This window comes from Mitsuaria sp. BK041 (assembly GCF_014193085.1).
In the GTDB taxonomy this organism is placed as follows: domain Bacteria; phylum Pseudomonadota; class Gammaproteobacteria; order Burkholderiales; family Burkholderiaceae_C; genus Roseateles.
Map to the genome: position 1 here is coordinate 931471 of NZ_JACHYT010000001.1, position 461373 is coordinate 1392843.

405 protein-coding genes, 11 tRNA genes and 1 other RNA gene (2 of these 417 cut by a window edge) are annotated in these 461373 nt (G+C 69.4%); 253 read left to right on the top strand and 164 right to left on the bottom strand.

Annotated elements, in window-relative coordinates:
- Positions 1-398: the 5' portion of a hypothetical protein gene (locus FHT38_RS04020; RefSeq protein ID WP_183490137.1), read on the bottom strand. Its footprint begins 61 nt before the window's first position; the window shows 398 of its 459 coding nt (coding positions 1-398); its start codon is at positions 396-398; the stop codon falls past the left edge of the window.
- A gap of 271 nt (positions 399-669) precedes the next feature.
- On the opposite strand from FHT38_RS04020, the gene FHT38_RS04025 reads away from it, so the two are divergent.
- The 6 genes from FHT38_RS04025 to FHT38_RS04050 all read left to right on the top strand — a co-directional run bounded on the left by FHT38_RS04025 (position 670) and on the right by FHT38_RS04050 (position 7263).
- Positions 670-1830 carry a histidine kinase gene (locus tag FHT38_RS04025; RefSeq protein WP_183490140.1) on the top strand — a complete coding sequence of 387 codons (1161 nt, stop codon included), beginning with the start codon at positions 670-672 and terminating at the stop codon, positions 1828-1830.
- Positions 1827-2474, top strand: coding sequence for a response regulator transcription factor (locus tag FHT38_RS04030; RefSeq protein WP_091722286.1), 648 nt, complete (start codon positions 1827-1829; stop codon positions 2472-2474). The genes FHT38_RS04025 and FHT38_RS04030 overlap by 4 nt, the downstream gene beginning before the upstream one ends.
- Positions 2475-2789: 315 nt before the next feature.
- Positions 2790-4010, top strand: a complete 1221-nt coding sequence (locus tag FHT38_RS04035) for an efflux RND transporter periplasmic adaptor subunit (RefSeq protein WP_221213732.1) — start codon at positions 2790-2792, stop codon at positions 4008-4010.
- Positions 4011-4045: 35 nt separating this feature from the next.
- Entirely contained in the window at positions 4046-4741 is a 696-nt protein-coding gene (locus FHT38_RS04040; protein WP_091722294.1) for an ABC transporter ATP-binding protein, read from the top strand.
- 33 nt (positions 4742-4774) lie between these two features.
- Entirely contained in the window at positions 4775-5944 is a 1170-nt protein-coding gene (locus tag FHT38_RS04045; RefSeq protein WP_091722299.1) for an ABC transporter permease, read from the top strand.
- Between the two features lie 2 nt (positions 5945-5946).
- A complete protein-coding gene (locus FHT38_RS04050; RefSeq protein ID WP_183490143.1) occupies positions 5947-7263 on the top strand; it encodes an ABC transporter permease in 1317 nt (438 codons plus the stop codon).
- A 62-nt stretch (positions 7264-7325) separates the two neighbouring features.
- On the opposite strand, the gene FHT38_RS04055 is transcribed toward FHT38_RS04050, so the two are convergent.
- From FHT38_RS04055 to fliF, 15 genes are all read right to left on the bottom strand, one after another.
- Positions 7326-7703: a hypothetical protein gene (locus FHT38_RS04055; protein WP_183490146.1), complete on the bottom strand. Its 378-nt coding sequence runs from the start codon at positions 7701-7703 to the stop codon at positions 7326-7328.
- On the bottom strand, positions 7703-8167 hold the full coding sequence (locus FHT38_RS04060) for a hypothetical protein (RefSeq protein ID WP_183490149.1): 465 nt from the start codon (positions 8165-8167) through the stop codon (positions 7703-7705). Before FHT38_RS04060 ends, FHT38_RS04055 begins: the two co-directional genes overlap by 1 nt.
- A gap of 194 nt (positions 8168-8361) precedes the next feature.
- Positions 8362-9126: a flagellar biosynthetic protein FliR gene (fliR, locus tag FHT38_RS04065; RefSeq protein ID WP_091722317.1), complete on the bottom strand. Its 765-nt coding sequence runs from the start codon at positions 9124-9126 to the stop codon at positions 8362-8364.
- A gap of 25 nt (positions 9127-9151) precedes the next feature.
- Complete coding sequence (gene fliQ, locus FHT38_RS04070) at positions 9152-9421, bottom strand: flagellar biosynthesis protein FliQ (RefSeq protein ID WP_091722320.1); 270 nt, start codon at positions 9419-9421, stop codon at positions 9152-9154.
- 25 nt (positions 9422-9446) lie between these two features.
- Entirely contained in the window at positions 9447-10235 is a 789-nt protein-coding gene (fliP, locus tag FHT38_RS04075; RefSeq protein WP_183490152.1) for a flagellar type III secretion system pore protein FliP, read from the bottom strand.
- A gap of 13 nt (positions 10236-10248) precedes the next feature.
- Positions 10249-10614: a flagellar biosynthetic protein FliO gene (locus FHT38_RS04080; RefSeq protein WP_183490156.1), complete on the bottom strand. Its 366-nt coding sequence runs from the start codon at positions 10612-10614 to the stop codon at positions 10249-10251.
- Positions 10615-10642: 28 nt separating this feature from the next.
- Entirely contained in the window at positions 10643-11086 is a 444-nt protein-coding gene (gene fliN, locus FHT38_RS04085) for a flagellar motor switch protein FliN (protein ID WP_091722331.1), read from the bottom strand.
- Positions 11079-12080, bottom strand: a complete 1002-nt coding sequence (fliM, locus tag FHT38_RS04090; RefSeq protein ID WP_183490159.1) for a flagellar motor switch protein FliM — start codon at positions 12078-12080, stop codon at positions 11079-11081. The genes fliN and fliM overlap by 8 nt, the downstream gene beginning before the upstream one ends.
- 25 nt (positions 12081-12105) lie before the next feature.
- Positions 12106-12684 (bottom strand): flagellar basal body-associated protein FliL, encoded by a 579-nt coding sequence (fliL, locus tag FHT38_RS04095; protein ID WP_091722336.1) that lies wholly within the window; start codon positions 12682-12684, stop codon positions 12106-12108.
- Between the two features lie 136 nt (positions 12685-12820).
- A complete protein-coding gene (locus FHT38_RS04100; protein ID WP_183490162.1) occupies positions 12821-14299 on the bottom strand; it encodes a flagellar hook-length control protein FliK in 1479 nt (492 codons plus the stop codon).
- Between the two features lie 36 nt (positions 14300-14335).
- Positions 14336-14806, bottom strand: coding sequence for a flagellar export protein FliJ (gene fliJ, locus FHT38_RS04105; RefSeq protein ID WP_091722343.1), 471 nt, complete (start codon positions 14804-14806; stop codon positions 14336-14338).
- 34 nt (positions 14807-14840) lie between these two features.
- Complete coding sequence (gene fliI, locus FHT38_RS04110) at positions 14841-16265, bottom strand: flagellar protein export ATPase FliI (protein WP_099861639.1); 1425 nt, start codon at positions 16263-16265, stop codon at positions 14841-14843.
- The gene (locus tag FHT38_RS04115) at positions 16262-17119 is read right to left on the bottom strand and encodes a FliH/SctL family protein (RefSeq protein ID WP_183490165.1); all 858 of its coding nucleotides are present in this window, start codon (positions 17117-17119) and stop codon (positions 16262-16264) included. Before FHT38_RS04115 ends, fliI begins: the two co-directional genes overlap by 4 nt.
- A gap of 47 nt (positions 17120-17166) precedes the next feature.
- Complete coding sequence (fliG, locus tag FHT38_RS04120) at positions 17167-18162, bottom strand: flagellar motor switch protein FliG (protein ID WP_091722354.1); 996 nt, start codon at positions 18160-18162, stop codon at positions 17167-17169.
- 48 nt (positions 18163-18210) lie between these two features.
- Positions 18211-19932 carry a flagellar basal-body MS-ring/collar protein FliF gene (fliF, locus tag FHT38_RS04125; RefSeq protein WP_091722357.1) on the bottom strand — a complete coding sequence of 574 codons (1722 nt, stop codon included), beginning with the start codon at positions 19930-19932 and terminating at the stop codon, positions 18211-18213.
- A gap of 167 nt (positions 19933-20099) precedes the next feature.
- On the opposite strand from fliF, the gene fliE reads away from it, so the two are divergent.
- Positions 20100-20420 carry a flagellar hook-basal body complex protein FliE gene (gene fliE, locus FHT38_RS04130; RefSeq protein ID WP_254783195.1) on the top strand — a complete coding sequence of 107 codons (321 nt, stop codon included), beginning with the start codon at positions 20100-20102 and terminating at the stop codon, positions 20418-20420.
- A gap of 140 nt (positions 20421-20560) precedes the next feature.
- On the opposite strand, the gene FHT38_RS04135 is transcribed toward fliE, so the two are convergent.
- The 7 genes from FHT38_RS04135 to FHT38_RS04165 form a co-directional block, all read right to left on the bottom strand.
- A complete protein-coding gene (locus FHT38_RS04135; RefSeq protein WP_183478470.1) occupies positions 20561-21298 on the bottom strand; it encodes a flagellar brake protein in 738 nt (245 codons plus the stop codon).
- A 203-nt stretch (positions 21299-21501) separates the two neighbouring features.
- Positions 21502-21801, bottom strand: coding sequence for a flagellar protein FliT (locus FHT38_RS04140; protein ID WP_091725004.1), 300 nt, complete (start codon positions 21799-21801; stop codon positions 21502-21504).
- A 111-nt stretch (positions 21802-21912) separates the two neighbouring features.
- Positions 21913-22347: a flagellar export chaperone FliS gene (gene fliS / locus FHT38_RS04145; RefSeq protein WP_091722364.1), complete on the bottom strand. Its 435-nt coding sequence runs from the start codon at positions 22345-22347 to the stop codon at positions 21913-21915.
- Positions 22348-22574: 227 nt separating this feature from the next.
- Positions 22575-24002 carry a flagellar filament capping protein FliD gene (gene fliD / locus FHT38_RS04150; RefSeq protein WP_183490168.1) on the bottom strand — a complete coding sequence of 476 codons (1428 nt, stop codon included), beginning with the start codon at positions 24000-24002 and terminating at the stop codon, positions 22575-22577.
- A 155-nt stretch (positions 24003-24157) separates the two neighbouring features.
- Complete coding sequence (locus FHT38_RS04155; protein WP_091722373.1) at positions 24158-25027, bottom strand: flagellin; 870 nt, start codon at positions 25025-25027, stop codon at positions 24158-24160.
- Between the two features lie 346 nt (positions 25028-25373).
- Positions 25374-26216, bottom strand: coding sequence for a flagellin (locus FHT38_RS04160; RefSeq protein ID WP_091722378.1), 843 nt, complete (start codon positions 26214-26216; stop codon positions 25374-25376).
- Between the two features lie 292 nt (positions 26217-26508).
- Positions 26509-27348 carry a flagellin gene (locus tag FHT38_RS04165; RefSeq protein WP_091722381.1) on the bottom strand — a complete coding sequence of 280 codons (840 nt, stop codon included), beginning with the start codon at positions 27346-27348 and terminating at the stop codon, positions 26509-26511.
- A gap of 657 nt (positions 27349-28005) precedes the next feature.
- Here FHT38_RS04165 and FHT38_RS04170 point away from each other — a divergent pair.
- The 20 genes from FHT38_RS04170 (at position 28006) to FHT38_RS04265 (ending at position 48035) form a co-directional block, all read left to right on the top strand.
- Positions 28006-28497: a tetratricopeptide repeat protein gene (locus FHT38_RS04170; RefSeq protein WP_091722385.1), complete on the top strand. Its 492-nt coding sequence runs from the start codon at positions 28006-28008 to the stop codon at positions 28495-28497.
- Between the two features lie 262 nt (positions 28498-28759).
- Positions 28760-29083 (top strand): flagellar transcriptional regulator FlhD, encoded by a 324-nt coding sequence (gene flhD / locus FHT38_RS04175; protein WP_091722388.1) that lies wholly within the window; start codon positions 28760-28762, stop codon positions 29081-29083.
- A 61-nt stretch (positions 29084-29144) separates the two neighbouring features.
- Positions 29145-29681, top strand: coding sequence for a flagellar transcriptional regulator FlhC (gene flhC, locus FHT38_RS04180; RefSeq protein ID WP_091722393.1), 537 nt, complete (start codon positions 29145-29147; stop codon positions 29679-29681).
- Between the two features lie 10 nt (positions 29682-29691).
- A complete protein-coding gene (locus tag FHT38_RS04185; RefSeq protein WP_183490171.1) occupies positions 29692-30708 on the top strand; it encodes a glycosyltransferase in 1017 nt (338 codons plus the stop codon).
- 369 nt (positions 30709-31077) lie between these two features.
- Positions 31078-31401 carry a flagellar transcriptional regulator FlhD gene (gene flhD / locus FHT38_RS04190; protein WP_183490174.1) on the top strand — a complete coding sequence of 108 codons (324 nt, stop codon included), beginning with the start codon at positions 31078-31080 and terminating at the stop codon, positions 31399-31401.
- Positions 31402-31448: 47 nt separating this feature from the next.
- Positions 31449-31985: a flagellar transcriptional regulator FlhC gene (gene flhC, locus FHT38_RS04195; RefSeq protein WP_091722407.1), complete on the top strand. Its 537-nt coding sequence runs from the start codon at positions 31449-31451 to the stop codon at positions 31983-31985.
- Between the two features lie 10 nt (positions 31986-31995).
- On the top strand, positions 31996-32754 hold the full coding sequence (locus tag FHT38_RS04200) for a class I SAM-dependent methyltransferase (protein WP_091722410.1): 759 nt from the start codon (positions 31996-31998) through the stop codon (positions 32752-32754).
- Between the two features lie 176 nt (positions 32755-32930).
- Entirely contained in the window at positions 32931-33788 is an 858-nt protein-coding gene (gene motA, locus FHT38_RS04205; RefSeq protein WP_091722416.1) for a flagellar motor stator protein MotA, read from the top strand.
- 15 nt (positions 33789-33803) lie between these two features.
- Positions 33804-34751: a flagellar motor protein MotB gene (gene motB, locus FHT38_RS04210; RefSeq protein ID WP_147241686.1), complete on the top strand. Its 948-nt coding sequence runs from the start codon at positions 33804-33806 to the stop codon at positions 34749-34751.
- Between the two features lie 31 nt (positions 34752-34782).
- The gene (gene cheY / locus FHT38_RS04215) at positions 34783-35175 is read left to right on the top strand and encodes a chemotaxis response regulator CheY (RefSeq protein ID WP_058934552.1); all 393 of its coding nucleotides are present in this window, start codon (positions 34783-34785) and stop codon (positions 35173-35175) included.
- A 16-nt stretch (positions 35176-35191) separates the two neighbouring features.
- A complete protein-coding gene (locus FHT38_RS04220) occupies positions 35192-35827 on the top strand; it encodes a protein phosphatase CheZ (RefSeq protein ID WP_183490177.1) in 636 nt (211 codons plus the stop codon).
- Between the two features lie 204 nt (positions 35828-36031).
- The gene (locus FHT38_RS04225) at positions 36032-37228 is read left to right on the top strand and encodes a flagellar biosynthesis protein FlhB (protein WP_091722425.1); all 1197 of its coding nucleotides are present in this window, start codon (positions 36032-36034) and stop codon (positions 37226-37228) included.
- A gap of 276 nt (positions 37229-37504) precedes the next feature.
- The gene (gene flhA / locus FHT38_RS04230) at positions 37505-39604 is read left to right on the top strand and encodes a flagellar biosynthesis protein FlhA (RefSeq protein ID WP_147241687.1); all 2100 of its coding nucleotides are present in this window, start codon (positions 37505-37507) and stop codon (positions 39602-39604) included.
- On the top strand, positions 39601-41268 hold the full coding sequence (flhF, locus tag FHT38_RS04235) for a flagellar biosynthesis protein FlhF (protein ID WP_183490180.1): 1668 nt from the start codon (positions 39601-39603) through the stop codon (positions 41266-41268). The genes flhA and flhF overlap by 4 nt, the downstream gene beginning before the upstream one ends.
- Positions 41269-41654: 386 nt before the next feature.
- Positions 41655-42476, top strand: coding sequence for a flagellar biosynthesis protein (locus tag FHT38_RS04240; RefSeq protein WP_183490183.1), 822 nt, complete (start codon positions 41655-41657; stop codon positions 42474-42476).
- A 21-nt stretch (positions 42477-42497) separates the two neighbouring features.
- On the top strand, positions 42498-43211 hold the full coding sequence (locus FHT38_RS04245; protein WP_091725006.1) for an RNA polymerase sigma factor FliA: 714 nt from the start codon (positions 42498-42500) through the stop codon (positions 43209-43211).
- A 144-nt stretch (positions 43212-43355) separates the two neighbouring features.
- Positions 43356-44645 (top strand): methyl-accepting chemotaxis protein, encoded by a 1290-nt coding sequence (locus FHT38_RS04250; protein WP_183490186.1) that lies wholly within the window; start codon positions 43356-43358, stop codon positions 44643-44645.
- 36 nt (positions 44646-44681) lie between these two features.
- Positions 44682-46511, top strand: coding sequence for a P-loop ATPase, Sll1717 family (locus FHT38_RS04255; protein ID WP_183490188.1), 1830 nt, complete (start codon positions 44682-44684; stop codon positions 46509-46511).
- 301 nt (positions 46512-46812) lie between these two features.
- On the top strand, positions 46813-47313 hold the full coding sequence (locus FHT38_RS04260) for a hypothetical protein (RefSeq protein ID WP_183490192.1): 501 nt from the start codon (positions 46813-46815) through the stop codon (positions 47311-47313).
- A 35-nt stretch (positions 47314-47348) separates the two neighbouring features.
- Entirely contained in the window at positions 47349-48035 is a 687-nt protein-coding gene (locus tag FHT38_RS04265) for a GNAT family N-acetyltransferase (RefSeq protein WP_183490196.1), read from the top strand.
- Between the two features lie 20 nt (positions 48036-48055).
- On the opposite strand, the gene FHT38_RS04270 is transcribed toward FHT38_RS04265, so the two are convergent.
- Positions 48056-49228 carry a Fic family protein gene (locus FHT38_RS04270; RefSeq protein WP_183490199.1) on the bottom strand — a complete coding sequence of 391 codons (1173 nt, stop codon included), beginning with the start codon at positions 49226-49228 and terminating at the stop codon, positions 48056-48058.
- A 334-nt stretch (positions 49229-49562) separates the two neighbouring features.
- Between FHT38_RS04270 and FHT38_RS04275 the strand changes: the two genes are divergently transcribed.
- Complete coding sequence (locus FHT38_RS04275) at positions 49563-50807, top strand: DUF445 domain-containing protein (RefSeq protein WP_255488597.1); 1245 nt, start codon at positions 49563-49565, stop codon at positions 50805-50807.
- A 60-nt stretch (positions 50808-50867) separates the two neighbouring features.
- Here FHT38_RS04275 and FHT38_RS04280 read toward each other — a convergent pair whose 3' ends face one another.
- Positions 50868-52295, bottom strand: coding sequence for a hypothetical protein (locus FHT38_RS04280; RefSeq protein WP_221213733.1), 1428 nt, complete (start codon positions 52293-52295; stop codon positions 50868-50870).
- A 447-nt stretch (positions 52296-52742) separates the two neighbouring features.
- On the opposite strand from FHT38_RS04280, the gene FHT38_RS25580 reads away from it, so the two are divergent.
- Together FHT38_RS25580 and FHT38_RS04290 are read left to right on the top strand one after the other, a co-directional pair.
- Complete coding sequence (locus FHT38_RS25580) at positions 52743-55271, top strand: Ig-like domain-containing protein (protein WP_183490208.1); 2529 nt, start codon at positions 52743-52745, stop codon at positions 55269-55271.
- Positions 55272-55383: 112 nt separating this feature from the next.
- Positions 55384-55899: a DUF1697 domain-containing protein gene (locus FHT38_RS04290; protein ID WP_183490211.1), complete on the top strand. Its 516-nt coding sequence runs from the start codon at positions 55384-55386 to the stop codon at positions 55897-55899.
- Between the two features lie 21 nt (positions 55900-55920).
- On the opposite strand, the gene FHT38_RS25230 is transcribed toward FHT38_RS04290, so the two are convergent.
- The 3 genes from FHT38_RS25230 to FHT38_RS04305 are packed head-to-tail and all read right to left on the bottom strand — an operon-like array spanning position 55921 to position 60557.
- A complete protein-coding gene (locus tag FHT38_RS25230; protein ID WP_255488598.1) occupies positions 55921-57912 on the bottom strand; it encodes a diguanylate cyclase in 1992 nt (663 codons plus the stop codon).
- 57 nt (positions 57913-57969) lie between these two features.
- Complete coding sequence (locus FHT38_RS04300) at positions 57970-60177, bottom strand: bifunctional diguanylate cyclase/phosphodiesterase (protein WP_091722460.1); 2208 nt, start codon at positions 60175-60177, stop codon at positions 57970-57972.
- Positions 60174-60557, bottom strand: coding sequence for an Hpt domain-containing protein (locus tag FHT38_RS04305; RefSeq protein ID WP_254783199.1), 384 nt, complete (start codon positions 60555-60557; stop codon positions 60174-60176). Before FHT38_RS04305 ends, FHT38_RS04300 begins: the two co-directional genes overlap by 4 nt.
- 246 nt (positions 60558-60803) lie before the next feature.
- On the opposite strand from FHT38_RS04305, the gene FHT38_RS04310 reads away from it, so the two are divergent.
- Complete coding sequence (locus FHT38_RS04310) at positions 60804-62468, top strand: ATP-binding protein (RefSeq protein WP_183490214.1); 1665 nt, start codon at positions 60804-60806, stop codon at positions 62466-62468.
- A gap of 49 nt (positions 62469-62517) precedes the next feature.
- Here FHT38_RS04310 and FHT38_RS04315 read toward each other — a convergent pair whose 3' ends face one another.
- From FHT38_RS04315 to flgB, 14 genes are all read right to left on the bottom strand, one after another.
- Positions 62518-63135: a response regulator gene (locus FHT38_RS04315; protein ID WP_254783200.1), complete on the bottom strand. Its 618-nt coding sequence runs from the start codon at positions 63133-63135 to the stop codon at positions 62518-62520.
- A gap of 98 nt (positions 63136-63233) precedes the next feature.
- Positions 63234-65759 carry a sensor histidine kinase gene (locus FHT38_RS25585; protein WP_183490217.1) on the bottom strand — a complete coding sequence of 842 codons (2526 nt, stop codon included), beginning with the start codon at positions 65757-65759 and terminating at the stop codon, positions 63234-63236.
- Positions 65760-65796: 37 nt separating this feature from the next.
- The gene (locus FHT38_RS04325; protein WP_091722475.1) at positions 65797-66942 is read right to left on the bottom strand and encodes an EAL and HDOD domain-containing protein; all 1146 of its coding nucleotides are present in this window, start codon (positions 66940-66942) and stop codon (positions 65797-65799) included.
- Between the two features lie 13 nt (positions 66943-66955).
- A complete protein-coding gene (gene flgL, locus FHT38_RS04330) occupies positions 66956-68203 on the bottom strand; it encodes a flagellar hook-associated protein FlgL (protein ID WP_091722479.1) in 1248 nt (415 codons plus the stop codon).
- Between the two features lie 35 nt (positions 68204-68238).
- Positions 68239-70215, bottom strand: a complete 1977-nt coding sequence (flgK, locus tag FHT38_RS04335; protein ID WP_183490220.1) for a flagellar hook-associated protein FlgK — start codon at positions 70213-70215, stop codon at positions 68239-68241.
- A gap of 38 nt (positions 70216-70253) precedes the next feature.
- Positions 70254-71153, bottom strand: coding sequence for a flagellar assembly peptidoglycan hydrolase FlgJ (gene flgJ, locus FHT38_RS04340; RefSeq protein ID WP_183490223.1), 900 nt, complete (start codon positions 71151-71153; stop codon positions 70254-70256).
- A 1-nt stretch (position 71154) separates the two neighbouring features.
- Positions 71155-72303 carry a flagellar basal body P-ring protein FlgI gene (locus tag FHT38_RS04345; protein ID WP_091722491.1) on the bottom strand — a complete coding sequence of 383 codons (1149 nt, stop codon included), beginning with the start codon at positions 72301-72303 and terminating at the stop codon, positions 71155-71157.
- A gap of 46 nt (positions 72304-72349) precedes the next feature.
- Positions 72350-73045, bottom strand: coding sequence for a flagellar basal body L-ring protein FlgH (locus FHT38_RS04350; protein ID WP_183490226.1), 696 nt, complete (start codon positions 73043-73045; stop codon positions 72350-72352).
- A gap of 94 nt (positions 73046-73139) precedes the next feature.
- Positions 73140-73922: a flagellar basal-body rod protein FlgG gene (gene flgG, locus FHT38_RS04355; protein WP_183490229.1), complete on the bottom strand. Its 783-nt coding sequence runs from the start codon at positions 73920-73922 to the stop codon at positions 73140-73142.
- Between the two features lie 51 nt (positions 73923-73973).
- Positions 73974-74702 (bottom strand): flagellar basal-body rod protein FlgF, encoded by a 729-nt coding sequence (flgF, locus tag FHT38_RS04360; protein ID WP_091722504.1) that lies wholly within the window; start codon positions 74700-74702, stop codon positions 73974-73976.
- A 43-nt stretch (positions 74703-74745) separates the two neighbouring features.
- Positions 74746-76149, bottom strand: coding sequence for a flagellar hook protein FlgE (gene flgE, locus FHT38_RS04365; protein WP_091722507.1), 1404 nt, complete (start codon positions 76147-76149; stop codon positions 74746-74748).
- A gap of 87 nt (positions 76150-76236) precedes the next feature.
- The gene (locus FHT38_RS04370; protein WP_183490232.1) at positions 76237-76896 is read right to left on the bottom strand and encodes a flagellar hook assembly protein FlgD; all 660 of its coding nucleotides are present in this window, start codon (positions 76894-76896) and stop codon (positions 76237-76239) included.
- Between the two features lie 49 nt (positions 76897-76945).
- Positions 76946-77362: a flagellar basal body rod protein FlgC gene (gene flgC / locus FHT38_RS04375; protein WP_091722515.1), complete on the bottom strand. Its 417-nt coding sequence runs from the start codon at positions 77360-77362 to the stop codon at positions 76946-76948.
- Positions 77363-77384: 22 nt separating this feature from the next.
- Positions 77385-77771 (bottom strand): flagellar basal body rod protein FlgB, encoded by a 387-nt coding sequence (gene flgB / locus FHT38_RS04380; protein WP_091722518.1) that lies wholly within the window; start codon positions 77769-77771, stop codon positions 77385-77387.
- 164 nt (positions 77772-77935) lie between these two features.
- Here flgB and flgA point away from each other — a divergent pair, with 164 nt between their 5' ends.
- The 3 genes from flgA (at position 77936) to FHT38_RS04395 (ending at position 79685) form a co-directional block, all read left to right on the top strand.
- On the top strand, positions 77936-78793 hold the full coding sequence (gene flgA / locus FHT38_RS04385) for a flagellar basal body P-ring formation chaperone FlgA (RefSeq protein WP_183490235.1): 858 nt from the start codon (positions 77936-77938) through the stop codon (positions 78791-78793).
- A gap of 120 nt (positions 78794-78913) precedes the next feature.
- The gene (gene flgM, locus FHT38_RS04390) at positions 78914-79234 is read left to right on the top strand and encodes a flagellar biosynthesis anti-sigma factor FlgM (protein ID WP_091722525.1); all 321 of its coding nucleotides are present in this window, start codon (positions 78914-78916) and stop codon (positions 79232-79234) included.
- Between the two features lie 61 nt (positions 79235-79295).
- On the top strand, positions 79296-79685 hold the full coding sequence (locus FHT38_RS04395; RefSeq protein WP_091722530.1) for a hypothetical protein: 390 nt from the start codon (positions 79296-79298) through the stop codon (positions 79683-79685).
- Between the two features lie 337 nt (positions 79686-80022).
- On the opposite strand, the gene FHT38_RS04400 is transcribed toward FHT38_RS04395, so the two are convergent.
- The 3 genes from FHT38_RS04400 to FHT38_RS04410 are packed head-to-tail and all read right to left on the bottom strand — an operon-like array spanning position 80023 to position 83091.
- Complete coding sequence (locus tag FHT38_RS04400; RefSeq protein WP_091722534.1) at positions 80023-80463, bottom strand: DUF1841 family protein; 441 nt, start codon at positions 80461-80463, stop codon at positions 80023-80025.
- 25 nt (positions 80464-80488) lie between these two features.
- Positions 80489-82471, bottom strand: a complete 1983-nt coding sequence (gene kefC / locus FHT38_RS04405; RefSeq protein ID WP_254783201.1) for a glutathione-regulated potassium-efflux system protein KefC — start codon at positions 82469-82471, stop codon at positions 80489-80491.
- Positions 82471-83091: an NAD(P)H-dependent oxidoreductase gene (locus FHT38_RS04410; RefSeq protein ID WP_255488599.1), complete on the bottom strand. Its 621-nt coding sequence runs from the start codon at positions 83089-83091 to the stop codon at positions 82471-82473. The genes kefC and FHT38_RS04410 overlap by 1 nt, the downstream gene beginning before the upstream one ends.
- 61 nt (positions 83092-83152) lie before the next feature.
- Between FHT38_RS04410 and FHT38_RS04415 the strand changes: the two genes are divergently transcribed.
- The 3 genes from FHT38_RS04415 to FHT38_RS04425 all read left to right on the top strand — a co-directional run bounded on the left by FHT38_RS04415 (position 83153) and on the right by FHT38_RS04425 (position 85386).
- A complete protein-coding gene (locus FHT38_RS04415) occupies positions 83153-83815 on the top strand; it encodes a ParA family protein (protein WP_183490237.1) in 663 nt (220 codons plus the stop codon).
- 70 nt (positions 83816-83885) lie between these two features.
- The gene (locus tag FHT38_RS04420; RefSeq protein WP_183490239.1) at positions 83886-84338 is read left to right on the top strand and encodes a MaoC family dehydratase; all 453 of its coding nucleotides are present in this window, start codon (positions 83886-83888) and stop codon (positions 84336-84338) included.
- A gap of 304 nt (positions 84339-84642) precedes the next feature.
- On the top strand, positions 84643-85386 hold the full coding sequence (locus FHT38_RS04425; RefSeq protein WP_091722549.1) for a response regulator transcription factor: 744 nt from the start codon (positions 84643-84645) through the stop codon (positions 85384-85386).
- Positions 85387-85490: 104 nt separating this feature from the next.
- Here FHT38_RS04425 and FHT38_RS04430 read toward each other — a convergent pair whose 3' ends face one another.
- The 4 genes from FHT38_RS04430 to FHT38_RS04445 all read right to left on the bottom strand — a co-directional run bounded on the left by FHT38_RS04430 (position 85491) and on the right by FHT38_RS04445 (position 89792).
- Positions 85491-86333 (bottom strand): ScpA family protein, encoded by an 843-nt coding sequence (locus tag FHT38_RS04430; RefSeq protein ID WP_091725015.1) that lies wholly within the window; start codon positions 86331-86333, stop codon positions 85491-85493.
- Between the two features lie 76 nt (positions 86334-86409).
- On the bottom strand, positions 86410-86613 hold the full coding sequence (locus FHT38_RS04435) for a DUF3460 family protein (protein WP_091722552.1): 204 nt from the start codon (positions 86611-86613) through the stop codon (positions 86410-86412).
- 70 nt (positions 86614-86683) lie between these two features.
- Positions 86684-88729 (bottom strand): methionine--tRNA ligase, encoded by a 2046-nt coding sequence (gene metG, locus FHT38_RS04440; RefSeq protein ID WP_183490242.1) that lies wholly within the window; start codon positions 88727-88729, stop codon positions 86684-86686.
- Between the two features lie 79 nt (positions 88730-88808).
- On the bottom strand, positions 88809-89792 hold the full coding sequence (locus tag FHT38_RS04445; RefSeq protein WP_183478493.1) for a bile acid:sodium symporter family protein: 984 nt from the start codon (positions 89790-89792) through the stop codon (positions 88809-88811).
- 924 nt (positions 89793-90716) lie between these two features.
- Here FHT38_RS04445 and minC point away from each other — a divergent pair.
- From minC to minE, 3 genes are all read left to right on the top strand, one after another.
- Complete coding sequence (gene minC / locus FHT38_RS04450) at positions 90717-91685, top strand: septum site-determining protein MinC (protein WP_091722561.1); 969 nt, start codon at positions 90717-90719, stop codon at positions 91683-91685.
- 131 nt (positions 91686-91816) lie between these two features.
- On the top strand, positions 91817-92629 hold the full coding sequence (minD, locus tag FHT38_RS04455) for a septum site-determining protein MinD (protein ID WP_091722564.1): 813 nt from the start codon (positions 91817-91819) through the stop codon (positions 92627-92629).
- An 18-nt stretch (positions 92630-92647) separates the two neighbouring features.
- Positions 92648-92911: a cell division topological specificity factor MinE gene (gene minE / locus FHT38_RS04460; protein WP_091722568.1), complete on the top strand. Its 264-nt coding sequence runs from the start codon at positions 92648-92650 to the stop codon at positions 92909-92911.
- Positions 92912-92931: 20 nt separating this feature from the next.
- Here the strand turns inward: minE and FHT38_RS25590 are convergent, their stop codons facing one another.
- Entirely contained in the window at positions 92932-94473 is a 1542-nt protein-coding gene (locus FHT38_RS25590) for a methyl-accepting chemotaxis protein (protein WP_310737344.1), read from the bottom strand.
- Positions 94474-94754: 281 nt separating this feature from the next.
- On the opposite strand from FHT38_RS25590, the gene FHT38_RS04470 reads away from it, so the two are divergent.
- From FHT38_RS04470 to FHT38_RS04560, 19 genes are all read left to right on the top strand, one after another.
- Positions 94755-96425, top strand: a complete 1671-nt coding sequence (locus FHT38_RS04470; RefSeq protein WP_183490245.1) for a 3-(methylthio)propionyl-CoA ligase — start codon at positions 94755-94757, stop codon at positions 96423-96425.
- Between the two features lie 218 nt (positions 96426-96643).
- The gene (locus FHT38_RS04475) at positions 96644-97903 is read left to right on the top strand and encodes a branched-chain amino acid ABC transporter substrate-binding protein (protein WP_183490248.1); all 1260 of its coding nucleotides are present in this window, start codon (positions 96644-96646) and stop codon (positions 97901-97903) included.
- A 283-nt stretch (positions 97904-98186) separates the two neighbouring features.
- A complete protein-coding gene (locus FHT38_RS04480) occupies positions 98187-99131 on the top strand; it encodes a branched-chain amino acid ABC transporter permease (protein ID WP_404935722.1) in 945 nt (314 codons plus the stop codon).
- A gap of 15 nt (positions 99132-99146) precedes the next feature.
- On the top strand, positions 99147-100529 hold the full coding sequence (locus FHT38_RS04485; protein WP_183490255.1) for a branched-chain amino acid ABC transporter permease: 1383 nt from the start codon (positions 99147-99149) through the stop codon (positions 100527-100529).
- Positions 100526-101317 carry an ABC transporter ATP-binding protein gene (locus tag FHT38_RS04490; RefSeq protein ID WP_310737345.1) on the top strand — a complete coding sequence of 264 codons (792 nt, stop codon included), beginning with the start codon at positions 100526-100528 and terminating at the stop codon, positions 101315-101317. Before FHT38_RS04485 ends, FHT38_RS04490 begins: the two co-directional genes overlap by 4 nt.
- 32 nt (positions 101318-101349) lie before the next feature.
- Positions 101350-102090 carry an ABC transporter ATP-binding protein gene (locus tag FHT38_RS04495; protein ID WP_091725019.1) on the top strand — a complete coding sequence of 247 codons (741 nt, stop codon included), beginning with the start codon at positions 101350-101352 and terminating at the stop codon, positions 102088-102090.
- Between the two features lie 168 nt (positions 102091-102258).
- Positions 102259-102849 carry a hypothetical protein gene (locus tag FHT38_RS04500; RefSeq protein ID WP_183490258.1) on the top strand — a complete coding sequence of 197 codons (591 nt, stop codon included), beginning with the start codon at positions 102259-102261 and terminating at the stop codon, positions 102847-102849.
- Between the two features lie 138 nt (positions 102850-102987).
- Positions 102988-103515 carry a hypothetical protein gene (locus FHT38_RS04505; RefSeq protein ID WP_183490260.1) on the top strand — a complete coding sequence of 176 codons (528 nt, stop codon included), beginning with the start codon at positions 102988-102990 and terminating at the stop codon, positions 103513-103515.
- Between the two features lie 237 nt (positions 103516-103752).
- Positions 103753-105849: a 3-hydroxyacyl-CoA dehydrogenase NAD-binding domain-containing protein gene (locus tag FHT38_RS04510; RefSeq protein ID WP_183490264.1), complete on the top strand. Its 2097-nt coding sequence runs from the start codon at positions 103753-103755 to the stop codon at positions 105847-105849.
- Between the two features lie 28 nt (positions 105850-105877).
- Complete coding sequence (locus FHT38_RS04515; protein WP_091722595.1) at positions 105878-107053, top strand: acetyl-CoA C-acyltransferase; 1176 nt, start codon at positions 105878-105880, stop codon at positions 107051-107053.
- Between the two features lie 128 nt (positions 107054-107181).
- On the top strand, positions 107182-108999 hold the full coding sequence (locus FHT38_RS04520; protein ID WP_183490267.1) for an acyl-CoA dehydrogenase: 1818 nt from the start codon (positions 107182-107184) through the stop codon (positions 108997-108999).
- Between the two features lie 89 nt (positions 109000-109088).
- A complete protein-coding gene (locus FHT38_RS04525; protein WP_183490270.1) occupies positions 109089-109880 on the top strand; it encodes an SDR family oxidoreductase in 792 nt (263 codons plus the stop codon).
- A gap of 47 nt (positions 109881-109927) precedes the next feature.
- On the top strand, positions 109928-110386 hold the full coding sequence (locus FHT38_RS04530) for a PaaI family thioesterase (protein WP_254783204.1): 459 nt from the start codon (positions 109928-109930) through the stop codon (positions 110384-110386).
- Between the two features lie 71 nt (positions 110387-110457).
- Positions 110458-111477 (top strand): NADP-dependent oxidoreductase, encoded by a 1020-nt coding sequence (locus FHT38_RS04535; protein WP_183490273.1) that lies wholly within the window; start codon positions 110458-110460, stop codon positions 111475-111477.
- Positions 111477-111968 carry a GNAT family N-acetyltransferase gene (locus tag FHT38_RS04540; RefSeq protein ID WP_183490276.1) on the top strand — a complete coding sequence of 164 codons (492 nt, stop codon included), beginning with the start codon at positions 111477-111479 and terminating at the stop codon, positions 111966-111968. Before FHT38_RS04535 ends, FHT38_RS04540 begins: the two co-directional genes overlap by 1 nt.
- A gap of 43 nt (positions 111969-112011) precedes the next feature.
- Positions 112012-112935 (top strand): glutathione S-transferase family protein, encoded by a 924-nt coding sequence (locus FHT38_RS04545; RefSeq protein ID WP_183490279.1) that lies wholly within the window; start codon positions 112012-112014, stop codon positions 112933-112935.
- Positions 112936-112986: 51 nt separating this feature from the next.
- Positions 112987-113880: an SDR family oxidoreductase gene (locus tag FHT38_RS04550; protein WP_091722613.1), complete on the top strand. Its 894-nt coding sequence runs from the start codon at positions 112987-112989 to the stop codon at positions 113878-113880.
- A gap of 105 nt (positions 113881-113985) precedes the next feature.
- Positions 113986-115710 (top strand): ATP-binding protein, encoded by a 1725-nt coding sequence (locus FHT38_RS04555; protein WP_183490282.1) that lies wholly within the window; start codon positions 113986-113988, stop codon positions 115708-115710.
- A 131-nt stretch (positions 115711-115841) separates the two neighbouring features.
- On the top strand, positions 115842-117113 hold the full coding sequence (locus FHT38_RS04560) for a TIGR03862 family flavoprotein (RefSeq protein ID WP_183490286.1): 1272 nt from the start codon (positions 115842-115844) through the stop codon (positions 117111-117113).
- 59 nt (positions 117114-117172) lie between these two features.
- On the opposite strand, the gene FHT38_RS04565 is transcribed toward FHT38_RS04560, so the two are convergent.
- Positions 117173-117319: a hypothetical protein gene (locus tag FHT38_RS04565; RefSeq protein ID WP_175538184.1), complete on the bottom strand. Its 147-nt coding sequence runs from the start codon at positions 117317-117319 to the stop codon at positions 117173-117175.
- A 237-nt stretch (positions 117320-117556) separates the two neighbouring features.
- On the opposite strand from FHT38_RS04565, the gene FHT38_RS04570 reads away from it, so the two are divergent.
- Positions 117557-118669 carry an ATP-binding protein gene (locus FHT38_RS04570; protein ID WP_183490289.1) on the top strand — a complete coding sequence of 371 codons (1113 nt, stop codon included), beginning with the start codon at positions 117557-117559 and terminating at the stop codon, positions 118667-118669.
- Between the two features lie 17 nt (positions 118670-118686).
- Here FHT38_RS04570 and FHT38_RS04575 read toward each other — a convergent pair whose 3' ends face one another.
- From FHT38_RS04575 to FHT38_RS04585, 3 genes are all read right to left on the bottom strand, one after another.
- Positions 118687-118899, bottom strand: a complete 213-nt coding sequence (locus FHT38_RS04575) for a cold-shock protein (RefSeq protein WP_091722629.1) — start codon at positions 118897-118899, stop codon at positions 118687-118689.
- Between the two features lie 299 nt (positions 118900-119198).
- A complete protein-coding gene (locus tag FHT38_RS04580) occupies positions 119199-120809 on the bottom strand; it encodes a M20/M25/M40 family metallo-hydrolase (RefSeq protein WP_183490292.1) in 1611 nt (536 codons plus the stop codon).
- 74 nt (positions 120810-120883) lie between these two features.
- Positions 120884-122707: a M4 family metallopeptidase gene (locus FHT38_RS04585; protein ID WP_255488600.1), complete on the bottom strand. Its 1824-nt coding sequence runs from the start codon at positions 122705-122707 to the stop codon at positions 120884-120886.
- Between the two features lie 407 nt (positions 122708-123114).
- On the opposite strand from FHT38_RS04585, the gene FHT38_RS04590 reads away from it, so the two are divergent.
- The 13 genes from FHT38_RS04590 (at position 123115) to FHT38_RS04655 (ending at position 139060) form a co-directional block, all read left to right on the top strand.
- Positions 123115-124848, top strand: a complete 1734-nt coding sequence (locus FHT38_RS04590; RefSeq protein ID WP_255488601.1) for an acyl-CoA dehydrogenase family protein — start codon at positions 123115-123117, stop codon at positions 124846-124848.
- 53 nt (positions 124849-124901) lie between these two features.
- On the top strand, positions 124902-127232 hold the full coding sequence (locus FHT38_RS04595) for a Tex family protein (protein ID WP_183490294.1): 2331 nt from the start codon (positions 124902-124904) through the stop codon (positions 127230-127232).
- A gap of 246 nt (positions 127233-127478) precedes the next feature.
- Positions 127479-129674: a TonB-dependent siderophore receptor gene (locus FHT38_RS04600; RefSeq protein ID WP_183490296.1), complete on the top strand. Its 2196-nt coding sequence runs from the start codon at positions 127479-127481 to the stop codon at positions 129672-129674.
- Positions 129675-129744: 70 nt separating this feature from the next.
- The gene (locus tag FHT38_RS04605) at positions 129745-130827 is read left to right on the top strand and encodes a patatin-like phospholipase family protein (protein ID WP_091722648.1); all 1083 of its coding nucleotides are present in this window, start codon (positions 129745-129747) and stop codon (positions 130825-130827) included.
- Between the two features lie 202 nt (positions 130828-131029).
- Entirely contained in the window at positions 131030-132955 is a 1926-nt protein-coding gene (thrS, locus tag FHT38_RS04610) for a threonine--tRNA ligase (RefSeq protein WP_147240695.1), read from the top strand.
- A gap of 67 nt (positions 132956-133022) precedes the next feature.
- Positions 133023-133571 (top strand): translation initiation factor IF-3, encoded by a 549-nt coding sequence (infC, locus tag FHT38_RS04615; protein WP_217648428.1) that lies wholly within the window; start codon positions 133023-133025, stop codon positions 133569-133571.
- 206 nt (positions 133572-133777) lie between these two features.
- Complete coding sequence (gene rpmI / locus FHT38_RS04620) at positions 133778-133981, top strand: 50S ribosomal protein L35 (RefSeq protein ID WP_091722658.1); 204 nt, start codon at positions 133778-133780, stop codon at positions 133979-133981.
- 26 nt (positions 133982-134007) lie between these two features.
- Positions 134008-134364, top strand: a complete 357-nt coding sequence (gene rplT / locus FHT38_RS04625; protein ID WP_058934277.1) for a 50S ribosomal protein L20 — start codon at positions 134008-134010, stop codon at positions 134362-134364.
- A 197-nt stretch (positions 134365-134561) separates the two neighbouring features.
- A complete protein-coding gene (gene pheS, locus FHT38_RS04635; RefSeq protein WP_067062294.1) occupies positions 134562-135599 on the top strand; it encodes a phenylalanine--tRNA ligase subunit alpha in 1038 nt (345 codons plus the stop codon).
- A 39-nt stretch (positions 135600-135638) separates the two neighbouring features.
- Entirely contained in the window at positions 135639-138062 is a 2424-nt protein-coding gene (pheT, locus tag FHT38_RS04640) for a phenylalanine--tRNA ligase subunit beta (RefSeq protein ID WP_183490300.1), read from the top strand.
- Between the two features lie 19 nt (positions 138063-138081).
- Positions 138082-138447, top strand: coding sequence for an integration host factor subunit alpha (locus tag FHT38_RS04645; protein WP_091722666.1), 366 nt, complete (start codon positions 138082-138084; stop codon positions 138445-138447).
- A gap of 40 nt (positions 138448-138487) precedes the next feature.
- Positions 138488-138949: a MerR family transcriptional regulator gene (locus FHT38_RS04650; RefSeq protein WP_091722670.1), complete on the top strand. Its 462-nt coding sequence runs from the start codon at positions 138488-138490 to the stop codon at positions 138947-138949.
- Positions 138950-138983: 34 nt separating this feature from the next.
- Positions 138984-139060: transfer RNA gene (locus FHT38_RS04655), tRNA-Pro, on the top strand.
- On the opposite strand, the gene FHT38_RS04660 is transcribed toward FHT38_RS04655, so the two are convergent.
- Positions 139061-140383 (bottom strand): acyltransferase family protein, encoded by a 1323-nt coding sequence (locus FHT38_RS04660; protein WP_183490302.1) that lies wholly within the window; start codon positions 140381-140383, stop codon positions 139061-139063.
- Between the two features lie 134 nt (positions 140384-140517).
- Here FHT38_RS04660 and FHT38_RS04665 point away from each other — a divergent pair, with 134 nt between their 5' ends.
- The 5 genes from FHT38_RS04665 (at position 140518) to FHT38_RS04685 (ending at position 145138) form a co-directional block, all read left to right on the top strand.
- Positions 140518-141408, top strand: coding sequence for a LytTR family DNA-binding domain-containing protein (locus FHT38_RS04665; protein WP_183490304.1), 891 nt, complete (start codon positions 140518-140520; stop codon positions 141406-141408).
- 63 nt (positions 141409-141471) lie between these two features.
- Positions 141472-142629: an ABC transporter permease gene (locus tag FHT38_RS04670; protein ID WP_183490307.1), complete on the top strand. Its 1158-nt coding sequence runs from the start codon at positions 141472-141474 to the stop codon at positions 142627-142629.
- The gene (locus FHT38_RS04675) at positions 142626-143492 is read left to right on the top strand and encodes an ABC transporter ATP-binding protein (RefSeq protein WP_091722684.1); all 867 of its coding nucleotides are present in this window, start codon (positions 142626-142628) and stop codon (positions 143490-143492) included. Before FHT38_RS04670 ends, FHT38_RS04675 begins: the two co-directional genes overlap by 4 nt.
- Before the next feature lie 54 nt (positions 143493-143546).
- Complete coding sequence (locus FHT38_RS04680; protein WP_183490310.1) at positions 143547-144509, top strand: MlaD family protein; 963 nt, start codon at positions 143547-143549, stop codon at positions 144507-144509.
- Positions 144506-145138, top strand: coding sequence for an ABC-type transport auxiliary lipoprotein family protein (locus tag FHT38_RS04685; protein WP_183490313.1), 633 nt, complete (start codon positions 144506-144508; stop codon positions 145136-145138). Before FHT38_RS04680 ends, FHT38_RS04685 begins: the two co-directional genes overlap by 4 nt.
- Before the next feature lie 87 nt (positions 145139-145225).
- On the opposite strand, the gene FHT38_RS04690 is transcribed toward FHT38_RS04685, so the two are convergent.
- The 4 genes from FHT38_RS04690 to FHT38_RS04705 form a co-directional block, all read right to left on the bottom strand.
- Positions 145226-146080 carry a J domain-containing protein gene (locus FHT38_RS04690; protein WP_183490316.1) on the bottom strand — a complete coding sequence of 285 codons (855 nt, stop codon included), beginning with the start codon at positions 146078-146080 and terminating at the stop codon, positions 145226-145228.
- A gap of 137 nt (positions 146081-146217) precedes the next feature.
- The gene (locus tag FHT38_RS04695; RefSeq protein ID WP_183490319.1) at positions 146218-148413 is read right to left on the bottom strand and encodes a sodium-translocating pyrophosphatase; all 2196 of its coding nucleotides are present in this window, start codon (positions 148411-148413) and stop codon (positions 146218-146220) included.
- Positions 148414-148718: 305 nt separating this feature from the next.
- Positions 148719-149936, bottom strand: coding sequence for a citrate synthase family protein (locus tag FHT38_RS04700; protein WP_183490322.1), 1218 nt, complete (start codon positions 149934-149936; stop codon positions 148719-148721).
- Positions 149933-150112 (bottom strand): hypothetical protein, encoded by a 180-nt coding sequence (locus FHT38_RS04705; protein ID WP_183490325.1) that lies wholly within the window; start codon positions 150110-150112, stop codon positions 149933-149935. The genes FHT38_RS04700 and FHT38_RS04705 overlap by 4 nt, the downstream gene beginning before the upstream one ends.
- A gap of 75 nt (positions 150113-150187) precedes the next feature.
- On the opposite strand from FHT38_RS04705, the gene FHT38_RS04710 reads away from it, so the two are divergent.
- Together FHT38_RS04710 and FHT38_RS04715 are read left to right on the top strand one after the other, a co-directional pair.
- The gene (locus FHT38_RS04710) at positions 150188-151174 is read left to right on the top strand and encodes a tripartite tricarboxylate transporter substrate binding protein (protein WP_183492390.1); all 987 of its coding nucleotides are present in this window, start codon (positions 150188-150190) and stop codon (positions 151172-151174) included.
- A 61-nt stretch (positions 151175-151235) separates the two neighbouring features.
- Positions 151236-152189, top strand: coding sequence for a 2-hydroxyacid dehydrogenase (locus tag FHT38_RS04715; protein WP_183490329.1), 954 nt, complete (start codon positions 151236-151238; stop codon positions 152187-152189).
- 42 nt (positions 152190-152231) lie between these two features.
- Here the strand turns inward: FHT38_RS04715 and FHT38_RS04720 are convergent, their stop codons facing one another.
- On the bottom strand, positions 152232-155294 hold the full coding sequence (locus tag FHT38_RS04720; protein ID WP_183490332.1) for a PKD domain-containing protein: 3063 nt from the start codon (positions 155292-155294) through the stop codon (positions 152232-152234).
- A 252-nt stretch (positions 155295-155546) separates the two neighbouring features.
- On the opposite strand from FHT38_RS04720, the gene ppa reads away from it, so the two are divergent.
- Positions 155547-156086, top strand: a complete 540-nt coding sequence (gene ppa, locus FHT38_RS04725; protein ID WP_091722714.1) for an inorganic diphosphatase — start codon at positions 155547-155549, stop codon at positions 156084-156086.
- Between the two features lie 125 nt (positions 156087-156211).
- On the opposite strand, the gene FHT38_RS04730 is transcribed toward ppa, so the two are convergent.
- Positions 156212-157438, bottom strand: coding sequence for a GNAT family N-acetyltransferase (locus tag FHT38_RS04730; RefSeq protein ID WP_310737346.1), 1227 nt, complete (start codon positions 157436-157438; stop codon positions 156212-156214).
- 127 nt (positions 157439-157565) lie between these two features.
- Here FHT38_RS04730 and FHT38_RS04735 point away from each other — a divergent pair, with 127 nt between their 5' ends.
- Positions 157566-159662 carry an NAD(+) synthase gene (locus FHT38_RS04735; RefSeq protein ID WP_091722722.1) on the top strand — a complete coding sequence of 699 codons (2097 nt, stop codon included), beginning with the start codon at positions 157566-157568 and terminating at the stop codon, positions 159660-159662.
- Between the two features lie 108 nt (positions 159663-159770).
- Positions 159771-160109, top strand: a complete 339-nt coding sequence (locus FHT38_RS04740; RefSeq protein WP_091722727.1) for a P-II family nitrogen regulator — start codon at positions 159771-159773, stop codon at positions 160107-160109.
- 96 nt (positions 160110-160205) lie between these two features.
- On the opposite strand, the gene FHT38_RS04745 is transcribed toward FHT38_RS04740, so the two are convergent.
- The 5 genes from FHT38_RS04745 to FHT38_RS04765 are packed head-to-tail and all read right to left on the bottom strand — an operon-like array spanning position 160206 to position 163096.
- Positions 160206-160583 (bottom strand): diacylglycerol kinase, encoded by a 378-nt coding sequence (locus FHT38_RS04745; RefSeq protein WP_099861024.1) that lies wholly within the window; start codon positions 160581-160583, stop codon positions 160206-160208.
- Between the two features lie 19 nt (positions 160584-160602).
- Positions 160603-161157 carry an RDD family protein gene (locus tag FHT38_RS04750; RefSeq protein ID WP_147243032.1) on the bottom strand — a complete coding sequence of 185 codons (555 nt, stop codon included), beginning with the start codon at positions 161155-161157 and terminating at the stop codon, positions 160603-160605.
- Positions 161158-161166: 9 nt separating this feature from the next.
- The gene (locus FHT38_RS04755; RefSeq protein ID WP_141225220.1) at positions 161167-162006 is read right to left on the bottom strand and encodes a DUF3106 domain-containing protein; all 840 of its coding nucleotides are present in this window, start codon (positions 162004-162006) and stop codon (positions 161167-161169) included.
- An 8-nt stretch (positions 162007-162014) separates the two neighbouring features.
- A complete protein-coding gene (locus FHT38_RS04760; protein WP_091722742.1) occupies positions 162015-162533 on the bottom strand; it encodes a DUF3619 family protein in 519 nt (172 codons plus the stop codon).
- On the bottom strand, positions 162530-163096 hold the full coding sequence (locus FHT38_RS04765; protein ID WP_091722747.1) for an RNA polymerase sigma factor: 567 nt from the start codon (positions 163094-163096) through the stop codon (positions 162530-162532). The genes FHT38_RS04760 and FHT38_RS04765 overlap by 4 nt, the downstream gene beginning before the upstream one ends.
- A gap of 259 nt (positions 163097-163355) precedes the next feature.
- On the opposite strand from FHT38_RS04765, the gene FHT38_RS04770 reads away from it, so the two are divergent.
- The 7 genes from FHT38_RS04770 to pbpG all read left to right on the top strand — a co-directional run bounded on the left by FHT38_RS04770 (position 163356) and on the right by pbpG (position 172738).
- Entirely contained in the window at positions 163356-165152 is a 1797-nt protein-coding gene (locus tag FHT38_RS04770; RefSeq protein ID WP_183490340.1) for an acetolactate synthase 3 catalytic subunit, read from the top strand.
- 175 nt (positions 165153-165327) lie between these two features.
- Positions 165328-165819, top strand: a complete 492-nt coding sequence (gene ilvN / locus FHT38_RS04775) for an acetolactate synthase small subunit (protein WP_091722753.1) — start codon at positions 165328-165330, stop codon at positions 165817-165819.
- 53 nt (positions 165820-165872) lie between these two features.
- Positions 165873-166889, top strand: coding sequence for a ketol-acid reductoisomerase (gene ilvC, locus FHT38_RS04780; protein ID WP_183490342.1), 1017 nt, complete (start codon positions 165873-165875; stop codon positions 166887-166889).
- Between the two features lie 198 nt (positions 166890-167087).
- Complete coding sequence (gene pssA, locus FHT38_RS04785) at positions 167088-167936, top strand: CDP-diacylglycerol--serine O-phosphatidyltransferase (protein WP_091722762.1); 849 nt, start codon at positions 167088-167090, stop codon at positions 167934-167936.
- Positions 167937-168212: 276 nt separating this feature from the next.
- On the top strand, positions 168213-169898 hold the full coding sequence (gene leuA / locus FHT38_RS04790; protein WP_183490345.1) for a 2-isopropylmalate synthase: 1686 nt from the start codon (positions 168213-168215) through the stop codon (positions 169896-169898).
- A gap of 84 nt (positions 169899-169982) precedes the next feature.
- On the top strand, positions 169983-171524 hold the full coding sequence (locus FHT38_RS04795; protein WP_091722769.1) for a 2-isopropylmalate synthase: 1542 nt from the start codon (positions 169983-169985) through the stop codon (positions 171522-171524).
- 182 nt (positions 171525-171706) lie between these two features.
- Complete coding sequence (gene pbpG, locus FHT38_RS04800) at positions 171707-172738, top strand: D-alanyl-D-alanine endopeptidase (protein ID WP_183490348.1); 1032 nt, start codon at positions 171707-171709, stop codon at positions 172736-172738.
- An 84-nt stretch (positions 172739-172822) separates the two neighbouring features.
- On the opposite strand, the gene FHT38_RS04805 is transcribed toward pbpG, so the two are convergent.
- From FHT38_RS04805 to hpnC, 4 genes are all read right to left on the bottom strand, one after another.
- Positions 172823-173590: an IclR family transcriptional regulator gene (locus tag FHT38_RS04805; RefSeq protein WP_183490351.1), complete on the bottom strand. Its 768-nt coding sequence runs from the start codon at positions 173588-173590 to the stop codon at positions 172823-172825.
- A gap of 120 nt (positions 173591-173710) precedes the next feature.
- On the bottom strand, positions 173711-174994 hold the full coding sequence (hpnE, locus tag FHT38_RS04810) for a hydroxysqualene dehydroxylase HpnE (RefSeq protein ID WP_183490354.1): 1284 nt from the start codon (positions 174992-174994) through the stop codon (positions 173711-173713).
- A gap of 1 nt (position 174995) precedes the next feature.
- Entirely contained in the window at positions 174996-175898 is a 903-nt protein-coding gene (gene hpnD / locus FHT38_RS04815; protein WP_091722780.1) for a presqualene diphosphate synthase HpnD, read from the bottom strand.
- Positions 175895-176767 (bottom strand): squalene synthase HpnC, encoded by an 873-nt coding sequence (gene hpnC, locus FHT38_RS04820; RefSeq protein WP_183490357.1) that lies wholly within the window; start codon positions 176765-176767, stop codon positions 175895-175897. The genes hpnD and hpnC overlap by 4 nt, the downstream gene beginning before the upstream one ends.
- Positions 176768-176980: 213 nt before the next feature.
- Here hpnC and FHT38_RS04825 point away from each other — a divergent pair, with 213 nt between their 5' ends.
- The 13 genes from FHT38_RS04825 (at position 176981) to FHT38_RS04885 (ending at position 190209) form a co-directional block, all read left to right on the top strand.
- Positions 176981-178219: an efflux RND transporter periplasmic adaptor subunit gene (locus FHT38_RS04825; protein ID WP_183490361.1), complete on the top strand. Its 1239-nt coding sequence runs from the start codon at positions 176981-176983 to the stop codon at positions 178217-178219.
- A gap of 16 nt (positions 178220-178235) precedes the next feature.
- A complete protein-coding gene (locus FHT38_RS04830) occupies positions 178236-181376 on the top strand; it encodes an efflux RND transporter permease subunit (protein WP_183490364.1) in 3141 nt (1046 codons plus the stop codon).
- A gap of 222 nt (positions 181377-181598) precedes the next feature.
- A tRNA-Leu gene (locus FHT38_RS04835) sits at positions 181599-181685 on the top strand.
- Between the two features lie 26 nt (positions 181686-181711).
- The gene (gene tig, locus FHT38_RS04840; protein WP_183478524.1) at positions 181712-183022 is read left to right on the top strand and encodes a trigger factor; all 1311 of its coding nucleotides are present in this window, start codon (positions 181712-181714) and stop codon (positions 183020-183022) included.
- A gap of 221 nt (positions 183023-183243) precedes the next feature.
- Positions 183244-183852 (top strand): ATP-dependent Clp endopeptidase proteolytic subunit ClpP, encoded by a 609-nt coding sequence (clpP, locus tag FHT38_RS04845; protein ID WP_091722797.1) that lies wholly within the window; start codon positions 183244-183246, stop codon positions 183850-183852.
- Positions 183853-184155: 303 nt separating this feature from the next.
- On the top strand, positions 184156-185424 hold the full coding sequence (gene clpX, locus FHT38_RS04850) for an ATP-dependent Clp protease ATP-binding subunit ClpX (protein WP_091722800.1): 1269 nt from the start codon (positions 184156-184158) through the stop codon (positions 185422-185424).
- Between the two features lie 130 nt (positions 185425-185554).
- Complete coding sequence (gene lon / locus FHT38_RS04855; RefSeq protein ID WP_091722803.1) at positions 185555-187981, top strand: endopeptidase La; 2427 nt, start codon at positions 185555-185557, stop codon at positions 187979-187981.
- Positions 187982-188242: 261 nt separating this feature from the next.
- Positions 188243-188318, top strand: a tRNA-Gly gene (locus FHT38_RS04860).
- Between the two features lie 92 nt (positions 188319-188410).
- Positions 188411-188484 (top strand) — tRNA-Cys (locus tag FHT38_RS04865).
- A gap of 13 nt (positions 188485-188497) precedes the next feature.
- Positions 188498-188573: transfer RNA gene (locus tag FHT38_RS04870), tRNA-Gly, on the top strand.
- Between the two features lie 47 nt (positions 188574-188620).
- Positions 188621-188696, top strand: a tRNA-Gly gene (locus FHT38_RS04875).
- A gap of 104 nt (positions 188697-188800) precedes the next feature.
- Positions 188801-188888: transfer RNA gene (locus tag FHT38_RS04880), tRNA-Leu, on the top strand.
- Between the two features lie 28 nt (positions 188889-188916).
- Complete coding sequence (locus FHT38_RS04885) at positions 188917-190209, top strand: MFS transporter (RefSeq protein WP_183490367.1); 1293 nt, start codon at positions 188917-188919, stop codon at positions 190207-190209.
- Positions 190210-190230: 21 nt separating this feature from the next.
- Here FHT38_RS04885 and murI read toward each other — a convergent pair whose 3' ends face one another.
- Positions 190231-191073 carry a glutamate racemase gene (gene murI / locus FHT38_RS04890; protein WP_255488602.1) on the bottom strand — a complete coding sequence of 281 codons (843 nt, stop codon included), beginning with the start codon at positions 191071-191073 and terminating at the stop codon, positions 190231-190233.
- A 269-nt stretch (positions 191074-191342) separates the two neighbouring features.
- On the opposite strand from murI, the gene FHT38_RS04895 reads away from it, so the two are divergent.
- The 5 genes from FHT38_RS04895 (at position 191343) to FHT38_RS04915 (ending at position 198770) form a co-directional block, all read left to right on the top strand.
- Positions 191343-192092, top strand: a complete 750-nt coding sequence (locus tag FHT38_RS04895; protein ID WP_183490373.1) for an electron transfer flavoprotein subunit beta/FixA family protein — start codon at positions 191343-191345, stop codon at positions 192090-192092.
- 28 nt (positions 192093-192120) lie between these two features.
- A complete protein-coding gene (locus tag FHT38_RS04900; protein WP_147241666.1) occupies positions 192121-193050 on the top strand; it encodes an electron transfer flavoprotein subunit alpha/FixB family protein in 930 nt (309 codons plus the stop codon).
- A gap of 99 nt (positions 193051-193149) precedes the next feature.
- Complete coding sequence (locus tag FHT38_RS04905) at positions 193150-194943, top strand: acyl-CoA dehydrogenase (RefSeq protein WP_183490376.1); 1794 nt, start codon at positions 193150-193152, stop codon at positions 194941-194943.
- A 108-nt stretch (positions 194944-195051) separates the two neighbouring features.
- Complete coding sequence (locus FHT38_RS04910; RefSeq protein WP_091722823.1) at positions 195052-196005, top strand: nitronate monooxygenase family protein; 954 nt, start codon at positions 195052-195054, stop codon at positions 196003-196005.
- A 185-nt stretch (positions 196006-196190) separates the two neighbouring features.
- Positions 196191-198770, top strand: a complete 2580-nt coding sequence (locus FHT38_RS04915; protein WP_183490379.1) for a response regulator — start codon at positions 196191-196193, stop codon at positions 198768-198770.
- Positions 198771-198924: 154 nt separating this feature from the next.
- On the opposite strand, the gene FHT38_RS04920 is transcribed toward FHT38_RS04915, so the two are convergent.
- The 3 genes from FHT38_RS04920 to FHT38_RS04930 all read right to left on the bottom strand — a co-directional run bounded on the left by FHT38_RS04920 (position 198925) and on the right by FHT38_RS04930 (position 202788).
- Entirely contained in the window at positions 198925-200547 is a 1623-nt protein-coding gene (locus tag FHT38_RS04920) for an ABC transporter substrate-binding protein (RefSeq protein WP_183490382.1), read from the bottom strand.
- A 178-nt stretch (positions 200548-200725) separates the two neighbouring features.
- Positions 200726-202345: an ABC transporter substrate-binding protein gene (locus tag FHT38_RS04925; RefSeq protein ID WP_183490385.1), complete on the bottom strand. Its 1620-nt coding sequence runs from the start codon at positions 202343-202345 to the stop codon at positions 200726-200728.
- Positions 202346-202416: 71 nt separating this feature from the next.
- Positions 202417-202788, bottom strand: a complete 372-nt coding sequence (locus FHT38_RS04930; protein ID WP_183490389.1) for a hypothetical protein — start codon at positions 202786-202788, stop codon at positions 202417-202419.
- Between the two features lie 163 nt (positions 202789-202951).
- Here FHT38_RS04930 and FHT38_RS04935 point away from each other — a divergent pair, with 163 nt between their 5' ends.
- Positions 202952-204079, top strand: coding sequence for a branched-chain amino acid ABC transporter substrate-binding protein (locus FHT38_RS04935; protein WP_091722843.1), 1128 nt, complete (start codon positions 202952-202954; stop codon positions 204077-204079).
- Positions 204080-204136: 57 nt separating this feature from the next.
- Here the strand turns inward: FHT38_RS04935 and FHT38_RS04940 are convergent, their stop codons facing one another.
- Positions 204137-204979, bottom strand: a complete 843-nt coding sequence (locus FHT38_RS04940) for an isopenicillin N synthase family oxygenase (RefSeq protein ID WP_183478533.1) — start codon at positions 204977-204979, stop codon at positions 204137-204139.
- 344 nt (positions 204980-205323) lie between these two features.
- Between FHT38_RS04940 and FHT38_RS04945 the strand changes: the two genes are divergently transcribed.
- The 5 genes from FHT38_RS04945 to FHT38_RS04965 all read left to right on the top strand — a co-directional run bounded on the left by FHT38_RS04945 (position 205324) and on the right by FHT38_RS04965 (position 213062).
- Positions 205324-208176, top strand: a complete 2853-nt coding sequence (locus FHT38_RS04945; RefSeq protein WP_091722849.1) for a 2-oxoglutarate dehydrogenase E1 component — start codon at positions 205324-205326, stop codon at positions 208174-208176.
- Positions 208177-208294: 118 nt separating this feature from the next.
- Positions 208295-209560 (top strand): 2-oxoglutarate dehydrogenase complex dihydrolipoyllysine-residue succinyltransferase, encoded by a 1266-nt coding sequence (odhB, locus tag FHT38_RS04950; protein ID WP_183490392.1) that lies wholly within the window; start codon positions 208295-208297, stop codon positions 209558-209560.
- 18 nt (positions 209561-209578) lie between these two features.
- The gene (lpdA, locus tag FHT38_RS04955; RefSeq protein WP_183490395.1) at positions 209579-211006 is read left to right on the top strand and encodes a dihydrolipoyl dehydrogenase; all 1428 of its coding nucleotides are present in this window, start codon (positions 209579-209581) and stop codon (positions 211004-211006) included.
- A 143-nt stretch (positions 211007-211149) separates the two neighbouring features.
- Positions 211150-212250 (top strand): cell division protein ZapE, encoded by a 1101-nt coding sequence (gene zapE, locus FHT38_RS04960; RefSeq protein WP_099864239.1) that lies wholly within the window; start codon positions 211150-211152, stop codon positions 212248-212250.
- Between the two features lie 104 nt (positions 212251-212354).
- On the top strand, positions 212355-213062 hold the full coding sequence (locus tag FHT38_RS04965; protein WP_183490399.1) for a hypothetical protein: 708 nt from the start codon (positions 212355-212357) through the stop codon (positions 213060-213062).
- 63 nt (positions 213063-213125) lie between these two features.
- Here the strand turns inward: FHT38_RS04965 and FHT38_RS04970 are convergent, their stop codons facing one another.
- Positions 213126-213893 carry a PP2C family serine/threonine-protein phosphatase gene (locus FHT38_RS04970; protein ID WP_091722870.1) on the bottom strand — a complete coding sequence of 256 codons (768 nt, stop codon included), beginning with the start codon at positions 213891-213893 and terminating at the stop codon, positions 213126-213128.
- 52 nt (positions 213894-213945) lie between these two features.
- Between FHT38_RS04970 and FHT38_RS04975 the strand changes: the two genes are divergently transcribed.
- On the top strand, positions 213946-214200 hold the full coding sequence (locus FHT38_RS04975; protein ID WP_091722875.1) for a YdcH family protein: 255 nt from the start codon (positions 213946-213948) through the stop codon (positions 214198-214200).
- On the top strand, positions 214187-216295 hold the full coding sequence (locus FHT38_RS04980; RefSeq protein WP_255488603.1) for an ATP-dependent DNA helicase: 2109 nt from the start codon (positions 214187-214189) through the stop codon (positions 216293-216295). The genes FHT38_RS04975 and FHT38_RS04980 overlap by 14 nt, the downstream gene beginning before the upstream one ends.
- 198 nt (positions 216296-216493) lie before the next feature.
- Here FHT38_RS04980 and FHT38_RS04985 read toward each other — a convergent pair whose 3' ends face one another.
- Positions 216494-217276 carry an outer membrane protein assembly factor BamD gene (locus FHT38_RS04985; RefSeq protein WP_183490402.1) on the bottom strand — a complete coding sequence of 261 codons (783 nt, stop codon included), beginning with the start codon at positions 217274-217276 and terminating at the stop codon, positions 216494-216496.
- Between the two features lie 142 nt (positions 217277-217418).
- Between FHT38_RS04985 and FHT38_RS04990 the strand changes: the two genes are divergently transcribed.
- The 21 genes from FHT38_RS04990 (at position 217419) to FHT38_RS05085 (ending at position 238898) form a co-directional block, all read left to right on the top strand.
- Positions 217419-218477, top strand: coding sequence for an RluA family pseudouridine synthase (locus FHT38_RS04990; RefSeq protein ID WP_183490405.1), 1059 nt, complete (start codon positions 217419-217421; stop codon positions 218475-218477).
- A 39-nt stretch (positions 218478-218516) separates the two neighbouring features.
- Positions 218517-218759, top strand: a complete 243-nt coding sequence (locus FHT38_RS25060) for a hypothetical protein (RefSeq protein ID WP_221213978.1) — start codon at positions 218517-218519, stop codon at positions 218757-218759.
- Positions 218760-218763: 4 nt separating this feature from the next.
- Positions 218764-219645, top strand: coding sequence for an SMC-Scp complex subunit ScpB (gene scpB, locus FHT38_RS04995; RefSeq protein WP_147241414.1), 882 nt, complete (start codon positions 218764-218766; stop codon positions 219643-219645).
- 50 nt (positions 219646-219695) lie between these two features.
- A complete protein-coding gene (locus FHT38_RS05000) occupies positions 219696-221786 on the top strand; it encodes a pseudouridine synthase (RefSeq protein WP_183490407.1) in 2091 nt (696 codons plus the stop codon).
- Positions 221787-221907: 121 nt separating this feature from the next.
- Positions 221908-222333: a nucleoside-diphosphate kinase gene (ndk, locus tag FHT38_RS05005; protein WP_091722894.1), complete on the top strand. Its 426-nt coding sequence runs from the start codon at positions 221908-221910 to the stop codon at positions 222331-222333.
- Positions 222334-222390: 57 nt separating this feature from the next.
- Positions 222391-223581: a 23S rRNA (adenine(2503)-C(2))-methyltransferase RlmN gene (rlmN, locus tag FHT38_RS05010; protein ID WP_091725044.1), complete on the top strand. Its 1191-nt coding sequence runs from the start codon at positions 222391-222393 to the stop codon at positions 223579-223581.
- On the top strand, positions 223578-224399 hold the full coding sequence (gene pilW / locus FHT38_RS05015; RefSeq protein WP_147240549.1) for a type IV pilus biogenesis/stability protein PilW: 822 nt from the start codon (positions 223578-223580) through the stop codon (positions 224397-224399). Before rlmN ends, pilW begins: the two co-directional genes overlap by 4 nt.
- A gap of 10 nt (positions 224400-224409) precedes the next feature.
- The gene (locus FHT38_RS05020) at positions 224410-225456 is read left to right on the top strand and encodes a RodZ domain-containing protein (protein WP_183490410.1); all 1047 of its coding nucleotides are present in this window, start codon (positions 224410-224412) and stop codon (positions 225454-225456) included.
- A gap of 55 nt (positions 225457-225511) precedes the next feature.
- Positions 225512-226813: a flavodoxin-dependent (E)-4-hydroxy-3-methylbut-2-enyl-diphosphate synthase gene (gene ispG, locus FHT38_RS05025; RefSeq protein WP_091725047.1), complete on the top strand. Its 1302-nt coding sequence runs from the start codon at positions 225512-225514 to the stop codon at positions 226811-226813.
- Entirely contained in the window at positions 226810-228117 is a 1308-nt protein-coding gene (hisS, locus tag FHT38_RS05030) for a histidine--tRNA ligase (RefSeq protein WP_183490413.1), read from the top strand. The genes ispG and hisS overlap by 4 nt, the downstream gene beginning before the upstream one ends.
- Before the next feature lie 121 nt (positions 228118-228238).
- Positions 228239-228913, top strand: coding sequence for a tetratricopeptide repeat protein (locus tag FHT38_RS05035; RefSeq protein ID WP_091722909.1), 675 nt, complete (start codon positions 228239-228241; stop codon positions 228911-228913).
- Positions 228910-230055: an outer membrane protein assembly factor BamB gene (bamB, locus tag FHT38_RS05040; protein ID WP_183490415.1), complete on the top strand. Its 1146-nt coding sequence runs from the start codon at positions 228910-228912 to the stop codon at positions 230053-230055. Before FHT38_RS05035 ends, bamB begins: the two co-directional genes overlap by 4 nt.
- Position 230056: 1 nt before the next feature.
- Positions 230057-231406, top strand: a complete 1350-nt coding sequence (der, locus tag FHT38_RS05045) for a ribosome biogenesis GTPase Der (protein ID WP_091722919.1) — start codon at positions 230057-230059, stop codon at positions 231404-231406.
- A 79-nt stretch (positions 231407-231485) separates the two neighbouring features.
- Positions 231486-231728 carry an RNA chaperone Hfq gene (gene hfq, locus FHT38_RS05050; protein ID WP_091722923.1) on the top strand — a complete coding sequence of 81 codons (243 nt, stop codon included), beginning with the start codon at positions 231486-231488 and terminating at the stop codon, positions 231726-231728.
- A 6-nt stretch (positions 231729-231734) separates the two neighbouring features.
- On the top strand, positions 231735-233075 hold the full coding sequence (hflX, locus tag FHT38_RS05055) for a GTPase HflX (RefSeq protein WP_221213734.1): 1341 nt from the start codon (positions 231735-231737) through the stop codon (positions 233073-233075).
- A gap of 143 nt (positions 233076-233218) precedes the next feature.
- Entirely contained in the window at positions 233219-234412 is a 1194-nt protein-coding gene (gene hflK, locus FHT38_RS05060; protein ID WP_255488741.1) for an FtsH protease activity modulator HflK, read from the top strand.
- Between the two features lie 20 nt (positions 234413-234432).
- Positions 234433-235329: a protease modulator HflC gene (gene hflC, locus FHT38_RS05065; protein ID WP_183490421.1), complete on the top strand. Its 897-nt coding sequence runs from the start codon at positions 234433-234435 to the stop codon at positions 235327-235329.
- 73 nt (positions 235330-235402) lie between these two features.
- Positions 235403-235588, top strand: coding sequence for a DUF2065 domain-containing protein (locus tag FHT38_RS05070; RefSeq protein WP_091722933.1), 186 nt, complete (start codon positions 235403-235405; stop codon positions 235586-235588).
- 162 nt (positions 235589-235750) lie between these two features.
- Entirely contained in the window at positions 235751-236914 is a 1164-nt protein-coding gene (locus tag FHT38_RS05075) for an ATP phosphoribosyltransferase regulatory subunit (protein WP_091722937.1), read from the top strand.
- Between the two features lie 53 nt (positions 236915-236967).
- On the top strand, positions 236968-238305 hold the full coding sequence (locus FHT38_RS05080) for an adenylosuccinate synthase (RefSeq protein WP_183490424.1): 1338 nt from the start codon (positions 236968-236970) through the stop codon (positions 238303-238305).
- 71 nt (positions 238306-238376) lie between these two features.
- The gene (locus FHT38_RS05085; RefSeq protein WP_091722945.1) at positions 238377-238898 is read left to right on the top strand and encodes a phosphoribosyltransferase; all 522 of its coding nucleotides are present in this window, start codon (positions 238377-238379) and stop codon (positions 238896-238898) included.
- Between the two features lie 217 nt (positions 238899-239115).
- On the opposite strand, the gene FHT38_RS05090 is transcribed toward FHT38_RS05085, so the two are convergent.
- Positions 239116-239200: transfer RNA gene (locus tag FHT38_RS05090), tRNA-Leu, on the bottom strand.
- Positions 239201-239317: 117 nt separating this feature from the next.
- Here FHT38_RS05090 and rnr point away from each other — a divergent pair.
- Positions 239318-241768: a ribonuclease R gene (gene rnr / locus FHT38_RS05095; protein WP_310737393.1), complete on the top strand. Its 2451-nt coding sequence runs from the start codon at positions 239318-239320 to the stop codon at positions 241766-241768.
- 74 nt (positions 241769-241842) lie between these two features.
- On the opposite strand, the gene FHT38_RS05100 is transcribed toward rnr, so the two are convergent.
- The 3 genes from FHT38_RS05100 to FHT38_RS05110 all read right to left on the bottom strand — a co-directional run bounded on the left by FHT38_RS05100 (position 241843) and on the right by FHT38_RS05110 (position 246005).
- Positions 241843-243369, bottom strand: a complete 1527-nt coding sequence (locus FHT38_RS05100) for an NAD(P)H-hydrate dehydratase (protein ID WP_183490427.1) — start codon at positions 243367-243369, stop codon at positions 241843-241845.
- Positions 243370-243442: 73 nt separating this feature from the next.
- A complete protein-coding gene (locus tag FHT38_RS05105; protein WP_183490430.1) occupies positions 243443-244648 on the bottom strand; it encodes an FAD-dependent oxidoreductase in 1206 nt (401 codons plus the stop codon).
- A gap of 1 nt (position 244649) precedes the next feature.
- On the bottom strand, positions 244650-246005 hold the full coding sequence (locus tag FHT38_RS05110) for an amidase (RefSeq protein ID WP_183490434.1): 1356 nt from the start codon (positions 246003-246005) through the stop codon (positions 244650-244652).
- A 204-nt stretch (positions 246006-246209) separates the two neighbouring features.
- Here FHT38_RS05110 and rpsB point away from each other — a divergent pair, with 204 nt between their 5' ends.
- From rpsB to FHT38_RS05190, 16 genes are all read left to right on the top strand, one after another.
- Positions 246210-246956 (top strand): 30S ribosomal protein S2, encoded by a 747-nt coding sequence (gene rpsB, locus FHT38_RS05115; RefSeq protein WP_091722962.1) that lies wholly within the window; start codon positions 246210-246212, stop codon positions 246954-246956.
- 118 nt (positions 246957-247074) lie between these two features.
- Positions 247075-247971 carry a translation elongation factor Ts gene (gene tsf / locus FHT38_RS05120; protein WP_091722965.1) on the top strand — a complete coding sequence of 299 codons (897 nt, stop codon included), beginning with the start codon at positions 247075-247077 and terminating at the stop codon, positions 247969-247971.
- 107 nt (positions 247972-248078) lie between these two features.
- Positions 248079-248789, top strand: coding sequence for a UMP kinase (gene pyrH, locus FHT38_RS05125; RefSeq protein WP_091722969.1), 711 nt, complete (start codon positions 248079-248081; stop codon positions 248787-248789).
- Positions 248790-248883: 94 nt separating this feature from the next.
- The gene (frr, locus tag FHT38_RS05130) at positions 248884-249444 is read left to right on the top strand and encodes a ribosome recycling factor (protein WP_091722973.1); all 561 of its coding nucleotides are present in this window, start codon (positions 248884-248886) and stop codon (positions 249442-249444) included.
- 13 nt (positions 249445-249457) lie between these two features.
- Positions 249458-250189, top strand: coding sequence for a polyprenyl diphosphate synthase (gene uppS / locus FHT38_RS05135; protein ID WP_255511904.1), 732 nt, complete (start codon positions 249458-249460; stop codon positions 250187-250189).
- 1 nt (position 250190) lies between these two features.
- Entirely contained in the window at positions 250191-251024 is an 834-nt protein-coding gene (locus tag FHT38_RS05140; RefSeq protein ID WP_183490437.1) for a phosphatidate cytidylyltransferase, read from the top strand.
- A 19-nt stretch (positions 251025-251043) separates the two neighbouring features.
- Complete coding sequence (ispC, locus tag FHT38_RS05145; RefSeq protein ID WP_183490440.1) at positions 251044-252252, top strand: 1-deoxy-D-xylulose-5-phosphate reductoisomerase; 1209 nt, start codon at positions 251044-251046, stop codon at positions 252250-252252.
- Between the two features lie 54 nt (positions 252253-252306).
- On the top strand, positions 252307-253677 hold the full coding sequence (gene rseP, locus FHT38_RS05150; protein ID WP_183490443.1) for an RIP metalloprotease RseP: 1371 nt from the start codon (positions 252307-252309) through the stop codon (positions 253675-253677).
- 9 nt (positions 253678-253686) lie between these two features.
- Complete coding sequence (gene bamA, locus FHT38_RS05155) at positions 253687-255990, top strand: outer membrane protein assembly factor BamA (protein ID WP_147241938.1); 2304 nt, start codon at positions 253687-253689, stop codon at positions 255988-255990.
- The gene (locus tag FHT38_RS05160; RefSeq protein ID WP_091722990.1) at positions 255990-256499 is read left to right on the top strand and encodes an OmpH family outer membrane protein; all 510 of its coding nucleotides are present in this window, start codon (positions 255990-255992) and stop codon (positions 256497-256499) included. Before bamA ends, FHT38_RS05160 begins: the two co-directional genes overlap by 1 nt.
- 2 nt (positions 256500-256501) lie before the next feature.
- Positions 256502-257563, top strand: coding sequence for a UDP-3-O-(3-hydroxymyristoyl)glucosamine N-acyltransferase (gene lpxD, locus FHT38_RS05165; protein WP_183490445.1), 1062 nt, complete (start codon positions 256502-256504; stop codon positions 257561-257563).
- Positions 257560-258015 carry a 3-hydroxyacyl-ACP dehydratase FabZ gene (fabZ, locus tag FHT38_RS05170; RefSeq protein ID WP_091722999.1) on the top strand — a complete coding sequence of 152 codons (456 nt, stop codon included), beginning with the start codon at positions 257560-257562 and terminating at the stop codon, positions 258013-258015. Before lpxD ends, fabZ begins: the two co-directional genes overlap by 4 nt.
- Positions 258016-258053: 38 nt before the next feature.
- Positions 258054-258845 (top strand): acyl-ACP--UDP-N-acetylglucosamine O-acyltransferase, encoded by a 792-nt coding sequence (gene lpxA, locus FHT38_RS05175; protein WP_091723002.1) that lies wholly within the window; start codon positions 258054-258056, stop codon positions 258843-258845.
- An 18-nt stretch (positions 258846-258863) separates the two neighbouring features.
- On the top strand, positions 258864-260009 hold the full coding sequence (lpxB, locus tag FHT38_RS05180; RefSeq protein ID WP_183490447.1) for a lipid-A-disaccharide synthase: 1146 nt from the start codon (positions 258864-258866) through the stop codon (positions 260007-260009).
- A complete protein-coding gene (rnhB, locus tag FHT38_RS05185) occupies positions 259981-260646 on the top strand; it encodes a ribonuclease HII (RefSeq protein WP_183490449.1) in 666 nt (221 codons plus the stop codon). The genes lpxB and rnhB overlap by 29 nt, the downstream gene beginning before the upstream one ends.
- A 77-nt stretch (positions 260647-260723) precedes the next feature.
- A complete protein-coding gene (locus FHT38_RS05190; RefSeq protein ID WP_183490451.1) occupies positions 260724-261497 on the top strand; it encodes an RNA methyltransferase in 774 nt (257 codons plus the stop codon).
- 31 nt (positions 261498-261528) lie between these two features.
- On the opposite strand, the gene FHT38_RS05195 is transcribed toward FHT38_RS05190, so the two are convergent.
- Together FHT38_RS05195 and FHT38_RS05200 are read right to left on the bottom strand one after the other, a co-directional pair.
- On the bottom strand, positions 261529-262422 hold the full coding sequence (locus FHT38_RS05195) for an EamA family transporter (RefSeq protein ID WP_183490453.1): 894 nt from the start codon (positions 262420-262422) through the stop codon (positions 261529-261531).
- 15 nt (positions 262423-262437) lie between these two features.
- Positions 262438-263259: a pyruvate, water dikinase regulatory protein gene (locus FHT38_RS05200; protein WP_091723022.1), complete on the bottom strand. Its 822-nt coding sequence runs from the start codon at positions 263257-263259 to the stop codon at positions 262438-262440.
- 311 nt (positions 263260-263570) lie between these two features.
- On the opposite strand from FHT38_RS05200, the gene ppsA reads away from it, so the two are divergent.
- The 8 genes from ppsA to FHT38_RS05240 all read left to right on the top strand — a co-directional run bounded on the left by ppsA (position 263571) and on the right by FHT38_RS05240 (position 273308).
- Positions 263571-265982: a phosphoenolpyruvate synthase gene (gene ppsA, locus FHT38_RS05205; RefSeq protein WP_091723027.1), complete on the top strand. Its 2412-nt coding sequence runs from the start codon at positions 263571-263573 to the stop codon at positions 265980-265982.
- 224 nt (positions 265983-266206) lie between these two features.
- Complete coding sequence (locus tag FHT38_RS05210; RefSeq protein WP_183490455.1) at positions 266207-268285, top strand: sodium:solute symporter family protein; 2079 nt, start codon at positions 266207-266209, stop codon at positions 268283-268285.
- Positions 268286-268454: 169 nt separating this feature from the next.
- Complete coding sequence (gene rpsF / locus FHT38_RS05215) at positions 268455-268817, top strand: 30S ribosomal protein S6 (protein ID WP_091723036.1); 363 nt, start codon at positions 268455-268457, stop codon at positions 268815-268817.
- A 57-nt stretch (positions 268818-268874) separates the two neighbouring features.
- Positions 268875-269159, top strand: a complete 285-nt coding sequence (gene priB, locus FHT38_RS05220) for a primosomal replication protein N (RefSeq protein ID WP_091723040.1) — start codon at positions 268875-268877, stop codon at positions 269157-269159.
- Between the two features lie 64 nt (positions 269160-269223).
- Positions 269224-269514: a 30S ribosomal protein S18 gene (rpsR, locus tag FHT38_RS05225; RefSeq protein ID WP_067062534.1), complete on the top strand. Its 291-nt coding sequence runs from the start codon at positions 269224-269226 to the stop codon at positions 269512-269514.
- Positions 269515-269526: 12 nt separating this feature from the next.
- Entirely contained in the window at positions 269527-269979 is a 453-nt protein-coding gene (rplI, locus tag FHT38_RS05230) for a 50S ribosomal protein L9 (protein WP_183490457.1), read from the top strand.
- 200 nt (positions 269980-270179) lie between these two features.
- Complete coding sequence (dnaB, locus tag FHT38_RS05235; RefSeq protein WP_091723049.1) at positions 270180-271601, top strand: replicative DNA helicase; 1422 nt, start codon at positions 270180-270182, stop codon at positions 271599-271601.
- Positions 271602-271745: 144 nt separating this feature from the next.
- Positions 271746-273308 carry an alpha-L-fucosidase gene (locus FHT38_RS05240; protein ID WP_183490459.1) on the top strand — a complete coding sequence of 521 codons (1563 nt, stop codon included), beginning with the start codon at positions 271746-271748 and terminating at the stop codon, positions 273306-273308.
- 77 nt (positions 273309-273385) lie between these two features.
- On the opposite strand, the gene FHT38_RS05245 is transcribed toward FHT38_RS05240, so the two are convergent.
- From FHT38_RS05245 to FHT38_RS05260, 4 genes are all read right to left on the bottom strand, one after another.
- The gene (locus FHT38_RS05245; RefSeq protein ID WP_183490461.1) at positions 273386-275482 is read right to left on the bottom strand and encodes a glycoside hydrolase family 2 protein; all 2097 of its coding nucleotides are present in this window, start codon (positions 275480-275482) and stop codon (positions 273386-273388) included.
- Between the two features lie 142 nt (positions 275483-275624).
- Positions 275625-277082, bottom strand: a complete 1458-nt coding sequence (locus FHT38_RS05250; RefSeq protein WP_183490463.1) for a HAMP domain-containing sensor histidine kinase — start codon at positions 277080-277082, stop codon at positions 275625-275627.
- The gene (locus FHT38_RS05255; protein ID WP_091725057.1) at positions 277079-277744 is read right to left on the bottom strand and encodes a response regulator; all 666 of its coding nucleotides are present in this window, start codon (positions 277742-277744) and stop codon (positions 277079-277081) included. Before FHT38_RS05255 ends, FHT38_RS05250 begins: the two co-directional genes overlap by 4 nt.
- Positions 277745-277958: 214 nt before the next feature.
- Positions 277959-279644 (bottom strand): UDP-N-acetylglucosamine-peptide N-acetylglucosaminyltransferase, encoded by a 1686-nt coding sequence (locus FHT38_RS05260; protein ID WP_183490465.1) that lies wholly within the window; start codon positions 279642-279644, stop codon positions 277959-277961.
- A gap of 75 nt (positions 279645-279719) precedes the next feature.
- Between FHT38_RS05260 and FHT38_RS05265 the strand changes: the two genes are divergently transcribed.
- Complete coding sequence (locus FHT38_RS05265; protein WP_183478558.1) at positions 279720-280838, top strand: PA0069 family radical SAM protein; 1119 nt, start codon at positions 279720-279722, stop codon at positions 280836-280838.
- Between the two features lie 46 nt (positions 280839-280884).
- Here the strand turns inward: FHT38_RS05265 and FHT38_RS05270 are convergent, their stop codons facing one another.
- The 8 genes from FHT38_RS05270 to FHT38_RS05305 form a co-directional block, all read right to left on the bottom strand.
- Positions 280885-282513, bottom strand: coding sequence for a phosphoethanolamine transferase (locus FHT38_RS05270; protein WP_183490467.1), 1629 nt, complete (start codon positions 282511-282513; stop codon positions 280885-280887).
- A gap of 177 nt (positions 282514-282690) precedes the next feature.
- Positions 282691-284319, bottom strand: a complete 1629-nt coding sequence (locus tag FHT38_RS05275) for a response regulator (protein WP_183490469.1) — start codon at positions 284317-284319, stop codon at positions 282691-282693.
- A gap of 211 nt (positions 284320-284530) precedes the next feature.
- Entirely contained in the window at positions 284531-285676 is a 1146-nt protein-coding gene (gene dnaJ / locus FHT38_RS05280; RefSeq protein ID WP_091723150.1) for a molecular chaperone DnaJ, read from the bottom strand.
- A 116-nt stretch (positions 285677-285792) separates the two neighbouring features.
- On the bottom strand, positions 285793-287769 hold the full coding sequence (dnaK, locus tag FHT38_RS05285; RefSeq protein ID WP_183490471.1) for a molecular chaperone DnaK: 1977 nt from the start codon (positions 287767-287769) through the stop codon (positions 285793-285795).
- Positions 287770-287915: 146 nt separating this feature from the next.
- Positions 287916-288458, bottom strand: a complete 543-nt coding sequence (gene grpE, locus FHT38_RS05290) for a nucleotide exchange factor GrpE (protein ID WP_183478561.1) — start codon at positions 288456-288458, stop codon at positions 287916-287918.
- Between the two features lie 311 nt (positions 288459-288769).
- Positions 288770-289201: an RNA-binding S4 domain-containing protein gene (locus FHT38_RS05295; RefSeq protein WP_183490474.1), complete on the bottom strand. Its 432-nt coding sequence runs from the start codon at positions 289199-289201 to the stop codon at positions 288770-288772.
- Between the two features lie 16 nt (positions 289202-289217).
- Positions 289218-290648, bottom strand: coding sequence for a sensor histidine kinase (locus FHT38_RS05300; RefSeq protein ID WP_255488743.1), 1431 nt, complete (start codon positions 290646-290648; stop codon positions 289218-289220).
- A gap of 241 nt (positions 290649-290889) precedes the next feature.
- The gene (locus tag FHT38_RS05305; protein WP_183490477.1) at positions 290890-291582 is read right to left on the bottom strand and encodes a response regulator transcription factor; all 693 of its coding nucleotides are present in this window, start codon (positions 291580-291582) and stop codon (positions 290890-290892) included.
- 155 nt (positions 291583-291737) lie between these two features.
- On the opposite strand from FHT38_RS05305, the gene FHT38_RS05310 reads away from it, so the two are divergent.
- The 3 genes from FHT38_RS05310 to FHT38_RS05320 are packed head-to-tail and all read left to right on the top strand — an operon-like array spanning position 291738 to position 294852.
- The gene (locus FHT38_RS05310) at positions 291738-292706 is read left to right on the top strand and encodes a tripartite tricarboxylate transporter substrate binding protein (RefSeq protein ID WP_183490480.1); all 969 of its coding nucleotides are present in this window, start codon (positions 291738-291740) and stop codon (positions 292704-292706) included.
- Between the two features lie 16 nt (positions 292707-292722).
- Positions 292723-293313 (top strand): tripartite tricarboxylate transporter TctB family protein, encoded by a 591-nt coding sequence (locus FHT38_RS05315; protein WP_091723165.1) that lies wholly within the window; start codon positions 292723-292725, stop codon positions 293311-293313.
- Positions 293314-293331: 18 nt separating this feature from the next.
- Complete coding sequence (locus tag FHT38_RS05320; protein WP_091723168.1) at positions 293332-294852, top strand: tripartite tricarboxylate transporter permease; 1521 nt, start codon at positions 293332-293334, stop codon at positions 294850-294852.
- A gap of 141 nt (positions 294853-294993) precedes the next feature.
- On the opposite strand, the gene hemH is transcribed toward FHT38_RS05320, so the two are convergent.
- The 8 genes from hemH to argA all read right to left on the bottom strand — a co-directional run bounded on the left by hemH (position 294994) and on the right by argA (position 307229).
- Complete coding sequence (hemH, locus tag FHT38_RS05325) at positions 294994-296094, bottom strand: ferrochelatase (protein WP_091723171.1); 1101 nt, start codon at positions 296092-296094, stop codon at positions 294994-294996.
- Between the two features lie 51 nt (positions 296095-296145).
- Complete coding sequence (locus tag FHT38_RS05330; RefSeq protein ID WP_091723173.1) at positions 296146-297087, bottom strand: adenylate/guanylate cyclase domain-containing protein; 942 nt, start codon at positions 297085-297087, stop codon at positions 296146-296148.
- Between the two features lie 268 nt (positions 297088-297355).
- A complete protein-coding gene (gene rpoD / locus FHT38_RS05335; protein WP_091723176.1) occupies positions 297356-299584 on the bottom strand; it encodes an RNA polymerase sigma factor RpoD in 2229 nt (742 codons plus the stop codon).
- Positions 299585-300015: 431 nt separating this feature from the next.
- Positions 300016-302094, bottom strand: a complete 2079-nt coding sequence (gene dnaG / locus FHT38_RS05340) for a DNA primase (RefSeq protein WP_183490483.1) — start codon at positions 302092-302094, stop codon at positions 300016-300018.
- A gap of 9 nt (positions 302095-302103) precedes the next feature.
- Positions 302104-304656 (bottom strand): bifunctional diguanylate cyclase/phosphodiesterase, encoded by a 2553-nt coding sequence (locus FHT38_RS05345; RefSeq protein WP_183490486.1) that lies wholly within the window; start codon positions 304654-304656, stop codon positions 302104-302106.
- Positions 304657-304985: 329 nt separating this feature from the next.
- Complete coding sequence (locus FHT38_RS05350) at positions 304986-305288, bottom strand: H-NS family nucleoid-associated regulatory protein (RefSeq protein WP_091723182.1); 303 nt, start codon at positions 305286-305288, stop codon at positions 304986-304988.
- Positions 305289-305546: 258 nt separating this feature from the next.
- Positions 305547-305819: an oxidative damage protection protein gene (locus FHT38_RS05355; RefSeq protein ID WP_091723184.1), complete on the bottom strand. Its 273-nt coding sequence runs from the start codon at positions 305817-305819 to the stop codon at positions 305547-305549.
- Between the two features lie 69 nt (positions 305820-305888).
- Positions 305889-307229 (bottom strand): amino-acid N-acetyltransferase, encoded by a 1341-nt coding sequence (argA, locus tag FHT38_RS05360; RefSeq protein ID WP_091723187.1) that lies wholly within the window; start codon positions 307227-307229, stop codon positions 305889-305891.
- Positions 307230-307340: 111 nt separating this feature from the next.
- Between argA and FHT38_RS05365 the strand changes: the two genes are divergently transcribed.
- From FHT38_RS05365 to FHT38_RS05390, 6 genes are all read left to right on the top strand, one after another.
- Positions 307341-307751, top strand: coding sequence for a VOC family protein (locus FHT38_RS05365; RefSeq protein ID WP_183490489.1), 411 nt, complete (start codon positions 307341-307343; stop codon positions 307749-307751).
- A 42-nt stretch (positions 307752-307793) separates the two neighbouring features.
- Complete coding sequence (gene hrpA, locus FHT38_RS05370) at positions 307794-311846, top strand: ATP-dependent RNA helicase HrpA (RefSeq protein WP_183490492.1); 4053 nt, start codon at positions 307794-307796, stop codon at positions 311844-311846.
- 106 nt (positions 311847-311952) lie between these two features.
- On the top strand, positions 311953-313887 hold the full coding sequence (locus tag FHT38_RS25595) for a serine/threonine-protein kinase (protein WP_183490495.1): 1935 nt from the start codon (positions 311953-311955) through the stop codon (positions 313885-313887).
- Positions 313884-316283, top strand: a complete 2400-nt coding sequence (locus FHT38_RS05380; RefSeq protein WP_254783214.1) for a serine/threonine protein kinase — start codon at positions 313884-313886, stop codon at positions 316281-316283. Before FHT38_RS25595 ends, FHT38_RS05380 begins: the two co-directional genes overlap by 4 nt.
- A gap of 194 nt (positions 316284-316477) precedes the next feature.
- Entirely contained in the window at positions 316478-317338 is an 861-nt protein-coding gene (locus FHT38_RS05385) for a hypothetical protein (protein WP_183490498.1), read from the top strand.
- Between the two features lie 270 nt (positions 317339-317608).
- Positions 317609-318403, top strand: a complete 795-nt coding sequence (locus FHT38_RS05390; protein ID WP_183490501.1) for a hypothetical protein — start codon at positions 317609-317611, stop codon at positions 318401-318403.
- A 120-nt stretch (positions 318404-318523) separates the two neighbouring features.
- On the opposite strand, the gene FHT38_RS05395 is transcribed toward FHT38_RS05390, so the two are convergent.
- Positions 318524-318748, bottom strand: a complete 225-nt coding sequence (locus FHT38_RS05395) for a YXWGXW repeat-containing protein (protein ID WP_147242997.1) — start codon at positions 318746-318748, stop codon at positions 318524-318526.
- Positions 318749-318869: 121 nt separating this feature from the next.
- On the opposite strand from FHT38_RS05395, the gene FHT38_RS05400 reads away from it, so the two are divergent.
- The 3 genes from FHT38_RS05400 to FHT38_RS05410 all read left to right on the top strand — a co-directional run bounded on the left by FHT38_RS05400 (position 318870) and on the right by FHT38_RS05410 (position 322806).
- Positions 318870-319538: a glutathione S-transferase family protein gene (locus tag FHT38_RS05400; protein WP_091723202.1), complete on the top strand. Its 669-nt coding sequence runs from the start codon at positions 318870-318872 to the stop codon at positions 319536-319538.
- Positions 319539-319627: 89 nt separating this feature from the next.
- Positions 319628-320566, top strand: coding sequence for a peptidoglycan-binding protein (locus FHT38_RS05405; protein WP_217648387.1), 939 nt, complete (start codon positions 319628-319630; stop codon positions 320564-320566).
- 308 nt (positions 320567-320874) lie between these two features.
- Positions 320875-322806 carry a DEAD/DEAH box helicase gene (locus FHT38_RS05410; protein ID WP_183490508.1) on the top strand — a complete coding sequence of 644 codons (1932 nt, stop codon included), beginning with the start codon at positions 320875-320877 and terminating at the stop codon, positions 322804-322806.
- Between the two features lie 58 nt (positions 322807-322864).
- On the opposite strand, the gene rpoZ is transcribed toward FHT38_RS05410, so the two are convergent.
- Both rpoZ and gmk read right to left on the bottom strand, forming a co-directional pair.
- The gene (gene rpoZ / locus FHT38_RS05415; RefSeq protein ID WP_058936171.1) at positions 322865-323068 is read right to left on the bottom strand and encodes a DNA-directed RNA polymerase subunit omega; all 204 of its coding nucleotides are present in this window, start codon (positions 323066-323068) and stop codon (positions 322865-322867) included.
- 22 nt (positions 323069-323090) lie between these two features.
- Complete coding sequence (gmk, locus tag FHT38_RS05420; RefSeq protein WP_091723212.1) at positions 323091-323714, bottom strand: guanylate kinase; 624 nt, start codon at positions 323712-323714, stop codon at positions 323091-323093.
- A gap of 121 nt (positions 323715-323835) precedes the next feature.
- Here gmk and FHT38_RS05425 point away from each other — a divergent pair, with 121 nt between their 5' ends.
- Complete coding sequence (locus FHT38_RS05425) at positions 323836-324393, top strand: DNA-3-methyladenine glycosylase (RefSeq protein WP_183478575.1); 558 nt, start codon at positions 323836-323838, stop codon at positions 324391-324393.
- Positions 324394-324603: 210 nt separating this feature from the next.
- On the opposite strand, the gene FHT38_RS05430 is transcribed toward FHT38_RS05425, so the two are convergent.
- A complete protein-coding gene (locus FHT38_RS05430) occupies positions 324604-325929 on the bottom strand; it encodes an outer membrane protein transport protein (protein WP_221213979.1) in 1326 nt (441 codons plus the stop codon).
- 201 nt (positions 325930-326130) lie between these two features.
- Between FHT38_RS05430 and FHT38_RS05435 the strand changes: the two genes are divergently transcribed.
- The gene (locus FHT38_RS05435; protein ID WP_183490511.1) at positions 326131-326715 is read left to right on the top strand and encodes a TetR/AcrR family transcriptional regulator; all 585 of its coding nucleotides are present in this window, start codon (positions 326131-326133) and stop codon (positions 326713-326715) included.
- A gap of 305 nt (positions 326716-327020) precedes the next feature.
- Positions 327021-327662, top strand: a complete 642-nt coding sequence (locus tag FHT38_RS05440; protein ID WP_175538194.1) for a response regulator transcription factor — start codon at positions 327021-327023, stop codon at positions 327660-327662.
- Positions 327663-327666: 4 nt separating this feature from the next.
- On the opposite strand, the gene FHT38_RS05445 is transcribed toward FHT38_RS05440, so the two are convergent.
- The 7 genes from FHT38_RS05445 to FHT38_RS05475 form a co-directional block, all read right to left on the bottom strand.
- Positions 327667-328782 carry a collagen-like protein gene (locus FHT38_RS05445; RefSeq protein WP_183490514.1) on the bottom strand — a complete coding sequence of 372 codons (1116 nt, stop codon included), beginning with the start codon at positions 328780-328782 and terminating at the stop codon, positions 327667-327669.
- Positions 328783-328801: 19 nt separating this feature from the next.
- The gene (locus FHT38_RS05450) at positions 328802-329341 is read right to left on the bottom strand and encodes a hypothetical protein (protein ID WP_183490517.1); all 540 of its coding nucleotides are present in this window, start codon (positions 329339-329341) and stop codon (positions 328802-328804) included.
- Positions 329342-329391: 50 nt separating this feature from the next.
- Entirely contained in the window at positions 329392-329787 is a 396-nt protein-coding gene (locus FHT38_RS25065) for a hypothetical protein (RefSeq protein WP_221213736.1), read from the bottom strand.
- An 82-nt stretch (positions 329788-329869) separates the two neighbouring features.
- A complete protein-coding gene (locus tag FHT38_RS05460) occupies positions 329870-330481 on the bottom strand; it encodes a DUF2589 domain-containing protein (protein WP_183478579.1) in 612 nt (203 codons plus the stop codon).
- Positions 330482-330592: 111 nt separating this feature from the next.
- Positions 330593-331111, bottom strand: coding sequence for a DUF2589 domain-containing protein (locus FHT38_RS05465; RefSeq protein ID WP_091723236.1), 519 nt, complete (start codon positions 331109-331111; stop codon positions 330593-330595).
- An 81-nt stretch (positions 331112-331192) separates the two neighbouring features.
- On the bottom strand, positions 331193-331723 hold the full coding sequence (locus tag FHT38_RS05470) for a glycoside hydrolase family 108 protein (RefSeq protein WP_183490520.1): 531 nt from the start codon (positions 331721-331723) through the stop codon (positions 331193-331195).
- A 310-nt stretch (positions 331724-332033) separates the two neighbouring features.
- A complete protein-coding gene (locus FHT38_RS05475) occupies positions 332034-332951 on the bottom strand; it encodes a YicC/YloC family endoribonuclease (RefSeq protein WP_183490523.1) in 918 nt (305 codons plus the stop codon).
- A 32-nt stretch (positions 332952-332983) separates the two neighbouring features.
- Between FHT38_RS05475 and FHT38_RS05480 the strand changes: the two genes are divergently transcribed.
- Genes FHT38_RS05480 through hemW form a run of 5 tightly spaced genes read left to right on the top strand, consistent with a single transcriptional unit; the run spans position 332984 to position 337432 of the window.
- Positions 332984-333952: a serine/threonine-protein kinase gene (locus tag FHT38_RS05480; protein WP_058936168.1), complete on the top strand. Its 969-nt coding sequence runs from the start codon at positions 332984-332986 to the stop codon at positions 333950-333952.
- Positions 333949-334848, top strand: a complete 900-nt coding sequence (locus tag FHT38_RS05485; RefSeq protein ID WP_091723249.1) for a PP2C family serine/threonine-protein phosphatase — start codon at positions 333949-333951, stop codon at positions 334846-334848. Before FHT38_RS05480 ends, FHT38_RS05485 begins: the two co-directional genes overlap by 4 nt.
- Positions 334849-334859: 11 nt before the next feature.
- Positions 334860-335594 (top strand): ribonuclease PH, encoded by a 735-nt coding sequence (gene rph / locus FHT38_RS05490; RefSeq protein ID WP_183490526.1) that lies wholly within the window; start codon positions 334860-334862, stop codon positions 335592-335594.
- A 25-nt stretch (positions 335595-335619) separates the two neighbouring features.
- Positions 335620-336225: an RdgB/HAM1 family non-canonical purine NTP pyrophosphatase gene (gene rdgB / locus FHT38_RS05495; RefSeq protein ID WP_183490529.1), complete on the top strand. Its 606-nt coding sequence runs from the start codon at positions 335620-335622 to the stop codon at positions 336223-336225.
- Between the two features lie 22 nt (positions 336226-336247).
- On the top strand, positions 336248-337432 hold the full coding sequence (gene hemW, locus FHT38_RS05500; protein WP_183492396.1) for a radical SAM family heme chaperone HemW: 1185 nt from the start codon (positions 336248-336250) through the stop codon (positions 337430-337432).
- Here hemW and FHT38_RS05505 read toward each other — a convergent pair.
- Positions 337398-338396, bottom strand: coding sequence for a LysR substrate-binding domain-containing protein (locus tag FHT38_RS05505; protein ID WP_091723257.1), 999 nt, complete (start codon positions 338394-338396; stop codon positions 337398-337400). The two genes, hemW and FHT38_RS05505, sit on opposite strands and share 35 nt — an antisense overlap.
- Before the next feature lie 163 nt (positions 338397-338559).
- Between FHT38_RS05505 and FHT38_RS05510 the strand changes: the two genes are divergently transcribed.
- On the top strand, positions 338560-339054 hold the full coding sequence (locus FHT38_RS05510; protein ID WP_183490532.1) for a hypothetical protein: 495 nt from the start codon (positions 338560-338562) through the stop codon (positions 339052-339054).
- A 134-nt stretch (positions 339055-339188) separates the two neighbouring features.
- Here the strand turns inward: FHT38_RS05510 and FHT38_RS05515 are convergent, their stop codons facing one another.
- From FHT38_RS05515 to FHT38_RS05525, 3 genes are read right to left on the bottom strand one after another with little or no spacing between them, the layout of a single operon-like run.
- Positions 339189-340304, bottom strand: a complete 1116-nt coding sequence (locus tag FHT38_RS05515; protein WP_091723262.1) for a chemotaxis response regulator protein-glutamate methylesterase — start codon at positions 340302-340304, stop codon at positions 339189-339191.
- Between the two features lie 37 nt (positions 340305-340341).
- Complete coding sequence (gene cheD, locus FHT38_RS05520) at positions 340342-341013, bottom strand: chemoreceptor glutamine deamidase CheD (RefSeq protein WP_091723265.1); 672 nt, start codon at positions 341011-341013, stop codon at positions 340342-340344.
- A gap of 12 nt (positions 341014-341025) precedes the next feature.
- Positions 341026-341892, bottom strand: coding sequence for a CheR family methyltransferase (locus FHT38_RS05525; RefSeq protein ID WP_091723268.1), 867 nt, complete (start codon positions 341890-341892; stop codon positions 341026-341028).
- A 186-nt stretch (positions 341893-342078) separates the two neighbouring features.
- Between FHT38_RS05525 and FHT38_RS05530 the strand changes: the two genes are divergently transcribed.
- The 4 genes from FHT38_RS05530 to FHT38_RS05545 all read left to right on the top strand — a co-directional run bounded on the left by FHT38_RS05530 (position 342079) and on the right by FHT38_RS05545 (position 344661).
- Complete coding sequence (locus FHT38_RS05530) at positions 342079-342798, top strand: GGDEF domain-containing protein (RefSeq protein WP_404932442.1); 720 nt, start codon at positions 342079-342081, stop codon at positions 342796-342798.
- 2 nt (positions 342799-342800) lie between these two features.
- Positions 342801-343607 (top strand): MinD/ParA family protein, encoded by an 807-nt coding sequence (locus tag FHT38_RS05535; protein ID WP_183492397.1) that lies wholly within the window; start codon positions 342801-342803, stop codon positions 343605-343607.
- A 67-nt stretch (positions 343608-343674) separates the two neighbouring features.
- Positions 343675-344109 (top strand): group II truncated hemoglobin, encoded by a 435-nt coding sequence (locus FHT38_RS05540; RefSeq protein WP_183490535.1) that lies wholly within the window; start codon positions 343675-343677, stop codon positions 344107-344109.
- 168 nt (positions 344110-344277) lie between these two features.
- Positions 344278-344661, top strand: a complete 384-nt coding sequence (locus tag FHT38_RS05545; protein WP_091723272.1) for a hypothetical protein — start codon at positions 344278-344280, stop codon at positions 344659-344661.
- 65 nt (positions 344662-344726) lie between these two features.
- Here FHT38_RS05545 and FHT38_RS05550 read toward each other — a convergent pair whose 3' ends face one another.
- Positions 344727-345368, bottom strand: coding sequence for a Smr/MutS family protein (locus tag FHT38_RS05550; protein ID WP_183478593.1), 642 nt, complete (start codon positions 345366-345368; stop codon positions 344727-344729).
- Complete coding sequence (gene radC, locus FHT38_RS05555) at positions 345365-346033, bottom strand: DNA repair protein RadC (RefSeq protein WP_404935723.1); 669 nt, start codon at positions 346031-346033, stop codon at positions 345365-345367. The genes FHT38_RS05550 and radC overlap by 4 nt, the downstream gene beginning before the upstream one ends.
- Positions 346034-346187: 154 nt before the next feature.
- On the opposite strand from radC, the gene FHT38_RS05560 reads away from it, so the two are divergent.
- From FHT38_RS05560 to FHT38_RS05575, 4 genes are all read left to right on the top strand, one after another.
- Positions 346188-346634 (top strand): peptidylprolyl isomerase, encoded by a 447-nt coding sequence (locus FHT38_RS05560; protein WP_091723279.1) that lies wholly within the window; start codon positions 346188-346190, stop codon positions 346632-346634.
- On the top strand, positions 346634-347611 hold the full coding sequence (gene ispH, locus FHT38_RS05565; protein WP_255488607.1) for a 4-hydroxy-3-methylbut-2-enyl diphosphate reductase: 978 nt from the start codon (positions 346634-346636) through the stop codon (positions 347609-347611). Before FHT38_RS05560 ends, ispH begins: the two co-directional genes overlap by 1 nt.
- 129 nt (positions 347612-347740) lie before the next feature.
- Positions 347741-349036: a serine--tRNA ligase gene (serS, locus tag FHT38_RS05570; RefSeq protein ID WP_183490542.1), complete on the top strand. Its 1296-nt coding sequence runs from the start codon at positions 347741-347743 to the stop codon at positions 349034-349036.
- Between the two features lie 116 nt (positions 349037-349152).
- A tRNA-Ser gene (locus tag FHT38_RS05575) sits at positions 349153-349243 on the top strand.
- A gap of 146 nt (positions 349244-349389) precedes the next feature.
- Here the strand turns inward: FHT38_RS05575 and FHT38_RS05580 are convergent.
- On the bottom strand, positions 349390-349803 hold the full coding sequence (locus tag FHT38_RS05580) for a response regulator (protein WP_099861889.1): 414 nt from the start codon (positions 349801-349803) through the stop codon (positions 349390-349392).
- 147 nt (positions 349804-349950) lie between these two features.
- Between FHT38_RS05580 and FHT38_RS05585 the strand changes: the two genes are divergently transcribed.
- The 3 genes from FHT38_RS05585 to FHT38_RS05595 all read left to right on the top strand — a co-directional run bounded on the left by FHT38_RS05585 (position 349951) and on the right by FHT38_RS05595 (position 352858).
- Positions 349951-351354 (top strand): FAD-containing oxidoreductase, encoded by a 1404-nt coding sequence (locus tag FHT38_RS05585; protein ID WP_183490545.1) that lies wholly within the window; start codon positions 349951-349953, stop codon positions 351352-351354.
- Between the two features lie 83 nt (positions 351355-351437).
- On the top strand, positions 351438-352292 hold the full coding sequence (locus FHT38_RS05590) for a glycosyltransferase (protein ID WP_183490548.1): 855 nt from the start codon (positions 351438-351440) through the stop codon (positions 352290-352292).
- Positions 352293-352429: 137 nt separating this feature from the next.
- Positions 352430-352858 (top strand): hypothetical protein, encoded by a 429-nt coding sequence (locus tag FHT38_RS05595; protein ID WP_183490551.1) that lies wholly within the window; start codon positions 352430-352432, stop codon positions 352856-352858.
- Between the two features lie 103 nt (positions 352859-352961).
- On the opposite strand, the gene FHT38_RS05600 is transcribed toward FHT38_RS05595, so the two are convergent.
- From FHT38_RS05600 to FHT38_RS05615, 4 genes are read right to left on the bottom strand one after another with little or no spacing between them, the layout of a single operon-like run.
- Complete coding sequence (locus FHT38_RS05600) at positions 352962-353894, bottom strand: DMT family transporter (protein ID WP_183490554.1); 933 nt, start codon at positions 353892-353894, stop codon at positions 352962-352964.
- A gap of 11 nt (positions 353895-353905) precedes the next feature.
- On the bottom strand, positions 353906-355441 hold the full coding sequence (locus FHT38_RS05605; protein ID WP_183490557.1) for an efflux transporter outer membrane subunit: 1536 nt from the start codon (positions 355439-355441) through the stop codon (positions 353906-353908).
- Positions 355442-355489: 48 nt separating this feature from the next.
- Positions 355490-357139: a DHA2 family efflux MFS transporter permease subunit gene (locus FHT38_RS05610; RefSeq protein WP_183490560.1), complete on the bottom strand. Its 1650-nt coding sequence runs from the start codon at positions 357137-357139 to the stop codon at positions 355490-355492.
- Entirely contained in the window at positions 357136-358314 is a 1179-nt protein-coding gene (locus FHT38_RS05615) for an HlyD family secretion protein (protein WP_183490563.1), read from the bottom strand. Before FHT38_RS05615 ends, FHT38_RS05610 begins: the two co-directional genes overlap by 4 nt.
- Positions 358315-358486: 172 nt before the next feature.
- On the opposite strand from FHT38_RS05615, the gene FHT38_RS05620 reads away from it, so the two are divergent.
- On the top strand, positions 358487-358987 hold the full coding sequence (locus tag FHT38_RS05620; RefSeq protein ID WP_183490566.1) for a helix-turn-helix domain-containing protein: 501 nt from the start codon (positions 358487-358489) through the stop codon (positions 358985-358987).
- A 36-nt stretch (positions 358988-359023) separates the two neighbouring features.
- Here FHT38_RS05620 and FHT38_RS05625 read toward each other — a convergent pair whose 3' ends face one another.
- The 7 genes from FHT38_RS05625 to ffs form a co-directional block, all read right to left on the bottom strand.
- Positions 359024-359653 carry a LysE family translocator gene (locus FHT38_RS05625; RefSeq protein ID WP_183478608.1) on the bottom strand — a complete coding sequence of 210 codons (630 nt, stop codon included), beginning with the start codon at positions 359651-359653 and terminating at the stop codon, positions 359024-359026.
- An 88-nt stretch (positions 359654-359741) separates the two neighbouring features.
- A complete protein-coding gene (locus tag FHT38_RS05630) occupies positions 359742-360572 on the bottom strand; it encodes an AraC family transcriptional regulator (protein ID WP_183490569.1) in 831 nt (276 codons plus the stop codon).
- Positions 360562-361035 (bottom strand): DUF1810 domain-containing protein, encoded by a 474-nt coding sequence (locus FHT38_RS05635; protein ID WP_310737349.1) that lies wholly within the window; start codon positions 361033-361035, stop codon positions 360562-360564. The genes FHT38_RS05630 and FHT38_RS05635 overlap by 11 nt, the downstream gene beginning before the upstream one ends.
- The gene (locus tag FHT38_RS05640; protein ID WP_217648390.1) at positions 361032-361256 is read right to left on the bottom strand and encodes a hypothetical protein; all 225 of its coding nucleotides are present in this window, start codon (positions 361254-361256) and stop codon (positions 361032-361034) included. The genes FHT38_RS05635 and FHT38_RS05640 overlap by 4 nt, the downstream gene beginning before the upstream one ends.
- A complete protein-coding gene (locus tag FHT38_RS05645; RefSeq protein WP_091723310.1) occupies positions 361253-361717 on the bottom strand; it encodes a hypothetical protein in 465 nt (154 codons plus the stop codon). The genes FHT38_RS05640 and FHT38_RS05645 overlap by 4 nt, the downstream gene beginning before the upstream one ends.
- Positions 361718-361825: 108 nt before the next feature.
- Complete coding sequence (locus FHT38_RS05650) at positions 361826-362143, bottom strand: hypothetical protein (protein WP_183490572.1); 318 nt, start codon at positions 362141-362143, stop codon at positions 361826-361828.
- Positions 362144-362216: 73 nt separating this feature from the next.
- Positions 362217-362314, bottom strand: an RNA gene (gene ffs / locus FHT38_RS05655) — signal recognition particle sRNA small type.
- Positions 362315-362597: 283 nt separating this feature from the next.
- Between ffs and FHT38_RS05660 the strand changes: the two genes are divergently transcribed.
- Complete coding sequence (locus FHT38_RS05660) at positions 362598-363020, top strand: hypothetical protein (protein ID WP_183490575.1); 423 nt, start codon at positions 362598-362600, stop codon at positions 363018-363020.
- Positions 363021-363052: 32 nt separating this feature from the next.
- Here FHT38_RS05660 and FHT38_RS05665 read toward each other — a convergent pair whose 3' ends face one another.
- Both FHT38_RS05665 and FHT38_RS05670 read right to left on the bottom strand, forming a co-directional pair.
- Positions 363053-363838, bottom strand: coding sequence for a class I SAM-dependent methyltransferase (locus FHT38_RS05665; protein ID WP_183490577.1), 786 nt, complete (start codon positions 363836-363838; stop codon positions 363053-363055).
- A gap of 69 nt (positions 363839-363907) precedes the next feature.
- Positions 363908-364285, bottom strand: a complete 378-nt coding sequence (locus FHT38_RS05670) for a SirB2 family protein (protein ID WP_091723319.1) — start codon at positions 364283-364285, stop codon at positions 363908-363910.
- Positions 364286-364482: 197 nt separating this feature from the next.
- Between FHT38_RS05670 and FHT38_RS05675 the strand changes: the two genes are divergently transcribed.
- The gene (locus FHT38_RS05675) at positions 364483-365007 is read left to right on the top strand and encodes a hypothetical protein (protein WP_221213980.1); all 525 of its coding nucleotides are present in this window, start codon (positions 364483-364485) and stop codon (positions 365005-365007) included.
- A gap of 3 nt (positions 365008-365010) precedes the next feature.
- Entirely contained in the window at positions 365011-365388 is a 378-nt protein-coding gene (locus FHT38_RS05680) for a hypothetical protein (protein WP_183490583.1), read from the top strand.
- Positions 365389-365471: 83 nt separating this feature from the next.
- On the opposite strand, the gene FHT38_RS05685 is transcribed toward FHT38_RS05680, so the two are convergent.
- The gene (locus tag FHT38_RS05685) at positions 365472-366602 is read right to left on the bottom strand and encodes an AIR synthase-related protein (protein ID WP_183490586.1); all 1131 of its coding nucleotides are present in this window, start codon (positions 366600-366602) and stop codon (positions 365472-365474) included.
- A 106-nt stretch (positions 366603-366708) separates the two neighbouring features.
- On the opposite strand from FHT38_RS05685, the gene dnaX reads away from it, so the two are divergent.
- The 4 genes from dnaX (at position 366709) to FHT38_RS05705 (ending at position 370443) form a co-directional block, all read left to right on the top strand.
- The gene (gene dnaX, locus FHT38_RS05690) at positions 366709-368940 is read left to right on the top strand and encodes a DNA polymerase III subunit gamma/tau (RefSeq protein WP_183490589.1); all 2232 of its coding nucleotides are present in this window, start codon (positions 366709-366711) and stop codon (positions 368938-368940) included.
- A 116-nt stretch (positions 368941-369056) separates the two neighbouring features.
- Positions 369057-369386, top strand: coding sequence for a YbaB/EbfC family nucleoid-associated protein (locus tag FHT38_RS05695; protein ID WP_091723332.1), 330 nt, complete (start codon positions 369057-369059; stop codon positions 369384-369386).
- A 10-nt stretch (positions 369387-369396) separates the two neighbouring features.
- Complete coding sequence (recR, locus tag FHT38_RS05700) at positions 369397-369984, top strand: recombination mediator RecR (RefSeq protein ID WP_183490592.1); 588 nt, start codon at positions 369397-369399, stop codon at positions 369982-369984.
- Between the two features lie 69 nt (positions 369985-370053).
- Positions 370054-370443 carry an MAPEG family protein gene (locus tag FHT38_RS05705; protein ID WP_183490595.1) on the top strand — a complete coding sequence of 130 codons (390 nt, stop codon included), beginning with the start codon at positions 370054-370056 and terminating at the stop codon, positions 370441-370443.
- Between the two features lie 45 nt (positions 370444-370488).
- Here FHT38_RS05705 and FHT38_RS05710 read toward each other — a convergent pair whose 3' ends face one another.
- Both FHT38_RS05710 and gloB read right to left on the bottom strand, forming a co-directional pair.
- Positions 370489-372234, bottom strand: coding sequence for a transglycosylase SLT domain-containing protein (locus FHT38_RS05710; protein WP_183490598.1), 1746 nt, complete (start codon positions 372232-372234; stop codon positions 370489-370491).
- A 7-nt stretch (positions 372235-372241) separates the two neighbouring features.
- Entirely contained in the window at positions 372242-373027 is a 786-nt protein-coding gene (gene gloB, locus FHT38_RS05715; protein ID WP_091723342.1) for a hydroxyacylglutathione hydrolase, read from the bottom strand.
- A gap of 24 nt (positions 373028-373051) precedes the next feature.
- On the opposite strand from gloB, the gene FHT38_RS05720 reads away from it, so the two are divergent.
- The 5 genes from FHT38_RS05720 (at position 373052) to FHT38_RS05740 (ending at position 375897) form a co-directional block, all read left to right on the top strand.
- Positions 373052-373999 (top strand): class I SAM-dependent methyltransferase, encoded by a 948-nt coding sequence (locus FHT38_RS05720; RefSeq protein WP_147242543.1) that lies wholly within the window; start codon positions 373052-373054, stop codon positions 373997-373999.
- A gap of 84 nt (positions 374000-374083) precedes the next feature.
- A complete protein-coding gene (gene rnhA / locus FHT38_RS05725) occupies positions 374084-374566 on the top strand; it encodes a ribonuclease HI (protein ID WP_091723346.1) in 483 nt (160 codons plus the stop codon).
- A 58-nt stretch (positions 374567-374624) separates the two neighbouring features.
- Entirely contained in the window at positions 374625-375146 is a 522-nt protein-coding gene (locus FHT38_RS05730) for a deaminase (protein WP_091723348.1), read from the top strand.
- A gap of 127 nt (positions 375147-375273) precedes the next feature.
- Entirely contained in the window at positions 375274-375576 is a 303-nt protein-coding gene (locus FHT38_RS05735; protein WP_091723350.1) for a hypothetical protein, read from the top strand.
- A 117-nt stretch (positions 375577-375693) separates the two neighbouring features.
- Positions 375694-375897, top strand: a complete 204-nt coding sequence (locus FHT38_RS05740; RefSeq protein ID WP_091723353.1) for a hypothetical protein — start codon at positions 375694-375696, stop codon at positions 375895-375897.
- Positions 375898-375963: 66 nt separating this feature from the next.
- Here the strand turns inward: FHT38_RS05740 and mltB are convergent, their stop codons facing one another.
- From mltB to FHT38_RS05760, 4 genes are all read right to left on the bottom strand, one after another.
- Complete coding sequence (gene mltB / locus FHT38_RS05745; protein WP_255488609.1) at positions 375964-377154, bottom strand: lytic murein transglycosylase B; 1191 nt, start codon at positions 377152-377154, stop codon at positions 375964-375966.
- A 93-nt stretch (positions 377155-377247) separates the two neighbouring features.
- Positions 377248-379293: a DUF3488 and transglutaminase-like domain-containing protein gene (locus tag FHT38_RS05750; protein ID WP_183490600.1), complete on the bottom strand. Its 2046-nt coding sequence runs from the start codon at positions 379291-379293 to the stop codon at positions 377248-377250.
- Positions 379290-380330, bottom strand: a complete 1041-nt coding sequence (locus tag FHT38_RS05755; protein WP_310737350.1) for a DUF58 domain-containing protein — start codon at positions 380328-380330, stop codon at positions 379290-379292. Before FHT38_RS05755 ends, FHT38_RS05750 begins: the two co-directional genes overlap by 4 nt.
- Positions 380331-380364: 34 nt before the next feature.
- On the bottom strand, positions 380365-381318 hold the full coding sequence (locus FHT38_RS05760; RefSeq protein ID WP_183490602.1) for a MoxR family ATPase: 954 nt from the start codon (positions 381316-381318) through the stop codon (positions 380365-380367).
- Positions 381319-381376: 58 nt separating this feature from the next.
- On the opposite strand from FHT38_RS05760, the gene FHT38_RS05765 reads away from it, so the two are divergent.
- From FHT38_RS05765 to FHT38_RS05775, 3 genes are all read left to right on the top strand, one after another.
- Positions 381377-382330: a histone deacetylase family protein gene (locus FHT38_RS05765; RefSeq protein WP_091723364.1), complete on the top strand. Its 954-nt coding sequence runs from the start codon at positions 381377-381379 to the stop codon at positions 382328-382330.
- 90 nt (positions 382331-382420) lie between these two features.
- The gene (locus FHT38_RS05770; protein WP_255488610.1) at positions 382421-383830 is read left to right on the top strand and encodes a mechanosensitive ion channel family protein; all 1410 of its coding nucleotides are present in this window, start codon (positions 382421-382423) and stop codon (positions 383828-383830) included.
- A gap of 33 nt (positions 383831-383863) precedes the next feature.
- Positions 383864-385045, top strand: a complete 1182-nt coding sequence (locus tag FHT38_RS05775; RefSeq protein WP_183490604.1) for a hypothetical protein — start codon at positions 383864-383866, stop codon at positions 385043-385045.
- A 91-nt stretch (positions 385046-385136) separates the two neighbouring features.
- On the opposite strand, the gene FHT38_RS05780 is transcribed toward FHT38_RS05775, so the two are convergent.
- From FHT38_RS05780 to FHT38_RS05800, 5 genes are all read right to left on the bottom strand, one after another.
- The gene (locus tag FHT38_RS05780) at positions 385137-386678 is read right to left on the bottom strand and encodes a fumarate hydratase (RefSeq protein ID WP_183490606.1); all 1542 of its coding nucleotides are present in this window, start codon (positions 386676-386678) and stop codon (positions 385137-385139) included.
- A gap of 134 nt (positions 386679-386812) precedes the next feature.
- Complete coding sequence (locus FHT38_RS05785; protein ID WP_183490608.1) at positions 386813-387016, bottom strand: hypothetical protein; 204 nt, start codon at positions 387014-387016, stop codon at positions 386813-386815.
- A complete protein-coding gene (locus FHT38_RS05790) occupies positions 387016-387585 on the bottom strand; it encodes a hypothetical protein (RefSeq protein WP_221213737.1) in 570 nt (189 codons plus the stop codon). The genes FHT38_RS05785 and FHT38_RS05790 overlap by 1 nt, the downstream gene beginning before the upstream one ends.
- A 2-nt stretch (positions 387586-387587) precedes the next feature.
- Complete coding sequence (locus FHT38_RS05795) at positions 387588-388283, bottom strand: hypothetical protein (RefSeq protein WP_221213981.1); 696 nt, start codon at positions 388281-388283, stop codon at positions 387588-387590.
- Positions 388284-388308: 25 nt separating this feature from the next.
- Positions 388309-388572, bottom strand: a complete 264-nt coding sequence (locus FHT38_RS05800; protein ID WP_141225239.1) for a hypothetical protein — start codon at positions 388570-388572, stop codon at positions 388309-388311.
- 258 nt (positions 388573-388830) lie between these two features.
- On the opposite strand from FHT38_RS05800, the gene nhaA reads away from it, so the two are divergent.
- Positions 388831-389994, top strand: coding sequence for a Na+/H+ antiporter NhaA (gene nhaA, locus FHT38_RS05805; RefSeq protein ID WP_221213738.1), 1164 nt, complete (start codon positions 388831-388833; stop codon positions 389992-389994).
- 109 nt (positions 389995-390103) lie between these two features.
- Here the strand turns inward: nhaA and FHT38_RS05810 are convergent, their stop codons facing one another.
- Positions 390104-390718 (bottom strand): TIGR00645 family protein, encoded by a 615-nt coding sequence (locus FHT38_RS05810; protein ID WP_091723376.1) that lies wholly within the window; start codon positions 390716-390718, stop codon positions 390104-390106.
- A gap of 182 nt (positions 390719-390900) precedes the next feature.
- Between FHT38_RS05810 and acs the strand changes: the two genes are divergently transcribed.
- Both acs and FHT38_RS05820 read left to right on the top strand, forming a co-directional pair.
- Complete coding sequence (gene acs / locus FHT38_RS05815; RefSeq protein WP_183490614.1) at positions 390901-392871, top strand: acetate--CoA ligase; 1971 nt, start codon at positions 390901-390903, stop codon at positions 392869-392871.
- Between the two features lie 305 nt (positions 392872-393176).
- Positions 393177-393389 carry a hypothetical protein gene (locus FHT38_RS05820; RefSeq protein WP_141225240.1) on the top strand — a complete coding sequence of 71 codons (213 nt, stop codon included), beginning with the start codon at positions 393177-393179 and terminating at the stop codon, positions 393387-393389.
- Between the two features lie 64 nt (positions 393390-393453).
- Here FHT38_RS05820 and FHT38_RS05825 read toward each other — a convergent pair whose 3' ends face one another.
- On the bottom strand, positions 393454-393777 hold the full coding sequence (locus FHT38_RS05825; RefSeq protein ID WP_183490615.1) for a c-type cytochrome: 324 nt from the start codon (positions 393775-393777) through the stop codon (positions 393454-393456).
- Positions 393778-393953: 176 nt separating this feature from the next.
- On the opposite strand from FHT38_RS05825, the gene FHT38_RS05830 reads away from it, so the two are divergent.
- Positions 393954-394202 carry a TIGR04438 family Trp-rich protein gene (locus tag FHT38_RS05830; protein ID WP_091723387.1) on the top strand — a complete coding sequence of 83 codons (249 nt, stop codon included), beginning with the start codon at positions 393954-393956 and terminating at the stop codon, positions 394200-394202.
- 100 nt (positions 394203-394302) lie between these two features.
- Here FHT38_RS05830 and ilvD read toward each other — a convergent pair whose 3' ends face one another.
- A complete protein-coding gene (gene ilvD / locus FHT38_RS05835; protein WP_091723390.1) occupies positions 394303-396012 on the bottom strand; it encodes a dihydroxy-acid dehydratase in 1710 nt (569 codons plus the stop codon).
- 104 nt (positions 396013-396116) lie between these two features.
- Here ilvD and FHT38_RS05840 point away from each other — a divergent pair, with 104 nt between their 5' ends.
- The 6 genes from FHT38_RS05840 (at position 396117) to FHT38_RS05865 (ending at position 400206) form a co-directional block, all read left to right on the top strand.
- Positions 396117-397022, top strand: coding sequence for a LysR substrate-binding domain-containing protein (locus FHT38_RS05840; RefSeq protein ID WP_183490617.1), 906 nt, complete (start codon positions 396117-396119; stop codon positions 397020-397022).
- Between the two features lie 134 nt (positions 397023-397156).
- On the top strand, positions 397157-398209 hold the full coding sequence (locus FHT38_RS25600; RefSeq protein WP_183490619.1) for a tetratricopeptide repeat protein: 1053 nt from the start codon (positions 397157-397159) through the stop codon (positions 398207-398209).
- Between the two features lie 60 nt (positions 398210-398269).
- Positions 398270-399094 (top strand): prolipoprotein diacylglyceryl transferase, encoded by an 825-nt coding sequence (gene lgt / locus FHT38_RS05850; protein ID WP_147241845.1) that lies wholly within the window; start codon positions 398270-398272, stop codon positions 399092-399094.
- A 51-nt stretch (positions 399095-399145) separates the two neighbouring features.
- Complete coding sequence (gene dnaQ, locus FHT38_RS05855) at positions 399146-399865, top strand: DNA polymerase III subunit epsilon (protein ID WP_183490621.1); 720 nt, start codon at positions 399146-399148, stop codon at positions 399863-399865.
- 136 nt (positions 399866-400001) lie between these two features.
- Positions 400002-400076: transfer RNA gene (locus tag FHT38_RS05860), tRNA-Val, on the top strand.
- Between the two features lie 55 nt (positions 400077-400131).
- A tRNA-Val gene (locus FHT38_RS05865) sits at positions 400132-400206 on the top strand.
- A gap of 114 nt (positions 400207-400320) precedes the next feature.
- Here FHT38_RS05865 and FHT38_RS05870 read toward each other — a convergent pair.
- A complete protein-coding gene (locus tag FHT38_RS05870; protein WP_183490623.1) occupies positions 400321-400818 on the bottom strand; it encodes a DUF1640 domain-containing protein in 498 nt (165 codons plus the stop codon).
- A gap of 130 nt (positions 400819-400948) precedes the next feature.
- Between FHT38_RS05870 and FHT38_RS05875 the strand changes: the two genes are divergently transcribed.
- A complete protein-coding gene (locus FHT38_RS05875) occupies positions 400949-401797 on the top strand; it encodes an NUDIX hydrolase family protein (protein ID WP_183490625.1) in 849 nt (282 codons plus the stop codon).
- An 83-nt stretch (positions 401798-401880) separates the two neighbouring features.
- Positions 401881-402981 (top strand): NAD(P)/FAD-dependent oxidoreductase, encoded by a 1101-nt coding sequence (locus tag FHT38_RS05880; protein ID WP_183490627.1) that lies wholly within the window; start codon positions 401881-401883, stop codon positions 402979-402981.
- A gap of 23 nt (positions 402982-403004) precedes the next feature.
- On the opposite strand, the gene FHT38_RS05885 is transcribed toward FHT38_RS05880, so the two are convergent.
- Both FHT38_RS05885 and FHT38_RS05890 read right to left on the bottom strand, forming a co-directional pair.
- Positions 403005-404009, bottom strand: coding sequence for a tripartite tricarboxylate transporter substrate binding protein (locus FHT38_RS05885; RefSeq protein WP_183490629.1), 1005 nt, complete (start codon positions 404007-404009; stop codon positions 403005-403007).
- Positions 404002-404922: a LysR family transcriptional regulator gene (locus FHT38_RS05890; RefSeq protein ID WP_183490631.1), complete on the bottom strand. Its 921-nt coding sequence runs from the start codon at positions 404920-404922 to the stop codon at positions 404002-404004. Before FHT38_RS05890 ends, FHT38_RS05885 begins: the two co-directional genes overlap by 8 nt.
- A 249-nt stretch (positions 404923-405171) precedes the next feature.
- Here FHT38_RS05890 and FHT38_RS05895 point away from each other — a divergent pair, with 249 nt between their 5' ends.
- From FHT38_RS05895 to FHT38_RS05905, 3 genes are all read left to right on the top strand, one after another.
- Complete coding sequence (locus FHT38_RS05895; RefSeq protein WP_183490633.1) at positions 405172-406278, top strand: porin; 1107 nt, start codon at positions 405172-405174, stop codon at positions 406276-406278.
- Positions 406279-406315: 37 nt separating this feature from the next.
- Positions 406316-408931 (top strand): PEP-CTERM sorting domain-containing protein, encoded by a 2616-nt coding sequence (locus FHT38_RS25605; RefSeq protein WP_183490635.1) that lies wholly within the window; start codon positions 406316-406318, stop codon positions 408929-408931.
- 206 nt (positions 408932-409137) lie between these two features.
- The gene (locus FHT38_RS05905; RefSeq protein WP_221213801.1) at positions 409138-411048 is read left to right on the top strand and encodes an amidohydrolase; all 1911 of its coding nucleotides are present in this window, start codon (positions 409138-409140) and stop codon (positions 411046-411048) included.
- Positions 411049-411126: 78 nt separating this feature from the next.
- Here the strand turns inward: FHT38_RS05905 and FHT38_RS05910 are convergent, their stop codons facing one another.
- Both FHT38_RS05910 and FHT38_RS05915 read right to left on the bottom strand, forming a co-directional pair.
- Entirely contained in the window at positions 411127-412029 is a 903-nt protein-coding gene (locus FHT38_RS05910) for an amidohydrolase family protein (protein WP_183490637.1), read from the bottom strand.
- 52 nt (positions 412030-412081) lie between these two features.
- Positions 412082-412900: a hypothetical protein gene (locus tag FHT38_RS05915; RefSeq protein ID WP_221213982.1), complete on the bottom strand. Its 819-nt coding sequence runs from the start codon at positions 412898-412900 to the stop codon at positions 412082-412084.
- Between FHT38_RS05915 and FHT38_RS05920 the strand changes: the two genes are divergently transcribed.
- A complete protein-coding gene (locus tag FHT38_RS05920; protein ID WP_091723425.1) occupies positions 412899-413384 on the top strand; it encodes a hypothetical protein in 486 nt (161 codons plus the stop codon). The two genes, FHT38_RS05915 and FHT38_RS05920, sit on opposite strands and share 2 nt — an antisense overlap.
- Before the next feature lie 49 nt (positions 413385-413433).
- On the opposite strand, the gene FHT38_RS05925 is transcribed toward FHT38_RS05920, so the two are convergent.
- Positions 413434-415293: a glycoside hydrolase family 13 protein gene (locus tag FHT38_RS05925; protein WP_183490641.1), complete on the bottom strand. Its 1860-nt coding sequence runs from the start codon at positions 415291-415293 to the stop codon at positions 413434-413436.
- Between the two features lie 93 nt (positions 415294-415386).
- Positions 415387-417120, bottom strand: coding sequence for an alpha-amylase family glycosyl hydrolase (locus FHT38_RS05930; protein WP_255488611.1), 1734 nt, complete (start codon positions 417118-417120; stop codon positions 415387-415389).
- A gap of 361 nt (positions 417121-417481) precedes the next feature.
- Between FHT38_RS05930 and FHT38_RS05935 the strand changes: the two genes are divergently transcribed.
- From FHT38_RS05935 to FHT38_RS05970, 8 genes are all read left to right on the top strand, one after another.
- On the top strand, positions 417482-420169 hold the full coding sequence (locus FHT38_RS05935; protein ID WP_221213739.1) for an alpha-1,6-glucosidase domain-containing protein: 2688 nt from the start codon (positions 417482-417484) through the stop codon (positions 420167-420169).
- Positions 420170-420282: 113 nt separating this feature from the next.
- Entirely contained in the window at positions 420283-421620 is a 1338-nt protein-coding gene (locus tag FHT38_RS05940; RefSeq protein ID WP_183490647.1) for a tetratricopeptide repeat protein, read from the top strand.
- Between the two features lie 169 nt (positions 421621-421789).
- Positions 421790-422560 carry a response regulator transcription factor gene (locus FHT38_RS05945; RefSeq protein WP_183490649.1) on the top strand — a complete coding sequence of 257 codons (771 nt, stop codon included), beginning with the start codon at positions 421790-421792 and terminating at the stop codon, positions 422558-422560.
- Positions 422557-424197 (top strand): FecR domain-containing protein, encoded by a 1641-nt coding sequence (locus tag FHT38_RS05950; protein ID WP_183490651.1) that lies wholly within the window; start codon positions 422557-422559, stop codon positions 424195-424197. The genes FHT38_RS05945 and FHT38_RS05950 overlap by 4 nt, the downstream gene beginning before the upstream one ends.
- Entirely contained in the window at positions 424197-426224 is a 2028-nt protein-coding gene (locus FHT38_RS05955; protein WP_183490653.1) for a CHASE2 domain-containing protein, read from the top strand. The genes FHT38_RS05950 and FHT38_RS05955 overlap by 1 nt, the downstream gene beginning before the upstream one ends.
- Positions 426225-426326: 102 nt before the next feature.
- Entirely contained in the window at positions 426327-427040 is a 714-nt protein-coding gene (gene aqpZ / locus FHT38_RS05960; protein WP_183490655.1) for an aquaporin Z, read from the top strand.
- Between the two features lie 268 nt (positions 427041-427308).
- The gene (locus FHT38_RS05965; RefSeq protein ID WP_183490657.1) at positions 427309-435258 is read left to right on the top strand and encodes an SdrD B-like domain-containing protein; all 7950 of its coding nucleotides are present in this window, start codon (positions 427309-427311) and stop codon (positions 435256-435258) included.
- 54 nt (positions 435259-435312) lie between these two features.
- Positions 435313-439539, top strand: a complete 4227-nt coding sequence (locus FHT38_RS05970; protein ID WP_183490659.1) for an OmpA family protein — start codon at positions 435313-435315, stop codon at positions 439537-439539.
- Here the strand turns inward: FHT38_RS05970 and FHT38_RS05975 are convergent.
- The 3 genes from FHT38_RS05975 to FHT38_RS05985 are packed head-to-tail and all read right to left on the bottom strand — an operon-like array spanning position 439536 to position 442234.
- A complete protein-coding gene (locus FHT38_RS05975; protein WP_091725100.1) occupies positions 439536-439877 on the bottom strand; it encodes a YkgJ family cysteine cluster protein in 342 nt (113 codons plus the stop codon). The two genes, FHT38_RS05970 and FHT38_RS05975, sit on opposite strands and share 4 nt — an antisense overlap.
- A gap of 55 nt (positions 439878-439932) precedes the next feature.
- A complete protein-coding gene (locus FHT38_RS05980; protein ID WP_091725102.1) occupies positions 439933-441471 on the bottom strand; it encodes a bifunctional serine/threonine-protein kinase/universal stress protein in 1539 nt (512 codons plus the stop codon).
- Positions 441472-441475: 4 nt separating this feature from the next.
- Entirely contained in the window at positions 441476-442234 is a 759-nt protein-coding gene (locus FHT38_RS05985) for a metallophosphoesterase (protein ID WP_091723454.1), read from the bottom strand.
- Between the two features lie 315 nt (positions 442235-442549).
- Here FHT38_RS05985 and FHT38_RS05990 point away from each other — a divergent pair, with 315 nt between their 5' ends.
- Positions 442550-443449: an ABC transporter substrate-binding protein gene (locus FHT38_RS05990; protein ID WP_183490661.1), complete on the top strand. Its 900-nt coding sequence runs from the start codon at positions 442550-442552 to the stop codon at positions 443447-443449.
- A gap of 73 nt (positions 443450-443522) precedes the next feature.
- On the opposite strand, the gene argF is transcribed toward FHT38_RS05990, so the two are convergent.
- Together argF and FHT38_RS06000 are read right to left on the bottom strand one after the other, a co-directional pair.
- On the bottom strand, positions 443523-444485 hold the full coding sequence (argF, locus tag FHT38_RS05995) for an ornithine carbamoyltransferase (protein WP_091723459.1): 963 nt from the start codon (positions 444483-444485) through the stop codon (positions 443523-443525).
- On the bottom strand, positions 444482-445705 hold the full coding sequence (locus FHT38_RS06000) for an aspartate aminotransferase family protein (protein ID WP_091723463.1): 1224 nt from the start codon (positions 445703-445705) through the stop codon (positions 444482-444484). The genes argF and FHT38_RS06000 overlap by 4 nt, the downstream gene beginning before the upstream one ends.
- Before the next feature lie 240 nt (positions 445706-445945).
- Here FHT38_RS06000 and FHT38_RS06005 point away from each other — a divergent pair, with 240 nt between their 5' ends.
- The 3 genes from FHT38_RS06005 (at position 445946) to FHT38_RS06015 (ending at position 448254) form a co-directional block, all read left to right on the top strand.
- Complete coding sequence (locus FHT38_RS06005) at positions 445946-446281, top strand: DUF3579 domain-containing protein (protein WP_091723465.1); 336 nt, start codon at positions 445946-445948, stop codon at positions 446279-446281.
- 177 nt (positions 446282-446458) lie between these two features.
- Positions 446459-447451: a M14 family zinc carboxypeptidase gene (locus FHT38_RS06010; RefSeq protein ID WP_310737351.1), complete on the top strand. Its 993-nt coding sequence runs from the start codon at positions 446459-446461 to the stop codon at positions 447449-447451.
- Positions 447448-448254 (top strand): alpha/beta hydrolase, encoded by an 807-nt coding sequence (locus FHT38_RS06015; protein WP_310737352.1) that lies wholly within the window; start codon positions 447448-447450, stop codon positions 448252-448254. The genes FHT38_RS06010 and FHT38_RS06015 overlap by 4 nt, the downstream gene beginning before the upstream one ends.
- Positions 448255-448318: 64 nt before the next feature.
- Here FHT38_RS06015 and rpsT read toward each other — a convergent pair whose 3' ends face one another.
- Entirely contained in the window at positions 448319-448615 is a 297-nt protein-coding gene (gene rpsT / locus FHT38_RS06020) for a 30S ribosomal protein S20 (RefSeq protein ID WP_067066702.1), read from the bottom strand.
- A gap of 155 nt (positions 448616-448770) precedes the next feature.
- Here rpsT and murJ point away from each other — a divergent pair, with 155 nt between their 5' ends.
- The 8 genes from murJ (at position 448771) to FHT38_RS06060 (ending at position 456646) form a co-directional block, all read left to right on the top strand.
- On the top strand, positions 448771-450345 hold the full coding sequence (murJ, locus tag FHT38_RS06025; RefSeq protein WP_183490665.1) for a murein biosynthesis integral membrane protein MurJ: 1575 nt from the start codon (positions 448771-448773) through the stop codon (positions 450343-450345).
- Between the two features lie 73 nt (positions 450346-450418).
- The gene (locus tag FHT38_RS06030; protein ID WP_091723472.1) at positions 450419-451195 is read left to right on the top strand and encodes a SirB1 family protein; all 777 of its coding nucleotides are present in this window, start codon (positions 450419-450421) and stop codon (positions 451193-451195) included.
- A gap of 150 nt (positions 451196-451345) precedes the next feature.
- Positions 451346-452020 carry an HdaA/DnaA family protein gene (locus FHT38_RS06035; protein WP_091723475.1) on the top strand — a complete coding sequence of 225 codons (675 nt, stop codon included), beginning with the start codon at positions 451346-451348 and terminating at the stop codon, positions 452018-452020.
- A gap of 52 nt (positions 452021-452072) precedes the next feature.
- Complete coding sequence (locus FHT38_RS06040) at positions 452073-452741, top strand: HAD family phosphatase (RefSeq protein WP_091723477.1); 669 nt, start codon at positions 452073-452075, stop codon at positions 452739-452741.
- Positions 452738-454372 (top strand): polynucleotide adenylyltransferase PcnB, encoded by a 1635-nt coding sequence (gene pcnB / locus FHT38_RS06045; RefSeq protein ID WP_183490667.1) that lies wholly within the window; start codon positions 452738-452740, stop codon positions 454370-454372. Before FHT38_RS06040 ends, pcnB begins: the two co-directional genes overlap by 4 nt.
- Positions 454369-454908 (top strand): 2-amino-4-hydroxy-6-hydroxymethyldihydropteridine diphosphokinase, encoded by a 540-nt coding sequence (gene folK, locus FHT38_RS06050; protein WP_183478649.1) that lies wholly within the window; start codon positions 454369-454371, stop codon positions 454906-454908. Before pcnB ends, folK begins: the two co-directional genes overlap by 4 nt.
- A 58-nt stretch (positions 454909-454966) precedes the next feature.
- Positions 454967-455614, top strand: coding sequence for a DUF47 domain-containing protein (locus FHT38_RS06055; protein ID WP_091723483.1), 648 nt, complete (start codon positions 454967-454969; stop codon positions 455612-455614).
- Positions 455615-455635: 21 nt separating this feature from the next.
- Positions 455636-456646, top strand: coding sequence for an inorganic phosphate transporter (locus FHT38_RS06060; protein ID WP_147239749.1), 1011 nt, complete (start codon positions 455636-455638; stop codon positions 456644-456646).
- 31 nt (positions 456647-456677) lie between these two features.
- Here FHT38_RS06060 and FHT38_RS06065 read toward each other — a convergent pair whose 3' ends face one another.
- The gene (locus FHT38_RS06065; protein WP_183490669.1) at positions 456678-457151 is read right to left on the bottom strand and encodes an NINE protein; all 474 of its coding nucleotides are present in this window, start codon (positions 457149-457151) and stop codon (positions 456678-456680) included.
- Positions 457148-457747 carry a GNAT family N-acetyltransferase gene (locus tag FHT38_RS06070; protein ID WP_183490671.1) on the bottom strand — a complete coding sequence of 200 codons (600 nt, stop codon included), beginning with the start codon at positions 457745-457747 and terminating at the stop codon, positions 457148-457150. The genes FHT38_RS06065 and FHT38_RS06070 overlap by 4 nt, the downstream gene beginning before the upstream one ends.
- A gap of 274 nt (positions 457748-458021) precedes the next feature.
- Here FHT38_RS06070 and rpsP point away from each other — a divergent pair, with 274 nt between their 5' ends.
- From rpsP to FHT38_RS06100, 6 genes are all read left to right on the top strand, one after another.
- Positions 458022-458291, top strand: coding sequence for a 30S ribosomal protein S16 (rpsP, locus tag FHT38_RS06075; protein WP_091723493.1), 270 nt, complete (start codon positions 458022-458024; stop codon positions 458289-458291).
- 16 nt (positions 458292-458307) lie between these two features.
- On the top strand, positions 458308-458904 hold the full coding sequence (gene rimM, locus FHT38_RS06080; RefSeq protein WP_183478652.1) for a ribosome maturation factor RimM: 597 nt from the start codon (positions 458308-458310) through the stop codon (positions 458902-458904).
- Positions 458905-458924: 20 nt separating this feature from the next.
- The gene (trmD, locus tag FHT38_RS06085; RefSeq protein ID WP_183490673.1) at positions 458925-459716 is read left to right on the top strand and encodes a tRNA (guanosine(37)-N1)-methyltransferase TrmD; all 792 of its coding nucleotides are present in this window, start codon (positions 458925-458927) and stop codon (positions 459714-459716) included.
- A 205-nt stretch (positions 459717-459921) separates the two neighbouring features.
- Complete coding sequence (gene rplS, locus FHT38_RS06090) at positions 459922-460290, top strand: 50S ribosomal protein L19 (RefSeq protein ID WP_091723501.1); 369 nt, start codon at positions 459922-459924, stop codon at positions 460288-460290.
- Between the two features lie 133 nt (positions 460291-460423).
- The gene (locus FHT38_RS06095) at positions 460424-461194 is read left to right on the top strand and encodes a CoA pyrophosphatase (protein ID WP_183490675.1); all 771 of its coding nucleotides are present in this window, start codon (positions 460424-460426) and stop codon (positions 461192-461194) included.
- Positions 461195-461215: 21 nt separating this feature from the next.
- Positions 461216-461373, top strand: the 5' end (the start) of a protein-coding gene (locus FHT38_RS06100; RefSeq protein ID WP_091723506.1) for a CobD/CbiB family protein. 832 nt of this gene lie beyond the right edge of the window; only the first 158 of its 990 coding nucleotides appear in the window; the start codon lies at positions 461216-461218; the stop codon falls past the right edge of the window.

A 461373-nucleotide genomic window follows, 5' to 3' on the forward strand; every position in this document is an offset into this window, starting at 1 on the left:
GGGGCGGTCTCGACGACGGCCAGGCCGTCCTCGTCCTCCCCGAAGGTGTCGCGGGCCAACTGGTCCGAGCAATTGCGCAGCCGCTGGCTCGTGTGCGCGATCAGCTGCGTGGACATGTCCTGGAACTGCAGCGCCGTGATCGCACCGGCCAGATGCAGCATCAACTGCTGCAGCGCGTCCTGGTCCCGGGCCTCGGGCAGGCGCTCGCGCATCTGGTCGACCAGGCCCGACGCGCCGAAGAAATGCGTCGACAGGGCCTCGCAGGCATCGTCCAGCAGACGCTGCAGGCGCTCCAGGTCGTTGTTGACCGTCATCAAGTGGTCCTGCAGCTCGGCAGCGGCCAGCAGCGGCATCAGTCCGCTGCCTTCCGGCTCGACCGACGTCTCATCGATATGCATCTTGGCTCCACATAGGGCGTCCTGGTGCGTCGTCATGTCTGCCCAACTCAAACATGCGCCCGGACTTGTCGGCTGGCAAGAATCTTCGGCTTTTGCCACGCATCTGTCGACGGGACTAACCGTGCAAAGTAGTCCCATTAGCTTGGATCGACTGGACGCTGACAAATCTCGATAAGGGTAAACCCAAGACTCTACGGTTTCCAGATCAATAAAACCCAGGGGTCTCCTGCACAGATGAGGGATGCGCGACAAACTTGGCATACTCGCGCCCATGCCGACTCTCCCCCTGGCCGAGCGCTGTCTGCGCCTGCTGCATATCGAGGATTCCGACCTGGATCACCAACTGATCCTGGCCCAGCTGCAACGGGCCGGATTGCGTTTCGAAATCACGCGGCTGGACACGCTGCCCGATATCGAGGCCGCCCTCGACCGGACCTGGGATGCGGTGATTTCCGACTACAACCTGCCGGGGTTTTCGGGGCTCGTCGTGCTGGACATGATCAAGCAGCGGCAACTGGTGCTCCCGTTCGTGCTGGTGTCCGGCGAGATCGGCGAGGACACGGCCGTCGCGGCGATGCGCACCGGCGCGTCGGACTACCTGCTCAAGAACAACCTGGCGCGGCTGGCGCCGGCGCTGCTGCATGCGATCGAGTCCTGCGAGGCCCAGCTCGCCCGCCAGGAGGCCGACCGCGAACTGCTCAAGTCCAAGCAGCAGCTGCACGAGCTGGCGGGGCACCTGCAGACCAGCGTCGAGATGGAGCGGGCCGCGATCGCGCGTGAAATCCACGACGACGTCGGGGGCTCGCTGACGGCGCTCAAGTTCGACCTGGCGTGGATCGCGCGCCACAGCAAGGACGAGGACGTGCAGCAGCGGGTGCAGTCGGCGCTGGAAACGGTCACCAGCGCCATCGAATCGAGCCAGCGGATCATGCACAACCTGCGTCCCGCGATCCTGGAACAAGGATTGCTGGCAGCGGTGCAGTGGCTGGCGGCGCGCTTCGAGCGCCGCACCGGCATTGCGACCTCGGTGCGGCACGTGGGTGACCAGTTCCAGTTGCCGGCCGGCGTGCCGCTGGTGGCTTACCGCTGCGCGCAGGAGGCCTTGACCAACGTGTCCAAGCATGCCGGCGCGACCCGGGTCGAGGTGGAGTTGAGCATGGAGGGCGGCGTGCTGACGCTGGAGATCAAGGACAACGGCCACGGCATCGCGCCGGGCGACCTGAGCAAGGCCCGCAGCTTCGGCATCCGCGGCCTGCGCGAGCGCGCCGCGACGGTGGGCGGCTGGGTCGATTTGAGCAGCGGTCTGCATGGCACGGCGCTGATCCTGTCGGTGCCGCTGCGCGGCGTCATCGGCGACTTCGAGTTCGATGAGGACGGCGAGCCGCTCTCCGTCGGATCCGGCCATGACCCCTCCTCGTGGGGCGCCCTATGATCAAAGTCATCCTTTGCGACGACCACGCGCTGATCCGCCGCGGCATCCGCGACACGCTCTCCGACGCGCCCGACATCGAGGTCGTCGGCGAGGCCGGCGACTACGGCGAGCTGCGCAGCCTGATGCGCAGCCTGCCGGTCGACAAGCAGTGCGACGTGCTGGTGCTGGACATCAACATGCCGGGCCGCAGCGGCCTGGACGTCCTGCACGTGCTCAAGGACGAGGGCACGACGACGCGGGTGCTGATCGTGTCGATGTATCCCGAGGACCAGTACGCGATCCGCGCGCTGCGCGCCGGGGCCTTCGGCTACGTGAACAAGGGCGGTGACCCGCAACTGCTGGTGCAGGCGGTGCGCACGGTGGCGCAGGGCCGCAAGTACGTGACGCCGGAGATCGCGCAGATGCTGGTCGAGAGCCTGACGGCGCCGGCGCCGGAGCAGGCCCACCAGAAGCTGTCGGACCGCGAGCTGCAGACGCTGGTGATGATTGCCTCCGGCAAGCGTCTGTCCGACATCGCCGAGGAGCTGATGCTCAGCCCCAAGACCGTCAGCGTGTATCGCGCCCGTGTCCTGGAGAAGCTGGCGCTGTCCAACAATTCCGAGTTGACCGTCTACGCCATCCGCAACGGACTGGTCGAAAGCTGAGCAGTCCCGCATTGCTCGCTGTTCCAAAGGGGGAAGTCAGCGAGCCCAAAAGGTGGGCAGGCAGCGAGTGAGAGTGGGGCCGGAATGGGGCATGGGGGTCCAGGAGGGACCCCCATGCCCCGTGGAGAGCCCGCGCTTGGCGACCCGAAGTCCAAACCAACGCGCCCCGGTCGAAACCGCCCCCTCCCGTTCGTCGTCTTCAGGGGACATTCGCGCCTGCCAGCCGCCATTCATCGCAAGCGAGTCTTGACGAGGCGGGGGCGCCTCGGAGAATGCGCCCCGGATTGAACACAGGGGGCCGTCATCGATACCGCATTGTTGAAAGAGCTGCGCATCCAGGGCGATGAGCGCGAGGACCATGGCGGCGGGCCGCCGCGGTGGGTCTGGATCCTGGGGGTGGTGCTTGTGGTGCTGGCGCTGCTGGGCGCGGGCGGCTGGTGGTGGTGGACGCAGTCCCAGGTGCCGGAGGTGCAGACCGCGAACGCGCAGGCGCGCGGCGGCGCGGGCGGCAACGCGGTGCTCCAGGCTACCGGCTATGTGACCGCGCGGCGCGCGGCCACGGTCTCGACGCAGATCACCGGCACCTTGACCGAGGTGCTGTTCGAGGAGGGTGACAAGGTCCGCAAGGGCCAGGTGCTGGCCCGGCTCGAGGACCATGCGCTGCGGGCGGCGCTGGACATGGCGCGGGCCAACGTCAAGAGCGCCCAGGCCAACATCGAGGCGACGCGGGCGCAGCTGGCGCAGGCGCAGTCCGACCTCCGGCGCCAGGACGAGCTGGCCCTGAGCGGCATGACGACCCGGCAGCTGGCCGAGCAGGCCCGAACGGCGGTGACCGCGACCGCGGCGCAGCTGGAGGCGCGGCGCCGCGAGGCCGACGCCGCCTCGGCGCAGGCGGCGCAGGCGCAGGTCAACTTCGATTACACGGTGGTCAAGGCGCCGTTCTCCGGCGTCATCACCGCCAAGGCGGCGCAGGTCGGCGAGATCGTCTCGCCGCTGTCCGCCGGCGGCGGCTTCACCCGCACCGGTGTCGGCACCATCGTCGACATGGACTCGCTGGAAGTGGACGTCGACGTCAACGAGGCCTACATCGGCCAGGTCAAGTCCGACATGCCGGCCGAGGCTGTGCTGGATGCCTATCCCGACTGGCGCATCCCGGCGCATGTGATCGCGGTGGTGCCGTCGGCCGACCGCGGCAAGGCGACCGTCAAGGTGCGGGTGGCGCTGGAGCAGAAGGACCAGCGCGTCGTGCCCGACATGGGCGTGCGGGTGTCCTTCCTCGCCGGCAAGGCGCAGGCGCAGGCCGCGCCGCCGCCGGGCGTGCTGGTGCCGCGGTCCGCGGTCGTGACGCGCGACGGCGCGGACGTGGTGTTCGTCGTCGTCGGCCAGAAGGCCGCGGCGCGCAAGGTCAAGCAGGGAACGCCGGTGGGCGATCAGGCGGTGGTGCTCGAGGGCCTCAAGGCCGGCGAGCCCCTGGTGCTGAATCCGCCGGAGCAGTTGCGGGATGGTGGTGCGATCAAGCTGACCGCCGCCAAGTGAACGAAGTGCATGAACCGTTGAAGCGAGGAGTCACCGTGAGCAACCTGATCGAGATCCGTGACCTGTCCAAGGTCTACACCCGCGGCAAGCAGAAGGTGGAGGTGCTGCACCACATCGACCTGGACGTCGCCCAGGGCGAGTTCCTGGCCCTGATGGGCCCGTCGGGCTCCGGCAAGACGACGCTGCTGAACCTGATCGGCGGGCTGGACCAGCCCAGCGGCGGCAGCATCGCCATCGGGGGCGAACGCATCGACCAGCTCAGCGCCGCGAAGCTGTCCAAGTGGCGCGCGGCCAAGGTCGGCTTCGTGTTCCAGTTCTACAACCTGATGCCGACGCTCTCGGCGCAGCGCAACGTCGAGCTGCCGCTGCTGCTGACCAAGCTGTCGGCCGCGGAGCGCAAGAAGCGCGCCGCGATCGCGCTGGCACTGGTGGGCCTGTCGGACCGCGCCAGCCACAAGCCGACCGAGCTCTCGGGCGGTCAGCAGCAGCGCGTGTCGATCGCCCGGGCGATCGTGTCCGACCCGACGCTGCTGGTCTGCGACGAACCGACCGGTGACCTGGACCGCCAGTCCGCCGAGGACGTGCTGGCGCTGCTGCAGGCGCTCAACCGCGACCACGGCAAGACCATCGTGATGGTCACCCACGACCCGAAGGCCGCCGAGCGCGCGCGCCAGACGCTGCACCTGGACAAGGGCACGCTGGTCGAGCAGGTCGCCCACGCGGTGGCCTGAGCCCGCGCGGCACGGCAACGACAAGGGGTCGTCATGAAATACCTTCATCTCATCTGGGCGGCGCTGTTCCGGCGCAAGCTGCGGACGGTGCTGACGCTGGTGTCCATCATCACCGCGTTCCTGCTGTTCGGGCTGCTGGACGCGGTCCGCACCTCGTTCGACCAGGCCGGCCAGTCGGCCAATGGCGCGTCGCGGCTGCAGACCGGCTCGCGGCTGTCCTTCATCCAGACGCTGCCGATGGCGCTGACCCAGCGCATCCAGGCGGTGGACGGCGTCAAGATGGTGACCTACGCGAACTGGTTCGGCGGCGCCTACCAGGACCCGCACAACCAGGTCTTCAGTTTCGCGGTGGCGCCGAACTACCTGGACGCCTATCCGGAGATGGTCGTCACCGACCAGGCGAAGCAGGCCTTCGCCTCGACCCGCATCGGCGCGCTGGTCGGCGAGGGCCTGGCCAGGCGCTTCAACTGGAAGGTCGGAGACAAGATCCCGCTGCAGTCGACGATCTTTCCGGACCGCAGCGGCAGCAAGAACTGGCAGTTCGAGATCGTCGGCCTGATCCACGCGGCGGACAAGAAATCCGGCGGCTGGTACGACCAGATGTTCCTGCTGAACTGGAAGTACTTCGACGACACGACCCCCTACAACCAGGGCGCCGTCGGCTGGTACGTGACGCGGGTGAACGACGCCAACCAGGCGGACCGCGTGGCCAAGGCGATCGATGCGATCTCGGCCAACTCGGACCATGAGACCCGCACGCAGACCGAGCAGGCGGCGATGGCCTCGTGGATGAAGCAGGTGGCGGACATCGGGCTGATCGTCAGCTCCATCATGGGCGCGGTGTTCTTCACGCTGCTGCTGCTGTCGGGCAACACGATGATGCAGGCGGTGCGCGAGCGCACCAGCGAGATCGCGGTGCTCAAGACGATCGGCTTCTCGGGGCACAGCGTGCTGGCGATGGTGCTGGCGGAGTCCATCCTGCTGCTGGTCATCGGCGGCGTGATCGGACTGGGCCTGGCCAGCGTGCTGGGTCCGATCATCAGCGCGGGCAGCGGCGGGTCCCTGAACCTGCCGGCGGCCGGCTTGAACAGCTGGGCCATGGGTGTGGGCTTCATGGTGCTGTTCGGGGTGATCGTCGGCGCGCTGCCGGCGCTCAACGCGATGCGGCTGAACATCACCGACGCGCTGGCGGGGAGGGCCTGAACATGAAATTCCTGAAGAACCTGGGACTGGTGCTGCTGCTGGCGCTGGTGCTGGCCGCGTGGGTGATGCTGCCGTGGTTCGGCGCCCTGGCGCTGGCCGTGTTGCTGGCGCTGTGGATGCTGCTGACGCGGCGAGGCGCGCAGGCCCGGTCGGTGACCAGCGTCGGCGTCAGCACGCTGCCGCAGCGGCTGGGCTCGTCGGCGGTGATCGTCGTGGGCATCGCGGGCGTCGTCGGCGTGCTGGTGGCGCTGCTGGCGATGGCCGAGGGGTATGCCGAGACCTTGCGCAAGTCCGGCAGCGAGGACACGGCGATCGTGCTGCGCGGCGCGTCGGCGGCCGAGGTGGCGTCGGTGATGTCGCGCGAGGACATCACGCAGATCGCGCAGGCGCCGGGCGTGGCCAAGAGCGCCAAGGGCGAGCCGCTGGTGTCGGCCGAGACGGTGGTCGCGGCCAACCTGCCGGTCAAGGGCACGACCACCGACGAGGAAGGCAGCGTGCAGATGCGTGGCGTAGGCGATGAAGCCTTCGCGGTACGGCCGCAGGTCAAGATCATCAGCGGGCGCAAGTTCCAGCCGGGGCTCAAGGAGTTGATCGTCGGCCAGGGAGCGGCGCGGCAGTTCGAGGGCCTGGCGCCCGGCAAGCAACTGCGGCTGGGCAGCCAGATGTGGACGGTGACCGGCGTGTTCGCGTCAGGCGACTCGATGGAATCGGAGCTGTGGGCCGACGCGCCGGTGGTGGCCGAGACCTATCGCCGCGGCGCGAGCCGCAATTCGGTGACGGTGAAGCTGACCGATGCGGCGGCGTTCAAGGACTTCAAGGCCGCGCTGGAGGCCAATCCGCAGCTCAAGGTGGACGCCACGACGACGCTGGCCTTCTTCGCCAAGCAGTCGGAGCAGATGACCAAGATCCTGCGGATCATCGGCATCGTGGTGGGCAGCATCATGGCGGTGGGGGCGGTGTTCGGCGCGCTGAACACCATGTTCGCGGCGGTCGCGACACGCGCCCGGGAGATCGCCACGCTGCGCGCGATCGGCTTCCCCGGCCTGCCGGTGGTGGTGGCGGTGATGCTGGAGACCATGCTGCTGGCGGCGCTGGGCGGATTGATCGGCGGTGGCATCGCCTACCTGCTGTTCAACGGCCACGCGGCGTCAACGATGGCGGCGGGGTCGGTGGGCAAGCTGAGCTTCGAGCTGCGGGTGTCGGGGCAACTGCTGTGGGAGGGCCTGAAGTGGGCCCTGGCCATCGGCTTCATCGGCGGCCTGTTCCCGGCGGTGCGGGCGGCCAGCGTGCCGGTGACGACGGCGCTGCGGGAGCTGTGAAATGAGAACCGGCCGGTGCTGGGAAGCATCGGCCGGTCTTTTGTCTCCTGTTCCGCACGCATTCACTTCTTGCGCGCGGGTCGCCGCTTGGACTTCGCACGGAGACGATTCAGCGCTCGATGCATTCGCCAGGCGGTGTTGAGGGCGTTGGTCGCGGTCTCGGGTGCAACAGGTCGGTCAATCACATAGTCCGATTCGTTGCGAAGCCCCCGCAGGTATGCGAGATCGATGGACAAGCCCGACTGCCCGCAGACCTTCAGTTTTTCCTGGGTCAATCGATGGGCTCGGCCATCGGGCGCCTTCACGCGCATCAACTCCCGGGCGATGAGGAAGATGCCGTAGTACGCGCGTGAGACGGCGGTGCGATCGCTTGCCTCGGTGCCATCCTTCCCCAGGCGTTCGGCGAGGCCGATGAGCTCGCTTGGATTGAATGCATGCATCAGTCGCGCCTCCCGTCGGAGGCGCTCAGGCGAGGACCGACTCGCCCGGGAAACGGTCCGGTCCTCCGACAGACGGCGACTGGGCCGATGAGAGCGGTCATCCTGGGTGTCAGGCCGCGGAGGAAAGCCTTCTCTTCCTTGCTGCAAAGATGGTCGGCCTCGGTGAAGCCATAGACGCTGAAGAGCAGGATGCCGTAGGAGTCGAACTCGGGACAAACACGCACCGTGATGTCCCGACCGGGGTAACTCTTCAGCAGATGCTTGTGCAACTTGTCGAGGTCATTCACTCGTACTTCATGGTGAAAGCGTCCGAAGTTCTGGATGGTCCGCTCGTAGCGCGTCGAGCCGAACAGGGCGTCCGACTCTTCTCCGTGGCAGTGGGCAACCGGGGGGCGCCGCGGCACGCGGCGTTGGAAGGCGATGGCTTCGATCTTCTTGATCTCCGCCGGGGTCATGGGTCGCATGGTTCTCTCCATCAACAGGTAAACGATCCCGCGTCGCGTTGGGCATTGCGGGGCTGTTGACATTGTTCAGACCTGACCCCGCATCAGCCATGACTCGAACTGGTTGGCGCGGAGGGAGAAAACGGCAAGAGCTGGGGCACCCAACCGGGGGAGCGAGAGGGGCAGTTTGATGTCAGCGCACGGATGCGTCGGCGTCAGTTGAACGCCGCCAGCATCCGCTCCAGCGCGACCATGAAGGGCTGATGCATCAGCGGCAGCGTCGCCACCAGCCCCACCAAGCCGATGCTGACCGTCAGCGGGAAACCCACCGAGAACACGTTCAGTTGCGGTGCCACCCGCGAGATGATGCCCAGCACCAGGTTCACGAACATCAGCATCGTGATCAGCGGCAGCGCGATCCACAGGCCCATGCGGAAGATCTCCGCGCCCCACACCTGGGGCTGCGCCACGCGCAGGAAGCGGAAGGGCTCCTCGCCGACCGGGAAGGCCTGGAAACTCTCCACCAGCGAGTTGATCAGCATCAGGTGTCCGTTGATCGCGACGAACAGGAAGGCGACCATCGAGCCCAGGAAGCGCGACGAGGACGTGCCCTGCGAGCCGGTCGACGGATCGAAGAAGCCGGCGAAGTTCAAGCCCATCTGCAGGCCGATCAGTTCGCCGGCGAATTCCAGCGCGGCGAACACCACCCGCACCGCGAAGCCCATCGCCAGGCCGATCAGCAACTGCTGCGCGACCGCCGTCAGCAGCTGCGGCAGGGAGTCCAGCGGGATCACCGGCATGGCCGGCAGCGACGGCTGCGCCGCCACCGCGATGAACAGCGCCAGGCCGATGCGCACCCGCGTCGGCACCTGGCGCTGGCTGAACACCGGCATGCCGGCGAACAGCGCCAGCGTGCGGATGAACGGCCACAGGATCGGATTGATCCAGGCCAGCAGCTGCGCTTCGCTGAAGGAGATCATCGGAGCGGCCGGAGGAACGGCGGGCTCAGCCCAGCGCCTGCGGAATGCTCTGCAGCGTGCGCTGGATGTATTCGACCAGCGTCGTGATCATCCAGGGCCCGGCGATCGCCAGCACCAGGACGGCGGCGACGATCTTGGGCACGAAGGAGAGCGTCGATTCGTTGATCTGCGTCGCCGCCTGGAACACCGACACCAGCACGCCGACGGCCAGCACCGTCAGCAGGATCGGCGCCGCCACCATCAGCAGCACGTACAGGCCCTGCTGGCCGATCGTGAAGACCTGTTGAGCATCCATGGACTTCTCCTTGCGGACCGCGCCGCTACTGCGCGAACGAGGCCGCCAGCGATCCCAGCAGCAGGTTCCAGCCGTCCGCCAGCACGAACAGCATCAGCTTGAAGGGCAGCGACACCAGCACCGGCGACAGCATCATCATGCCCAGGCTCATCAGCACGCTGGAGACGATCATGTCGATCACCAGGAAGGGGATGAAGATCAGGAACGCGATCTGGAAGGCCGATTTCAGCTCGCTGGTCACGAAGGCCGGCACCAGCACGCGGAAGGGCACGTTCTCGGGCGCGACGTTGGGCTCGAGCTTGGCGAGCCGGGCGAACAGCGCGACGTCGGACTGGCGCGTCTGCTTCAGCATGAAGGACCGCATCGGCACCTGCGCGCGGTCCAGCGCGACGTCGAAGCCGATCTGGCCGCTCTGGTAGGGCTGCCAGGCCTCGGCGTAGACGCGGTCCAGCGTCGGGCTCATCACGAAGAAAGTGAGGAACAGCGACAGGCCCACGATCACCTGGTTGGGCGGCGCCGCCTGCGTGCCCAGCGCCTGGCGCAGCAGCGACAGCACGATCACGATCCGGGTGAAGCCGGTCATCATCAGCAGCACCGCCGGCAGGAAGCCCAGCGCGGTGAAGAACAGCAGCGTCTGGATCGGTACGGAGTAGCTGTTGCCGCCGGCGCCCTGGCCGATGATCAGCGGCACGCTGGCCGGCGCGCCGCCGCCCTGCTGGGCCCAGGCGGCGGCGCCCAGGCCGCCGAGCGCGGCGAGGACCGCCAGCGAGCGCAGCGGGCGCCGCGGCGGGGAAGGGAGGTTGGGGACCGTCATGCGCCGTGCCCGATCAGGTCGAGGTGGGGGAGCCGGGGCCATCGGCGTGCCTGCCGCCGAGGTTGCGCTTGAGCAGCGAGGAGAACGAGGGTTGCGCGGCCTGCAGCGCCGCGCCGGCATCGGCCTGCGGCGGCATCACGTGCAGGGTGCGGATCTGCTGGCCGGTGATGCCCAGCACCAGCCACTGGCGGTCTTCGTCCTGGCCCACCTCGACGATCACGATGCGCTGGCTCGGCGCGATCACGAGCTGCGCGACGGTGCGCAACTGCCCGCCCAGCGCCGCGCCGCCCAGCGGCGTGCGTTTCAGCAGCCACAGCACGACGGGGATCAAGGCCAAAATGGCCAGGAACCAAAGGAGTGGGACGAGGCTGTTGTTCATGGCCGGCGACTATAGCCGCCGAAGGGTCTCAGGCCTTGCTGAGGCGGCGCATGCGTTCGGAAGGGGTCACGATGTCGGTCAAGCGGATGCCGAACTTGTCGTTGACCACCACGACCTCGCCTTGCGCGATCAGGTAGCCGTTGACCAGCACGTCCATCGGCTCGCCGGCCAGCGCGTCCAGCTCGACCACCGAGCCCTGCGCCAGCTGCAGGATGTTCTTGATCGGGATGCGCGTGCGGCCCAGCTCCACCGTCAACTGGACCGGGATGTCCAGGATCATGTTGATGTCGCTGCCCGGCAGGTTACCCGGCGTCGGCGCGAAGTTGGTGAAGGCCGCCGGCGCGACCTGCTCGGCCACCGGCTGCACTTCGGCCGCGACCTCGCTGCCGCCGCCTCCGCCAGCCTCCGCCAGCGCCGCCGCCCATTCGGCGGCCATTGCGTCCTGTTCGTCCATCGGGGTGTTGTCAGCCATTGCGGGCTCCCAGCCAGCCGGCATCCGGGCCGGTCAGCATCTTTTCAATCTTGATCGAATACTTGCCGTTCGAAGTGCCGTAATGGCAGTCGAACACCGGCACGCCGTCCACCTTGGCCTGGATGATCTGCTCCAGGTCCAGCTCGATGAAGTCGCCCGGCTTGAAGGCCAGCAGCTGTTCCACCGTCGCGGGCGCCTTGGCCAGCTCCGCCACCAGCTCGACCTCGGCCGACTGGATCTGGTGCTTGAGCAGGTTGACCCAGCGGCGGTCGGGTTCGCTCGAGTCGCCCTGCGTGGTGCTGTACAGCACGTCGCGGATCGGCTCCAGCGTCGAGTAGGGAATGCAGAAATACACCGTGCCGCTGGTCTCGCCGATCTCCAGCGTGAACGAGGTCGAGACGACGATCTCGCTGGGCGTGGCGATGTTGGCGAACTGCGGCTGCATCTCCGAGCGCTGGTACTCGAGCTCCAGCGGATAGATGCCCTTCCAGGCCTTGAGGTACTCCTGGATGATCACTTCGACCAGGCGCAGGATGACCCGCTGCTCGGTGGCGGAGAAATCCCGGCCCTCGATGCGGGTGTGGAACTTGCCGATGCCGCCGAACAGCGAGTCGATCACCGCGAACACCAGCGTCGGGTCGCAGACGATCAGCCCGTTGCCGCGCAGCGGCTTGACCGACACGATGTTGAAGTTGGTCGGCACCACGATCTCGCGCAGGAAGGCGCTGTACTTCTGCACCTTGATGCCGCCGATGGCGACTTCCGGGCTCTTGCGGATGAAGTTGAACAGCCCGATGCGGATGTTGCGCGCGAAACGCTCGTTGATGATCTCCATCGTGGGCATGCGCCCACGGACGATCCGTTCCTGGCTGGCGAGGTTGTACTCGCGGATGCCGCCAGTCTGAACCTCCTCGGCCTCGAGCTTCTGGCTCTCGCCGGTGATGCCCTGGAGCAGGGCATCGACTTCGTCTTGCGACAGGATTTGCTGATTCATCGCCTGATCCCTTCGGGAGCCCCGTTCACTGCACGATGAAGGTGGAGAAGAGCACCTGCGTCACCGGGCTCTCGACCGGGCGCTTCTTTTTCTTCTTTTTCTTCGGCGCGGCGTCTTCGTCCTCTTCCTCGTCGTCGAGCTCGATGCCCATCGGACGCACCGACTCGCGGCGGATCTCGCGGGCCAGCTTCTCCTTGCCTTCGCCGCTGAGCAGCTCGGCCGAGGTCTTGTGCGACAGCACGATCAGCACGTTGTTGCGGATCGCCGGCATGTAGGCCTTGAGCTGGTCGGCGAACTTGGGATCGGCCACCTCCAGCGTGATGCCGATCTGCGCGAAGCGGTCGACTTCCTTGTCGGCCAGGTTCACGGTGAACGGATCCAGCGGAACGAAGGTCGGCGGCGTGCCGGGCTTGGCGTGGGCGGTGGCCGCGGGCTTTTCCTCGGCGGCGCCTTCCTCGTCCTCGGCATGGGACTTCTTCTTCATCATCAGCAACGCGGCGACGCCCACCAGCACCACCACCAGGACGATGGCGATGATGATGATCAGCTTCTTCTTGCCGCCACCCTTGACGGCGGCGTCGTTGCCTGCGGCGGCTGTGGCCATGGGCGCTCCGATGATGAAAAAAATGGATCTGGCGGGGAACCGGACCTGACGATCCGGCAATGGCTCCCATTGTGAAGCGCCGCCCCCGCGCTCAACGCGCGAAAAGGCGGCGGATTCCGGTCAGACTCGCGGACCGTCAGGCGTACAGGTCGACCAGCCCGCGCGGCGCGGTGCGCCGTTCGCCGCGGCCGGTGGCCGCGACGGCACCGTCGTCGTCACCGCGGCCGCCGCGGCGACCGTTGCCGTTCGACGCGCCATCCGGGCGGCCGTCACCGCGATTCTGTCCGCCTTGGGAGGAGGTCTGGGCGAACACCCCGCCACCGCTCAGGGTCAGCCCCTGGGCCTGCAGGGCGGCCGCCAGGTCGGGCAGGCTGCGTTCCAAGACTTCCCGGGTGGCCGCCTGCTGCGCATGGAAATTCACCTGCGCCTGCTGGCCGTCCAGCTGGATGTTGATCGATACCGGGCCCATCTCGACCGGATTCAGCTGGAGCTGGGCCTCATGGATGCCGTCCTGGATCAGCAGGCTGACGCTGGCCGAAAGCTCGGGCGCGAAGTCGGGGCTGTCCATCGGCTGGCTCAGCGACACGCTGGGCGCCGGGGCCGGCGCGGCGCTGTCGGCACCGGCGGTGCCGGCAGCCGGAGCGGCCTGCTGCGCCGCGGCAAGCAGCGCCTCGAAGCTCGGCGTCGGGCCCTTGGCGGCGCCGTCGGCCATGGCGATCTCATGCGCGCCGCCGGCGGCAGCCTGCAGGGTGTCGGTCCGGGTCGACGCGTCCGCGCCGTCCGCGGCGCCCGGCTGGCCGGCCGCGGCCTGGCTCAGCTCGCGCTGGAGCTGCTGGCGTTCGCGCATCGCGTCACCGGTGGTGAGCGGCTTGCCGTGGGCGTGGGCGCCGCCAGGCAGGGCCTCGCTGCCGGCGTCGTCGGCGGAGGCGCCGCCGCGTGCCGGCTTCGGCTCGGCCGGGGCCTCGCCGCGCAGCATCGCCAGGATCTGCTCGGCGGAGGTGGCGCCACTGTCCTTGGCTTCCTTGGCTTCCTTGGCGACCTTGCGGTCCTGGCCTTCGGCATCCTGGCCGTCAACGCGCTCGGAACCCGGGGCGTCGGCCGCGCCGGTCGCCGTGGCGTCCGGCGCATCGCTGGCATCGGCCGCATCGGCCTGATCCGCGGCGGCTGCCGTGTCGGCACGGTTCGCCGCGCTCGCGCGGGCCGGCGCCTTCGCGTCCTCGGCCTTGTTGGCGCTCTGGCGAGCCGCCGCATTGCGGGCGGCCAGCTTGTTCTCTTCCTTCGCGGCGGTGTTCTCCGGCGACCGGGCGGACGGGGTGGCCGGCTTGGGCGCGGGCGCCGATTCCTGGCGCTGGGCCTGCTGGCGGGCGTCGAGCTGCTGGGCTTCCAACTGGCGGGCCTGCTGCTGCGACTGGGCCTGCTGGGTCGCCAGCTGTTGCGATTGCAACTGCGCCATCGTCGAGCGAGCCGACTGCGCCGACTGCTGCTGCAGCTGCTGGTTGCTCTGGTTCAGCAGGCGCGAGAAGTCGGCCGAGCCGCCATCCTTGCGGCCGGCGGGGGCGGACGGCATCGCGCCGAGGCCGCCCGGCAACGCGGGGGTGTTATGGATCTGCGTCATGACGGGAAAAAAGGGGTTCCGGCGACCGGATCGCGCTCAGGCGACCAGGCGCGACATCGGGTGGCCGCCGCGCGAAGCCGCGCGGGCGGCCTGCTCGTCGGTGGCGCGTTGTTCCTGGCGCATCTGGGTGCGCAGCGTCTCGGCGCGACGGCGCTCGATCAGCTTGCGGACCGAGGCGACGCGCAGTTCGCGCTCGCGCAGCAGGTCGCGGGCGGCGCTCAGGCGCTGGTCGGCGTAGTCGGCGATGCCGCTCTGCTGGCCGATCGCCTGGTCCAGCCGTTGGCCGAAGTTCTGGTAGCAGCCCAGCAGCTGGACCGTGGTCCGCTGCGCGAATTCCTGCGACCAGCGGCTGCGGTAGTCCGTGCGGTATTGCGCCAGTTGGTCATGCTGGTTGCGGGCGGCGTTGGCACGCGCCTGCGCTTCCTGCAGATGACGCAACGCTTCATCGCGCTCGGCCTCGGCGCGTTCGAGGAGAACGGTCAGGGCCTGCAAGTTGGAACTACTCATGTCGATGACCTCGCTTCACGGATGTCGGCAGCTATCACGCAAAGTTGAGTGTGGCGGTCAACTGGTTGAGGCAATCGTTCAAAGAAGCGGGGGAATGCATGTCTTGTTGGAGCAATCGGTCCATGTCGCCATGCAGGCGCACCGCCAGGTCGAGTTCGGGATCGTGCCCCGGCTGGTAGGCGCCGAGCTGGATCAGGTCGCGCGCCTTGTTGTATTTCGCGAGCAATTGCCGGAATCGGCGCGCCAGTTCGACATGCCGCTTGTCGGCGACGCTGGTCATGACGCGCGAGATCGAGCGCTCGACGTCGATCGCGGGGTAGTGCCCGCTCTCGGCCAGTTCGCGGCTCAGCACGATGTGCCCGTCCAGGATGCCTCGGGCGGCGTCGGCGATCGGGTCCTGCTGGTCGTCGCCCTCGGACAGCACGGTGTAGAACGCGGTGATCGATCCCTCGCCCGCCAGGCCGTTGCCGCTGCGTTCGACCAGTTGCGGCAACTTGGCGAAACAAGACGGCGGATAGCCCTTGGTTGCCGGCGGTTCGCCGATGGCGAGCGCGATTTCCCGCTGCGCCATCGCATAGCGGGTCAGCGAGTCCATCAGCAGCAGCACATGCTGGCCGCGGTCGCGGAAATGCTCGGCCACCGCGGTCGCGTAGGTCGCGCCCTGCATGCGCAGCAGCGGCGGCGCATCGGCCGGCGCGGCGACGACCACGCTGCGGCGCAGGCCTTCCTCGCCCAGGATGTCCTCGATGAATTCCTTCACTTCGCGGCCGCGCTCGCCGATCAGGCCGACGACGATGACGTCCGCCTGCGTGTAGCGGGCCATCATGCCCAGCAGCACCGACTTGCCGACGCCGGTGCCGGCGAACAGGCCCAGGCGCTGGCCGCGGCCCACGGTCAGCAGCGAGTTGATCGCGCGCACGCCGGTGTCCAGCGGGCGGCGGACCGGGTCGCGGTCCATCGCGTTGATGGGGCGGCGCACCATCGGTTCGTCGCGCACGTCCACCAGCGGGCCGCCGCGGTCCAGCGGATGGCCCTGCGGGTCGACGACGCGCCCCAGCAGGCCGTCGCCCATGGGCAGGTGCAGGCCGCGGTCCTCGTCGCGGCGCCAGGGATGGCGTTCCTCGCCGAGCACCGGCCCGTGCAGCGCGGCGGGTCGCGGCAGCACCATCGCGCCGCTGGCCAGGCCCTGGATCTCGTCGGTCGGCATCAGGTAGGCGCGGTCGCCGGAGAAACCGACCACCTCGGCCGTGACCGGGCGCTGGCCGCGGCGCGGCGCGGCGGCGGTGGAGGGCATGTGGATCTCGCACACCGAGCCCACGGGCACCTTCACGCCGGTGGCCTCCAGCACCAGGCCGGCGACGCGCACCAGCTTGCCCTGCGGCTCCAGCGCCGGCGCGTTGCCGGCGAAGGCCTGCAGGTCGTCGAAGTACTGGGCCCAGCGGTCGGTGCGGCTGCTCATGGCTCGCGGTCCCCGCTGTTCTGGTAGCCGTGCGGCAGGCCGCCGTACTGGCTGGGGGTCGGATCGTTGCGGAAGTCCAGGCGCGCTTCCTGGGCCACCTCGGCGGCGCTGCGGCGGTCCTCCCAGACGGAGGCCTGGCCCAGCGCGCCGACGGCGGACTGCCAGCGCGCCGGCAGCGAGGCGTCGACGCTGCAGATGTCGGCGTCGACCTTGACGCCGCCCCGGGTGATGGACGGGTCGGGAATGACCTGCGCCTCGCGGGCGCGCAGCTCCTGGCCGGCGCCGTCCAGCACCAGCGGCAGGTCGTCCGGATGCACGCGCACGCGGACGTGGCGGGCGTTGATCAGCAGCGCCTCGACGGCGTCGTGCGCCACCCTGGAGACCAGCTCCGGCGCGGTCGACAGCTCGTTGCGCACGACCTGGCGGGCGAGCTCGACGGCGGTGCGGGCCAGCGCCTCGGCCATGCCCTGCTCGATCGCGCTCAGGTCCTGGTCGAAGCTGGCGACCAGCTGCCCGACCTGCGCGCTGATCTGCTTGGCGAAGCTCTGCTTGAACGCGTCCAGCGCCGCCATGCCGTCGCGGTAGCCGTCCTGGTAGCCGGCCTGGCGGGCCTGCTGCATCAGTTCGTCGATGCTCGGACCGGGGGGCGGCGGCGGGGGCGGGGGCTCGACCGGCGCGGGCGCGCTGACGGAGGGCTTGCGCGGCGGCGCGGCGCCGTCCAGCGTGCCCGGGTTCCAGGCGGCGAAGCCGGACAGTTCCTCGCGCGGAATGATGCGGCTGTAGGTGTTGCCACGCGGCGCGTCGCCCTCGGGGCGGGGCGGCGGCGGGACCTGGCGGGGCGGGCGGGTGACCATCGGTTCGGGTGTCGGTCGCTATCGAGGGCGTCGAGGGGGCGTCGGGTTTACAGGAACTGGTCGTCGCCGCCGCCGGCCAGCACGATCTGGCCTTCGTCGACGAGGCGGCGCACCACCTTGAGGATTTCCTTCTGCTCGGCCTCGACCTCGGACAGGCGCACCGGGCCGCGCGATTCCAGGTCCTCGCGCAGCGTCTCGGCGGCGCGGGTGGACATGTTGCGGAAGATCTTCTCGCGCAGCTCCGGGCCGGCGCCCTTGAGCGCGACGATGAGCGACTCGGACTGCACTTCCTTGAGCACCGCCTGGATGCCGCGGTCGTCGATCTTCTCCACGTCCTCGAAGGTGAACATGTTGTCCATGATCTTCTGGGCGAGGTCGGAGTCGGCTTCGCGGATGTAGTCCAGCACCGAGGCCTCGACGCTGGTGCCCATCATGTTGATGATCTCGGCCGCGGTCTTGACGCCGCCCAGGTTGGACTTCTTCATGCGTTCGCCGCCGGCCAGGATCTGGCCCATGACCTCGTTGAGGTCCTTGAGCGCCATCGGCTGGATGCCGTCCAGCGTGGCGATGCGGATCAGCACCTCGTTGCGCTGGCGTTCGGTGAAGACGCGCAGCACCGAGCTGCTCTGGTCGAAGTCCAGGTGCGACAGGATGGCCGCGACGATCTGCGGGTGTTCATTGCGCAGCAGTTCGGCGACCGAGCCCGGGTCCATCCACTTCAGCGACTCGATCGAGGACACGTCCGAGCCCTGCAGGATGCGGTCCAGCAGCAGGTTGGCCTTGTCGTCGCCCAGCGCCTTGCGCAGCACGGAGCGCACGTACTCGTCGGTGTCGCTGACCAGGGTGCTCTGCGACTCGGCGACGAGGTCGAACTTGTCCAGCACCTTCTCGACACGGTCGCGCGGCACGACCTTCATCTTGGCGATGGTCTCGCCCAGCTTCTGCACTTCCTTCGGCGACAGGTGCTTGAAGACCTCGGAGGCCTCTTCCTCGCCGAGGGACATGAGCAGGATGGCCGCGTCTTCGACGCCTTTGTCGTCCATGGTGATGTCTCGCTATCGATCCTGGGGCGGGGTTCCCGGCAGCGCCGCTCAGCGGCGGCCGCCGGCCGGGGAGGTTTCCAGCTCTTCGCCGTTGACCCAGGCGCGCATGATGTTGGCCACCGCGACCGGGTTCTCCTTGGCCAGCAGGCGGGCCCGCTCCAGCTTGTCGTTGGAGATCGGCGCCTCCAGGGCCGGCAGGCCGCCGGGACCGCCCAGCGCCAGCTGCTCGTTCTCGACCACGCTCAGGCCGTTGTTCCCGGCAGTGTCGTCCTTCTGTTCGGCCGGCGGCGGGAAAGCCGCCTTGAGAGCAGGGCGAACCAGCCCGAACACGGCGATCAGCGCGATCAGTACCAGGGCGGCCGGCACGGTGGCATCGCGGGCGATGTCACGCAGCCAGGGCTGCTGCCACAGCGGCACGTCGGCGGGCTCGACCTTGTCCGAGACGAACGGGGTGCTGATCACCTTGACCGAATCCCCGCGCTCCTGCGAGAAGCCCAGCGCCTCCTTGACCAGCGAATCCAGCTTCTGGATCTCGGTCTCGGACAGCGGCTGGCTGGAGGTCTTGCCATTCTTGTCGGTGACCGTCTTCTGGTTGACGACGACGGCCGCGTTCAGCCGGCGGACCTGGCCGATCGCGTTGCGGGTGACGCGCACGGTGCGGTCCAGCTCGAACTGCGTGTCGTTGTTGCGGCGCATGTTCTGCGTGCCGCCGGATTGACCGGCCGGCTGCAGCGGCTGGGCCTGGCCGTTGATCGGCGCGGCGGCCTGCGGGGGCACCTGGTTGGTGGTGGCGCCCGGCACGCCGGTGGGCACGCCGGCGGTGCCGCCGGACTGCTCTTCCGAGGTCAGGCGGCGCACCGCGCTCTGGGTGTTGGGGCCCTGGTTGGGGCGGTATTCCTCGGCGGTGGACTCGACCTGGTTGAAGTCGACGTCGGCGGTGACCGTCGAGCGCAGGTTGTCGCGGCCGACCACCGGCTCCAGCAGCTCCGCGATCCGCTTGTTCAGGTTGGCTTCGACCTGCTGCTTGTACTGCAGCTGCTGGCTGTCCAGGCCGGTGGCGTTGCCGTCGGGGTTCTGGGAGAGCAGGGCGCCGGTGCTGTCGAGCACGCTGACGGCCTTGGGATTGAGTTCCGGCACCGACGAGGACACCAGGTGGACGATGCCGGCGATCTGGGCGCGGTCCAGCGTGCGGCCGCCGCGCAGCGTCAGCATCACCGAGGCGCTGGGCTTCTGCTGTTCGCGGAAGAAGCCGTTCTGCTGCGGCATGGCCAGGTGGACGCGCGCGTCGGCGACGTCGGCCATCGCGGTGATGGTGCGGGTGAGTTCGCCCTCGAGGGCGCGCTGGAAGTTCAGGCGTTCGTTGAACGCGGTCTGGCCGATGGACTGCTTGTCCATCAGCTCGAAGCCGACGATGCCGCCCTTGGGCAGGCCGGCCGAGGCCAGCTTCATGCGCAGGTCGTAGACCTGGTTGGCGGGGACCATGATGGTGCCGCCCGGCTCGTTGCGGTAGGGCACATTCATCTGCGCGAGCTGCGCGATGACGGCGCCGCCGTCCTTGTCGGAGAGGCCCGAGAACAGCGGGCGGAAATCCGGCTTGGCCGTCATCATCGACATCGCCACGATCACCGCGAGCAGCGCGGCGACGCCGCCGCCCAGCATCAGCTTGCTCTTGGTGGGCATCGCGGCCAGGCGCTGGGGCAGGCCCGCCGGTTTGGCGGTCTGCTGCACCTCGGGGAGTCCGGCGGCGGGGCTGCTCAGGGCGTTGTCCATGGGGGTGTACGGCTGGGGTCGAACGATCGGCGGGGTGCGCCCAGGCGGACGCCTCGGCACAGGTCAGGATTATTTCGATCGGGGCCCTCAAGAATGTTGGGAACAGGCCGAAGAAGCCCCCCCAGTTCGGAGCTATGGCCGGCGGCGGCATCCGTACGATGCATGCCGTGGACCTGAAACTCAAACCCTTCGACTTCGCCAGCGCGGTGGCCCGTGCCGGATTGACCCCACAGGGTCAGCCGGTGGCCAAGGCCGCGCCCGGCGGCACCAGCTTCGCGGACGCGATGAGCTCGGCGCTGAAGTCGGTCAGCACGCAGCAGAACGAGGCGTCGCGGCTGCAGCGGGAGGTCCAGCTGGACAACCCGACCGTCAGCCTGGAGGAGACCATGGTCGCCATGCAGAAGGCCCAGATCGGCTTCCAGGCGACGCTGCAGGTTCGCAACCGGCTGGTGTCGGCCTACTCGGAAATCATGAACATGCAGGTCTGACACCGCGCGACAGCGCGCATCGGCGCCGATCGGACGCGAAAAAGCCGCCCTCGGACGGCTTTTGTCATTGGCGGACCGGATCGGCTGTCCGGACCCGCCGGTGCGCCGACGCGGGTCGGCAGTGGGTCGGATCGACCGCTTCAGCTGCTGCGACGCATCAGCCGTTCCCGTTTCTGCGCCTGGTCGATGAAGACCTGCAGCGCGCGGGCGGCGGTCGGGGCCAGCGAGACGAAGGCGCAGCCGGCCTGGTGCGGGGCGCCTTGTTCGCCCTGCGTCAGATGCTGGACCCGCAGCAGCGTCGCGAAGCTGACTTCGCGCTCGAGTTCCAAGGTGCCGGTGATCTCCTGGCCCGCCTGCGGCACCGGCACCACGTGGGCCGGCCAGTGCAGCGCGACGCCGCCGGCGCTCACGTTGACCACGCGGATCCGGGGCAGGTCGGCGTCGGCCAGCTTCAGCGCCGGATACAGCTGCCCGGCCGAGGCCACCCGGTAGGCCTGGCGCCGCTGGAAGCGGTACAGCCGCAGCGGGACCGGGGCGCGCAGCACCTCGGCGCCATCGCCTCGGATCGCGACCAGCCCGGAGAGGTCGAACTGCAGCTTGATGCGGTCCAGGTAGGCGGTGGCCACCAGCTCGTCGCTCGCCAGCACCGGCGCCAGCGTGTCGCCGGCCTGTGGCGCTTCCATCGTCAGCATGCCGCGCGGCGTATCGAGGGCGCGCAGCACCGTGTGGATGGCCTCGCCCGCCGGAGTGGACAGCTGCAGGCGCGCCTGCGACTGCAGCAGCTCGCGCAGCCAGTTCATGATCTCGCCGGGCGCGTCCAGCCGGTAATCGGCGTCCGCGGCATCGGCGGGAGGGGCGGGGACTTTCAGGTCGCTCAAGGCCAGCATCCGGCTGCAATCGTTCGGAAAAATTCTCCCGCATCCCCCAAGGCAAACGCCGCGCCGCCCCCATCCGTTCGAGGGGCCGGTCGCGGCGCTGGCGGACGATCCGGGGCCGGTCGCGTGACCGAAGTCTCGAATCGCCGGGGCGGTCGATCGCGGGGAGGCCGTCGGACCGGTCGTCGCAGCGATCGTCGGGCCGGTCAGTGCACCGTCTTGGATTTGCCCTTCATCAGCTGGTCCAGGTCCTCCAGCCAGGGTTCGGCCAGGTGGCGGATCTCGGCGTCGTTGACCAGGATGCGCTGCATGATGCGGGTCTTGAGCTGCGCCTCGTCGGGGCCCAACTGCTGGCTGCCGGCGGCGTGCTTGAGCTGCGAGATCAGCAGCACGCAGGCGCCTTCGAGCTTGACCACCTCGTCCCAGTTGCCCGAGCGGGCGGCGCTCAGCATGTCGGCGCTGGCTTGCTCGATGGCTTCGTAGTAGCTCAACAGTTGGGTGCTCATGAGGCGGTCCGGAGTGGTCGGGGCGGCGTGGGCGGCGGGGGCTTGGGGCTTGGCGGTGTACTTGGACATGGAACTTCTCAAGTCGTCAGGCTGGAGGGGAGCGGGGCCGGATCAGGCCGCGACGCGTTGTTCGGCAGCGGCCGGGGCGATGCTGGCCCAGGCTTCGCGGATCGGTTGCAGCAGCTTCACGCATTCCTCGACGGCGACGTCGTCGCTGCGCAGGTTGGCGTGGGTCAGCCGCATGCAGATGTAGGCATACAGGTCGCGCAGGTCCATGGCCAGCTCGCCCGACTCCAGGTTCAGGGCCGCCTTCAGGCCCTCGTCCAGGATGCGGACCGCGCGGCTCAGGCTGCGGTTCTTGGCGTCGACATTGCCGGTGCGGATCGCGCCGATGGCTTGCGTCATCGAATCGAAGGCGCCGTCCAGCAGCAGGGTCACCAGGCGGTGCGGCGAGGCCGTCATCACGTCCGTTTCCACGCCGACGCGGTTGTACATGCTGCTGGCGCGTTGACCGTGGGAAGCGAAGGGGGAGGAGTTGCCGTACATGATGTGCTGCTGGGGTGTGCTGTAGTGCTTGAATCAGTTTTCGGCCCCCGCTGGCCCAACTTGAGCCTCCCCCGTGTCGAATTTGTCTCGAAATTCTGCGCGACTGGAGAAAAACAAAAGCCTCCGTGAGGAGGCTTGTCGGCGGTCTTTTCGAAGCGCCGGAGAAGGGCGGTGGCGACGGTCCAGTTCCGAGGGCGATCCCCACCCGGCACGCCGCGCCCCCGGCCTCAGCTGCTGCCCAGCATGCTGGTGATCTTGTTGACGTAGCTCTGCATGTCGTTGAGCTTGGCCATCTGCGTGTCCAGCGCCGTGTACTGGGCGCGCACCCGCTTCTCGTAGGCGGCGGCGCGGTCGTTGAGCTCGTCCACGCGCTTGTTGTTGGTGGTCACCCGCGACTGCAGCCCGGTGGTGCGGGTGGTGATCGAGCCGTCGAAGCCGGTGACCTGGTCGGCGAAGGCGCGCCAGCGGGTGGCGATGCCGTTGTTGTTCGGGTTGGCGGTGTCCACGCCCATGAACAGGTTCTTCAGGTCGCTCATGCTGCCCAGCGCGCTGGTCAGCTTGGTGTCGTTGACCTTGATGGTGCCGTCGGCGCCGATGTCCAGGCCCAGGTCCGACAAGCGGCCGAACTTGCCGCCCAGCGTGCTGCCCGCGGCGGTGATGTTGCGCAGCTGGCTCTGCAGGCCCACCGCGGTGCTGTCGCCCTGCAGCGCGCCGGCGGTCTTGTTGGCGTCGTCGTACTTGGTGTCGTTGCGCATCAGCGTCATCAGGCTGTTGTACGACGTGACGAAGTCGTTGATCGCCTTCTTGACGCTGTCCTTGTCCTGGCCGACGGTGACGGTGGACTGCCCGGTCTTGAGCAGGTTGATCGTCAGGCCGTCGACGGCGCCCTCGATGTTGTTGGAGGCGGAGCTGATCGCCAGGCCGTTGATCGTCAGGTTGGCGTTCTTGGCCGCGGTGTTCTGCGTCATCGACGAGATCGAGGCGGTCGGGTCGTAGGCCAGCGCGGACAGGCCATTGGCGTCGGCGCCGTTGCCGTCGTCATCGGCGGTGGTGATGCGGAAGCCGTTGGCCTCGCCGGTGTCGCGCGAGCGGATCACCAGGCGCGAGCCGGTCGCGTCGGTGACCACCGAGGCCAGCACGCCGGCGCCCGAGGCATTGACCTTGTCGCGGATGTTGGCCAGCGTGTCGGTCGACGAGATGGAGATGCTGACCGGCGTCGCGCCGTCCTTGCTGGTGAAGGTGGAGTTGTTGGTGCCGCTCCACTGGCCCAGCTCGATGGTCATCGAGCCCGAGCCCACCGTCGCGTTGTTGGCGAAGCCCTTGCTCGAGAGCGACTGCGCCGAGGCGAGGTTGGCGACGTCCAGCGCGTAGGAACCCGCGCCCGAGCCGGCGCCGGCGATGACGGTGGCCATCGTCGTGTCGGAGGAGGTGGCGGTCAGCGCGGACCAGGTGGTCGGATTGGCCAGCTTGGCGGCCGCGTCGCGCATCGCGCTGAAGGCGCTCTTGATCTTGCCGTACTCGGAGATCTGCGACTTGATGGTGTCGGTGCGCGACTGGAGGTCGGTGATCGGCTGCTTTTCCAGCGACACCAGCTTCGTGACGATGCTTTCGACGTCCAGACCGCTGCCCAGACCCGCGGAGGTGATGCTTGCCATCGTGCGAACTCCCTGTGACCGTGTGCCGGCTCCCTGGCCGGAAGCCCCATGCGCGACAGGGCCTCGCGTGATTGGCGTGAGGCCCTGTCCTGCATATCGGCGTCAGGCGATCCGACTTTAGGACGGAGGCCCGGCGCTTTGATTGCGTTTTTCTATCAACCCTTGAGCAGCGACAGCACTTGCTGCGGCAGCTGGTTGGCCTGCGCGACCATCGCGTTGCCGGCCTGCTGCAGGATCTGCGCCCGGCTCAGGTTGGAGGTCTCAACCGCGAAGTCGGCATCCATGATCCGGCTGCGGGCGGCGGTCTGGTTCTCGTAGGCCACCTGCAGGTTGGAGATCACCGCGTCGAAGCGGTTCTGCGTCGCGCCCAGCGTCGCGCGCTGGCTGTTGACGGTGTCCAGCGCCGTGTCGATGTTGGCCACCACGGTGGCGATCGCCGCCGCGTCCGCGGTGCGGTCGATCACCGCGCGGCCGGCGCCGCTGGTGTCCGAGCCGGAGACCTGGGTGATCGTGGTGTCGGCCGACATGTTGGGCGTCGTGACGGTGATCTCGTCATTGGACGTGGTGTTCGGCCCGACCTGGAAGGTCTGCGGCAGCGACGCGTCCTGGCCCAGGATGTACTTGCCGTTGAAGGTGGTGCCGGCGGTGACCCGCTGGATTTCCTTGGCCAGTTCGCCGAATTCCTTGTCCAGCGAATCCTTGTCGCTGTCCGCGTTGGTCGCGTTGCGGGCCTGGATCGCCAGTTCGCGCATCCGCTGCAGCGAATCGGCCACCTTGCCCAGCGCGCCTTCAGCGGTCTGCGCCAGCGAGATGCCGTCGTTGGCATTGCGCATCGCGACCGACATGCCGCGGGCTTGCGCGTTCATCCGTTCGGCGATGGCCAGGCCGGCCGCGTCGTCCTTGGCGGAGTTCACCCGCAGGCCCGACGACAGGCGCTGCATCGAGGTCGCCAGCGACGACTGCGACGAGTTCAGATTGCGTTGCGCGTTCAGCGAAGCAATGTTGGTGTTGATGGTCTGTGGCATTGATGCACTCCTGCGGAGATCCTGTCCTGGCTGCGATCCCGGTTAGGTGGGTCGGTTCCCGACCTCGCCTGCCGATCCTCGCTGCGCCATCGCAGTCATTGTTCGGATCTGCCGGTTGGACCGGTGGTCGAGCGGTACTTCATGCTCGATGGATGCCATTGTGCGAAAGCTGCCACCCCGTCGATGGGCCGATTAACGGGCGGAAAACCGTCCATTACGAAGCCAATGAAAGAAGGCCCCGCACCAGTCCCGGGGGACGGTGCGGAGCCTTTGGAAGGCCGGCCGCGAGGACCGGCGCTTGAGGAGTCAACCGGGGAGGGCGCCGGACGGCGCCCGCGTGTGGGGATCAGCTGCGCAGCAGCGACAGCACCTGCTGCGGGAGCTGGTTGGCCTGCGCCACCATCGTGTTGCCGGCCTGCTGCAGGATCTGCGAGCGGCTCAGGTTGGCGGTTTCCGCGGCGAAGTCGGCATCCATGATGCGGCTGCGGGCGGCGGTCTGGTTCTCCACCGAGACCTGCAGGTTGGAGATGATCGCGTCGAAGCGGTTCTGCGAGGCGCCCAGGATCGCGCGCTGGCCGGAGACCGTGGTGATGGCCGCGTCGATGTTGTCGATCACCGTCTTGAGCGAGTCCGGCGTCGAGGCGTTGTCGATCACGCCGCCGGTGACGGCGGTGATCGTCGCGTCGTTGGTCATGTTGTTCGTGACCACGTCCACCGAGTCGTTCGCGCTGGTGTTGGCTCCGATCTGGAAGGTCTGCGTGCCGGCATCGGCGCCCAGGATGGCCTTGCCGTTGAAGGTCGTGCCACCGATGACGCGGCCGATTTCCTGGCCCAGCTGGGCGTATTCCTTGCCGATCGAGTCCAGGTCGGAGGTCGTGTTGGTCGCGTTGCGGGCCTGAACCGCCAGTTCACGCATGCGCTGCAGCGAATCGCCCACCTTGGACAGCGCGCCTTCGGCGGTCTGCGCCAGCGAGATGCCGTCGTTGGCATTGCGCACCGCGACGTTCATGCCGCGCACTTGGGCGTTCATGCGTTCGGCGATCGCCAGGCCGGCGGCGTCGTCCTTGGCGGAGTTGACGCGCAGGCCCGAGGACAGGCGCTGCATCGAGACCGACAGCGAGGACTGAGAGGACGACAGGTTGCGCTGGGCGTTGAGCGATTGCAGGTTGGTGTTGATGATCTGAGCCATGATCCATTCCTTTTGAATTCAGAGACCTTCACGGTCTCGGTCGGACGTTTGAAAAACTGTCCGACTGAGCCGGACCACGTGGCCCTTGCTGTTGATTTGCGGACCCGTTGATGCAGTTATCGGGCCGGCAGGGAATGGACTTGAGGCCTTCTTGAAAAGAAAGCGTGTAACCGCCTGTCCCAGGCGTGAAGTCGTGCCATGGCGGGCGAGCGCTTCTCTTTCGCCACCCGCTCGGGATGGGGAAAGAGAAGGGGGACCGAAGTCCCCCTCGCGGGCGTCTGGCTGACGAGGATCAGCGCAGCAGGGCCAGCACTTGCTGGGGCGCCTGGTTGGCCTGGGCGATCATCGCGTTGCCGGCCTGCTGCAGGATCTGCGCGCGGCTCAGGTTGGCGGTTTCCGAGGCGAAGTCGGCGTCCATGATCCGGCTGCGGGCCGCGGTCTGGTTCTCGACCGAGATCTGCAGGTTCGACACGATCGCGTCGAAGCGGTTCTGCGAGGCACCCAGCTTCGAACGCTCGCTCGACACCGTCTTGATCGCCGCGTCGATGTTGTCGATCACGGTGGCCAGGTCGGTCGTCGTCGACGCGTTGGTGATCGCGCCGCCGGTCACGCCGGTGATGGTCGTGTCCGTGGTCATGTTGGTCGTCGTGACGTCGACCGAGTCGTTGGCCGTGGTGTTGGCGCCGATCTGGAAGGTCTGCGTGCCCGAATCGCCGGCCAGGATGGCGCGGCCGTTGAAGGTCGTGCCGCCCAGCACGCGCTGGATTTCAGAGCCCAGCTGCGCGTATTCCTGACCGATCGAGTCCAGGTCGGAAGTGGTGTTGGTCGCGTTGCGGGCCTGCACCGCCAGTTCACGCATGCGCTGCAGCGAATCGCCCACCTTGGACAGCGCGCCTTCCGCCGTCTGCGACAGCGAGATGCCGTCGTTGGCGTTGCGCTGGGCCACGTTCATGCCGCGGACTTGCGCGTTCATGCGGTCGGCGATCGCCAGGCCGGCGGCGTCGTCCTTGGCGGAGTTGACACGCAGGCCCGAGGACAGGCGCTGCATGGAGACGGCCAGCGAGCTGGCGCTCGTGCTGGTGTTGCGCTGGGCGTTGAGCGACAGCAGGTTGGTGTTGATGACTTGGGCCATGATTGCTCCTAACAGCTATACGTAAATACCGGCAAAAGCGCCGAACCACACATGAGCGCCTGAGTCCTCCGATCCTCCAGCCCGCCGTGAGGCGAACCGGCCGAGGATCTCGGATGCTCCTGCTGAACCTGCCGGGCCATTTCCCGGTTCGGTCCCAGTCCGACGCTAGTCAACCGTTGCCGTCCCACTCCCTCATCGGGTTGCCAAGAACGTCAGGCCTTCTAACCGGACCACGTGCCGCCTGCCTGCTGCGACTCGCCTTTGGACTCCTGGTCCTTGCTGGCTTGTCGCTGCGTTCAGCAGCCCCGTTGTTTTGGTTATCGGCGCCTGCGCCTTAGAACTTGAGGGCAATTTGTCAAGACTTTCGATTCGGAGATAAGCAGGTCTTGCAACGCGTTGTTTGTCGTTTGACTTCGACCCGGACCTGTGCCCGGGTGTCGGTCTGGCGACGGACATGAAGGGGTTAACGGCCGCTGCGCGGCGGGATTGAGGGGGAATGGCGGCGCTTTTCGTGCGCTCGATCACGGGGGTGGCGCCCTAAAGTGCCTTCCGGCGCGGCCGACAAGGCGCGGCGCCGTATCCGCCCCCTTCGCCGGGACCGGTCTGGACAAAGAGGCCGGACCCGATCGACGAGTTCCAACGACCATGGAGAGATCTATGCCCCTGCAATCGCAAACCGAGGCACGGTCCGCCGTGTCGATGATCGACGCGTCGATCGAGGAACAAGTTCACGGACGCATCCGTCCGGGCTCCAGCGAGGCCCGGCTGCTGCTGGCCCAGGCTCGCAATGCCGCTTATGCGCAGGCCGCGCAGGGCCGCATCGGCGACGGCGTCGCGCTGCTGTGCAACGCGCTGGAAATGGCGCCGATGAGCGTGGAGCTGCTCTCCGACGTCGGCGCGCTGCTGCTGGCCGCCGGCCAGTTGCGCGAAGCGGCGCTGTATGCGCATCGCGCCGTCGAGCTCTCGCCGCAGCATGCGCCGTCGCTCTACACGCTGGGCTTCGCGCTGTCCGGTTTGGGCGAGGTCAAGGCCGCCATCGAGGTGTTGTCCATCCTCAATGAAGGTCAGGCGCTGGACATGCTGCGCCGCGATTCCCCGGAACTGATGGCGATCGTCGACTCCGAACTGCTGCGCCTGCAGGCCGCCTGAGGCGCCCGCACTTTCCGCCAGCACTTTCCGCCCGCGGGGCAGCCTGACAGGCTGTCTCCGCCAGAAACCGCCGCCGAGCCCGTGTCCACGGGGCCTCGCGCGGCGGTTTTCCTTTGGGGGCCTGTCAGCGTGTAGGAATCTGTCTGACACGGCGGTCGGCGGGCTTCGTAGCTCATCTATGCCAGCAACCTGATGTCGCGAAAAAGGGGGTTTCTTCAGAATTCATTCCATCGCAGCAACGCAACCGCCCAGGAGCCCCCACATGAACAGCGACCAGATCCTTGCCGAGATCCGCGAAGCCAACCTGTCCTACCTGATGCTGGCCCAGAGCCTCATCCGCGCCGACCGCGAGCAGGCCCTGTACCGCCTGGGCATCTCCGAAGAGACCGCCACGCTGCTGAACACCCTCAGCCCGGCGCAGATGATGAAGATGGCCTCCGGCAACACGCTGCTGTGCCGCTTCCGCATGGACGACGACCTGGTGTGGGGCCTGCTGACCTCGCACGGCAAGCCGGCCGCCAACGACAGCGTCTCCCGCCTGCATGCCTCCATCCTGATGGCCGGCCGCCACCAGGAAGCCGCCTGATCCCAGGATCCAGGCAACGCGATTGCCGCCCGAGACCATCCGAGACCCCCGGAGCCACCCCATGCGCACCAAGTCCATCCTGACCGAAGCCAAGCAGATCGAACGCGCGGTGACGCTGATCAAGCTGGGCGCGCGCCTGCAGGTGCTGGAATCGGAAACCGACCTGAGCTACGAGCGTTTGCTGCGCCTGTACAAGGAAGTCTCGGGCAAGAGCCCCAGCAAGGGCCAGTTGCCGTTCTCCACCGACTGGTTCATGACCTGGCAGCCCAACATCCATGCCAGCCTGTTCCTCAACATCCACGAGTACCTGAACAAGGTCGCGGAGATGGACGAGATCGACGTCGTCATCAAGGCCTACCAGCTGTACCAGGAACAGACCGCGGCGCAGAACCTGGAGCAGCTGTTGTCCGTCACCCGCGCCTGGCGCCTGGTGAAGTTCGTCGACAACGGCATGCTGACGATGACCAAGTGCAGCAAGTGCGGCGGTCATTTCGTTACACACCCCCACGAGGTCGCCAAGCATTACGTCTGCGGCCTGTGCAACCCGCCGGCGCGCGCCGGCAAGGGCAAGGCGGCTGGCGGCATCCAGATGCACTGAGCGGCGCGGCATGGCCTCGCGCTGGCGCACCTGCCTGGTCGTCATTGCCCGCGACGAGGCGGCGACCATCGGCCGCCTCCTCGACAGCGTCCGTCCGTTCGTGGACGACGCGCTGGTGCTGGATACCGGCTCCACCGATGACACCGTCCGTCTGGCGCAGGCCGCTGGCGCGCGTGTCGCGCATTTCACCTGGATCGACGATTTCTCCGCTGCCCGCAACGCGGCGCTCGACGCCGCGGGCGCGGACTGGCACCTGGTGCTGGACGCCGATGAATGGCTGATCGGGGAGGGCAGTGGTGCGGCGCTCGAGGCGCTGCGCGCCACGCCGCCGGATTTCGTCGGCACGATCGCGTTGCAGGATCACTTCGACGGTGGCACCGCTCGCTCGCGCTTGAGCCGCGTTCTTCCGGGCGCGATCCGCTACACCGGCCGAATCCACGAGCAACCCGCGCATTCGCTGCCGATACGGCCGCTCGACCTTCACGTCGCCCACGACGGCTACCTCCCGGAACGGCTTCACGTGAAGCAAGGCCGCAACGAACAATTGCTCCGGGCCGCAATCGAGGACGAGCCGAGCAACCCCTATCTCTGGTACCAGCTCGGCAAGGACTTGTCCGTGTACGAGCGCTTCGCCGATGCCGAAGTCGCCTTCGCCACTGCAGCCGCTCGCCTTGCGGACATGTCCCTGACACCGACGTGGTGGTCCGACCTCGCGACCCGTCGCTTGTTCGGCTTGAAATCGCTGAAGCGTCATGCTGACGGCATGGTTTTCGCCGAAGCGCAACTGCAAGTCTGTGCAGAGTCGCCCGACTTCTTCTTCGCGCTGGGTGACTTGTTGCTGGACTGGGCGGCAGACCAACCGGAGCAGGCGGAGGTGTTGGTGCCGATGATCGACGACGCCTGGACGCGTTGCCTGGAGATCGGTGAGCGTCCGGATCAACCGGGTGCCGTCGCGGGCCGGGGCAGTGACCTTGCGGCCTGCAACCTCGAGCTGCTGCGTTCCACCTTCCCCCGAAATCCTCGGTAGCAAATCCTCCGCAGGACGGCAGTGGTTGGGGGCGGCAGGGCGCGGGGTCTTGGCGCTTGCCGCCAAGGCCCTGCGCCCTGGCGACCAACGCCCGGGTCTCCGCAGCACAGCGCCCCCGCCAACCCTCCCCACCGCAGCACAGCGCCCCCGCCAGCCCACCCCCACCGCAGCAGGGCATAAACCCCCGAAAACCGCCCCCGCCATAGCGCTGATCTGGCTTCTTGTAGGAATTGATCTGACAAACGCGTCGGCGCGCTCCCTAACCTTTACATGGAAGCGACCTGATGTTGGTTGCGTGTCGGGATCTCTACAGTTCGTCTCACGCTGAAACGAAACGACCTCAGCCCCCAACACCCCAGGAGCCGAACGATGAACGCCGACCAAATCCTCGCCGAGATCCGCGAAGCCAACCTGTCGTACCTGATGCTGGCGCAGAGTTTGATCCGTGCGGACCGTGAGCAGGCGCTGTATCGTCTGGGCATCTCGGAGGAGACCGCGACGCTGCTGAACACGCTGAGCGCTGCGCAGATGCTGAAGATTGCCTCGGGCAACACCTTGCTGTGCCGCTTCCGCATGGATGATGAGCTGGTGTGGGGCCTGCTGACCTCGCACGGCAAGCCGGCCGCCAATGACAGCGTGTCCCGCCTGCATGCCTCCATCCTGCTGGCCGGCCGCCATCAGGAAGCTGCCTGAGTTCGATATCGACGCCTGACCGCAGAACTGAAGCCGGAGACACCGCCATGCGCACCAAGTCCATCTTGACCGAAGCCAAGCAGATCGAGCGCGCCGTGACGCTGATCCACCTGGGCGCTCGCCTGCAGGTGCTGGAGTCTGAGACGGACCTGAGCTACGAGCGTTTGCTGCGCCTGTACAAGGAAGTCTCGGGCAAGTCACCCAGCAAGGGCCAGCTGCCGTTCTCCACCGACTGGTTCATGACCTGGCAGCCCAACATCCATGCCAGCCTGTTCCTCAACATCCACGAGTACCTGAACAAGGTCGCGGAGATGGACGAAATCGACGTCGTCATCAAGGCCTACCAGCTGTACCAGGAGCAGACCGCGGCGCAGAACCTGGAGCAGCTGTTGTCCGTCACCCGCGCCTGGCGCCTGGTGAAGTTCGTCGACAACGGCATGCTGACGATGACCAAGTGCAGCAAGTGCGGCGGTCATTTCGTCACCCACCCGCATGAGGTCGCCAAGCACTACGTCTGCGGCCTGTGCAACCCGCCGGCGCGCGCCGGCAAGGGCAAGGCGGCCGGCGGCATCCAGATGCATTGAGGCCGCCACCATGGGCGCCCGACTTCCCCACGCCGCATCCACCGACGCCCCGGGCGGCCTGCGCTGGCCGGCCCTGGCGCTGCTGAGCTGGGCGGCCTGCTTCGCCGTCTGGCGCCTGTTCGGCCCGGACTGGCCGGCGGCGATCGTCGCCTCGGGCCTGGGTCTGATCCTCGCTGGACTCCACCGCCAGGCTTGGCGCCGGCTGATCGTGGCGTCCGGTTTTCCGCTGGCGCTGCTGTTCACGGGTACCGACCTGCCGGCCTGGATCTGGCTGATCCCGCTGGCGGTGCTGGTGCTGGCCTATCCGCGCCGCGGCTGGAGCGACGCGCCGCTTTATCCGACCCCCCACGATGCGCTGCGCGCGCTGCCCGAGCGTGTGAAGCTGCACGACGGCGCCCGCGTCCTGGACGCCGGCTGCGGGTTGGGCGACGGATTGGTGGCTCTTCGCCGCGCTTATCCGGGCCTGCGCTTCGCGGGCATTGAATACAGTGGCGTCCTGTGGCTGCTGGCCCGCCTGCGCTGCCCCTGGGCCGAGATCGCCCGGGGCGACCTGTGGGCCCAGTCGTGGCGCGAGATGGACCTGGTCTACCTGTTCCAGCGACCCGAATCGATGCCGCGCGCGCTGGACAAGGCGCGCACCGAGATGCGACCGGGCGCCTGGCTGGCGAGCCTGGATTTTCCGCTGCCGGGCCAGCCGGTCTTCGCACAGCTGGACACCGGCACCCGCCACCGGCTGTATGTCTACCGGGTGCGCGAACTCCAGGCCTGAGCGCCTGGACGCCGCCCACATCGAACGCAATCAGTCAGCGACGCCCGATCGGCGTCCGCACGGCACACCGGTCGTCACAGGCCGGGGCTCAAGCGGACGGGGAGCCGGTCGATAAGGGATGAGATGGCCCGGACCGCGAGGGGACGCGGCGGTTACTTCAGGACGGAACGAATTCCATGTTTGTCATCATCGGTTGGCTGCTGGCCCTGGCTTGCATCTTCGGCGTGTTCATCGCGCACGGGGGCAACATCGGCGTGGTGCTGCATGCGTTGCCCTTCGAGATGACGACCATCTTCGGCGCGGCGATCGGCGGCATGCTGGCCACCAATCCGCCCAAGGTCATGAAGGCCACGCTCAAGGGCCTGGGCGATTGTTTCAAGGGCAGCAAGTACACCAAGGCCCGCTACATGGAGCTGCTGGCGCTGCTCTACGACATCCTGCAGAAGGCCCGCAAGGAAGGCCTGATGTCGATTGAAAAGGATGTCGAGGATCCGCACAGCTCGCCGCTGTTCCAGAAATATCCCACCGTGGGCAACGACCACCATGTGGCCGAGTTCATCACCGACTATCTTCGGATGATGGTGTCCGGCAACCTCAACGCGCACGAGATCGAGTCCCTGATGGACGCCGAGATCGACACGCACCACCACGAGGCCTTCCTCGCCGTGATCGCGCTGCAGCGCCTGGCGGGCGGATTGCCGGCCTTCGGCATCGTCGCGGCGGTGCTGGGCGTGGTGAACACGATGGGCTCGGTCGGCCAGCCGCCGGCGGTGCTGGGCGGGATGATCGGTTCGGCGCTGGTGGGCACCTTCCTGGGCATTCTGCTGGCCTATGCCTTCGCCGAGCCGCTGGCCGGCGCGCTCGAGGCCAAGGTCGACGAGGCCGGCAAGGAACTGCAGTGCATCAAGACCACGTTGCTGGCCTCGATGCAGGGTTATGCGCCGCAGGTGGCGATCGAATTCGGCCGCAAGGTGCTGTACTCGACCGAGCGCCCGACCTTCGCCGAGCTCGAAGGCCACGTGAAGAAGAAGTGATCGGAGTCATTTGCCATGGCCGGTGACGCCAAGAAACTGCAGCCCATCATCATCAAGCGCGTCAAGAAGGGCGGCCATGCCGCCCATGGCGGCGCGTGGAAGATCGCCTACGCGGACTTCGTGACGGCGATGATGGCCTTCTTCCTGCTGATGTGGCTGCTGGGCTCCACGACCGAGGGCGACAAGAAGGGTATCGCGGATTATTTCGCCTCGCCGCTGAAGGTCGCGATGTTCGGCGGTTCGGGTTCGGGCGACGCCTCGCACATCATCAAGGGCGGCGGTCAGGACCTGACGCGCCAGACCGGCCAGGTCAAGGCCGGCGACGTCGAATCCCCTCGGAAAACCATCAACCTGAAGGCCCTCAAGGAAGAGCAGCGCCGCGCCGAGCGGGTGCGTCTGCAGCAATTGAAGGACAAGGTCGAGAAAATCATTGCCGACAACCCGCGAATTGCGGCATTAGGTGGGCAAATCCGACTCGACATGACCCGCGAGGGCTTGCGTATCCAAATCGTGGACGAGAATAATCGCCCGATGTTTGACAGCGGCAGCGCGGTGGTGAAGCCGTATATGCGCGAATTGCTGCAGGAACTCGGCAACGTGTTGTCCGAGGTGCCCAACCGGCTCACGCTGGAGGGTCATACGGATGCACAGCCGTTTTCTGCGGGCGAGCGTGGATACAGCAACTGGGAACTGTCGGCGGACCGGGCCAATGCCTCGCGGCGCGAGCTGGTGGCGGGCGGTTTGCCGGATGCCCGGGTCCTTCGCGTGCAGGGGTTGGCGTCGAGCAAACTGCTGGACACGAAAGACCCCAAAGCCCAGGTCAATCGCCGCATCAGCATCATCGTGATGAATCGCGATGCCGAGGATGCGGTGCTGAAGAACCTGCCCGACGAGGACGAGGACACTGCGAATCCCGCGGCGAGCGCGCCGCAGGCCTCAAGTTCCGCGCCCTCCGGCCGATAACACAGCCCTCCAGTCCCCTCAGAGGAACGCCATGAGCACTGACATGAAATTCTTGATCGTCGACGACTTCTCGACCATGCGCCGGATCGTGCGCGGTCTGCTGAAGGAGATCGGCTACAACAACGCCGAAGAGGCGGAAGATGGCGTCGAGGCCCTGAGCATGCTGAAACAGGCGAAATACGATTTCGTCGTCAGCGACATCAACATGCCCAACATGAATGGCTTCGAGCTGCTCAAGGCCATCAAGGAGGATGCCTCGCTGAAGCACCTGCCGGTGCTGATGGTGACGGCCGAAGCCCGCAAGGAAGACATCGTCCTGGCCGCCCAGAGCGGCGCGGCGGGCTACATCGTGAAGCCGTTCACGAAGGCCACGCTGGAGGAAAAGGTCCAGAAGATCATGCAGAAGCTGGCCGCTGCGGCCTGACGCTGGGGAGTCCACCATGCAGATGGAAGAACTGGCCAAACTGTCGCAGGGCAACGAACCGCTGATGGTCTCGCCCGAGGTGTTCCAGCAGATCGGCACGATCACCCGCGTGCTGCACGACACGATGCAGCAGCTGGGCGTGATGCCCAAGCTGCAGGTTGCCACCGACGGCCTGCCCGATGCGCGCAGCCGTCTGACCTACATCGCCAACAAGACCGCCGACGCCGCCAACAAGGTGCTGAACTCGGTCGACCAGGCCAAGGCCGAGCACGCCAAGATCACCGAGGCCGCCAATGCGATGGCCCAGGCGATCACCGCGGACCCGGTCCGCGCGGTGGCCTCGGGCGCGGTGCTCAACTTCGTCAAGGAGGTCGAGTCCTCGACCTCCAAGATCGACACCCACCTGACCGACATCATGCTGTCACAGGACTTCCATGACCTGACCGGTCAGGTCGTCGCCAAGGTCGTGACCCTGGCCAACGACCTGGAAGACTCGCTGGTGAAGCTGCTCGTTTCGGTGGTGCCGCCGGAGCAGCGCGAGAAGGTCGATCCGAGCATCCTGCAAGGGCCGGTCGTGAACCCGGAAGGCCGCGCCGACGTGGTGACCAACCAGTCCGAAGTGGACGACCTGCTGGCCTCGCTGGGCTTCTGATCGCCGCTGCCGGCCGCGAGCCGGTGCCCCCACGAAACCCGCGCCCCGGCGCGGGTTTCTGCTTTCTGGGCGGCTGAGACGATTAGCTGAAGGCCGGCTGAGAAGACCGGCTGAATTCCGCCGCTTATCGGGCCAAGGCCAGGCGGCCTGCGGCCGAACAATGGCGAGGCTGCGGCATGGGGCCGCGGCGTCCTCATTGCGCATATGGCCGATTCAGACGCACAAGACCGCAACTTACCCGCCTCGCAGAAAAAGATCGAACGATCGCGCAAGGAGGGCCAGCTGCCGCGTTCCCGGGATCTGCCGCATTTCGCGGTGATGGCGACCGGGGCTGCCTTGTTCGCGACGTCGACGCCGTATGCCGTCGACACGCTGCAGCACATGCTCGAAGGGGCGCTGCGTTTCGATGCCGAACAGCTGCGCGCCGCCGGCATGATGACCGAGCGGCTGTCCGCGCTGACCTGGCAGGGCATGGTGCTCGGCCTGCCGGCGATGCTCATCCTGGCGATGGCCGCGATCGCGGCGCACATCGCCTCGGGCGGCTGGAACTTCACGATGAAGCCGCTGAGCCCCAAGTTCACCCACCTGAACCCGGTCACCGGCTTCGGCCGGCTGTTCCAGTGGCAGAACCTGACCACGGCGCTGAAGGCCGTTCTGCTGTCGCTGGTGCTGGGCATCGTCGGCGCGATCGCGCTGAAGGACCGCATCGCAGGCTTCGTCGGGATCATGTCGGTGCCGCTGCCTTCCGCGCTCGCCTTCGCGGGCAAGCAACTGATGGGCGGCCTGATGATGCTTGGCCTGTGCCTGGCGCTGTTCGCCGTCATCGACGTGCCGCTGCAGCGCCACCTCTACCTGAAGCGGCTGAAGATGTCCCGCGAGGAGGCCAAGAACGAGCTCAAGGAAGCCGAAGGCAACCTCGAGATGAAGCACAAGATGCGCCACAAGGCCCGCGAGCTGGTGAAGCGTCGCATGCTGGCGGCGGTGCCCAAGGCGGACCTGGTCGTGATGAACCCGACCCACTATGCGGTCGCGATCGCCTACGACGAAACCCAGTTCGGCGCGCCGCGGGTGGTGGCCAAGGGCCTGGACCTGCTGGCCTTCAAGATCCGCGACATCGCCAAGGAAAGCAAGGTGCCGGTGCTGCAGGCGCCGGCCCTGGCCCGTGCCCTGTACGCCCACGCCGAGCTGGATCGGGAGATCCCCGGCGCGCTGTTCGGCGCGGTGGCGCAGGTGCTGGCCTACGTGTACCAGCTCAAGGCCGCGCTCAAGGGGCAGGGCATGGCGCCGAACGCGGCGCCGAACCCGGCCGTGCCGGACGAGCTCGACCCGCACAAGAAGCCGGGTTGGACGCCGCCGGAGGACGAGGCGGAGGACGCTTTCCCTGAAGGGCGCCCGGGCTGATCGCCCAGCGGAAGACCGAGCCGTCGAAAGACCGAGCCGCGGGAGACCGAGCCAGCGGCGGGCAGGACGGTGCCCCCTTTCCGCTCAGACGCCTGCGCCCGCTCGGCATTCGCTTCAAGGGGGCACCGTCCCGCCCGCCGCTCTCCACCAATGGCGCGGTTCGGGGGGGAAAAGGCCCGCTTATCGGGCTAAAGGACAGTGGGGCTCCGCCGAACAATGGCGGGGCTCGATGGTCTCGTCGAGTTCCCCGTTGAACCCAGGCAGAAGGCAAACCCGATGAACGAGCTCATGGCCCGTTTGCAGAACCTCCTCGGACCCCGCGCCGCCATCGTGCAGGCGCTCGGGGCACCGATCGCCATCATCATCATCCTGTCGATGATGGTGCTGCCGCTGCCCGCCTTCGCCCTGGACCTGTTCTTCACCTTCAACATCGCCATGTCCATCATGGTGATGCTGGTGGCCTCGCAGATGGTCAAGCCGCTGGACTTCGCGGCCTTCCCGACCGTGCTGCTGATCACCACGCTGCTGCGCCTGTCGCTGAACGTGGCCTCCACCCGCGTGGTGCTGCTGGAAGGCCACACCGGCGCCGGCGCCGCCGGCAAGGTGATCGAATCCTTCGGCCACTTCCTGATCGGCGGCAACTTCGCCGTCGGCCTGATCGTGTTCGCGATCCTGGTGGTCATCAACTTCATCGTCGTGACCAAGGGCGCCGAGCGCATCGCCGAGGTCGGCGCCCGCTTCACCCTGGATGCGATGCCCGGCAAGCAGATGGCGATCGACGCCGACCTGTCCGCCGGCCTGATCGACGAGAAGGAAGCCAAGCGCCGCCGCGCCGAACTGGGCGACGAAGCCGATTTCTTCGGCTCCATGGACGGTGCCTCCAAGTTCGTCCGCGGCGACGCGATCGCCGGCATCCTGATCCTGTTCATCAACATCATCGGCGGCTTCGTGATCGGCGTGGTCCAGCACGGGCTGTCCGCCGGCCAGGCCGCCGACAGCTACATCCTGCTGGCCGTCGGCGACGCGCTGGTGGCGCAGATCCCGGCGCTGCTGATCTCGGTGTCCTCGGCGCTGGTGGTGTCGCGCGTGGGCAAGGACAAGGACGTGGGCCAGATGATCGGCTCGCAGGTGTTCGGCTCGACCAAGGCGGTGGCCATCACCGCCGGCGTGATCGGCCTGCTGGGCCTGATCCCGGGCATGCCGCACCTGGTCTTCCTGATGATCGCCGGCGCGATGGGTTATCTGGCGTACTGGCTGCGAACCAAGGAGCAGGCCAAGCAGGCCGCCGAGCTGAAGAAGCCGGCCGCCCCGGTGCCGGGCGCGCCGAACCCGGATGCCGAGGCCTCCTGGGACGACGTGCAGGCCGTGGACACCCTGGGCCTGGAAGTGGGTTACCGCCTGATCACGCTGGTGGACAAGTCGCGCGAAGGCGACCTGCTCAGCCGCATCAAGGGCGTGCGCCGCAAGTTCGCGCAGGACATCGGCTTCCTGCCGCCCTCGGTGCACATCCGGGACAACCTGGAGCTGCGCCCCAGCCAGTACCGCGTGACGCTGCGCGGCGCGGTGATCGGCGAGGCGGAGGCCTACCCGGGCATGTGGCTGGCGATCAACCCCGGTCATGCGACGCAGAAGCTGATCGGGACGCCGACGACGGATCCCGCCTTCGGACTGCCGGCGGTCTGGATCGAGGAGCGGCAACGGGATATGGCGCAAATGGCGGGATTTACCGTCGTTGATTGCGCGACCGTGGTGGCCACGCATCTCTCACACTTGCTGCAAGTTCACGCGGCCCGATTGTTGGGCCGGGTGGAAACCCAGCAGCTGGTGGATCACCTCACCAAGCAAGCGCCTCAGCTCATCGAAGACGTGATTCCAAAGATGGTCAATGTCGCCGCCCTGCAACGAGTCCTCCAGTTCCTGCTGGAAGAGGGCGTGCACATCCGCGACATGCGCTCCATCGTGGAAAGCCTGGCGGAGAACGCCACGCAGACCACCGATCCGGCCGAGCTGGCCCGTCGCATCCGCATCCACATCGCCCCGGCGATCGTGCAGCAGATCTACGGTCCGGCCAAGGAACTGGATGTCATCGCCCTCGATCCGGAGCTGGAGCGCCTGGTCACGCAGGCCCTGCACTCGCCTCACGGCGCGGCGCTGGATCCCGGTGTGGCCGACACGCTTGCGCGGAGTGCCGCCCAGACCGCCCAGTCCCAGGAGGACCGTGGTTTGCCCGCCTGCCTGCTGGTGCCTGACCTGATCCGCGCGCCCCTGGCCCGACTGCTCAAGCGCGCTGCGCCGCGGCTGAAGGTCCTGGGACACAGCGAGATTCCTGAAACGCACACGATCCGCATCGGCTCCATCATCGGAGGCACGGCATGAACGTCAAACGCTTTACCGCCCGCAATTCCCGCGAAGCCATGGCCCTGGTCCGCCAGGCCTTCGGCGACGACGCGGTCGTGCTCTCCAACAAGCCCTGCCCGGAAGGCGTGGAAGTGCTGGCGATGGCGCCGGAAGGCATGTCGCAGATCGAGCGCGTGGCCGCCCAGGCGCCCCGCGCCGCCGCCGCGCCGCGCCAGGCCGCCCAGCCGCAGCGCCAGGAAGCGCAACCGCGCCAGGCCCTCAAGCAGCGCCTGGCCGCGTCGCCGGCCCCGCAGCGCGCGGAGCCCGGCTTCGGCGCCTCGGTCGGCGAGGACGTCAACGCGATGGCCATGAGCACGCTGTCCTTCCAGGACTACGTGCGCGAGCGCATGCTCAAGCGCCGCTCGGCCGAGCTCAACGGCCTGCCCGATCCGATGATCGACGAGCCGGCGCCCGCCGCCTACGCACAGGCCCAGATGAATGAATCGGTCGCCTCGATGGCCGCGCAGCGCGACCAGCGCGCCCGTGCCGCGATGCAGACCCTGGGCGCGCGCCGTGTCGACGAGCGCGCGTATGAACAGCCCGCTCCGGCGCCCGCGCCGCGCATCGTGCCGCCGGTGCTGCGCGACGAGATCCGCGTGCAGCAGCCGGTCGCCGACCTGGGCGGCGTCGGTGGCGGCTTCGGCGGCCATCCGCTGAACGACATGCCCGCGTCGTCGCGTCGCGAGCAGGAAATGATGTCCGAGCTGCGCGCCATGAAGGGCATGATCGAGGAGCGCTTCGGCGCCCTGGCCTTCATGGAGAAGCTGCAGCGCCAGCCCGCGCAGGCCCGCCTGACGCAGAAGCTGCTGGACGCCGGTTTCTCGCCCGCGCTGGTGCGCAAGCTGGTCGAGGGCCTGCCGGCCCCGATGACCGAGGAATCGGAATCGCAGGCCTGGGCCTCGAACGTGCTGGCCCGCAACGTCCACACCGCCGAGCAGATGCCGGCGCTGGAAGACCAGGGCGGCGTGTTCGCGATGATCGGCTCGACCGGCGTCGGCAAGACGACCACGACGGCCAAGATCGCCGCGGCCTTCGCCACCAAGTACGGCGCGAGCCAGCTGGGCCTGATCACCCTGGACGCCTACCGGATCGGCGCTCACGAGCAGCTGCGCGCCTATGGCCGCATCCTCGGCGTGCCGGTGCACACGGCGCATGACCGCGCCTCGCTGGAAGACCTGCTGGAGCTGCTGGCCGGCAAGAAGATGGTGCTGATCGACACGGCCGGCACGGCGCAGCGCGACAGCCGCACCGCCGAGCTGCTGGACATGCTGGCGCACAAGAGCATCAAGCGCATCCTGGTCGTCAACGCGGCGCAGCAGGGCGAGACGATCGAGGACGTGGTCGGCGCCTGGCGCGGCGCGGAAGCGCAGGGCGTGATCCTGTCCAAGCTGGACGAGGCGGTGAAGCTGGCCCCGGCGCTGGACACGGTGATCCGCCACAAGCTGCGGGTGCTGGGCGTCACCAACGGCCAGCGCGTGCCGGAAGACTGGCATCGCCTGTCGTCGCAGGCCCTGGTGCAGCGCGCGCTGCGCAGCCACGGCCAGTCGGCCTGGCGCATGGACGCCTCCGACGTCAACCTGATCTTCACCGCCGGCTCCGTCGGCGCGTCGGCCGGCGCAGCCTCGCCCATGGGCCTGAACTGACCGAACAACACCCCCTCCTGACTCCCTCGCCCGCTTGCTTGCGGGAGAGGGTGGGGGTGAGGGTGGTGGCCGTCCCCGAACGCCTCGAACCTGGGAAGAGCCATGCTCTTCCCTTCTGTCGTTGGGGCTTTGTTAACCCGACGTTGCAGCATGGTGGTCAACTTGTCCTGTGCGCGACCCAGGCCGGCAACGGCCTGAAGTCGCCGGGCCAGAGGCAAGCGAGGGCGAAAGCGGCAGAGAAAAGCGGGGTGTTTCCCCCTTTCAATTCCGCGTCGAAGGGTGGCCCCCGGGGCGAAACTTCCGGTAACGGCTCCAGCAATGGCGCTTTCCTGACAGAGGGAAACGACCGCTGGAACCCAACACGTAAGACGACACAGAGCAGCCCAATGCGCGATTTCAGCAATGCTCCCAAGGACCAGGCCGACGGCCTGCGACGCCTCTTCGCCACCGCGCGGGTGCGGGTGGTGCCGGTGGTGAGCAATCCGCATGTCGTGGGCAGCGGGGCGCTGCTCGAAGGCATGTGCGCCGCCTTCGCCGAGCTGGGTCTGCACACGCTGGTGGTGGACGCCGGCGAGCAGGCCTCGGCGCCGTCCGACCTCGCGGCGGTGGACCTGGCGGCCTGCGTGGAGGCGCTGTCGGCCAAGGTGTCCTTCCTGGCCGCGCGCGGACTGCCGCTGCGCTACATCAACGCCAACGGCTCGGCCGCCCAGTTCCTGGAAGCGGTGACCGACGCGGCCCCGTTCGCGGACGTGATCCTGCTGCACGCCAGCGCGGCCGAACTGAGCCGCGTGCTGGTCTCGCGCGAGGTGCGTCCGGTGCTGCTGGCCGACACCGACGTGCAGAGCGTGACCTACGCCTACGCCGGCATGAAGTGGTTGACGCAGCGGGCGGGCCTGATGGTCTACAGCCTGCTGCTGGCCTGCAATCCGCAGCTGCGCCTGGCCGAGCGGATCGCGCAGCAGCTTTCGAGCTGCGGCGATGGTTTCCTCGGCGCGGTGCTGCGCGAGTGGGCCTGCCTGGATCCCCGCCAGCCGGTGACGGCGCCGTTGACGCACGAGATGCGTCACATGGCGCGCGAGCTGCTGCTGGCGTCGGTGCCTGGCGCGGCGCTGGACAGCGCCGCCGATGCGATGCCGCTGCGTCCGCGGCCGATGTGGCAGCCCAAGGCCGGCCGCGCCCCGCTAGGCGTGACCCTGGCTGCGCATTGACCCCGGATGGGAGACGAGACGATGTACACCGCCAAGGGTCAACTCGACAACAACTCGCTGATCCGCCAGTACAGCCCGCTGGTGCGCCGCCTGGCGCATCAGATGATCGCCAAGCTGCCGGCCAATGTGGAACTGGACGACCTGATCCAGGTCGGCCTGATCGGCCTGACGGACGCGCTGTCGCGCTTCGACACGGCGCAGGGCGTGCAGTTCGAGACCTTCGCGACGCAGCGCATCCGCGGCGCGATGCTCGACGAGTTGCGCGGTAGCGACTGGATGAGCCGCGGCAACCGGCGGCAGCAGCGCTCGATCGAGAGCGCGGTGCACAAGCTCGAGCAGAAGCTGGGCCGCCCGCCGCAGGAATCGGAGATCGCCGCGGAGATGGGCATCTCGCTGGGCGAGTACCAGGAGATGCTGGGCAAGGTACGCGGCACGCAGCTGGTCTATCTGGAGGACATCTCCGGGGATGACGACAGCGACGACTACCTCGACCGCCACGTCAGCGACGAGTCGGCCGATCCGATGTCGATGCTGCGCGACCACCGCATGCGCGAGGCGCTGGTGGAGGCCATCAAGAACCTGCCGGAGCGCGAGGGTTACGTCATGTCCATGTACTACGAACATGACATGAACCTGAAAGAGATCGCCGCCGTGCTGAAGGTGACCGAATCGCGGGTGTGCCAGCTGCACAGTCAAGCGATTGCCCGATTGCGCGTGAAGCTGCGCGACTGGTAAAACGGGCCGCACAGCGGCCGCAGTCCTTGTGGTCCAAACACCATGGGGGAGCGTCCGATGTGGGACTCATTGCGCAGGCGAGCCGGGAAGGCGTCGCCTGACGCGTCGGAGGGCGGCGCCGGGATCGGCCCGCGCGAGCCGACGATGCAAGGCAAGACCACCACCGTCGTCCGGGAACTGTCGGGCGGCGTGTCCAAACTGGGCCGCGACGCGGCCGAAGTCCGCGGGCTGCTGGAGGACACGCAGAAGGTCGTGACCTCGCAGGCGCAGGCGATGCAGGCGCTGGGCGCGGAGCTCGAGCAGGTCCGGCACGCGCAGGACGGCATCAACCAATCGACGAACCAGACCCGCGAGGCGGTGGGGCGCGCGCGCACGGCGCTGTCCGGCGTGGGCGACGAGGTCGGCGAGATCGTCTCGACGCTGCGGCTGGTGAGCGACGCGGCGTCGGAGATCACGAAGATCGCGCTGCAGACGCGGCTGGTCGCCTTCAACGCGTCGGTCGAGGCCAAGCGCGCCGGCGAGGCCGGACGCGGTTTCGGCGTCGTGGCGGACGCGGTGAAGGACCTCGCGGCGCAAGTCGAGGCGTCCTCGAAGGCGATCATGGGCACGGTGGGGACGCTCGATTCGCGGATCGAGAGCTTCAGCCGCGAGTTGCGGGCGGACGGCGCGGGAGGCGCCGCGCAGAGCAAGATCCACCAGGCCTTCGCGGATGTGGAGGTCGACGTGGACCTGATCGCCAAGTCCGCGCAGGAGAGCCAGGCGACGACGCAGCTGCTGGCGGCGCGCTCCGGCGAGCTGGGCGTCGAGATCCAGCAGGCGATGCGCAAGCTCGACTCGGCCTTTGCCTGCAGCGACCGCTTCCTGCGGCTGTCGGAGCAGATGATCGAGCAGATCGCGTCGAGCGGCGTGGAGGTCGAGGACTCGCCGTACATCCAGGCGGTGCAGGAGGCGGCGGCGGAAATCTCAGCGCTGCTCGAGCGCGCGGTGGCGGAACGCAAGATCGACGCCGCGGCGCTTTTCGACGAGCACTACCAGCCGATCGCCGGCACCGATCCCCAGCAATTCACCACGCGCTTCACGCAGATCGCGGACCAGCTGTTCCCGCAGGTGCAGGAACGGATGCTGACTTTCTCGGACAAGGTGGTGTTCTGCATCGCGGTCGACCGCAACGGGTATGTCGCGACCCACAACAAGCGATATTGCCAGCCACAACGGGCCGGGGACACGGCCTGGAACACGGCCAACAGCCGATATCGCCGGATATTCAATGACCGCACCGGGCTGGCGTCCGCCCGGAATCAACGGCCATTCCTCCTGCAAACCTACCGCCGCGATATGGGCGGCGGGAATTTCGTGCTGCTCAAGGAGGCGTCGGCGCCGGTCACCGTTGCCGGGCGGCACTGGGGCGGGGTGAGGTTGGCGTTTGGTTTCTGAATGGCTTTCTACTAACGAAAATTAAAGGGAGGGAAGATGGCCGATAAAGAATCAAAAAAGTGGTTGCCGGTGGTGGGGCTGAGAGAGCCATTTAATGATGCTGTGAATTACAAAACGCGGCAAGAGAAAGAATTTTTTAGTCAAATTTTCCTTAAAACAAGTGACGTCTCTGCAATTCTGGGGTCATCAATTTATTATCTTATCGGAGAAAAGGGGTCCGGTAAGACAGCCTATGCTGTTTATTTGGATAATAATACCGTGGAGGATACCAGATGCCGCTTGTCCACGATGACCGAAACCCAATATAAAAGGTTCATTGCGCTCAAAAAGAAGGGGCAGTTGGAGTATAGCGACTACGCGAATATCTGGCGACCCATGCTACTAAACATGATGGCGCAAGCTTTGGTGGCCAAGTCGAAGGGGTTTTTGCAAAGCGTCACCGGCAAGTTCGACGCCGTAGAGCAGGAAATTGAACGTTTCAACGAAGATTCTTTGAACCCTGAGGTGGAAGTGGCGTTCGAGATGACAGCTGAAGCCAATACTTCGCTGTCCGTTGGGAACGATAAGGCTCTACAAGCTTCCGCTAAAGATCTCCAGCGCTCAGTCGAAAAATCGCAAAGCGTTCGCCATCATCTGTTGGAGACGGAAACTCGATTGAAGGGCGCACTCGGAGATTTGCGTCTTGCGCGGAATCACGTTCTCTTTGTCGATGGCATCGATTATCGACCTGAAGACGTTCCGTATGGCGACTATTTGGAGTGCGTCAAAGGACTCGGCGAAGCGGTCTGGCAGTTAAACAACGACTTCTTTGCAAATATTCGGGATTCCAGAGGGCGTATGAAGGTGGTGCTTCTGGTACGCCCCGACGTCTTTCATAAGCTCAACTTATATAATTCGAACTCTCGCCTTAGAGATAATTCGGTTCTTCTCGATTGGTCAACAACGGAGCTTGCGCTCCGCGATTCACGGCTCTATGAAGCAACTGGTAAGTTCTTTTCCAGTCAACAAGGCTTCTTGGTTACGCCGATTGAGGCTGCTGATAATTACTTCAATTCGGCCGATTCCAATACTATTTTCAAGAGGCTGTTACGTACCACCTTTCAAAAGCCGCGAGACTTGTTGACCTTCATTAAGATTGCTAGGCGCATTCATGCAAGGCGCGGTGCTCTTGTTGCAAGTACCAGTTTTGAATCCCAGATTGTTAGAGATCCGGACTATACGAAGGAATATGCTGATTACCTCTTGGGGGAGGTGCGGGACTATTCTGATTTCTACATGACTCCCGATGATTTTCAGCTCTACGTTAAGTTCTTTCAATATTTGAACGGTAAAACGGAATTTTCCTTTGATGAATTTTCAGCGGCCTATAAAAAGTTCAAGGCATGGATCTCCGGGGAGAAGCTACATGCAGTGGAGTACATTCGTGATCCTGAAGCGCTTCTTCAGTTCTTCTTTGACGTGAATGTCATCGGATATCGGGAGGAGATGGGAAACGAGCGCGAGAAGTTTGTTCATTTTTCTTTTCGCGAGAGAACATTGAACAATATTGCTCCAAAAGTGAAGGTTTCTGCCATCTTGGTGGTGAATCCGGGGGTTGCGAAGGCCTTGGATATTGGCTTGCGGCCCAAACTGCAAGAGAGTGCGGAAAAGGAGTTGCGAAGGCGTCGTCGAAATAAGTCGAAGCGGAGTCATCCACGGCCGACTGCCTCGATCGATGGCCAAAAGTTCGGTAGGGCAATGCCCATTGCATCAGCTAGCTCCAAAGCCGCGCCGTCGGGACGTTCTCCGATTGAACAGGGCCCGCAAGCGCGGAAGCGCCGAAATGTGGTGAAGCCTAAAGGTGGGACGGGTAATACAGGCCGATGATTCGAAGCCAAATACTGGACTCAGTTGGCGTGTCTACTGAATTGAGTGGAAACAGAAGAACTTTGGCGAGTTTGTGTGATTTTCTATCGGGCGCGATTGGAGGAAGATTCGTTTAGGTGCTCAAAACGCCTCTCATCTGGCGGCCGCAGTTGCGACGTCTCATATTCGCCGTTCCGCGGGCGAGATGGACCATTCCGTGAGGGTGGTCGCACGTTAGATGAGCGTGTTTTGACATCTCGCCCACCCTCCTTAATAGGTGACCGGTGGACGTCCCTCAACGTTGTTTATTGAAGGACTCCGAATGATCCCCGCTGAAACCATCCGCGCTTTGGCCGAAACCGGATTTCGAATCTCCGAGCAAATCGCCCTCGATCATGTCGATGTTGAATTCGATCGGAAGAAATTGCCCTTCAAGGCGAAGCGCCTGCGCACGCCGCTTCTGAGCCGTAAACCCTTGTGCGACGACACCGAATACACGCGCATGGTGCTGCGGGAGGCGTCCGTCATTCCGCCGCGGCACAAGCCGGCCGCTATGCGCGATGGCGATCCCGCTGAAGCGCTGCTCGATCCGTCGATCACCGTTGGCGCCGCGATGTTCAACGTGCGCGATCGACTCACGCTCCTGGCCGCGCTGCTGCGCGATTCCATCGTCACGATGGAGGACCCGGACTGCCTGTGGGGTCGGATCCATGTCGCGAGCCGGGATCTCGTGCGGGAAGCGCTCAGCAATCTCGCCGTCGTCGAAATTGGCGCGCTGGAGGAGCACACTCGCCAATCGCATGGCGCGCTGCAAGCGGCGTGACGCCCCTCCATCCCTCTCACTGCCACCCCAGCCCGATGTTTTCACCGACCTCGCAAACCGCCGGCCTGCTTGACTCCGGCGTCCTCGAGCGCTCTGTTGCCGCTCAAGCCTGGACCTGCGGCTGGGCGATTTCCCGGGATACGCCACCGCCGATGCAGCGGACCGGATATTGGGAGGTCCGCGTCGGAAAGCCGGAGCAAACCACGCGATACGTCCTGCCGCATCTGGATCGCGAGGTCCTTGAGCAACTCGTCGCGAAGGAGTCTGCGGCCGGCACCTGGCTGAAAGTCTGCGCGCCAATGGAGAGCGTGTCGCCGTTGCTCTCCAAGGACTGGAAGATCCACGCCCCGGAGTTCCTGATGAGCGTCGCGCTCGCACGCGGCGCCGAGTCGCTCGCAGCGGGTTACCGCGTCCAAATCGAACGGGTCGGCGCGCTGCTGCGGGCGACCGTCCTCACCGACGAAGGCGATCTCGCGGCGAGCGGTCAAGCCGCTCTCGACGGCGCCTTCGCCACCTTCGATCAGATCGTGACCGATGAAGCGCATCGGAGAAGGGGACTCGGACGGGGCGTGATGGCCGCGCTGACGAATGGCGCGCTCGATCATGGGGCGCGGCATGGCGTGCTGGTGGCCACCGAGGCGGGCGCCGCGCTGTATGCCGTCTTGGGTTGGACCACGGTGTCACCGGTCACGGCGGCCTCGATGCCGGTGGACTTGGGCTGAGCGATTCGTACTGGCTCGGATCAAGCGACAACGGCGCGCGGAATGAAGCCTTGGTCCGTCAGCGCCTTGATCACGCCGCGCAGCAGCGTGCTGCTGCTGAATCCGATGGTGTACTGACGCGCCTCCGGATGGGTGGGCTGGAGCATCCCGTTCGCAAGCAACTTGCGGATCTGATAGGTACGCTGAGCCGGGGAACTCTTCGGCATGGCATCGGCGAGGTCTGCCGACCTCACGACCTTCCGGAGAACGGCGACCTTCAGAACGCTTTCCTCTTGCTCGGTGATCCATTGCCTTTCGCGCGCGTGAGCGATCGCGGGAAGCAGGATCTCGGCCGTGAGGTTCCGGTAATCGGACAAACGATCGACCTTGTTCAACTCGTCTCTCACACCAGTCAACACATAGGTGCACCACGTCTCGAGCGCGGCATCCGTCCCCTTGTCTGCCAACGAAAGCATCGCGTAGTACTTCTCCCGGTCAGCGCAGAACACCGCCGCTGGATTCAATAGACGTCCGTCCTCAGCGGTCATTCGGAACCCGTACTTGATGAGGAGCGCGTAGGTGAAGAGGCGCACGACGCGGCCGTTGCCGTTGCCGAACGGATGGATCCAGGCAAAGCGATGGTGCGCGAGGGCCACCTTCATCAGGTCGTACTTGCGCTGGTCGTCCCGATTGACGAAGTCGACCAACTCTCCCATGTAGGCCCCGATCCGGACGGCATCCGGGGGCGCGTGCTCGGACATCGCGATGCCGACAGACCCGCTCCGGTAGGCCCCAGGCGTCTTGTCGCCTTCGCGCTCCAGTCCATCGACGGTCATCGCGTGAAGACCGCGGATGAAGTGTTGGCTCAGCGCGGAGCCGGGCTCGAGCCCCGCATCGATCTCGTCCATCGCATGCTCGATGTTGGCGATCTCCCGCAACGAGTCGATCTCTTGATCAGCACGTTGCAAGGACGCAGGCCCCCCGAACTTGGTCTCCACGTAGTCCGCCAGCGTGGTGTGGTTGCCTTCGATGCGAGCGGAGGCGAGGCTCTCCAGCAGATGGAACACCTGCTTGAGTTGCATGAACACCATCGGCGGCGTCGTTCCGTTGAGCTGCAGTCGTCGCAGGTGTTCCAAGTCGGTGAGGACGTCCAGCAGCGGCGACGAGAAGCTGGGATTGAGGAGCCGCAGCGGATGGTCCAGAAAGGTCGCCATGTGCGTAGGAAGTGAAATGGGTGAATTCGATATGTTGAATTTGACGGGAATTCTTTAGTGCTGACAATGACTTGGCGATGTAGCCATCCGGCAGCAAGTTGAATCGCGTCGGAGCGGATGTTGAATCGATGGACATGCGCCAGTCGGATCCCGGTCGGTTTGATGAGAACCCGGAGCGTGTCCGAAGCACCTTTTGCCCTGCGCTGGTGATACAAGGTCCGGTCCATCGCTCCGCCGGCAGGCTGCCCCAGGCATCAATCCTGCTGCCCCGTCGCCGATGCCCTTGATCGACTCCCCCGCCCCTACCGACCCCCGCGCCGCCGACCTCCGCCGCATGAAGCTGGTCGCGCTGGGCTGCCTGCTGGCCTCGCTGGCCGGGCTGGCCGTCAGCCTCGTGATGGGGGCCCAGGGTCCCTGGGCCTGGCTCAAGGCCTTCTGCGAAGCCGCCGCCATCGGCGGCCTGGCCGACTGGTTCGCCGTCGTCGCGCTGTTCCGCCATCCACTGGGCCTGCCCATCCCGCACACCGCGCTCATCCCGCAGGGCAAGCACCGCATCGCCGACAGCCTGGCCGAGTTCGTCCGCGACAACTTCCTGCATCCCGAGGTACTGCTCCAGAAGCTCGAGATCCTCAACCCGGCCGAGCGCCTCGGCCAGTGGCTGCGCGAGCCGGCCAACCTCGCGCAGGTCACCGGCTCCGTCCGCGCCATGGCCATCGAGGGCATCTCGCTGCTTCACGAGCAGGCGGTGCGCCGCGCCATCGGCGAGTTCCTCGTCGCCCGCGCGCTGTCCTGGAACGCCACCGCCACCGCCGCCTCGGTGCTGGACGTGCTGACCAAGTCCGGCCGTCACCAGGACGTGCTCGACGGCGCCTTGTCCAAGCTGCGCGACTACCTCGCCACGCCGGAGGTGCGGATGCTCGTCGCCGCGCGGCTGGTGAAGTTCGCCCGCGCGCAGTGGCCGAAGGCGACCTCCCTCGTCGACACGATCGCCAACGTCGACAAGATGGCCGACAGCCTGTCCGACAAGCTCGCGCTGCAACTGGTCGAGGAAGTCCAGACCGCGCTGTCGCAGCCCGATCACTCGGTGCGGCGGCAGTTCGACGACTGGATCCACGAATTCATCGAGCGCCTGCGCCAGGACCCGGAGTTCGCGCGCGAGGTGAACGCGATGAAGGACCGCGTCGTGCAGAGCGACGACGTGCGCGCCTACCTCGACGGCGTCTGGACCGAAGTCCGCGCCACCATCGAGCGCGACCTGCAGCGCGAGGACTCCGTGCTGATGCGGCACCTGGACCATTCGCTCGCCGGGCTCGGCGACCGGCTGAGCCGGGACCCGTCGCTGGTGGAGGCGATCAACGCGCATGTGCTGTCGGCCGCCGGCCGCATGGTCGGCGGGATGCGCGAGGGCGTCACGCGACACATCGCGTCGACGGTCAAGTCCTGGGACGACCGCAGTCTCGTTCGCCAGATCGAGCTGAGCGTCGGCCGCGACCTGCAGTTCATCCGCCTCAACGGCACGCTGGTGGGCGGCGTGATCGGGCTGCTGCTCTACGCGGTGACGGTGGTGATGCAGCGGTGAGGCGCCAAGCGTTGCCGATCATGCAACGGGCGTTGCGCAATCGGCAACGCCCGCGGGTGATCACAACGCCTTCAAGAACACCACAAGGTCCTTCTTCTCCTGCTCGGTGAGCTGGGTCTCCAGCACCAGGTTGAAGAACTCCACCGAATCCTCCAGCGTCAGCAGCCGGCCGTCGTGCAGGTAGGGCGGCGAGTCCTTGATGCCGCGCAGCGGGAAGGTCTTGATCGGGCCGTCCATGTTGGCCATGCGCCCATTGATCATCCTCGGCTTGAAGAAGCGCTCGGTCCGCAGGTTGTGCATCAGGTTGTCCGTGTAGTACGGCGGCGCGTGGCAGCTCGCGCAGGTCGCCTTGCCGAAGAACAGCTGCTGTCCGCGCAGTTCCTGCTGCGACGCCTTCCTCGGATCGAGCTTCCCGTCGATGCCCAGCTTCGGCGCCGGCGGGAAGTCCAGCAGGGCCTGGAACTCCGCCATGAAGTGCACCTGGCTGCCGCGCTCCAGCACGTTCACGCCCTTCTTCGTCGCGATCACCGGATCGCCGTCGAAGTAGGCGGCGCGTTGCTCGAACTCGGTGAAGTCCTCCACCGTCTTCAAGGCCCGCTGCGAGCCGAACAGCCGCTGGATGTTGACCCCGCGCAGCGTCGGCGTGTCGATCCGGTGCCGGAACGGCTGCGGTCGGATGTCGCCGACCAGGTGCGTCGACGCGTTCGTGTGGCCGTTGGCATGACAGTCCAGGCACGCCACGCCCCGGCTGGGCTTCAGCGTGCGCCGGTCGTCGGTCTGGTTGAACTGCTGCTGCGGGAACGGCGTCACCAGCAGCCGCACGCCTTCCAGCTGCTTCGGGTTCAGCACGCCGTTGAACAGCCGGAAGTAGTTGTTGATCGTCACCAGCTCGCCCTTGGACACGTCGCCCAGGTCGGGCCGCGTCGTCAGGAAGATCGGCGCCGGAAACTCCGGCAGGAAGTGGTCGGGCAGGTCGTAGTCCAGGTCGAAGCGCGTCAGGTCACGGTCGATCTCCTGGCGCCGGATCTCGTCGATGTGGAACTTCGGGAAGACCATCCCGCCCTCGGGATGGTTCGGATGCGGCAGCGGCAGGAAACCCTTGGGGAAGAGGTCTTTGGCCTTGATGTCGTCCGGACTCATCGCCGCCAGCTGCTCCCAGCTGACGCCGCGCGGCAGGCGGACCCGCACGCCGTCCTGGAGGACCTTGCCCTTGGTCATCGTCGCGCCCGGGGACGGCCGGTTGGCCAGGTCGTAGCGTTCGTTGAGCAGGTCCGCGTGTTTCCGCGCCAGGCCGGGTTTCGCGGCGCTCATGCGCTTGACGACGCTGTCGAAATCCTCGGTGATGACGACCGGCATGTAGCTGGTCGGCGGCGCGGCGGTTTCGCCCATCGCGGTGTTCGTGGCCAGGGGCACGGAGGCCACCGCGGCGGCGGTGCCGAGCAGGGCCGGCCAATGCCAGCCCCCACGGCGGGGTGCGCGTGAAGTCATGTCTTCTCCCTTTCCGGTGGACGGAGCGCCCTCGCCGGTCCTGCACGCGGCGGCAAGCGCGGTTCCCGGCCGCGACAGGAACCGCGCGATGGTGCGCCACCGCACACAGGAGCAAGGACTGACCCCAAGGAATGTGATCGCGACCTCTGCGGGCCCTCGCGACACAGCCAGACACGACCGTAGTCGATCGCGTCGCCCGATCCAAATAGAACCTCGTGATGCGATCGATAGCCGCCGCCTCGCTGCTGATTGATGTGTGAGCGTCCTCTGTTGGAGCAGGAGGCACCGCAGGAATTGGCTTTTCTCGACCATCGAACTGGAGGTCCGGGTTCAGGAGACTGACCGCCTCCTCATTCCGATGGTCAGCCAACTCACGCCATGTCTCATCACTTTGTTCCCACGCCTGCCGTCCGACCGCTGGAACGGGCGGCTCCGACTCCCGACCCGGTGACCCGCGCCGCGCCAGGCCGCCGTCGGGACGACGAAGAGGCCGAAGCCGCCGCGGAGCCGTCCGTACCGCCAGCAGAGACTGCCGCGACGGGTGCCACGCCCGCCAACGCGACCCCGGCGCCGACCGGAGAGGCAGCCGCGCCAGTCGATGCGCCTGCCACCGCCGACACCGGCGCGCCGGCCGATGAGAACGACCCGCTGCGAAGCAGCCGATCCAGCGCGATGCTCGCGGCGGGCCTGGGCCTGCTGGGCGTTGCCGGCGCGGCAGCGGCGGGCGGGTCGGGCGGCGGGTCCAGCTCGACGACGCCGATCACCATTGATCCGCCGAAGCCGGAGCAGCCGAAGCCGGAAGAAAAACCGGATCCGAAGCCCGAGCCTCAGTCCGATCCGAAGCCGGACCCCAAGCCCGAGCCTCAACCAGACCCGAAGCCGGACCCCAAGCCCGAGCCTCAACCAGACCCGAAGCCGGACCCGAAGCCTGAGCCTCAGCCAGACCCGAAGCCGGATCCGAAGCCTGAGCCTCAGCCAGACCCGAAGCCGGATCCGAAGCCTGAGCCTCAACCCGATCCGAAACCGGACCCGAAACCCGAGCCTCAGCCAGACCCGAAACCCGAGCCTCAGCCAGACCCGAAGCCTGACCCGAAGCCCGAGCCCGAGCCCGATCCGAAGCCGGACCCGAAGCCCGAGCCCGAGCCCGAGCCCGATCCGAAGCCTGACCCGAAGCCCGAGCCGGACACCGAGCCGCCTGCCGCGCCAGTCCTGGCCCTGATGAACGACACCGGCACCAGCGGATTCGATCGCGTCACCCGCGACGCGACCGTGCTGGTATCCGGCCTGGAGCCGAACGCGAGCTGGCGTTATTCCTTGGACAACGGGCAGACCTGGCGGGACGGCAAGGACGGCGCGATCCCCGCATCGGCGTTCACGCACGACGGCGACTGGAAGGTGCTGGTGCGCCAGGCCGATGCCGCCGGCAATCACAGCGAGGTGCGATCGCTCGAATTCAAGCTGCTGACCTCGGCGGCCAAGCCGACGCTGCGGCTCAGCGAGGACACCGGCGCGACCGTCTTCGCGGATCCGGCCGGCATCTCCCTGCATGACGGCGTCACCCGCGACGCCACCGTGCTGGTGGCCAACCTGGATCCCAACGCCAAGTGGCAGTACAGCATGGACGGCCTGTCCTGGTTCGAAGGCAGAGACGGCCGCGTCGAGCCCGGCTTCTTCGGCGACCACGACGGCGCCAAGATCGTCCATGTGCGTCAGCTCGACACCGCCGGCAACATCAGCCAGATCGAGACGCTGCAGTTCGTCCTCGACACGAAGGCGGACGGTCCGGCCGTGGTCCGCCTCGTCAACGACAGCGGCGTGAGCAGCACCGACTGGCTGACCAACGACGGGCGGCTCGAGCTGGTCCTGGCCCCGGGCAAGACCTTCAGCTACACCTTCGACACCGGCCACTGGGGCTCCGGTGGCGGCGCGGCCGGCAACATCGTGCCCATGCCCGCCGACCTCCCGGACGGCGCCCGCTGGGTGGACCTCCGTGTGTACGACGGCGCCGGCAACGGCACGCTGCAGCGGGTCAACTTCCAGCTCGATCGCACGCCGCCGCCCAAGCTCGGCGCGACGCTGCTCAACGACACCGGCGCCAGCGCCACCGACGGCATCACGCAGGACGCGACGATCCAGGTCACCGGGCTCACCGCGGGCAACCGCTGGCAGTACCGCATCGCAACCCGGGGCGACCAGTGGTTCGATGGTGACGACTCGATGCGGATCGAGAACTCGGCCTATGGCGGCGACGGCGTCAACTGGGTCGACATCGCGCAGGTGGACGCCGCCGGCAACCGCAGTGAGTTCACGCACCTGCGCTTCGAACTGGACCGTGTTGCCCAAGCGCCGAAGGTCTGGTTGAAGGACGATACCGGCGCGAGCGCCTCGGACTTCTTCACCGCTGACAGCACCGTGGTCATTGGCGGCCTGGAGGCCGGCGCGAGTTGGTGGGCCACGGGACTCAACGGAGCCACGTATTCGGGCACGGCCCTCGGAACCCTCAACAGCGAAGTCGCGGTACCACCCTTGAACGGATCGATCCGCTTCCGGGCCCGGCAGACCGACTTGGCCGGCAACACCAGCGACTTCTCTACCGTTTTGCAGGCTTACGTGACCACGAAGGACGTGGCCGACGCTCGCAGGCCGGTACTGCGCTCAGGCGAGAGCAAGACCATGAGCGGCACCGATCACCAGGACACCTTCGTGATCGATGCGACAGGTCTCTCCCAGGACCTGCGGATCACCAACTACTCCAGGGAGCAGAACGACGTCCTCGACCTGAGCCATGTCGTGACGCTCGTCGCCGGTCAGAAGATTGGCGATCGCGTGCGCAAGGAGGAGATTGGCAGCGGCGCTCTCGGCGTTGAGCTGACCTGCACCGCCAACGACGGGACCTTCTGCCTGGTGGCGATGTGGAACACCTCCGGCTCCGACACCATCCTCATCCGCACCGCCGACGGCCTGCACGTCCTCTGAGCCCGGGACGGGCGTGACCCCCGCGGCGAGCGCCGGCGTCCTCTAGACTCCGGCGCTCGTTCCGTTCTGGGCCGCGAGGCCCAGTCCCCGTCCCGTCCTTGTGGAGCCCGCCATGCCCCGATACGTCGCCTTCCTTCGCGGAGTCAGCCCGATGAACGCGAAGATGCCGGACCTGATCCGCGCCTTCGAGGCCGCAGGCTTCACGCGCGTGAAGACGGTGATCTCCAGCGGCAACGTGGTGTTCGACCACGACGGCGCGCCGGTCGACGAGCTCGAGCGCCGCGCCGAACAGGCGATGACCGACACGCTGGGCAAGACCTTCGGTACGACGGTCCGCCCGGTCGAGCACCTGCGCCGGATCGTCGACGCCGACCACCATGCGCCGTTCCAGCCGCCGTCCGCGGCCAAGCCGCTGATCACCTTCCTGAAGCGCCCGCACGAGTTGCCCGTCTCGCTGCCGCTGGAAGGCGAGGGCGCCGCGATCTGCAAGCTGGAGGGCGTCGAGGTCTACAGCCACTACCTGCCCAACGACAAGGGCCCGCTGTTCATGACCATGCTGGAGAAGACCTTCGGCAAGCAGATCACGACCCGCACCGTCGACACGGTGCGCAAGTGCATCAAGGCCTGAGGACAGATCGGGCGGCGCCGCTCAGGCCACGCAGGCCCGGTTCTTCCCGGTGCGCTTGGCCTCGTAGAGCGCCTCGTCGGCGCGGTCCAGCGCCTGCTCCATCGTCTCGCCCGCCCGGAACAGCGTCACGCCGGCCGAGAAGGTGACGAACACATCGCGCCCCTCGTGCATGAACAGGCTGGCCGACAGCGAGCGCTGCAGCCGCAGCAGCACCGCCTGCGCTTCCTCGAGCGGCGCCTCCGGCAGGATCAGCACGAACTCCTCGCCGCCCCAGCGCCCGACCTTGTCGCCGGGCCGCAGCAGCCCCGACACCCGCGCCGCCAGCGACTTCAGCGCCTCGTCGCCGGCCGCGTGGCCCAGGTTGTCGTTGAGCTTCTTGAAGTTGTCGATGTCCAGCAGCGCCAGCGCCAGCGGCTTGGGATCGCGCTCGAGCTTGGCGCGTTCGGTCTCGAAGGTCGCGATCAGGCCCCGCCGGTTGGCGATCTGCGTCAGCTGGTCGGTCTGGACCTCGCTGGAGAGCTTGCGCAGCTCGCCCTCGAGCTGCTCGACGCGCTCGGCCAGTTGCGCCGCGCGGTCGTGCTCCTCGCGCAGCCGGCCCTGCGTGGTCTGCACCAGCGACTGCACGCTGCGGCTCTCCTCGACCATCTCGCGCACCACGCCGGCCAGGCTCTCCAGCGAATCCGCCTGCTCGATCACGGTGGCGTACTTGCCGACGCTGTCGCTGAAGCGGTCGGTGTGCTGGCCGAGCTCGCCCAGCTCCTGCAGCATCCGGTTGATCAGGCCCTTGAGCGCGTCGCGGGCGCGGCTGCGCTCCTCGCGCAGGCTGTGCTGGCGCTCGCGGGTGCTGTGCAGCAGCTCGCTGACCGAGCGCACGCTGCGCGCCGTCAGCCCCTGCGCCAGCGTCTGGCCCATGGCTTCGCACTGGCCCTGCGCCCAGGAGTCGTCCTCGGCCAGGTCGGCCAGGCTGCCGGTCAGCTCGCCGCAGAGCTTGCCCAGCTCGTTGAAGGCGTGGTTGCGATGGTCCAGCCAGCGCCGCGCGCGGATGCACAGCGCGTCCATCTGCGCGGCGCGCTCGGGCGTCGCGCCGTCGCGGACCAGCTCGGCATGGGCCACGCCCAGCGCATCGATCAGTTCCTGCGCGCGCAGGTCGTCCGCGGCGAGGGCATGCCGCACCGTGCCGTTCAGGTGGGTGCCGACCTCGGGCCACGATTGCAGGCCCGGGCCGGTGCCGGCGGACGCCGCCGCGCCCGGCGCGCCCATCAGCGTGTCCAGCGAGCCGTAGCGGCCACCCTCGGCCGACGCGGGCCGGCCGTCGTCGACCGCATGCGCATCCGCGGGCGGTTGCGCGCTTTCCTCGTCGGTGAAGAACTGCGTCGGCGTGCCTGCGCGGTCTTCGTCGTCGAGCGCGTCCTCGCCGTCTTCACCGTCCTCGTTGGCCGACACCGCGCCGCCGGTCGCGGCCCCCAGGCCAACGGTCGACGGCAACTCATCCAGCGGCGCGGGCTGCGTCTCGACGCGCGCGTCGCTGACGTCCGAATCCCAGCTCGCCACCAGCTGCCGCAGCCGCAGCGTCAGCCGCTGCGGGTCACTGCGATTGCTCTGCAGCACGCGCAGCACGCCGTCCTTCTTGCGCGCGAGCGTCCACTGCCGTCCGCCGCGTTCCAGGCCGCGCATCAGCCGCTCGATCAGCTGCGCCAGCTGCTCCGCCTGCGCGCCGGGGCCGTGCGTCTGCTGCAGCGCCTCCAGCGCGCGCTGCAGTTCGTCCCAGCGGCCTTCCTTGAGCTGCGTCGCGAAACCCTGGCGCTGCTGCGGATCGGGCACCGCCAGGCCCAGCAGCCGCGCCATCGAGGCCTGCGCGCGTTCGGGCATCTGCGTCGACGCGCCCCCGCGCACCGGCTCGCCGGCCTCCTGCGCGTAGGCACGGGCGTAGTTCTCGGGGGTCGGCTCCAGCTTGTCCAGCGCCAGCCGGCGCAGGGCCGCTTTTGCCAGGAGAGCGGGGGGCTGCTGCGGCATCGGTCGGGGCTCGGTGAAACGGGGGAGGGCGCTGGCGGCTCGCGGCACGCGACCGGATCAGCGCATCGGGCTTTCGTCGCCGACCTCGGTGGTCGGCAGGATCCAGGGCGCCTTGCGCGGCAGCACCGTCTGGGCCAGCCAGCGCTCGAGCTCGTCGGGCGGCAGCGGCTTGCTGAACAGGAAACCCTGCATCAGGCTGCAATCGAGCCGGCGCAGCACTTCCATCTGGCGCAACGTCTCGACGCCCTCGGCGATCACCTGCAGGCCCAGCGAGCGCGCCAGCGCGATGATCGCGGTCACCACGGCGGAACTCTGCGGCGTGATGCCCAGGTCGCGCACGAAGCTGCGGTCGATCTTCACTTCCGAGATCGGCAGCGTCGTCAGGTAGGCCAGCGAGGAGTAGCCGGTGCCGAAGTCGTCGATCGAGATCTCGACGCCGACCTCGTTGAGCCGGTGCAGCGACGGGATGACGCTCTGCAGGTCCTTCATCAGGCCGGTCTCGGTGATCTCGAGCTGGATCGCGCGGTGCGGCACGCCCCACTGGCTGACGAACTGATGGATGTGCTCGACCAGGTCCGAGCGCTCGAACAGCCGGTTGGGCAGGTTCACCGCGATCGATTCGCTGAAGCCGAAATTCAGCTGCCAGACCTTGGCCTGGCGCGCGGCCTCGCGCAGCGCCCATTCGGACAGCGGCACGATCAGGCCGGTTTCCTCGGCCAGCGGGATGAATTCGCCGGGCGGCACCAGCTGGTTGCCGCGGCGCCAGCGCATCAGCGCCTCGGCGCCGACCATGCGGGCGGTGCGCACGTCGATCTTGGGCTGGTAATGCAGCACCAGCTCGTCGCGCTCGATCGCCTTGTGCAGCGCGGATTCGAGCTCCAGCTTCTCGCGACCGCGGCCCGCCAGCATCGGCGAATAGAGCGCCGAGGCGTTGCGGCCCTGGTTCTTGACCGCGTACATGGCCACGTCGGCGTTGCGCAGCAGGTCGGCCATGGTCAGGCCGTCGCGGGGGTAGAGCGCGATGCCGACCGACGCGGTCACGAAGCACTCCTGGCCGGCGATGAAGATCGGCTCGCGCAGCGCGTCCAGCACCCGGTCGGCGACGCGCTCGGCATCGCCCTCGTCGCCGACCTCGGGCAGCAGCGCCACGAACTCGTCGCCGCCCAGGCGGCCGACCGCCTCCAGCGTGCGGTGCGAGCGGGTGCCGACCGACTCCAGCATGCCTTCCATGACCTGGTCGCTGTGGCGCACGCAGGAGCGCAGGCGGCGGCCGACTTCCATCAGCAGGTCGTCGCCGGCGGCGTGGCCCAGCGTGTCGTTGATGACCTTGAAGCGGTCCAGGTCGATCAGCAGCAGGCCGACCTCATGGCCCATGCGACGGCCGGCCTCGATGGCGCGCTCGGCGCGCCACATCAGCTGGCGGCGGTTGGGCAGGCCGGTGAGCGCGTCGAAGTTGGCCAGCTCGCGGATGCGGTCCTCCGCCATGCGGCGGTCGGTCACGTCCTGGATGACGCCGGTGTAGCCGCAGGCGTTGCCGTGCTCGTTGAACTCGGGCTCGGCCTCGATGTGGATGACGCGCTTGCGGCCGTCCAGCAGCGTGAAGGGCAGGTCGGTCACCAGGACCGAGTTGTGGGCCACGACATCGCGCAGCAGCCGCATGAACAGCAGCCGCTCCTCGCGCGGCACCATGCGCATCACGCCGATGAAGTCCAGCGGATCGGCCGGCCCGCGGCCGAAGACGCGCAGCGCCTCGTTGGCCAGCTTGAAGCCGTGGCCGGTCTGCCATTCGAAGCTGCCCATGCGGGCCAGGTCCTGCGCGCGCGCCAGCTTGGACTTGCTGCGCTCCAGTTCCTGGCGGGTGCGCGAGCTGCGCAGCATGTAGCGCAGCCGGCCGGCCAGCAGCCGCCACTGCGTGGACTTGACGAAGAAGTCGGTCGCGCCGGCCTGGTAGGCGCGGTTGATGGAGGCCTCGTCGTCCAGGCCGGTCAGCATCAGGATGGGGGCGTTCTCGAAGCCGGGCAGGGCGCGCAGGCGCTCGCAGGTCTCGAAGCCGTCCAGGTCGGGCATCAGCGCGTCCAGCACGATGAGCTCGGGCGTCCACTGGGTCACCAACTGCAGCGCCTGCTGGCCGCCGGTCAGCGCGGTGACCTCGAAGCCGTGCTCCTGCAGCGCGGCCTCGATCAGCATCAGGTTGACCGGGTCGTCGTCGACCAGCAGGACGCGTGGCCGTTCGATCAGTTCGCCTTCCTTCACGACGCGGCTCATCGCTGGGCTTGCACCAGTTGCTGCATCGCCAGCCGGGCGGCGGCGATGTCGTCCAGGGCGATGCCGATCAGGTCGGCCAGGCCGTCCTCGTGCCCGGCACGGGCCAGGCCTTCGATCTCGGCGCAGCGCTGGGACAGCACCGCGGCGCCCAGGCTGGCCGCGGCGGATTTCAGCGTGTGCGCCACGTGGCGCAGGCCGTTGAGGTCGCGCGGCGCGTCGCGGCCCTGCGCGAGCACCTGCTCCTGCTGGTCCAGCGATTTCAGGAAGGCGGCCACGACACGCTCCAGCAGATGGTTCACGCCCTCCGGGTCCAACTCGCGCAGACGGGCGAGGGCCTGGTCGTCCAGCACGGCGGGTTCGGGCTGAGTCCGGGAGGGCATGGTCGTGGCGTGGTCCGGTGACATCTTCTGATCATGGCGCCGCATGGACGTTCCACGCGGAGTTGCGGGCCATTGTCGTTCACCAGGAGGATGGAGTCGTGGGAAAAAGCCGTCAATTCTGGTGTTCTTGGGGCTGTCGCTCGGGGTAAGTCCCGGGTCCGGTGTGGCGTCGGCGCCTCCGCGCCGGGATGGTGCGATGGTGAATCCTCGGTGAGTGGCTGGTGAGGCCTACATACAATGGCCCGCATGAACAGGTTGGGGGACGCCGCCGCTCGTCGTCGGCCATGGAAGGGTGCCGCGCTGGCCTTGGGGCTGGCGGTCGTGGCCCTGCTCCTGCTGCTGGCGTTGAACCTCGAGCCGTCGGGCCCCGGCCTGGTGCTGACCGCCGTGATGGCGGGCGCGGCGCTGATGATCTTCGTCGCCGCGCTGACCTGGCACCTCGCGGTGCGCTTGGCGCGCGCCCAGTTCGGCGAGCTGCTGCGCGAGAGCCGCCAGCAGGCCCAGGCGCTGACGCAGCTGCAGCCCGACTGGCTCTGGCAGACCGACGCGCAGCATCATCTGGTGCGCTGGCAGGCGTCGACCGGCGCGCCGGCGTCGAGCTGGGCCGGCACGGCGGTGAACGGCGCGGTGACGCAGCGGCTGTGGGAGCGCTTCGAGCCGCTGGCCGGCGCGGACGGCCCGGACAGCGTGCCGCAGGACGTGCGCGCCCGGGTCGAGCCGGGCCACTCCTTTGAACGGCTGCGCGTCGTCGACGCCCAGGGACGGCGCTGGGAACTCCGCGCGCAGGCCACGACCGATGCCGCCGGCCGCTTCGCCGGTTTCCTGGGCGCGGCCCGGGCGCTGGACGAGGCGCCGCCGGCTGTCGACACCGACACCGCCGCGGCCACCGCGCCCGCTCCGGGCGCCACCGACTGGCTCCAGGCCCTGCCCGGTCCCGCCTGGCTGCTCAGCGGCGACGATGGCGCCTCGACCCGCCTGATCGATGTCAACGACGCGGCCCTGCAGATGATGGGCGGCTCGGAGGCGCGAGGCCAGCTGTGGCGCGCTTGCGAGGAACGCCTGCCCGAGGAACTGCGCCAGGCGCTGGCGCAGCCGGACCTCCAGTCGGGCAGCGCCTGCGGCGCCTGGTGGCTGTGCCTGACGGCGCTGCCGCATGGCGGCGGCACGCTGCTCAGCCTGTGGCCGCAGGGCGCGGCGGAGACGGTGCCCGCGGCCCTGGCGATGCAGGCCGCGGAGCAGGCGCGCGCGGACCAGGCCTCGTTCAGCTACACCGTGTCGCACGACCTGCGCGCGCCGCTGCGCGTGGTCGAGGGCTTCACCCGCATCCTCAAGGAAGACTACGGCCGGTTGCTGGATCGCGCCGGCAACGACCACCTCGATCGCGTGCTGGGCGCCTCGGCGCGCATGCACAGCATGATCGACTCGCTGCTGGCCCTGTCCCACCTGTCCTCGCAGGCGCTGCGGCACGAGACGGTGGACCTGTCGCTGCTGGCCGGGCAGGTGGTGGACGAACTGCGCCGCGCGTCGCCGGGGCGCGAGGTCGAGGTCGAGGTGCAGCCCGGCCTGCGGGTGCAGGGCGATCCGACGCTGCTGCGCATGGTGCTGGAGAACCTGCTGGGCAACGCCTGGAAGTACAGCGGCAAGCGCGAGCACGCAGTGATCCGCTTCGAGGCCGAGCAGCGCCAGGGCGAGCGCGTCTTCGCCGTCAGCGACAACGGCGCCGGCTTCGACATGCGTTTCGCGGACCGCCTGTTCGGCGTCTTCCAGCGCCTGCACAGCGCGAGCGACTTCCAGGGCACCGGCGTGGGCCTGGCCTCGGCGCGGCGCATCGTGCGCCGGCACGGCGGCGACATCTGGGCCGAATCCGAAGTCGGGCAGGGCGCCCGCTTCTACTTCACCCTGCCGAGCTGAGACCGGTCCGCGCGCTTGCGTCGCGGGCCGCGTGGCGGTCCGAAGGCCATCAACTGCCGAGCGCGAGCTGCTCGACCGCCTCGACGACGCGGCGCGCCTGTTCGCCGAGCTCGATGCGCTGCTCGGCGGCCATGCGCTCCAGTCGCGCCAGCGCCTGCGCGCGGGTCAACGAATAGCGGTGCATCAGCACGCCCAGCGCCATCGCCTCGACCACGGCCAACGCCGAGGCCGGCTCCAGTGCCGGTGCGGGCGGCGCCGCGTCGGCGCGGGCGGGCCGGTTGGCGAAGGCGGCCTCCACGGCGGGGACGATCTGGTGGATGTCCAGCGGCTTGACCAGGTAGGCCAGCGCGCCCAGTTCCTTGACCTTGGCGACGGTGGCCTCGTCGGCGAAGGCCGAGAGGAACATGAAGGGCAGCTGCAGGTAGTCGCGCAGGTAGCCGGCCACGTCGAAGCCGGTCATGCCTTCCATGCGGATGTCGAGCAGGGCGAGGTCGGGGCGGTGCTGTCTGGCGATGAGGATGGCGTCGTCGCCGTTGTCGGCGTCCAGGACCTCATAACCGGCCTGGGCCAGGCCATGCGTCAGGGTGGCGAGCACCAGCCGGTCGTCGTCCACGACCAGGATGCGGCCCTTGCCGCTCGCGCCCACGTCCTTGCTCACGCTGTCCACGCTGCTCCCGAATCCAAGGCATCCCCGAGGGGTGACCGGGGATTGTCACCGAAATGCCGCGCATGCCCCGCGCGGCGGGCTGGCCCGGTTGCGAGTCGTCACAAGGCCTCGAGCAACTGCACCCCCGGCGGCCACAGACTGAGCTCGCACACCACCTGCTCGCCGTCCTGTGTCAGGCCCAGCAGCGCGCTGCGGCGCGGCAGCAGCGCGCGCACCAGGCCCAGGCCGGAGACGCCGCCCCGCACCTGCGCCAGGTCGAAGCCCGGCGGCAGCCGCCCGGTGTTGACGATGCGCAGCACCACCTGTTCCGGATCGAAGCGCAGCTCGCAGCGCACCGGCGCGTCGCCGCCATGCTTGACCGCGTTGGTGAACAGCTCGTTGAGCGTCAGCGCGATCGGGATGGCCTCGGCCTCGGGCAGGCCCCAGCGGTGCGACTGCTCGGCCATCGCGCCGTCGACCTCGACCAGGATCTCCCGGCCCGACATCCGCTGCACCGAGCCCATCACCGCCTCGACCACCTTGCGCAGGCGCAGCGGACCCGACATGCCGACCTGCAGCCCGTAGACCTGCGCGATCGCCTGGACCTGGCCGACCGCCTCGTTGATCACCGCCTTGACCTCCGGGCGCCGCGCCGCGATCTGCTGCAGCAGGCCGGCCACGCCCTGGAGGTTGTTCTTGATGCGGTGGTGGACCTCGCGCACCAGCAGCTCGCGCTGCGCGATCGCCGCCTCCAGCCGGGCCGCCTCCTGCGCGCGCTGCTGCGTCACGTCGCTGGCCACCAGCAGCAGCTGCTCCGGCTCGAGCTCGCCGCTGGCATCGTTGACGCCGGCCAGGTGCAGCAGCCGCGCATCCCAGATCCGCGCCTGCCCGCGCACCGTCAGCCGGTACTCGCGCTGCAGCACTTCGCTGCTCTGCAGCGCGAACTCCATGTCGGCGCGGATCGTCTCGGCCTCGTCGCCGCCGCCGAAGAGCGCCTCCAGGCTCGCGCCCAGCAGCTCCTCCTCGGGGCGGCCGGCCAGCGCCGCGGCCGCCTGGTTGATCTGGCGCACCTGCAGCGTGCGGGCGTCGTGCAGGCTGATGGCGATCGGCGCGGCCTCGATGATCCGGTGCAGCGAGGCCTGCGCCTGCAGGCTCTGCGCCTCGGCCTGGCGGCGGCGCTCGATGTCCAGCAGCGCGTAGGTCAGCTGCCGCGAGCCGTCCGGCCCCATCGTCGCCACCGCGTTGCCGACCACCCAGAACTCGCGGCCGTCGCGCGCGACGACGCGGCATTCGAAGGTCTCGGCCTGGCCCTCGGGCAGGTCGTCCAGGTAATGCGTCTGGCGGAACGGATGGTCGGGCGCTTCGGTCGCGACGCTGCTGATCGGCTGGCCGGCGAATTCCGGCAGGTCACCGCCGAACATGCGCCGCGCCGAGCGGTTCATCCACTCGATCCCGTGCCGGCCCACCGTCACGATGCCCACCAGCACCGAGTCCAGCACCGCGCGTTCGCGCTCGGTCTGCAGCTGCAGGGAGTGCTGCAGCAGCTCGTTGCGTTCCTGCGCCTGCTGGTGGTCGGTGATGTCGACGGTCAACACCGAGGTGGTCTTCTGGCCGGAAGCCAGCTGGCCGATCTCCACGCGGGTCATCAGCCAGCGCAGCCCGTGCTCGGGATGCCGCACCGCGTAGCGCGCCACCGTCGGCGTGGCCTGCTTGAGCGCGAGCTGCAGCTTCTCGTATTCGGCGCGCGAGTCGGGCTCGACCATCTCGCGGTTGACGCCCTGCAGCGAGGGGGCCTGTTTCGGGGTGTCCTCGCCGGGCGAGGACGGCGGCGGCGGCGCGCCGGTGCCCGGCCGCGACCAGCCGGCTTCCGGCTGGAAGGTCGCCAGGCCGACGCCGGCCGTGTCCATCAGCGTCTGCAGCTGCTGCTGCGCGAGTTCCAGGTCCTGTTCGGCGCTGCGGTCCTCCAGCATCACCAGCGTGCGCGGGCGCGACCACGGGCCGCTCAAGCGCCGCGCGCGCACGCGGATCCAGCGCCGGCGGTCGCCGGGCGGCGCCAGCAGGGCGTTGCGATGGGATTCCTGGCCCGACTCGGGCGCCTTGGCATGCAGCAAGTCGCGCCACTCGGGCGGCAGCTCGTGCAGGCTGATCGGCATCTGCGGGCTCAGGCGCCGGCACAGTGCGGTGAACGCGGCGTTGAAGCGCAGCAGCAGGCCCTGGTCGTCATGCATCAGTGCCGGCAGCGGGCACAGGTCCAGCCACTGGTCGATCTCCGACTGCATGCGCTCGGCGCGTTCGCGCGCGGCCAGTTCGGTGCTGTGGTCCTGGAGCAGCGCCAGGCCCAGGCCGCCCTCGAGCGGATGCACCCAGGCCTGCAGCAGGTGCTCGCGGCCCTGGTCGTCGACCAGGCGCAGCTCCTGCGCCTTGCCGCTGGGCAGCAGGCGCTGGCCCTGGAGCGAGACCTCGCCCATCAGGCCCTGCAGCCGCGCGTTGGTGAGCAAGGCCTGGCCCTTGGCGTCGAGCACGAAGGCGGGCCAGGGGCCGTCCCAGAGCCCGGCGAGCAGGCCGGGCACGTCCTGCCCGCGCGCCGTGAGCAGCGCGCGCAGGGCGTCGAGGTCGGGGGAGGCGAGGGGGAGTTGGGGCGACACGGGGCGAGTTTAGAAGACCCTCACCCCGCAGCGGTCATCACTCGAGCTGCGCCGCCTTGTGCAGCGCGCGCAGCACGGCGTGGTTGACTTCGTCGGGGCCCAGCATCAGCGTGTCGAGCGCGTCGCGCACGTCCAGCACCGACTCGTTCTCGATCGCCTGCACCAGCTGCAGGTAGCCGTGATACGGCCCGGTCTTGTCGACCAGCGCCTGGCGCACCCGCTCCGGCACCGGGATGGACTGCAGCAGCTTCTCGAACGGCTGCTTCAGCATGTGGTCCAGCAGCGAGAACAGGCCGCAGATGAACATCTCGTCCCGCACTTCGGAGTCGGTCATGCTCTTGGCCAGCTCCTCCATCACCAGGCCGCGGCGCAGCGCGCCGAACATCACCGGGCGCATCGCGTGGTCCTTGCTGGCCGTGGCCAGCAGCAGCGCCAGCCAGCGGCGCAGCCGCGCATAACCCAGCAGCATGATCGCGTGGCGGAAGGAGGACACCTCGACCGACAGGCCGAAGGCCGCCGAATTCATGTAACGCAGCAGCTTGAAGGCCAGGCTGGGATCGCGCTTGAGCGTCTGCTCCAGGCGCTCGACGTCCTCGCCCTGGTCGACCCGCGACATCAGCTCCACGATCACCTGCAGGTCGGCCTGGCCGTCGTTGCGGGTGGCCGGGACGGCCGGGGCCTCGAATTCGCCATGCACGGTCCAGCCGAGCACGCCGGCGGCGCCGCCGTCCAGCGCCTGCTTGAAATCGGCCGCGCTGCGCGCGCCCGAGACCAGCACCGACTTGCCGGCCGGCAGCGGACCACCGCCCAGCTCCTGCAGGTCCAGCACCAGCTGCTTGAAGCCGGCCGCGTCCGAGCGACCCTTGAGCAGCGCGCCCCGCACCTGGGCCTGCGCGGCCAGGTCGGCATCGGACAGCAGGAAGGCCGGCACCTCGACCTTCATGTTGCCGGGCAGGGCCGCGGCCAGCAGGCCCTTGAGCAGCCCCTCGTGCGCCACGTTCAGCAGCACCGGCCTGGCCGGGAAGGCCTCGGCCAGCGCCGCCAGCAGGGCCGACGCGTCGGGCGTGGCTTCAGGGCGAAGCGCGAACACGGTGACGCGTGTGGCTTCGATGTCGAAGGACTTGGAAACCAGGGGCGCGTAGCCCAGGGCCACTTGGCCCAGCACGGCGTGTGTCGAGTTCATGCAGATCGGCGCATCAGGAGTTGATGTACTGGAACAGCGACATGCGCTGCACCATCGAGTAGGTTTTCAGCGCCGCATCGTAGCCCGTCTGCTGGTTCTGGAAGTCGGAAATGCCCTGGGTCATGTCCAGGTCCTCTGCGGCAGATTGCTCAGCCTGGTTGTAAACCTTGAGCGTCTGCAGCCGCGATTCGGAACCGTCCAGGTTGTTCATCTGCTCGCCGACCTGGCTGCGCACGTTGGCCAGGTTGCCCATGACCGCATCCACGTCGCGCAGGTTCATCAGGTTGCTCTGCGTGATCTCGGGCGCGGTGCGGCCGGTGGTCTTGAGCGACTCGATGGTGCGGTCCAGCACCTCGAAGAGCTTGAGGTCGGCCGTCGACGGCTTGACGCTGAAGCTGTCGCCGTCGGACGGCGTGCCCGCGACCGTCATCGCCATGCCGTCGAACTTGATGGTGTTGCCGCCGCTGTAGTTGTCGCTGGCCACCGGCACGTGGCCCTGGCTCTCGTTGAAGACGGTGTAGGTCTGCGAGGGCGCGGTGCCGCTGATGACGATGCTGTAGCTGTCGCCGGTGACCAGCGCCGGGTCGGTGACGCGGCCCGAGTCGATGTAGCCGGTGGACGCCTTGCCGGTCAGCACGTTGGGCGCGGGGCCGGTCTCGAAGCTGCCGTTGCCGCTGCGCGCCTGCTCCCAGGCGGCGCGGCCGTCCACGCTCAGCGGATAGTTCTCGAGGTTGCCGGTGGTGACGCTGCCCGAGATGCCCTCGAAGCCGACGCCGCCGCCGATGCGCGCGCCGTTGGCATCGCGCTGGACCGGGTTGTCCAGGAAGGGCACGCCGGAGGTGCCCTGGCCCGAGAACAGGTAGCCGCCCGCGCCGTCGGTGCGGTTGGCGATGGCCAGCAGCTGGTCGCGCAGACCCTGGATCTTGGTCGCCAGGCCCTTGCGCTCGGGGTCGCTGTAGCTGGCGTTGCCGGCGGCGACCAGCGTCTCGCGGATCTGCTGCATCAGCTCGTTGGCGTCGCCCAGCGCGCTCTCGGCCAGCGTCATGCTGTTGCGGCTGGCCTCCAGCGCGCGCTGGCTGGCGTCGACCTGCCCGATCGAGGTGCGCGCGCGCTCGGCCCGCGCCGCGCCGGTGGGGTCGTCGCTGGCCTTCTCGACGCGCTTGCCGCTGGTCAGGCGCTGCTGCGCCTCCTGCATCTCCTGCTGGCGGCGCTGCAGCGTCGCGATGCTGGCGTCGAACATGTTGTTGGTGGCGAGTCGCATGGCGGCGTCCTTCTGGAAACGGGTCGTGCGCCGCGTCAGCGGCCGACGACGCTCAGCAATTGGTCGAACAGGCTCTGCGCGGCCTGCAGCATCTTGGCGGCGGCCTGGTAGCCCTGCTGGAACTGCATCAGCTTGGCGGCTTCCTCGTCGAGGTTGACGCCGGCCTGGCTGGAACGGGTCTGCTCCGCCGCGGAGGCCACCGTGGTGGAGACCTGCGCCAGGTAGTCCGCGCCCTGCACCCGCGAGCCGATGTCGGCGATCGCCGACGCATAGGCCTCGTTGACGGTCTGGCCGCGCGAGAGCTTGCCGTCGGCCTGCAGCTGCTTGCCCAGGAAGGGCTCGCTCTGCATCGCGACGAAGGCCTTGGCGTTGCCGTTGTTGGTCGAGACCACCTGATCGGAGACCTGCAGCGCGATCTTGTCGCCCTCGCGCGGCACGCCGTTCAGGCTCAGCTCGAAGCCCAGGTCGACGCCCGCCGCCGGATCGTTGCCGATCTTGCCGCCGGCCTTCCAGGTGCCGCTGACCGAGGTGTTGTCCGACAGCGTGATCGTGTAGTTGATGCTGTTGTCGGCGTTGACGCTGCCGAACTGCACGGTCGCCGGCTGCTTGCTCTTGTCGAACTTGTCGTTGACCGCGTAGAGCGCGTCGACGGTGGCGGTGCCCCTGTTGTTGACGTCGGTGGTGGCGATGATCGGCGAGGCCGCAGCCAGGCCCGACGGATCGTCGAGCGAGCGCTTGAAGCTGGCCGCCGCGTTGGCCACCGGCTCCAGCAGGAAGCTGTCGCCCGGCTGCATCGTGCCGCTGGTCGACAGGCTGATGCCGTAGGCCGCCTTGATCTGGTCGTTGCTCATGATCGTGGGCTGGCCGCCGGGGCGCACCGCGATCTGGTAGCTGTCGGGCGTGCCGGTCGGGTCCGGCGTGACGGTGAACGAGAGCGCCGGCACCAGCGCGCCGTCGGTGACGGTGGCGCTGACGGTGGCGTCGCCGCGGTTGGTCGACGCCGGCCGCACCGCCGGATCGGCGATGGTGAACAGCGGTCCGCCGGCCTGCGCCTTCAGGTCCAGGCCCAGGCTCTGCTGCTCGTTGACGCGGGTGGCGACCGCGGTCGCCATCTGGCCCAGCAGGTTGCGGGCGTCCTGCAGGTGGGTGTTCTGGTAACGCAGCAGCGCCGTCAGCGAGCCGCCGGTCAGCGTGCTGTCGTCCAGCGCGCGGGTGCCGCTGGTGTCGCTGATGGACAGCTGCGCGCGCGCGCCGTCGTAGGGGTCGGGCGTGACCGAGAGCTGCTGCGCCTGGCCGCCCAGCACCAGCACCTGGCCGCCGCCGATGAACACGCCCATCGTGCCGTCGCGGGCATTGGGCACGGTGCTGACCTGCACGTACTGGCTGAGCTGCGAGATCAGCTGGTCGCGCTTGTCCAGCAGGTCGTTGGGCGTGTGGCTGTTGCCGGAGGCGCGCGCGATCTGGTCGTTGGCCGCGGCGATCTGCTTGGCCAGCTCGTTGACCTGCTTGACGTCGGCGTTCATGTCGCTGACGACGCCGGCCTGCAGGTCGGCCAGCTGCTGGCCGGCGCTCTGGAAACGGGAGGCCAGCGCCTGCGCCTTGCCCAGCACGACCTGGCGGGCCGAGGGGTCGGACGGGCGGCTGGCCACGTCGACCAGCGCGTTCAGGAAATCATTGGCCGCCTGCCCCAGGCCGTCCGCGCCGGTGGGGAAGAGCTTCTCCAGCTGCCCGAGCTGCGCCTGCATGGTCGTGTCGGCGAAGGCCTGCGACTTGGCGGCCGCCGCCTCGCGGGTCAGGAACTCGTTGTGCGAGCGGGTGACCGTCTGCACGTTCACGCCCTTGCCGAAGTAGCCCGCGCCGGTGAACTGGCCCTCGGGCGTGGTCAGCACCACTTCCTGGCGCGAGTAGCCGGCGGTGTTCGCGTTGGCGATGTTCTGGCCGATGGTCTGCAACGCCGCCTGGTTGGCGAACATCGCGCGCATGCCCAGCGACAGCAGCGGGGAGGTACTCATCTCGGGCTCCTCGTTCCTTCGTCCTCAGCGGCGCGCGATCAGGCCAGCGCGCGCTGCACGCGCATCGTGGTGTTGATGGTGCGCGCCAGCTTGGTCGCGTACTCGGGGTCGGTGGCGTAGCCGGCCTTCTGCAGGCCCTTGGCGAAGCCCTCGGCGCTGCCGGTGTTGGCCTTGGCCACGACATCGCGGTAGCGGTCGTTGTTGCCGATCAGGCGGGCATAGTCCTTGAAGGCCTCTTCATAGCTGCCGTAGGCGCGGAACTTGGCCGTCACCTTCATCGGCTTGCCGTCGACGTACTCGGTGGTCTGCACCTCGGCGACCTTGCCGGTCCAGTTGGCGCCGGCCTTGATGCCGAAGACGTTGAAGCTGCTCGAGCCGTCCTTGTTCAGGATCTCGCGCTTGCCCCAGCCGGACTCGTGCGCCGCCTGCGCGATCATGAAGCTCGCCGGGATGCCGGTGGACGCCTGCGCGGCCTTGGCGGCGCCGTCGTGCTTGAGGATGAAGTCCTGCACATGCGGCTGCACGTTCTTGACCGCCAGCTGCGGCAGCTGCTGGACCTTGGTCGCGCCCTTGGCCGTGGGCAGCTCGCCGTCCTTGACGCCGAGCTGGCGCTGCAGGTGGCGCTCGATCGCCTGCGACAGGCCGCCGGGCAGACCGGTCATCTTGGCGGCGTACTGCTGGTCCAGCATCTCGCCGCCCATCTGGGTCGCCGAGTTGTCCATCATGCCGCTGCTCATCGTGGCCTGGCGCATGCTCTTCATGACCTCCTGCATGAAGAGGGCCTCGAACTGGCGCGCGGTCTCCTTGACCGCGGCCTTGGGGTCGCGCGACGCGGTGGACTTGAGCTGCTCGACGGAGCGGGTGTCCGAGGACAGCCCGTTGGTGGCGAAGTTCGCGCCCATGCCCAGGGCGTTGCTCAGCGGGGTGGAGAGCGCCATGTCAGATCACCTCCAGCTCGGCGTTCAGCGCGCCGGCCGTCTTCATCGCCTGGAGGATCGCCAGCAGGTCCTGCGGCGTGGCGCCCAGCGTGTTCAGCGCCTTCACGACGTCGTTCAGCCGCGCGCCCGCGGGCAGCTGGATCAGCGAGCCGGGGTCCTGCTTGATGGAGATGTCGGTCTTTTGCGTGACCGTGGTCTGGCCGCCCGAGAGCGCATTGGGCTGGCTGACCTGCGGCGTGCTGGAGATGGTCACCGCCAGGTTGCCGTGCGCGACCGCGCAGGGCTGCAGCGTGACCGCCTGGTTCATGACGACCGAGCCGGTGCGGGCGTTGATCACGATGCGCGCGGCCGGGGTCTCCTGGTCGAAGCTCAGGTTCTCCATGTCGGCCAGGAAGGCGACGCGGGCGTCCGGCGTCAGCGGCGCGCGCACCTTGACGACGCGGCCGTCCAGCGCCATCGCCGTGCCTTCGCCCTTGGCCTTGTTGATGGCCTTGGCGACGGCGCGCGCGGTGCCGAAGTCGGAGCTGTTCAGGTCCAGCTGCAGCCATTCGTTCTGCTGCAGCGGCGTGGGCACGCTGCGCTCGACCAGCGCGCCGCCGGGGATGCGGCCGGCGCTCAGGTGGTTGATCTGGACCTTGGAGCCGCCCGCCGAGGCGCCGGCGCCGCCCACGATCAGGTTGCCCTGGGCGATCGCGTAGACCTGGCCGTCGGCGCCGCGCAGCGGCGTGGCGATCAGCGTGCCGCCGCGCAGGCTCTTGGCATTGCCCATGGACGACACGACGACGTCCAGCGGCTGGCCGGGCTGGGCGAACGGGGGAAGCTGGGTGGTGATCATCACCGCCGCGACGTTGCGCGGCTGCATGGTCACGCCGGGCGGCAGCAGCACGCCGAACTGCTGCAGCATCGCCGTCATGCTCTGGCCGGTGAAGGGGGCCTGGGTGGTCTGGTCGCCGGTGCCGTCCAGGCCCACCACCAGGCCGTAGCCGGTCAGCGGGTTGGAGCGCACGCCCTGGACCGCGGCGACCTCCTTGATGCGCGTCGCCTCGGCGGGCGTCGCGATCGCGAGCAGCGCCATCAGCGCGAGCAGGCCGGAGGCCAGCAGGCGGGGGGAGCGGGACAGGAAGCGGGGGAAGGCGGTGGTGGGGTACATCTCGGTCACACGGTAGCCAGACTCGTGTGACCGATTGTGGGGAAACTTAAATGGGCGAAAGGTTCAAGAAGAAGCGGGATAGCCAGCCAATTCCATGCGCGTCGGCCACGGCGCCGCGGCCGCGCTGCTCGACCCGGACATTGGCGATCGCGGTCGAGGCGACCGTGTTCCCCTGGCGGATCGACTGCGGGTCGACCTGGCCGTAGAAGCGCAGCACGTCCACGTTGCTGTTGACCCCGACCTGCTTCTCGCCCGAGATCAGCAGATGGCCGTTGGGCAGCACGCCGGTGACGACGGCGGTGATGGTGCCGGAGAAGTCGTTGGTGTTCTCGTTCGTGCCCTTGCCGGTGCTCTTGTTGGACGAGGAGCCGGTCAGCTCCGCCCGGCCGCCGCCGAAGGAATTGGCCGCGATGCCGGGGATGGCGCTGACGCTGGCGCCGATGGCGCCGTTCTTGTCCAGTTCGCTGCTCGACTTCTGCGTGGCGCTGACGCGCTCGACGATCTGCACGGTGACGATGTCGCCGACCAGGCGGGCGCGGTGATCCTCGAACAGCGGGCGGTAGTTGGCGTTCTGGTAGATCGCGCCGTTGTTGGCCGAGGCCGGAATCGGCTCGGGCATCTTCACCACCGGCGCGGGCTGCATGTCCACGCGCGGCTGCGGATACATCGTGCCGCAGGCGGTGAGGGCGAGCGCCGCGGCGGCCACCAGGCTCAATCGGATCGAGGACAGGAACGAAGGCATGACAACTCCTTGAATCGCGCACGGGAAGGCGGACCTTCGCATCGTCGCCCGGGCGCTCACCGCCCGGTCCGTCGAAGAAGGGCCCTGCGGCCGGTCAGATCTGCGACAGCTTCTGGAGCATCTGGTCGGTGGTCTGGATCGCCTTGGAATTCATCTCGTAGGCGCGCTGGGTCTGGATCATCTGCACCAGTTCCTCGACCACGTTCACGTTCGAGGTCTCGACGAAACCCTGCTGCACCGTGCCCAGGCTGTTCTGGCCCGGGGCGCCGGTCTGCGGCGTGCCCGAGGCGACGGTCTCGGCGTACAGGTTGCCGCCCAGCGATTCCAGCCCCGGCGGGTTGATGAAGTTGGCCAGCTGCAGCTGGCCCAGCGTTGTCGGCGTGGCGCTGGCCGCGGTGGTGACGCTGACCGTGCCGTCGGCGCCGATCGAGATCGACTTGGCGTCGGCCGGCACGATGATGCCGGGCAGCACCGTGTTGCCGTTGTTGGTGACGATCTGGCCGTTGGGATCGAGCTGGAAGCTGCCGTCCCGGGTGTAGGCGGTGGTGCCGTCGGGCATCTGCACCTGGAAGAAGCCGTTGCCCTTGACCGCCACGTCCAGCGAGTTGGACGTCTGCGTCAGGCTGCCCTGCGAGTGGCTGCGCGAGGTCGCCACCGCGCGGGCGCCCAGGCCGACCTGCATGCCGGTGGGCAGCGTGGTCTGCTCGGTGTTGTTGGCGCCGGGCTGGCGCAGCGTCTGGTACATCAGGTCCTCGAAGACGGCGTGCGACTTCTTGTAGCCATTGGTCGAGACGTTGGCCAGGTTGTGGGAAATGACGTCCAGCTGGGTCTGCTGGGCTTCCATGCCGGTCTTGGCGGTCCAGAGCGAACGAAGCATCGGGGACTCCTGATTCCTGTGCGGGGCGGGCGGATCCGTTCAGCGAACGGGTCAGCTGTCGGACAGCAGCTTGGACGCTGCCTGGCCGTGGGTCTGGGCGATCGAGAGCATCTTCATCTGCTGCTCGAACTGGCGGGCGGCGGCGATCATGCCGACCATGGTCTCGACCGGGCTCACGTTGGAGCCCTCGAGCGCGCCCGACTGCAGCCGGGCATTGGGATCGGCGGGCAGCGGGTCGCCGCCGTCGGCGATGAACAGTCCGTCGTCGCGGCGGGTGAAGCGCCCGTCCTCGGTGACCAGCTTGATGCGGCCGATGTTGACCGGCCGCTGGCCGTCGGACTTGGCCACCACGGTGCCGTCATCGCCGATGGAGATCGTCGAGTTGGGCGGCACGGTGATCGGGCCGCCGTCGCCCAGCACCTGCAGGCCGTTGCGCAGGCGCAGCACGCCATCCTGGTCCACGTCCATCGAGCCGGCGCGGGTGTAGGCCTCGGTGCCGTCCAGCGCCTGCACCGCCATCCAGGAGCGGCCCTTCATCGCGACGTCCAGGTTGCGGTCGGTCGTGGTGATCGGGCCGGCGCTCAGGTCGTGACCGGTGGTGGTCTCCAGCGCGAAGGCGCGGGTGGAGGCGCCGTCGCCGCGGATGGGCACCGCGCGGAACGCCTGCAGCTCGGCCCGGAAGCCGTTGCTGTTGGCGTTGGCGAGGTTGTTGGAGAGCACGTCCTGGCGCGACATCGCCGCCTGGGCGCCGCTCATCGACAGGTAGATCATGCGGTCCATCGGAACTCCTCAGCGATCGGCGGTGGGGTCGGGCGCGCCGGGATCAGCGCAGGTTGACCAGCGTCTGCAGGACCTGGTCCTGCGTCTTGATGGTCTGCGAGTTGGCCTGGTAGACGCGCTGGGCGGTCATCATGTTCACCAGCTCGGAGGTCAGGTCGACGTTGGATTCCTCCAGCGCGCCGGGGGTCAGCGAGCCCAGGTTGCCGTCGCCCGGCACGCCCACGACTGGGTCGCCCGACGAATTGGTGCGCGCCCAGACGTTGCCGCCCAGCGGCTGCAGGCCCTGCGGGTTGCGGAAGTTGGCCAGTTCGACCTGGCCGGCCGGCTTGGATTCACCGTTCGAGTAGCGGGCGGTGACGATGCCGTTGTCTTCCAGCTTGATGCCGACCAGCTGGCCCGGCGCGTAGCCGTCCTGGGTCAGGTCGGTGACCGCGAAGTTGGAGCCGTTCTCGGTGGCCGAGCGCAGGTCGAAGCTGATGCCCTGCACCGACGGGTCGGACGGGTCGGCCGGCGGCGCCGGGATCGGCAGCGTCGGGGCGCCCTGGGCGTTCACGCCGGCGGGGATCTTCAGGTTGAGGAACTCGCTCGGGCCGGGCGAGACCGGCTTGCCGCCGGTGGGCAGGAAGGTCATCTGCGTGAACGGCGTCAGCGGATTGCCGCCGGGCTGGCCGTTGTCGGTGTCGATCGGGTTGCCCTGGGCGTCGTACTGGATCGCGCTGCCGTTGGCGGTCAGGTAGACGTTCCAGACGGTGTTGCCGTTGGCGTCGGCGTTGTTGGCGCGCTGGAAGTACATCGTCAGCGCGGTCGGCTGGCCCTTGGCGTCGTACACCGTCATCGAGGTGGCGTTGTTGTACGTCGTCGGGTCGTTCAGCGTGATGCCGGTCTTGTCGATCTTGGGCGAGTTTGGGTCGGCCGGGTCGGTCAGGTCGTAGGCGGCGGTCGGGCCGGCGCGGGAGTCCAGGTTGAACTCCATCTTGATGTCGCTGGTCACCTTGGGGTCGATGCCGCCGGTGGGCAGCTTCAGGCCCTGCGCCAGGCCCGGCTGGATCACGCCGTTGGCGTCGGCGGGATACCCCATCAGCTTGAGCTGGTCGTTGTTGACGATGTTGCCTTCCTTGTCGACCTTGAACTGGCCGTTGCGGGTGTACACCGTCGGGCTCTTGCCGTCGGACACCTGGAAGAAGCCGGCGCCGTTGATCGCCAGGTCCATCGGGTTCTCGGTGATCGAGATGTTGCCCTGCGTGAACTGCTGGGCCACCGTCTGGAGCTGCACGCCGATGCCCACGTCGCTGGTGCCGGCGCCGTTGAGCGAGGCGGCGTACATGTCGGCGAACTCGGCCCGCGACGACTTGGCGCCGTAGGTCTGCGAGTTGGCGATGTTGTTGCCGATGACTTCCAGGTTCTTGCTGGAAGCGTTCAGTCCGGAGAGGCCTTGTTGGAAGCTCATGGGGGTGTCCTTGGGCGATTCAGGCGGGTGATGCGGTAACGCGGGTGACGCGGGTGTGCGGGAAGGGCGGGCCGGGGGATGCTGGGATCAGCCCAGCGCGCGGACCTTGTCGTAGTCGACCAGGCCGGAATTCTTCAGTTCGAGCTGCAGGGTGGAGCCGCTCGTGTTGACGGCGCGCACCGTGTCGCGCATCAGGGTGGTGGCGGTGACGGCGGTGCCGCCGCTGCTGGCGGTGACGCGGTAGCTCAGGCCGGTGGTCTCGGCGGCCTTGGACGCGTCCCAGGTGTAGGACTGCATGCCGCTCTTCATCTTGCCCAGGTCCTGGGTCGAGATCACCGCGCCGGCGCCGTTGAGCACCTCCAGCTTGACGCTGTCGGCGGCGCTGCCCAGGTCGAAGCTCAGCGTGGCCTTGCCGTCGGCGACGGTGACCTTGTCGCCGGGCACGGTGACCTCGCGGCCGACCAGGCTGACGCTCTGCAGCGCCTGCATCTGGCCGAACTGGCTGGCCAGGCCCTGGATGCTCGAGTTCAGCGTGCTGACGCCGGTGACGGTCTGGATCTGCGCCATCTGCGTGGTGACGGCGGCGTTGTCCATCGGGTTCATCGGATCCTGGTTCTGCAACTGGGCGACCAGCAGCTTCAGGAAGCGGTCCGAGGTTTCCTGCGCGCTGGTGCCGGTGGGGCTGCTGGCGCCCGTGTTCGACGCGGCGCCGGTCTTGGTGTTGGCGTTCAGGGCGGTGAAGTCCATGGGAGGCTTTCCGTGCGGGAGGTCAGGCGGGGCTCAGGCCGGCGGGCGCTCAGCCCTGGCCCATCTGCAGGGTCTTGAGCAGCAGCGACTTGGCGGTGCCCATGACCTCGAGGTTGTTCTGGTACGAGCGCGAGGCCGAGATCATGTTGACCATCTCCTCGACGCTGTTGACGTTGCTGTAGGTGACGTAGCCGTCGGCGTCGGCCAGCTGGTGGCTGGGATCGTGGACGCGGCGGCCGGGGGTCTGGTTCTCCTGGACGCCCACCACCTGCACGCCGACGTCGGTCTGGTCCATGCCGTTCTGGGCCAGCACGCTCTGGAAGACGACCTGGCGTGCCTTGTACGCCTGGCCGTCCGGACCGGCGACGGTGTCGGCATTGGCCATGTTGCTGGCCACCGCGTTCAGGCGCTGGCTCTGCGCGCTGACGGCGCTGCCGCTGATGTGGAAGATGTTGAACATCGACATGACGATCTCCTGTCCTGCGCGATCAGGCGGCGTTCGGCGACTTCATCGCGTCCAGCATCGTGCGGATGCTGCCGTTGAGGAAGCGCAGCGACGCTTCGTACTTGACGGTGTTGTCGGCGAAGCTGGCGCGCTCGCGGTCCATGTCGACGGTGTTGCTGTCCATGCTGGTCATGGCGCTCAAACTGCTCTGCAGCGCGTTCTGGGTGCGCTGGGTCAAGGTCTGGTTGGAGTTCGCGGTCGTGGCGGGGGAGGTGGCCTCGCGCAGCGCCTTGGCGAAATCCATGTCCTTGGACTGGTAGCCCGGGGTGTCGGCGTTGGCGATGTTGCTGGCGAGCAGGCGCTGACGCTCCGCCCGCAGGGTCAGCGCCTGGGCCTGGAAGTTCATCGCATCGGACAGTCGGTTCAGCATGGTCATCTCCTTCGGGACGGGTCGGGTGGCGTCGGGACGCGGCCCCGGTTTGTCACGTTCGGGCATTGTGGGCAGCGGGTCGGAAAACATGAGCGCGATAAGACGGGTGATCCCGGCCCATTTCGAAGCCACCGGCGCGCCCCGGATCCGTACAGTTCCGTCCCATGCCGCAACCCTGCACCTCCTCTCACGCCCGCCACGCGCAGGCGCTGCCCGCCCTGCTGGCGGGGGCGCTGATGTCCGTGTGGCTGATGTTCGGACTGGTGGACGAGGCGGACGCCCAGACGCCGGGCGCGCCGCGCCTGCAGCTGACGATGGCGCCGCAGGGCGGCGCCGCGGCGCAGGCCGCTGTGTCCAATGGCTCCAATGGCGAACCTTCCGCGCTGGGCGCGCTCGACGCGACGCTGGAGGACCGCCTGCAGACCCTGGCCATGGCCGGCGCCCGCCAGGTCGCGCCCAACCAGGCCCGGGTCGAGGTGGAACTCGGCCGGCTGGACCCGCGCCTGCGCCTGGCGCCGTGCGCGCAGATCCAGCCCTATTTGCCGCCGGGCACCCGGATGTGGGGGCGCACCCGCCTGGGCCTGCGCTGCCTGGCCGGGGTCACCAAGTGGAATGTGACGCTGCCGCTGACCATCAAGGTCTACGGCCAGGCCTTCGTCGCTGCCGCCGACCTGCCGGCCGGGACCCTGCTGACTCAAGAACAGCTGCGGCTGGCCGAAGTCGACATTGCCGGCGAAGCTGGCGCCATCTATACACAAGCGGAAGGCTGGCTCGGTCGCCAGCTGGCCCGGCCGGTCGCGGCCGGCGAGGCGCTGCGGTCGGCCGACCTCAAACTGCGCCAATGGGTGCAGCCGGGCGACCGGGTGCAGGTCATGGCGACCGGCAACGGCTACGCGGTCGCGGGCGAAGGCCAGGCGATGGGCGTGGGCCTGGAAGGCCAGGATGTCCGTGTACGCTTCGACAATGGCCGCATGGTCACCGCGCGTACCGTGGGTGAACGCAAGGTGGAGGTGGTACTGTGACGCCCTTCACCGAGCGATCTGTCGATTTTGTGAAGCTCGCCCCTCAAGTTCCGCCCAGACGGGTCGAAATACCCGGTACTGGAAGGGGTCCGGAAGTCCTCGGGCCCATGGAGATTTGCCATGAAGATCGGTAACAACGCTGACCTGAACGCCTACTCGAAAGTGGGCGGGACCACCACCGGGACTCCCGAGGCCGGTGCGGCCAAGGCTGGAAAGGCCGGAACGGCCGCGTCCGGCGAGGGGTCCAAGGTCGAGCTGTCGAGCGCCGCGAGCAGCCTGATCGCGGGCGCCCCCGACGACGGCAGCTTCGACGCGGAAAAGGTCGCACGCATTGCCAGCGCGATCGAGAAGGGCGAGTTCAAAATCAACGCCGATGCGATCGCCGACAAGCTGATCGCCAACGCGGCCGAGATGCTGGGCCGCACGCAGCCTTCGCACTGATTCGCTCAATCGTAAAAAGCTGAGCTGAAGCGACCAAAGACCAAGCTTTTCCGGTGATGCCATGACCGCCACGCCTTTGAACTCGACCCCCGTCGACCTGGAGCAGCCGCTGCAGGACGTCGAAAGCTGCCTCAACCTGCTGGGCGAGGCGCTGCATCGACGTGACTCCCAGGCGATCGAGTTGCACGCGGCGTCGCTGCATGCGGCCCTGGCTCGCGCCATCGAACAGTTCAGCGCCGCCGCTCGAACCGGCACGGTGCCGGCAGGCCTGCGGACCCGCTTGATGCAGGCAGGCGGCCGCGTCGCCGCCCAGCGCGAGTCGCTGGCCCGCGCCACCGCGGCGCTGGACCGCGCCATCGACGTGCTGATGCCCGGGGAACCGAGCGGGCTGTACGGCGCGTCCGGGAAGAACGAGCGCAAGTCGGCCTTGGGTGGGGCGATCCAGGCCTGAATTTCAGAGCTTCGGATGAAGAAGGCCACGCGGATGCGTGGCCTTTTTGCGTTTGGAAGCGCCGGTGGCGTTTGGGGAGCGCCCGTGGCGTCCGGGCCACCGCTGGTGACGGCGGCCTCCCACCTGTGTCGGGCGGGCGACCGCCCACCTGCGGCTAGCGGGCGACCGCCCACCTGCATCGACCGGGGCGTTGGCCGCCGAGGCATGGGGCCCCCGCGGCAAGCGCGGAAACCCCACGCCTCACCGTCCCCAACCATCACCGTCCTTCGACCACCGGGGACGGTGGACTGCGGGGGAGTTCTGGGAGCGGGCGGGGCGGGGGCGGGGCGGCGTGGAGTCAGGTCGGCGTGCGGGTGGCCTTGCGGCGCAGGCAGTCCAGGTAGGCGTGGCCGTCCGGGGGAAGGCCGCTGCGCTGCGAACTCCAGATCATCTCGCCCAGACATTCCATCGCTTCGTGATGCGCTTCGTGCAGGGACTGGCGGCGCGCCGCCAGCAGGTCCAGCGCCTGGCGCACCCCCGTCGGCTGGTCGATCTGGTGCTGCTCGATCAGGCTCAGGTGCATGGACAGGTGCAGGAAGGGATTCGTGCGGCCGTCCTCGACCGTGTAGACCGCCGCCAGCGCGGCATCCTCGTCCGCCAGTTCGTCGTGGTACTCGGGATGCTGGGCGATCCAGTCGGAGGCGATGGCCTCCATGGGCGTGAGCGGCAGGCCGTCGCGCTGCTTGCGGTAGGCCTGGCAGAAGAAGCGCCGGACCTCGAGTTGGGAAGGGGCAAACATAAGAGCGCGATTCTCGCCGCAGGCCTCAGGCCTTGCCCGGCTGGGGCTGATCGGGAGCGCCGGCCGGCACCGGCGCCGTGCCCGGCGCCAGGTGCGGCTCCTGCCACGGGTTGCGGCCCTTGCCCTCGGCCAGCGCCTTGCGCTCGGCCGCCAGGCGCTCCTCCAGCTGCTCGCGGCCGCGCTTGGACATCGCGATCAGCGTGTCCAGGTCGCCACGGTGGGGGCGCATCGCCTCGGTCTGCTCGACGGAGTGGCGCCGGAAGCGCCAGGCCATCTGCCGCGCCGCGTGCGGTTCCCAACCGAGCTGCTGCAGCACGCTGCGCCCGCTCATGAGCGCGGAGTCCAGCGTCTCGCGCTCGATCAGCTCGACGCCCAGTTCGCGCAGCGCGTAGTAGTGCTGGACGTTGCGCGCCCGCGCCACGATGGTCAGGTGCGGGAAGTGCTGCCGCGCGATCTCGGCGATCTTGACGCTGTGATTGAAGTCGTCGACCGCCAGCACCAGCACGTGCGCGCGCTCGGCGCCGGCGATGCGCAGCAGCTCCAGCCGCGTGGCGTCGCCCCAGAAGACGCGCCAGCCGAAGCGCCGCAGCGATTCGACGGTGTCGGCATCATGGTCGAGCACGGTCGCCGAGATGCCGTTGGCGAAGAGCATCCGACCCACGATCTGCCCGTAGCGACCGAAGCCCGCGATGATGACCTGCGAGTCCTGCGGCTCGGTGAGCTCGTGCGGCGACTTGCGCTCGACCTGCCCGGCCCGCCGCTGCGCCCAGGCCAGCAGCGCCGGGGTGAGCGCCAGCGAGAGCGCCACCGCCGCCACCAGCACCGAGCGCTGCGCCGCGTCCAGCAGCGTGGCCTGCTCGGCGAGCTGGAAGACGACGAAGCCGAATTCGCCCCCCTGCGCCAGCAGGATGACGAAGACCGCGCGCTCCGGCTTGGGCAGGCCCATCGCCCGGCCGAGCACCGTCAGCACCAGGCCCTTGCACAGCCACAGCGCGGCCAGCAGGCCCAGCACCGCCAGCGGCTTGTGCCACAGCACCGTCAGGTCCAGGCCCATGCCGACCGCGATGAAGAACATGCCCAGCAGCAGGCCCTTGAAGGGCTCCAGGTCGGCCTCGAGGGCGCGGCGGTACTCGCTTTCGGCCAGCAGCACGCCGGCGGCGAAGGCGCCCAGCGCCATCGACAGCCCGGCCTTCTGCATCAGCATCGCCGCCGCCAGCACCAGCAGCAGCGAGGCGGCGGTGAAGATCTCCGGCGTGCCGCTGCGCGCGATCCAGCGCAGCAGCGGCCGCAGCAGCAGCCGGCCGCCGAGCACGATCAGCACCAGCGCGCCCAGCGCCAGCCAGATCCTGCCGCCCGAGTGGCCGCCGGCGGGCCGGCCCTGGCTGGCCAGGATGGGCACCAGCGCCAGCACCGGGATCGCGGCGATGTCCTGCAGCAGCGCCACGCTGATGACGCTCTGCCCGGCGCGGGTATTGCCCAGGTTCTTCTCGCTGAGCGTGGCCAGCGCCACCGCTGTGGACGACATCGCCAGGCCCAGCGCCGCGATCACGGCGGCATGCCAGTCGGCATCGAGGAAGAAGGAAGGAATCAGCAGCAGCGCCGCGCAGCCCAGCATCTGCGCCGAGCCCCAGCCGAAGATCGGCCGGCGCATCGCCCACAGCCGCTTGGGCTCCAGCTCCAGGCCGACCAGGAACATCATCAGCACGACGCCGAACTCGCCGATCTCCAGGACCGTGGCGGGCTGGCTGATCAGCCCGAGCACCTGCGGCCCGAGCAGCACGCCGGCGACGAGGTAACCCAGGATCGAGCCCAGTTTCAGGCCGCGCGCCAGCGGCACCGCGAGCACCGCGGCGCTCAGCAGCACCAGCGGCGTGAGCAGCCAGTTGCCGTGCGCGCCGTGGGCCGCCGCGTCGGTGGTGCTCACGGCGGAGGTCACGGCGGCAGAAGCGGCGGCGGAAGCGGCGCCCATCGCGGCGGAGGCCGCGGCCATCGGGGAAGCGATGTCCATCAGACCGGCGCTCCTTCCTCGCGCACCGGGCGCTCGTCGTCGGGCACCGCCTCCTGGGCGGGCTCGGGCTGGCGCTCGCACCACTCGGGCAGCGCGCGCAGGCCGTCGACGAAGGCCTGGACATGGGCCTGGACCTGCTCCGCGCTGGCCTTCTGCGCGCCGTGCAGCACCAGCGGCGGCAGGAAGCGCATGCCGCACAGCGCGGCCGTCTGGGCGTAGGGCAGCAGGAAGTCGCCGACCGGATGGCGGTTGTAGCCGTCGGCGCTGTAGGAATGCGCGCTGCCGCCGGCCGAGGTCACCAGCCACAGGTCCTTGCCGTGCAGCGCGTGGCCGGTCTGGCCGTAGGCGAAACCGACGCTCAGCACCTCGTCCACCCACAGCTTCATCAGCGCCGGCATGCCGTACCAGTGCAGCGGATGCAGCCAGACCAGCAGCTCGGCGTCGCGCAGCGCCTCCTGCTCGGCGGGGGTGTCGATCGCGTAATCGGGATAGAGCGCGTAGAGATCGCGCACGCGGACGTTGGACAGGCCCTGGGCCGCGGACAGCATCGCCCGCGTGACGCGGGAATGGGCGAGGTCCGGGTGCGCGGCCAGGAGGAGGATGGACGGAGGGGCGCTCATGGCGGCGGATTTTGCGGTATCGCATAACATCCCGCGCACCTCATCGAGGAGAGGAGAGGCCATGCCGGTGATCCTGGTCGCCAACCCCAAGGGCGGCGTTGGCAAGAGCACGCTCGCGAGCAACCTCGCGGGCTTCCTGGCCCATCGCGGCCATGCGGTCATGCTGGGCGACATCGACCGGCAGCAATCCTCGGCCCGCTGGCTGGCGCAGCGACCCGCCGCGCTGCCGGCGATCCGCGGCTGGGAACTGGCGTCCGCCGAGCAACTGCGCACCCCCAAGGGGGTGTCGCACGCGGTGCTCGACACCCCCGCCGGACTCCACGGGAAGAAGCTGGCGCAGGCGCTGAAGGTGGCCGACCGGGTGCTCGTGCCGCTGCAACCCAGCCTGTTTGACATCCAGGCGACATACGACTTCGTCCGTGAACTGCAAGATGCGGCCCGGGATCGCGACGGCCCGGCCGGCAGGCCCGACATCGCCCTGGTGGCGATGCGGGTGCGCGAGGGGACGCTGTCGCAGCAGCAACTGCATCAGTTCATCGAGCAGCTCCGGCTGCCGCTGCTGGCCGAGCTGCGCGACACCCAGAACTACGTGCAGCTGGCCGCCCGCGGCTTGACGCTCTGGGACATCGCCCCCGGCCGCGTCGCCCGCGATCTGGCGCAGTGGGAAGGCCTGTGCGCCTGGCTGGAGCGGCCGGTCAAGAACGGGAAGGACGGCAAGGACTGACGCCGGCGTCCGTCCCGCTCCCGCCGGCGCCGACCCCATCGGAATCACGTCGGAACGAGAGGAGACCGGGATGCGGATGTTCGAGAAGCTGGAAGACCTGGCGCCCCTGGTGGGGCAGGAGATCGGCGTGTCCGACTGGATCGCGGTGGATCAGCCCCGCATCCAGGCCTTCGCCGATGCGACCGAGGACCAGCAATGGATCCACACCGACCCGGCCCGCGCGGCCGCCGGCCCCTTCGGCACCACCATCGCGCATGGTTTCCTGACGCTCAGCCTGCTGCCGCGCTTCTATGAGACCGCCTTTCGGGTGATGGAGGTCCGGATGGGCATCAACTACGGCCTGGACCGGGTGCGCTTCCCGGCGCCGGTGCCGGTGGACAGCCGGCTGCGCGGGCGTTTCGTGCTCAAGCGGCTGGAGCTCATCGAGGGCGGGGTGCAGATGATGGTCGAGGTCACCGTCGAGCGCGAGGCCGGCGGCAAGCCGGTCTGCATCGCCGAATCGCTGACCCGGCAGTACCGCTGACGCGCACGGCCTGCGCCCGCGGACCACGGGCGCCCATCGCCCCGGCGTGGCATTTCGATCATTTCCGAAGCGCGTTTTTTCGGCTGTCACACTCGATGCGGTGCAGTCACGGCCGGACACCCAGCCGGGCGAATACAGATTCTTTGGTTTGCCTATAGAACTTTCTATTGGTAGCGATGCCACCGTAAGGGGGAGTGCCGGTGGCTAAGGGCACGCCTATGATCGCGCCCTAGTTCAAAAGTCATTCGGGACGGCGGGCCAGGAAGCCTGTCGCCGCAGTCCGACCATCCAAGGAGACACGCCCGTGAGGGTTCTGCTGATCGACGATCACCCGCTGATCCTGGCCGCGCTCCAGACTGTGATTCAAGGTCTGGGCGAAGACGTTCAGGTGCTGGGCGCCGACAGCGCGGCTCAAGCCCGCGACACGCTCAAGGCGCGCCAGGACTTCGACCTGGTGCTGCTGGACCTGAACCTGGGCGATGCCAGCGGCTTCGACGTGCTGGAGGAGTTCCGCTCCCAGTACCCGGCGCTGCCCGTGGTGGTGATTTCCGCCTCCGACCGCGCCAGCGACGTGATCCGCGCGATCGACCAGGGCGCGATGGGCTTCATCCCCAAACGCACCGGCAACGACGTGCTGGCCCAGGCGCTGAAGCTGGTGATGTCGGGCGGTATCTACGTGCCGCCGATGTCGCTGGGCTCGGACAGCGCGCCGGAGCCGGAACCGGTGGCCGTCGCCGAGAGCGCGGCGCACGGCAACTCGAGGCTGCACCAGGTCCAGGCGCTGGCCAGCCAGGCCGGTTACCAGACCACCGCGGGCCTCGAAAGCCTGCAGCTGACGCCGCGCCAGACCGACGTGCTGGCGCTGCTGCTCCAGGGCAAGCCGAACAAGATCATCGCGCGCGAATTGGGCGTGTCGGTGGAGACGATCAAGGACCACGTCGCCGCGGTGCTGAAGGCGCTGGGCGTCAGCTCTCGCACGCAGGCCGTGCTGGCGGTGGGCCAGATGGTGCAGCGCCAGCCCAACGCGGCGTTCACCACCTTCCGCTGAACGCGGCACGACCGCCTCCTCCGCAACGCCGGGCTTGTCCCGGCGTTCTGCATTCTGGAAGCTGGCACCCGGCGCCAGCGGTGACGGCGATCCTCCGGCGGCCCTCAGCTCGGCGAGTAGGCCAGCCGCACGTAGATCGGCGCGAAGGCCTCGGCCTGCGTGATCTCGACCAGGCGCTCCCGCGCCAGCTCGAGCATCGCGATGAAGGACACCACCAGCACCTGCGAGCCCTTGTCCAGCTCGAACAGGTCCTCGAATTCGACGAAGCGCTGCCCCTGCAGCTTGCGCAGCAGGTGCGACATGTACTCGCGCACCGACAGCTGCTCGCGGGAGATCTTGTGGTGCTGGCTCAGCTTGGCGCGGCGCATCAGCTCGGCCCAGGCCGCGCGCAGGTCGTCGACGTTGACGTCCGGCAGTCGCGGCGCCAGCGACTGCTCGATGTGGATTTGCGCCCGCAGGAAGTCCCGGCCCAGCACCGGCATCTGGTCCAGGCGCAGCGCGGCCTGCTTCATCTGCTCGTACTCGAGCAGGCGCCGCACCAGCTCGGCCCGCGGATCCTCGGGCTCGGCCCCGTCATCGGTCTTCTTGGGCGGCAGCAGCATCCGCGACTTGATCTCGATCAGCATCGCGGCCATCAGCAGGTATTCGCTGGCCAGCTCGAGGTTGTGCTTGCGCAGCTGCTCGACGTAGCTCAGGTACTGCTTCGTGACCTCGGCCAGCGGGATGTCGAGGATGTTGAAGTTCTGCTTGCGGATCAGGTACAGCAGCAGGTCCAGCGGCCCCTGGAAGGCCTCGAGGAACACCTCCAGCGCGTCCGGCGGGATGTAGAGGTCCTGCGGCAAGGCGAACAGCGGCTCGCCATACAGCCGCGCGACGGCGACGTGATCGACCGTCTCGGGCGTGGAAGCGTCACCGCCCTGATCCACCGGGGTGTCCGGCAGCGTCAGGGCGGTGTCCGAGGAATCGTCGGCGTGGCTCACGCGGGGAACGCGGCTCGGCGTGGCGACGGACGGGGCCGGCGGCTTACTCGGACTTGGTCTGGTAGACGTAAGGCTGCTGGGACACGCGGGCCTGGTTGTAGCCGGCCTGGGCCTGGCGGTCCTGCTCCCGGTCCCACAGCAGCGCGCGGCCGGCGCGCTGTTCGGCTTCCAGCGTGGGCTTCTTGGCCTTCAGCTCATTGATGAACTGCGTGGCTTCGGATTCGTATTTCTTCCAGAACAGCGGCATGGTCGTCTCTTGATCGGGGATTCGAAAACTGGGGCGGATTCTAGGCGGTCGGTCGCGGCGCAGGCCGTGCTCAACGCACGCGCATGCCGGGCTGGGCGCCCGGGAAGGGCTCCAGCACGAAGATGCCGGGGTGGGCCTTTTCGTCGGCGTGGCTGGCGGCCAGCACCATGCCCTCGGAGACGCCGAACTTCATCTTGCGCGGCGCCAGGTTCGCGACCATGACGGTGAGCTTGCCCTCGAGCTGCTCCGGCTGGTAGGCGCTGCGGATCCCGCTGAAGACGTTGCGCAGCCGGCCCTCTCCGGCGTCCAGCGTCAGGCGCAGCAGCTTGTCCGACCCCTCGACCAGCTCGGCCTTGACGATCTTCGCGATGCGCAAGTCGACCTTCGCGAAGTCGTCGATCTTGATCTCAGGCGCGAGCGCCTCGCCACCGGGCACGACCTGGGGCGGCGCGGGCGGCTCGAACAGCGCCTCCAGCAGCTTCGGGTCGACGCGCTGCATCAGGTGCTCGTAGCCGCCGATGCGGTGGCCGCCCAGCGTGCGGTCGGCGTCGGCGAAGCTCATCGGCGCGACCTGCAGGAAGGTCTCCACCTTGGCCACCAGCGCCGGCAGCACCGGCTTCAGGTAGATGGACAGCAGGCGGAAGGCCTCGATGCAGACGGTGCAGACGTCCTGCAGCACCTGATCCTTGCCCTCGAGCTTGGCCAGCTCCCAAGGCTTGTTCTGGTCCACGTACTCGTTGACGCGGTCGGCCAGCAGCATGATCTCGCGCAGCGCCTTGCCGAACTCGCGGGTCTCGTAGAGCTCGACGATCGTGCCCTTGTGCTCGCGCAGGGCGTCCAGCAGCGTCAGGCCCTCGACGCCGACGTCGGCCGACAACTGGCCGCCGAAGCGCTTGGACAGGAAACCCGCCGCGCGGCTGGCGATGTTGATGTACTTGCCGACCAGGTCCGAGTTGACGCGGGCGACGAAGTCGTCGGGATTGAAGTCGACGTCCTCGACCTTGCTGTTGAGCTTGGCGGCCAGGTAGTAGCGCAGCCACTCGGGGTTCATGCCCAGCGACAGGTACTTCAGCGGATCCAGGCCGGTGCCGCGGCTCTTGGACATCTTCTCGCCGCCGTTGACGGTCAGGAAGCCATGCACATACACATGGTTGGGCGTCTTGCGGCCGCTGAAATGCAGCATCGCCGGCCAGAACAGCGTGTGGAAATAGGTGATGTCCTTGCCGATGAAGTGGATCTGCTCGGTCGACTCGTCCTTCACGAACGCGTCGAAGTCGCGGCCCGTCTTGGCGAAGTAGTTCTTGAGCGAGGCCAGGTAGCCGATCGGCGCATCCAGCCAGACATAGAAGTACTTGCCCGGCGCATCGGGGATCTCGATGCCGAAGTAGGGCGCGTCGCGGCTGATGTCCCAGTCACCCAGGCCGCCGTTGCCGTCCTCGTCCTTGGCGAACCATTCCTTGATCTTGTTGAGCACTTCCGGCTGCAGCCGGCCCGGCGCCTGCGTCCACTGCTCGAGGAACTCGACGCAGCGCGGGTCGGACAGCTTGAAGAAGTAGTGCTCCGAGCTCTTCATCACCGGCGTCGCGCCGGTCAGCACCGAGAACGGATTCTTCAGCTCGGTCGGCGTGTAGACCGCGCCGCAGACCTCGCAGGAATCGCCGTACTGGTCCTTGGCGCCGCACTTCGGGCACTCGCCCTTGATGAAGCGGTCGGGCAGGAACATCGACTTCTGCGGATCGAAGAACTGCTCGATGGTCTTCACCGAGATCAGTTCGTTGGCGCGCAGCGCCTTGTAGATCTCCTTGGACAGCTCGTGGTTCTCAGCGCCGTCGGTCGAGTGCCAGTTGTCGAAGCTGATGTGAAAGCCGTCCAGGTACTTCTGGCGGCCCGAGGCGATGTCGGCCACGAACTGCTGCGGGCTCTTGCCCGCCTTTTCCGCGGCGATCATGATCGGCGCGCCGTGCGCGTCGTCGGCGCAGACGAAGTGCACCTCGCTGCCCTGCATCCGCTGGAAGCGCACCCAGATGTCGGCCTGGGTGTATTCCATGATGTGGCCAATGTGGAAGTTCGCATTGGCGTAGGGAAGGGCGGTGGTGACGAAGAGCTTGCGTGTCATGGCGCGATGGGGGCGGTGGTCCCGCCGGGCGCAGTCGGGCGAAATGCCCAATCGGCGGCGTCCGGGGGAACCGGCGATTTTAGGCGTCGGAAGCGCGGGCCGCGTAACGCTGGGCGAGCCATGAGCACAAGATCAGCTGCAGCTGGTGATAGAACATGATCGGCAGGACGATCACGCCCACCGCCGGATGCGCGCCGAACAGCAGCTTGGCCATCGGCACGCCCGAGGCCAGCGTCTTCTTGGAACCGCAGAAGACCGCGGCGATCTCGTCCTCCACCGGCAGCCCCATGGCGCGCGCCGCCAGACGGCTCAGCACGATCACCGCGCCGAGGAACAGCGCGGCCCCGAGCGCCGCCTTGACCAGCAGCTCCGCGCCGTGGTCGCGCCACAGGCCCGACGCGACCGAGTCGCTGAAGGCCGACAGCACCAGCAGGATGATCACCCAGCGGTCGACCAGCGAGATGCGGGACTTGTGGCGCGTGTGGAAGCCCAGCAGCAGCGGCCGCAGCAACTGGCCGGCCACCAGCGGGAGCAACAGCAGCTGGGTGAGCTTCCAGACCGCCTCGCCGAAGGGCAGCGTCGCGCCGCTGGTGCCCGCCATCACCGCCACCAGCAACGGCGTGAGCACGATGCCCAGCAGGCTGGAGACGCTGGCGTTGAAGATCGCGGCCGGCACGTTGCCCTTGGCCAGCACCGTCATCGCGACCGAGGACGAGATCGTCGACGGCAGCGCGCACAGGTAGGCGAAGCCCAGCGCCAGGTCGGGCGGCAGCCAGCGGCCGAACAGGGCGGTGAAGCCCCACCACAGCAGCGGGAAGAGCGCGTAGGTGCTCAGTTGCACCAGCACATGGACGCGCCACTTGAGCGCGCCGTCGCGCAGCGCGGCGGTGGACAGTCCGAGGCCGGTCAGGAAGAACACCAGCGCCACGCCCCAGTTGCTGACGACCTCCAGCCGCAACCAGCCGCCGCTGCGGCCCAAGTCCGGCCAGGCGCTGGCGAGCGCCACCGCGCCGACCAGCGCCAGCAGGAACCATTCCTTTCGGACCCAGGACCGGATGCCCATTCCCAACCTTTCACCGGCGCGGCCGGCCTGTCGTCCCCAATGGGGAAAACAGGGACTCTAGCGGGACCGCAGCTTGCCCACCTGTCTTCAGGCTGGCTCGGTGGCCGATTTCTCCGCCCGCCCGAACGCTGGGCGCCCCGGATGTCGGATTCGTGACGCATGCCGGTGCGTTCATGACGGCAATCGCACGACACGATCGGGCGGCGGCGCGAACTGGACCGATGGACTTGTAACGGCGCCACGCCCATTTGCGGTCCGGTCCGCCCCGCGGATCCCTCGCCGGGGGGGTGTCGGACCTCGTCCGCCGGTTCAAGGACTCCCGCTAAGGCGTTGATTTGAAAGACCCCTGGAAACTATCCACCGGCGCTGTGGATAACTTTGTGGGAAACCCATCCGCGAGCGCTCTAAACCCTTGATCGACGGTCGCCTGAGGTTCCGTGCCTCTTTTCTGGGCAGGCGAAAACGCGTCATATGAATCAATGACTTAGCCGCGGCTGGCCGGTCGTGCCTGCTGCGCCGCAGCAGGACGGTTCGACGAATCGCGAGAGCGCCTCAATGGGGATAAGTCAAGCCCCGCATCCACGATTTTTGGGTTGACAACACGTCGGTGACGCTGGAAGAAGCGACCCGCCAGTCGCCGTCGGCCTCCGCCGGAGGAGGGATCTATCCCCGCCTCCTGTGGACAAGCATGTGTGTCTCCTGGCGACGGCGCTTGCAAGTGCTTGTCACACGTGGTGTTCCAGTGGTCTGCTCGAAATCGAGGCAGCGTCGGCCCGATGTGACAGCGCGCGCGGCGCCGGATGACAGCGGTCGGAGCCCGCATGACGGCTCGCGGGCCGATGCAGCCTGGGCAGGCCCCTAAAAGGAGGGCCTCGGCGCACCGCTAAAATCCGCGACTTTGCAAACGCATCCCCCAAATTTTTCATGACGCAGGCAGTGGCGGGCAATCTGTCGGGGCGGTCGGCCGCCGGCAAGACTCCGGAACTTTTTGAACTGAAGAGCGCCTCGCTGAGCCTGCTCGCCCTCGTCCTGAAGACGGCCGATCCGGCCGCGCTCGACCAGGAGCTGACCGCGAAGCTGGGCGAAACGCCCGACGCCTTCCATCACGACCCCTTGCTGCTGGACCTGAGCCAGCTGCCGGCGATCGACGCGGCCGAGACCCGATCCGCGCCCGTGGCTGACAGCGTGGCCGACGCCGTGGTCGGCGCCGAGGAGGCCAGCACCGCCGCGAGCGAGGCCCAAGGCCAGTTGAGCCTGGACGACGCCCCGACCGAGTCGCCCGCCGACGCCCCGTCGACCACCCCGTCGACCACCCCGGTTGCGCGCGTGGACCTCGCCGCGCTGCTGCCGCTGCTGCGCCGCCACCGGCTGCAGCCGGTCGGCGTGGTCGGCGCCAACGCGGCGGAACTGGCGCAGGCGGCTGGGCTGGGCCTGGCCGAGGCGCCCGACGAGCCGGTGCGCGCCGAGCGCGAGCCGCGGGTGCAGAAGGTCGTGCAGCAGGTCGTCAAGGAAGTGGTGGTCGAGCGCCAGGTCGAGGTGGCGGTGCCCGCGCAGGCCGCGCCGACCGTCTACGTCGACAAACCGCTGCGCTCGGGCCAGCAGGTCTACGCCAAGGGCGCCGACCTGGTCGTGCTGGCGGCGGTGAACCACGGCGCCGAGGTCATCGCCGACGGCAGCATCCACGTCTACGCGCCGCTGCGCGGCAAGGCGATCGCGGGCGCGCGCGGCAACGCGCAGGCTCGGATCTTCGCGCAGCAGCTCGAGGCCGAGCTGATCGCCATCGCCGGCATCTACCGCACCAGCGAGAACCCGCTGCCCGACAACGTGCGCGGCAAGGCGGCGCAGGTCCGGCTCGACGGCGAGAAGCTCCTGATGGAGCCGCTGGGCGCATGAACCATCCCGGGCGCCAGCCGCTTGCGGCCCCCTTGATTTCCCCCGACATGGGCGGCGGTCCCCGCGACCGCCGCACCGATGACGCTTGAGCTGCGACGACAGCGACCGACACATTGAAAGGACCTCGACCCATGACCAAGATCGTTGTGGTGACCTCCGGCAAGGGCGGCGTGGGCAAGACCACGACCAGCGCCAGCTTCGCCACCGGCCTCGCGATGCGCGGCTACAAGACCGCGGTGATCGACTTCGATGTCGGCCTGCGCAACCTCGACCTGATCATGGGTTGCGAGCGCCGCGTGGTCTACGACCTGATCAACGTGATCAACGAGGAGGTCAAGCTCGGCCAGGCGCTGATCAAGGACAAGCAGCTGGACAAGCTGTTCATCCTCGCGGCCTCGCAGACGCGCGACAAGGACGCGCTCAAGCAGGAAGGCGTCGAGCGCGTGCTCGAGGAGCTCAAGGCGATGGAATTCGACTACATCGTCTGCGACTCGCCGGCCGGCATCGAGACCGGCGCGCTGATGGCCATGCACTACGCCGACGAGGCGCTGGTGGTGACCAACCCCGAGGTCTCCTCGGTGCGCGACAGCGATCGCATCCTGGGCATGCTCAACAGCAAGACCAAGCGCGCGATCGAGGGCAAGGAGCCCGTCAAGGAACACCTGTTGATCACCCGCTACAACCCCAACCGGGTCGAGGGCGGGCAGATGCTGTCGCTGGAGGACATCCACGAGATCCTGCGCACGCCGCTGATCGGCGTGATCCCGGAGAGCGAGGTCGTGCTGCAGGCGTCCAACCAGGGCCTGCCGGCGATCCACATGAAGGGCACCGATGTGGCCGAGGCCTACTCGGACGTCATCGCGCGCTTCCTCGGCGAGGACAAGCCGATGCGCTTCGTCGAGGCCGTCAAGCCGGGCTTCTTCAAGCGCCTGTTCAGCCGCTGACATCCACCGGGAGAAACCATGGGATTCATGTCCTTCTTCCTGGGCGAGAAGAAAAGCACCGCCAGCGTCGCCAAGGAGCGCCTGCAGCTGATCCTCGCCCATGAACGCAATGGTCGCGGCGCGAGCCCCGACTACCTGCCGCAGCTGCAGCGCGAGCTGCTGGCGGTGATCTCGAAGTACGTCTCCATCAACCCGGACGACATCAAGGTCCACATGGAGCGGCAGGACGACCTCGAGGTGCTCGAGGTCAAGATCGAGCTGCCGGAGATCCGCAAGGCCTGAGCGCCTCCTGGCCCCGTCCGCTAGAGCCTGAAGACGGCGACGGCCTGGTTCGGGTGCGTGGCCTGTTGCTTCAGGCTCTCGGCGGCGGCGGCCGATTGCTCGACAAGCGCGGCGTTCTGCTGCGTCACCTGGTCCAGCTGTGCGATCGCGTCGCCGATCTGGTCGATGCCCTGGCTCTGCTCGGCGCTCGCCGCGCTGATCTCGGCGATGAGGTCGCAAACCCGCTTCACCTGCTCGACGATCTGACCCATCGTCTCGCCCGCCGAGCCTGCGAGCCGCGAGCCCGCCTCGACCCGCGCGCCGCTGTCGCCGATCAGCCCCTTGATCTCCTTGGCCGCCGCCGCGCTGCGCTGCGCCAGCGCGCGCACCTCGCTGGCCACCACCGCGAAACCGCGCCCCTGCTCACCGGCGCGCGCGGCCTCCACCGCCGCGTTCAGGGCCAGGATGTTGGTCTGGAAGGCGATGCCGTCGATCGTGCCGATGATGTCGGTGATGCGGCGCGAACTCTCGTCGATCTGCCGCATCACCGCGACCACCTCCTGCACCGCCTGGCCGCCCTCGGCCGCCACCGTCGAGGCCGTCTGCGCCAGCTGCGTCGCCGTGCGCGCGGTCTCGGCGTTCTGCTTCACCGTCGCGGTGAGCTGCTCCATCGACGCCGCCGTCTGCTCGAGGTTGGCCGCCTGCTCCTCGGTGCGCTGCGACAGGTCGGCGTTGCCGCTGGCGATCTCGCCGGTGCCGGTGGCGATGGAGTCGCTGCTCAGGCGCACCTGGCCGACGATGCCGGTGAGGCTCTGGTTCATGCGCTGCAGCGCGCCCAGCAACTGGCCGGTCTCGTCGCGGCTGTCGGCCCGGATGTCGGAGCGCAGGTCGCCGCCGGCCACCGCCTCTGCGATCTTCACCGCCTGCGCCATCGGCTGGACGATCGCGCGGATCAGCAGCCATGCGGTGAACAGGCCCACCGCCGCGATGACGAGCGCGCCGATGGCCGCCTGCCATCGCAGCGATGCGCGTGCCTGCGCCGCCGCCTGCCGCGCCTGCGCCGCACGCGCCTCCTGCATCGCGACGAACTGCCCGATCGCGTCCAGGTAGAGCTTCACCGCCGGCGCGTACTCGTTCTGCACGATGCGGCTGGTGGCGCTCCAGTCGCCGGCGGAGCCGGCCTCGCGCGCCTTCTTGCTGGCCGCCAGCAGCGCCTGGCCCAGGCCGACGATCTCCTTGAGCTTGGCCTGGTCCTCCGGCCGCTGCGCCTGCGCGGCGATCTGCTCACGCAGCTTGGCCACCTCGGGCGCGTCGTTGGCGATGTTGGCCTTGAAGAGCTCGCCCACCGCCGGGTCGGAGCTGATCGCGCTGGCCATGCTGCGGGCCACCGCCGTCTGCGTCATGCCTTGCCACTGCACCGACTTGCGGATGAGGTCCTGCGCGTCGTCGGTCGCCGCCGTCGCCTCGCTCGCGATCCGGTCGTTGCGCCAGAGCGTGAGCGAGCCCACCACGAGCATCGCCAGGATCAGCAGCACGATCGCGCCGTTGATCTTGCTGGCCAGGGGGAGGTCGTTGAGCCGCATCGATGTCTCCTTGTCGTGAGCTTCCGGTTTTTCGATGAGAGGGCCTGGACGCACCGATTCTCGGCACGGCGCCGCGACCGTGCCAAGGCCCCCGGGCCGCGCGGTGTCCCGTGTAATCCCCTATGCCGGAATCGCCGCCGCGTCACTAGGGTGACGCGAGGCGTCCGGGGCCGTCGATAGACTGACTCGAACAGCCGAAATCAAGGCGCCCGCGCGCCGTCGGAGCGCCTCGCGCGCGACCGGCGGCCCCAGAGGCACCGGAACAATATCCAGGAGACGACATGGCACTGATGGGCCAGATGATGTCGATGCCGCTGCTGATCTCGTCGGTGATCCAGCACGCGGCGCGGCATTCCGGGGATACCGAGATCGTCAGCAAGCGGGTCGAGGGCGACCTGCACCGCACCACCTGGGCGGCGGTCGAGTTCCGGGCCCGCCAGCTCGCGCAGGCCTTCGCGCGGCTGGGCCTGGCGCCCGGCGACCGCGTCGGCACGCTGGCCTGGAACGGCCACCGCCACCTCGAGCTCTACTACGGCACCTCCGGCTCGGGCCTGGTCTGCCACACCATCAATCCGCGCCTGTTCCCCGAGCAGATCGCCTGGATCGCCAACGACGCCGCCGACCGCGCGCTGTGCTTCGACCTGAGCTTCCTGCCGCTGGTCGAGAAGCTCGCGCCGCAGCTCGGCCAGGTCCGCCACTTCATCCTGATGACGGACCGCGCCCACATGCCGGTGGAGTCGTCCATCCCCGACCTGCGCTGCTACGAGGACCTGGTCGAGGCCGAGGACGGCCGCTACGTCTGGCCCGAGTTCGACGAGAACACCGCATCCAGCATCTGCTACACGAGCGGCACGACCGGCCATCCCAAGGGCGCCGTCTACAGCCACCGCAGCTCGGTGCTGCATGCCTACGGCGCGGCGCTGCCCGACGCGATGGCCTGCTCGCGCCGCGACGTGATCCTGCCGGTGGTGCCCATGTTCCATGTCAACGCCTGGGGCCTGCCCTACAGCACCGCGCTGGTGGGCTGCAAGCTGGTGCTGCCCGGGCCGCACCTGGACGGCAAGTCGCTCTACGAGCTCTTCGAGTCCGAGCAGGTGAGCTTCAGCGCCGGCGTGCCGACGGTGTGGCTGGGGCTGTTGAACTACGTCGGCGCGAACGGGCTGAAGTTCTCGAGCTTCAAGCGCACCGTGATCGGCGGCTCGGCCTGCCCGCCGGCGATGCTGCGCACGCTGATGGACGACTACGGCGTGGAGGTGATCCACGCCTGGGGCATGACCGAGATGTCGCCGCTGGGCACGCTGTCGCGGCTCGGCAGCCAGCAGCTGAAGCTGCCCCAGGAGCAGCAGCGCCACCTGCTGGAGAAGCAGGGCAAGGCGATCTACGGCGTGGACATGGCGGTCGTCGACGACGCCGGCAAGGCCTTGCCCTGGGACGGCAGGACCTCGGGCAACCTGGTCGTGCGCGGGCCCTGGGTCATCGACAGCTACTTCGGCCACGAGGACTCGCCGCTGATCCGCGTCACCGGCGAGGACGGCCGCGACGCCGGCCTGTGGTTCCCGACCGGCGACGTCGCCGCCATCGATGCCGACGGCTTCATGCAGATCACCGACCGCAGCAAGGACGTGATCAAGTCCGGCGGCGAATGGATCAGCTCGATCGACGTCGAGAACATCGCGATGGCGCATCCGGCGATCCACGAGGCCGCCGTCATCGCCGTGCCGCATCCCAAGTGGGACGAGCGACCGCTGCTGGTGGTGGTGCGCAAACCCGGCGACGCCGGCGCGGCGCTGACGCGCGAGTCGGTGCTGGGCTTCTACGAGGGCCGGATCGCCAAGTGGCAGGTGCCCGACGACGTCGTCTTCGTCGACGAGATCCCGCACACGGCCACCGGCAAGATGCTCAAGCTCAAGTTGCGCGAGCAGTTCAAGGGCTACAAGCTGCCGGGCGGCTGAGGCCGCCGCGACGGTCCACCGCCTGGCGATCCCATCCCGAGGGCTCGCGCTTCCAAAGCCCCGACGCGCATCGATCCGCTGACGCAGGAGTTCCGCCGCCCCGGTTTCCCTTCACCGCAGTCCCCAGCAGTCCGCCGCTTCCCGCTGTACCAGGCCGTACCACGCCGTACCCCGTGGCTTCCGATCGCCTTGCATCACAACCACATCAGGAGACAAGCATGAGCAAGCACAGCACGCGTCCGATTCCCTCGCTGGCACGGCCCCTGGCCCTCGCCGCATTCGCCCTGACGGCCGCCGCCGGCGCCTACGCGCAGAAGGGCGAGACGGTGAAGATCGCCTGGATCGATCCGCTGTCCGGCCTGATGGCGCCGGTGGGCCAGAACCAGGTGAAGTCCTTCCAGTTCTTCGCCGAGAAGTTCAACGCCAACAACCCCGCCGGCGTGAAGTTCGAGATCATCCCGATCGACAACAAGCTCAGCCCCGCCGAGTCGCTCAACGCGCTGAAGTCCGCGATCGACCAGGGCGTGCGCTACGTGACGCAGGGCAACGGCTCGGGCGCGGCGCTGGCGATCATCGACGCGGTCAACAAGCACAACGAGCGCAACCCCGGCAAGGAGGTCGTCTACCTCAACCACTCGGCGGTGGACCCGGACCTCACCAACAGCAAGTGCAGCTACTGGCACTTCCGCTTCGACGCCGACACCTCGATGAAGATGGAGGCGCTGACCACCTTCATGAAGGACCAGCCCGACATCAAGAAGGTCTACCTGCTCAACCAGAACTACGCGCACGGCCATCAGGTCGCCAAGTACGCGAAGGAAGGGCTGGCCAAGAAGCGGCCGGACGTGCAGATCGTCGGCGAGGACCTGCACCCGCTGGCCCAGGTGCGCGACTTCGCGCCCTATGTCGCCAAGATCAAGGCCAGCGGCGCGGATTCGGTGATCACCGGCAACTGGGGCTCGGACCTGGCGCTGCTGGTCAAGGCCGCCAACGAGGCCGGCTACACCGGCAAGTTCTACACCTACTACGCCGGCGTGACCGGCACGCCCACGGCGATGGGCGCGGCGGGCGCGGGGCGCGTGTTCCAGATCTCGTACAACCACAACAGCCTGGGCGGCGAGCCCGAGAAGTGGGCCAACGAGTACAAGGCCAAGTTCAACGACGACTTCTACACCGGCAGCGTCATCCACATCTACACCGCGCTGAGCACGGCGATGGCCAAGGCCAAGAGCACCGATCCGGTGAAGGTCGCGGCGGCGCTGGAAGGGCTGAAGTTCAAGTCCTTCAACGGCGACGTGGAGATGCGCAAAACCGACCACCAGTTGCAGCAGACCCTGTTCCTGACCGTCTGGCAGAAGGCCGACGCCAAGCGCCCCTACAGCGTCGAGAACACCGGCTACAACTTCGCCCCGGTCAAGACCTTCGATCCCTTCGTCAGCAGCACGCCCACCAGCTGCCAGATGAAGCGTCCGGGTTGACGCGGCTCCCGGCTGCGCGGGCCGATCTCGGGCCTGCAGTGCTCACCGTACGGGAGTACGGTTCCGCGCTTCGGCCCGACCTCGGTCCGCTCGCGACGGGATCCGCATCTATCCGACGCGGAGCCCACACCGGTCGCAGGACGGGGACGTGACTTCGCGCTCCGGGCCAAGCTCGGCCCGCGCGGCGGGACGGCGCGAAGCGGCTCGTTGAACTGAGGATGACGTCTTGGAACAGATACTGATCAACCTGCTGAATGGCCTGTCCTCCGGACTGCTGCTGTTCATGCTGAGCTCCGGCCTGACGCTGATCTTCAGCATGATGGGCGTGCTCAACTTCGCCCACGCCAGCTTCTACATGCTGGGCGCCTACTTCGCGTACTCGATCGCCGGGTGGATCGGCTTCTGGCCCGCGCTGCTGATCGCGCCGCTGCTGGTCGGCGGCTGCGGCGCCCTGTTCGAACGCGGCGCGCTGCGGCGCGTCCACAAATTCGGCCACGTCCCCGAACTGCTGATCACCTTCGGCCTGTCCTACGTCGTGCTCGAGGTGGTGCAGCTGATCTGGGGCCGCACCGCCGTGCCGTTCTCGCCGCCGCCCTCGCTGCAGGGCGCCGCCTTCACCCTGATCCATGCCCCGGGTCAGGCCCTGGAACTCGCCTGGGGCGACGCGCCGGCCGCCCTGTGCGCCGCCGCCAGCTGCTCCAAGTTCCCGCTCACCCGCGCCTTCATGATGGTGGTGGCGCTGTTCATGCTGCTGTCGCTGTGGCTGCTGCTGACCCGCACCCGCATCGGGCTGGTCATCCAGGCGGCGCTCACCCATCCGGAAATGGTCGAGGCCCTGGGCCACAACGTGCCGCGCGTGTTCATGCTGGTGTTCGGCAGCGGCTGCGCGCTGGCCGCGCTGGCCGGCGTGATCGGCGGCATCACCTTCGTCACCGAACCCGCGATGGCGGTGATCGTCGGCTCCATCATCTTCGTGGTGGTCGTGGTCGGCGGCATCGGCTCGCTGGCCGGCGCCTTCGTCGCGTCCCTCGTCATCGGACTGCTGCAGACGCTGCCGCTGACCGTCGACGTGTCGCTCGCGCAGGCTTTCAAGCTCGGCCCCGACACCTTCGGCTACCCGCTGCTCAAGCTCACGCTGGCCCAGGTCGCGCCCATCCTGCCCTACCTGCTGATGGTCCTGATCCTCATCTTCCGGCCCAAGGGCCTGCTCGGCACCCGGGAGGGCTGATCGATGTCCGCCGTCATGCCTTCTTCCTCCTCCTCCGCCTCGCCCGCCGTGCCGTCCGGCGCCGCCCCGGGCGAGGTCCGCGCCCAGGGCCGCCCGCCGCGCGCCCGGCGCGGCGAGACCTACCACTTCAAGCCGCACAACGTCGGCCGCTGGCTGATCTGGGGCGCCTACGCGCTGGCACTGCTGGTGGCGCCGCTGCTGTGGACCAGCAGCCTGGCGCAGACCATGCTGTCGCAGATGGGCATCGCGATCATCGCGTGCCTGTCCTACAACCTGCTGCTGGGGCAGGGCGGCATGCTCAGCTTCGGTCACGCGGTCTACAGCGGGCTGGGCGCCTACCTGGCGATCCACACGCTCAACGTCGTCGGCGCGGGCCAGCTCGCGCTGCCGGTCAGCCTGGTGCCGCTGGTCGGCGGCCTCGCGGGGCTGTTCTTCGCGGCGCTGTTCGGCTACGTGTCGACGAAGAAGTCGGGCACGCCCTTCGCGATGATCACGCTGGGCCTGGGCGAGCTGATCTGGTCGATGTCGCTGATGCTGCCGGAGTTCTTCGGCGGCGAGGGCGGCGTCTCCTCCAACCGCGTCGTGGGCAAGGCGGTCTGGGGCATCAGCTTCGGGCCGCAGATCCAGGTGTACTACCTGATCGCGGTCTACGCCTTCGTCTGCACCGCGCTGCTGTACGCACTCACCCGCACGCCGCTGGGCCGCATGCTCAACGCGGTGCGCGACAACCCCGAGCGCGTCGAGTTCATCGGCTACGACACGCAGTGGGTGCGCTTCCTGGCCTTCCTGATCGCGGGTTTCTTCGCCGGCGTGTCGGGCGGGCTGTCGGCGCTGAACTTCGAGATCGTCACCGCCGAGGTCGTCGGCGCCGCGCGCTCGGGTGCCTACCTGCTGTTCACCTTCCTGGGCGGCGCGACCTTCTTCTTCGGCCCCATCATCGGCGCGGTGCTGATGGTGGTGGCGCTGGTGCTGCTGTCGGAGCTGACCAAGGCCTGGCTGCTGTACCTTGGCCTGGTGTTCCTGTTCATGGTGATGTACGCGCCGGGCGGCATCGCCTCGCTGATCATGATGAACCTGCGCCTGGCCGCCTTCGGCAAGCTGCGCGCGCTGTGGCCGTCCTACCTGGGCCTGGCTGGCGCCGCGGCGACGATGCTGCTGGGCGGCTCGGCGATGGTGGAGATGCTCTACCACCTGCAGCTCAACGAGGCGCTCGGCCCGCAGATGAAGTACCTGGGCCTGGCGCTCGATGCCAAGAGCGTCGAGTCCTGGTTCGGCGCCGGCTTCGTGCTGCTGACCGGGCTGGGGCTCTTCGAGCTGCTGCGCCGCCAGTTCCGCGCCGAGTGGGACCGGGCGCAGGAGGAGATCGAGAAAGAAATCAAGCGGAGGGAAAGCCTGTGAGCACCGCCAACATCCCCTACGCGCTGGAGCTCCGGGCCGTGCGCAAGAGCTTCGGCAAGAGCGAGATCATCCGCGGCGCGGAGCTCGCGGTGAAACCCGGCGAGCGGGTCGCGATCATCGGGCCCAACGGCGCGGGCAAGTCCACGCTGTTCAACCTCATCAGCGGCCGCTTCGCGCCCACCAGCGGCGAGATCCGGCTCTTCGGCGAGCGCATCGACCAGCTGCCGCCCTACAAGATCAACCGCCGCGGGCTGTCGCGCAGCTTCCAGGTGTCCAACCTGTTCACGCGGCTGTCGGTGTTCGAGAACATCCGCTGCGCGCTGCTCTGGTCGATGGGCCACAAGTACGCGTTCTGGAAGTTCCTGGCCGGCATGGACGACGTCAACGACCGCGTCGAGGAACTGCTGGAGATGCTGCACCTGGACAAGAAGCGCGACGTGCCCGCGATCAACCTGACCTATGCCGAGGCGCGCGCGCTGGAGATCGGCATCACCATCGCCGGCGGCGCGCAGGTGATCCTGCTGGACGAGCCCACCGCCGGCATGAGCAAGAGCGAGACCAAACGCTTCATCCAGCTGATCCGCCAGGTCACCGAGGGCCGCACGCTGCTGACGGTGGAGCACGACATGGGCGTGGTCTTCGGCCTGGCCGACAAGATCGCGGTGCTGGTCTACGGCGAGGTGATCGCCTTCGACACGCCCGACGCGGTGCGCGCCAACACGCGTGTCCAGGAGGCCTACCTGGGGTCGGTGCTGGCCGAATCGCAGGCCGCGGGAGCCCATGCATGAGCGCCGCCCTCCATGACACCAACGTCGGCGCGATGCGCGCCGCGGGCGCCACGCCGGCCGCCGGCACGCGCGCGCTGCGGCTGGACAACGTCCATGCCTTCTACGGCAAGAGCCATGTGCTGCACGGCGTGACGATGGAGGTGCGTCCCGGCGAGATCGTCAGCCTGCTGGGGCGCAACGGCTCGGGGCGCTCGACGACGGTCAAGACCATCATGGGCCAGGTCGACGGCACCGGCGCGATCGCCTGGGGCGGCCAGGAGCTGCTGGGCCGCAAGGCCTACGAGATCGCGCATCGCGGCATCGGCTACGTGCCGGAGAACCGCGACATCTTCCCCAAGCTCACCGTGCACCAGAACCTGATGCTCGGCGAGAAGGGCCGGCGCAAGGGGGCCGCGCCGCGCTGGAGCTTCGACGACATGTACGCGATGTTCCCGCGCCTGAAGGAGCGCCAGCACACCGAGGCCGGCGTGCTGTCCGGCGGCGAGCAGCAGATGCTGACGCTGTGCCGCACACTGATGGGCGACCCCGACCTGATCATGATCGACGAGCCGACCGAGGGCCTGGCGCCCAAGATCGTCGAGCTGGTGGCCGAGTACCTGAAGGAGCTCAAGCGGCGCGGCGTCTCGGTGCTGCTGGTCGAGCAGAAGCTGGCCATCGCGCTGGAGATCTCCGAGCGCTGCTACGTGATGGGCCACGGCCGCATCGTCTTCGAGGGCACGCCCGCCGACCTGCGCGCCAACGCCTACGTCCGCAAGGAGTGGCTGGAGGTCTGAGGCCGGTCGCCGGTTACATCCGTCACGGCATCGTGTCGACGGCGTGACGGGCCGGTCACCGGGGGCGATGCGGCCTGCGATCCGGTGAAAAATGCCCGCTCCTGGTGAAGGCTTCGCGCGCCTGCCGCCCTACAGTGACGGCGCGAATCACACGAGCGGGATCCCTCCATGAACTTGTTGCAGCCTTGGATGCTGGCGGCCGGCGCGCTGGCCGGCGCGGGAGTGGGTGCGGCGGTCGCGAGCGCATGGTGGGGACGCAAGCTGCGGACGGCCCGGGCGCTGATCGATCAGCTGCAGGCCTCGCGCCGGCAGATCGAGGAGCAGGTCGGCCAGGCGCGCCGGCAGATCGAGAAGCTGCAGATGGAGATGCTGGAGCTTCGCCTCACGATGGAGCACATGCGGCGCAAGACGCAGTTCGCGGCGAGCCGTCCGTTGCCCATCGACAGCGGCGACTCGATGTTGGCGCCGATCAGCGCGCACGCCCCGCTGTCCGTTAGCGCCGTGGCGCGCCCAAACGTGGTGGTGGACCTGGCGTCGGATGCGGCGGCGACTGCCTCGGCCACCCCGCTCACGCATGCCGAGCGCTTCGAGCGTGCCCGTGAGCGCGCCGCCGCCGGGGGCTTCAGTCCCACCGAGCCGATGGAGCGGCCGATGGAGCGGCCGATGCAGCGGGCGACGCCGGTGACACCCACGCCCACCCCCACGCTGCCGCCGATCCCGTTCGGCTTCCTGCCGACGCAGCCCCATCCCGAACCCTGATCCCGACACCGTCCTCCCCCCGACGTAGGTGTCCCGCGCGGCGTTGCCGCGTCCCCTGATCCGGGTGGCTCCGGGCGCGACAGCGACCCCGGGGCCGCACTACATTGGCCGCCAGGAAACAAGAACGGGGAGCCGGCGATGAGCACGGTGCAGCCTTGGATGGTCGTCGTCGGGACGCTGGCCGGAATGGCCGTCGGGGGCGCGCTCGCGAGCGCGTGGTGGTGGAGCAAGCTCAAGCGCGCGCGGCGCCTGATCGATCGCATCGAGTCCTCGCGGCTGCTGCTCAATGAACAGACCACCCAGGCGCGCCGCCAGATCGAACGCCAGCAGATGGAGCTGGGTGAACTGCGCATGGTCGCCGAGCGCCTGCGCCGCAAGGCGGCCCAGGCCGCGGCATCCGGCGAGTCGGTCGACGGCCCTGAATCGATCCTCCCGCTGGAGGCCGGCGTGCCGGTGAGCGGCCCCGCGCCGCTGGCGGGCTTCCGTCCGATCGAGAAGCCGCGCGCGCCCGCGCCGACGGTCGCCAGCGTCGACGCGGCGCTGGAGCGCCAGGAACGCGCCCGCGAGCGGGCCGCCGAGGGTGGCTTCGCCCGCACCGAGATCCAGGACGACGACGGACCCCATTCGCGCGGCTTCATGCCGACGCAGCTCGACAAGCCGTTCTGAGCAAGCTGTTCTGAGCGGGCGGCCGCGCCGGCGCCATCCCCACGCGCGATCCGCTCGATCCCCGCGCCACCTGCGCGACACCCCACCTCCGCACTTCTCCCGTAGCGCCCTGTCACAGCAGAGACAAGCGGCGCGCGTCGGCGCTGCCTAGAATCGAACGATCGTTCTTTTCGTCCCGGTGTCCGAGGAGACCTCCGACCGGCGGCGATGCGTTTCCCCCCACTGGAAGGAACACACATGGGTGCCAGCTACGAAGTCCGCGGCCAGGTCGCGGTGATCACGCTCAACAATCCGCCGGTCAACGGCCTGGGCCATGCCACGCGGCTGGCGGTCGCCGAGGGCGTCGAGCAGGCCGAGAACGATCCCGCCATCAAGGCCATCGTCATCACCGGCGCCGGCAAGGCCTTCTCCGGCGGCGCCGACATCCGCGAGTTCGGCTCGCCCAAGGCGCTGGCCGAACCCAACCTGGGCTCGCTGATCACCCGTGTCGAGTCCTGCACCAAGCCGGTCGTCGCCGCGATCCACAGCGTCGCCATGGGCGGCGGCCTGGAGCTGGCGCTGGGCTGCCACTACCGCGTCACCGCGCCCGGTGCCAAGATCGCGCTACCCGAGGTCAAGCTGGGCCTGCTGCCCGGCGCCGGCGGCACGCAGCGCCTGCCGCGCGCGCTGGGCGTCGAGCCCGCGCTCAACATGATCGTCAGCGGCGAGCCGGTGGCCAGCGAGCAGCTCGCCCAGGTGCCCGGCCAGGTGCTGTTCCAGAAGCTCATCGACGGCGACCTGATCGACGGCGCCGTCCAGTTCGCGATGGAGATCGCCGACAAGCGCCCGCTGCCGCGCGTGCGCGACATCAAGGCGCAGCATCCCGAGGCGCAGGCCTACTTCCAGTTCGCGCGCAACACCGTCGGCGCGATGTCCAAGAACTTCCCGGCGCCGCTGCAGTGCGTGGAGACCGTCGCCAACGCGGTCTCGATGAAGTTCGAGGACGGCATGCGCGCCGAGCGCGAGGCCTTCCAGCAGCTGATGCTGACGCCCGAGTCCAAGGCGCTGCGCCATGCCTTCTTCGCCGAGCGCGCCGCCTCCAAGATCCCCGACGTGCCCGAGGACACGCCGCTGCGCCGCGTCGACAAGGTGGCCATCATCGGCGCCGGCACGATGGGTGGCGGCATCGCGATGAACTTCCTCAACGCCGGCATCCCGGTGACGATCCTCGAGATGAAGCAGGAGGCGCTGGACCGCGGCATCGCCACCATCCGCAAGAACTACGAGGCGCAGGTCAAGAAGGGCAAGCTCAAGGAAGACCGCTACGCGCAGCGCATGGCCCTGCTGGACACCACGCTGAACTACGGCGACATCGGCTCGGCCGACCTGGTCATCGAGGCCGTCTTCGAGGACATCGGCGTCAAGGAGCAGGTCTTCCGCCAGCTCGACGAGGTGATGAAGCCCGGCGCGATCCTGGCCTCCAACACCTCGACGCTGGACGTCGACAAGATCGCGGCCTTCACCAAGCGGCCGCAGGACGTCATCGGCACCCACTTCTTCAGCCCGGCCAACGTGATGAAGCTGCTGGAGGTGGTGCGCGGCGCGGCCACCGCCAAGGACGTGCTCGCCACCGTGATGGCGCTGGGCAAGAAGATCCGCAAGACCTGCGTCGTCTCGGGCGTGTGCGACGGCTTCATCGGCAACCGCATGATCGAGCAGTACAGCCGCCAGGCCGGTTTCCTGCTCGAGGAAGGCTGCACGCCGCAGCAAGTCGACAAGGCGATGGAGCGCTTCGGCTTCGCGATGGGCCCGTTCCGCATGGGCGACCTGGCCGGCAACGACGTGGGCTGGTACATCCGCAAGCGCCGCTACCAGGAGAAGCCGGACCTGCGCTACTCCAGGACCGCCGACCTGCTGTGCGAGATGGGCCGCTTCGGCCAGAAGACCGGCGCCGGCTGGTACGACTACCTGCCGGGCAAGCGCGACGCGATCCCGTCCAGGACCGTGCTGGAGATGATCGACATGCACCGCTCGGCGCTGGGCATCACGCCGCGCAAGATCAGCGACGAGGAGATCGTGCACCGCCTGGTCTACGCGCTGGTCAACGAGGGCGCGCGCATCCTGGAGGAAGGCATCGCGCTGCGCGCCTCCGACATCGACATGGTCTACCTCACCGGCTACGGCTTCCCGCTGTGGCGCGGCGGTCCGATGTGCTACGCCGACACGGTCGGTCTCTACAACGTCGTGCAGGCGATGAAGCGTTTCGCGCGCAACCCGCATGACGACGCGAAGTTCTGGGAACCGGCTCCGCTGCTCAAGCGCCTGGCCGACCAGGGCAAGGGCTTCAACGACTGATCCCGCGGACGCGAACAGGAGCAACAGAATGAGCAAGGCATTGATCGTTTCCACGGCCCGCACCCCGCTCGCCAAGAGCTGGAAGGGGTCCTTCAACATGACCCACGGCGCGACCCTGGGCGGCCATGTGGTCCGCGCCGCGCTGGAACGCGCCGGCATCGAGGGCGGCGAGGTCGAGGACGTGCTGATGGGCTGCGCCACGCCCGAGGGCGCCACCGGCGGCAACATCGCGCGCCAGATCGCGCTGCGCGCCGGCCTGCCGGTGACCGTGTCCGGACAGACCATCAACCGGTTCTGCTCCAGCGGCCTGCAGACCATCGCGACCGCGTCGCAGCGCATCATCGCGGGCGAGGGCGAGGTGTTCGTGGCCGGCGGCGTGGAGAGCATCTCCTGCGTGCAGAACGAGGCCAACCGCCACATGGGCCATGAGAGCTGGCTGTCGGCGCACAAGCCCGAGATCTACTGGTCCATGCTGCAGACGGCCGAGAACGTCGCGCAGCGCTACAAGATCCCCAAGGAGCGCATGGACCGCTACGGCGCGGCCTCGCAGCAGCGCGCCTGCGCGGCGCAGGCCGAAGGCCTGTTCAACGCCGAGATCGTCCCCATCACCGTGATGGCCGGCGTCGCCGACAAGGTGCGCGGGATGATGACCCGCGAGGTCACCGTCTCCGTCGACGAGGGCCTGCGGGTGGGCACGACCTACGAGAGCATCAAGGACATCCGCACCGCGCTGCCCGGCGGCGTGGTCACCGCGGGCAATGCCAGCCAGTTCAGCGACGGCGCCGGCGCCTGCGCGATCGTCAGCGAGTCCTATGCGTCGAAGAAGGGCCTCAAGCCGCTGGGCCGCTTCCTGGGCTTCGCGGTGGCGGGCTGCGAGCCCGACGAGATGGGCATCGGCCCCGTCTTCGCCGTGCCCAAGGTGCTGGCGCGCCTGGGCCTGAAGGTCTCCGACATCGACCTGTGGGAGCTCAACGAGGCCTTCGCGGTGCAGGTGCTGTACTGCGCGGACAAGCTGGGCATCCCGATGGACCGGCTCAACGTCAACGGCGGCGCGATCGCGATCGGCCATCCCTACGGCGTGTCGGGCCAGCGCCTGACCGGCCATGCGCTGATCGAAGGCAAGCGCCGCGGCGCCAAGCGCGTCTGCGTGACGATGTGCATCGGCGGCGGCATGGGCGCCGCCGGGGTCTTTGAAGTGCTCTGACGAGCACCCCCTACCGGCTGACGCCGGCCCCCTCAGGGGGCGAGCCCGAGGGCCCGGCAGAGCCGGATCCCCGGGCTCCGCTTGAGATGTCGGCGGGGTGCGCCCCGCCTCCTTCGTGAGGTGCGCTCATGCGCCAGACCCTGGACTTCCTGCTGTACTGCTGGCTGAAGGTCGACCGACTGTCGGCTCGCGAGCGCTTCTCGGAGCACTCGCGGGAGACCTTCGATGCGGTGCTCGACACCTGCGAGAAGATCGCCCGCGAGAAGTTCGCACCGTTCAACCGCCTCGCCGACACCGAGGAGCCGCGCTTCGACGGCGAACGCGTTCATCTGCCCGCGGCGACGCACGAGGCGCTCGCGGCCTATGTCGGGTCCGGCATGCTGGCCGCCGCGCAGGATTACGAGCACGGCGGCATGCAGCTGCCCTGCGTCGTCGAGATGGCCGCCAACTGCTTCTTCAGCAAGGCCAGCGTGGCCATGGGCGGCTACGCGATGCTCACCAACGGCAACGCCAATCTGCTGATGGCGCACGGCACGCCGGCGCAGCGCGAGGTCTTCGCGATGAACGAGTTCAGCGGGCGCTGGTTCGGCACCATGTGCCTGTCGGAGCCGCAGGCCGGCTCGTCGCTGTCGGACGTCGCGACGCGCGCCGAGCCCGATGGCGACGGCTTCCAGGCCGATCCGCTGGGACCGCGCTACCGGCTGACCGGCAACAAGATGTGGATCTCCGGCGGCGAGCACGAGCTCACCGAGAACATCGTCCACCTGGTGCTCGCGAAGATCCCCGGCCCCGATGGCAAGCCGCTGCCCGGGACGAAGGGCATCTCGCTGTTCATCGTGCCCAAGCACCTCGTCGGCACGGACGCCCGCCTGACCGGCGAGCGCAACGACGTGACGCTCGCGGGCCTGAACCACAAGCTCGGCTATCGCGGCACGACGAACTGCCTGCTCAACTTCGGCGAGGGCCGCCACACGCCGGGCGGTCGGCGCGGCGCGATCGGTTACCTCGTCGGCCAGCCGGGCGAGGGCCTGCGCTGCATGTTCCACATGATGAACGAGGCGCGCATCGGCGTCGGCCTCGGCGCGGTGATGCTGGGCTATGCCGGCTACGAGGCCAGCCTCGATTACGCGCGCCAGCGCCCGCAGGGCCGGCCGATGACGGCGGCCGGCAAGGACGCGGCCCAGCCGCAGCGGCCGATCATCGAGCACGCCGACGTCAAGCGCATGCTGCTGGCGCAGAAGAGCTATGTCGAGGGCGGGCTGGCGCTGGAGCTGTTCTGCGCGCGTCTCGTCGACGAGCAGCACACCGGCAGCGCCGACGAGTCCGCGGCCGCGAAGCGGCTGCTGGAGGTGCTCATCCCCATCGCCAAGAGCTGGCCCAGCGAGTGGTGCCTGGAGGCCAACTCGCTGGCGATCCAGGTGCTGGGGGGCTACGGCTACACCCGCGATTTCCCGGTGGAGCAGTACTGGCGCGACAACCGCCTGAACATGATCCACGAGGGCACGCACGGCATCCAGGCGCTGGACCTGCTGGGCCGCAAGGTGGTGATGGACGGCGGCCAGGCGCTGATGGCGCTGGCCACGCGCATCAGCGACACCGCGCAGCGCGCCGGCCAGGTGCCGGGGCTGGCGGAGGCCGCCAATGAACTCGGCGCGGCGCTGGCCGCGGTCGGCGGCGCGACCAAGAAGGCCTGGTCCACCGGCGAGCCGGAGGAGGCGCTGGCCAATGCCACGCCCTACCTGCAGGCCTTCGGGCACACGGTGCTGGCGTGGATCTGGCTGGACGTGGTGCTCGCGCTCGAAGGGCGGGACGACGACTTCGCCCAGGGCAAGCGCGCCGCGCAGCGCTATTTCTTCGCCTACGAGTTGCCCAAGGTCACGGCCTGGCTGGGCGTGGTCGCGCGGCGCGAGGCGCTCACGCGCGAGATGCGCGACGCCTGGTTCTGAGCGCCGCCGCCGCCGACCGGCCGGGCGATCAACGACGACATCGACATCGACGACGACATCAACGACCTCAAGACATCAAGGAGACGACGATGAGCAGCAAGGTGCAGGACCTCTTCGACCTGAGCGGCCAGGTGGCGCTGGTGACCGGTGGCTCGCGCGGGCTGGGTTTGCAGATCGCCGAGGCGCTGGGCGAGGCCGGCGCGACGCTGATGCTGAGCTCGCGCAAGGCGGCCGACCTCGAGGAGGCCGCGGCGCACCTGAAGGCGCGCGGCATCGACGCGCAATGGATCGCCGCCGACGCGTCCGATGAGGCGCAGGCGCGCGGCATCGTCGAGCAGACGATGGCCAAGCTCGGCAAGATCGACATCCTCGTGAACAACGCCGGCGCCACCTGGGGCGCGCCGGCCGAGGACCATCCGGTCGAGGCCTGGGACAAGGTGATGGACCTGAACATCCGCAGCCTGTTCGTGATGAGCCAGGAAGTGGCGCGGCGCAGCATGATCCCGCGCAAGTCGGGCCGCATCATCAACGTGGCCTCGATCGCGGGCCTGGGCGGCAACAGCGGGATGATGAAGACCATCGCCTACAACACCAGCAAGGGCGCGGCGGTGAACTTCACCCGCGCGCTGGCCGGCGAGTGGGGCGTGCACGGCATCACCGTCAACGCGCTGGCGCCGGGCTTCTTCCCCAGCAAGATGACCAAGGGCCTGATGGCCGCGATCGGCGAGGACAAGCTGGCCGAGCACGCGCCGCTCAAGCGCATCGGCGATGATGAGGACCTCAAGGGCGCCGCCCTGCTGTTCGCGAGCCGCGCCGGAAAGCACATCACCGGGCAGATCCTCGCCGTCGACGGTGGCGTCTCCGCCGTCCACGGCAGCTGAATGGCTCCGCCCCCTACGCGCTTCCCGCGCTGTGATTCGAGGTTGTCGTGACTGAAGAGCCGCCGCTGAAATTTCCCGTCCACATTCCCTTCGTCCAGCAGCTGGGCTTCGAGCTCGTGCGCATCGACGAGGGCGAGGCCGAGCTGCGGGTCGACATCCGCGAACTCCACCTGAACTCGTGGGAGGTGGCGCATGGCGGCGTGCTGATGACGCTGCTGGACGTGGCCATGGCCCATGCGGCGCGCAGCGCCCACCGCGACCAGCCGGGCTTCGGCCCCGGCGTGGTGACGGTGGAGATGAAGACCAGCTTCATGCGCCCCGGCGAGGGCGCGCTGCGCGCGGTGGGCCGGCTGCTGCACCGCTCGACGACGATGGCCTTCTGCGACGGCTCGGTCTACGGCGAGGACGGCCGGCTCTGCGCCCATTCCACCGGCACCTTCAAGTACCTCAAGGCGCTGCCCGGCAAGGGCCGCAGCCTCAAGGCGCTGCAGCGCACCGAGGGCTGAGCGCCCGACGGCCCGGCGGCGATCCCCGTTCAACCGACCCCTTCCGATTTCCCGCTCACGAGGAGAAACGCATGAGCACGACGAACCGCCAGATCCTGCTGGCCTCCCGCCCCACCGGTGAACCCGGCACCGACAACTTCAAGCTGGTCAGCACGCCGGTGCCGACCGTGGCCGACGGCCAGGTGCTGGTGCGCAACCATTACCTCAGCCTGGATCCCTACATGCGCGGCCGCATGAACGAGGGCAAGAGCTACGCGACGCCGCAGCCGCTGGGCGAGGTGATGATCGGCGGCACCGTCGGCGAGGTGGTCGAGTCCCGCAACGCGCACTTCGCGGTGGGCGACAAGGTCGTGGGCATGGGCGGCTGGCAGGAGTACCAGCTGGTCGACGCCAACCAGCGCGGCGTGCTGCAGAAGGTGGACACCACCCACGTGCCGCTGTCGGCCTACCTGGGCGCGGTCGGCATGCCCGGCGTGACCGGCTGGTACGGGCTGGTGAAGATCATCGATCCGAAGCCGGGCGAGACCGTCGTCGTCAGCGCCGCCAGCGGCGCGGTGGGCGGCGCGGTCGGCCAGCTGGCCAAGGTGCGTGGCGCGCGCGCGGTCGGCATCGCCGGTGGCGCGGACAAGTGCCGCTATGTCGTCGAGGAACTCGGCTTCGACGCCTGCATCGACTACAAGCAGCATGGCGACGTGAAGTCGCTGTCCGCCGCGCTGAAGGCGGAATGCCCGGACGGCATCGACGGCTACTTCGAGAACGTCGGCGGCATGATCCTCGACGCCGTGATGCACCGCGCCAACCCGTTCAGCCGCGTCGCCATGTGCGGCATGATCGCCGGCTACAACGGCGAGCCGATCCCGATGAGCGCGCCGCAGCTGATCCTGGTGAACCGGATGAAGATCGAGGGCTTCATCGTCTCCGAGCACATGGCCGTCTGGCCCGAGGCGCTCAAGGAGCTCGGCACGCTGGTGGCCACCGGCAAGCTCAAGTACCGCGAGAGCGTCGCGCAGGGCCTGGACAGCGCGCCCGAGGCCTTCCTGGGCCTGCTCAAGGGCCGCAACTTCGGCAAGCAGCTGGTGAAGCTGATCTGATGGCCGGGCCGCGCTGGATCTGCCAGTCCTTCGACGAGCTGGGCACGCGCGGCCTGTACCGCGCGCTGCGCCTGCGCTCGGAGGTGTTCGTCATCGAGCAGCGTTGCGTCTACCTCGATCCGGACGGGCTCGACGAGCACGCCTGGCACCTGCAGGGGTTGGCCCCGGGCGCTGATGGCGCCGATGGCATCCATGGCGCCGAGGTGCTCGTCGCCTACGCGCGGTTGCTGCCGCCGGAGATCGGCAACGGCAGCGCGCGCATCGGTCGCGTGATCACCGCGCAGGCGGCGCGCGGCGGCGGCCTGGGCCGGGCGCTGATGAGCCAGGCGGTGGCCGAGTGCCAGCGGCTGTGGCCGGGCCGGCCGATCGAGCTCGGCGCCCAGGCCCACCTGCGCGACTTCTACGGCAGCTTCGGCTTCCATGCGATCTCGGACGTCTACGACGAGGACGGGATTCCCCATGTCGACATGCGCCGCGAAGCCGCCGCCTGACGCGGCCTGACGCGGCCGCCCCCCCGGACCCAGGAGTGTTCCCATGAGCGATCTGATCCTGCATCACTACAGCAGCTCCCCGTTCGCCGAGAAGGCGCGCTTGATGCTGGGCCTGAAGGGCCTGGCCTGGCAGTCGGTGACGGTGCCGATGATGCTGCCCAAGCCCGACGTGGTGGCGCTGACCGGCGGTTACCGCCGCACGCCCTTCCTCCAGGTCGGCGCCGACATCTACTGCGACACCGCGCTGATCGCCGAGGTGCTGGAGGCGCGGCAGCCGTCGCCCAGCCTGTTCCCGGCCGCGGTGGCCGGCCAGGCGCGCATGCTGGCGCAGTGGGCCGACACCGACCTGTTCTGGACCGCGCTGCCCTATGCGATGCAGCCGGCCGGCGCGACGGCGCTGTTCGCCGGCGCGCCGCCGGACATGCTCAAGCTGTTCGTCGCCGACCGCAAGGCGATGAGCGAGGGCATGCCCCAGGTGCGTGGCGCCGACGCTGGCGCGGCGCTGACGCAGTACCTCGGGTGGCTGTCGCAGATGCTGGCCGACGGCCGGCCGTGGCTGCTCGGCGACGCGCCGTGCATCGCCGACCTGAGCGTCTACCACCCGCTCTGGTTCGTCACCAGGACCGGGCCGCTCGCCGACATCCTGGCGCCGCATGAGGCCCTGCGCGCCTGGATGGGCCGCGTGGCCGCGATCGGCCATGGCGAGCGCGCCGGCAAGCTCGACGGCGCGGAGGCGATCGAGCTGGCGCGGGCCTCGCGGCCGCAGCCGATGCAGGTCGAGCCCGGGCTGGGCTTCGAAGCGGGCCAGGCGGTGACCGTCACGCCCTACGACTACGCCCGCGACGCGGTCGCCGGCACGCTGGTCGGCTTGAGCTGCCGCACGGTGACGGTGGCGCGCGAGGACGAGCGCGCCGGCCGCGTGCAGGTGCACTTCCCGCGCATCCGCTACACGCTGAAGCAGGCCTAGCCCGTTCGGCCCGGTCGGCGACCTCACAACCATCCCGAAGGAGACAAGCGCATGAAGGACTACCAAGGCAAGACGGCGGTGATCACCGGCGCGGGCTCGGGCTTCGGCCTGGAGGTCGCGCGGCTGGCGGCGGCCCGGGGCATGAACCTGGTGCTGTGCGACGTGCAGCAGGACGCGCTCGACAAGGCCGCGTCCGAGTTCGCGGCCCATCCGGTGCTGGCGCGGCGCGTGGACGTCGCCAAGGCCGACCAGATGGAGGCGCTGGCCGCCGCGGTGCAGGAGCGTTTCGGCGCGCCGAACTTCGTGTTCAACAACGCCGGCGTCGGCTCCGGCGGCCTGATCTGGGAGAACGCGCTGTCGGACTGGGACTGGGTCCTGGGCGTCAACCTGATGGGCGTGGTGCACGGCGTGCGCCTGTTCACGCCGATGATGCTGGCCGCCGCGGCCAAGGACCCGGCCTGGCAGGGGCACATCGTCAACACGGCGTCGATGGCCGGCATGCTGAATCCGCCCAACATGGGCGTCTACAACGTGTCCAAGCACGCGGTGGTGTCGCTCAGCGAGACGCTGTACCAGGACCTGGCGCTGGTCACCGACCAGGTACGCGCCTCGGTGCTGTGCCCCTACTTCGTGCCGACCGGCATCACGCAGAGCCACCGCAACCGGCCGGGCGAACTGGGCGCCGACAAGCCCACCCGCAGCCAGCTGATCTCGCAGGCGATGACCGACAAGGCGGTCAGCGCCGGCAAGCTGACGGCGGCGGACGTGGCGCGCATGGTGTTCGAGGCCATGGACGAGGAGCGCTTCTACATCTTCAGCCACCCGCAGGCGCTCAAGGCCGTGCAGACGCGGTTGGAGGACGTGATGCAGCTGCGCAATCCGACCGACCCGTTCCAGGACAAGCCGGAGATCGGCGCGCGGCTGCGGGAGTCGCTGCGCGGCTGAGGGCCTGGGCAGCCCGAACGGCCCCTGACAGATCTGACAGGGACCACCCCTGGATGCGGGAGCGCCGGGACCCTGCGGCGAAGAGGCCGGGCCCACAATCCGCCCGTGGTCCCGCATTTCCTTCCCCGATGCCTGCGCGCGCTGCCGCGCCTGCTGCCGATGCTGGCGGTGGTGGTCGCGGCGTGGCTGGCGCTGGCGGGGCAGGGCCATGCCGACCCGCGCGACTGGCTCACCGCCGAGGAACGCGCCTGGGTGGCGCAGCATCCGGTGCTGCGCGTGGGCGGCTCGGCGAGCTACGGCCCCTTCACCTACGTCGATGAGGACGGGCGCATCACCGGCCTGTCGCTGGACTACGCGCGGCGTTTGTCGGAGCTGACCGGGCTGCGTTTCGAGTTCCAGCCGCCGCAGACCTTCGCCGAGAACCTGGACGACCTGGCCAGCGGCGAGCTCGACGTGCAGATGTCGATGCGCGAGACGCCCGAGCGGGCGCAGCGCTTCGGCTTCACGCGGCCCTACATCACGGTGCCGGCGGTGCTGCTGCGGCGCGCCGGCGCGAGCGGCGACCCGCTGCGGCCCGGCGAGCCGGTGGCGGTGGCGCGCGGCTACGCGGTGGCGGAGTTCCTGCGGGACCGCTACGCGACCAATCCCCTGCAGGTGGAAATCGACGACCGCACCGTGCTGCGCCGGCTGGCCGGCGGCGAGGTCGGCGCCGCGGTGATGGACCTGGCCGGCGCGACCTACCTGATGCGGCGCGACGGCATCGGCAACCTGCGGGTGGTGGAGGACATCGGCTTCGCCTACGGGCTGGGCATCGGCTACCGGCGCGACTGGCCGATGCTGGGCCGCATCCTGGACAAGGCGTTGACGCGCATCGGCGACGACGAGCGGCAGGCGATCGCGGACCGCTGGATCACGCAGGACACGGCGGCGATGCGCTGGCAGCGCCGGGCGCTGTGGGGCGGTGGGGTCGCGCTGGCGCTGGTGCTGCTGGGGCTCGGCGTCACGCTGCTCTGGAACCGGGCGTTGCAGCGCCAGGTGAGGCTGCGCGGCGAGCTGCTGCAGCGCGAGCTCGGCGAGCGCATGCGGCTGCAGGACGCCGACCGGGCCCGCGAGCTGGCCGAGGTGACCAGCCGCACCAAGAGCGAATTCCTCTCCCAGGCCAGCCATGAGCTGCGCACGCCGCTCAACGCGGTGCTGGGCTTCAGCCAGCTGCTGGCGCACGATCCGCAGCGGCCGCTCGACGAGACGCAGCGCGCGCGGCTGCGGCACATCGACGAGGCGGCCAAGCACCTGCTGGTGTTGATCGAGGACATGATGACGCTGTCGCGGGTCGAGGCGAACACGCTGACCGTGCAGTCGCTGCCGCTGCAGGCCGGGCCGCTGCTGCGGCGGGTGGTGGAGCTGGCGCAGCCGGCGGCGCAGGCCGCGGGCGTGGACCTGCGGATCGGCCTGACGCCGGAGGAGGACAGCACGCTGCCGATGGTCCAGGCCGATCCCATCCGGCTCGAGCAGGTGCTGCACAACCTGATCTCCAACGCGATCAAGTACAACCGGCGCGGCGGCTGGGTCCAGGTGCGCGCCAGCGCGGAGCCGCGCGGCTTCCGCATCGAGGTGGTGGACAACGGCATCGGCCTGAGCGTCGAGCAGCGGGCGCAGCTCTTCCAGCCGTTCAACCGGCTCGGGCGCGAGGAGCAGCCCGGCCATGGCATCGGGCTGGTCATCTGCAAGCAGCTGATGGACCGGATGGGCGGACGCATCCTGGTCGACAGCGAGAGCGGGCAGGGGTCGCGGTTCACGCTGGAGCTGCCGGCGGTGCCGGGCGTGGCCTGACAACGTCCGCACCACCGCACCACGGCGCCATCGCGCCACCTCGCCGCCGCATGGCGACATTTGCGGATCGCGGCATCGCCTCACCGGCGTGGTCTGGCACACTGCGCGCCCTGCGCAGTACCCTCCCGACCATGCCCAATACTTCCTCTCCCCGCCGCGCCATCGTCATCGGCGGCGGCCCCGCCGGCCTGATGGCCGCGGAACGCCTGGCGCTCGCCGGCGTGTCGGTCGACCTCTACGACGCCATGGCGTCCGTCGGCCGCAAGTTCCTGCTCGCGGGCAAGGGCGGTCTCAACCTGACCCACTCGGAAGCGCGGCCCGACTTCGACACCCGCTACTACGAACGCCAGGCCGGCGTCGCCGCCTGGCTCGACCGCTTCGATGGCGAGGCGCTGCGGGCCTGGACGCAGGGACTCGGCGTCGAGACCTTCGTCGGCAGCTCGGGGCGCGTCTTTCCCAAGGACATGAAGGCCGCGCCGCTGCTGCGCGCCTGGCTGTCGCGGCTGCGCGGGCAGGGCGTGCGCTTCCACATGCGGCATCGCTGGCTCGGCTGGGACGAGGCCGGCGGGGTGCGCCTGCGCTCGCCGGACGGTGAATCGACCGCGACCGCCGATGCGGTCGTGCTGGCGCTGGGCGGCGCGTCCTGGCCCCAGCTGGGCTCGGACGGCCAATGGGCGCCGCTGCTGGCGCAAGCCGGTGCGGCGGTGGCGCCGCTGCGCGCCGCCAACTGCGGCTTCGACCTCGGCGCGCCGCGCGAGGGCGCGGCGAGCGGCTGGTCGTCGTTCTTCGCCGAGCGCTTCGCGGGCCAGCCGGTCAAGCCGGTCGCGCTGAGCGCCGAGGGCGTGGACGGCCAGCGCTTCTCGCGCCAGGGCGAGTTCGTGGTGACCGCCTCCGGCATCGAAGGCTCGCTGGTGTATGCCGCGTCCGCGCTGCTGCGCGAGCGCATCGCGCGCGATGGCGAGGCGCTCGTCCACCTCGACCTGCTGCCCGGCCGCGACGCGGCCTGGGTGGCGGAGCAGGTCGCCCATCCGCGCGGATCGCGCTCGATGTCCTCGCACCTGAAGAGCCGGCTGAACATCGAAGGCCTGAAGGCCGGCCTGCTGCACGAGGTGCTGACGAAGGAGGCCTACGCCGACGCGACGGTGCTGGCGCACACGCTCAAGGCGCTGCCGCTGCGCCTGGTGGCGGCACGCCCGGTGGCCGAGGCCATCAGCACCGCGGGCGGCGTGACGCTGGAGTCGCTGGACGAGCGGCTGATGCTGAAGGCCCGTCCCGGCGTGTTCGTCGCCGGCGAGATGCTGGACTGGGAAGCGCCGACCGGCGGTTACCTGCTGACGGCGTCGATGGCCAGCGGCGTCGTCGCGGGCGAGGGCGCCGCCGCGTTCCTGTCGAGCGGAGCGTGATCACTGGCGGCTCGGCGTCGAGCCGCCAATGTCCGGCCGGGGCGGGGCCCGAGGTGGGCTCAGCCCGCCTTGTTCTTCAGCTTGCCCTTGGGCATCACGGACGTGACGGGCGCGACCGGGCGGTCGGAGGACGTCTCCCGGGGGGCGCCGGTGTCCTTCTTGGGCTTCTTGTTGGCCTTGTCGTTGCGTTGCTCGCCTTTTGGCATGTCGTGGGCTCCTTCTTCAGCGGTCGTTGTCGTTCTGCGATCGTCGCCGCGCACGCAGACAGGCCGGGCCGTGGCGACGGGCGCACTCTACTACCGCCAGGGCCGGTCCGCGCGAGCCTCGCGTGCGACGCGACACGACCCGTCGCCAGCCGCCGTGGTGTCAGCGCTTTGCGTTACCCTCTGCGCTCGGCGCGACCCGCTGGCGCGGGCAGTCCAGGCGCCGCCAGGGAGGATGGAATGGACGCAGTACCAGAGACGGGGAGACGCACCGTCCTGCTCGTCGATGACGACCGCTCGCATCGCTACGCGCTCCGGCGTCGGCTGGAGCTGGCCGGCTTCGCCGTCATCGAGGCCGCCGACGGGACCGCGGCGCTGCGGCTGGCGACCGGCGTGGACGCGATCATCCTCGACGTCCTGCTCCCCGACATCACCGGCTACGAGGTCTGTCGCCAGCTCCGCGCGGAGGAGTCCGGCGTGGGGGTGCCCATCGTGCTGGTGTCCGGCGTCTACATCGCCGAGGACGACCAGGTCCGCGGCCTGCAAGGCGGCGCGGATGCGTACCTGACGCGGCCGGTCGACGACGAGGTGCTGATCGCCAACCTGCATGCGTTGCTGCGCCAGCGCGACACGCTGCGGGCGCTGTCCGAGGCGCTCGAGCAGAAACGGCGCGACGAAGAGCGGGCACGCGACCTGTTCCTCGCGATCCTGGGCCACGACCTGCGCAATCCGCTCGACGCCATCGCGATGAGCAGCGAGCTGTTGGCGCGCGCGCCGGTCTCGGCGTCGACGACCCAGAAGATGGCCGCGCGCATCACCGCCGCGGCCCGGCGCATGGCGCACATGCTGGACGACATCCAGGACTACGCGCGCAGCCAGCTCGACGCGGAACTGCTGCTGCGACGCGCGCCGCAGCGCCTGGGCGCGCTCGCCTCGGCCGCGATCGACGAGGTGCGCGGCGCCTATCCAGGCATCACGGTCGATGCCGTGCTGGAAGCGTCGGATGAAGGCTGGTGGGATGGCGACCGGCTGGCGCGGGTCATTGCGAACCTGCTGCGCAACGCGGTGGAGCATGGGGCCGTGGGGCGGCCCATCGTCGTGCGCACCGAGGCGCGGGGCGCGTGGCGCCACCTGTCGGTGCGCAATGAAGGTGCGCCGATCCCGGACGAGGTCCGGGCCGGGCTGTTCGAGCCGCTGGTGCGCGGCGGGGCGCAGGCGCCCGCCGCGGGCAACATGGGCCTGGGGCTCTTCGTGTGCCGCGTGATCGTCGAGGCACACGGCGGGCGCATCGTGGTGGAGACCGGGGCCGCGGGCACCGAGTTCCGCATCGAGCTGCCCGCGCAGCCGTCCTGAAGGACGGCGCGATCCGCTCAGATCACGCGGATGTTGGAGGCTTGCGGGCCCTTGGGGCCGTCCTTCGGCTCGAACTCGACCTTCGCGCCTTCGGCGAGGGTGCGGAAGCCGCCAGAGCTCTGGATCTCGCTGTGGTGGGCGAACAGGTCCTTGGAGCCGTCGGTCGGGGTGATGAAGCCGAAGCCCTTGTCGTCGCTGAACCACTTCACGGTGCCGGTCTTGGTCGTCATGGTGTTTCCTTTTTTGAAGAAGATGAACGGAGATACCCGGCACGCGGGCGCGCGCCGGGACAGACACACTCAAGAACCGTCAGCGGGGGGAATGCTGGGCAGGCCACGCGCGCGGGATCCGGGAGGACCGGCGGGGCTGCGGAAGAAGACCTCTGAAGAAAGGCCTTGCGCGAATCTATCGCGGCACTCTAGCACGCGCGGCTGACGGCCGGCCGGTGCAAAGTCGCACCGGCCGGCCGTCCGTGACGCCGAGATCGGCGACGGATCGCCGCCGGATCATCGCTGGAGCGCGTCCCGCCTCACTGCGGCCGGTAGGTCACCTTCAGCTGGTAGTTGCCCGCCGAGTAGCCGTAGACCAGCACGTAGACATCGCCGTTGGCCGTCATCGTGACGCTGCAGCCCTCGGTCGAGCTGGACCCGTCCGACTTGCAGGTGTAGGTGGACGTCGTCGGCACCGCGCCCTTGCGCACGTACAGGTCGATGTCGCCGGTGCCGGTGGTGCTGGCCGCGAGCGCGCCCCCGCTGGCCACCTTGAACGGTCCGAAGCTGCGGCTCTGACCGCGCGTCAGGCTGCCGCTGAAGTTCTCGGTCCGGTCCACCGGCGGCGGCGTGCCCGGCCCGTCGCTGCCCAGCTCCACCGCATAGGCCGCGGCCATGCGCGCGAACTTGAGCGCATGGTCGGCCTGGCTGCCCATGTTGGCGTAGGTGTCGTTGGCGGTGTGGATGTAGGGGTTGGAACTGCTCATGCCGGCCTCGAAGGGCATGCTCGCGAAGTAGCCCTTGGCATTCCACGACGCATGGTCCGAGCAGGCGTAGCCGCAGCGGTCGGTTCCCACCCGCAGCGTCGGCAGGTAGGTCGCGATCACGTTGGACAGGAAGGTGTTCTGCCCGCTGTCGGTGTAATCGCTGAACAGGTAGATGTCGTTGGCCGCGCCCTTGTAGTTGGTCATGTCCAGCTGCAGCACGCCCACCACGTTGACGCCCGCCGCGGCGAAGCTGTTGGCGATCTCCTGCGAGCCGCGCAGGCCGACCTCCTCGGCGGCGTAGGCCATGAACTTGATCGTGCGGCGCGGCTTGTAGTTGGCCTGCACCAGGGCGCGCAGCACCTCGGTCAGGCTGGCCACGCCGGAGGCGTCGTCGTCGGCGCCGGGCGCGCGCATGGTCTCGCCCGAGCCGCCGGACTGGTTGATCGAGTCCAGGTGCGCGCCCATCACGATGACCTCGCTGCCGTTGTCGGTGCCCTGGATGGTGGCGATCACCGACTTCTGCGCCCAGTTCGGATGGCTGAACTGCTCGACGGTGATGTCGGTGCGACCGCCCGCCAGCGTCGTCCACTTCTGCCGCAGCCAGTTCGAGGCGGCGACGCCGCTGCTGCTGGTGTAGTAGCGGTTGGTGTTGGCGGACAGGTCGACGATGGTCTGCCCGATGTTGCTGGCCTGCATCTGCGACAGGATGGGCGTGACGACCGACTGCTGGTCGATCACGTAGCTGGGCCGCGAGGCCACCAGCGCCGCCGCCAGCCGTTGCGCGCCCACCGGCGTGCTGTGGCGCTGCAGCGAGGCCAGGCCCGCTTCCCGCGTCGGGTGGTACATGTAGCCGCCGCAGCGCTTGAGCTCCTCGTGGATCGAGTGGCTCAGGGAGGCGAGCACGTCCTCGTCGACCTCGACCAGGTGCAGGCCCTCGTTGCGCACGGCGCGCGCGGAGGCGGACGCGCTGGCGGCCGCGAGCGCCGAGCCGTCCTGCGCCGCATCGGCCTGGACGCTGGCGACCGCGCGCGCGGCCGGACGGTGTTTCTGCAACTGGGCCAGCGCGGCGTCGCCGAGGCTGATCCAGACCTTCTCGCCCGCATGGGCCGGCGTGAGCGCGGCCATGCCGACGCACAGCGCGCTGAGGATGAAGAACTGACGCATGGATGGTTTCTCCAGGAATGGCGAAGCCGGCGCGCCGCACGAAGGCGGCGCGCCGGAGTCGGTTCAGGCGGGGATCAGTAGGTGGCGACCAGCGAGGTGCTCGTCACCGTCGCGTACGCGCTCAGCAGCACGTAGTAGGTGCCCGCGGTCGGCGACGAGAAGGTGATGGTCTCGGCATTGGTCGAGCCGATCGAGCGCTTGTCGTAGCTGGTGGTGGTCGGCGCGGAACCGCGCTTGACGTACAGGTCGCCGTCGCCCGATCCGCCCGAGAGCTTGATCGTCAGCGTCGTGCGGCCCGCCGGCACGGCGATGCTGTACAGCTTGGTCGCGCCCTTGGCCAGCGAGATGCCGGTCACCGGCACGCCGCTGGTCAGCGGCGTCGCGGTCGGCGGCGGCGTGGTGCCGCTGCAGCTCACCCCCACGGTGGCGAAGGCCGCCGTCACGTCGGCCATCGCGTAGCCGCGGTCGGTGGCCGCCTTCTCCACGCCGCAGGCACCCTGGTTGAAGGTGCTGTTGGCGGTCCAGTACAGGCGGTTGGCGTCGACCATGACCTCGAAGGCCTTGCGCGTGTTCCAGCCCGGCTTGTTGGCCAGCAGGTAGAACGCGCGGTTGTAGACGCCGCTCGAGTAGTGCACGTCCATGCCGCTGCGGTAGTTGGACGCATGGCCGATGGAGCTGCCGTCGCGCGTGGGATCGTCGAAGTAGCGCAGCGCGCCGCTGCCCTTGAAGATCTGCGCGCCCACCAGCCAGTCGTTGCTGCCGTTGTTGCGGTAGTACTCGGCGGCTTCGCCGGCCATGTCGGAGAAGGCCTCGTTCATGCCGCCGGACTGGCCGGAGTACACCAGGCCCGAGTTCTGCTCGGTGAAGCCGTGGCTCACCTCGTGCGCCGACACGTCCAGCGAGACCAGCGGGTAGAAGGTGGTGCGGCCGTCGCCGAAGCTCATCGCCGTGCCGTCCCAGAACGCGTTCTCGTAGTTGCTGCCGTAGTGGACCCGCATGTACAGGGTGCCGGTCAGCGGCCGCAGGTTGAACCAGTCCCGGTACATGTTGAAGATCACGTTGCCGAAGAAGTGGGCATCGTTCAGCGGCGAGTAGGCGCCGTTGATCTGCTTGTACTCGTTGCGCGAGCAGGTGAACTGGAAGGGCGTGTTGCTGGCGCTGGTGCTGCCGTTGAGGTTGACCGTGATCACGTTGCCGGAATTCATCTGGCAGGTGTCGGTGACCTGCAGCGCCGGGTAGTCGGTGCCGTATTCGTAGCGGCCGGTCTTGGTGTTGCCGCCGGGGCCGGTGGCGTCACGGTGGGCCAGGCCTTCCCAGCGCTCCAGCACCGCGCCGGTGGTGGCGTCGATCATGAAGTGCGGGCGGCTGGGCTCCTGGCGGTCATGCCGCATGAAGGACACCAGGTAGAACAGCTGCGCCTTGCCGTTGGCATTGAGCCGGACGTACAGCTTGGACTGCTCGTTCTCGGTCAGCACCGCATTGACGGCGCCCTTGGCCTGGGCCAGCGCGCCCTGCGCGGTCAGGCCGGGCTGGACCGTGTTCAGGTCCTGCTGGATGTTGGTCAGCAGGCTGCCGGAGTAGCGCGAGGTGCCGGCGCTGGTGTCGCGGTGCTCCACGACGCCTTCGCCCCAGACGGGCACGCCCTGGTGGTACTGCTGGTGACGGGTGACGACCTTGCCGCTGGGGTAGGTCTGGCTGCGCACGGCCTGCAGGTCGCTGGCCGCGAGTCCCAGCGCGGTGCCCGCGTTCTGGGGAGCGCTCGACGCGCGCATCGTGGTGTTCACCGGGGACTGGTCGTCGAGCAGGACGCGATCCGCCGCCAGGGCCTGGCAGGCGGCGGTAGCCGCGGCGGCCATGATGCTGACGCGCAGGAAACGCTGGATGAATGCCTGTGTCATATCGCCTCTTTCTTACGTGATGGATCGGTGAGATCTCCCGAAGAAATGGCCGGACTCGCTCGGGTGGGAACGGGACGGCCCCCTCTGTTCGCGGCCCGTGGTGAGGCCGTTCCAGATGTTCTTGGAGGTGCGGCAGGCGCCGCGTCCCGAGGTGTCGCCGGTTGCCTCGGAGGGCCCGAGGTCGTGGTCTTGCTGTGGCTGGTCCGGACGACTGCGCGAATGTAGGGGCTCCGGCGTCCGCGATGGCCTGTCAGGACTGACATCCGGTGTAACCCTTGCAACAAGCTGGATGGGCACGCCGGTGGCTGGCGTGCGCGCGATAGGCGAGGATGGCCCCCGCCGCGACCCCGATCCAGAGGACACGCCAGGAACCGGGGACCATCCAGCTTTTGCAGGAGACGCCCACCATGTCGCCCATGGACACGACACCCACCGCGCCCGGCGCCCCCGATGTCCCCACCGCCGCGGGTCCCGCTGCCGCCGCCGGGGCCACGGGCTGGCGCACCCACGAGGTCACCAACCAGGTCGACGAGCTGGCCGGGCACTCGCCGCTGGCCATCGACCCGGCGCTGCGCGAGGCGCTCGCGCGCGCCGGCGCGGACGCCTTCGTGCCGGGCCTGGCCGAGTACGCCATCTGGCTCGGTCGTCCCGAGACCCAGGCCATCGCCGAGCGCATCAACCGGGTGACGCCGACGCTGGAGAGCTTCGACAAGCGCGGCCGGCGCATCGACCGCGTCGAGTTCGATCCCGGCTGGCATGCGCTGCTCGCCGCCTACCGGCGGGCGGACCTGGTCGCGATGCCGCTGCGCGACGAACGCCCCGGCCGCTGGGCGGCCTGGGCCGCCGGCTTCTACCTGCACGGACAGATCGAGGCCGGCACGCTCTGCCCGGCGACGATGACGCAGGCCAGCATCCCGGTGCTGCGGCGCGAGCCGGCGCTGTGGGCGGCGCTGCGCGAGCAGCTCCTGAGCACCGACTACGACGGCCGCGACCTGCCGCTGGCGGACAAGCGCTCGATCTGGCTGGGCATGGGCATGACGGAGAAGCAGGGCGGCTCCGACGTGCGCGCCAACACGACCCGCGCCGAGCCGGTGGGCGCCGGCGGCCGCGGCGCCGACTACCGGCTCACCGGGCACAAATGGTTTTTCTCCGCGCCGATGTGCGACGCCCACCTGGTCGTGGCCAAGACGCCGGACGGCGCGCCGGGCTGCTTCTTCGTGCCGCGCTGGCGCCCGGACGGCACGAAGAACGCGGTCCACATCCAGCGCCTCAAGGACAAGGTCGGCAACCGCAGCAACAGCAGCTCCGAGGTCGAGTTCCAGGACGCCCACGGCGTGCTGATGGGCGAGGAGGGCCGCGGCATCCCGACCATCATCGAGATGGCGACCTACACGCGGCTGAACTGCGTCGTCGGCAGCGCGGCGATGCTGCGCCAGGCGCTGGTGCAGGCGCTGCACTACGCGCGCCACCGCAGCGCCTTCGGCAAGCGCCTGGCGGCGCAGCCGCTGATGCGGGCGGTGCTGGTGGACCTGGCGCTGGAGAGCGAGGCCGCGATGCAGCTGAGCCTGCGGCTGGCCCAGGCCTTCGAGCGCCAGGACGATCCCGGCGAGCGCACCTGGATGCGGCTGGTGACGCCGGCGGCGAAGTTCTGGGTCTGCAAGCGCGCCGTCGAGCTGACCGGCGAGGCGATGGAGGTGCTCGGCGGCAACGGCTACATCGACGACGGCGTCATGGGCCGGCTCTACCGCGAGGCGCCGGTCAACTCGATCTGGGAGGGATCCGGCAACGTGATGTGCCTGGACGTGATGCGCGCCGTCGCGCGCGACCCGCAGGCCTTCCTCGCGCTGCTGGACGGGCTGGGCCAGGCGCTGCGCGACGACGTACCGGCACGCGCGGAACTGGATGTGCTGCGGGCGATGCTCGCCACGCCGCCGGACCAGCTGGAGGCGCTGGGCCGCCGCTTCGCGACGCGGCTGGTGCTGCTGGCGCAGGCGGCGCTGCTGCGGGCGCATGCGCCGGCCTTCGTCGCCGACGCCTTCATCGCGAGCCGTTTCGATCCGCGCTGGGGCGCGGTGGCGGGGGCGCTCGACCTGCGCGGCCTCGATGCCGACGCGGTGCTGCACAGGGCCTTCCCGGCGTGACCTAAACTCGCGCGCTTTCGTTGCTTTCCCGGGCCTTCGGCCCCGTCGCTGTTTTGGACAAGATCCTCCTCCAGATTGCCGCCGAGCTGAAGGTTCGCCCGGCCCAGGTCAATGCCGCCGTGGAGCTGCTCGACGGCGGGGCCACCGTCCCGTTCATCGCCCGCTATCGCAAGGAAGCCACCGACGGCCTCGACGACATCCAGTTGCGCGAGCTGGAAGCCCGCTTGAGCTACCTGCGCGAGCTCGAGGACCGCCGCGAGGCGGTGCTCAAGTCCATCGAGGAGCAGGGCAAGCTCACGCCGGAACTCGCCGCCGCCATCGCGGCCGCGCCGACCAAGCAGGAGCTCGAGGACCTCTACCTCCCCTACAAGCAGAAGCGCCGCACCAAGGGCCTGATCGCCCGCGAGGCCGGCCTGGAGCCGCTGGCCGACAAGCTCTTCGCCGATCCGTCGCTGGATCCGATGACCGAGGCGGCGGCCTTCCTCTATCCCGATGCCGGCTTCGTCGATGCCTACGCGGTGCTGGACGGCGTGCGCGACCTGCTGTCCGAGCGCTGGGCCGAGGACGCCGTGCTGATCGGCAAGCTGCGCGAATGGCTGTGGGAGGAGGGCCTGTTCAAGTCGAAGCTGATGGACGGCAAGGACGAGAACAACCCCGACATCTCCAAGTTCCGCGACTACTTCGACTACGCCGAGCCGATCCGCACCGTGCCCTCGCACCGCGCGCTGGCCGTCTTCCGCGGGCGCACGCAGGAGTTCCTCGACGCCAAGCTGGCGCTGGACGAAGAGCTGGTGCCCGGTCAGCCCTCGCTGGCCGAAGGCCGCATCGCGCGCCACCTCGGCTGGAGCCACGCCAAGCGCGCCGGCGATGAGCTGATCCGCAAGACCGTCGCCTGGACCTGGAAGGTCAAGCTGTCGCTGAGCCTGGAGCGCGACCTGTTCGCCCGCCTGCGCGAGGAGGCCGAGAAGGTCGCGACCAAGGTCTTCGCCGAGAACCTGCGCGACCTGCTGCTGGCCGCACCGGCCGGCAAGCGCGTCGTGATGGGCCTGGACCCCGGCATCCGCACCGGCGTGAAGGTCGCCGTGGTCAGCGACACCGGCCGCGTGCTCGACACCTCGACCGTTTATCCGCATGAGCCCAAGCGGGACTGGGAAGGCTCGATCCACACGCTGGGCCGCCTGTGCGCGACGCACGGCGTCAACCTGATCGCGATCGGCAATGGCACCGCCTCGCGCGAGACCGACAAGCTCGCCGCCGACTTGATCAAGCGCATCCAGTCGATGTCGCCGGAGACGGTGATCGAGAAGGTCGTCGTCAGCGAGGCCGGCGCCTCGGTGTACTCGGCGTCGGAATTCGCTTCGAAGGAACTGCCCGACCTGGACGTGTCGCTGCGCGGCGCGGTCTCGATCGCGCGCCGCCTGCAGGACCCGCTGGCCGAGCTGGTGAAGATCGATCCGAAGTCGATCGGCGTCGGCCAGTACCAGCACGACGTCAACCAGAGCGAGCTCGCGCGCACGCTGGACGCGGTCGTCGAGGACTGCGTGAACTCGGTCGGCGTCGACCTGAACACCGCGTCCGCGCCGCTGCTGTCGCGCGTGTCGGGCCTCTCGGCCGGCGTGGCCGCCTCCATCGTGCGCTGGCGCGATGCCAACGGCGCGTTCCGCAACCGGCAGCAACTGCTCGACGTCACCGGCCTGGGGCCCAAGACCTTCGAGCAGGCGGCCGGCTTCCTGCGCATCCGCGACGGCGACAACCCGCTGGACGTCAGCGGCGTCCACCCCGAGACCTACCCGGTCATCGAGCGCATCCTGGCGCAGGTGCAGCGGCCGATCGCCGACGTGATGGGCAAGTCCGACGTGATCCGCGCGCTGAAGCCGGAGGCCTTCGCCGACGAGCGCTTCGGCGCCATCACGGTGAAGGACATCCTCGGCGAGCTGGAGAAGCCCGGCCGCGATCCGCGTCCGGACTTCAAGGTCGCGCGCTTCAACGACGGCGTCGAGGACATCAAGGACCTGAAGGAGGGCATGGTGCTGGAGGGCACGGTGTCCAACGTGGCGCAGTTCGGCGCCTTCGTCGACCTGGGCGTGCACCAGGACGGCCTGGTCCACGTCAGCCAGCTGGCCAACAAGTTCGTCAACGATGCTCGCGAGGTCGTGAAGACCGGCGACATCGTGAAGGTGAAGGTGCTGGAGGTCGACCTGGCCCGCAAGCGCATCTCGCTGACGATGAAGCTGGACGCGCAGGCGCCGCGCGGCGGCGCGAAGGCGGACAACAGCTTCCGCCCCGCCGGTCGCAACGAGCGCCAGGGCGGCGCTCGCCCGCAGCAGGCCGCGCAGCCGCAGGGCGGCGCCATGGCAGCGGCCTTCGCCAAGCTCAAGCGCTGATCCGCAGCGGGCGAGGGCGCGGGGCGCTGTTCGCCCGCGTCCCGCCGCCGGGGCGACTCCCGCCACGCCCGGGCCGGCCGGCCATGCCATCCGCGGCGTCGAATCGCGTTTGATCCCACATTTTTCGCGGCCGGTCGCAGCCGAGGTGTCAGAACGGGCGGCGTGCAGCTACGCTGCGCGCCGTTTACCGTCAATGACAAAAGTCGACACATCGCCATCGTGTCGACACGAATCTCGGGAGCCCCCTTGAAGACCCACGCCATCGCCAGGGCCTGTGCCCTTGTCTGCCTGACCGTCGCCCTGCCCGCGGTGTCCGCCTGGGCCCAGGAAGCGCCCCCGGGCATGGGCAACGAGCCGGCCGCGGGCCGCCGCCTGGATCGCGTCGAGATCACCGGCCGCGCCAACGATTCGGACCTGCGCCGCCGCGCGCCGGTGGCCAAGCAGGTCTACGGGCGCGAGGAGCTGGACCGCTACGGCGACACCAGCGTGGCCGACGTGCTCAAGCGGCTGCCCGGCGTCAACGTGGCCGACGGCGCCCCCCGCATGCGCGGCCTGGGCTCGGGCTACACGCTGATCCTGATCAACGGCGATCCGGCGCCCCCGGGCTTCAAGCTGGACCAGCTGGATCCGGCGCAGGTCGAGCGCATCGAGGTCACCAAGGGCCCCAGCGCCGACCAGAGCGCGCAGGCCGTGGCCGGCGCGATCAACATCATCCTGAAGGAGGCGCCGCGCGTGTCGCAGCGCGACCTGCGCATCGGCGCCGGCTACAACATCAACCATCCGGTCCCCTCGGCCACCTTCACCTTCGGCGAGCGCTTCGGGCCGGTCTCGCTGTCGGTGCCGGTGTCCGCCTTCCAGTGGCTGCAGGAGATGCGTTCCTCGACCGAGCGCAACGGCACCGACCTGAACGACCAGCCGGTCGTCGCCGCGCAGCACGGCAAGATGCGCAACTGGGGCCACGCCTTCAACTCCGCGCCGCGCGCGACCTGGAAGATCAGCGACGACGAGAGCGTGTCGCTGCAGGGCTTCGCGCAGAAGGGCTGGTGGAACAACTCGGTCCGCCTGGTGCCGGACGGCCAGTACAAGACACCGCGCCTGGATGACGACAGCGACAACCAGGGCGTCTGGCAGATGCTGCGCGCCAACCTGCAATGGAACAACCGCTTCAGCGAGACGCAGAAGTGGGAGCTCAAGGCCGGCGTGCAGGATGCGAAGAACCACATCGAGAACCACACGCTGAACGCGGCCGCGCCGGTGGACGCGGTGATCGACAGCCGCGACCGCAGCCTGACCCAGGCCGGCAAGTACAGCCAGATCCTGGGCGACGAGCACACGGTGACACTGGGCTGGGACTTCGAGTTCCGCAAGCGCGACGAGATCCGCGACACCACCGTGGCCGGCGGCGAGCAGCTGCCGGCGCTCAACGGCGAGAACTTCGGCGCGCGCATCCGCCGCCAGGCCTTCTTCATCCAGGACGAATGGGAGATCAACCCGCAGTGGTCGACCTACTTCGGCCTGCGCCATGAGCGCATCGTCACCACCAGCCGCGGCGTCGCCACCGATGCGCGCAACAGCTCCAGCGTGCTGTCGCCGCTGTGGCACCTGACCTACAAGCTGGACCCGAAGGCGCGCGACATGATCCGCGCCAGCCTGACGCGCAGCTACAAGGCGCCGGAGCTGACGCAGATGCTGGGCCGCTACACGCTGAACAGCAAGTTCCCCGACCCCGGCCAGGCCAACGACGAACTCAATCCCGACCGCGTCGGCAATCCGGGCCTCAAGCCGGAACTCGCCACCGGCCTGGACATCGCCTACGAGAAGTACCTGAGCGGCGGCAGTCTCTTCAGCGTCGGCCTGTTCCACCGCAACATCAGCCAGTTGATCCGCAACGTCGTGACGCTGGATCCGGCCAGCGCGCTGGTGCCGGTGCCGCGCTACGTGATCCGCCCGACCAACTTCTCCAGCGCCACCACCAGCGGCATCGAGCTGGAGCTCAAGGGCCGCGCCGGCGAGCTGTTCCCGTCGCTGTTCGAGGCCAAGACGCCGCTGAACCTGCGCAGCTCGTTCAGCGTCTACCGCTCGCGGGTGAAGGCCGTGTCCGGGCCGGACAACCGCCTGGACCAGCAGCAGCCCTGGACCGCCAACCTGGGCTTCGACTACCGCTTCAGCGGCGTGCCGGTCACCACCGGCGCCAACCTGAACTACACGCCGGTCTACACGGTGCGCCAGACCGACCGCCAGCAGGTCGAGTTCTCCCGCAACCGCGGCCTGGACGTCTTCGCCCAATGGATGGTCAGTCCCAAGACCTCGGTCCGCTTCTCGGCCAATAATCTCTTCCCGCTCGACGCGCGGGCCGAGACCACGCTGGCCAATGGCGACTACTACGCCACCGGCCGCAGCCTCAAGCCCTGGTTCCAGCTCAACCTGGAAATGAAGCTCTGAGCCTGACGATCAGGCGAGGAGCGGCCGGCCGCGTCGGGTGTCGTTGCCCCATGAAAGGACGAACCGCCCGATGCAGGCCCTGCAGATCCTCGCCGGACCCCGTGCGCGCCAACGGCTGCGCGACCATGGCCTGCGCGCCGCCGACGTGCGCGCCGTGCCCGGCGCGGCCGGCGGCCCCAAGGGGCTGATCCTCAGCGCGCTCGACGCCCATCTGTTCGGGGAGTTCCTCCCGTCCGGCGGCCAGGAGGTGCACCTGCTGGGGGCCTCGATCGGCGCCTGGCGCATGGCCACCGCCTGCCTGAGCCGCGACGCCGCCGGTTGCCGCGCCGAGTTCGAGCGCCTCGCCCACGACTACGCCCACCAGGACTACGAGTCCGAGCCCGGCAAGCGCCCGAGCGCCGCGACCGTCACCCGCGCCTTCTCGCAGAAGCTGGCCGAGATCTTCGGCGGGCGCGAGGCCGAGGTGCTCGCCCATCCCCAGTTCCGGCTGCATGTGTTCACCTCGCGCGGGAAACATGTGCTCGGGCGGGAAGGGCGGCTGCGCACGCCGCTGGGCTACCTCGGCGCCTTCGCGGCCAATGCGATGTCGCGCCGCGCGATGGGCGCCTGGCTGGAGCGGGTGGTGTTCTCCGACAAGCGCTCGCCGCTGCCGATGCCGCTCGCGGACTACCGCAGCCACCAGGTCGCGCTGGACGCCGGCAACCTCAAGCCCAGCCTGCTGGCGAGCTGCTCCATCCCGTTCTGGCTGCAGGCCGTGCACGACATCGAAGGCGCGCCCGCCGGCGCCTACTGGGACGGCGGCATCACCGACTACCACCTGCACCTGAACTACGCGGCGATGGTGGGCGACGGCATCGCGCTCTATCCGCATTTCCAGTCGAGCGTGATTCCCGGATGGCTGGACAAGGCGCTCAAGCACCGGCACCGCACCAGCGCCTTCCTCGACAACGTCGTGCTGCTGACGCCCAACCCCGAGTGGGTGAAAACGCTGCCCAATGGCAAGCTGCCCGACCGCAACGACTTCCAGCGCTACCTGAACGACGTGCCGGGCCGCGCCCGCGACTGGCTGCGCGCGGTGCGCGAGGGCGAGCGCCTGCGCGACGAATTCCAGGAGGCCTGCAGCCGCCCGTCGCTCGACATCCAGGCGCTCTGAGCTACACTGCCGCCTTCATTTCTTTTTCCAACAAGGACCGGGAAAGGCGAATCGGTTATGACACCGCGGACTAGCACCTCCACTGCGAAGGTTTGAGCGGCCGCGGCTCGTCACGTCTTTTCCCCTGCTGTCCGGAAACAGTCAGCACCCCAGATCAAGCGCGGCAAGTGGCCGCGCTTTTTGTTTTCTGGAGTACCCGAACATGTCCCAAATTTCCATCCAACTGCCCGACGGTTCCAAGCGCGAGTTCCCGCAGCCGGTGACCGTCGCCGAGGTGGCCGCCTCCATCGGCACGGGCCTGGCCAAGGCCGCGCTGGCCGGCCGCGTCGGCGCGGGCGAGAACGCCCGGCTCGTCGACACGAGCTTCCTCATCGACCAGGACACGCAGCTGGCCATCGTCACGGACAAGGATCCGGACGGGCTGGAGGTGATCCGCCACTCGACGGCCCACCTGCTGGCCTACGCGGTCAAGGAGCTGTTCCCCGACGCCCAGGTCACGATCGGCCCGGTCATCGAACACGGCTTCTATTACGACTTCTCCTACAAGCGTCCGTTCACGCCCGAGGACCTCGCGGCGATCGAGGCCAAGATGGCCGAGCTCGCGAAAAAGGACGAGAAGGTGACGCGCTCGGTGCTGCCGCGCGACGAGGCGGTGCAGTACTTCAAAGGCATCGGCGAGGCCTACAAGGCCGAGATCATCGAGAGCATCCCGGCCGACCAGGACGTGTCGCTCTACGCCGAGGGCGGCTTCACCGACCTGTGCCGCGGCCCGCACGTCCCGTCCACCGGCAAGCTCAAGTTCTTCAAGCTGATGAAGGTGGCGGGCGCCTACTGGCGCGGCGACCACCGCAACGAGCAGCTCCAGCGCATCTACGGCACGGCCTGGGCGACGAAGGACGACCTGGCCAACTACCTGCGCATGCTCGAGGAAGCCGAGAAGCGCGACCACCGCAAGCTCGGCAAGGAGCTGGAGCTCTTCCACATCGACGAGCACGCGCCGGGCGTGGTGTTCTGGCATCCCAAGGGCTGGACGGTGTGGCAGGAAGTCGAGCAGTACATGCGCCGCGTGTACCGCGACAACGGCTACCAGGAAGTGAAGGGCCCGCAGCTGCTCGACAAGACGCTGTGGGAGGCCACGGGCCACTGGGACAAGTACCGCGACAACATGTTCACGACGGAATCGGAGAAGCGCGATTACGCGCTCAAGCCGATGAACTGTCCCGGTCACATCCTGATCTTCAAGCACGGCATCAAGAGCTACCGCGATCTGCCGCTGCGCTTCGGCGAGTTCGGCCAGTGCCATCGCAACGAGCCCACGGGCGGCCTGCACGGCATCATGCGCGTGCGCGGCTTCACGCAGGACGACGGCCACATCTTCTGCACGGAAGACCAGATCCTGGCCGAATGCGTGGCGTACACGGCACTGTTGCAGAAGGTCTACAAGGACTTCGGTTTCGAGAACATCATCTACAAGGTCGCGACGCGCCCCGAGGCGCGCATCGGCTCCGATGAGGTCTGGGACAAGGCCGAGTTCGCGCTGATGGAGTCGCTGCGCGCCTCCGGCGTGGAATTCATCATCGCCCCCGGCGATGGCGCCTTCTACGGTCCGAAGATCGAATACACGCTCAAGGACGCGATCGGCCGCCAGTGGCAGTGCGGCACGATGCAGGTCGACTTCTCGATGCCGGGCCGCCTGGGCGCCGAGTACGTCGGCGAGGACGGCGAGCGCCGCACGCCCGTGATGCTGCATCGCGCGATCGTCGGCAGCCTGGAGCGTTTCATCGGCATCCTGATCGAGCAGCACGCCGGTGCGCTGCCCGTCTGGCTGGCGCCGACGCAGGTGGTTGTCGCGAATATCACGGACGCCCAGGCGGATTACGTTTCAGACATTGTGAAATCGCTGCAAAAACAAGGGCTTAGGGTCCAGGCCGATTTGCGCAATGAAAAGATCACGTATAAAATCCGCGAGCATTCGCTGCAAAAAGTCCCGTTCATCCTCGTCGTCGGCGACAAGGAAAAGGCGAACGGCGCGGTTGCAGTGCGCGCCCGAGGCAACCAGGATCTGGGCGTGATGTCGCTGGAGGACTTCGTCTCGAAGCTCTCGACGGCCATCGCGGACAAAGCCTGAGTCGGGCGCTTTTTGCGTTTATTGATCTCTTCGGACCCTTGCCAAGGTCCGTTTAAAGGTAACCACCATCGCTACTTTTGCTGACCGTCGTGCGATTCCGGAGCGCAAGCACCGCCTGAACCGCGAAATCACCGCTTCCGAAGTCCGTCTGAATGGCCCGGAGAACGAGCCGATCGGCATCGTCTCGATCCAGGAAGCGCTCCGGATGGCCGGTGACCTGGACGTCGATCTGGTTGAGATTGCCGCGACAGCGGTCCCGCCGGTCTGCCGGTTGATGGACTACGGCAAGTTCAAGTACCAGGAGCAGAAGCGCGCGGCGGAAGCCAAGTCCAAGCAGAAGGTCATCGAGGTCAAGGAAGTCAAGTTCCGTCCGGGCACGGACGAAGGCGACTACCAGATCAAGATGCGCAACCTGCGCCGCTTCATCGCGGAGGACGGCGACAAGGGCAAGGTCACGCTGCGCTACCGTGGTCGCGAGATCACCCACCAGGACATTGGCATGCGCATGCTGGAGCGCATCCGCGATGAACTGGCGGACGTGGCGGTCGTGGAGCACATGCCCAAGCTGGAAGGGCGCCAGATGATCATGGTGCTCGCGCCGAAGAAGCGCAGCTGATGCGCCGGGCCGGCCCGCGGGTCGGCCCTCACCTCGCAAGGGGTGCAAACAGAACCGGGCTGCGGCCCGGTTCTGTTTGCAAGGCGTTGTTCTTGCAGACCTGGCCTGTCGATCTGGTCGTCGACAGGCTCATTAGTCTCCTGCAGGCCAGGCAAGTACTCCGGAACCCGGGGTCGCCTGCAGGGACGCACATAGAAGGAGCAGTCATGCCCAAGATGAAGACCAAGAGCAGCGCGAAAAAGCGTTTTCGCGTTCGTCCGGGTGGCACCGTCAAGCGCGGTCAGGCGTTCAAGCGCCACATCCTGACCAAGAAGACCACGAAGAACAAGCGCCAGCTGCGTGGCGCCACGACCGTGCATGAGACCAACATGGGCCACATCGCCGCGATGCTGCCCACCGCTGGTCTGTAATCCAGCAGTAGACAAGGAGATACAACATGCCTCGCGTCAAACGTGGTGTTACCGCACGTGCTCGTCACAAGAAGGTCCTGGCCCTGGCCAAGGGCTTCCGTGGTCGTCGCAAGAACGTCTTCCGCATCGCCAAGCAGGCGGTGATGAAGGCGGGCCAGTACGCCTACCGTGACCGCCGTGCCAAGAAGCGCGTGTTCCGCCAGCTGTGGATTGCCCGTATCAACGCGGCAAGCCGTGGCCTGGGTCTGAGCTACAGCAAGTTCGTGGCCGGCCTGAAGAAGGCCCAGATCGACATCGACCGCAAGGTCCTGGCCGATCTCGCCGTCAACGATCCTGCTGGTTTCGCCAGCATCTTCGCCAAGGTGAAGGCCGCTCTGGCTTAATTGCCAAGGTCCGTTTGCGGGTGCTCGCCCGTGGATGGACTGGCAACTCCGGTGTTGCCGGAGTCGCCCTTTTCAAAGGCCGACACCCTGGTGTTCGGCCTTTTTTCATTCCGGCGCGGTGGTGCGATGTTCGCCATTTCACTGTCGCGCCCTTCGATTTCCGCCAACGACGCCAGATGCCGCATCGGCGCCCCGCGATGAACGACCTCGATCAACTGCTGCAACAGGCCACCGGCGATTTCGCCGCCGCCACGACTCCCGCTGACCTGGAGAACGCCAAGGCCCGCTTCCTGGGCAAGACCGGCCAGGTCACCGAGCTGATGAAGGGCATGGCCGCGCTGTCCGTCGAGGAGAAGAAGACCCGCGGCGCGCAGATCAACCAGCTCAAGCAGGGCATCGAGGCCGCGCTGACCGCGCGTCGCCAGGCGCTGGCGGATGCCGAACTCGAGAAGCAGCTCAAGGCCGAGGCGCTGGACGTCACGCTGCCCGGTCGCCAGCGCGGCACCGGCGGCCTGCACCCGATCACGCGGGCGATGGAGCGCATCGAGGCCATCTTCGGCTCGATGGGTTTCGACGTGGCGGACGGCCCGGAGATCGAGAACGACTGGTTCAACTTCACCGCGCTGAACACGCCGGAAGACCATCCGGCCCGCTCGATGCATGACACCTTCTACATCGAAGGGGGTCACGTCTTGCGCACGCACACCAGCCCGATGCAGATCCGCTACGCGGTGCAGCACGTCAAGAAGCATCGCGCGCTGATCGACGCCGGCCAGCCGATGCCCGAGATCCGCGTGATCGCGCCGGGCCGCACCTACCGCGTCGACAGCGACGCGACGCATTCGCCGATGTTCCACCAGGTCGAGGGCCTGTGGGTCGGCGAGAACATCAGCTTCAAGGACCTCAAGTCCGTCTACGTGAACTTCATGCAGCAGTTCTTCGAGACGACGGACATGGAGATCCGTTTCCGCCCCAGCTACTTCCCGTTCACCGAGCCCAGCGCCGAGATCGACATGATGTTCGGCTCCGGTCCGCTCAAGGGCCGCTGGCTGGAGGTGTCGGGCTCGGGCCAGGTGCACCCGCAGGTGATCCGCAACATGGGCCTCGATCCCGAGCGCTACATCGGCTTCGCCTTCGGCTCGGGCATCGACCGCCTGGCCATGCTGCGCTACGGCGTCAATGACCTGCGCCTGTTCTTCGACGGCGACCTGCGCTTCCTGTCGCAGTTCAAGTAAGCACGGCTGTCAGTCGCCTAGAGAGCAAGAGAGAAACACATGCAATTCCCTGAGAGCTGGCTGCGGGCCTTCTGCAATCCCGCGCTGAACACGCAAGAACTGGCCGAGCTGCTGACCATGTCCGGCCTGGAGGTCGAAGAGCTGCGCCCGGTGGCGCCGCCGTTCCACGGCATCGTCGTGGCGGAGATCGTCGAAGCCGTGCAGCATCCCGACGCGGACCGCCTGCGCGTGTGCAAGGTCAACGCCGGCGGCCCCGAGCTGCTGCAGATCGTCTGCGGCGCGCCGAACGCGCGCGTGGGCATCCGCGTGCCGCTGGCCACGATCGGCGCCGAGCTGCCCCCGGGCGAGGACGGCAAGCCCTTCAAGATCGGCAAGGGCAAGCTGCGCGGCGTCGAGAGCTTCGGCATGCTGTGCTCGGCCCGCGAGCTGAAGCTGTCCGAGGACCATGGCGGCCTGCTCGAGCTGGCCGCGGACGCGCCGCTGGGCGAGGACATCCGCAAGCACCTGAACCTGGACGACACGCTGTTCACGCTGAAGCTGACGCCGAACCTGGCGCACGCGCTGAGCGTCTACGGCATCGCCCGTGAAGTGGCCGCACTGACCGGCGCGCCGCTGATCGCGCCGGAGATCCAGCCCGCCGCCGTCGCCAACGACGCCAAGCTGCCGGTGCGCATCGAGGCGCCGGACCTGTGCGGACGCTTCTCGGGCCGCGTGATCCGCAACGTCGACACGAAGGCCAAGACCCCGCAGTGGATGGTCGACCGCCTGGCCCGCTGCGGCCAGCGCTCGGTGTCGCCGCTGGTGGACATCTCGAACTACGTGATGTTCGAGCTGGGCCGCCCGTCCCACATCTTCGACCTGGACAAGATCCATGGCGAACTGATCGTGCGCTGGGGCAGGAAGGGGGAGCAGCTCAAGCTGCTCAACGGCAACACCATCGAGGTCGACGAGCAGGTCGGCGTGATCGCCGATCGCGAGCAGGTCGAGTCGCTGGCCGGCATCATGGGCGGCGACGCCACCGCCGTCTCCGACGACACGAAGCACATCTATGTCGAGGCCGCGTTCTGGTGGCCGAAGGCGGTGATGGGGCGCTCGCGCCGCTACAACTTCTCGACCGACGCCGGCCACCGCTTCGAGCGCGGCGTCGATCCGGCCGGCACCGTCGATCACATCGAGCGCATCACGCAGCTGATCCTGTCCATCTGCGGCGGCCCGGAAACGACGTGCGGCCCGATGGACGACCAGACCACGCAACTGCCCGAGCGCAAGCCGGTCGCGCTGCGCGTCGAGCGCGCCGCCAAGGTCATCGGCATGCCGGTCACGCAGGCCGACTGCGAAGGCGTGTTCCAGCGCCTGGGCCTGGCCTTCACGTCGGCGCCGGGCGTGATCACGGTGACGCCGCCGTCGTTCCGCTTCGACCTGCAGATCGAGGAGGACCTGATCGAGGAAGTCATCCGCGTGCTGGGTTATCCGAAGCTGCCGTCGACGCCGCCGCTGGCGCCGGTGGTCGGCAAGGTGCGCACCGAATCGCGCCGCGCGACGCACGCGCTGCGTCACGCGATGGCCGGCCTGGGTTACTTCGAGACCATCAACTTCAGCTTCGTCGAGGCGCGCTGGGAGCAGGAGCTCGCCGGCAACGCCAACCCGATCCAGCTGCTGAACCCGATCGCCGCGCCGCTGGCGGTGATGCGCACGTCGCTCATGGGCTCGCTCGTGCAGGTGCTGCGCAACAACCTGTCGCGCAAGGCGCCGCGCGTGCGCGTGTTCGAGATCGGCCGCGTGTTCCTGCGCGACGCCTCGGTGCAGGAAAGCGACACCACGATCGCCGGCATCGCGCAGCCGATGCGCCTGGCCGGCCTGGCCTGGGGGCCGGCGGACCAGCAGCAATGGGCGCAGAAGGACCGTGCCGTCGACTTCTTCGATGTGAAGGGCGACCTCGAAGCGCTGTTCGCGCCGCGCGCGCTGAGCTTCGAAGCGGCTGCCCATCCCGCGCTGCATCCGGGCCGCAGCGCCCGTGTGCTGCTGGACGGCGTCGAGATCGGCGTGATCGGCGAGCTGCATCCGAAGTGGCGCCAGGGCTACGAACTGCCGTCGGCGCCGGTGCTGTTCGAGCTGTCGCTGGACGCGGTGCTGGCGCGCACGCTGCCGCAGGGCCAGGGCGTGCCGCGCCTGCAGGCGGTGCAACGCGATCTGGCGCTGATCGTCAATGAGCAGGTGACCTATGCCTCCCTCATGCGGGCGATCGAATCCAGCGGCGAAGCCCTGGTACGCTCGGCGCGTCTGTTCGACGTCTTCAAGCCCGCCCAGCCGACGGCGGAGCTGCAGGCGGGCGAACGCAGCCTGGCCGTGCGCCTGGAGCTGCTCGATGACGAGAACACGCTGACCGACGAACGCATCGAGCAGGCGGTGGCGAAGGTGGTGACGCAGCTGGGCGAACGCCTGGGCGCGCGCCTGCGGGGCTGAGGGGGAGGGGAGGATGTCGATGAACGATGACGATCTGAAGGAGCAGGCGCGGGTGCTGCTCGGCAGCCTGGAGACGCCCACGCTGACCAAGGCCGAGCTGGCGGAACTGCTGTTCGACAAGCTCGGCCTGAACAAGCGCGAGTCCAAGGACATGGTCGAGGCCTTCTTCGACATCATTCATCAGAGCCTGTCCAGCGGCCGCGAGGTGAAGCTGTCGGGCTTCGGCAACTTCAACATCCGGCGCAAGGCGCCCAGACCCGGCCGCAACCCGCGCACCGGCGAAGCGATCCCCATCAAGGCCCGCAACGTCGTGACGTTTCATGCGAGTCACAAATTGAAAGAAGCGGTCCAGGGCAACACGCCGACGGGCAGTGACTTCGAGTAGAGTCTGACCCTTCCCGCCGCCGCCGGAGCCGCTGATCCCCATGGACGTCCAGCTTCCCGCCATTCCCGCCAAGCGCTACTTCACCATCGGTGAGGTGAGCGAGCTGTGCGGCGTGAAGCCCTATGTCCTGCGTTACTGGGAACAGGAATTCACGCAGCTCAAGCCGATGAAGCGGCGGGGCAACCGGCGTTATTACCAGCACCATGAGGTGCTGCTCATCCGCCGCATCCGCGATCTGCTCTACGACCAGGGCTTCACGATCAGCGGCGCGCGCAATCAATTGACCGATGCCGGCAGCCATGCCGCCAACGCGCAGGAGTTCCGCGCGGAAGCGCTTGCATCGGCGCAGCTCGAGGCCTACCGCGATCACCGCGAAGCGTCGCGCGCGCTCGCCGCGGACTTCGCCGACGGCGCGGCGCACACCACGGTGTCGCTCGAGAAGCTGACGCTGGAGCAGGTGCGCGACGAGCTGTTGGCGATTCGAGAGAGTTTGCTTGCATGAGCCGCAAAATTGCGTATAGAATCTGAGGCTTCGTCGGGGTGTAGCGCAGCCTGGTAGCGCACTTGCATGGGGTGCAAGGGGTCGCGAGTTCGAATCCCGCCACCCCGACCATTAATAAGAAGAATCGGAAAGCCCGGTACCGCAAGGTGCCGGGCTTTTTGCTTTCCGGCGCTTGCGCTTCGAAGGGTTCAAAGGATCCAAGGGGGCAGAGCGTCCCGAGGGCCCCAGACCCATCCAAGGCCGCAGCGCATTCACGCGCATCGCCACGAGCGCGGCGAGCAGGCAGCCGAGCGCGGTGATCGCCACCAGCGCGAACGCTTCCAGCGCCAGCGGCCAGTGCAGCGGCGCCAGCAGGTGGCCCGCGATGACCGTCACCGTCTGGTGGACCAGGTAGAACGGGAACACCGCCAGCGTCAGCCATCGCAGCATTGGCGAATCGCGGTCGGCGAACCACTGCCGACCGAAGCCCATCATTGCCACGATTGGCAGCCATTGCTTGCCGGCGTTGAGCGCGCGCAGCGCCATCAGCAGCGCTTCGGGGAAGTCCTCGCCATGGGCCTGACGCCAGGCGCTCACGATCGCCTCCGAGAGGCCCTGCACGGCGATGTAGCCCAGCAGCGCGGCCCAGCGCCAGCGGCGCGCGGCGGCCCAGGCCCCGTGCCGGTCGTCGCGCGAGCCAAACAACGCGAAGCCCAGCAGGAACATCGCGGCGTACACGCCATGCTGGTAGCCGTCGTGGAGCAGGTCGTGGGTGGTGGGAAAGCGCTCGAGCAGGTGCTGGCGCAGCAGCGCGAAGACCAGCCAGGGCACCCAGAGCAGCCGGCCGTCGGCCACCAGCCGCCCCCATGCCGGATGCGCGAGCACTCGGCGCCCCCCGGGCAGCATCAGCGCCAGCAGCACCAGCACGGTGTAGGTCCAGAGGTAGGGCAGGAACCAGAGGTGATTCCAGGTCGGCAGCGCCAGGCAGTCGTCGCCGCGGCAGAAGCCGTGGTACGCCTGGAAATAGAGCTTCAGGAAATCCAGGTAGCTGCCGCTGTAATGGAGCTTCTCGACCACCTCGAGGTAGGCCTGCGGCGGCACGATCACCGCCATCCCGAACAGCAGCGGCAGCAGCAGGCGCTGGCTGCGGGTGGCGAGGAGCGCGCCGGGGCGCTCCGCGCGTTCCGCCATCAAGGCGGTCGCCGCGCCCGAGATCACGAACAGCAGCGACATCCGCCAGGGGTTGAGCCACAGCATCCAGGCCTCGAGCGCCGGGACGAGCCGCGGCGACTTCACATGCCAATCCCAGCTCACGTAGAACATGCCCGAGTGGTAGAGGATCAGCAGCGCGAAGGCGATCACGCGCAGCCAGTCCAGTTCGGTCAGGCGGGACGATCCAAGGGGCGCTCCGAGGGGCGACCCCGTTCGGGGGAGGGCGGGGGAGGGGGTGTTCATGGCGGCCAGCATCGGTGCCGGGGCCGGGCGCGGCGTCGGAATGTGACGAGCCGCCCCCGCGCGGTGACGATCCGCCCCGTCCCAGGGGCGGCGATCGGCCGCCACCGCGCCGCGCCCGCCTACACTGCGCCGCCATGACCGAGGACAAGTGGCTGCGGCTGTACCTGACCCATCGGCGCTGGATGGAGCGCGGCGCCTGGGCCTTGCTGCTGCTCGGCTCCGCGATCGCCAACACGATCACCACCAACCTCGACATTCGCCGCGCCGGTCTCGCCTTCAAGGCGTGGGAGCCGGCGGTCTGGGAGTTCTCCAGCGCCATCCTCTGGCTGATCCTGATTCCCTGGATCCTGCGCGCCGCCGACACCCGGCCGCTGCGCTGGGGCCAGCTGCGCCGCCATCTGCCATGGCACCTGCTGTTCTCGCTGATCACCAGCCTGGCGCATGTCCTGGGCATGGTGACGCTGCGCAAACTGGCCTATGCGACGCAGGACGCGCATTACGACTTCGGCGACTGGCCGCTCGAGCTGGCCTACGAGGCCCTCAAGGACGTGCGCAGCTATGCCTTCATCCTGCTGATCGCTGGCGCCTACCGCTTGTTCGTTTGGCGCTGGCAAGGCGAAGCGAGCGTGCCAGTCCCTGCGCCCGACAGCGGGCCCGCACCGGCGCCCAGCAGCGAGCCCGCGCCTGCGCCTGCCGCGCTGCCCGAGCGCCTGCTGGTGAAGAAGCTCGGCAACGAATTCCTGCTGCCGGTGGACGAGATCGAGTGGGTGCAGGCCTGCGGCAACTACGTCAACCTGCATCGCCAGTCCCACGACTACCCGCTGCGCAGCAGCCTGGGCGCGTTCGAGCAGCGCCTCGATCCGGCGGTCTTCGTGCGGGTCCATCGCAGCTACCTGGTGCGGCTGCGGCTGATCGAGGCCATCGAGCCCACCGAGTCCGGCGATGCCCACCTGCGCCTGCGCGACGGCAGCCGCGTGCCCTGCAGCCGCACCTATCTGGAGCGGCTGCGGCAGCGTCTTGTCTGACTGGGCGATCTCCTGTCCGCCGAGTTCACCGGACCGCCCCCGCGCGGCTATGCTCTGACCCCAATGGACGCCCCCCTGGATTCCCCCGACGCCACCGACCCGTCGCCGCGCCTGCTGCGCGAGCCCGGTGAAGGCGGCCGCGTGCGGGCGCGGCTGGAGGGCGACTGGACGCTGCTCGCGCTGCGCGAGCGGGTCGAGGCGCTGCGGGGCGAGCTCGGCGAGGTGCCGACCGCGAACGTCTCCTGGGACCTGAGCGCGGTGCGGCGGCTCGATCCGACCGGCGCGCTGCTGCTGTGGCAGGCCTGGGGGCGCCGCCAGCCCGAGGACCTGCGCTGGCCGCAGGCGCCGATGAAGGACATGTTCCAGGCGCTGTTCGCGCGCCTGGGCAGCAAGCAGGGCAAGCCGGCGCGACCGCCGCGGATCCAGAACGTCCGCCAGTTCGGGCAGGGCCTGCTGAACCTGGCGAGCCACCTGCTCGACGCGGTCGCGCTGCTGGGGCAGGTGACCCGCGACCTGGGCACGCTGGCGCGCCATCCCAACCTGATCGCGTGGAAGGACATCTCCGCGCACCTGTACCGCAGCGGCGCGCAGGCGCTGGGCATCACCGCGCTGGTGGGCGTGCTGGTGGGCATCACGCTGTCCTACCTGACCGCCAAGCAGCTGCAGAGCTATGGCGCCGACATCTACGTCATCAACATCCTGGGCATCAGCGTCTGGCGCGAGCTCGGACCGCTGCTGGCGGCCATCCTGGTGGCCGGGCGCAGCGGCTCGGCGATGACCGCGCAGCTGGGCGTGATGCGGGTGACGCAGGAGCTGGACGCGCTGTCGGTGATGGGCATCTCCCACACGATCAGGCTGGTGCTGCCCAAGATGGCGGCGCTGGCACTGTCCTTGCCCCTGGTGATGACCTGGACCAGCTGCATGGTGCTGCTGGGCGGCATGGTGGCCGCGCGGGCGACGCTGGGGCTGGACTACGTGCAGTTCCTGCAGGGCCTGCCGGCCGCGGTGCCGGTGGCCAACCTGTGGCTGGGGCTGTCCAAGTCCGCGGTGTTCGGGCTGATGATCGCGTTCGTCGCCTGCCACTTCGGCCTGCGGATCAAGCCCAACAGCGAAAGCCTGGGGACCGGCACCACCGATTCGGTGGTGAGCGCGATCACCGTGGTCATCATCGTGGACGCGATCTTCGCGGTGATGTTCTCCGACGTGGGACTGAAGCAATGAACGAGTGCATCGAACCCGGTCCGGCCGAAGCGGTCGACGCGCTGGAGGTCCAGGCCGGCGATCCCGTGATCGAGGTGCGCCATGTGGGCACGGTGCTCGGCGGCGTGCGCATCCACAAGGACCTGAACCTGACCGTCACGGCCGGCGAGGTGCTGGGCATCATCGGCGGCTCGGGCAGCGGCAAGACCACGCTGCTGCGCCTGATGCTGGGCCTGGAGCGGCCCAGCGAGGGCGAGGTGCTGGTCTTCGGCCAGAAGCTGGGCAAGTGCGAGGCGACCGACCTGGCGCGGGTGCGGCACCGCTGGGGCGTGCTGTTCCAGCAGGGCGCGCTGTTCTCCGCGCTGACCGTGTTCGACAACATCGCGCTGCCGCTGCGCGAGCTCAAGAGCCTGCCCAAGGACCTGATCGCGGAGCTGGTCATGACCAAGCTCCAGCAGGTCGGCCTGAAGCCGGAGGACGGCATCAAGATGCCGGCCGAGCTCTCGGGCGGCATGGTCAAGCGGGTGTCGCTGGCGCGCTCGCTGATCATGGATCCGCAGCTGCTGTTCCTGGACGAGCCGACCGCGGGCCTGGACCCGGCGAGCTCCAAGGGCTTCGTGCAGCTGATCGAGAGCCTCAAGCGCGAGATGGCGCTGACGGTGGTGATGGTCACCCACGACGTGGACACGCTGTTCGCGATCGCCGACCGCGTGGCGGTGCTCGCGGACCAGCACCTGATCGCGCACGGGCCGCTGGAGCAGGTGGTGAACCAGCCGCATCCGTTCATCCGCAACTTCTTCCTCGGGCATGCGGAGCGCTGCGCCGCGGACAACCTGCGCAGCTACCGCGACGCGCTGCATCACCGGGACGAGCTGGCCGCCTGAACGCGGGGGCGGTGGGCTTCACCAGGACAACGACAAGAGGATTCGGGCGGGCACATGGAAAACAAGGCGCATGCATTGGCCACCGGGCTGTTCGTGCTGCTGCTGGGCGCGGCGCTGGTGGTGATCGTGCTGTGGTTCCGCGGCGACCGCGGCGACACGCAGACCTTCACCGTGGTCGCCGCCTCCGGCGTGCCGGGGCTCAACGTCAAGGCGCCGGTGAAGCTGCGCGGCGTGCAGATCGGCAAGGTGGATTCGATCCGCTTCGACCCGGCGCAGCCGCGCCAGATCCTCGTCGACATCGAGGTGGACTCGGACGCGCCGATCGCGCCGGGCACGCAGGCCAAGCTCGGTTACCAGGGCATCACCGGGCTGTCCTTCATCGACCTGGACGACGGCAGGGAGCCGGCGGATCCGCGGCAGAGCGTGCTGCAGACGCGGCGCATCCCGCTGGCGCCCGGCTTCCTCGACCAGCTGCAGGACGTCGGCCCGAAGCTGGCGGCCAGCGCGCTGGCGACGATGGACCGGATCCAGAAGGTGCTCAGCGACGGCAATCAGCAGCAGCTGTCGCAGACGCTGGCCCACCTGAACGAGGCCTCGGGCGAGCTCAACGCGCTGGTCAGGGAGCTGCGCCCGACCGCGCAGGCGCTGCCCGCGCTGGTGAAGAACACCGACGGGCTGGTGGTCGCCGGGCGCAACACCCTGGGCAACGTGGACACGCTCGCGAAGCAGGGCGGCGCGCTGGTCGAGGAATACAAGGGCAAGGCCGTCGCGATCGACCAACTGGGCGATGCGGCCGCGCAGCTGCAGCGCACGCTCCGGCGCGTGGAGCTGTCGCTGGTCGGCTCGGCGGACAAGCCGCGCCAGCGCGCGGTGCTGGACGACCTGTCGCAGGCCGCGCGGGCGCTGGAGCGCGCGGCGCAGAACATCGGCGACCAGCCGCAAAGCCTGATCCTCGGGCCCCGGCCGGCGGAACCCGGCCCTGGCGAATCCGGCTTCGAGGCGGGAGCGAAGAAATGATCGAACGCACAGAACTCCCTCGCACCGGCAGCGTGCGCCGCGCCTGGACGATCGGCGCCGCCGCGCTGGCCGTCGTGCTGATGGCGGCCTGCGGCAGCCGCGCGCCGGCGCCGACGCAGCGGGACCTCGGTCCCGTCCCCGCCTGGCCGGCGCAGGCGCCGCTGGCCAAGCGCGTCGAGCTGCAGGCGGTGACCGCGCCGGAGACCCTGCAGGGCACCGGCATCGCCTACCGGCTCGCGGACGCCGACCCGTACGCGCGGCGCGTCTACCGCGACTCGCGCTGGGCGGCGCCGCTGCCGGTGCTGGTGGCCACGCGGCTGCGCCAGCAGATCGCGCGCGCGCCGGTCGCGCCGGGCGCCGATCCGCAAGTGGTGATCGGCGTCACGCTGGAGCTGGAGGAAAGCCTGCAGAGCTTCTCCAACGCGTCGCGCAGCGAGGTGCAGGTGCGCCTGATGGCGACGGCGGAGGACGGATCGCAGCGCGCGTTCGACCGCACCGAGCCGGCGGGCGGCAATGCCGAGGGCGCCGTCAAGGCGACCGCGGCGGCCGTGGATGCGCTGGCGCCGGAGATCGCGACGTGGGCGGCGAGCCTGTCGCCGCGGCCCACGCCGGCACGCGGCCGCCGCTGAGCCTCGCCCAACCCCGTCTTCGGAGCGGGACGGCGCAGGTGGGGCACGCGCTCGCCGGCGCCCCGTTCCGCCTCGCGGGAGAAAGGCTCAGACCGCCGCGATGCCGCCGCCCAGGCGCCGCTGGCGCTGGCGCAGGAAGGCTTCGGCCATGCTGGACTCGGGCTGCAGGCGCTGCCCGATGTAGAGCTCCTGGCGGCGCTCGGTGATCTGGGCGCGCAGGCGGTTGGCCATGATGCCCAGCGGGTCGAGGCCCTTTTTCTCGGCGCGCTCGATCGATTCGCCGAGCGCATGCATCGTGTGGTTCTTGAGCAGGGCGGTATGGGCCTGCACCACGCGCAGCCGGCCCTGCACCGCGCGCTCCGCGTTGCGCAGCCATTCCATGACCGCGTCGGCGTCGCCGCCGCGCACCTTCACCAGGCTCTCGCCCGCGGCCAGCAGCAGCGCTTCCAGCCGCCCGCGGTCGCCGCTCGCGTAGGCCTCGTTGACCTCGGCCATCTTGCGTTCGCGCCGGGCGCGCTCGGCATCGTCCGGCGCCAGGTCCGGATGCAGCCGCTTCGCGGCGCGGCGGTAGAGCGTCTTGAGCGGCGGCGGGCCGACCTGGACCAGGCCGCCCTCGGGCTCCACCGGCAAGGGCGCGCCGGCGGGCAGCACCGGCAGCTGCGGCATCGCGGTGGCGCGGGGGGATTCGGGCGGGCGGGTGTCCAGGCCGTTGCGGGCCAGCGCCTCGTGCAAGTAGCGCATCGCGCAGTAGAGCTGCGATTCCAGCGCGTCCAGCTCCATGTAGAGCGGCCCCAGCGCGGCGACGTAACGGTCGACGAAGCGCTGCATCCGCTGCCGGCACTCGGCGTAGTCGGCTTCCTGCGAGGCCAGGAAGCGCTGGAGCTCGACCAGTTGCTCGCGGCGGCGTTCGAATTCGCGCGGCGTGATGGCCTGGCTGAGCATGTTGAGCGGAGTCCCTGGACGATGGAGGTATGAGCGCCGATTCTGCCGCGAGCGCCTGAGCGCCGAAAGCGCAAACAGCCCCTCGCGGGGCTGTTTTTCTCAGCGTTTTCACGGAGGCGCGTGCGGCCCCCGCCCCGTCAGGGCGTGGAGGCCGCGCTGGCCGCTTCCATCGGGCCGCTGGCGACGGCGTCGGGCACCGCGGGAGGCGTCGCGGTGTCCGCCGCCGGCGCGCTGGCCGCGGGCGGCACATGGGCGCCGGCCGCCGGTCCGCCGACACCGACCGCCGGCAGCAGCGGCACGATCAGCAGCGCGACGATGTTGATGATCTTGATCAACGGGTTGACCGCCGGGCCGGCCGTGTCCTTGTAGGGATCGCCGACCGTGTCGCCGGTCACCGCGGCCTTGTGGGCGTCGCTGCCCTTGCCGCCGTGATGGCCGTCCTCGATGTACTTCTTGGCGTTGTCCCAGGCGCCGCCGCCGGTGCACATCGAGATCGCCACGAACAGCCCGGTGACGATGGTGCCCATCAGCAGGCCGCCCAGCGCGGCGGGGCCGAGCACCAGGCCGACCACGATGGGCACGACCACCGGCAGCAGCGAGGGCACGATCATTTCCTTGATCGCCGCCGCGGTGAGCATGTCCACCGCGCGGCCGTACTCGGGCTTGCCGGTGCCTTCCATGATTCCCTTGATGTCGCGGAACTGGCGCCGGACCTCCTCGACCACCGAGCCGGCCGCGCGGCCCACCGCCTCCATCGCCATCGCGCCGAAGAGGTAGGGGATCAGACCGCCGATGAACAGCCCCACGATCACCATGTGGTTGCTCAGGTCGAAGCTGACGCTCAGGCCCTGCTGCTCCAGCGCATGGGTGTAGTCGGCGAAGAGCACCAGCGCCGCCAGGCCCGCCGAGCCGATCGCGTAGCCCTTGGTCACCGCCTTGGTCGTGTTGCCGACGGCGTCCAGCGGGTCGGTGATGTCGCGCACGCTGTCGGGCAGCTCGGCCATCTCGGCGATGCCGCCGGCGTTGTCGGTGATCGGCCCGTAGGCGTCCAGCGCCACCACGATGCCGGCCATGCTCAGCATCGCCGTCGCCGCGATCGCGATGCCGTAGAGCCCCGCCAGCTTGAACGCGACCAGGATCGCGACGCAGACGAACAGCACCGGCCAGGCCGTCGAGCGCATCGACACGCCCAGCCCCGCGATGATGTTGGTGCCGTGGCCGGTGGTCGAGGCCTGGGCCACGTGCTGGACCGGCTTGTAGTCGGTGCCGGTGTAGTACTCGGTGATCCACACCATCGCCGCGGTCAGCAGCAGGCCGACCAGGCAGGAGAAGAAGAGGGCGTTCGCGCCGATGGTCTGGCCGCCCGGCAGCGTCAGGTCCTGCGGGAACAGTGCGCGGGTGATGAACCAGAACGCGATCGCCGACAGCACGCCGGCCACCACCAGGCCCTTGTAGAGCGCCGGCATCACGTTCTTCATGCCGGGGCTGGCCTTGACGAAACCGCAGCCGATGATGGACGCGATGATCGACGCACCGCCCAGCACCAGCGGGTAGATCAGCGCCGCGATCGACATGCCGCCGAAGGTCAGCGCGCCCAGCGCCATCGTCGCGATCAGCGTGACCGCGTAGGTCTCGAACAGGTCGGCCGCCATGCCGGCGCAGTCGCCGACGTTGTCGCCCACGTTGTCGGCGATCACGGCGGGATTGCGCGGGTCATCCTCGGGGATGCCCGCCTCGACCTTGCCCACCAGATCGGCGCCGACGTCGGCGCCCTTGGTGAAGATGCCGCCGCCCAGCCGCGCGAAGATCGAGATCAGCGACGAGCCGAAGGCCAGGCCCAGCAGCGGCTTGAGCGTCTGGCTGTCGGCGTGGGTGCCGTTCTGGCTGACCCACATGAAGAACAGGCCCACGCCCAGCAGGCCCAGGCCGACCACCAGCATCCCGGTGATGGCGCCGCCCTTGAAGGCGACATTGAGCGCCGGCGCCATGCCCTGCGTCGCCGCCTGCGCGGTGCGCACGTTGGCGCGCACCGAGACGTTCATGCCGATGAAGCCGCAGGCCCCGGACAGCACCGCCCCGACCAGGAAACCGAGGGCGGTCTTCCAGTCCAGCGCCACGCCGATCAGCACGCCCAGCACCACGCCGGCGATGGCGATGGTGCGGTACTGGCGCGCCAGGTAGGCCGCGGCGCCTTGCTGGATCGCCCCGGCGATCTCCTGCATGCGCGGGTTGCCGGCATCCTGGCTCAGGATCCAGCTACGTTGGATAAAGCCGTAGAGCACCGCCGCCAGCCCGCAGGCCAGCACGAAGTACAGCGCCAAACTCGTCGACATGTGTGTGTCTCCTCTCGCTGATCGCCATCCTGTGAAGACGTTCCATCCAGCGGGCGCCGGGCCTGCGCGCACGCAACAGCAACAGTCCGTCGACCCATGCTAAGGCCGTGAATACCGCATGGCATGAGCGTTTACCAGCGGATCACAGGGCTTTGCAAGGCGAGTGTCAGGCTTTGCGGGATGGGCACGCTGAAGCCGGGGCAAGGACTGGCCCCGGGCACGGCCCGTGCCCCGTCGGTAGGCTTTACGCGGCCTTCATCGGTCGCGCGGTGTCGTCATCGTCCGCGCCGTTACGCCTGGCGCCGTCACCGTTTCCGGCGGGCCTTGCGCGGGTCGGGCGCCTGGGCCGCGCTCGGGCCGATGTAGCGACCGCGCGGACGGATCACCGAATCGACGGCCAACTGCTCCATCGCGTGCGCGAGCAGGCCCACGCTGCGTGCGATCGCGAAGATCGCGAACGCCGCGTCGGCGGGCAGCCGGTAACGCGCGACCAGCGCCGCGAGCGCCACGTCCATCGACGGCGGCAGGCCGGTGAGCGCCACCACACGCTCGATCAGGCGCGCGATCGCGGCCGGCGGCTTGAACTCGTCCATCAGCGCCGCGGCGCGCGGGTCGCCGTCCGGATAGATGGGGTGGCCGAAGCCGGGCAGCGGCATCGCGGCGGCGAGGTAGCGGTCCACCACCGCGTCGGCGCCTTCGCGCTCGACCTCGTCGAACAGCGCGCGCACGCGCCCGGAGGCGTCGCCATGCAGCGGACCGGAGAAGGTGGTCAGGCCCGCGAGCAGGCAGGCCGGCAACGAGGCGCCGGTCGACGCGGTGATGCGGGCGGAAAACGCGGAGCTGGTGATCTCGTGGTCGGCCGCGAGCACCAGCGTCTTGCGCAGCAGCGCGGCAACGGGCTTCGGCAATCCCCACCCGCGCGCGAGGCGCTCATGCAGCGGCCGGTCGTCTTCTGCCGAGGCACCGAAGGCGACCGCGAGGCGGCCCACCAGGCCGGCGGCCTCGTTGACCAGCACCCGCGGCAGGCGGCCTCGCGTCGAGTGCCCGGTCGCGGTCAGCGCGGCGAGCTCGGCGAACGCCCGGGCCCGGCCCACGGGCAGCGCGGACACCACGTCCAGCGCCGACGCGGCCGGCGATCCCGGCACGCCCACGGGACTCGGGAAGCCGGGCGCCTGCTCGAGGTTCCACAGCAGTTGCGCGGCGTCCTCCAGCGTCGCCGTCGCCGCGAGCTCCACGACGTCGACACCACGGTAGAAGGGCCGCCCGCCGGAGAAGGTCGAGATCGCCGTCGGCAGGCTGGGCTCGGCGCCGAACAGCGTCGTGGCCGCGAGCGTCTCGCGCGTGCGCCCGGTCTCCTTGCGCCGCAGCAGCGCCTTCACGTCCTCGGCGCGGTAGAGGCTGCGGCGCGAGTCGGCCGGATCGGGGCTGACGCCGATCCGGCCCCGGCTGACGTAGGCGTAGATCGTCTGCGCGCGCACGTCGAGGGCGTCGCGCGCTTCGTCCAGGGTCATCCAGGTGGTCATGCGGGGCGGGGGTTCGCGTCGTCGAGGTCGTCAATGTAATCGTCAACATCAGGCGTGTCCAAGCGCTCGCGTCGAGACAAACGCCTTCTTTCCATCGGCGCCAGCGATTTGAATTGATCTTGATGATCAATATTGACGATGCGGTGGCGGGCCCGCAGCATGAGTCCACGCGACATCGACGAGGGTCGTTCAGAAATCCTCGCGGTGCCGACCTCATGCCCACCCCCAACGGAGACAACCGCATGACCCGCATGAACCCCGCGCGCCGACTGGCCGCGCTGACCTTGCTGAGTTCGGCCAGCCTGGCCTCGCTCCCCGCCTGGGCGCAGAGCCCGGCCGCCGCCGCCAGCGCCTATCCGTCCAAGCCGATCACGATCGTGGTCGGCTCCAGTCCCGGCAGCACCACCGATGGCCTGGCCCGCGCGATCGGCGCGGAGATCACCGCCGCCACCAAGGTGCCGGTGGTCGTCGAGAACAAGGCCGGCGCCAGCGGCGGCATCGCGGCCCAGGCGGTGGCGCGGTCGGCGGCGGATGGCTACACGCTGTTCATCACCACCAACACGACCCAGGCCGCCAATCCCCACCTGTTCCGCAAGCTGGCCTACGACCCGGTGAAGGACTTCGCGCCGGTGGGCGCGCTGGTCAAGGGCTACCTGCTGCTGGTGACGCATCCGCGGGTGGCCGCCCGCAACGTCACCGAGCTCAGCGCGATCGCGAAGCAGCAGCCGTTGACCTTCGGCGCGGGCAGTTCGTCGGCGCGCGTCGCGGCGGAGCTGTTCCAGCAGATGACGAAGACCCAGCTGACCTATGTGCCGTACAAGGCCAATCCGCAGGCGATGGTCGACCTGGTCGGCGGCCAGGTGGACCTGATGATCGTGGACCTCACCACCAGCCTGCCGCAGGTCAAGGCCGGCAAGCTGAAGGCGCTGGGCGTGAGCAGTCCCCGGCGCTCCCCGCTGGTCCCGGACCTGCCGACGATCGCCGAGGCCGGCCTGCCCGGCTACGAGATCAGCTACTGGAACGCCGTGTACGCGCCCGCCGGCACGCCCGCGTCGGTGGTCGAGCGCCTCAACGCCTTGATGCAGAAGGCCATGACCGCCGAGCCGGTGCGACGCTTCGTCGAGCAGAACGGCATGGAGCCCTTCACCTCGACGCCGGCCGAGCTGGCGAGCTTCCAGGCGGCCGAGTACCGGCGCTGGGGCGCCGTCATCAAGGCCGCCGGCATCCAGCCCGAATGAGGCGCGCGGCCCGGCCGCCCGTTCCCCATCGCCTCCCATCCGTCATCCCGAAGAGAGCGCCATGAAGCCGCACATCCTGCAACTGAACCCCATCCTCGTGCCGTCGATCAATGCGCGGCTGGACGAGCTGTACACGATGCACCGCCTGTTCGAGCAGGCCGACCCCGACGCCTACATCGCGACGCACGGCGCCGCGATGCGCGGCGTCATCACGGGCGGCCACACCGGCATCTCGAGGTCGCTGATGGAGCGGCTGCCGGCCCTGGAGGTGGTCGCGGTGAACGGCGTCGGCACCGACGCGGTCGACCTGGCCTATGCCCGGTCGCGCGGCCTGCCGGTGACCGGCACCTTCGGCGCGCTGACCGAGGACGTCGCCGACATGGCGCTGGGCCTGCTGCTGGCGACCTGCCGCCACCTCGGCGCCGTCGACCGCTTCGTGCGCGGCGGCCTGTGGCCGAAGTTCCCGCAGCCGGGGGCGCTGCCGCTGGCGCGCCGCGTCAGCGGCATGCGGGTGGGCATCGTCGGGCTGGGGCGCGTCGGCCGGGCGGTGGCGGAGCGCGTCGGCGCCTTCGGCTGCCCGGTGCGCTACACCGACCTGAAGGAGATCCCCGGCGTGGCCTGGGCCTTCGAGGCCGACCTGGTGCAGCTCGCCCGCGACAGCGACGCGCTGATCGTCTGCGCCGCCGCCGACCAGGCGCGCGACCTGATCGACGCGGCGGTGCTGGACGCGCTGGGCCCGCGCGGCTTCCTCATCAACGTCGCGCGCGGCCGGCTGGTGAAGGAGGCGGACCTGGTCCGCGCGCTGCAGGAGCGGCGCATCGCCGGTGCCGGCCTGGACGTCTTCGCGGACGAGCCCAACGTGCCGCCGGCGCTGCTGGACATGGACAACGTCATGCTGCAGGCCCACCGCGCCAGCGCCACCGAGGAGACGCGCGCGGCGATGGGGCAGATGGTGCTGGACAGCCTGGCCCAGGCGCTGGCCGGCGAGCGGCCGGCGCACAGCCTCACCACCTGAGTCGCCCGGCCGGTTTCCCGGCCGCGCCATCGCCGCCGCGGATCAGGGCTGGAAGCCCGTGGCCATCACCGCATTGCCGCTGGTCATGACGAGCTGCCGGTCCGCCAGCACGGCGATGCCGTCCACCGTGTTCAGGTTGGCGGGCAGGGTGCCGACCTGCGTGCGGCGCAAGTTGTCGGATGCGATCACCTTCTCCAGCCAGCCGTCGCCGCGCAGGCGCAGCACGCCGAAATAGCCGGCGATGTAGAGCTCGCCGTTGACCGGGTCCAGCGCCAGGCCCATCGGCCCCTCCACGCAATTGGTGCCCAGCGGACCCTCGGCGCTGCACAGGTAGGCGCTGCGCCCCGCGACCGTGGACACCTCGCCGGCCGGGGTGATCTTGCGGATCCGCTGGTTGCCGTAGTCGGAGACGTAGACCGTGCCGTCGGGGGCCGCCGTGAGATGGCTCGGGAAGTTGAAGTAGGCGCTGCTGCCGGTGCCGTCCTGGAAGTTGGCGAAACCGCCGACGCCCGCGATCGTGGAGACGTTGCCCGCCGGCGTGATCTTGCGGATCGCGTGATTGAAGTCGGCCACGTAGACGTTGCGCGCCGCGTCCACCGCCACGCCCAGCGGCGAGTAGAAGCGCGCCTGCGCCGCCGTGCCGTTGGCGTAGCCCATCGAGCCTTCCTGGCCGGCCAGCACGGTCTGCGTGCCGTCCGGCGCCACCTTGCGGATCACGTTCATGAAGGCGTCGGCGACGTAGACGTTCTCCTGGTCGTCCACCGCGACGCCGCCCAGGCGGGGAATCGAGCGCCGGAAGGGCGTCGTGCCGTAGACCTGCACCGAGTTGCTCGAGAACACCGCCAGCGTCGTCACCTGGCCGTCCGGCGCGATCTTGCGCAGCGCGTGGTTCATGCCGTCGGCGACGTAGAGCGCGCCGCTGGGTCCCTGCGCGACCCCGGAGGCGCCCCAGAAGGTCGCGTCGTTCGCCGCACCGTCGATGCGCGCGAAGGCGGGCGGCACGCCGGCGAGCGTGGTGGTCGACCCGTCGGCATTGACGCGCAGGATGAGGTGGCGATAACCGTCCGCCACGACCACGGTCCCGTCCGGCGCGACCGCGATCGCGCGCAGGTTCGCGTCCGCCGCGGCCGGTAGCGTCGTGACGACGCCCGCGGGCGAGACCCGGCGGATCGTCCCGTCCTGCTGCAGCACATGGACCGTGCCGTCGGCCGAGACCGCGATGTCGCGGATGTAGGTGAAGTCGGCGGCGGGGCCCTGGCCGTCCGTGGCGTGATGCATCAGGCCGTTCTCGAGGCGGCCCGCCACGGTCGAGACCGTGCCGTCCGCGCCCACCTTGCGGATGCGGTACCACTCCGCCACGTAGAGCGAGCCGGCCGCGTCGTAGCCGATGCTGTAGGCGCCGTTGAAGGTCGCCGCGATGCCCTTGCCATCGGCGCCGCCCGAGGTGTCCAGCACGCCGGCCAGGTAGGTGACGGTGCCGTCGGTCTCGAGCCGGCGCAGCACATGCGAGCCCGAGAAGGTCAGCGCGCCATCGGGCGCGCGGGCCATGCCCGAGATCCGGAGGTCGCTGCCCACCGGCGCGTAGGCCGAGGCGTCGCTGGCGAGCAGTGCACCGCTGGCGTCGAAGCGCTGCAGGCCGCCGCAGTTCATGAACAGGTCCAGCGAGCCGGCGCCATGCGGCGCCAGTTGCGCGCTGACGCTGTCGCCCCAGTAGCCGCAATGGTCGAAGCGCAGCTTGATCGTCGAGACGGTGCCTTGCGGCGTGAGCTTGCGTACCGCGGCGTTGCCGGCGTCGCCGATGAAGAGATTGCCGGCGGCGTCGAAGGCCAGTCGGTCCGGCGCCATGAAGCGGGCCTGCAGCGCGGGACCGTCGGTCCGCGTCGCGGTGACGCTTTCGCCGGCCAGTTGTCGCAGCACTTGGCGAGGACCGACGCTGATCGTGCCGGTGGCGGTCGAGCTCAGGCCATAGCGGTTCGTGCCGGTCACCTTGACGGTGTAGGTCCCCACCGCCGGGAAGGCATGGGTGACGCTGCTCCAGTTGTCCGCGTCGGGGGTGCCGTCGCCGAATTCCCACCGGAACTTGGAGATGGCGTTGCTGGGGTCGGTCCCGTCGTTGCCGGTGGTGGCGAACAGGTAGACCGAGGCGCTGGCCTCGCCCGGCTTGACCGTGCTCTGCGTCACCGCCAGCGTCAGCCCGGACGGCGGGGTGGGCTCCTTCACCGTGACGGAGAAGGTGGCCACCGCCGTCGCGCCGGTCGAGTTGCGACGCGTGGCCTTCACCTCGTAGCTGCCGCTCTTCTTGAACCAGGCCTGGCTGATGCCCGATCCGAACCAGGCGAAGGGCTGGCCATCGACCTCCAGCGTCACGTTGTCGCCGGTCTCGAGCGCCGGCGAGAAGGTCACCGGGGTGGCGTATTCCAGATAGATCGTGGTCGGCGTGGAGACGCTCAGCGTCGGTGCGTCGACGGCGACATTGATCGTCGTGCTGGCGCGACGCTGGATGCCGTTCTCATAGGTGGCGACCAGCGCGACGGTGTACTGGCCCTTGACGGTGTAGACGGCCTTGGGATCCTGGCCTTGGGCGGTGCGTCCGTCGCCGAGGTCCCAGTCGTAGCGCACCGGCGTCAGCGGGTAGCTGGACGGCCACAGCGCGACTTGTTGACCGACCGAGAAAACGCCCCCGTTGGTGGTGACCACGTTCAGGCCGGACGCGTCCTCCACCGTCACCGAGGTCGAGGCCTGGGCGGTCTTGCCGGCGGCGTCGGTCACCGTGAGCAGGATCGAATATCGCGGTGAGGCGCTGGCATAGACGTGGTCCGCGACCGCGCCGGCGTTGGCGCCGCTGAGCGTGCCGCCGTCGCCGAAGGCCCAGTCGTAACGGTAGGGCGGCTGGCCGCCGGTGGGCGCGCTGGTGAACTTGATGCTGCCGCCGGCCAGCGTCGCGGCCGGGCTCACGCCGGAGATGGTCACGCCCAGCGGCGGTGGCGGCGGCGTGCCGGCATCGGCGCCTCCGCCGCCCCCGCCGCCGCCGCAGGCGGTGAGCAGCGCGACGAGCGCAAGCATTGCCAGCCGCGCGACCCAGGTGGACGCGCGGACGCCATTCATTCGAACCATCGGGAATCCCTCGCCAGTCCGCGCGTGACGCGGACGTCTTGTCTTGTTTGTTTCGCTGGTGTGCCGGCCTCGACACACGGGCGGGCGGATTCTGCACGAGCCTGCCGGGAGGCCAGGCCACCCCTTGGGGGTGATCGCCCCCCGCGAATGCGGGTGGGCGGCGCTGCGTCAGTGCCGGTTCAGGCGACCCTCTAGAATCGCGGTTTTCCCGGATTTCCCCGGATTCACTCGCCGTCCACCACCATGAGCCTGCACAAAGTCACCCCCGGCGCGAAGGCGCCCGAGCAGTTCAACGTCGTCATCGAGATCCCGATGAACGCTGACCCGATCAAGTACGAGGTCGACAAGGAAAGCGGCGCGCTGTTCGTCGACCGCTTCATGACGACGGCCATGCATTACCCCTGCAACTACGGCTACATCCCGCAGACGCTGGCCGATGACGGCGATCCGGTGGACGTGCTGGTGATCACGCCGTTCCCGCTGACCCCCGGCGTGGTGGTGACCTGCCGCGCCATCGGCGTGCTGCAGATGGACGACGAAGCCGGCGGCGACGCCAAGCTGCTGGCCGTGCCGACGACCAAGATCCTGCCGATCTACGAGCACTGGACCAAGCCCGAGGACATCAACCAGATGCGCCTGAAGGCGATCCAGCACTTCTTCGAGCACTACAAGGACCTGGAAGCCGGCAAGTGGGTGAAGGTCAAGGGCTGGGAAGGCCCCGAGGCCGCCAAGAAGGAAATCACCGACGGCCTGGCCAACTACGCGAAGGCACAGCAGGGCTGAGGCCCGCTTGCCGCGGCCGCCGCCCAGCGCGGCGGTCCGCGGCCTCGACGCAGGAAGCGCCCCGATTCAACCGGGCGCTTTTCATTGCGCGGCCGGTTCGCGCGCGTTCCGCGATCGCCCCGCGCTCAGCCGCCGACGGCCTTGAACGGCTGATGCCGCTCCAGCTCGTCGATGTACTCGTCCATCGCCTGGCCCTCGCGCTGGAGGAAATCGGCGACCGCCTCCCGGAACTGCGGATGCGCCAGCCAGTGCGCCGAATGCGTCGCCACCGGCATCAGTCCGCGCGCCATCTTGTGCTCGCCCTGCGCGCCGCCCTCGAAGCGGCGCCAGCCGTTCTCCAGGCACCAGGCCAGCGGCTGGTAGTAGCAGGCGTCGAAATGCAGGTGCGGGATGTAGCGCGTCGAGCCCCAGTAGCGCCCATACGCGGCGCGCTGCGATTCGTCGATCGCCACCAGCGAGGCCGCGACGCGCTCGCCCTGATCGTCGCGGGCCACGAACATCAGCCAGTGCGCCGGCATGTCCGTCGCCATGCGCGCGAAGAAGTCGCGCGTCAGGTAGGGCCTGTTGCGGTGGGCCAGGTAGGTGAGCGTGTAGCACTCGTAAAAGAAGTCCCAGTCCGCCGCCGTGATCGCGGCGCCGCGCAGCGTCTCGAAGCGAATGCCGGCCTCGGCGACCTTGCGCCGTTCCTGCTGGATCTTCTTGCGCTTCTCGCGCTGCAGCGTCGCGAGGTAGTCGGCGAAGGCGCGCGGCTGGCCGTCCCCCGTCCAGTGGAACTGCACCTGCTGCCGCGCCAGCCAGTCGTCGCCGGTGAGCGCGCGCTGGTCCTGCTCGTCGCCGAAGAGCACGTGCACCGACGACAGTTCGGAGCGCGCCGTCAGCGCGCGCAGCGCCTTCACCAGCCAGGCGCGGGCTGCGTCGTCGCGGGCCAGCAGCCGGCTGCCGGGCACCGGCGTGAAGGGCACGGCGACCAGCAGCTTGGGGTAGTAGGGGAGGCCGTGGCGCTCGTAGGCATCGGCCCAGGCCCAGTCGAAGACGTACTCCCCATAGGAGTGCCCCTTGAGGTAGGCCGGGCAGGCGGCGATCAGCGTGTCGCCCTCCCACACGCTGAGGAACTGCGCCTGCCAGCCCTTGCTCGCCACCGCCGAGCCTGACGCCTGCATCGCCTCGAGGTACTCGAGCTTCATGAAGGGCGACGGCCAGGGGGAAGCTGCCAGCAGCGCGTTCCATTGGTCGCGAGGCAACGCGGCGGGATCGTCGTCGACCCGGATCAGCGGCTGTGCGGCGTGCGGCGTCTCGGCAGCGGTGCGACCGGCGGCCGGGCCCGGCGCGGCGTCCGCGTCCGGCGCGGCCACGGGGGAGGACGGCGGGGGGGACGCGGGGGAGGATGGGGGGAACGGGGAGGGGGGCGAGGGCGCGGTCATGCGCGGCAAATCTTAGGGGCAAGCTCAAAGCCCTCGCTTTGATGGCAGGATGAGCCCCATGCAAGCGACGACGCCTTCCACTCCAAGCGCGGCCGCCCACGCCGGCCCGTCCTTCGACAACCTCTACACCCATGACTTCGCCCGCGTCGCGGTCGGCGTGCCGCTGTGCCGCGTCGCCGATCCGGCCTTCAACGGCGAGCAGACGGCGCAGCTGCTGCGCGAGGCGGCGGCCGACGGCGCCGCGATCGCCGCGTTCCCGGAACTGGGACTGGCCGCCTACACCAGCGACGACCTCTTCCATCAGCGCCCGTTGCTCGACGGCTGCGAGGCCGCGCTGGCGCATCTGCTGGCCGTCTCCAAGGACCTGCCCACGGTGGCGATCGTCGGCCTGCCGCTGCGCGTCGAGCACCGCTTGTTCAACTGCGCCGTCGTGTTCCAGCGCGGCCGCCTGCTGGCGGTGCTGCCCAAGACCTACCTGCCGAACTACGGCGAGTTCTACGAGGCCCGCCAGTTCAACGCCGCCGACGAGGCGATCTCCGAGGAGATCACGCTGCTCGGCCAGCGGGTGGCCTTCGGGACCCGCATCGTGATCGCCGCCAGCGACCTGCCGCTGCTGCGCCTGCATGTCGAGATCTGCGAGGACGTCTGGACGCCGATCCCGCCGTCGTCCTATGCGGCGCTCGCCGGTGCGACGGTGCTTGTCAACCTGTCGGCCTCCAACATCACGGTCGGCAAGTCGGGCTATCGGCACCAACTGGTCGGTCAGCAGTCGGCCCGCTGCCTGGCGGCCTATGTCTACAGTTCGGCCGGCGCGGGCGAGTCCAGCACCGACCTGGCCTGGGACGGTCAGGCGCTGGTCTACGAGAACGGCAGCTTCCTCGCCGAGAGCGAACGCTTCCAGCGCCGCTCGCAGCTGGTGGCGGCGGATGTCGACCTCGAACGGCTGTCGCGCGAGCGCATGCGGCAGACCAGCTTCGGCGACTCGGTGCGCCACCACGCGCCGCTGCTGAAGGGCTTCCGCACCGTCGAGTTCGAACTGGGCCTGGACCGCGCGCAGCCGCTGCCGCTGCGCCGCCGCGTCGAGCGCTTCCCGTATGTGCCCGCCGATCGGCAGCGCCGCGACGAGCGCTGCAACGAGGTCTTCCATATCCAGGTCCAGGCACTGGTGCAGCGGCTGGTTTCGAGCGGCATCCACAAGCTGGTCGTCGGCATCTCGGGCGGGCTGGACTCGACGCATGCGCTGCTGGTCGCCGCGCGCGCGATGGACCAGATGGGGTGGCCGCGGTCGAACATCCTGGGCGTCACGATGCCGGGATTCGCGACGGGTAGCCGCACCCGGGACCAGGCGCTGCGCCTGATGCGGGAGATCGGCTGCGAGGCCCGCGAGATCGACATCCGTCCCAGCTGCGAGCAGATGCTCAAGGACCTCGGCCACCCGTACGCGAAGGGCGAGCCGGTCTACGACGTCACCTTCGAGAACGTCCAGGCCGGCGAGCGCACCAGCCACCTGTTCCGGCTGGCCAACCACACCGGCGCGCTGGTGCTGGGCACGGGCGATCTCAGCGAACTCGCGCTGGGCTGGTGTACCTACGGCGTGGGCGACCACATGTCGCACTACAACGTGAATGCGTCGGTGCCCAAGACGCTGATCCAGTACCTGGTGCGCTGGGTCGCGGAGACCGAGCAGCTCGGCCATGCCGGGCGTGATGTGCTGCTCGACATTCTCGGCACCGAGATCAGCCCGGAGCTGGTGCCGCAGGACGCGGCCGCCGAGGGGTCCGGCCTGCAGAGCACCGAGGACCGGATCGGCCGCTACGAGCTGCAGGATTTCAACCTGTTCTACACGATCCGCCATGGCTACTCGCCCACGAAGATCGCGTTCCTGGCGCGGCACGCGTGGGGCGACCGGACGCGAGGCGACTGGCCCGACGGCGAGCATGTGCGGCGCAATGAATACCCGCTGGCGGAGATCAAGCGGGTGCTGCGGATCTTCGTGAGCCGCTTCTTCCGCGGCAGCCAGTTCAAGCGCAGCTGCGTGCCCAACGCGCCCAAGGTCGGCAGCGGCGGATCGTTGTCGCCGCGTGGGGACTGGCGCGCGCCGAGCGATTCCGAGCCGGCGGTCTGGCTCGCGGACCTGGACCGCATCCCGGATTGACGGAGCGGGCGATGTCTCCCTTCTTCAACCGAGGGGGCCATCCCAAAAGATCCGTGCTTAAATCACAGCCAGTCTTGCCTGCCAGAAACCCTCTCTCGGAGCCTCGTGATGAAACAGATCACCGCCATCATCAAACCGTTCAAGCTCGACGAAGTGCGTGAAGCGCTGGCCGAGGTCGGCGCCTCCGGCCTGACGGTCACCGAAGTGAAGGGCTTCGGCCGCCAGAAGGGACACACCGAGCTGTATCGCGGCGCCGAGTACGTGGTCGACTTCCTGCCCAAGGTGAAGGTCGAGGTGGTGGTGAAGGACGACGAGGTCGACCGCTGCATCGATGCCATCCTGAAGGCCGCCAAGACCGGCAAGATCGGTGACGGCAAGATCTTCGTCACCGCCGTCGAGCAGGTCATCCGCATCCGCACTGGCGAACAGGACGAAGCGGCGGTCTGACCGTCCGGGCTTGTCTCGGGACCCCTGAATGAAGAAGGGGCGGGACGCCGATCGGCGTCCCGCCCTTTTTCATTTCGCGCGCTGGATCGGAGCGTCTCAGCGCAAGTGCTGCCAGATCGCCGCGAGCCAGATCCCGCCCGCCAGCACCAGCGACAACAGCACGGCCGCGCTGGCGATGTCCTTGGCGCGCTTGCTGAGCTCGTGGAGCTCGAAGGAGACGCGGTCGATCGCCGCCTCGACCGCCGAATTGAGCAGCTCGACGATCAGCACCAGGATCAGCGACCCCAGCAGCAGCGCGACCTGCACCCAGTCCCGGCCCAGCCAGAACGCCAGCGGCGTGCCGATGATCGTCAGCCAGGTTTCCTGGCGGAAGGCGCTTTCGCCGACGTAGGCGGCGCGCAGTCCGGCCCAGGAGTAGCCGGCGGCGTGCAGGATGCGGTCCAGGCCGGTGCGGCCCTTGTGGGGGTTGCTCATCGTCGGGAGGGGCAGGGGATCAGGAATCGGCCGGCTGCGGCGCGGCGCGCTTCTTCGCGCGTGGTGGCGGCAGCTGCGTGATCAGGCGCGTGCCGCAGATGACGTCGTGCAGGAACTGCCGCTGTGGATGCAGCCGCGCCAGCAGCACGTAGCCCGCCACACCAGCGAACATCGCGCCGAAGATGGCGCCGGTGCTCCGGTCCAGTCCCAGCAGGTGGACGCTGGCCAGCGCCGGCAGGAACCACAGCCAGGCGGCAAGGTAGCGCGCCGTGGCGCGCGCCTGCGTGAGCGGTCGGCCCTGGGCGTCGACGACCCGCAAGTGCCAGGCGCGCATCGCCACCGTCTGGCCGCCGCGCGACCAGAACCAGATGAAGTAGATGCCCAGGATCAGGAACAGGAAGGCTTGCAGGCCCTGGGTGCCGACCAGCGCGTTGCGCTGCTGGGTGAGCGTCGAATACAGCCAGCCGGCGATGAAGACGACGCCGAACAGGACGACGCCTTCATAGATGAAGGACGCGAGGCGGCGCATCAGGCCGGGCGGTGCGTCGCCGCCGGCAGCGGGTGCGGAGGTCATCCGGCGAGTTTAGCGGCTGGCCCCGGTGCGGCGAGGCAGCAGCGTGTGCGGGTCGAGACCGGCTTCGCTCGGGGCGCGCAGCGGGCGGCCGGGCGCCGCGCTGGCGCCGGGCAGCGGTGGATCGGCGCGCTGCGTCATCAGCACCGTCGTCGCGCCGGGCAGCGCCTGGACGATGGTGGGGCCGGTGACGGCGGTCAGCGGCGCGCGCTGGATCGGCGCCTTGGCGCGATGAGAGACGGCGGAAGCCGGCGCCTCACGGCCGGCGGCCGAGGCCTTTTCGGCCGCGCGTTCGGCCAGGCGCTGGCGCTTCTCGGCGGGCAGGGCCTGATAGGCGTCCCACTTCTCGCGCAGCTTCGATTCCTGCTCGGGTGCGCGCAGTTCGCCGGCATGCTGGTAGCCGATGCGCGCGCGTTGGCGCTCGGCGGGCGACATGCGGGTCCACTCCACCATCCGTTCGCGCAGCCGGTGTTGCTGCTCGGTGGGGAGCGTCGGATAGCGGGCGGCGATTTCCAGCCACTTGCCCTTGCGGGCGCCGTCGAGCTGGTCCCACTCCTTCGACAGGGGTGCGAGGGCTTCCTTCTGGGAAGCGCTCAGCGACGCCCAGTTCACATTGGCGACCAGCACACCGGGAGCGGTGGCGCGCGCGGCAGCAGACGCGTGCGACGTGGGCGCGGATGCGGAAAGAGAAGTGGGGGCTGGCGCGGGGGCGGGGCCCTCCTGCGCCGATGCAGCGACACAGCCGAGCGCCGCGCAGAGCGCGATCGTCGTCAGGCGACGCATCGTCGAGAAATCAGGGAAAACGCCGAGAGGGCCGATGAGAGCCGAAGAGAGGCGGAACGATCTGGCCACGCGCCGCCTCACTGCGACGATTTCGCTTCGTCGGACTTCTCGCCTTCCTCGGGGCTGTTGGCGTTGCTCGGGTCGTTCGGCGCCTCGTTGAGGTATTCGCGGAAACCCGGATCGCTGTACGCCGCCGGCGGGAGCGGCTTGGAGAGCATCTCGGTGTCGAGTTCGGCCGCGCTGCGGATCTGCTCGTACCACTGGCTGTGCTGGATCAGCAGCAAGCCCCCCAGCAGCAGCGCCAGCGGCAGCAGCGCTGCGGCCTTGCGCCAGCGCGGGGTCTTCTCGCCACCGCCCAGCGCGAGCGTGCCGTTGCCCACATGGCGCGTTTCGGAAGCGGCCTGAGTCGGCGCGGCGGCGCGCGCGGCCATGGCCTTGGCGAGCGCCTGCTCACGCGCGAAGCGCAATCTCTCCTGGATGTCGCCGGACAGGGTCTCGCTCTGCTCGGTCAAACCCGCGGCCACCCGGAGGCCGAAACGGGTCACGCGCGCTTCCGCCTCCAGCGGCAGCGGCGTTCCTGGCGTGTTCTTCTTCATAGCGAGATTCCCTTGGCTTTCAGCGTTTTGGCCAGCGCATGCACGGCGCGGGAGCAGTGTGTCTTGACGCTGCCCTCCGAGCAACCCATGACCGCCGCCGTTTCGGCAACGTCGAGTTCTTCCCAGTAACGCAGGAGGAAGGCTTCCCGTTGACGCGCGGGCAATGCTGCAACTTCCTGTTCGATGGCGGCCAGCACTTGAACGCGCGAGACCTCGTCCGCGGCGGACAGCGCCCCCATCGAGCCTTCCTGCGTCTCCAGCATTTCCAGCAGGTCGAAGTCCTCGCCGGACTCGCCCCCCTCGAAATCGGACAGGTTGCTGAAGACGGCGTTGCGGACCTTCTGGCGCCGGAACCAGTCCATCGTCGCGTTCGACAGGATGCGCTGGAACAGCAGCGGCAACTCCGCCGCCGGCCGATCGAAGTATTTCTCCGCCAACCGGATCATGGCGTCCTGGACGATGTCCAGTGCGGCGTCCTCGTCTCGCACCATGTACACCGTGCGCTTGAAGGCACGCCGGTCGACGGTCTTGAGAAAGTCGTTGAGTTCTTTGTCTGTGGCCAATGGGCTGGCGCCGGAAAGGGCGGTCGGGCAGGCAAAACGGCGCGGATTATCGCACCAGCGCTACAGATCGCCACCGCCGACCGGCCGTGCGCGGGTTTGCGTGCATAATCGGCCCCTCGCACACCGCAGTTTTTGTCTCAAGTAGGCCGCCCGACCACGGCGCCCCTGTTTTTGACGCGACGTTTCAAGTCCGCTTCACAAGAGCGCGAGGAGAAGCACCGATGGTTTTTCGTCAGAGAAAATCTCAGAGGTTCGACATATGGACATGTCTGCCGCGGACATCAAACGTGCAGCGATCACGGAAGCTCGCTCACAACCGCACCCCCATTCCGTCAGTTCCGGCCAGGAACTGAATGGCTCCGAAATCCTGGTTCAGAGTCTTCAAGCCGAAGGCGTGAAGTTCCTCTGGGGCTATCCAGGCGGTGCCGTCCTCTACATCTACGACGCGCTCTACAAGCAGGACGCCATCCAGCACGTGCTGGTCCGTCATGAGCAGGCCGCCGTGCACGCGGCCGACGGCTACGCCCGGGCGACCGGCGAAGTCGGCGTCGCGCTGGTGACCTCGGGTCCCGGCGTCACGAACGCGATCACCGGCATCGCGACGGCGTACATGGACTCGATCCCGATGGTGATCATCACCGGTCAGGTCCCCACGCCCGCCATCGGCCTGGACGCCTTCCAGGAGTGCGACACCGTTGGCATCACGCGCCCGATCGTCAAGCACAACTTCCTGGTCAAGGACGTCCGCGATCTCGCCACGACGCTGAAGAAGGCCTTCCACATCGCGCGCACCGGCCGGCCCGGCCCGGTCGTGGTGGACATTCCGAAGGACGTCTCGCTCAATCGCACCGCGTTCCATTACCCGGAGCGCGTGGAGATGCGCTCCTACAACCCGGTGAAGAAGGGCCACAGCGGCCAGATCCGCAAGGCGGTCCAGCTGCTGATGGGCGCCAAGCGTCCCTATATCTATACCGGTGGCGGCGTGATCCTGGGCGAGGCCACGGCCGAACTGCGCCAGCTGGTGGAACTGCTCGGCTATCCCTGCACCAACACGCTGATGGGCCTGGGCGCGATGCCCGGCACCGATCCGCGCTTCCTCGGCATGCTGGGCATGCACGGCACCTACGAGGCCAACATGACGATGCAGCACTGCGACGTGCTGCTCGCCGTGGGTGCCCGCTTCGACGACCGCGTGATCGGCAACCCGAAGCACTTCTCGTCGGTCGACCGCAAGATCATCCACATCGACATCGATCCCTCGTCGATCTCCAAGCGCGTGCGCGTGGACATCCCGATCGTGGGCGACGTCAAGGACGTGCTGCAGGAACTGATCGCGCAGATCAAGGAGGCGCAGGCGCGTCCGGACAGCGAGTCCATCAACGCCTGGTGGAGTCAGATCAACGACTGGCGCAAGCGCGACTGCCTGGCCTACAAGCACTCGACCGAGGTCATCAAGCCGCAATACGTCGTCGAGACGCTGTGGAACATGACCCGCGGCCGCGACACCTACGTCACCTCCGACGTCGGCCAGCATCAGATGTGGGCCGCGCAGTTCTACCGCTTCGACGAGCCGCGCCGCTGGATCAACTCCGGCGGCCTGGGCACGATGGGCGTGGGCCTGCCTTATGCGATGGGCATCAAGCTCGCCAAGCCGGAGTCGGACGTCTTCTGCATCACCGGCGAGGGCAGCATCCAGATGAACATCCAGGAGCTGTCCACCTGCCAGCAGTACAAGACCCCTGTGAAGGTGGTCTCGCTGAACAACCGCTACCTGGGCATGGTGCGGCAGTGGCAGGAGCTGGACTACGGCAAGCGCTACTCGCACAGCTACATGGACGCGCTGCCCGACTTCGTCAAGCTGGCCGAGTCCTACGGGCACGTGGGCCTGCTGGTCGAGAAGCCTTCGGACGTGGAGCCCGCGCTGCGCGAGGCGATGCGGCTCAAGGACCGCACCGTCTTCCTGGACGTGCGCACCGACCCGACCGAGAACGTCTGGCCGATGGTCCAGGCGGGCAAGGGCATCTCCGAAATGCTGCTGGGGTCCGAGGACCTCTGAGACCGCTGACGGCCCGAAGCCGTCCGGCGTGACGCGCGTTACCGCGCGCGTCGCGGCCGGCGGCGGAAAGCCGGAGGCGCTCGGAGCGATCCGGCCCATTCCCTGAATCGAAGAGCGTGGCCAAGGGCCGTCCGGTTACCGCCGGCGGTCTGAAGAGCGCGAAGGACGAGATTCCATGAAACACATCATTGCTTTGCTCATCGAGAACGAGCCGGGCGCGCTGTCGCGCGTCGTGGCGCTGTTCTCCGCCCGCGGCTACAACATCGAGAGCCTGACCGTGGCGCCGACCGAGGACCCCTCGCTGTCGCGCATGACCATCGTCACCAGCGGCAGCGACGACGTGATCGAGCAGATCACCAAGCACTTGAACCGGCTGATCGAGGTCGTCAAGGTCGTCGACCTGACCGAAGGCCGCTACATCGAGCGCGAGCTCATGCTGATCAAGGTGAGGGCCGTCGGCAAGGAGCGCGAGGAACTCAAGCGCACCTCGGACATCTTCCGCGGCCACGTCATCGACGTCACCGAGAAGACCTACACCATCGAACTGACCGGCGACGCCGGCAAGCTCGACGCCTTCATCGATGCGATCGACCGCACGGCGATCCTCGAGACGGTGCGCACCGGCACCAGCGGCATCGGCCGCGGCGAACGGATCCTGCGCGTCTGAACGCGCGCTTCACTGAACCACCCCCTGTACTGATTTCCCCCGGAGAGACCACCATGAACGTGTACTACGACAAGGACGCCGACCTCAGCCTGATCAAGGGCAAGAACGTCACCATCATCGGCTACGGCTCACAAGGCCATGCCCATGCCCAGAACCTGAACGAGAGCGGCGTGAAGGTCACCGTGGGTCTGCGCCGCGGCGGCGCGTCCTGGGCCAAGGCCGAAGGCGCCGGCCTGAAGGTCGCCGAGATCGCCGAGGCGGTGAAGGCGGCCGACGTGGTCATGATCCTGCTGCCGGACGAGCAGATCGCCGACGTCTACAAGAAGGACGTGGAACCCAACATCAAGCAGGGCGCGTCGCTGGCCTTCGCCCACGGCTTCAACGTCCACTACGGCCAGGTGCAGCCGCGCGAGGACCTGGACGTGTGGATGGTCGCCCCGAAGGCGCCGGGCCACACCGTGCGCAACACCTACCGCCAGGGCGGCGGCGTGCCGCACCTGATCGCGGTCTACGCCGACAAGACCGGCAAGGCGCGCGACCTGGCCCTGAGCTATGCCGCGGCCAACGGTGGCGGCAAGGCCGGCATCATCCAGACCTCGTTCCGCGAAGAGACCGAGACCGACCTGTTTGGCGAGCAGGCCGTGCTGTGCGGCGGCGCCGTCGAGCTGATCAAGGCCGGCTTCGAGACGCTGACCGAAGCCGGTTACGCGCCGGAGATGGCCTACTTCGAGTGCCTGCATGAACTGAAGCTGATCGTCGACCTGATCTATGAAGGCGGCATCGGCAACATGAACTACTCGATCTCCAACAACGCGGAGTACGGCGAGTACGTCACCGGCCCGCGCGTGGTGACCGAGGCGACCAAGGAGGCGATGCGCCAGTGCCTGAAGGACATCCAGACCGGCGAGTACGCCAAGTCCTTCATCCTGGAGAACAAGGCCGGTGCCCCGACGCTGATCAGCCGCCGCCGCCTGACCGCCGAGCACCCGATCGAGCAGGTCGGCGAACAGCTGCGCGCGATGATGCCCTGGATCAAGGCCAACAAGCTGGTCGACAAGTCCAAGAACTGATCGCCTGATCAACACCTCGACAGCCCGGCCTGCGCAAGCAGCCCGGGCTGTTTGTCTTCCGGCTGCGCACCGGCAGAGCGTTTCGCCGGTTGTTCGTCTTCCAAGCGGCACCCGTGGCGTGGCTCTGCCAGGCCACCGGGTGCGCCCCCTTGAGGGGGCCGGCGCAAGCCGGTAGGGGGTGGGTTATCCTCCCGGCCCATGAATTCGACTCAGAACAAGAACGTGGACCTGCTCGACGAGGACGAGCCCGACGTCCTCGACGCCCCGCAGCGCCCGCGCCACAAGGGCATCTACCTGCTGCCCAACCTGTTCACCCTGGCCGCGCTGTTCAGCGGTTTCTATGCCGTGGTGATGGGCATCGGCGGGCGCTTCGAGCAGTCCGTCTACGGCATCTTCGCGGCCATGGTGCTCGACAGCCTGGACGGCCGCGTCGCGCGCATGACCAACACGCAGAGCACCTTCGGCGAGCAGATGGACTCGCTGTCCGACATGGTGTCCTTCGGCGCGGCGCCGGCGCTCATCATGTATTCCTGGGCGCTGCAGGGCCTGGGCAAGTGGGGCTGGTTCGCCGCCTTCGTCTACATCGCCGGCGCGGCGCTGCGGCTGGCGCGCTTCAACACCAACATCGCGGTCGTGGACCGCCGCTTCTTCCAGGGCGTGCCCAGCCCCGCCGCGGCCGCGCTGGTGATGAGCCTGATCTGGGCGCTGGACAGCGCCGGCTACAAGGACATCCACCGCGATCCGGCGCTGGCCTGGCTGGCCTTCGGCTTCACGCTCTATGCGGGCCTCACGATGGTGACCAACGCGCCGTTCTACAGCTTCAAGGACATCACCTTCAAGCGCTCGGTGCCTTTCATCGTGCTGGTGGTGATCATGCTGGCCATCGCGGCGATCAACATCGATCCGCCGCGGGTGCTGTTCGGCGTCTTCTGCGCCTATGGCATCTCGGGCTACGTCGTCTACGCGGTGCGGCGCGCCAAGGGCAAGCCGGCCAGCGTGATCGCGATGTCGACCGACGAGCCCGATGAAGCGGGCCTTCACCGATAGCGAACGCTTGCGGCGCGGGCATTCGCCCATTCGCGTTGACGCCCGCCGCGCCGCGCCCCTATATTCGACGCCCATGACGTTCGTGTCAGCCTCCACCAGCCAAGCCTTCGGGCTGTCGCTGCTACTACTAGCTGAACCTCGGGTTCGCTAGATCGCGCACGTCCGTCCATCCAGACGCTCATCCCAGATCAACGGCCCGAATGCAACTCGCAGCGGGCCGTTTCTGTTTCTGGAGAGTCTGCGAGTTGCGCCCCTGAACCCACCAGGAACGCTCCCATGCTCAAGCAACCGCAGACCAAGTACCGCGCCTTCGCCCCCATCGCCCTCCCGGACCGTCGCTGGCCCGACGCGCAGATCACGAAGGCGCCGCTGTGGCTGAGCACCGACCTGCGCGACGGCAACCAGGCGCTGATCGAGCCGATGGATCCCGAGCGCAAGCTGCGCATGTTCCAGATGCTGGTGAAGATCGGCTTCAAGGAGATCGAGGTGGGCTTCCCCTCGGCCTCGCAGACGGATTTCGATTTCGTCCGCATGCTGATCGAGGACGGCCACATCCCTGACGACGTGACCATCCAGGTCCTGACGCAGGCCCGCCAGCCGCTGATCGAGCGCACCTTCGAATCGCTGGTCGGCGTGCCGCGCGCGGTCGTCCATCTCTACAACGCGGTTGCGCCGGTGATGCGCCGCGTCGTGCTGAACATGAGCGAGGACGAGATCGTCGACCTGGCCGTGACCCACACGGCGATGATCCGCGAGCTGGCCGCGAAGCAGCCGGAGACGGACTTCCGCTTCGAGTACTCGCCGGAGATGTTCTCGGGCACCGAGCTGGCCTTCTCCAAGCGCGTCGTCGACGCCGTGACCGCGGCCTGGGGACCGACGCCCGAGCGCAAGATCATCATCAACCTGCCGACCACCGTCGAGCATTCGACCCCCAACATCTACGCCGACATGATCGAGTGGATGGGCCGGAACATCGAACGCCGTGACAGCGTGATCCTGTCGGTCCATCCGCACAACGACCGCGGCACCGGCACCGCCGCCGCCGAGCTGGCCTTGATGGCCGGCGCCGACCGCGTCGAGGGCTGTCTGTTCGGTAACGGCGAGCGCACCGGCAACCTGGACCTGGTCAACGTCGCGCTCAACCTGTACACGCAGGGCGTGCATCCGGAACTGGACTTCTCCGACATCGACGAGATCCGCCGCTGCGTCGAGCACTGCAACCAGATCCCCGTCCATCCGCGCCATCCGTACGTGGGCGAGCTGGTCTACACCTCGTTCTCGGGCTCGCACCAGGACGCGATCAAGAAGGCCTTCGCCGCCCGCAAGGAGGGCGACGTCTGGGAGATCCCCTACCTGCCCATCGACCCCAAGGACCTGGGCCGCAGCTACGAGGCGGTGATCCGCGTCAACAGCCAGTCGGGCAAGGGCGGCATCTCCTACCTGCTCGAGGCCGAATACGGCATCGAGCTGCCGCGCCGCCTGCAGATCGAATTCAGCCAGATCGTCCAGGGCGTGATGGACACGAACGGCAAGGAGCTCGGCGCGGCGGACCTCTGGCGCATCTTCGACCGCGAATACGGCGTCAGGCAGGCGCCGGCGCTGCACCCGCAGATCGACACCGGCGAGGATGGCCAGACCCGCGTGCAGGCGCAGGCCGACCTGTGCGTGCGCATGGTCCGGATCGACGGCCAGGGCAAGGGCCCGATCGATGCCTTCGTCGAGGGCCTGAACAAGCTGCTCAAGACCCAGGTCCGGGTGCTCGACTACCACGAGCATGCGATGGGCAGCGGCGCCGATGCGCAGGCCGTGGCCTACCTGGAGCTGCGGGTGGGCGAGGCCACGCTGTTCGGCGTCGGCATGGACGGCAACATCGCCTCGGCGTCGCTGAAGGCGATCGTCTCGGGCCTGCGCCGCGCCTCGCAGCGCGGCGTGCTCAAGCTCGCCGACCGCATCGCGGCCTGAGCCGCCGGGGCCCGCCGGCCGCCTAAACTCGCTGACCGGGACCCGGACCACCGGGTCCGCCCCGCCACCGCAAGGAAGCCTCCCATGTCCGACCAACTGATCATCTTCGACACCACCCTGCGCGACGGTGAGCAGTCGCCCGGCGCGTCCATGACCAAGGACGAGAAGCTGCGCATCGCGCGGCAGCTGGAGCGGCTGAAGGTGGACGTGATCGAGGCCGGCTTCGCGGCCGCCAGCCACGGCGACTTCGAGGCGGTCAAGGCGATCGCCGACGCGATCCGCGACAGCACCGTCTGCTCGCTGGCGCGGGCCAACGATCGCGACATCGCCCGCGCCGCCGAGGCGCTGAAGGGCGCGGCGCGTTCGCGCATCCACACCTTCATCGCCACCAGCGAACTCCACATGGAGAAGAAGCTGCGCATGACCCGCGAGCAGGTGCTGGAGCAGGCGATCCAGGCGGTGCGCTTCGCCCGCAACCTGACCGACGACATCGAGTTCTCGCCCGAGGACGGCTACCGCTCCGATCCGGAGTTCCTGGCCCGCGTCGTCGAGGCGGTGATCCGCGAGGGTGCCCGCACGATCAACATCCCGGACACCGTCGGCTACGCGATCCCCGAGCTCTACGGCCAGTTCATCAAGACGCTGCGCGAGCGCGTGCCCAACTCGGACCAGGCGATCTGGAGCGTCCACTGCCACAACGACCTGGGCATGGCGGTGGCCAACTCGCTGGCCGGGGTGAAGATCGGCGGCGCGCGCCAAGTGGAGTGCACGATCAACGGCCTGGGTGAGCGCGCCGGCAACTGCTCGCTGGAGGAGGTCGTGATGGCGGTGAAGACCCGCCGCGACTATTTCGGCCTGGACGTGCGGGTCGATCCCTCGCAGATCGTGGCGGCGTCCCGGATGGTGTCGCAGACCACCGGCTTCGTGATCCAGCCCAACAAGGCGGTGGTGGGCGCCAATGCCTTCGCGCATGCCTCGGGCATCCACCAGGACGGCGTGCTCAAGGCCCGCGACACCTACGAGATCATGCGCGCCGAGGACGTGGGCTGGAGCGCCAACAAGATCGTGCTGGGCAAGCTCTCGGGGCGCAACGCCTTCAAGCAGCGCTTGCAGGAACTGGGCGTGGAGCTGGCGTCCGAGGCGGAGATCAATGCCGCCTTCGTTCGCTTCAAGGACCTGGCCGACCGCAAGGCCGAGATCTTCGACGAGGACATCATCGCGCTGGTGATGGACGAGTCGGTCACGCAGGACCAGGAGCACTACCGGCTGGTGGCGCTGGCGCAGCGCTCCGAAACCGGTGAACGCCCGCAGGCGCAGGTCGTTTTCGCCGCCGGCGAGACCGAGTACCGCACCGAGAGCGACGGCAACGGCCCGGTCGACGCGGTGCTCAAGGCGATCGAGAGCAAGGTCGGAAGTGGGGCCGAAATGCTGCTGTATTCGGTCAGCGCGATCACCAGCGGGAGCACAGAATCCCAGGGCGAAGTGACGGTGCGCCTGCAGCATGCCGGACGCGTGGTGAACGGCGTGGGGGCAGACCCCGATATCGTCGTCGCCTCCGCGAAAGCATATTTGAGCGCTCTGAACAAGCTTCAAAGCAAAACGGAGCGGGTCGCCGCCCAAGGTTGACAGGACAGCGCACGCCGGCCGCCCGGCCGCGTCGGATGGCACGGATTCGGGCACTTTAAGAGCCTGCGTTAAGTCATTGATCTTGCCGGTCTTTCAGCGATCCCCTAAACTCGCGCCCACTTCTGGGGACTGGATTGAAGACCATTGCGACATTGCTGTCTGGTGCCGCGCTCAGCGGCGTCATGTTGCTGACGGGCCTGACCGCCAGTCTCGTGCCGGTTCAACCGGCGCAGGCGGCCACGGCGTCGTCCTCCAAAGCCAAGGTGAAGAGCGTGCGCAAGGCCAAACCCGCCCCGCGCTCTCCCCGCAAGGTGGCCGCCCGCGCGGCGGCACCGGCCCGGGAAGTGGTCCTGTCCAAACCGTCCTTCGGGACGATGTACGGGCTGCATGACACCGAGGACCCCCTCGACCTGAAATCCAGCGTCGCCTATGTCGTCGACCAGGACACCAACGAGGTCCTGTTCTCGAAGAACCCGTCGGCCGTCCTGCCGATCGCGTCCATCACCAAGCTGATGACCGCGCTGCTGGTGGTCGAGGCCAACCAGTCGCTCGACGAGAAGCTCGAGATCACCGAGGAGGACAAGGACACCGAGAAGTTCACCGGGTCGCGCCTGGCCATCGGCACCGAACTGACCCGCGGCGAACTGCTGCACCTGGCGCTGATGTCCTCGGAGAACCGCGCGGCCCATGCGCTCGGGCGCAACTACCCGGGCGGCCTGGAGGCCTTCGTCGCGGCGATGAACGCCAAGGCGCGCGCGCTGGGCATGATGGACACCCATTACGTCGAGCCCACCGGCCTGTCCAGCCGCAACCAGTCCAGCGCGGCCGACCTCGCCAAGCTGGTCAAGGTCGCCCACGCCTTCCCGCTGATCCGCGAGCTGTCGACCTCGTCCGAATACACCGTGGCCCTGGGCCGCCGGCAGGTCCGCTTCGGCACCACCAATGGCCTCGTCCGCAAGGGCGACTGGGACATCGGCCTGCAGAAGACGGGCTTCATCAATGAAGCGGGGCAGTGCCTGGTCATGCAGGCCCAGTTGGCCGGACGCAAGCTGATCATGGTGTTCCTGGACTCCGCCGGGAAATACTCCCGGATCGGCGACGCTGAACGCGTCCGCAAGTGGCTGACCGGTGCCGCCTCGCCGCTGGCGGGCGTGGCGACAGGCCCCGCCGCCGCGACGACCGCGGCCGTGATCCCGGCGGTGTCGGCGAAGTAATCGCCGGAGCGCCCCGGAGGAAGCTGCCTCCGGCTGAATGCAGAAGCGGACCCTCGGGTCCGCTTTTTCGTGGTCGCGCGGAATTCAGCCGCGGAAGCCCAGCGCGGCGGAGATCCGCGTCGCCGTCTCTTTCAGGCGCGGCAGCCAGCCTTCCTCGAGCCGGTCCGCGGGCGCGGAGATCGACAGCCCCGCCACCAGCTTGCCCTGATCGTCGTAAATGCCGGCGGCCATGCAGCGCACGCCCAGCTCGAGCTCCTCGTCGTCGCGCGCGACCCCGCGCTGGCGGACCAGCGCCATCTCGCGCTCGAGCTGGCTGATGTCGGTCAGGCTGTTGCGGGTATGGCCCGACAGGCCGGTGCGGGTCGCGTAGGCGCGCACCCGCTGGGGATCGTCGCCCGCCAGGAACAGCTTGCCGACCGAGGTCAGGTGCAGCGGCGCCCGGCCGCCGACCGCGCGCACGACCTGCATGCCGCTGCGCTCGGAATAGGTCCGCTCGATGTAGACGATCTCGTCGCCCTGGCGCACCGACAGGTTGACCGGCTGATGGGTCAGCTTGTGCAGCTCGCGCATCGGGCCGATCGCCGCCTCGCGGACGTCCAGCCGCGCCTTGACCAGGTTGCCCAGTTCCAGCAGCCGCATGCCGAGCCGATAGCTGCCGGCCTCCGGGCGGTCGACGAAGCGACCCAGCGCCAGGTCGTTCAGGATGCGGTGGGCGGTGGAGGGATGCAGGCCGGTGGTTTCGCTGATCAACTTCAGCGACACCGGATCCTGGTGCTGGGCCAGGACGTCCAACAGCGCGAAGGTGCGCTCAAGGACCTGGATCGCGGGGGTCTGGAGCTCCTTGGACTTCATGGCGGACGATTGTGAAGGATTTCGCTCAGGTTTTGCATGGCGAAACCGAGAGCCGCGTCTAGCGGGCGCATTCCGTCGCATTTGCCCATCAGCGGTGCGTGGCGCCGCGATGAATCCCCCTCAGGAGGTGGCGTCAGTGCCGGATTGCCGCATTGCGGAACGGGCTGCGGCGAGCCCGCTGCGCACGGCGCCTTCCAGCGTCGCCGGATAAGGGCCGGCCAGATAGTCGCCGGCTGCCCACAGCGCCGGCGCGATCGGCGCCTCGGGGCGAATTCGACCCGGCGTGCAGGCGAAGGTCGCGCGCTTCTCGCTGAGCACGCGGACCAGCCTCGGCGCACGCTGCCAGGGCAGGTGCCGGAGGGCCTGTTCGAGCGCCGCGGCCCCGGTCGCTTCCAGCCCGCGCTCGACCCAGGGCGCCGCGCCGCTGATGACCAGGCTGAACAGCCCGGGATGCTGGCCCAGTTGGCCCAGGTCGAAGGCGAACTGCGCCGGCTCGGTGGCGGATTCCCGCAGCGCGACCATGGGCGCGGGCAGCGCCGAGCCGGCGCTTTCCAGATAGACGGTCACGATGGGCTGGAACTCGAAGGCGCCGGCGATGGCGCTCCAGCGCGGGGCGAGGTCGCGGGTGAGCCGTGCCGCCTCCACCGAGCTGCAGGCGACGACGACCGCGTCGGCCGGCTCGCCGTCGACCAGCCAGCCGCGGCCCGATGCTTCCAGCCTTTGAACGCGCTGCGTGCGGAGCTGAGCGCCTCGCGCCAGCAGCCAGTCGCGCGCCGGTGTCGGCAGCAGGGCGCTCAGGCCGCGCCGGGGCAGCAGCAGGTCCGCGCTGCCTGGGCCGCTGAACAGCGCGTCCTTCAGCACGCGCAGGAAGACCTGCGCGCTCGCCTGGGACGCCGGCGTGTTCAGGGCGGCGACGCACAGCGGATCGATCAGGTCATCGCGGACCGCGCGCGGCAGGCGGGCGCAGAGCTCAGCCACCGTGAGCGCCGGGTCGCAGCGGAAGCCGCGCATCGTCCAGCCGCTGCTGGCCATCAGGAACCGCATCCGATCGGGCCAGGACCAGGCCGCGCAGCCCAGCACCCCGCGCAGGAAGGCGAGCGTGGGCGGGCCGCCGGGCAGGGTGAGGGTGTCGCGGTCGGGATAACGCAGCCGCAGCGGCATGCGCAGCAGGTCCGCCTCGGGGTCGGCGCCGACGCGGCGCATCAGCGCCAGCGATGCCGTGTAGGCGCCGATCAGGATGTGCTGGCCGTTGTCCAGCGCCGGCTCGCTGCCTTCGAGGCTGCGCGCCCGGCCGCCGAGCGTCGGCGCCATCTCGAACAGCGTGACGGCGGCGCCCAGCGAGACCGCCTCCACGGCCGCGGCCAGGCCGGCCCAGCCGCCGCCGATGACGGCGATGCGGGTCACCTCAGCGCCCGCGCCAGTTGGTCTTCATCGCGATCCATAGCTTGCGCAGCGGCGTCAGCGCGATGCGTTGCTGCAGGACCTGGAACTGCTCGGCCTCGATCTCGCGCAGCAGCGTGCGGTAGATGTTGGCCATCATGACGCCGGGCTTCTGCGCCTTGCGGTCGGCCTCGGGCAACAGCGCCATGGCCTCGTCGTAAAGGCGGTGCGCGCGTTCGGCCTGGAACTTCATCAGCGCCAGGAAGCGGTCGCTGTAGCCCCAGGGCGCGTCGCGCTTGAGGATCTCGTGGGCCTTGACGTCAAACTGCTGCAGCTCGCTCACCGGCAGGTAGATGCGACCGCGGCGCGCGTCGTCGCCGACGTCGCGGATGATGTTGGTCAGCTGCATCGCCAGGCCCAGCTTGTGGGCGTAGGCGATGGTCTGGGCGTCGGTGCGGCCGAAGATGCCCGACGCCACCTCGCCCACCACGCCCGCCACCAGGTGGCAATAGCGCTGCAGGCCGGCGAAGTCCAGGTAGCGCGTCTGCTCCAGGTCCATCTGGCAGCCGTCGATGACGGCCAGCAGGTGCTCGACGCGGATGTCGTAGTCCTTCACGTGCGGCAGCAGCGCCTTCATCGCTGGGTGCGAGGGCTGGCCGTTGAAGGCGCTCATGACTTCCTTGCGCCACCAGGCCAGCTTGGTCGCGGCCACGCCGGGATCCGACACCTCGTCGACGACATCGTCGACCTCGCGGCAGAACGCGTAGAACGCGGTGATCGCCGCGCGCCGCGGCGGCGGCAGGAAGAGGAAGGCGTAATAGAAGCTCGAGCCGCTGGCGGCGGCCTTCTGCTGGACGTACTGCTCCGGCGTGGAGGCGGCGCCGGCGCTGGCCGTCGCATCGGGGGTCTTGTCGGTCTTGGTGCTCATCGCGCCGTCCCTTCGCGGCGGGTGTTGCTGGGGGTCGCATTCATCGTCAGCGCGCGCCACAGCAACAGGGGCGCGTCGGCGGCGCTGACGGTGGGGCGCCGCAGCAGGGCGGCGAAGCGCATCGCCTGCAGCCTGTCGAGAATGCGAAGGCCGCCTTGTACCACCAAGCGCAGCTCCCAGCCGGCCCGGCCCGGGATCCGGTGGACCAGCGGTGCTCCGTCCGCCATCAGCGCGCGGGCCCAGGCGCAGAGCTCGGCGATCAGCGCCCGCGCCGCCGGACTGTCGCGCAGGGACAGCAGGTCCTGTCCCTCGACGCCGTGACGCCGGCGGTCCTCCAGCGGCGCGTAGATCCGGCCGCGCGGACCGTCGACGGTGAAGTCCTGCCAGAAATTGATCAGCTGCAGCGCCGAGCAGATCGCGTCCGATTGCCTCAGCGCGTCGGCGTCGTCGATGTCGTACAGGTGCAGCAGCAGCCGCCCGACCGGGTTGGCGGAGCGCCGGCAGTAGTCCAGCAGTTCGGCGCGGGTGGCGTAGTCGGTCTTGACCAGGTCCTGCTCGAAGGCGTCGAGGAGGTCCTCCAGCAAGGGCAGCGGCAGCCGATGCTCGGCGATCGCCCGCGCCAGCGGCGCGAACACCCGCGCGGCCCAGCGCGGGGAGGGCGCCCGGCCCGCCGCCACCGCGCGCAGGTCTGCGCGGTAATCGGCGAGGTCGCGCAGTCGCTGGGCGGCGCTGGCGTCGCCTTCGTCGGCGAGGTCGTCGGCGGTGCGCGCGAAGCCGTAGATCGCCATGATCGCGGGACGCAGCGCCGGCGGACACAGCCAGGAAGCGACAGGAAAGTTTTCGTAGTGCTCTATGCTCACGGCCGGCATTCTCCGCTGAGCGGCGATGCCGTTTCCGACAACCTGACGCCCCGATCCCCGCGCCGTTCCCCGGGAACGTCAAGAACCGCAGTACACGAGCAGTACCCCGGCGAACCGTACGCCGTCGGTTTGACACGTCCGGACACGCTGAATACATTACTGACCGGTCAGTCAGTTACTCCGGTGCCCTCCTAGGGGCGCCGCGGCTTTGTCGAGGTGTTCATGCCCCAACGGTCTCTTGTGTCCCTGCCCGCCGCCGCGCCCGGCCTGGCGTCCATCGCGCCGTCCGGGCGTGTTGTTTCCGGAACCTGGGTTGCCGGAACCTGGGGCCGCGCGCTGACCGGCGGCCTGGCGGCGATCGCCGTCCTGGTGCTGGCCGCCTGCGGCAAGCAGGCGCCGCCGCCGGAGCCCGACCGCTACGTGCGCACGCTGGTGCTGACGCCGCAATCGGCCGGCCTGCAGCGCGAGTTCGCCGCCGAAGTCCGTGCCCGCGTCGAGTCGCGGCTGTCCTTCCGCGTCGCCGGCAAGATCCTGGAGCGCCGCGTGGACCTGGGCTCGGTGGTGAAGCCGGGCCAGACGCTGGCGCGCATCGACAGCTCGGACCTGGTGCTCGCGCAGGAGGCGGCCAAGGCCTCGGTGCTGGCGGCCCGGGTGAACCGCGACCAGCTCGGCGCCGATTACCGGCGCTACATCGACCTGCACCGGCAGGGCTTCATCAGCGCGGCCGAACTGGACCGCCGTGATGCCGCCTTCAAGGCCGCGCAGGCGCAATACGAATCGGCGCGCGCGCAATCCGACGTGCAGCGCAACCAGGCGCAGTACTCCAGCCTGGTGGCGGACGCGCCCGGCGTCGTCACCGGCATCGATGCCGAGCCCGGCATGGTCGTGGCCGCCGGCACGCCAGTGGTGCGCGTGGCCAACGACGGCCCGCGGGACATCGTCTTCTCCGTGTCCGAGGACCAGGTCGCGCTGGTGCGCGCCGCCGCGGCGCGGCCCGACGGCCTGAAGGTGCGCCTGTGGACCGACACCAAGGCCGAACCGCAGCCGATCAAGCTGCGCGAGCTGGCCGCCGCCGCCGATCCGGTGACGCGGACCTTCCTGGTGAAGGCCGAACTCAACGACCAGAACGTCCGCCTGGGGCAGACCGCCACGGTGATCCTGACCGGCACGCCGTCGGACAACGCGATCAAGCTGCCGCTGAGCGCGGTGATGGAGTCGCAAGGCAAGAGCGCGGTGCTGCTGCTGGACCCCAAGACCATGACGGTGCAGCCGCGGCCGGTGACCGTCGTCGGCGCGGAAGGCAACGAGCTGGTGGTGCAGGGCCTGGCGCCCGGCATGGAGATCGTGGCCGCCGGCGGCCATGTGCTGACGCCCGGCCAGAAGGTCAAGCGCTTCCGCCCGCCGGGCACGCCGGTCGAGGGCTCGCCTTCGCCCGCGCCGTCCGCCGCCGCGTCTCGCTGATCCTCGGGAGCGCTGAATGAGCAACCCGAGCCGCGCCGGTTTCAACCTCTCGCGCTGGGCGCTGGAGCATGCCCCGCTGACGCGCTACCTGATGGTGGTGCTGATGGTGCTGGGCTTCGCCGCCTACTTCCAGCTGGGCCAGGACGAAGACCCCCCGTTCACCTTTCGCGCGATGGTCGTGCAGGCCTACTGGCCCGGCGCGACGCCGCAGCAGATGGCCGAGCAGGTCACCGACAAGATCGAGCGCACCCTGCAGGAGGTGCCGCATGCCGACAAGATCCGCAGCTACACCAAGCCGGGGGAGTCGCTGACCATCTTCCAGGTGAAGGACAACACCTCGCCGGGCGAGGTGCCCCAGCTCTGGTACACGGTCCGCAAGAAGATCGGCGATCTCAAGCCCACCTTGCCGCAGGGCGTGCTGGGGCCCTTCTTCAACGACGAGTTCGGCGACGTCTACGGCTCCATCTTCGCGCTGTCCTCCGACGGCGGCTTCTCCATCGAGGAGCTGCGCCAGCAGGCCGAGGCGGTGCGCTCCGAGCTGCTGCGCGTGCAGGACGTGGCCAAGGTCGACCTCTTCGGCGTGCAGGCCGAGAAGCTGTTCATCGAGATCTCGCAGAAGCGCCTGGCCGAACTGGGCCTGGACTTCAACCAGGTGGTCTCGCAGCTCAACGCGCAGAACGCGGTCGAGAGCGCCGGCGTCATGGACGCCAGCAGCGCCAACGTGCAGATCCGCATCGAGGGCCAGCTCAATTCCGTCCAGGCGCTGAGCGACTTCCCGATCCGCGGAACCAACCCGACCACCGGCGCCGCCAGCAGCCTGCGCCTGGGCGACATCGCCACGGTGCGCCGCGGTTATGTCGACCCGGCCACGACGATGGTGCGCTTCAACGGCAAGCAGGTCGTGGCCCTGGGCGTGTCGATGGGCAAGGGCGGCGACATCATCGCGCTGGGCAAGGCGCTGCAGGCCACCGTCAAGCGGCTGCAGCAGCAACTGCCCGCCGGCATCACGCTGCAACAGATCCAGGATCAGCCTTCGGCGGTGAAGACCTCGGTCGGCGAGTTCGTCCATGTGCTGATCGAGGCGGTGGTCGTCGTGCTCGGCGTCAGCTTCATCAGCCTGGGCCTGCACACCAAGCCGCTGCGCATCGACGTGTGGCCCGGGCTGGTGGTCGGCATCACGATCCCGCTGGTGCTGGCCATCACCTTCGTCGTGATGTTCTACGCGGGCGTGGGGCTGCACAAGATCTCGCTCGGCTCGCTGATCATCGCGCTCGGCCTGCTGGTCGACGACGCGATCATCGCGGTCGAGATGATGGTGCGCAAGCTCGAGGAGGGCTACGACAAGATGCATGCGGCGACGTACGCCTACGACGCCACCGCCAAGCCGATGCTGACCGGCACGCTGATCACCGCGGTGGGTTTCCTGCCCATCGGCCTGGCCAAGTCCACCGTCGGGGAATACACCTTCGCGATCTTCGCGGTGACCGCCGCGGCGCTGGTGATCTCGTGGATCGTCTCGGTCTACTTCGTGCCCTACCTGGGCGCGCTGCTGCTCAAGACCCGCGCCGGCCATGAAGGCGAGGCCCACGAGGTCTTCGACACGCCGTTCTATAACCGCTTCCGCCGCTGGGTCGCGTGGTGCGTCTACCACCGCTGGAAGACCATCGGCCTCACCATCCTGGTGTTCGTGCTCGGCCTGGCCGGCATGGGCAAGGTGCAGCAGCAGTTCTTCCCGGATTCGAGCCGGCCGGAGATCCTGGTCGACCTGTGGCTGCCCGAAGGCGCCACGATCGAGCAGAGCAACGTCGTGGCCAAGCGCTTCGAGGCTCGCATGGCCAAGGAACCGCTGGTGGGCAGCATCGCGACCTGGGTGGGCTCGGGCGTGCCGCGCTTCTACCTGCCGCTGGACCAGATCCTGCCCAACACCAACGTCAGCCAGGCCATCATCCTGCCCAAGACGCCGGCCGACCGCGAGACCCTGCGCCACAAGCTGCCGCAGATCCTGGCCGAGGAGTTCTCCGAGGTGCGCGGCCGCGTGAAGCTGCTGCCCAACGGGCCGCCGGTGCCGTATCCGGTGCAGTTCCGCATCGCCGGCGACGATCCCGCGCAGCTGCGGATCTACGCCGATCGCGCCAAGGAACAGATGCGCGCCAACCCCAACATGGTGGGCGTCAACGACAACTGGAACGAGGCCATCAAGGTCCTGCGCCTGCAGGTCGACCAGGACAAGGCGCGGGCGTTGGGCGTGACCAGCCAGAGCATCGCCCAGGCGGCGCGCATCCTGGTGTCGGGCACGACGGTGTCGCAGTACCGCGAGGCCGACCGGCTGATCGACATCGTCCTGCGCCAGCCGGTGCAGGAGCGCGACACGCTGTCGGAGCTCGCCAACGCCTACGTGCCCACCGCCTCGGGCCGCTCGGTGCCGCTGACGCAGATCGCCAAGCCCCAGTTCACCTGGGAGCCCGGCGTGATGCACCGCGAGAGCCGCCAGTTCGCGATCACCGTGCAGGGCGACGTCATCGAGGGCCTGCAGGGCGCGACGGTGACCAGCCAGCTCTGGCCTGCGCTCGACGCGATGCAGAAGGAGATGCCCCCCGGCTACTCGATCTCGATCGCCGGCGCGGTGGAGGAAAGCAGCAAGGGCACCGGCTCGATCGCCGCCGGCGTGCCGATCATGCTGTTCATCACCTTCACGCTGCTGATGCTGCAGCTGCACAGCTTCTCGCGGGCGATGCTGGCCTTCCTGACCGGCTTCCTGGGCATCGCCGGCGTGTCGGCCGCGCTGCTGCTGCTGAACCGGCCCTTCGGTTTCGTCGCGCTGCTGGGCGTCATTGCGCTGATGGGCATGATCCAGCGGAACTCCGTCATCCTGATCGACCAGATCGAACAGGACCGCGGCCGCGGCGTGCCACCGGCGCAGGCCATCGTGGAGTCCGCCGTGCGACGGCTGCGTCCGATCGCGCTGACCGCCGCCGCCGCGGTGCTGGCGATGGTGCCGCTGTCGCGCAGCGTGTTCTGGGGCCCGATGGCGGTGGCCATCATGGGCGGCCTGATCGTCGCCACCGTGCTGACGCTGCTGGCGCTGCCGGCGATGTACGCGGCCTGGTTCCGCGTTGAGCGCGACAAGGACGCCGGCATCGCCCCGTCGACGCATTGAACCGGCGAGGCCGGAGGCCCCCAGGCCTCCGGCCTTCGGGGGTTAACCCCCGCCCGGGAGGGGCGGGGGCGGCCGTGGGAATCGGCTGAATCCTTGATTACAATCGCCGGTTTTCCGGATCGCGGACGGCAGGGCCCTGGGCTCTTCTCTCGCATCTCCGAATTACCAAGGGCCCGCCGCGCAGGACTGCGCGCAGCGATCGCGACGAGCCCCCATCACCCGGCGCGGGTGGCGAAATTGGTAGACGCACCAGGTTTAGGTCCTGACGCCTTCACGGGCGTGCCGGTTCGAGTCCGGCCCCGCGCACCACACTTCCAACTGATTCCGAGTCCACTATGGCTGTCACCGTCGAAACTCTCGAAAAGCTCGAACGCCGCATCACGCTCACGCTGGCGGCCGCTGACATCAACACCGAGGTCGAGTCCCGCCTGAAGAAGCTGGCCCGCACCGTCAAGGCCGACGGCTTCCGCCCCGGCAAGGTGCCGATGTCCTTCGTGGCGCAGCGCTACGGCGCGCAGGTGCAGTACGAGGTCGTGAACGACAAGCTGGGCGAGGCCTTCACCGTCGCCGCCAACGAAGCCAAGCTGCGCGTGGCCGGCATGCCCACCATCGCCCAGAAGGACACGGCCGCCGAAGGCGAACTGGCATTCGACGCGACCTTCGAGATCTACCCGGAAGTGAAGATCGCCGACCTGGCCGAGGCCGAGATCGAGCGCGTCGCCGCCGACGTGACCGATGAAGCCATCGACAAGACCGTCGAGATCCTGCGCAAGCAGCGCCGCTCGTTCGCCCAGCGCGGCGCTGCGGACGTGGCCGCCGACGGCGACCGCGTGACCATCGACTTCGAAGGCAAGATCGACGGCGAGCCGTTCGCCGGTGGCAAGGCCGACGGCTTCCAGTTCCTGCTGGGCGAAGGCCAGATGCTCGAGGCCTTCGAGAAGGCCGTGCGCGGCATGAAGGCGGGCGAGTCCAAGACCTTCCCGCTGGCCTTCCCGGCCGATTACCACGGCAAGGACGTCGCCGGCAAGGAAGCCGACTTCCTGGTCACGGTCAAGAAGATCGAGGCCCAGCACCTGCCCGAAGTGAACGAGGCCTTCGCCAAGGCCCTGGGCATCAAGGAAGGCACGGTCGAAGCGCTGCGCGCCGACATCAAGAAGAACCTCGAGCGTGAAGTGAAGTTCCGCGTGCTGGCCAAGAACAAGGGCGCCGCGATGGACGCGCTGGTCGGCAAGGCCGAACTGGACGTGCCCAAGGCGCTGGTCGCCGGCGAAGCCGAGCGCATGGTCGCCAACGCCCGCGAGGACCTGAAGAAGCGCGGCATCAAGGACGCCGACAAGGCCCCGATCCCCGCCGAACTGTTCAACGAGCAGGCCGAGAAGCGCGTGCGCCTGGGCCTGGTCGTGGCCGAGCTGGTCCGTTCGCAGAACCTGCAGGCCAAGCCCGAGCAACTGCAGGCCCACATCGAGGAAATCTCGCAGAGCTACGAGAAGCCGGCGGAAGTCGTGCGCTGGTACCTGTCGGACCGCGAGCGCATGGCCGAGGTCGAAGCCGTCGTGATCGAGAACAACGTCACCGACTTCATCCTGGGCAAGGCCAAGGTCACCGACAAGCAGCTGCCCTTCGATGAGCTGATGGCCACGGCCTGATCGGCCGGCTCGACGCCATCTGCCGCGGGCTTTCCCGGCATCGCCCTTGATTCACCGGGAACTCATCGCCAAGTAAGGCGCCTGGCCGAGAGGCCGGCGCCTTTTTCTTTCCCCGGCGCAGCCGCCGGCGCGATCCCGCTTCGCAGGGCCGCGCGGCGGCAAGGGGATGGAGCGCACGACATAATGGTTTGTCGTGATCTCGAACCAATTCAGAGGATTTCATGAGCGCGCTTGAAACCAGCAACCTGGGCATGGTGCCCATCGTCATCGAACAGTCGGGCCGCGGCGAGCGCGCCTACGACATCTACAGCCGCCTGCTGCGCGAGCGCATCGTTTTCCTGGTCGGCCCGGTGAATGACGCCGTCGCCAACCTCGTCGTCGCGCAGCTGCTGTTCCTGGAAAGCGAGAACCCGGACAAGGAGATCTCGCTGTACATCAACTCGCCGGGCGGCAGTGTCTCGGCGGGCATGTCGATCTACGACACGATGCAGTTCATCAAGCCGCAGGTCTCGACGCTGTGCATGGGCATGGCGGCCTCGATGGGCGCCTTCCTGCTGGCCGCGGGCGAGAAGGGCAAGCGCTTCGCGCTGCCGAACTCCAAGATCATGATCCACCAGCCGCTGGGCGGCGCGCAGGGCCAGGCCACGGACATCGAGATCCACGCCCGCGAGATCCTCAAGACCCGCGAACAGCTCAACCGCATCCTGGCCGAGCGCACCGGGCAGAGCCTGGAGAAGATCCAGGCCGACACCGAGCGGGACTATTTCATGTCGGCCGCCGAGGCGTCGACCTATGGCCTGATCGACCAGGTCATCGAGAAGCGTCCCTGATCGCGACGCGGGATTCAGGCCGCCGCGGTGTCCCGTGGTGGTCGTGGGCCGCGGCCCGGATCCCGCACCATGCGCTTCCTGACGCCGGCGGCGGCGTTCTCCCGTGGAATCCGCTGCCCGGCGATGCCACCGGGAACTGCCGCCGCGGTGCAGCAACTGACCGCCGGTCGAGCGCGCCAACTGACCACTCTTAGGGGCTTTTATCCCCCCAAGGGTGGTGCCGGCAATTGAACTATCATCAATGCAGGCACTCGCCTGTATTCCCCGCAGCCCTCCAGCAGCCCCAGCCCCAGCAGCACTCCCATGGCCGAGAAAAAAGGCAATTCCAGCGAAAAAGTCTTGTACTGCTCCTTCTGCGGCAAGAGCCAGCACGAGGTCAAGAAGCTGATCGCGGGCCCGTCGGTGTTCATCTGCGACGAATGCATCGAGCTGTGCAACGACATCATCCGTGACGAGGTCCCGGCCGAGGCCGCGGCCGGCGGTCGCGCGAGCAAGTCGGACCTGCCCGTGCCCAGCGAGATCAAGACGACGCTGGACCAGTACGTGATCGGCCAGGACGTCGCCAAGCGCACGCTCTCCGTCGCGGTCTACAACCATTACAAGCGGCTGCGCCACGCGGCCGACACCAAGGACGGCGTCGAGCTGTCCAAGAGCAACATCCTGCTGATCGGGCCGACCGGCTCGGGCAAGACGCTGCTGGCCCAGACCCTGGCCCGCGTGCTGAATGTGCCCTTCGTGATCGCCGATGCGACGACGCTGACCGAAGCCGGTTATGTCGGCGAGGACGTCGAGAACATCATCCAGAAGCTGCTCCAGAACTGCAATTACGACGTCGAGCGCGCCCAGCGCGGCATCGTCTACATCGACGAGATCGACAAGATCAGCCGCAAGGCGGACAACCCCTCCATCACCCGCGACGTGTCGGGCGAGGGCGTCCAGCAGGCGCTGCTGAAGCTGGTCGAAGGCACGATGGCCTCGGTCCCCCCGCAGGGCGGCCGCAAACATCCGAACCAGGACTTCCTCCAGATCGACACGACCAACATCCTGTTCATCTGCGGCGGCGCGTTCGACGGCCTCGAGAAGGTCATCCAGAACCGCTCGGAGAAGTCGGGCATCGGCTTCGGCGCCTCGGTCAAGAGCAAGAGCGAGAAGAAGGTCGGCGAACTCTTCCGTGAAGTGGAACCGGGCGACCTGATCAAGTTCGGCCTGATCCCCGAACTGGTGGGCCGCCTGCCGGTGATCGCCACGCTCGGCGAGCTGACCGAGGACGCGCTGGTGCAGATCCTGACCGAGCCGCGCAACGCGCTGGTCAAGCAGTACCAGCAGCTGTTCTCGATGGACGGCGTCGAACTGGAAGTGCGGCCGTCGGCGCTGAGCGCCGTCGCGCGCAAGGCCCTGGCCCGCAAGACGGGCGCCCGCGGCCTGCGTTCGATCGTCGAGCACGCGCTGATCGACACCATGTTCGAATTGCCTTCGCTGGACAGCGTCGCCAAAGTCGTGCTGGACGAGCACAACATCGACGAGGACACCAAGCCGTTGCTGGTCTATCGCGAAACCAAGGCGAGCGCCTGAGGTCGCGATCACACGCCGGGCGATCTGCTTGCCATGACCCCTTGTGGAAGGCAATTGCTCAAAGGCTATTGAACGGCACCTTGTAATTGGTAGCTCGGGCCCTAGATGGGCCTGAGAAAGAGAGGTTTTCATGTCCGGTCATCCGATCCTCCCCGCGGAACCCATCACGCTGCCGCTGCTGCCGCTGCGCGACGTGGTCGTCTTCCCGCACATGGTGATCCCGCTCTTCGTGGGCCGTCCCAAGTCCATCAAGGCCTTGGAAGCGGCGATGGAAGCAGGGCGCCAGATCATGCTGGTCGCGCAGAAGGCCGCCGGCAAGGACGAGCCCAAGCCCGACGACATGTTCGAGATGGGCTGCGTCTCCAGCATCCTGCAGATGCTGAAGCTGCCCGACGGCACGGTGAAGGTGCTGGTCGAGGGCCTGCAGCGCGCCACGACCAACAAGATCGAGGACGGCGAGGAGCACTTCACCGCCGAGGTCCTGCCGATCCCGCCGGAAGCCGACGACCAGCCCGAGGTCGAGGCGCTGCGCCGCGCGGTGACGCAGCAGTTCGACCAGTACGTCAAGCTGAACAAGAAGATTCCGCCCGAGATCCTGACGTCCATCGCCGGCATTGATGACGCCGGTCGCCTGGCCGACACGATCGCCGCGCACCTGCCGCTCAAGCTCGACGCCAAGCAGTCGGTGCTGGACCTGTCCGAAGTGGGCAAGCGGCTGGAGAAGCTGCTGGACCTGCTCGAGCACGAGGTCGACATCCTCCAGGTCGAGAAGCGCATCCGTGGCCGCGTCAAGCGCCAGATGGAAAAGTCGCAGCGCGAGTACTACCTGAACGAACAGGTCAAGGCCATCCAGAAGGAACTGGGCGACGGCGAGGAAGGCGCCGACATGGAGGAGCTGGAGAAGAAGATCCAGGCTGCTCGCATGCCGAAGGAAGCGCGCAAGAAGGCCGAGGCGGAGCTCAAGAAGCTCAAGCTGATGTCGCCGATGTCCGCCGAAGCGACCGTCGTGCGCAACTACATCGACACGCTGGTCAACCTGCCGTGGTCGAAGAAGACCAAGATCAAGCACGACCTGGCCAATGCCGAGGCCGTGCTGAACGAGGACCACTACGGCCTGGACAAGGTCAAGGAACGCATCCTTGAATACCTCGCGGTGCAGCAGCGCGTGGACAAGGTCAAGGCGCCGATCCTGTGCCTGGTCGGGCCTCCTGGCGTGGGCAAGACCTCGCTGGGGCAGTCGGTGGCGCGCGCCACGGGCCGCAAGTTCGTCCGCATGGCGCTGGGCGGCGTGCGCGACGAGGCCGAGATCCGCGGTCACCGCCGCACCTACATCGGCTCGATGCCGGGCAAGGTGCTGCAGAGCCTGTCCAAGGTCGGCACGCGCAATCCGCTGTTCCTGCTCGACGAGATCGACAAGCTGGGCATGGACTTCCGCGGCGACCCGTCGTCGGCGCTGCTGGAGGTGCTGGACCCCGAGCAGAACCACACCTTCGCGGACCACTACATCGAGGTCGACTATGACCTGAGCGATGTGATGTTCGTGGCGACGTCGAACTCGCTGAACATCCCGCCGGCGCTGCTGGACCGGATGGAGGTCATCCGCCTGTCGGGTTACACCGAGGACGAGAAGGTCAACATTGCCCAGCGCTACCTGCTGCCCAAGCAACGCGGCAACAACGGCGTGAAGGAAGAGGAGCTCGAGGTCACCGAGGATGCGATCCGAGGCGTGATCCGCTACTACACGCGGGAAGCCGGCGTGCGTTCGCTCGAACGCGAGGTCTCGAAGATCTGCCGCAAGGTCGTCAAGGGCCTGCAGCTCAAGACCTTCACCGGCAAGGTGGTGGTCACCGAGGACAACCTCAACGAGTTCCTGGGCGTGCGCAAGTACGACTTCGGCCGCGCCGAGAAGAAGAACCAGGTCGGCCAAGTGGTCGGTCTGGCATGGACGGAAGTGGGCGGCGACCTGCTGACCATCGAAGCCACCGCGATGCCGGGCAAGGGCAACATCATCCGCACCGGCTCGCTGGGCGACGTGATGAAGGAATCGGTCGAGGCGGCACGCACGGTGGTGCGGTCGCGGGCGCGCCGCCTGGGCATCAAGGACGAGCTCTTCGAGAAGCGCGACGTGCACATCCACGTGCCCGATGGCGCGACGCCGAAGGACGGCCCGAGCGCGGGCGCCGCGATGACGACGGCCTTCGTGTCGGCGCTGACCGGCATCCCGGTGCGTGCGGACGTGGCGATGACCGGTGAGATCACGCTGCGCGGCGAGGTGACGGCGATCGGTGGCCTGAAGGAGAAGCTCCTGGCGGCCCACCGGGGCGGCATCAAGACCGTGATGATTCCGGAAGAGAACGTCAAGGACCTGCAGGACATTCCCGAGAACGTGAAGAACCAGCTGGAGATCGTCCCGGTCCGCTGGATCGACCGCGTGCTGGAAGTGGCGCTGGAGGCTTATCCGCAGGCGCTGCCGGACGAGGAGGCGGCAACGCCTCCGGCCGAGAAGGTCGCGGAGACCAAGCCGGCCGACGCGACCGGCGATTCGCTGAAGCATTGACCGGCGCTCGTTCGCGAGCCTGATGACAGCGGCGCCTTCGGGCGCCGTTGTTCATTCCGCCGCGCGGGCGGCGAGGGGACCGGTGACGGTCGGGTGAATCGTCCTGGTGTTTGGGCGATCTTCATAAAGAAGTCGCCGAACTCTTGCGAGCGGGTGAAAAACCGTTCTATACTCTCGGCTTCAGCGCAAACGGTGCTGCGACGACAAGGCGAATCGCAAGAGACGCCACGAAGTTGAAGCAGGCAGTGCGTTGAAGACCATGCGGGAATAGCTCAGTTGGTAGAGCGCAACCTTGCCAAGGTTGAGGTCGCGAGTTCGAGCCTCGTTTCCCGCTCCAGGTATTCAAAGGATGGAAGCTCCGGCTTCCATTTTTTATCGGAATCGGACACACCAAATCCGGTTTCAACAGAATCCCGTCCAGGGTTCTGGGGCGCGATAGCAAAGCGGTTATGCCCCGGATTGCAAATCCGGTCAGTCCGGTTCGACTCCGGATCGCGCCTCCAAAGAATGGACATTGCGGGAATAGCTCAGTTGGTAGAGCGCAACCTTGCCAAGGTTGAGGTCGCGAGTTCGAGCCTCGTTTCCCGCTCCACACGACACCAAAGGTCGGTGGGGTGATTCACTCCGCTGCCCTGCGATGCGGGAATAGCTCAGTTGGTAGAGCGCAACCTTGCCAAGGTTGAGGTCGCGAGTTCGAGCCTCGTTTCCCGCTCCAAAAATCTCGAAAAGGGAAGCCTCCGCGGCTTCCCTTTTTTCTTGCCCGGTGGCCCCGATAATGCCCGGTCACTACGACATGGAACTCCGCTCGGAGCCGCCGTGGCCTGGATGGTGAAATCGGTAGACACAGCGGACTTAAAATCCGCCGCCCTCAACCGGCGTACGGGTTCGAGTCCCGTTCCAGGCACCACGCGCATCGCAACGAGCGGTCGCATCGCATGGGCATGTTTGCGCAGGAACTGTTGAACCCGGGCGTTCGCAAACGCGAGGTCCTCGGCTGGTCGATGTACGACTTCGCCAACTCGGGCTACACGACTGTCGTCCTGACCGCCGTCTACAACGCCTATTTCGTCGGCGTGATCGCCCAAGGCCAACCGTCGGCGACGCTGCTCTGGACCGTGCTGATCGCGATTTCCAGCTTCCTGGTGATGGTGACGATGCCCGGGCTGGGCGCCTGGGCCGACGCGCACGGCGCGAAGAAGAAGCTGCTGGGCTTCTGCACCGGCGGTTGCGTGCTCTCGACCGCGGCGCTCGCGGTTTTCGGACCCGATCAGCTGTGGTGGGCGGCGATCGCCGTCGTGCTCTCCAATGTCTTCTTTTCCTATGGCGAATCGCTGATCGCGGCGTTTCTGCCCGAGCTCGCGAGACGCGACGCGCTGGGTCGCGTGTCCGGCTGGGGCTGGGCCTTCGGTTATCTGGGCGGCATGCTCGCGCTGGGGCTGTGCCTGGGTTATGTGCTGAGCGCTCAAGCGCGCGGCGACACCGCCAGCCACTTCGTGCCGGTCACGATGCTCATCACTGCGGGCCTCTACCTGCTGGCCGCGCTGCCCACCTTCCTGTTGCTGCGCGAGCGCGCCGATCCGTGCGCGACACGCCGGGCCGCGCGCATGGGTTCCGGCCTCTCGCAGCTGTGGGCGTCGTGGCAGCGCGCTCGTGCCTATCCGGACTTCCTGCGCCTGCTGGCCTGCGGTACTAGCTACCAGGCCGGCATCGCCGTCGTCATCGCGCTGGCCGCCGTCTACGCCGAGCAGGCGCTCGGCTTCACCCAGGCGCAGACGATGACCCTGGTGTTCCTGGTCAACATCGCTTCGGCTGTCGGCGCGTTCGTGTTCGGTTATTACGAGGACCGCATCGGCCATCAGCCGGCGCTCGCGATCACGCTCGTCGGCTGGATGATCATGGCGCTGCTGGCATTCCTGGCGACCACCGCCTGGCTGTTCTGGATCGCCGCGGTGATCGCGGGCCTGTGCATGGGATCGAGCCAGTCCTGCGGCCGCGCCCTGGCCGGCGCACTCGCGCCGCATGACCGGCTGGCCGAATTCTTCGGCCTGTGGACCTTCGCCACGCGACTGGCCGCGATCATCGGGCCGCTGACCTACGGCGCGGTCACCGTGCTGACGGCGGGCAACCACCGGCTCGCGATCCTGTCCACCGGGGTGTTCTTCGTGCTGGGCTACTGGCTGCTGCGGCGCGTGGACATGACGAGAGGCCTCTCGCGCGCACTGGTCTGAGCACCTCGACGGCGCCCGGCTTCAAGCCGTGGCGCGCGCGGCGACGATGTCACGCCAGCCCAGCGCCTCGCGGGCCAGATGCTGCAGCGGCGCGGGATCGCCGGTGCTCTCGAGCACCACGCACCCCGTCCCCGTCGATGCCAGCCCCAGTCCTTCCCAGACCCGACGGGCCTGGCGCGCGACCGCGTCTTCGATGTTGAGCAAGCGCACCTCCTCGCCCAGCGCCGCCTGGATGCGCGACTGCACGAGCGGATAGTGCGTGCAGCCGAGCAGCACCGTGTCGACGCCGGCCGCGCGCAGCGGCGCGCAGAAGCGCTCGATCAGCGCACCGAGTGCGTCGCTGCCCAGGTCGCCTTGCTCGATCAGGGTGACCAGGCCCGGACAGGGCTGGCTGATGAGCTCGACGTCGCCCGCATGCGCGGCGACCAGCTGCTCGAAGCGTCGACTCGCGATCGTGGCGGTCGTTGCCATCACGCCGATGCGGCCGTTGCGGGTCGCCGCGACGGCGGGCTTCACGCCCGGTTCGATGCCGACGACCGGCCAGTCGGGCCAGCGGTCCCGCATCGCCTGCACCGCGTGCGCGGTGGCGGTGTTGCAGGCCACGACCGCCATCCGCGCGCCGACCTCGCGCAGGCGTTCGGCCACGCGCACGCTGCGTTCGACGATGTATTCGCTGCTGCGGTCGCCGTAAGGCGCGTGCGCGGTGTCGGCGAGGTAGTGCAGCGGCACCTCGGGCAACTGCTCCCGCAGCGCCTTCAGCACCGTCAACCCGCCCACGCCGGAATCGAAGACCCCGATGCAGGGGACGCGCGGCTCGCGTTCGAGGGAGGCGGCGGGGGCGGTGGCGGAGGGCGCTGAACTCAAGATCGTCATCGTGGGGGTGGCGTGTCGGGAGCGGAGTCTAGAGGGATTCCCTCATTCCCGGCCTCCACCCGCTTGGCAGCCGTGAATCGATGGCTAGAATAGAACGATCGTTCGTTTTATTTTCGAGCCGGCGCCGAGGCGGTGCTCGCGGGTCCACGGAGATTCCGGGACGGGAGCAGGGGCGCATGACGGCTGGGAGACACGGGGGCGCCCCGGGGCTCCCATAGAATCGAATTAACGTTAACGTCAATCCAGCTTGGAGTGCTTCGATGAAGGTATTGGTCCCCGTCAAACGAGTCGTCGATTACAACGTCAAGGTGCGCGTCAAGAGTGACGGAACCGGCGTGGACATCGCCAACGTGAAGATGTCCATGAACCCGTTCGACGAGATCGCCGTCGAAGAAGCCGTCCGCCTGAAGGAGAAGGGCGTGGTCACCGAGGTGATCGCCGTCTCCTGCGGCGTCACGCAATGCCAGGAAACGCTGCGCACCGCGATGGCCATCGGCGCCGACCGCGCCATCCTCGTCGAGACCGACGCCGAACTGCAGCCGCTGGCCGTGGCCAAGCTGCTGAAGGCGCTGGTCGACAAGGAACAGCCGCAGCTGGTAATCCTGGGCAAGCAGGCCATCGACGACGACTGCAACCAGACCGGCCAGATGCTGGCCGCGCTGACGGGGCTGCCGCAAGGCACTTTCGCGTCGAAGGTGGAAGTGGCCGACGGCAAGGTCGCGGTGACGCGTGAAGTGGACGGCGGCCTGGAGACGATCAGCCTGACGCTGCCGGCGGTCGTCACGACCGACCTGCGCCTGAACGAGCCGCGCTACGTGACGCTGCCCAACATCATGAAGGCCAAGAAGAAGCCGCTGGACGTGGTCAAGCCGGCCGACCTGGGCGTGGACGTGGCGCCGCGCATCAAGACGCTGTCGGTGGCCGAGCCCCCCAAGCGCAGCGCCGGCATCAAGGTGCCGGACGTGGCCACGCTGGTCACGAAGCTGAAGACCGAGGCCAAGGTCATCTGAGCCCCAGAACAAGATTCGGAGATAAGACATGACCATCCTCGTCATCGCTGAACACGACAACGCCTCGCTCAAGGGCGCCACCCACCACGTCGTCACCGCCGCCGCCGCCATCGGTGGCGACGTGCACGTGCTGGTCGCCGGCTCGAACGCCGGCGCCGCCGCGCAGGCCGCCGCCAAGATTTCGGGCGTCGCCAAGGTGCTGCACGCCGACGGCGCCCAGTTCGCCGACGGCCTGGCCGAGAACGTCGCCGCGCAGGTGATCGCCATCGCCAAGGACTACTCGCACGTCCTGTTCCCGGCCACCGCTGCCGGCAAGAACGTCGCACCGCGCGTGGCCGCGCTGCTGGACGTGGGCCAGGTGAGCGACATCACCAAGGTCGTCTCGGCCGACACCTTCGAGCGTCCGATCTACGCCGGCAACGCGATCGCGACCGTGCAGTCGACCGACTCGGTCAAGGTGATCACCGTCCGCACGACCGGGTTCGATTCGGCGGCCGAAGGCGGCAGCGCCGCGGTCGAATCGCTGACGGCCGTGGCCGACAGCGGCAAGAGCAGCTTCGTCGGCCGCGAGGTCACGAAGAGCGACCGCCCCGAACTGACCGCCGCCAAGATCATCGTGTCGGGTGGCCGCGCGCTGGGCAGCAGCGACAAGTTCAATGAAGTCCTGACCCCGCTGGCCGACAAGCTGAACGCCGCGCTGGGCGCCTCGCGCGCCGCGGTGGACGCGGGCTACGCGCCCAACGACTGGCAGGTCGGCCAGACCGGCAAGATCGTCGCGCCGCAGCTGTACATCGCGGCCGGCATTTCGGGCGCGATCCAGCATCTGGCCGGCATGAAGGACTCCAAGGTGATCGTGGCGATCAACAAGGATCCGGAAGCGCCGATCTTCTCGGTCGCCGACTACGGCCTGGAAGCCGACCTGTTCACGGCCGTTCCTGAACTGGTCAAGGCCCTGTAATCGATCGCTGAGCACCGCGACCGCATCGAACGGTCGCCGACAAGACCAAGGGCGCCCGCCGACGACGCGCGGCGCCCTTTTTTCATCCGGAGACACCCCATGACCTACCGCGCCCCGATCAAGGACATGCTGTTCGACATGCAGGCCCTGGCCGGCCTGCAGACGCTGTCCGAGCAGATTCCCGCGTTCGCCGACCACGGCCTGGACACCGCGCAGGCGGTGCTCGAGGAATCGGCCAAGCTCAACGAGGACGTCATCGCCCCGCTGAACGTGGAAGGCGACAAGAACCCCTCCTACTGGAAGAACGGCGAGGTCTTCGCGACGCCCGGCTTCAAGGAAGCGTTCAAGCAGTACGTCGAGGGCGGCTGGCAGGGGCTGCAGCATCCGGAGGTCTACGGCGGCCAGGGCCTGCCCAAGACGATCGGCGCGGCCTGCGGCGAGATCGTGCAGGCGGCCAACGTCAGCTTCGCGCTGTGCCCGCTGCTGACCGATGGCGCGATCGAGGCGCTGCTGGTGGCGGGCTCCGAGGCGCAGAAGCAGACCTTCATCCCCAAGCTGATCTCCGGCGAGTGGACCGGCACGATGAACCTGACCGAGCCGCAGGCAGGCTCGGACCTGGCGATGGTGCGCACGCGCGCCGAGCCGCAGGGCGACGGCACCTACAAGATCTTCGGCACCAAGATCTTCATCACCTGGGGCGAGCACGACATGGCGGACAACATCGTCCACCTGGTGCTGGCCCGCGTGCCGGGCGCGCCGGAAGGCGTGAAGGGCATCAGCCTGTTCCTGGTGCCCAAGTTCCTGGTCAACGCGGACGGCTCGCTGGGCGCGCGCAATGACGCGCACTGCGTGTCCATCGAGCACAAGCTGGGCATCAAGGCCAGCCCGACCGCAGTGCTGCAATTCGGCGATCACGGCGGTGCCATCGGCACGCTGATCGGCGAGGAGAACCGCGGCCTCGAATACATGTTCATCATGATGAACGCGGCCCGCTTCGGCGTCGGCGTGCAGGGCATCGCGGTGGCGGACCGGGCCTACCAGAAGGCGGTCGAGTACGCGAAGGACCGCGTGCAGTCGCGCCCGGTGGATGGCTCGTCGAAGGACGCGGCCGCGATCATCCACCACCCCGACGTGCGCCGCATGCTGATGACGCAGCGCGCGCTGGTCGAGGGCTGCCGCGCAATGGCGATCGATGCCGCCGCGGCCTACGACATGGCGCATCACCACGAGGACGCCGAGACCCGCCAGCAGGCGCAGGCCTTCTACGAATTCATGGTGCCGCTGGTCAAGGGCTACAGCACCGAGATGAGCCTGGAGGTCACCTCGCTTGGCGTGCAGGTGCACGGCGGCATGGGCTTCATCGAGGAGACCGGCGCGGCGCAGTACTACCGCGACGCGCGCATCCTGCCGATCTACGAAGGCACGACCGCGATCCAGGCCAACGACCTGGTGGGCCGCAAGACGGTGCGCGACGGCGGCGCGTTCGCGCGTTCGGTCGCGGCGCAGGTCGAGGAAACCGAAGGCGCGCTGGCCGCCAGCGGCAGCGCCGACGCGCTGGCGGTGCGGGCGCAGCTCGCGGCGGCGCGCGCGGCCTTCGTCGACGTCGTCGATTTCATCGCCGCCAACGGCAAGGCCAATCCGAATGCCGCCTTCGCCGGCTCGGTGCCCTACCTGATGGTGGGCGGCAACCTGATGGCCGGCTGGCAGCTGGCGCGCTCGCTGCTGGCGGCGCAGGAGCTCAAGGCCGCCGGCCAGGACGTCGCCTTCATGGACGCCAAGATCGCCACCGCGCGCTTCTACGCCGAGCACATCCTGCCGCGCTGCGCCGCGCAGCGCGATGCCGTGGTGAACGGCGCGGGCAGCGTGATGGCGCTGCCGGTCGACGCTTTCTGAGCCGCGTCCCGACCTGATCTCGACGTCCCCGGCGCGACGCGCTCCCGCGCGCGCCGGGGCCACCATGGACGGCAACGATCCGTCGACTTGACCCGAGGAGATTCCGAGGTGGCACTTCCCCCGCTGTTCAACACCCTGCGCCTGCCGGTGATCGGCTCGCCGCTGTTCATCATCAGCAATCCGAAGCTGGTGATCGCGCAATGCAAGGCCGGCATCGTCGGCTCGATGCCGGCGCTCAACGCGCGCCCGGCCGAGCTGCTCGAAGATTGGCTGGCCGAGATCACCGAGACCCTGGCCGCGCATGACCGCGCGCATCCGGAGTCGCCGGCGGCGCCGTTCGCGATCAACCAGATCGTGCACAAGAGCAATGACCGGCTCGAGCACGACATGGCCTTGTGCGCCAAGTACAAGGTGCCCATCGTGATCACCTCGCTGGGCGCGCGCGAGGACGTCAATGCCGCGGTGCATGGCTGGGGCGGCATCGTGCTGCACGACATCATCAACAACAAGTTCGCGAGAAAGGCGATCGAGAAGGGCGCCGACGGCCTGATCGCGGTGGCGGCGGGCGCCGGCGGCCATGCAGGCGTCAAGAGCCCGTTCGCGCTGATCCAGGAGATCCGCGAGTGGTTCGACGGTCCGCTGGCGCTGTCGGGCTCGATGGCCAGCGGCGACGCGATCCTGGCGGCGCAGGCGATGGGCGCGGACCTGGCCTACATCGGCTCGGCCTTCATCGCGACCGAGGAGGCGCGTGCCGCCGACGAGTACAAGCAGATGATCGTCGAGAGCAATAGCGACGACATCGTCTACAGCAACCTGTTCACCGGCGTGCACGGCAACTACCTGAAGGGTTCGATCGTGAAGGCGGGGCTCGATCCGGAGAACCTGCCCGAGAGCGACCCGACGAAGATGAACTTCGGCGGCAACGGCGCGAAGGCGTGGAAGGACGTGTGGGGCAGCGGCCAGGGCATCGGCGCGATCCGCGAGGTGCTGCCGGCCGGCGAGCTGGTCGCGCGCTTCGGCCGCGAATACGCGGCGGCACGCCAGCGCCTGGCGCTGGGCTGAGTCCTCGCGCCGCGGGTCGCCCGCCCGACCCCGCGTCAGCGCTGCCGGCGCCCTTGAAGAACGCCCCGCCTGCGGGGCGTTCGCCATTGGGGGAAGGCGGCGTCCTCGCGCGCGCCCTTGCGCTCCCCGGGGGGATCGGCCAACATCGACGCAAAGTCGATCGGGCATGCCTTCAGGGAGGCAGCGTGGGCGAAGTCGAGGCACAGCGCGCCGCGGCCAGCGGCGTCGCGTTGGACGGGGACGAGGCCGGTGATCCGGCGCCTTCCTTTCTTGCGATCCAGCCAGCGGGCCGTCGGGCCCGCCTGCGCGCGTTCGCGACGATGGGGCTGTCCCTGGGCGTCTGCCTGGCGCTGGCGCCATTCGCGAAGCTGCAGCTGCCGGCCATGGCGGCCTTCATCCCGTTGTACGAGGCGGCGCTGGTCCTCAACGACCTGATCACCGCGGCGCTGCTCTATGGCCAATGGCGGATCACGCGCCTGCGCGCGCTGGCGGTGCTGGCCAGCGGCTACCTGTTCACGGCCACCATCACCATCGGCCACGCGCTGTCCTTCCCCGGACTGTTCGCGCCCGGCGGCGTGCTGGGCGCCGGGCCGCAATCGACGGCCTGGATCTACATGTTCTGGCATGGCGGCTTTCCGCTCTTCGTGGTCGTCTACGCCTGGATGCGCCGCGGGACGCCGGCGCCCGATGCCGATGCTGATGCCGATGCCGATGCCGATGCCGCCGGCGAGCGACGCACCGCGGTGCTCGCGACTGCGGCGGCGCTGATCCTCGGCGTCGGCCTGACGGCGCTGGCGACCGCCGGCCACGCGCTGTTGCCGGCGATCATGAGCGGCAACCGCTACACGCCGGCGATGCTGGTGACGGTCGGCACCGTCTGGGTCCTGTGCATCGCCGCGCTGCTGGCGCTGCTGCCACGGCGGCGCGATGCCAGCATGCTGGACCTGGGCCTGATGGTGGTGATGGTGGCCTGGCTGTGCGACATCGCCCTGTCGGCCATGCTCAACGGCGGCCGCTACGACCTGGGCTTCTACGCGGGCCGCATCTATGGCCTGCTGGCCTGCAGCGCGGTGCTGGCGGAACTGCTGTTCGAGAACGCCGTGCTGTACGCGCGCCTGGCGCAGGCGCATGGCCGCGAGCGGCAACGCGCCGCGGAGCTGGCGCTGGCGCGCGACGAGGCGCAGCGGGCCAACGCGTCCAAGAGCCTGTTCCTGGCCAGCATGAGCCACGAGATCCGCACCCCGATGAATGCCGTGATCGGGCTGACCCATCTGGCGCTGCAGGGCCCGCTCGAAGGCCGGCAGCGCGACTATGTCGCCAAGGCCCACACCTCGTCGAAGGCGTTGCTCGCGCTGCTGAATGACATCCTGGACTACTCCAAGGTCGAGGCCGGCAAGATCAGCCTGGAGGCCGAGGAGTTCGGCATCGAGGAGGTGGTGGAGAACGTCGGCGAGCTGTTCTCGGCGCGGTTGGAGGAGACCGGCCTGGACCTGGTCTTCGACATCGACCGGGAAGTGCCACCGCGTGTCGTCGGCGATGCCTTCCGGCTGACGCAGGTGCTGAACAACCTGGTCGGCAACGCGATCAAGTTCACGCCGCGCGGCGAGATCGTGATCCGCGTGGAGCTGATCGAGCGCACGCCCGAGCGCGTCGGCCTGCGGCTGGCGGTGCGCGATACCGGCATCGGCATGAGCCGCGAGACCCGGGAGCGGCTCTTCGAGGCCTTCGCGCAGGGCGAGTCCGGCACCGCGCGCCGCTTCGGCGGCACCGGCCTGGGGCTGGCGATCTGCCGGCGCCTGGTGGCGCTGATGGGCGGCGAGATCGCCGTCGACAGCGAGCTGGGGAGCGGCTCGACCTTCCGCTTCAGCGCCTGGTTCGGACTGACGGCGGCGGGTGAACCGCGGCGCGACCTGCATCGGATCCGCGGCATGCGCGCGCTGGTGATGGACGGACCGCCGACCGAGCGCGAGGCCTGGATCAGCATGCTGTCGAGCTGGCGCTTCCAGGTGAGCGCGGCGGCTTTCGTCGACGACGCGGTCTTCAAGTTCCAGCGCGCCGCGAGCCACGAGCTGCCGTATGAGCTGCTGGTGCTGGACGGCAAGACCGGCGCCGCGGCGGTGCTCGAGAAAGTGGAGACGCTCTGCGCCGAGCGGGGCCTGCCGACGCCGCGCGTGCTGGTGCTGACGGGGCAGCATCACGTCGATGCGCTCGAGCGCGAACTCGGGCCGCGCGAGGGCCTGCAGGTGCTGGTCAAGCCGGTGACGCCGTCCCGGCTGTTCGAGGCGATCGTGCGACTGCAGCATGGCACCGAGGCACCGCGGATCGCGCGTCCGCTGGAAAAGACGCTGGACGAGGCGCTGCGGTCCTTGCGGGGCGCGCAGGTGCTGCTGGTCGAGGACGACCCGGTCAATCAGCAGGTGGCGCAGGCCTTCCTGGAACTGGGCGGCCTGGCGGTGACGATTGCCGGCAACGGGCTGCAGGCGGTGGACCTGGTCCGCGAGCGCGCTTTCGACCTGGTGCTGATGGACATGCAGATGCCGGAGATGAGCGGCATCGAGGCCACCCGCTGCATCCGGCTGCTGCCGCAGGGCGAGAGCCTGCCGATCGTCGCGATGACGGCGGCGGCGATGGACGAGGATCGCCAGGCCTGCCTGGCGGCAGGCATGGACGCCCACATCGGCAAGCCGATCGTGCCGGCCGAGCTGGTGGAGGTGCTGCTGAAGTGGGCTCAGCCACCGAGCCGGGTTGCTGACGGCGTGGCGTGACGACGCCCATCCTGCTACGGGGGGACGGCGACCGGGGCGCGGGGACGAACGCCCGGCAGTCGGGCGAGCTGCGCGTTGCGGGCGCTCCCTCGGCTGTGCCACAGGCCGCGGCCTGATCCCTCGAGGCGGCGGCAGGCGCCGCCGCCTTCGGCGCTCACTTGATCGTCGTGAACCGCGCTTCCGGCCGGTCGTCGGAGCGGTGGGGCGTCGTGACGTTCTTCTTCATCGCCCACGGACGCACCTGGTGGTGCAGCGGGATGAAGAACACCTCGTCGCGGATGCGCACCAGCCCGTCCTTCAGCAGCGCGTTGCGCTTGGCCACGTCGCCCTCGACCTTCGCGGCGTCGATGATCTGGTCGAGCTTGGCGTCGCTCAGCCGGAAGTAGTTGCCGCTGCCGTCCGCGCCACCGACCCGCGTGCGCGCCAGCGACTGCATCGTGTACAGCGCGTCATAGGTGGGCACGCCCCAGCCGTACAGGAACAGTGGGTACTCGAAGGCCTGCAGCTTCGGGCTGAAGGTGCTGAACGACTCCGTCTGCAGGCGCGCCTTGATGCCGACCTTGCTCCACATCGATACCACCGCCAGGCAGATCTCCTCGTCGTTGACGTAGCGGTTGTTGGGGCAGTTCATCGGCACTTCGAAGCCGCCCGGATAACCGGCGTCGGCCAGCAGCTTGCGGGCGCGCTCGGCGTCGACCTTGGTCGGCACGTCGATGTCCGGCGCATTGCCGTTGACGCCCGGCGCGACCATGATGCCGGCGGGCACCGACAGGCCACGCATCGTCGCGCGCTTGATCGCCTCGCGGTCGATGGCCAGCGACATCGCCTCCCGCACCCGCTTGTCCTTGAACGGGTTCTTGCCGGTGATGTTGCTGCCCTTGAGCTGCTCGCTGCCCTGGTCCATGCCGATGAAGATCGTGCGGGTCTCGCTGCCTTCCAGCACCGTCAGCTTGCCGTCGGCCTTCAGGCGGCCCACGTCCTGCGTCGGGATGTCGGACAGCAGGTCCACGTCGCCCGACAGCAGCGCCGCGACGCGCGTGGGGTCGGACTTGATCGGCGTGTAGATCACCTCGTCGACATTGGTCGCGTTCTTCGCGTCCCACCAGTCCTTGTTCTGGACCATCGTGATGCGCTGGTCCGGCTGCCAGCCGGTGATCCGGTACGGGCCCGTGCCGTTGGCGTTGCGCGTGGCGAAGGTCTCTTCCTTGGCCTTGAAGTCGGGCAGGTTGATCGCCTTGTTCTTCTCCGCCCAGGTCTTGCTCATGATGCGGAAGTCGACGAACTGCCGCAGCACGATCGGATTGGGCGCCGACAGGATCACGTCGACGGTGTGGCTGTCGACCTTCTTGATGTCGGCCACGCCGGCCACGAACGGATGCATCGTGCCCACCGGCTGCTTGATGCGGTGGAAGGAGAACACCACGTCGTCGGCGGTGAACGGCGAACCGTCATGGAACTTGACGCCCTTGCGCAGCTCGAAGCGCCAGCTCGTGGGGCCGGTCTGCGTCCACTTGGTGGCCAGCGCGGGCTCGACCTGGTACTGGCGGTCGTACCTGGTCAGGCCCTCGTAGGCATGCATCGAGATCGCGTTGGTCGTGCTGTGGTTCTGCGAATGCGGGTCCAGGGTCAGCACGTCGTTCTGCGCGGCCCAGCGCAGCGGGGCGGCGAGCGCCTCGTGCGCGGGCAGGGCCGCGCCCATCAGGGCGGCGGCCCCGACGGCGGCGGCGGACAGCAACAGGCGCGCGGACCGGATCGGTCCGATGGATTTCCTCGACATGAGCGGTAGCTCCCTTGGCAACGTCGTTAAGCAAACGTGAAGTCGCCTGGATGCTAGCCGCCGGGGCCCGGTCCGGGAGCGAGGTCCACCCTGGGGATTGCCCCAGGGCCGGACCGGAAAACCCAGCCGCCGCGGCCGGTCCTTCAGGACGCGCGCCGGCCCTTCGGCGGCGGGCCGCTCACTTGATCGTCGTGAAGCGCGCCTCGGGCCGATCGTTGGAGCGGTGCAGCGTCTGCAGGTTGGCGCGCATGGCCCACGGCCGCACCTGGTGGTGCAGCGGGATGAAGAGGTATTGATCGCGGATCAGCACCAGGCCGTCGCGCAGCAGCGCATCGCGCTTGGCGGTGTCGCTTTCGCTCTTGGCGGCGTCGATCAGCTTGTCGAGCGCGGGATCGCTGACCTTGGAGAAGTTGAAGCTGCCATCCGCGCCGCCGCTGCGGGTGCGCGCCAGCGCCTGCATCGCGTAGAGCGCGTCGCGCGTGGACACGCCCCAGCCCAGCATGAACAGCGGGGCCTCGAAGCGCTGGAACAGCTGGCTGTGCTGCGACATCGGCTGCGCGGTCAGCCGCGCGGTGATGCCGATCTTGCTCCACATCGACACCACCGCCAGGCAGACCTTCTCGTCGTTGACGTAGCGGTTGTTGGGGCAGTTCAGCGGGACCTCGAAGCCGCTGGGGTAGCCGGCATCGGCGAGCAGCTTCTTCGCCTTGGCGATGTCGGGCGCGCGCGGCTTGTCCAGCGCCGCGTCGTAGCCGTGCACGCCGGGCGCGACCATCAGCGCCGCCGGTACCGACAGCCCGCGCATGATGCTGCGCTTGATGGCCTCGCGGTCGATGGCCAGGGACAGCGCCTCGCGCACGCGCACGTCCTTGAAGGGGTTCTTGCCCTTGACCGACGCGCCGCGCAGTTCGTCGCTGCCCAGGTCCATCGCGAAGAAGATGGTGCGGGTCTCGGGACCGTCGATCGACTTGAGCTTGGCATCGGCCTTGAGCGCGCCGACGTCCTGCGTGGGCACGTCGGTCAGCAGGTCCACGTCGCCCGAGGTCAGCGCCGCGACGCGGGTCGGGTCCGACTTGATCGGGATGTAGCTGACCTCGGTGATGTTGCCCTTGTTCCTGTCCCACCAGCCCTTGTTGATGACCATCGAGACCTTCTGGTCGGGCTGCCACGAGGTGATCTCGTAGGGCCCGGTGCCGGCCGCGTGGCGGCTGGCGTAGTTCTCGTCCTTGGCCTTGTAATCGGCCATCTGCGTGGCCCGGTTCTTCTCGGACCAGGCCTTGCTCATGATCCGGAAGTCGACCAGGTTGCGCAGCAGGATGGGCTGCGGCGAGTCGAGGATCAGGTCGACGGTGAAGTCGTCGACCTTCTTGATTTCCTTGATGCCGGTGACGTAGATCTGCATCGTGCCCTGCGGCTGGCGGACGCGGTCGAAGCTGAAGACCACGTCGTCGGCGGTGAAGGGCGAGCCATCGTGGAACTTCACGCCCTTGCGCAGCTCGAAGCGCACCTGCGTCGGGCTGATCGTCGTCCACTTCGTGGCCAGGCAGGGCTCGATCTCCCACTGCTCGTTGTAGCGGGTCAGGCCCTCGTAGGCATGCTGCAGGATGGCGCTGGTGGTGGTGTGGTCCTGCGAATGCGGATCCAGCGTCAGCACGTCGTTCTGCGCCGCCCAGCGCAGCGGCACCGCGTGGGCGGACGAGGCGGCAAGGGTGATGGCGGTGGTCGCGCCGAGCGCGATCGCCAGGGACAGCGCCGCGTGGGCGCGAGGCAAGCGCGGAGCGCTCGGCAGTCGAGTCATGGGGAACCTCCGATCGAGCCTGGACCAGGCGATGCGCGGACGATGCTATGCCCGGTGGGGCCGGGTGTTGCTTAGCGCTTCTCCGGAGGGGCGGCGTCGACAGGCGGATCGGTATCGATCGCGGCGTCGCAGCCGATGCCGGCGGCGATCATGCGGCGCGCATAGCGGCGGATCAGGCGGTTGACCAGTCCGTCCGGCTGCAATGTGCGCAGGCCCACATAGCGGCTCGGATGCACCAGCATGCCGCAGCGGTACTGGCGGTCGGCGTCGGACCACACCAGCGCGCGGCAGGCGCCTTCGCGCTTGAGGCTCACCAGCATGCCGAGCGGGCAGGGCTCGGCCAGGCAGCACACGCCGCAGCCATTGCAGGGCGCGCCGACGGCGGGCTTGGGCGGGGCCTCGGGCTGGATCCAGATGACGCTGCCGGAGAGGGGGCGGACCATGCGCCACTGTAGACGTGCCGCGTGCGTGAGGGCGGTCGTCGTGTCGCGCACTTCGGTGCGGTTGTCGGCCGGTACCGGCGTCTTTACGTAGACTCGCGTTTCCCCTATCGGGGAAGACCCCTCCCGGGAATCGATCCCGGGAAGACCTTACCGAGGAAGACCCATGAAGAAGATCTCGTTGAAGTGGCTGGTGCTGGCCGCCGGCCTGGTGGCGCTGGGCGCCCAGGCGCAGGAGCGCGTGCGCATCGGTTTCATGAGCCCGATCACCGGCCCGCAGGCCGGCTACGGCACGGACAACCGCGACGGCGCCGCGTTGGCGATCAAGGAACTCAACGCCAAGGGCGTGAAGATCGGCGGCAAGCCGGTGATCTTCGAACTCGATGTCAACGACGACGTCGCCGACCCGCGCCAGGGCGTGCAGGTGGCGCAGGCGCTGGTGGACAAGAAGGTCCGCTTCGTGCTCGGCCCGTACAACTCGGGCGTGACCATGCCGGCCTCGCGGGTGTTCTCCGACGGCGGCGTGATCGTGCTGACGGTGGCCTCCAACCCGCGCATCACGCAGCAGCCCAACCAGTCCAACCTGTTCCGCATCGGCGCGACCGACAACCAGCTCGGCGCCAAGATGGCCGTCTATGCGGCGCAGGACCTGAAGGTCAAGACCGTCGCGGTCATCGACGACCGCACCGCCTACGGCCAGGGCGTCGCCCAGGAGTTCACCGCCCAGGCCACCAAGCTGGGTCTGAAGGTGGTGGCCAAGGAATTCACCAACGACAAGGCGACCGACTTCAGCAGCATCCTGACCGCCGTCAAGGCCGCCAAGCCCGACGCCGTGTTCTACGGCGGCTACTCCGCGCAGGGCGGCCCGATGCTGCGCCAGATGCGCGGCCTGGGCATCACCGCGCCGCTGCTGGGCGGCGACGGCATCTGCTCGACGGAGACCGCGACGCTGTCGCAGATCACGACCGAGCTGAACGCCTACTGCACCCAGGGCGGCGCGCTGATCGACCGCAGCGACAAGGGCAAGAAGTTCCTCGAGAAGTACAAGGCCGAGTTCAAGCGCGATCCGCTGACCTATGCCGCGGCCTTCTACGACGGCGCCTACCTGCTGGCCGGCGCGATGGAGGCGACGCAGTCCACCGATCCGAAGAAGGTCGGCGAGCACCTGGCCAAGTCGAGCTACGCGGGCGTGGCCGGCGAGTACGCGTATGACGAGAAGCACGACCTGAAGTCGTCCGCCGTCACCGTGTTCACCTTCAAGGGCAAGGACGTCGTGCCGCTCAAGAGCCTGTGATCTCTGGCTCCCTCTCCCGCTTGCGGGAGAGGGTAGGGGTGAGGGTCAGCGGCCTTGTCAGGCCTTCACGCCCAGTTCCCGCAGCCGTTCCTCGAGGTACTCGTGGGCGGTGTAGCGGTCCGACAGGACGACGTCCTCGCGCGGATGCAGGAACAGCGGCAGCGATACGCGGCTCTTCTTCGCGCCTTCGCCGGTCGGGTTGACCACGCGGTGCTGCGTCGACGGGTAGTAGCCCTGCGAGGCCTCCTGCAGCATGTCGCCGATGTTGATGATCAGCATGCCGAAGTCGCCGGGCACGTCGACCCACTCGCCATCCTTGCCCTGCACCTGCAGGCCCGGCTCGTTGGCCGCCGGCAGGATGGTCAGCAGGTTGATGTCGCCGTGCGCGGCCGCGCGCAGCGAGCCGGCCGGCTCGTTGCCCGTCAGCGGCGGATACCGCAGCACCCGCAGCAGCGTCAGCCGGCTGTCCTTGATCATGTTGGACAGCGGCTCGCGATAGTTCTTCGCGATCTCGGCCGGCGTGTGCTTCTCCACCCACGACAGCAGCTCCGCCGCCAGGTCATTGGCGATGCGGTAGTAGCGCATCGCATCGTCCTTCAGAGACGCCGGGATGCGCCCCCATGGATAGATGTGGAAGTACTCCTTGATGTCCTTCTGCGTGTGGCCCTTGGCGGTCTCCGAGATCTCGGTGGAGAAGTAGCCGTCCTGCGTCTCCTTGGAGAACGCCAGCTCATGCTTCTCGGTGCCATTGAAATAGGCCAGCCAGTCCGCGTAGATCTTCTCGACCAGGTCCTGGGGCAGGGGGTGATTCACCAGGACGCCGAAGCCTGTCTCGTGCAGGGAGCGGGTGAATTGCTCGGCCGCATCCGCGGCGCGGTAGTCGACGACTCGAACTTGCATGTGGGATCTCCTGTGGTCCCGGGCTGTCCGCCATTCAATGTCGGGGCGGTACGCCAGCGCGAAGTCTACTTCTATGGGCTATTGCATCGCAAACGTTTGTATGGTTTGGGGTGCCGCTCGATTGATTCAAGTCATGGACAGCCCGCACAACAATTGGGCGAACCCGCAACAGCGGCGGTATCAGCGTGGTGCTACAGTCCTGCGCTTGTGACTTCAGGTCCTTCCCGTCCCCTTTTCTGGCAACAGCAAAGGCGGGTCGCAATCCGCCAACCGGTCAAGCCGTGTCGCGGAAGGTTTGTTAACCAGCCGATAGCTCCGGAAGCCGGGGCAGAGGTGAGCGAAAGATGATGCAGCAATACAGCTCGAACTCCTATCTGTTCGGGGGCAATGCCCCCTACGTCGAGGAGATGTACGAGCAGTACCTCGACAACCCGGGCGCCGTGCCCGACAACTGGCGCGCCTACTTCGACGCGCTGCAGCACGTCCCCGCGGTGGACGGCAGCGACAAGCGCGACGTGGCGCATGCGCCGGTGATCGAGTCCTTCGCGCAGCGCGCCAAGGCCAACGCCTTCAACAACCAGGTGTCCTCCGCCGAGCTCGAAGTGGCCGGCAAGCAGGTGCACGTCCAGTCGCTGATCGCCGCGTATCGCACGCTGGGCTCGCGCTGGGCCGACCTGGACCCGCTCAAGCGCACCGAGCGTCCCAAGATTCCCGAGCTGGATCCCGCGTCCTACGGCCTGACCGAGGCCGACATGGACCGCACCTTCAGCGCGACCAACACCTACTTCACCAAGGCCGAGCGCATGACCCTGCGCGAGATCGTGCAGGCCTTGCGTGACACCTACTGCGGCTCCGTTGGCGCCGAGTTCATGCACGTCACCGAGCCGACCGAGAAGCGCTGGTGGCAGGAACGCCTGGAGGCGATCCGCAGCAAGCCGACCTACACGGCCGAGAAGAAGCAGCAGATCCTGGAGCGCCTGACCGCCGCCGAAGGCCTGGAGCGCTACCTGCACACGAAGTACGTCGGCCAGAAGCGCTTCTCGCTGGAAGGCGGCGAGAGCTTCATCGCCTCGATGGACGAGCTGGTCAAGTGCGCCGGCGTCAAGGGCGTGCAGGAGATCGTGATCGGCATGGCCCACCGCGGCCGCCTGAACGTGCTGGTCAACACCCTGGGCAAGATGCCCAAGGACCTGTTCGCCGAGTTCGACCACACCGCCCCCGAGGACCTCCCGTCCGGCGACGTGAAGTACCACCAGGGCTTCTCCAGCGACGTGACCACCCCCGGCGGCCCGGTCCACCTGAGCCTGGCCTTCAACCCGTCGCACCTGGAGATCGTGAACCCGGTCGTCGAGGGCTCGGTCAAGGCCCGCATGGACCGCCGCGGCGACAAGACCGGCGAGCAGGTGCTGCCCGTGCTGGTGCACGGCGACGCGGCCTTCGCCGGCCAGGGCGTCGTGATGGAGACGCTGGCGCTGGCCCAGACCCGCGGCTACTACACCGGCGGCACGGTCCACATCGTCATCAACAACCAGATCGGCTTCACCACCAGCGACCCGCGCGACACCCGCTCGACGCTGTACTGCTCCGACGTCGTCAAGATGATCGAGGCCCCGGTGCTGCACGTGAATGGCGACGATCCGGAAGCGGTCGTGCTGTGCACGCAGCTGGCGCTGGAGTACCGCCAGCAGTTCAAGAAGGACGTGGTCGTCGACATCGTCTGCTTCCGCAAGCTGGGCCACAACGAGCAGGACACGCCGGCGCTGACGCAGCCGCTGATGTACAAGAAGATCGGCCAGCATCCCGGCACGCGCAAGCTGTACGGCGAGAAGCTGGTGGCCCAGGGCGTCCTGGCCGCCGACGGTCCGGACAGTATGGTCAAGGCCTTCCGCGCCGCGATGGACGAAGGCCGTCACACCGTCGACCCGGTGCTGACCAACTTCAAGAGCAAGTACGCCACCGACTGGACCCCGTTCCTCGGCAAGAAGTGGACCGACAGCTGCGACACCGCGCTGCCGGTGGCCGAGTGGAAGCGCCTGTCCGAGAAGATCACCACGCTGCCGGCCGGCTTCAAGGCCCACACGCTGGTGGAGAAGGTCATCGCCGACCGCGCGGCCATGGGCCGCGGCGACATCAACGTCGACTGGGGCATGGGCGAGCACATGGCCTTCGCGTCGCTGGTGGCCTCGGGCTACCCGGTGCGCCTGTCCGGCGAGGACTGCGGCCGTGGCACCTTCACGCACCGCCACGCCGTGCTGCACGACCAGAACCGCGAGCGCTTCGACGAAGGCACCTACATCCCGCTGCAGAACGTCGCGGAAGGCCAGGCCCCGTTCGTCGTGATCGACTCGATCCTGTCGGAAGAGGCGGTGCTGGGCTTCGAGTACGGCTACGCCGCCGCCGATCCGCAGACGCTGACGATCTGGGAAGCCCAGTTCGGCGACTTCGTCAACGGCGCGCAGGTCGTCATCGATCAGTTCATCGCCTCCGGCGAAGTGAAGTGGGGCCGCGCCAACGGCCTGACGATGATGCTGCCGCACGGCTACGAAGGCCAGGGCCCCGAGCACAGCTCGGCCCGCCTGGAGCGCTTCATGCAGCTGGCCGCCGACAACAACATGCAGATCGTCCAGCCGACGAGCGCCTCGCAGATCTTCCATCTGCTGCGCCGCCAGATGCTGCGCATGTTCCGCAAGCCGCTGGTCATCCTGACGCCGAAGTCGCTGCTGCGCGCCAAGGACGCCACCTCGCCGGTGAGCGAGTTCACCAAGGGTGAGTTCCGCACCGTGATCGGCGAAGTGAACGCCGAGATCGACGCCAGCAAGGTCAAGCGCGTGATCGCCTGCTCGGGCAAGGTCGCCTACGACCTGATGAAGGCCCGCGGCGAGAAGAAGGACGTCGCGATCGTGCGCGTGGAGCAGCTGTACCCGTTCCCGCACAAGGCTTTCGCGGCCGAACTCAAGAAGTACCCGAACCTGGCCGAGATCGTGTGGTGCCAGGACGAGCCGCAGAACCAGGGCGCCTGGTTCTTCGTCCAGCACTACATCCACGAGAACATGGCCGACGGCCAGAAGCTCGGTTACGCCGGTCGTCCCGCATCGGCCTCGCCGGCGGTCGGCTACGCCCACCTGCACCAGGAGCAGCAGAAGGCGCTGCTGGAGCAGGCCTTCGGCAAGCTGAAGGGTTTCGTGCTGACCAAGTGAGTCATTGCGGACGCCAAGCGCCGCAATGACACCGGCGCCGTGCGCCGCCTTCGGGGGCGGCCCGGCGACCGGCAGGCGCAAGGCTCCGGTTTACTGAAAAACCGAGAGAACAAACATCATGGCAATCGTTGAAGTCAAAGTCCCCCAACTGTCCGAGTCGGTCGCCGAGGCGACCCTGCTGCAGTGGAAGAAGAAGCCCGGTGAAGCCGTGGCCATCGATGAAATCCTGATCGAGATCGAGACCGACAAGGTCGTGCTCGAAGTGCCGGCGCCGTCCGCCGGCGTGCTGGCCGAGCTGGTCGTCGGCGACGGCGGCACGGTGACCTCGGACCAGGTCATCGCCAAGATCGACTCCGAAGGCAAGGCCGGCGCCGCCGCGCCCGCCGCTGCCGCTCCGGCACCCGCCGCCGCGGCTCCCGCGCCGGCCGCCGCCGCCGCGTCGTCGGACAGCAAGGCCGGCGTCGCGATGCCGGCCGCCGCCAAGCTGATGGCCGACAACAACCTGGCCGCCGGCTCGGTCGCCGGCACCGGCAAGGACGGCCGCGTGACCAAGGGCGACGTGCTGGGCGCGATCGAAGGCGGCGCCAAACCGGCCGCGATCCCCGCTCCGGTGCAGGCCCCGACCGCTCCCGCCGCCAAGCCGCTGCCGGCCGTGGCCGCCCCGGCCGCCGTCAACCTGGGCGACCGCCCGGAACAGCGCGTGCCGATGAGCCGCCTGCGCGCCCGCATCGCCGAGCGCCTGCTGCAGTCGCAATCGACCAACGCCATCCTGACCACGTTCAACGAAGTGAACATGGCCCCGGTGATGGAGCTGCGCAAGAAGTTCCAGGACAGCTTCACCAAGGAGCACGGCACGAAGCTGGGCTTCATGAGCTTCTTCGTCAAGGCCGCGGTCCACGCGCTGAAGAAGTACCCGGTGCTGAACGCCTCGGTCGACGGCAATGACATCGTCTACCACGGCTACTTCGACATCGGCATCGCCGTCGGCTCGCCGCGCGGCCTGGTCGTGCCCATCCTGCGCAACGCGGACCAGATGAGCTTCGCCGACATCGAGAAGAAGATCGCCGAGTTCGGCAAGAAGGCCCAGGAAGGCAAGCTCGGCATCGAAGAGATGACTGGCGGCACCTTCTCGATCTCCAACGGCGGCACCTTCGGCTCGATGCTGTCGACGCCGATCATCAACCCGCCGCAGTCGGCCATCCTGGGCGTGCACGCGACCAAGGACCGCGCCGTCGTCGAGAACGGCCAGATCGTGATCCGCCCGATCAACTACCTGGCGATGTCCTACGACCACCGCATCATCGACGGCCGCGAAGCCGTGCTGGGCCTGGTCGCGATGAAGGATGCGCTGGAAGATCCGGCCCGTCTGCTGTTCGATCTGTAATCCGAGGACGACCACGACATGAGCAAGCAATTCGACGTCGTCGTCATCGGCGGCGGCCCTGGCGGCTACATCGCGGCGATCCGCGCGGCGCAACTGGGCTTCAACGCGGCCTGCATCGACGAGTGGAAGAACGACAAGGGCGGTCCCGCTCCTGGCGGCACCTGCACCAACGTCGGCTGCATCCCGTCCAAGGCCCTGCTGCAGTCCAGCGAGCACTTCGAGCACGCCGGCCACGGCTTCGCCGACCACGGCATCTCGATGAGTGACCTGAAGATCGACATCGCCAAGATGATCGGCCGCAAGGACACCGTCGTGAAGCAGAACAACGACGGCATCCTCTACCTGTTCAAGAAGAACAAGGTCACGTTCTTCCACGGCCGCGGCTCCTTCGTGGCCGCCAAGGACGGCGCCTACGAGATCAAGGTCGCCGGCGCGACGGAAGAGACGATCACGGCCAAGCACGTGATCATCGCCACCGGCTCCAACGCCCGCCAGCTGCCGGGTGCCCCGTTCGACGAGACCAACATCCTGTCGAACGATGGCGCGCTGCGCATCCCGGCCGTGCCCAAGAAGCTGGGCGTGATCGGCTCCGGCGTCATCGGCCTGGAAATGGGCTCGGTGTGGCGCCGCCTGGGCGCGGAAGTGACGATCCTGGAAGCGCTGCCCGCCTTCCTGGGCGCCGCCGACGAGTCCGTCGCCAAGGAAGCCGCCAAGGTCTTCAAGAAGCAGGGCCTGAACATCGAGCTGGGCGTGAAGATCACGTCCGTCGACAACGGCAAGTCCGGCGTGACGGTGAAGTACACCGACGCCAAGGGCGCCGAGCAGACGCTGGCGGTGGACAAGCTGATCGTCTCGATCGGCCGCGTCGCCAACACCATCGGCCTGAACCCGGAAGCCGTCGGCCTGAAGCTCGACGAGCGTGGCGCGGTGGTCGTGGACGACGAGTGCAAGACCAACCTGCCCAATGTCTGGGCGATCGGTGACGTCGTGCGCGGCCCGATGCTGGCGCACAAGGCGGAAGAAGAGGGCGTCGCGGTCGCCGAGCGCATCGCCGGCCAGCACGGTCACGTCAACTTCAACACCATCCCGTGGGTGATCTACACCAGCCCCGAGATCGCGTGGGTCGGTCGCACCGAGCAGCAGCTCAAGGCGGACGGCGTGGCCTACAAGGCGGGCCAGTTCCCGTTCCTGGCCAACGGCCGCGCGCGCGCGCTGGGCGACACGACCGGCTTCGTCAAGTTCCTGGCCGACGCCAAGACCGACGAGATCCTGGGCGTGCACATCATCGGCCCGATGGCCTCGGAGCTGATCTCCGAAGCCGTGGTGGCGATGGAGTTCAAGGCCTCGGCCGAGGACATCGCCCGCATCTGCCACGCTCACCCGTCGCTGAGCGAGGCGACCAAGGAAGCGGCCCTGGCCGTGGACAAGCGCACGCTGAACTTCTGAGCCCAGGCTCGAAGCGCCACGGACGCGCAGGAGAGGGGCGGCGCGAGTCGCCCCTTTTTTCTTGCGCCGACGTGCGCGGGCCCGCCGCCCGAATGCCCGAATGCCCGAACGCGATCCCGATCCCGTGACCTGAACTCCGCCGCATGACCACCGTCACCGAGCTCTACCACCAGACCCTGGCCGAACGCGGCTACACCGCCGACCCGGCCCAGCTGCGCGCCGTGGCCGCGCTGCAGCGCTGCCAGGACGAATGGGCCGCCTACAAGGCGCGGCGCTCCAACGCGGTGACCAAGCTGCTGGTGCGCCCGCCGCTGCCGCGCGGCGTGTACATGTTCGGTGGCGTCGGCCGCGGCAAGAGCTTCCTGATGGACTGCTTCTTCCAGGCGGTGCCGCTGACGCGCAAGACGCGGCTGCACTTCCACGAGTTCATGCGCGAGGTTCACCGCGAGCTGCAGGAACTCAAGGGCATCCAGGATCCGCTGGACGAGCTGGGCAAGCGCATCGCGCGGCGCTTCCGGCTGATCTGCTTCGACGAGTTCCATGTCGCCGACGTCACCGACGCGATGATCCTGTACCGCCTGCTGGATGCGCTGTTCAAGAACCGCGTGTCCATCGTGACGACGTCCAACTTCCATCCCGACGGCCTTTATCCCAACGGCCTGCATCGCGACCGCATCCTGCCGGCGATCGAGCTGCTCAAGGCCAACCTGGAAGTCATCAATGTCGACAACGGCACCGACTACCGGCAGCGCTCGCTGGAGCATGTCGAGCTCTATCACACGCCGCTGAACGCCGACACCGAAGGCGCGCTGACGGCCGCCTTCGAGTCGCTGGCCGAGGCGCGCGACGAGGATCCCGTGCTGCACATCGAGCACCGGGAGATCCGCTCCCGGCGCCGCGCCGGCGGCGTCGTGTGGTTCGACTTCGCCGAGCTTTGCGGCGGCCCCCGCTCGCAGAACGACTACCTGGAGCTGGCGACGCAGTTCCACACGCTGATCCTGTCCAACGTGCCGGCCATGCCGCCGCGGCTGGCCAGCGAGGCGCGCCGCTTCACGCTGCTGGTGGACGTCCTGTACGACCGCCGCGTGAAGCTGATCATCTCGGCGGCGGTGCCGGCCGAGCAGCTCTACACCGAAGGCCCGCTCGCGCACGAGTTCCCGCGCACCGTGTCGCGGCTGCAGGAGATGCAGTCCAAGGAGTACCTCGAACTCGAGCGGCGCGAGGTCGACACGCGCCTGACCTGAGCGCGCGTCCGCGGGCTGCTCTCGCCTCGCCGACCGGGGATGTAGGGAAGTCACGGGCGGCGGCTTCGCCGGCGGGGGCGCCGGCGGATGCGATGATCGCGCCCATGACTTTCCGCTTCGTTCTCGCCGCCGCGTCCAGGGCGCCGATCGCGCTGAATGCGCTGATCTCGCTGATCTCGCTGATCTTGTTGTGTGCCGTGTCCCCGGCCGCCCAGGCCGCGGACATGACCCGTGCCGAGATCGATGCTGCGCGCGCCCGGATCGAGCAGGCCTACCAGTCCCGGGTGAAGGAGTGCAACCAGCGCTTCGTCGTGACTGGCTGCCTGGAGGAGGCGCGGAACGAACGCATCCGGCAGCTGCGGCCGCTGGACCGGGTCGAGCACCAGGTCAATGCGGAGGAGCGTCAGCGCCGCAGCGCCGCGGCCCGTGAGCGGGTCCAGGAGAAGGAACGCGAGGCGGCCCAGGACGAGGCGCGCCGCAAGACCGAATCGGTGCGGGAAGCCGTGCAGCCGGCCTCGGCGCCGGCGGTCCCGGGCGCGCGTACGCCGCGCGCGAATCCCGAGCTGCATCAGCGCCGCGAGGCCCAGCAGGCGGCGGAAGCCAAGGCCGACGCCGCCAAGCGCCGAGAGGCCGCCGCCGAGCGCCGCCAGAAGGCGCAGGAGCGTCAGCGCAAGGCCGGCGAGCTCCAGGTCCGGCAGGCGGAGAAGGCGGCATCCGCCGCCTCCGCGCCGGCGGGCAAGAACAGCAAGCCGCCGGCGGCGCATCTGCCGACGCCGTCGGCCTCGGATATCCGCGCGCTGTCCAAGCGCTGAACGCGCCGGGGCGGGGGCAAGGCGGGAGAGGCACGAGCGCCGCGGAGCGGCGCCGAGCGGGCGTTACTCGAGCGGATCCAGCCGCACGATGGCCAGCGACAGGTTGTCGCCGGTGCCCTTGGCGCGCTGGCGCGCCTTGTTGACCAGCAGTTCGGCGCCGTCGCGCGGCGGCAGGCTGTGCATCACCGTGCCCAGCTCGGCCGGGCTGAAGTAGTGCCACAGGCCGTCGCTGCAGGCCATCAGGCTGTCGCCGTGCTCCAGGCGCTCGATGAAGGACTCGACAGGCGTCGGTTCCTGCACCGTGCCCAGGCAGGCAGTCAGCAGGTTCGACTGCGGATGCACCAGCGCCTCGTCCTCGGTGATCTGGCCCTCGTCCACCAGGCGCTGGACGTAGGACTGGTCCAGCGAGCGCGTGACCATGTTGGGGCCGCGGAAGTGGTAGAGGCGGGAATCGCCGGTGTGGATCCAGAAGCAGCGGCGGTCGGCCGTCAGCAGGTAGGCGGCCAGGGTGCTGTGCGGTTCCTCTTCGGCCGAGATCGCCGTCAGGCGGATCATCAGGTGGGATTCGGAGACGATCTGGCGCAGCAGTTCGGCCTCGTCCTCCTCGCCGGGGACGAAGCGCTCGAACAGCTGCTGGGCGGTCAGGATGACCTGGTCCGCGGCCTTGCGGCCGCCGCTCTTGCCGCCCATGCCGTCGGCGACGATGCCGAGCACGCAGCCGCTCTGGCGGGGATGGGCGATGACCTGGACCTGATCCTGCTGGTACAGACGATCGCCGCGATGGATGCCGGTGGCGGCGCTGAGGCGAAAGCCTGGGGTAGTGCGACTCATCCCAAAACTATAATCGTGCGGCTCGGCGTTCCGGCCGGGTGGTTCCCCGTTTATGGATGAACAACTTCACTCTCCAGCCCGACGTCTGATCGAACTGCGCATCGCGCATGCCGAGCTGGATGGCCGCATCGACGCGTTGATCGGCGCCTCCACGCTGCGCGTGATCGACATCGGCGGCGCAGGCGCCGGCATCGCCGTGCCGCCGGTCGACGAGCTCACGCTGCGCCGGCTGAAGAAGCAGCGCCTGGCCCTGCGCGACGAGATCGCGCGGCTCGAGCGGGCCAGTGATCCCGATGAGCCGGCCTGACCCTCACGAACCCGACACCGACGACTCGACCGACGCCCTGATGGCCGATGCCCGCTGGGGCGCCGCCGAGGCGTCGCCGGCGCTGGCGGCCTCGCGCGCCCGCGCGGCGGCCGAGGAGCTGCGGCCGGGCGAGCTTGAGCAATCGGTGGTCGCCGCCTTCGACACCGACGGTCCGCTGTCGCGCCACGACCCGGCTTATGCGCCGCGCGAGCCGCAGCAGCGCATGGCGCTGGCCGTCGCGCAGGCGATCGCCGGGCGCGACACGCTGGTCGTCGAGGCGGGGACCGGCGTCGGCAAGACCTTCGCGTACCTGGTGCCGGCGCTGCTCAGCGGCGGCCGCACTTTGATCAGCACCGCGACCAAGAGCCTGCAGGACCAGCTCTTCATGCGCGACCTGCCGCGGCTGCTCGACACCTTCGCCTTGCCGCTGCGCGCCGCGTTGCTGAAGGGGCGAGGGAGTTACCTCTGCTTGCACCGACTGCAGCAGGCGCGCCACAGCGCGGAGCTGCCGGATCGCCGGGCGGTCGCGCAGCTCGCGCGCATCGAGCGCTGGGCGCTGAGCACCCACACCGGCGATTTCGCCGAGATCGACGGCCTGGACGAGCGCTCGCCGGTGATCCCGATCGTCAGCTCGACGCGCGACAACTGCCTGGGCACCGATTGCCCGTCCTACCGCGAATGCCACGTCGTGAAGGCGCGGCGCGAGGCGATGGAGGCGGATCTTGTCGTCGTCAACCATCACCTGTTCTTCGCCGACCTGGTCCTGCGCGACAGCGGCGTGGCGGAGTTGCTGCCCAGCGTCGAGGTCGCGATCTTCGACGAGGCGCATCAGCTGCCCGAGGCGGGCCTGAACTTCCTGGGCCGGATGCTGGGCAGCGCGCAGCTGTTCGACTTCGGACGCGACCTGCTGGCACAGGGGCTTGCGCATGCGCGGGGGCTGCAGGAATGGCAGGCGATCGCTGGCGGCGTCGAACGCGCCGCGCGCGCACTGAGGCTGGCCTGCGCCGGCGGACGCGAGCTGCGTGGTGTGCTGAAGCTGCGCTGGAACGAATGCGAGGGCCGGACCGAGTTCGATGCGGCGCTGGGCGAGGTGGCGCGGGCGGTCGAGCTCAGCGTCGACGCGCTGGCGACGGTCATGGAGGTCGGGCCGGATCTGGCGCGGCTGCATGAGCGCGCGGTCGAGCTCTACAAGACGGCGCAGCTGTTCGCACGCGCGCCGGATCCTGGCGCGGTGCGCTGGGTGGATGTCGGCACGCACCAGGTGCGCCTGATCGAGTCGCCGCTGGACATCCGCGAGGCGATGCAGGAGGCGCTCGCGAGCACGCCCAAGGCGTGGATCTTCACCTCGGCGACCTTGGGCGAGGATGATGCGCTCAGCTGGTTCACCGAGCCGGCGGGTCTCGGCGAGGCGCGCACCTTGCGCGTGGGCAGTCCGTTCGACTATGCGGCGCACGCGCGGCTCTACGTGCCGCGGCATTTCCCGAAGCCGTCCGAGCCCGATCACGGCGAATCGGTCGGCTGGCTGGGGGCGCGGCTGGCGGCGCGGCTGGGTGGGCGCACCTTCATCCTGACGACGACCTTGCGCCAGTTGCAGACGGTGGCCGAGGTCCTGCGCCAGCGTTTCGAGGAGGGTGGGCACCGCATCGAGGTGCTGGTCCAGGGCAGCATGCCGAAGCGGCAGTTGCTGCAGCAGTTCATCGACCAGCCCGCCTCGGTGCTGGTGGGGTCGGCGAGCTTCTGGGAGGGCATCGACGTGCCGGGCGACGCCTTGCAGTGCGTGCTGATCGACAAGCTGCCGTTCCCGCCGCCGAACGATCCGCTGGTCGAGGCGCGCGTGGCGCGGCTGGAGTCCGAGGGCCGCAACCCGTTCATGGAGTACTTCGTCGCCGAGGCCGCGATTGCCCTGAAGCAGGGCGCCGGCCGTCTCATCCGAACGGAGTCCGACCGTGGCTTGCTGGTGGTCTGCGACCCGCGGCTGGCTGGCTCGCACTATGGCAAGCGCCTGCGCGAGGCGCTACCTCCGATGACGCAGGTCCCCGACGAGGCCGCCGCGCAGGCGTGGCTCGCCGAGCTCAAGACCTCTCACGACCGCTGACGGCGTCAGCCCTCAAGAGAGACGTCTGCCAGCAAGCGGAAAAGAGAAAAGCCCGCTAGCGAGCGGGCTTCGAGCATTCTTTGCTAGCGCTTGGATCTGGTGGCCAGACGCCCGCCAGACTAGGCGCGAGGGGCCGCCGCATAGCAGCGCTATGCAAGGTCCCGAGCAACGACGTCTGGCGGGTGTCTGGCCACCAGATCACCAGATTTGCCACCAGGCTTTGTCCTTTTGTTTCGCTTTTCCGGTCGTCAGATAGGAGCTATCCGGGAAGCTCGCCACGAGCACGCGGCGGGTGTCGTCGCGCAGCTGGGTCATGCCGAGCTTGTCGTAGCTCTGCATCATCAGGAACAGGGCTTCCTCGAGCGCCGGCGCGTACTGGAACTCCATCAGCGCGGCCTGACCGCGATTGGCCGCCGCGAGATAAGCGCCGCGGTTGTAGTAGTAGCGCGCCACATGCACCTCATACGCCGCGAGGCTGTTGGTGATGTAGTCGATGCGGATGCGGGCGTCCTCGGAGTACTTCGACTCGGGGAACTGCTCGACCAGCTGCTTGAACGCCTGCATCGAGTCGCGCGCCGCCTGCTGGTCGCGCTCGGAGATGTCCTGACGCGCGATGCGACCGAACAGCCCCAGGTCGTCGTTGAAGTTGACCAGGCCCTTCATGTACAGCGCGTAGTCCAGCGCCGGGCTGGACGGGTTGAGCTTGATGAAGCGGTCCAGCACCGTCACGGCCTGCACGCGTTCACCGCTCTTGTAGTTGGCCCAGGCCAGGTCCAGTTGCGCCTGCTGGCCCAGCGTCGTGCCGGCGGCGCGGCCTTCGATGCGTTCCAGCGTCTTGATCGCCCGGTCGTACGAGCCGGAGAGCATGTCCTCCTTGGCCTCTGCGTACAATTTCTCCAGGTTGGCCTGGGAATTCGGGTCCTCCTTGGGGGCCGACGAACAGGCCGCCAGTCCCAGCACGGCGGCAGTCGCGGCGCTCATCGCGGCGCAGCGCCACGCGGCGCGCCAGGTCCCGGACAGCTCGACAGATTCCGCGGTCCGGCGGCGCAACACCCAAGTCTCGATCATGGTCCACAGGGCGCGCGCGACGGCGGCCCTCATCTGAAATTGGAGCGGCGATTATATGGTTCAGGTCGGCCACGACCCGGCGCCCGAGGGCAGGCTTTACCCGCGCGGTGACTCGGGCGAGCCCTCGGGCGGCGAGGGCATCGACGACGCCCAGGACGTCGGCCTCGACGCGCCCGAACGCCGCGAGGCCGAGGCCGGTCGCGACCAGCTCGCGCTGCGCCTGGACAAGTGGCTGGTGCAGCTGGCGCCGGAGTTCTCGCGCAGCCACCTGCAGGGCCTGATCGAGCGCGGCTGCGTCACGCTGGACGGGCAGCTCGTCACCCAGGCGTCGCGCAAGCCCAGGCTGGGCCAGCGCCTGGCCGTCGACCTGGTCCCGACCGAGGAGGCGCTCGCCTTCCGCGCCGAGCCGCTGGATCTGGACATCGTCTTCGAGGATGAACATCTGCTCGCGGTGAACAAGCCCGCCGGCCTGGTCGTGCATCCGGCGGCGGGCAACTGGTCCGGGACGCTGATGAACGGCCTGCTGGCGCATCACGCCAAGGCCGCGACGCTGCCGCGCGCGGGCATCGTGCACCGCCTGGACAAGGACACCTCCGGGCTGATGGTCGTCGGCAAGACGCTGCCGGCGGTGACTGCGCTGGTGCGGATGATCGCGGCGCGCGAGGTCCATCGCGAATACCTCGCCCTGGTCCACGGCCGCACGCCGGACGAATGGATCGTCGAGGCGCCGATCGGGCGCGATCCCCAGTCGCGCACTCGCATGGCGGTGGTCGGCGGCGGCAAGCCGGCGCGCACCGACTTCTTCAAGCTGGCCGAGGGGCAGTGGCAGGACGCCCGCGGCCTGGAACGGACCGTCTCCGCGCTGCATTGCGTGCTGCACTCCGGCCGCACGCACCAGATCCGCGTGCACGCCTCGCATCGCGGCCATCCGCTGGTGTCCGACGCGCTGTACGGCGGCGCCGAGGCCCTGGGCGTGTCGCGGCAGGCGCTGCATGCGGCGCGGCTCGGTTTCGAGCATCCGGTCACCGGCGCGCCGATGCGCTTCGAGGCCCCGTTGCCGCCGGAGCTGGCGTCGGGCTGGCGCGTCGCGGGTTTGCCCGATCCGACGTTCTGAGAGGAGTCCGCGCGCCCGCGCTACAATGCCGACCAATTCTTGCGCGAGAACGTGCGCAAGACGGCGGCGGGGCGGCAGTCGACCTCGTCCGCAGCGCAGGCCGCGGACCGACGCGGCGTCCGTCCCACCGGCCGGGACCGTCCACTGAACGGCGGCCGATGGAGCGAAGAGCTCCCAAGCAAGCAGATCGAACCCGTCCAGCGCGGCCCGTTGCCGCCGCTGGCGCCCAAGATGGCGAAACACACCGATTTGACCGGTCCCGAGGCCGGCGTCATGAGCTGAGCCCATGGACACGCAGGAGGCCAAACGGGTCCTGGAGACGGCGCTGCTGTGCGCGCAGGCGCCGCTGACGCTGCGCGAGATGCGTTCGCTGTTCGTGGACGAGCTCAATGCGGACAGCGTGCGGTCGCTGCTCGACGAGTTGCTGCGCGAGTGGGAAGGGCGGGGCGTCGAGCTGGTCGCGCTGTCCTCCGGCTGGCGCTTCCAGAGCCGGCCCGAGATGCGCGAGCATCTGGACCGGCTGAATCCGGAGAAGCCGCCGAAGTATTCGCGGGCGGTGCTGGAGACGCTGGCGATCATCGCCTACCGTCAACCGGTGACCCGCGGCGACATCGAGGACATCCGCGGCGTGATGGTGGCGGCGCCGATCATCAAGCAGCTCGAGGACCGCAACTGGATCGAGGTCATCGGGCATCGCGAGGCGCCGGGCCGTCCGGCGCTGTTCGCGACGACGAAGCAGTTCCTCGACGACCTGGGGCTGCACTCGCTGGAGCAACTGCCGGCGCTGATCCAGGGCGGCGACCCGACGCCGATCGCCGGGGCGCTGCAGGGCTCGCTGCTCGAGGAGCCGCCCGGCGACGCGGTCGTTGAAGTCGAGCCGGACGGCGCCACCCCGGTGGCCCTGATGGCGGCGGAATCGGCTGGCGTTGAATCGACGGCCGAGGAGTCGATGGCCGACGAATCGACGGCCGACGAATCGAAAGTCGCTGAATCGACGGCGACCGAATCGACGATCGCCGTGGAGGCTGCGGCCGAAGCCGACGATCAGGCATCCGAAGTGCCGGAAGCGGCGGCGCAGGCCGCCATCGAAGACGAATCCAAGCCGGCCGCCTCGCGCGAGCCGGGTGAAGAACCACCGGCCGGGGCGGTCAACCCCGAGCCCACTTGAACGCCCCGGGAAGGGGCCGTGTCCACCGCTGACAAGGTGCAAGCCGACACATGAATTCCAACGAAATCGACGATTCCAAGCCCGACACGCTGACCGCCGCCGCGGACACGCCGTCCGAGGCGCCCGCGAAGCCCAAGCGCACCCGCAAGGCGGCCGCGGCCCCGACGGAGGCTGCCGAGCCCGGCGCCGCGCCCGTGGCCGAGGAGACCCCGAAGCCGCGTGCGCGCCGAAAGACGGCCGCGGCCGTCGACGCGCCGGCTGAGACGGCCCCCGCGGGCGCTGCGGCAGAGACCGCCGAAGCGCCCGCCGCTGACGCCGAGGCGCCCAAGCCCAAGCGCCGCACGACGAAAAAGGCCGCTGAGGCGGCCGAGGCCGCTCCCGCCGCCGGCGCCGAGCCGTCCGCCGCTGTGATGGCCGAGCCGATCCGTCACCTGCCGGTCGCGACCGTCGAGGTGTCGCCGGCACCGGTGTCGCCGGTCGCGGAAGCGGTCGGTGAGCTGGTGTCGCCCGAGACGCGCGGCGCCGGCCCCGTGGGCGGTGACGCCGCCGATGGCGACGCGGGTGGCGATCGTGAAGGGCGTGGCCGCAACCGCCGCCGTCGTGGTCGCGATCGTGATCGCGAGCCCCGCGAGGGTCAGCAGGCGCAGGCCCAGGAGTCCGGCCAGCGCCCCGCGCGCGCGCCGCAAGGCGAGGGCGCTGAAGGTGCCGCCGATCCGGTCGACGACGCCCAGCTGCAGGCCGAGGCCCAGGCGCGCTTCGACGCGCTGGTGTCCGGTGCCTTCGACGCGGATGTCGAAGGCGACGGCGACGTGGCGGAGACGGGCGCGGCGGAAGTCGAGGCCTCCGCCGACGAGGGCGAGACCGGCACCGACGGCCAGCCCGGCAAGCGCGTGCTCGCGCCCGATGCCGATGCGCCCAAGCTGCAGAAGGTGCTGGCGCAGGCAGGCGTCGGCTCCCGGCGCGACATCGAGGACATGATCGCCAAGGGCCAGATCACGGTGAATGGCGAGGTCGCCCATGTCGGCCAGCGCATCTCCTACGGCGACCGCGTCGCGGTGGCCGGCAAGCCGATCAAGGTCCGCATCGCCCCCGTGGCGCCGCGCATCCTGGCGTACCACAAGCCGGTCGGCGAGGTCGTCACCTTCAACGACCCCGAGGGCCGTCCCACCGTCTTCCGCAACCTGCCGCGCCTGCCGCAGGGCAAGTGGCAGTCGGTCGGCCGCCTGGACCTGAACACCGAAGGCCTGCTGCTGTTCACCAACTCCGGTGAACTGGCCAACCAGCTGATGCACCCGCGCTTCGGCGTCGAGCGCGAGTACGCGGTGCGCGTGCTGGGCTCGCTGAGCAAGGAGCAGAAGGACAAGCTGCTGACCGGCGTCGACGTCGACGGCCAGCAGGCCAGCTTCAAGAGCATCGAGGACGGCGGCGGCGAAGGCGTGAACCGCTGGTATCGCGTCGTCATCACCGAAGGCCGCAACCGCGAGGTCCGCAAGCTGTTCGAGAGCGTCGGCCTGGCCGTCAGCCGCCTGATCCGCATCCGCTACGGCACCGTCGTGCTGCCGCGCGGCCTGCGCCGCGGCGTCTACATCGAACTGGGCGACGCCGATGTCCGCGTCATCCGCCAGCTGGCCGGCAACGAGCCGCGCCCGCCGCGCAACAACGACCGCGCCGAGCGTCGCGACAAGCGCCGCAGCGGCAACAGCGGCGGTCCGCGCCCGAGCCGTCCGGAGCCCTCGCGCCAGGAGCAGCGCGGCGAACAGCGCGCCCACCAGCCGCAGCGCCCGCAGCAACAGCAGCAGGAGCGCGAACGCGATCGCCGGCCCCGCAACGAGGACGATGACGACTTCATCCCGAAGCACATCAATCCGCTGGAGCAGACCTTCGACCGTCGCTTCGCCACCGGCAGCAAGCGCATCCCGCAAGGCTTCGGCAAGGGCGGCAGCGATGCGGGCGACCATGGCCGCGGCGGCAACCAGCGCGGCCCGGGCGGCGAGCGCATTCCGGATCCGATGAAGACCTCGATGGGCTACATCGGCGCCGACGCCTTCATCAACCGGGGCGGCAATCGCGGTGGCCGCCGCGGTGGTGGCGGCGGGGGTGGTGGGGGTGGCGGCGGCGGCGGCGGCCGCGGTCGCCGCTGAGCGGGTCAGCCTGCTCGTCGCCCCCGGCGACCCCGTCCGATGACGGGTTGTCACCTGGGGGCTTGACTTCAAGCATTACAATGCCGGGTTTTGCCAAGCCCAAGATTTTCAAGGAAAAGACATGGCCATCGAACGCACCCTCTCCATCATCAAGCCCGATGCCGTGGCCAAGAACGTCATCGGCCAGATCTACTCCCGCTTTGAAGGCGCCGGCCTGAAGATCATCGCCTCGAAGCAGAAGCAGCTGTCGCGCGCCGAAGCCGAAGCGTTCTACGCCGTGCACAAGGCCCGCCCGTTCTTCAACGACCTGGTGAACTTCATGATCTCCGGCCCGGTCCAGATCCAGGTGCTGGAAGGCGAAGGCGCCATCCTGAAGAATCGCGACCTGATGGGCGCCACCGACCCGAAGAAGGCCGAGAAGGGCACCATCCGCGCCGACTTCGCCGACAGCATCGACGCCAACGCGGTGCACGGCTCCGACGCCCCCGAAACCGCCGCCGTGGAAGTCGCCTTCTTCTTCTCCGGCCTGGAAATCAACGCCCGCTGAACCGGGTCAAGCCTCTGACCTCCGGGCCACGAGGCCCTTGAGAAAGAGGAACGCATGATGGACGCGGTCAACCTGCTCGGATTCGATCTGCAAGGCCTGGCCGCGTACTGCGAGCAGCTGGGGGAGAAGCGCTTTCGCGCGACCCAGCTGTTCCGCTGGATCCATCAGAAGGGCGCGTCGGACTTCGCCCAGATGTCCGACCTGGCCAAGTCGCTGCGCGACAAGCTGGCCGGGCGCGCCCACATCACCGCGCTGCCGGTGATCTCCGAACATGTCTCTGCCGACGGCACCATCAAGTGGTTGTTCGACGTCGGCCAGGGCAACGCCGTCGAGGCGGTCTACATCCCCGAGGACGACCGGGCCACGCTGTGCATCTCCAGCCAGGCCGGCTGCGCCGTGGGCTGCCGCTTCTGCTCGACCGGCCATCAGGGCTTCAGCCGCAACCTGGAGACCTGGGAAATCATCGCCCAGCTCTGGCATGCCGAGCACACGCTGCGCCAGCGCCTGGGCAAGGACGAACGCATCATCTCCAACGTCGTGATGATGGGCATGGGCGAGCCGCTGCAGAACTACGCCGCGCTGGTCCCGGCGCTGCGGATGATGCTCGACGACCATGGCTACGGCCTGTCGCGCCGCCGGGTGACGGTGTCGACCTCGGGCGTGGTGCCGATGATCGACCGCCTGCGCGAGGACGCGCCGGTGGCGCTGGCCGTCTCGTTGCACGCGCCCAACGACCCGCTGCGCGACCAGTTGGTGCCGCTCAACCGCAAGTACCCGATCGCGGAACTGCTGGCGAGCTGCAATGCCTATCTGGACAAGGCGCCCCGCGACTTCATCACGTTCGAGTACTGCATGCTCCACGAGGTGAACGACGCGCCGGAGCAGGCCCGCGAGCTGATCGCGCTGCTCAAGGGCAAGGTGCCTTGCAAGCTGAACCTGATCCCGTTCAATCCCTTCCCCGCGTCGGGCCTGAAGCGCAGCTCGAACGAGCGCGTCAAGGCCTTCGCCGACCTGCTCATCCAGGCCGGCATCGTGACCACCGTCCGCAAGACGCGCGGCGACGACATCGATGCCGCCTGCGGCCAGTTGGCCGGCGAAGTGCAGGACCGGACCCGCGTCCATCTGCGCATGGTGCGCGCGCCCGTGGTGGTACAGCGGGACGCGGCATCGGCCGGCACGGCGGCCCCGGCGCCGGCGGCGACTTCTTCCCCCGTCACTCCCGTCACTCCCACAGGCCCACGTCCATGACCGTTCCGTCGCCCGGCTCCGTCTTTCCGCGTCGTTCCGCCCGGACCCTGTCCGTCGTGTTGCTGATCGCCGCGGCCCTGGCCGGGTGCGCGACGACCTCGCCGCAGCAGCAGCAACCGCGGACCGAGAGCGACAAGACGGACAACGACCGCCGGGCCCAGGTGCGGCTGGAGCTGGCCAGCGGCTACTTCGCCCGCGGCCAGTACGAGACCGCGCTGGACGAGGTCAAGCTGGCGATGGCCGCCAAGCCCGACCTGCCCGAGGCGATCAGCCTGCGCAGCCTGATCTACGCCGCGATGGGCGAGTACGCGATGGCCGAGGACGGCTTCAAGCAGCTGCTGGCCCGCGACCGCAACAACGGCGACACGCTGCACAACTACGGCTGGTTCCTGTGCCAGCGCCAGCGTTATGCCGAGGCCTACCAGCAGTTCGAGGCCGCCGTGGCGCTGCCGGCCTATCGCACGCCCGCGCGCACGCTGCTGGCCTGGGGCGCCTGCGAGGCCCGCGAGGGCCGGCTGGTGCCGGCCCAGGCTCACCTGTCCAAGGCCTTCGAGGCCGAGCCCGGCAATCCGACCATCGCGCTGAACCTGGGCGAGGTGCTGTACCGCCAGGGCGAATACGAACGGGCGCGCTTCTACGCCCGCCGCGTCAACAGCAATGTGGAACAGGCGAACGCGGCCAGCCTCTGGCTGGAACTGCGCATCGAGCGCCGCCTGGGCAACGCGGCCAACATGGAAGACCTCGGTCAGCAACTGCGGCGCAAGTATCCGCAGGCGGCCGAGACGCAGGCATTGAACAACGGTCGATTCGATGAATGAGGGACATCGCATGACTCCGACGGCCGCCGACGAGGCGACGCCCGCAGCCGCATCCGCTGCGCCATCCACCTTCGGCCCCAGTTCCGCCGGCGCCGCGCTGCGGCGCGCGCGCGAGGCGCGGGGCCTGCACATCGCCGCCCTGGCCGCGACGCTGAAGGTGCCGCAATCCAAGCTGGAGGCCCTCGAGGCCGACCGCTACCACGAACTGCCCGACGCGACCTTCGCCCGGGCGCTGGCGCGCTCGATGTGCCGCGTGCTGAAGATCGAGGCGGCGCCGGTGCTCGCGATGCTGCCCAGCAGCGGCGCCGAGGCCTCGCTGGACCGCGTCACGCCGGGCCTGAACCAGCCGTTCCGCGAGCGCTCGGTGAGCCAGGAGCCGATGCTCTCGGCCGAGCTGCTGAAGCGCCCGGCGGTGCTCGGCGTGGGTGTGCTGCTGGTCGCCGCGGTGGCCGTGTACGCGATCCCGTCGAGCTGGATCGAGCAGGTGACGGCGCGGTTCCGGTCGGCGCCCGAGTCCTCGACCACCACCGCGACTCCCGGCCCGGGCAGCGCCATCGGCACCGCGCCGGTCGCGACCGACAGCCCCCCGACCAACATCGAAGCCCCGGTGGTGAGCGCCTCCGAGGCCGCGCCGCAGTCCACCGCCAGCGTGTCGACGCTGCCGCCGCAGACCTCCGGCGCCGCGACGACGATCACCGCGCCGTCCCCGGCGCCCGCGACGACGCAGGCCGCCGTCACGACGCCGCCGGCCGCCTCCACCGCCGCTTCAGTCGCCGCAGGGGCCGGCCAGCCGATCCAGGCCGGCGCGCCCGCGCCGGGCACCTCCCCGCTGAAGGTCCGCGCCAGCGCCGAGTCCTGGGTCGAAGTCGTCGACGCCAAGGGCCAGGTGCTGCTGTCCCGGCTGCTGCGTCCGGGCGATCTGGTCGACGTCCACGGCGTCGCGCCGCTGAGATTGCGCGTGGGCAACGTGTCCGGCACGGAACTGGTGTTCCGCGGCCAGCCGGTGGACCTCGCCGCCCGGGCGCGCGACAACGTCGCCCGACTTGAACTGAACTGAACCCGGACCGACGGGCGCCCCGCCAGCCGTACCCCTTTCGCATGAGCGCCGCATGATGGACAAGCCAGACACTCCCGATTCCGCCGCCGCCGACCTGTCGGACCTGATCGCCGCCGCCGCGCCCGCCGCGCGCCGCTCGCGCCAGGCCCAGGTGCGCTGGGGCAGCCGCATCGTCACCATCGGTGGCGACGCGCCGGTGCGCGTCCAGTCGATGACCAACACCGACACGGTCGACGTCATCGAGACCGCCATCCAGGTCAAGGAACTGGCGCAGGCGGGCTCGGAGCTGGTCCGCATCACCGTCAACACGCCCGAGGCCGCCGACGCCGTGCCGCACATCCGCGAGCAGCTCGACCGCATGGGCATCGACGTGCCGCTGGTGGGCGACTTCCACTACAACGGCCACCGCCTGCTGAGCGAGCATCCGGCGATGGCGCAGGCGCTGTCCAAGTACCGGATCAATCCCGGCAACGTCGGCAAGGGCGACAAGAAGGACCGCCAGTTCGCGCAGATGATCGAGGCGGCCATGCAGTACGACAAGGTCGTGCGCATCGGCGTCAACTGGGGCAGCCTGGACCAGGAACTGCTCGCCCAGATGATGGACGACAACGCCAGGCGCGCGCAGCCCTGGGACGGCAAGCAGGTCATGTACCAGGCGCTGATCCAGTCGGCGCTGTCGTCGGCGTCCTATGCCCGCGAGCTGGGCATGAATCCGGACAACATCATCATCAGCTGCAAGGTCAGCGGCGTGCAGGATCTGATCTCGGTCTACCGTGCGCTGAGCAAGCGCTGCGACTACGCGCTGCACCTGGGCCTGACCGAAGCCGGCATGGGCACCAAGGGCACGGTGGCCTCGGCCGCGGCGCTGTCGGTGCTGCTGCAGGAAGGCATCGGCGACACCATCCGCGTCTCGCTGACACCGCAGCCCGGCGAGTCGCGCACGCAGGAAGTGGTCGTCGCGCTGGAGATCCTGCAGTCGCTGGGTCTGCGCGCGTTCAACCCGAGCGTCACCGCCTGCCCCGGCTGCGGCCGCACCACCAGCACCACCTTCCAGGAACTGGCCAAGCAGATCGACGATTTCCTGCGCGCCCAGATGCCGGTCTGGCGCGAGAAGTACCCCGGCGTCGAGAACATGAAGGTCGCCGTGATGGGCTGCATCGTCAACGGCCCGGGCGAGAGCAAGCATGCCGACATCGGCATCAGCCTGCCGGGCAACGGCGAGGCGCCGGCGGCGCCCGTCTTCATCGACGGCGAGAAGGCGCTGACCCTGCGCGGCGACAACATCGCCGGCGAGTTCCACGCCCTGGTCGAGACCTACATCGAAAAGCGCTACGGCGCGAGCACCACCACCGCATGAGCAAGAACATCCAGGCCGTGAAGGGGATGAACGACATCCTCCCGGCCAGCGTCGACCGCAAGGACAAACTGCCGAGCAGCCAGCTGTGGAGCTGGTTCGAGACCACGCTGCGCGGCGTGCTGCAGCGCTACGGCTACCAGTACATGCTGACCCCGATCGTCGAGCCGACCGCCCTGTTCGTGCGCGGCCTGGGCGAGGTGACCGACATCGTCGAGAAGGAGATGTACTCCTTCACCGACAGCATGAACGGCGACCAGCTGACGCTGCGCCCCGAGGCCACCGCCGGCATCGTGCGCGCGATGGTCGAGCACAACGCGCTGTACAACGGCCCGCTGCGCCTGTGGACGCTGGGCCCGATGTTCCGCCACGAGCGCCCGCAGAAGGGCCGCTACCGCCAGTTCAACCAGCTGGACGTCGAGGCGCTGGGCTTCGCCGGCCCGGACGTGGACGCCGAGATCATCCTGATGGTCCGCCGCCTATGGCAGGAACTGGGCCTGGTGGTCGGCCAGCATGTGCGCCTGGAGCTGAACTCGCTGGGCCAGCCGGAGGAGCGCGCCGCGCACCGCGCCGCGCTGATCGCCTACCTGGAAGGCCATGCCGACAAGCTCGACGAGGACGGCAAGCGCCGCCTGCACAGCAATCCGCTGCGCATCCTCGACACCAAGAACCCGGCGATGCAGGACGTGGTCGAGGCCGCGCCCAAGCTGATGGACTTCCTGGGCGAGGCCAGCCTGGCGCACTTCAACGCGGTGCGCGCGATCCTCGACGCGGCCGGCCTGGAATACCGCATCAACACGCGCCTGGTGCGCGGCATGGACTACTACAACCTGACCGTGTTCGAGTGGGTCACCGACCAGCTCGGCTCGCAGGGCACGGTCTGCGGTGGCGGTCGCTACGACGGGCTGTTCGAGCAGCTCGGCGGCAAGCCCACGCCCGCGGTCGGCTTCGGCCTGGGCATCGAGCGGCTGCTGCTGCTGATCGACGAGCTGGGCCTGGCGGTGCCGTCCTCGGCGCCGGATGCCTACGCGATCCTGCCCGACGCCTCGGCGCTCGCCCAGGCCATGCCGGTGCTGGAAGCGCTGCGCGCCGAAGGCGTCGCGGTGCAGATGCATGCCGGCGGCGGCTCGTTCAAGTCGCAGTTCAAGAAGGCCGACGCCTCGGGCGCCCGCTTCGCGCTGGTGTTCGGCGCCGATGAACTCGCCCGGGGCGAGGTCGCGGTCAAGCCCCTGCGCGGCGACGGCGAGCAGGTGACACGTCCGCTTAACACGGCGGCTGCGTGGGCAGCCGATCTGCGCACCGCATAATCGCGGCTTCGCCGGGGTGCCCGAGGAGGGCGCCGCCGGCCGCATTCAGCAACTTCCCCCAGCCGGCCGACGCTCGCGCCGGGCCGGCTTCGACCCTCAACCGACGGACCCACACTCGCACATGGCGGCTCATCTCGATCTCGAAGAACAGGAACAGCTGGAGCAGCTCAAGGCGTTCTGGAAGCGCTGGGGCAATGCGATCACCTGGCTGCTGACGCTGGTGCTGGTGGCCTACGCCGGCTGGACCGGCTGGAACTACTGGCAGCGCAACGAGGCCGCCAAGGCCGGCGCGATGTTCAGCGAGCTGGAACGCGCGGTCCAGGCCGGCGACCTGGGCAAGGGCGCCGCCGTCTTCGGCACGCTGAAGCAGGACTTCGCCTCCACCGGCTACACGGCGCAGGCCGCGCTGATGACCGCCAAACTGCAGCTGGACAAGGAGAAGGCCGACGACGCGCGCGCCACGCTGACCTGGGCGGTGGCCAATGCCAAGGGCGAGGCCTACCGCGACCTGGCCCGCCTGAGACTGGCGGCGCTGCAGATGGACGCCAAGCAGTACGACGAAGCCGCCAAGACGCTGGACGGCGTCAAGAGCGCCGACTTCGCGCCGCTGGCGGCCGACCGCCGCGGCGACCTGGCGCTGCTGCAGAACAAGCCCGATGTCGCCAAGACCGAGTTCAAGAAGGCGTATGACGGCATGGACAAGCAGCTGGACTACCGTCGCCTGCTGGAAGTGAAGCTGGCCAGCCTGGGCGTGGCGGTGGGTGGCGATGCCGCCGCCGCGGGAGCCGCGCAATGACGGCCCGCGTCACCCTGGGCGCGCTGAGCCGGGCGCTGCTGCTGGGCGGCGTCGCGATGACGCTGGGCGCCTGCTCGCTGTTCAGCAGCTCGAACGCGCCCAAGCCGGCGCCGCTGGAGAACATCACCCCGTCGCTGCAGGCCCGTGTGGCCTGGGAAGCGCGGGTGGACAGCGTCAAGTTCCCGCTGACCATCACCGCGGTGAACGACCGCTTCGTCGTGGGCGGGTCGGACGGCGTGATCAGCGCGATCTCCGCCACCGACGGCACCACGCTCTGGCGCGCCGACATCGGCAAGGGCCTGAGCGCCGGCGTCGGCAGCGATGGCCGTTTCGCCGCCGCCGTGACGCGCGAGAACGAGCTGGTCGTCACCGAGGGCGACAGGATCCTGTGGCGCAAGACGCTGACGACGCCGGTGATCACCGCGCCGTTCGTTGCCGGCGAGCGCGTGTTCGTGCTGACGCTGGACCGCGCGGCGCTGGCCTTCGACGCGGCTGACGGCCGTCGCCTGTGGGAGCTGCGCCGTCCGGGCGAGCCGCTGACGCTGCAGCAGGCCGGCGTGATCGGTGCCTACCAGAACACGCTGCTGGTGGGGCAGGGCTCCCGCCTGGCGGGTGTCGACCCGACCCGCGGCCTGCTGATGTGGGAAGCGACCATCGCCAACCCGCGCGGCACCAACGAGGTCGAGCGCCTGGCCGACCTGGTCGGCCCGATGGCCCGCGACAACGAGGTGTTCTGCGCCCGCGCGTTCCAGTCGGCCGTCGCCTGCGTCAACGGCGAGCGCGGCAACACCATCTGGACCCGCAACAACGCCGGCCTGCGCGGCGTGGGCGCCGACGCGACGATCGTCGTCGGTGGCGACGCCTCGGACCGGCTGACCGCCTGGGGCACGCGCAGCGGCGACGTCGTCTGGACCGCCGACCAATTCCAGAACCGCAAGCTCAGCGCACCGCTGGTGACCGACAAGTCGGTCATCGTCGGCGACAGCGAGGGCTATGTGCACTTCCTGTCCAAGGACAAGGGCCAGACCGTGCAGCGCCTGCAGACCGACAGCTCCGGCATCGCCGCGGCGCCGGTGCAGCTCGGCGGCACGGTGCTGGTCGCCACCCGCAGCGGACGCCTGTTCGCGCTGCGCCAAGACTGATATGAAACCTGTGATCGCCCTGGTGGGCCGCCCCAACGTGGGCAAGTCCACGCTGTTCAACCGGATGACGAAGAGCCGCGACGCCATCGTCGCGGACTTCGCCGGTCTCACGCGCGATCGCCATTACGGCGACGGGCGCCTGGGCGATCGCGAGTTCATCGTCATCGACACCGGCGGTTTCGAGCCCGATAGCTCCACCGGCATCGTCAAGGAGATGGCCAAGCAGACCCGCCAGGCCGTGGCCGAGGCGGATGCCGTCATCTTCGTGCTGGACGTGCGCACCGGCCTGGCCGGCCAGGACCAGGACATCGGCCGCTACCTGCGCCAGTGCAACAAGCGCGTCTTTGTCGCGGTCAACAAGGCCGAGGGCATGAGCGACAGCCCGCTGCTGGCCGAGTTCCATGAACTGGGCATGGGCGAGCCGCATCCGGTCTCGGCCGCGCACGGGCAGGGCATCCGCTCGCTGCTGGAAGCCGTGCTGGACAGCTTCGAGGCGCCCGCCGAGGACGAGGCCTTCGAAGGCGAGGGTGCGGAAGAGGACGAGTCCAAGGCCATCCGCCTGGCGGTCGCCGGCCGGCCCAACGTCGGCAAGAGCACGCTGATCAACACCTGGCTGGGCGAGGAGCGCCTGGTCGCCTTCGACATGCCCGGCACGACGCGCGACGCCATCAGCGTCGACTTCGAGCGCAACGGCCAGAAGTTCAAGCTGATCGACACCGCCGGCCTGCGCCGCAAGGGCAAGGTGTTCGAGGCGATCGAAAAGTTCTCGGTCGTCAAGACGCTGCAGGCGATCGCCGACGCCAACGTGGTGCTGCTGCTGATCGACGCGACGCAGGGCGTCACCGACCAGGATGCCCACATCGCCGGCTACGTCCTGGACAGCGGCCGCGCCGTGGTGGTCGCGATCAACAAGTGGGACGCGATCGACAGCTACCAGCGCGAAACCATCGAACGCCAGATCCTGACCCGTCTTGGTTTCCTGCGCTTCGCCCCCATCCTGAAGATTTCCGCGCTGAAGCGGCAGGGCCTGGGCCCGCTGTGGAAGGCGCTGGCGGATGCCTATTCGTCGGCCTATCGCAAGATGACGACGCCGGTGCTGACCCGTCTCATCCAGGAGGCGGTGCAGCACCAGCAGCCGCAGCGGGCGGGGATCTCGCGTCCGAAGCTGCGCTACGCGCACCAGGGCGGGATGAATCCCCCGATCGTCGTCATTCACGGGAATGCGCTGGACGGCGTCAGCGACGTCTACAAGCGCTACCTGGAAGGGCGCATCCGCGACCACTACAAGCTGGTGGGCACGCCGCTGCGGATCGAGCTGCGGTCCTCGAAGAACCCGTTCGCCGAAACCTGAGTTCGCGGCCGTCCGGGGAAACCCGGTGCTGTGATAAGGTCCGGGCTTCCAACACCACTCTCACAACACGGAGCATATCGTGAGCAACAAAGGACAACTCTTGCAAGACCCCTTCCTGAACCTGCTGCGCAAGGAGCATGTTCCTGTGAGCATCTACCTTGTGAACGGCATCAAGCTGCAAGGCCACATCGAGTCCTTTGACCAGTACGTGGTGCTGCTGCGCAATACGGTGACGCAGATGGTCTACAAGCACGCCATCTCCACGGTGGTCCCCGGCCGCGCCGTGAACTTCCACGCCGGCGAGAGCAACGACGCCAGCTGACGCTGATTGACCAAACAAGACCCCACCCATTCGACGCCGCCCCCCGAGGCGGCGCGCGCCATTCTGGTGGGGGTCGATCTGGGCCGCGACGTGGCCTTCGACCCCACCCTCGACGAACTCGCGCTGCTGGCCGAGTCGGCCGGTGACACGCCGGTCGCCCGGATCGTGGCCAAGCGCAAGGCGCCCGACGCGGCGCTGTTCGTCGGATCCGGCAAGGCCGACGAGATCAAGCTGATGGTGGACGCGCTGGGCGCGCACACCGTGCTGTTCGACCAGGCCATCTCCCCCGCCCAACAACGCAACCTGGAACGCCACCTCGGCGTGCCCGTGGCCGACCGCACCGCGCTGATCCTGGAGATCTTCGCCGCGCGCGCCCAGAGCTTCGAGGGCAAGCTGCAGGTCGAGCTGGCGCGGCTCCAGTACCTCGCCACGCGCCTGGTGCGCCGCTGGAGCCACCTGGAGCGCCAGAGCGGCGGTATCGGCATGCGCGGCGGCCCCGGCGAGCGCCAGATCGAACTGGACCGCCGGATGATCGACGACCGCATCAAGTCGATCAAGGAACGCCTCAAGAAGGTCGAGCGCCAGCGCTCCACGCAGCGCCGCGCCCGCGCCCGCAACGGGGTGTTCCGCGTCTCGCTGGTGGGCTACACCAATGCCGGCAAGAGCACGCTGTTCAATGCCCTGACCAAGGCCAGGACCTACGCGGCCAACCAGCTCTTCGCCACGCTGGACACGACGACGCGTTCGCTCTACCTCGAGGAGGCGGGCACCAGCGTCTCGTTGTCCGACACCGTCGGCTTCATCCGCGACCTGCCGCACAAGCTGGTCGAGGCGTTCAAGGCCACGCTGCAGGAGGCCGCGGATGCCGACCTGCTGCTGCACGTGGTCGACGCCGCCAGCCCGGTGCTGACCGAGCAGATGGAGGAGGTCGAGCGGGTGCTCGCCGAGATCGGCGCGCAGCACATTCCGCAGATCCTCGTCTACAACAAGCTGGACCTGCTCGAGCCCACGCAGCGCCCGCGCCAGCTGCAGGACTGGCTGACGCGCATCGGCGGCGAGCACGGCGGCCAGCGCCTGCCCCGCGTCTTCGTCAGCGCGGCGCAGGGCGAGGGTCTGGACGAACTGCGCGCGATGATCGCCTCGTTGATGCAGGCCGAGCCGGTGCCCGAGTACGCCGGCCAGGCGCTCGAGGAGGCCGATGGGGCCGACGGGAACGATGATCCCGAGGTCTCCGGAAAACCGGCGTCGGCTGACGGAGATGACGGTGACGACGGCACCTTGAACGATCAAGACCTGACCCAAGCTCGGACAGTCCCGCAGGATGATCCGCAGGGGCGCACAGGCTGAGAACGCTGCGCAATGCCCGATACTCGCAACAAGACTTCCTCATCAGGATGCGTATGAATCAAGACGATCGCCTGTCCGCCGCTGGCGGCGGACGTGGCCCGCAGGGTGGAGCCCGTGGCCTGCGCCGCTGGGTGGGGCTCTGGATGAGCAATGGCCGCAACGAAGGCCCGCCCGATCTGGACGAGCTGTGGCGCGATTTCAACCGCAAGCTCTCGCGCCTGTTCGGCGGCCGCGGCGGCAATGACGGCAACGGTCCGGCCGGCAGCGGCGGCGGTAGCCCGCAGCCCGACATGAAGGGCGCCGGCATCGGCGTTGGCCTGGTGGTCGGCGTGGTGGTGCTGGGCTGGCTGGCCAGCGGCGTGTTCATCGTCCAGGAAGGCCAGCAGGGCGTCATCACGTCCTTCGGCAAGTACAGCCGCACCGTCGATGCCGGCATCCAGTACCGCCTGCCGTATCCGTTCCAGGCGCACGAGGTGGTGTCGTTCACGCAGCTGCAGTCCGTCGAGGTCGGCCGCAATTCGGTCGGCCAGGCATCGGGCCTGCGGGATTCGTCGATGCTGACGCAGGACGAGAACATCATCGACATCCGCTTCACCGTGCAGTACCGGCTGAAGGATGCGCGCGACTACCTCTTCGAGAACTTCAACACCGACGAGGCCGTCAACCAGGCGTCCGAATCCGCGGTGCGCGAGATCGTCGGCCGCAGCAACATGGACTCGGTGCTGTACGAGCAGCGCGACGCGATCGCGATCGACCTGGCCAAGTCCATCCAGGCGCAACTGGACCGGCTCAAGACTGGCATCCAGATCGTCAACGTCAACGTCAGCAGCGTGCAGCCGCCCGAGCAGGTGCAGGCCGCCTTCGACGATGCCTTCCGGGCCAACGCCGACCGCGAGCGCCTGAAGAACGAAGGCGAGGCCTATGCCAACGACGTGATCCCCCGCGCGCAGGGCCAGGCGGCCCGCCTGCGCGAGGATGCCGAGGCCTACCGCGCCCGCGTCGTCTCGTTCGCCGAGGGTGACGCGCAGCGCTTCAAGTCGGTGCTGGCCGAGTACCAGAAGGCGCCGGCCGTCACCCGCGACCGCCTCTACATCGACACGATGCAGCAGGTCTATTCCCGCGTGACCAAGGTGATGGTGGACGCCAGGAGCGGTTCCAACCTGCTGTACCTGCCGCTGGACAAGCTGATGCAGCAGACGCAGCCCGGCGGCACGGTCACGACCACGGCGCCCACGCCGGTGGTGCCGACCGATCCGGCGACCTCGGGCGCCTCGTCGCTGGGCAGCGATCCGCGCTCGCGCGACAGCATGCGCAGCCGCGACCGCGACGGCCGTTGATCGACAGGGAGCCCACAACAATGAATCGCATCGTCTCCGTCGTCGTCGGCCTGTTGATCCTGTTCATGATCGCCAGTTCGACGCTGTTCGTCGTCGACCAGCGCCAGTTCGCGGTCGTCTATTCGCTGGGCGAGATCAAGGAAGTGATCACCGAGCCCGGCCTGAAGTTCAAGCTGCCGCCGCCGCTGCAGAACGTGGTCTTCCTGGACCGCCGCGTGCAGACGCTGGACGCGGCCGATCCGCGCCCCATCTTCACCGCCGAGAAGAAGAGCCTGGTCATCGACTGGCTGGTGAAGTGGCGCATCGTCGACTCGCGCCAGTACATCCGCAACAGCGGCACGCAGCTGCGCAACCTGGAAACCCGCCTGAGCCCGATCGTGCAGGCCGCGCTCAACGAGGAAGTGACCAAGCGCACCGTGCGCGCGGTGCTGGCCACCGAGCGCGAGAAGGTCATGCAGGATGTGCGCAAGCGCCTCGAGGAAGAAGCCAAGCAGTTCGGCATCGAAATCGTCGACGTGCGGGTCAAGCGGGTCGACTTCGCCGCCAACATCACCGAGTCGGTCTACAACCGCATGAAGTCGGAACGCGCCCGCGTCGCCAACGAACTGCGTTCGACCGGCGCGGCCGAGGGCGAGAAGATCAAGGCCGATGCCGACAAGCAGCGCGAGATCATCACCGCCGAGGCCTACCGAGACGCGCAGAAGATCATGGGCGAGGGCGATGCCAAGGCGTCGGCGCTGTACTCGGAATCCTTCGGTCGCGATCCCCAGTTCGCGCAGTTCTATCGCTCGCTGGATGCGTACCAGCGCTCGTTCAAGGGCAAGGGCGACGTGATGGTGCTGGACCCGTCGAGCCAGTTCTTCAACGCGATGCGCACCGGCGGCCCGGGCGCGCCGGCGGCGGCTCCGAAGAAGTGATCCCGGGCGGGCCGGTCGGCCCGCCCGTTCGCCATCGAGCTGACCGGCCACGGCCGGGGAGGGCGGTCTCGTCATGAGCGGCGACAAGTGGCTGGCGGCGCTGGCGCTGCTGCTGATCATGGAAGGGCTGATGCCCTTCCTGAATCCTGGCGCCTGGCGGCAGCTGTTCGCCCGGCTGCTGGCGATGAGTGACGGCCAGCTGAGGTTCCTCGGGCTGGCCAGCCTCGCCTGCGGCGCGCTGCTGCTGTTGCTGCTTTGACGCGCTCCCGAAGCGCTCGAAGCATCCCAAATGGGCAGCCCGTCACGAAGGCTCGGTGAATCGTTGGCGAATCCGCGCCGGGCCCCCGCGTGAGGGGCTCGGAGGTCGAGGTTCGCCGCGACCCCGGTACAATGCCGTTTTTAACCCCCTCCCTGAACGTCCATGGCCTCTGCTTGGCTGCTGCCCGAGCACATTGCTGACGTCCTGCCCTCCCAGGCCCGCCGCATCGAAGAACTGCGCCGCGAGTTGCTGGACATGGCGCGGACCTACGGTTGCGAGCTGGTGATGCCTCCGATGCTGGAGCATCTCGACTCGCTGCTTTCCGGCACCGGTCAGGCGCTGGACCTCAAGACCTTCAAGCTCGTCGACCAGCTCTCCGGTCGCAGCCTGGGCCTGCGCGCCGACACCACGCCGCAGGTCGCGCGCATCGATGCCCACCTCCTGAACCGCGCCGGCGTGACGCGCCTGTGCTACTGCGGTCCGGTGCTGCACACCCGCGCCGAAGGCCTGACTGCGACGCGCGAGCCGCTGCAGTTCGGCGTCGAGATCTACGGCCATGCCGGGCTCGAGGCCGACCTGGAGGCGCAGGAACTGGCCATCGACGCGATGCAGCGCGCCGGCCTGACGCAGCTGGTGCTGGACCTCGGCGACGCGCGCCTGGTGCGTGGCGTGCTGGGCGATCACGCCTTGAGCGAGGACCGCCTGAATGCGCTGGTGGCCGCCATGGCCGCCAAGGACGCGGCCGGCGTGGCGGCGTTCTCCAACGAACTCCCGGACGACGTCGTCACCGCGCTGCAGACGCTGCTGCGCCTGTACGGCGGTGTCGAGGTGCTGGCCGACGCGCGCCGCGCGCTGCCGGCCAATGCGCTGGTCACGGCTGCACTGGACGACCTGGAGTGGTTGATCCGTCACCTGCGCGCGGCCTATCCCGACGTGCGCATCGGCGTGGACCTCGCCGACCTGCCGGGCTTCGGCTACTACAGCGGCGTGCGTTTCGCGCTGTACGCGGTGGGCGGCACCGATGCCGTCCTGCGCGGCGGCCGCTACGACGAGGTGGGGGCGGTCTTCGGCCGTCGCCGTCCGGCGGTCGGCTTCAGCCTGGACCTGAAGACGCTGGTGGGGCTGATTCCCGCCACCTCGCTGCGGGCCGCGGTGCGTGCCCCCTGGGGCGAGGATCCCGACCTGCGCGCGGCCGTCCGTCGCCTGCGCGAGCAGGGCGAAACCGTGGTCTGCGTGCTGCCGGGCCACGAACAAGAGAACGACGAGTTCGAATGCGACCGCGAGCTGGTTCAGGCCGGCGGTCAATGGGTGCTGCGATCGCTCTGAGCGACGCGATCCGCCCCTCCACCCCCTCAACCTCAATTCATCGGAAGAACGTCATGCAAAGCAGTGAGATCGCGCGCGGCCGCAACGTGGTGGTCGTCGGCACCCAGTGGGGTGACGAAGGCAAGGGCAAGGTCGTCGACTGGCTGACCGATCACGCCCAGGGCGTGGTGCGCTTCCAGGGCGGTCACAACGCCGGCCACACGCTGGTCATCAAGGGCGTGAAGACGGCGCTGCAGCTGATCCCCTCGGGCATCATGCGCGACGGCGTCGCCTGCTACATCGGCAATGGCGTGGTGCTGGATCCGACCCACCTGCTGTCGGAGATCGAGCGCCTGGAGAAGGCCGGCGTCGAGGTGCGTTCGCGCCTGTACATCAGCGAGTCCTGCCCGCTGATCCTGCCCTTCCACGTCGAGGTCGACCGCGCCCGCGAGGCGCTGCGCGAGAGCAGCGGCAGCGGCAAGATCGGCACGACCGGCAAGGGCATCGGCCCGGCCTACGAAGACAAGGTCGCCCGCCGCGCGCTGCGTGTGCAGGACCTGAAGCATCCGGAGCGTTTCGCCAAGAAGCTCAAGGAACTGATCGATCTGCACAACGTCGCGCTGACCGGCTACCTGAATGCGAAGGCGCTGGAGTTCCAGCCGATCTTCGACCATGCGATGGCGCTGGCGGAGCAGATCAAGCCGATGATGGCCGACGTCGGCTACATGCTGCACAAGGCGCATCTGCGCGGCGACAACATCCTGTTCGAAGGCGCGCAGGGCACGCTGCTGGACATCGACCACGGCACCTATCCGTATGTCACCTCGAGCAACTGCGTTGCCGGCAACGCCGCCGCGGGCGCGGGTGTGGGGCCGCAGATGCTGCATTACATGCTGGGCATCACGAAGGCCTATGCGACCCGCGTCGGTTCGGGCCCGTTCCCGACCGAGCTGGACTGGGAAACGCCCGGCACGGTGGGTCACCACCTGTCGACGGTCGGCCAGGAGCGCGGCACGGTCACCGGCCGTGCGCGCCGCTGCGGCTGGATCGATGCCGCCGCGCTGAAGCGCTCGATCATCATCAACGGCATCAGCGGCCTGTGCCTGACGAAGCTGGACGTGCTCGACGGCCTGGCTGAGATCAACATGTGCGTGGGCTATGAGCTCGACGGCAAGCAGCTCGACATCCTGCCGCTGGACGGCGACGACATCGCCGCGTGCAAGCCCATCTACGAAGTCTTCCCCGGCTGGACCGAATCGACCTTCGGCATCACCCGCTGGGAGCAACTGCCGGAGAACGCGCGCAACTACCTGAAGCGCGTGGAAGCGGTGATCGGCGCGCCGATCGCCATGGTGTCCACCGGCCCCGACCGCGAGCACACCATCCTGCTGCAGCACCCGTTCCAGGGTTGAGCGATCGCTCGAGCCCTGTTGTATTCCGTCTTATCCAGACCTGATCCATTCTTCGCTGAGGAGCCTCCCCCATGCTGACCGACGACGGCAAACATCTGTACGTGTCCTGGGATGAATACCATTTGCTGATCGAACGCCTGGCGCTGAAGGTGCACGCCTCCGGCTGGGAGTTCGACCAGATCCTGTGCCTGGCGCGTGGCGGCATGCGTCCGGGGGATGTGCTGTCGCGGGTGTTCGACAAGCCGCTGGGCATCATGTCCACCAGCTCTTATCGGGCCGAGGCGGGGACGATCCAGGGGCGGTTGGATATCGCCAAGTACATCACCATGCCCAAGGGTGAACTGGCCGGGAGAGTGCTGCTGGTGGACGACCTGGCGGACTCTGGCGTGACGCTGAAGGCGGTCGTGGAGCGGCTGCGGGGCATGCCGGCGATCAGCGAGCTGCGCTCGGCCGTGATCTGGACGAAGAGCGTGTCGGAGTACACGCCCGACTATTACGTTGAGATGCTGGAAACCAGCCCGTGGATCCATCAGCCGTTCGAGGATTACGACGCGCTGCGGCCAGATGCGCTGGCGAAGAAATTCGCGATCTGATGAGGGAAGGGCTGACGGATGTCGGCCCTTTTCGTTTGGGGGTTGCCGCAAGGGCGCCGCGCTCGCTGCCACCGCAGGAGAGGACTCGGTCACGCTTTGCGCGACCCCGGTTTGGACCAACGGTCCAAACCATTCGAGTCCTCCCGTGATGTCCACCGGACATCACTTCCTGGGCGGAAGAATGAGAAAAGCCGGCTCATGGCCGGCTTTTCAGAATTGGTGCCCAGGAGAGGACTCGAACCTCCACGGAGTTACCCGCTAGTACCTGAAACTAGTGCGTCTACCAATTCCGCCACCTGGGCAAGGTCAAAAGCCAACTTCTCGAAAAACTCAGCTCAAGCGACTTTGCAGTATTCTTGAGCCTTCAGTTTCTTCGAAACGCCAAACGGCTTCTGCGTTTCAGGAAAGACAAGGATTCTATTATCAAAAACTTCAAGAACGCAAGCCCCCAGAGCCATCCGCTGATGGGGGAGATCGAAGGCACGGTTCAAGGTCACCGGGATGGGCACGGATTCCTGATGCCCGACGACGGCCAGCCCGACGTTTACCTCTCCTCGCAGGAAATGCACGCCGTGATGCACGGCGATCGCCTGCGGGTGCGCGTTGTGCGCTTCGACAAGCGCAACCGCCCCGAAGGCCGCGTGCTGGAGATCCTGGAGCGCCGCAAGAAGCCCATCATCGGCCGGCTGCTGCTGGAGTCGGGCATCTGGCTCGTCGCGCCCGAAGACAAGCGTTATGGCCAGGACATCCTGGTCCCGAAGAACGCGATCGCCAACGCCACCGCCGGCCAGATCGTCGCGGTCGAGCTGACCGAACCGCCGTCGCTGTACTCGCAGCCGGTCGGCCGGGTGACCGAAGTGCTGGGCGAGATCGACGACCCCGGCATGGAGATCGAGATCGCCGTGCGCAAGTACGAGGTCCCGCACGCCTTCAGCTCCGACACGCTGCAGCAGGCCGCGAAGCTGCCGGACCGCGTCCGCGCGGTCGACATGAAGCACCGCATCGACCTGCGCGACGTGGCGCTGGTGACCATCGACGGCGAGGACGCGCGCGACTTCGACGACGCCGTCTATTGCGAACCCCACAAGCAGGGCAGAGGCAAGACCGCCTTCAAGGGCTGGCGCCTGCTGGTGGCGATCGCCGACGTCAGCCATTACGTCAAGCCCGGCGAGCCGCTGGACCGCGACGCCTATGAGCGCGCGACCTCGGTCTACTTCCCGCGCCGCGTGATCCCCATGCTGCCGGAGAAGCTCTCCAACGGGCTGTGCTCGCTGAATCCGGAGCAGGACCGCCTGTCCATGGTCTGCGACATGCTGGTCACCGAGGCCGGCGAACTGCACGCCTACCAGTTCTATCCCGCGGTCATCAACTCGCATGCGCGCTTCACCTACACCGAGGTGGCGGCGATCCTGGGCAACACCCATGGCCCCGAGGCCCACAAGCGCCAGGCGCTGGTGCCGCACCTGCTGCACCTGCACGAGGTCTACCGCGCGCTGCTGTCGCAGCGGGCCAAGCGCGGCGCGGTGGACTTCGAGACCACCGAGACCCAGATCGTCTGCGACGACAACGGCCGCATCGAGAAGATCGTGCCGCGCACCCGCAACGAGGCGCACCGGCTGATCGAGGAGGCGATGCTCGCCGCCAACGTCTGCGCGGCCGACTTCATCGCCGGCGGCAAGCACGCGTCGCTGTATCGCGTCCACGAGGGCCCGACGCCGGAGAAGCGCGGCACGCTGCAGGCCTACCTGCGCACGCTGGGCATCGGCATGGGCATCAGCGACGATCCCACGCCGGGCGAATTCCAGGCGATCGCCCAGGCGACCAAGGACCGTCCCGACGCCCAGCAGATCCACACGATGCTGCTGCGCTCGATGCAGCAGGCGATCTACACGCCGTTCAACTCGGGCCACTTCGGCCTCGCGTACCAGGCCTACACGCACTTCACCAGCCCGATCCGGCGTTATCCGGACCTGCTGGTGCACCGCGTGATCAAGGCCCTGCTCGGGACGAAGAAGTACGCCCTGGACGCGCACAAGATGGAAGCGGCCAACCCGCTGCCCAAGCGACCGGGCAAGGCCGCGCCGAAGATCCCGAACCCGGGCCTGGCATCGACCGAGCTCGAGCGCTGGGAGGTGGTCGGCGCGCACTGCAGCGCCAACGAGCGCCGCGCCGACGAGGCCTCTCGCGATGTCGAGGCCTGGCTGAAGTGCCGCTACATGCGCGACCACCTGGGCGAGGAGTTCGCCGGCACCGTCAGCGCGGTGACGAGCTTCGGCCTGTTCGTGCAGCTCGACGCGATGTACGTCGAGGGCCTGATCCACATCACCGAGCTCGGGGGCGAGTACTTCCGCTTCGACGAGGTCCGCCAGGAACTGCGGGGCGAGCGCACCGGCATCCGTTATGCCACCGGCGCGCGCGTGCAGGTGCAGGTCAGCCGCGTCGACCTGGACGGCCGCAAGATCGACTTCCGCCTGGTGCGCGAGCAGGACGAGCACCGCCTGCTGCGCGGCGCCCACCGCGACAAGTTCGGCGACAAGCGGGGTGACGGCAAGGGGCCGGCGCGCAAGCAGGACAAGCGCGCCGAGCAGCGTGCCCGGCGTGAAGCCGCGGCCGCGCCCGCCGCGACGGTCGAGCCGATGCCGCTGCCGCCGCCGGACCCGCCCACGGCGGTCGATGCGCTCGAGCGCATCGAGCAGGCCGACCGCGTGCTGAAGGCCGAGCGCCGCAAGTCGGAACGCGCGACCAAGGGCGCGTCGGCGCATCCGGTCAAGGCGGCCAAGCGCACGGCGCGCGGCGCGGCGAAGTCGGTCGCCGCGAAGGGCAGCGGCGCCCCCGCGGCCAAGACGACGCGTCGCAAGCGAGGCGCCTGACGGAAGATCACCCGCTTCGAGCGGGACGACACGAGGCCTGGCATTGCCAGGCCTTCGTCGTTGTGGGCGCGCGGCTACGCTGCCCGGGCGTGCAGCGCGGCCATCGCGGCCACGAGGTCTGCGGCGAGCATCGGGCCGGCGTGGCCTTCCGCGGCGGCACCGTGCCAGGCGACGGCCGCCGTGGCGAGATCGTGTGGCGAGACCTCCGGCGACTGCGCCCACATGCCGCCGATCCAGCCGGCCAGCACATCGCCGCTGCCCGCCGTCGCCAGCGCCGACGAGCCGGTGCTGTTGATCGACAAGGGCTGCGCCGCCGAAGCGACGACGCTGCCCGAGCCCTTCAGCACCACCGTCGCGCCGAAGCGCTGCGCGAGCTGCGCGGCGGCCGCGAGCCGGTCGGCCTGCACGTCGGCGGCTGACGTCAGTCCGAGCAGGCGGGCGGCTTCCAGCGGATGGGGCGTCAGGAGGGTCGACCAGCCATGGGCGGCGCGACGGCGCAGCGAGGCCTGCAGCGATTCATCGCCGGCCACGAGGTTGAGCGCGTCGGCATCGAGCACGACGTGGCGTGCGCCATGCAGCACGGTCGAGAGCGCCGGCGCGATCGCCGTCCCGCCGCCGCAGCCGCACACCGCGACGACGTCCCGCCAGGCTTCGGCGGGAGCGCTCCAGCGCGCGAAGTCCCAATGCATCAGCTCCGGCCGGGCCGGCCAGGCCAGGCCGTCGTCATCGGGCAGCGCCGCGTAGACACGCCCGGCGCCGGCCGCGAGCGCGGAGGTGGCTGCGAGCCACGCGGCGCCGCGCATCGTCGGCGCCCCGCCGAGCACGACCACGTCGCCATGCCGCCCCTTGTGGCTCGAGGCCGACCGGCGGAAATCGCGCTGCCAGCGCGCGATGCGCTCACGGCCGAAGAGCGTGGCGGGCGCTTGCGCGACGGCGCCCTCGGCCGGCGCCTCGCCGAGGTCATCGAACCACAGGCGCCCGGCGAGCGCGCGCCCTTCGCCGGTGAACAGCCCGGTCTTGAGTGTCAGGAAGGTCAGCGTGTGGTCGGCCTCGACCACGTCGGCGCCCAGCGGCTGGCCCGTGCGCGCGTCGAGCCCGCTCGGCAGGTCCACGGAAAGCACCAGGGCGCCAGCACTGCGCAAGGCGGCGATGGCCTGGATCGCTTCGACGAACGCGCCGTCGGGCGCGCGGTTCGCGCCAAGGCCGAGGAGGGCATCGATGACCAAGTCGGCATCGTGTGGCAGCGGGGCGAGGTCGGTGAGCGGCGTCAAGCCAGCGGCACGAGCGCCGTCGAGCGCATGGGCCGCATCGGTGCCCGGGCGCGGTTCAGCCCCGATGAGACGCAGGTCGACGCGCCATCCGCGTGCCGCGAGATGCCGGGCCGCGATGAGGCCGTCGCCGCCGTTGTTGCCGGGGCCGGCGATGACGACGGCGTGGCGGCCGAGCGGTCGCAGCGCCAGCGCGAGTCGGGCGACCGCCAGGCCGGCTCGTTCGATCAGCGTGTGGGGCGGGTGGCGCGAGAGCGCGGCCGACTCGATGCGTCGACTCGACGCCGCATCGTGCAAGGGCTGCGCGAGGGAGAGGGGGAGGACGGGCCGCATGGCGCCGACTCTAGCGCTTCGGGCCCCGGAGCGTGGCGAGGCGGGGCGCCGCCAGACGCTTCCGCGTCGATGGTCAGCGCAGCCGGCCGGGCTCCAGCAGCGCGGCGTCGATGCCCGGGTCCTGCTTCGCCAGCCGGGCCGAGATCAATTGCGCCGCGGCGCCGGCCATGGTCCAGCCATGCTCGCCGTGGCCGATGTTGAGCCAGACGCCGGGCAGGCCCGACTCGCCGATCAGCGGCAGCTCGTCGGGCAGCAGCAGCCGCGCGGTCTTCCAGCGCTGTTGTCCGCCGGCCAGCAGCGCGCCGGGGAACCAGTCATGCGCCGCCTGGTGCAACGCGCCCATCGACTGGCCGTCGGGCTGCGACGAGGCGCCGCCGAGCTCATTGGCGCCGCCCACGCGCACGCGCTGCCCCAGCCGGGTGAGGCTGACGCCGAGGCTCATGTCGACCACGGTGGCGCGCGGCCCCAGGTCCGGGTGCGCTTCCAGCTGCCGCAGCGGTGCCGTGATCGTGTGGGTGTGGACCGTCCCCCAGGGCAGCTTCAGGCCCTGCGCCGCGAGCAGCGGCGCCGCGCCCTTGCCCGCGCACACCAGCACCGCGTCCACGCGCACCGGCTCGCCGGCCGCGACGTGCACCGCGGGCGAGCTGCCCGGCTCGACGCGCAGCACGTCGGTGTTGAAGTGCCAGCGCACGCCCAGCCGCTGTGCCTCCACCCGCAGCGCCTGGCTGAACTGGCGCGCGTTGGCGGCCTCGTCCTGCGTCAGCAGGATGCCGCCGTGCAGCGGCGTTTCGGCGTTGAGTCCGGGTTCCTGCGCGCGGCATCCCTCGGCATCGAGCTCACGATGCGGCACCTGCCGCTCCTGCAGCCGGGCGAGCAGCGCCGCCGCGGCCTTGTAGTCCTTGGCGCTGCGCCACAGCAGCAGCACGCCGGCCTCGCGCTCGACCTCCATCTGGAGTTCACGTCGCCACACCGCCATCACCGCCTGCCCGCGCAGCGCCAGCGCGTGCAGCGCCTCGGGCATCGCCTGCGCGCCGCGCGCACGACCGGCGCGCCAGTGGGCGAAGCGCCAGCCGATCTGGCCCGGCTTGCCGCGCCAGCGCAGCGGCGCGTTCGCCCGCGCGGCCATCAGGCCCGGCGCGATGAGCCCCGGCGGCGCGAAGCTCGCGCCGGTCGCGACGCTGGTGTCGCGCTCGAAGACCTGGACCTCGTGCCCTTGCAGCGCGAGTTCGTAGGCGCTGGTCACGCCGGCCAGGCCGGCGCCGATGATGGCGATCCGCATCTCAGCGCGCTCCCGCCGCCAGGGCCGCTTCGACGCGCGCGGCCGCGCCGAGCACGGCGGCGTCGCGCGACGCCGGCGCCCACAGCATCAGGCCGACCGGCAGCTCGCCGGGGCGCTCGCACGGGATCGAGATCGCGCAGCCGTCGAGCAGGTTCACGACGGCGGTGTTGCGCAGCAGGCGCGCGTTGGTGGCAAAGAACAGGTCGTCGCTGTGCAGCAAGGGGGCGATCTCCGGGGCTTGCAGGGGAACGGTGGGGCTGAGGAAGACATCGATGCCCTGCATCGAGGTCTTCATGTCGTGGATCCAGCGCTGGCGCGCGTCGAGCAGCGCCTGGTAGGCGTCGGGCGCGATCGACGCGCCGCGGCGGATGCGCAGCGCGACGCGCGGGTCGTAGCGGTCGCCGCGTTCGGCGAGGCGCGCATGGTGCCACGCCCAGGCCTCGGCGGCGGTGATGCCGCCCTGGGTTTGCAGTTCCGCCACACGGGGCAGGGCGGGCAGCGCGCGTTCCTCGATGCGCGCGCCGGCCGATCGCAGCGTCGCCAGGGCGCGCTCGAAGGCGCTCGCGATCGCCGGCTCCAGCTCGTCCTGCATGAAGGTCGGCGTGATCGCGAATCGCCAGGCCGACAGCGGGCGCGCGTCGATCTCTAGCGGAGCGCCGCTCAGCACCGAATCGAGCAGCGCCGCGTCCCTCACCGAGCGCGTGATCGCGCCGGCCGTGTCCAGCGACGGCGAGAGCGGCAGGCAGCCGCCCAGCGGCACCCGCCGCGCCGTGCCCTTGAAGCCCACCAGACCCTGCAGCGCGGCCGGGATGCGCAGCGAGCCGCCGGTGTCCGAGCCGAGCGCGGCCCACGCCGCGCCCGCCGCGACGCTGACCGCGCCGCCGGAGGTCGAGCCGCCGGGGATGCGGTCCAGGCCGTCGAGGGCGTGTGTCACCGGATTGCGGGGCGTGCCGTGGTGCGGATTGATGCCGACGCCGGAGAAGGCGAACTCGCTCAGATGGGTGTGGCCGACCAGCGCCCCGCCGGCGGCGCGCAGCCGGGCCACGGCCGGGGCGTCGCGGGTGGCGGGCGGGGCGTCGTCCATCGCGGCGGAGGCTGCCGTGGTCGGCATGCCGGCGACGTCGAACAGGTCCTTCACCGAGACCGCCAGGCCGCCCAGCGGCGGGCGAGGCTCGCCGCGGGCGGCCGCTGCGTCGCTGGCCTGGGCGGCGGCGAGGGCCTCCGCGTCGAAGCGTCGCAGGAAGACGTGCTCGCAGGCCGGGGCGTCGGCGCGGGCCAGGTTGGTGGCGAGCAGGGCGGCGGCCGACTGGCGGCCCTCGCGCAGGGACGCCAGCGCGTCGGTCAAGTCGATCGGCATGCCAAAACGGGTTATACTCTTCGGGTTTTTGCCGGACGACCCAGCCAAGGGGGCTGGAATCCGGCGGGAACGCGGTGTGCAGGCGGAGGATCCAAGTCCTTGTCGCACGTCGCAAATTCGCGGATCCGGCGAATCAAGGTGTTGCAACGTACAAGCAGACGTCGCAATTCGTGCCGGATTCTAGAACCAACCTTCGGAGTACTTATGTCCGTCACGATGCGTGAGATGCTGGAAGCCGGCGTCCATTTCGGTCACCAAACCCGCTTCTGGAACCCCAAGATGGCCCCGTATATCTACGGCCATCGCAACAAGATCCACATCATCAACCTCGAGAAGACGCTGCCCGCGTTCGAGGAAGCCCTGAAGTTCGTGCGCCAGCTCGCTGCCAAGCGCGGCACGATCCTGATGGTCGGCACCAAGCGCCAGGCCCGTGACATCGTCGCCGCCGAAGCCGAGCGCGCCGGCGTGCCCAGCGTGAACCAGCGTTGGCTGGGCGGCACGCTGACCAACTTCAAGACGGTCAAGACCTCGCTGAAGAAGCTCAAGGACATGCAGAGCCAGATCGACGCCGGCACCCAGCCCGCGATCAAGAAGGAAGCCCTGATGTTCCAGCGCGACATCAGCAAGCTGGAAAAGAACATCGGCGGCATCCAGGACATGGCCGCGCTGCCTGACGCCCTGTTCGTCATCGACGTCGGCTACCACAAGATCGCCGTCGCCGAAGCCAAGAAGCTGGGCATCCCGGTCATCGGCGTCGTCGACACCAACCACTCGCCCGAAGGCATCGACTACGTCATCCCCGGCAACGACGACTCGGCCAAGGCGGTCGCCCTGTACGCCAAGGCCGTCGCCGACGCCGTGCTGGAAGGCCGTGCCAACTCGACGAACGAAGTCGTCCAGGCCGTCGCCGCCGAAGGCGACGAGTTCGTGGAAGTGAACGAAGGCGCCTGATCCAGGCCCGAAGCCCTCAAGGGACATGACAAGGGGGCTGATTCAGCCCCCTTCGTCCAACCAGATTCAGAATTCCGCGGCGCCGGGTCGTTCCGGGCCGCGACACACGGAGATTGAAATGGCAGCAATTACCGCAAGCATGGTCGCCGAGCTGCGCGCCCGCACCGACTCCCCGATGATGGAGTGCAAGAAGGCCCTGACCGAGGCCGACGGCGACATGACCCGCGCGGAAGAGATCCTGCGCGTCAAGCTGGGCAACAAGGCTGGCAAGGCCGCCTCGCGCATCACCGCCGAAGGCGTCGTCGCCGCCGCCGTGAAGGGCGCCGCCGGTGCCGTCATTGAAGTCAACTGCGAAACCGACTTCGTTTCCAAGAACGACGCCTTCCTGGCCTTCGTGAACGCGCTGGCTGGCCTGGTCGCCGAGAACAACCCCGCCGACATCGCCGCCCTGTCCGCCCTGCCGCTGTCGCAGGAAGGCTTCGGCCCGACGGTCGAGGACGTGCGCAAGGGCCTGATCGGCAAGATCGGCGAGAACATGACGATCCGCCGCTTCAAGCGCTACGAAGGCGCCAAGCTGGCGTCCTACCTGCACGGCACCCGCATCGGCGTGATCGTCGAGTTCGAGGGTGACGAAGTCGCCGCCAAGGACGTCGCGATGCACGTCGCCGCGATGAAGCCGGCTGCGCTGTCGTCCGCCGAAGTCCCGGCCGAGCTGGTCGAGAAGGAGCGCAAGATCGCCGCCGAGAAGGCCGCCGAATCCGGCAAGCCGGCCGAGATCGTCGCCAAGATGGTCGAGGGCTCGGTGCAGAAGTTCCTGAAGGAAGTCTCGCTGCTGGACCAGGTCTTCGTGAAGGCCGCCGACGGCAAGCAGACCGTCGCCCAGATGCTCAAGGAGAAGGCCACGACGGTGAAGTCGTTCACCCTGTACGTGGTGGGCGAGGGCATCGAGAAGAAGGTCGACGACTTCGCCGCCGAAGTGGCTGCCCAGGTGGCGGCCGCGAGCAAGCAGCAATAAGCATCGCGACTCAAAAAGGGCGCCTCTGGCGCCCTTTACACTTGTGCGCTTGCGCATGCAGGCGCACGCACGACACTCTCTCTATCGGCTGTATTGACGAGGTAACAATGCCCGCCCACAAACGCATCCTGCTCAAGCTTTCCGGTGAAGCCCTGATGGGCGACGACTCCTACGGCATCAATCGCGCGACCATCGTGCGCATGGTCCAGGAAATCCAGGAAGTGACGAAGCTCGGCGTCGAAGTCGCGGTCGTCATCGGCGGCGGGAACATCTTCCGCGGCGTGGCGGGCGGCTCGGTGGGCATGGACCGCGCGACGGCCGACTACATGGGCATGCTGGCGACGGTGATGAACTCGCTGGCCCTGGCCGACACGATGCGCCAGGAAGGCATGACCGCCCGCGTCATGTCGGCGATCGCGATCGAGCAGGTCGTCGAGCCCTACGTGCGCCCCAAGGCGCTGCAGTATCTGGAAGAGGGCAAGGTTGTCGTGTTCGCCGCCGGCACCGGCAACCCCTTCTTCACGACCGACACGGCCGCCGCGCTGCGCGGCGCGGAAGTGGGCGCCGAGATCATGCTCAAGGCGACCAAGGTGGACGGCGTCTACACCGCCGACCCGAAGAAGGACCCGACCGCGACGCGCTACGCCCGCATCACCTTCGACGAGGCCATCAGCAAGAACCTGCAAGTCCTGGACGCGACCGCGTTCGCGCTGTGCCGTGACCAGAAGCTCCCCATCAAGGTGTTCTCGATCTTCAAGCCGGGCGCGCTCAAGCGCGTCGTGATGGGTGAGGACGAAGGCACCCTGGTGCACGTCTGAGGCGGCTCGCGCGTTGGAGTCCGGATCGCCGCTCCACCGGGAGCGGATCCTGCTCCGCCGATCCCGCTCGACCCTTTGATCCGAGGAAAAGAACATGAGCATCGCCGACATCAAGAAGAACGTCGAAGCCAAGATGGCCAAGTCCGTCGAGGCCTACAAGAACGAACTGCAGAAGATCCGCACCGGTCGCGCCCACCCCGGCCTGCTGGACCAGGTGCACGTGGACTACTACGGCTCGATGGTGCCGATCTCGCAGGTGGCCAACGTCACGCTGCTGGACGCCCGCACGGTCAGCGTGCAGCCCTGGGAGAAGGGCATGGGCCAGAAGATCGAGAAGGCCATCCGCGAATCCGACCTGGGCCTGAACCCGTCGTCGCAGGGCGACCTGATCCGCGTGCCGATGCCGCCGCTGTCGGAAGAGCGCCGCCGCGATCTGGTGAAGGTCGCCAAGGGTGCTGCCGAGGATGCCAAGGTCGCCGTGCGCAACCTGCGCCGCGACGCCAACGAGCAGGCCAAGAAGATGGCCAAGGACAAGCTCATCACCGAGGACGACGAGCGTCGCAGCCAGGACGAGGTCCAGAAGCTGACCGACCGCGTCGTCAACGAGATCGACAAGCTGCTCTCGGCCAAGGAAGCCGAGATCATGGCCGTCTGATCGTCGCGTCCTTGTGAGCGCCGACAGCAAGGCGGGTGTGCCCCGCCATGTGGCCATCGTCATGGATGGCAACGGTCGATGGGCGAAGAAGCGCTTCCTGCCGCGCTTCTTCGGCCACAAGCAGGGCGTGGACGCCCTGGTGCGCGTGGTGCAGGCCTGCATCGACCGCGACATCGAATACCTCACCGTCTTCGCCTTCTCCAGCGAGAACTGGAAGCGGCCCAGCGACGAGGTGTCCGGCCTGATGGGCCTGGTGCTGGCGGCGGTGTCCCGCTACCTGGCGCGCATGGGCGCGATGGGCGTGCGCATCCGCATCGTCGGCGACCGCGAGGCGGTGTCCGACAAGCTCCGCGCCGCCTGGGCCGAGGCCGAGAACTCGACCGCCCACAACAGCAAGCTGACGCTGAACGTCGCGTTCAACTACGGTGGCCGCTGGGACATCGTCCAGGCCTGTCGCAAGGCGATGGAGGCCGGCGTGCAACCGGCCGAGCTGACCGAGGCGAAGCTCTCCGAGTTCATGGCGATGAGCTACGCGCCGGATCCCGACCTGTTCATCCGCACCGGCGGCGAGCTGCGCATCAGCAACTTCATGCTCTGGCAGACCGCCTACACCGAGTTCGTGTTCTCCGATTGCCTGTGGCCGGAGTTTGGCGAAGCGCAACTGGACGAGGCGATCGCCGCGTTCCGGGCGCGCGACCGCCGCTTCGGTGGTGTCAACGTGCCGGGCGTTGCCCAGGAGGCTTGAAATGCTGCTTCAGCGCGTGATCACGGCCCTGGTCCTGCTCGCGATCCTGTTGCCGGCGCTGTTCGCGTCGAACCCGATGTGGTTCGCGCTGCTGACGCTGGCCATGATCGCGGCGGCCGGGTGGGAATGGTCGCGGCTGAACGGCAAGCCCGGCGCTCCGGCGCTCGCGTTCGGCGCCGCGCTGGCGGCGGCCTGCGCGGCGACGTTCTACGTCGTCGGCTTCCAGGTGCCGACCTGGTGCTGGTGGCTGGCGGGCGGGCTGTGGGTGCTCGGCGGCGTGCGCGCGCTGGCGGTCGGCGTGGCCGGCTGGCCCAGACTGTCGCCGGCGCTGCGGCTGCTCCTCGGGGCGGTGTTGCTGTGGGCGGCGTGGCTGGCGCTGGTCGTCGCGCGCCAGCGCGGCATCAATTTCCTGTTGTCGGCGATGTGCCTGGTCTGGATGGCCGACGTCGCCGCCTACTTCGCCGGCAAGACCTTCGGCCGTCGCAAGCTGGCGCCGGCGATCAGCCCGGGCAAGAGCTGGGAAGGCGCGATCGGCGGCCTGGTCGGCGTCATCGTCCTGGGCGTCGTCTGGGTGCATGTGATCGACCTGCGCCTGTCGGTGGATTCGCCCTCGATGTACACCGTGCTGGTGCAGCGGCTGGGCCTGGTGTCGCTGCTGGCGCTGGTCTTCCTGTCGGCGATGAGCGTCGTCGGCGACCTGTTCGAATCCTTGGTCAAGCGGGCCGCCGGCGCCAAGGACAGCAGCCAGCTGCTGCCCGGTCACGGCGGCGTGCTGGACCGTGTCGACGCGCTGCTGCCGGTCCTGCCGCTGGCACTGGCGCTGACCTCCCTCTGATACCGCGGATTTCCCAGCGATGAGCTCCACCTTCCACCGTCCGCAGCAGGTCTGCGTGCTGGGGTCCACCGGATCGATCGGCACCAGCACGCTGGACGTGATCGCGCGTCACCCCGACCGCTACCGCGTCTTCGCGCTGTCGGCGATGAGTCGCGTCGACGAACTGGCGGCCCAATGCCTGCAGCATCAGCCGCGCTTCGCCGTGCTGCCGGATGCCGCGCTGGCGTCGCAACTGCGCGCGAGACTGCGCGAAGCCGGCTCGCGCACCGAGGTGCTGGACGGCATGGCCGCGCTCAGCGAGATCGCCGCCCATCCCGAGGTGGATGCGGTGATGGCGGCGATCGTCGGCGCGGCCGGACTGCCGCCGGCGATGGCCGCGGCGCGCGCGGGCAAGCGGCTGCTGCTGGCCAACAAGGAAGCCATCGTGCTCGGCGGCGCGCTGTTCATGCAGGCGGTCGAGCAGGGCGGCGCCACGCTGCTGCCGGTGGACTCGGAGCACTCGGCGATCTTCCAGTGCCTGCCCGAGGACCGGTCGACCTGGCCCCAGCGCATCGACCACATCGTGCTCACCGCGTCCGGCGGTCCGTTCCGCCAGCGTGATCCGGCCTCGCTCGCCGATGTCACGCCGGAGCAAGCCTGCGCGCATCCGAACTGGGTGATGGGTCGCAAGATCTCGGTGGACTCGGCCACGATGATGAACAAGGCCCTCGAGGTCATCGAGGCGCGCTGGCTCTTCAACCTCAAGCCCGAGCAGATCAAGGTCCTGATCCACCCGCAGAGCATCGTGCACTCGATGGTGGTCTGCCGCGACCACTCGGTGCTGGCGCAGCTCGGCACGCCCGACATGCGGGTGCCCATCGCCTATGCGCTGGCCTTCCCCGAACGTGTCGAGTCGGGCGCCGGGCTGCTGGACCTGCTCAAGACCCCCAGCCTGGCCTTCGAGGAGGCGGACGCGGTCCGCTTCCCCGGCCTGCACCTGTCGTGGCAGGCGCTGCGCGCGGCCGAGGGCAGCACCGCGGTCCTGAACGCGGCCAACGAGGAGGCGGTGGCCGCCTTCCTGGACCGTCAGCTGCGCTTCGATCACATCTGCCGCATCAACCGCGACGCGCTCGAGGCGGTGATGCCGCAGGCCGGCGAGGTCGACAGCGTCGAAGGCCTGCTGGCGCTCGATGCCCGGGCTCGCCGGCACGCCCGGCAGCGGATCGCGGCGCTTGCCGCCGCGGTCTGACCCTTCCGTCACCGGTCGCCACACCGATCCCGCCTTCGATCCAGGACGCCCGCGATGCTCTCCCAAGTCCTCTATTTCCTCGTCACGCTGGGCATCCTGATCGTGATCCACGAGTGGGGTCACTATCGCGTCGCCCGCGCCTGCGGCGTCAAGGTGCTGCGCTTCTCGGTCGGGTTCGGCCGCGTGCTGCTGCGTCGGCGCAAGTCGCCGGACAGCACCGAGTTCACGCTCAGCGCCATCCCGCTCGGCGGCTATGTCCGCATGCTCGATGAAAGCGACGGCCCGGTGGCGCCCGGCGAGCAGTCGCAGGCCTTCAATCGCAAATCCCTGTGGCAGCGCGCGGCCATCGTCGCCGCGGGCCCGGCCGCCAACCTGATCCTGGCGGTGCTGCTGTTCGCGGCGGTCGGCTGGATCGGGCGCGAGGAGCCCAAGGCGCTGCTCGGTTCGCCGGTGGCCGGAGGCTTGGCCGAGCGTGCCGGCCTGCGCGCCGGCGACCTGGTGCAGGCCTGGTCCTCCGATGGCGAGGACTGGGAGGACGTGCGATCGATGCCGGACTTCGGCTGGCAGCTGGCGCAGGCGGTGGCCGACAAGCGGCCGCTGCTGCTGAGCGTCAGCGACGCGGCCGGTCATGGCCGCCGCACGGTCCGGCTGGAGACCGACACGCTGGAGAGCCGCGACTTCGACGAGAAGACCATGGGCCGCATCGGCCTGGGCGGCGTGTTCGTCGAGCCGGTGCTGGGGCGCATGGTCCCGGGCGAGCCCGCCGAGGCCGCCGGCCTGCTGCCCGGGGATCGCGTGCTGCGTGTCAATGACGAGCTGGTGCCGGATGTCGCCTGGTTCATCCAGCGCGTGCGCCGCGCGGTGGTCGACAACCAGGCGGAGCCGCTCAGACTGCAGGTCCTTCGCGACGGCCAGCAGCTCGAGCGGGTGGTCACGCCGCGCGTCGAGATCGCCGGCGACCAGCGCGTCGCGCGCATCGGCGCCGGCTTCGATGCCCGGCCGGCGTTGGTCACCGTGCACTACGGCCCCGTCGAATCGGTGAGGCAAGGCCTGACCCGGACCTGGGAGCTCAGCGCGCTGACGGTGAAGACGCTGGGTCGCATGTTGGTGGGTGAAGCTTCGGTAAAGAACCTCAGCGGCCCCCTCACGATCGCCAAGGCCGCGGACCAGTCGGCGAGCCTCGGGCTGACGGCGTTCCTGAGTTTCCTCGCGGCGGTCAGCGTGAGCCTCGGGGTGCTGAACCTGCTGCCGCTGCCGATGCTCGATGGCGGACACCTGATGTATTATCTTTTCGAGGGTTTGAGCGGCCGCCCTGTCTCTGAGTGGTGGCACAAGCAGCTGCAACGTGCAGGCATCGCCGTCGTGCTGCTGATGATGAGCCTGGCCCTTTTCAACGATCTGACCCGCACGCTGGGTCTGCACTGAAGCTTCCGCATGTCCCGATTCCTGCCCGACGCCCTGCGCCCCCACGTGATCCAACTGGCGGTGCTGGCCACCGCGCTGCACGCCGGTTCCGCCTGGGCCGCCGAACCGTTCGTACTCAAGGACATCCGCGTCGAAGGCCTGCAGCGTACCGACCCGGGCACGGTCTTCGCGGCGCTGCCCTTCCGCATCGGTGACACCTACAACGACGAGAAGGGCGCCGCCGCGCTGCGTGCGCTGTTCGCGACCGGCCTGTTCAAGGACGTGCGGATCAACCTCGACACCGATGCGGTCGTCATCGTGATCGAGGAACGTCCGATCATCGCCAACGTCAGCTTCGTTGGCCTCAAGGAGTTCGACACCGAGGCCCTGACCAAGTCGCTGAAGGACGTGGGCATCGGCGAAGGCAAGCCCTTCGACAAGGCGCTGGCCGACCGCGCCGAGCAGGAGCTCAAGCGGCAATACCTGACCCGCTCGCTGTACGGCGCCGAGGTCACGACGACGATCACCCCGATCGAGCGCAACCGCGTCAACGTCAGCTTCTCGGTGACCGAGGGCGAGCCGGCCAAGATCGCCGAGATCCGCATCCTCGGCAACAAGGTCTTCAGCGAGAGCACGCTGACCGGCCTGCTCGAGCAGACCACCTCCGGCTGGCTGACCTGGTACACCAAGACCGACCGCTATTCCCGCGCCAAGCTGAACGCCGACCTGGAGACGATCCGCTCGTACTACCTGAACCGCGGCTACCTGGAGTTCAACGTCGAGTCGACGCAGGTCACGATCTCGCCGGACAAGCAGAGCATCAGCGTCGCGATCACGATCAGCGAAGGCCAGCCCTACACCGTCAACGGCATCAAGCTCGAAGGCGACTTCCTCGGACGCGAAGAGGAGTTCAAGCGCCTGGTCGCGCTCAAGCCGGGCCAGCCCTACAACGGTGAGGCGGTGGCGCAGACGACGCGCAACTTCCAGGACCTGTACGGCACCTTCGGTTATGCCTTCGCCCGCGTCGAGAGCCGGCCCGAGATCGACCGCGCCACTGGCCAGGTCACCGTCACGCTGGTGGGCGAGCCGCAGCGCCGCGTCTACGTGCGCCGCGTGCTGATCTCCGGGAACACGCGCACCCGCGACGAAGTCATCCGCCGCGAGTTCCGCCAGTTCGAATCGTCCTGGTACGACGGCGCGCGCATCAAGGCCTCGCGCGACCGCGTCGAGCGCCTGGGCTACTTCAAGGACGTCACCATCGACACGACCGAGGTGCCGGGCTCGCCCGACCAGGTTGACGTCACACTGACCGTCACCGAGCGTCCGACCGGCAACATCCAGATCGGCGCCGGCTACTCGAGCGCGAGCAAGCTGTCGCTGTCCGGCTCGATCTCGCAGGAGAACGTGTTCGGCTCCGGCAACTACCTGGGCATCCAGGTCAACACCGCCAGCACCGGTCGCTCGCTGGGCGTGACGACGGTGGACCCGTACTTCACGGTCGACGGCGTGTCGCGCGCGATCGACGTGTTCTACCGCACCGTCAAGCCGATCAACAACCTGGGCGAGGAATACGAGTTCGCCTCGTACGGCGGCTCGGTCAAGTTCGGCGTGCCGTTCTCGGAAGACGACACCGTGTTCTTCGGCATCGGCTACGAGACCACGCGCATCACGACGCGCACCGGCCTGCCCAACAGCTACTGGCTGTTCCGCGAGCAGTTCGGCGCCTCGGCGATGTCCATCCCGCTGACGATCGGCTGGAAGAAGGACAACCGTGACTCGGTGATCACGCCGACCGCCGGTGCGATGAAGCGCGTCAACCTGGAAATGAGCCCGGTCGGCGACTCGCGCTACACGATCGCCAACCTGCAGTACCAGGAGTTCTTCCCGCTGGGCCGCAAGTTCTCGCTGATGATCAACGGCGAATTCGCCTACGGCAAGGGCCTGGGCGGCCGGCCGTATCCGATCTTTAAGAACTTCTACGGCGGTGGCCTGGGCTCGGTGCGGGTGTTCGAGCCCGGCACGCTGGGTCCGGTCGACGTCACCGGTTCCTACACCGGCGGCAACCGCAAGTTCAACCTGAACACCGAGTTCTACGTCCCGGTGCCGGGCTCCGGCAACGACAAGAGCTTCCGCCTGTTCGGCTTCCTCGACGCCGGCAATGTCTGGGGGCAGGACGAGAAGCTGAACTTCCAGGACGTCCGGGCCTCGGCCGGCGTGGGCATCAGCTGGCTGTCGCCGATGGGCCCGCTGCGCCTGAGCTATGGCTCGCCGATCCGCAAGAAGTCCACGGATAGAATCGAGCGATTCCAATTCCAGATCGGGACTGCATTCTGATGAAGAGCAAGCTGTCGCAGATCGTCGCCACCGTCCTGTTGGCGGGTGCGACGACCCTGGGCGCGCAAGCCCAGGAAGTCAAGATCGGCTACGTCAACAGCGAGCGGATCCTGCGCGAGACCAACCTGGCCAAGGCCGCCGAGACCAAGCTGCAGGCCGAGTTCAGCCGCCGCGAAAAGGCCCTGCTGGACCTGGAGACCAAGCTGCGCGGCGCCGCCGAGAAGCTCGACAAGGACAGCCCCGCGCTGAGCGAAGCCGAACGGGGCCGCCGCCAGCGCGAGCTGATCGAGCAGGACCGCGACCTGCAGCGCAAGCGCCGCGAGTTCAACGAGGACGTTGCCCAGCGCAAGAACGAGGAACTCTCCGCGGTGATCGAGAAAGCCAACAAGGTCATCAAGAAGATCTTCGAGGATGACAAGTACGACCTGATCGTTCAGGATGCGATCCATGCCAGCCCCCGCGTGGACATCACGAAGAAGGTGATCGACCAGCTCAACGCACAGAAGTGACCATGAAACAGGTTGTGGTCTCGGATCTGATCGCCGCCTTGGGCGGCGATCTTGTTGGTGCCTCCGATGTGGCGATCGGCGCGATCGCGCCCCTGGAGGAAGCCGGCGCGGACGCGATCGCCTTCCTCTCGAATCCGAAGTACGAATCGCAACTCGCCACGACCGGCGCGGCCTGCGTGATCGTGTCGCCCAAGCTGGCCGAGGCCGCCGCGGCGCGCCGGGGGGATGGCTCGACCGCCTGCTGCATCGTCGCGCCGGATCCCTACCTCTATTTCGCCCGGCTGACCCAGTGGTGGGCCGCGAACATGCGCAAGCCGCGCGCGGCGCCGGCCATCCATCCGACGGCCACCGTCGCGGCGGACGCGACCCTGGGCCGCGACGTCGAGGTCGGCCCGCATGCGGTGATCGAGTCCGGCGCCGTGCTGGGCGACGGCGCCCGCATCGGCGCGCACACCATCGTCGAACAGGACGCCCGCGTTGGCGCGCACACGCGCCTGGCACCCCATGTGGTGTTCGGCCATGACTGCGTGATCGGTGCCCACTCGCTGGTGCACAGCGGCGTGGTGATCGGCGCCGACGGTTTCGGCTTCGCGCCCACCAAGGGCGCCGCCGGCGTCGAGTGGGTGAAGATCGAGCAGCTCGGCGCGGTGCGCATCGGCGACGGCGTGGAGATCGGCGCCAACACCTGCATCGACCGCGGCGCGCTGGGCGACACCGTGATCGCCGACGGCGTGATCATCGACAACCTCGTCCAGATCGCCCACAACGTGAAGATCGGCCGCGGCACGGCCATCGCCGGCGCGGTGGCGATCGCGGGCAGCGCCGAGATCGGCGCGAACTGCATCGTGGCCGGCGCGGCGCGCATCAACGGCCACATCAAGATCACCGACGGCGTGCAGATCGGCCCGACGGCCAACATCAGCAACAGCATCGACAAGGCCGGCGCCTACGCCGGCATGTGGCCCTTCGAGGACGCCGCGTCCTGGCAGAAGAACGCCGCCGCGCTGCGCGGGCTCTATGAGCTGCGCCAGCGCGTGCGAGCCCTGGAAAAGAAGACGACATGAACGAGACCCGCATCGACATCCACGGCATCCTCGAGAAGCTGCCCCACCGCTACCCAATCCTGCTGGTGGACCGCGTCCTGGAGGTGGAGAAGGGCGTGCGCATCCGCGCGATCAAGAACGTCAGCATCAACGAGCCCTTCTTCCTGGGCCACTTCCCGCACCGGCCGGTGATGCCGGGCGTGCTGATCCTGGAAGCGCTGGCGCAGGCCGCGACGCTGCTGGCGGTGGAGAGCTACAACTTCACGCTGGACGAGAACCATGTCGTGTACTTCGCCGGCATCGACAACGCCCGCTTCAAGCGCCCGGTGGAGCCGGGCGACCAGCTGATCCTGGAAGTGACGCTGGACCGCGCCAAGGCCGGCATCTACAAGTTCGGCGCCAAGGCACTGGTGGGCACCGACATCGTGGCCGAGGCCGGCCTGATGTGCACGATGCGCAAGCTGGACTGCTGATCCGGCGTCCGCCCCGTTCCCGCAGCCTCCTCACGCCCATGGCCCAGATCCATCCCACCGCCATCGTCGATCCGAAGGCGCAGCTCGACGACACCGTCCAGGTCGGTCCCTACGCGGTGATCGGCCCCGAGGTGCGCATCGGCGCGGGCACGCGCATCGGTCCGCACACCGTCGTCGAGGGCAGGACCACGATCGGCCGCGACAACGTCATCTTCCAGTTCGCGTCGATCGGCGCGATGCCGCAGGACATGAGCCATGGCGGCGAGGTGACGGAGCTGGTGATCGGCGATCGCAACACGATCCGCGAGTTCTGCACCTTCAACACCGGCACCTTCAAGGAGCAGGGCGTCACCCGCGTCGGCTCGGACAACTGGATCATGGCCTACGTGCATCTGGCGCATGACGTGATCGTCGGCGACCACTGCGTGCTGGCCAACAACGCCACGCTGGCCGGCCACGTCCATGTCGGCGACTGGGCGACCATCGGCGGCCTGACCGGCGTCCACCAGTTCGTGCATGTCGGCGCGCACGCGATGATCGGCTTCCAGGGGCATGTCGCGCAGGACGTCGCCCCGTACATGACCGTCGACGGCAATCCGCTGACGGTGCGGGCGGTCAACCTCACCGGGCTGCGCCGCCGCGGCTTCAGCAATGACCGGCTGGGCGTGATCCGCCAGGTCCACAAGCTGCTGTTCCGCGACGGCACGACGCTGGAGCAGTCGGTGGCCAACCTGGAGGCGCTCAAGCAAGGCCAGGACGCGGAGTCCATCCGCGACATCCAGGTGATGCTGGACTTCCTGGCCGGCGCCAAGCGCGGCCTCGTCCGCTGATCGGCCCGGACGCCTGACATGACCTCCACGGATCCTCGACTGGGCCTGGTGGCCGGCGAGGCCTCCGGGGATCTGCTCGCGAGCCTGCTGCTGCAGGGCTTGAAGGCGCGCTGGCCGGACCTGACCGCCGCGGGCATCGGCGGGCCGAAGATGCAGGCGCAGGGCTTCGACGCCTGGTGGCCCAGCCACAAGCTGTCGATCTTCGGCTACTGGGACGCGATCAAGAACATCCGCGAACTGCTGGCGATCCGCCGCCAGCTCGGTGACCGCCTGCTGGCGGAGCGCCCGTCGGTATTCGTCGGCGTCGACGCGCCGGACTTCAATTTCGGCCTGGAGCAGCGGCTGCGCGAAGCCGGCATCAAGACCGTGCACTTCGTCTGCCCGTCGATCTGGGCCTGGCGCGCGGAGCGCGTCACCACGATCAAGCGCAGCGCGGACCACGTGCTGTGCCTGTTCCCGTTCGAGCCCGAGATCCTGGCCAAGGCCGGCATCCCGGCGACCTACGTCGGCCACCCGCTCGCGGACCAGATCCCGCTCGAGCCGCCCCGCGAGGATGCCCGCGCCGCGCTCGGTCTGGCGGAGGGCGACACGGTCGTCGCGATCCTGCCGGGCAGCCGCCGCAGCGAACTGACCTACATCGGCCCGCCGCTGCTGCAGGCGGCCCAGCGGATGATGCAGGCGCGGCCGGCGCTGCGCTTCGTGATCCCGATCGCGCCGGGGCTGCGGCCGATGGTCGAGGCGCTGATGGCCGAGCACGGCCAGGGCCTGCCGATGACGCTGGTGGACGGCCGCGCGCAGGACGCGCTGGCCGCCTGCGACCTGACGCTGGTCGCCAGCGGCACCGCGACGCTGGAGGCGGCGCTGCTCAAGCGCCCGATGGTGATCGCCTACAAGCTGCACTGGTTCAATGCCTGGCGGATGAAGGGCAAGGCGCTGCTGCCGTGGGTGGGCTTGCCCAACGTGCTGGCGCGTGAGACGCTGGTGCCGGAATGCCTGCAGGACGAGTGCACCGGTGAGCGCATCGCCCGCGAGGGCCTGGCGTGGCTGGACGACGCGCCCCGGCGCGAGCGGCTGCGCGAGCGCTTCCTCGAGATCCACCAACAGCTGCGCTGCAACACCGCGCGAAGGGCCGGCGATGCGATCGCGAAAATCCTCGGCGCCTGAACGTCCGACGCAGCTCGGCCTCGAGTGGTCCGGCGAGGGCCTGCTGTGCGGTGTCGACGAGGCGGGGCGGGGCCCGCTGGCCGGACCGGTGGTCGCGGCGGCGGTGATCCTCGACGACCAGAGTCCGATCAAGGGCTTGAACGACTCGAAGGTGCTGAGCGAGAAGAAGCGCGAGCAGCTCTTCGACGAGATCCGCGCCAAGGCGCTGTGCTTCTGCATCGCGGAGGCGACGGTCGAGGAGATCGACCGCATCAACATCCTGCAGGCGACGATGCTGGCGATGCGCCGCGCGGTCGAGGGCCTGCGGCTGAAGCCCGGGCGCGTCCAGGTGGACGGCAACCGGCTGCCGGTACTTCGCATCCCGGCCGAGGCCATCGTCCGGGGTGATGCGCTGGTGCCGGCGATCTCGGCGGCGTCCATCCTGGCCAAGGTGCACCGCGACCGCTTCTGCCTGCAGATGCATGAGCAGCATCCGCAGTACGGCTTCGACAGCCACAAGGGCTACGGCACGCGCGAGCACCTCGAGGCGCTGCGCGTGCATGGCGCGACGGTCTGGCATCGTCAGAGCTTCGCGCCGGTGCGGTCGCTCGACCTGAGCGACATGAGCCTGGCGATCGACGCCACGGCGCTGGACTGAGCGCATCCCGCCGCGCGAAGGCTCCTCCCGGAGCGCGCGCGGCCCCGTTCGTTGGATCACTTTGAAGAAGGCGCCGCATGAGCTGGCAGTCGATCACCGCCCGAGACAACCCCCACCTGCAGCGCCTGCGCAAGCTGGCGCAGGACGGCAGCGCCTACCGCAAGCTCGGCGGCGTATGGCTGGAGGGCGACCACTTGGCGCGCGCCGCGGTGCAGCGCGGCGTGCGGCCGGCGCTGGCGCTGATCACCGACGTGGCGGCGGCCGACGAGGCGCTGCGCGCGCTGGCCGACGCGGCGCCGAAGGTGCTGGTCGTCTCGCCGGCGCTGTTCAAGACGGTGTCGGGCCTGGAGTCGCCGGCGCAAATCGGCTTCGAGCTGACGCTGCCGACGCAGCCGCGCATCGATGCCGGGGCGGATTCCGTCGTGCTGGACCGGCTGCAGGACGCGGGCAACGTCGGCACCATCCTGCGCAGCGCGGCGGCGCTCGGCTTCCGGCAAGTGCTCGCGCTGAAGGGCACGGCGGCGCTGTGGTCGCCCAAGGTGCTGCGCGCGGGCATGGGCGCGCATTTCGGGCTGAGCTTGATCGAGGGGCTGGCTGTCGAGGACCTCGACGCGCTGAAGGTGCCGCTGCTGGCCACCAGCTCGCACGCCGATGCGCTGCTGCATCAGGCCGAGCTGCCGAGCCCCTGCGCCTGGGTCATGGGCCACGAAGGGCAGGGCGTCGCCGAGGCGTTGATGCGGCGCTGCGCCCTGCGCGTCGGCATCCCGCAGCCCGGCGGCGAGGAGTCGCTGAACGTCGCGAGCGCGGCGTCGATCTGTCTCTACGAATCGGCCAGGCGCCGGCTGGGCTGAAGGTCAGCGCGAGGCGACGGCCTGAGGGCAGTCAACGCGCCACCGCCAGCGCCGCCACGCCGAGCGCGATGAACGCCGCCCCGGCGATGCGCCAGCCACGTTCGCCCTCGCCGAGCAATTGCCCGCCGATCAGCGCGGCGAACAGCATCGACAGCTCCCGCGCCGGCGCCACGCGCGACAAGGGCGCCAGCTTCATCGCGTAGAGCACCAGGATGTAGGCCGCCGGTGAGCCGATGGCCACCACCAGCGCATGCTTCCACTGCCGGCGCAGCGCCGGCAGGAATCCCGCCCGATCGCGCAGCACCGCCGGCAGGCTGACCGGCACCCGCAGCAGGTTGCAGAAATAGTCGTAGAGGATGGGCGACAGCGCCAGGACCTTCACCGCGTAGCCGTCGATCACGCTGTAGGCGGCGATGGTGGCGCCGGTCAGCGCGCCCCACGCGATGCCCAACTTGCGTCTGCGCTGCCGCTCAGGATCGGCGCTCGCCGCGTCCTTGGCGAAGAAGGCAGGCCCCGCCGCCATCAGCAGGATGCCGCCGACGACGCCCGCCAGGCCCAGCGCGCCGCCCAGCCCCAGATGCTCGCCCAGTAGCAGCACGGCCACGAGCGAGGACAGCAGCGGTCCGCTGCCGCGCGCGACCGGATAGACCACCGTCATGTCCGCCGCGCGATAACCGGCGAGCAGCGCGTTGAAGTAGGCCAGGTGAACGACGGCGCTCGCGGCCGTGGCGGTCCACGCCTGCCAGCCCCAACTGGGCAACTCGTCGAGCCCGACCACGAAGACGGCCGGCAGCCACAGCAGGCTGACGCCAAGCGCCGTCATGCAGGCGAAGTGATGGTTGCCCTGCGCCTTCTTCGCGGCGAAGTTCCACAGCGCGTGGATCAGCGCCGCCGCGACGACCAGGGCCAGCGCGGAAGCCGGCATCCGTCGTCGCCGGGCTCAATACATCAGCCGGTCCGGGCGGATGTCGCGAAGGATCGTCGTCGCGATCTCCTCGATCGACTTGTGCGTCGACGACAGCCAGTTGATGCCGGCCTTCTTCATCATCGTCTCCGCCTCGCGGACCTCGTAATGGCAGTTCATCAGGTCGGCGTACTTGCTGCCCGGGCGGCGCTCGTTGCGCACCTGCGCCAGGCGCTCCGGATCGATCGTCAGGCCGAAACACTTCTTCTTGTGGGGCACCAGCAGCGAAGGCAGATGACCGCGCTCGAAGTCCTCGGGGATCAGCGGGTAGTTGGCCGCCTTGATGCCGTGCTGCATCGCCAGGTACAGCGAGGTGGGCGTCTTGCCGCAGCGGCTCACGCCGACCAGGATCACGTCCGCCGAATCCAGGTTGCGCGCGGACTGGCCATCGTCATGCGCCAGCGAGAAATTGATCGCCTCGATCCGGTCGTGGTACTCCTGGCTCTTGGCGACATCGGAGAAACGCCCGACGCGGTGGCTGGACTTGATGCGGAATTCATCCTCCAGCGGCGCGATGAAGGTCCCGAACATGTCCATCACCAGGCCCTTGCACTCCTGGCGCACCACGTTGAGCACCTCGCGGTTCACCAGCGTGGCGAAGACGATGGGCCGCACGCCTTCGCGCTCGCCGGTCTCGTTGATCTCCTGCACCAGCTGGTGTGCTTTCTCGCCGCTGTCGATGAACGGGCGCCGCACATGGCGGGCCTTGACCGAGAACTGCGCCAGGATGGAGTTACCGAAGGTTTCGGCGGTGATGCCGGTGCCATCCGAGACGAAGTAGACGGTGTGCTGGGTCATGTCAGGCCTTTGAAACCGGTCGGGGAGCCTTCGCGGAAGCGGGCACGCCGCGTGCCGAAGCGAGAAGTTTCGCCGGTGGATCTCACCGGCCCGGCCCCGAACGAGGGCTTACATCATAGATCGGCCTCCCACTAGAATCGCCCGCAACTTGCCCCTGCCCACCGCATGAACGCCACGCCGCGACGCCCACAAGAATCGACAAGACCTGTCGTGCGCCGTGCCATGCCCGTCTCCCTCGAAGCCGCCGGCCGCGCCGGCCCGCTCGGGAGCGCGCGGGGAGCCCCGGTTTCTCAACATCACGGAGTTTTCCCATGTCTGATGCACGCTTCGAGGCGACCGCCCTGGTCGTACCCTTCGAGAAACTGAGGATGACCGACGTCGAGTCGGTGGGCGGCAAGAACGCCTCGCTCGGCGAAATGATCTCGCAGCTGGCCCAGTCCGGCGTGCGGGTCCCTGGCGGCTTCGCGACCACCGCGCATGCCTTCCGTGACTTCCTCAAGCACGAGGGCCTGGATGCCCGCATCCAGCGCCGCCTGGCCGACCTGAACACCGACGACGTGCGCGCCCTGGCCGCCGCCGGCGCCGAGATCCGCGGCTGGGTCGAGGCCCAGCCCTTCCCGGCCGACCTGGAAGCGGCCATCCGCGCCGAATTCGAGCGCCTGACCGCCGGCAATCCGGACGCGTCCTTCGCCGTGCGCTCGTCCGCGACCGCCGAGGACCTGCCCGACGCGTCCTTCGCCGGCCAGCAGGAGACCTTCCTGAACGTCGTCGGCATCGAGGACGTGCTGCACAAGATGAAGGAAGTCTTCGCGTCGCTCTACAACGACCGCGCGATCAGCTACCGCGTGCACAAGGGCTTCGCCCACGCGGACGTGGCGCTGTCGGCGGGCGTGCAGCGCATGGTGCGCTCCGACCTGGGCGCCGCCGGCGTCATGTTCACCATCGACACCGAGTCCGGCTTCAAGGACGTCGTCTTCATCACCTCCAGCTACGGCCTGGGCGAGACGGTGGTGCAGGGCGCGGTCAACCCCGACGAGTTCTACGTCCACAAGCCGGCGCTGCAGCGCGGCAAGTTCGCGCTGATCCGCCGCAACCTCGGCTCCAAGCTGATCCAGATGACCTTCTCGACCCCCGAAGAGAAGGCCGCCAGCGGCAAGCTGGTCAAGACGGTGGAGGTCGAGGTCGAGCAGCGCAACCGCTACTCGCTCAATGACGACGACGTCATCGAACTGGCCAGGTACGCGCTGATCATCGAGCAGCACTACGGCCGCCCGATGGACATCGAGTGGGGCAAGGACGGCAACGACGGCAAGCTCTACATCCTGCAGGCGCGCCCGGAGACGGTGAAGAGCCAGGCCGAAGGCCAGGTCGAGCAGCGCTTCAAGCTCAAGGGTCAGGGCACGGTGCTGGCCGAGGGCCGCGCGATCGGCCAGAAGATCGGCACCGGCCCGGTGCGGCTGGTCGACAGCGTGGCGGAGATGGAGCGGGTGCAGCCCGGCGACGTGCTGGTCACCGACATGACCGACCCGAACTGGGAACCGGTCATGAAGCGCGCCAGCGCCATCGTCACCAACCGCGGCGGCCGCACCTGCCACGCGGCCATCATCGCGCGCGAGCTGGGCATCCCGGCGGTGGTCGGCTGCGGCGATGCGACCGACAAGCTCAAGGACGGCCAGCTGGTGACCGTGGCCTGCTCCGAGGGCGATACCGGCTTCATCTACGACGGCCTGCTCGAGACCGAGGTCAGCGAGGTGCACCGCGGCGAGATGCCCTACAGCCCGGTGAAGATCATGATGAACGTCGGCAATCCGCAGCTGGCCTTCAACTTCGCGCAGATGCCCAACAGCGGCGTCGGCCTGGCGCGCCTCGAGTTCATCATCAACAACAACATCGGCGTCCACCCGAAGGCGATCCTGGACTATCCGAACATCGACAACGACCTGAAGAAGGCGGTCGAGTCGGTGGCCCGCGGCCATGCGTCGCCGCGCGCCTTCTACGTCGACAAGCTGGCCGAGGGCATCGCGACCATCGCCGCCGCGTTCTGGCCGCAGCCGGTGATCGTGCGTCTGTCCGACTTCAAGAGCAACGAGTACCGCAAGCTGATCGGCGGCTCGCGCTACGAGCCGGACGAAGAGAACCCGATGCTGGGCTTCCGTGGCGCGTCGCGCTACATCTCGGGCGAGTTCCAGGACGCGTTCGCGATGGAATGCGAGGCGCTCAAGCGCGTGCGCAACGACATGGGCCTGACCAACGTCGAGATCATGGTGCCCTTCGTCCGCACCGTCAGGCAGGCCGAGAAGGTCGTGGCGATGCTGGCCGAGCGCGGCCTGAAGCGCGCGGCCGCGGGCGGCCAGGACGGCCTGCGGGTCATCATGATGTGCGAGGTCCCGAGCAACGCCATCCTGGCCGAGCAGTTCCTGGAGCATTTCGATGGCATGTCGATCGGTTCCAACGACCTGACGCAGCTGACGCTGGGCCTGGACCGCGATTCCGGCCTGGAGTTGCTGTCGGGCGACTTCGACGAACGCGACCCGGCGGTCAAGGCAATGATCTCGCGCGCCATCACGGCCTGCCGCGCCACCGGCAAGTACATCGGCATCTGCGGCCAGGGTCCCAGCGACCATCCTGACTTCGCCGAATGGCTGGCCGCCGAGGGCATCGTGTCCTTGTCCCTGAACCCGGACACCGTCGTCGACACCTGGCAGCGCCTCGCCAAGCGCTGACCCCACCGCACCCCACCCACGGCCCGCAAGGGCCGTTTTTCATGGCAGTCCCCACTCCCAATCCGTGGCAGGACGACAGTGATGCGGGACGGCAGGTCGCGGGGTTTTGGCGCTCGCCGCCAAGGCCCCGCGACCTGGCGGCCAGCGCGCCGCCCGACGCAGTGAAGCAGGACCGGGGAAGTTGTGGATGTGTCTCCCCGCCAAGCCGGCGATGATCCCCACCCATGTCCACGCCCCCGTCCGACGCCGCGTTCCGCCGCCGGCTCCATCGCAACTACGGTGCCTACACGATCGGCTTCGTGCTGCTTGTTGGCGCGCTGGGCGTGCTGGAGCGGATGGGCATGCCCAAGCAGTGGCTGGGTTTTTCCTTCCTGCTGCTGACGGTGCTGGTCTACGCCGGCATTGGCGTCTTCAGCCGCACCACTGACCCGGTCGAGTATTACGTTGCCGGCCGGCGCGTCCCGGCGTTCTACAACGGCATGGCCGCGGGCGCCGACTGGATGAGTGCGGCGAGTTTCCTCGGCATGGCGGGCAGCCTGTACCTCGCGGGTTACGGCGGCCTGGCCTTCGTCCTGGGATGGACCGGCGGCTTCTGCCTGGTCGCGCTGCTGCTGGCGCCGTACCTGCGCCGTTTCGGCGGCTTCACCGTGCCGGACTTCCTCGCCGCCCGCTTCGAGAGTCGCGGGCTGCGCGTGATGGGCGCGGCGGCGGCGGTGCTGGTGTCGTTCATCTACCTGGTCGCGCAGATCTACGCGATCGGCCTGATCACCACCCGGCTGACGGGCCTGACCTTCGAGATCGGCCTGTTCGTCGGCCTGGGCGGCGTGCTGGTGTGCTCCTTCCTCGGCGGCATGCGGGCCGTGACCTGGACCCAGGTGGCGCAGTACATCATCATGATCCTGGCCTACGTGGTGCCGGTGATGTGGTTGTCGACGCAGCAGACCGGCTTCCCGCTGCCGCAGTTCACCGCGGGCGGCGAGGTCCGCGAGATCACCGCGCGCGAGCAGCAACTGCTGCACGACCCGAAGGAACTGCAGGTCCGCGGCCTGCATGAGCAGCGCGCGAAGGACTTCCAGCAGCTGATCGCCGGCCTGCCGCAGTCGCTCGACGCCGAGCGTCAGCGCGTCTCGCAGGTGATCGCCCGGCTGAAGGCCGAGGATGCGCCGCTGGCGCAGATCCAGGCGGCGGAGAAAGTCCGTGCCGCGCTGCCGCGCACCGAGGCGGAAGCCCGAGAGCTGTGGCAGCGCGCCGTGGTCGCCAACCACCAGCGGGCCGAGCCGCTGGCCGGCATGCCGCCGCATGCGAGGCCCTTCGCCGGCGATCCCGACGGCACGCCGGCGGAGCAGGAGGCCTACTCGCTGTCGCGGCGCAACTTCCTGGCGCTGGTGCTGGTGCTGATGGTCGGCACCGCCGGCCTGCCGCACATCCTGACCCGCTACTACACGGTGCCCACGGTGGCGGAGGCCCGCACCTCGGTGGCCTGGACGCTGTTCTTCATCGCGCTGCTCTACCTGTTCGCGCCGGCGCTGGCGGTGATGCTCAAGCACGAGGTGCTGCATCAGCTCGTGGGGACGCCGATCGCCGAACTGCCGGGCTGGATGAAGCAATGGATGCGGGTCGATCCCGGCCTGCTGAGCATCCAGGACATCAACCAGGACGGGATCCTGCAGCTCGGCGAGCTGAAACTGGGCGGCGACGTCGTCATGCTCATGACGCCGGAGCTGGCCGGGCTGCCGCATGTGCTGGCCGCGATGGTGGCGGCCGGCGCGCTGGCCGCGGCGCTGTCGACGGCGGACGGGCTGCTGCTGACGATCTCCAGTGCGCTGTCCCACGACGTCTACTACCGGGTCATGAATCCGCGTGCGTCGATGACGCAGCGGGTGACCATCTCGAAAGCGCTGCTGCTGGCCACCGCGCTGACGGCCGCGGCGGTGGCCGCGCAGAAGCCGGCGGACATTTTGCTGCTGGTGTCGGCGGCGTTCTCCTTGTCGGGTTCGACGCTGGTGCCGGTGCTGGTCGCGGGCATCTTCTGGAAGCGCACCAACAAGCAGGGCGCCGCCGCCGGCATGCTGGTCGGGCTGGGGGTGACGCTGTATTACATGGTCGGCGCGCATGCCGGCCTGCGCCAGGCGCTGGGCCTGGGCGGCGAGCCGCAGCTCTGGTGGGGCATCCAGCCGATGGCCGCGGCGCTGTTCGGCCTGCCGGCGGGCGTGGCGGCGCTGGTGGCGGTCAGTCTGCTGACCCCGCCGCCTTCGTCGACGGCCCGGGCGCTGCAGGGGCGGGTGACGGGTGCCGCGCCCTGAATCCGCCGCGTCCGCAGCCCGGCGCTGGACGGCGGCCCCCGGGCTCGACTAGAATCCGCGATTCCCTTGCCGGGCCCAGGAGTTGACGCTGGGGTCCGGCTTTCAGGCCAAGGGCAGGGCATCTTCGGATGCCGGTGCCGGCGGTCGTTGAAACCCATAAGGAGTTCACATGCGTCACTATGAGATCGTTCTGCTGATCCATCCGGATCAAAGCGAACAAGTTCCGGCGATGCTGGAGCGCTACAAGGGCCTGGTCACCAACGGTGGTGGCAAGGTGCATCGCGTGGAAGACTGGGGCCGCCGTCAGCTGGCCTACATGATCCAGAAGCTGGCCAAGGCGCATTACCTGTGCCTGAACATCGAGTGCAGCAAGGAAGTCCTGGCTGAAATCGAAACCGGCTTCCGCTTCAACGACGCCGTGCTGCGTCACCTGACCGTCGTCAAGGACAAGGCCGAGACGAACCCGTCGGTGATGATGAAGGCCGTCGAGCGCGAAGAAGCCCGCAAGGCTCCGCAAGAAGCGTCCGCCTGAGCTGACAGGCGCGACTCCCTGACGTTCTCGTAATCCTGCCCGCCGATCCGCGCACGCATGAACCGACTGGTGCTGCAGGCGCAGATCCTCGAGAAAGCGGCTCTCCGATACACCCCCGCCGGGCTCCCCGCCCTGGACCTGATGCTCAAGCATGAGTCCATGGCCGACGAAGCCGGCGCTCCGCGCAAGATCGCGCTGGAGATCAAGGCGGTGGCCATCGGCGAGATCGTGAAGCGGGTGCAGGCGCTGGACCTGGCGGAGAAGACGGTGTTCACCGGCTTCCTCTCGGCCCAGCGGCAAGGTCGAGGCACGGTGTTTCACATCACCGGCCTGGACGCCTGACAAGGATTGAAGAGAGCGGCACGTCGCGCGATTCGTTTACATCTGGATAGATCAAGAGGTCACTATGCCCCCGCCACGTGGTAAAGGTCGGTTCTCCAAGGACCGCAAGCCCAAGCGCAACCAACAATCGCTGCTGTTCCGGCGCAAGCGCTTCTGCCGCTTCACCGTCGCCGGTGTCGAGCAGATCGACTACAAGGACGTCGACGTCCTGCGCGACTTCATCAGCGAAAACGGCAAGATCGTTCCCGCTCGCCTGACCGGCACGCGCGCGTTCTTCCAGCGTCAGCTGTCGGTGTGCATCAAGCGCGCCCGCTACCTGGCCCTGCTGCCCTACAGCGACCAGCACAAGGTCTAAGGAGTCCACCCCATGCAAGTCATCCTGCTGGAAAAAGTGGCCAACCTGGGCAACCTCGGCGACGTCGTCAAGGTCAAGGACGGCTACGCCCGCAACTTCCTGATCCCGACCCGTCAAGCGCGCCGCGCCACGGAAGCCGCGATCAAGGAATTCGAAGCCAAGCGCGCCGAACTGGAAAAGGTCGCCGCCGAGAAGCTGGCCGCCGCGCAAGCCCTGGGCGAGAAGATCGCCGGCACCACCGTCACCATCTCGCAGAAGGCCGGCGTTGACGGTCGCCTGTTCGGTTCGGTGACCAACGCCGACATCGCCGACGCGCTGACCAAGGCCGGCACGGCCATCGTCAAGTCGCAGGTGCGCCTGCCCAACGGTCCGCTGAAGACCGTCGGCGAGTTCCCCGTCTCCGTCGCTCCGCACACCGACGTGGTGGTGGAAGTGACGGTGAAGGTCGTCGCCGAAGTCGAGTAATCGCTCGATACATCCGGCGGGCGCTCTGCGCGTCCACCGGACATTCCCCAGCTTTGCAGCGCCGCCAGGGGCTGCAACGATGGAGGAAGGCCCAAAGAAAGCCGACAGCTGCGAAGCCGTCGGCTTTCTGCTTTTTCGAGGCGGCGAAACCCACAGCCGGCCCACACGCTATCAATAGCTCATCCACAGGCTTGTCCACAATGTCCGCGATCTTCACCACGCCCGGGTCCGGTGCCAGCGACAGCGAAATCGCGCGATTGCGCGTGCCGCCGAACTCGGTGGAGGCCGAGCAGAGCGTGCTCGGCGGCCTGCTGATCGACAACACCGCCTGGGACAAGGCGGCGGACACGCTCAGCGACACCGACTTCTACCGCTACGAGCACAAGCAGATCTACGCCGCGATCGGCAAGCTGGTGAATGCCGGCAAGCCGGCGGACGTGGTGACCGTGTTCGAGGAGCTGACCTCGGTCGGCAAGGCCGAGGAGTGCGGCGGCCTGGCCTACCTGAATGCGTTGGCGCAGGGCGTGCCCAGTGCCGCCAACCTGCGCCGTTATGCCGAGATCGTTCGCGAGCGGGCGATCCTGCGCAAGCTGGTGGCCACCTCCGACGAGATCGCCACCGCCGCCCTGAATCCCGCCGGCCGCGCGGTCAACGAGATCCTGGACGAGGCCGAAGGCAAGATCTTCCGCATCAACGAGGAAGGCTCGCGCGGCGGCACCGGTTTCCAGAGCATGGACCGGCTGATGGTCGAGCTGATGGACCGCGTCAACGAGCTGGCCGAGCAGGGCGCCGAGGACGTCACCGGCGTACGCACCGGTTTCTACGACCTGGACCGCATGACGGCCGGCCTGCAGCGCGGCGACCTGATCATCCTGGCGGCGCGGCCGTCGATGGGCAAGACCGCGTTCGCGATCAACATCGGCGAGGCGGTGGCCATCAACGAGGGCCTGCCGGTCATCATCTATTCGATGGAAATGGGCGCGGCGCAGCTGGCGCTGCGGATGGTCGGCTCGATCGGCCGCATCGACCAGAGCAACCTGCGCACCGGCCGCCTGAAGGACGATGAATGGGGCCGCCTGGCCGAGGCGGTCGACAAGCTCGGCAACGCGCCGATCTACATCGATGAAAGCCCCGGCCTCTCGCCCAGCGAAGTGCGCGCCAGAGCGCGGCGCCAGGCGCGGATCTCGGGCCAGATCGGCCTGATCATCATCGACTACCTGCAGCTGATGAGCGGCAACGGCGGCGGTTCCGAGGAGAACCGCGCGACGGTGGTGGGCGAGATCTCGCGGGGCTTGAAGGCGCTGGCCAAGGAGCTTCGCTGCCCGGTGATCGCGCTGTCGCAGCTGAACCGCTCGGTGGAAACGCGGCCGGACAAGCGGCCGATGATGTCCGACCTGCGCGAGTCGGGCGCCATCGAGCAGGACGCCGACATCATCATGTTCATCTACCGCGACGAGTACTACACCAAGGACGAGTGCAAGGAGCCGGGCGTCGCGGAGATCATCATCGCCAAGCAGCGTAACGGCCCGGTGGGCACGGTAAAGCTGGCCTTCGCGCGGCAGAACACCAAGTTCGAGAACCTCGCGCCGGGCTACGTCAGCCCGGGAGGCGACGAGTACTGATCCTCACACCCGCTCGGGCACAGGCCGGGCATCGCATCCGTAAAGATGTGGTAAGACCGGATGAATATCGTTATTCTCTGGTAAGACCGCTCGCGCATTGCTTTTGCCTGCCGGTCTTGGAACCCCACATTTACCGGAGTCCCTGTGTCTGATCTGAGCAAACGCGCTTTCATTGCCACCCCGCTGCTGGCCGCCGCCGGATTGGGCGTCGCCCGCCTGGCCCAGGCCCAGGGCAGCGAGCGCCCGGCGCCCGCGCCGTACACGCCGCCGCCCCTGGCGCAAGGCCCGTTCACCGCTGCGGTCGATTCCCTGCGCGCGTCGACGGTGCCGACCTGGTTCCGCGACGCCAAGCTCGGCATCTGGTCGCATTGGGGGCCGCAGGCCGTCCCCGGCCAGGGCGACTGGTACGCCCGCTTCATGTACGTGCCCGGCCACCCGCATTACGACCATCACGTCAAGACCTATGGCCATCCGTCGGAGGTCGGCTACAAGGACCTGCTCAAGCAGTGGAAGGCCGAGCGCTTCGAGCCCGAGGCGCTGATGGACCGCTACGTGGCCGCCGGCGCCAAGTACTTCGTGTCGATGGGCGTGCACCACGACAACTTCGACCTGTGGAACTCCCGGCACCACCGCTGGAACGCCACCCAGGTCGGCCCCATGCGCGACGTGGTGGGCGACTGGTCCCGCGCCGCGCGCAAGCGCGGGCTCCGCTTCGGCGTATCCGAGCATCTGGGCGCCAGCCACAACTGGTGGTGGACCAGCCACCAGTGCGACCAGTTCTGGCCCAAGCTCGGCGTGGCCTACGACGGCGCCAAGCCGGAAAACGCCGACCTCTACCACGAGCCGCACAACACGCCTTACCTCAACCGCGGCGGCGACTGGTACACGACCAATCCGAAGTTCCACGAGATCTGGTACCGCCGCATCATCGACCTGATCGACAGCCACCAGCCCGACCTGCTGTATTCGGACGGCGGCATCCCGTTCGGCGCCGTGGGCCGCGCCGCGATCGCGCACCTGTTCAACACCTCGGTGCGCCGCAATGGCGAGATGCAGGCCGTCTACAACCACAAGGCCCTGGGGTCCGGCGAGTTCATCCGCGAGATCGGCGTGCAGGACGTCGAGCGCGGCGTGCTCGAGGGCATCAACGCGCTGCCCTGGCAGACCGACACCTCCAACGGCGACTGGTTCTTCTCCGAGCACGATCGCTACAAGACGCCGGCGCAGGTGCTGGCCATGCTGTGCGACATCGTCAGCAAGAACGGCAACATGCTGCTCAACGTGGTGCAGCGGGCCGACGGCTCGCTCCCGCCCGAATCGGACCGGCTGTTGACGGAGATGGCGGCGTGGATGGCGGTCAACGCGCCGGCGATCCACGGCACGCGGCCGTGGAAGGTGCATGGCGAAGGCCCGACCGAAGCCGCCGGCGGCGCCTTCAAGGAAGACACCGCCTACACGCCGCAGGACCTGCGCTTCACCACCCGGGACGGCGCGCTGTACGCCTTGACGCTGGGCGAGCCCAAGGGCCAGGTGAACATCGTGTCGCTGCGCAGCGGCAACGCGCAGGAGTCCCGCCCGGTCCGTCGGGTCGAGCTGCTGGGCGCGGGCCCGGTGCGCTTCCGCCAGACCGCCCAGGCCTTGCAGGTCGAGGTGCCGGAGCGCCTGCCCAGCCGGCATGTCAGCGCGCTGCGCATCGCCTTCGCCTGACCGTCCACGGAGTCCCCGGCACCGGCACGCCCGCGACAACGCGGCGACGGTCCCGGGGCCTGGGCGGCTTGCCGCGTTCAGCGGGCGGGGCCGCCCACCTCTCCGGTCTTTCCGGTCTCTCCGGTCTCTGCGGTCTCTGCGGTCTCTCCGGCCTTCCCGATCTCCCACTCGACGCCGTCGGCGCTGCCCCGGTCGTCGGTGACCTTGAGCACGGCGCGGCCCGCATCGAGCCTCACGCCGGGCCAGCGGGCGATGCGGTCCACGACCGCCACCGTGCCCATCCCCTTGCCATTGACCTCCAGCGTCGCCTGGCGCGCATTGCTGTAGGCCTTGATGTCGACCAGGCCCGTGGGCCGTTGGACGAGGCGCTTGCTGGTCAGGTGCAGCACCGGCTGCCTGCTCCACCAGGCGCGCATCAGGTGATAGGCGTCCTTCAGGTGGCGCCGGTCGTAGCTGACCAGTCCCTTGTCATTGCGACCGGTGGTGTCGCCCTCGTGGCGGTTCGCCGCGGCATGGTCGAAGCCCAGCCAGATGAAGCTGCCCCACAGGAAGGGCCGCCGGGCGACCTCGGCCGCATAGGTTTCGTGGAACAGCGCCTGGTACTGCTCCGGATGCCAGCGCCCGCCCGGCTCGGGACGACGCGGCGGGTCCTCCTGCTGGACGACGCTGGCGCCCGCGCCGAACTCGCCCAGGCCGATAGGCTTGTCCGGCATGCGGGCGTGCAGCTTGTCGGCCCAGGGGCCGATGTCCTTGAACTCGCCGTCGTACCAGCCCCAGTAGCGGTTGTAGGACGCCAAGTCGGTCTGCAGCGCCATCGGATGGTCATCCGGCGCGCAGCAGTGGGCATAGGTGGTCAGCCGCGAGGGATCCTCCTGCTTGGCCAGCGCGTGCAGGTCGGCCAGCAGGGCGCGGATGGGCTCGTCGCTGCGGTAGACCTCGTTGCCTACGCCCCAGACGGCGACCGAGGCGTGATGGCGGTTCTGGCGGATCAGCTCCCGCAGCTGGGCCTGGATGTTGTCGCGGAACGCGGCGGTCTCCGCCATCAAGGCATTCAGCGGGATCTCGGTCCACACCACCAGGCCGAGCTGGTCGGCCCGCTCGTAGGTGTAGGCGGGGTGCTGGTAGTGGACCAGGCGCAGGCCGGTGAGGCCCAGGTCCATCAGGAGGCGCAGGTCCTCGTCGATCTCCGCGGGGCCCACCGCCACGCCGCGGCCGGGGCGGCCGGCGTGGAAGTAGTTGACGCCATGCAGCGGGTAGGGCTTGCCGTTGAGCAGGAAACCGCGCTGCGGGTCGACGCCGAACTGGCGCAGGCCCACCGGCAGCTGCACCGTGTCGGCCACGCTGCGGGCGTCCATCAGCTCGGCGCTGAGGCGGTAGAGATACGGGTCGGCGATCCCCTGCCACAGGTGGGGCTGCCGCACTTCGAACGTCGCCGTCGCCGTGATCGGCGCGCCGGGCGCGAGCCGCAGCGATTGCGACTGCTGCGCCACGGATCGCCCCGCGGCATCACGCAGCGTCAATCGCAGCTGGCGCTCGACCGGCTGGTCGCCGTCGTTGCGCAGCCGCACCTGCAGCTGGAGGCGCGCCCGCTCGGCGCTCAGTTGCTCGATGTCCACGCGCACCCCGGGGCCGCCGTGGTCCAGCAACTCGATGTAGGCCTGCGGGGTCTCGATGAGGCGCACCGGCCGGATCAGTCCGCCGAAGACGGTGAAGTCGCCCGCCAGCGGCGCCACGTGCGGCAGCTTGCCGTTGTCGACGCGCACGGCGACCACGTTGGGCCCCGGCCGCAGCAGCGCCGTGATGTCGAAGCGGAAGCGCGCATAACCGCCCTCGTGGCGACCGGCGTGGCGGCCGTTGACCCACACGTCGGCGGCCAGCGTCGCGGCGTCGAACTCGAGGAAGCGACGCGTCGCGCCGCCGGGCGCGATGTCCAGGCCGCGGCGGTACCAGGCGGCGCCGCGGTAGGGGCTGCCGCCGGTCTCGCCATCGGGCACGTTGTAGGTGTGCGGCAGAGCGACGGTGGACCAAGCTGCATCGTCGAAGTCCGGCGCCTCGGCGCCCGCCACGTCGGCGCGCTGGAAGCGCCAGGCGCTCTCCAGCGCGGTGGTCACGCGGGCGGCCTGCGCGTGCAGAGCGGACAGGGCAAGCGCCAAGGCAAGCAGGGAGCGAAGCATCGTGAACGGGCTCGGAAGTTGGGAAGCGCGCCACCTCGAACGCTGCGAGGCAAGTTAATGCGGCGACCGAACTAATGTAAGGACGAGCGCGTGTCGTGGCCATTGGCGAAAACACGCCCGTGGCGGCGTGCTGCGCATCGCGCTACAGCAGCGGCAGCCGCACCTCGACCCGCAGGCCGCGGCCGCCGGCCGCCTCGGCCAACACGATGCGGCCGCCATGGCCCGCCACGACCGAGCGCGCGATCGACAGGCCCAGCCCGCTGCCCGGCTCGCGCTGCGCGGGATCGCGGAAGAAGCGGTCGAACACGCGCTCGCGCAGCGCCGCCGGAACGCCGGGCCCCTGGTCCTCGACCGCGAGCAGCGCCTGGCCGCCTTCGCGCCGCAGCCTCACCCGCACCTCGCCGCCCGGCGGGCCGTACTTGATCGCGTTCTCGACGAGGTTGTCGACCAGCGACTCCATCGCGCCGCGCTGGCCGGCGATGCGCAGGCCGGCTTCGGCGCTCAGGACGAGTTCGACCCGGCGGGCCGTCGCCAGGCCCTCGAGCGCCGCCAGCCGGTCCTGCAGCAGCCGGTCCAGCTCCAGCGGCACCACCGGTTCGGCGGCGGCCGCATCGCTGCGCATCAGCGTCAGCAGCTGGTTCACCAGGCGCGTGGCGCGATGGCCGCTGCTCAGCACGCCGGTCATCAGCTGGCGTTCGCGCTCGTCGTGCGTCGCCGCGCGCAACGCCTCCACGTTCACCAGCATCGCGGCCAGCGGCGTGCGCAGCTCATGGGCCGCGTCCGCGATGAAGCTGCGCTCGCGCTGCGCGCTCTCGGCCACGCGCCGCATCCAGCCGTTGATCGCGTCGACCATCAGCGCCAGTTCCCGATGGCCGTCGCGATAGGCGAGCGGGGCGAGCTCCTGCGGCCCGCGCCGGGCGACCTCGCGCGCGACCGCCGTCCAGGGACGCATCGCCAGCCGGATCGAGAGCCAGGCGGGCAGCACCAGCAGCGGCAGGCTGGCCAGCAGCGGCATCAGGTAGAAGCCATCGGAGTAGATGGTGCGCAGCAGGTTCCAGCCATCGTTGGGGCCGAACATCGTCGCGCGCAGTCCGTGGGGCCCGGCGACCGTGCGCGCATGGAGCCGCTGCGTGGGCGTGCTCACGGTGACGAGCGCGCCGCCGGTGTCCAGCGGCGGGATCTCCGGCGCGTTGCGGGACCGGTACAGCACCTGCGTCCCGCGCGTGACCAGGATGGCGGGCTGGCGCTCGGGCGAGGTGTCGTACTCCTCCACGATGGAGGCGTGCAGCAGGTCCAGCGCCTGCCGGCGCCGCTCGGGCGTGCTGTCGGTGTCGTCGGCGATCGCCAGGATGGTCGGGTAGATCTGCTTCGACTGGAGCAGCAGGAAGGCGCGGCCGCCCTGGTGCAGCAGATAGGCGATGCCCAGCACCCACAGCAGCATCAGCAGCGCCAGCTGGGCCACCAGCAGGCGCCGCACCAGGCTGGGACGGACCACGGCGAGCATCGCCTCGCGCAGGCCCCGGCCCACGCGGACGAGGACAAGGACGAGGGCGGCCCGCAGCCCCGGCGGCGGGGGCAGGCGGAAGGACGACGCGGTCATCGCGTCTCCTGGTCGATCACGTAGCCCACGCCGCGCACCGTCCGCACCCAGCCGTCGCCGATCTTGCGGCGCAGGTTGGCCATGTGCACGTCCAGCGCGTTGCTCGCGTTGCCCGGGCCGCCGGGCAGCACCTGCTCCTCCAGCGTGCGCCGCGTGACGATGCGGCCGGCCCGCATCATCAGCAGTCGCAGCAGCTCGTATTCGCTGACGGTCAGCTCCACCGGCTGGCCCTCGACGCTGACCCGGCGCGTGGGCATGTGCAGCTGCAGGCCACGCAGCGACAGCAACTCGCCGTCGAAGCCGTAGCTGCGGCGCGCCAGCGCGCGGATGCGGGACAGCAGCTCGGCCAGCTCGAAGGGCTTGACCAGGTAGTCGTCGGCGCCGGAATCCAGGCCGTTGAGCCGGTCCTGCAGCGCATCGCGCGCGCTCAGGATCAGCACCGGCAGCGACCCGTGCTCGCGCCGCAGCCGCGCGAGCAGCTGCAGCCCGTCGCCGTCGGGCAGGCCCAGGTCCAGCAGCACCAGGTCGCAGGGCTGCTGCGACAGCTGGTGCCAGGCGGCGGCGATCTGGCGGGTCCACACGACGTCCATGCCCTGGTCGGTCAGCGCGATGCGCACGCCATTGCCGAGGTCGAGGTCGTCCTCGATCAGGAGAATCTTCATGGCCGGCATTGGACCAGTCCGCGAAGCCTCCGCGCCGCCGCCGGCGCGGCGCTTCATCGATTCTTCATGTGGCCCACAGCCCGGCTTCATGGCGCCGGTCAACGTCACCGGCGCTTGTGGATGACGACGACGGTGACGGCGATGGCCGAGACCGAGACAGCCTCCGCGACCGAGGCCGGATCGAGATGGTGACGGCGAAAGGCTGCGGCTACGGCTACGGTCTGCGAGCGTCCGCGGCGTCGCCGGCTGGCGCGACCGGGACGGACACGGCCGGCAGGGCCTCGGGCGGCAGGCCAGCCACGGCGCGCGCCCACATGCGCCGGTAGAGCGCTTCCAGGTCGCGCGCGAAGGCGCGTGAATCGATCCACGGCCGGATCGGCGGCTTGGGCCCGGTCGCGAGCGCGCAGGCGCGTTCCACGTAGTCATCGAGCGACTCGCAGACCAGCTCCGGCAGGCCGGCCTCGGCGAGCAGGCTCTCCGCCACGCGCGACGCGAAGCCGTCCCCGCGCAGCGTCACGACCGGCACGCCGGCCGCGAGCGCATCGCTGGTCGTCGTGTGGCCGTTGTAGGGCCAGGTGTCGAGCGCCAGGTCCGCGGCGGCCAGGCGGTTCCAGTGCGCGGCCATGTCCACCGGCGGCATGAACACCAGGCGCTCGGGCGCGATGCCGTGCCGCGCCGCTTCCTCGCGCAGCCGCGCATCCGCCTGCTCGCCGCCGCTGAGCTGCCACAGCAGCGCCGAGGGCAGGCGATGCAGCAGCACCATCCAGGCTTCGAAGATCGGCGGCAGGACCTTGTGCACCACGTTCGCCGACAGCAGCACGATCGCGTCCTCGGGCAGGCCCAGCGCGGCGCGCGGCGTCGGCACGATGCGGCGCGTCGCGTCGCCGGGCTGGTAGCAGCGCGGCAGCTGCGCGATGCGCTCGCTGTAGAACGGCGCGTCGGCCAGCGGCGTCACGATCGGGTCGCCGATGACGTAGTCGATGTAGTCCGCGCCGCAGGTGCCCGGGAAACCCAGCCACGCGACCTGCACCGGCGCCGGCCGCGCGGCCAGCGCGGTGAAGCGGCTGCCGGCCGTGTGGCCCTTGAGGTCGACCGCGATGTCCACGCCCTCGGCGCGCATGCGCGCGGCGATGCCGGCCGCGTCGAGCGCGCCCACGTCGATGAAGCGGTCGCAGGCGGCGCGCACGCGCTGCTGCAGCGGCGAGCCGTCGTCCGGTCCATGCGAGAACAGCAGCACCTCGAAGCCCGGGCGGTCGCGGCACTCCAGCACCTCGACCATCAGCGCCGCCGTCGCGTGGGCATGGAAGTCGCCGGACAGGTAGCCGATGCGTAGCCGCGGCTTGTCGACCGCCCGCGCCGGCGGCAGGGACGCGATGCCGCGGCTCAGGAAACGCGTGCTCAGGCGCGCGACCTTGAGCAGGTCGGCCGGCGCGTGGGGCAGGGCGGCCAGCGCGAAGGGCACGCCGAACTCGTCGTCCGCCGCCTCGGGCTTGGCGCGCAGCGCCGCGTGCAGCGCCTGCAGGTTGGCGTCGAAGTCGTCCCAGCGCGCGCATTGCTGGTCGCCATGGGCCTGGTAGGCCTGCGCCATGACGCTGTCGGGACGCAGCGCGGCCACGGTGCGGAAGCACTCCGCCGCCTCGGTCTTCATCTGCAGCGTCTGCAGCGCGAAGGCGAGCTGCAGGTAGGCGTCGATGTCGTCGATCTTCAGCGCCAGCGCCTGCATCAGCGGCCCGATCGCCGCCTGCGCCTGGCCGCTGCGCCGCAGCGACTCGCCCAGGTAGCGCTGCAGCGGGTTGGACGCGACGTGGGCATGCGGCGCGAGCAGCGCCGCCGCCTCGGCGTGGCGGCCGCGGCCCATCTCGTGGAGGGCGGCGCGCAGCAGGTCTTCGAGGGCATCCATGGGCGGCGATTATGTCGGCCGCGAGGATGCCGACGGGCACTGGCATTCCGGCCGATTACTGTATAAATTTACAGTATGCCGCAAGACACCAAGATCGCCAGGCCGCCGCTGTACATCCAGGCCGATGCCCTGAAGGGCCGGGGCAGCGGCTGGGCCATGCCGCACCGCTTCGAATCGCGCGAGCGCGAACAGTACGACGACGGCTGGGGCACGCTGGACCAGACGGCGCTGGAGGAGCATGTCGCGCCCAGGACCGAGATCATCGAGGAGCAGGCCCGCAAGATCCTCAGCGGCAACCAGTCGCCGGACATCGGCTTCGATCTCTCGATCAATCCCTACCGCGGCTGCGAGCATGGCTGCATCTACTGCTTCGCGCGACCGACGCACAGCTACCTGAACCTGTCGCCGGGCCTGGACTTCGAGACCCGGATCATCGCGAAGGTCAACGCCGCCGAGCGGCTGCGCGAGGCGCTGGCCTCGCCCGCCTACCAGCCGGCGCCGCTGGTGCTGGGCACGGCCACCGACGCCTACCAGCCGATCGAGCGCAAGCTGCGCATCACCCGCGCGGTCGTGGAGGTGCTGACCGAGGCGCGGCATCCGTTCTCGGTGGTGACCAAGTCCAGCGGCATCGAGCGGGACCTCGACCTGATCGTGCCGATGGCGCTCAAGCGGCAGGTGTCGGTCTACCTGTCGGTGACCTCGCTGGACCCGGCGCTGTCGCGCATCCTGGAGCCCCGCGCCGCCTCGCCGCAGCGGCGGCTGCAGACCATCAAGGCGCTGGCCGAGGCCGGCGTGCCGGTGGGGGTGAGCGTGTCGCCGGTGATCCCCTTCCTCAACGAGCCCGAACTGGAGCGCATCCTCGAGGCGGCCGCGGAGGCCGGCGCGACCAAGGCCTTCAGCATCCCGCTGCGGCTGCCCTGGGAGGTGGCGCCACTGTTCCACGACTGGCTGCGGCTGCACCAGCCGGACAAGGCCGCGCGCATCATGGCGCGGCTGCGCGACATGCGCGGCGGCAAGGACAACGATCCGCGCTTCGGCACGCGCTTCACCGGCGAAGGGATCTGGGCCGAACTGCTGCAGCAGCGGCTGCGCAAGGCCTCCCAGCGCCTGGGCCTGGGCCGCGAGCGGCACCAGTTCGACTTCAGCGAGTTCAGACCCCCCTCGAAGCTGGAGGGGCAGCAGTCCTTGTTCTGACGGGCCTGAGGGGCTTGACGGGCTCGAGGGCCTGACGGACGGTCGATCAGCCGCCGCGCCGGCAGGCGCCGACCCAGTCCCAGTCCTTGCGGTAGACCGAGGTCTGCACGCCGCTCAGGCTCAGCACCGTGTGGTACAGCCCGTCGTGGGACATCGGCGTGTCGCGGCGCTGGGTGAGGCAGGCCTCGTCCAGGCGCTGCGACTGGCGCGTCTGTGCCGGCAGCCACAGGATCAGCGGCACATGCTTCTGCTGCTTGGGCGCCAGCGCATAGGGCATGCCGTGGAGGAACAGGTTGTTCTCGCCCAGCGACTCGCCGTGGTCCGACACATACAGGAGGCTCGGATCGAAGCGCGACTGCTGGGTGCCCAGCCAGTCGATCGCCTTGGCCAGCACGTGGTCGGTGTACGCGATCGTGTTGTCGTACGCATTGCGCACCTCCTCCAGCGGGCACTGCTGCAGCGCGTTGCTGCGGCACTCCGGCTGGAAGGGCTTGCGCTCGGCCGGTGTGCGCAGGTAATACGCCGGTCCATGGCTGCCCATCTGGTGCAGCACCAGCACCACGCCGCGCGCGACGCGCTGCGGATCCAGCGCGGCGATGCGCGCGTCCAGGTCGTGCAGCATCGCCTCGTCCAGGCATTCGCCGTCGGGGCGGCACAGGCCGGCGGGCAGGGGATGGTCGGCGCGGGCGGGATTGATGGCCTGCGCATTCGGCACGCGGTCGCAGATGCCCTTGCAGCCCGACTGGTTGTCCAGCCACAGCACCGCCAGCCCCGCGCGCTGCAGCACGTCCAGCAGCGTCTCCTGGTTGCCCGGGTGGTCGACATACGCCTCGCGGCCGAGCTGCGAGAACATGCAGGGCAGCGACGCCGCCGTCGACGTGCCGCAGGACGCGACCTCGCGGTAGCTCAGCACCGGCTTGCCGGAGAGCTCCGGGTTGGTCGGCCGGCCGTAGCCGTTGAGCTGGAAGTTCTCCGAGCGCGCCGTCTCGCCCACCACCAGCAGCACCAGCGGCGGCCGCGCACCGGCGGGCCGGGGCGTCAGCGTCGCGTCCGCGGCGACGATCTCCGGCGGGCCCTTGGGTTTCTTCTGTTTCTGGACGACCAGCGCGGCGCTGGCCCAGATCGCGTTGATCGGGCTGACCATCTTGGTCAGCACCTTGTGGTTGCGCAGGGTCGAGGCCAGCTCCGCGGTGCGGGTCGCCGCCAGGCCCACGCCCAGCGCCAGCGCCAGCGCGACGCTGGCCAGGTTCCAGCCGAGCCGCTGGTACCAGCGGCGGTCGGTCAGCCGCTGGCGCCAGAGCCAGAGCAGCGGCAGCAGCGCGATCACCGCCACATGCGCCGCCAGGCCCCAGCCCATCAGGTCGCGGGTCTCGCGCACGTCGGTCTGCAGCGCGTTGGTGATCATCGCGCTGTCGATGACCACGCCGTAGCTGCCGATGAAGTAGGCCAGCGGCGCGGTCAGCAGCAGCATCAGCGTGAGCAGCGGCTTCACCGCCACGCGCCAGGCCAGCAGGCTGAAGCAGGCCGCCAGCACCAGGACCACGATGCCGGCGAAGACGACGACGAACAACTGGCCCGACGGGCCGGCGTAGTCGGGCATGCCGCTCATGCGCTGCCACAGCGGCCAGTTGCCGAGCACGCCGATCCAGAGCGCAGCCAGCCAGGCCAGGGTCAACGGGGAACGTGTGCGCGCGGCGCCGGCCTGGCGCGATCGCGAGGTCGAGGAATCGGAAAACGGCATCTTTCTTGTGTCAGGCCGGCATGATCAAACCGGCCCTTGTAGTGGTCCCACCTGAAGATCTCCTGAAGCCTCGCCCTGCGTCATGCCGCGGCGCGGCCACCGGACCGGCCTTCATCCCCGCAAGGCCATGCCGCCGGCGGCGCGGGCCGCCTTCAGCCCCTGGCCGCTGGCCTGCACGTAGCGGCGTTGCAGGTCCTCGATGCGAGGCGCCAGCGCGCTGGGATCGCTCATCCGGTCGCGGTAGCGCTTGAGCACCAGCGCCGCCATGTCGATCAGCTTGGCGTTCAGCGTCAGCCCGCCTTGCTCGACCAGCAACTGCACCCCGGCCTGCGCGTCGCCACGCATCGCCTGGCGCATCGCGGTTTCCGAGATCGCGAAGACGCGGGCATTGGCCTCGCGCATCAGCCGCGAACTGGGCTCGTGGCCCTCGGCCATGGCGAGCATCACCTCGGTCGCCGACTTGGAGCTGCAAAAGCGCAGCCCGAGCTGGCTCATCAGCAGGTCCATCTCGCTGAGCTCGATGTCCTGCCGCGCCATGCGCACCCACAGGGCGATCAGCAGGCAGGCGGCTTCCAGGTCGAAGGCCTCGTCCGCGGCGCGGCGCGCGAAGTCGCGCGCCAGCTGCAGCGCATCGGCGAGCCGGCGTTCCATCAGCAGCCGCAGCCCCTGCAGCAGCAGGTCGAAGCGCTGCAGCCGGGCGTCGCGCGGCGCGCGTTCGATGCCCTGCGCCAGGGCGTCGGCGGCGTACTTCAGTCCCTTGCCGTCCTTCGCGTCGAAGCGCATCAGCGCGAGCAGGGCCAGGCTGTGCCAGTCGAAGAGCTTGGAGCGCAGCCCCTGCGCGAGGCTGCGTTCCAGCATCTTGAGCGCCTCGTCGCGCTGGCCGGCATAGAAGGCCAGCGTGCCGCAATGCTGCTGGCGCAGCAGGCATCCCGGCGTCAGCGTCGCGGCGGTGCGGTAGGTGGCGAGCGCGGCGTCGATCTCGCCTTGCTCCATCTGCACCCGGCCCATCAGGTCGTAGCTGTCGGCCTGGTCGGGCATGTCGCCGATCAGCGTCTCCAGCGTGCGGCGCGCGGCGCTCAGGTTGCCGCTGGCCACCTCGGTGCGCGCCACGCCCAGCCGGGCCCAGGGCACGGTGCGCGCGGCGATGATCGCCTCGTACAGCTCGCGCGCCTCGGCGTGGCGCTCCAGGCGCAGCAGCAGTTCGGCGCCGATGCGCGCGGCATAGAGCCAGTAGGTCGCCTTCTGCTGGAAGCGCTCCAGGCAGAGGTCGGCGGCGCGGTCGAAGTCGCGCGCGTCGATGGCGTCGAAGATCGCCTTCAGCTCCAGCTTGCGGTGCCGCGCGTTGGCCAGGCGGTCGGCCAGCGCGGCGCTGGTGTAGGGCTTGACGAGGTAGGCATCGAGCGCCGCCTCGGCCGCCTCGGCGACCTTCGCGTAGGAGGCCTCGCCGGTGACCATGACGAAGACGGTGGCGTAGGGCAGCAGCTGCTCGCGCCGCAGTTCATCGAGCAGGTCCTGGCCGGAGAGCTCCGAGCCGTCGAAGTAGTAGTCGCACAGGACGATGTCGTAGGGCTGCGTCTCGAGGATGACGCGGGCGTCGCGCACCCGCGTGGCCTGGCGCACGTGGCCGACGCCGAGTTCGCGCAGCTGGGCGGTCATCAGGCTGCGCGAGGTCGCGTTGCCGTCGATGACCAGCGCCTGTGTCTTGGACAGGGGGCTGGACAAGGGGCTGGCGAGCGTCATGGCCGCCGCCCCGCGGGCGTGACGGGCGCCCATGTGAAAAAGCCCGCCTCCGAAGAGAGCGGGCCGGCAGCACCCCAACGATGTGTGCGAATGTCGTCAACCACGAGGCGGATTGTCCGCCCGGCGATCGCCGCCGGCTCCCCGGGTTTGCGTGGGGGCCGTGGCTTGAATTCCCAATCCGGGCGTGAACTTGCGCGCCGCTGTTGGTGGCTTACTTGAAGAGGTCCTTGACGCGGTCCGTCCAGCTCTTCGCGTTCGGCGAGTGGCGCTCGCCGCCGTCGCGCAGGCTCTTGTCCAGTTCCTTCAGCAGCTTGCGCTGGTGCTCGGTCAGCTTGACCGGCGTCTCGATGCTGATGTGGCAGTACAGGTCGCCCGGATAGCTCGAGCGCACGCCCTTGATGCCCTTGCCGCGCAGGCGGAAGGTCTTGCCGTGCTGCGTGCCCTCGGGCAGTTCGATCTCGGCCTTGCCGCCCAGCGTCGGCACCTCGATCGAGCCGCCCAGCGCCGCGGTCGTCATCGACACCGGCATCGTGCAATGCAGATCGTCGCCGTCGCGCTCGAAGATGTCGTGCTGCTTGATGCGGATCTCGATGTAGAGATCTCCAGACGGCCCGCCATTGACGCCCGGCTCGCCGTTGCCGGCGGAGCGGATGCGCATGCCTTCGTTGATGCCAGCGGGGATCTTGACTTCCAGCGTCTTGGTCTTCTTGATCTTGCCGGCGCCGTTGCAGGTGGTGCAGGGCTCCGGAATGATCTTGCCGGTGCCGTGGCAGTGCGGGCAGGTCTGCTGGATGCTGAAGAAGCCCTGGCGCATGTGCACCGTGCCGCTGCCGCCGCAGGAGCCGCAGGTCTTGGCGCTGGTGCCGGGCTTGGCGCCGCTGCCGTGGCAGGTGTCGCAGCCTTCCCAGGACGGGATGCGGATCTGCGTCTCCTTGCCGCGCGCGGCTTCCTCCAGCGTGATCTCCATCGCGTAGCTCAGGTCGCTGCCGCGATAGACCTGCTGGCCGCCGCCCTGGCGCCGGCCGCCGCCCTGCTGACCGAACAGGTCGCCAAAGATGTCGCCGAAGGCCTCGGCGAAGCCGCCGAAGCCTTCCGCGCCCGGGCCGCCGCGGAAGCCCTGGTTGGGGTCCACGCCCGCGTGGCCGTACTGGTCGTAGGCCGCGCGCTTCTGGCCGTCGGACAGCATCTCGTAGGCCTCCTTGGCCTCCTTGAACTTGTCCTCGGCGTCCTTGGCACCTTCGCCCTGATTGCGGTCAGGGTGGTACTTCATCGCCAGCTTGCGATACGCCTTCTTGATGTCGTCTTCGCTGGCGTTCTTCGCGACGCCTAGGACTTCGTAATAGTCACGCTTTGCCATGGATCTTCCTGGGGGCCTCAAACCAAAACGCCGCGCGAGGCTGGCGGCCCCGCGCGGCGGCTGTCAGGCGACAGCGGTTGCCGATCGCGGCGCCGACCGGGGTCGGCGCGCACGGCTTACTTCGAGTCCTTGACTTCCTTGAACTCGGCGTCCACGACGTTGTCGTCGGCCGGCTTGGACGAGGACTGCGCGGCCGCCGCCTCGGCGTGGTCCGCACCCGCCGCACCCGCGGCGCCCGCGGCACCGGCCGCGGCCTGGGCCGCCTGCGCGTCGGCGTACATCTTCTCGCCCAGCTTCTGGCTGGAGGTCATCAGCGCTTCGGTCTTGGCGTCGATGTCGGCCTTGTCCTCGCCCTTGATGGCTTCTTCCAGGTCCTTGATCGCGGCCTCGATCTTTTCCTTCTCGCTGGCGTCCAGCTTGTCGCCATGCTCGGCCAGCGACTTCTGCACCGAGTGCACCAGGCCGTCGGCCTGATTCTTGGCCTGCACCAGCTCGACCTTCTTCTTGTCCTCGGCGGCGTTGGCCTCGGCGTCCTTCACCATCTTCTCGATCTCGGCCTCGGACAGGCCGGAGTTCGCCTTGATGGTGATCTTGTTTTCCTTGCCGGTGCCCTTGTCCTTGGCGCCGACGTGCAGGATGCCGTTGGCGTCGATGTCGAAGCTCACCTCGATCTGCGGCACGCCGCGCGGCGCCGGCGGGATGCCTTCCAGGTTGAACTCGCCCAGGCTCTTGTTGGCCTGCGCCATCTCGCGCTCGCCCTGGTAGACCTTGATGGTCACCGCGGGCTGGCTGTCCTCGGCGGTCGAGAAGGTCTGGCTGAACTTGGTCGGGATGGTCGTGTTCTTCTTGATCATCTTGGTCATCACGCCGCCCAGGGTCTCGATGCCCAGGCTCAGCGGGGTGACGTCCAGCAGCAGCACGTCGGTGCGCTCGCCGCCCAGGACCTGGCCCTGGATCGCGGCGCCCACGGCCACCGCCTCATCGGGGTTCACGTCCTTGCGCGGGTCCTTGCCGAAGAACTCCTTGACCTTCTCCTGCACCTTGGGCATGCGGGACATGCCGCCGACCAGGATGACGTCGTCGATCTCGCTCACCGACACGCCGGCGTCCTTGATCGCGGTGCGGCAGGGGGCGATGGTGCGCTCGATCAGCTCGTCCACCAGCGACTCCAGCTTGGCGCGGGTCAGCTTGATGTTCAGGTGCTTCGGACCGGTGGCGTCGGCCGTGATGTAGGGCAGGTTGACGTCGGTCTGCGAGGAGTTGGACAGCTCGATCTTGGCCTTCTCGGCCGCTTCCTTCAGGCGCTGCAGCGCCAGCACGTCCTTGGTCAGGTCGACGCCTTGCTCCTTTTTGAACTCGGCAATGATGTAGTCGATGATGCGCTGGTCGAAGTCCTCGCCGCCCAGGAAGGTGTCGCCGTTGGTGGACAGCACCTCGAACTGCTTCTCGCCGTCGACGTCGGCGATCTCGATGATCGAGATGTCGAAGGTGCCGCCGCCCAGGTCGAACACCGCGATCTTGCGGTCGCCCGCGCCGTGCTTGTCCAGGCCGAAGGCCAGCGCCGCGGCGGTGGGCTCGTTGATGATGCGCTTGACGTCCAGGCCGGCGATGCGGCCGGCGTCCTTGGTCGCCTGGCGCTGCGCGTCGTTGAAGTAGGCCGGGACGGTGATGACCGCCTCGGTCACTTCCTCGCCGAGGTAGTCCTCGGCGGTCTTCTTCATCTTGCGCAGCACTTCCGCGGAGACCTGCGGCGGCGCCAGCTTCTTGCCGCGCACTTCCACCCACGCGTCGCCGTTGTCGGCCGCGGCGATGGTGTAGGGCATCAGGTCGATGTCCTTCTGGACTTCCTTCTCCGAGAACTTGCGGCCGATCAGGCGCTTGACCGCGTACAGGGTGTTCTTCGGGTTGGTCACCGCCTGGCGCTTGGCCGAGGCGCCGACCAGCACCTCGCCGTCTTCCTGGTACGCAATGATCGACGGGGTGGTGCGGGCGCCTTCCGCGTTCTCGATGACGCGGGTGGTGTTGCCTTCCATCACCGCCACGCACGAGTTGGTCGTGCCCAGGTCGATGCCGATGATCTTCTTCTTAGCCATGTGGTGCTCCTGAATAGGGAAAAACTGGCGGAACGGTCAGCGTGGGAGGCTCGGTGGAGCGAGCGGCTGAAACAACGTTCCGGGATGCTGCTGATCTGTGGATAACTTCGCCGGGTTCAAGGGCCCCGATCGATTTTTCGCTGTGCTTACTTGGGGGCGGACACGGTGACCAGCGCCGGGCGCAGCACGCGGTCGGCGATCAGGAAGCCCTTCTGCAGCACGGTCACGACCGTGTTGGGATCCTGCTCCGCCGGGACCATCGAGATCGCCTGGTGCTGGTGGGGGTCGAACTTCGTGCCGGCGGCCGGATTGATCTCCAGCACCTTGTTGCGCTCCAGCGCGGACTGCAGCTGGCGCAGCGTGGCGTGCACGCCCTCGAGCACCTGCTCGACGCTGGCGTCCGGGCGGGCGATGGCGGCGGTCAGGCTGTCCACCACCGGCAGCATCGCGTCGGCGAAGCCCTCGACCGCGAACTTGCGGGCCTTGGCCGTGTCTTCCTCGCCGCGGCGGCGGGTGTTCTCGACTTCGGCCTTGGCGCGCAGATAGGCGTCGGACATCTCGGCCAGGCGGCGTTCGGTGTCGGCGAGCTTGGCCTCCAGCGTCTCGGGCACCGAGGCGGCGGCCGCGGCGGCGGCTTGCTGGGTCAGTTCGTCCAGCGTCGGGTCGGGTTGTTGGTTGTCAGTCGTCATGGTTGGATGGCCCCAAAGCGGAGCCCGACTTCTCTTCGGAAGGGGACCGGCGTCGGTGGGAGCCAGTCTGCGTCGGGCGACCCGCCGCATCTGGGGCCCATGGCCGGAACTTCAAGAGGGGGATTTTGGCATCGGTGCGCGGGCAAGCCGGGGGCCTGCTAGCGGCGCTTCTTACTGCGGAGGTCGGGGCGTTGGCCGCCATGGCTTGGGGCCCCGGCGGCCAGCGCCGAAACCCCAAGCCATGCCGTCCCCAACCCCTGTCGTCCTTTCACGGTTTTGCGACCGGGGACTTCGGGGGAGGGGACCGGCGGTCATTCGTCGATGCTGGCGCTCCAGCGGTCGTCCCACTCGGCCAGCTTGCGGCGATCGTGCTTGGTCGGGCGGCCCTGGACGATGGTGTCGGCCGGCTCGGGGGCCAGGCGGCGCGCCTCGGCCGCGCGCTCGCGGGCGGCGATGCTGTCCGGCGTCTCCTCGTACAGCGTCTGGGCGACCGGCGCCGGACCGCGGACGCTGCTGAGACCAAGCACCTTGACCTCGCGCGCCACCACGCCCTGGCGCAGCTGCACCATGTCGCCGGGCCGCAGTTCGCGCGAGGCCTTCACCGCCTGGCCGTTGACGGTCACGCGGCCCTTGCCGATCTCCTCGACGGCGATCGAGCGGGTCTTGTAGAAGCGGGTGGCCCAGAGCCACTTGTCCAGGCGCAGGCTGGTCAGCTCGGAGGAGGAACGGTGGGAGGCAGGCATCAGGGGACGGATTGTCCTACGCCGGACCGGCGTCGGTCGATGCTGCCGCCGGCAGCCGCACCACGGCGTCCAGGCCCTCGATGACCCCGTCGCGCTCGCGGTTGTCCAGCGCCAGCGTGCCGCCCAGCGAGCCGACGATCTCCCGGCAGATCGCCAGCCCCAGTCCCGAGCCGCCATTGGGCCCGGCCGCGAAGGGCTGGCCGAGCTTGGCCCGCAGCGACGCCGGGATGCCGGGCCCGCTGTCGCCGATGCGCAGCTCGACGACGCCGGCCGTCGCGCCGCTGCCGTCGGCCTCGCGACCGCGCAGCGTCACCGCGACCGCCAATCGGCCGCCGCGCGGGCAGTGCCGCAGCGCGTTGTGCAGCAGGTTGCGGGCGAGCTCGCGCAGCGCCCAGGCATGGCCGCGCACCGGCGCGGGCTCGGTGGACAGCTCGAAGTCCAGTTCGGCGTCGGCGATCAGCGGGGCCAGGTCCAGCGCCACCTCGCGCACCGTCGCCGCCAGGTCCAGCCGCGGCGGATCGCCCTGCTGGCGCAGCTGCTCGACCTTGGCCAGCGCCAGCATCTGGTTGGCCAGCGCGGTCGCGCCGTCGACGGTCGCGCCGATCTCGTCGATCGCCTGCGCCGCCGGCACGTCGCCGCGCCGGGCCGACTGCACCTGCGCCTTGAGCACCGCCAGCGGCGTGCGCAGCTGGTGCGAGGTGTCGCGCACGAAGCGCTTCTGGTGCGCCAGCAGCCCGGCCTGGCGGTGCCAGGCCTCGTTGATCGCGGCCACCAGCGGCGCGAGTTCCGCCGGCACGCCCGGCATCGGGATGGGATCGACGTCGTCGTCGGCGCGCGCGGCGATCGTGCGGCTGAGCGCCCGCACCGGCCGCGTCGCGAAGAGCACCACGCCCCACACCACGATCGCGATCACCGCCAGCAGCGCCGCCTGCCGCCACAGCGTCGAGACCAGCACCTGGCGCGCCAGCGTGCGGCGGATCTCCAGCGTCTCGGCGACCTGGATCGTGGCCACGCCCAGGCCGGCCGCGCCCGCCACCGGCTGCTTCAGCACCGCGATGCGCACCGGCTCGCCCTGGTAGACGTCGTCGTAGAAATCGACCAGCGCCGCGTAGGCGCCGCGGTCGGGCAGCCTGCCGTGCCAGGCGGGCAGGTCGTCGAAGCCCGACACCCATTCGCCCTGGAAGCCGGTGACGCGATAGAACATGCGGCTGCGGTTGTCCGCCTCGAAGGCCTCGAGCGCCGCGTAGGGCACCTCGGAGACGAGCCGTGGCGCCTCGGGCGTGCCCTGCACGTCGAGCTGCTCGCCGATGGTCTTGGCCGAGGCCAGCAGCGTGCGGTCGTAGGCGGTGTCGATGGCGCGCCGCGCGTCCTGGTAGAGCCGGTGCGCGTTGGCGCCGATCAGCAGCCCCACCGGCACCAGGATGCCCAGCAGCAGCCGGCTGCGCATCGAGCTCAGCCCGCGTCCGCGTCGTCGCGTCCACGATCGGGTTGCCGGGGGCCGGGTCTCGCCGCCCGCGCGGCCGTTGTCGTCGAGGCCGCCCATGCCCGCCGCGCCGCGCCCGGCCGTCGCGCTGCCCGTGCCCTCGATGCCGCGCGCGCCCGCCGCGTCGCTCTTGACCTCCATGCCGCTCACTCCGCTCACTCCGCTCACGCCGGTCACGCCGCTTACGCCCCGCACCTCGCGCCGTTCAGTCGGGCGCCTTCAGCAGGTAGCCCAGTCCCCGCAGCGTGACCAGCCGGGCGCCGTCAGCCGGCAGCCGCTTGCGCAGCCGGTAGGCGACGACCTCGACCGCATCGGGCTGCACGTCCAGGTCGTCGGCGAAGACGATCTCGGTGAGCCGTTCCTTGGCCACCGCCTGGCCCGGTCGCGCCAGCAGCGCGCGCAGCAGCGCGGCCTCGCGCGGCGGCAGGTCCAGCGGCAGGCCCAGGTGGTAGATCGCGCCGCTGTCGGCGTCCACGCGCAGGCCGCAGAAGGCCTCGTCGTCGTGCGCGCCCGCAATCGCCGGCGCACCGCCCGCGCCGCGGCTGCGGCGGGCGAGGGCGCGCACCCGGGCCTCGAGTTCATCCAGGTCGAAGGGCTTGGGCATGTAGTCGTCGGCGCCCAGGTTCAGGCCGAGGATGCGGTCGCCCACGGTGCCGCGCGCGGTCAGGATGATCACCGGCGTGGCCAGCTGCGCGGCGCGCGCGGCCGAGAGCAGTTCCAGGCCGTCGATGTCGGGCAGCGACAGGTCCAGCAGCACCACGTCCGGCGGCTGCGCGCGCCAGCGCTCCAGGGCCGGCCGGCCCTCGGAGAAGCCCAGCACCTGGATGCCGCGGCGCTCGAACGAGCGGGCCACCGTGGTCTGCAGCGCGGCGTTGTCCTCGACGAAAAGCAACCTCATGATCGGCAGTGTCCGCCAGCGGCCGCGCGGCCGCCGCTCAGGGTCAACCCTGAGCTTCCCGACAGCCGAATGAAAGCCGCCATGTGCACGATGCGCGGCACAACGACATCGGGCGCGCGCTCTGCCCCGGCGTCGACAACCAAGGAGACACGAGCATGCGTCGAGACCAGTTCCTCAAGTCCGCGGCCGCCTTCGCCGCGCTGGGCGCCACGGGCGCGCTGCCGCTGGGCGCGCAGGCCGCCGCGGCGCTGAAGATCCTCGTGCCCGCCAACCCGGGCGGCGGCTGGGACATCACCGGTCGCGCGCTGGGCAAGGCCCTGCAGGACGCCGGCGCCGCCGGCGCGGTGACCTTCGAGAACAAGGGCGGCGCCGCCGGCGCCATCGGCCTGGCGCAGTTCGTCAACGCCGCCAAGGGCGACCCGAACGCGATGATGGTCATGGGCGCCGTGATGCTGGGCGGCCTGATCACCAGCAAGCAGCCGGTCACGCTGACGCAGGCCACGCCGATCGCGCGCCTGACCAGCGAATACAACGTCTTCGTGCTGCCGGCCAACTCGCCCTTCAAGACGATGAAGGACGTGGTCGAGGCGCTGAAGAAGGACCCCGGCTCGGTGAAGTGGGGCGGCGGTTCGCGCGGCGCCACCGAGCACATCGCCGCAGCCATGCTGGCCCGCGAGGTCGGCGTCGACGCGACCAAGGTCAACTACGTCGCCTTCCGCGGCGGCGGCGAGGCGGTGGCCGCGATCCTGGGCGGCAACGTCTCCATCGGCGGCAGCGGCTACAGCGAGTTCCAGCCCTACATCGAGAGCGGCAAGATGCGCCCGATCGCCATCACCGCGCCGCAGCGCATCAAGGGCCTGGACATCCCGACGATGAAGGAGCTCGGCTACAACGTCGAGATCGGCAACTGGCGCGGCGTCTACGGCGCGCCCGGCATCACGCCGCAGCAGCGTCAGGTGCTGATCGACATGGTCGTCAAGGCGACCAAGTCCAAGGCCTGGACCGAGGCGCTGGAGAAGAACGGCTGGACGCCGGCCGTGCTGACCGGCAAGGCCTTCGAGGACTTCGTCGACGCCGAGTTCGCGTCGCTGCGCGCGATCATGCACAAGTCCGGCATGGTCTGATCCCGGGAGGCCCGCCATGTCCGATTCCTCCTCCAAGGCCGTGGCCGGCCACCCGACCGCCACCGTGCCCGGCGCGGCGCCCTCGGCGCCGGATGTCGTCGACACCACCCCGCATCCGCTGTACCAGACCCTGGTCGGCGTGGGCGCGGTCGTCGTCGGCGCGGTGATGGCCATCGGCGCCGCCGCCATCCCCGGTGACGCCGGTTACGGCGGCGTCGGTCCCAACGCGCTGCCGTGGTTCGTCGCGGTGGTGCTGATCGTGTGCGGCGCCTGGCTGGTGTGGGAGTCCCGCACCGGCGGCTTCCGCCAGATGGAGCCGCCCTCGGGCGCACCGCGCGCCGACTGGGTGTCGGCCGCCTGGGTCGCCGGCGCGGTCATCGCCAACGCGGCGCTGATCACCACGATCGGCTTCGTGCTCGCCTGCACGCTGTGCTTCGTGCTGGCCGTGCGCGGCCTGCGCCGCGCCGAGGGCAAGGGCCACGGCGGCGCGCGCCAGCTCCTCATCGACGTCGTCACCGGGCTGCTGATCGCCGCGCCGGTGTTCTGGCTCTTCAACAAGCTGCTCGCCCTCAACCTGCCGGCCCTCACCGCCGGCGGCTGGCTCTGAGCCTCCTGGAGTCCTGACATGCAAGACCTCTGGACCCACCTGATGGGCGGCTTCGCCACGGCCGCCTCGGGCGCGAACCTGATGTGGGCCTTCATCGGCTGCGCGCTGGGCACCGCCATCGGCGTGCTGCCCGGCCTCGGCCCGGCCGTGACCGTGGCGATGCTGCTGCCCATCACCGCGCAGGTCGACCCGACCGCGTCGATGATCTTCTTCGCCGGCATCTACTACGGCGCGATGTACGGCGGCTCGACCACCTCCATCCTGCTCAACACCCCCGGCGAGACCGGCACCATGGTGACCGCGCTGGAGGGCTTCAAGATGGCCCGCCACGGCCGCGCCGGCGCGGCGCTGGCCACCGCGGCGATCGGCTCGTTCTTCGCCGGCACCATCGCCACCGTGCTGGTCACGCTGTTCGCGCCGGTGCTGGCGGACTTCGCCGTGACGCTGGGCCCGCCCGAGTACTTCTGCCTGATGCTGCTGGCCTTCACCACCGTCAGCGCGGTGCTGGGGCAGAGCACGCTGCGCGGCATGACGGCGCTGTTCATCGGGCTGGCGATGGGCCTGGTCGGCCAGGACCAGATCACCGGCCAGATCCGCTACACCGCCGGCGTGCCCGAGTTCCTGGACGGCATCGAGACGGTGCTGGTCGCGGTCGGCCTGTTCGCGGTGGGCGAGACGCTCTACGTCGCGCTCTACGAGGGGCGCAGCAACCTGATGATGAACACCATGGGTCGCGTGCACATGACGCGCCTGGAGTGGAAGCGCTCGATCCCGGCCTGGATCCGCGGCACCGGGCTGGGTTTCCCGTTCGGCGTCATCCCGGCCGGCGGCACCGAGATCCCGACCTTCCTGAGCTACGCGACCGAGCGCAAGCTGTCCAAGCACAAGGAAGAGTTCGGCACCACCGGCGCGATCGAAGGCGTGGCCGGGCCCGAGGCGGCCAACAACGCGGCGGTGACCGGCACGCTGGTGCCGCTGCTGACGCTGGGCATCCCGACCTCGGTGACGGCGGCCATCCTGCTGTCGGCGCTGCAGAACTACGGCATCCAGGCCGGGCCGCAGCTGTTCACCACCTCGTCGGCGCTGGTGTGGGCGCTGATCGCGTCGCTGTACATCGGCAACGTGATGCTGCTGGTGCTGAACCTGCCGCTGGTGGGCTTGTGGGTGAAGCTGCTGCGCATCCCGCGCGCGCCGCTGTACGCCGGCATCCTGATCTTCGCGACCGTGGGCGTGTACGGCATGCGCCAGAGCGCCTTCGACCTGTACCTGATGCTGGCCATCGGCGCGATGGGCGTGGTGATGCGGCGCTTCGACTTCCCGACCGCGCCGGTGGTCGTCGGCATGATCCTGGGCCCGCTGGCCGAGGCGCACCTGCGCAACGGCGTGGCCATCGGCGGCGGCCACTGGGGCGTCTTCTTCGAGCGCCCGCTGTCGGCGGGGCTGCTGGCCGTCGTGGTGATCGTGCTGCTGCTGCCGCGCGCGCTGAAGTGGCTGGGTGCGCGCAAGGCGCGTCAGCAGGCGGCGACCGCGCTCGGCTGAGCGCCGCGCCAGACGCGCGAAGGGCCCCCGCGGGGGCCCTTCTTCATTGGCGCTTCATCGGGACCTTGTCGGCCGGCCGCACGATGGGACGGCGTCGGCATGCCGCCCTCGTGGCAGAGGCGCGACCGCGCGCCGTCGTCGTCAGCGAGCGGCGCCGGCGGCCGTGGCGGCCTGGCGCTGGCGGGCGAGGGCGGCGGCCTGCGCCTCGTCGGGGACGACGGTCGTCGGCCAGCCCTGCAGGTGCTGGGTCGCGATCGCCGCGAGCGCGCGGATGTGGGCCGGGCGATCGTTCAGGCAGGGGATGTAGCTGAAGCGCTGGCCGCCGCTGTGCAGAAAGGCTTCGCGCGCTTCCATGTCGATCTCTTCCAGCGTCTCGATGCAGTCCGCCGAGAAGCCGGGGCAGACCACGTCGACCGACTTCAGCCCGCGCCCGGCCAGCTCGCGCAGCGTGGGCTCGGTGTAGGGCTCCAGCCAGCGCGCCTTGCCGAAGCGACTCTGGAAACTCACCTTGTACTGGGCGTCGGACAGTCCCAGCGCCTCGGCCAGCAGGCGGCCGGTCTTCAGGCACTCGCAGTGGTAGGGGTCGCCCAGCGCCAGCGTGCGCGCGGGCATGCCGTGGAAGCTCATCAGCAGCAGCTCGCCGCGGCCCTCGGCCTTCCAGTGGGCGCGCACGCTGTCGGCCAGCGCGGCGATGTAGCGCGGGTCGTCGTGGTAGCGGTTGACGAAGCGGAACTCCGGCAGGTGGCGATGCGCCAGCGACCAGCGCGCCACGTCGTCGACGACGCTGGCGGTGGTCGCGCCCGAGTACTGCGGATAGGCCGGCAGCACCAGCACCCGCGTGGCGCCCTCGGCGCGCAGCGCGTCGAGCTGCGACGCGATCGACGGGTTGCCGTAGCGCATCGCCGGCAGCACCTTGACGCGGTGGCCCTGCTCGCCCAGCTGGCCCTGCAGCAGCGCGGCCTGCTTCTTCGTCCAGACCAGCAGCGGCGAGCCGTCCTTGGTCCAGATGCTGGCGTACTTCTTCGCCGACTTGGCCGGCCGGGTGCGCAGGATCACGCCGTGCAGGATCGGCCACCAGGCGGCTCTCGGGATCTCGATGACGCGCGGGTCGGACAGGAACTGCGCCAGGTAGCGGCGCGTGGCCTCGGGCGTGGGCGCGTCGGGCGTGCCCAGGTTGACCAGCAGCACGCCGATCGTCGGCGCGCGCCCATGGACGTGGTCGGGTTCGGGACGGAAGCTCATCCGGCGAGGAGAAGGAAGGACAGGGAAGGGCGGGGCGGTCGCGCGGCGCGCTCAGAGGCCGCCGCGGCGCATCAGCATCGGCGAGGCGGCCTCGGCCAGGTGCAGCACCTCGAAGCGCACGGTCGGCGCCTGCGTCTCGGACGGCGGCCCGCCCAGGCCGATCGCGCCCGCGCCGTGCAGCGTGCAGGAGCCGCGGCGCAGGCTCAGCGTCTGGCCGCCGGCGCCGAAGCGCACGAAGGTGCCGTTGTAGCTCAGGTCGGTGAGGCTGAAGCTGCTGCCTTGCCAGTCGATGCGGGCATGCGAGCGGCTCACGCGGACGTCGGTGATGCAGTAGGTCGCCTGCGTGCTGCGGCCCAGCACGATGGGCATCTGCTCGATGTCGAAGACGCGGTCCAGGTCCTGCCAGACCAGGCGGATGCCCTCGGGCGCGGCGCTGCGGACGATCTCGCCGAATTGCGTCGCCGCCGCGTCGCCGCGGCCCTGGTCCAGCACGTAGATGTGGACCGGCTCGGCGCGGCCGCGCACGCTGATGTGGTCCAGGCTGCGGAAGCGCGACTTCTGCGCGCTGGTCAGGCCGTGCACCACCTCGGCGGTGACGACGGTCTCGCCATCGCCGGCATGGTCCAGCAAGCGGGCCGCGACGTTGACCGCGTCGCCGAAGCAGTCGCCGTGGATCTCGACCACCTCGCCGCGCGCCAGCGCGATCTGCAGGTGGGTGTGGCGCAGCCGCTCGCTGCGGGCCGAGGTCTTGACCAGCAGCTCCTGCATCCGCATCGCGGCCTTGATGCCGTCGCGCGGATTGTCGAAGGCGGCCATCAGGCCGTCGCCCAGGGTCTTGATGATGTCGCCGCGGTTCTCGTCGACCGCCTGGCCGATCAGCGCGACCGTCTGCGTCACCAGCCCCGAGGCCTCCGCGTTGCCCAGGGTCTCGAACAGCGCCGTGCTGCCGCGCAGGTCGGCAAACAGGACGGAGCGCTCGCGGATCTGGGTCATCGGCCTTGTTGGAGCTGAGGTGTGAAGGAAGTCTCAGTGTAGCCGCGCCACCCTCGGCGCCGCGTGGTGATTAGCCCTCGCCTCGGGGGCCTGTCGGCCCGGGTGCGACACCTCTCCCCCGACGGGCGGGCGAATGCCGGAGCACGTCCGGGGCGACAGCGCCTGGTCATGAAAAAACCGGCCAGCGTCCGAAGACGGTGGCCGGTCGAGGAGGCAAACCCGATGCCCGAAGTTCGACGGCCGTCTGGCCGCCGAAGGGGCGGGGGATTTACAGGTTGTCCAGGTAGGTGCGCAGCTTGTCCGAGCGGCTCGGATGCTTGAGCTTGCGGATCGCCTTGGCTTCGATCTGGCGGATGCGCTCGCGGGTGACGTCGAACTGCTTGCCGACTTCCTCCAGCGTGTGGTCCGTGCTCATCTCGATGCCGAAGCGCATGCGCAGCACCTTCGCTTCGCGCGGGGTCAGGCTGTCGAGGATGTCCTTCACCACCTCGCGCAGGCCGGCCTGCATGGCGGCTTCGATCGGCGCGGTGTTGTTGGTGTCCTCGATGAAGTCGCCCAGGTGGCTGTCGTCGTCATCCCCGATCGGCGTTTCCATGGAGATCGGCTCCTTGGCGATCTTCATGATCTTGCGGATCTTGTCCTCCGGCATCTCCATCTTCTCGGCCAGCGTCGGCGCGTCCGGCTCGAAGCCGAACTCCTGCAGATGCTGGCGCGAGATGCGGTTCATCTTGTTGATCGTCTCGATCATGTGAACCGGGATGCGGATGGTGCGGGCCTGGTCTGCGATCGAGCGCGTGATGGCCTGACGGATCCACCACGTCGCGTAGGTCGAGAACTTGTAGCCGCGGCGATATTCGAACTTGTCCACCGCCTTCATCAGGCCGATGTTGCCTTCCTGGATCAGGTCCAGGAATTGCAGCCCGCGGTTGGTGTACTTCTTGGCGATCGAGATGACCAGGCGCAGGTTGGCCTCGATCATTTCCTTCTTCGCGTCGCGCGAGGCCTTCTCGCCCTCGTTCATCCGCTTGTTGATGCCCTTGAGGTCATCCAGCGGCACCACCGCCTTGCCCTGGATGTCGATCAGCTTCTGCTGCAACTCCTGGATGGCCGGCAGGTTGCGCGACATGATGTTCGCGTACGGCTTGCCCGAGGCCACTTCCTTCTCGGCCCACTGCAGGTTCAGCACGTTGGGCGGGAAGGTCTTGATGAAGTGGTCCTGCGGCATGCCGCACTTGTCCACGACGATCTTGCGGATCTCGCGCTCGAAGCGGCGCACGTCGTCGACCTGCGAGCGCAGGATGTCGCACAGCTTCTCGATGGTCTTGACGGTGAAGCGGATCGTCATCAGCTCGGCGCTGATGGCCGCCTGGGCCTTGTTGTAGTTGGCCGACTTGTAGCCGTCCTTCTCGAAGGCCTTGCGCATCTTGTCGAAGTTGGACGCGAGCGAGTCCAGCTTCACCAGCGCCGCGTTCTTCAGCTCTTCCAGCTTCTTGGTCAGGGCCTTGGAGCCGCCGGCGCCGTCGTCGTCGTCCTCTTCGTCGAACTCGTCGAAGTCCTCTTCGGCGACGTAGTCGTCCGCCTCGTCATCGGAGACAAAGCCGTCCACCGCTTCCGAGATCTGCATCTCGCCGGCGCGGATCTTGGCGGCCATGGCCAGGATCTCGGCGATGGTCGTCGGGGAGGCGCTGATGGCCAGCATCATGGCCTGCAGGCCGCCTTCGATGCGCTTGGCGATCTCGATCTCGCCCTCGCGGGTCAGCAGCTCGACGGTGCCCATCTCGCGCATGTACATGCGCACCGGGTCGGTCGTGCGGCCGAATTCGGAGTCGACGGTCGACAGCGCGGCTTCCGCGGCTTCTTCCGCTTCCTCCTCGGTGGCCGTCGGGGAGGTCGAGCCCTGGATCAGCAGCGTGGCGGCGTCGGGCGCCTGCTCGTACACGGCGATGCCCATGTCGTTGAGCATCGACACGATCGCCTCGAGGATTTCCTCGTTGATCAGCTTCTCGGGCAGGTGGTCGTTGATTTCCTGATGCGTCAGGAAACCCCGCGTCTTGCCCATCTTGATGAGGGTCTTGAGCTCCTGGCGGCGCTTGGCGACTTCCTCTTCGGTCAGCGCGGTCTCGTCCAGGCCGAACTCGCGCATCAGCGCGCGCTCCTTGGCGCGGCTGACCTTCATGCGCAGCGGCTTGGCCTTGGGCTTGTCCTCGCCCAGTTCCTCGACCTCGGCGGTCTCGACTTCCGCGTCGGCCTCGCCGTCGCCCTCGACCTCGCCGTCGGCGTCCGCGTCGCCGAAGTCCTCGTCCTCTTCCTCGACCTTGGCCTTGCCGGCGGGTTTCTTCGACTCGGTCTCGGCCTTGGGCTTGCGGCCGCGCTTGGGCTTGTCATCGGCCGAAGCGGTGGCGGTCTTGGTGGTCTTGGCGGCGGCCTTCGCGGCCGGCTTCTTGACTTCTTCGGTTTCTGCGGCGGCGGCCTTGGACGCGGTCTTTTTGGCGGTCATGCAGTTCCTCGGTGGCTCGGGGCCAGTAGGTGAATGCGGGGAAATTCGCGGTGATGCAGGCAATGCAAACGGCCACCTGCGTCGCCGGCGCCCACAAACTCCCGGCACTTGCGGGCTATGCGGCGCGACGAGCCCAGGCGGCTCGAACTCGTGCCCTGGACGACAGGTCGGGACGACCCGACCGCCATTCAAGGCTTGGCGCGTGAAGGCTAGCGTGAACCGTTGAAGTTGCAGCCCAGGCGGTAAAGGTTGGCCACTTTGAATATGAACCCAGGGTCAGCTGGGGGGCCGGGGACCGGTTGGCGCTGCGGTCACTCTTGACGCGCGAAAACCCTTGATTATCTGCGAAATCGGTTGTTTGGTCAAAAAGGCGGATGCAACCGCCCCGAAGAGCGCCCATGGAACGCCCATCGAACGCCCACAAGCCGCCCTCAAACCGCCTTCAGGTCGCGGATCTGCCGCTGCAGCGACTGGAAGCGCGCCATGTCCGGCTGCGGGCTGCGGGCGATCCGGTCGGCGTCCGCCTGCAGCTTGCCGATCCACAGCTTGCGCAGGGTTTCGCGGAATTCCGCCTCGAGGTGTTCGTCGCCGGGCGGGGCGGTCAGCGGGCCGCCGCTGACGCGCTGGGCGAGGTCCATCAGGTCCGCTTCCTGCAACGCGACCTGCAGCACCGCCCAGGGCGTCGGGCCGTTGTCGACCAGGAAGCGCTCGAGCCAGGCGATCAGCTGCCCGTGTTCGCCGGGCAGTTCATGCAGCAGCTGCAGGTCCTGTTCGCCGATCTGGTGCCAGAGCTCGCCGTGCAGCAGCAGCATCCGGACCGCGAGGTTCATCGGCGCTGGCGGCAGCTCCAGCGGCATGCCGATGGTCGGGTCCTGGTCGCGCTTGCGCCACTCGCCCTTGCCACTCCACTTGCCCTTGCCGCCCTTGCCCTTGAAGTCGCCCTTGGGTTCCCACTTGCGCTGGGACTGGCCCGGCGGCGGTCCGCCGGACGCGACGCCCGCGTCGACATCGTGCGGGATGTGGACCTCGTCCGGCCCATGCGAGCCCTCGTCGCCATAGGCTGAGGCGGGGATGTCGAAATACGGGTCCTCGTGGACGCCGTCCGTCGACGGGGCGACCGCGCGCGCGGCCGGTCTCGGCGCGGGCACCGCGGCGGGCCGATCCGCGCGCGGACGAGTGCCCGGCACGGCCGGCGGCAGCGCGTTGGCCCACAGCGCCTGCAGTTCCGCGTCCGGCAGCTGTGCGCGCCGTGCCAGCTCGCCCAGCAGTTGGCGCTTGAGCAGCCCCTCGGGCAGCGCTGCCCACAGCGGCTTGGCGACGCTGAGCATCCTGGCGCGGCCCTCGGGCGTGCCGAGGTCGCAGCCGTCGGCGGCGGTTTCCATCAGCTGGCGCGACAGCGGCACGGCGCCCTCGATGCAGCGCTCGAAGGCGTCCGCCCCCAACTCCCGGACATAGGAATCGGGGTCGTGTTCGGTCGGCAGGAAGAGGAACTTGATCGTCCGCGTCTCGTTGGCGTGGGGCAGGGCGGCCTCGAGCGCCCGGCCCGCGGCGCGTCGGCCGGCGGCGTCGCCGTCGAAGCTGAACACCACCGACTCGGTGAAGCGGAACAGCTTCTGCACATGGTCCTGCGTGCAGGCTGTGCCCAGCGTCGCCACCGCGTTGCCGAAGCCGTGCTGCGCCAGCGCCACGACGTCCATGTAGCCCTCGACCACCAGCGCATAACCGCGCCGGCGCATCGCGGGCCGGGCCTCGTAGAGGCCGTACAGCTCCTTGCCCTTGTGGAAGACCGGCGTCTCCGGGGAATTCAGGTACTTGGGCTCGCCCTTGTCGAGCACGCGCCCGCCGAAGCCGATGACCTCGCCCAGCACGTTGCGGATGGGGAACATCACCCGGTCGCGGAAGCGGTCGTAGCGGCGCTGTTCGGCCTCGCTCTTGCCGGGGTCGTCCTGGAGGATGACCAGGCCGGTCTCGACCAGCAGCGGGTCGTCGTAGGACGGGAAGGCGCTGGCCAGCGAGCGCCATCCATCGGGCGCGTAGCCCAGGCCGAACTGCAGCGCGATCTGGCCGGTGAGGCCGCGCCCCTTGAGGTACTCGATCGCGCGCGGGTTGCCCTTGAGCTGCTGGCGGTAGTGCTGGCCGGCCTTGGCCAGGATCTCGGTGAGCGTGGCCTGGCGCTGCTTCTGCGCCTTTTCCTGCTCGCGCTGCTGGGGGCTGCGGTCGTCCTCGGGCACCTGCATGCCGGCCTGCTGGGCCAGGTCCCGGACCGCGTCGATGAAGCCGATGCCCAGGTGCTCCATCAGGAAACCGACGGCGTTGCCGTGCTGGCCGCAGCCGAAGCAGTGGAAGGTCTGGCGCGAGGGGCTGACGGTGAAGCTCGGGGTCTTCTCGCCGTGGAACGGGCACAGGCCCTTGTGGTTGATGCCGGCCTTCTTGAGGTCGACATGGCGGCCCACGATGTCGACGATGTCGACGCGGGCCAGGAGGTCCTGAATAAAGCCGGGCGGGATCACCGCAGGAGTTTAAGTGATGGCCTGCGGCGGCTTCTCGCGGCCGCGGGCGACGGCGCCGCGCTGCCGCGCCCAGTCCAGCAGCGCCTGCGGCGGCAGCGGCTCGCACAGGCCGCTGCCCTGGCCGACGCGGCAGCCCATCTCGACCAGCGCCCGCGCATGCGCCGCCGATTCGACGCCCTCGGCCACGAGCTCGCAGCCGAACTGCCCGGCCAGCGCGATCACGCCCTGCACCAGCGCCCGGTCCTGCGGGTCGACCAGCATGGTCTGGACGAAGGAGCGGTCGATCTTCAGCTGGTCCAGCGGCAACTGCTTGAGCACCGACAGCGTCGCGTAGCCGGTGCCGAAGTCGTCCATCGCCAGCCACAGGCCCAGGCGCTTGCAGTCGGTGAGCAGGCGGCGCGCCAGCACGACGTCGTCAAGCGCGCTGGACTCGAGCAGCTCCAGCACCAGCCGCTGCGGCGGGACTTCCGGATGGCGGGCCAGCAGGGCGGCCAGCCGCGCCGGGAAATCCGGCGCCGCCAGGTGACGCGGGCTGATGTTGACGCTGAGCGTGAGCTCGAGGCCTTCGGCCTGCCAGCGCCCGCATTGCGCGAGCGCCTGTTCCAGCACCCAGTGCCCGAGCGCGGCGGCCATGCCGCTGCGCTCCACCGACGGCAGGAAGGCCGCCGGCGCCAGCAGCCCGCGCTGCGGGTGATGCCAGCGCAGCAGCGCCTCGGCGCCCAGCAGCTCGCCGGTGACGAGGTCCAGCTTGGGCTGGTAGTGGAGGCACAGTTCGCCGGCCTCCAGCGCCTGCTGCACGCGCTGCGCGGCCTGGGCCTGCGCCTCGCGGCTGCGGCGCTTCTCGACGTCGAAGAACTGCACGCCGTCGCGACCGCTGCGCTTGACGCGGTACAGCGCATGGGCGGCATGGCGCATCAGGGTCTCGGCTTCGCCGCCATCCTGCGGGTACAGCGTCGCGCCGACGCTCGCGCTCAGCCGCAGCACGTCGCCGGGCGTGCCCGCCGCGCTGCCGAAGATGTCGTCGTCGCGGGCGTCCCCGTCCTCGTCACTGTCCCTGTCCAAGCCCATGGGCGAAGTCGGCGTCTCCTCGGCCACCGAAGCGGCGTCCGCCGGGGCGTGGCCCGGCGATGCGTCGATCGGCCGGCGCACCACCTGGACGAGGCGTTCCAGCGCCAACTGCGCCTCCGCGGGGCTCTGCACGTGCAGCAGCAGGCCGAACTCGTCGCCGCCGAGCCGGGCCACCTCGTCGGACCATTGCGGCTGCTGGCGCAGCGCCGTCGTCAGCCGACGAGCGAGCTCGCGCAGCGCCTGGTCCGCGCGCGCGGCGCCATGGCGGCGGTTGAACGCGGCGAAGCCATCCAGGTCCAGCCGCGCGATGCACAGCATCGAGCCGGGCCCGACATCGCGACTGGCCCGCAGCGCGGCCTGCAGGCGGCGCTGGAACTCCTGCTCGTTGGGCAGGCCGGTCAGCAGGTCGAAGCGGCCGATCCGCTCCAGCGCCTGCTGCCGCTGCAGGTCCTGGGTGAGGTCGCTGAGCGCCAGCACGCGGTAGCGCGGCGGGCCCTCGGGCTCCGGGATCGAGGACACGGTGAGCCGCAGCGTGCGCGGCGGGCCGCCGGCGGCGCGGACCTTCACCAGTCCCTGCCAGTGGCCGGCGGGATCGGCCAGCGCCTCGGCGATCGCGTCGAGGTCGTGGCCGCTGCGATGCAGCTGCGCCGCCTCCATCGGCAGCGCCGGCCGGCCCAGCAGCCGGCGGCGCAGCGCCTCGGCCGTGTCGGGCAAGGGGCCGTCGTCCTCGATGACCAGCCCCGTCGGGGCCTCGAGCAGCTCGCCCATCAGCGACCAGTAGGCCGGGTTGGCGTCGAGCAGCCGGTGGTCGAGGTCGGTGATCGCCAGGCCTTCGTGCAGGTGCTGGAACAGGCCGCTGCTCAGGCGCTGGCGTTCCTCGGCGGTGCGGCGCCACTGGATGTCCTGCAGGCTGGCCAGCACCCGCCGGGCGTGGCCGCGCGGATCGCGGCGCACGACGCGCAGCCGCAGCTCGTGCCACACCCAGTCGCCGTCGTCGCCGGGCAGGCGCAGCGGATGGTGCAGCGCATCGGCCGCGCCCGCGGCGTCAGGGCGCCCGGCTGAGGCGCGCTCGAGCGCCGGGCCCTTCAGCAGCGCCGGCAGCAGCTCCTCGAGCTTCATCCGGTCGACCGCATGGACCCGATCCAGCCAGGCCAGCGGCGCGGCCGGATCCGGCGGTCCGAGGCGCGCCTCCCAACCGGCCGAGGCGGCGATCGATCCGCCCGGGATCCATTGCGCCAGCGACAGGCCGGCGCTGTCGATCTTGGTGCGCCATTCGCGGCGCTCGTCGAGCGCGCGACGACGTTCCATCCGGCCCTGCAGGACGACGCCCAGTCCCAGCAGCGGCAACAGCCACCAGGCGACCGCGCGCCAGGCGGGCCACCAGGCGCCCGCCAGCAGCAGCGCCAGGGTGGCGGCGACCAGCAGCGCCGTCGGGACGGACGCGGGCAGGCGGCGCGGCGCTGCGGGCAGCGCCCAGCCAGCGTGGGCGGACATGTCGGACTTCAAGGCGGCAGCGGCTCAGGAGGGGCGCGCCGCGCGCGGGTCGCGCGCGGAATCGGGCGGGATGCTAGCCGTGGCCTTGTCGGTGACGGTCAGCGCATTCCCTGCCGCGGTGGGTGCGCCCCCCGGAATGGGGGTGCCTGGCCTCGAAAAGACGCGGAGCTGGGCCACGGTGCCGGAAAGGCGCTGGGGGAAATGCGACCGGGGAATGCAAAAGGGGGAATGCCGGGGAAGGGCGGCGGGGAAAGCGCCAGGGAAAGCGCCTCCGAAATGCAGAAAGCCACCCGAAGGTGGCTTTCAAGCGGGGCCTGAAATGGCCGGCGTCAGATCACGAAATCTTCCAGCTTGGCGCCGCCGGAGATCGCGGCCTTGAGCCACTTGGGTTGCAGGCCGCGGCCGCTCCAGGTTTCGCCAGTCGCCTGGTTGCGGTACTTGGCCGCCACCTTGGACGACTTCGCCGTACCGGTCTTGGCCGCGCGCGCGGTCAGGTCGGCGACCGACAGGCCGTATTCCTGCATCAGCGACTTGACCTTGGCGATCGCGTCGGAACGCTCACGTTCCTGGGTTTCGGCGATTTGCTGTTCGAGGGCGGCCCGCTGGGCCAGGAGGTCTTTGAGCGATGCCATTTATGCAATTCCTCGCGTAGTTCAACAGCTCCCCGGAAAGGGATTGCCGCATTATAGGCAGGGAATCGAGTATCACCGCAAGGGGGTAAATGCCCGGTTCTCGGGCTGTTCCGCATTTCCTGGGGATTTCAGCGACGGTCTGTCAAAAATCGTGTCGGCCGTGGCACGAATTGGGGAGGGGAGTCCCTCGGGCGTGGGCGGGAAATGCCCTAAACCGGGGAGTGGCGGTGCATCCCGGGATGCACCGCCGCGGGGAAATCAGGCCGTCGGCGGCACATATCCGGCGGGTTGTTCCGCGCCGCCGCCGAAGAAGAACTGCTCCATCTGCCGCGCGAGGTATTGGCGGGCGCGTTGGTCCGCCAGATTCAGGCGGTTTTCGTTGACCAGCATGGTCTGGTGCTTCATCCAGGCCGCCCAGGCTTCCTTGGAGACGTTCTCATAGATGCGCTTGCCGAGTTCGCCGGGATAGACGGGAAAGTCCATGCCTTCGGCTTCCTTCTTCAGATAAACGCATTGCACGGTGCGGGCCATATCAAACCTCGATGTTCAGAAAGTGGGGGGAAGGGACGTCGCCGGGCGGGTTGCGCCGGCGGCGCCGGGTCAGCTGAGTTTCTTGACCAGGACCTGCGAGCGGCGGTCCCAGTTGTATTTGCGCTTGCGTTCCTCGGGCAGCCAGTTCGGGTCGACCGGCTGGAATCCGCGCTTGATGAACCAGTGCATGGTGCGCGTGGTCAGCACGAAGATGCTGGTCAGGCCCATCGCCTTGGCGCGCTGCTCGATGCGCTTGAGGATGCGCTCGCCATCGCCTTGGCCCTGCACGGCGCTAGACACGGTGAGGGCGGCCATTTCGGCGGTGCGCGCTTCCTGGTAGGGATGCAGCGCCGCGCAGCCGAATATCACGCCGTCGTGCTCGATGACGGTATAGGACTCGATGTCGCGCTCGATTTCGCTGCGCTCGCGCTTGACCAGCGTGCCATCGCGCTCGAACGGTTCGATCAGCGCGATCAGGCTGCCGATATCGTCGTGGGTCGCTTCCCGCAGGCTTTCGAGTTTCTCGTCGACCACCATCGTGCCGATGCCGTCGTGGGTATAGACCTCCTGCAGGATCGCGCCGTCGACGGCGAAAGGCAGGATGTGCGAGCGCTCGACGCCCGATTCGCAAGCCTTCACACAGTACTTCAGGTAGAAACCGACGTCGGTCGGCTGCGTCGGCGGCGGCAGTTTCGCGATCAGGCGTTTGGCGTCGGCCAGCGCGAGTTCCGTGTCGATCGCGCTTTCCGGATCGTCGGGGTTTTCGCGCACGCCCTCGACCTCGGTCATGAACAGCAGCTTGTCGGCCTGCAGCGCGATCGCGGTTTCGGTCGCGACGTCTTCCATCATCAGATTGAAGGCGTCGCCAGTGGGCGAGAAACCGAACGGCGACATCAGCACGATGGCGCCGATATCGATGGCGCGCTGGATCGCGGCGGCATCGACGCGGCGCACGATGCCGGAGTGCTTGAAATCAACGCCGTCGACGATGCCCACGGGGCGCGCGGTCAGGAAATTGCCCGATACGACGCGCACCGTGGAATTGGCCATCGGGGTGTTGGGCAGGCCTTGCGAAAAGGCGGCTTCGATTTCGAAGCGCAATTGGCCGGCGGCTTCCTGGGCGCTGTCCAGCGCGATGCCGTCGGTGATGCGCATGCCGTGGCTGTATTGCGGCTGGTGGCCCTTGAGCGCGAGCTGCTCGTTGACCTGCGGGCGGAATCCGTGGACCAGCACGATCTTGATGCCCATCGCATGCATGATGGCCAGGTCCTGGACGAAGCTGTTGAGCTTGCCGGCCGCGATCATTTCCCCGGTCATCCCGACGACGAAGGTTTCTCCGCGATACGCATGGATATAAGGGGCCACCGCGCGAAACCACGGCACGAAGGTATGGGGGAAGACCAGGCTCATGGGCGCGGATTGTGCAACAGGCTGTCCCCCCAACGCGGCGGGAAGGTCACTTGCGGGACACCGTCCGGCGGCGGAGCATGGCGCCTCCACAACACCCCCCGGAGCGAGACGATGGAAGTCTTCAAGACCCATGGCGCCTTCAGCTGGTCGGAGCTGCTGACCACCGATCCGAAGAAGGCCTCGGAGTTCTACGGCAAGCTGTTCGGTTGGAAGATCGACGTGATGCCGATGCCCGGCGGGCCGGCGGAGGCGCCGCCGTATTACCTGATCAAGACCGCCAAGGGCGGGGACGACGCGATCGGCGGGTTGATGGCCTGTCCGCAGCAGGGCATGCCGCCGGCCTGGGGCGTGTACGTGACCGTCGACAACGTCGACGAGACGGTCGCGCAGGCCAAGGCGATGGGGGCCAAGGTGCTGATGGAGATCATGGAGGTGCCCACCGTGGGACGGATGGCGACGCTCCAGGATCCGCAAGGGGCAGTGATCAACGTGATCACCTACGCCGAGATGCCACCAGCCTGACGACCGGCTCCCGCTTGCGGGGCGCGAGATAATCCGCGCCCCGTGAGTCAGAACACCAACGCCCCCGCCCCGGCGGCTCCGAAGACGGATCGCGCCCCGCGTCCGCCGCGCCGCCCGCGCCAGCAGGCCGCTCCTCGGCCTCCCGCTCCCGCCAACCCGATCCCGCCGATCGAGTTCCCCGAATCGCTGCCCGTCTCCGGCCGCCGCGAGGAGATCATGCGGGCGCTCGCCGAGCACCAGGTCGTGATCGTCTGCGGCGAGACCGGCTCGGGCAAGACCACCCAGCTGCCCAAGATCGCGCTGGCCATGGGCCGCGGACGCGGCAACGGCGGCGGCCTGATCGGCCATACGCAGCCGCGCCGCATCGCCGCCTCCAGCGTCGCCAAGCGCATCGCCGAGGAGCTCAAGTCGCCGCTGGGCGACGTGGTCGGCTACAAGGTCCGCTTCCAGGACCGGCTGCAGCCCGGCGCCTCGGTCAAGCTGATGACCGACGGCATCCTGCTGGCCGAGACCCAGACCGATCCGCTGCTCCAGGCCTACGACACGCTGATCATCGACGAGGCCCACGAACGCAGCCTCAACATCGACTTCCTGCTCGGCTACCTGCGCGAGATCCTGCCGCGCCGGCCCGACCTGAAGGTCATCGTGACCTCGGCGACCATCGATGCGGACCGCTTCGCGCAGCACTTCGCGTCGGCCAAGGGACCCGCGCCGGTGCTGATGGTCTCGGGGCGGCTGTTCCCGGTCGAGCAGCGCTACCGCCCCTTCGAGGAGTCCCGCGAGTACGACGTCAACGACGCCATCTGCGACGCGGTCGACGAGCTCTGGCGCGAAGGGCGCGGTGACGTGCTGGTCTTCCTGCCCGGCGAGCGCGAGATCCGCGAGGCCGCCGAGGCGCTGCGCAAGCACCACCCGCCCGGCGTGGAGGTGCTGCCGCTGTTCGCGCGTCTGTCCGAGCAGGAGCAGAACCGCGTCTTCCAGCCGCATGGCCAGCCGCGCATCGTGCTGGCGACCAACGTCGCCGAGACCTCGCTGACCGTGCCCGGCATCCGCTACGTGATCGATCCCGGCCTGGCGCGCGTCAAGCGCTACAGCTACCGCAACAAGGTCGAGCAGCTGCAGATCGAGAACATCAGCCAGGCCGCCGCCAACCAGCGCGCCGGCCGCTGCGGCCGCGTCAGCAACGGCATCTGCGTGCGGCTCTACGAGGAGAAGGACTTCCTCGGCCGGCCGCGCTTCACCGATCCGGAAATCCTGCGCAGCTCGCTGGCCGGCGTGATCCTGCGGATGAAGGCGCTGCATCTGGGCCAGGTCGAGGACTTCCCCTTCATCGAGCCGCCGCCGCGCAAGGCCATCGCCGACGGCTACCAACTGCTCAACGAGCTGGGCGCCGTCGACGAGCGCAACGAGCTCACGCCCATGGGCAACGAGCTGTCCAAGCTCCCGCTGGACCCGCGCGTGGGCCGCATGATCCTGGAGGCGCGCAAGCGCGACGCGCTCAGCGAGATCCTGATCATCGCCAGCGCGCTGTCCGGCCAGGATGTGCGCGACCGCCCGGCCGAGCAACAGCAGCAGGCCGACGAGAAGCACAAGAAGTTCGACGACGAGAAGTCGGAGTTCATGGGCTATCTGAAGCTGTGGAAGTGGCTCGGCGACGCGCGGGGAGGGGAAGGGGAGCACAAGCTCTCCGTCCGCAAGCAGGAGCAGCTGCTGCGCGACAACTTCGTCAGCCCGCGCCGCGTGCGCGAGTGGCGCGACATCTACTCGCAGCTGCACACCGTGGTGGCCGAGCACGGCTGGCGCCTGAACGGCGCGCCGGCGACCTACGAGCAGGTCCACCTGTCGATGCTCGCGGGCCTGCTGGGCAACATCGGCGTCAAGGCCGATGACGACGACTGGTACCTGGGCGCGCGCGGCATCAAGTTCTGGCGCCATCCCGGCGCGCACCTGAGCAAGAGGCCGGGCCGCTGGATCGTCGCGGCGGAGCTGGTCGATACGACGCGGCTGTTCGGGCGCGGCATCGCGGCGATCGAGCCGCAATGGCTGCCGGGCATCGCCGGCCACCTGATCAAGACCCAGCTGCTGGAGCCGCACTGGGAGAAGAAGGCTGCGGAGGTCGTGGCGCTGGAGCGCGCGACGCTGTACGGCATCGTCCTCTACAACAACAAGCGGGTGAACTTCGGCCGCATCGACGCCGCCGCCGCGCGCGAGATCTTCATCCGCGAGGCGCTGGTCAATGGCGACTGGGAAACGCGGCTGCCCTTCCTGGCGCACAACCAGAAGCAGATCGCCAAGGTCGAGGAGCTGGAGCACAAGTCGCGCCGGCAGGACGTGCTGGTCGACGACGAGCTGATCTTTGCCTTCTACGACCAGCAGCTGCCGGCCGACGTGTACTCGGGCGCGACGCTGGAGAAGTGGTACCGCGAGGCCAGCAAGGCCGATCCCAAGCTGCTGCACCTGAGCCGCGACGAGCTGATGCGGCACGAGGCCGCCGGCGTCACCAGCAATGCGTTCCCGAAGACGATCCGGCTGGGCGGCGTCGATTGCACGGCGACCTACCTGCATCAGCCCGGCGACGCGCGCGACGGCCTGACCGTCACCGTGCCGATCTACGCCTTGAACCAGGTCAGCGACGAGCGCGCCGATTGGCTGGTGCCCGGCATGCTCGAGGCCAAGGTCACCGCGCTGCTCAAGAGCCTGCACCAGAAGCCGCGCGCCCGGCTGACGCCGCTGCCCGAGTTCGTCGCCGAGTTCGTCGAGCTGCATCCCTTCGCCCAGGGCAACCTGGTCGAGGTGCTGCTCAAGGCGGTGAAGGAGCGCACGCAGCTGGCGGTCCAGCGCAACGACTTCAAGCTCGAGCAGGTGCCCGCTCACCTGTTCATGAACCTGCGCGTCGTCGACGAGCACGGCCGCCAGCTTGGCCAGGGCCGCAACCTGGCCACGCTCAAGGCGGAACTCGGCGGCCAGGCCCGCTCCGCCTTCCAGGCCCTCGCCGCGCTGAAGCTGCAATCCTCGACCCCGTCGACCGACGCCGCCACCAGCGCCGATGCCCGCACCGACGCCGGCGCAGGCACGGCCGCAGGCGCTGGCGCTGGCGCGGGTCTGAACTCCCTCTCCCGCTCGCGGGAGAGGGCAGGGGTGAGGGCAGCGGTCGCCGAAGGCCCCACATCTTCCCCAGATGCCCAACCCTCTCGCGGCATCAAGGCGACGGTGGCTCCGCCGCCCAAGCCCGCCGCTGAAGCGACGAAAACCTTCACTGCCTGGACCTTCGGCGAGCTCCCCGAGTTGATGGAGATCCGCAAGGGCGCCCAGACCCTGATCGGCTTCCCGGCGCTGATCGACAAGGGCGCGCACGTCGAGATCGAGGTCTTCGACGAACCCGAGCTCGCCGCCGCGAAGCACCGCGCCGGCCTGCGCCGCCTGATCGCGCTGCAGCTCAAGGAGCCGCTGAAGTACCTCGAGAAGAACATCCCCGACCTGACGCAGATGGCGGTCGCCTACATGAGCCTGGGCACCGCCGAGGAGCTGCGGGACCAGATCGTCGCTGTCGCCCTGGACCGCGCCTTCCTCGCCGACCCGCTCCCCACCGATGAATTCAGCTTCAAGGCCCGCGTCGAGGAAGGCCGCGCGCGCCTGAACCTGATCGCTCAGGAAGTGGCGCGGCTGGCGTTCAACGTCCTGATCGAGTACCAGGGCGCGCTGCGCAAGCTCAAGGACACCCGCTCGGCCTCCAAGGAAGTCGTCGATGACATCCAGTCCCAGCTGCAGCGCCTGATGCCCAAGCGCTTCGTGCTGCAGACGCCCTGGAGCCAGCTGCAGCACTTCCCGCGCTACCTCAAGGCGATCACGCTGCGCCTGGACAAGCTGCGCGCGGACGCGGCGCGCGACGCCAAGCTGCTGTCGGAGCTGCGGCCGCTGGAGCAGCGCTGGTCGCGACGCGTGGCGGAACTCAAGGGCACGCCGGATGCCCGGATCGACGATTTCAGGTGGCAGCTGGAGGAGCTGCGGGTGAGCCTTTTCGCACAGGAACTGAGAACGCCGCAGCCGGTGAGCGTCAAGCGCCTGGAAAAGGTGTGGTCCCAGTTACAAAACTGAGCGGAGAATCGCCCCTACTTCTCCAGGCGAGGACATCGGGTTTTCGGTCCAATCCAAGCTACAAAAGGTCCGTGGCCCCCGCACCACCGGGTGTCGCTCATCGCTCGTGTCTGACAACAACACAACATCCACCGCCGCCCCGATGCGGCGCTTCGGCCGCTTCGAGCTGCGCGCGCTCCTGCACAAGAGCCAGCGCTCGATGCTGTGGGTGGTGTTCGACCCGGCGTCGGGCCAGGACATGTACCTGATGATGCCGCGCGAGAAGCCCAACAGCGAGGCGGCGATGCTGCACTGGCTGAAGACGGTGGACGGGGCCTCGCGGATCCATCATCCCAATCTGGCCCATGTCATCGAGACCGGCCGCGTCGATCCCTGGCCCTATGTCGCCTACGACCGCGCGCTGGGCGAGACGCTCGAGGAGCGCCTGGCCCGCGGCGGCCCGCCGCTGCCGCTGGATGCGGCCGGCTGGGCCGCGCAGGCGCTCGAGGGCCTGGCCTTCGCGCATGAGGCCGGCCATGCGCACCGCGACATCCAGCTCGCCCACCTCGTCGTCGACGGCTCGAACCACGTCCGCGTGCTGGGCCTGGAAGGGGCGCAGGAGATCGTCCCCGCGAGCGCCGATTTCAACGCCGCCACCCGGCGCGCGGTGCGCGAGGCGGCTGAAGAGGATGTCGTCAGCATCGGCCTGCTGCTGCACCGCCTGCTGACCGGCAAGCCGGTGCTGGACGAGCCCGACCTGCAGGCCGTGCTGCAGCGCATGCAGCCGCAGGGCCACGAACTGGTGCGCCTGGGCTGGGAAACCCCGTATCCGATCCCCGAGCCGCTGCGCGCCATCGTCAACCGCGCCAGCGACCGCCAGACGCGCCAGCGCTATCACCTGGCGCGCAGCTTCTGGCGCGCGCTGGACGGCTGGCGCCAGTCGGCCGAGCAGGACGACGGCGGCCCGATCGCGCTGCTCAAGGACAAGATGCAGCGCTTCGGCCATCTGCCCAGCACCTCGACGCGGCTGGTGACGACGGTGGCCTCGTCCTCGATGGAATCGCAGCACGGCAGCCAGCTCGCCGCGATGGCGCTCAAGGACATGGCGCTGTCGCTGGAGCTGATCCGGCGCGTCAACAACGCGCTGCGGCAGCAGGGCCCGACCAGCGGCGGCACGGTGCTGAACCTGCAGCGCGCGATCGCGATGCTGGGCCTGAACGGGCTGGAGGACGCGGCCCGCGCGCTCAAGCCCTGGCCCGGCCCGATGAACGACGGCCAGGCGCAGTTCATGCAGAGCGTGATGCGCCGCGTGCAGCGCGCCGGCCAGGTGTCGCAGGCGCTGCGGCCGGCGGGCTATGACGGCGAGGTCGTGTATCTGATCTCGCTGATGCAGAACCTGGGCCGGCTGCTGGTGCAGTACCACTTCCCGGACGACGCGCAGCAGATCCGCCAGCTGCAGGTGGCGCCCGAGGCGACCGAGGACAACCCCAATCCGCGCGGCATGAACGAGCAATCGGCCGCCTACGCGGTGCTGGGCTGCGACCTGGAAAGCCTGGGCCTGGCGGTGGCCCGCTACTGGGGCCTGGGCGACGAGCTGCAGCACATGATGCGCCGCCAGCCGCAGGAGGCGCCGGTGCGCCATGCCGATGGCGACATCGAACTGCTGCGCCTGACCTGCAGCCTGGCCAACGAGCTGGTGGACGCACTGGCCGTGCCGGAGCGCAAGCGGCAGGCGGCGATCGAGCTGGCGACGCGGCGTTATGCGCGCGCGCTCGGCCTGGGCTTGCGGGAGATCTACGACGCGCTCGGCGCCAGCGGCGCGATCGCCGACGCCGGCGACAGCGGCCTGGGCGCGATGACCGATCCGTCGATCGGCGCGGCCGCGACCGCGGCGCCGCGCTCACGGCTGCGGGAGCGCGCTGAATCGGGCGCCCCGGCGAGCGTGCCGGCGGCGGCTCCGTCCGCCGGGGCGGCGCCCTCGGCCACCGCGCCGGCCTCGTCGTCCCTGACGACGCCCCCGCCAGGGACGCGCATGCCCGAGCCCGGCAAGGACCGCCCATGACCGCCATGCCGCCCGCCGTCGGGCGCTTCAAGCCGCTGCGCAGCCTGGGGCAGGGCGCCCAGGCGACGGTGTGGCTGGCCCATGATCCGCGGCTGGACCGCGAGGTGGCGCTGAAGGTGCTGACGCAGGCGGTGGACCGCGCCAGCGTCGATGCCTGGCTGCATGAGGCGCGCGCGGTCAGCCGCTTGACGCATCCCAACATCGTGCCGGTCTTCGAGGCCGACATCGAGGCGGGGCAGACCTACATGGTCTTCGAGTACGTGCCCGGCGGCACGCTGACCGAGCGCCTGCGCCAGCGCGGCCGCCTGCCCGCGCGCGAGGCGGTGACGCTGATGCTGGGCATCCTGGACGGGCTGCACGCGGCCCATCAGGCCGGCGTCGTGCATCGTGACCTGAAGCCGTCCAACATCCTGATCGACTCGACCGGCCGGCCCAAGGTGATGGACTTCGGCATCGCCGGGCGGGTGGCCGCCGGCGGCACCGCGGCCAGGCCCAACCGCATCGTCGGCACGCCGGGCTACATCTCGCCGGAGGCGGCGCGCGGCGATGCGCCCTCGCCGGTGATGGACGTGTTCGCGGCGGCCGTGATGCTCAGCGAGATGCTGTCCGGCCAGCGCCTGAACTACGACCCCGATCCGTGGCGCGCGGTGCGCCGCGCGATGGAGCAGACCCTGGACCCGCCCGCGGACCTGGGCCCGGACAGCGACGACGCGCTGCGCGCCGTGCTGCTGCGCGGCCTGGCGCGCGAGTCGGCGCAGCGCTGGTCCGATGCCAAGGCCTTCCACGACGCGCTGGCCGCCTGGCTGCATCCCGCCGGCGAGGCCCCCGACGCGGGCGAGGGCGGCAACGCCACGCTGGAGTTCCTGCTGCGCCGCATGCGCCATCGCAGCGACTTCCCGGCGATGGCCGATTCGGTGGCGCGCATCCAGCGCATGACGCAGTCGGAGAACGAGAGCCTCACCACGCTCTCCAACGAGATCCTCAAGGACGTCGCGCTGACCAACAAGCTGCTGCGGCTGGTCAACACGGTGCAGTTCAGCCACGCCGGCGGCGGGCACATCAGCACGGTGTCGCGCGCGGTGGCGCTGGTGGGCTTCGGCGGCATCCGCAACCTGGCGCTGTCGCTGGTGCTGCTGGAGCGCATGGAGAACAAGCATCACGCGCAGCGCCTCAAGGAGGAATTCCTGCGTGCGCTGATGGCGGGCTCGCTGGCGCGCGAGCTGTGCCTGGTGCCGCGCGAGAACGAGGAGTCCTTCCTCGCGACGATGTTCCAGGGGCTGGGTCGTCTGCTGGCCGAGTTCTACCTGCCCGAGGAAGCGCAGCAGGTGCGCCGCGTCGTGCGGCCCGAACGCGGCATGGGCGAGCAGGCCGCGCCACCGATGAGCGAGGCAGCGGCCTCGGCGCAGGTGCTGGGGCTGAGCTACGAGAGCCTCGGGCTGGGCGTGGCGCGGCAGTGGGGCTTCCCCGACAGCCTGCAGCGCAGCATGCAGCGGCCCGACGGCGACGCGCCGGCGCGGCTGGTCGAGCATTCGACGGACCGCATGCGCTGGCTGGGCCGCGCCAGCAACGACGTGGCCGACGTGATCCTGAACAGCGATCCGGCCGAGGCCCATGCCAAGGTGCGCGCGATGGCGCAGCGCTACGCACGCGCGCTGGGCGTCGAGGCCAAGGCCTTCGAGGCCGCGGCCGACCAGGCGCGGCAGCGGTTGACGCAGCTGGCGCAGGCGATGGACATCAAGCTGGCGAAGAACTCGCCCGCGCAGCGGCTGCTGGCGCCGCTGACGCCGTCGGCGGAGGATTCGCTGTCGCCGCACCAGCTGCAGGCGACGATGGTCGAGGGGGCGCCGGCGGGCGGCGTCATCTCGGCGGAGCAGGCGGCGGCGACGCTGGCCGCCGGCATCCAGGACATCACCAACGCGATGGTGGAGAGCTTCAAGCTCAACGAGATCCTGCGGATGATCCTGGAGACGATGTACCGCGGGCTGGGGTTCCGGCGGGTGATCTTCTGCCTGCGCGATCCCAAGACCGAGACGCTGACCGGCCGTTTCGGCCTGGGCGAGGGCGTCGAGGCGGTGGTGCCGAGCTTCCGCGTGCCGCTGAGGGTCATGCCCGGCATGCCGGCCGACCTGTTCACGGCCATCTGCACCAAGGGCGTGGACACCCTGATCGCGGATGCCTCGCAACCCAAGATCGCCGAGCGGCTGCCGGCGTGGTTCCTGAGCGGCGCGAAGGCGCACAGCTTCCTGATCCTGCCGATGGCGCTGCGCGGCGCGCCCTTCGCGATGATCTACGCGGACAAGCCCGAGCCGGGCAGCGTGGTGCTCGACGAGAAGCAGCTCTCGCTGCTGCGCACGCTGCGCAACCAGGCCGTGATGGCCTTCAAGCAGGCGAACTGAGCCCGGCCCGCTTCGCGGGGGGGCACCGCCGCCGTTCGTGAGCGGCTTCACGGATCGTCCTTCCGGACAGGGCCGCGCCCCGCGAAACCTTGATATTTCCGGCCGAACCGCGCTGCCGGGCCCTCATGGCTTGTCACTGACGCGCCGCCATGCATCAGCCATGGCGACGACAGTCATCCATGAAGGGAAATCCAATGAAGCACGAATTGAAGAAGACGCTGGTCCTGCTGCCGCTGGTGGCCGCGCTGGCGGCCTGTGGCGGCGGCGGGGGCGACAGCAGCCCCGTCGACACGAACCGGAGCGCGGACGGCGCGGGCGCGGGCACCGGCCAGCCGGCCACCGACGGCGACACCAAGGACACGCCCACCACGCCTGCGGTGGCAGAGCTGTTCCACATCTCGCCTCGTGGCACGACCGCGCGCTACCTGCTGCTCGGCACCAGCCTGCAATCCACCGGGGCGCTGGAGACCCTCGAGCAGCAACCGACGGGCGGCGTCGTGGCGATGAACGCCCACACGCTGACGGGCCCGGACCTGTCGGTGGCGGACATCGCCGGCGACGAGACCTTCGCGCAGGGCCGGTGGGCCAAGGGCACGGCGCTGGCCGCCGGCAGCATCTCGACCCTGGGAGGCGCGCGCAACGCCGCCTACCACTACGTCGTGCACCTCCCCGCGACCCATCTCCCTGCCGGCGGCACGCTCCGGTGCGATGCCGGCACGTTCACGCGGCCCACGGTCATCAGCAACCCCTCGGCGCCGGCGCTTGGTGTCGCGACGGGGTCGGCCGCGCTGAGCTTCAACGACGCGGGCGCTGTGGTCGACGTGTCGCTCACCGCGACCGCCGGTCACCGCACCGGCACGGTGTCGACGACCGGACGAACGATCGCACCCGGCGCCTCGGCCGTCACCGGGAACTTCTTCAGCCAGGGTGACGGGATGATGCTGACGCTGGGCGACAGCGGCAACGGCAAGTTCCGCGTCATCGCGGCTTATGAAGTGACGGCGGGCGGCGACGCGGCCTATCGCGGCATCGCCACCTTCCTCTGCACGCGATGACCCTCCGGGCGGGCGCCATCGGCCCGCCTGCTCGATCGAAGCCGGCCTCGCGCCGGCTTCGTCGTTGCTGCTGCGTCGCGGGGACAGGGCCGGTGCCGGTGCTGCCCTCGGCGCCACCCAGGCCGCCCGGCGAGCATCGCCTTTGACATTTCCCTTCATTCCTCGCTCCAGGCGAGCGAGCAGCCCTCTTCATTCCGCGACTAACCGCCGCGCTGTGCATCCGCACGGCGACCACGAACATCAACGATTGGAGATCTCATGAAAGCTGGAATGACGAAAGCCCTGGCGGTGCTGCCGCTGATCGCGGCGCTGGCGGCCTGCGGTGGCGGTGGTGGAGATTCGGGGCCGGCCACGCCCGCAGGACTGCAGGGCACCGGCGATGCCAGCCGCCCCAAGGTGAAGGCGGCTTTCGTGAAAGGTCAGACGGCGCGCTACCTGATGATCAGTTCGTCCGCGCAGAACGCGGGCCGGCTCGAGACCATCGAGCAGCAGACGACGGGCGAGGTCATCACGATGAACGGCAACGCGCTCAGCGGCATCGACCGCGCGATCGCGGACGTCGCCGGCGACGTGTCCTTCGCCATCGGACGCTGGACCCACGGATCGGCCGTGATCGGCAGCAGCACGAAGACGCTTGGCGCGACCGGCACCGCCGTCCATTACGCGGTGTACAACGCGCCCGACGCGCTCCCCACCAGCGGCAGCTTCTCCTGCGACGCGGGCCAGTTCACCGTGCCCACCCTGGACGTCGCCCCCGGCACCGAGGTCGGACAGGCCAAGGGCTCGGCCTCGCTGAGCTTCGACGCCTCGGGCGCGCAGTTGGATGCTTCGATCACCGTGACGCTGGCCGACGGCAGCGCCGGCACGGAATCCGCCACCGGTCGCAAGCTGAACTCGCCGACGACGATCACCTACACCGGCGGCATGCTGGGCGGCTCGTCCGGCCTGCAGCTCACCATGGCGCAGGGCCTGGATGCCAGCAAGCAGGCGGTGATCGTCGGGTATGTGGTGAAGGTCGGCGCGAGCAAGTACCGCGGCGTCGCGATCTTCAACTGCTCGAAGTGAGCTCGAAGTGACCCCAAAGTGAGCCCGATGAGGCGGCGCCCGTGAGGGACGCCGCCACTGACGAAGCCGGCCTTGAGCCGGCTTCGTCGTTCGAGGGAGACTGGAAAGAGGGACGAGGGCTCAGCGGCGGGGGCCGTAATGACCCGGGATCCAGCGCCGGCCTCCGCCTCGCGTGTCCCAGTAGCCATCGATCCAGATCGTGCCGGTGACGGGCACGACTTCCGTATAGCCGGGGCCCCGGTCGTAGCCGTAATAACGATGCGCCGGGACCACGACGCAGCCGGTCAGGCTCGCGACCAGCGGCGCGGCGGCCAGGGCGAGCAGCAAGGGACGAAATGTGCGCATGAGGAACCTCCAGCGGGTCTGCATGCGTCTGAGAACGTGCCGCCGCGGCGCCGCGCTGACGCGCCGGGCGGGACATTACCGGCCCGACAACAAGTAACGGCGCGTGCCATAGACTGCGCCGATGCTGACCGTCCACCACCTCAACAACTCCCGCTCGCAGCGGGTCCTGTGGCTGCTCGAGGAACTCGGGCTTCCCTACGAGATCAAGCCCTACCAGCGCGATCCCAGGACGATGCTCGCGCCGCCCGAGCTGCGCGCCGTGCATCCGCTGGGCAAGTCGCCGGTGATCAGCGACGGGGGCCTGGTGATCGCCGAGTCCGGCGCGATCCTGGAGTACCTCGTCGACCGCTACGGCGAAGGCCGCTTCAAGCCGGCCGCCGGCACGCCCGAGGCGCTGCGCTACCGCTACTGGATGCATTACGCCGAGGGCTCGGCGATGCCGCCGCTGCTCCTCAAGCTGGTCTTCGACCGCATCGAACGCGCGCCCGTGCCGTTCTTCGTGAAGCCGATCGCCCGGGGCATCGCGGCGAAGGCCAAGGCGAGCTTCGTCCAGCCGCAGATTGACAACCACATGAACTACCTGGAAGCGGAACTCGGTCGAAGCCCCTGGTTCGCCGGCGCGGACTTCAGCGCTGCCGACGTGCAGATGAGCTTCCCGCTGGAGGCCGCGGCGCAGCGAGGCGGCGCCGTGGCACGGCAGCCGCGCATCACCGAATTCCTCCAGCGCATCCATGCCCGGCCCGCCTACCAGCGGGCGCTCGAGCGCGGCGGTCCCTACGCGCTGGCCTGAGCGGGCGGTCATCCCCTGGATGACGGATGCGCGGGGGATGGGCGGGTGCCAGACTGCCGCCGTCCGGGTCCCCCCGGTGGGAGTACGCCATGTCCTTCCTCACGCCTTCGCAGATCCGCACCGCCCAGGCGATCGTCAACCTCTTCGAGACCGGTCATGTGCTGGGCGACTACGGCCAGGTGACCGTGCTGGAGGGCGATCCGGGGCGACTGACCTATGGCCGCTCGCAGACGACCCTGGGGTCGGGCAAGCTGGTCGAACTGCTGCGGCAGTACGCCGGCAACCCGGGCGCGCAGTTCGGGGCCGAGATCGGCGACTGGCTGCCGGCCCTGGCGGCGGCCGGTGCGGCGCTCGACACCGACCAGCGCCTGCACAACCTCCTGCGCGCCTGCGCCGACGACCCGGTGATGCGCGAGACGCAGGACCTCTTCTTCGACGAGCACTTCTGGCAGCCCGCCGCGCGCGCGGCCGGGAAGCTGGGCATCGTGTCGGCGCTGGGCTCGGCGGTGGTCTACGACAGCTTCGTGCACGGCTCCTGGGCGCGGATCCGCGCGGCCACCGATGCGCAGGTCGGCGCGACCGCGCAGGCGGGCGAGCAGGCCTGGATCGACGCCTACGTGCGGGTGCGCCGCCAATGGCTGGCCACGCACAGCATCGCGATCCTGCGCGGCACGGTCTACCGGATGGATGCGTTCCGGCGGCTGATCGACCTCGGCCAATGGGGCCTGCCCCTGCCGCTGGTGGTGCGCGGCGCCGAGATCTCGATGACGACGCTCAACGGCACGCCGCCCGGCTGCTACGACGGGCCGGCGCCCGGCAGCCGCGCGCTGTCGGTCCAGGCGCCACTGCAGCGCGGGCTCGACGTGCGGCGGGTGCAGCTCGCGCTGTCCGGGCTGGGCGCGGACATCAAGGCGGATGGCGTCTTCGGTGGCGCCTCGATGCGCTGCGTCCAGGAGGTGCAACGCACGCGTGGCCTGCCGGCGACCGGCGTGGCCGACATCGCCTTCATCGGCGCGCTGCTCGGCTGAGGCGCGTCGCCATGCGCGCGCCGGCCGATCCGTCGCTGCGTCCGCGGGCCGGTCGGCCGCGGCGACGGTCCTGCGTGGCGCGTCCCGTGCCGCCCCGTCGTGCCGACGCGCGCCGGCGAGCACGGCCCGCGGTGGAGGCCGCGTCTTCGGGTCGCCGAGCGGGGTGGCCGCGCTGCGCGGCGGGTCGACCCGTGCGCCGGCCGTCACCGTGCCGGAGGAGCCGTCCGTCCCGCTCGTCACGGTGGCGGCCGCTATAGTCCCGCCTCCTCCGCATTCCTGCCGGCGTCCGCCGGTGACCGTCGCCGTCCATGCCCATCGCCGACATCCGCGCGGCGATCGAGGCCGAACTGGCCGCGACGCCCGAGTTCTACGACTTCCGCGTGCTCCGCAGCGAGCCGGACGGCGCCTGCTGGCGGGTGACGCTCGAGGCGGGCTACGTCTACGCCGAGGGCCAGCGGCCCGGGCAGGCGTCGGCGCAGACGCTGCTCGACGAGCGGCTGGAGGGCGCGTCCGCCTGGTGGGGCGCGCCGGACAAGGGCGGCGCGAGCGTGCGGGCGGTGGTGGTCGAGGACGACCAGCTCGTGCTGCAGGACGCGAGCGCGCCGCCGCCGGGAGAGGGGCACCTGATCCGGATCTATCCGCCGCGCTTCCTGCAGGCGGTGGCCGACGCCTGGGGCGATGACGCCTGGGCGCGCCGCGCCGCGGACTGCTGGCCGGGCCTGTCCGCGCCCGCGGCCCATCCGCCCGGACCTCGCCTGGACGGCTCGCCGTTCCGCTGGCTGCGACCGGCGCAGCGACAGGCGCTGGGGCTGGTCGCCTTCGAGGATGCCTTCCTGTGGGGACCGCCCGGCACCGGCAAGACGACGACGCTGGGCGTGCTGGTCGCCGAGTACCTGGACCGCTGCCCCGCGGCGCGGGTGCTGCTGCTGTCGACCACCAACCATGCGGTCGACCTGGCGACGCTGGCGGTGGACAAGGCGCTCCAGAAGGGCCGCCGCGAGGCCTTGCGCGGGACGATCCGCCGGCTCGGCTCGCGGTTCGATGCCCAGGCCTATGCCGGTCGCGAGCACTTGATCCCAAGTCCCGGCACCCCGTCGCAGCAGGTGCTGCGGCAATGCCGACTCGCCACGATGACGACGACGCGCGCGGTCTTCACGCTGAAGACCCTGCGCGAGCTCGCTTCACCCGATGCGCCGTCGGAAACGTCGACGGCGATGCCGCCCTTCGACCTGGTGGTCTTCGACGAGGCGAGTCAGGTCAGCCTGGCCCACGCGCTCGCGCTGATGCCGCTGGGGCGGGCGCGCCTCTTCGCCGGCGATCCGCGGCAGCTGTCGCCGGTGCTGCGCGGCGACGACCGGCTGGCGCGGCTCTGGCTGGGACGATCGCCGTTCGCGGCCATGCCCGGCGGCGGGCAGGGAGGGGCCGCGGTGGCGATGCTCGACGAGCAGTCGCGCATGGCGCCCCCCATCGGCGCGCTGGTGAGCGACCTGTTCTACGACGGCGCGCTGCGCGTGGCCGAGGAGGCGTTGGCGTCGGCGGACTGGCTGGCCGCGCGCTCGCGCGCGCTGGGGGACATCCCGCCGGAGGTCCATGTGGCGGTGCGGCGCGTGACGCGGGAAGGCGGCTGGTCCGCGAAGGACCGCGGGCCGATCCGAAGGGAGTCGGCCGACGCGATCGCGGCCACCATCGCCGAGGCGCTGGCCAGCGGCGCCTGGGCGCCGCACGAGCTCATCGTGCTCACGCCCTTCCGCGCGCAGCGCGCGCTGATCCGGCAGCGCCTGGCGGTGGCGGGCGTCGACGACGGGGTGCGGGTCAGCACCGTGCACCGCGCGCAGGGCAGCGAGGCGCCGGTGGTGTTCTTCGATCCGGCCGACGGGACCCAGCCCTTCCTGCGCACGGACGAGGCGCGGCGCTTGCTCAACGTCGCACTGAGCCGCGCGCAGGCGAAGGTGGTGATCTATCTGTCGCCAGCGGACCTGACGAACGAGGTGCTCGCGCCCATCGTCCAGCGCCTGCGGCTGGCCGGCGATGCGCGCGAGGCGGTGCCGCTGTCGACGCTCGCCCGGGCGGCGGACTTCCCTTTCAACACGCGCGGGTTGCGGATCGCCGCGGGACGGCTGGTCGGCGAGGTCGACCGCATCGCCGCGGACGGCGCGCGCTTCTGGGTCATCCACGAGAAGAGCGGCAATGCGGTGGAGATCGACGCGGCGTTCTGGCGGGAGCGGGCGGGGCGGGGGTGAGCGCCCCATGAAAAACGCCCCGCGAGCGGGGCGTTTCGATCCAGCGGTCGGCCGGGAATCAGACCGGCACGCGGCGCAGCATTTCCACGCCGACGTCGCCGTTGGCGACTTCGCGCAGCGCGGTCACGCCGGGCTTGTTCTTCGACTCCAGCTTCGGCGCGTGGCCTTGGCTCAGCATGCGGGCGCGATAGGTCGCGGCGAGCACCAGCTGGAAGCGGTTCGGGATCTTGGTCAGGCAGTCTTCGACGGTGATGCGGGCCATGCGGGTTCCTGAGGGGACGGGGTTACTCGATGAGGTCGAGCGCGCGGAACACGGTCGACCGGTTGCGGCGCTGGGTCGCGTATTTTAGCCGCTGCGCCTGGACGATGGCCTTCAGGTCGAAAAGCGCCGTCTCGAAGACGGCATTGATGACCACGAAATCGAAGTGTTTCGCTTGCGCGACTTCCTCCCGGGCGGTCTGCATGCGCTTGGCGATCACCGCTTCCTCGGTGTCGCCGCGCCGGACCAGGCGCTGCTTCAGTTCCTCCCAGCTCGGCGGCAGGATGAAGATCAGCACCGCATGCGGGAACAGCTGCTTGATCTGCAGCGCGCCCTGGTAATCGATCTCCAGCACGACGTCGTCGCCATGCGAGATGCGCGCCTCGATCGCCGCGCGGGAGGTGCCGTAGAGGTTGTCGTGGACCTGCGCCCACTCGAAGAACTCCCCGCGGTCGACCATGGCCCGGAATTCCTCCGGGGTGACGAACAGGTATTCGCGGCCGTGCTGTTCCTGGCCGCGCGGCGCGCGCGAGGTGTGCGAGACGGAGACGCTCAGCTTGGCGTCCAGTTCCAGCAGCGCCTTGACGAGGCTGGATTTGCCGGCACCGCTGGGGGCGGCGACAACGAAGAGATTGCCCGGGTATTCCATCGCGCGATTTTATAGAGGACGGCGTGAAGGCTTCGACAGGCCGCCCGGCCGCGGGCCGCGGGGACCGCGCACTCGTTCACGCCGACGCAGGCGCGGGGCGTCGATCCGCAATACTGGCGCGATGCAGCAGATCGATTTCATGGAGAGCCCGGTCCTGGTGGCGCGGCAGCTCATCGGGTGGACGGTGCTGGTGGACGGTGTCGGCGGCGTCATCGTCGAGACCGAGGCCTATGACCAGGACGACGAGGCCTCCCATTGCTTCGTCGGCCTGACGCCGCGCAACGCGGCGATGTTCGGCCCGCCGGGGCATGCGTACGTGTACCGGAGCTACGGCCTGCACTGGTGCCTGAACTTCGTGTGCCGTCCCGAGGGCCACGGCGCCGGCGTGCTGATCCGCGCGCTCGAACCGACGCATGGCATCGACCGCATGGCCGAACGGCGTGGCACCGCGGTGCCGCGCCTGCTCGCCTCGGGGCCGGGGCGGGTCGGGGAGGCCCTGGGCATCGATCGCTCGCTGGGCGGGGCCTCGCTCGACGCGCCGCCGTTTCAACTGCTGCCGCCGTCGCGCCAGGCCGAGGTGCTTTGCGGGACCCGCATCGGCATCAGCAAGGCGGTCGATCGCCCCTGGCGTTTTGTCGCGGCGGGCTCGCGCTTCCTCAGCAAGCCGATGAAGGGGTAGGGCCCCGCACGCGCGTGGGAGGTCTTCATTGACCCAGAAAAAACACCCCGGACGTTGCGATCCGGGGTGAATGAGTTGCGTGTGAGGGGACTCGCACGACAACCCCTGGAACTGCCTGTCCGCGTCACTTCAGTCGGGCGCGCCGATGCTTTCGCCTGACGACTGCTTGAAACGCGAGCGGAAGGACCTCAAGAGCGAGGGCCGCTCCCTTCAGAAGCTGTACTGCGCGGACACCGCCAGGATGTCGCTGCCGACCTTGTAGGTCCCTTGCAGCGTGCTGGCAGAAGGCGAGGTGAGATTGACGCTGGTGTCCTTGATGAAGAGGTGGGTGAAGCCGATGCTGTAGGCGAGCTGCTTGCTTGCGCGCCAGGTCGCGCCGAGCGACAACCACCTGCGGCTCACATCGGGAACGCGCACATCCCGCACGGCATCGGTGACCGGCGTCTGGTCGTAGGCGAAGCCGCCTCGGAGGGTCCAGCCGTCGTTCAGCTTGTACTCGGCTCCCACCGAGTAGAACGACGAGTCGCGGTAGCCGAAGTCCAGCGTCTGATTCGGCAGGTTCGACGCGAAGTCGAGCACGACCTTGTCGAACTTGCTCCACTCGGTACGGGAGTAGTCGGCCATCACCGTCCATTGATCGTTCAGCCGCTGGCTGAGGCTGAGCGTCCACGAGGCGGGCATCGTCAGCTCGGTATTGACGGTGGTGTTGACGAAGGTGTTCGGTGCCGCCACGGAGAGCACGGCGTTCGCGGCCGCCGGAATCGTGAAGCTGACGTCCGCGCGCTTGGCCTTGTGCTTGACCTCCGAGCGATAGGCCAGGCCGATCGTGGTGCCTTCAGCGGGACGCAGCAGCGCGCCCAGGGTGTAGCCCACTTCGGTGTTGTCTCCCTTGACGTCCAGATAGCCATCCGCGCTGGTGGGCAGGAATCCGGGGACACGGGAGGCTGCCAACTGGGCGCCGAAGTCCACCGCGTTGCGGAGCTCGACATCAAGGCGTTCGGCGAACACCGAGACCCCGAGGGACAGCGCCTCGTTGACCTTGTAGGAGCCGGACACGCCAGCGTCGATGACCTTCAGCGAGGTCTTGACGCCCTGGTAGCGGCCGACCCAGCCATCGTCGTACTCGGTCTTGAATCCAAAGGGAGCGGTCACCGAGAAACCCAGATGGATCCGGTCCGTCAACGGCGAGTGGAAGTACAGCGACGGAATCGCCGCGGTCTGTCCCGCGTCGCCGCCATTGCCGCCGGAAAGCGGGCGTCCGAGCGCATCGCGGCCTGCGCCATTGAACTTGGCCGAGTAGTTCACGACCGCCGCATCCGCCTGGAAGAGGCGCCCGTCGAGCAGGGCCATGGCGGCGGGGTTGTTCGCGATCACGGAGGCATCGCCGCCTTCGCTGATCGAGCCCGCGAAAGCCCGACCTTGACCCGCCGCGCTTTGTTCCTTCAGCTTGAAGGCCGCGGCATGGCCCAAGGTGGCACAGGCCATCCCGGTGACGAACACGAGCATCGACTGCCGGTGATTCTTGCGGAACATCATCTTCTCGGTCTCCTCTTGCAGGGCTTCCCAGCCCGTCGATTGATGGGTAGATGCGCCCGATCAGCGCATTGAATGTTGAGCGTAATATAAAACGGCGGACCACGGGTTGGGGAGCTCAGTCCAATCCGAACCGTATGATTTCCGAGAACTGCGGGCTGGTCTGCGGGACCAGCGGACCGCACTCGAATGGTTGAGGGGGCTATGCGCTACGACTCGGAACACAAACAACGCACCCGCGAGAAGGTCGTGGCCGCGGCCGCGAAGGCGGTGCGGCTGCACGGCCCCGACAACATCGGGATCGCGGCGCTGATGTCCCAGGCCGGGCTCACCCATGGCGGCTTCTATGCGCACTTCGGATCCAAGGACGAGTTGATCCAGGAGGCGATCACCTTGATGTTCGAGGAGAGCGCCAGCACCCTGGAGGAATGCCTGGAAGGACTGTCCGCCGACGCAGGGTTGGCGGCCCTCATCGACCGCTACCTGAGCCGGGAACACCTCGAGCAGCGAGAGGCAGGGTGTCCCATGGCGGCGCTCGCCAGCGACCTGCCGCGCATGTCGTCCCCCGTTCGAGAAGCCTTCGAGCAAGGCGTGAAGAAGGCGTTGGAGGCCCTGGCCGCGTTGCTCCAGGAAGTCGGCTACGAACAGCCCCGGGAGCTCGCCCGCTCCGTCCAGATGGAGATGGTCGGGGCCCTCACCTTGGCGAGGGCCGTCCCGAACCCGAGCTTCGCCATGAAGGTGCTTGAGAGTTCCCGAGCCCAGATCCGCGCGCGTCTGCAGCTGCATTGACGCTCGTGCGCGTCCGGCCCGGACAACCGACGATGCGCCCGCCCTGGCGGCACGCGGCCTGCAGGCCAAGTCGCGAGGTCGCAACGCCCATCCTGCAAGACATTACAGTTGCGCGCGCCCGATCTCCCACCCGCTCTGCGCCTTGCCTCGCGCAGCTATCGGGCCGCGGTCGCGCACCGAGGCGCGTCTCGGTGAATCGCTGACCTCATTCGCGGTATCGCCTCGATTGCGGAGCCTCCCAATCCTGTTTGCAATCGCCCACGTAGCCCATGTCGCAGGGCTCGATTCACAGGGAGAAAACAAGCATGCGAACTCGATTGATGGTGATCGCGCGTCATCAACTGCTGCGGGAGGCCCTGGCCTCCCTGATCCAGGAACAGGGCGGGCAGGAACTGGTGGCCCAGGCGGGCGACGGCCAGGAGGCGGTCCGGCTGGCCGTGCGGCTGCGCCCGGAAGTGGTGCTGATGGACATGGAGCTGCCCGGGCTCAATTGCGTCGACACGACGCAGCGCATCGTGGCGGCATCGCCCTCCACCCGCGTGCTGTGCCTGGCCGACGAGGAACCGCCGCATCGCATGCGCGCGGCGCTCGACGCCGGCGCCAGCGGCATCCTCGCCAAGGACAGCGGCGTGGATGAACTGGTGCGCGCGATCGGCGCGCTCGGACGGCGCCAGTTCTATCTGAGCCCCTCATTGACCGAGGCCGCCGTCATCGCCTGCGCTCATCCGGCGGCGGCGCCCAGCGCCTTCGTCCGGCTCACGCCCAAGGAGCGCGAGATCGTGCAACTGCTCGCCGAAGGGCTGTCCACCAAGCACATCGCCGCGCAGCTCGGCGTCAGCCAGAAGACGGTGGCCTCGCACCGCGAGCATGCGGTCCACAAGCTCGGACTGCGCGGCGTGGCCGACATCACCCGCTACGCCATCCGGGAGGGACTCGCCCGTCCGTGACCGCTCAGGCATCGGGCCGGTCCGGCACGTCTGGCGTGCCCGGTCCGCCCCGTTCGCCCGGCGTTCCGGGAGTTCCGGGTGCGCCGGGTTCGTCCGGCGGGGCTGCCGTGCCCGACGCTGGCGCTCCCGCCAGCAGCTCGTCCAGCATCGCCGACAGCCGTTGCCGCGCCGCGTCGTCCGGCGCGGCTGCCAGCAGCTCGCCCTGCACGCCCATCAGTTGCCGCGCCAGCGCCAGCCGCGTCTGCATCGCCGACTGCCGCGCCTCGGCCTGCGAGTGGGCCCGCGTCTGCTCGACCAGTTGGTGGCGGTCGCTGTCGAACATCGAGTCCACGGTGTCCACCAGGCGTTGCAGCACCCGGTGGGTGAGGCGCGCGGAGAAGCCGCCCAGCAGCGCCAGCAGCGGGCGCTGCAGCGAGCCCGCGTTGTTCACGCTGTCGATCGGGATGAGCACCGCCAGCATCAGGCCCGACACCAGCCCCAGCCCGATGCGGATCCAGTACGAAGCGTCGTACAGCGGGTCGTAGGTGGCCCGCGAGACGTAGGTCTGGGCGGTGAACAGCGCCTGGAAGGTCGCGCCCAGGCCCGCGGCGGTCAGCAGCAGGGTGGTCACGGCCACCTGCTGGAATCCGTTGAGCGCCAGCAGGTCGGACGACAGCGCGGGCGCGTCGATCAGCGGCGACTGCGCGACCACCATGAACGCGACCAGGCAGCCGAAGGCCGCCAGCGTCAGCCAGCGCACGTTGCGCATCGGACCGAGCAGCGGTAGCGCGCCCGTGTCGCGCGCGGCGTGCATCAGCCGCAAGGTGCCCGGCCGCGCGGGCGCGACCAGCGCGGCCAGCCGCGCGTGCACCCGCGACAGCGTCTCCGGATCGCCCGCCGAGGGGGGCCGCGCGGCGGCGCCCGGCGCCGGCGTGTCGTCGCCGGGGCTCAGCGCCTCGAGCGCCGTGCGCATCAGCGCGGGCGGGACTTCCCGCCCCGTCGCCAGCGCGTGGCGCAGCATCGCGGTGATCTCGGCGCGCAGCTGCGCCAGCACCTCCAGGCGGTCCTGCGGCGCCGCCCCGGCGGGACCGGCCGCGCCGGATGCCGGGGAGGGCGTTGCGATGGCGGGCGGGCCGGCCATGGCCGTCAGCGCCGGGCGCTCATGGCGACCGCTTGGCCGGGGCCGCCGGCGCGACAAGGACCGGGCTGCCGGACGGGGCCTGGTCCTCGTACGAGTAGCCCGGCTGGCCACCGGCGAGCGGCCGCAGCAGCACGCGCTTGCCCTTGCCGCCGACGCTGGAGCAGTAGGCGGCCATGCCGCCCGAAGCCGTCCCGGCGACCGAGGCCGTGTACAGATGCCCCGCCTCCGGAACGTAGCCGTTGTACGCCAGCACGACGTGACAGCGGAGCTGCTCCTCATAGTGGACGTCGTAGCCGCCCTTGGCCTGCGGCGTGAGGGTCACCGGCACCAGCCGCGGCAGTTCGCCCGGCTTGGTCTTGAGCGTCATCCGGCCGGTGAGGGTTGCCGCTGGCGGATCCTCCGCGGCGGCGGACGCCGGCTGCGCCCAGGCACCAGCGGGCAGCAGCGGCGCGAACAGCAGCACCAGCGCGCCGGCCAGCGAGACGGACACCGAGACCGCGTAGGCGGCTGGCGCGAAACGTCCCGGGGCGGGACGGCGATTCTTCCGGAAAGCGATCATGGGATCTCCTGGGCCGCGTGTCGCGGCAGTGTTGAAGACAGGGGTTGAAGTCAGGCCGGGTCGGCCACGTCGGTCGAGGGCAGGTCGGTCACCTCGCCGGCCTCCGCGGGGGCGCCGGCCCGGGCCGCGCCGGCGGCCGCGGGCGCATCGTGCGGCGCCGTGGCGGCAGCGGCGCTGGCCTGGCGCGGCGGCTTGGGCGCCGGCTTGCGCGCGAAGCCGACGTGATAGGCCATCCACTCGAGCACGACCTGGTGGTCGCCGATGCGCACCAGCGTGAAGCTGCGCTCCACCGCCAGCAGCGTGCCGCGCGGATGCGAGGCGCCGGACAGGCAGTCGTTGAGCTCCTCCATCTGGGCCTCGGTCTCCTCGCGCGTGCACAGACGCGCGGGGTTGTCGCTCCCCACGACGAGGCGCTTGATGTACTTGACGTTGCTTTGATCGAACATGACGGCTCCGAGGGGCAGGCCCGCCCGCGCCCGGGCGCGGACGGACCTGCGTGGCGGGCGCTCGGGCCCGGGTCAGACCGGGTCAGACGGCGGTCGGCGCGCCGACCTTGCGCGGCGCCACGGCGGACTGCAGGATGTCCATCACCCGCGCCAGGCCCTCGGGCATGCCGTCGTCAACGGCGTGGACCTCGACGTGGTACTTGGCCGAGTTGTCCGAGCTGCGCGTGTTCTCCTTGTGCGAGGACACCGAGCCGCTCACCGTCACCGACGCCTTGAAGGGGCCGAAGCCCACGCTGGCCGTGCCGGAGGCGGAGGCCTGCGCGCTGCTTTGCTCCTTGGACGCGAAGGACGACTTCACTTCCATGTCGAAGACGATGTCCACCTTGGTGATGCTCAGGTTGGGCACCTTGACGATGGCCAGCAGCGGCACGCTGAGTTCCACCTGCTCCTCGTAGAAGGTGCCGTCGGCGCTGTTGGTGTTGGCCGTGGGCCGCTTGAAGTTGAAGTTGACCTGGCGGGTCGCGCCCGGATTGCCGCTGGCGTCGGCGTCGAAGCCGACGGTCTGGATGAAGTCGGCGGTCGCCTTGGCGAGCCGGATCTGCGCGTCGCAGGCGGCCGTCAGCGGCGAACCGATGAGTTCGCCCATGGGCAGACCCTTGTACTGGTCGGCGATGTTGACGAGATCGGAAGGCATTCAGTGCTCCTTGAATCGGCAGGGTCACGACGGCGCCGCAACCGTTGCGGCGCCGGCATCGGCGGTGCCGTCCGCCGATCCATGGCGGGCCGGCGGCGGGCCGGCCGGGCCTCATAGCGTTTGCTGCGTGTCGAAGACGCCCTGCACCTGGTTGAGCTGGCCGACCAGGCGCGCGTGGCCTTCGGTGGGCTCGCAGCCCTCGACGCGCAGCACCACGTGCGCGGTGCTGCGCCGGCCCACGAGCGGGCCGCGGGTGTGGACCTGCACGCTCTTGCGCGCGGCGCCGGCCGGGCCCTGCCAGTCGCTGCCGGTGGCCGTGGGGCGGGCGCCGGGCAGCGCGTCGTCGGAGAGCGCGCCGAGGTCGACGTCGAAGCGCATCTCGACGTCCTTGATCTTGAGCGCGTTGGCCGGCACCAGGCCGAGCAGCGGCGCGCGGTAAAGGTCCTCGGTGCCGGGCTCGGCGTCGGGCTGCATCGACGGCAGCCGCATGACGACGGTGCGCGGGCGGTTGTCCTCGTCGAAGTACTGGCCGAGCTTGGCGATCTGGTGCTGCTCGATGCGGTCCTGGGCATCGATGACGGCACCGGCGAGCGCCTCGATGAGTTCCTTCAAGTCGACACGTGAGCTCATGGGAGGGTCCTTCCCTGCGGAATGGTTGGAGGTCGGTGGTGGCGGTCGGCGCGCGCGGGCGCGGCGCCGCGGGACTCGGCGTCAGAGCACGGGGAAGGCGTTGACGCGGTTGAGCCAGCCCTTGAGGAACTTGCGCAGGTCGGGCTGCCGAGCGGCCAGGCGCTCGTAGTAGGCGATGCGGCGCGCGCGCAGGGCGCGGTAGGCGTCGGTGGGGTCGATGCGCTGCAGCGCCTGCGCGGTCTGCGGGCCCCAGGCGCCATCGGGCTTGATGGCGGCGCCGCGCTCGACCAGCAGCGCCTGCAGCTCGCGGATCGCATGGCCGCCGGCGTTGACGTGGAAGTCCACCAGCATCTCCGCCAGCGGCTGCAGCGCGATGGTGTCGGCGTCGACGGCGTCCCAGTACTTGAGCTTGTAGAGGCGGCCCGCGTCCGCCTGGCTCAGCCGCTTGAGCGCCTCCAGGCTGGTGTCGGTGAAGCCCACCGACGGCCCCAGGCCCTGGAAGGTCTTGAGCGTGATGCCCATGTTGGTCGGACCGCCCGGGTCCTGGGGGTCGTTGACGAAGCCGCCTTCGAAGCGGAGCAGGGTCGGCAGGTACTGGCTGAAATCGGCCATGTCGTGGCACCTCAGGGTTGGGATCGACGAAGGTCCGGACCGGGGCGGCCGGCAGCGCCGGAAGACCCGGCGGCATTGCCGTCATCGTTGGCAGGTGCGCGCGACAGGGGCAGCGGCGGGGTGCCGCGAGCGCGTGGTGGGAATGGCCGAGAAGGCCTCGGCAACTGGGAGGGCGCGTGTGGGAGGGGCGCCGATTTCGCGCGTGGGCCGCGGCGCGGGCAAGCGCCCGGGCGTCAGTTCAGGCCGCGGCGCAGTGCAGGGCGCCGGCCGCGGTCCCATCACGGGTGGCGGCCGGTCGCATTCGGGGAACCTACTCGATGTTCTGCACCTGCTCCCGCAGCTGCTCGATCGCCACCTTCATTTCCACCGAGATGTTGGTCAGCTCGATCGCCACTGCCTTCGATCCCAGCGTGTTGGCCTCGCGGTGCAGCTCCTGCATCAGGAAGTCCAGCCGCTTGCCGATCTCGCCGCCCTTCTTCAGCAGGCGCTCGACCTCGTCCAGGTGAGCGCGCAGCCGCGTCAGCTCCTCGGCGACGTCGATGCGCAGCGCATACGCGGCCGCCTCGTTGATCGCGCGTTCCTGCAGGGTCTGCTCAGAGATCGTCTGCGCCGCGCCCGTGGCGCTCAGCGCCTCCTGCCAGCGCTCGAGGAAGCGCTCGCGCTGACGCTGCACGGCGGCGGGGATCAGCGGCTCGGCCTGTGTGGCGAGGTCCCGCAAAGTGGCGACGCGCTGCTTCAGCATCGTCACGAGCTTGGCGCCTTCGCGCTCGCGCGCCTCGAGGAAGCCCTTGATGCACTGGCGCGCGGCGTCGAGCACCTTCTCGTCGTTCGCGGAGGCGCCGGTCGTGCCGGTCTTGCACCAGTTCAAGGCCTCCTGGACGCTCAATCCCTGCGCCTTCGGCAGCCAGGTCTGCACCTGCGATTCGAGTCGCGCGAGCCGGTTCAACTGCTCCGGCTGCGGGTTCGGCCAGGAACTGTCGGCATCGCGCTGCGTGTTGATGCGCAGCTCGATCTTGCCGCGCTTGACGCTGCCCGAGACCAGTTCGCGCAGCGCGGGCTCGAGCGAGCGCAGCTCGTCGGGCATGCGGAAGCTGAGGTCCAGGAAGCGGCCGTTCACCGAGCGCGCCTCCACCGTGACCGCCGGCGTGGCGGCGGGGCTAGGGGTTTCGCCGGAGTTCGCGGGTTGTGCCGTGGCGCTGGCATAACCGGTCATGCTGTAAACTGGCATCAGCTATCGGTAGAACAATCGAAACCGCGATTATGTCAAAGCCGAAACCGGCGCCCTTGCCCGCAGGCACGGTGGTGGGGGGCTATCAGATCATCAAAAAGCTGGCTGCGGGTGGATTCGGCGTCGTGTATTTGGCCGAAGACCCCGACCATCATTTGGTGGCGCTGAAGGAATACCTCCCCTCGTCCCTTGCAGAACGATCCCCCGGCGAACTCACGCCTCGAGTGAAGCCTGAAAAGCAGCCCCTGTACCGCCTGGGGCTGCGGAGCTTTTTCGAGGAAGGCCGTTCCCTCGCGCAAATCTCGCATCCGAGCGTCGTCTCGGTGCTGAATTTCCTGCGCGAGAACGAGACCGTCTATATGGTCATGAATTACCTGCAGGGCGATACCTTGCAGGATTTCATCGTGACCGCGCGCGATTTGAAGCGCGACAAGGTGTTCCGCGAATCGACCATCCGGTCGCTCTTCGACGAAATCCTCAAAGGCCTGCGCATCGTGCACCAGCACAAGATGCTGCACCTGGACATCAAGCCGGCCAATATTTTCATCACCAACGACAACAAGGCGGTGCTGCTCGATTTCGGCGCGGCGCGCGAGGTGCTGTCCAAGGAAGGCAACTTCATCCGCCCGATGTACACGCCGGGCTTCGCCGCGCCGGAGATGTACCGCCGCGACGGCTCGCTGGGCCCGTGGACCGACATCTACGCGATCGGCGCCTGCATCTATGCGTGCATGCAGGGCTACCCGCCCAACGACGCGCCGCAGCGCCTGGAGAAGGACCGCCTGGGCCTGTCGCTCTCGCGCCTGCGCAACGTGTATTCCGACAACCTGCTCGAAGTGACCGAGTGGTGCATGTCGCTGGACCCGCTGACCCGTCCGCAGAGCGTCTTCGCGCTGCAGAAGGAACTGTCGCGCGAGACCGAGCGCCGCTACACCAAGCTCAGCTTCAGCGAGCGCCTCAAGCTGCAGCTGGAGAACCTGAAGACCGGGGCGAAGGCGTGAAGTTCTCCGTCTACCAGGTGAGCCGCCGTGGCGGCCGGGAGAAGAACGAGGACCGGATGGGGTATTGCTATACCCGCGAGGCCGGCCTCTTCGCACTGGCCGACGGCATGGGCGGTCACCCGGACGGCGAGGTCGCCGCCCACCTCGCGTTGCAGAACGTGGCCGCGCTGTTCCAGCGCGACGCGCAGCCGGTGATCAAGCAGCCCTCGCAGTTCCTCGAGACCGCCGTGCTGCTCGCGCACCAGCAGTTGCTGGCCTACGCCCAGCAGCGCGGCATGAACGACACGCCGCGCACGACCATCGTCGTCGGGCTGATGCAGCAGGGCCAGATCTGGTGGGCCCACTGCGGCGACTCGCGCATGTACCTGCTGCGCGATGCCGAGCTGATCGCCCGCACCCGGGACCATTCCTACAGCGAGCTGCAGGAGGCGCTGGGCCGCCACGCGGCCGGTGCGGAGCGCTTCAACCGCCACGTGCTGTTCACCTGCCTGGGCAGTCCCGGCAAGCCGATGATCGACGTCAACGGCCCGGTGCTGCTGCAGAACGGCGACCGCATGCTGCTGTGCTCGGACGGGCTGTGGAGCTCGGTGAGCGACGTGGACATCCTGCGCCACCTGTCGGACAGCCGCTCGGTCGGCGACGCGGTGCCGGAGCTGGTCGAGCAGGCGCTGCGCCAGGCCGGCGCGCGCAGCGACAACGTCACCGCCCTGGCGGTGGAATGGGAAGGCGAGGGCGATGCCCCGGACTCCATCTCCACCCAGGACCTCGACGACCAGGGCTTCGCCTCCACGATCCAGGGCGCGACCCAGGACGTGCAGCTCGACGAAGCCGAGATCGATTCCGCCGTGCGCGAGATCCAGGACGCGATCCGCAAGGCCGGCAAGAAGCCCCACTGAAGGAATTCCCCATGAGCAGCACTGCCAGCCGCCCGAATGGGCGCGCGGCCGACGCCCTGCGTCCGGTCCGCATCACCCGCCACTACACCCGCCACGCCGAGGGCGCCGTGCTGATCGAGTTCGGCGACACCAAGGTGCTGTGCACCGCCTCGGTCGAGGAGAAGGTGCCGCCGCACAAGCGGGGCAGCGGCGAGGGCTGGGTCACCGCCGAGTACGGCATGCTGCCGCGCGCCACGCACACCCGCAGCGACCGCGAGGCCGCCCGCGGCAAGCAGTCCGGCCGCACGCAGGAGATCCAGCGCCTGATCGGCCGCGCGCTGCGCGCGGTGTTCGACCTGTCCAAGCTGGGCGAGCGCACGATCCAGATCGACTGCGACGTGATCCAGGCCGACGGCGGCACCCGCACCGCGGCCATCACCGGCGCCTACGTGGCCGCGCATGACGCGGTGACCTGGCTGCTGGCGCAGGGCAAGATCGCCGCCTCGCCGCTCAAGGACGCGGTGGCCGCCATCTCCGTGGGCATCCACGAGGGCCGGGCGCTGCTGGACCTCGAGTACGTCGAGGACTCCGCCTGCGACACCGACATGAATGTGGTCATGACCGGCGCGGGACACTTCGTCGAGCTGCAGGGCACCGCCGAGGGCGTGGCCTTCACCCGCGCCGAGGTCGACGTGCTGCTGAACCTGGCCGAGAAGGGCATCCGCGAGCTGCTCGTCGCGCAGCGCGAGGCCCTCGGCCTGAAGTAAATCCCGTTCCCGATTGGAGCAAGCGATGAAGTTGGTCCTGGCCTCCAACAACGCGAAGAAGCTGAAGGAACTGCAGGCGCTGTTCGAGCCGCTGGGCATCGAGCTCGTCACGCAGGGCAGCCTCGGCATCCCGGAGGCGGAAGAGCCCTTCCACACCTTCGTCGAGAACGCGCTGACCAAGGCGCGCCACGCCGCCCAGGCCAGCGGCCTGCCGGCGCTGGCCGACGACTCGGGGCTGGCGGTCGAGGCGCTGGGCGGCATGCCCGGCGTGCTGTCGGCGCGTTATGCGACGCTGTTCGGTCGCGAGAAGAGCGACGCCGAGAACAACCGCGTGCTGCTCGAGAAGCTCGATGGCATCGAGGATCGGCGCGCCCGCTTCGTCTGCGCGCTGGTGGCGGTGCGCTCGGCCGATGATCCCGAGCCGCTGATCGCGCTCGGCCGCTGGCAGGGCGAGATCCTGCGCGCCGAGCAAGGCGAGGGCGGCTTCGGCTACGACCCGCTGCTGTTCATTCCCGAGCTCGGCCAGAGCGTCGCGGCGCTCGGCGCGGAACTCAAGAACCGGCTGAGCCATCGCGCGCTCGCGTCGCAGGACCTGCTGCGCCAGATGCGCGAGAGCTGGCACCTGGGCTGATCCCGTGGCCGACATCATCCGCATGATGCGGCCCGGCACGCTGACGCTGTCGGCGCTGCCGCCGCTGTCGCTGTACGTGCACCTGCCGTGGTGCATCCGCAAGTGCCCGTACTGCGACTTCAACTCGCACGAATACCGCGACGGGCGTGAGCTCGACGTCGACACCGCGCGCGCCTACCTGGCCGCGCTGCGGGCCGACCTGGAAGCCGCGCTGCCGCTGGTCTGGGGCCGGCCGGTGGTGTCGGTCTTCATCGGCGGCGGCACGCCCAGCCTCTTCGCGCCGGAGCAGATCGCCGAGCTGATCTCCGACCTGCGCGCCCGGCTGCCGCTGGAGCCGGGCTGCGAGATCACGATGGAGGCCAATCCCGGCACCTTCGAGACGGACCGCTTCGCCGGTTTCGCGCAGGCGGGCGTGACGCGGCTGTCCATCGGCGTGCAGAGCTTCGATGACCGCAAGCTGCAGGCGCTGGGCCGCATCCACAGCGGCACGCAGGCGCGCGCCGCGATCGCCGAGGCCGCGCGGTCCTTCGGGACCTTCAACATCGACCTGATGTACGCGCTCCCGGAGCAGACGCTGGCCGAGCTTGACGAGGACCTGGGCACCGCGCTGGCCTTCGATCCGCCGCACTTGTCCGTCTACCACCTGACGATCGAGCCGAACACGCGTTTCGCGAATGCGCCGCCCGAGCATCTGCCCGATCCGGACCTGGCCAGCGACATGCTGGACCTCATCACCGCGCGCACCGGCGCCAAGGGCATGCAGCGCTACGAGGTCTCCGCCTACGCGCGGGACGGTCACCGCTGCACGCACAACACCAACTACTGGCAGTTCGGCGACTACCTCGGCATCGGTGCCGGCGCCCATACCAAGCTGAGCTTCGCGCACCGCCTCCTGCGCCAGGTGCGCTGGCGCGATCCGGCAACCTTCATGCAGAAGGCGTCCGAAGGCCAGGCCGTGTCCAACGAGCACGAGGTCGCGCGCTCGGAACTGCCCTTCGAATTCATGCTCAACGCGCTGCGCCTGCGCGAGGGCGTGACGATGCAGAGCTTCCTCGAGCGCACCGGGCTGCCGCCGTCCGCGATCGCCCAGGCGATGGCACAGGGTCGCGCGAAAGGCCTGCTGGATCCCGATCCGGCGGTGATCCGCGCCACCCCGCGCGGCTTCGACTTCCTCAGCGATCTGCAGGCGCTGTTCCTGGCATCGTGATCGCGTCGCCGCGCGGCGGCGCGGCCGCGGTCATCCGGCCGGTCGACAGGCAGGTCGTGGCGCCGTCTAGCGCCGCGCGCGACTGCGCCGTCTCCTCGTGCAGCCACGCGACGAAGGCCCGCACCGCGGGCTCCTCGCGCGACTTCGGCGTGTAGACGATGTGGTAGCGCTGCGGCTCCTTGAGCATCGCCTGCCGTGGCGCGACGCGCACCAGCCGGCCGTCGAGCAGTGCGTCCGCCGCCAGCAGCTCACGCGTCAGGCCCACGCCCATGCCCTGTTCGGCGGCCTGCAGCAGGATGCCGAAGTCATTGAAGATCGCCACCGGCAGCACCTGGCGCCGCAGCCCGGCCTGCGCGAACCAGTCCTCCCACTGCGACGCGTCGCCCAGCAGCGGCGCCTGCGCGAGCGCCTCCAGCGGCTGCCCGATCAGCTGATGCGCCAGCGCCGGTGACGCGACCGGCAGCATCGACAAGTCGAACAGCGGCTCGCTGTCGAGTCCCGGCCACGGGCCGAGGCCCTGTCGCAGCGCGAGGTCGAATTTCTCCCGCTCCAGGTCGACGAGCCGCGCGGTCGCTTCGATCTCGATCGTGACCTCCGGGTGGCGCGCGTGCCAGCGGCCCAGCCGCGGCAACAACCAGCGCTGCGCGAAGGAGGGCAGCACCGTCACGCGCAGGCTGCGCTGCTCGATGCCATGCGCCGCGGTGGCCGCGCGCAGGCCCTGGTCCAGCTCCTGGTAGGCGCGCTCGACGCCGCGCAGCAGCGCCGCGCCCGCAGCGTTCAGCACCACGCGCCGGCCCTGCCGGTCGAAGACATCGAAGCCCAACTGCGTCTCCAGCGCGCGGATCTGCTGGCTCACCGCGCTGTGCGTCAAGTTGAGCTCCTCTGAGGCCGCGCGCAGGTTCTGGTGCAGCGCGGCGGCCCGGAAGGCGGCGAGGTACTGGAGCGGCAGGCGAGGGAGTCGCATCGGAAGGGTCCTTGGTCAGGCGGTGGGCGGGGCGACTGTAGCGACTTCCTGGAAAGTCTGGCTGCACAAGGAGGCAAGGATATAGCGTTTGGAGCGCGTTGGTTGGGCACCTAGGATTACCAGCATTCACCCCCGACCAACCCCGATGAACGAAGGAACGACCATGAACGAGCCCGACATCACGCCCCGTTTCCCGACCGCCTTTGCCGCTCGCTCGCCGGCCTGTTCACCCACTGCCGCGCCGGTCCGCGCCGCGCATCAGGCCGTCGCCCGAGCCGCCTCGTCCTGCGCGGCCGCCCTGGCCGCCAGCGGCCGACCGGCCCGACTCACGCCGGAACTGCCGTGCTACGCCTATTCCCCCTGGACGCGCTTCCCGGTGATCGGTCCGGCGCTGACGGTGCTGATCGCGATCGTCTCGGCGCTGGCGCTGGTCTCGAACGCCAACGCCTTCAACGACGTCAATGCCGAATTGCAGATCACCGCGCGCGAGCAGCGGCTGGCCAAGCAGGAGGCGCAGCAGCAGGCCCGCGCGCAGGCCGAGCGCCGGGCCTTGCTGGTCGCGGCGGGCAATGACCGCGCGACGGCGGTGACGGGGACCGCCCGGGCGCTGCCCGTCGCGGACCGGACGGACGACGCGAAGCCCGGACGCGGCCGGTGAGGCCGGGCGCAGCGGGATTGACCTCCGCCGGCCTGCCGTGAGCGGCAAAGGCAATGCAAACGGGCGCCTCGTCGGCGCCCGTTTGCTGTGGAGCGGGGCCGTCGCTGCCCGCATCCGTCAAAGCGTCAAACTCGTCAAACCCGGTTCAGCGACATGCCCGCGGTGCTGCGCAGCCGCTCGATCAGCCGGGTGGCGATCTGGTGCAGCGGCAGCACCTCGTCGGCGGCGCCGGCGTTGATCGCCTCGCGCGGCATGCCGAAGACGACGCAGGTCGCCTCATCCTGGACGAAGTTGTAGGAGCCGGCGTCCTTCATCGTCTTCATCGCCTTGGCGCCATCGGCGCCCATGCCGGTGAGCATGATGCCCAGCGCGTTCTGGCCGACCACGCGCGCCGCCGAGTTGAACAGCACCTCCACCGACGGCTTGTGCCGGTTGACCGGATCGCCGTCCTGCACGCGCGCGATGTAGTTGGCGCCCGAGCGCTCCACGCTGAAGTGCATGCCCCCCGGCGCGATGTAGCCGTGGCCCGGCAGGATGCGCTCGCCGTCCTGCGCTTCCTTGACGCGGATCTTGCACAGCCCGTCCAGCCGCGCCGCGTAGCTGCGGGTGAAGCCCGGCGGCATGTGCTGCGTGATGCAGACCGCGGGGCAGTCCGCCGGCAGGTTGATCAGCACGTCCTTGGTCGCCTCCGTGCCGCCGGTGGAGGCGCCGATGAAGATGATCTTCTCGGTCGACAGCCGGCCCAGGTTGGCGATCGGCGAGGCCGGCTTGAGCGGCGGCGTCGCGCCACCCGCGGCGGCGGGGGCGCCCGGCGCCGCGGCCGGCGCGGGCGCGTTCAGGCGGCGGATGTGCGCCTTGGCGGCGATGCGGATCTTGTCGGTGATGTCCTGCGCCAGCGCGCGGATGCCGTCGGCCACGCCGATCTTGGGCTTGGCCACGAAGTCCACCGCGCCCAGCTCCAGCGCCTTGAGCGTGACCTCGGCACCGCGCTCGGTCAGCGTGGACACCATCACGACCGGCATCGGCCGCAGCCGCATCAGCCGCTGCAGGAAGTCCAGGCCGTCCATCTTCGGCATCTCGACGTCCAGCGTGATCACGTCCGGGTTGAGGTTGCGGATCATCTCGCGCGCCGCGAGCGGATCGCTGGCCGCGCCGATGCACTGCATGTCGGGCTGGCGGTTGATGATCTCGGTCAGGATGCTGCGCACCAGCGCGGAATCGTCCACGACAACGACGGTGGTCTTGGCCATTGCTGCTTACTCCTCGGTACTTCCGGCCGCTGCCGTCTCAGAACAGATCGATCGAGCCGCCGGTGCTCGCCACCGGCTGGGCCCGCTGCGCGGCGGCCTTGTCCTGCTGCACCAGCGCGTCGGTGTTGGTCGGCGCCAGGCGCTTGACCATCGCCTTGCCGCTCTTCGGAAGGAAACAGACCTTGCGCGGGTACACGTCCATCACGTCCTTGGACACGATGGGGATGCGCTCCAGCTTCAGGAAGTCGATGACGAAGTTGGTGTTGCGCTCGCCGACGTTGATCGTGTTCATGCCCGAGATCACCGCGCCGCCACCGAAGATCTTGGCCTCCATGCGGCTCTTGGCGGCGCCGCGCTTCATCATCTCGTTGATCAGCAGTTCCATCGCGAAGGAGCCGTAGCGGCCCGAGTCGCCATGCCCCTCGGGCAGCATGAAGTGGTTCATGCCGCCGATCTGCGCGTGGCGGTCCCACAGGCAGGCGGCGATGCACGACCCCAGCGTCGTCATCACCAGCAGGTCGTCGTTGTCGACGAAGTACTCGCCGGGCAGGACCTTGACCGCGGCGTTCTTGAAGTGCGCGTCGTAGAAGAAGAACGAGGCCTCGCCATTCTTGCGGGACACCGTCTTGAGCTGAGCCACGCGCGCCGCGCCGGCGCTGGCCAGCGCCGCGCTTTGCTGCATCGCGGAGGAGGCGGAAGGCAGGGTCATGGGGGTGTTCCGTTAAACGCGTTCGTAGATCGTCTTGCCGCGCAGGCGGAAGAGATCGCGGGAATCGGTGAAGTTCTCGGAATGCCCGACGAACAGCAGCCCGCCCGGACGCATCACCTTGTGGATGCGCTCCAGCACCTTGCGCTGCGTCGGCGCATCGAAATAGATCATGACGTTGCGGCAGAACACGACGTGGAAGGGATCGCCCAGCGACCACGAGGTGTGCATGAGGTTCAGCGTCCTGAACTCGATCATCTTGGCCAGCTCGGGCTTGACGCGGATGCGGCCCTCGTTGGCGCCGGTGCCGCGCAGGAAGAACTGCTTGAGCCGCTGCGGCGAGAGCCCGCGCGATTCGGCCGCGTAGACGCCGCGACGCGCGGTGTTGAGCACGTTGGTGTCGATGTCGCTGGAGATGATCTGCACGCCGGAGCTCGGGCCCAGCGACTCCTGGCAGGTCATCGCGATGGAGTAGGGCTCCTCGCCGGTGGAGGCCGCGCAGCACCAGATGCGGATCGGCTTGCCGGTCAGCGCCTTGAGGTCGTCGTTGAGCGAGACGAAGTGGTGGTCCTCGCGGAAGAACGACGTCAGGTTGGTGGTCAGGCAGTTCACGAACTCCTGCCACTCCTGGTCGCCTTGCGGGCCGCTGACGCCCTCCAGCCATTGGAGGTAGTCGGCGAAGCTGCGATGGCCGGTGTCGCGCAGCCGGCGCGACAGCCGGCTGTAGACCATCGCATGCTTGCCGTCGTGCAGCGAGATGCCGGCGTGCTGGTAGATCAGCTGACGCACGCGTTCGAAGTCGGCGCGGCTGAAGCTGAACTCGTGATCGATCGCCTCGACCGGGGACGGGGCCGCGAACGAGACCGGTTGACCTGGGCGCATGAGGCTGTTTGGACTTCTTCGAAGGTGAGATGCCGTAGCACCGGATGGCCGCCATTGTCGGCAATCGTTAGTTTGATTGTGTTTGGTCTCTTTGATCTGTGAAAGAGGTGGGGGGAACCCCTCATTTCTGCACGCTCATTAGAGGGGGAAGCCGCTAGACTGCGCCGGAAATTGCCCCTTCCCACCTTGGACGCACCGCACAGTCTCATTGCCGCGCACCAGCTGCGCCTGGATCTGGCCCTGCAGCTGCTGCAGCAGGCCGGCGCGATGCTGCCCGACGCCGAGCCCTATTCGGAGCCGTGGCTGCAAGGCATCGTCGACGCGCTGTGCGACCTCTCGAGCAAGGACGCGCTGACCGGCCTGGTCAACCGCCGCAGCTTCGAGATGGCGCTGGGGCGCGAGGTCGATCGGGTGGCGCGTTCCGGCGAACCGGCGCTGCTGCTGATGCTGGACATCGACCACTTCAAGGCGGTCAACGACCAGCACGGCCACGCGGCCGGCGACCTGGTGATCCGCGCGGTCGCGCAGTCGATCGCGCAGACGGTGCGTCCGATGGACACGGTGGCGCGGATCGGCGGCGAGGAGTTCGCCATCATCCTGCCCAACTGCCCGACCTCGTTCGGTGTGGTCGTGGCCGAGCGCATCCGGCAACGGGTGCAGGCGCTGGCCATCAGCCTGGGCGGCGGCCAGCCGCCGCTGACCTGCACGATCAGCATCGGCGGGGCGTTCGCGCCGCAGTGGGTGCGTTCGTCGACGCTGATCTGGACGGAGCGGGCCGACCGCCAGCTCTACCGCGCCAAGGCCGAGGGCCGCAATCGCGCCTGCCTGGAGAGCCACGTGGACTCGCTGGTGAGCGCCGAGGAAAAGGGCATGTTGTTCGCCGTAACGCAACAGGATAGTGAATGAGCATGACAACAGCTCCTGCTGCACCCCAGGCCCGCGGAGGCGCTCGCACCTTGGCCGTCACGAGCGGCAAGGGCGGCGTGGGCAAGACCTTCGTCACCGCCAACCTGGCGGCGGCCCTGGCCGCGCGCGGCGAGCGCGTGCTGGTGCTGGACGCCGACCTCGGCCTGGCCAATCTCGATGTGGTGCTGAACCTGCATCCCAAGCTCACGCTGCACGACGTCTTCACCGAGCGCTGCACCCTGGATCAGGCCATCCTGCCGGCGCCCGGTGGCTTCCATGTGCTGCTGGCGGGCTCGGGCATGGTGGAGTATTCGCGGCTCACGCCCGACGTGCGGGACAAGCTGCTGCACATCCTCGAGGTGGTGCGGCCGCGCTTCGACTACGTGCTGCTGGACACCGGCGCGGGCATCTCCGACGTGGTGCTGTTCGCCGTCTCGATGGCGCATGACGTGCTGGTCGTCGCGACGCCGGAGCCGACCTCGCTCACGGACGCGTACGCCACCATCAAGGTGCTGGCGACGCAGCAGGAGCGCCGCCAGGTGCGGCTCATCTTGAACCAGGCCAACCGGCCGGGCGAGGGCAAGCTGATCTGCGGCCAGCTGCAGCAGGTGCTGCAGCGCTTCGTCGGCCCGACGCCGGGCCAGACCTTCAAGCTGGAACTGCTCGGCGAGGTCAAGAACGATCCGATGGTCCGGCAGGCGGTGCTCAAGCGCCAGCTGCTGCTGGAGCATTACCCCGGCTGCGACGCGGCGCAGGGCATCCGCGGGCTGGCCGCGAAGTTGCTGGAACAATCGGCCGGACATCCCTGAACCCTTCCCGCTTCCAGCGCCCCATTTCAGCGCCCATTTCAGCGCTTCTTTCAGCGCTCCCTCCCCGATGTCCGATTCCCCCGAGACCGGTGCCGCCGACGGCTCCGCAGTCCCCCCGACGGCTGCGCCCGCCACCCCCTTCGAGGGGGTCGGCGGCGAGGATGCCGTGCGGCGATTGGTCGACCGCTTCTACGATCTGATGGACCTGGAGCCGCGCTTCGCGCAGCTGCGCGCGATCCATCCGACGACGCTGGACGGCTCGCGCGACAAGCTGTTCTGGTTCCTGTGCGGCTGGCTCGGTGGTCCGGACCACTTCGTCGAACGCTTCGGGCATCCGCGGCTGCGCGCGCGCCACATGCCGTATCGCATCGGCATCGCCGAGCGCGACCAGTGGATGGCCGCCATGACGCAGGCGATGGCCGAGTGCGAACTCGACGTCGAGCTGCAGCGGCGGCTGGCCGCCTCCTTCTCCCACACGGCGGACTGGATGCGCAACGTCTGAGGCCGCGCCGGTCGGCGCCGCGTGGCGCTGATGACGGTCTGGTTCGCTTGCCGGCGGGCCGAAATGATGTAAACGGCGCGACCAGCGTGCATATCTGACACCGACGCCGGCCGCGACGGGCTGGCGGTGAACACGGCGCGGGCGGCTTCGTCTACTGTCGCGTCCATCATGTCCACGCTGTTCCACGACGATGAGGTCGGCATCGAAGCCAATCCCGACCTGATGCATGTCCGGATCGACGACGGCCGCCTGTGGCTGTCCGAAGACGCCCGGGAAGACATCGAGGTCTGCGCCGGCTTCTGCCCGGACACGGACAGCCCGATGCAGATGCTCAACTTCCTGCGAGCCGCCTGCGTCCGCCTGCAGCACGTCGACATGGACGGCGAGGACGCCGAGCACGCCTTCATGTCCTTCTGCGTGCTCAAGGGCCTGGAGCACGCGATCGAGACCCACTGGCAGGGCGCCGACTCGGTCGGCGAGTTCCGTCCCGAGCGCCTGCTGATGGCCTTCACCACGCCGGTCTCGCCTTACAGCAGCTTGATGCTGCACTGACCGCGGCGGCGCTCCGCCGCCCGGAATCCCCCACAGGAACGAAGCGCCGGCCGCGGCGCCGACCCTCAGGTCGCGTTCAGCAGGACCATCAGCGCTCCGGCCCCGCCGTCGCTGGCGCGGGCCTGCACGAAGGCCAGCACTTCCTGCTTCTGCACCAGCCAGCGCCGCACCCGCGCCTTGAGCACGGGCTCGCGCCCGGGCGAGCCGTTGCCCTTGCCATGCACGACGCGCACGCAGCGCAGGCCGCGCCGGGCGCTGTCGTGGATGAACTGGCCCAGGGCCTCGCGGGCCTGGTCGCGCCGCAGGCCATGCAGGTCGATCTGCGCCTGCAGCGCCCAGTGGCCCCGTCTGAGCTTGCGCACCGACTCGGCCGAGATCTCCGGCCGGCGGAAGGACAGCGTCTCGTCGGTCTCCAGCAGCGAGTCCACGTCGAAGTCGTCCGACAGCGCCTGTTGCCAGGCTCTCTGCTCGTCGAGTTCGCGCTGGCGCGGCTCGGGCTCGGGCCGGCCGTGGCGCAGGATCGCGCGGTTCGGATCCGGCAGCGGCACGACCGGGCCGACGGTGAGCTCGAAGACGCGGGCCTCCTGCTCGCGCAGCCGCGCCAGCGCGGCCTCGCGCTCGCGGCGTTCCTCTTCCGCGCGTTGGCGGAGCTTCAGTTCTCGGTGCAGCGTCTGCAGGTCTTGCAGGCTGCGCAGTCGGTCGGTCACAGCAGGCCCAGGTCGGTCATCGAAGCGGGCTGGCCCGCGCCGACGATGAAGTGGTCCAGCACCTTCACGTCGACCAGGGCCAGCGACTCGATCATCGCGCGCGTCAGCTGGACGTCCTGCGGCGATGGATCGGTGCGGCCCGAGGGGTGGTTGTGCACGAGGACGACGGCGGCGGCGTCCAGGGTCAGCGCGCGCTTCACCACCTCCCGGGGATAGGCAATGGTATGGGAAAGGGTGCCGTGGAACAGCGTCTCCAGGGCGATCAGCCGATGCTGGGTGTCGAGGAACATCACGGCGAAGCACTCGGCGCGGCGGGCGTCGTACTCGAGCCGCAGGTAGTCGCGCACCGCCTGGGCGGACTCGAAGACCGGCCCGTCGGCCAGCGCGTCGCGGAACGCGCGTCGGGCGATCTCCAGCACCGCCAGCAGCGTGGCGCGCTTGGCCGGCCCGAGCCCCTTGATGCCGGCCAGCGCGGCGGCGGGTTCGCGCAGCAGCCCGCGGAAGCCGCCGCACTCGTCCAGCACGTCGCACGACAGGCGCAGGACGGACCGGCCCGGCAGGCCGGTGCGCAGCAGGATGGCGAGCAGCTCGGCGTCGGCCAGGGCGGACGGCCCCAGGGCGACGAGCTTCTCCCGGGGGCGCGTCTCGGGCGGCAGGGCGGCGATGGCGGAGCCCGCGCGACCGGCGGCAGAGGCGGCGCCGGCGGCACCGGTGGACAGGGAGGAAGACACGGCGAGAACGGTCATGGCGGGACTCGGAGGAAGGACCACGGCGCTCCAGCCTAAAATCGCGCCTCGTTTCCCAAAATCCCCCTGACTAGTGAACCTCGTTCAACCAGGATCCTTCCTGACCCTGCATTACCGGCTGAGCGGGCCGGACGGCCAGGACCTGATCAACACTTTCGCCGACAAGCTGCCGGCCACGCTGACGCTGGGCGCCGGCGAGCTCGCGCCCGCGATCGAGGCCCGGCTGATCGGCCTGGCCGAGGGCACGCACACCCGCGTCGAACTGGCGCCCGGCGAGGCCTTCGGCGAGCGCAACCCGGAGCTGCTGCAGCGCGTCAAGCGCAGCCTGATGCGCGAACTGGGCGATCCGGACGAGCAGTACCACGTCGGGGACGTCGTGCAGTTCCCGACGCCGGACGGGCAGGGGCAGTACGCCGGCGTCGTGCGCGAGCTCGGCGAGGACTGGCTGTTGTTCGACTTCAACCACCCGTTGGCGGGACAGCCCGTCAGCTTCGAGGTGCAGCTGATCGGGGTGCTGTGATGACGGGCGTGACCATGGACAAGGACATCGTGCTGGCGGAGCCTCGCGGCTTCTGCGCCGGCGTGGACCGCGCGATCGAGATCGTCGAGCGCGCGCTGAAGAAGTTCGGCGCGCCGATCTACGTGCGGCACGAGATCGTGCACAACACCTATGTCGTCAACGACCTCAAGGCCAAGGGCGCGATCTTCATCGAGGACCTGGCCGAGGTGCCTCCGGGCGCGACGCTGGTGTTCTCGGCGCACGGCGTCAGCCAGGCGGTGCGCAAGGAGGCCCAGCAGCGCGGCTTCCAGGTCTTCGACGCCACCTGCCCGCTGGTGACCAAGGTCCATGTTGAGGTGGCCAAGCTGCATCGCGAGGGCTACGAGTTCATCATGATCGGCCACAAGGGCCACCCCGAGGTCGAGGGCACGATGGGCCAGCTCAGCGACGGGATCTACCTGGTCGAGGAGGCGTCGGACGTGCCGCACGTGCGGGTCAAGGACCCGTCGAAGCTGGCGGTGGTGACGCAGACGACGCTGAGCGTGGACGACGCGGCCGAGATCCTCGCCGCCGTGAAGCGGCATTTCCCGCAGGTCCGCGAGCCGAAGAAGCAGGACATCTGCTACGCCACGCAGAACCGCCAGGACGCGGTGAAGGTACTGGCGCCGCAGGTGGACGTGGTGGTCGTGGTGGGCAGCCCCACCAGCTCCAACAGCAACCGCCTGCGCGAACTGGCCGAGCGTCTGGGCACGCCGGCCTACATGGTCGACGCCGCCGAGGACGTGCGGGGCGAGTGGCTCGACGGCCGCTCCAAGGTCGGACTGACGGCGGGCGCCTCGGCGCCGGACGTGCTGGTCCAGGCCGTGATCGCGCGGCTGCGCGAACTGGGCGCGACGACGGTGCGCACGCTGCCGGGCGTCGAGGAACACGTGCGCTTCCCGCTGCCGATGGGGCTGGGCGACAAGTCGATGGCCGAGGTCACCAGCGATCGATCTTGATCGCCGCGGCCGGTCCCCGCGCGGGGCCGCCGCCTGACTCTCCGCTGACCTTCCTGAACCGACTCCCCCATTCGAGCGCCGGTGCTCCCCCATAGGACCGCCACTGGCGCAGGACACGAAAGACACACCATGCTGGACATCACCCTGCTGCGCAAGGACCTGGACGCCGTCATCGAGCGCCTGCAGTTGCGCAAGAACCCGCAACCCTTCCTGGACGTCGAGCGCTTCAAGGCGCTGGAGGCCGAGCGCAAGCAGGTGCAGACCCGCACCGAGGAGCTGCAGGCCCGGCGCAACCAGCTGTCCAAGCAGGTCGGCATGCTGAAGGGCAAGGGCGAGGACGCCAGCGCCGTGATGGCCGAGGTGGGCGGCATCGCCGACGAGCTCAAGGCGGGCGCGGACAAGCTGGAGCTGATCCAGCAGGAACTGAACGGCATGCTGATGGGCGTGCCCAACCTGCCGCATGCCAGCGTGCCGGCCGGCGCGGACGAGACCGGCAACGTCGAGGTGCGCCGCTGGGGCACGCCGCGGAGCTTCGATTTCCCGGTCAAGGACCACGTCGACCTCGGCGCGCCGCTGGGCCTGGACTTCGAGACCGGCGCGAAGCTGTCGGGATCGCGCTTCGCGTTCCTGAAGGGGCCGGCGGCCCGGCTGCACCGAGCGCTGGCGCAGTTCATGCTGGACGTGCAGACGACCGAGCACGGCTACACCGAGTGCTACACGCCCTACATCGTCAACCGCGAGATCCTGGAGGGCACCGGCCAGCTGCCCAAGTTCAAGGAGGACATGTTCTGGGTGCTGCGCGGCGGCGACGACGAACAGCAGGAGCAGTACCTGATCTCGACCTCGGAGATCTCGCTGACCAACACCGTGCGCGAAAGCGTGCTGAAGGCCGAGGACCTGCCGGTGAAGCTGACGGCGCACAGCCCGTGCTTCCGCTCGGAAGCGGGTTCGGCCGGTCGCGACACGCGTGGCCTGATCCGCCAGCACCAGTTCGACAAGGTCGAGATGGTGCGCATCGAGCAGCCCGAGCGCAGCATGGACGCGCTCGAGGAGATGACCGGCCACGCCGAGGCGGTGCTGCGCAAGCTCGGCCTGCCGTACCGCACCGTGCTGCTGTGCGCCGGCGACATGGGCTTCGGCTCGACCAAGACCTATGACCTGGAGGTGTGGGTGCCGGCGCAGAACACCTATCGCGAGATCAGCTCCTGCTCGAACATGGGCGACTTCCAGGCCCGCCGCATGCAGGCGCGCTTCAAGAACGCGCAGGGCAAGAACGAGCTGGTCCACACCCTGAACGGCTCGGGCCTGGCGGTGGGACGGACGCTGGTGGCGGTGCTGGAGAACTACCAGCAGGCCGACGGCAGCGTTGCCGTGCCGGAGGCGCTGCAGCCCTACCTGGGCGGGCTGACGGTCCTGAAGGGCTGAGGCAGCGCGGAGCGCGGCGGCGTTCGCACAATCTCCAAAGACTTGTTGCCAAGGCTTGGAAAACCTCGCTATACTCTTAGGCTTACTCGCTGACAACCACGGTGAGCACCGAATCAGGAGAGGTGGCAGAGTGGTTGAATGTACCTGACTCGAAATCAGGCGTACGGTAACCCCGTACCGGGGGTTCGAATCCCCCCCTCTCCGCCAGGATGCTTGTGAATCAAGCAGTTAGAAAACCCGCCTTGAGCGGGTTTTCTTTTTGGTCGGGCGAAATCCTGAAAACTCCGGGGCCAGTTTGTCGGAGCGCCGGCGCGAGGGATTGAATCACTCGATCATCATGCGCGCGCTGGCGTTCAACGCAAATGCAGCGAGCCCAGCGTCATCGGCCGGCTGGCGGCGAGGCGGGGCGCCTCGGCCAGCATGTTGAGGTCGGTGAGGAAGCGCTCGAACTCGCGCCCCTTGTCGTAGAAGGCGTTCGCCCCGTTCTGCACGCACAGCGGAGCGTAGATCTCCGCCTCGCGGTTGCTGAGGACCAGGATGGTCCCGCCGAAACCGGCCATTCGGAGCTTGCGCAACACCTCCAGCCCCGATCCCGAAGCCAGTGACAGGTCCAGCACGACCACGTGCGGCCGCGTCAGGCCGACCGTGCACAGCGCTTCCGCTTCCGTCGCGGCGATGCCGACCACGGACAGGAAGGGCTGCTCCTTCAGCGCCGCCAGCAGGTGCTTGCGCACCAGCGGCGAGTCTTCGACGAGAACGACTTTCATGGTGTTGTCAATTTTGCGCTTTTGAAATTGACAAAAACATGTGGAAAACCGAGGGGGCGCGGGAGCACGTGACTTTCTCGAGTTCTCGGCTCCCATTCAAGGGGGCGGTGGCAGACTCCGCGACGGTCCTCTTCCAGGAGCATTGCCGTGAGCCTTTCCCCTGAGACCTTCGACGCGATCGTCATCGGCGCCGGCCAGGCCGGCCCCGCGCTGGCCGAGCGGATGTCGCAAGCCGGCTGGCGGGTCGCCGTCATCGAGCGCTCGCGCGTCGGCGGCACCTGCGTGAACACCGGCTGCATCCCGACCAAGGCGATGGTCGCCAGCGCGCATGCCGCCTGGGTCGTGCGCGAGGCCGCGCGCTGGGGCGTGCGCCCGCCGGAGCGCTTCGGCGTGGACCTGCCCGCGGTGATCGCGCGCAAGGACCGCATCTCCGGCCAGTCGCGCCGCAATGTCGAGCAGTGGCTGCGCGGCATGGCGAACGTGGAACTGGTCATGGGCCACGCGCGCTTCGTCGATCCCCACACGATCACCGTCGGCGAGCGCCGGCTGAGGGCCGACCGCTTTTTCCTCAATGTCGGCGGCCGGCCGGCGCAGCCCGGCGTCGAGGGCCTGGACGCGGTGCCCTGGCTCACCAACGCGTCGATCATGGCGCTCGAGGAACTGCCTCGGCATCTGGTGGTCGTCGGCGGCAGCTACATCGGGCTGGAGTTCGCGCAGATGTTCCGGCGCTTCGGTTCGGCGGTCACCGTCGTGCAGCGGGGGCCACGATTGGTCCCGCGCGAGGACGCCGACGTGGCCGAGGCGCTGCGCGGGATCCTGGAGCGGGAAGGGCTGACGATCCGCACCGGCGCCGAATGCGTGAAGCTCGCGCCGGCCGACGAGGGCGTCGCCGTGCGGGTGAACTGCCAGACCGGCGAGCCGGAGGTCCGCGGCAGCCACGTGCTGATCGCGACGGGTCGCCGGCCCAACACCGACGACCTCGGCCTGGACCAGGCCGGCGTGCGCATGGACGAGCGCGGTCATGTCGTCGTCGACGACCGGCTGCGCAGCAGCGTGCCGCACATCTGGGCGCTCGGGGACTGCAACGGCCGCGGCGCCTTCACCCACACCGCCTGGAATGACTTCGAGGTGGCTGCGGCCAACCTCTTCGACGGGGCCGAGCGCGGCATCGGCGATCGGGTCGTGACCTATGCGCTGTACACCGACCCACCCCTCGCGCGCATCGGCCTGAGCGAGCGCGAGGTGCGCACGAGCGGTCGTGCGGCGTTGATCGGCACGCGGCCGATGACGCGGGTGGGCCGGGCGATCGAGAAGGGTGAGACCGAAGGTTTCATCAAGCTGCTGGTCGACGCAGGTTCGAAGGCGATCCTCGGCGCGACGGTGCTCGGCGTCGATGGCGACGAGGCGGTGCAGTCGCTGCTCGATGTCATCGCGTCGAAGCGGCCGTACACCGAGGTGACGGCCGGCGGCGTGCGCATCCATCCCACCGTCAGCGAGCTGCTGCCGACGGTGCTGCAGTCGCTGAAGCCCCTGCCGCCGGCGACTGACTGAGCCGGGCCGAGCGCGCCGCGCTCGCGGGTATGGGGTTTGCCAATCGGGGGAACACCGCGACTGGCGGTTGTGAAAGGCCGCCGATGAACCGTCCCGCCGCTCGCCGTCCCGGCACGATCCCCGCGCTGCCCGCCGCTCCCTTGGCGGCGTCGGCCGGCGCAGGGGCGACGTCGCTCGCGGTGCATGTGGTCGAGGTCGTCGGCGCCGTGCCGCCGGACGAGGCGAACGAGGACGCCCCCTCGGGCCTGGCCTCCGCCGCCGACCGGCTCGGCGCGACCGAACTGGTGGAGCGCCTGCTCGAGCGCCTGGGTCCGGACGATGGCCTGCGCTTCACCGTCGTGTGTCCCGCCGACGGTACGTTCGCGGAACGGATGCGCAGCCGGGGCGCCGAGGTCGTGATCGTCGCGATGCCCGACGACCCGCCCTGGCACGCGATCCAGGTGCTGGTGGGATTGATCCGGAATCGGCAGGCGGACGTGCTGCACGCGCATTTGCCGAACGCTCACCGGCTGGCCGGTCTGGCGGGCGGCATCACGCGCACGCCGGTGCTCAGCTCGGTGCAGGGGTCCCAGCTGGACATGCCCGACCTCGAAGTGCACCGGCTGATCGCGAGCCAGCTCAGCGTTGTCAGCGAGGCCAGCTATTTCCATGCGCTGGGGCTGGGCATCGCGCAGGAGCGCATCAGCCTCGAGCCCTTCGACGCGCAGGCGGACGAGGACGCGATGGCTGCCAGCCTCGACGCGCTGGGCGAGCGCCTGCGCGGCGTCGCGGCGCAGGCGGCGGTTGCCGGGTCCCGCGGCGCGGCGCAGGCGCGCGCGCTCACGCAGCCGCTGACGCCCGAGCCGGTGCCCGCGACGACGGCGGGCGCGCCGGCGGTGCGGGCGGTGCTCGATGAACTCGTGCCGGGCAGGACGCGGACGGTGGTGCGCGACCGGTGACCCGGCCGCGCCGATGCGCGCGGGCATCGGGATTGCCGGTCAATGCTTGCAAGGACGGCCCGTTGATCCGCGATGCGACGCGGGTTCGCGACCGTTCCCGGCAAGACCTCGACCCTCAGCTTCCAAGGAGATCCACCATGAACTCACGTTCCAAGATCACCACCGTGGCGATGGCGATCGCGCTGGCGTCCGGCGTCGGCTTCCTGCATGCACAGAGCGGCGGCCAGGGCGGCAGCTCGGGCTCGGTCGGCGCCCGCGACCAGACCCAGGATCCGCTGTCCAACAACAATGACCAGAACAAGGCGCCGCCCGCGACCCCCGCGGCCAACCCGAGCACCGGTCAGCCTGCGACGACCAACGACTGGCGCAACAGCCAGCCGGCCACCGGCAGCGACTACAACGGCAACAACACGACGACCGACCAGCGGCAGGACCCGAGCGTGAGAACGCCGACGCAGCCGATGAACCAGGACAGCACGTCGACCATGGGCAGCGACACGTCGACCAATGACATGTCGACGAACCGCTCCGACAGCAACCTGCCGGCGCGCGCTGACCGCAACTGATTCCGCTGTCATCACCCGCCCCACAGGCGACCCACGGGTCGCCTTTTTCCTTGCTGCAAATGCGGCGGGCGAGGCGCCGCCGACCGACCCGCCGCCGGCCGCTTCAGCGGGTCCTGCGCGCGAGCCACACGCCGATCGCGACCAGCGCCATGCCCGCCATCGCCGGCCCGCTCAGCGTCTCGCCGAACAGGGCCCAGGCGATCAGCGCGGTGGTCGGCGGCGTCAGGTAGAAGAGGCTCGCGACGTTGACCGCGCTGCCGCGGCGGATCAGCAGGTTCAGCAGGCTGACCGCGCCCAGCGACAGCACCACCACCAGCCAGCCCAGCGCGAAGATGAACTGGCCGGTCCAGCGCACCTGCATCGTCTCGGTCGCGACCGCGATCGCGGCGGTCACCAGCAGGCTGGGCACGAACTGGATGATCGAGCCGGTGCGCAGGTCGAAGGAGGGGCAGAACTTCTTCTGGTAGAGCGTGCCGGCGGTGATGCCGACCAGCGCGACCACGGCGGGCAGCAGCATCGTCACCAGCGCGCCGCCCGGGACCGCGGCCACCTTCTGCGCCACGACCAGCCCGACGCCGAGAAACCCCATCGCCAGCCCCAGCCATTGCAGGCGGTCGATGCGCTCGCCGAGGAAGGCGCGCGCGCCCAGCGCGGTCACCAGCGGCTGCAGGCCAACGACCAGTGCGGTGATGCCGGCCGGCAGCCCGTGCGAGATGGCGGTGAAGACGCCGCCCAGGTACACGCCGTGCACCAGCAGGCCAGTCACCGCGATGTGGCCGCAGGCGGCGGCCGAGCGCGGCCACGGCGCGCGCAACAGCAGGACCACCGGCAGCATCAGCACGATCACCGCGGCGTAGCGCCAGGCGAGGAAGGTCAGCGGCTCCGCGTCGGGCAGGCCGAACTTGGCGCCGATGAAGCCGGTGCTCCAGACGGCGACGAAGAGCAGCGGCAGCAGCTCGTTGATCGAATGGGCGCGTGCGGCACCGGACGGGGACGGCGTGGGGGAGGGCGAGGGCGATGCGGAGGGCGGGCTCATGGGCCCCGATGCTAACGAGCCGCGATGGCGGCCGGCGCGTCCCAACCGCCGCCAAACGCCCGGAAGGCGGCGACCGCCGCCCGCGCGTGCGCCGCGTCGAGCTGCGCCAGCTGGTCGCGTGCCCCGAGCAGCAGCCGGTCTTCATCCAGCACCTCGATCAGGCTGGCGGCGCCGCCCTTGTAGGCGTCCTCGGCCGCGTCACGTGCAAGCTGATGGGCGCGGACCTCCTCCGTCAGATCGCCGCGCTGCTGCTCCAGCTCGGCGAGGCTGACGATCGCGTTCTCGACATCCTCGGTGGCGCGCAGCATGCGCAGCCGCACTTGCGCGAGCGCCTCGGCCCGCGCGCCACGGGCCTGCGCGACCTCGGCGTCGACGCGGCCGAAGTCGAACAGCCGCCAGTGCAACCCGAGCAGCGCCTGCGGCTGGAAGGCCGCCGCCGACAACAGCCCGCCGTTCAGGCTCGAAGCGCCGAGCACGCCACCGAGCGTCAGGCGCGGGTAGTACTCGGCCGTTGCGACGCCGATGCGCGCCTGGCTCGCGTCGAGCTGACGCTCCGCGGCGATGACATCGGGGCGGCGGCGCATCAGCGCCGCAGGAGTGAGGTCCGCGGGCAGCGACGGCACGCGGTAGGTGGATGAACGCGTGGCGGCAGGCGCAGCGGCGCGCGGCGCCTCGGGCGTGTCCGCGATCAGCTTCGCCGCGTAGGTGCCGGCCTGCTCGCCCATCAACACGTCCAGGCGATGCAGCTGCTGCGACAGCTCGGTGCGCAGCGGTGGCAGCGTGCCGCGCGCCTGCAGCTGCAGCGCCTGGGCTTGCGCGACTTCGCGCTGCGCCGCCAGGCCGCCGTTGAAGCGGTCCTCGATCAGCCGCAGCAACTGGGACTGGTTGCGCAGATGCGCCTCGGCGACGGCGATTCGGGCCTGCGCGCCGCGCACGCGGAAGTAGGCATCGGCCGCTTCGGCCGCGACGGTCACGCGTGCGCCCATGCGCGCGGCCTCGGCGGCCTGCCATTCGGCGATCGCGGCCGTCTCGCCCTGGCGCAGGTCGCCGGCCAGATCCGCTTCCCAACTCGCGCCGATGCCGAGCGTCTGCAGCGTCTGCTCGCGCTCGTAGCCGGGAAAGCCGCGCGCGAGCTTGCCTTCAGGGCTCTTCAGCGATTGGCGCTGATGCAGCAGCTGGCCTTGCAGCACGCCTTGCGGCAGGCGATTCGCGCCGGCGCCTTGTGCCGCGGCGCGCGCCTGCTCGGCGCGGGCCAGCGCGATGGCGAGGTCCAGGTTCTGGTCGAGCGCGCGCCGGACGATGGCGCTCAATGCGGGATCGTCGAAGCCTTGCCACCAGGCGGCCAGCGCCGCAGGCGAGTCGCCGGTCTGGCGTTGCGAGATCAGCGCCTGGCCGGCGAACTGCTCATCGAGCGCGCGCGGGCGGCCGGCCGGATCGGTCATCGGCGCGCAAGCGGCGAGCGCCGCGGCGAGCACGGCACTCACCGTCAGATTCAGCGTGGCAGGGCGCCTGGGCAGGCGGGCAGCGGAGGAAAGCGGGAGCGTCATGGCGGAACTCCAGGAAGTGCGGCGCGAAGGAGGGGCGGGCGCGAAACCTCAATGGGCATCGGCGGAAGGGGCGGATGGCGGCGTGATCTTGCGCAGCAGCGGCACGAACAGCAGCGCCGCCACGAAGCAGACCATCACGAGCAGGAAGGCGTCGGAGAAGGTCATCGTCAGCGCCTCGCGGTAGGTCAGCGACCAGAGCTGGCGCAGCGCCGCGGTGGCCGCATCGCCCGAAGGCAGCAAGGACAGCGGCGCGCCGGCGGACGCGAGGAAGCCGCTCATCGCCTCGTTGCCGTCATGCAGGCGCTCGGCCAGGCGCTGGAAGTGCAGGTTGGTGCGATCGTTGAGCACCGTCGCGCAGGCCGCGATGCCGATGGCGCCGCCCAGGTTGCGCATCAGGTTGAACAGTCCCGAGGCCAGCTTGAGCCGCGCCGGCGGCAGCGCGCCGAGCGCCAGCGTCACCACCGGCGGCACGCTGAGCTGCTGGGCCATGCCACGCAGCGCCTGCGGCAGCAGCAGCTGATGCGCGCCCCAGTCGTGCGTGATCGGCATGAACTCCCACATCGAGAGCGCGAACAGCGCGAGCCCCGCGAAGAGGATCCAGCGCAGGTCGAAGCGGCTGGCGAGGAAGGCGTAGAGCGGGATGCTCATCACCTGGAACACGCCGGTGGAGAACACGGCCAGGCCGATGTCCAGCGCGCCATAGCCGCGCACGCGGCCGAGGAACAGCGGCGTGAGGTAGATGGTGGCGAAGATGCCGATGCCGGTGATGAATGAGAACAGGCTGCCGAGCGCGAAGTTGCGGTCCTTGAGCGCGCGCAGGTCCACGATGGGCCGCGCGGCGGTCAGGCTGCGCCCGATGAAGGCGAGGCCGCTCAGTGCGGCGGTCCAGGCGGTGACGGCGATGGTCGTGTCGCCGAACCAGTTCCAGCGCGGGCCTTCCTCGAGCGTGTACTCGAGGCAGCCCAGGAACACCGCGAGCAGCGCCATCGACAGGTAGTCGGCGCCCTTGAGCAGCGAGAGGTCGGGCTTGTCCACGCGCACCATCAGCGGCACGACGACGGTGACGACGAGGCCGGGCAGCAGGTTGATGTAGAAGAGCCACTGCCACGACAGCATGTCGGTGATCCAGCCGCCGACCACGGGCCCCAGCGTCGGCGCGAGCGAGGCGATGGCGCCGATGGTGGCCGCGGCGATGACGCGCTGCTTCCCGTCGAAGTACATGAAGGCGGTGGTGAAGACCATCGGGATCATGGAGCCGCCGAGAAAGCCCTGCAGCGCGCGGAACGCGATCATGCTCTGGATGTTCCATGCCAGGCCGCACAGCAGGCTGGTCAGCGTGAAGCCCAGCGCGGAGGCGGCGAACAGCCAGCGCGTGGACATCACGCTGGCGAGCCAGCCCGACAGCGGGATGACGATGATCTCGGCGATCAGGTAGCTGGTCTGGACCCAGGTGGTGTCGTCGGCGCCGGCGGAGAGGCCGCCGCCGATGTCGCGCAGCGAGGCCGAGACGATCTGGATGTCCAGCAGCGCGATGAACATGCCGATGCACATCGTCGCGAAGGCGATCACCTTGTCGCGCGTGCTCAGCTGGGCGAGGGGAATGACGTCGTTGGACCAGAAGGCGGGACGCGCGCGCGGCGGCATCGATGCCGGCGCCGGCGCCGGCGGCGACGCGGAAGCAGTGAGCGCGGTGCTCATGGCAGGCTCGCGGTCTTGGCGGACGGGGCGGTGCTGTCTGCGGCGGTGTCGACCTCGACCACGACGGACAGTCCGGGGCGCAGCCGGCCGAGGCGGTCATCCGCGGCGTCGAGCTGGATGCGCACCGGCACGCGCTGGACGATCTTGGTGAAGTTGCCGGTGGCGTTCTCGGCCGGCAGCACGCTGAACTGCGCGCCCGTCGCGGGCGCCAGGCTGCCGAGCCGTCCGTGCATCACGACGCCGGGCCAGGCGTCGGCGCGGATGCGCACGGGCTGTCCGGCCTGCATGCGGGCGAGCTGGTCTTCCTTGAAGTTGGCATCGACCCAGAGGCCCTGCGCGGGGACGACCGACATCAGCGGCGTGCCGACGCCGACATAGGTGCCCAGCCGCGCCTTGCGGTTGCCGATGTAGCCATCGCGCGGCGCGCGCAGTTCCGTGTAGCCGACGTTCAGGCGCGCGAGTTCGCGTTCGGCGCGGGCCTGGTCGAGCGCGGCCTGCGCCTGGCGCTTCTGCGTCGCGATGACGTCGAGCTGGCGCTCGGCGGCGAGTTGCTCGGCACGGGCGCGGGCGGAGCCGGCCTGCGCGGTCTTGAAGGCGGCCTCGGCGCGCTGGCTGCTTTCGACCGAGACAGCCGAGCGCCGCACCAGATCCTGATAGCGCGCGAAGTCGTCGCGGGCACGCTGCTCCTCGGCGGAGGCCGCGGCGATGCCGGCGGTCGCCTTGGCGATCACCGCCTGCTGCAGCGCGGCGGCCGCGGCCAGGTTGGCGATGGCGGCCTCCTGCGCTTCGACGGCGCCGGCCGCGCGCTGCAGCGCGGCGTCGTAGTCGCGCGCGTCGATGCGGGCCAGCAGCTCGCCGGCGCGCACGAACTGGTTGTCCGTGACCGGCAGCTCGGCGATGTAGCCGCCGACCTTCGCGCCGACCACGGTGACGTCGCCGCCGACGTAGGCGTCGTCGGTCTCCTCATGGAAGCGGCCTGTGGTCCACCAGTGGGCGCCATAGGCGCCGGCCGCGAGCACGGCGGCGGTCAGCGCGGCCCACGACAGCGCGGTGCGGCCGAACGGCCTGCGCGAGCCAGCGGAGGACGCGGGAGGAAGAGAAGGAGCGGGAGGCGCGGGAGGAACGGGTGCCGGGGAAGCGGCCGTGGCGGTGGCGTTGGGGGAAGAGGCGGTCATGCGGAGCTCCGGCATCGAGGGCCCGCCGGGGCGGCGGGTGATGGAGCGGACTATAGGAATGTCACTTTCATGATGGAAGTGACTGGCGGTGGAATGCACTGTTCCGGATTCGTCAACTGACTTCCATGATGGAAGTCAGTGAGAATGGCGGGGCAACCCAAGGAGACCGCCGATGCGCCGCACGAGTTTCGAGGAGATGGCCTGCCCGGTGGCACGTACGGCCGACATGCTGGGTGACAGCTGGAGCGTGCTGATCCTGCGCGAAGTGTTTTATGGGCATCACCGCTTCGACGAGTTCGTGACCGAGCTCGGCATTGCGTCCAATACGCTGACGCGGCGGCTGGCGGAGCTGGTGGATCGGGGGCTGCTGGAGAAGCGGCCCTACAGCGAGAAGCCGCCGCGCTTCGAGTACGTGCTGACGCCCAAGGGCCGCGATTTCCGGCCGGTGATGCTGACGATGCTGAACTGGGGCAACCGGCACGCGGCGCTGAAGGGCAAGCCGATGCGGCTCATCGACACGGAGACCGGCGAGCCGGTGGAGCTGCAGCTGATCGATGCCCGCACGGGCAAGGCGATCGGGCCGCAGCACAAGGTGGAGCGGCGCTCGGCCGCGCCGCGGCGCATCGAGCTGTTCGACTTCGATGGGGAAGTGAAGGACGAGGCGGGCGTGTAGCCCGGACGGCGGGATGCGCGTTCCTGGCGGGCGCCCTCAGCGCTGCACCAGCGCGAGCTTGACGCCCAGTCCCACGAAGGCGGCCGCGAAGCCGCGCCGCATCCAGCGCAGCACCGGCGGGCGGGACAGCACGCGGTCGCGCATCGCGGCGGCGAAGACGCCATAGACCGCGAACACGCCGAAGGTCATCGCCATGAAGACGAGGGACAGCTCGAGCATCAAGGGCGTCGGGCGGGGCTCGTCGTGGGCGATGAACTGCGGCAGGAAGGCGACGAAGAAGATCGACAGCTTGGGATTGAGCAGGTTCACCAGCACCGCGTGGGCGACGATCTCGTGCGCGGAGCGAGGCGGTCCGGCGGCATCGATGGCGAGCGCGCCGCGCTCGCGCAGCGACACCCAGGCCATGTAGAGCAGGTAGGCGACGCCGGCGTACTTCACGAGGTCGAACGCGAGCGCGCTCGCATGCAGCAGCGCGGCCAGGCCGGTGATCGCGGCCAGCATGTGCGGCACGATGCCGAGGGTGCAGCCGAAGGCGGCCGCGAGCGCGGCCCGTCCGCCGCTGGACAGGCCGGCGGCGAGCGTCACCAGCGCGCCGGTGCCGGGCGAGGCCACGACGATCAGCGAGGTGACCAGGAACTCGGGATTGGAGAGCGAGGAGAAGGGCACGGCGGACCTCGATGCGATGGCTGCGGAGAGGTCATGGTCGGGCCGCGAGGGGCGGCGCGTCTTGGACGAAATTGCAGGGCCGGGCGGCTCAGCGCAGCGCGGCCGCGTAGACGCCGGGCGGGATGCCGAAGCAGCGGACGAAGTGGCGCGTGAGGTGGCTCTGATCGCAGAAGCCGCTGGCGGCGGCGGCCTCGGCCAGCGGGGTGCCCAGGCCGATGAGCCGGCGCGCGCGCTGCAGGCGGCGCTGGACGAGGTAGGCATGCGGCGGCAGGCCGGTCGCGCGGGTGAAGGCGCGCAGGAACTGGAAACGGCTCAGGCCGGCCTCGCGGGCGAGGTCGGCCAGGCTCGCCGGGGAGGCGAGCTCGTCATCGAGGCGGGTGCGGGCGGCGGCGATGCCGGAAGGGAGCGCGGTCGACGCTGGCGCGCGGGGATGGAGCAGGCTCTGGAGCAGCAGCACGAGCGCGGAGTCGGCGCGCAGCGTGTCGGTCGCGGCGGCGGGCTCCGAGGTCGTTGCGAGGAAGAGCGCCTCAAAGCGGGTGGCGATGCGGGCGTCGTGGAGGGCGGGGTGGTGGAACTCGACGTCGCGTGTGGGCGCGTCCTCGGCGATGTCGGCCAGGAGGGCCATCACCAGTTCCGGCGAGAGATAGAGCATGCGCCAGGCGCGCCCGTGGTCGCCGATGGGCAGGCCATCGTGGACCTCGCCCGGGTTGACGGTGATGAGGTCGCCCGGGCCGGCTTCGACGATGCCGCGGCCGCTGGCGGACTTCTGCGCGCCGCGATCGATCAGGCCGATGCCGAACTCGTCATGGATGTGGCGGGAGAAGGCGCGCGCGGTGTCGGCGCGAACGATGTCGACGCCAGGGATCGGGCAGGGGAGGCGGGTGAAGGCGCCGCCGCGCGGGGCGGAGTCAGTGGCCATCGAGGAGTTCCAGCGTGCGCGGGTCGGGCTGGCCATCGTAGAAGCGGTCGAGGGCTTCGACGAAGATGGCGTCGTTGTCGGAGGCGCGCGCGAAGAGCGTCAGCGAGGAGCGGAGCTTCAACGCGTCGACCTGACCGAGGATCTGCTCGGCGGATCGGGTGCGGTGGGAGTTCATCAGCGTCACGCATTCGCGAAGACGCGGGCCGAGGACCGGGTGGGCCAGAAAAGCGGCGGCTTCGTCGAGGGATTCGATGCCGTAGAACTGGGCCGTGCTGCTGAGACCCAGGCCGCGGAGCTGCGGGAAGAAGTACCACATCCAGTGGCTGACCTTGCGACCGCGCTTGAGCTCGTCGAGGACGTCGGCGAGTTGAGGAGACTGGGCGGCGAGGAAGCGGTCGAGGTCGAAAGGCGCAGGCATGAGGGGGTGCGGTAGCGCGGAGCGGTCACCGTCGACGCTGATCATTCGCCGGGAAGCAGCTTCTCCAAGGGGAATCCGATTTCTTCCTCGTTCTGCTTGTATTCCTTCTTGAGGAATTCAAAGAACTGCGTGAGGTAGACGTAGTGTTCCTCGTGATCCGAACGGTCTCGGATCGTCTCGCTGCGAAGCAGTCCTTCCTGGTACAGCACCGCGTCGCGCACCGCAGTCACAAGCAGGGCCGCGTACGGATTTGGGATTGTGATCATGCGGCTTCCTTGATGGCATTCACAGCGAGTTGATTCAAGAGCATCTTGAACTGCTCCAGGGGCATGTCATGCGCGGGAGCGATGGTGTAGTGGGTGGCGCCCAGGCGCGGGTTGAAATTGTCTTTCACGATCGCCAACCCGTTGGGCAGCACAGTGCCGGCAGAAATTCGATAGTACGACCAGTCCTTTCCAGAGGGCACTCCGGCCTTGTCGAAGGTGCTGATGCCTCGGGGACTCCTCGCCACGGTGACCCACTTGCTGCCACCGCGGTTCACGATGTCGATGTCCGGCGGACGAAGGCGTCCAGCCGAGTAGACGACCACCTCTTCAATGAGGTCGAACAGACCGCCACCCTTTTTGGCGTGAAGGCCTCGCCAAAGATTCACCGGCACCTTGCCGTCGAAGTAGTTGTGGTCCTCCCCTAAGGAACGAAGCACATCCTTCAAGGTGGTAACGCTCATCTGTTGCTCCCAGCACGGTTGAAGGAACAGTGTGGGCGGGATGGCGTGGCTCCCGAAGTGACCTAAGTCCTTCGCGTGGCGAAGCCTGGGGGGCGTTTGAAGGGGTGTCTATTTCGGTGATGCGACGCTCGCGAGCAACTCATGGCATCGCCGTTGCACGTCGTCCGATGGCAGAGAGTCGAGCAGCTGGGCTTCCGTGCTCGCCGCGTGGGTGAGTGACGGAGGTTGCGGACCGCTCATCCCCTTTTTTCTGGCGGAAACTGCACCCTGCTCAAGCGCAGCGGCGTTGATTGCGCGCCATTTGGAATAGGCGTCACGCAAAGGCGCGGCCATGTCGGGGAAGTGGGCAGAGCAAACCGGGGCCTTCGCTTCGAAGTGCACGGCTTGAATGTGAAGCTCGAGGGCTTGGTGGTCCGTGAACGGCATGGCACCGAGGCTTGTCACCAGAGTGGAGGGCCAGGCCCGGATCCCGCAGGAATACTGGGGAAAAGGAAAGAAGGTTGACGAGCCTTACCCTCGGCACTGGTCACAACGGTTAGGGCTGCTTGGTTCCCCACCTGACCCGGTTGGCCGCGCTTCCATGCGAGGAGGCCCGTCAGCGGCGGATTCTAGCCGAGCTTTCCGGGCCCTCCGGCCGCGCGCTCCCCCGGCGTGCATCTCCGCACGCCACGCGTGCGAACACCGCCACCCCTGGGTCGACGTGCCCTGCGGGCCTGTGGTTAAATCCGCCCCGGACCTCGCGGGACGCGCTCCCGCCCAGGCCATCGCCGATTTACCAACTACTTGCGGGCGATTCACAAATGCGGCTAAAGCGTTGCGGCTCCGATTGCCCCCGGGCCGGCAAACGCCGGTGACCACTGTGGGCTCTCGGAGTTTTTTCATGTCCGCTCGTCTGGCTCAGTTCGATTCGCTGCTGACCCGCCGCCGTGCCGCTCACGGCGCCACCGCGCCCACCCGGCCGCTGCGCACGCTGCGCGACCCGTGGGGCGAGCCGGTCGCCGAGTTCTCCCGCTTCCCCTCCGACCTCGAGCTGCTCAAGGCCGCCCATCGCCTGCAAGGCGACGACTGGATCGGCCCGCTCGCCGACGACGCCCACGCCCAGCGCCTGAACGCCGCCTGGCGCCTCGCGCTGCTGCGCGCCGATCGCCACGGCCAGGCCCGCGTGTCGCGTGAGGTCGGCCCGCAATGGATCAGCGCCCCTCACGCCGCGCGCCCCGGCGAGCCTCCCGCCGAGTTGCGCCGCGCGCTCCAGGCCGCGGCCGTCCGTCAGCTCTGGCAGTCGGGCTGGAAGCTGGTCGGCTGATCCGCCGCGCAAGCGGAGCGCTCGCCACGCCGTCACGCCGACGGAAGCCGCTCCGCCAGCCAAGCCTCGGTCGCGTAAGGGAAGGCGATCGTCGGCGCTCTCAGTTCGGCGAAGCGATCCCGCAGCGCCCGCAGCCGCTGCGCGACCGCGTGCTGCTCGGTCTCCGGCAGCGACGCGATGAAGCTCACCGACAGGATCCGATCGATCACGACCTGATCGAAAGTCCCCACGTGGCTGTGCGGCAGCACCGTCCGCTGCAGCGGCCCGAACAGCGACTGCCCCTCGAAAGGCTGCTTCCACGTCCCCTTGTAGAAGCGCGGCGCATCGCCCTCATAGGGGGTGATGATCTCGGTGATCGCGGCGACCCAGTCGCGGGACTCATCCCTCACGTTCCACACCAGCCCCAACCGCCCACCCGGCCGCAGCACGCGATGCATCTCGCGCAGCGCCTGCGCGTTCGCGAACCAGTGGAAGGCCTGTGCGCAGACGACCACGTCCGCCGCGCCATCCTCCAGCGGGATCGCCTCCGCCGTGCCGCCGAGCGCCCGCACGTCAGGCAGGCTTTCCGCGAGCCGCGCCCGCATCGCGTCGACCGGCTCGACCGCCGTGACCGCCGCCCCCGTGCGCGCCAGCAGCTTCGTGAACTTGCCGGTCCCCGCGCCGAGATCGACGACGCGCGCGCCCTCGCGGGCGCCCAGCGTCGCGTCCAGCCATTCGGCGAGCGCTTCCGGATACTCCGGGCGGCCACGCTGGTAGCTGTCCGAGGCGCTGGTGTAGCCGCGCTGCGCGGCGTCGTGGATGGGGCGGGTGGAGGTCATTTGCCCATGCTACGCCCGGCATGGCTCGTGGACGTCAAGGGCCTGTGGGCGCCGCGTGCGCGCGCTGGCTCAGAGCCCGAGCAAGACCTGGCGCGTCATCGACACCGCCATGACGTAGCCGAGCGCGACCAGCGCCAGCAGATAACCGACCACGCGGAACTCTCCGCGCCCGATGCCCCAGTGCCCGAGCGCGAAGTACGCGCCGAGCGCGATGAACTTCGCCGTCATCCAGGGCTCGTAGCGCGGGTCGTGGTGCATCGCGCCCCACAGGCTCAGCCCGGACACCACGATCAGCACATGGCTGCTGAACACGAGCGTGCGCAGCCGCTCGTCCATCACCCACGCCGCGCCGAATTGATGCGCCAGCCCACGTACCAGGAACAGTCCGACGCTGCACCACGCGAGCAGCGCATGCATCTCGACCATCGGGCCATAGAACCAGTCCATGAGCGCGGAGCTTCGTCACCCGGGCGGGGGATGTCAATCCGGGGAACGCGGGGCAGGGCCCAAGAGGCCAGGCGGCTTCCCTCGAAGGTGGGCCCGCTTCAACCCCCCGCCAGGAACCACTTTGAGTCATGGCAGGACGCGCCGCGATTTCGAGAATGGGCGCCTTCCATCGACGTGGGTCGGTGAGTCGAAAGGTCGTGAAGATGGTTGATCAAGTGGAATGCAAGCCGAGCGGTGTGCTGGCCGCGTCGGGCAGGGAGGCGGAGTGGCCACACTACCGCTGGGTGAGGGTCGACAGCAAGGCCCAGCCGCCCTACAAGTTTCATCCGTGCCTCAATCCCTGCGCGCCGTCCGAATGGCCCTACGACTTGCAGGCGCTGCGCGGCACGGAGGATTGGAGCGACATCATCGAATGGTTCTTGTCGAGGCATCCCGCCGTACCCCGCGAAGACGTACGGCACTTCGAAGAGGAGCTGATTCGGTGTTCACGAGGCCGTCAGATCAGCGTGGAGATCAGGCGGGATCCAGAGCTGGCCACACTGGATCTGCTGTTCACGCTCTGGGGTTTCGCGGAGGACGAGTTCTGCTTCGAGTCCGTTGAGATCAAGACCATGAGCAGGGTTTGGTTTGCCGTCCCCACGTTGCGCTCGCTGATGGGAACCGTCGGACTCGATGCAAAGCGTGGCGCCTTTGAGGATCGGCGGGACATGTGGAAGAGGTGACGCATGCATCGATTCGATCCGGACGAGTTTTTGGAGGTGGCGGAGCACCTGGTCTCTCGGCAAAGCGAGGGCAGCATGCGAAGCGCGGCTTCACGGGCGTACTACGGCGTGTTCATCCTGGCGCGTGAGTTGGCCGTCATTGGCGACAAGGGGAGCGAAGTGCATCTGCGCACCCAGCACCATTACGAACAAGCCGGTGAAAGGCTGATCGCGGAGGGTCTTGAATACCTGAGGCGACGCCGAAACGTCGCGGACTATTTGACTGAGCGGATCTTCTCTCAGCAGGACTCGCGCGATGTGTTGAAGCGCTCAAGGCACGTGCGTGCCGCCCTGAGGATCTTTGCCGGGCGGCGAAAGTACGCTCACGCAGTGGGAGGCTGAATGCCGAGATTCATTCGGCGAGAAGGTAGGAGCGAAAAAAAGGGCGCCTCAGCGCCCTTCATTGCCTCAAGACCTGGCCTCGCTCAGCGCAGCTGCAGGTCGTCGTCGCCGAAGCGGATGTCCAGCGGCTCGATCAGCAACTGCTTGTCGCCGTCCTCGACGCGACCGGCGTCCCACGCCTCGATGCCGCAGGACTTGGCGATCTCCACCACCTTCGCCGCCTGGTCCGCCTTCACGAAGATCGCGAAACCCGCGCCCATGTTCAGCGTCGAATAGGCCTCGCGGTCGTCCTGCTGCGCGTGCTCCTGCATGAACTTCAGCACCGGCGTCACCGGCGGCACCGTGTGGATGCGGTAAGTGAACTTGCCGGGGTGGCGTAGCAGCTTGCGCCAGCCGTGGCCCGTGATGTTCGCGCAGTAGTGCGGCGTGATGCCGGCCTTGTACAACGCCTCGGTCACCGGCGAGTACAGCGTGGTCGGCGCCAGCAGCGCGTCGCCGTAGCTCAGGCCCGGCTGGACTTCCGTCAGGTAGCCCTGGGGCAGACGCTCGGTCAGCTTGCGCGCCAGGCTCAGGCCGTTGGCGTGGATGCCCGACGAGGCGAGCAACACGATCGCGTCGCCCGCGCCCAGCTTGTCGCCCACCGACAGCCTTTCTTTCGGGTTGATCAGTCCGGTGCAGGACGCCGCCAGGTCGATGCGGCCGCCCTCGACGATGCCCGCCAGCGCCGGCGTCTCGCCGCCGCCCCAGGCCACCTGGCAGACGTCGCAGGCCTTCTTCCAGCCCGCCACCAGCGCCTGCGCCCGCTGCCCGTCGCCGAACCAGTCCGAGCCGCCCGCGGCCCAGTAGGCCTGCACCACCAGCGGCGTCGCGCCCACCGTGATCAGGTCGTTCACCGCCATCGCGATCGTGTCCTGCGCGATGCCGTCGTAGTAGCTCTTGCCGGTGAGCGTCGCCATCTCATCCGCGACCAGGGTCTTCGTGCCCAGGCATTCGACGATCGAGGCGATGTAGAACGGCCCCACGTCCACGACATACGCCGACTCGCCCCGCGAGGCCTTCACCTCGGTGAATCCGTGCGCGCTCATGTGGACGGCCGTGGCCGCCGCGGCGCGCTGGGCGCTGATCTTCAGCGGATCGATCAGGTCGTAATTGACGCCGGCCTGTTCGTAGCTCAGCGTGCCGGAGGAAGGATCGTGCGGGGCGTGGGTGCTCATGGCGGCGGATTATCCGTCAGCGCCGCGCGGGCCTCCTGACAAACCCGGACGCCGCCCGCCCGGCGGCGCGCCAGCGGGCGAGTGCGCCCCCGTAGAATGCCCCGCCATGAGTTACCAGGTCCTCGCACGCAAATACCGCTCCCGCACCTTCGAGGAGCTGATGGGTCAGGAACACGTCGTGCAGGCCCTGGCCAATGCGCTGACGCAGCAGCGCCTGCATCACGCCTACCTGTTCACCGGCACCCGCGGCGTGGGCAAGACCTCGGTGTCGCGGATCCTGGCCAAGTCGCTGAACTGCATCGGCCCGGACGGCACCGGCGGCATCACCGCCCATCCCTGCAACGTCTGCGACGCCTGCCGCGACATCGACGCCGGCCGCTTCGTCGACTACGTCGAGCTCGATGCCGCCTCCAACCGCGGCGTCGAGGAAATTTCCCAGCTGCTGGACCAGGCCGTCTACAAGCCGGTCGTCGGGCGCTTCAAGGTCTACATGATCGACGAAGTGCACATGCTCTCGAACACCGCCTTCAACGCGATGCTGAAGACGCTGGAGGAGCCGCCCGAGTACCTGAAGTTCGTCCTCGCGACGACCGACCCGCAGAAGGTCCCCGTGACCGTGCTGTCGCGCTGCCTGCAATTCAACCTGCGCCCGATGGCGCCGCAGACGGTGCTGGAGCACCTGACGCGCGTGCTGGGCAACGAGAACGTCCCGAACGAACCCGGTGCGCTGCGCCTGCTGGCGCGCGCGGCGCGCGGCTCGATGCGCGACGCGCTGTCGCTGACCGACCAGGCCATCGCCTTCGGCTCGGGCGAGCTCAAGGAAGCCGGCGTGCGCCAGATGCTGGGCAGCGTCGATCGCGGCCATGTGCTGGGCATCCTGAACGCGCTGATCGCGGGCGATGGCGCCGCGCTGGTCGGCGCCTCGGACCGGCTGCGTGACATGGGCCTGTCGGCGGGCGGCACGCTCGAGGACCTGGCGGTGGCGCTGCAGCACCTGGCCGTGGCGCAGGCGGCGCCGGGGGCGCTCGACGCGGGCGATCCCGACCTGGCCGAACTGCTGCCGCTGGCCAGCCAGTTGCCGTCCGACGAAATCCAGCTGATGTACAGCATGGCGCTGCACGGCCGCCAGGAACTGCCGCTCGCGCCGGACGAATACGCCGGGCTGACGATGGTGCTGCTGCGGATGATGGCGTTCCGGCCGAACGGGCAGGGCGCTCGACAGCCATCGGCGCCGGAGGGCAGCGCGGCACGGACCGCGTCCGCCCCGGCGTCGGTGGCGAGCGCCGCACCGGTTGCCCGTCCGCCGGTGAGCGCCGCGCCGCCGGTCCACGCGGAACCGGTGCGTGCGCCGGAGATGCCGGCTCCGGCTCCCGCCGTGCCGCGCGTGGCGGAAGCCGTCGCGCCGGCACCTGACCCTGAGCCCGAGCCGGCGCCAGCCCCCGAATCCGCGTCGGCGCCGGAACCCGCGCCCACACCGCCGCTCACACCGGCCCCCGAGCCCGAGCCGGAACCTCAGCCGGTCACCGCGGCGCCCGAACCCATCGCCGCTGCGCCGGTGCCGCAACCCGCGCCGGCCCCCGCACCGACCCCCGCGCCAGCCCCCGCGTCCATGGCCGCTCCCGCGCAGGAAGCGCCCCGCGCGCCGGCGCCGTCCGGTCCCCTGCGTGCCGCGCCGGCGGGCGCTCCGGCGACGCGCTTCAGCGACCGGCTGCGTCCGCGTGCGGCGCCGCTGGCGGCCGCCAAGGCCGATGCCGACGCCGAGGAGCCGGAAGACCTGTCCCCGCCGCACGACGACGACGGCCCTCCGCCCTGGATGGACGTGCCGCCGCCGTCGGACGAGGAGGCCTCGCTCGGCATGTCGATGCCGGACATGGACGATCCGGTGCCCGACAACGCCGGCGACGGCATCTACGTCTCGACCGCGATCGAGGAAGTGGTGCTTGTCCCCACCGCGCTGGGCGAACGCTGGCACGCGCTCGCGCCGCAGTTGGGCCTGAACGCGCTGGCGCGCGAGCTGGCGCTGCAGGCCGAATGCCTGGAGATCGACGAGGCCGCCGAGCCGCAGCGCTGGCGTTTCCGCGTCGAGCGCGAGTCGCTGCGCCAGCCCGGCCTGCAGGAGAAGCTGCAGGCGGCGCTGGCGGCGCTGACCGGCAAGCCGGCGCGCGTCGAAATCGAGGCGGGGCGCGCCTCCGACTCGCCGGCGCTGCGCGACACGCTGGCGGTGCGCGCCCGCCAGCGGCAGGCCGAGGCCATCATCCTCGAGGACCCGGAAGTCCAGCAGCTGCTCGCGCAGTTCAAGACGGCGCGCATCCTGCCGGGCTCGATCAAGCCGGCCTGACCGGCGCCGCGGCCGATCCGGCGCTGGGCGACAATCCCGCCCATCGCATCGACCTCCGGGTCGCGTCCCCGGTCGGCCATCCACCGCACCATTGAATCTCTGAACAAGGAATCACGATCATGATGAAGGGTCAACTCGCCGGCCTGATGAAGCAGGCGCAAGCGATGCAGGACAACCTGAAGAAGGCGCAGGACGAACTCGGCAACATCGAGGTCGAAGGCCAGTCCGGCGCCGGCCTGGTGAAGGTCACGATGACCTGCAAGCATGACGTCAAGCGCGTCGCCATCGATCCCAGCCTGCTGGCAGACGACAAGGACATGCTGGAGGACCTCGTCGCCGCCGCGTTCAACGACGCCGTGCGCCGTGCCGAGCAGGTCAGCTCCGAGAAGATGTCCAAGCTGACCGCCGGCATGCCGCTGCCCCCGGGCATGAAGTTCCCGTTCTGATCGGACGACGGTGACCGCGCTCGACCAGTTGATCGAGGCCTTGCGGCGCCTGCCCGGCGTGGGCCAGAAGTCGGCCCAGCGCATGGCCTACCACCTGCTGCAGCACGACCGCGCCGGCGCCGACGCGTTGGCCCGCGCGCTGCAGGATGCGGCGCGCAACGTGCGCCATTGCGAGCGCTGCCACACCTTCAGCGAGACGCCACTGTGCGCCATCTGCTCGGACCGTCACCGCGACGCGCGGCTGCTGTGCGTGGTCGAGTCGCCGGCCGACCAGGCCGCGATGGAGCGCACCGCGTCCTACTTCGGCTACTACTTCGTGCTGCAGGGCCGGATCAGCCCGCTGGACGGCGTGTCCACCCGGGAGATCGGCGTGGACCAGTTGCTCGAACGGGCCGCCGATGGCCAGGTGGAGGAGGTCATCCTCGCCACCAGCTTCACCGCCGAGGGCGAGGCCACCGCCCACGTGCTGGCCGAGGCGCTGCGCGCGCGCGGCCTGCGCAGCACTCGGCTGGCGCGCGGCGTGCCGGTCGGCAGCGAGCTGGAGTACGTGGACCTGGGCACGATCGCGCACGCGCTGGTGGACCGCCGCTCCACCTGACCGACCGCCGCGGCCGGCCGCGCCCGCATCGCGGCATCCATCCAACGCCACGCCCGGGGAGGGCGCTCGATGACCATCGCCAACCATTGCCTGATCGTCGCCTGCCTGCTGCCGCTGCTGTGCGCCTGGGTGGCGAAGTCCAAGGGCATCGGCAAGCGCCGCCGTGACGGCGGTTTCGACAACCACGATCCGCGCGCCTGGCTCGGCCGCCAGACCGGCTGGCAGGCCCGCGCCAACGCGGCGCAGGCCAACAGCTTCGAGGCGCTGCCGCTGTTCATCGCCGGCGTGCTGGCGGCGCAGCAGATGCAGCACGAGCAGGGCCGCATCGACGCGCTGGCGCTGTCCTTCATCGCGGTGCGCCTGGTCTACATCGCGCTGTACATCGCCGATCGGCCGACGCTGCGCAGCGCGGCCTGGGCCATCGGCGTGGCCTTGTCGGTCGGGCTGTTCTTCGCCTGACGCCGCGCGCTGCCTTCCTCGCCTCGTGAGACGGAGACGGCCGGCTCAGCGCAGCGCGGTCTTGGTCGACACGGTGCGGGCGCCCTTGCCGTCGCCGCTGGCGACCTTGGCGCTGCGGGTCTTGGCGCCGGCCTTGGCCTTGCCGGAGGCGGTCGACGCCACCTTGGTGACCTTGCCCGACTTGGCCGACGCCTTCGAAGCGCCGGACGGTTCCACCGAAGCCAGCGTCTGGCCCTCGCGCACGTAGACGACGATCTGCTGGCCCGGCTTGAAGGTGGCCTTGGTGCTGACGCGGTTCCACTGCGCCAGCTGCGTCGTGCCCAGGCGATGGCGGCGCGCGACGCTCGCCACCGTGTCGCCCTTGTTCGCCTTCAGCGTCACGCGGCGCATCGGCGGCACGTCGGGCGCGAAACCGATGCGGGCGTTGTCGGCCAGGTGCTCGGAGACGTCCTGGTCGCGCGACGCGGTGCGCGGCACCAGCAGCGTCGAGCCCTTGGTCACCAGCATCCGCGCCGGGATGCGGTTGATCTCGCGCAGGCCGGTCTCGCTCATGCCAACCTGCTTGGCGGCGTCGGCCGGCTTCATCGTGCGGGGCACGACCCAGGCGGTCCACGACGCCAGCGGGCCGCGATGCTTCTCGAGGTTGGCCACGAAGGTGCTGGCGTTGTCGTAGGGCAGCAGCAGCTGGCCGCTGCTGGCCGCCAGGATCACCGGCTTGTTCATCGACGGGTTGAACTGGCGGAAGGTCTCCTCGTCCAGCTCGGCCAACTGCGCGGCGCGGGTCACGTCGATGTCGCGGTCGATGTTGACCGACAGGAAGTACGGATGGTTCGCCACCGCCGGCAGCTCCAGGCCGAAGGCCGACGGGCGCATCACGATGTTCTTCACCGCCTGCAGCTTGGGCAGGTAGTAGCGCGTCTCGTCGGGCATGCGCAGGCTCTCGTAGTCGATCGGCAGGCCCGCCTTCTGGTTGCGCGCCACCGCCTTGCTGACGTTGCCCTGGCCCCAGTTGTAGGCGGCCAGCGCCAGTTGCCAGTCGCCGTCGAACAGCTTGTTCAGGCGCTGCAGGTAGTCCAGCGCGGCCTTGGTGGAGGCCAGCACGTCGCGGCGGTCGTCGCGGAAGATGTTCTGCTTGAGGTCGAAGTCCCGGCCGGTGGCGGGCATGAACTGCCACATGCCGACGGCCTTGGCGCTGGACTGCGCATCGTTGCGGAAGGCGCTCTCGACGAAGGGCAGCAGCGCCAGTTCCATCGGCATGCCGCGCTTCTCGACTTCCTCGACCACGTGGTACAGGTACAGGCTGCCGCGGCCGGTCATGCGCGCGACGTAGTCGGGCCGGCTGCTGTACCAGTCCTCGGCCTTGCGGACCAGGTCGTTGTCGAGCTCGGGCATCGCCATGCCGGCGCGCATCCGCGCCCACAGGTCGACGTGGGTCTTCGGCGCGTCGAGGTCGACCTTCTGGCCGGGGTTCATCGTGTCCTCGAGCAGCACGTCGAGCTTCTCTTCCGGCGCGGTGGCCACGCTCGCCACCGGCGTCGCGGGCGAGGGCACGGCCGAGGCGGCCGCCTCGACCGCCTGCACCGTCTGCTGCGCCACGGCCTGCGCGTCCTGGTTGTCGGCGGGCGCGACCGGGCGGTTGGCGCAGGCGGCCAGCACCAGCGGCAGCAGCGCGGCGAGCAGCGTCAGCGCCGGACGCTTCGAAGCGGTGGAGGAGGGGGAAGCGGCGTCCGCGCGGTCCGCGGAGCGGGAGGAACGAAGCAGCGGGAAGGACGGGGTCGGGTGTCGATGCATCGGGGTCTCAGCGAAAGTCGTTCTTCCATCGGCGCAGCCCGGCCAGGACCGAGACCGGCTCCGCGGTGACGCTCGGGTCATGGCGCTGCGCGGCCGCGCGGACCTCGGCGTGCTCGCAGCGCAGGAAGGGGTTGATCTGGAGCTCCACCGCGATGGTGGAGGGCAGGGTGGGCAGCGACTGCTCGCGCCGGGCCAGACACCAGGCCTCGTGGCGCGCGACCGCCTCGTTCTGGGGTTCGACTGTGCGAGCAAATCGCAGATTCGACAAGGTGTACTCGTGCGCGCAGCAGACCCGGGTTTCTCCGGGCAGCGCGGCCAGCTTCGCCAGCGAGGCCTGCATCTGCGCCGGCGTGCCCTCGAAGAGCCGGCCGCAGCCGGCGGAGAACAGCGTGTCGCCGCAGAACAGGAGGGGCGCGTCGCCGTCGGCCGGATGCTTCAGCACGAAAGCGATGTGACCGGCGGTGTGGCCGGGGACGTCCAGCACCTCGAAGACCTGGCCGAGCAGCTCGACGCGGTCGCCCTCGCGCAGCGGCACGACCGGCACCGGCATGGTTTCGGTGGCGGGACCCCAGACTTGTGCGCCTTGCGCCAGCAGCGGCAGCAATTCACGCAGGCCGCCGACGTGATCGCCGTGGTGATGCGTCACTAGAATGCCCTGCAGGTCCAGGCCGAGCGCGCGCAGCGCCTCCTTCACCGGCGCGGCGTCGCCCGGATCGACCACCAGGGCCGACCGGCCGTCATGCAGCAGCCAGAGGTAGTTGTCTGTGAAGGCGGGAACGGCGACCAGGTTCATGCAGGCAAGGGGATCGGGTTCCAGATGAAGACGCGGGGCCAGGACGAGGACACCGACGCGAAGGCGCCGATTGTAGAGGCGCAGGTCCGGCCGGACGCTGCCGCGGCGGAGCTCGCGCACTGGCTGCGCACGCCGGCCGGGCGCTACCTGCTGGCCTGGGAACAGCGCTTCATCGACGCCGCCGTGATCGACTGGTTCGGCTATCACGCGCTGCAGCTGGGTTTCCCGGAACTGCACGGCCTGCGCACCAACCGCATGACGAACCGGTGGCTCGCGCTGGACCATCGGCCGTTCGAGGACGCCGTCGCCGGGCCGCCGCGGCCCTCGCTGATGGCGCATCCGCTGGAATACCAGCCCGAACCGCAGGCCGAGCCCGCGCCGGGCCTGGGCGGTGCGGGCCGCGCGGCGATCTTCTGCGAGTTCGACGCGCTCCCGTTCGAGGCCAACAGCCTGGACCTGGTGCTGCTGCCCCACACGCTGGAGCAGGCGGTCGATCCCCACCGCTGCCTGCGCGAGGTCGAGCGGGTGCTGCGGCCCGAGGGCCGGGTGGTGATCCTGGGCCTGAACCCGGCCAGCCTCTGGGCCGTGAGGCAGAATCTCGCCCGCGTCAACGGCCGGCTGCTGAGCCGCGCGCCGCGGCTCTACCTGCCGGAGGAGCGCGAGTACATCGGCTACTGGCGGCTGCGCGACTGGTTGCGGCTGCTGTCGTTCGAGGTCGAGCGCGCGCAGTTCGGCTGCTATCGACCGCCGCTGCTGAGCGATCCCTGGCTGGCGCGCTGGCAGTGGATCGAGAAGCCCGGCGGCAAGTGGTGGACGGTGCTGGGCGCGCTGTACGGCGTCATCGCGGTCAAGCGCGTGCACGGCATGCGGCTGATCGGGCTGGCGCGCGGCAAGAAGCGCGTCGCCAAGGCCGCGCCGGCGGTGGCCGCCATCCACCATCATCATCATCGCGACGACGTCGAGGTCGACTGAGCCTCGACGCGCCGCACGCCCGGACCCGGCCCGCTGCCGTGTCCGGTCCGTCTTTTTCACCTTCCCTGTTGCTCCGCTCCGTTCATGACCGATACCACTCCCGCCGCCGCGCCCGCCGCGCCGAAGATCGCCAAGCCCAGCGTCGTCATCTACACGGACGGCGCCTGCAAGGGCAACCCGGGTCCGGGCGGGTGGGGCGCCTGGCTCAAGAGCGGCGACCACGAGAAGGAGCTGTTCGGCGGCGAGCGCAACACCACCAACAACCGCATGGAGCTGACGGCGGTGATCGAGGCGCTGAGCTCGCTCAAGCGCAGCTGCAACATCGTGATCTACACGGACAGCGAGTACGTGCGCAAGGGCATGACGGAGTGGATCTCCGGCTGGCAGCGCCGCGGCTGGAAGACCGCCGACGGCAAGCCGGTGAAGAACGCCGAGCTGTGGCAGCGCCTGGATGCGCTGCGCAAGCTGCACACGGTGGAATGGCGCTGGGTCAAGGGTCATGCCGGCGACCCCGGCAACGAGCGCGCGGACGCGCTGGCCAACAAGGGCGTCGGCGTCGCGAGGTAAGTCGCGGCCGCCCACTACACTCCTGCGCCTGTCCCCGACCTTCGCCTCTGCCTTCACCATGGACAACCATCCGCTGATCGACTGGCATTCGATGTTCATGGGCGTGGCCCTGCTGGCCAGCGCCCGTTCCAAGGACAGCCGCAAGCGCAACGGCGCCTGCATCGCGAGCGGGGACTACAAGATCGTCGGGGTCGGCTACAACGGCCTGCCGCGCGGCTGCGACGACAACGACCCGGCCTACTGGTCCGATGACGACGCCGATCCCGCCAACTCGCGCCACAGCTACATCGTCCACGCCGAGGTCAACGCGATCCTCAACTGCGTCGTGCTGCCGCTGACCGGCAGCACCATCTATACGACCCAGTACCCCTGCCCGCGCTGCGTGCAGTCCATCATTCAGGTCGGCATCCAGCGCGTGGTCTACCTGGAGAAGAAGGATCATCAGGTCGGGCTCAACGCGGCCTCGGCCAAGATGCTGACCGACGCCCGCATCGACGTGCTGGCGCTCAACGAGCTGGACGTGCCCGCCGCCGCCTGGTGCACCGAGCTGTCGGGCTTCATCGCCCGGCCCCGTCGCTGATCGACGCCGGCCGGCCGCGCGGCGATCGCAGGAACTGGGCCGGATTTCCCCCGCTTTTCCCGCTCAAGTTCCGGGCGGTGCGATCCATCATCCTGTCCACGCCGACATGAATCGCTCCGAGGCCGCCATGCACACCCCCATCCCCCCGCACCTGATGCCCGAAACCGCCCAGGCTCCCTGGGGACTGGTGCCGGATCTCGGCCTGACGGTGGCCGGGACCGCGAGCATGGACGAGCTGCTGACGCTGCAGGACCTGATGGCCGACCACGGCCTGACGCTGCAGCCGACCCGCATGCTCTACGACCGCCTCTATGCGCTGGAGCGCCTGTCCACGGCCCATGCGCGCGGCGATGCCCGGCTGCAGGCGGTCGCGCAGGACCTGTTCGACGCCTACCAGCGTCGCGGCGAGTGGATCGGCCTGGTGCACTGAGCACGCCGTCTCCGCAGGATCGAATACAGAAGGCGCCCGCGAGGCGCCTTTGTCGTTCCTGCGCGTGGGGCCTTCCACACCGTGGCTAAGATCGATCGCCCACTTCAGGAGGAAACCATGAATGCTCCGCGCATTTCCAGTGACTTCCCGCCCGGCCTGCACGGCGGGCTCGAGCATGACGACGAGGACCATCGCGTCGGCGAGACCGGCCAGAAAGGGCCGGAAGGCGACGGCGACATCGACCGCGCCCACCACGAGCAGCGCGACTCCGGCGATCACGCCGAGCGCCCGCGGACCAAGCCACCGATTCCGGGGCGCTGACCTCTGGCCGCCAATCCCTGGTTGTTGATCTCGGCCGTTAATACCGGCGTTGCAGCCGGCCGTTGATCAGCTGGCGCTGGCCGGCGCCGACGCGGGCGTCGGGCCGGTCGCCTTGCGCCAGCTCGCCAGGGTGTTGGCGAACTCGATGACCGCCATCGCGTAATAGCTGCTCTGGTTGTAGCGGGTCACCGTGTAGAAGTTCTGGGTGCCCGCGACATACACCGGTGCGGCGCCGCCCATCTGCAGCTCGATCAGCGCCAGCGGCCCGTTGTGCGCGCGTCCCTGCGGCGACAGCTGCGCGCCGACCGATTCGAACTGCCGCGCATCGAGCTGCGGCAGCACGTCGCTGATCAGCAGCTGGGCGCGGGCCGCGGTGTCATTGGGCACCTGCACCTCGTAATGCGTCGGCATGCCGCGCTGCCAGCCGTGCTCGCGCAGGAAATTGGCCACCGAGCCGATCGCGTCGACCGGGCTGTTGATCAGGTCCACATGGCCGTCGCCATCGAAGTCGATCGCGAAGCGCCGCCAGCTGCCCGGCATGAACTGGCCCCAGCCCATCGCGCCGGCGTACGAACCCTTCATCGCCATCGGATCCAGGCCGTTCTCGCGCGCCAGGATCAGGAACTGGCGCAGCTCCTCGCGGAAGAAGGGGCTGCGGTCGCGCGCGCCGGGCGGCAGCGGCGAGGGGTAGTCGAAGCTCAGCGTCGCCAGCGCGTCCAGCACACGGAAGCCGCCCATGATCCGGCCGTAGAAGGTCTCCACGCCGATCACCGACGCGATCATCTCCGCCGGCACGCCATAGGATGCCTCCGCGCGCGCGAGCGCCGCCTCGTGCGTCGCCCAGAAGGCCAGCCCGGCCTGCAGCCGCTGCGGCTCCACGAAGCGCTGACGGTAGGCGCCCCAGTCCTTCGCCTGTCCCGGCGGCCCCGGCAGGATCAGCCGCTGCACCGCCGGCTGCGGACGCGCCAGCGCCAGGATCGCGCGCAGTTCCTCGCGCCGGTAGCCGAGCGACTCCGCCTGCGCGTCGGCGAAGGCCATGACGTCGTCGCGGTCGCCATAGGCTGGCGGCGGCGCGGGCTTGCGCGCCGGCTTCTTCGCGGCGGACTTCGGCTTCGCGGCCGGGTGCGGCTTGTGGGCCGTCTCCGCCAGCGCCGGCGCGGCGGCCAGGCCGGTCATCAGCGGTGCGGCGGCCATCGAGGCCTGGAGCAGGGAACGGAGGAAGACGCGGCGGGGCGTGGAGCGGCGGACAGCGGTCATGCGGGACTACGGCGGAGGCGGCGGTAATGGCGGAGATGGCGGATGCGGGCCGGCGAGCGGCGGTGCAGCGTCAAGCACATGGAAGAGGAGGGCTCAGCGGGCCAGCGCCTGACGGAGGTCGGCACACAGGGCCGCGAACTGGCGCTGCCATTGTGACGTGGCGGCGGCGAGGTCCTGCCGGTAGCGCTGCGCTTCCAATTGCAACAGCGCGGCCGCGACCGTCTCGGCCGGCGCCCCGTGGCGCTCGACCAGCGCCGCGGCCCAGCGGCGCGGGGTCTCGTCGTCGCGGGTGGCCAGGCCGAGGCGATCGAGTTCGCGCCGCACCCGGGCGCGTTGACGCGACCAGGGGTCGTGCGGCCGCCGGTGCCAGGCCGCCAGGCCAGCGCCGACCAGGGCCGCCAGCGCCATCAGGCCGCCGGCGACCTGGCCCAGCGCGGTCCAGTCCGGATTCTCGAAACCCAGGCGCTTGAGCAGGCTCATCTGCTCGCCGGTGGAGAAGTTCAGCACCGTCTGCTGCCAGCGGTTGTTCAAGCGCTCCCAGGCGGTGCGCAGCTCCGTCAGCAGGCCCGGGCGGAGCTGCTCCAGCGCGCCGGAGAACACGCCCGGCGACGGCCGCAGCGGCCGGCCCTGGATGCGATCAGGCGACACCGCCGCGGTCGGATCGGCGCGCTGCCAGCCGCCGGCGGCGGTCCAGAACTCGGCCCAGGCGTGGGCCTGGCTCATGCGCACGACCAGGTCGCCGTCCTGCAGCTGCGGGTCCGCGCCCTGGAAGCCGGTGACCACGCGGGCCGGCACGCCCGCCGCCCGCATCAGCACGACGTAGGCCGAGGCGAAGTGCTCGCAGAAACCGAGCTTGCGGTCGAACCAGAACTCGTCGATCGCATGGGGACTGGTCTCGCCATAGACGCCGGGGCTGAGGGTGTAGCCGAAGCCGTCGCGCCGGATGCGGGTCAGCAGCTCCCGGTTCACGGCGAGCGCGCGGGCGTCGTCGTCCAGCGTCGCGAAACGCTCCTGCAGCGAGGCGCCGAGCGCCCGCGCGCGCGGATTCAGGCCGGGCGGCAGGCTCAGCGCCTCGAGGCGGTCGGCGCGGCCGAGGCGGGTGCCCCATTGCGCGCGCGGCCAGGCCTCGTGCCGGAAGCGCAGCGTCTCCGCGAACGGCAGCGCGACCTGCCACTGGCCTTGCGGCGAGCGCGTCGCCGCCAGGCGTCCGACCGGGATCCGGTCCCCGGTGACGCCGGGGCTGAACTCCAGCAGCGGGATCGCGGTGACGCGCAGCGGCTCGATCGTGGCCTGGTAGCGGAAGACCGGGCCGTCCAGCGTCGGTGCCGCCTCGTGGCCGACCCAGGTCACCCGCGAGGCGGTCCACTGCTGGCCGTCGAAGCGCGTCAGCACCTGCGCCCGGAAGTACAGCTGCGGCTGCGCCGGCGGCGCGCCGTCGAAGCGCAGCCGCATCGCGATCGTGTCGTCGGTGGCGACTTCGGCGAAGGCGCCGAAGCTCATCGTGTCCGACAGCCCGGTGCGCGCGCCCGAGTCCTTGGGCAGCCCCCACAGCGGCGGGAAGCGCGGGAACAGCACGAACAGCGCCACCATCACCGGCAGGCCGATCAGCGTGTTGCGCGCCGCGATGCGCGCCGCCAGCCGCAGGCTCGGCACGCCCTGCGGCATCTGCGCCAGCACCAGCGCCGACAGCAAGGCCCAGACGCAGCCGATCATCCACACCGCGATCAGCGGCGACTGCGAGTACAGGAACTGGGTCAGCACCAGGAAGAAGCCGAGGAAGAACACGACGAAGGCGTCGCGCCGGGCGCGCAGTTCCAGCGTCTTCAGCGCCATCAGCATCGCCAGCATGGTGATGCCGGCCTCGCGTCCGAGGATGGTCTTGTGGGTGGCCAGGGTCAGGCCGATGACCACCGCCAGCACCGCCAGCAGGCTCCAGCGACCGGGCAGCGCCTCGCTGCGCCAGGCCAGCCGCGCGCGCCAGCCCAGCATCAGCGCGGTCAAGGCACTGCACCACCAGGGCAGGTGGCCGGCATGCGGCAGCAGCACGGCGGAAATGATCGCCAGCAGGAAGAGCGTGTCGCGCGCCTCGCGCGGCAGCGGGCTGCGGCGGCCCGCCCCCGGGACCGGGGCGGCGCTCATGGCTGCTCCTGCGCCAGCGCCAGCGCTTCCATGCAGTCGCGGAAATGCTCCGGCCCGAGGTCGGGCGCCAGCGAGACGCCGCGCAGGCGCAGGCCGTAGGGCAGGCCTTCCTCCTCGGCGCGCAGCACCCACGCGGCCAGGCGGGAGACGCGCTGCTCAAAGGGCAGGCCGCGCGTCGCCGCCAGGTCCAGCCACTGCTCGCTGGCGCGGCTGCCCAGGCGCTCGCGCACGAGCAGGGCCGCGCCGGCGCCGCTGCCGCCGGGGGGCTGCGGCTGGGCCAGCGCCAGCGCCGACTTCTTCCACAGGATCTGCCGCGGCGAGTCGCCATGCCGGTAGGGCCGCAGCCCCGGATCGTCGCCCAGCCCGGGCTGGCCCTGGCCCTGCGGCAGGCCTTCCTCGACGGCGGCGGCGGGCGGCGCTTCCAGCTCGGGCGCCGGATAGACCCAGGCCTGCGCGGCCGGCCGCCAGTAGCTCCAGGTCACGAACAGCCCGAAGGGGAATTGCGATTCGATGCGCAGCCGCGGCAGCGCATGCCGGCCGCGGGTCGGGAAGCTCAGTTGCAGCTGCAGCTGCGCATGGCCCTGCGCGGGCACGTCGGCGAAGGCGCTATCGGCGGATCTGGCGTCGGGCAGCCGCACGCCGACGCCGAAGCGCGCCGCCGAGGGGTTGTGCAGCCGGATGTCCAGCGCCAGCGGCTGGCCCGCGTAGGTCGGCGGCGGCGTCTTCAGGTCCAGCTTCAGGCCGCGCAGGTTGGCGTGGGTCGCGTTCATCGACGCCATGCCGGCGCCCGCGAGCACGAAGGTCAGCAGGTAGCCCAGGCTCAACTGGTCGTTGATCGACGCCAGCAGCAGCACCAGCAGGGTGACGACGAAGGCGGCGCCCGGGCGGCTGGGCAGGATGTAGAGGTTGCGCTGCGTCAGCGCGGTCGTGTCGCTGGCCGGGTGGCGGGCCTGCCACCACGCGTCCCAGCGCCGCTGCCACGGCCAGCGCAGGGCCGGCGGTTTCAGCGAGGGCAGCTTCCAGGCGGGCACGCGCACGGCGGTCTCCGGTCGGGCGGTCGCGAGGCCGCGCTCAGGGCAGCGGCACGGCGGCCATCATCGCGCGCACCTGCTCGCGGGCGCCGCGCGCGCTGCCGCCACGGGGGCGCAGCCGGTGCGCGATGGTCTGCGGCAGGATCGCCTGCACATCGTCCGGCGAGACATAGTCGCGGTCGCTCAGCAGCGCCTTGGCGCGCGCGGCGCGCAGCAGCGCGAGGCCCGCGCGCGGGCTCAGGCCTTCCTGGAACCACTCGCCGGAGCGCGTCGCCTCCAGCAGCGCCTGCAGGTAGTCCAGCAGCGCCGGCGAGACGTGGATGCGCAGCACCTCGCGCTGCAGCGCGCGCAGCTGTTCCGGCGTCATCACCGGCTTGAGCGTGCGCAGCTGCTCGCGGCTGTCCTCGCCCATCAGCAGTTCGCGCTCGGCCTGGCGGTCGGGATAGCCCAGGCTGATGCACATCAGGAAGCGGTCCAGCTGCGACTCCGGCAGCGGGTGCGTGCCGAGCTGCTCGCTCGGGTTCTGCGTCGCGATGACGAAGAAGGGTTGCGGCAGCGGATGGGTCGTGCCGTCCACGCTGACCTGGTATTCCTCCATCGCCTCCAGCAGCGCGCTCTGCGTCTTGGGGCCGGCGCGGTTGATCTCGTCGGCCAGCAGCACCTGGCTGAAGACCGGGCCGGGGTGAAACTGGAAGGCGCTGCCGCCGACGCCCTGCGCCCCGGGCTGGTAGATGTTGACGCCCAGCAGGTCGGACGGCATCAGGTCCGTCGTGAACTGGACGCGGGAGAAGCGCAGGCCCAGCGAGATCGCCAGCACATGCGCCAGCGTGGTCTTGCCCACGCCGGGCAGGTCCTCGATGAGCAGGTGGCCGCCGGCCAGCAGGCAGGCCAGGCAGTCTTCCGTCTGTGCCTGTTTGCCCTTGATGATCGTGCTAATCTGCCGCCGCAGGTCGGCCAGCGGTTGGGAGGCGAGGGTCGGGGCGTCGGAGCTCATCGACGCACGATATCTCAGAATCCCCACGGTCCGACGACGCCACGCGCACGCCCCGACCATGTCCACCGCCTTCATCAGCCACCCCGACTGCCATCGTCACGACATGGGCGCCGGTCACCCGGAATGCCCGCAGCGCCTGGCCGCGATCGAGGACTGGCTCATCGCCCACGGCATCGACACCGCGCTGGACCGGCACGACGCGCCGCGCGCCGAGCTGCGGGCGCTGGAGCGGGCGCACTCGGCGCGCTACGTCGCCGAGCTCAAGGCCGAGCTGGAGGCGCTCGAGCAGCAGGCCCGCGAGGGCGTGCCCAACCCGATGAAGGCGCTGGACCCCGACACCTGCGCCAACGCGCACACCTGGTCGGCGGCGCTGCGCGCGGCCGGCGCGGCGGTGCAGGCCACCGACCTGGTGATGGACGGCCGCGCCGAGAACGCCTTCTGCGCCGTGCGCCCGCCCGGCCACCACGCGACCCGCGAGCAGGCGATGGGCTTCTGCTTCTTCAACAACGTGGCCGTCGCCGCCCGGCATGCGCTGGACGTGCGCGGCCTGGACCGCGTCGCGGTCATCGACTTCGATGTCCACCACGGCAACGGCACCGAGGACATCCTCGCCGGCGACGAGCGGGTGCTGATGGTCAGCATCTTCCAGGACCCGCTCTACCCGTATTCGGGCAGCGAGCCCAAGGGCGCCAACATGCTCAACGTGCCGGTGCCGCCGTACACCCGCGGCGCCGAGGTGCGCGAGATGATCGAGTCGCTCTGGATGCCGGCGCTGGAGCGCTTCCGGCCGCAGATGGTGTTCGTCTCGGCCGGCTTCGACGCGCACCGCGACGACGACCTGGCGCAGCTCGGCCTGGTCGAGGCCGACTACGAATGGATCACGCTGCGCATCATGGACGTGGCCCGGCGCCACGCGAAGGGCCGCATCGTGTCCTGCCTGGAAGGCGGCTACGACCTGGGCGCGCTGGCGCGCAGCGTCGGCGTCCACCTGAGAACGCTGGCCGGGATCTGAGTGGGATCCCGCGCCGCCCGCTGCCCCGATTTCCATTCCCCATTCGACCGATAGACCCGGCCCCGGCCGCTTGCCGAATTGATCTCCTCCTTGAGCTCCACCCTGGGTACGACCGCGCCCCTGAACCACACCCTGAGCCTGCGTGAGCTGGAATCGCTGCTCACCATGCTGTCGCGACCGCGCGCGCTGATCGAGGTCGGCCTGGTGCTGGCCTGCCTGGCGCTGTCCTGGCTGATCGTCTACCGCATCAGCAAGCATGTGACGGCGGCGCCGGGTCACCAGTCGGTGCTGCTGGGCCACCGCGTGTACGACGGCGTGCTGTTCCCGGTCATCGCGCTGCTGCTGGCGCTGGGCGCGCGGCGGCTGATGCCGCTGCTGGGCGAGCCGGTCGCGCTGTTCCGCGTCGTCATCCCGGTGCTGCTGTCGCTGGTGGTGATCCGGCTGGTGGCGCGCGTGCTGCGGGCGACGATGCCCGATTCGATCGGCATCAAGCTGCTGGAGCGCAGCGTCTCCTGGGTCGCCTGGCTGGGATCGATCCTGTGGATCGTGGGCCTGCTGCCCATCCTCATCGACGAGCTCGACGAGTACAAGCTGGGTTTCCTGCCGAAGAACGCCAGAGGCGAGTCGACGACGGTGTACGACCTCCTGGTGGGGGTGCTGCAGGTCGGCGCCATCATGCTGGTGGTGTTGTGGCTGTCCTCGGCGATCGAGTCGCGACTGCTGCGCGGCAAGTCGGTGATGGACCTGTCGATGCGCAAGATCGCGGTCAACCTGACGCGCACGGCGCTGCTGGTGGTCGGCGCGATGGTGGCGCTGAACATGGTGGGCCTGAACCTGAGCGCCCTGTCCTGGCTGGGCGGCGCGGTCGGCGTGGGCCTGGGCTTCGGCCTGCAGAAGATCGCGGCGAACTATGTGTCGGGATTCATGATCCTGGCCGAGCGCTCGCTGCGCATCGGCGACATGGTCAAGGTCGACAACTTCGAGGGCCGCATCAGCGACATCAAGACCCGCTACACGGTGATCCGCGCGCTCAACGGCCGCGAGGCGATCGTGCCGAACGAATCGCTGATCACGACGCGGGTCGAGAACCTCTCGCTCGCCGATCCGCAGGTCAACGTGACGACCGTCGTCCAGGTGGCCTACGGCACCGATGTCGACGCCTTGTTCCCGCAGTTGATCGAGGAGATCCGGCGCGTGCCGCGGGTGCTGTCCGAGCCGTCGCCGTCGGTGTCGCTGAGCAACTTCGCGGCCGATGGGCTGGAGCTCACGATCGGCTTCTGGATCTCCGACCCGCACAACGGGCAGGGCGGGGTGAGGTCGGAAGTGAACCTGGCGATCCTGCGACTGCTGAATCGCCTGGAGATCGATATTCCGTTCCCGCAACGGGTGGTGCGGACGGTGACGATGGCTCCCGTCGAGCCAGCGTTGCCCTCAGACGTATCGGAAGCGCTGGTTCAGCATCGCACTGATGGTCTGGACAAGCCCGCCGGGCCACAGTAGGTCTTCCGTCCCTTTGGGCGGCAGGAGGTGGGCATGGCAAACAGCCGTCTGTCGACCGAGCCTTCGGAGGCCAGCAGACATCGCGCCGCTTCGGACGCAGGACGTTCGGGAGGCCAGTCGTCAAGGGCAGCCATCGCGGTCGCTGGCAGCCCCAGGCAGCAGGCTCAGCTCCAAGCGGTGCGGGCATGGCATCGAGGGACGGCGGCCACCGGCGGCAAAGGTGCCGTTGCAAACGGGCCGCTCACCACCCAGCTTTTCCGGCACAAGCCCTCCGGCAAAAAGATGACGGACCTGGGCGAGCCGGTCGAGGACTCCCATTTCCCGGAGGTTCTCCGAAGGCTGAATGCCGGAGAGATCGTGGCGGAATCGCCTCAGGAACTCGACGAGTTCCTGGGACGGGTCTTTGGTCGGTTCTACGACGGGTTCCCTACCGCGGAGGCGGTGGAAGAAGCTTTCAGGACACACGCGACTTCCGGCTCTTCCAGCGAGTCGTCGGTCGTCTCGCAGAACCAGGGCGATGTCTTCAGTTTCGTCTTCGAGGATCAGAAGTTCTTCGCAAAGAAGACCGTCGAGCAGGGCGGCGGAAACGAGGCGTTTGTGCCTTACCTTGCCATGCGACTGGGCCTGGGAGCGCATGCCAACCCGACCGTCTGGTATCAGGTCGGCGACGACCACTTCGCCGTGACCCGCTGGGTCCAAGGCCACTCCGCGAAGGACACGACGATCGCCGAGGGCGTCCAAAAGCTCCCAGACGAGCGGCTGATCGAACTGTTCGTCTTCGACTATCTGGTCGCCAGCTTCGACCGGACGACGACGAATGTATTTCTGACCGAGGACGGACGAGTGACCTTGATCGATAACGAAGGCAGCCTCGGCATGACGGGGCGCAGGGAGCCCACCAAAGGCCTTCCGACCGGCGCGGCTCGCGTCGGCATGAAGAGTGCCTTCCTCTATGCGTTCATGCAACGCCACGGTCTCAAGGCGTCGACAGCCTTTCCGCCTCCGAGATTCAAGAAGTCGGTTCCGGAAAAACTCCTCGCGGCCCCTGTTCCCCTCCAGATCGTGAAGACGGTGGTCACGATCGCGGACGAGATTTGCACGGTCCTGGATCTGCTGGGGATGAAGGCGCAGGTGCCTGCACTCCGGACCGGCATCCTGCATCTGAGCCAACTGGCGCAGCGAGAGCAGTTCACCGTGGGCGACCTGCTCTATTGAAGCAGCGATGCGGCGCTGCAAGGGGGCCGTTCGGAAGCTAAAAGAAAAGGCCACCCGAGGGTGGCCTTGTCGCTCGCGAGGGGAGGACCGTTCAGCCCGCCGCCACCGGGATCTTGACCGGCTTGCCCGCGGCGATGCGCTGCTGCCACTCGGCCGGGCCGGTGATGTGCGCGCTGGTGCCGCCGGCGTCCACCGCCACCGTCACCGGCATGTCGACCACGTCGAACTCGTAGATCGCTTCCATGCCCAGGTCCTCGAAGCCGACGACCTTGGCGTGCTTGATCGCCTTGGACACCAGGTAGGCGGAACCGCCCACCGCCATCAGGTAGGCCGACTTGTGGTTCTTGATCGACTCGATCGCGACCGGGCCGCGTTCGGCCTTGCCGATCATCGCGATCAGGCCGGTCTTCTCCAGCATCATGTCGGTGAACTTGTCCATCCGCGTCGCGGTGGTGGGGCCCGCCGGGCCGACCACTTCGTCACGCACCGGGTCCACCGGGCCGACGTAATAGATCACGCGGTTGGTGAAGTCCACCGGCAGCGATTCGCCCTTGGCCAGCATGTCCTGGATGCGCTTGTGCGCGGCGTCGCGGCCGGTCAGCATCTTGCCGTTGAGCAGCAGCGTGTCGCCCGGCTTCCAGCTGGCGACTTCGTCCTTGGTCAGCGTGTTCAGGTCGACGCGCTTGCTCTTGTTGTAGTCCGGCGCCCACTTCACGTCGGGCCACAGATCCAGGCTGGGCGGCTCCAGATAGCTCGGGCCCGAACCGTCGAGCACGAAGTGCGCGTGGCGCGTGGCGGCGCAGTTCGGGATCATCGCGATCGGCTTGGAGGCCGCGTGCGTCGGGTAGGTCTTGATCTTGACGTCCAGCACCGTGGTCAGGCCGCCCAGGCCCTGCGCGCCGATGCCCAGCGCGTTGACCTTCTCGTACAGCTCGATGCGCAGTTCCTCCAGCTTGTTCTGGGGGCCGCGCTCGAGCAGCTCATACATGTCGATGTCGTCCATCAACGCTTCCTTGGCCAGCAGCGCCGCCTTCTCGGCCGTGCCGCCGACGCCGATGCCCAGCATTCCCGGCGGACACCAGCCCGCGCCCATGGTCGGCACGGTCTTGAGCACCCAGTCGACGATGTTCTCGCTCGGGTTGAGCATGTAGACCTTGCTCTTGTTCTCCGAGCCGCCGCCCTTGGCCGCGACGATCACGTCGACGGTATTGCCGGGCACGACCTCCATGAAGATCACCGCCGGTGTGTTGTCCTTGGTGTTCTTGCGCTCGAAGATCGGATCGCTGAGCACCGAGGCGCGCAACTTGTTGTCCGGGTGGTTGTAGGCGCGGCGCACGCCTTCGTTGACGGCGTCCTGGATGGAGCCGGGGAAGTCGGCCCAGCGCACGTCCATGCCGATCTTCAGGAAGACGTTGACGATGCCGGTGTCCTGGCAGATCGGACGACGGCCCTCGGCGCACATCTTCGAGTTGGTCAGGATCTGCGCGATGGCGTCCTTGGCGGCCGGGCTCTGTTCGCGCTCATAGGCGCGGGCCAGGTGCTGGATGTAGTCGGCCGGGTGGTAGTAGCTGATGTACTGCAGCGCGGCGGCGACGCTTTCGACGAGGTCGGCGTAACGGATCGTGGTGGTCATGGTCGTGGGCTTGTCTCGGGGCAACCCCTCATTATCGCAAGCTGCCCGACACTGCGCTGACGCTGGAAAAGGTCCGATCACGTCCTCGCACGACACATGAGGCTTCTTGCGCACGCCAGCACGTAGGCAGACTCCTATTTGAGATCGAGGTCCCAATCTGCTTTGGCTGCGTTCCGGATGTTGTTGAACATGTATTCGATCTTGTCCAGGTCTTCGTCAACGAAGAGTTGCTGGTCTTCGTCCTCCGTCGTTTCGGATACGTGCTGCAAATGCTGCTCGTAGTGTTTGAGCGCTTTCCACAGGATGTTGTATTCGCTGACGATAAGTTTGACGGCCATTACTGCACTCCCACGGTGATGAGTTGGACGCGCGTGGGGTCCATGCCGAGTTCTTCAAGCGCGCCCAAGTATTTTCTCAATGGCATGTTTTTCGACGGTGCGAGCATGTAATGCCCATCGTAGCCAGGGCGCAGGTCTTTCACGATCACGATCTCGTCGGGCAATCTGGCGCCCTTTTTGATCTTCCAGACCTTCTTTCCGGGCTTTTGCATGGTCTTGGTGATCTTGTCCGACGCCGAGAAGCCGTTCCCGTTGGCGATGGCGACCTCGACGCCGTTCTGGACAGCGATGGGCACATCGACGCGGGCTCGATCTTCTCCGAAGTTCGGCCACCTGGCATTGCCCATGCGATAAAGGTCCTTCGCAAACTCAGTGACATCAAGGATGTACAGATCCTCTGGCGCAATCATCGAAGCTCCCCTTGTTGATTGAATTGCCAACCAATGTAGAGAGAGCATCGCGGCACCGTGCATGACCAACGTCATCGCGACGCCGGTCCAGACACAGCTCGATTCGATTCTCCAGAGCCCCTGCTTCGATGTCCTGGTGCCGAGGGCGATCTCGTGCACGATCAGGTGCGCAAGGGCACACTGGTCGCCTCAGCTTCGATGCGCTTTGCCCGGTAGAGCCAAACAAGCAGAGAGACCTTGGTCCCGAATGCCTGTCCTGCTGCGACAGGCAGATGATGGACTTCCTCGAAATCCGTCATGGTCTCCCGCATCACCGCTTTCACCGCGTCGTGATTGTTTGCGGCAGTGGCGTACTTCCGCACGCCTGGGTAGTACTTGACCGCAGCCCTGTATTCGGGTGCAGGAGCCGCGTGCGGATGGGTGGCGATCGCCAGAGCGTAGATTTCCGGACTGCAGTTCATCTTTACTGCGAGAGCTGCCGCCTTCCGGAGATCTGACGCGCACAGCTTGGCGAAATCGAAGCCCTTGTTGCGCATCATGATGTCAAAGGTATAGCCGGCTTTGGCTTCGAGCAGGAGGCGAGGGCCGTCCTTGTTTACCAACGCAAGGTCGGCTCGCTGCCACTCGCGACAGACCAGAAGTTCGGGACCTCGTCCTTCAAACCTTCTATGCAGCTTGTAGGCAAGCTTGTCGCGGAAGGCTTGTTCGACCTTCTGCGTGAGCGCAAGGTAAGCCAGCTCGTCGGTGTGAAAACCCTCCTCCACGTGGTCGAGGGCATCGATCAGATCTCGCTCAAAGCTCATCAAAAGCACCTTCAGGCTTCGCGCGGTTTCTGCGTGCTGACCAGCATTGACCAAGCGCCCTAATGCGCCACCGCGACGGTCAGCTGCCCGGTGCCGTCGTCCCGCGCGGCTTGACCATGTTGCCGACCTCGCTGGACAGGCGGCGCTTCTCGTCCTCGCTGAGCGCCGGCGCGCATTCGCGCTTGCCCAGCATCGAGCCGGTGCGCTGTTCGCGCTCGCAGACCATCTTCTGGCCGGTCTCGCCTTGGGCCGAGGCGGTCGGCGTGCCGGTGGCGGTGACGCCGTCGCTGGCGCAGGCGGCGAGCGCCAGCAGCGGCGCGGCGACGAACAACAATCGGATCATGTCGTGCTTCCCTCGAGGGTCCGGGATCCATGTCCCGGGGGCTGATGAAGCGCGGGATGCTAGCAACGCGCGCCCGGCCGCATCCTCGGGAGAACGCGACACTCCCTCTTCAGAGGGACGGGCCGCGCACCGGCGATGATGCGGTCTTCACGCGCGCGTTAACTCTTTCACTGGGATGGGTCATCGACGCGTCCCCCTCGCTCTGATTTACTGCCTGGGGCCACCGATCCGGTGGCTCGTTTTTCGGGAGGAACTTTCTTGACACCGGGACTCAAACGCTTCTTCGCCAGCGAATCGGCCGGCGGCATCGTGCTCGCGATTGCGGCGGTGGCCGCGCTGATCCTGTCCAACTCGCCCTGGCGGGAGCTCTATGCCGCCTTCACCCGCATCGAGGGCGAGGTCCGCATCGGCGGCGACTGGCTGGTGCTCGCCAAGCCGCTGCTGGTCTGGGTGAACGACCTGTGGATGGCGGTGTTCTTCTTTCTCGTCGGCCTGGAGATCAAGCGCGAGTTCGTCAGCGGCGAGCTGGCCGAGCGCTCCCAGGCGGTGCTGCCGATGGTGGCCGCGCTGGGCGGCATGGTCGTGCCGGCGCTGATCTATGCCGTCATCAACCGCGGCGATCCGGTCGCGCTGCACGGCTGGGCGATCCCCGCCGCCACCGACATCGCCTTCGCGATCGGCATCGTCATGCTGCTGGGCAGCCGGGTGCCGGCCTCGCTGAAGGTCTTCCTGACGGCGGTCGCGATCATCGACGACCTCGGCGCCATCGTCGTCATCGCGCTCTTCTACACGAGCCAGCTGTCGCTGGTCATGCTGGGGGCCGCCGCGGCCTGCCTGGCGATCCTCTTCGCGCTCAACCGGGCCCGGGTGACGCGCGCGGACCTCTACATCGTCGTCGGCCTGGTGCTGTGGACCTGCGTGCTCAAGTCAGGCGTGCATGCGACGCTCGCGGGCGTCGCGACCGCGCTGTTCATCCCGTCGGACGACGGCCGCGGCCACTCGCCGGCCGAGGACCTCGAGCACGGCCTGCATCCGTGGGTCGCCTTCCTGATCCTGCCGATGTTCGCGTTCTCCAACGCGGGCGTGTCGCTGCTGGGCCTGCATGCGGGCGACCTGCTGCATCCGGTGTCGCTGGGCATCGCGCTGGGGCTGCTGCTCGGCAAGGCGGTGGGCGTGTTCGGCAGCTCCTGGCTGATGATCCGCTTCGGCCTGGCGCAGCGGCCGGGCGGCGCCGACTGGATCCAGTTCTTCGGCGTCTGCGTGCTCTGCGGCATCGGCTTCACGATGAGCCTGTTCATCGGCGGCCTGGCCTTCGAAGGCCACGGGCCCGACTACGAGACGCGGGTGAAGCTCGGCGTGCTGGGCGGCTCGATCCTGTCCGGCGTGGTGGGCACGCTGATCCTGTTGCGCAGACGCGCCTGAGCGGGCGCTCGCCCAAAAGGAGAGGGAGCCCGCGGGCTCCCTCGTCGATGATTCCGATCCGGTGCCGATCCGGTGCCGATCCGGTGCCGATCCGGTGCCGCGGTGGCGCTCAGTGCTTGTCGCCCGGCGGATGGGTGAGCAGCCGGTCGGTCATCGCGATGGCCAGCGCGGACAGCAGGAAGGCCAGGTGGATGGCCGTCTGCCAGATCAGCGTCTGCTCGGTCAGGTTCTGCACATTGATGAAGGTCTTGAGCAGGTGGATCGAGGAGATGCCGATGATGGCCGTCGCCAGCTTGACCTTCAGCACCGACGCATTGACGTGGTCCAGCCATTCGGGCTGGTCCGGATGGCCCTCCAGATGCAGCCGCGACACGAAGGTCTCGTAGCCGCCCACGATCACCATGATCAGCAGGTTGGAGATCATCACCACGTCGATCAGTGCCAGCACGGCCAGCATGATGATGGTCTCGTTGAGCTTGGTGGGCGCGGTGCCGGCCTTGTAGCCCACGCTGTCCACCAGCAGTCTGAGGGCTTCCTGGTTGCCGAAGGCCGCCTCCACGAGATGGATCAGCTCGGTCCAGAACTGGTAGACGTAGACCGCCTGCGCCAGGATCAGCCCCAGGTACAGCGGCAACTGCAGCCAGCGGCTCCCGAACATCAGGTGGGCGAGCGGGTGCATGCGCTTGGGCGCGGTGTCGGCTGGGGCCTTCGGTCGATCGGTCATCGGGGCAATCCTTCAGGTCGTAACGGGCGGGAACCGCCAAACCGGGCGATTTTAGTGAGAGCATGCCGCTGGTTTCGCGGCCGCGCGCCCGCCGCTCTTCTACAAGAGTAAGCAGATCGTCAGTGTGAAAGCGGAGAGTTCGGCCGAGTTCGAAGATCCCTGCCTGTACGGAGACATAGGCCATGAGCGACAAGATCAGCGACAAGATCTACAACCCCCCCCAAGCCGCCGTCCAGGGCGCGCACGTGTCCGGCATGGCCGCCTACGAGGCGCTGTGCAAGGAAGCCGAGACCGACTACGCCGGCTACTGGGCGCGCCAGGCGCGCGAGCTGCTCAGCTGGAAGCAGCCCTTCACCAAGGTGCTGAACGAGTCGGACGCCCCCTTCTTCAAGTGGTTCGAGGACGGCCGGCTCAACGTGTCCTACAACTGCCTGGACCGCCACGTCGAGGCCGGCCGGGGCAAGCGCGTCGCGATCATCTTCGAGGCCGACGACGGCAGCGTCACCCGCGTCACCTATGCCGAGCTGCTGGCCCGGACGGCGCAGCTGGCCAACGCGCTCAAGGCCCGCGGCGTGAAGAAGGGCGATCGCGTCGTCATCTACATGCCGATGTCGGTCGAAGGCGTGGTGGCGATGCAGGCCTGCGCGCGCATCGGCGCGACGCATTCGGTGGTGTTCGGCGGCTTCTCGGCGCAGTCGCTGCGCGACCGGGTGCAGGACGCCGGCGCGGTGATGGTGCTGACCGCCGACGAGCAGGCCCGTGGCGGCAAGTCGCTGCCGCTCAAGGCCATCGTCGATGACGCGCTGGCCGACAACAGCTGCCCGACCATCCAGTCGGTCCTCGTCTACAAGCGCACCGGCGGCCAGATCGCCTGGGTCGACGGCCGCGACGAATGGCTGCATGACGCGGTGGCCGGCCAGGCCTCGAGCTGCGAACCCGAATGGGTCGAGGCCGAGCATCCGCTGTTCCTGCTCTACACCTCGGGCTCGACCGGCAAGCCCAAGGGCGTGCAGCACAGCACCGGCGGCTACCTGCTGCATGCGGCGCTGACCACCAAGTGGACCTTCGACCTGAAGGACTCCGACATCTTCTGGTGTACCGCCGACATCGGCTGGGTGACCGGCCACACCTACATCACCTACGGGCCGCTGGCGCTGGGCGGCACCGAGATCGTCTTCGAAGGCATCCCGACCTTCCCGGACGCCGGCCGCTTCTGGCAGATGATCCAGAAGCACAAGGTCACGATCTTCTATACCGCGCCGACGGCGATCCGCTCGCTGATCAAGGCGGCCGAGACCAACGAGGCGGTCCATCCGAAGAACTACGACCTGGGCTCACTGCGGCTGCTGGGCTCGGTGGGCGAGCCGATCAACCCGGCCGCCTGGGAGTGGTACCACCAGCATGTGGGCGGCGGCCGCTGCCCGATCGTGGACACCTTCTGGCAGACGGAAACCGGCGGCCACATGATCACGCCGCTGCCGGGCGCCACGCCGCTGGTGCCGGGCTCCTGCACGCTGCCGTTCCCCGGCATCACCGCGGCCATCGTCGACGAGACCGGCAACGACGTGCCCAACGGGCAGGGCGGCATCCTGGTCGTCAAGAAGCCGTGGCCCTCGATGATCCGCACGATCTGGGGCGATCCGGAACGCTTCAAGAAGAGCTACTACCCGCCCGAGCTCAAGGGCTACTACCTCGCCGGCGACGGCGCCATCCGCGACGCGGACACCGGCTACTTCACCATCACCGGCCGCATCGACGACGTGCTGAACGTTTCGGGCCACCGCATGGGGACGATGGAGATCGAGTCCGCGCTGGTCAGCTGCACCGAGCTGGTGGCGGAGGCGGCGGTCGTGGGCCGGCCCGACGACACGACCGGCGAGGCGATCTGCGCCTTCGTCGTGCTCAAGCGCCCGCGTCCGAGCGGCGACGAGGCCAAGGCCATCGCCAAGCAGTTGCGCGACTGGGTCGCCAAGGAGATCGGCCCGATCGCCAAGCCCAAGGACATCCGCTTCGGCGACAACCTGCCCAAGACGCGCAGCGGCAAGATCATGCGCCGGCTGCTGCGCTCGGTCGCCAAGGGGGAGAGCGTCACGCAGGACACCTCGACGCTGGAGAATCCGGCGATCCTGGAGCAACTGGGCCAGGCCTACTGAGATCGCTCCGCAGCAGCTCGTGAAGCCCCGCCTCGGCGGGGTTTTTTCATGGGGCTCGCGCAGACACCTGCATCCCGGCACCCGCATGAACGCCCGCCGCGCGGCCCGCGTGCGCGGGGCGGTGCGGCAGCGGGGCGCTGGTCTCCGGCAGCGCTTGGCCTTCATGTGGCAGCCAAGGCCGCAGCCACACTGGCTCGGGTCGTGGTGTCCGCGCGGTTCATGGACCAAGAATCGTCGCACCGCCCCATCGGGGCGGGCCGCGATCCGGCCCGCGATCAGGGCGGCGCTCGCGCGGCATCCCCCGGATGCCGATCTCACAGAAGGAGTCGCTTGTGGAGTCTTCGTTCCCGCAGAGGTCCCCGAAACCAATCCGGCGCTGTGCCGCCGCGCTGGCGCAGTTGCTGCTGCTGGCCATCGGCGGCCGGGAGATCCTGATCTCCGTCGGCCTGCGCGGCCGGGTGCGGCTGAACTTCCTGAGAAGACTTCCCGAGAAGAGGGCGGCTGACGGCAGGCGCTGAATGAGACAAGGCCCCGGAAGGGGCCTTGTTCATGGCGAGCCGGCCAGGCTCGGCGCGTCGACCTTCACTTCGTCGACATCACCCACTTGGCGAGCTGCTCGGCCTCCGCCGGGCTGACCTGCGCATTGGCCGGCATCGGGACCGGGCCCCAGACGCCGGAGCCGCCCTTGATGATCTTCTCGGACAGCTTCTTCACCGCGTCCTTGTCCTTGGCGTACTTGGCCGCGACGTCCTTGTAGGCGGGGCCGACCAGCTTCTTGTCGACGGCGTGGCAGGCCATGCAGTTCTTCTTCTGGGCCAGTTCCTGGCTGGCGAAGGCGCTGGGGGCGGACAGGGCGGCGATCAGGGCCGCGATCAGGGCCGCGGAGACGAACAAGGCGTTTTTCATGGCATCCTTTCAGATCCTGCCGGGAAGATGCGGAACACCCCGAGAGAACCCCGCGAGAAGCTCGCGACGTGGGGACCGCTTCCCGGGGGAGCGGCGAGTGGCTGGGGGCGTCCGGGCTCGGGCGATTGTAGTGTTGGGAGCCGTGCCGACCTGGCGCGTGTACGAGGAGAAATGCGATGTGGTTGATCGTGATCGGCGTCTTGTTGATCGCCTTGAAGCTGGCCGAGTTCGGGCCGATCGGTGCCTTGAGCTGGTGGTGGGTGCTGTCGCCCTTCGTGCTGGCGGTGCTGTGGTGGGAGTTCGCCGACAAGTCGGGCTACACCAAGCGCAAGGAGATGGACAAGCTCGATGAGCGCCGGGAGGCGCGCCGCCAGCGCTCGCTCGAGGCGCTCGGCCAGGCGGACAAGCAGCGCAAGCGGCGTTGATCCGGACCGCGGCCGACCGCCGCGACCGGCAACGACAGCGGGGCCCTCGGGCCCCGCTGTCGCATTCATCGCGCCGACCGATGGGCCGGCGCCGGATCGTTCACTCGAACTTGTCGAGCACCGCGCCCGAGCTGGCGCTCGAGGCGCTCTTGGCGAACTTGGCCAGCACGCCGCGCGTGTAGCGCGGTGCCGGTTTCGTCCATGCAGCCTTGCGGCGCGCCAGTTCGGCATCGTCCACATGCAGCTGCAGCAGCAGCTGGTGCGCGTCGATGGTGATCGAATCGCCTTCGTGAACGAGGGCGATCGTGCCGCCTTCATAGGCTTCCGGCGCGACGTGGCCGACCACCATGCCCCAGGTGCCGCCGGAGAAGCGCCCATCGGTGATCAGGCCGACGCTCTCGCCCAGGCCCTGGCCGATCAGCGCGCCGGTGGGCGCCAGCATCTCCGGCATGCCGGGGCCGCCCTTGGGGCCGAGGTAGCGCAGCACCATCACGTCGCCGGCCTTGATCTGGCCGGCCATGATCGCGGCCAGCGCCGACTGCTCGTCGTCGAACACGCGCGCCGGGCCGGTGATGACCGGGTTCTTCAGGCCGGTGATCTTGGCGACGCAGCCCTCGGGCGACAGGTTGCCCTTGAGGATCGCCAGGTGGCCTTCGGCGTAGATCGGGTCCGAGACGGCGCGGATCACCTCCTGCTCCGGCGAGAGATCCGGCACGTCGGCCAGGTTCTCGGCGACGGTCTTGCCGGTGATGGTGATGCAGTCGCCGTGCAGCAGGCCGGCCTTGAGCAGCTGCTTCATGACCGCGGGGATGCCGCCGGCCTTGTGCAGGTCCACCGCCAGGAAGCGGCCGCTGGGCTTGAGGTCGCACAGCACCGGGATCTTCTTGCGCATGCGCTCGAAGTCGTCGATGGTCCAGTCCACCTCGGCGGCATGCGCGATGGCCAGGAAGTGCAGCACCGCGTTGGTCGAGCCGCCGGTGGCCATGATCACCGCCACCGCGTTCTCGATCGCCTTTTTCGTGACGATGTCGCGCGGCTTGAGGTTGGCCTTCACCGCCCGGACCAGGTAGTCGGCGGCGCGCTTGGTGTTCTCGACGACCTCGTCCTCGACGTTGGACATGCTCGACGAGTAGGGCAGCGACATGCCCAGCGCCTCGAAGGCCGAGCTCATCGTGTTGGCCGTGTACATGCCGCCGCAGGAGCCGCTGCCGGGGATGGCGCGCTTCTCGATCTGGCAGAAGTCTTCCTCGCTCATCTTGCCGGCGCTGAACTGGCCGACGGCCTCGAAGACGCTGACGATGTTGAGGTCCTGGCCCTTGTAGTGGCCGGGCTTGATGGTGCCGCCGTAGATGTAGATCGCCGGCACGTTGGCGCGCAGCATGCCCATCATCCCGCCGGGCATGTTCTTGTCGCAGCCGCCGATGACCATCACGCCATCCAGCCACTGGCCGCCGACGCAGGTCTCGACGCAGTCGGAGATGACCTCGCGCGACACCAGCGAGTACTTCATGCCCTCGGTGCCCATGGCCATGCCGTCGGAGATCGTCGGCGTGCCGAAGAGCTGGGCGTTGGCGCCGGCGGCCTTCAGACCGACGACGGCGGCGTCGGCCAGCTTCTGCAGGCCGGAGTTGCAGGGCGTGATCGTCGAGTGGCCGTTGGCCACGCCGATCATCGGCTTGCCGAAGTCGCTCTCCTGGTAGCCCATGCCGTAATACATCGAGCGGTTGGGCGCGCGCGCGACGCCTTCGGTGATGTTCCGGGAGCGACGATTCGGGGCGTCGTCGGGCGTGGCGTTCTTGGCGTCGGTCATGGCGGACATCCTGGCGGGCAGTGCTTGGAGCGCGCCAGTATGCGCCGCCGGCCCATGTGGGTCCAATATATAGTGGACGCCGAATTGATTTGCCCGACATATCGATGATCGAACTTCGTCCGATCCGCCAGTTCCTCGTGCTCGCGGAGGAACTGCACTTCGGTCGCGCCGCCGAGCGGCTGCACATGACCCAGCCGCCGCTGAGCCTGGCGGTGCAGAAGCTGGAGGCGCAGCTGGGCGTGCAGCTGCTCGAGCGCGGGCGGCGGGCCGTCGCGCTGACGGCGGCCGGGCAGGCGCTGGTCGAGGCGGGGACGCGGCTGGTGGAGCAGGCCGACCAGGTGCCGGTGCGGGTTCGGGCGGCGGCCAGCGGCGAGGCCGGACGGCTGAGCCTGGGTTTCGTGTCGACCGTCGGTTACGGCGACATGCCGCGCTGGCTGCGGCTGTTCCGCGAGGCGCTGCCCCAGGTGCAGCTCGCGCTGCGCGAGGCGACGCTGGATGTCCAGCTGCGGGGCTTCGAGTCCGGTGAACTCGATGCCGGCTTCGTGATCCACGCGCCGGGGGCCGAGCCGGCCGGGTTCGAGCGCCTGATCGTGTCGACGGAGCCGCTGGTCCTGGCCCATGCGCAGGACTGGGGGCTGGCCGGCCGGCGCAAGGCGCCCCCCGCGCTGGAGGAGGTCCTGCGCGAGCCGCTGGTGGTGTTCCCGCGCGAGATCGCGCCCTCGCTGTTCGATGCGCTGCTGGGCTTCTACCGCGCCCACGGCGCCACGCCGCAGATCGCCCAGGAGGCCATCCAGATGCAGACCATCGTCAACCTGGTGTCCGCCGGCATGGGCGTGGCCTGGGTGCCGCGATCGGTGTGCGCGCTGCAGCGGCCGGGCGTGCGTTACCGGCCGTGGCCCTCGGCCCGCGTGCCCGCCTGCGACACCAGCCTCATCTGGCGACCGGACGCCTCGCCGGTGGTGCGGCGCTTCGTCGACCATGTCCGGCGTCAGGTGAAAGTCAAGGCATGACCCTGCCTGCGGCCGCCAGCCAGAAGCAGGTACGGCCTGGCGGGGCCGGCGGCGAAGGCGAAGCGGCCGTTCGGCACGGGGCATGCACGTCCGGCCGAGTTCTGCGACCATGCGCCGATGAAAGGATCTCCCCCGTGAAAGCTCCCCGCAAGAATGACGATGGCGACCGCCGCGGCCTGCTGCGCCGGGTGGTCGGTGCGATCTGCCTCATCACCGGCTTCTCGATGCTGATGAGCGTGGCCTTCGCGACGCCGGCCCAGGCGGCCGTCTTCAAGGACCATGAACTGCAGACGCTGCTCGACGCCGGGCGGGCGGACGACCTGGAGAAACTCGCCGCGCAGCGGGGGAAGGCCGATCCGGACGATCCGCAGGCGGTGGCCGCGCTGGCGCTCGCGCAACTGGACCTGGTCGACGGCAGCGTGCTGAAGCAGAACATCCAGCGGCTGGAGCAATGCGTGCAGCGCACCCCCAACGAGGGCGCCTGCCATTACGCACTGGCACTCGCGCTGGTGATGCAGGCGCGCGGCGGCAGCAAGTTCAAGGCGCTGGGCTCGCTGGGACGCGTCAGCGAGCTGGCGCAGCGCGCTATGGCCTTGATGCCGGACGCGCCCGAGCCGCGCAGCGCGCTGCAGCAGTACTACCTGGCGCTGCCCGGCTTCATCGGCGGCGGCGAGTCCAAGGCGCGCGCGCTGGAGCAGGACGTGAAGGACCCGGCGCAGCTGAACCTGATGCGAGCGCGGGTGGCGGCGTCGAAGAAGGACTGGCCGGCGATGGAGAAGGCGCTGCGCGCGGTGCGCACGCAGCGACCCGAGCTGCTGCTCGAGCTGCGCGTGCTGTGGAGCGACTACGGCCGCAACCTGATGTTCAGCGAGCAGAAGGACAGGGCGGTGCCCTGGTTCGAGGAGCTGCTCCGGAACCAGCCCAACCAGGCGATGGGCGCCTACGGCCTGGGCCGGGCCTATGACGCGCTGGGGCAGTACGACAAGGCGGTGGCCGCGTTCGAACGCGCCCGCGGCCTGCAGGGCGCCGAGCAACTGGGGCTGGATCGCCGGCTGGGGGCGACGCTGGCGGCCAAGGGCGACAAGGCGGCCGCGCGCACGGCCTTGCAGCGCTGCGTCGACAACCGCCGCGGCAGCAATGGCGACATCGAGGACTGCCGCAAGCAGCTCGCCGCGCTGGGCGGCTGAGCGGGCCGTCGCTGCCCGGCCCTTATGATTCGCGCCTTTGCGGCGCAGTAGAGCTCTTTCATGTTGGTGCATCCCCAGTTCGACGCGGTGGCCTTCCATCTCTGGAAGTGGCCCATCCACTGGTACGGCCTGATGTACCTGGCGGCGTTCGGCCTGTTCCTGTGGCTGGGCAACCGCGTGGTCGCCCGCCCCTGGAACGCCGCTCGCGGCTGGACCCGCCGCGACGTCGACGACCTGCTGTTCTACGGCGTGCTGGGCGTGGTGCTGGGCGGCCGGCTGGGTTACGTGTTCTTCTACAAGCCCGCCTACTACCTGAGCCATCCGGGCGAGATCCTGGCGGTGTGGCAGGGCGGCATGTCCTTCCACGGCGGACTGCTGGGCGTGCTGATCGCGCTGGCGCTCTTCGCGTGGCGGCGCGGGTTCCATTTCCTCGAGGTCGGGGACGTCGTCGCGCCCTGCGTGCCGACGGGGCTGGCCGCGGGCCGGCTGGGCAACTTCATCAATGGCGAGCTGTGGGGCCGCGCGGCCGATCCCGGCCTGCCCTGGGCGATGGTCTTCCCGCAGGCCAACGACGGCGGCATTCCACGCCACCCGTCGCAGATCTACCAGTTCCTGGGCGAAGGCGTGCTGCTGTTCATCGTGCTGTGGCTGTTCGCGCGCAAGCCGCGGCCGATGGCGGCGGTGTCCGGCCTGTTCCTGCTCGGTTATGGCATCGCGCGCTTCACGGCCGAGTACTTCCGCGAACCGGATGCCTTCCTGGGCCTGCGCGCCTTCGGCTGGAGCCAGGGCCAGTGGCTGAGCGTGCCGATGATCGTCGGCGGCGCGCTGATGATGGTCTGGGCCTACCGCCGGCAGGCGCGGCGGGGCGTGGCCCCGGCGCACTGAGCGCCGCGCGGACCCAGTGCCGCCGGCGATCCGCACACGAGACTTCGAGACATGCGTCAGATCTTCTTCGATACCGAAACCACCGGCCTGAATCCCGAATCGGGCGACCGCGTCGTCGACATCGGCCTGGTGGAGATGGTGAACCGTCAGCTGACGGGACGTCATCTGCACTTCTACCTGAACCCCGAGCGCGACATGCCCGAGGAGGCGTTCCGCGTCCACGGGCTGAGCAGCGAATTCCTCGCCGACAAGCCCAAGTTCGCGCAGATCGTCGATGAATTCCTCGCGTTCATCGAGGGCGCGGAGCTGGTCGCCCACAACGCGGCCTTCGACGTGGGCTTCATCAACGCCGAACTCAAGCGCTGCGGCCGGGCGCCGCTGCACGAGTGCGTCGACAACGTGCTGGACACGCTGCTGATGGCGCGGGACATGTTCCCGGGCAAGGCCAACTCGCTGGATGCCTTGTGCCGGCGGCTGGAGGTCGACAACAGCAACCGCGGCCTGCACGGCGCGGTGAAGGACGCGGAGCTGCTGGCGGAGGTCTACATCCGGCTGACGCGCGGCCAGGATTCGCTGGTCATCGACGACAGCGCCTCTTCGTCGCCCGGACAGGGGGGCGAAATGGTGGTCGCGGCGATCGACTTCAGCGCGTTCGATCTGCCCGTCATCGCGCCGACGCCGGAAGAACTGGCGCTGCACGACAAGGTGCTGGCCGACCTGGACAAGGCCAGCGGCGGCAAGCGCATCTGGCAGGTGCCGGCGACGGCCTGATCGCGACCCTGGCTCGCGCCGCCCGGCAGAATTTCCAGCCGAGTTCTTGAATCGGGTCAAAAACTCATGGCATAATCTTCGACTTTCCCGGACATCCCTGGCAGCGGCGCAAGCAGCGGTCGAGGAAGACAAGACCGGGCGGTTAGCTCAGCGGTAGAGCACTGCCTTCACACGGCAGGGGTCGCAGGTTCGAACCCTGCACCGCCCACCACGTCTTGATGTCCAGCGAAATCCGGCAACCCAGCCGGCAACCCGGTCCGAATACCGGGCGGTTAGCTCAGCGGTAGAGCACTGCCTTCACACGGCAGGGGTCGCAGGTTCGAACCCTGCACCGCCCACCAGAACAACCCCGTCAGCGTCAGCCGGCGGGGTTTTTTCTTGGCCGACGATCGACGTCATCGGGCGTCATCGCGTGCGCTGGCGCTCCACCCCGCGCCACCGGACGCCATTGAGCGTCACCGCATCAAGTAGCGCATCACGCCGAAGATCAGCGAGCCCAGCACCGTCACCGTGGTCAGTTGGCCTGCGACCATCCACCGGATCAACTCGGTCCTGGTGCTGGCCAGCTCGTGCTTGACCTCGCCTCGCAGCTGCGACATGTCGCCCCGCACCGCGGCGATCTCCTGCCGCATCTCCGCGCGCACGGCGGTGATCTCCTGCTTCAATTCGGCGCGCACGATGCTGATCTCCTGCTTCATTTCGGCGCGCAGAACGGCCACCTCGCCGCGAACCGCGGCGATGTCCTGCTTCATCTCCCCGCGCCAGACGGAGAACTGCGACTTCAGGTCGGCCATGTCGACCTTCACCGTCTGCAGGTCGGTGAGCTTGGCGTATGGGGTCTGCTGATCGGTCATGCGTTTCTCCAGAGCGCCGGCGATGGCTTCGGCGGCGTGGGTGGCGGCGTGGTCGGTGGCACCGACCTGGCGGAAAGCTTTGTGCAAGGCGAGCTTCATCGAGCGGCTCCTGGGTGTCGTGGACTGCGGGTTCATCGCTGAACAAGGCCGCGATGATCCTGCGTCCGCGGGGGCGCGTCTCTTGCACATTCCAGTGATTCTTGGGGGAGAGAGCCCGGACAATCGCACGATGCCCGCGCTGCTTCCCCCCTCGCTCGTCGCCGTCCTGCCGCGCTGCATGCAACTCGCGCGGCAGCCGCTGCCTGCCGGACTGTTGCCGCTGCGGATGAACGGCCTGACCCTGGGTCATGTGCATCCGATGAGACGAGCGCTGCTGGGCGAGGTCTGGCCCGAACTGCGCGTCCGCGACGACGGGCTCGACTGGGACGCTGGTGCCCTCGACGTCGAGGCTCGCTCCGCGCGCATCGAGGCCGTCGCGCTCGCGCTGCGGGCCCGCGGCGCGATCACCGGCTGGCGCGGCGAGCGCTACGCCTGCGAGCATCCGGTCGACGACCCCTGCACCGCGCGCGGCGAGCCGCTGTTCCGCCTGGAGCGCGCCGCCTTCCGCTTCTTCGGCCTGATGAGCCGCGCGGTGCATGTCAACGGCTTCCTGCCCGGCGCGCGACTCGTGTGCGGGCGCCGCGCGATGACGAAGGCGACGGACCCCGGCCGGCTCGACAACCTCGCGGCCGGCGGCCTCACCGCCGACGAGGATCTGGTCGCCTGTGCCCGTCGCGAGCTGATGGAGGAGGCCGGCGTGCCGGCGGCGTTTGGCGCCGGGGTGCAGCCGCGCGGTGCGCTGCGCAGCACCCGCATGGAAGCCGAAGGTCTGCATGACGAGGTGCTGCATGTGTTCAGCCTCGTGCTGCCGGCCGGCTTCACGCCGCGCAACCGCGATGGCGAAGTCAGCGAGTTCCTGACCCTGGACCTGGAGACGCTCGCGCAGCGCCTGGCCGGCGGCGAGTTCAGCCATGACGCCGCCGCCGTGTGTGCCTTCGGCCTGCAGCACGCGCAGGCGCTGGCCGACCTGCGCGCCTGATCGCTGATCGCTGATCGCTGATCGCCCGCGCGCCGCGGATTCCCCGTACCGGCCGGCGAGGACCGCTCGGCACAATCGCCGCCATGGATCAAGTCGATGCGGTGGTGATCGGGGCCGGCGTGGTGGGCCTCGCGGTGGGGCGGGCGCTGGCGATGCGCGGCCTGGAAACGCTGGTGCTCGAGCGCGAGCTCGCCATCGGCACCGGCGTCAGCTCGCGCAGCAGCGAGGTCATCCACGCGGGCCTCTACTACCCCGCCGGCTCGCTGAAGGCCAGGCTGTGCGTGCGCGGCAGGCAGCTGCTGTATGCGCACTGCGCCTCGCACGGCGTCGCGCATCGGCGCTGCGGCAAGCTGGTGGTCGCGACCGCGCCGGAGCAGTTGCCCGGGCTGCGCGCGCTGCAGGCCAAGGCCGCGGTCAACGGCGTCGACGACCTGCGATGGCTGACGCGTGAGGAGGCCCAGGCGCTCGAGCCGCAGCTGCGCTGCGAGGCCGCGTTGCTGTCGCCCTCGACCGGCATCGTCGACAGCCATGGGCTGATGCTGTCGCTGCAGGGGGACCTCGAACGACACGGAGGCGCCGTCGCGTTCGGCGCCGCGGTGACCGCGGTGGATCGCGGCGGGCCGGGACATGTCGTGCGCACGAGCGAGCTGTCGCTGGGCGCGCGCCTCGTCGTCAACGCGGCGGGCCTGCACGCGCCGCTGCTCGCCCGGGCCATCGAGGGACTTCCGCCGCCGCCCGTCGCCCGCTTCAGCAAGGGCTGCTACTTCGCGCTGCAGGGCCGCGCGCCGTTCTCGCGGCTGGTCTATCCGCTGCCGCAGGACGCCTGGCTCGGCGTGCACCTGACGCTGGACCTGGGCGGCCAGGCGCGCTTCGGACCGGATGCGCAGTGGCTCGATGTCGATCGCCCCGAGGACATCGACTACGCCGTCGATCCGGCGCGCGCCGAGGTCTTCTACGAGGACGTGCGGCGCTACTGGCCGGCGCTGCCCGACGGAGCACTGCAGCCGGCCTACAGCGGCGTGCGGCCCAAGATCCATGCGCCGCACGAACCCGCGCCGGACTTCCGCATCGACGGCCCCGCGCAGCACGGCGTGCCGGGCTTGGTGAACCTGATGGGCATCGAGTCGCCGGGACTCACCAGTGCGCTCGCGATCGCGGAGGAGGTCCTCGCGCGGCTGGACTGAACGCCGCGGCGCGCCGCGCTCAATCAATCGGGCGGCACGCGCAGCGCCCGCTCGCGTTCCTTGGCGATGCGCGCGGCGAAGTCGGCGGCGCTGCCGCCGGTGGGCAGGTTGCTGACCTCCAGCATCCGCGCGCGCAGCTCGGGCTGGCGCAGGGCGTCGTTGACCAGCGCGTTGAGGCGGCGTAGCCGCTCCTCGGGCACGCCGCGCGGCGCGAACAGGCCGAAGGTCGAGACCAGGTTGGCGTCCGGGAAGCCGAGTTCCGCCAGCGTCGGCACCTCGGGCAGCACCGGCAGCCGCACCGGCGAGCCGATGGCCAGCGCCTTCAACCGGCCCTGGCGCACCAGCTGCAGTTGCTGCGCGGCGACGTTGGAGGACAGCAGCTCGAACTGGCCGCCGATCGCATCGGTCAGCTGCTGGCCGCCGCCTTTGTAGGGCACGTGGATGATGTCGACGCCGGCCGCGGCGCGCACCTGCGCGAGCACCATGTGGCCCACCGTCGCGTGACCCGAGGTGGCCCAGCGCAGTCGCCCCGGCGCGGCCCGTGCGGCGGCGAGCATCGCGGGGAAATCCCGGGGCTTGAACGACGGATGCGCGAGCACCAGCACCGGCGTGTCCATGAGGCTGACGACCGGCACGACGTCCCGCGGCGGGGCGTCGCCGCGGCCGGTGGCGGCGGAGGCCGGGTCCGGCGGCCCGAAGACCAGCGGCGAGATCGCGCAGTAGGCCAGCGTGTGGCCGTCGGGCGCGGCGCGGGCCAGTGACTCCAGCGCAGTCAGGCCGCCGGCGCCGGCGCGGTTCTCGACGATCACCGGCACCTTCAGGCGTGCGCCCATGAACTGGGCGAGCGCGCGCACGGTCTCGTCGCTGACGCCGCCGGGCGGGTAGGCCACGATCAGGTGCAGGGCGCGCGACGGCCACGGCTCGGCGGCGGTCGAGCCCTGCGCCTGCGCGCCTGCGGTGAATGCAGGCAGGCCGGCCACACCCGCGAGCGCCACGCCGTGCCCGATCACCCACGCGCGCCTACGCATCGCGGTGCTCCATCGCGATGCGCCGCGCCAGCGCGAGGAAGGTCGCCATCGGGCCGTCCTGGTCGTGGGTCCGGTAGGCCAGCGTCAGCGGGGCCTCGAGCCGCGCCTGCTTCTCCATCGGCCGGTACACGATGGAATGCGCATGCACGCCCCGCATCGAGGCCGGCACCACCGTGATCCCGGCGCCGGCGGCGACCAGGTTGAGGTTCATCATCATCCGGTCGACCTCCACGAAGCTGCGCGGCCGCACGCCGTCGCGCTCGCACAGCGCCAGCAGGTTGGCGTAGAGGCCGGGCGCGCCGGGGCGCCGCACCAGGATCAGGTCCTCGTCCTCCAGCTCGGCCAGCGGCACCGGCGTCGTGGCCGCGCGCGGCACCGCCGCGAGCCGGTGGTCCAGCGGCACCGCCAGCAACGCGGGCTCGATCAGCAGCGTCTCGAAGCTGACGCCCTCCGGCCGCGCCACCGGCACGCGCAGGAAGCCGCCATGCAGCCGCGTCTTCACGATCGCGTCGATCAGGCCGGCGGCATTGTTCTCGGTCATCGACAGCGCGATGCCGGGATGCTCGCCCCGGCAGGCGCGCAGCACCGCCGGCGTGTAGGCATGCGCCGCGGCCGAGCTGGTGAAGCCGATCGCCAGCAGCCCGTGCTGGCCGCTGGCCAGGCGCTCCATGCGGTCGCGCATGTCGTGGTAGTCGCGCAGCAGGCGCCGGGCCTCGTCGAGGAACTGCCGGCCGCCATCGGTCAGGCTCACGCCCTTGGGATGGCGATGGAGCAGGGCGATGCCCAGTTCCTGCTCCAGCGTCTTGATCTGCTGGCTCAGCGGCGGCTGCTGCATCCCGAGCAGCGCCGCGGCGCGCGTCATGTGGCCGGTCTCGGCGACCGTCACGAAATAGCGCAGGTGTCGGAGGTCCATGGCTGCGTGTCTCCGGGGCTGCGGGCGCTACGTAGGCCTCATATTCAAAACGTCTCGGATCTCGCGAATCAGTGTATTTGACGCTATGGAGCACCGTCACTAAGGTCCGCCCCGGATACCGACGCAGCGACAGCGAGACAGCGATCCAAGCACCGTCCGAGGACGGTCCGGCGGTCAGTACGACGAACGGTCCCGACGAGGACACGACAACAACGACACGAGACGGAGACAACGTTGAAGGCAACGACCATGCATTCGAGGGGCGCGCCCGCCCGGGCCCTCGCCACTACCCCCATCGCCCAGGCCGCGGCGATCGGCCTGGGCCTGCTGGCCGCCGCCGGCGCGCAGGCGCAGGCCGCCTCCAGCGTGCAGCTGTTCGGCCTGATGGACATCGGCGTGCAGGCGCTGAAGGCCAGCGGGACCGACAAGCGACATCTGGTCAACAGCGACGGCAACACCTCCAGCCGCTTCGGCGTGCGCGGCACCGAGGACCTGGGCGGCGGGCTCAAGGTGGGCTTCTGGCTGGAGTCGGCGGTGTCCGTCGACGACGGCACCAGCGGCGCCACCAGCACCAACAACAAGGACTCGGTCAGCGGCGGCCTGACCTGGGGGCGACGGGCCACGGTGCAGCTCTCGGGCCGGTGGGGCGAGTTGCGGCTGGGCCGCGACTACGTGCCGTCGTTCGGCAACCTGACCACCTCCATGCATCCGTTCGGCACGAACGGCGTGGGCAGTTCGGGGATCCTGTTCTACCCGGTGCCCGCCAACGGCACGACGGCCCGCACCAATGTGCGCGCCTCCAATTCGATCGGCTACTTCACGCCCTCGGGCATCAACGGCTTCTACGGCCACGCGATGCTGGCGCTGGGCGAGCAGGGCGCCGGGCCCACGCGCAAGGATGGCCAGTTGACCGGCATCCGCATCGGCTGGCGCAACGAGACCTTCAACACCTCGGCGGCGATCTCCAAGACCCGCTACGCCACCGGCGACTACACGCAGAGCAACGTCGGCCTGTCCTACCAGTGGGGGCCGGCCAGGCTGATGGCGCTGTGGGGCCGCAACGAGGTCGGCATCACCCGCACCACGGCGACGATGCTGGGCACGCAGTGGCAGCTGTGGCCGCAGGGCGAGCTCCGTTTCGCCTACACCTGGCTCAAGGCGAGGAACGTCGCGAGCGACGCCACGCACATCGCCATCGGCTACGTGCACGACCTGTCCAAGCGCACCGCGCTGTACACCAACCTGGCGAAGGTCGACAACAAGGGCCGCGGCACGCGCTTCAACGTCGGCCTGGCGACGACGCAGCCCGGCGGCGACAGCGGCGGCTTCGAGGCCGGCGTCCGCCACAGCTTCTGACGCGCGCTTCAATCTCCAGCAACGAAGGAGCACGACCATGCCGTCCACCATGACGAAGTTTTCCTGCCGCCTGGCCGGCGTGGTCGCGCTCGCGGCCGCCGCGCTGGCGTCGTCCGGCGCGCGCGCCGAGGCCACGAAGATCCTGTTCGTCGGCAACAGCTACACCTTCGGGCGCGTCGACCCGGTGATGAGCTACAACGCCGCCCACGTTCACGACCTCACCGCGTCCATGTACGCGACCAACCCGAGCGGCGCCAACAGCTTCGAGCCCCATCCCTGGGGCGGCGTGGCCGGCATCTTCAAGCAGTTCACGGTGCAGGTCGGGCTGGACTACGACGTGTCGATCTCGGCGCGAAACGCGGCCTCGCTGCGCGGGCAGTTCCTCAACACCAACAGCGCCGGCTGGGACCTGCGGGGCAACATCGGCTCGCAGGCCTGGGACAAGGTCGTGCTGCAGGAGCAGAGCGACGAGCCGCTGACGAAGCAGCCGGGACTGGCGTCCAACCCGGCCTACTTCAACACCTACGCCAACCTGATCGAGAACTGGGTCCACCAGGGCAACGCGCTGAGCTACCGCGAGCGCGACCTCATCGGCGGCACCAACGCGAAGTGCGCCGAGATCACCGGCGCGTCGACCGGGACCTGCTCGCTGCTGCGCACGGTGGGCGCGAACGCGCACGCGAACGCGGACGCCGACGTCTACCTGTACCAGACCTGGGCACGGCCCAACCTGGTCAACGCGCCCAGCACCACGGTGACCGACGAGATCACCGGCGCGGTGACGCCGACCGGGCAGCCGGCGCCGTCGTTCTATCCGTCGCTGCAGGCGATGACCGAGGATCTGCGACAGGCCTACGCCGCGGCGGCGCTGATGGCGGGCGCCGATGGCTCGGGCGGCATCGCCGGCGTCGCGCCGGTGGGCGAGGCCTTCATGCGCGCGATCGCCGCCGGCATCGCGACGCCCGACATGTATGCCTCGACCGCGGCGAGCGACGGCCTGCTCGACCTGTGGTTCGACGACGGCACCCATGCGAGCAAGTACGGCTCCTACCTGAGCGCGCTGACGCTGTTCGGCACGATCACCGGTGTCGATCCGTCGGTGCTGGGCCTGGGCGAGATCGCGGCCCGCGACCTGGGCATCAGCGCGCGCGACGCGGTGCTGCTGCAGCGCGTGGCGAGCGAGCAGCTCGGCTTCGCCGCCGCGGTGCCGGAGCCCGGCTCCTTCGCGCTGGCCGCGCTGGGCGTGGCGCTGGTGGGGATGTTGCGGTGGCGCCGGCGCTGGTCGAGCGCGCCGATGATGACGGCGGTCGTGCTCGGCCTGGCGGCCGCGGCGCCGGTGGCGGTCGCGAAGGACGCCAGGGAGGCGCAGGATGCGCAAGACGCGGCCTTCGACATGGCGGCCGAGTCCGCGCCGGCGCCGGCGACCTGTCCGTCGGGCGTGGGCGAGGGCGCGCGTTGCCTGGCGGGCCAGGACAGCGCGGGCGCGTTCTACATGATCGTGATGCCCAAGGCCTGGAACGGCGACCTGGTGGTGCACGCGCACGGTGGGCCCTTCCTCGGCGCGCCGACGGCCAGGCGCGTGGTCGAGGACATCGAGCGCTGGTCGATCATGCCGAGGCTGGGCTACGCGCTCGCGGCGTCGAGCTACCGGCAAGGCGGCGTCGCGGTGACGGCCGCGGCGCAGGACAACGAACGGCTGCGACGCCTGTTCATCAACAAGGTGGCCAAGCCGAAACACGTCTACCTGCATGGCCAGTCCTGGGGCGCCAGCGTCGCGGCCAAGGGCGCGGAGCGCTTCGTCGACGGCAAGCCCTACGACGCCGTGCTGCTGAGCTCCGGCGTGCTGGGTGGCGGCACCCGCAGCTACGATTTCCGGCTCGACCTGCGTGTCGTCTACCAATACCTCTGCCGCAACCATCCGCTGCCGAGCGAGCCGCAGTACCCGCTGAACATCGGGCTGCCGCTCGCCTCGACGATGAAACAGGCCGACCTCGCCAGTCGCGTGAACGACTGCCTGGGCCTGAACAAGCCCGCGGCGGAACGCTCGCCCGAGCAGGCCGCGAAGATCAAGACCCTCGTGGACGTGGTCCACATCCCGGAGCGCAGCATCCTGTCGCACCTGAACTGGGCCACCTGGCACTTCCAGGACATCGCCTTCAAGCGCACCGGCGGTGCCAGCCCCTTCGGCAACGTGGGCGCGGTGTACGCCGGATCGAGCGACGACGCGGCGCTGAACGCAGGCGTGCAGCGCTACGCGGCGGATCCGAAGGCCGTGGCGATGCTGGCGGCGGACGCGGACCTCGACGGGAAGATCCCGGTGCCGGTGCTGACGGTGCATGCGATCCACGACCCGACCGCGATGGTCGAGCTGCAAGAGAGTTTCGGCCGCACGATGGCGGCGGCGGGGCGCGGCGATGCGCTGGTGCAGACCTTCACCGGCGACAAGGACCACAGCTACCTGAGCGACGCGACCTATGCGGCGCTGATGGAGGCGCTGTCGAGCTGGGCGACGCAAGGCCGCAAGCCGACGCCCGCATCGATCGCCGCCGGTTGCGAGAAGGCGCGCGTGACGCTCGGATCGACCTGCCGCTTCGAGCCGGACTACCAGGTCCGGCCGCTGGAGACGCGGGTGGTGGGGCGCGACCGGCCCTGATACCCGGACGGCAGCGACGACACCGGCCGCAAGCCGGTGTCCCCACTTTGGGAGAAGCCGGATCCGGCATTCGGGCGAAGAATCGGCGGGTTCATTCGACAGGAGCCGCCATGTTCACCGACCTGATCCGCACCGGCCGCGAGGACGCGCCGCAGGGCAATCGCCGCGACTTCATGGAGGCCGCCGCCGCGCTGGGCCTGAGCGTGATGGCCGGGCCGGTGCTCGCGCAATCCGCCGCGGGCGGAGCGCCGGAGCTGATCCTGCGCAACGGTCGCATCACGACGATGGACCCGGCGCGGCCCGAGGCGAGCGCGATCGCGCTGCGCGACGGCGTGGTGATGGCGGTGGGCGGCGACGCGGAGATCGCCAAGCTCGCCGGCCCCAGGACCCGGGTGGTCGACGTGGAGAAGCGCCGCGTGATCCCGGGGCTGACCGACTCGCACATGCACATCATCCGCGGCGGCCTCAACTTCAACATGGAGCTGCGCTGGGACGGCGTGCGCTCGCTGGGCGCGGCGCTGCAGATGCTCAAGGACCAGGCGGCGCGCACGCCCGCGCCGCAGTGGGTGCGGGTGGTCGGCGGCTGGAACGAATTCCAGTTCGACGAGAAGCGCATGCCGACGTTGGCGGAGCTCAATGCCGCGGCGCCGGACACGCCGGTGTTCGTGCTCAACCTCTACAACATGGCCCTCCTGAACCGCGCGGCGCTGCGCGCGGTCGGCTACACCAAGGACACGCCGCAGCCCGCGGGCGCGATCATCGAGCGCGACGCGCGCGGCGAGCCCACCGGGCTGCTGCTGGCCGAGCCCAACGCCTTCATCCTCTACAACACGCTGAACCTCGGGCCCAAGCTCGATCCGGAGCAGCAGCTCAACTCGACGCTGCACTTCATGCGCGAGGAGAACCGGCTGGGCGTGACCTCGGTGGGCGACGCCGGCGGCGGCTTCCAGAACTATCCCGATGACTACGGGATCATCGACCGGCTCGCCAAGGAGGGCCGGCTGACGGTGCGCATCGCCTACAACCTGTTCCCGCAGAAGGCGAAGCAGGAGCTGTCCGACTTCCAGCGCTGGGCGAAGACCGGCCGGCCCGGCGACGGCAGCGACTTCTACAAGCTCAACGGCGCGGGCGAGATGCTCGCCTTCAGCGCGGCGGACTTCGAGGACTTCCTCGTGCCGCGGCCCGAGATGCCGGCGGCGATGGAGAGCGACCTCGAGGGCGTGGTGCGTTTCCTGGCAGGCAACGGCTGGCCCTGGCGCATGCATGCGACCTACGACGAGACGGTGTCGCGCGCGCTGGATGTCTTCGAGAAGGTCCATCGCGATCATCCGATCGACCAGCTCGGCTGGTTCTTCGACCACTGCGAGACGGTGACGCCGCGCAACCTGGAGCGGATCCGCAAGCTGGGCGGCGGCATCGCGGTGCAGAACCGGATGTCGATGCAGGGCGAATACTTCATCCGCCGCTACGGGCTGAAGGCGACGGCGGAGACGCCGCCGGTCAAGCGCATGCTGGAGATGGGCCTGCCGGTGTCGCTGGGCACCGATGCGACGCGGGTGAACAGCTACAACCCATGGCAGGCGCTGTATTGGCTGGTGTCGGGCCGCACCATCGGCGGCACGGTGCTCTATCCGGAGGAACGGCGGCTGGAGCGCATCGCGGCGCTGCGGCTGATGACGGCGGACGGGGCGTGGTTCTCGCGCGAGACGGGGAAGAAGGGCGTGCTGAAGGCGGGCGCCTTCGGCGACCTGGCGGTGCTGGACCGCGATTTCCTCACCGTGCCGGAGGACCAGATCCAGGACATCACCTCGGTGCTGACGGTGGTGGCGGGCAAGCCGGTGCATGGCAGCGGCGCTTACGCGTCGCTCGCGCCGCCCTTGCCGCCGGCGATGCCGGACTGGTCGCCGGTGCGCCGCTACGGCGGCTACCAGGCGCGCAAGTCGTCGACGTCCGCGATGAGCGATGCCGAGCGCCGCTACCAGTACGCCGCGATGTGCGGCTGCGCCAGCCAGTGCGGCGTGCATGGCCACGACCACACGGCGGTCGCGAGCGCGGCGAGCGATGCGTCGGCGGCGCAGGCGTTCTGGGGCGCGCTGGGCTGCAACTGCTACGTGTGACGGAGCGGCAAGGGAGGCGAGGGCGGTGAGGGCGCGCTGAAGCGACGATGACGCGGCGCCGGGGCGCTGGAGCGCCGCTCAGGGCGGCAACCCGAACAGCCTGGCCGCGTTGCCCCAGGCGATGCGCCGGGCGATGTCGGTGGGCAGCTCGCCGAGCCAGGCGCGGTAGCCCTGCATGGTGGCGTCGTAGTGCTGCCAGCGCTGGTTGACCCAGGTGTCGGAGCCGACCAGGAAGCGATCGGGATGGCGCTCGATCAGCGCGCGCCAGTCGGGGCAGAGCTTGCCGTCGTCGCAGGTGAGGCCGGGGCGGTAGGACAGCTCGCCCATCAGCCGCGGGTACTTCGCGAGCAGGGCCTGGACGCGCTCGATCGGGGTGCCGTTGATGCCGGTGTGGGCCCAGATCAGGCGGAGCTCGCGTCCCTGGCTCGGCGTGGCGGCCATCAGCAGGTCGATCGCCTCGTCGTCCACATGGGCGAGCACCACGAGCGACTTCTCTTCGGCCAGCGCCATCAACTGGCGCGCGACGGGACCGCGCGCGTTGGCGCTGTCGTAGAGGTGGAACTCGCCGAGGCCGCGATACGGCCCAGCCGCGGTGCCACGCGCGAGTTCCTCCTGGACCATGCGGTAGATGGTGGGATCGCGGAACCAGTTGTCGTAGTCGGCGCGGTTGCGGTAGAGCCGGATGAAGGGCACCACGGTCACGCCGGCGGCGCGGGTCTCCGGCAGCCCCGCGAGGGTGCGCGTGCCATCGTTCGGACGCGAGTTGGAGAGGATGGCCTTCACGCCGTTGCGCTGCATCCGCGCGAGCACGTCGGCCGGCGGATGCGGACCGTCGCGGCCGTTCCAGGCTTCCTCGTTGTAGTGGAGGTGCGCGTCGAAGAGCGGCCCGGTGTAGTCGACCGCGAGGGCGCCGCCGGACCACGCCGGCGACAGCGCCAGCACGACGAGCAAGGACGGCAGGGCAGACGGCACACGGCGCATGGGCAGGCTCCAGGGCGATGAGGTCGCGGTGGATTCTGCGCCTGCGGGGCGCCTATCGACGATCGGGGAAGGTCCCGGGCAGCGGCGCCAGCGAAGAGGCGCCGGGTCCGATGGGCGCGAGCGGGAGGCAGCGATCCGGTGACGGATCGCAGAAGCTGACATCGATGAGGTCGGTGGATGGGCGCCGTGGGCGCAGGATCAACTGCGGCACGCGCGGCCAGCGTGCCAGGAGCACGCGCTCGATGACGGCGCGAGGCACGGTGGGCAGCCGGACGGACAGCCACTCGACGTCCTTGAAGCGGGTCATCTCCAGGCCTTCCCAGTCGATGAACGCGGGCGGATCCTGAAGGATCAGCGTGGCCTGCGGGTGAAGGCCGGTCGACCGCGCCGTGAGCGCGAGGTGGGCGCAGGCCGCCTCGCAGAGGCCGTGCACCTCCACGCGCCTGAACACGAATGCCGCATGCAGGGCGAGCCGCGTCCTGATGGGCCGGCCGCCGCGCAGATCCTTCAGATGGATCGCGTCGACACCAGGGCGGCGCAAGGCGTCGTCGATCCGCTCGACGGCCACGTCGTCAAGCACGCCGTCACGTATCCAGAGGTCGGAGCCATCCCGGTCAATGCTGATCGCCAGCGCATCCGACGCGGCACCGATCGCCGCGGCGAATCCCAGCCGCCTTATGAGATTCATCCACATGGGCGCGTCGGTCACGCTCGCGGCCGCATCGGTTCGAAGACGTCCCGCAGCGCCCGTTCGGGCGCGCGCCGGATGCAATTCTGACCACCCGGCATGCCGCCAGGGCCCCTCGGCGCGGGAGCCCGCCTTGCCCGCCCAGGGCCACACCCGTCCCAGCCGCTTGCCGGAGAGCCTCATGCACCATTTCTCGCCTCGCAGCCTTCGCACCACCGATCTCATCCGCGAATCGCTGATCGCCGGACTCGCTTCCGGCTTGCTCTCCGCCGCGGCCGTGGCCTGGGGCAGCCGCGCCGGCGGCCATCGCGCGGTGGCGGGCCTCAACGCGCCCAGCCATTGGCTCTGGGGCGACGAGGCGCTCGAGTCCGACGCCTGCAACCTGCGCCATACCGGCGTCGGCGTCGCGACGCACGTCGCCTCGGCCCTGTTCTGGGGCGGGATCTACGCCCTGATGCGCGGCTGGCATCGGCGGCCGACGCCGCTCAACGCGGCGACCGACGCGGTCATCCTGACCGGCGCCGCGGTGGTCACCGACTACCTGCTCGTGCCCCGGCGCCTGACGCCGGGCTTCGAGGCCCGGCTCACGCCGCGCCGGCTGGGCATCGTCTACCTGGCGCTTGCCGGTGGACTGGTGCTCGGCGCAGTGTGCAGCGAGCGGGACTGAACCCGCGCGCTGGCGATGATCGGGCGCGGCGTGCCGCGCCCGACCGCGGTCACTCGATCGACAGCAGCGTCACCGACCGCGCCGGCAGGCTGAGCGACGCGCCCAGCGTCGCCTTCTGTCCGGTCATGACGTCGGTGGCGGTCTCGCCGCCGCGCAGCATCTCGGTGAAGCGCGTCAGGTCCAGCTCCCGCGCCTCGCGCGCCTTGTTCAGCACCAGCATCAGCCGCTTGCCGCCCAGGCCCTTCGCCGCGTCGTAGCGGAACAGCACATAGGCCTCGTTCAGCGGCGCGTACTGCATCAGCGCGCCCTCGTGGACCAGCCGCTCCGACTTGCGCCAGTTCAGCAGCCGCTTCAGCCAGGCCTGCGCGCCGGCCTGGCGCTCGCTCAGGCCCGCGCCGGTGAAGGCGTTGACCGCGTCGCCGGCCCAGCCGCCGGGGAAGTCCGCCCGGGCCGCGCCGTCGTCGCGGTGGCGCGGGCTGGTCATCAGGATCTCGGTGCCGTAATAGAACTGCGGAATGCGGCGCACCACGCTCAGGAAGGCCCAGGCCATCTTCGTCAGGTCCAGGTCCTCGTGCAGCATGCTGTACAGGCGCGGCGTGTCGTGGTTGCCCTCGAAGAGCACCAGGTTGGCCGGGTCCGGATAGACGAAGTCGTGCGCCAGGCCCTCGTACAGCCGCGTGAAGCCGCCATCGTGCGAGTCGGCCTGGTTCAGGCCGGCCAGGATGGCCTCCTGCATCGGGAAGTCCATCAGGCTCGGCAGCGACGACACGTAGCCATCGTGGTTGCGCTTGCCCGCCTGCCAGTACGACACCACCGCGGGATGCGGGCTCCATTCCTCGCCGACGATGTTCAGCTTCGGATACTCGTCCTTCAGGCGGCGCGACCAGGCGGCCAGGAAGTCCTTGTCCGAATAGCTGTAGGTGTCGGTGCGCACGCCCGCCAGCCCCGCGCTCTCGATCCACCACAGGCTCATCTGCGTGAGGTAGGTCGCCACCAGCGGCTGGCGCTGGTTGAGGTCGGGCATGTCCGGCGTGAACCAGCCGTCGCTGAAGCGCTTGCGGTCGCTCGGCGCCGCGTAGGGATCCTGCAGCGACATGCGCGCGTGATGCGTCTCGGTGTAGCGGGGCCAGACGTTGACCCAGTCCGCCGTCGGCAGGTCGGCCATCCACCAGTGGTGCACGCCGATGTGGTTCAGCACGATGTCCTGGATCAGCCCCAGGCCGTGGCGCTTCGCCTCCGTCGCCAGGCGCATGAAGTCGGCATTGGTGCCGAAACGCGGATCCACCTTGTAGAAGTCGGTCGCCGCATAACCGTGGTAGCTCCACTTCGGGCTGTTGTTCTCGGACAGCGGCGTCGGCCACAGCATCGTGAAGCCCATGCCCGCGATGTAGTCGAGGTGCGCGGTCAGCCCGGCGAGGTCCCCGCCGTGCCGTCCGCCCGGATCGTCGCGCCGCAGGCCTTCGGCCATGCCGGGCACCTCGTCGTTGCGCGGGTCGCCGTTGGCGAAGCGGTCCGGCACCACCAGGTAGATCGCGTCCTTCGGCCCGAAGCTCTCGCGCTGCGCCGAACCGGGCGCGCGGGCGCGCAGCGGGTAGCGGTGCTCCAGGACCGTCCGGCCCTCCTGCTGGAGCTGCAGCGTCAGCGTGCCCGGCTGCGCGCTGGGCGCGATGCGCAGGTCGACGAACAGGTAGTTGGGGCTGTCGCCCCGCCGCGTGCCGACCAACGTCACGCCGGGCGCCGGCACGAGCGCGACCTGCAGCGCGCCGATGCCGGCGCCGTGCAGCATCACCTGCAGCTCGGGGGACTTCATGCCGACCCACCAGTCCGGCGGCTCGACGTGGTCGAGCGTGACGTTGGCGGGGATGGAGACGGAAGCGGCCGTCGCGGCGGCGGCGGGAGTGTGCGTCATGGCAAGCAGGCTCAAGGCGAGGGGGAGGAGGGAGGCGAGGAAGGAGGCAAGAGGTGCGGCGGGACGGGTCGGAGCGATCATCGTGCCCGTCCTTCAGCGCAGGCGGAAGACCTGCACCGACAGCGGTGCGGCGGTCAGCGTCAGGCGGCCGGTGGCGTCGACGCGGGGCGCTGGCATCGGCGGCCGCTCCGGCGTGGAGGCGGTCGGATGGAGCCGGCGCAGCGGGCGTTTCGCGCTCAGCCCGGCGAGCGCAACCTGTGCCGCCTCCTGGCCGTAGTTGATGACGACGAGCACGCGCTCGCCCCGGTACGCGCGCTGGAAACTCAGCACGCGGCCCTGCGCCAGCGGCGCTTCGTAGCTGCCGCGCGCCAGCGCCGGCTGCGTGTTGCGCAGCGCCAGCATCGCCTTGTAGAAATTCAGCAGCGAGCCCGGATCGGCTGCCTGCGCCTGCGCGTTGTGCGTGGCGATGTTGGGCGCCGCCGGCCGGAAGGGCGTGCCGGAGCTGAAGCCGCGCGCGTCGCCGGTCCAGCTCATGGGCGCGCGCAGCGGCGCGTCGCCCGGCAGGCCCGCGACACCGGCCTGGCCGATCTCCTCGCCGTAGTAGAGGAAGGGCGTGCCGGGCAGCAGCAGGTAGGTGGCGGCGGCGAGCTTGTAGCGTGCCTCGTCGCCCTGGAACTGGTCCCAGGGGCGCCGGCCCGCGAAGATGTCGTGATTGCTCAGCATCGTCGCCATCGACAGCGGCGACTCGGTGAAGAAACGCGCGACCCGGGCGACCGCCTCGTCGGCGCCATCGCCGCCCTTGGCCGCATCGATCACCGCGCGCTCCAGCCCGAAGGCGAAGGCGCTGCCGCAGATCTCGGGCCGGGTGTAGACCTTGGGCTCGGCCGTCGCCTCGCAGACGACGAAGCGATGCGGATAACGCTTGATCAGCCGCGCGAAGTCGCCGGTGAGCGCGCGGCTCTCCGGCTGGTCGTTCCAGTCCCTGGCGCTGTTCTCGATCAGGTGCGGCACCGCGTCGAGGCGGTAGCCGTCCAGGCCGCGGTTGAGCCAGAAGCGCAGGCTGTCCGCGTGGTACTTCACCACCGCCGGGTTGCGCATGTTGAAGTCGGGCATGTCGGGACCGAAGGTCGCGAAGTAGCGCGGCGAGCCGGCCGGCGCCAGGGGCGTCGAGGTCGGCTTGGGGGGCTTGGCCGGCTTGGGGGCGCTGGCGCCTTCGGGCGGGTCGGGCAGATCGGGCACCTGCTCGCCGGGCAGGTACCACGGCGTGTGGCCCCAGATGTCCCACTCCGCCAGCTCCGCCAGCGGCTGGGGGCTCCACACAAACCAGTCGCGCCACGGACTGGCCGGATCGGCGGCCGCGGCCTGGAACAGCGGATGCTCCCGCGCGCCGTGGTTGATCACGTAGTCCATGACCACGCCGATGCCGCGCCGGTGGGCCTCGCGGATCAGTTCGTCGAAGTCGGCCAGCGTGCCGTACTGCGGCTCGATCGCGCGGTAGTCCGTCGTGGCGTAGCCGTGGTCGTGGTCGGCGCTGGCGGTGATCGGCATCAGCCACAGGCCCTTGACCCCCAGGTCCTTCAGGTAGTCCAAGCGCTGCGTCACGCCGCGCAGGTCACCGATGCCATCGCCGTCGCTGTCCTGGAAGCCACGCACGAAGATCTCGATGAACGGCCCGTGCTGCCAGCCCTCCGGCAGCGCGCTGCGGCCCAGCCGCTCCGGCACCGGCGACAGGTCCACCGGCGCGGCGGGCGCGGCGCCGGCGCCTGTCGCCGTGAGCAAGGCCAGCGTCGCCAGGGCGGCGGCGAAGGCGAGGGGGCGAGGCGTCATCTCGCGGTCTCCTGATCTTTGGGTTTGTAGCAAAAGTACAAATCTCGGTGAGGCGGTTGTGAGTTCTTTGAATACCGCCGCGGCGCAGCATAGAAGGATTGAGTAGTGATGGGAAGTCCTGATCCTCCTGATATGTAGTTTTGCTACCATCCAAAACCGAACCCGCTGCCAGCCCTCGGGATGGCCTCGGATCAAAAAACAACAATTCGATGGAGATCCGATGGGCGTTCGTCCGACCCCGTGCCTTCCGTGGTGCCGTCCCTGTTCCCGTCCTCGGTCCGGGTTCCGCTCCGGTCTCCGGTCGCGTATGGCGGCCGTGATCCTGAGCGGCCTGGCGACGCTGCCCGCTTGGGCGTCTCCGATGGGATCGCCCGACGCGGCGTCGGGCCCGGCGCTCGCCGCCTGCGATGCCGGACCGGTGACCCTGCTGCGCGCGCAAGCGCCGGCGCTCAAGGCGACGACGGACGCGCCGCAGCCCGTCTGGCTCGATGACCGCCGGATGCGTTGGCCGGCGCTGACGCTGGGCGCGGGACAGGTCGTGCGCTTTCATCATTCGGCCGCAGGCGCGCTCGATGTGGTCGATGGGCGCCTCACTGGCAGCGATCTCAGCGGCGCCCTCGAACCGGCGAAGGACGCTCCGGACGCCGAGGTCGCCGCGCAGAGCGCCTACCTGGGCGCGGGCCTGGACTTCACCATCGATCCCGCCGTCGACCGGCGCACGCTGCATCGCGGCCAGACGCTGATCACCGTGGAGGACGACCAGGGCCGCGTGCTGCGCTGGAGTCCGGCGCAGACGGCCCGGGCGCTCGACGTACTCCATGCCGCCGCGGAGGAGGAGCGCGCGCTCGGTGTCTCGCTGACGCCGGCCGGCGCCAGCTTCAAGCTGTGGGCGCCGACCGCCGATCGCGTCGAGCTCTGCCTCCACGACGGCCCCGACAGCGCCGCCCGCGCCCGCCTGCCGATGACGCGCGACGAGCTCACCGGCATCTGGTCCGCCGCCCGGACCGGCGTGCGCAGCGGCGCGTACTACCGCTACCTCGTCGAGGTCTTCGTGCCCGGCGTCGGCCGGGTCCGCAACCTGGTGACCGATCCCTATGCGGTCAGCCTCTCGGCCGACTCGGCGCGCGCCTATGTCGCCGACCTGTCCGAGCCCCGGCTGCAGCCGCGTGGCTGGGCGGCCAGCCGAATCCCCGACCGGGTGAAAGCGACGACCGACATGGTCGTCTACGAGCTGCATGTGCGCGACTTCTCGCGCGACGACCCGACCGTCCCCGCGGCGCAGCGCGGCAAGTACCTCGCGTTCACGTGGAGCGACTCGGCCGGCATGCGCCATCTGCGCGCGCTGAGCCGCGCCGGCCTGACCGACGTGCACCTGCTGCCGGTCTTCGACCTGGCCACCGTGCCCGAGCGCGGCTGCGCGGTTCCGCGCGTGCCGGCGGCCGCGCCCGACAGCGATGCGCAGCAGGCCGCCGTCATGGCGGTCGCCGATGCCGACTGCTTCAACTGGGGCTACGACCCCTACCACTACAGCGCGCCCGAAGGCAGCTTCGCCAGCGACGCGAACGACGGCGCGGTCCGCGTGCGCGAGCTGCGCGCGATGGTGATGGGCCTGCATGCGGCCGGCCTGCGCGTGGGCATGGACGTCGTCTACAACCACACGACGGCCGCGGGGCAGCAGCCGCATTCGGTGCTGGACCGCATCGTCCCCGGCTACTACCAGCGGCTGGACGCGCGGGGGCGTGTCGAGCGCTCGACCTGCTGCGACAACACCGCCACCGAGCACCGGATGATGGGCAAGCTGCTCATCGACTCGGTGCTGCTGTGGGCGCGGGAGTACAGGATCGCGTCCTTCCGCTTCGACCTGATGGGCCATCAGCCGCGCGCCGTGATGGAGCGCCTGCAGGCGCGGCTCAAGCGCGAGCTCGGCCGGGAGGTGCAGCTGATCGGCGAGGGCTGGAACTTCGGCGAGGTCGCCAACGGCGCGCGCTTCGTGCAGGCCTCGCAGTTGTCGCTGAACGGCACCGGCATCGGCACCTTCAGCGACCGCGGCCGCGACGCGGTGCGCGGCGGCGCGGCGGGCGACGACGCGGCGACCTCGATGCGCCGACCCGGGTTCCTCGTGCCCGCGTCCGCCGACGACACCGCACGCCGCGAGGAATGGCTGCGCCAGGGCGACCTGCTGAAGCTGGCGATGGCGGGCACGCTGCGCGGCTTCCCGCTAGCGACCGCCGACGGCCGGCAGGTGACCGGCGAGCGCCTGCCCTACGGCGACCAGCCGGCCGGTTATGCGTCGGTGCCGGCCGAGGTCGTCAACTACGTCGAGAACCACGACAACCAGACGCTGTTCGACGCCCTGGTGCTGAAGCTGCCGCGCGCCACCAGCGCCGAGGACCGCGCCCGCACCCAGGCCGTCGCCCTGGGCATCAACGCGCTGAGCCAGGGGATCGCGTATTTCCATGCCGGCGGGGAGTTGCTGCGGTCCAAGTCGATGGACCGCAACAGCTACGACTCGGGGGACTGGTTCAACCGGCTCGACTGGACCGGCCGGGACAACGGCTTCGGCGCCGGCCTGCCGCCCACGCGGGACAACGGCGCGGACTTCGCGCTGCTGCGTCCGCTGCTGGCCGATCCCGCGATCAAGCCGGGGCCGGCGGTGATCGACTGGACGCGCCGCGTGTTCCTCGACCAGTTGCGCCTGCGCGCCAGCACCCCGCTGTTCCGGCTGAACGAGCCGAGCGAGATCGCGCGGCGGCTGGTCTTCCACAACACCGGGCCGGCGCAGCAGCCGGGCGTGATCGTCGGGCGACTGGACGGCGCGGGGCGCGCGGACGCGGTCTTCGACCGGGTGCTGTACGTGGTCAATGCCACCGCGGCGCCGGCGGCGCTGACGATCGCTGCCGAGGCGGGGTTCCCATGGCGGCTGCATCCGGTGCAGCGCGCCGCCGGCGCCGCCGACGCGCGGATCCGCCGGGAGGCCTCGGCCGACGCGCGCGGCGCCTTCCGCGTGCCGGCGCGCAGCGTGACGGTCTTCGTGGTCGAGCGCCGCTGAGGGCCTCGTTCACGCCGCCTATCCCCGTCTTCGTCGCACGGAGGTGCGCGCGCGGCGCGGCAGGACTAGCATGGTCGCCAGCGGCCCTGTCAGAGGCCGCGTCGGAGACGGTCATGGGAACGATCCACGCGATCCACGAGGTCCACCCCGCAGCATCCGGGATCTCCCGGGGAGCGGCGCATCCAGCGCATCCGGCGCGCGCGCCGGGGTGGCGGGCGACGCTGCTGGCCGCGCCGCGTCGCGCCGGCCTGGCGCTGATAGCGGCCCTGGCCCTGGGCTTGGTTCTGACCGGCTGCGCGTCGGTGGGCGACGAATCGACGGCGGCCCGGGTCGACACCGCGCCGCTGATCCATGACGAACTCTTCCCGCCCTCGCGCGACGTGATCGATCCGGCGCAGGTGATGACGATGTCGCCCAAGATGCGCGAGTTCCTGCGCGCCCGGCTACCCAACGCCGGCAGCGGCACGCTGATGACGGAGACCCGCGACATGCGCCACATGTTGCTGGATGCGCTCTACACCCGCGGCGAGCTGCAGCTCGAGTACGACGCCGAGACGACGCGCACTGCCGCCGAGGCTTTCGACGCCAAGGCCGGCAACTGCCTGTCGCTGGCGATGATGACGGCGGTCTTCGCCCGCGAGGCCGGCATGCCCATCATGTTCCGGCAGATCTACGACGAGGAGCAGTGGAGCCGCGTCGGCGACCTGCAGGTCGTCTCGGGCCACGTCAACATCGCGCTGGGCCGGCGCAAGTCGGACTTCCGCGTGATCGGCAACGACGAGCCCTCGCTGGTGGTGGACTTCCTGCCCGGCGCGCAGATCGCGCGCCAGCGCGCCATGCCGCTGGAGGAGCGCACCATCGTCGCGATGTACTTCAACAACCGCGCCGCGGAGCTGATGGCGCAGGCCCAGCTCGACCGCGCCTACTGGTACGCGCGGGCCGCCTGGCTGCACGAGCCGCGGCTGCTGGCGGCGCTGAACACGCTGGGCGTGATCTACCGCCGCCATGGCGACACGGCGCTGGCCGAGCGCGCCTTCCGCGCGGTGCTGGCCCGCGAGCCGGCCAACGTGCAGGCGATGGCCAACCTGGCGCAGGCGCTGCGCCTGCAAGGCCAGCTCGCCGAGGCGGAGCAGCTCGAGACCCGGCTCGCGCAGATCCAGCCCTATCCGCCGTTCAAGTTCTTCGACCTCGGCGTCGCCGCGATGAAGGCCGGCGAGTACGCCCAGGCCCGCGACCTCTTCGCCAAGGAGATCGCGCGCTCCGCCTACTACCACGAGTTCCATTTCTGGATGGCGCTGGCCAACGTCGGCCTGGGCAAGTGGGACGTGGTGCGCGAGGAGCTCGCCAAGGCCGAGGAGTACAGCGTCACCCAGCCGCAGCGCCGCCTGTACGCGGCCAAGCTCGAGAGCCTGAAGGCGCGGATGGAGCGGACGTCGACGAAGCTGCGTTAGGTCGCGCCGCCTGTCGCGCTGCCCGAAGCGCTGCCCGCCGCGCGAGAGACATCCGGTCCCTCGCCAGGCGTATTCCTGTGGCCGACGGTCGCAGATCGCCCGGCCGTGAAGAGAAATTCGTGATTCTGTGCACAATCCGCCGCCGTTTGACCAGCCTTGGGGAGGGCTCATGCAAATCGCGGTGGTGGACGACGACATTCATCTGCTAGAGCTGTTGTCGAGGACCGTGGCATCGATGGGGCATGTGCCCCACCGTTTCGCCGACGGCGCGAGCCTGCTGCAGGCGATGCGGCGCCAGACCTTCGACCTGCTGCTGGTGGACTGGGAACTGCCCGGCCTGTCCGGCGTGGAGGTCGTGCAGACGGTGCGCGCCGAGGGCGCCGGCATGCCCATCGTGATGGTCACGCATCGCGATGCGGAGCGGGACATCGTTCAGGGACTGACCAAGGGCGCCGACGACTACGTCGTCAAGCCGGTGCGCGGCGCCGAACTCAAGGCGCGCCTGCTGGCCCTGCTGCGTCGCGCCTATCCCGAGCAGGGCGGCGTGCAGCGCCATGGCGCCTTTGAATGGCGCGCGGCCACGCGCGACTGGCTCAAGGACGGCGTGCCGGTCGAGCTCAAGCCGCGCGAATTCGACCTGGCCGCCTGCCTGTTCCGGCAGATCGGGCGGGTGCTGTCCCGCAGCTACCTGATGAACGCCGTCTGGGGACGGGACGACGAGGTGCCGACGCGGACCCTGGACACCCACATCTCGTCGATCCGGCTGAAGCTGGGCCTCCGGCCCGAGCAGGGTTATCGACTGGGCGCCGTGTACGGCCATGGCTACCGGCTGGAAGCGCTGGAGCACGCCGAGGCGCCCGCCACGCCGCCGGCCGCGCCGTCCCCCGATGCCGAGGCCCGCGCGACGCGGGACCTGCCGGTCCGCGAGTCCAGCGAATGAGCCGCGCCCCCTCGAGCGTGCTGGTCGCGGCCTTGCTGACCGCCGGCGTCCTGTCGACCGCCGGGGCGCAGGGCGCGGACACCGTCGCCCATGTCGTGCAGCGCGGCGAATCGCTCTATCGCATCGCCCAGGAGCAGCTGGAAGAGCCCTCGCGCTGGCCGGAGCTGGCGCGGCTCAACCGCATCGCGCGTCCCTCGCGGCTGCAGCCCGGACAACGCCTGCTGTTGCCGCTCGCGCTGATGAAGGGCCAGGCGAGCCCGGCCACGGTGGCCTACGTCCGCGGCGGCGTGCTGGCGGACGGCGTCGCCCTGCGCATCGGCGACCGCATCGCGGAGGCCGCGACGCTGACCGTGCCGGCGCAGGGTTTCATCAGCGTGACGCTGGCCGATGGCTCGCTGCTGCAGCTGCAGTCGGGCTCCGTCGCGCGCCTGGTCCGCCTGCGCGAGCTGCCGCGCGAGACGCGCAACACCTTGATCGAGCTCGATCGCGGCCGGATCGACCTGCGGGTGTCGCCGCAGACGCCCGGGTCGCGCTTTCGCGTCCGCACGCCGCTGGCGACCGCCGGCGTGCGCGGGACCCGTTTCGGCGTGACGATGCCGGCGCAGGGCGGCTTGACGGCTGCTGACGTGATCGAAGGCCGGGTCGCGGTGGAGGCCGCGCGCGGCGCTGCGGCGGAGACCTCGGTCTCGATCGGCGAGGGCGCCGTGGTGCGCGCGGGGCGTTCGCCCGAGCTGCGGACCCTGCCGCCCGCGCCGCCGTGGGCGGACGAGCTGCGGCTGGAGAGCCTGCCCGGCGAGCTGCCCATCGGTGAACTGAGCGCCGACCAGCAGGTGCGCGTGGAGATCGCCGATGACGACGCGTTCACGCGGGTCGTCGCCACCCTGCAGGGCCGGCCGCCGCTGTCGGTGCCGGTGCTGCCCGACGGCCGCTACCGGATCCGCGGCCGGCTGCTGGATGCGGACGGCCTGTTCGGCCGCGAAAGCACGGCGCGGCTGCGCATCAAGACCCTGCCGCATGCGCCGATCGCGCGCGAACCGGCCCAGGGGCAGGTCCTGCCGCCCGCGCCCGTGACGCTGCGATGCACCGAGGTGCCGGGCGCGCAGGGCTACCTCTTCCAGGTCTCGACCGATGCGCGCTTCGAGCGCCCGCTGCTGGAGCGGCAGGTCTCCGGCGCCGCCTGCGCCTTCGAGTGGGCCTCGGCGCCGATCGGCGTGCTCCACTGGCGCGTCGCCTCGCTGGCGCCCGAGCCGGACGGCACGCTGGAGCGCGGCCCGTTCGGCGACCCGAGCCGGCTGGAGATCCGTCCGCTGCCGGTGGCGCCCGCGGGCGCCGAGCTGTCGCTGCAGGGCGACCGCCTGCACTGGGCCGGCGCGGCGGGGGCCCGCTACCGAGTGCAGGTGGCGCAGGACACCGGCTTCGAGCGGATCCTGTCCGACGTCGAGGTCGACGCGCCCGAGGCGCGCCTGACCCTGCCCACCGGCTGTCGCTCGCTGGCGGTGCGCCTGCAGGTCATCGATGCGCTCGGACGCCGCTCCGCCTTCGGCGCGGCGCGGCTGATCAGCGGCGAAGGCGGCCTGTGCACCGAGGACGGGGCAGCCGTCGGCGCCACCGCCGGCGCGGTGCGCATCGGACGCTGATGCGCAGCGCCTGGCTCGCCGACGCCCGCTTCCGACGCCGGCTGCACGCGCTGGGGTGGGCCTGCTTCATCGGCGCCGTGGCTGGCGCCGGCGCGCTGGGGACCTCGGGGGTGGGGCGGCTGGACGCGCTCATCACGGACGCCTTCCTCCACTGGTCGCCGCGCGCCCTCCCGGACGACGTGGTCATCGTGGCCGTGGACGACGCCAGCCTGGCGGCGCTCGGGCGATGGCCCTGGCCGCGCGACGTCCATGCCCGCCTGCTGGACCGGCTGACGGCCGCGGGCAGCCGCGCGGTCGGCCTGGACCTGATCCTCTCCGAGCCCGACCCGGCGCACGACGCGGCGCTCGCCGCGGCCCTGCGTCGTCATGGACACGTGGTGCTGCCGCTGCACTTCACGCCGGGCCAGATGCTGGGCCAGACGCCGGGCGGCATGGTGTCCCTGCCGGTGCCGGCGCTGGCCGGCGCGGCGGCCGGCCTGGGCCAGCTGCATGTCGACCGGGATGCCGACGGTCTGGTGCGGGCCCTGTTCCTGAGGGAGGGCTTCGGCAGCGTGAGCTGGGACCATTTCGCCGTGGCGCTGCTGCGGCAGGCGCGCCCCGGCATCGACCTTCCCGAGCCGGCGCCCGACCCGGCGGATGGGACGGGAGCGGCGGGAACGGCGGGAACGGCGGGAACGGCCGGACGGGCAGGACGGGCGGAGGCCGGTCGCTGGAACCGGTCGGCGCGTTTCCTCATCCCGTTCGCCGGACCGCCCGGCAGCGTCCGGCGCGTGTCCTACGTCGACGTGCTGCGCGGCCGGGTGGACGCCGCCACCTTCAAGGGGTCGACCGTGCTGGTCGGGGCCACCGCGCCGGGTCTGACCGATGCCTATCCCACCCCGGTGTCGCGCACCGAGGCGCTCATGCCGGGCGTGGAGATCACCGCGCAGGCCCTGGTCGCGCTGCGCGAGGGAAGGACTCTGCGCCCGCCGACGTGGTGGCAGGGCGCCTTGCTGGCGGTGACGCCGCTGCTGCTCGCGCTCGCGGTGCTGCGCCGGACGCGGCCGCGCGTCGGGCTCGGCGTGGCGCTTGGCCTGATGCCGGCGATCGTGGTGCTCGCCTGGGCGCTGCACCATCTGGCCGGCGTGGTGTGGGCGCCGTCGGCGGCGCTGGCGGGCCTGGCGCTCGTGATCCCGCTCTGGAGCTGGCAGCGCCTGGAGACCGCGCTCGCCTACCTCGAGCGCGAGTTCCACCGCGTGCGGGAGCGGCTGCCGCCGCGCGACGGCCTGGCCGTCTCCGCGTCCGGGGGCGATCCGCTGGACCGTCGCATGGCCGCGCTGACCGCGGCGGCGAGCCGGCTGCGCCAGCTCGAGGGCCAGCGCCGGGAGGCGATGGATTTCCTCTCCCACGACCTGCGCGCGCCCTTGTCCGCGACGCTGGCCCTGATCGAGCTGGCCGACGCCGGCGCCGACGCCGACGCCAACGGAGCGACCCTGGCGGCGATCGAGGTCCAGACCCGGCGCGCGCTGGCGCTGGCCGAGGGTTTCGTCGAACTGGCCCGGGCGGAGGCGCCCGAGGCGCTGCGGACGGCACCTCTGGACCTGCGCGACGTGATCGTCGAAGCGGTGGACGGCGCCTGGTCCGAGGCGCGCCAGCGCGGCGTCGCGATCGAGACGCGCGTGCCGGACGAGGAGGCCGTCTGCGACGGCGACGCGGCGCTGCTGGTGCGCGCCGTGGGCAACCTGGTCGACAACGCGTTGAAGTACGGCCGCGCCGGCGGCGTCGTGCGCTGCGAGCTGTCCCGGACCGCGACGGGCTGGCGCATCGACGTGGCCAGTCAGGGCGAGCCGCTGGCGCCGACCGAAGCCGCGCCACTGTTCGACCGCTTCGCCCGCGCCGCGGGGGGCGCCGCGCGCGCCACCGCCGGCGCCGGCCTCGGGCTGGCCATCGTCCGCTCGGTGGCCCGGCGGCATGGCGGCGACGCCGGCTGGCGCCCGGCCGACGACGGCAACCTGTTCTTCATCGAGCTGCCCCGCGCCGCCGGCTGACGGACCAAACGTCAACAATCGTCAGCGACGCTGGTCCCTCCCGCAGGCCCTTCCTACAGTCCGCCCGCCGCTGTTCCTGCGGCACGAACTGGGAGAAGGATCTTGAAAGCGCTCATCGCCGAATTCATCGGCACGTTCTGGCTGGTCCTGGGCGGTTGCGGCAGCGCCGTGCTGTCGGCCGCCTTTCCGGAATCGGGCATCGGACTGCTCGGTGTCTCGCTGGCCTTCGGCCTGTCGGTGCTGACGATGGCGCATGCGGTGGGACCGCTGTCCGGCGGCCACTTCAATCCGGCGGTGACGGTCGGGCTGTGCGTGGCGGGGCGCTTCCCGGCGCGCGGCGTGCTGCCCTACATCGTCGTGCAGGTGCTGGGGGCGGTGGCCGCGGCCGCGGTGCTCGCCGTGATCGCCAGCGGCAAGCCGGGCGTCGACCTGGCCGCCGGCGGCTTCGCCGCCAACGGCTACGGCGCGCACTCGCCGGGCGGCTACTCGCTGGCGGCGGCCGCGCTGACGGAAGTCGTGCTCACCGCCTGCTTCCTGCTGGTGATCCTGGGCGCGACCTCGCGCCAGGCGGCGCCCGGCTTCGCGCCGCTGGCGATCGGCCTGGCGCTCACGCTCATCCACCTGATCAGCATCCCGGTCACCAACACCTCGGTGAACCCCGCGCGCAGTGCCGGCGTGGCGCTGTTCGCCGGCGACTGGGCGCTGGGACAGCTCTGGCTGTTCTGGCTCGCGCCCATCGCTGGCGGCGTCATTGGCGCCGCGGTCGGGCGGGTCCTGTTCGACGCGCCGTCGGCGCCGGCCGGGGCGCCGCGATGAAGCGCCTGTCGCGCCGACACATCATGAAGCGGCAGAAATACCAGCCCGGCGTGGCCTGTGCAGCGCCCGTGATGAACGAGTGAAGACTTGTCGCGGCCGAGCCGCGACCGTACGCCCCGCGCGTCGCGCCATGCGCTTGTTGCCGTCCGCGACAAGCCGGGATCGATGGCCCTCTGGCGGCCTCGTCCCCCCGTGCAGCGCCCGCGCACCCCTCTCTTCGATTTCCCTGTCTCAGCACGGGCGGCTTGCCGCTGCCCGGAGAACCACGATGACGTTTGACCGCGTGTTGGATTCCCTTGCCCGCAGCCGGGCCCTTCTTTGGCGGACCGCCGCCGCCATCGGCCTGGCCCTGGGCCTGGCCGGCGCCGCCCAGGCGCAACTGGTGGTGACGGGCATGCCGGACACGCCGGACCCGGTCGCGGCGGGCGGCGTCGTCACCTACAACGTCGGCATCGGCGACGCCCTGGGCGTGGCGCGCTCCGGCATGACGGTCAACTTCGACGTGCCCGCCACCGGCCGCTACGCCGGCACCGGCGCGCTGCCGGCGGGCGTGAGCTGCGGCGGCATGGCGGTCGGACAGGCCGGCCCCGGCACGGTGAGCTGCACCGGCGTCAGCGTGCCCACGCAGGACGTGGTGCACCTGCCGATGCGGGTGCGCTCGATCGCGGCCGGCACGATGACGGTCACGGCCAGCGTCGTCGGTGGCAGCTCGCAGACCGAGACCACCACGGTCAACGCGGGCGCTGACCTGGCGCTGTCGATCAACGCGCCGGCGACGGCGGCGGCCGGCAGCACGCAGGTCGTGCAGCTGACCGTGACGAACGCGGGGCCGGACGCCTCGCCCGCGTCGGTGCTGAGCTACAGCGTGCCGCCGGGCTTCGCGCTGAGCGGCACGCCGGGCGGCTGCTCGCTGTCGGGCGCCACGCTGAACTGCAACCTCGGCGCCATCGCCAGCGGCGGCAGCGCCGGCGTCACGGTGACGGGCGTGATCGGCGCGGGCGGCGGGTCCACGCTGACGCACTCGGCGGATGTCGCCAGCGGCGGCGGGGTCGCGGACGGCGACACCACCAACAACGTCGCCAGCGCCACGACCGCGGTCACCGCCGGCAGCAGCCTGTCGGTGACGAAGAGCAAGTCCGTCGCCGACCCGGTCCAGACCGGCCAGGCCTTCAACTTCCAGTTCAACGTGCGCTACAGCGGGGACTTCCCCTCGGGCGCGCAACTGACCGACAACCTGCCCGCCAACTTCTGCGCCGTCGCGCCGGCCAGCTTCAGCAGCGGCGGCTGGACCTGCACCGCGTCCAGCACCTGCCCGTCCGCGGGCGGCACGCTGAGCTGCACGCGCAGCGGCAGCGGCAGTGCCGGCAGCAACGTTTCGCTGGGCACCATCAGCGCGCCGGTCCAGGCGCTGACCAGCGGCGTGGGCATCGTCAACACCGCCACGGCCAGCGCCACGGGCGTCAGCCCGGTCAACGGCGCGGTGAACACGACGGTGATCGATCCCTCCGCCGACCTGCGCGCCAACAAGACCAAGAGCTGGCCTCAGGCCGCGGTGCCGGTGAACCAGGCATTCAACTACACGATCTCGGCGACCAACCTCGGCCCCAGCGCGATCCCCGCCAGCGGCACGCTCACGCTCACCGACACGGTGCCGGCCAACCTGCGGGTCAACAGCATCTCGGCGCCGTCGGGCTTCAGCTGCGTGTCCTCGGGCGGCGGCGCCTTCCCGCAGGCCGGTCCGGTGACCATCACCTGCACCAGCACCAACGTGGCGCTGGGGGTCAACGCCACCACCGCCAGCGTCACCATCAATGCGCAGGCCACGGCCGCGGGCGGCACGCTGACCAACCAGGTGTGCGTGAACGCCGCCAACGCGCCGGCCGACAACGTGCCCGCCAACGACTGCACCGGCGTGGGCGTGAACCCGCAGGCCAACGCCGCGCAGGCCGACGTGTCGGTGCTCAAGCGCGTGCTGGGCCTGGGCGATGCGGCGGGCAACCGCCAGGAGGCCGGCTCGCCGATCGTCTGGGAGATCGAGGTGGTCAACGCCGGCCCGCAGGCCGCGACCAACGTCGCCGTCACCGACACCTTCAACAACGTCTTCAACGCCAACGCGGGCCAGTATTCGCTGAACACGGTGGCCGGCACTGCCACGCTGGGCAGCTGCAGCCTCGCGCCGTCCGGATCGGCGGTCTCGCTGAGCAACTGCACGATCACCAGCCTGCCGGTCTGCACCGCGGGCGTCGACTGCCCGAGGTTCCAGGTGACGGTGCGCCACTTCGGCGACGGCACGTCCTCGGACCACCAGTTCACGGTCAACAACACCGCCTTCGCGCTGGCCCAGAACGAGGCCGACCCCGACCTCCTCAACAACAACGCCAACAACAACACGCCGGCCACGGCCTACTTCATCGCCCGCACCGATGTGGCGGTGACCAAGACCGACAACCCGGATCCGGTGTCCGCCGGCCAGTTGCTCACCTACACGATCACGGCCAGCAATCCGGCCGCGACCAGCGCGAGCCGCGCCTTCAACGTGAGCATCGACGACACGCTGCCGGCGGGCCTGGTGTTCCTGTCGGCGACCGCCAACGGCGGTGGCAGTTGCACCACCGCGCCGGTCGCCGGCAGCACCACCGGTCCGGGCAACGACGCGTTGATCTGCGGCTGGAGCTCTATCGCCCGCGGCGCGCAGCAGACCGTCGTCGTGCGCGTGCGCGCCAGCGCCGCGCTGGCCACGGCGCTGGGCGGCAGCGGCAGCATCTCCAACACGGTGACGATCGCCACCACCACGCCCGAGATCGCCGGCGGCGCCGCCAACAACACCGCGACGCAGGCCACCGCCGTCATCTCGCCGGCCTACGACCTGATCGTCAACAAGGCCGACGACGTCGACCCGGTCAACGTCGGCGACAACGTCACCTACACGCTCACGGTCACCAACAACGGCGCCTCGACGGCCGAGAACGTCGTCCTCACCGACACCCTGCCGTCGACGGCGGGCGCACCGACCTTCGTGGGCTTGGTGACGCCGCTGCCCGCGGGCGTGAGCTGCAACACCGCCGGCGTCACCGTCGGCGTGGCCGGCGGCAGCATCAGCTGCACCATCGCCAGCCTGGGCGGCACCGGCGGCGGCGCGACCGGGGAGGGCAGTTCGGTCCAGGTGCGCGTGCGGCTGCAGGGCGCCGAGAAGGGCACCTACACCAACGCGGCCTCGGTGCGCTTCGCCAACCCGGCGCAGGACGCCTTCGATCCGCAGGCCAACAACAGCGCGTCGGAGCCGACCACCTTCCGCTACAAGGCCGACGTGCAGGCCGTGGACAAGGCGGCCGTCATCAGCGGCACCACCACGCCGCTGGCCACCGTCGCGCAGGGCCAGGCCTTCGACTGGCTGGTCCACGTGCGCAACAACGGCCCGCAGGCGGCCGAAATCACGCAGGTCGCCGACACGCTGCCCGCGGGGCTGCAGCTCGCCGGCACGCCGGTTCTCACCGTGACCGCCGGCAGCTTCACCCCCGCGGCGCCGACCTGCACCGGCAGCGCCGGCGGCACCAGCACGAGCTGCACGATCGCGAGCATGCCCTCCGGCGGCGCGGCGACGCTGCGCATCCCGGTGCAGGTGATCGGCACGCCGGCCAACGGCACGGTGCTGAGCAACACCGCCACCATCGTGACGACAGGCTCGGGCGATACCGACGGCGGCGCCGTGCCCAACGCGGGCAACAACTTCGCCACTGGCACGATCACCGTGCAGACCGCGACCCTGTCGGGCCGCGTCTATGACGACCTGAACGGCAACGGCCAGGCCGACGCGGGCGAGCCCGGCATCGCCGGTGTCACGCTGACGCTCGGCGGCACCGATGGCACCGGCACGCCGGTCAGCCGCACGGTCACGACCGACGCGACGGGCGCCTGGAGCTTCTCCGTTCCGGCGGGCACCTACACCGTCACCGAGACGCAGCCCGCGTCCCACCTGCCGGGCATCACGCGGGCCGGCGGCGCCAGTGGCGCGGGCAGCAGTGCCGGCAGCGTCCCGGCCAGCGGCGCCGGTGTCACCAGCGGCCCCAGCGGCTCCAACGCCAACGTGATCCAGAACGTCGTGCTCGGCGCGGGCGGCAGCTCCACCGGCAACCTGTTCGGCGAAGTGCGCGCCGCCTCGGTGGCGGGCCGCGTCTATCAGGACCGCGACTACAACGGCGCCTTCGGCGCGAGCGAACCCGGCATCGCCGGCGTGACGCTGCAGCTCAGCGGCACCGACCTGTTCGGCAATGCCGTGAACGCGAGCACCACCACCGCGGCCGATGGCAGCTACAGCTTCGCCACGCTGATGCCCGGCGCCTACACGGTGTCCGAGCCCACGCAGCCTGACGGCTTCGCCGACGGCAGCGAGACCGCGGGCACGGCCGGCGGCAGCACCGCCGTCAACGACCGCATCTCCGGCATCACGCTGGGCAGCGGCACCGCCGCCACTGGCTATCACTTCGGCGAGCGTCTGCCGCGCGTGACGGTCCGCGTCTTCGAGGACGCCGACAACGACGGCCTGCCCGCCGCGGGCGATGCCGGCATCACCGGCGTGACGCTGCACCTGACGGGCACGTCCAGCAGCGGCGCGGCGGTGGACATCGTCGCCACGCCGATCGCCGGCCAGCCGGGACGCTACGAGTTCCTCAACGTGCCGCCGTCGGCGGCGGGGGGCTACACGGTCACCGAGACGCAGCCCGCGACCTATGCGCCGGGCCAGGCCAATCCGAACGGCCATGCCGGCACGGCGCAGCCGGGCGGCAACGTGATCCAGGGCGTGGTCATCCCGCTGACCGGCACGCCGGCGAGCGTGGGCGACTACCTGTTCGGCGAGCTCACCAGCAGCCAGCTGCGCGGCCGCAGCTTCTACGACCGCGACGGCGATGGCAGCCAGGGCGCCACGTCGAGCGAACCCGGTCTCCCCGGCGTGACCATCACGCTGACCGGCACCGATGCCAACGGCAACGCCGTGTCGGTCACCACCGTCACCGATGCCCATGGCGACTACGTCTTCGACAAGGTCGCGCCCGGCACCTACACGGTGACCGAGACGCGTCCGGCCGGCTACCTGCCGGGCCTGACCCGCGCGGGCACGGTTACCGGCGCCGGCTCGACGCCGGGCAGCGTGCCCACCAGCGGCACGGGCGTCGACGCGGGCCCGTCGGGCTCCAACGCGCCGCTGATCCAGCAGATCCGCCTGGGCGCGCCGGGCTCGAGCTCGAGCGGCAACAACTTCGCCTCGGTGCGCGCGGCCTCGCTGTCGGGCCACGTCTATGCCGACATCGCGCCCGCCAACGGCCAGCGCGACGCGGGCGAGCCGCCCATGCCCGGCGTGACGGTGACGCTGAGCGGCACCGACTTCCTCGGACGCAGCGTGACCAGGACGCTGACGACGTCGGCCGATGGCGGCTTCTCCGCCACCGGTCTGCTGCCGGGGCGCTATCAGCTCGACGAGACGCAACCCGCGGGCACCGGCGACGGTCCCGAGCACCTGGGCCTGGTCGGCGCCGCGCCGCGCGGCACCGCCAACCCGGGCGGCGTGAACGACCGCTTCGGCGACATCGCGCTGGCCTCGGAAGAGGCCGGCACGGACTACGACTTCGGCGAGCGCGGCGGCCAGATCTCCGGCCACGTCTACGTCGACAGCAATGGCAACGGCCGCCGCGACGCGGGCGAGCTGCCGATCGCGGGCGTGACGCTGACCCTCAGCGGCACCAGCGCCGGCGGGCTGCCCGTGACCATCACCGCCGTCACCGGCGCCGATGGGCAATACCTCCTCGACGGCGTGCTGCCGTCCGATGCGACGGGCTATGTGATCACCGAAACGCAGCCGGCGACCTACGCCGATGGCGCCGAGACCGTGGGCCGCCTCAACGGCACGGCGGCGGGCGCGCTCGCGGGCAACGATCGCATCGGCGGCCTGGTCTACACCGGCGGCTCGGGCGATGGCTACGACTTCGGCGAGCAGGGCGCCTCGATCGCGGGCACCGTGTTCAACGACGTCAACGGGAACGGCAAGCGTGAGCCGGGCGACCTGCCGCTGGCCGGCGTGACGCTGACGCTGACCGGCACCGATGCCTCGGGCCAGCCGGTCACGCGCAGCACCGTCACGGCGCGCGATGGCGGCTACCGCTTCGTCGACCTGCCGCTGGACAACGGCGCGGGCTACACGATCGTGCAATCGCCGGTGCCGGGTTCCACCCATGCCGGCGAGACCCCGGGCTCGCTGGGCGGCAGCGTGCCGGCCCCGGGCCGTCTCAACGTCAAGCTGCCCGCCGTGGCGGCGAACGGCACCGGCTACGACTTCTTCGAGAAGTCGACTTCGCCGGCGGCGGTGAGCGGCCGCGTCTGGCGCGACACCGACCACGACCGCCTGGCCGGCAACGGCGAACCCGCCGTCGCGGGCTGGACGGTGGAGTTGGTGGCCTGCCTCGATGGCGGCACCACCTGCGCCAACACCGGCGCGCAGGTGCTCGACACCCGCGTCACCGCGGCCGATGGCAGCTATCGCTTCGACAACGTCGTGCCGGGCTCGTACCAGCTGCGCTTCCGCGATCCGCAGGGGCGCCTGGTGGGCGGCGTCTGGCCGACCGACCCGACGCTGAACGGCCCCGGCGGCGCGTTCCCGACTGTCGCCGGCATGGCGCCCCGCGGTTGGATTCCGCTGAGCGTGGCCGCGGGCGCGGCCGTGGTCCGCCAGGACCTGCCGCTCGACCCGGGCGGCGTGGTCTACGACAGCCTGAGCGCCGAGCCGGTCCCCGGCGCGGTGGTCGCGCTGAATGGTCCGGCGGGCTTCGATCCGGCCCTCCACCTGCTCGGCGGCAACGCGTCGGTCACCACCGGTCCCGACGGCTCGTACCAGTTCTTCCTGCTGCCGGGCGCCCCGATGGGCAGCTACACCGTCACGGTCGCACCGCCGGCGGGATACCTGCCGTCGGCGACCTACCCGGCCGCCGCGGGTCCGCTCGACGCCGTCAACTGCAGCGCGCCCAGCACCGCGGGCGCCCGCGACGCCGCCGGCCGCGGCGTCCGCCTGAGCGGCAGCGACGCCTGCGTCGTCAGCGCCGCGGCCGCTCCGGTGGCCGGCCCCGCGACGCCTTATTTCCTGAACTGGCAATCGGGCGGCGCGGCGCACCAGGTGGTCAACAACCACCTGCCGCTGGACCGGGAGGGGGACGGCACGGCCATCGAGCTGCGCAAGTCGACCTCCAAGCTGACGGTGAAGAAGGGCGAGCCGGTGCCTTACGTGATCACCGCGCGCAATGCGAGCAGCGGCCCGATCGGCAACGTCGCGCTGCTGGACACGCTGCCCCCGGGCTTCAAGTACCTGGACGGCTCGCTGACGGTGCAGACGCTGCCCAATGGCCCGGTCGTGGCCGTGAAGCCCACGATCGTGGGCCGGCAGCTGACGCTGGCCGACCAGTCCTTCCTCACCGGCGAGACCAAGCGCGTCTCGATGGTGCTGGCGGTGGGCATCGGCGTGGGCGAGGGCCAGTACGTCAACAGCGTGGTCGCCACGCAGGGCCCCGGCGGCCGCGCGCTGTCCAACACGGCCACCGCGTCGGTGCGGGTCGTGCCGGATGCGCTGTTCGACTGCACCGACGTCATCGGCAAGGTCTACGACGACCGCAATGCCAACGGCGTGCAGGACGAGGGCGAGCCCGGCATCCCCAACGTGCGCATCGCCACCGTCAACGGCCTGCTGGTGAGCAGCGATGCCGAGGGTCGGTATCACATCGCCTGCGCGGCGGTGCCCAAGGAGGGCACGGGCAGCAACCTGGTGCTCAAGGTCGATGAACGCACGCTGCCCTCGGGCTACCGCGTGACGACCGAGAACCCGGCGTCCGAACGCGCGACGCGCGGCAAGGCGATCAAGCTGAACTTCGGCGCCACCGTGCACCGTGTCGTGCGCCTGGACCTGAAGGCGGCCGCCTTCGCCGACGGGCAGCTCGCGCTGCTGCCGGCGCACGAGGCGCGTCTGGACCAGGCGGTGGCGGCGCTGACGGAGCGGCCCTCGATCCTGCGCCTGGCCTACCAGCCGGCGGCGGACGAGCCGCGCGCGCTCGGCGACGAGCGCATCGCGGCGCTCAAGGCCGGACTGCTGGCGCGCTGGAAGGCGCTCGGCCAGTCCCAGGGCCGCAGCCTGTTCAACCTGGACATCGAGGTCGAGCGCGTGCCGGTCTCGCTGAACCGCTGACCGGGGGCGCGCATGAACCGCTCCCCGTCTTCTTCCTCTTTCCGTGCCATTCGCATGACCCGATCCACCTTCCCCCGCGCGGCGCTGGCCAGCGCCGCGGCCGCCGCCTGCCTGGCCATCGGCCTGCCGGCCTCGGCCCAGGACGGCGAAGCCGCGCGCCGCGATGACGGCAGCTGCCATGCCGACGCGCGCGGCCGCTTCAGCGACCGCTGCGCGGCCGACGTGCGCGCCGTCGAGATCGACGGCCGCGATCACCTGCCGGCTTCGAGCGAGCGCGAGCTGCCCAAGCTCACCGTGATCCTCGGCGACCCGCGCGCACTGCAGCAGCGGCGCGACGAGACGACGCGCACCGTGCCCGGCACCGAGCAGCCGCGCGAGGAGTCGCACACGCCGCACTTCGACTCGGGCGAGGACCTGCTCAAGCCCGAGGACAAGGCGCGGCTGGACGCGATCGTCGCGCAGGTGCGCGGCCGCGAAGGCCTGCGTTTCGAGATCGTCGGACACACCGACGTGCAGCGCATCAAGCCGGAACTGCGCCCGCGCTTTCCCGACAACCATGCGCTGGGCCTGGCGCGCGCGCAGCAGGTCGGCCGCTATCTGACGCAGCAGCTGGGGCTGCCGGCAAGCGCCTATGCGGCGGATTCGCGCGGTCCCGACGAGCCGCTGGCCTCGCCGCGGGAGGACCGGGCGAACTGGTCCGCCAACCGGCGCGTCGAGGTGCGCGTCTACTGGAAGGACACGGTGCCCGCGAAGGTGGAGACCGTGTCCAGCGTGACGCTGGTCGACCCGAGCGCCTGCGGCATGCTGACGCCGTATGCGCCCGACGACGCGGCGCTGCGCCTGACGATCGACGGCCAGGCGGTGGTGGGCGCGGACAGCTCCAGCGCCGACCGCCAGCGCTGCATCGACGTGCGCCTCGAGCGCGACCGTCTGCGCCTGCAGTACGACAACCTCGTGCAACTGCGCCGCTTGAACGGCACCGCCTGGCCCGCCACCGCGGTGCCTGGCGACACGGTGCGCTTCAGCGGCTACAGCAACTACCGGCTGTTCCTGACGCGTGCCGAGTTGCGCGTGTTCAGCGCCGATGGCGACATGCGGCCGCAGCTGCTGGCCACGGTGCCGCTGGACAGCGAGCTGCGCGCGACCTGGACCGTGCCCGCCGAGTGGGCGCAGGGGCCGATGGCGCGCCGCAAGCTCTACTGGCGCGTGCGGGTCTATGACCGCGATGGCCGCTTCGACGAGACCGACGACATCCCGCTGGCGCTGGCCGATCGGCATGCGCCGGGCTTCGAGCAGGAGCCGACCGAGGCGCAGCGCCTGCTGGCGGGTTATGGCGAGAGCCGGCTGTCCATCGCCAACATCCCGATCACCGGCGGCACGGTGACGGCCAGCGGCGAAGGCATCGCGGCCGGCGAGCAGGTGAGGGCGCTCGGACTGGCGGTGCCGGTCGACGCGCAGGGCCGCTTCGTGATGCAGCAGCTGGTGCCGCGCCGCGTGCAGACCGGCGAGATCGTCGTGCGCGGCGCCGAGGGCCAGGAGCGGATCTACCGCCGCGACTTCGAGCTGCCGCCGCGGGACTTCTTCTTCGTCGGTCAGGCGGATCTCACCATCGGCCATGACCGCACGACCGGCCCCGCCGCGCTGGTGACGCAGGAGCGCAACCGCTACAACAACGACACCTGGACCGAAGGGCGCCTGGCCTTCTACGGCAAGGGCATGCTCGATGAGCGCTGGACGCTGACCGCGAGCGTCGACACCGAGGAGCGCCCGCTGGGTGAGCTCTTCCGCAACCTCGACCGCAAGGACCCGACCTCGCTGTTCCGCCGCATGGATCCGGTGGACAGCTGGGGCACCTTCGGCGACGACTCGACCAGCGTCGAGGACGCGCCCACGCAGGGACGCATGTACCTGCGCGTGGACGATGGCCGCTCGCATGCGATGTGGGGCAACTTCAAGATCAACCTGGGCGCCGACAACACGCTGGCGCAGATCAATCGCGGGTTGTATGGCTTGAAGGGGCACCTCGTCGGCGAAGAGGCGACCAGCTTCGGCGACGCCCGCTTCACCGCCGACCTGTACGCGGCCGAACCGGGCACGCTGGCCGCGCGCGAGGAGTTCCGCGGCACGGGCGGCTCGCTGTACTACCTGCGTCATCAGGACGTGAGCCGCGGCGCCGAGAAGGTGTGGCTGGAAATCCGCGACCGCGATTCCGGCTTCGTGCTGCAGCGCCGCGCGCTGATCCCGGGCAGCGACTACGACGTCGACTACCTGCAGGGGCGGGTGCTGCTGACCTCGCCGCTGCCCAGCCTGGCCGACAACGGCCAGCTGGTGCGGGCGGGCGGTCTCAGCGGCCAGCCGGCCTTCCTGGTCGTGGACTACGAGTACACGCCGCTGTCGGGCGATCTCGACACGCTGGCGGTGGGCGGCCGGACGGCGTGGTGGGTGACGGACGCGGTGCGTGTGGGCATCACCGCCGCGAAGCAGCAGCAGACCGGCGGCGATCAGCGCCTGGGCGGCGTGGACCTGCTGCTGCGCAAGAGCGAGAACACCACGCTGAAGATCGAGGCCGCGCGCAGCGATGGCCCCGGCATCGGCACGACCAGCTCGCTGGATGGCGGCTTCGGGTTCTCGCAGAACACGCTGGCCAGCGACACCCGCGGCGCGAATGCGTGGCGCGTCGAAGGTCAGGCGGATCTGACCGATCTCGGCGTGGCCAGGAGCGGGCATGTCGGCGCCTATGCGCAGCTGCGCGAAGCGGGCTTCTCGACGCCTGGACAGGTCGCGTCCAACGAGACGAGGCAGGCCGGCGTCAGCCTCACCGCGCCGGTGGGCGAGCAGGTCGAGCTTAGGCTCAAGGGCGATCACAAGGACGAGCTCAACGGCTACAACACCGATGCCGGCGAGGCGCAGGTGGCCTGGCGCGTCGATGAGCGCTGGACGGTCAGCGGCGGCCTGCGGGCCGACCGCAAGTCCACCGATGCGGTGAACACCTCGCCGCTGCTGCCCAGCTCGGGCGTGGTCAGTGGCGAGCGCACTGACGCGGCCGTGCAGGTCGACTACGAGAGCGGGGAGGCCTGGGGCGTGTACGGCTTCGGCCAGAAGACGGTGGACCGCACCGGCACGCGGCAGGACAACGACCGGCTCGGCGCGGGCGTGCGTTATCGCGTCAACGACAAGCTGTCGCTGCGCGGCGAGGCCTCGGGCGGCAATGGCGGCTCGGCGGGCAAGGCGGGCGTGGACTACCAGTACAACGACCGCTCCAACGTCTACGTCACCTACGCGCTGGACACCGGCCGCACCGACGAGACCTTGAACGCGCGCGGCGGCACGCTGGTCGGCGGCATCAAGTCGCGGCTGGCCGATGGCTTGAGCGCGTACACCGAGCACAAGCAGACGACCGGCGTGCTGAGCGGCCTGACGCATGCCTACGGCGTGCAGTACGCGCCGGACGATCGCTGGACGCTGGCGGTGAGCGCGGAGAACGGGCGGCTGGAGTCGGAGAACGCCGGGGAGACCGATCGCGAGGCGCTGGGCTTCTCGGTGGGCTTCAGCGACGCGAGCCTGAAGTACGCCGGCGGCGTCGAGTACCGGCGCGATCGCACGGGGCTGGACACGCGGCGCAGCTGGCTGCTGAAGAACTCGGTCAGCGTGCAGGACGGCCCGAACGCGCGCTGGCTGGGCAAACTGAACTGGGCGGACAGCGACAGCGCGGCGAGCGCGCTGGCCGCGGCCAAGTACACCGAGGCGGTGCTGGGTTACGCGTTCCGGCCGGTGAGCAACGACAAGCTGAACGTGCTGCTGAAGTACACCTACCTGTACGACCTGTCGTCGCCGGGGCAGGTGGTGGCGACCGACGTGACGCAGACGACGGTCAGCACGACCGGCATCGACTACCAGCAGCGCAGCCAGGTGGCGGCGGTGGATGCGACCTACGACGTCAGCGCGCGCTGGACCATCGGCGGCAAGCTGGCGTGGCGCGTCGGCGAGCTGCGGCCCAGCCGCGACGACAGCGCGCCGTGGTTCAAGAGCAGCGCGCAGCTGGCGATCGCGCGGGTGGACTGGAAGGTGGTGCGGCGCTACGACTGGCTGCTGGAGCTGCGCATGCTGCGGGCCGGCGAGCTGAGCGAGCGCAAGACCGGTCTGCTGACGGCGGGGTACTACCACGTCAACGAGAACTTCAAGGTGGGGCTGGGCTACAACTTCACCGACTTCTCGGACGACCTGACGGACCTGAGCTACCGCAGCCGCGGGGTATTCCTCAACATGCTGGGGAAGTTCTAGCCGTCCAGCGGCGGCAGGCCATGGCGCGCGCGGGCCCGCGCGCAGCCCTCGTCGCCCAGGCCCAGCGGCGCGCGCATGCCGAATTCCCGGCACGGCGACGGGCGCCACTCGTAGATGCCGCAGCCGGCGCGCTCGCCGACCTGGCCCTGCAGCGCCGCGCAGCGCGGGCGCGCGTGGTCGGTGCCGCGCATCCGGCAGGTCGAGTCGGTGACCTCCACCGCCAGGCCGTCCGGCACGCTGCCGCCCTCGCTCTGCAGCTCATGGCGCGAGAAGTCGACGCGGAAGCTCGCGCAGCAGGCGCCGCAGCGGGTGCAGGGGTTGTCGGAAAAGTCGGACATGGCGGACGTGACGAACGTGACGGACATGGCGGGCGGACGCCCCCCAGGCTGAGGCTCAGTTGGACGCCGACGGGCTGATCAAGGGGCTGTCGGGCGGCGGCGGGTCGTCGGGCAGCGCGGGTTCGCGCACGACGGTGACGGTGCAGGCGCACTGGGTGACGACCTGCGCCGACACGCTCCCCAGGTAGCGCCGCATCATCGAGCTGGCGCGCGCGCCCATCACGACGTGGTCGACGCCGGTCCGGGCGGCGAATTCGATCAGCGCGTCGGCGGCGTCGGGCGCCTCCAGCACGTGGAAGGTGAGCCGCCCGTCCTCGAGCGCGAGCTCGCGCGTCATCGGATGCGCCCAGTTCTTCAGCGCGATCAGCTGCTGCACATGGTGGCTGCGGCCATGCGCGTCGGTGAGCTCGTCCATGCCGATGCGGTTGGTCTTCATCACGCCGACGCAGGCCAGGCGCGCGCCGGGCTCGGTCTGCATCAGGCGGCGCACGACCTCGCGCAGTTCCTCCAGCAGGGCCGGGGTGGCGCCCTGGACGTCGACGGCGGCCATGATCACCGGGCTGCGCGCCACCTGCGCGCCGACCGAGGCCGGTGCGCGCGGCTCCTCGCCCATCGCCAGGAACCAGCGCTTGAAGCGCCGCACCAGCCCGCTGCGCTGCAGCTTGTGCGCACGCGCCGTCAGCGGCACCGCGTCGGGCCGCTGCAGGTCCAGCGCGAGCTGCGCGGCGCTCTGGTAGCGGCGCTCGGCGCGCACCTCCAGGCAGTGCAGCACGATCTCCTGGAACCACGGCGGCAGTTCGGGCCGGATCGCGCGCGGCGGGATCGGGTCGACATAGAGCCGGCGCCGCAGCTGGCGCACCGAGTTCGGTTGACCGAAGGGTCGCTCGCCGGTGGACAGGTGGTAGAGCATCACGCCCAGCGCGAACAGGTCGCTGCGCGGGTCGTTGCGCACGAACTGCACCTGCTCCGGCGACATGTAGGGCCCGGTGCCCATCGGCAGCGAGAACTCCTCCTCCAGCAGGTCGGGCAGGAAGTCGTGGCGCGACAGACCGAAGTCGACCAGCACCACGGTGCCGTCGGGCCGCAGCAGGATGTTGCTGGGCTTGATGTCCAGGTGCACCAGGTGCTGGCGGTGCAGGTCGGTCAGCGCATGCGCGACCTGGATGCCGATCTCCACGACCTCCACCAGCGGCAGCGGTGCCTGGTCCAGGCGCGGGCGCAGGCTCTCGGCCTCGATGCGCTCCATGACGATGTAGGCCTGCCGGCGCCAGTCGCCGCGCGCGACGAAACGCGGCACGTGCGGCCCCTTGAGCGCCGGCATGATCATCTGCTCGACCTCGAAGCCGACGATGCTGGCCGGGTCCTCGCCGCCCTTGATGCGGGGGACCTTCATGATCAGCGGGAAGTCCTCGCCGGGAGGCGCGTCCGCCGGGGACTGCCGCCGCACCTGCCAGAGGTTGGCCATGCCGCCCTGGTGCAACCGGGCCTCGAGCACGAAGCCGTCCAGCACCTGGCCGGGCTGCAGCGGCGCGGTGATCGGTGAAACCGGGGAGGGGGCAGGCGACGGGGCGGGCGGCAAGGTGGCGTCGTTCATCGATTCAGCGGCCGGCGACGAGGCGCTGGGCGAGGCGGTCCGCGAGGCCGGCGGGCAGGCCGGGCGCGGCGCGCAGCGCGGCCGCGGCGGCCTCGACATCGTAGGGGACGCGCTGGAAGCTGAGCTCCTCGCTGTCGTGGTCGAACAGCGCATAGGCCGCGGCCGGGTTGCCGTCGCGCGGCTGGCCGCAGGCGCCCGGGATGACCAGCCACTGCCGGTTGGGCAGCAGCGGGATCGGCACGCCCGGCTGGGGTCGGAAGTCGCCCGCCTTGCCGGTGCCCGACAGGTGGTAGAGCATCGGCTCGTGCATGTGGCCGCAGAAGGTGTAGCGGCACTCGGTCGCGTGCAGGCTGCGCATCGCCTCCAGCCGCCCTTGCACATAGGCGAAGCCGGCCGGGTCGAAGGCGTTGGCGTGCACGTAGAGGCAGTCGTCCTCTTCCTCGGCCATCGGCAGGCTGGCGAGGAAGGCCAACTGGTCCTCGGCCAGCCGCGCGCGCGTCCAGGCGATGGCGGCGCGCGCGTCCTCGTTCATCGTCGGACGCGGCCCCTGGGTGACGCCCAGGTCATGGTTGCCCGCGACGACGACCGCGCCCGCGGCGCGCAGCGCGCGGACCTGGTCCACCACCCAGCCGGGATCGCTGCCGTAGCCGACGTAATCGCCCAGGAGGGCGAAATGCCCCGCGCCTTGCCGCCGGGCGTGCTCGAGGACGGCCTCGAAAGCCTGGCGGTTGGCGTGCAGGTCGGAGATCAGAGCGGTTTTCATGAGCAGGCACAGGATGCCACGGACGGCTGACGCCAAGCTTCGCATGTTGGCGAGGACTGGGCGAGGACCGGGCGAGGACCGGGCGAGGGCCACCCTCATTGGAGCGCAAGGCGCGGGCCGGGGCTCCCCCGAACCGGAGGGCCGCCCCCAGACCGGAGGGGGTGTTCCCCCTTCGGATGGGCGATGAACAGCGGGAGGCGCGGGTTTCACGCGTTGTGGTGCGCCGGCGCTTTGCTACCCTGGACGGCGACATGGCGCGCTGCGGGGGCGGACGGCTCCGTCGCCAGCGGCAGCGCCGGCACGGGAGAAGACAAGATGACGACGTGGGGATTCGGGCGGCCGGACCGGCCCGCGCGCGGGCGCGCGGGGCCGGCGGCGATCGATCGCTGGACGCGTGCGCCCTGGCGTGTCGCGGGCTGGCTGCTCTGCGCACTGGGCCTGGTCGCCGGGACGGCGCGGGCCGACTGCACACGTCCGATCCGGGTGCCGGTGGCGCCCATCGGCATGAGCGTGGTGACCTCGGGCGGCGAGGTGAGCGGCGTCTTCCCGGAGCTGATGCGCAAGGTGGCCGCGGAGACCGGCTGCCAGTTCGAATTCACCGTCGTGCCGCGGGCGCGCGTCGAGGCGATGTTCGCCGCCAACGGCGCCGACGTCCTGGTGCCGGCGACCCGGACCTCCAAGCGCGACCTGCACGGCGACTTCATTCCGGTGATGAAGGCCCGGGCGCTGCTGATCTCGCTGGCCTCCGACCGCGCGCCGATCGAGAGTCTGGCCGAGCTGGCCGAGCGTCGCGAACTGCGCGTGGCGGTGGTGCGCGGTTTCGACTATGGCGAGCCCTACCTGGAGCTGCTCAGGACGCTCAAGGCGCAGCGCCGCCTGGTGGTCGAGGCCGATCCGGCGGCGGTCGTGCGCGCGCTGGAGCGCAGCCTGGCCGACGTCACGGTGATGGCGCCCTCGATCCTGGCGGGGACGCTGCTGCAGGAATCGCGCACGCGACCGCTGCTGGAGCGGCTGCGGCTGGAGCCGGTGACCGAGCTCACCTGGACCGACAGCGGGATCTACCTGTCGCGCCACCTCGTGGCGAAGGACCGCGAACTGCTCGCCGACGCGCTCGAGCGCAGCGCGCGTTCGGGCGCGGCCTGGAAGACCGTGCAGAAGCACTATCCGGCGGGCTCCTACGAGGAAGGGCTCAAGCCGCTCGCTGTCGCGAAGTAGCGCGGCCACGCCGCACGGAAAATGGCCCGCGCGAGGCGGGCCTGGTCGTGCCGGTGGACGCGTGGTCCGCCGCTCAGCCGATCCGGCCCAGCAGCAGGTACTCCATCAGCGCCTTCTGCACGTGCATGCGGTTCTCGGCCTCGTCCCAGACCACCGATTGCGGGCCGTCGATCACCTCGGCGGCGACCTCCTCGCCACGGTGCGCCGGCAGGCAGTGCATGAACAGCGCGTCGGGCTTGGCCACGGCCATCATGTCCGCGTCGACGCACCAGTCCGCGAAGGCGGCGCGGCGCGCCTCGTTCTCGGCCTCGTAGCCCATGCTGGTCCAGACGTCCGTGGTCACCAGGTCCGCGCCGCGGCAGGCTTCCTTGGGGTCCTGGAAGACCTTGTAGCAGCGGGTGTCCTTGATGCCGGCGACCGCGGGATCGATCTCGTAGCCGCTGGGCGTGCTCACGTGCACCGTGAAGCCCAGGATCTCCGCCGCCTGCAGCCAGGTGTTGGCCATGTTGTTGCCGTCGCCGACCCAGGCCACCACGCGTCCCTTGAGGCAGTCCATGTCGATCGCGCCGCGGCGGTCCATGCCGCGCTGCTCGATGAAGGTGAACAGGTCCGCCAGGATCTGGCAGGGGTGGTACTCGTTGGTCAGGCCGTTGATCACCGGCACCCGCGAGTGCGCCGCGAAGCGCTCGAGCTTGGTCTGCTCGTAGGTGCGGATCATCACGATGTCGACCATGCGGCTGATCACGCGGGCGCTGTCCTCGATCGGCTCGGCGCGGCCCAGCTGGCTGTCGCCGGTGGTCAGGTGCACCACCGAGCCACCCATCTGGTACATGCCCGCCTCGAAGCTGACGCGGGTCCGCGTCGAGGCCTTCTCGAAGATCATCGCCAGGGTGCGATCCTGCAGCGGCTGGTACTTCTCGTAGTTCTTGAAGCGCCGCTTGATGATCGCGGCGCGGTCGAACAGGTGGGCGTACTCTTCCGCGCGCAGATCCTTGAACTGCAGGTAGTGACGCATGAGGCGGTCTCCCGGCTTCATGGCGTCGTCGCCGGCGCGGCCAGGAAGGCCTTCACCAGCGGCACCAGGCGCGCCGCGATCTCCGCGGCCTCGGCGCTGGACAGGATCAGCGGCGGCACCAGGCGGATGACCTTGTCGGCCGTCACGCTCAGCAGCAGGCCCGCGTCCATGGCCTGCGTCAGCAGCACGCCGCAGGGGCGGTCCAGCTCGATGCCCAGCATCAGGCCCTGGCCGCGCACCTCGACGACGCCGGGCAGGCCCGCCAGGCCATGCTCGATCGCCGCCTTCAGCTCGGCGCCGACGGTCGCGGCGTTGGCCAGCAGGCCGTCGGCCTCCATCACCGCCAGGGTCTCGACGCCGGCCCGCATCGCCAGCGGATTGCCGCCGAAGGTGGTGCCGTGGTTGCCCGGTCCGAAGACCTTGGCGGCCTTGTCGCCGCACACCACCGCGCCGATCGGCACGCCCGAGCCCAGGCCCTTGGCCAGCGGCATCACGTCCGGCACGATGCCGGCCCACTGGTGCGCGAACCACTTGCCGGTGCGGCCGATGCCGCACTGCACCTCGTCCAGCATCAGCAGCAGGTCATGCTCGTCGCAGAGCTTGCGCAGGTCCTTCAGGAAGTCGACGCGCGCGGCGTTGATGCCGCCTTCGCCCTGGATGGTCTCCAGGAAGATCGCGGTCACGCCGGGATGCGCGGCGAGCGCCTGGCGCAGCGCCTCGATGTCGTTCAGCGGCACGCGGACGAAGCCCGGCACCAGCGGGCCGAAGCCGGCCTGGACCTTGGGATTGCCCGTGGCCGACAGCGTCGCGATCGAGCGGCCATGGAAGGCCTTCTCGAACACGATCACCTCGGGATTGGCGTTGCCGCGGTCATGGCCGTACTTGCGCGCGATCTTGAGCGCAGCCTCGTTGGCCTCCAGGCCCGAGTTGCAGAAGAACACGTTGGTCAGGCCCGACAGCGCGCAGAGCCTGGCCGCGAGCTGCTCCTGCAGCGGGACGTGGTAGTAGTTGCTGGTGTGGATCAGCTTGCCCACCTGGTCCCGCAGCGCCGCCACCAGCCTCGGATGGTTGTGTCCGAGGGTGTTGACGGCGATCCCGCCCAGGCCGTCCAGGTATCGTCGGCCGGCCGTGTCCCACACCCAGGCGCCTTCGCCGTGCGACAGGGCAATCGGCAGGCGGCCGTAGGTTTGCATCACATGGGGTTCGGTCGGGGCGGCGAACGAGGAGTCCGGGGCGTTCATCAAGTCTCCAGGAAGTAGGAGGGGCAGGGGAAAGCGGCCGATTCTACGGGTCGACCCTGGCGGGTGAGGAGATTCCTCCTGGACAGCGTCGGCAGGCCGGCTGACCAATGGGCGAGCAGAAGGCCATGTGTGCTGCGGCGCAACACATCCGAGGCACAATAGCGGTTTTGCCTGCCGCGGTTGACCCTCGTCAAAGGAGTGCCGCAGCCGCCGCGGGCCGGGACGCAGACCGAGTAGCCAATGACTGAGCAGCCCAAGCCGCGAGAAGTGTTCATCCAGGGGATCACCACGGATGGTCGCACCTTCCGCCCGAGCGACTGGGCCGAACGTCTGGCTGGCGCCATGTCCTGCTTTCGGCCCGGCGGCACCCGCAGCGGCCGAGACGCCTACCTCGGTTATTCCCCCTACTGCGTGCCGCGCGTCGTCAACGGCGTGAAGTGCGTGATCGTCAACGAGGCGCTGAAGTCGGTCGAGCCGATGGCCTGGGACTTCGTCATGAACTTCGCCCGCGACAACAAGCTGCAGGTCGTCGACGCCTGCCTGCTGCCCGACGGGCGCGAGTCCGGCAAGGCCTGAGCGACGGCCCCTCCCCGGGAGGGTGAAGGCCCGGCCCGATCGGGCCATCGTCAGCGCGCCCCTCCTCGCCTACGCTGCCGGGTTCCCCGCGACCCTTAGCCTGAGCGCCCGGACATGGCCGTCCTTCCCACCGACGCGGCCCCGCGGGCCGCGGCCGCCCTGCCGGAACTGCAGGAGTTGCTGCGCCTGATCGATCAGGGGGGATCGATGCTGCAGGCCCGCGAGTTGGCGAGCGTCGCCACCTCCGCCGGCGCGCTGCCGGTGATCGGCGTGACCCTGGGCAACCCCGATCCGTCGGTCCCTGCGCTCGGGTTCATCGGCGGTGTTCATGGGCTGGAGCGCATCGGCGCGCAGGTGGTGCTGGCTTACCTCGGCAGCCTGGTGCGCCGGCTGCGCTGGGATTTGAGCCTGCACCAGCAGCTCGAGTCGCTGCGGCTGGTGTTCCTCCCCGTGGTCAATCCGGGCGGCGTCCAGGCCGGCACGCGCGCGAACCCGCGAGGCGTGGACCTGATGCGCAACGCGCCGCAGGACGCCGACCGCGGCGTGCCCTTCCTGATCGGCGGGCATCGCCTGACCCGGCAACTGCCGTACTTCCGCGGCCCGGGCGGCGCGCCGATGGAGGCGGAGAGCGAGGCCCTGTGCCGCTTCGTCCGCGAGGAGCTGCTGGGGCGGCCGGTCGCGGTGTCCATCGACTTCCACAGCGGCTTCGGCCTGCGCGACCGCATCTGGTTCCCGTACGCGCGCACGCGCCGGCCGATGCGCCACCTCGCGGAGATTCATGCGCTGTGCGAGGTGCTCGATCAATGCCTGTCCCCGCATCCCTACGTGATGGAGCCGCAGAGCCGGCATTACCTGACCCATGGCGACCTGTGGGACCACCTGTACGACGAGGCGCTCTCCCTTGATCGGGGGATCTTCCTGCCGATGACGCTCGAAATGGGGTCATGGCTGTGGGTCAAGAAAAATCCGCGCCAGCTACTCTCCCGGCACGGCATGTTCAACCCGCTGATCGAACATCGACAGCAACGGGTCTTGCGCCGGCACATGGCTTGGATGGATTTCATGACTCGCGCGACGCAGAGCGCGTTCCGGTGGCTGCCGGGGCCGGACACACGAATCGATCACGGGGAGCAGGCGTTGATCCGCTGGTATCGGAGGACGGTCCGATGAGCATGCACACCTGGGTGCTGCTGCGTGGCCTGACACGCGAGAGCGGCCATTGGGGCGACTTTCCGGCGCGCCTGCAGCGGGCGTTGCTGGTGCAGCAGCCCGATGCGCGACTGGAGTTGCTGGACCTGCCCGGCAATGGCGACAAGCACCGGCAGAGCAGTCCCACCCATGTGGACGCGATGATGGAGGCCTGCCGCGCGGAACTGCGCCGGCGCGGCGTGCCGCCGCCGTACCAGGTGCTGGCGATGTCGCTGGGCGCGATGGTCGCCAGCGAGTGGGCGGCGCGGCATCCGGGCGAGCTCGACGGCGTCGTGCTGATCAACACGAGCCTGCGTCCGTTCAGCGCCTTCTTCCGGCGGCTGCGGCCGTCGAACTACTGGTCCTTGCTGATGCTGAGCCTGACGCGGCTGAGCCTGCGCCGGCGCGAGGCCAAGGTCCTGCAGATGACGACGCGGCTGCAGCGCCAGCCCGACCGGGTGATTGATGACTGGGTCTCGATCCAGCGACGGCGCCCGGTGCGCCGTCGCAACGCGCTGCGCCAGCTGCTGGCGGCAGCGCGCTACAGAGCCAGCCTGGCCAAGCCCGAGCCGCCGATGCTGCTGCTGTGCAGCCAGGGTGATTCGCTGGTGGACTGGCGCTGCTCGCAGGCCATCAGCCGCGCCTGGGGGGCGCCGCTGCGGCTGCACAAGCACGCCGGCCACGACCTGCCGTTGGATGACGGAGACTGGGTGGCGCGCAACGTCGTGGACTGGCTCCACGTGCGCGAGGTGGTCGGCCAGATCACCACCCCCATGCCGCTCTGATGCGGGAACGAAAAAGCCCGCCGAAGGCGGGCTTTGTTCGTGCACCAGAGCTGGAACTTGGTTATCAGGCGGCCAGCGCCTTGATCTTGGCGGACAGGCGGCTCTTGTGACGAGCAGCCTTGTTCTTGTGGAAGATGCCCTTGTCGGCGACCGAATCGATCACGGGCTGGGCGGTCTTGAACAGGTCGGCGGCCTTGGCCTTGTCGCCAGTGACGATCGCCTTTTGCACGTTCTTGATGACCGTGCGGAACTTCGAACGCAGCGCCGAGTTGGCGGCGTTCAGCTTGACGTCTTGACGTGCGCGCTTGCGGCCCGAGGCCAGACGCACGGTTTTCTTCTTGGCTTTGGAAGAGCTTGCCATTGTCTTATGGGTCCAGTTGGTGCAAAGACGGCGAGTATAGCAGCCAGGAATGGAAAAACCAAATCCGCGGCATTGCGCCTGAGCAGGACACCCATAATGCGCGGTCGCCCGCCGGGCACCCCCGCGCCTTTGCGCTCCGCCGCGCCGCTCCCCGCATGAATCTGCTCCGCACCGCCTCCGTCGTCTCGATCTTCACGCTGTTGTCCCGCATCACCGGGCTGGTCCGCGAGCAGATGGTGGCCGGCCTGTTCGGCGCGAACGCGATGACCGACGCCTACAACGTCGCCTTCCGCATTCCCAACATGCTGCGGCGTCTGTTCGCCGAAGGCGCGTTCTCGCAGGCCTTCGTGCCGGCGCTGGCCGCGGCCCGCGCCAGGGACGGCGATGACGCCACCCGGCACCTGATCGACGCCGTCGCGACGGTGCTGCTGTGGGCGCTGCTGGTGACCTGCGTGCTGGGCGTGGTCGGCGCGCCGGTGCTGGTGTGGGCGCTCGGCGCGGGACTGTCCGCGCCCGCCCACGAGGCGGCCGTCGTGATGACGCGCTGGATGTTCCCCTACATCGGCTTCATGTCGCTGGTGGCGCTGTCGGCAGGCATCCTGAACACATGGAAGCGCTTCGTCGTGCCCGCGGTCACGCCGGTGCTGCTGAACCTGGCCTCGCTCGCCTGCGGCTACGGGCTGGCGCCGGTGCTGGAGCGCCATGGCTACGCGCCGATCTATTCGCTGGCGGTGGGCGTGATGGTGGGCGGCCTGCTGCAGCTCGCGCTGCAGGTGCCGGCGCTGGCGAAGATCGGACTGATGCCGCGTTTCGCGCTGGGCCTGTCCGGCCTGCGCCGCGCCGCCGCGGACGAGGGCGTGCGCCAGGTCTTGCGCAAGATGGGGCCGGCGCTGCTGGGCGTCGGCGTGGCGCAGCTTTCGCTGCTGATCAACACGCAGATCGCGATCGCGGTGGGCGAGGGCGCCGCATCCTGGCTGACGTACGCGGACCGGCTGATGGAATTCCCGATCGCGCTGCTCGGCGTCGCGCTGGGCGTGGTGCTGACGCCGCAACTGGCCGCCAGCACCGCCAAGGGCGAGACCGAGAAGTACTCGGGCCTGCTCGACTGGGGCCTGCGCCTGACGCTGCTGCTGGCGCTGCCCTGCGCGGTCGCGCTGGTGGTCTTCGCCGAGCCGCTGGTGGCGGTGCTCTATCAGCGCGGCGCCTTCCGGGCCGCCGACGTCACCAGCACCGCCCACGCGGTCATGGGCTACGGGCTCGGGCTGATGGGGCTGGTGTCGATCAAGGTGCTGGCGCCCGGCTTCTACGCGCGCCAGGACATGCGCACGCCGGTGCGCATCGCCGTCGGCGTGCTGGTGCTGACGCAGCTCTTCAACGCGATCTTCGTCTTCGGCTTGCAGATCGGCGTCGCCGGTCTGTCGCTGTCGATCGGCCTGGGGGCGGTGGTCAACGCGCTGCTGCTGCTGCGCGGGCTGCGCCGGCTGGGTACCTACACGCCGGAAGCCGGCTGGGCGCTGTTCCTGCTGCGCGTGCTGATCGCCAGCGCGGCGATGGGCGCGCTGCAGTGGTGGCTGGCCGGGCACTTCGCCTGGGTCGGCGGCAAGGGCTTCCACTTCGAGCTGGCGCGCGCCGGGTGGATGGCGTTGAGCCTCGGGGCGTCGGCCTTGCTGTATTTCGGCGTGCTGCTGTTGCTGGGCGTGAAGCTGCGCCACTTCGCGCGGCGGGCCTGATCGCCGGGCGCGAGTTTCCGGACCCGGGAACCGCGCCGATGACGCCGCCAGGCCAGGGCGTAGACTCGGGCGCATGAGTTCGCCCCTGCAGTGGACGGTGCCGTCGGCGCTGGACTATTTCTCGACGCTGGTTGCCGACGACGACACGCTGAACCTGGCCGAAGCCGCCGCCGCGATCGCGCTGGACGACGTCCCCCGGCTGGACGTGCAGCAGGTGATGGCGGAGCTGGACCGGCTCGGCGAGCGGCTGCGCCAGCGCCTGCCGGCCGACGCGCCGCCGAGCCACCGGCTCCGGATGCTCAACCAGTACTTCCATGGCGAGCTCGGCTTCGCGGGCAACGTCAACGACTACTACGCGATCGGCAACAGCTACCTGCACCAGGTGCTGGCGACGCGGCGCGGCATCCCGATCACGCTGGCGATCATCTACATGGAGCTGGCGGCCCATGTCGGCCTGCGGGTCAAGGGCGTCAGCTTCCCGGGGCACTTCCTGATGAAGCTGCGGCTGCCGCAGGGCGAGGTCGTGCTGGACCCGTTCAGCGGGCGCTCGCTGGGGCGCGGCGAGCTCGACGAGTTCCTCAGCCCCTGGCGCGAGCGCGCCGGGCTGATGCCGCAGGAGCCGATGTCGCTGGATGCCTTCCTGGGGACCGCGTCGCCGCGCCAGATCCTGGCGCGCATGCTGCGCAACCTCAAGCAGATCCACATGGACCGGCAGGACCTGCCCCGGCTGCTGGCCGTGCAGCGCAAGCTGGTGGCGCTGCTGCCGGGGGACCGCGTCGAGCAGGTCGAGCTGGAGCAGTGCCTGCAGCAGATCCGCGACGGCGAAGGCGGGCCGGCGACCTTCCACTGAGGCCCGGTTTCCCTGCCCGTCCTTCGCCGTCCCCCACCTCCGGGTGGTCAGCGGGGCGGGAGGGTGGGAGGCGCCGCTTAGAATCGCGCTCCTTGAGGGCCGGGGCCTGGCATCGCCGCCGGGTCTCCCTCCATCCAACGCTGAAGTGGTTTGAAGCAGATCCCGCTGTCGCTCGGTCCCGAGCCCGACTACACCTTTGACACGCTCCTCACCGGCGCCAACACTGCGGCCCTCACGCACGTGCTGGGGCTGGGCGCGGGTTCGCCGCCGGTCTTCCTGTGGGGGCCGCCGGGCAGCGGCAAGACGCACCTGCTGCGCGCGCTCGCCCAGCACTGGCAGCACGCCGGCGCGCAGGTCGGCTGGTACGACGCCGACACGCCGCTGCCCTGGGAGCTGCCCACCCATCCCAGCCTGCTGCTGCTCGACGACACGCAGCGCTTCGACGACGGCCGGCAGCATGCGGCCTTCGCGCTGTTCGTCGAGGCCGCGACGTTGGGGCTGGCGGTGGTCTCGACCGGCACCGCGCCGCCGGTGGACCTCGCGCTGCGCGAGGACCTGCGCACGCGCCTGGGCTGGGGCCCGACCTTCGCGCTGGTGCCGCTGTCCGAGGCCGAGGTGCGCGCCGTGCTGCGCCGCGAGGCCGACCGCCGCGGTATCGCGCTGACCGACGACGTCATCGACTACCTGCTCACCCGCTACGCCCGCGACCTCAAGCACCTGATGACGCTGCTCGACGGGCTGGACGAATTCGCCCTGGCCAGCAAGCGGGCCGTCACCGTGCCGCTGCTGCGCCAGATGCTCGCCGACCAGGGCGCGCCCGCCTGAGGCGCGTCGTGCCGCTGGTTGCAACGATTTCAAGGTTTTTCAAGGACATCACGTGGACCTGACCCTGTTCGACCTGGACGGCACCCTGATCCCGCAGGACTCGGATCACGCCTTCGGCGCCTACATGGTGGAGATCGGCTGGGCCGACGGCGCCGCCTGGGCGGCCCGCAACGACGAGTTCTACGCGCAGTACCAGCGCGGCGAGCTCGACCTGGACGAATACGTCGAGTTCGCCACCTCCGTCTGGCGCGCCCGTCCGCTGGCCGAGGCCGAGGCCGCCCGCGCCGAATTCATGAGCCGGGTCGTCGCGCCGATGTTGCGCGACAATGCGCGCGCACTGGTGCAGCGCCACCTGGATGCCGGGGATCTCGTGGTCGTGGTGACCGCGACCAATGAATTCGTGACCGCGCCGATCGCCCAGGCCTTCGGCATCGACCACCTGATCGCCGTGCAGCTGGAACGCGACGCGGCCGGCGCGTTCACCGGTCGCGTGCGCGGCACCCCGTCCTTCCAGGCGGGCAAGATCGTGCGCGTGAACGAGTGGCTGGCCGCGCAGGGCCGGCGCTGGGAGGATTTCGAGCGCGTGCATTTCTACAGCGACTCGATGAACGACCTGCCGCTGCTGGAGCGGGTCAGCCATCCGGTGGCGACCAATCCCACCGCGGCCCTCGAGACGCTGGCGCGCGAGCGCGGCTGGCCGATATTGAAGCTGTTCGAATGATTAAAAAACTGATCAACAAGCTGTTGGGCAAGCCCGAGGGGACCGCCACGCCGCTGGGCAAGCGGGTGGAAATCGCCGCCGAGGAGCACCGCATCGATCCGGCGCTGCTGGACGAGCGCGGCGTCAAGGTCGTCAAGGGGCTGACCGACGCGGGCTTCGAGGCCTACATCGTCGGCGGCGCCGTGCGCGACCTGCTGCTGGGACGCCGGCCCAAGGACTTCGACGTCGCCACCGACGCCACCCCGGAACAGGTCAAGAACCAGTTCCGCCGCGCCTTCATCATCGGCCGGCGCTTCCGCATCGTCCACGTGGTCTACGGCCGCGGCCGCGAGCACGAGGTCATCGAGGTCTCGACCTTCCGGGCGCTGCTCAAGGAGGACGATGCCGAGCAGGTGCAGGGCAACGAGAAGACGTCCAAGAGCGCGCTGGACGGCAAGTCGCACGTCGTCGACGCGTCCGGCCGGGTGCTGCGCGACAACGTCTGGGGCCCGCAGATCGAGGACGCCGCGCGCCGCGACTTCACCGTCAACGCGATGTACTACGACCCGCAGCGCGAGCTGGTGGTGGACTACCACGGCGGCCTGGCCGACGCGCGCAAGAAGGTGCTGCGCATGATCGGCGACCCCGAGACCCGCTACCGCGAGGACCCGGTGCGCATCCTGCGCGCGGTGCGCTTCGCCGCCAAGCTGGGGTTCACGATCGAGCCCAAGACGCGCGCGCCGATCGTGGCGATGGGGCCGCTGCTCGCGAACGTGCCGCTGTCGCGGATGTTCGACGAGATGATCAAGCTGCTGCAGACCGGCCACGCGCTGGCCAGCATCGAGGAACTGCGCAAGCAGGGCCTGGCGCGCGGCGTGTTCCCGATCCTGGACGCGGTGCTGGACAAGGACGGCGCGCTGCCCGACAACGTGCACGGCAAGTTCGTCCGGCTGGCGCTGGAGGACACCGACAAGCGGGTGGCCGAGGGCCGCTCGGTGGCGCCGAGCTTCATGCTCGCCTGCATGCTGTGGGGCGAGGTCCAGCAGCGCTGGCAGCGCCTGATCGACGGCGGCGAAGGGGCGGTGCCCGCGCTGCAGCAGGCCATCGACCTGGTCTTCGACGCGCGCGTGGGCGACATCTCCGGCCGCGGCAAGCTGGCCGCGGACATGCGCGAGATCTGGATGATGCAGCCGCGCTTCGAGCGCCGCACCGGCAGCGGGCCGCACCGCCTGATCGAGCAGCCGCGCTACCGCGCCGGCTTCGACTTCCTGGCGCTGCGCGCCGAGGCGGGCGAGATCGATCCGGCGCTGGCCGACTGGTGGGAGGACTTCGCGCTGGGCAGCGAGGACGACCGCCGCGCGCTGCTCGATCAGGCGCGCGAGACGCAGCGCCAGACCGGTCCGCGCAGCAAGCCCAAGGCGGGCGGCGGACGGGTGCATTCGGTGCCGCGCGGTTCGGTGGCGGCCGGCAACGTGCCGGCGGTGCCGGTGGCCGGTGAATCGGCCGCGGCCTTGCCCATCGATCCCGAGGCGATGGACGGGGAGGGCGGCGCGGCCCATCCGGCCAAGAAGCGCCGCCGTCGTCGCAAGCCGAAGTCGGCGGGTGCCGGCGAAGCGTCGAGCGCCGCGCCGGCGTCCTCCGCCGACGAATGATCACGGCCTACGTCGGCCTGGGCGCCAACCTCGGCGACCTGCGGCGCACGCTGGAGGCGGCGCTGGCCGACCTCGCCGACCTGAAGGACCTGAGCGTCGAGGCCGTCTCCGGCGCCTGGCGCAGCGCGCCGGTCGGCTGCGAAGGGCCCGACTATCTCAATGCGGTCGCGCGCGTGCGCACCGGCCTGGCCCCGCTGGCCCTGCTCGAGGCGCTTCAGGCGATCGAACAGCGCCACGGGCGCGAGCGGCCCTATGTCAACGCGCCGCGCACGCTCGACCTCGACCTGCTCCTCTACGGCGACGAGACCCTCGCACTCGAACGCCTGACCGTGCCCCATCCGAGGCTGCATCAGCGCGCCTTCGTCCTCAAGCCCTTGCTGGAGCTCGATCCGGCGTTGAGTGCGCCGGGACTGGGCGATCTGCGGAGCCATCTACCCGGCGTCGCCGACCAGGCGATCGAACGCGAGGACGAGCCGTTGCGCCGGCCCCATGGCCCGTTCGGGCCCCAGGCCGCTACACTTGCCGGTTTTCCGTGACACGGAAATGAACCATTTGTGACGATCCGGCGTGGATCGCACCGCGCGGAGCCTCCCCATGTTTTTCGGCAAGCTGCTGCCCCGTGAGGGCAATTTTTTTGAACTGTTCAATGAGCACGGCACGCAGATCGTGGAAGGCGCCCGCGCCTTCATGCTCATGATCCAGAACTACAACGACCTGACGCTGCGCGAGAAGTACGCCGCCGAGGTCGACAAGGCCGAGCACCACGCCGACCGCATCACCGCCGAGGTGAACCGGCTGCTGCACCGGACCTTCATCACGCCGATCGACCGCGAGCAGATCCACGGCCTGATCAACGCGATGGACGACATCCTGGACCTGCTGCAGGACTCCAGCGAAACCATGCAGCTCTACGACGTGCGCTCCATCCCCGACGAAGTGCTGCGCCTGGGCGAGCTCTCGGCCAAGTGCTGCGAGCGCGTCAAGCATGCCGTCACGCTGCTGCCCAAGCTCAGCGAGCCGCACACCGCCGAGGCCGCCATCAAGGCCTGCGAGGAGATCGACAAGCTCGAGTCCGATGCCGACCGCGTGATGCGCGCCGCGATGTCCAAGCTGTTCCGCGAGCAGGAGGACGTGCGCGAGCTGATCAAGCTCAAGGCCATCTACGAGCAGCTGGAGTCGATCTCCGACCGCTGCGAGGACGTGGCCAACCTGATCGAGGGCATCGTCCTCGAGAACTCCTGATCCGATAGCGGAGCGTCTGCTATGGGAACGATGCAGGTGGCCTTCTGGGTCGTGGCCATGCTGGTGGTGCTGGCCATCGCCTTCGACTTCATGAACGGCTTCCACGATGCGGCCAACTCGATCGCGACGGTCGTCTCGACCGGCGTGCTCAAGCCGCAGCAGGCCGTGCTGTTCGCGGCCTTCTTCAACGTGATCGCGGTGCTGTTCTTCGAGCTGAAGGTGGCGGCGACGATCGGCAAGGGCTCGATCGACGCGGGCATCGTCGATCACCATGTGATCTTCGGCGCGTTGATCGGTGCGATCGCGTGGAACGTGATCACCTGGTTCTACGGCATCCCGTCGAGCTCCTCGCACGCGCTGATCGGCGGCCTGGTGGGCGCGGCGATCGCGAAGGCGGGCACCAAGGGGCTGATCATGAGCGGCATCGGCAAGACGGTGCTGTTCATCTTCGTGTCGCCGCTGCTGGGCTTCCTGCTCGGCTCCTTGCTGATGGTGGCGGTGGCCTGGCTGTTCCGCCGCAGCTCGCCGCTACGCGTGGACAACTGGTTCAGACGGCTGCAGCTGGTCTCGGCCGGCCTGTACAGCCTGGGTCACGGCGGCAACGACGCGCAAAAGACGATCGGCCTGATCTGGATGCTGCTGATCGCGTCGGGCTACGCGGGTGCTGGCGAGCACTCGCCGCCAACCTGGGTGATCGTCGTCTGCTACCTGGCCATCGGCCTGGGGACCATGTTCGGCGGCTGGCGCATCGTCCGCACGATGGGGCAGAAGATCACCAAGCTCAAGCCGGTGGGTGGCTTCTGCGCGGAAACCGGCGGAGCGATCACGCTGTTCCTGGCCACCGCGCTGGGCATCCCGGTGTCGACGACGCACACGATCACCGGCGCCATCGTCGGCGTGGGCTCGACGCAGCGCGCGTCGTCGGTGCGCTGGGGCGTGGCCGGCAACATCGTCTGGGCCTGGATCTTCACGATCCCGGCGTCGGCCTTCATCGGCGGACTGTTCTACTGGATCAGCTTCACGCTGTTCTGAGCGGGCTGGGGCGGGCTGCGCTCGCGGGCGGCTACTGGCTGATCTCGCGGGCGGCTTCGACCTGGGATTCGAAATAGCGCTGCGCCGAGAACGCGATGGTCGCCATCAGGCAGGCGCCGCCCACCATCAGGCAGGCGATGACGCCGAGGATCGGCAACCAGCCGGTCTTGCGCACCGGCTGGCCCGGATTGAAGCGCTCGGCCCAGCGCTCGTCCGGCATCAGGCCGTAGACGATGCCGGCCAGCATGCTCTGCGCCAGCATCAGCCCCAGCAGCGGAATCAGGAACCAGGCCACGACGTCGTCCTGGCCCAGGGTGTCCATCCGGTGGATGCCATACAGCCCCAGCAGCGTCGGCAGCGGGTGCAACCAGCCCAGCCGGTCGCCGAAGCCGTGGAGATAGAAGCGGTGCGCCCCGAGGCTGCCAAGCGCGAAGCTCAGCCAGGTGGCCACGGTCTTGGACTTGGCGTCCGCGCCGCCGCCGTCGGTCGGGGCGAGGGCGCTCATGCGGCGGGCGTCGGGTCCGGGGTGGCCGGCGAGGTCGCCGGGGCGGCGCCGGTGGGCGAGCTGGTGTCGCCCTGGCCCAACTGACGCTGCATCAGCACCACGTCCAGCCACTTGCCGAACTTCCATCCGGCGGCCTTCATGATGCCGACATCCTCGAAGCCATGGCTGCGGTGGACGCCGATGGAGCCCAGGTTCTGCGAATCGCCGATGACGGCGATCATCTGCCGCGCGCCGGCGGCTTCGCAGCGCGCGATCAACTCCGCCAGCAGCAGCCGGCCGACGCCTTGTCCCTGCGCCTGCGGCGCGAGGTAGATCGAGTCCTCGACGAAATAGCGATAGGCCAGCCGCGGGCGGAAATAGTTGGCATACGCGTAGCCGAGCACCTGTCCTTCACGCTCCGCGACCAGGTAGGGCAGGCTGCGGCTGAGCACCTCGGTCCGGCGGCGGGCCATCTCGGCGCGATCGGGGACCTCGGTCTCGAAAGTGCCAGTGCCGTGCAGCACCGCGTGTTCGTAGATCTGCTGGATCGCGGCGATGTCGCCTTCCAGGCTGGGGCGGATCAGGAGCGGGGAGGAACTGCTGGTGGTTGTCGTCATTGGGAGAGGAGGACAAAGCGTCAAGAGCGAGTTTATAATGCCGGGTTTTGGCGCTGGCCCCTGGGTGTGGCTGTCACGCTTCGAAGCTTCCTGATCCGGGGCTGAGGGGGCGAAGGACGGACCGGGGGCGTATCTACGGTGCCAGCTGCCGACCTGTCCCGGGGACTCGATGCGCGACACACGCGCTCCCCGCACGGAACGGTCGGTTCATTGTCTGCTTGCCCCTGTGTGTCTCCCTGGTGCGGTGGAACGCTCAAAACCTGAAGGATAGATCATGGTCGTGATTCGACTCTCCCGCGGTGGCTCCAAGAAGCGTCCGTTCTACAACATCGTCGTGACCGACAGCCGCAACCGCCGCGACGGCCGCTTCATCGAGCGCGTCGGCTTCTACAACCCGGTCGCCTCCGGCAATGCCGAAGGCCTGCGCGTCTCGCAAGACCGCGTGTCGTACTGGGTGGGCGTGGGCGCCCAGCTGTCGCCGGCCGTCGCCCGCCTGGTCGATGTGTCCAAGAAGGCTGCCGCTCCGGCCGCCGCTGCTGCCTGATCCTCGGATCGCAGTGATGAAGCAGGCGCCTGACGACGTGATCGAGTCCTCCCCGGCCTTTCCGGAAGACGCCATCGAAGTCGGGCGCGTGCTGGACGCCTGGGGCATCAAGGGCTGGCTGAAGATCCTCAGCCACTCCGCCGATGCCCAGGCGCTCTTCGCCTCTCGCCGCTGGTTCCTGAAGCCCAGCGAGAAGGCCCTGCCGGGCAAGCCGCATGTCGTGCCGCCCGTGCTCAAGATCCTGGCTGTCCGCGACCACGCGGACGGCATCGTCGCCCAGGTGGAAGGCGTGGCCGACCGCAACGGCGCCGAAGCGCTCAAGGGCGCCCGCATCTTCGTCTCGCGCAGCGTGTTCCCCGAGACGGACGACGGCGAGTTCTACTGGGTCGACCTGATCGGCATGTCGGTCGTCAACAAGGACGGCACGACGCTGGGCGAGGTGATCGACCTGATCGACACCGGCCCCCACTGCGTGCTGCGCATCCTGCCCGCCGGCAAGACCGCACCGGTCAAGCCCGATGAAGAGATCCTGATCCCGTTCGTGAACGCCTATGTCGGCGACGTCGACAAGGCCGCGCGGGTCATCCCGGTCGACTGGGACCTCGACTACTGAAGCCGCGGGCCTGACTGCCCATGCGCTTCGACGTTCTCACCCTGTTCCCCGAACTCTTCGACCCCTTCCTGCGGGTCGGCGTGACGCGTCGCGCCTATGAGAGCCGGCAGGTCGACGTGCGTCTGTGGCAGATGCGCGATTACGCCGAGGACAACTACCGCCGCGTCGACGACCGCCCGTTCGGCGGCGGTCCCGGCATGGTGATGCTGGCCGCGCCGCTGGAGCGCGCGCTGGCTGCCGTGAAGGCCGATCGTGCCACCACCCATCCGGGCGTGCCCGCGGTGATCCATTTCAGCCCGACCGGCCGCCGGCTCGACCAGGCGCTGGCGCGCGAGTTGGCCGTGGGCGAGGGCGCCATCCTGCTGTGCGGCCGCTACGAAGGCATCGATCAGCGCGTGCTGGACCGCCACGTGACGATGGAGATCAGCCTGGGTGACTTCGTGCTGTCGGGCGGCGAACTGCCGGCGATCGCGATGCTGGACGCCATCGCCCGCTTGCAGGACGGCGTGCTCAACGATGCCGCCTCGCACCAGCAGGACAGCTTCTCCGACGGCCTGCTGGACTGCCCGCACTTCAGCCGCCCCGAGGTCCTGGAGACGCCCGAAGGACCGTTGCCGGTGCCGCCGGTGCTGCTGTCCGGCCACCATGCCGAGATCGCGCGCTGGCGCCGCGAGCAATCGCTGGCGCTGACCCTGGCGCGTCGCCCGGAGCTGATCGAGGCCGCGCGCCGCGACGGTCGGCTCGACAAGAAGGACGAGAAATTCCTCGCCTCGCTCGCCGGTGGGACGGCTGTCAGGCCGCACAAAGTTTGACGGTCGCCCGCCCACGTCTATAATCGCCGGTTTTGCCGATCCTCTACCGGGCTGATGGGGCAAGGGCAGTACAGGACCAAGGGAAACCAGGGTCCAGGGTGCTGTTGGTTGAATCCCCACGCGGGCGGCGCCGAAGAAGTCTTTCGATGGCGGCCAGTCCTGGAATCATCCTGATTCGCGCCGGCACGATCACCAGGAGATCCTCGTGAATCTGATCCAGACCCTCGAGCAAGAAGAAATTGCTCGCCTGAACAAGACCATCCCCGCGTTCGCCCCCGGCGACACCGTGATCGTCAACGTGAACGTCGTCGAAGGCACCCGCAAGCGCGTGCAGGCCTACGAAGGCGTGGTCATCGCCCGCCGCAACCGCGGTCTGAACTCCAACTTCATCGTCCGCAAGATCTCGAGCGGCGAAGGCGTGGAGCGTACCTTCCAGCTGTACAGCCCCCTGATCGCCTCGATCGAGGTGAAGCGCCGCGGCGACGTCCGTCGCGCCAAGCTGTACTACCTGCGTGAGCGTTCGGGCAAGTCGGCGCGCATCAAGGAAAAGCTGTCCTTCAAGGCAGCCGAGTAATCCTTCGGCGCACGCCCCCTCAAAGCCGCTCCAAGGCCCTGCCCGGAGCGGCTTTGTCGTTTCTGGCGTCCAATCGGGGCTTCGCGCCCCGGGCGCCCACGAACAAGTCCGGCTCACCGGACGATCCCGCCGCATGTCGACGCCTTCCCCCAGCCGTTCCGCCATCAAGGATCCCCGCGTCGTTCCCGTCGCCGGCACCGATGCCCACCTGCCGGCCGTTCCGCCGGAGCGCCTGACCCCCGCCTGGCTGCGCCAGCGCTTCCTTCACCCGCCCGACATCGATCCGGAGATTCCCGGCGACGGCGGCATCTTCCCCGGCCGCATCACGACTCAGGCGGCGGTGCTGGTGCCGCTGGTCCAGCGGGCGTCCGGCCTGCAGGTGCTGCTGACGCAGCGCACCGCGCACCTGCGCGACCACGCCGGCCAGGTGAGCTTCCCCGGCGGCCGCGCCGAGCCCGAGGACGGCTCGCCCGAGCGCACCGCGCTGCGCGAGGCGCAGGAGGAGATCGGCCTGGACGAGCACCACGTCGACCTGATCGGCCAGTTGCCGGTCTACCGCACGGTGACCGCCTACGAGGTCACCCCGGTGGTCGCGCTGGTGCGGCCGGACTTCTCGCTGCGGCTGGACGCGTTCGAGGTGGCCGAGGCCTTCGAGGTGCCGCTGGCCTTCCTGATGAACCCGGCCCACCACCAGCGCCACAGCTTCGAGTACGAGGTCCCTGGCACGGACGGCCCGCTGATGGGACGACGCCAGTTCCTCTCCATGCCGTGGACGGGGCCAGGTCTTGCGGTCTCGAACGCGGACCCCGACGTCGCCCTCACCGCGGCCAGTCCGAAGGAGTTCTTCATCTGGGGCGCGACGGCGGCGATGTTGCGCAATCTCTACCGCTTCCTGCAGGTCTGACGCCCGCTATCATCCCGGGCCATGAACTTCTTCGCGGTCTTGCTGGCGCTGGTGTGCGAGCAGCTCAAGCCTCTGCCGCACGGGAACCCGGTCCACCAGGGCATGATCGCCTGGGTGCGCTGGACCGGGCGCAACTTCGACGCGGGACGGTCGCATCACGCGGCCGTCGTGTGGACGAT

Coding starts and splice junctions, on each gene's coding strand:
- ilvC (WP_183490342.1), top strand. CDS start 165,873: ATGAACGTGTACTACGACAAGGACGCCGACCTCAGCCTGATCAAGGGC.
- FHT38_RS05840 (WP_183490617.1), top strand. CDS start 396,117: ATGATCGAACTTCGTCCGATCCGCCAGTTCCTCGTGCTCGCGGAGGAA.
- fliJ (WP_091722343.1), bottom strand. CDS start 14,806: ATGAGTAGTTCCAACTTGCAGGCCCTGACCGTTCTCCTCGAACGCGCC.
- kefC (WP_254783201.1), bottom strand. CDS start 82,471: ATGGACATCGCTTCCCCGATGGCCGCGGCCTCCGCCGCGATGGGCGCC.
- FHT38_RS04885 (WP_183490367.1), top strand. CDS start 188,917: ATGGGCATGTTTGCGCAGGAACTGTTGAACCCGGGCGTTCGCAAACGC.
- FHT38_RS04540 (WP_183490276.1), top strand. CDS start 111,477: ATGGCCGGGCCGCGCTGGATCTGCCAGTCCTTCGACGAGCTGGGCACG.
- FHT38_RS06070 (WP_183490671.1), bottom strand. CDS start 457,747: ATGACGACAACCACCAGCAGTTCCTCCCCGCTCCTGATCCGCCCCAGC.
- FHT38_RS05345 (WP_183490486.1), bottom strand. CDS start 304,656: ATGTCCGCCCACGCTGGCTGGGCGCTGCCCGCAGCGCCGCGCCGCCTG.
- flgL (WP_091722479.1), bottom strand. CDS start 68,203: ATGCGACTCGCCACCAACAACATGTTCGACGCCAGCATCGCGACGCTG.
- FHT38_RS04480 (WP_404935722.1), top strand. CDS start 98,187: ATGCTGAGCTCCGGCCTGACGCTGATCTTCAGCATGATGGGCGTGCTC.
- fliG (WP_091722354.1), bottom strand. CDS start 18,162: ATGGACGACAAAGGCGTCGAAGACGCGGCCATCCTGCTCATGTCCCTC.
- FHT38_RS05315 (WP_091723165.1), top strand. CDS start 292,723: ATGTCCGATTCCTCCTCCAAGGCCGTGGCCGGCCACCCGACCGCCACC.
- minD (WP_091722564.1), top strand. CDS start 91,817: ATGACCAAGATCGTTGTGGTGACCTCCGGCAAGGGCGGCGTGGGCAAG.
- FHT38_RS05255 (WP_091725057.1), bottom strand. CDS start 277,744: ATGAAGATTCTCCTGATCGAGGACGACCTCGACCTCGGCAATGGCGTG.
- hisS (WP_183490413.1), top strand. CDS start 226,810: ATGAGCAAGAACATCCAGGCCGTGAAGGGGATGAACGACATCCTCCCG.
- flhC (WP_091722393.1), top strand. CDS start 29,145: ATGCGCACCAAGTCCATCCTGACCGAAGCCAAGCAGATCGAACGCGCG.
- FHT38_RS04825 (WP_183490361.1), top strand. CDS start 176,981: ATGCCCCAACGGTCTCTTGTGTCCCTGCCCGCCGCCGCGCCCGGCCTG.
- dnaJ (WP_091723150.1), bottom strand. CDS start 285,676: ATGGCAAAGCGTGACTATTACGAAGTCCTAGGCGTCGCGAAGAACGCC.
- FHT38_RS04575 (WP_091722629.1), bottom strand. CDS start 118,899: ATGACGACCAAGACCGGCACCGTGAAGTGGTTCAGCGACGACAAGGGC.
- FHT38_RS04965 (WP_183490399.1), top strand. CDS start 212,355: ATGACTTTCCGCTTCGTTCTCGCCGCCGCGTCCAGGGCGCCGATCGCG.
- ispG (WP_091725047.1), top strand. CDS start 225,512: ATGGACAAGCCAGACACTCCCGATTCCGCCGCCGCCGACCTGTCGGAC.
- motA (WP_091722416.1), top strand. CDS start 32,931: ATGTTTGTCATCATCGGTTGGCTGCTGGCCCTGGCTTGCATCTTCGGC.
- FHT38_RS05410 (WP_183490508.1), top strand. CDS start 320,875: ATGCCCATCGCCGACATCCGCGCGGCGATCGAGGCCGAACTGGCCGCG.
- FHT38_RS05685 (WP_183490586.1), bottom strand. CDS start 366,602: ATGAGCACCCACGCCCCGCACGATCCTTCCTCCGGCACGCTGAGCTAC.
- FHT38_RS04030 (WP_091722286.1), top strand. CDS start 1,827: ATGATCAAAGTCATCCTTTGCGACGACCACGCGCTGATCCGCCGCGGC.
- FHT38_RS04200 (WP_091722410.1), top strand. CDS start 31,996: ATGGGCGCCCGACTTCCCCACGCCGCATCCACCGACGCCCCGGGCGGC.
- FHT38_RS05525 (WP_091723268.1), bottom strand. CDS start 341,892: ATGCGCCCAGGTCAACCGGTCTCGTTCGCGGCCCCGTCCCCGGTCGAG.
- FHT38_RS05070 (WP_091722933.1), top strand. CDS start 235,403: ATGAGCGGCGACAAGTGGCTGGCGGCGCTGGCGCTGCTGCTGATCATG.
- FHT38_RS04650 (WP_091722670.1), top strand. CDS start 138,488: ATGGACGTCCAGCTTCCCGCCATTCCCGCCAAGCGCTACTTCACCATC.
- ispC (WP_183490440.1), top strand. CDS start 251,044: ATGAGCTCCACCTTCCACCGTCCGCAGCAGGTCTGCGTGCTGGGGTCC.
- FHT38_RS04140 (WP_091725004.1), bottom strand. CDS start 21,801: ATGAGCACCCAACTGTTGAGCTACTACGAAGCCATCGAGCAAGCCAGC.
- FHT38_RS04660 (WP_183490302.1), bottom strand. CDS start 140,383: ATGAACACCCCCTCCCCCGCCCTCCCCCGAACGGGGTCGCCCCTCGGA.
- FHT38_RS05085 (WP_091722945.1), top strand. CDS start 238,377: ATGCTGACCGACGACGGCAAACATCTGTACGTGTCCTGGGATGAATAC.
- pheS (WP_067062294.1), top strand. CDS start 134,562: ATGAACGACCTCGATCAACTGCTGCAACAGGCCACCGGCGATTTCGCC.
- FHT38_RS05970 (WP_183490659.1), top strand. CDS start 435,313: ATGACCCGATCCACCTTCCCCCGCGCGGCGCTGGCCAGCGCCGCGGCC.
- FHT38_RS05100 (WP_183490427.1), bottom strand. CDS start 243,369: ATGCGGCCCGTCCTCCCCCTCTCCCTCGCGCAGCCCTTGCACGATGCG.
- FHT38_RS05665 (WP_183490577.1), bottom strand. CDS start 363,838: ATGACCTCCACCCGCCCCATCCACGACGCCGCGCAGCGCGGCTACACC.
- metG (WP_183490242.1), bottom strand. CDS start 88,729: ATGACACGCAAGCTCTTCGTCACCACCGCCCTTCCCTACGCCAATGCG.
- FHT38_RS04275 (WP_255488597.1), top strand. CDS start 49,563: ATGAAGCTGGTCGCGCTGGGCTGCCTGCTGGCCTCGCTGGCCGGGCTG.
- FHT38_RS05595 (WP_183490551.1), top strand. CDS start 352,430: ATGAACTCACGTTCCAAGATCACCACCGTGGCGATGGCGATCGCGCTG.
- FHT38_RS05395 (WP_147242997.1), bottom strand. CDS start 318,748: ATGCGCACATTTCGTCCCTTGCTGCTCGCCCTGGCCGCCGCGCCGCTG.
- rplI (WP_183490457.1), top strand. CDS start 269,527: ATGCAAGTCATCCTGCTGGAAAAAGTGGCCAACCTGGGCAACCTCGGC.
- FHT38_RS04795 (WP_091722769.1), top strand. CDS start 169,983: ATGTCCGACCAACTGATCATCTTCGACACCACCCTGCGCGACGGTGAG.
- FHT38_RS05390 (WP_183490501.1), top strand. CDS start 317,609: ATGACGAAAGCCCTGGCGGTGCTGCCGCTGATCGCGGCGCTGGCGGCC.
- rlmN (WP_091725044.1), top strand. CDS start 222,391: ATGGACGCGGTCAACCTGCTCGGATTCGATCTGCAAGGCCTGGCCGCG.
- bamB (WP_183490415.1), top strand. CDS start 228,910: ATGACGGCCCGCGTCACCCTGGGCGCGCTGAGCCGGGCGCTGCTGCTG.
- rpmI (WP_091722658.1), top strand. CDS start 133,778: ATGCCCAAGATGAAGACCAAGAGCAGCGCGAAAAAGCGTTTTCGCGTT.
- rpsP (WP_091723493.1), top strand. CDS start 458,022: ATGGTCGTGATTCGACTCTCCCGCGGTGGCTCCAAGAAGCGTCCGTTC.
- FHT38_RS05200 (WP_091723022.1), bottom strand. CDS start 263,259: ATGACCCAGCACACCGTCTACTTCGTCTCGGATGGCACCGGCATCACC.
- FHT38_RS04985 (WP_183490402.1), bottom strand. CDS start 217,276: ATGAGCGCCGCGACTGCCGCCGTGCTGGGACTGGCGGCCTGTTCGTCG.
- dnaK (WP_183490471.1), bottom strand. CDS start 287,769: ATGGCTAAGAAGAAGATCATCGGCATCGACCTGGGCACGACCAACTCG.
- FHT38_RS05660 (WP_183490575.1), top strand. CDS start 362,598: ATGTCCGCTCGTCTGGCTCAGTTCGATTCGCTGCTGACCCGCCGCCGT.
- FHT38_RS04115 (WP_183490165.1), bottom strand. CDS start 17,119: ATGGTCACCCGCCCGCCCCGCCAGGTCCCGCCGCCGCCCCGCCCCGAG.
- FHT38_RS05440 (WP_175538194.1), top strand. CDS start 327,021: ATGCGAACTCGATTGATGGTGATCGCGCGTCATCAACTGCTGCGGGAG.
- FHT38_RS05450 (WP_183490517.1), bottom strand. CDS start 329,341: ATGATCGCTTTCCGGAAGAATCGCCGTCCCGCCCCGGGACGTTTCGCG.
- FHT38_RS04255 (WP_183490188.1), top strand. CDS start 44,682: ATGGCCGATAAAGAATCAAAAAAGTGGTTGCCGGTGGTGGGGCTGAGA.
- hemW (WP_183492396.1), top strand. CDS start 336,248: ATGATGCGGCCCGGCACGCTGACGCTGTCGGCGCTGCCGCCGCTGTCG.
- FHT38_RS04495 (WP_091725019.1), top strand. CDS start 101,350: ATGCGCGCCGCGGGCGCCACGCCGGCCGCCGGCACGCGCGCGCTGCGG.
- FHT38_RS25605 (WP_183490635.1), top strand. CDS start 406,316: ATGCCGTCCACCATGACGAAGTTTTCCTGCCGCCTGGCCGGCGTGGTC.
- FHT38_RS05425 (WP_183478575.1), top strand. CDS start 323,836: ATGCAGCAGATCGATTTCATGGAGAGCCCGGTCCTGGTGGCGCGGCAG.
- FHT38_RS05990 (WP_183490661.1), top strand. CDS start 442,550: ATGACGACGTGGGGATTCGGGCGGCCGGACCGGCCCGCGCGCGGGCGC.
- fliP (WP_183490152.1), bottom strand. CDS start 10,235: ATGACGGTCCCCAACCTCCCTTCCCCGCCGCGGCGCCCGCTGCGCTCG.
- FHT38_RS04350 (WP_183490226.1), bottom strand. CDS start 73,045: ATGCCTTCGTTCCTGTCCTCGATCCGATTGAGCCTGGTGGCCGCCGCG.
- FHT38_RS05210 (WP_183490455.1), top strand. CDS start 266,207: ATGTCCACGCCCCCGTCCGACGCCGCGTTCCGCCGCCGGCTCCATCGC.
- FHT38_RS04935 (WP_091722843.1), top strand. CDS start 202,952: ATGAAGAAGATCTCGTTGAAGTGGCTGGTGCTGGCCGCCGGCCTGGTG.
- FHT38_RS05925 (WP_183490641.1), bottom strand. CDS start 415,293: ATGACGCACACTCCCGCCGCCGCCGCGACGGCCGCTTCCGTCTCCATC.
- FHT38_RS05000 (WP_183490407.1), top strand. CDS start 219,696: ATGAATTCCAACGAAATCGACGATTCCAAGCCCGACACGCTGACCGCC.
- FHT38_RS05475 (WP_183490523.1), bottom strand. CDS start 332,951: ATGCCAGTTTACAGCATGACCGGTTATGCCAGCGCCACGGCACAACCC.
- argA (WP_091723187.1), bottom strand. CDS start 307,229: ATGAGCCTGGTCTTCCCCCATACCTTCGTGCCGTGGTTTCGCGCGGTG.
- flgC (WP_091722515.1), bottom strand. CDS start 77,362: ATGTCGATGTTCAACATCTTCCACATCAGCGGCAGCGCCGTCAGCGCG.
- FHT38_RS04050 (WP_183490143.1), top strand. CDS start 5,947: ATGAAATTCCTGAAGAACCTGGGACTGGTGCTGCTGCTGGCGCTGGTG.
- FHT38_RS04265 (WP_183490196.1), top strand. CDS start 47,349: ATGTTTTCACCGACCTCGCAAACCGCCGGCCTGCTTGACTCCGGCGTC.
- FHT38_RS04055 (WP_183490146.1), bottom strand. CDS start 7,703: ATGCATGCATTCAATCCAAGCGAGCTCATCGGCCTCGCCGAACGCCTG.
- fliN (WP_091722331.1), bottom strand. CDS start 11,086: ATGGCTGACAACACCCCGATGGACGAACAGGACGCAATGGCCGCCGAA.
- FHT38_RS04345 (WP_091722491.1), bottom strand. CDS start 72,303: ATGTACCCCACCACCGCCTTCCCCCGCTTCCTGTCCCGCTCCCCCCGC.
- FHT38_RS04920 (WP_183490382.1), bottom strand. CDS start 200,547: ATGTCGAGGAAATCCATCGGACCGATCCGGTCCGCGCGCCTGTTGCTG.
- FHT38_RS04750 (WP_147243032.1), bottom strand. CDS start 161,157: ATGACCTCCGCACCCGCTGCCGGCGGCGACGCACCGCCCGGCCTGATG.
- FHT38_RS04720 (WP_183490332.1), bottom strand. CDS start 155,294: ATGAATGGCGTCCGCGCGTCCACCTGGGTCGCGCGGCTGGCAATGCTT.
- FHT38_RS04945 (WP_091722849.1), top strand. CDS start 205,324: ATGATGCAGCAATACAGCTCGAACTCCTATCTGTTCGGGGGCAATGCC.
- FHT38_RS06030 (WP_091723472.1), top strand. CDS start 450,419: ATGAGTTCGCCCCTGCAGTGGACGGTGCCGTCGGCGCTGGACTATTTC.
- FHT38_RS06060 (WP_147239749.1), top strand. CDS start 455,636: ATGGGAACGATGCAGGTGGCCTTCTGGGTCGTGGCCATGCTGGTGGTG.
- FHT38_RS05610 (WP_183490560.1), bottom strand. CDS start 357,139: ATGAGCACCGCGCTCACTGCTTCCGCGTCGCCGCCGGCGCCGGCGCCG.
- FHT38_RS05940 (WP_183490647.1), top strand. CDS start 420,283: ATGGGAACGATCCACGCGATCCACGAGGTCCACCCCGCAGCATCCGGG.
- FHT38_RS05955 (WP_183490653.1), top strand. CDS start 424,197: ATGCGCAGCGCCTGGCTCGCCGACGCCCGCTTCCGACGCCGGCTGCAC.
- FHT38_RS05330 (WP_091723173.1), bottom strand. CDS start 297,087: ATGACCCAGATCCGCGAGCGCTCCGTCCTGTTTGCCGACCTGCGCGGC.
- zapE (WP_099864239.1), top strand. CDS start 211,150: ATGACCACCGTCACCGAGCTCTACCACCAGACCCTGGCCGAACGCGGC.
- FHT38_RS04605 (WP_091722648.1), top strand. CDS start 129,745: ATGCAGGCCCTGCAGATCCTCGCCGGACCCCGTGCGCGCCAACGGCTG.
- FHT38_RS05300 (WP_255488743.1), bottom strand. CDS start 290,648: ATGCGCAGCCGGCTGCTGCTGGGCATCCTGGTGCCGGTGGGGCTGCTG.
- FHT38_RS04400 (WP_091722534.1), bottom strand. CDS start 80,463: ATGTTTGCCCCTTCCCAACTCGAGGTCCGGCGCTTCTTCTGCCAGGCC.
- FHT38_RS04665 (WP_183490304.1), top strand. CDS start 140,518: ATGACCGAGGACAAGTGGCTGCGGCTGTACCTGACCCATCGGCGCTGG.
- flgB (WP_091722518.1), bottom strand. CDS start 77,771: ATGCTGAACCGACTGTCCGATGCGATGAACTTCCAGGCCCAGGCGCTG.
- FHT38_RS05075 (WP_091722937.1), top strand. CDS start 235,751: ATGGCCTCTGCTTGGCTGCTGCCCGAGCACATTGCTGACGTCCTGCCC.
- fliM (WP_183490159.1), bottom strand. CDS start 12,080: ATGAATCAGCAAATCCTGTCGCAAGACGAAGTCGATGCCCTGCTCCAG.
- FHT38_RS25590 (WP_310737344.1), bottom strand. CDS start 94,473: ATGCGGCTCAACGACCTCCCCCTGGCCAGCAAGATCAACGGCGCGATC.
- FHT38_RS04510 (WP_183490264.1), top strand. CDS start 103,753: ATGGGTGCCAGCTACGAAGTCCGCGGCCAGGTCGCGGTGATCACGCTC.
- FHT38_RS05600 (WP_183490554.1), bottom strand. CDS start 353,894: ATGAGCCCGCCCTCCGCATCGCCCTCGCCCTCCCCCACGCCGTCCCCG.
- FHT38_RS05890 (WP_183490631.1), bottom strand. CDS start 404,922: ATGGACCTCCGACACCTGCGCTATTTCGTGACGGTCGCCGAGACCGGC.
- flhD (WP_183490174.1), top strand. CDS start 31,078: ATGAACGCCGACCAAATCCTCGCCGAGATCCGCGAAGCCAACCTGTCG.
- FHT38_RS04930 (WP_183490389.1), bottom strand. CDS start 202,788: ATGGTCCGCCCCCTCTCCGGCAGCGTCATCTGGATCCAGCCCGAGGCC.
- FHT38_RS05635 (WP_310737349.1), bottom strand. CDS start 361,035: ATGATCAGCGTCGACGGTGACCGCTCCGCGCTACCGCACCCCCTCATG.
- FHT38_RS05870 (WP_183490623.1), bottom strand. CDS start 400,818: ATGAAGCTCGCCTTGCACAAAGCTTTCCGCCAGGTCGGTGCCACCGAC.
- FHT38_RS04420 (WP_183490239.1), top strand. CDS start 83,886: ATGCGGATGTTCGAGAAGCTGGAAGACCTGGCGCCCCTGGTGGGGCAG.
- FHT38_RS04250 (WP_183490186.1), top strand. CDS start 43,356: ATGCAAGGCAAGACCACCACCGTCGTCCGGGAACTGTCGGGCGGCGTG.
- FHT38_RS05680 (WP_183490583.1), top strand. CDS start 365,011: ATGCATCGATTCGATCCGGACGAGTTTTTGGAGGTGGCGGAGCACCTG.
- FHT38_RS04470 (WP_183490245.1), top strand. CDS start 94,755: ATGGCACTGATGGGCCAGATGATGTCGATGCCGCTGCTGATCTCGTCG.
- pcnB (WP_183490667.1), top strand. CDS start 452,738: ATGATTAAAAAACTGATCAACAAGCTGTTGGGCAAGCCCGAGGGGACC.
- FHT38_RS06000 (WP_091723463.1), bottom strand. CDS start 445,705: ATGAACGCCCCGGACTCCTCGTTCGCCGCCCCGACCGAACCCCATGTG.
- FHT38_RS04705 (WP_183490325.1), bottom strand. CDS start 150,112: ATGTCGCGTGGACTCATGCTGCGGGCCCGCCACCGCATCGTCAATATT.
- FHT38_RS05975 (WP_091725100.1), bottom strand. CDS start 439,877: ATGTCCGACTTTTCCGACAACCCCTGCACCCGCTGCGGCGCCTGCTGC.
- FHT38_RS05545 (WP_091723272.1), top strand. CDS start 344,278: ATGTCCACGCTGTTCCACGACGATGAGGTCGGCATCGAAGCCAATCCC.
- FHT38_RS05445 (WP_183490514.1), bottom strand. CDS start 328,782: ATGGCCGGCCCGCCCGCCATCGCAACGCCCTCCCCGGCATCCGGCGCG.
- FHT38_RS05355 (WP_091723184.1), bottom strand. CDS start 305,819: ATGGCCCGCACCGTGCAATGCGTTTATCTGAAGAAGGAAGCCGAAGGC.
- FHT38_RS04905 (WP_183490376.1), top strand. CDS start 193,150: ATGACCTACCGCGCCCCGATCAAGGACATGCTGTTCGACATGCAGGCC.
- FHT38_RS04975 (WP_091722875.1), top strand. CDS start 213,946: ATGGATGAACAACTTCACTCTCCAGCCCGACGTCTGATCGAACTGCGC.
- FHT38_RS04245 (WP_091725006.1), top strand. CDS start 42,498: ATGTACACCGCCAAGGGTCAACTCGACAACAACTCGCTGATCCGCCAG.
- flgG (WP_183490229.1), bottom strand. CDS start 73,922: ATGCTTCGTTCGCTCTGGACCGCCAAGACCGGCATGGAAGCCCAGCAG.
- FHT38_RS05470 (WP_183490520.1), bottom strand. CDS start 331,723: ATGGCCGATTTCAGCCAGTACCTGCCGACCCTGCTCCGCTTCGAAGGC.
- FHT38_RS05190 (WP_183490451.1), top strand. CDS start 260,724: ATGAGCTGGCAGTCGATCACCGCCCGAGACAACCCCCACCTGCAGCGC.
- FHT38_RS05810 (WP_091723376.1), bottom strand. CDS start 390,718: ATGACCGATCGACCGAAGGCCCCAGCCGACACCGCGCCCAAGCGCATG.
- FHT38_RS05245 (WP_183490461.1), bottom strand. CDS start 275,482: ATGCTTCGCTCCCTGCTTGCCTTGGCGCTTGCCCTGTCCGCTCTGCAC.
- scpB (WP_147241414.1), top strand. CDS start 218,764: ATGGACACGCAGGAGGCCAAACGGGTCCTGGAGACGGCGCTGCTGTGC.
- FHT38_RS04505 (WP_183490260.1), top strand. CDS start 102,988: ATGAGCACGGTGCAGCCTTGGATGGTCGTCGTCGGGACGCTGGCCGGA.
- FHT38_RS05930 (WP_255488611.1), bottom strand. CDS start 417,120: ATGACGCCTCGCCCCCTCGCCTTCGCCGCCGCCCTGGCGACGCTGGCC.
- FHT38_RS05110 (WP_183490434.1), bottom strand. CDS start 246,005: ATGCCGATCGACTTGACCGACGCGCTGGCGTCCCTGCGCGAGGGCCGC.
- rnhB (WP_183490449.1), top strand. CDS start 259,981: ATGCGATCGCGAAAATCCTCGGCGCCTGAACGTCCGACGCAGCTCGGC.
- FHT38_RS04770 (WP_183490340.1), top strand. CDS start 163,356: ATGGACATGTCTGCCGCGGACATCAAACGTGCAGCGATCACGGAAGCT.
- trmD (WP_183490673.1), top strand. CDS start 458,925: ATGCGCTTCGACGTTCTCACCCTGTTCCCCGAACTCTTCGACCCCTTC.
- FHT38_RS05965 (WP_183490657.1), top strand. CDS start 427,309: ATGACGTTTGACCGCGTGTTGGATTCCCTTGCCCGCAGCCGGGCCCTT.
- FHT38_RS04280 (WP_221213733.1), bottom strand. CDS start 52,295: ATGACTTCACGCGCACCCCGCCGTGGGGGCTGGCATTGGCCGGCCCTG.
- FHT38_RS04165 (WP_091722381.1), bottom strand. CDS start 27,348: ATGGCCCAAGTCATCAACACCAACCTGCTGTCGCTCAACGCCCAGCGC.
- FHT38_RS04980 (WP_255488603.1), top strand. CDS start 214,187: ATGAGCCGGCCTGACCCTCACGAACCCGACACCGACGACTCGACCGAC.
- acs (WP_183490614.1), top strand. CDS start 390,901: ATGAGCGACAAGATCAGCGACAAGATCTACAACCCCCCCCAAGCCGCC.
- FHT38_RS04570 (WP_183490289.1), top strand. CDS start 117,557: ATGGACGCAGTACCAGAGACGGGGAGACGCACCGTCCTGCTCGTCGAT.
- FHT38_RS06095 (WP_183490675.1), top strand. CDS start 460,424: ATGTCGACGCCTTCCCCCAGCCGTTCCGCCATCAAGGATCCCCGCGTC.
- FHT38_RS05820 (WP_141225240.1), top strand. CDS start 393,177: ATGCCGATCTCACAGAAGGAGTCGCTTGTGGAGTCTTCGTTCCCGCAG.
- pilW (WP_147240549.1), top strand. CDS start 223,578: ATGACCGTTCCGTCGCCCGGCTCCGTCTTTCCGCGTCGTTCCGCCCGG.
- FHT38_RS04310 (WP_183490214.1), top strand. CDS start 60,804: ATGAACAGGTTGGGGGACGCCGCCGCTCGTCGTCGGCCATGGAAGGGT.
- hpnC (WP_183490357.1), bottom strand. CDS start 176,767: ATGCCGGCCGTGAGCATAGAGCACTACGAAAACTTTCCTGTCGCTTCC.
- thrS (WP_147240695.1), top strand. CDS start 131,030: ATGTCCCAAATTTCCATCCAACTGCCCGACGGTTCCAAGCGCGAGTTC.
- lon (WP_091722803.1), top strand. CDS start 185,555: ATGTCCGGTCATCCGATCCTCCCCGCGGAACCCATCACGCTGCCGCTG.
- ilvN (WP_091722753.1), top strand. CDS start 165,328: ATGAAACACATCATTGCTTTGCTCATCGAGAACGAGCCGGGCGCGCTG.
- hflC (WP_183490421.1), top strand. CDS start 234,433: ATGAATCGCATCGTCTCCGTCGTCGTCGGCCTGTTGATCCTGTTCATG.
- FHT38_RS04565 (WP_175538184.1), bottom strand. CDS start 117,319: ATGCCAAAAGGCGAGCAACGCAACGACAAGGCCAACAAGAAGCCCAAG.
- FHT38_RS05885 (WP_183490629.1), bottom strand. CDS start 404,009: ATGCGTAGGCGCGCGTGGGTGATCGGGCACGGCGTGGCGCTCGCGGGT.
- tig (WP_183478524.1), top strand. CDS start 181,712: ATGGCTGTCACCGTCGAAACTCTCGAAAAGCTCGAACGCCGCATCACG.
- fliL (WP_091722336.1), bottom strand. CDS start 12,684: ATGGCCACAGCCGCCGCAGGCAACGACGCCGCCGTCAAGGGTGGCGGC.
- FHT38_RS04415 (WP_183490237.1), top strand. CDS start 83,153: ATGCCGGTGATCCTGGTCGCCAACCCCAAGGGCGGCGTTGGCAAGAGC.
- FHT38_RS04590 (WP_255488601.1), top strand. CDS start 123,115: ATGTCGCCCATGGACACGACACCCACCGCGCCCGGCGCCCCCGATGTC.
- FHT38_RS05880 (WP_183490627.1), top strand. CDS start 401,881: ATGGATCAAGTCGATGCGGTGGTGATCGGGGCCGGCGTGGTGGGCCTC.
- FHT38_RS05670 (WP_091723319.1), bottom strand. CDS start 364,285: ATGGACTGGTTCTATGGCCCGATGGTCGAGATGCATGCGCTGCTCGCG.
- FHT38_RS04260 (WP_183490192.1), top strand. CDS start 46,813: ATGATCCCCGCTGAAACCATCCGCGCTTTGGCCGAAACCGGATTTCGA.
- pyrH (WP_091722969.1), top strand. CDS start 248,079: ATGCCCGCCCACAAACGCATCCTGCTCAAGCTTTCCGGTGAAGCCCTG.
- FHT38_RS04485 (WP_183490255.1), top strand. CDS start 99,147: ATGCCTTCTTCCTCCTCCTCCGCCTCGCCCGCCGTGCCGTCCGGCGCC.
- FHT38_RS04645 (WP_091722666.1), top strand. CDS start 138,082: ATGAACGATGACGATCTGAAGGAGCAGGCGCGGGTGCTGCTCGGCAGC.
- FHT38_RS04680 (WP_183490310.1), top strand. CDS start 143,547: ATGGAAAACAAGGCGCATGCATTGGCCACCGGGCTGTTCGTGCTGCTG.
- argF (WP_091723459.1), bottom strand. CDS start 444,485: ATGAAGCCGGGAGACCGCCTCATGCGTCACTACCTGCAGTTCAAGGAT.
- fliS (WP_091722364.1), bottom strand. CDS start 22,347: ATGTACGGCAACTCCTCCCCCTTCGCTTCCCACGGTCAACGCGCCAGC.
- FHT38_RS04690 (WP_183490316.1), bottom strand. CDS start 146,080: ATGCTCAGCCAGGCCATCACGCCGCGCGAATTCGAACGCCGCCGCGAG.
- pssA (WP_091722762.1), top strand. CDS start 167,088: ATGAATTCGACTCAGAACAAGAACGTGGACCTGCTCGACGAGGACGAG.
- FHT38_RS25065 (WP_221213736.1), bottom strand. CDS start 329,787: ATGTTCGATCAAAGCAACGTCAAGTACATCAAGCGCCTCGTCGTGGGG.
- ppa (WP_091722714.1), top strand. CDS start 155,547: ATGAGCCTGCACAAAGTCACCCCCGGCGCGAAGGCGCCCGAGCAGTTC.
- FHT38_RS04550 (WP_091722613.1), top strand. CDS start 112,987: ATGAAGGACTACCAAGGCAAGACGGCGGTGATCACCGGCGCGGGCTCG.
- flgF (WP_091722504.1), bottom strand. CDS start 74,702: ATGGACCGCATGATCTACCTGTCGATGAGCGGCGCCCAGGCGGCGATG.
- FHT38_RS05080 (WP_183490424.1), top strand. CDS start 236,968: ATGCAAAGCAGTGAGATCGCGCGCGGCCGCAACGTGGTGGTCGTCGGC.
- FHT38_RS05730 (WP_091723348.1), top strand. CDS start 374,625: ATGGACAACCATCCGCTGATCGACTGGCATTCGATGTTCATGGGCGTG.
- minC (WP_091722561.1), top strand. CDS start 90,717: ATGACGCAGGCAGTGGCGGGCAATCTGTCGGGGCGGTCGGCCGCCGGC.
- rpsB (WP_091722962.1), top strand. CDS start 246,210: ATGTCCGTCACGATGCGTGAGATGCTGGAAGCCGGCGTCCATTTCGGT.
- fabZ (WP_091722999.1), top strand. CDS start 257,560: ATGAACGAGACCCGCATCGACATCCACGGCATCCTCGAGAAGCTGCCC.
- FHT38_RS05385 (WP_183490498.1), top strand. CDS start 316,478: ATGAAGCACGAATTGAAGAAGACGCTGGTCCTGCTGCCGCTGGTGGCC.
- FHT38_RS04970 (WP_091722870.1), bottom strand. CDS start 213,893: ATGAGTCGCACTACCCCAGGCTTTCGCCTCAGCGCCGCCACCGGCATC.
- FHT38_RS05465 (WP_091723236.1), bottom strand. CDS start 331,111: ATGAGCTCACGTGTCGACTTGAAGGAACTCATCGAGGCGCTCGCCGGT.
- FHT38_RS05400 (WP_091723202.1), top strand. CDS start 318,870: ATGCTGACCGTCCACCACCTCAACAACTCCCGCTCGCAGCGGGTCCTG.
- FHT38_RS05650 (WP_183490572.1), bottom strand. CDS start 362,143: ATGCCGTTCACGGACCACCAAGCCCTCGAGCTTCACATTCAAGCCGTG.
- FHT38_RS05435 (WP_183490511.1), top strand. CDS start 326,131: ATGCGCTACGACTCGGAACACAAACAACGCACCCGCGAGAAGGTCGTG.
- FHT38_RS05580 (WP_099861889.1), bottom strand. CDS start 349,803: ATGAAAGTCGTTCTCGTCGAAGACTCGCCGCTGGTGCGCAAGCACCTG.
- FHT38_RS04225 (WP_091722425.1), top strand. CDS start 36,032: ATGGCCGATTCAGACGCACAAGACCGCAACTTACCCGCCTCGCAGAAA.
- FHT38_RS05735 (WP_091723350.1), top strand. CDS start 375,274: ATGCACACCCCCATCCCCCCGCACCTGATGCCCGAAACCGCCCAGGCT.
- rimM (WP_183478652.1), top strand. CDS start 458,308: ATGAAGCAGGCGCCTGACGACGTGATCGAGTCCTCCCCGGCCTTTCCG.
- clpP (WP_091722797.1), top strand. CDS start 183,244: ATGAGCGCGCTTGAAACCAGCAACCTGGGCATGGTGCCCATCGTCATC.
- FHT38_RS05365 (WP_183490489.1), top strand. CDS start 307,341: ATGGAAGTCTTCAAGACCCATGGCGCCTTCAGCTGGTCGGAGCTGCTG.
- FHT38_RS04895 (WP_183490373.1), top strand. CDS start 191,343: ATGAAGGTATTGGTCCCCGTCAAACGAGTCGTCGATTACAACGTCAAG.
- FHT38_RS05405 (WP_217648387.1), top strand. CDS start 319,628: ATGTCCTTCCTCACGCCTTCGCAGATCCGCACCGCCCAGGCGATCGTC.
- rnhA (WP_091723346.1), top strand. CDS start 374,084: ATGACCGATACCACTCCCGCCGCCGCGCCCGCCGCGCCGAAGATCGCC.
- FHT38_RS05035 (WP_091722909.1), top strand. CDS start 228,239: ATGGCGGCTCATCTCGATCTCGAAGAACAGGAACAGCTGGAGCAGCTC.
- FHT38_RS04220 (WP_183490177.1), top strand. CDS start 35,192: ATGCAGATGGAAGAACTGGCCAAACTGTCGCAGGGCAACGAACCGCTG.
- FHT38_RS05510 (WP_183490532.1), top strand. CDS start 338,560: ATGAACGAGCCCGACATCACGCCCCGTTTCCCGACCGCCTTTGCCGCT.
- FHT38_RS05515 (WP_091723262.1), bottom strand. CDS start 340,304: ATGGCCAAGACCACCGTCGTTGTCGTGGACGATTCCGCGCTGGTGCGC.
- FHT38_RS05275 (WP_183490469.1), bottom strand. CDS start 284,319: ATGACGCTCGCCAGCCCCTTGTCCAGCCCCCTGTCCAAGACACAGGCG.
- FHT38_RS05710 (WP_183490598.1), bottom strand. CDS start 372,234: ATGCATCGACACCCGACCCCGTCCTTCCCGCTGCTTCGTTCCTCCCGC.
- FHT38_RS05980 (WP_091725102.1), bottom strand. CDS start 441,471: ATGAACGACGCCACCTTGCCGCCCGCCCCGTCGCCTGCCCCCTCCCCG.
- fliD (WP_183490168.1), bottom strand. CDS start 24,002: ATGGCAAGCATCACCTCCGCGGGTCTGGGCAGCGGTCTGGACGTCGAA.
- FHT38_RS04675 (WP_091722684.1), top strand. CDS start 142,626: ATGAACGAGTGCATCGAACCCGGTCCGGCCGAAGCGGTCGACGCGCTG.
- flhD (WP_091722388.1), top strand. CDS start 28,760: ATGAACAGCGACCAGATCCTTGCCGAGATCCGCGAAGCCAACCTGTCC.
- dnaQ (WP_183490621.1), top strand. CDS start 399,146: ATGCGTCAGATCTTCTTCGATACCGAAACCACCGGCCTGAATCCCGAA.
- FHT38_RS04515 (WP_091722595.1), top strand. CDS start 105,878: ATGAGCAAGGCATTGATCGTTTCCACGGCCCGCACCCCGCTCGCCAAG.
- FHT38_RS04685 (WP_183490313.1), top strand. CDS start 144,506: ATGATCGAACGCACAGAACTCCCTCGCACCGGCAGCGTGCGCCGCGCC.
- pbpG (WP_183490348.1), top strand. CDS start 171,707: ATGTTGCTGACGGGCCTGACCGCCAGTCTCGTGCCGGTTCAACCGGCG.
- hpnD (WP_091722780.1), bottom strand. CDS start 175,898: ATGAGCACCAAGACCGACAAGACCCCCGATGCGACGGCCAGCGCCGGC.
- FHT38_RS04270 (WP_183490199.1), bottom strand. CDS start 49,228: ATGGCGACCTTTCTGGACCATCCGCTGCGGCTCCTCAATCCCAGCTTC.
- FHT38_RS05615 (WP_183490563.1), bottom strand. CDS start 358,314: ATGACCGCCTCTTCCCCCAACGCCACCGCCACGGCCGCTTCCCCGGCA.
- flhA (WP_147241687.1), top strand. CDS start 37,505: ATGAACGAGCTCATGGCCCGTTTGCAGAACCTCCTCGGACCCCGCGCC.
- FHT38_RS04695 (WP_183490319.1), bottom strand. CDS start 148,413: ATGTCGACGAGTTTGGCGCTGTACTTCGTGCTGGCCTGCGGGCTGGCG.
- FHT38_RS04025 (WP_183490140.1), top strand. CDS start 670: ATGCCGACTCTCCCCCTGGCCGAGCGCTGTCTGCGCCTGCTGCATATC.
- FHT38_RS04170 (WP_091722385.1), top strand. CDS start 28,006: ATGCCCCTGCAATCGCAAACCGAGGCACGGTCCGCCGTGTCGATGATC.
- folK (WP_183478649.1), top strand. CDS start 454,369: ATGATCACGGCCTACGTCGGCCTGGGCGCCAACCTCGGCGACCTGCGG.
- priB (WP_091723040.1), top strand. CDS start 268,875: ATGAACCGACTGGTGCTGCAGGCGCAGATCCTCGAGAAAGCGGCTCTC.
- flhF (WP_183490180.1), top strand. CDS start 39,601: ATGAACGTCAAACGCTTTACCGCCCGCAATTCCCGCGAAGCCATGGCC.
- FHT38_RS05430 (WP_221213979.1), bottom strand. CDS start 325,929: ATGATGTTCCGCAAGAATCACCGGCAGTCGATGCTCGTGTTCGTCACC.
- lpxB (WP_183490447.1), top strand. CDS start 258,864: ATGACCTCCACGGATCCTCGACTGGGCCTGGTGGCCGGCGAGGCCTCC.
- FHT38_RS05540 (WP_183490535.1), top strand. CDS start 343,675: ATGTCCGATTCCCCCGAGACCGGTGCCGCCGACGGCTCCGCAGTCCCC.
- ispH (WP_255488607.1), top strand. CDS start 346,634: ATGACGGGCGTGACCATGGACAAGGACATCGTGCTGGCGGAGCCTCGC.
- FHT38_RS05160 (WP_091722990.1), top strand. CDS start 255,990: ATGAAGAGCAAGCTGTCGCAGATCGTCGCCACCGTCCTGTTGGCGGGT.
- hflK (WP_255488741.1), top strand. CDS start 233,219: ATGAGCAATGGCCGCAACGAAGGCCCGCCCGATCTGGACGAGCTGTGG.
- fliF (WP_091722357.1), bottom strand. CDS start 19,932: ATGGACAACGCCCTGAGCAGCCCCGCCGCCGGACTCCCCGAGGTGCAG.
- FHT38_RS06055 (WP_091723483.1), top strand. CDS start 454,967: ATGTTTTTCGGCAAGCTGCTGCCCCGTGAGGGCAATTTTTTTGAACTG.
- FHT38_RS05875 (WP_183490625.1), top strand. CDS start 400,949: ATGCCCGCGCTGCTTCCCCCCTCGCTCGTCGCCGTCCTGCCGCGCTGC.
- lpdA (WP_183490395.1), top strand. CDS start 209,579: ATGAGCAAGCAATTCGACGTCGTCGTCATCGGCGGCGGCCCTGGCGGC.
- FHT38_RS05985 (WP_091723454.1), bottom strand. CDS start 442,234: ATGAAAACCGCTCTGATCTCCGACCTGCACGCCAACCGCCAGGCTTTC.
- FHT38_RS05645 (WP_091723310.1), bottom strand. CDS start 361,717: ATGAGCGTTACCACCTTGAAGGATGTGCTTCGTTCCTTAGGGGAGGAC.
- gloB (WP_091723342.1), bottom strand. CDS start 373,027: ATGAACCTGGTCGCCGTTCCCGCCTTCACAGACAACTACCTCTGGCTG.
- minE (WP_091722568.1), top strand. CDS start 92,648: ATGGGATTCATGTCCTTCTTCCTGGGCGAGAAGAAAAGCACCGCCAGC.
- ilvD (WP_091723390.1), bottom strand. CDS start 396,012: ATGACCGACGCCAAGAACGCCACGCCCGACGACGCCCCGAATCGTCGC.
- FHT38_RS05920 (WP_091723425.1), top strand. CDS start 412,899: ATGCACCATTTCTCGCCTCGCAGCCTTCGCACCACCGATCTCATCCGC.
- FHT38_RS04560 (WP_183490286.1), top strand. CDS start 115,842: ATGCCCAATACTTCCTCTCCCCGCCGCGCCATCGTCATCGGCGGCGGC.
- FHT38_RS05825 (WP_183490615.1), bottom strand. CDS start 393,777: ATGAAAAACGCCTTGTTCGTCTCCGCGGCCCTGATCGCGGCCCTGATC.
- FHT38_RS05305 (WP_183490477.1), bottom strand. CDS start 291,582: ATGAGGTTGCTTTTCGTCGAGGACAACGCCGCGCTGCAGACCACGGTG.
- FHT38_RS04745 (WP_099861024.1), bottom strand. CDS start 160,583: ATGAGCAACCCCCACAAGGGCCGCACCGGCCTGGACCGCATCCTGCAC.
- FHT38_RS04395 (WP_091722530.1), top strand. CDS start 79,296: ATGACCGCCACGCCTTTGAACTCGACCCCCGTCGACCTGGAGCAGCCG.
- FHT38_RS04060 (WP_183490149.1), bottom strand. CDS start 8,167: ATGCGACCCATGACCCCGGCGGAGATCAAGAAGATCGAAGCCATCGCC.
- FHT38_RS04740 (WP_091722727.1), top strand. CDS start 159,771: ATGAAACAGATCACCGCCATCATCAAACCGTTCAAGCTCGACGAAGTG.
- FHT38_RS05295 (WP_183490474.1), bottom strand. CDS start 289,201: ATGCCTGCCTCCCACCGTTCCTCCTCCGAGCTGACCAGCCTGCGCCTG.
- FHT38_RS04370 (WP_183490232.1), bottom strand. CDS start 76,896: ATGGACTTCACCGCCCTGAACGCCAACACCAAGACCGGCGCCGCGTCG.
- flgK (WP_183490220.1), bottom strand. CDS start 70,215: ATGAGTACCTCCCCGCTGCTGTCGCTGGGCATGCGCGCGATGTTCGCC.
- FHT38_RS05905 (WP_221213801.1), top strand. CDS start 409,138: ATGGCCGGGCCGGTGCTCGCGCAATCCGCCGCGGGCGGAGCGCCGGAG.
- FHT38_RS05830 (WP_091723387.1), top strand. CDS start 393,954: ATGTGGTTGATCGTGATCGGCGTCTTGTTGATCGCCTTGAAGCTGGCC.
- FHT38_RS05935 (WP_221213739.1), top strand. CDS start 417,482: ATGGGATCGCCCGACGCGGCGTCGGGCCCGGCGCTCGCCGCCTGCGAT.
- FHT38_RS05950 (WP_183490651.1), top strand. CDS start 422,557: ATGAGCCGCGCCCCCTCGAGCGTGCTGGTCGCGGCCTTGCTGACCGCC.
- FHT38_RS05505 (WP_091723257.1), bottom strand. CDS start 338,396: ATGCGACTCCCTCGCCTGCCGCTCCAGTACCTCGCCGCCTTCCGGGCC.
- FHT38_RS05310 (WP_183490480.1), top strand. CDS start 291,738: ATGCGTCGAGACCAGTTCCTCAAGTCCGCGGCCGCCTTCGCCGCGCTG.
- FHT38_RS04410 (WP_255488599.1), bottom strand. CDS start 83,091: ATGAGCGCCCCTCCGTCCATCCTCCTCCTGGCCGCGCACCCGGACCTC.
- FHT38_RS04735 (WP_091722722.1), top strand. CDS start 157,566: ATGCAAGCGACGACGCCTTCCACTCCAAGCGCGGCCGCCCACGCCGGC.
- gmk (WP_091723212.1), bottom strand. CDS start 323,714: ATGGAATACCCGGGCAATCTCTTCGTTGTCGCCGCCCCCAGCGGTGCC.
- FHT38_RS04500 (WP_183490258.1), top strand. CDS start 102,259: ATGAACTTGTTGCAGCCTTGGATGCTGGCGGCCGGCGCGCTGGCCGGC.
- FHT38_RS05250 (WP_183490463.1), bottom strand. CDS start 277,082: ATGACCGCGTCGTCCTTCCGCCTGCCCCCGCCGCCGGGGCTGCGGGCC.
- FHT38_RS04475 (WP_183490248.1), top strand. CDS start 96,644: ATGAGCAAGCACAGCACGCGTCCGATTCCCTCGCTGGCACGGCCCCTG.
- leuA (WP_183490345.1), top strand. CDS start 168,213: ATGCTCAAGCAACCGCAGACCAAGTACCGCGCCTTCGCCCCCATCGCC.
- FHT38_RS05750 (WP_183490600.1), bottom strand. CDS start 379,293: ATGAGCGCCGCCCCGGTCCCGGGGGCGGGCCGCCGCAGCCCGCTGCCG.
- FHT38_RS05915 (WP_221213982.1), bottom strand. CDS start 412,900: ATGAGGCTCTCCGGCAAGCGGCTGGGACGGGTGTGGCCCTGGGCGGGC.
- FHT38_RS04240 (WP_183490183.1), top strand. CDS start 41,655: ATGCGCGATTTCAGCAATGCTCCCAAGGACCAGGCCGACGGCCTGCGA.
- FHT38_RS04155 (WP_091722373.1), bottom strand. CDS start 25,027: ATGCCACAGACCATCAACACCAACATTGCTTCGCTGAACGCGCAACGC.
- fliQ (WP_091722320.1), bottom strand. CDS start 9,421: ATGGATGCTCAACAGGTCTTCACGATCGGCCAGCAGGGCCTGTACGTG.
- fliR (WP_091722317.1), bottom strand. CDS start 9,126: ATGATCTCCTTCAGCGAAGCGCAGCTGCTGGCCTGGATCAATCCGATC.
- FHT38_RS04990 (WP_183490405.1), top strand. CDS start 217,419: ATGGTTCAGGTCGGCCACGACCCGGCGCCCGAGGGCAGGCTTTACCCG.
- FHT38_RS04445 (WP_183478493.1), bottom strand. CDS start 89,792: ATGGGCATCCGGTCCTGGGTCCGAAAGGAATGGTTCCTGCTGGCGCTG.
- FHT38_RS04305 (WP_254783199.1), bottom strand. CDS start 60,557: ATGCCCTCCCGGACTCAGCCCGAACCCGCCGTGCTGGACGACCAGGCC.
- rpoD (WP_091723176.1), bottom strand. CDS start 299,584: ATGACCGCCAAAAAGACCGCGTCCAAGGCCGCCGCCGCAGAAACCGAA.
- FHT38_RS04580 (WP_183490292.1), bottom strand. CDS start 120,809: ATGCGTCAGTTCTTCATCCTCAGCGCGCTGTGCGTCGGCATGGCCGCG.
- FHT38_RS06015 (WP_310737352.1), top strand. CDS start 447,448: ATGAGCATGCACACCTGGGTGCTGCTGCGTGGCCTGACACGCGAGAGC.
- FHT38_RS04900 (WP_147241666.1), top strand. CDS start 192,121: ATGACCATCCTCGTCATCGCTGAACACGACAACGCCTCGCTCAAGGGC.
- FHT38_RS05480 (WP_058936168.1), top strand. CDS start 332,984: ATGTCAAAGCCGAAACCGGCGCCCTTGCCCGCAGGCACGGTGGTGGGG.
- motB (WP_147241686.1), top strand. CDS start 33,804: ATGGCCGGTGACGCCAAGAAACTGCAGCCCATCATCATCAAGCGCGTC.
- FHT38_RS04045 (WP_091722299.1), top strand. CDS start 4,775: ATGAAATACCTTCATCTCATCTGGGCGGCGCTGTTCCGGCGCAAGCTG.
- flgJ (WP_183490223.1), bottom strand. CDS start 71,153: ATGGCGCTCTCCACCCCGCTGAGCAACGCCCTGGGCATGGGCGCGAAC.
- FHT38_RS05775 (WP_183490604.1), top strand. CDS start 383,864: ATGGCAAACAGCCGTCTGTCGACCGAGCCTTCGGAGGCCAGCAGACAT.
- FHT38_RS06005 (WP_091723465.1), top strand. CDS start 445,946: ATGACTGAGCAGCCCAAGCCGCGAGAAGTGTTCATCCAGGGGATCACC.
- cheY (WP_058934552.1), top strand. CDS start 34,783: ATGAGCACTGACATGAAATTCTTGATCGTCGACGACTTCTCGACCATG.
- FHT38_RS05630 (WP_183490569.1), bottom strand. CDS start 360,572: ATGGCCACTGACTCCGCCCCGCGCGGCGGCGCCTTCACCCGCCTCCCC.
- FHT38_RS05590 (WP_183490548.1), top strand. CDS start 351,438: ATGAACCGTCCCGCCGCTCGCCGTCCCGGCACGATCCCCGCGCTGCCC.
- FHT38_RS04940 (WP_183478533.1), bottom strand. CDS start 204,979: ATGCAAGTTCGAGTCGTCGACTACCGCGCCGCGGATGCGGCCGAGCAA.
- rseP (WP_183490443.1), top strand. CDS start 252,307: ATGCTCTCCCAAGTCCTCTATTTCCTCGTCACGCTGGGCATCCTGATC.
- FHT38_RS05460 (WP_183478579.1), bottom strand. CDS start 330,481: ATGCCTTCCGATCTCGTCAACATCGCCGACCAGTACAAGGGTCTGCCC.
- FHT38_RS04670 (WP_183490307.1), top strand. CDS start 141,472: ATGGACGCCCCCCTGGATTCCCCCGACGCCACCGACCCGTCGCCGCGC.
- FHT38_RS05605 (WP_183490557.1), bottom strand. CDS start 355,441: ATGACGCTCCCGCTTTCCTCCGCTGCCCGCCTGCCCAGGCGCCCTGCC.
- bamA (WP_147241938.1), top strand. CDS start 253,687: ATGTCCCGATTCCTGCCCGACGCCCTGCGCCCCCACGTGATCCAACTG.
- lpxA (WP_091723002.1), top strand. CDS start 258,054: ATGGCCCAGATCCATCCCACCGCCATCGTCGATCCGAAGGCGCAGCTC.
- FHT38_RS05350 (WP_091723182.1), bottom strand. CDS start 305,288: ATGGCATCGCTCAAAGACCTCCTGGCCCAGCGGGCCGCCCTCGAACAG.
- fliI (WP_099861639.1), bottom strand. CDS start 16,265: ATGAGCAGCCGCACCGACCGCTGGGCCCAGTACTTCGACGACCTGCAG.
- der (WP_091722919.1), top strand. CDS start 230,057: ATGAAACCTGTGATCGCCCTGGTGGGCCGCCCCAACGTGGGCAAGTCC.
- FHT38_RS04325 (WP_091722475.1), bottom strand. CDS start 66,942: ATGAACTCGACACACGCCGTGCTGGGCCAAGTGGCCCTGGGCTACGCG.
- tsf (WP_091722965.1), top strand. CDS start 247,075: ATGGCAGCAATTACCGCAAGCATGGTCGCCGAGCTGCGCGCCCGCACC.
- FHT38_RS04300 (WP_091722460.1), bottom strand. CDS start 60,177: ATGAGCCGCGTCGTGAAGGAAGGCGAACTGATCGAACGGCCACGCGTC.
- FHT38_RS05320 (WP_091723168.1), top strand. CDS start 293,332: ATGCAAGACCTCTGGACCCACCTGATGGGCGGCTTCGCCACGGCCGCC.
- rpsT (WP_067066702.1), bottom strand. CDS start 448,615: ATGGCAAGCTCTTCCAAAGCCAAGAAGAAAACCGTGCGTCTGGCCTCG.
- FHT38_RS05640 (WP_217648390.1), bottom strand. CDS start 361,256: ATGATCACAATCCCAAATCCGTACGCGGCCCTGCTTGTGACTGCGGTG.
- FHT38_RS05535 (WP_183492397.1), top strand. CDS start 342,801: ATGACAACAGCTCCTGCTGCACCCCAGGCCCGCGGAGGCGCTCGCACC.
- ppsA (WP_091723027.1), top strand. CDS start 263,571: ATGTCTGATGCACGCTTCGAGGCGACCGCCCTGGTCGTACCCTTCGAG.
- rph (WP_183490526.1), top strand. CDS start 334,860: ATGAGCAGCACTGCCAGCCGCCCGAATGGGCGCGCGGCCGACGCCCTG.
- FHT38_RS05265 (WP_183478558.1), top strand. CDS start 279,720: ATGCCGCAAGACACCAAGATCGCCAGGCCGCCGCTGTACATCCAGGCC.
- FHT38_RS04925 (WP_183490385.1), bottom strand. CDS start 202,345: ATGACTCGACTGCCGAGCGCTCCGCGCTTGCCTCGCGCCCACGCGGCG.
- FHT38_RS05380 (WP_254783214.1), top strand. CDS start 313,884: ATGACCGCCATGCCGCCCGCCGTCGGGCGCTTCAAGCCGCTGCGCAGC.
- FHT38_RS04760 (WP_091722742.1), bottom strand. CDS start 162,533: ATGAAGAAGAACACGCCAGGAACGCCGCTGCCGCTGGAGGCGGAAGCG.
- murJ (WP_183490665.1), top strand. CDS start 448,771: ATGAATCTGCTCCGCACCGCCTCCGTCGTCTCGATCTTCACGCTGTTG.
- rpsF (WP_091723036.1), top strand. CDS start 268,455: ATGCGTCACTATGAGATCGTTCTGCTGATCCATCCGGATCAAAGCGAA.
- FHT38_RS05720 (WP_147242543.1), top strand. CDS start 373,052: ATGAAGACGCGGGGCCAGGACGAGGACACCGACGCGAAGGCGCCGATT.
- FHT38_RS04435 (WP_091722552.1), bottom strand. CDS start 86,613: ATGCCGCTGTTCTGGAAGAAATACGAATCCGAAGCCACGCAGTTCATC.
- FHT38_RS05740 (WP_091723353.1), top strand. CDS start 375,694: ATGAATGCTCCGCGCATTTCCAGTGACTTCCCGCCCGGCCTGCACGGC.
- FHT38_RS05780 (WP_183490606.1), bottom strand. CDS start 386,678: ATGACCACCACGATCCGTTACGCCGACCTCGTCGAAAGCGTCGCCGCC.
- FHT38_RS05105 (WP_183490430.1), bottom strand. CDS start 244,648: ATGCGGATCGCCATCATCGGCGCCGGCCTGGCCGGCGTGACCAGCGCC.
- FHT38_RS05910 (WP_183490637.1), bottom strand. CDS start 412,029: ATGCGCCGTGTGCCGTCTGCCCTGCCGTCCTTGCTCGTCGTGCTGGCG.
- rdgB (WP_183490529.1), top strand. CDS start 335,620: ATGAAGTTGGTCCTGGCCTCCAACAACGCGAAGAAGCTGAAGGAACTG.
- clpX (WP_091722800.1), top strand. CDS start 184,156: ATGGCCGAGAAAAAAGGCAATTCCAGCGAAAAAGTCTTGTACTGCTCC.
- FHT38_RS05260 (WP_183490465.1), bottom strand. CDS start 279,644: ATGGATGCCCTCGAAGACCTGCTGCGCGCCGCCCTCCACGAGATGGGC.
- FHT38_RS05020 (WP_183490410.1), top strand. CDS start 224,410: ATGACTCCGACGGCCGCCGACGAGGCGACGCCCGCAGCCGCATCCGCT.
- FHT38_RS04535 (WP_183490273.1), top strand. CDS start 110,458: ATGAGCACGACGAACCGCCAGATCCTGCTGGCCTCCCGCCCCACCGGT.
- FHT38_RS05765 (WP_091723364.1), top strand. CDS start 381,377: ATGTCCACCGCCTTCATCAGCCACCCCGACTGCCATCGTCACGACATG.
- FHT38_RS04100 (WP_183490162.1), bottom strand. CDS start 14,299: ATGACGCAGATCCATAACACCCCCGCGTTGCCGGGCGGCCTCGGCGCG.
- FHT38_RS04715 (WP_183490329.1), top strand. CDS start 151,236: ATGAAGCCGCACATCCTGCAACTGAACCCCATCCTCGTGCCGTCGATC.
- FHT38_RS04545 (WP_183490279.1), top strand. CDS start 112,012: ATGAGCGATCTGATCCTGCATCACTACAGCAGCTCCCCGTTCGCCGAG.
- FHT38_RS04710 (WP_183492390.1), top strand. CDS start 150,188: ATGAACCCCGCGCGCCGACTGGCCGCGCTGACCTTGCTGAGTTCGGCC.
- FHT38_RS05785 (WP_183490608.1), bottom strand. CDS start 387,016: ATGGCCGTCAAACTTATCGTCAGCGAATACAACATCCTGTGGAAAGCG.
- FHT38_RS05945 (WP_183490649.1), top strand. CDS start 421,790: ATGCAAATCGCGGTGGTGGACGACGACATTCATCTGCTAGAGCTGTTG.
- dnaX (WP_183490589.1), top strand. CDS start 366,709: ATGAGTTACCAGGTCCTCGCACGCAAATACCGCTCCCGCACCTTCGAG.
- FHT38_RS06065 (WP_183490669.1), bottom strand. CDS start 457,151: ATGAGCGCCCTCGCCCCGACCGACGGCGGCGGCGCGGACGCCAAGTCC.
- FHT38_RS04830 (WP_183490364.1), top strand. CDS start 178,236: ATGAGCAACCCGAGCCGCGCCGGTTTCAACCTCTCGCGCTGGGCGCTG.
- FHT38_RS04525 (WP_183490270.1), top strand. CDS start 109,089: ATGAGCAGCAAGGTGCAGGACCTCTTCGACCTGAGCGGCCAGGTGGCG.
- FHT38_RS04700 (WP_183490322.1), bottom strand. CDS start 149,936: ATGACCACCTGGATGACCCTGGACGAAGCGCGCGACGCCCTCGACGTG.
- odhB (WP_183490392.1), top strand. CDS start 208,295: ATGGCAATCGTTGAAGTCAAAGTCCCCCAACTGTCCGAGTCGGTCGCC.
- grpE (WP_183478561.1), bottom strand. CDS start 288,458: ATGACGACTGACAACCAACAACCCGACCCGACGCTGGACGAACTGACC.
- pheT (WP_183490300.1), top strand. CDS start 135,639: ATGCAATTCCCTGAGAGCTGGCTGCGGGCCTTCTGCAATCCCGCGCTG.
- FHT38_RS05195 (WP_183490453.1), bottom strand. CDS start 262,422: ATGCCGGCTTCCGCGCTGGCCCTGGTCGTCGCGGCGGCGCTGATCCAC.
- FHT38_RS05705 (WP_183490595.1), top strand. CDS start 370,054: ATGACCATCGCCAACCATTGCCTGATCGTCGCCTGCCTGCTGCCGCTG.
- lgt (WP_147241845.1), top strand. CDS start 398,270: ATGTTGGTGCATCCCCAGTTCGACGCGGTGGCCTTCCATCTCTGGAAG.
- FHT38_RS04290 (WP_183490211.1), top strand. CDS start 55,384: ATGCCCCGATACGTCGCCTTCCTTCGCGGAGTCAGCCCGATGAACGCG.
- rpoZ (WP_058936171.1), bottom strand. CDS start 323,068: ATGGCCCGCATCACCGTCGAAGACTGCCTGACCAAGATCCCGAACCGC.
- FHT38_RS05140 (WP_183490437.1), top strand. CDS start 250,191: ATGCTGCTTCAGCGCGTGATCACGGCCCTGGTCCTGCTCGCGATCCTG.
- FHT38_RS04805 (WP_183490351.1), bottom strand. CDS start 173,590: ATGAAGTCCAAGGAGCTCCAGACCCCCGCGATCCAGGTCCTTGAGCGC.
- flgM (WP_091722525.1), top strand. CDS start 78,914: ATGAAGATCGGTAACAACGCTGACCTGAACGCCTACTCGAAAGTGGGC.
- FHT38_RS04520 (WP_183490267.1), top strand. CDS start 107,182: ATGCGCCAGACCCTGGACTTCCTGCTGTACTGCTGGCTGAAGGTCGAC.
- FHT38_RS05800 (WP_141225239.1), bottom strand. CDS start 388,572: ATGATCCGATTGTTGTTCGTCGCCGCGCCGCTGCTGGCGCTCGCCGCC.
- flgA (WP_183490235.1), top strand. CDS start 77,936: ATGCCGCAACCCTGCACCTCCTCTCACGCCCGCCACGCGCAGGCGCTG.
- flgE (WP_091722507.1), bottom strand. CDS start 76,149: ATGAGCTTCCAACAAGGCCTCTCCGGACTGAACGCTTCCAGCAAGAAC.
- dnaB (WP_091723049.1), top strand. CDS start 270,180: ATGTCCGCGATCTTCACCACGCCCGGGTCCGGTGCCAGCGACAGCGAA.
- FHT38_RS04160 (WP_091722378.1), bottom strand. CDS start 26,216: ATGGCTCAGATCATCAACACCAACCTGCAATCGCTCAACGCCCAGCGC.
- FHT38_RS05895 (WP_183490633.1), top strand. CDS start 405,172: ATGCATTCGAGGGGCGCGCCCGCCCGGGCCCTCGCCACTACCCCCATC.
- rpsR (WP_067062534.1), top strand. CDS start 269,224: ATGCCCCCGCCACGTGGTAAAGGTCGGTTCTCCAAGGACCGCAAGCCC.
- serS (WP_183490542.1), top strand. CDS start 347,741: ATGCTGGACATCACCCTGCTGCGCAAGGACCTGGACGCCGTCATCGAG.
- FHT38_RS04080 (WP_183490156.1), bottom strand. CDS start 10,614: ATGAACAACAGCCTCGTCCCACTCCTTTGGTTCCTGGCCATTTTGGCC.
- ndk (WP_091722894.1), top strand. CDS start 221,908: ATGGCCATCGAACGCACCCTCTCCATCATCAAGCCCGATGCCGTGGCC.
- lpxD (WP_183490445.1), top strand. CDS start 256,502: ATGAAACAGGTTGTGGTCTCGGATCTGATCGCCGCCTTGGGCGGCGAT.
- frr (WP_091722973.1), top strand. CDS start 248,884: ATGAGCATCGCCGACATCAAGAAGAACGTCGAAGCCAAGATGGCCAAG.
- FHT38_RS04185 (WP_183490171.1), top strand. CDS start 29,692: ATGGCCTCGCGCTGGCGCACCTGCCTGGTCGTCATTGCCCGCGACGAG.
- FHT38_RS25230 (WP_255488598.1), bottom strand. CDS start 57,912: ATGCCGCAGCAGCCCCCCGCTCTCCTGGCAAAAGCGGCCCTGCGCCGG.
- FHT38_RS05620 (WP_183490566.1), top strand. CDS start 358,487: ATGCGCCGCACGAGTTTCGAGGAGATGGCCTGCCCGGTGGCACGTACG.
- mltB (WP_255488609.1), bottom strand. CDS start 377,154: ATGACCGCTGTCCGCCGCTCCACGCCCCGCCGCGTCTTCCTCCGTTCC.
- FHT38_RS05760 (WP_183490602.1), bottom strand. CDS start 381,318: ATGAGCTCCGACGCCCCGACCCTCGCCTCCCAACCGCTGGCCGACCTG.
- rplT (WP_058934277.1), top strand. CDS start 134,008: ATGCCTCGCGTCAAACGTGGTGTTACCGCACGTGCTCGTCACAAGAAG.
- hemH (WP_091723171.1), bottom strand. CDS start 296,094: ATGAGCTTCCGTCCCGAACCCGACCACGTCCATGGGCGCGCGCCGACG.
- cheD (WP_091723265.1), bottom strand. CDS start 341,013: ATGACCCTGCCTTCCGCCTCCTCCGCGATGCAGCAAAGCGCGGCGCTG.
- FHT38_RS04585 (WP_255488600.1), bottom strand. CDS start 122,707: ATGACACAGGCATTCATCCAGCGTTTCCTGCGCGTCAGCATCATGGCC.
- flhC (WP_091722407.1), top strand. CDS start 31,449: ATGCGCACCAAGTCCATCTTGACCGAAGCCAAGCAGATCGAGCGCGCC.